408 protein-coding genes, 7 tRNA genes, 1 other RNA gene and 5 pseudogenes (2 of these 421 running past the window's edge) are annotated in these 461,373 nt (G+C 60.0%); 192 read left to right on the forward strand and 229 right to left on the reverse strand.

Annotated features, from left to right (window positions below):
* From fliI to fliR, 10 genes are all read left to right on the forward strand, one after another.
* Positions 1 to 712: the 3' portion of a flagellar protein export ATPase FliI gene (gene fliI / locus HDE75_RS06435; RefSeq protein ID WP_260173904.1), read on the forward strand. The gene continues 605 nt to the left of window position 1, outside the view; 712 of the gene's 1,317 nt are visible here — the last part of the coding sequence; its start codon lies beyond the left edge, outside the window; the stop codon is at positions 710 to 712.
* 32 nt (positions 713 to 744) lie between these two features.
* Complete coding sequence (gene fliJ / locus HDE75_RS06440) at positions 745 to 1,185, forward strand: flagellar export protein FliJ (RefSeq protein ID WP_183675689.1); 441 nt, start codon at positions 745 to 747, stop codon at positions 1,183 to 1,185.
* Positions 1,186 to 1,252: 67 nt separating this feature from the next.
* Positions 1,253 to 2,569 (forward strand): flagellar hook-length control protein FliK, encoded by a 1,317-nt coding sequence (locus tag HDE75_RS06445; protein WP_183675688.1) that lies wholly within the window; start codon positions 1,253 to 1,255, stop codon positions 2,567 to 2,569.
* Positions 2,570 to 2,755: 186 nt separating this feature from the next.
* Positions 2,756 to 3,262: a flagellar basal body-associated protein FliL gene (fliL, locus tag HDE75_RS06450; protein WP_183675687.1), complete on the forward strand. Its 507-nt coding sequence runs from the start codon at positions 2,756 to 2,758 to the stop codon at positions 3,260 to 3,262.
* A gap of 6 nt (positions 3,263 to 3,268) precedes the next feature.
* Positions 3,269 to 4,249: a flagellar motor switch protein FliM gene (gene fliM / locus HDE75_RS06455; protein WP_152248580.1), complete on the forward strand. Its 981-nt coding sequence runs from the start codon at positions 3,269 to 3,271 to the stop codon at positions 4,247 to 4,249.
* A 29-nt stretch (positions 4,250 to 4,278) separates the two neighbouring features.
* Positions 4,279 to 4,713, forward strand: coding sequence for a flagellar motor switch protein FliN (gene fliN, locus HDE75_RS06460; RefSeq protein WP_183675686.1), 435 nt, complete (start codon positions 4,279 to 4,281; stop codon positions 4,711 to 4,713).
* The gene (gene fliO / locus HDE75_RS06465) at positions 4,710 to 5,306 is read left to right on the forward strand and encodes a flagellar biosynthetic protein FliO (protein ID WP_183675685.1); all 597 of its coding nucleotides are present in this window, start codon (positions 4,710 to 4,712) and stop codon (positions 5,304 to 5,306) included. The genes fliN and fliO overlap by 4 nt, the downstream gene beginning before the upstream one ends.
* Before the next feature lie 7 nt (positions 5,307 to 5,313).
* Positions 5,314 to 6,090 (forward strand): flagellar type III secretion system pore protein FliP, encoded by a 777-nt coding sequence (gene fliP / locus HDE75_RS06470; protein WP_183676612.1) that lies wholly within the window; start codon positions 5,314 to 5,316, stop codon positions 6,088 to 6,090.
* A 9-nt stretch (positions 6,091 to 6,099) separates the two neighbouring features.
* Positions 6,100 to 6,369 (forward strand): flagellar biosynthesis protein FliQ, encoded by a 270-nt coding sequence (gene fliQ, locus HDE75_RS06475; RefSeq protein WP_183675684.1) that lies wholly within the window; start codon positions 6,100 to 6,102, stop codon positions 6,367 to 6,369.
* A gap of 21 nt (positions 6,370 to 6,390) precedes the next feature.
* Positions 6,391 to 7,254 carry a flagellar biosynthetic protein FliR gene (gene fliR / locus HDE75_RS06480; RefSeq protein ID WP_183675683.1) on the forward strand — a complete coding sequence of 288 codons (864 nt, stop codon included), beginning with the start codon at positions 6,391 to 6,393 and terminating at the stop codon, positions 7,252 to 7,254.
* A gap of 15 nt (positions 7,255 to 7,269) precedes the next feature.
* Here the strand turns inward: fliR and HDE75_RS06485 are convergent, their stop codons facing one another.
* Positions 7,270 to 7,920 carry a LysE/ArgO family amino acid transporter gene (locus tag HDE75_RS06485; protein WP_183675682.1) on the reverse strand — a complete coding sequence of 217 codons (651 nt, stop codon included), beginning with the start codon at positions 7,918 to 7,920 and terminating at the stop codon, positions 7,270 to 7,272.
* Positions 7,921 to 7,994: 74 nt separating this feature from the next.
* On the opposite strand from HDE75_RS06485, the gene HDE75_RS06490 reads away from it, so the two are divergent.
* The gene (locus HDE75_RS06490) at positions 7,995 to 8,891 is read left to right on the forward strand and encodes a LysR family transcriptional regulator ArgP (RefSeq protein WP_183675681.1); all 897 of its coding nucleotides are present in this window, start codon (positions 7,995 to 7,997) and stop codon (positions 8,889 to 8,891) included.
* Here HDE75_RS06490 and HDE75_RS26685 read toward each other — a convergent pair.
* Entirely contained in the window at positions 8,877 to 9,002 is a 126-nt protein-coding gene (locus HDE75_RS26685) for a hypothetical protein (protein WP_260173741.1), read from the reverse strand. The genes HDE75_RS06490 and HDE75_RS26685 overlap by 15 nt on opposite strands.
* A 353-nt stretch (positions 9,003 to 9,355) precedes the next feature.
* On the opposite strand from HDE75_RS26685, the gene HDE75_RS06495 reads away from it, so the two are divergent.
* The 3 genes and pseudogenes from HDE75_RS06495 to HDE75_RS06505 form a co-directional block, all read left to right on the forward strand.
* Positions 9,356 to 10,294 (forward strand): hypothetical protein, encoded by a 939-nt coding sequence (locus HDE75_RS06495; RefSeq protein WP_183675680.1) that lies wholly within the window; start codon positions 9,356 to 9,358, stop codon positions 10,292 to 10,294.
* A 292-nt stretch (positions 10,295 to 10,586) separates the two neighbouring features.
* A complete protein-coding gene (locus tag HDE75_RS06500; protein ID WP_183752999.1) occupies positions 10,587 to 11,453 on the forward strand; it encodes a hypothetical protein in 867 nt (288 codons plus the stop codon).
* Positions 11,454 to 11,480: 27 nt separating this feature from the next.
* A pseudogene (locus HDE75_RS06505) lies at positions 11,481 to 11,714 on the forward strand (LysR substrate-binding domain-containing protein); the annotation flags it as partial.
* Here HDE75_RS06505 and HDE75_RS06510 read toward each other — a convergent pair.
* From HDE75_RS06510 to flgB, 13 genes are all read right to left on the reverse strand, one after another.
* The gene (locus HDE75_RS06510) at positions 11,700 to 12,947 is read right to left on the reverse strand and encodes an MFS transporter (RefSeq protein ID WP_183675677.1); all 1,248 of its coding nucleotides are present in this window, start codon (positions 12,945 to 12,947) and stop codon (positions 11,700 to 11,702) included. The pseudogene HDE75_RS06505 and the gene HDE75_RS06510 overlap by 15 nt on opposite strands.
* A gap of 46 nt (positions 12,948 to 12,993) precedes the next feature.
* Complete coding sequence (locus HDE75_RS06515; RefSeq protein ID WP_183675676.1) at positions 12,994 to 13,443, reverse strand: MarR family winged helix-turn-helix transcriptional regulator; 450 nt, start codon at positions 13,441 to 13,443, stop codon at positions 12,994 to 12,996.
* A gap of 166 nt (positions 13,444 to 13,609) precedes the next feature.
* The gene (gene flgL, locus HDE75_RS06520; protein WP_183675675.1) at positions 13,610 to 14,851 is read right to left on the reverse strand and encodes a flagellar hook-associated protein FlgL; all 1,242 of its coding nucleotides are present in this window, start codon (positions 14,849 to 14,851) and stop codon (positions 13,610 to 13,612) included.
* 47 nt (positions 14,852 to 14,898) lie between these two features.
* Positions 14,899 to 16,866, reverse strand: a complete 1,968-nt coding sequence (gene flgK, locus HDE75_RS06525; protein ID WP_183675674.1) for a flagellar hook-associated protein FlgK — start codon at positions 16,864 to 16,866, stop codon at positions 14,899 to 14,901.
* A 98-nt stretch (positions 16,867 to 16,964) separates the two neighbouring features.
* On the reverse strand, positions 16,965 to 17,870 hold the full coding sequence (flgJ, locus tag HDE75_RS06530) for a flagellar assembly peptidoglycan hydrolase FlgJ (protein WP_183675673.1): 906 nt from the start codon (positions 17,868 to 17,870) through the stop codon (positions 16,965 to 16,967).
* Between the two features lie 10 nt (positions 17,871 to 17,880).
* On the reverse strand, positions 17,881 to 18,996 hold the full coding sequence (locus tag HDE75_RS06535; protein WP_183675672.1) for a flagellar basal body P-ring protein FlgI: 1,116 nt from the start codon (positions 18,994 to 18,996) through the stop codon (positions 17,881 to 17,883).
* 2 nt (positions 18,997 to 18,998) lie between these two features.
* A complete protein-coding gene (locus HDE75_RS06540; RefSeq protein ID WP_183675671.1) occupies positions 18,999 to 19,649 on the reverse strand; it encodes a flagellar basal body L-ring protein FlgH in 651 nt (216 codons plus the stop codon).
* Positions 19,650 to 19,699: 50 nt separating this feature from the next.
* Positions 19,700 to 20,482: a flagellar basal-body rod protein FlgG gene (flgG, locus tag HDE75_RS06545; RefSeq protein ID WP_183675670.1), complete on the reverse strand. Its 783-nt coding sequence runs from the start codon at positions 20,480 to 20,482 to the stop codon at positions 19,700 to 19,702.
* Positions 20,483 to 20,553: 71 nt separating this feature from the next.
* The gene (locus HDE75_RS06550; protein ID WP_183675669.1) at positions 20,554 to 21,297 is read right to left on the reverse strand and encodes a flagellar basal body rod protein FlgF; all 744 of its coding nucleotides are present in this window, start codon (positions 21,295 to 21,297) and stop codon (positions 20,554 to 20,556) included.
* 53 nt (positions 21,298 to 21,350) lie between these two features.
* On the reverse strand, positions 21,351 to 22,898 hold the full coding sequence (locus tag HDE75_RS06555; protein ID WP_183675668.1) for a flagellar hook protein FlgE: 1,548 nt from the start codon (positions 22,896 to 22,898) through the stop codon (positions 21,351 to 21,353).
* Between the two features lie 47 nt (positions 22,899 to 22,945).
* A complete protein-coding gene (locus tag HDE75_RS06560) occupies positions 22,946 to 23,644 on the reverse strand; it encodes a flagellar hook assembly protein FlgD (protein ID WP_183675667.1) in 699 nt (232 codons plus the stop codon).
* Positions 23,645 to 23,655: 11 nt separating this feature from the next.
* Positions 23,656 to 24,057: a flagellar basal body rod protein FlgC gene (gene flgC, locus HDE75_RS06565; protein WP_183675666.1), complete on the reverse strand. Its 402-nt coding sequence runs from the start codon at positions 24,055 to 24,057 to the stop codon at positions 23,656 to 23,658.
* Between the two features lie 2 nt (positions 24,058 to 24,059).
* Positions 24,060 to 24,503 carry a flagellar basal body rod protein FlgB gene (gene flgB, locus HDE75_RS06570; RefSeq protein WP_183675665.1) on the reverse strand — a complete coding sequence of 148 codons (444 nt, stop codon included), beginning with the start codon at positions 24,501 to 24,503 and terminating at the stop codon, positions 24,060 to 24,062.
* 190 nt (positions 24,504 to 24,693) lie between these two features.
* Here flgB and flgA point away from each other — a divergent pair, with 190 nt between their 5' ends.
* The 3 genes from flgA to HDE75_RS06585 all read left to right on the forward strand — a co-directional run bounded on the left by flgA (position 24,694) and on the right by HDE75_RS06585 (position 26,300).
* A complete protein-coding gene (flgA, locus tag HDE75_RS06575) occupies positions 24,694 to 25,407 on the forward strand; it encodes a flagellar basal body P-ring formation chaperone FlgA (protein WP_183675664.1) in 714 nt (237 codons plus the stop codon).
* A 111-nt stretch (positions 25,408 to 25,518) separates the two neighbouring features.
* Positions 25,519 to 25,824 (forward strand): flagellar biosynthesis anti-sigma factor FlgM, encoded by a 306-nt coding sequence (gene flgM, locus HDE75_RS06580; RefSeq protein WP_183675663.1) that lies wholly within the window; start codon positions 25,519 to 25,521, stop codon positions 25,822 to 25,824.
* A gap of 8 nt (positions 25,825 to 25,832) precedes the next feature.
* Positions 25,833 to 26,300, forward strand: a complete 468-nt coding sequence (locus HDE75_RS06585; RefSeq protein WP_183675662.1) for a flagella synthesis protein FlgN — start codon at positions 25,833 to 25,835, stop codon at positions 26,298 to 26,300.
* A 25-nt stretch (positions 26,301 to 26,325) separates the two neighbouring features.
* Here the strand turns inward: HDE75_RS06585 and HDE75_RS06590 are convergent, their stop codons facing one another.
* From HDE75_RS06590 to HDE75_RS06645, 12 genes are all read right to left on the reverse strand, one after another.
* Positions 26,326 to 27,177, reverse strand: coding sequence for a hypothetical protein (locus HDE75_RS06590; RefSeq protein WP_183675661.1), 852 nt, complete (start codon positions 27,175 to 27,177; stop codon positions 26,326 to 26,328).
* A gap of 69 nt (positions 27,178 to 27,246) precedes the next feature.
* On the reverse strand, positions 27,247 to 27,609 hold the full coding sequence (locus HDE75_RS06595) for a translation initiation factor Sui1 (protein ID WP_183675660.1): 363 nt from the start codon (positions 27,607 to 27,609) through the stop codon (positions 27,247 to 27,249).
* A gap of 54 nt (positions 27,610 to 27,663) precedes the next feature.
* Entirely contained in the window at positions 27,664 to 29,277 is a 1,614-nt protein-coding gene (locus tag HDE75_RS06600; protein ID WP_183675659.1) for a CehA/McbA family metallohydrolase domain-containing protein, read from the reverse strand.
* A 143-nt stretch (positions 29,278 to 29,420) separates the two neighbouring features.
* On the reverse strand, positions 29,421 to 30,203 hold the full coding sequence (gene motD / locus HDE75_RS06605) for a flagellar motor protein MotD (RefSeq protein ID WP_183676611.1): 783 nt from the start codon (positions 30,201 to 30,203) through the stop codon (positions 29,421 to 29,423).
* Between the two features lie 5 nt (positions 30,204 to 30,208).
* Complete coding sequence (locus HDE75_RS06610) at positions 30,209 to 30,955, reverse strand: flagellar motor protein (protein ID WP_183675658.1); 747 nt, start codon at positions 30,953 to 30,955, stop codon at positions 30,209 to 30,211.
* On the reverse strand, positions 30,937 to 31,668 hold the full coding sequence (locus HDE75_RS06615; protein WP_183675657.1) for an RNA polymerase sigma factor FliA: 732 nt from the start codon (positions 31,666 to 31,668) through the stop codon (positions 30,937 to 30,939). Before HDE75_RS06615 ends, HDE75_RS06610 begins: the two co-directional genes overlap by 19 nt.
* A 38-nt stretch (positions 31,669 to 31,706) precedes the next feature.
* A complete protein-coding gene (locus HDE75_RS06620) occupies positions 31,707 to 32,570 on the reverse strand; it encodes a MinD/ParA family ATP-binding protein (RefSeq protein ID WP_183675656.1) in 864 nt (287 codons plus the stop codon).
* Complete coding sequence (flhF, locus tag HDE75_RS06625; RefSeq protein ID WP_183675655.1) at positions 32,563 to 33,876, reverse strand: flagellar biosynthesis protein FlhF; 1,314 nt, start codon at positions 33,874 to 33,876, stop codon at positions 32,563 to 32,565. Before flhF ends, HDE75_RS06620 begins: the two co-directional genes overlap by 8 nt.
* 202 nt (positions 33,877 to 34,078) lie before the next feature.
* Positions 34,079 to 36,175: a flagellar biosynthesis protein FlhA gene (gene flhA, locus HDE75_RS06630; protein WP_183675654.1), complete on the reverse strand. Its 2,097-nt coding sequence runs from the start codon at positions 36,173 to 36,175 to the stop codon at positions 34,079 to 34,081.
* Positions 36,172 to 37,377 (reverse strand): flagellar biosynthesis protein FlhB, encoded by a 1,206-nt coding sequence (flhB, locus tag HDE75_RS06635; RefSeq protein ID WP_183675653.1) that lies wholly within the window; start codon positions 37,375 to 37,377, stop codon positions 36,172 to 36,174. The genes flhA and flhB overlap by 4 nt, the downstream gene beginning before the upstream one ends.
* A gap of 143 nt (positions 37,378 to 37,520) precedes the next feature.
* A complete protein-coding gene (locus HDE75_RS06640) occupies positions 37,521 to 38,519 on the reverse strand; it encodes a fumarylacetoacetate hydrolase family protein (protein ID WP_183675652.1) in 999 nt (332 codons plus the stop codon).
* 86 nt (positions 38,520 to 38,605) lie between these two features.
* Positions 38,606 to 39,316, reverse strand: a complete 711-nt coding sequence (locus HDE75_RS06645) for a pseudouridine synthase (protein WP_183675651.1) — start codon at positions 39,314 to 39,316, stop codon at positions 38,606 to 38,608.
* Positions 39,317 to 39,569: 253 nt separating this feature from the next.
* Here HDE75_RS06645 and HDE75_RS06650 point away from each other — a divergent pair, with 253 nt between their 5' ends.
* On the forward strand, positions 39,570 to 39,911 hold the full coding sequence (locus HDE75_RS06650) for a hypothetical protein (protein WP_183675650.1): 342 nt from the start codon (positions 39,570 to 39,572) through the stop codon (positions 39,909 to 39,911).
* A 176-nt stretch (positions 39,912 to 40,087) separates the two neighbouring features.
* Here the strand turns inward: HDE75_RS06650 and HDE75_RS06655 are convergent.
* The 4 genes and pseudogenes from HDE75_RS06655 to HDE75_RS06670 form a co-directional block, all read right to left on the reverse strand.
* Positions 40,088 to 40,186, reverse strand: a pseudogene (locus HDE75_RS06655) (16S rRNA pseudouridine(516) synthase); the annotation flags it as partial.
* Between the two features lie 87 nt (positions 40,187 to 40,273).
* Positions 40,274 to 40,588 (reverse strand): hypothetical protein, encoded by a 315-nt coding sequence (locus tag HDE75_RS06660; RefSeq protein WP_183675649.1) that lies wholly within the window; start codon positions 40,586 to 40,588, stop codon positions 40,274 to 40,276.
* Between the two features lie 118 nt (positions 40,589 to 40,706).
* On the reverse strand, positions 40,707 to 41,030 hold the full coding sequence (locus tag HDE75_RS06665) for a hypothetical protein (RefSeq protein ID WP_183675648.1): 324 nt from the start codon (positions 41,028 to 41,030) through the stop codon (positions 40,707 to 40,709).
* An 826-nt stretch (positions 41,031 to 41,856) separates the two neighbouring features.
* A complete protein-coding gene (locus HDE75_RS06670) occupies positions 41,857 to 42,249 on the reverse strand; it encodes a hypothetical protein (protein WP_183675647.1) in 393 nt (130 codons plus the stop codon).
* Positions 42,250 to 42,651: 402 nt separating this feature from the next.
* Between HDE75_RS06670 and HDE75_RS06675 the strand changes: the two genes are divergently transcribed.
* Positions 42,652 to 42,996, forward strand: coding sequence for a hypothetical protein (locus HDE75_RS06675; protein WP_183675646.1), 345 nt, complete (start codon positions 42,652 to 42,654; stop codon positions 42,994 to 42,996).
* A 326-nt stretch (positions 42,997 to 43,322) separates the two neighbouring features.
* Here the strand turns inward: HDE75_RS06675 and HDE75_RS06680 are convergent, their stop codons facing one another.
* The 4 genes from HDE75_RS06680 to HDE75_RS06695 all read right to left on the reverse strand — a co-directional run bounded on the left by HDE75_RS06680 (position 43,323) and on the right by HDE75_RS06695 (position 46,483).
* Positions 43,323 to 44,315 (reverse strand): S49 family peptidase, encoded by a 993-nt coding sequence (locus tag HDE75_RS06680; RefSeq protein ID WP_183675645.1) that lies wholly within the window; start codon positions 44,313 to 44,315, stop codon positions 43,323 to 43,325.
* A gap of 36 nt (positions 44,316 to 44,351) precedes the next feature.
* The gene (locus HDE75_RS06685) at positions 44,352 to 44,729 is read right to left on the reverse strand and encodes a Rieske (2Fe-2S) protein (RefSeq protein WP_183675644.1); all 378 of its coding nucleotides are present in this window, start codon (positions 44,727 to 44,729) and stop codon (positions 44,352 to 44,354) included.
* On the reverse strand, positions 44,726 to 45,385 hold the full coding sequence (locus HDE75_RS06690) for an HAD-IIIA family hydrolase (protein WP_183675643.1): 660 nt from the start codon (positions 45,383 to 45,385) through the stop codon (positions 44,726 to 44,728). The genes HDE75_RS06685 and HDE75_RS06690 overlap by 4 nt, the downstream gene beginning before the upstream one ends.
* Before the next feature lie 102 nt (positions 45,386 to 45,487).
* Positions 45,488 to 46,483, reverse strand: coding sequence for an RluA family pseudouridine synthase (locus HDE75_RS06695; protein ID WP_183675642.1), 996 nt, complete (start codon positions 46,481 to 46,483; stop codon positions 45,488 to 45,490).
* A gap of 689 nt (positions 46,484 to 47,172) precedes the next feature.
* Here HDE75_RS06695 and HDE75_RS06700 point away from each other — a divergent pair.
* From HDE75_RS06700 to HDE75_RS06720, 5 genes are all read left to right on the forward strand, one after another.
* On the forward strand, positions 47,173 to 50,373 hold the full coding sequence (locus HDE75_RS06700; protein WP_183675641.1) for an Rne/Rng family ribonuclease: 3,201 nt from the start codon (positions 47,173 to 47,175) through the stop codon (positions 50,371 to 50,373).
* A 59-nt stretch (positions 50,374 to 50,432) separates the two neighbouring features.
* The gene (gene chrA / locus HDE75_RS06705; protein ID WP_260173743.1) at positions 50,433 to 51,785 is read left to right on the forward strand and encodes a chromate efflux transporter; all 1,353 of its coding nucleotides are present in this window, start codon (positions 50,433 to 50,435) and stop codon (positions 51,783 to 51,785) included.
* Positions 51,786 to 51,815: 30 nt separating this feature from the next.
* The gene (gene moaA / locus HDE75_RS06710) at positions 51,816 to 52,937 is read left to right on the forward strand and encodes a GTP 3',8-cyclase MoaA (protein ID WP_183675640.1); all 1,122 of its coding nucleotides are present in this window, start codon (positions 51,816 to 51,818) and stop codon (positions 52,935 to 52,937) included.
* 62 nt (positions 52,938 to 52,999) lie between these two features.
* Positions 53,000 to 54,847, forward strand: a complete 1,848-nt coding sequence (moeA, locus tag HDE75_RS06715) for a molybdopterin molybdotransferase MoeA (protein ID WP_183675639.1) — start codon at positions 53,000 to 53,002, stop codon at positions 54,845 to 54,847.
* A gap of 219 nt (positions 54,848 to 55,066) precedes the next feature.
* On the forward strand, positions 55,067 to 56,014 hold the full coding sequence (locus HDE75_RS06720; protein WP_183675638.1) for an MHFG family PEP-CTERM protein: 948 nt from the start codon (positions 55,067 to 55,069) through the stop codon (positions 56,012 to 56,014).
* A 7-nt stretch (positions 56,015 to 56,021) separates the two neighbouring features.
* Here the strand turns inward: HDE75_RS06720 and HDE75_RS06725 are convergent, their stop codons facing one another.
* Positions 56,022 to 57,404, reverse strand: a complete 1,383-nt coding sequence (locus HDE75_RS06725; RefSeq protein ID WP_183675637.1) for a DNA recombination protein RmuC — start codon at positions 57,402 to 57,404, stop codon at positions 56,022 to 56,024.
* 27 nt (positions 57,405 to 57,431) lie between these two features.
* The gene (locus tag HDE75_RS06730; protein ID WP_183675636.1) at positions 57,432 to 57,839 is read right to left on the reverse strand and encodes a group II truncated hemoglobin; all 408 of its coding nucleotides are present in this window, start codon (positions 57,837 to 57,839) and stop codon (positions 57,432 to 57,434) included.
* Positions 57,840 to 57,936: 97 nt separating this feature from the next.
* Here HDE75_RS06730 and HDE75_RS06735 point away from each other — a divergent pair, with 97 nt between their 5' ends.
* From HDE75_RS06735 to HDE75_RS06745, 3 genes are read left to right on the forward strand one after another with little or no spacing between them, the layout of a single operon-like run.
* A complete protein-coding gene (locus HDE75_RS06735) occupies positions 57,937 to 59,217 on the forward strand; it encodes an MFS transporter (RefSeq protein WP_183675635.1) in 1,281 nt (426 codons plus the stop codon).
* A gap of 2 nt (positions 59,218 to 59,219) precedes the next feature.
* Positions 59,220 to 59,567, forward strand: coding sequence for a GIY-YIG nuclease family protein (locus HDE75_RS06740; RefSeq protein WP_183675634.1), 348 nt, complete (start codon positions 59,220 to 59,222; stop codon positions 59,565 to 59,567).
* 54 nt (positions 59,568 to 59,621) lie between these two features.
* Entirely contained in the window at positions 59,622 to 60,074 is a 453-nt protein-coding gene (locus HDE75_RS06745; RefSeq protein ID WP_183675633.1) for a MarR family winged helix-turn-helix transcriptional regulator, read from the forward strand.
* A 5-nt stretch (positions 60,075 to 60,079) separates the two neighbouring features.
* Here the strand turns inward: HDE75_RS06745 and cqsA are convergent, their stop codons facing one another.
* Entirely contained in the window at positions 60,080 to 61,315 is a 1,236-nt protein-coding gene (gene cqsA, locus HDE75_RS06750; protein WP_183675632.1) for an alpha-hydroxyketone-type quorum-sensing autoinducer synthase, read from the reverse strand.
* A 166-nt stretch (positions 61,316 to 61,481) separates the two neighbouring features.
* Between cqsA and HDE75_RS06755 the strand changes: the two genes are divergently transcribed.
* Positions 61,482 to 62,780: a sensor histidine kinase gene (locus HDE75_RS06755; protein ID WP_183675631.1), complete on the forward strand. Its 1,299-nt coding sequence runs from the start codon at positions 61,482 to 61,484 to the stop codon at positions 62,778 to 62,780.
* A 3-nt stretch (positions 62,781 to 62,783) separates the two neighbouring features.
* Positions 62,784 to 63,791, forward strand: coding sequence for a response regulator (locus HDE75_RS06760; RefSeq protein ID WP_183675630.1), 1,008 nt, complete (start codon positions 62,784 to 62,786; stop codon positions 63,789 to 63,791).
* Here HDE75_RS06760 and HDE75_RS06765 read toward each other — a convergent pair.
* Entirely contained in the window at positions 63,788 to 66,319 is a 2,532-nt protein-coding gene (locus HDE75_RS06765) for an ABC transporter permease (RefSeq protein ID WP_183675629.1), read from the reverse strand. The two genes, HDE75_RS06760 and HDE75_RS06765, sit on opposite strands and share 4 nt — an antisense overlap.
* Positions 66,320 to 66,334: 15 nt before the next feature.
* Positions 66,335 to 67,366 carry an adenosine deaminase gene (locus tag HDE75_RS06770; protein ID WP_183675628.1) on the reverse strand — a complete coding sequence of 344 codons (1,032 nt, stop codon included), beginning with the start codon at positions 67,364 to 67,366 and terminating at the stop codon, positions 66,335 to 66,337.
* A gap of 505 nt (positions 67,367 to 67,871) precedes the next feature.
* Between HDE75_RS06770 and HDE75_RS06775 the strand changes: the two genes are divergently transcribed.
* From HDE75_RS06775 to HDE75_RS06840, 14 genes are all read left to right on the forward strand, one after another.
* Positions 67,872 to 69,794, forward strand: a complete 1,923-nt coding sequence (locus tag HDE75_RS06775; RefSeq protein WP_183675627.1) for a PrkA family serine protein kinase — start codon at positions 67,872 to 67,874, stop codon at positions 69,792 to 69,794.
* Positions 69,795 to 69,858: 64 nt separating this feature from the next.
* Entirely contained in the window at positions 69,859 to 71,127 is a 1,269-nt protein-coding gene (locus HDE75_RS06780; RefSeq protein WP_183675626.1) for a YeaH/YhbH family protein, read from the forward strand.
* On the forward strand, positions 71,127 to 72,728 hold the full coding sequence (locus HDE75_RS06785; protein WP_409254903.1) for a SpoVR family protein: 1,602 nt from the start codon (positions 71,127 to 71,129) through the stop codon (positions 72,726 to 72,728). Before HDE75_RS06780 ends, HDE75_RS06785 begins: the two co-directional genes overlap by 1 nt.
* Before the next feature lie 535 nt (positions 72,729 to 73,263).
* Positions 73,264 to 73,920 carry an energy transducer TonB gene (locus tag HDE75_RS06790; RefSeq protein WP_183675625.1) on the forward strand — a complete coding sequence of 219 codons (657 nt, stop codon included), beginning with the start codon at positions 73,264 to 73,266 and terminating at the stop codon, positions 73,918 to 73,920.
* Positions 73,921 to 74,006: 86 nt separating this feature from the next.
* A complete protein-coding gene (locus HDE75_RS06795) occupies positions 74,007 to 74,942 on the forward strand; it encodes a MotA/TolQ/ExbB proton channel family protein (protein ID WP_183675624.1) in 936 nt (311 codons plus the stop codon).
* Positions 74,943 to 74,947: 5 nt separating this feature from the next.
* The gene (locus HDE75_RS06800; protein ID WP_183675623.1) at positions 74,948 to 75,373 is read left to right on the forward strand and encodes an ExbD/TolR family protein; all 426 of its coding nucleotides are present in this window, start codon (positions 74,948 to 74,950) and stop codon (positions 75,371 to 75,373) included.
* Positions 75,374 to 75,478: 105 nt separating this feature from the next.
* A complete protein-coding gene (locus HDE75_RS06805) occupies positions 75,479 to 75,910 on the forward strand; it encodes an ExbD/TolR family protein (protein WP_183675622.1) in 432 nt (143 codons plus the stop codon).
* Positions 75,911 to 75,988: 78 nt separating this feature from the next.
* Positions 75,989 to 77,200: a tetratricopeptide repeat protein gene (locus HDE75_RS06810; protein WP_183675621.1), complete on the forward strand. Its 1,212-nt coding sequence runs from the start codon at positions 75,989 to 75,991 to the stop codon at positions 77,198 to 77,200.
* A gap of 174 nt (positions 77,201 to 77,374) precedes the next feature.
* Positions 77,375 to 78,346, forward strand: coding sequence for a bifunctional riboflavin kinase/FAD synthetase (locus tag HDE75_RS06815; protein ID WP_183675620.1), 972 nt, complete (start codon positions 77,375 to 77,377; stop codon positions 78,344 to 78,346).
* A gap of 72 nt (positions 78,347 to 78,418) precedes the next feature.
* A complete protein-coding gene (gene ileS, locus HDE75_RS06820; RefSeq protein WP_183675619.1) occupies positions 78,419 to 81,313 on the forward strand; it encodes an isoleucine--tRNA ligase in 2,895 nt (964 codons plus the stop codon).
* An 85-nt stretch (positions 81,314 to 81,398) separates the two neighbouring features.
* Complete coding sequence (gene lspA / locus HDE75_RS06825) at positions 81,399 to 81,902, forward strand: signal peptidase II (protein ID WP_183675618.1); 504 nt, start codon at positions 81,399 to 81,401, stop codon at positions 81,900 to 81,902.
* A gap of 21 nt (positions 81,903 to 81,923) precedes the next feature.
* Entirely contained in the window at positions 81,924 to 83,144 is a 1,221-nt protein-coding gene (gene coaBC / locus HDE75_RS06830) for a bifunctional phosphopantothenoylcysteine decarboxylase/phosphopantothenate--cysteine ligase CoaBC (RefSeq protein ID WP_183675617.1), read from the forward strand.
* Between the two features lie 34 nt (positions 83,145 to 83,178).
* Complete coding sequence (dut, locus tag HDE75_RS06835; RefSeq protein WP_183675616.1) at positions 83,179 to 83,628, forward strand: dUTP diphosphatase; 450 nt, start codon at positions 83,179 to 83,181, stop codon at positions 83,626 to 83,628.
* Positions 83,629 to 83,637: 9 nt separating this feature from the next.
* Positions 83,638 to 84,741 carry a M48 family metallopeptidase gene (locus HDE75_RS06840; protein WP_183675615.1) on the forward strand — a complete coding sequence of 368 codons (1,104 nt, stop codon included), beginning with the start codon at positions 83,638 to 83,640 and terminating at the stop codon, positions 84,739 to 84,741.
* Here the strand turns inward: HDE75_RS06840 and HDE75_RS06845 are convergent.
* Positions 84,738 to 84,878, reverse strand: coding sequence for a hypothetical protein (locus HDE75_RS06845; protein ID WP_183675614.1), 141 nt, complete (start codon positions 84,876 to 84,878; stop codon positions 84,738 to 84,740). The genes HDE75_RS06840 and HDE75_RS06845 overlap by 4 nt on opposite strands.
* 126 nt (positions 84,879 to 85,004) lie before the next feature.
* Here HDE75_RS06845 and HDE75_RS06850 point away from each other — a divergent pair, with 126 nt between their 5' ends.
* Positions 85,005 to 85,898, forward strand: coding sequence for a DNA-3-methyladenine glycosylase 2 (locus tag HDE75_RS06850; protein ID WP_183675613.1), 894 nt, complete (start codon positions 85,005 to 85,007; stop codon positions 85,896 to 85,898).
* Here the strand turns inward: HDE75_RS06850 and HDE75_RS06855 are convergent.
* On the reverse strand, positions 85,890 to 86,105 hold the full coding sequence (locus HDE75_RS06855) for a DUF2783 domain-containing protein (protein WP_183675612.1): 216 nt from the start codon (positions 86,103 to 86,105) through the stop codon (positions 85,890 to 85,892). The two genes, HDE75_RS06850 and HDE75_RS06855, sit on opposite strands and share 9 nt — an antisense overlap.
* Positions 86,102 to 87,322: an MFS transporter gene (locus HDE75_RS06860; protein ID WP_183675611.1), complete on the reverse strand. Its 1,221-nt coding sequence runs from the start codon at positions 87,320 to 87,322 to the stop codon at positions 86,102 to 86,104. The genes HDE75_RS06855 and HDE75_RS06860 overlap by 4 nt, the downstream gene beginning before the upstream one ends.
* Before the next feature lie 138 nt (positions 87,323 to 87,460).
* On the opposite strand from HDE75_RS06860, the gene HDE75_RS06865 reads away from it, so the two are divergent.
* The gene (locus HDE75_RS06865) at positions 87,461 to 88,363 is read left to right on the forward strand and encodes a LysR family transcriptional regulator (RefSeq protein ID WP_183675610.1); all 903 of its coding nucleotides are present in this window, start codon (positions 87,461 to 87,463) and stop codon (positions 88,361 to 88,363) included.
* Here HDE75_RS06865 and mug read toward each other — a convergent pair.
* Both mug and HDE75_RS06875 read right to left on the reverse strand, forming a co-directional pair.
* Positions 88,360 to 88,881, reverse strand: coding sequence for a G/U mismatch-specific DNA glycosylase (gene mug, locus HDE75_RS06870; protein WP_183675609.1), 522 nt, complete (start codon positions 88,879 to 88,881; stop codon positions 88,360 to 88,362). The genes HDE75_RS06865 and mug overlap by 4 nt on opposite strands.
* Positions 88,882 to 88,928: 47 nt before the next feature.
* Positions 88,929 to 90,107, reverse strand: a complete 1,179-nt coding sequence (locus HDE75_RS06875) for an MFS transporter (RefSeq protein ID WP_183675608.1) — start codon at positions 90,105 to 90,107, stop codon at positions 88,929 to 88,931.
* 98 nt (positions 90,108 to 90,205) lie between these two features.
* Here HDE75_RS06875 and HDE75_RS06880 point away from each other — a divergent pair, with 98 nt between their 5' ends.
* Positions 90,206 to 90,997: a helix-turn-helix transcriptional regulator gene (locus tag HDE75_RS06880; RefSeq protein WP_183675607.1), complete on the forward strand. Its 792-nt coding sequence runs from the start codon at positions 90,206 to 90,208 to the stop codon at positions 90,995 to 90,997.
* 56 nt (positions 90,998 to 91,053) lie between these two features.
* Here the strand turns inward: HDE75_RS06880 and HDE75_RS06885 are convergent.
* Together HDE75_RS06885 and HDE75_RS06890 are read right to left on the reverse strand one after the other, a co-directional pair.
* Positions 91,054 to 91,130: transfer RNA gene (locus HDE75_RS06885), tRNA-Met, on the reverse strand.
* A gap of 161 nt (positions 91,131 to 91,291) precedes the next feature.
* Positions 91,292 to 91,368, reverse strand: a tRNA-Met gene (locus tag HDE75_RS06890).
* A 219-nt stretch (positions 91,369 to 91,587) separates the two neighbouring features.
* On the opposite strand from HDE75_RS06890, the gene HDE75_RS06895 reads away from it, so the two are divergent.
* The 3 genes from HDE75_RS06895 to HDE75_RS06905 are packed head-to-tail and all read left to right on the forward strand — an operon-like array spanning position 91,588 to position 93,659.
* A complete protein-coding gene (locus tag HDE75_RS06895) occupies positions 91,588 to 92,163 on the forward strand; it encodes an NUDIX hydrolase (protein WP_183675606.1) in 576 nt (191 codons plus the stop codon).
* Positions 92,164 to 92,173: 10 nt separating this feature from the next.
* Positions 92,174 to 92,890, forward strand: a complete 717-nt coding sequence (aat, locus tag HDE75_RS06900; RefSeq protein WP_183676608.1) for a leucyl/phenylalanyl-tRNA--protein transferase — start codon at positions 92,174 to 92,176, stop codon at positions 92,888 to 92,890.
* A gap of 46 nt (positions 92,891 to 92,936) precedes the next feature.
* Complete coding sequence (locus HDE75_RS06905) at positions 92,937 to 93,659, forward strand: arginyltransferase (protein ID WP_183675605.1); 723 nt, start codon at positions 92,937 to 92,939, stop codon at positions 93,657 to 93,659.
* A gap of 34 nt (positions 93,660 to 93,693) precedes the next feature.
* Here HDE75_RS06905 and HDE75_RS06910 read toward each other — a convergent pair whose 3' ends face one another.
* Entirely contained in the window at positions 93,694 to 97,017 is a 3,324-nt protein-coding gene (locus HDE75_RS06910; protein WP_183675604.1) for a S41 family peptidase, read from the reverse strand.
* 183 nt (positions 97,018 to 97,200) lie between these two features.
* On the opposite strand from HDE75_RS06910, the gene HDE75_RS06915 reads away from it, so the two are divergent.
* The 3 genes from HDE75_RS06915 (at position 97,201) to HDE75_RS06925 (ending at position 102,044) form a co-directional block, all read left to right on the forward strand.
* Positions 97,201 to 98,250 carry a quinone-dependent dihydroorotate dehydrogenase gene (locus HDE75_RS06915; RefSeq protein ID WP_183675603.1) on the forward strand — a complete coding sequence of 350 codons (1,050 nt, stop codon included), beginning with the start codon at positions 97,201 to 97,203 and terminating at the stop codon, positions 98,248 to 98,250.
* A gap of 9 nt (positions 98,251 to 98,259) precedes the next feature.
* The gene (locus tag HDE75_RS06920) at positions 98,260 to 99,306 is read left to right on the forward strand and encodes an aldo/keto reductase (protein WP_183675602.1); all 1,047 of its coding nucleotides are present in this window, start codon (positions 98,260 to 98,262) and stop codon (positions 99,304 to 99,306) included.
* A 314-nt stretch (positions 99,307 to 99,620) separates the two neighbouring features.
* Positions 99,621 to 102,044 carry a TonB-dependent receptor plug domain-containing protein gene (locus tag HDE75_RS06925; protein ID WP_183675601.1) on the forward strand — a complete coding sequence of 808 codons (2,424 nt, stop codon included), beginning with the start codon at positions 99,621 to 99,623 and terminating at the stop codon, positions 102,042 to 102,044.
* Positions 102,045 to 102,109: 65 nt separating this feature from the next.
* On the opposite strand, the gene HDE75_RS26930 is transcribed toward HDE75_RS06925, so the two are convergent.
* Complete coding sequence (locus tag HDE75_RS26930; RefSeq protein WP_311735076.1) at positions 102,110 to 103,735, reverse strand: methyl-accepting chemotaxis protein; 1,626 nt, start codon at positions 103,733 to 103,735, stop codon at positions 102,110 to 102,112.
* A gap of 451 nt (positions 103,736 to 104,186) precedes the next feature.
* On the opposite strand from HDE75_RS26930, the gene HDE75_RS06935 reads away from it, so the two are divergent.
* Positions 104,187 to 104,573 (forward strand): acyl-CoA thioesterase, encoded by a 387-nt coding sequence (locus HDE75_RS06935; protein WP_183675599.1) that lies wholly within the window; start codon positions 104,187 to 104,189, stop codon positions 104,571 to 104,573.
* 30 nt (positions 104,574 to 104,603) lie between these two features.
* Here HDE75_RS06935 and HDE75_RS06940 read toward each other — a convergent pair whose 3' ends face one another.
* The 9 genes from HDE75_RS06940 to HDE75_RS06980 all read right to left on the reverse strand — a co-directional run bounded on the left by HDE75_RS06940 (position 104,604) and on the right by HDE75_RS06980 (position 112,415).
* Positions 104,604 to 105,437: an aldo/keto reductase gene (locus HDE75_RS06940; protein WP_183675598.1), complete on the reverse strand. Its 834-nt coding sequence runs from the start codon at positions 105,435 to 105,437 to the stop codon at positions 104,604 to 104,606.
* A gap of 111 nt (positions 105,438 to 105,548) precedes the next feature.
* A complete protein-coding gene (locus HDE75_RS06945) occupies positions 105,549 to 106,481 on the reverse strand; it encodes a CysB family HTH-type transcriptional regulator (RefSeq protein ID WP_183675597.1) in 933 nt (310 codons plus the stop codon).
* 29 nt (positions 106,482 to 106,510) lie between these two features.
* The gene (locus HDE75_RS06950; RefSeq protein WP_183675596.1) at positions 106,511 to 107,584 is read right to left on the reverse strand and encodes a sulfate/molybdate ABC transporter ATP-binding protein; all 1,074 of its coding nucleotides are present in this window, start codon (positions 107,582 to 107,584) and stop codon (positions 106,511 to 106,513) included.
* Positions 107,585 to 107,586: 2 nt separating this feature from the next.
* The gene (gene cysW, locus HDE75_RS06955; RefSeq protein WP_260173748.1) at positions 107,587 to 108,519 is read right to left on the reverse strand and encodes a sulfate ABC transporter permease subunit CysW; all 933 of its coding nucleotides are present in this window, start codon (positions 108,517 to 108,519) and stop codon (positions 107,587 to 107,589) included.
* Positions 108,516 to 109,370, reverse strand: a complete 855-nt coding sequence (cysT, locus tag HDE75_RS06960; RefSeq protein ID WP_260173754.1) for a sulfate ABC transporter permease subunit CysT — start codon at positions 109,368 to 109,370, stop codon at positions 108,516 to 108,518. Before cysT ends, cysW begins: the two co-directional genes overlap by 4 nt.
* A 195-nt stretch (positions 109,371 to 109,565) precedes the next feature.
* A complete protein-coding gene (locus tag HDE75_RS06965; RefSeq protein ID WP_183675595.1) occupies positions 109,566 to 110,204 on the reverse strand; it encodes a peroxiredoxin in 639 nt (212 codons plus the stop codon).
* A 46-nt stretch (positions 110,205 to 110,250) separates the two neighbouring features.
* A complete protein-coding gene (locus HDE75_RS06970; RefSeq protein WP_183675594.1) occupies positions 110,251 to 110,817 on the reverse strand; it encodes an RBBP9/YdeN family alpha/beta hydrolase in 567 nt (188 codons plus the stop codon).
* 64 nt (positions 110,818 to 110,881) lie between these two features.
* Positions 110,882 to 111,886, reverse strand: a complete 1,005-nt coding sequence (locus HDE75_RS06975) for a sulfate ABC transporter substrate-binding protein (protein WP_221291760.1) — start codon at positions 111,884 to 111,886, stop codon at positions 110,882 to 110,884.
* Between the two features lie 145 nt (positions 111,887 to 112,031).
* Positions 112,032 to 112,415, reverse strand: a complete 384-nt coding sequence (locus HDE75_RS06980) for a diacylglycerol kinase (protein ID WP_183675593.1) — start codon at positions 112,413 to 112,415, stop codon at positions 112,032 to 112,034.
* 150 nt (positions 112,416 to 112,565) lie between these two features.
* Between HDE75_RS06980 and HDE75_RS06985 the strand changes: the two genes are divergently transcribed.
* The gene (locus tag HDE75_RS06985) at positions 112,566 to 113,345 is read left to right on the forward strand and encodes an IclR family transcriptional regulator (RefSeq protein WP_183675592.1); all 780 of its coding nucleotides are present in this window, start codon (positions 112,566 to 112,568) and stop codon (positions 113,343 to 113,345) included.
* 43 nt (positions 113,346 to 113,388) lie between these two features.
* Here the strand turns inward: HDE75_RS06985 and pbpG are convergent, their stop codons facing one another.
* From pbpG to HDE75_RS07000, 3 genes are all read right to left on the reverse strand, one after another.
* Positions 113,389 to 114,468 (reverse strand): D-alanyl-D-alanine endopeptidase, encoded by a 1,080-nt coding sequence (gene pbpG, locus HDE75_RS06990; protein WP_183675591.1) that lies wholly within the window; start codon positions 114,466 to 114,468, stop codon positions 113,389 to 113,391.
* A gap of 184 nt (positions 114,469 to 114,652) precedes the next feature.
* Positions 114,653 to 115,366: a nitroreductase gene (locus tag HDE75_RS06995; RefSeq protein ID WP_183675590.1), complete on the reverse strand. Its 714-nt coding sequence runs from the start codon at positions 115,364 to 115,366 to the stop codon at positions 114,653 to 114,655.
* A gap of 26 nt (positions 115,367 to 115,392) precedes the next feature.
* The gene (locus HDE75_RS07000) at positions 115,393 to 116,310 is read right to left on the reverse strand and encodes a DMT family transporter (protein WP_183675589.1); all 918 of its coding nucleotides are present in this window, start codon (positions 116,308 to 116,310) and stop codon (positions 115,393 to 115,395) included.
* A 355-nt stretch (positions 116,311 to 116,665) separates the two neighbouring features.
* On the opposite strand from HDE75_RS07000, the gene HDE75_RS07005 reads away from it, so the two are divergent.
* Positions 116,666 to 117,232: a phasin family protein gene (locus HDE75_RS07005; protein ID WP_183675588.1), complete on the forward strand. Its 567-nt coding sequence runs from the start codon at positions 116,666 to 116,668 to the stop codon at positions 117,230 to 117,232.
* A 149-nt stretch (positions 117,233 to 117,381) separates the two neighbouring features.
* Here the strand turns inward: HDE75_RS07005 and HDE75_RS07010 are convergent, their stop codons facing one another.
* The 6 genes from HDE75_RS07010 to HDE75_RS07035 form a co-directional block, all read right to left on the reverse strand.
* The gene (locus tag HDE75_RS07010) at positions 117,382 to 118,104 is read right to left on the reverse strand and encodes an ABC transporter ATP-binding protein (protein WP_183675587.1); all 723 of its coding nucleotides are present in this window, start codon (positions 118,102 to 118,104) and stop codon (positions 117,382 to 117,384) included.
* On the reverse strand, positions 118,101 to 118,874 hold the full coding sequence (locus HDE75_RS07015) for an ABC transporter ATP-binding protein (RefSeq protein ID WP_183675586.1): 774 nt from the start codon (positions 118,872 to 118,874) through the stop codon (positions 118,101 to 118,103). Before HDE75_RS07015 ends, HDE75_RS07010 begins: the two co-directional genes overlap by 4 nt.
* A gap of 17 nt (positions 118,875 to 118,891) precedes the next feature.
* Entirely contained in the window at positions 118,892 to 120,109 is a 1,218-nt protein-coding gene (locus tag HDE75_RS07020) for an ABC transporter permease subunit (RefSeq protein WP_183675585.1), read from the reverse strand.
* Between the two features lie 20 nt (positions 120,110 to 120,129).
* Positions 120,130 to 121,059 (reverse strand): branched-chain amino acid ABC transporter permease, encoded by a 930-nt coding sequence (locus HDE75_RS07025; RefSeq protein WP_183675584.1) that lies wholly within the window; start codon positions 121,057 to 121,059, stop codon positions 120,130 to 120,132.
* A gap of 286 nt (positions 121,060 to 121,345) precedes the next feature.
* Complete coding sequence (gene ispH, locus HDE75_RS07030; RefSeq protein ID WP_183675583.1) at positions 121,346 to 122,293, reverse strand: 4-hydroxy-3-methylbut-2-enyl diphosphate reductase; 948 nt, start codon at positions 122,291 to 122,293, stop codon at positions 121,346 to 121,348.
* 11 nt (positions 122,294 to 122,304) lie between these two features.
* Positions 122,305 to 122,760: an FKBP-type peptidyl-prolyl cis-trans isomerase gene (locus tag HDE75_RS07035; RefSeq protein ID WP_183675582.1), complete on the reverse strand. Its 456-nt coding sequence runs from the start codon at positions 122,758 to 122,760 to the stop codon at positions 122,305 to 122,307.
* 109 nt (positions 122,761 to 122,869) lie between these two features.
* Here HDE75_RS07035 and radC point away from each other — a divergent pair, with 109 nt between their 5' ends.
* The 3 genes from radC (at position 122,870) to rpmG (ending at position 124,217) form a co-directional block, all read left to right on the forward strand.
* Positions 122,870 to 123,544, forward strand: a complete 675-nt coding sequence (gene radC, locus HDE75_RS07040) for a RadC family protein (RefSeq protein WP_183675581.1) — start codon at positions 122,870 to 122,872, stop codon at positions 123,542 to 123,544.
* 246 nt (positions 123,545 to 123,790) lie between these two features.
* A complete protein-coding gene (gene rpmB, locus HDE75_RS07045; protein WP_026637479.1) occupies positions 123,791 to 124,027 on the forward strand; it encodes a 50S ribosomal protein L28 in 237 nt (78 codons plus the stop codon).
* A gap of 22 nt (positions 124,028 to 124,049) precedes the next feature.
* Complete coding sequence (gene rpmG / locus HDE75_RS07050) at positions 124,050 to 124,217, forward strand: 50S ribosomal protein L33 (RefSeq protein ID WP_183675580.1); 168 nt, start codon at positions 124,050 to 124,052, stop codon at positions 124,215 to 124,217.
* A 142-nt stretch (positions 124,218 to 124,359) separates the two neighbouring features.
* Here the strand turns inward: rpmG and HDE75_RS07055 are convergent, their stop codons facing one another.
* The 5 genes from HDE75_RS07055 to HDE75_RS07075 all read right to left on the reverse strand — a co-directional run bounded on the left by HDE75_RS07055 (position 124,360) and on the right by HDE75_RS07075 (position 129,671).
* Positions 124,360 to 125,568 (reverse strand): DesA family fatty acid desaturase, encoded by a 1,209-nt coding sequence (locus tag HDE75_RS07055; protein ID WP_183675579.1) that lies wholly within the window; start codon positions 125,566 to 125,568, stop codon positions 124,360 to 124,362.
* Between the two features lie 117 nt (positions 125,569 to 125,685).
* Positions 125,686 to 127,053 (reverse strand): mechanosensitive ion channel family protein, encoded by a 1,368-nt coding sequence (locus tag HDE75_RS07060; RefSeq protein WP_183675578.1) that lies wholly within the window; start codon positions 127,051 to 127,053, stop codon positions 125,686 to 125,688.
* 122 nt (positions 127,054 to 127,175) lie between these two features.
* Complete coding sequence (locus tag HDE75_RS07065) at positions 127,176 to 128,486, reverse strand: RsmB/NOP family class I SAM-dependent RNA methyltransferase (protein ID WP_183675577.1); 1,311 nt, start codon at positions 128,484 to 128,486, stop codon at positions 127,176 to 127,178.
* 21 nt (positions 128,487 to 128,507) lie between these two features.
* A complete protein-coding gene (gene purN / locus HDE75_RS07070; RefSeq protein ID WP_183675576.1) occupies positions 128,508 to 129,116 on the reverse strand; it encodes a phosphoribosylglycinamide formyltransferase in 609 nt (202 codons plus the stop codon).
* Positions 129,117 to 129,272: 156 nt separating this feature from the next.
* Complete coding sequence (locus HDE75_RS07075; RefSeq protein ID WP_183675575.1) at positions 129,273 to 129,671, reverse strand: barstar family protein; 399 nt, start codon at positions 129,669 to 129,671, stop codon at positions 129,273 to 129,275.
* Positions 129,672 to 130,081: 410 nt separating this feature from the next.
* Here HDE75_RS07075 and HDE75_RS07080 point away from each other — a divergent pair, with 410 nt between their 5' ends.
* The 4 genes from HDE75_RS07080 to HDE75_RS07095 all read left to right on the forward strand — a co-directional run bounded on the left by HDE75_RS07080 (position 130,082) and on the right by HDE75_RS07095 (position 133,424).
* Positions 130,082 to 130,594 (forward strand): glycine zipper 2TM domain-containing protein, encoded by a 513-nt coding sequence (locus tag HDE75_RS07080; protein WP_183675574.1) that lies wholly within the window; start codon positions 130,082 to 130,084, stop codon positions 130,592 to 130,594.
* Positions 130,595 to 130,694: 100 nt separating this feature from the next.
* Positions 130,695 to 131,486 carry a class I SAM-dependent methyltransferase gene (locus tag HDE75_RS07085; RefSeq protein ID WP_183675573.1) on the forward strand — a complete coding sequence of 264 codons (792 nt, stop codon included), beginning with the start codon at positions 130,695 to 130,697 and terminating at the stop codon, positions 131,484 to 131,486.
* 43 nt (positions 131,487 to 131,529) lie between these two features.
* Positions 131,530 to 133,281 carry a GspE/PulE family protein gene (locus HDE75_RS07090; RefSeq protein WP_183675572.1) on the forward strand — a complete coding sequence of 584 codons (1,752 nt, stop codon included), beginning with the start codon at positions 131,530 to 131,532 and terminating at the stop codon, positions 133,279 to 133,281.
* Between the two features lie 67 nt (positions 133,282 to 133,348).
* Positions 133,349 to 133,424: transfer RNA gene (locus tag HDE75_RS07095), tRNA-Lys, on the forward strand.
* Between the two features lie 103 nt (positions 133,425 to 133,527).
* Here HDE75_RS07095 and HDE75_RS07100 read toward each other — a convergent pair.
* The 3 genes from HDE75_RS07100 to HDE75_RS07110 all read right to left on the reverse strand — a co-directional run bounded on the left by HDE75_RS07100 (position 133,528) and on the right by HDE75_RS07110 (position 139,089).
* On the reverse strand, positions 133,528 to 135,513 hold the full coding sequence (locus HDE75_RS07100; RefSeq protein WP_183676604.1) for a c-type cytochrome: 1,986 nt from the start codon (positions 135,511 to 135,513) through the stop codon (positions 133,528 to 133,530).
* A 218-nt stretch (positions 135,514 to 135,731) separates the two neighbouring features.
* On the reverse strand, positions 135,732 to 137,906 hold the full coding sequence (locus HDE75_RS07105) for a metallophosphoesterase family protein (protein WP_221291762.1): 2,175 nt from the start codon (positions 137,904 to 137,906) through the stop codon (positions 135,732 to 135,734).
* 139 nt (positions 137,907 to 138,045) lie between these two features.
* Positions 138,046 to 139,089, reverse strand: coding sequence for a lysozyme inhibitor LprI family protein (locus HDE75_RS07110; RefSeq protein ID WP_183675571.1), 1,044 nt, complete (start codon positions 139,087 to 139,089; stop codon positions 138,046 to 138,048).
* Positions 139,090 to 139,276: 187 nt separating this feature from the next.
* Here HDE75_RS07110 and HDE75_RS07115 point away from each other — a divergent pair, with 187 nt between their 5' ends.
* Entirely contained in the window at positions 139,277 to 141,442 is a 2,166-nt protein-coding gene (locus HDE75_RS07115) for an alpha/beta hydrolase family protein (RefSeq protein WP_183675570.1), read from the forward strand.
* A 55-nt stretch (positions 141,443 to 141,497) separates the two neighbouring features.
* Here the strand turns inward: HDE75_RS07115 and HDE75_RS07120 are convergent, their stop codons facing one another.
* The 6 genes from HDE75_RS07120 to HDE75_RS07145 form a co-directional block, all read right to left on the reverse strand.
* Positions 141,498 to 142,781, reverse strand: coding sequence for an MFS transporter (locus HDE75_RS07120; RefSeq protein ID WP_183675569.1), 1,284 nt, complete (start codon positions 142,779 to 142,781; stop codon positions 141,498 to 141,500).
* A gap of 171 nt (positions 142,782 to 142,952) precedes the next feature.
* Positions 142,953 to 143,684: a BON domain-containing protein gene (locus HDE75_RS07125; RefSeq protein WP_183675568.1), complete on the reverse strand. Its 732-nt coding sequence runs from the start codon at positions 143,682 to 143,684 to the stop codon at positions 142,953 to 142,955.
* Between the two features lie 104 nt (positions 143,685 to 143,788).
* Entirely contained in the window at positions 143,789 to 144,466 is a 678-nt protein-coding gene (locus HDE75_RS07130; RefSeq protein ID WP_183675567.1) for a hypothetical protein, read from the reverse strand.
* Positions 144,467 to 144,631: 165 nt separating this feature from the next.
* The gene (locus tag HDE75_RS07135; protein ID WP_183675566.1) at positions 144,632 to 146,356 is read right to left on the reverse strand and encodes a dipeptidyl-peptidase 3 family protein; all 1,725 of its coding nucleotides are present in this window, start codon (positions 146,354 to 146,356) and stop codon (positions 144,632 to 144,634) included.
* Positions 146,357 to 146,426: 70 nt separating this feature from the next.
* Positions 146,427 to 148,100, reverse strand: coding sequence for a methyl-accepting chemotaxis protein (locus HDE75_RS07140; RefSeq protein ID WP_183675565.1), 1,674 nt, complete (start codon positions 148,098 to 148,100; stop codon positions 146,427 to 146,429).
* Between the two features lie 106 nt (positions 148,101 to 148,206).
* Positions 148,207 to 148,806: a short chain dehydrogenase gene (locus HDE75_RS07145; protein WP_183675564.1), complete on the reverse strand. Its 600-nt coding sequence runs from the start codon at positions 148,804 to 148,806 to the stop codon at positions 148,207 to 148,209.
* A 113-nt stretch (positions 148,807 to 148,919) separates the two neighbouring features.
* On the opposite strand from HDE75_RS07145, the gene HDE75_RS07150 reads away from it, so the two are divergent.
* On the forward strand, positions 148,920 to 149,834 hold the full coding sequence (locus HDE75_RS07150) for a LysR family transcriptional regulator (protein ID WP_183675563.1): 915 nt from the start codon (positions 148,920 to 148,922) through the stop codon (positions 149,832 to 149,834).
* A gap of 10 nt (positions 149,835 to 149,844) precedes the next feature.
* On the opposite strand, the gene HDE75_RS07155 is transcribed toward HDE75_RS07150, so the two are convergent.
* From HDE75_RS07155 to HDE75_RS07165, 3 genes are read right to left on the reverse strand one after another with little or no spacing between them, the layout of a single operon-like run.
* Entirely contained in the window at positions 149,845 to 151,308 is a 1,464-nt protein-coding gene (locus tag HDE75_RS07155) for an efflux transporter outer membrane subunit (protein WP_260173776.1), read from the reverse strand.
* Positions 151,309 to 151,337: 29 nt separating this feature from the next.
* A complete protein-coding gene (locus HDE75_RS07160) occupies positions 151,338 to 152,936 on the reverse strand; it encodes a DHA2 family efflux MFS transporter permease subunit (RefSeq protein ID WP_183675562.1) in 1,599 nt (532 codons plus the stop codon).
* 6 nt (positions 152,937 to 152,942) lie between these two features.
* Positions 152,943 to 154,139, reverse strand: a complete 1,197-nt coding sequence (locus HDE75_RS07165; protein ID WP_183675561.1) for an HlyD family secretion protein — start codon at positions 154,137 to 154,139, stop codon at positions 152,943 to 152,945.
* A gap of 203 nt (positions 154,140 to 154,342) precedes the next feature.
* On the opposite strand from HDE75_RS07165, the gene HDE75_RS07170 reads away from it, so the two are divergent.
* Positions 154,343 to 155,002, forward strand: coding sequence for a TetR/AcrR family transcriptional regulator (locus HDE75_RS07170; RefSeq protein WP_260173778.1), 660 nt, complete (start codon positions 154,343 to 154,345; stop codon positions 155,000 to 155,002).
* 4 nt (positions 155,003 to 155,006) lie between these two features.
* Here HDE75_RS07170 and HDE75_RS07175 read toward each other — a convergent pair whose 3' ends face one another.
* From HDE75_RS07175 to aceE, 6 genes are all read right to left on the reverse strand, one after another.
* Positions 155,007 to 155,549, reverse strand: coding sequence for a hypothetical protein (locus HDE75_RS07175; RefSeq protein WP_183675559.1), 543 nt, complete (start codon positions 155,547 to 155,549; stop codon positions 155,007 to 155,009).
* Between the two features lie 8 nt (positions 155,550 to 155,557).
* The gene (locus HDE75_RS07180) at positions 155,558 to 155,761 is read right to left on the reverse strand and encodes a hypothetical protein (protein ID WP_183751084.1); all 204 of its coding nucleotides are present in this window, start codon (positions 155,759 to 155,761) and stop codon (positions 155,558 to 155,560) included.
* An 80-nt stretch (positions 155,762 to 155,841) separates the two neighbouring features.
* On the reverse strand, positions 155,842 to 156,996 hold the full coding sequence (locus tag HDE75_RS07185; protein WP_183675557.1) for an STAND family AAA ATPase: 1,155 nt from the start codon (positions 156,994 to 156,996) through the stop codon (positions 155,842 to 155,844).
* Between the two features lie 252 nt (positions 156,997 to 157,248).
* Positions 157,249 to 159,027, reverse strand: a complete 1,779-nt coding sequence (gene lpdA, locus HDE75_RS07190) for a dihydrolipoyl dehydrogenase (protein WP_183675556.1) — start codon at positions 159,025 to 159,027, stop codon at positions 157,249 to 157,251.
* A 10-nt stretch (positions 159,028 to 159,037) separates the two neighbouring features.
* Positions 159,038 to 160,702 (reverse strand): dihydrolipoyllysine-residue acetyltransferase, encoded by a 1,665-nt coding sequence (aceF, locus tag HDE75_RS07195; RefSeq protein ID WP_183675555.1) that lies wholly within the window; start codon positions 160,700 to 160,702, stop codon positions 159,038 to 159,040.
* A gap of 94 nt (positions 160,703 to 160,796) precedes the next feature.
* Positions 160,797 to 163,493: a pyruvate dehydrogenase (acetyl-transferring), homodimeric type gene (gene aceE, locus HDE75_RS07200; protein ID WP_183675554.1), complete on the reverse strand. Its 2,697-nt coding sequence runs from the start codon at positions 163,491 to 163,493 to the stop codon at positions 160,797 to 160,799.
* 287 nt (positions 163,494 to 163,780) lie between these two features.
* Between aceE and folD the strand changes: the two genes are divergently transcribed.
* From folD to HDE75_RS07230, 6 genes are all read left to right on the forward strand, one after another.
* A complete protein-coding gene (gene folD / locus HDE75_RS07205; protein WP_183675553.1) occupies positions 163,781 to 164,626 on the forward strand; it encodes a bifunctional methylenetetrahydrofolate dehydrogenase/methenyltetrahydrofolate cyclohydrolase FolD in 846 nt (281 codons plus the stop codon).
* A gap of 57 nt (positions 164,627 to 164,683) precedes the next feature.
* Positions 164,684 to 166,759 carry a M3 family metallopeptidase gene (locus HDE75_RS07210; RefSeq protein WP_183675552.1) on the forward strand — a complete coding sequence of 692 codons (2,076 nt, stop codon included), beginning with the start codon at positions 164,684 to 164,686 and terminating at the stop codon, positions 166,757 to 166,759.
* A 5-nt stretch (positions 166,760 to 166,764) separates the two neighbouring features.
* The gene (locus HDE75_RS07215) at positions 166,765 to 167,190 is read left to right on the forward strand and encodes a DNA polymerase III subunit chi (protein WP_183675551.1); all 426 of its coding nucleotides are present in this window, start codon (positions 166,765 to 166,767) and stop codon (positions 167,188 to 167,190) included.
* A complete protein-coding gene (locus tag HDE75_RS07220; RefSeq protein WP_183675550.1) occupies positions 167,187 to 167,546 on the forward strand; it encodes a hypothetical protein in 360 nt (119 codons plus the stop codon). Before HDE75_RS07215 ends, HDE75_RS07220 begins: the two co-directional genes overlap by 4 nt.
* Positions 167,547 to 167,833: 287 nt before the next feature.
* Positions 167,834 to 168,976 (forward strand): branched-chain amino acid ABC transporter substrate-binding protein, encoded by a 1,143-nt coding sequence (locus HDE75_RS07225; RefSeq protein ID WP_183675549.1) that lies wholly within the window; start codon positions 167,834 to 167,836, stop codon positions 168,974 to 168,976.
* Between the two features lie 113 nt (positions 168,977 to 169,089).
* Positions 169,090 to 170,067 (forward strand): SDR family oxidoreductase, encoded by a 978-nt coding sequence (locus HDE75_RS07230; protein ID WP_260173782.1) that lies wholly within the window; start codon positions 169,090 to 169,092, stop codon positions 170,065 to 170,067.
* Between the two features lie 196 nt (positions 170,068 to 170,263).
* Here HDE75_RS07230 and HDE75_RS07235 read toward each other — a convergent pair whose 3' ends face one another.
* The 3 genes from HDE75_RS07235 to ilvD all read right to left on the reverse strand — a co-directional run bounded on the left by HDE75_RS07235 (position 170,264) and on the right by ilvD (position 174,055).
* Positions 170,264 to 171,520: a glycoside hydrolase family 99 protein gene (locus HDE75_RS07235; protein ID WP_183675547.1), complete on the reverse strand. Its 1,257-nt coding sequence runs from the start codon at positions 171,518 to 171,520 to the stop codon at positions 170,264 to 170,266.
* A gap of 182 nt (positions 171,521 to 171,702) precedes the next feature.
* Positions 171,703 to 172,014 (reverse strand): c-type cytochrome, encoded by a 312-nt coding sequence (locus HDE75_RS07240; protein ID WP_183675546.1) that lies wholly within the window; start codon positions 172,012 to 172,014, stop codon positions 171,703 to 171,705.
* Positions 172,015 to 172,189: 175 nt separating this feature from the next.
* Positions 172,190 to 174,055 carry a dihydroxy-acid dehydratase gene (ilvD, locus tag HDE75_RS07245; protein ID WP_183675545.1) on the reverse strand — a complete coding sequence of 622 codons (1,866 nt, stop codon included), beginning with the start codon at positions 174,053 to 174,055 and terminating at the stop codon, positions 172,190 to 172,192.
* A 172-nt stretch (positions 174,056 to 174,227) separates the two neighbouring features.
* On the opposite strand from ilvD, the gene HDE75_RS07250 reads away from it, so the two are divergent.
* Positions 174,228 to 175,145 carry a LysR family transcriptional regulator gene (locus HDE75_RS07250; protein ID WP_183675544.1) on the forward strand — a complete coding sequence of 306 codons (918 nt, stop codon included), beginning with the start codon at positions 174,228 to 174,230 and terminating at the stop codon, positions 175,143 to 175,145.
* A 62-nt stretch (positions 175,146 to 175,207) separates the two neighbouring features.
* Entirely contained in the window at positions 175,208 to 176,035 is an 828-nt protein-coding gene (lgt, locus tag HDE75_RS07255) for a prolipoprotein diacylglyceryl transferase (RefSeq protein ID WP_183675543.1), read from the forward strand.
* A 2-nt stretch (positions 176,036 to 176,037) separates the two neighbouring features.
* Here lgt and HDE75_RS07260 read toward each other — a convergent pair whose 3' ends face one another.
* From HDE75_RS07260 to HDE75_RS07280, 5 genes are all read right to left on the reverse strand, one after another.
* Positions 176,038 to 176,502: an EVE domain-containing protein gene (locus tag HDE75_RS07260; RefSeq protein WP_183675542.1), complete on the reverse strand. Its 465-nt coding sequence runs from the start codon at positions 176,500 to 176,502 to the stop codon at positions 176,038 to 176,040.
* Between the two features lie 102 nt (positions 176,503 to 176,604).
* Positions 176,605 to 176,782, reverse strand: a non-coding RNA gene (gene ssrS / locus HDE75_RS07265) — 6S RNA.
* 198 nt (positions 176,783 to 176,980) lie between these two features.
* Positions 176,981 to 177,292 carry a cell division protein ZapA gene (locus HDE75_RS07270; RefSeq protein ID WP_183675541.1) on the reverse strand — a complete coding sequence of 104 codons (312 nt, stop codon included), beginning with the start codon at positions 177,290 to 177,292 and terminating at the stop codon, positions 176,981 to 176,983.
* Positions 177,292 to 177,582, reverse strand: a complete 291-nt coding sequence (locus HDE75_RS07275) for a DUF904 domain-containing protein (protein ID WP_311735077.1) — start codon at positions 177,580 to 177,582, stop codon at positions 177,292 to 177,294. Before HDE75_RS07275 ends, HDE75_RS07270 begins: the two co-directional genes overlap by 1 nt.
* Before the next feature lie 152 nt (positions 177,583 to 177,734).
* Positions 177,735 to 178,496: a hypothetical protein gene (locus HDE75_RS07280; RefSeq protein WP_183675540.1), complete on the reverse strand. Its 762-nt coding sequence runs from the start codon at positions 178,494 to 178,496 to the stop codon at positions 177,735 to 177,737.
* Between the two features lie 515 nt (positions 178,497 to 179,011).
* Here HDE75_RS07280 and groES point away from each other — a divergent pair.
* From groES to HDE75_RS07295, 3 genes are all read left to right on the forward strand, one after another.
* Positions 179,012 to 179,302, forward strand: coding sequence for a co-chaperone GroES (gene groES, locus HDE75_RS07285; RefSeq protein ID WP_010400979.1), 291 nt, complete (start codon positions 179,012 to 179,014; stop codon positions 179,300 to 179,302).
* 53 nt (positions 179,303 to 179,355) lie between these two features.
* Entirely contained in the window at positions 179,356 to 181,005 is a 1,650-nt protein-coding gene (groL, locus tag HDE75_RS07290) for a chaperonin GroEL (protein WP_183675539.1), read from the forward strand.
* Positions 181,006 to 181,205: 200 nt separating this feature from the next.
* Complete coding sequence (locus tag HDE75_RS07295) at positions 181,206 to 181,676, forward strand: hypothetical protein (protein WP_221291763.1); 471 nt, start codon at positions 181,206 to 181,208, stop codon at positions 181,674 to 181,676.
* Here the strand turns inward: HDE75_RS07295 and HDE75_RS07300 are convergent, their stop codons facing one another.
* Together HDE75_RS07300 and HDE75_RS07305 are read right to left on the reverse strand one after the other, a co-directional pair.
* A complete protein-coding gene (locus HDE75_RS07300; RefSeq protein WP_183675538.1) occupies positions 181,677 to 182,909 on the reverse strand; it encodes an MFS transporter in 1,233 nt (410 codons plus the stop codon).
* Complete coding sequence (locus HDE75_RS07305) at positions 182,906 to 183,427, reverse strand: PadR family transcriptional regulator (RefSeq protein WP_260173789.1); 522 nt, start codon at positions 183,425 to 183,427, stop codon at positions 182,906 to 182,908. Before HDE75_RS07305 ends, HDE75_RS07300 begins: the two co-directional genes overlap by 4 nt.
* Positions 183,428 to 183,525: 98 nt before the next feature.
* Between HDE75_RS07305 and HDE75_RS07310 the strand changes: the two genes are divergently transcribed.
* Both HDE75_RS07310 and HDE75_RS07315 read left to right on the forward strand, forming a co-directional pair.
* A complete protein-coding gene (locus tag HDE75_RS07310) occupies positions 183,526 to 184,089 on the forward strand; it encodes a GNAT family N-acetyltransferase (protein WP_183675537.1) in 564 nt (187 codons plus the stop codon).
* Positions 184,090 to 184,169: 80 nt separating this feature from the next.
* Entirely contained in the window at positions 184,170 to 185,729 is a 1,560-nt protein-coding gene (locus HDE75_RS07315; protein ID WP_260173791.1) for a POT-type proton-dependent oligopeptide transporter, read from the forward strand.
* Here the strand turns inward: HDE75_RS07315 and HDE75_RS07320 are convergent.
* Positions 185,726 to 186,736: a zinc-dependent alcohol dehydrogenase family protein gene (locus tag HDE75_RS07320; protein ID WP_183675536.1), complete on the reverse strand. Its 1,011-nt coding sequence runs from the start codon at positions 186,734 to 186,736 to the stop codon at positions 185,726 to 185,728. The two genes, HDE75_RS07315 and HDE75_RS07320, sit on opposite strands and share 4 nt — an antisense overlap.
* Before the next feature lie 109 nt (positions 186,737 to 186,845).
* Between HDE75_RS07320 and HDE75_RS07325 the strand changes: the two genes are divergently transcribed.
* A complete protein-coding gene (locus HDE75_RS07325) occupies positions 186,846 to 187,730 on the forward strand; it encodes a LysR family transcriptional regulator (protein ID WP_260173793.1) in 885 nt (294 codons plus the stop codon).
* Here HDE75_RS07325 and HDE75_RS07330 read toward each other — a convergent pair.
* Positions 187,727 to 189,358, reverse strand: a complete 1,632-nt coding sequence (locus HDE75_RS07330; RefSeq protein ID WP_183675535.1) for an alpha-D-glucose phosphate-specific phosphoglucomutase — start codon at positions 189,356 to 189,358, stop codon at positions 187,727 to 187,729. The genes HDE75_RS07325 and HDE75_RS07330 overlap by 4 nt on opposite strands.
* A 153-nt stretch (positions 189,359 to 189,511) precedes the next feature.
* Between HDE75_RS07330 and HDE75_RS07335 the strand changes: the two genes are divergently transcribed.
* The 10 genes from HDE75_RS07335 to HDE75_RS07380 all read left to right on the forward strand — a co-directional run bounded on the left by HDE75_RS07335 (position 189,512) and on the right by HDE75_RS07380 (position 201,061).
* On the forward strand, positions 189,512 to 190,048 hold the full coding sequence (locus tag HDE75_RS07335; protein ID WP_221291764.1) for a sigma-70 family RNA polymerase sigma factor: 537 nt from the start codon (positions 189,512 to 189,514) through the stop codon (positions 190,046 to 190,048).
* An 8-nt stretch (positions 190,049 to 190,056) separates the two neighbouring features.
* On the forward strand, positions 190,057 to 191,157 hold the full coding sequence (locus tag HDE75_RS07340) for a FecR family protein (protein WP_183675534.1): 1,101 nt from the start codon (positions 190,057 to 190,059) through the stop codon (positions 191,155 to 191,157).
* A gap of 106 nt (positions 191,158 to 191,263) precedes the next feature.
* Positions 191,264 to 193,687 carry a TonB-dependent siderophore receptor gene (locus tag HDE75_RS07345; RefSeq protein WP_183675533.1) on the forward strand — a complete coding sequence of 808 codons (2,424 nt, stop codon included), beginning with the start codon at positions 191,264 to 191,266 and terminating at the stop codon, positions 193,685 to 193,687.
* 303 nt (positions 193,688 to 193,990) lie between these two features.
* On the forward strand, positions 193,991 to 194,737 hold the full coding sequence (locus HDE75_RS07350; protein ID WP_183675532.1) for a DUF4198 domain-containing protein: 747 nt from the start codon (positions 193,991 to 193,993) through the stop codon (positions 194,735 to 194,737).
* 2 nt (positions 194,738 to 194,739) lie between these two features.
* Positions 194,740 to 195,078 carry a DUF3649 domain-containing protein gene (locus HDE75_RS07355; RefSeq protein ID WP_183675531.1) on the forward strand — a complete coding sequence of 113 codons (339 nt, stop codon included), beginning with the start codon at positions 194,740 to 194,742 and terminating at the stop codon, positions 195,076 to 195,078.
* On the forward strand, positions 195,075 to 196,700 hold the full coding sequence (locus HDE75_RS07360) for a PepSY-associated TM helix domain-containing protein (RefSeq protein WP_183675530.1): 1,626 nt from the start codon (positions 195,075 to 195,077) through the stop codon (positions 196,698 to 196,700). The genes HDE75_RS07355 and HDE75_RS07360 overlap by 4 nt, the downstream gene beginning before the upstream one ends.
* Positions 196,697 to 197,053, forward strand: coding sequence for a DUF3325 domain-containing protein (locus HDE75_RS07365; protein ID WP_183675529.1), 357 nt, complete (start codon positions 196,697 to 196,699; stop codon positions 197,051 to 197,053). Before HDE75_RS07360 ends, HDE75_RS07365 begins: the two co-directional genes overlap by 4 nt.
* Positions 197,054 to 197,062: 9 nt before the next feature.
* Positions 197,063 to 197,590 carry a sigma-70 family RNA polymerase sigma factor gene (locus tag HDE75_RS07370; RefSeq protein WP_183675528.1) on the forward strand — a complete coding sequence of 176 codons (528 nt, stop codon included), beginning with the start codon at positions 197,063 to 197,065 and terminating at the stop codon, positions 197,588 to 197,590.
* Positions 197,587 to 198,525 carry a FecR domain-containing protein gene (locus HDE75_RS07375; protein WP_183675527.1) on the forward strand — a complete coding sequence of 313 codons (939 nt, stop codon included), beginning with the start codon at positions 197,587 to 197,589 and terminating at the stop codon, positions 198,523 to 198,525. Before HDE75_RS07370 ends, HDE75_RS07375 begins: the two co-directional genes overlap by 4 nt.
* A gap of 79 nt (positions 198,526 to 198,604) precedes the next feature.
* Entirely contained in the window at positions 198,605 to 201,061 is a 2,457-nt protein-coding gene (locus tag HDE75_RS07380; RefSeq protein WP_183675526.1) for a TonB-dependent siderophore receptor, read from the forward strand.
* A gap of 6 nt (positions 201,062 to 201,067) precedes the next feature.
* On the opposite strand, the gene HDE75_RS07385 is transcribed toward HDE75_RS07380, so the two are convergent.
* From HDE75_RS07385 to HDE75_RS07410, 6 genes are all read right to left on the reverse strand, one after another.
* On the reverse strand, positions 201,068 to 202,897 hold the full coding sequence (locus HDE75_RS07385) for a putative bifunctional diguanylate cyclase/phosphodiesterase (protein WP_183675525.1): 1,830 nt from the start codon (positions 202,895 to 202,897) through the stop codon (positions 201,068 to 201,070).
* A 149-nt stretch (positions 202,898 to 203,046) separates the two neighbouring features.
* Positions 203,047 to 204,519: a xylulokinase gene (gene xylB, locus HDE75_RS07390; protein ID WP_183675524.1), complete on the reverse strand. Its 1,473-nt coding sequence runs from the start codon at positions 204,517 to 204,519 to the stop codon at positions 203,047 to 203,049.
* A 151-nt stretch (positions 204,520 to 204,670) separates the two neighbouring features.
* Positions 204,671 to 205,201, reverse strand: a complete 531-nt coding sequence (locus HDE75_RS07395) for a GNAT family N-acetyltransferase (RefSeq protein WP_183675522.1) — start codon at positions 205,199 to 205,201, stop codon at positions 204,671 to 204,673.
* Positions 205,198 to 205,716 carry a GNAT family N-acetyltransferase gene (locus tag HDE75_RS07400; RefSeq protein ID WP_221291766.1) on the reverse strand — a complete coding sequence of 173 codons (519 nt, stop codon included), beginning with the start codon at positions 205,714 to 205,716 and terminating at the stop codon, positions 205,198 to 205,200. Before HDE75_RS07400 ends, HDE75_RS07395 begins: the two co-directional genes overlap by 4 nt.
* A 90-nt stretch (positions 205,717 to 205,806) precedes the next feature.
* On the reverse strand, positions 205,807 to 207,081 hold the full coding sequence (locus tag HDE75_RS07405) for an amidohydrolase family protein (RefSeq protein ID WP_183675520.1): 1,275 nt from the start codon (positions 207,079 to 207,081) through the stop codon (positions 205,807 to 205,809).
* 33 nt (positions 207,082 to 207,114) lie between these two features.
* Positions 207,115 to 207,366, reverse strand: coding sequence for a DUF2164 domain-containing protein (locus tag HDE75_RS07410; protein WP_183675518.1), 252 nt, complete (start codon positions 207,364 to 207,366; stop codon positions 207,115 to 207,117).
* A 339-nt stretch (positions 207,367 to 207,705) separates the two neighbouring features.
* Between HDE75_RS07410 and HDE75_RS07415 the strand changes: the two genes are divergently transcribed.
* The 4 genes from HDE75_RS07415 to HDE75_RS07430 all read left to right on the forward strand — a co-directional run bounded on the left by HDE75_RS07415 (position 207,706) and on the right by HDE75_RS07430 (position 214,523).
* Complete coding sequence (locus HDE75_RS07415; protein ID WP_183675516.1) at positions 207,706 to 208,479, forward strand: phasin family protein; 774 nt, start codon at positions 207,706 to 207,708, stop codon at positions 208,477 to 208,479.
* Positions 208,480 to 208,661: 182 nt separating this feature from the next.
* Positions 208,662 to 210,413 carry an ABC transporter transmembrane domain-containing protein gene (locus HDE75_RS07420; RefSeq protein WP_183675514.1) on the forward strand — a complete coding sequence of 584 codons (1,752 nt, stop codon included), beginning with the start codon at positions 208,662 to 208,664 and terminating at the stop codon, positions 210,411 to 210,413.
* A complete protein-coding gene (locus HDE75_RS07425; RefSeq protein WP_260178633.1) occupies positions 210,403 to 212,226 on the forward strand; it encodes an ABC transporter ATP-binding protein in 1,824 nt (607 codons plus the stop codon). Before HDE75_RS07420 ends, HDE75_RS07425 begins: the two co-directional genes overlap by 11 nt.
* Positions 212,227 to 212,393: 167 nt before the next feature.
* Positions 212,394 to 214,523 carry a tetratricopeptide repeat-containing diguanylate cyclase gene (locus tag HDE75_RS07430; RefSeq protein ID WP_260173794.1) on the forward strand — a complete coding sequence of 710 codons (2,130 nt, stop codon included), beginning with the start codon at positions 212,394 to 212,396 and terminating at the stop codon, positions 214,521 to 214,523.
* Between the two features lie 48 nt (positions 214,524 to 214,571).
* Here the strand turns inward: HDE75_RS07430 and HDE75_RS07435 are convergent, their stop codons facing one another.
* From HDE75_RS07435 to HDE75_RS07450, 4 genes are all read right to left on the reverse strand, one after another.
* The gene (locus HDE75_RS07435; protein ID WP_183675512.1) at positions 214,572 to 214,904 is read right to left on the reverse strand and encodes a hypothetical protein; all 333 of its coding nucleotides are present in this window, start codon (positions 214,902 to 214,904) and stop codon (positions 214,572 to 214,574) included.
* Positions 214,905 to 215,014: 110 nt separating this feature from the next.
* Entirely contained in the window at positions 215,015 to 215,935 is a 921-nt protein-coding gene (locus tag HDE75_RS07440; RefSeq protein ID WP_183675510.1) for a hypothetical protein, read from the reverse strand.
* Between the two features lie 85 nt (positions 215,936 to 216,020).
* Positions 216,021 to 216,908 carry a hypothetical protein gene (locus HDE75_RS07445; protein WP_183675508.1) on the reverse strand — a complete coding sequence of 296 codons (888 nt, stop codon included), beginning with the start codon at positions 216,906 to 216,908 and terminating at the stop codon, positions 216,021 to 216,023.
* Positions 216,909 to 216,983: 75 nt separating this feature from the next.
* On the reverse strand, positions 216,984 to 217,520 hold the full coding sequence (locus tag HDE75_RS07450; RefSeq protein WP_183675506.1) for a hypothetical protein: 537 nt from the start codon (positions 217,518 to 217,520) through the stop codon (positions 216,984 to 216,986).
* 404 nt (positions 217,521 to 217,924) lie between these two features.
* Between HDE75_RS07450 and HDE75_RS07455 the strand changes: the two genes are divergently transcribed.
* Together HDE75_RS07455 and HDE75_RS07460 are read left to right on the forward strand one after the other, a co-directional pair.
* Positions 217,925 to 218,779: a hypothetical protein gene (locus HDE75_RS07455; protein WP_183675504.1), complete on the forward strand. Its 855-nt coding sequence runs from the start codon at positions 217,925 to 217,927 to the stop codon at positions 218,777 to 218,779.
* Positions 218,776 to 220,290 (forward strand): choice-of-anchor X domain-containing protein, encoded by a 1,515-nt coding sequence (locus HDE75_RS07460; RefSeq protein ID WP_183675502.1) that lies wholly within the window; start codon positions 218,776 to 218,778, stop codon positions 220,288 to 220,290. Before HDE75_RS07455 ends, HDE75_RS07460 begins: the two co-directional genes overlap by 4 nt.
* Positions 220,291 to 220,309: 19 nt before the next feature.
* Here HDE75_RS07460 and HDE75_RS07465 read toward each other — a convergent pair whose 3' ends face one another.
* Positions 220,310 to 220,729: a hypothetical protein gene (locus tag HDE75_RS07465; RefSeq protein ID WP_183675500.1), complete on the reverse strand. Its 420-nt coding sequence runs from the start codon at positions 220,727 to 220,729 to the stop codon at positions 220,310 to 220,312.
* Between the two features lie 183 nt (positions 220,730 to 220,912).
* Here HDE75_RS07465 and HDE75_RS07470 point away from each other — a divergent pair, with 183 nt between their 5' ends.
* Both HDE75_RS07470 and HDE75_RS07475 read left to right on the forward strand, forming a co-directional pair.
* Positions 220,913 to 221,977 (forward strand): M29 family metallopeptidase, encoded by a 1,065-nt coding sequence (locus tag HDE75_RS07470; protein WP_183675498.1) that lies wholly within the window; start codon positions 220,913 to 220,915, stop codon positions 221,975 to 221,977.
* A gap of 273 nt (positions 221,978 to 222,250) precedes the next feature.
* Entirely contained in the window at positions 222,251 to 223,864 is a 1,614-nt protein-coding gene (locus HDE75_RS07475) for a methyl-accepting chemotaxis protein (protein ID WP_183675496.1), read from the forward strand.
* Between the two features lie 48 nt (positions 223,865 to 223,912).
* Here HDE75_RS07475 and poxB read toward each other — a convergent pair whose 3' ends face one another.
* Together poxB and HDE75_RS07485 are read right to left on the reverse strand one after the other, a co-directional pair.
* Complete coding sequence (gene poxB / locus HDE75_RS07480; RefSeq protein WP_183675494.1) at positions 223,913 to 225,643, reverse strand: ubiquinone-dependent pyruvate dehydrogenase; 1,731 nt, start codon at positions 225,641 to 225,643, stop codon at positions 223,913 to 223,915.
* 81 nt (positions 225,644 to 225,724) lie between these two features.
* Positions 225,725 to 226,684 (reverse strand): LysR family transcriptional regulator, encoded by a 960-nt coding sequence (locus HDE75_RS07485; RefSeq protein WP_260173795.1) that lies wholly within the window; start codon positions 226,682 to 226,684, stop codon positions 225,725 to 225,727.
* 110 nt (positions 226,685 to 226,794) lie between these two features.
* Here HDE75_RS07485 and HDE75_RS07490 point away from each other — a divergent pair, with 110 nt between their 5' ends.
* Together HDE75_RS07490 and HDE75_RS07495 are read left to right on the forward strand one after the other, a co-directional pair.
* A complete protein-coding gene (locus HDE75_RS07490) occupies positions 226,795 to 227,634 on the forward strand; it encodes a phytanoyl-CoA dioxygenase family protein (protein ID WP_183675493.1) in 840 nt (279 codons plus the stop codon).
* Positions 227,634 to 228,455, forward strand: a complete 822-nt coding sequence (locus HDE75_RS07495) for a TIM barrel protein (protein WP_183675491.1) — start codon at positions 227,634 to 227,636, stop codon at positions 228,453 to 228,455. Before HDE75_RS07490 ends, HDE75_RS07495 begins: the two co-directional genes overlap by 1 nt.
* Here the strand turns inward: HDE75_RS07495 and HDE75_RS07500 are convergent.
* Positions 228,452 to 229,375, reverse strand: coding sequence for a LysR family transcriptional regulator (locus tag HDE75_RS07500; protein WP_221291767.1), 924 nt, complete (start codon positions 229,373 to 229,375; stop codon positions 228,452 to 228,454). The genes HDE75_RS07495 and HDE75_RS07500 overlap by 4 nt on opposite strands.
* 158 nt (positions 229,376 to 229,533) lie before the next feature.
* Here HDE75_RS07500 and HDE75_RS07505 point away from each other — a divergent pair, with 158 nt between their 5' ends.
* The 12 genes from HDE75_RS07505 to HDE75_RS07560 all read left to right on the forward strand — a co-directional run bounded on the left by HDE75_RS07505 (position 229,534) and on the right by HDE75_RS07560 (position 246,087).
* Complete coding sequence (locus HDE75_RS07505; protein WP_183675489.1) at positions 229,534 to 230,400, forward strand: oxidoreductase; 867 nt, start codon at positions 229,534 to 229,536, stop codon at positions 230,398 to 230,400.
* A 53-nt stretch (positions 230,401 to 230,453) separates the two neighbouring features.
* Positions 230,454 to 230,915: a MarR family winged helix-turn-helix transcriptional regulator gene (locus tag HDE75_RS07510; protein WP_183675487.1), complete on the forward strand. Its 462-nt coding sequence runs from the start codon at positions 230,454 to 230,456 to the stop codon at positions 230,913 to 230,915.
* 166 nt (positions 230,916 to 231,081) lie between these two features.
* Positions 231,082 to 233,454, forward strand: coding sequence for a M1 family metallopeptidase (locus tag HDE75_RS07515; protein WP_183675485.1), 2,373 nt, complete (start codon positions 231,082 to 231,084; stop codon positions 233,452 to 233,454).
* The gene (locus HDE75_RS07520; RefSeq protein WP_183675483.1) at positions 233,451 to 233,939 is read left to right on the forward strand and encodes a DUF6702 family protein; all 489 of its coding nucleotides are present in this window, start codon (positions 233,451 to 233,453) and stop codon (positions 233,937 to 233,939) included. The genes HDE75_RS07515 and HDE75_RS07520 overlap by 4 nt, the downstream gene beginning before the upstream one ends.
* Positions 233,939 to 235,984, forward strand: coding sequence for a TonB-dependent receptor (locus HDE75_RS07525; protein WP_183675481.1), 2,046 nt, complete (start codon positions 233,939 to 233,941; stop codon positions 235,982 to 235,984). Before HDE75_RS07520 ends, HDE75_RS07525 begins: the two co-directional genes overlap by 1 nt.
* Before the next feature lie 105 nt (positions 235,985 to 236,089).
* Positions 236,090 to 236,827: a 2OG-Fe dioxygenase family protein gene (locus HDE75_RS07530; protein WP_183675479.1), complete on the forward strand. Its 738-nt coding sequence runs from the start codon at positions 236,090 to 236,092 to the stop codon at positions 236,825 to 236,827.
* Between the two features lie 137 nt (positions 236,828 to 236,964).
* Positions 236,965 to 238,317, forward strand: coding sequence for a hybrid sensor histidine kinase/response regulator (locus HDE75_RS07535; protein WP_183675477.1), 1,353 nt, complete (start codon positions 236,965 to 236,967; stop codon positions 238,315 to 238,317).
* 282 nt (positions 238,318 to 238,599) lie between these two features.
* Entirely contained in the window at positions 238,600 to 239,325 is a 726-nt protein-coding gene (locus HDE75_RS07540) for a CerR family C-terminal domain-containing protein (protein WP_183675475.1), read from the forward strand.
* Positions 239,322 to 240,722: an efflux transporter outer membrane subunit gene (locus HDE75_RS07545; protein WP_183675473.1), complete on the forward strand. Its 1,401-nt coding sequence runs from the start codon at positions 239,322 to 239,324 to the stop codon at positions 240,720 to 240,722. The genes HDE75_RS07540 and HDE75_RS07545 overlap by 4 nt, the downstream gene beginning before the upstream one ends.
* 28 nt (positions 240,723 to 240,750) lie before the next feature.
* On the forward strand, positions 240,751 to 241,887 hold the full coding sequence (locus tag HDE75_RS07550) for an efflux RND transporter periplasmic adaptor subunit (RefSeq protein WP_183675472.1): 1,137 nt from the start codon (positions 240,751 to 240,753) through the stop codon (positions 241,885 to 241,887).
* 9 nt (positions 241,888 to 241,896) lie between these two features.
* Positions 241,897 to 245,007, forward strand: a complete 3,111-nt coding sequence (locus HDE75_RS07555; RefSeq protein WP_183675470.1) for an efflux RND transporter permease subunit — start codon at positions 241,897 to 241,899, stop codon at positions 245,005 to 245,007.
* 120 nt (positions 245,008 to 245,127) lie between these two features.
* A complete protein-coding gene (locus HDE75_RS07560; RefSeq protein WP_183675467.1) occupies positions 245,128 to 246,087 on the forward strand; it encodes a hypothetical protein in 960 nt (319 codons plus the stop codon).
* A gap of 26 nt (positions 246,088 to 246,113) precedes the next feature.
* On the opposite strand, the gene HDE75_RS07565 is transcribed toward HDE75_RS07560, so the two are convergent.
* From HDE75_RS07565 to pepN, 13 genes and pseudogenes are all read right to left on the reverse strand, one after another.
* The gene (locus HDE75_RS07565) at positions 246,114 to 246,848 is read right to left on the reverse strand and encodes a hypothetical protein (RefSeq protein WP_183675465.1); all 735 of its coding nucleotides are present in this window, start codon (positions 246,846 to 246,848) and stop codon (positions 246,114 to 246,116) included.
* A gap of 132 nt (positions 246,849 to 246,980) precedes the next feature.
* The gene (locus HDE75_RS07570) at positions 246,981 to 248,369 is read right to left on the reverse strand and encodes an efflux transporter outer membrane subunit (protein WP_183675463.1); all 1,389 of its coding nucleotides are present in this window, start codon (positions 248,367 to 248,369) and stop codon (positions 246,981 to 246,983) included.
* Positions 248,366 to 249,577, reverse strand: a complete 1,212-nt coding sequence (locus HDE75_RS07575; RefSeq protein WP_183675461.1) for an HlyD family secretion protein — start codon at positions 249,575 to 249,577, stop codon at positions 248,366 to 248,368. The genes HDE75_RS07570 and HDE75_RS07575 overlap by 4 nt, the downstream gene beginning before the upstream one ends.
* Positions 249,564 to 251,264: an MFS transporter gene (locus HDE75_RS07580; RefSeq protein ID WP_183675459.1), complete on the reverse strand. Its 1,701-nt coding sequence runs from the start codon at positions 251,262 to 251,264 to the stop codon at positions 249,564 to 249,566. The genes HDE75_RS07575 and HDE75_RS07580 overlap by 14 nt, the downstream gene beginning before the upstream one ends.
* A 42-nt stretch (positions 251,265 to 251,306) precedes the next feature.
* Positions 251,307 to 253,718: a catalase gene (locus tag HDE75_RS07585; RefSeq protein WP_183675457.1), complete on the reverse strand. Its 2,412-nt coding sequence runs from the start codon at positions 253,716 to 253,718 to the stop codon at positions 251,307 to 251,309.
* Positions 253,719 to 253,958: 240 nt separating this feature from the next.
* Positions 253,959 to 254,312: a hypothetical protein gene (locus HDE75_RS07590; protein ID WP_183675454.1), complete on the reverse strand. Its 354-nt coding sequence runs from the start codon at positions 254,310 to 254,312 to the stop codon at positions 253,959 to 253,961.
* A 56-nt stretch (positions 254,313 to 254,368) separates the two neighbouring features.
* On the reverse strand, positions 254,369 to 254,674 hold the full coding sequence (locus HDE75_RS07595) for a restriction endonuclease subunit S domain-containing protein (RefSeq protein WP_183675452.1): 306 nt from the start codon (positions 254,672 to 254,674) through the stop codon (positions 254,369 to 254,371).
* Between the two features lie 222 nt (positions 254,675 to 254,896).
* A complete protein-coding gene (locus HDE75_RS26700) occupies positions 254,897 to 255,460 on the reverse strand; it encodes a DUF1016 domain-containing protein (RefSeq protein WP_260173907.1) in 564 nt (187 codons plus the stop codon).
* A gap of 12 nt (positions 255,461 to 255,472) precedes the next feature.
* Positions 255,473 to 255,826 (reverse strand): annotated as a pseudogene (locus HDE75_RS26705) (DUF1016 N-terminal domain-containing protein); the annotation flags it as partial.
* A gap of 98 nt (positions 255,827 to 255,924) precedes the next feature.
* Positions 255,925 to 256,101 carry a hypothetical protein gene (locus HDE75_RS07605; RefSeq protein ID WP_183676691.1) on the reverse strand — a complete coding sequence of 59 codons (177 nt, stop codon included), beginning with the start codon at positions 256,099 to 256,101 and terminating at the stop codon, positions 255,925 to 255,927.
* Positions 256,102 to 256,271: 170 nt separating this feature from the next.
* Positions 256,272 to 256,347 (reverse strand) — tRNA-Thr (locus HDE75_RS07610).
* Positions 256,348 to 256,458: 111 nt separating this feature from the next.
* Entirely contained in the window at positions 256,459 to 257,460 is a 1,002-nt protein-coding gene (locus HDE75_RS07615; protein ID WP_183675450.1) for a class 1 fructose-bisphosphatase, read from the reverse strand.
* Between the two features lie 55 nt (positions 257,461 to 257,515).
* Positions 257,516 to 260,170 (reverse strand): aminopeptidase N, encoded by a 2,655-nt coding sequence (gene pepN, locus HDE75_RS07620; protein WP_183675448.1) that lies wholly within the window; start codon positions 260,168 to 260,170, stop codon positions 257,516 to 257,518.
* 247 nt (positions 260,171 to 260,417) lie between these two features.
* Here pepN and HDE75_RS07625 point away from each other — a divergent pair, with 247 nt between their 5' ends.
* Positions 260,418 to 261,023: a DUF4136 domain-containing protein gene (locus HDE75_RS07625; protein ID WP_260173796.1), complete on the forward strand. Its 606-nt coding sequence runs from the start codon at positions 260,418 to 260,420 to the stop codon at positions 261,021 to 261,023.
* Positions 261,024 to 261,087: 64 nt separating this feature from the next.
* Here the strand turns inward: HDE75_RS07625 and HDE75_RS26710 are convergent, their stop codons facing one another.
* Genes HDE75_RS26710 through HDE75_RS07645 form a run of 5 tightly spaced genes read right to left on the reverse strand, consistent with a single transcriptional unit; the run spans position 261,088 to position 266,074 of the window.
* The gene (locus HDE75_RS26710; protein WP_260173797.1) at positions 261,088 to 261,210 is read right to left on the reverse strand and encodes a hypothetical protein; all 123 of its coding nucleotides are present in this window, start codon (positions 261,208 to 261,210) and stop codon (positions 261,088 to 261,090) included.
* Positions 261,207 to 262,196 (reverse strand): quinone oxidoreductase family protein, encoded by a 990-nt coding sequence (locus tag HDE75_RS07630; RefSeq protein ID WP_183675444.1) that lies wholly within the window; start codon positions 262,194 to 262,196, stop codon positions 261,207 to 261,209. Before HDE75_RS07630 ends, HDE75_RS26710 begins: the two co-directional genes overlap by 4 nt.
* Before the next feature lie 16 nt (positions 262,197 to 262,212).
* Positions 262,213 to 262,602 carry a methylglyoxal synthase gene (locus HDE75_RS07635; protein WP_183675442.1) on the reverse strand — a complete coding sequence of 130 codons (390 nt, stop codon included), beginning with the start codon at positions 262,600 to 262,602 and terminating at the stop codon, positions 262,213 to 262,215.
* Between the two features lie 30 nt (positions 262,603 to 262,632).
* Positions 262,633 to 263,553: a DMT family transporter gene (locus HDE75_RS07640; protein ID WP_183675439.1), complete on the reverse strand. Its 921-nt coding sequence runs from the start codon at positions 263,551 to 263,553 to the stop codon at positions 262,633 to 262,635.
* Positions 263,554 to 263,590: 37 nt separating this feature from the next.
* Positions 263,591 to 266,074: an alkaline phosphatase D family protein gene (locus tag HDE75_RS07645; protein WP_183675437.1), complete on the reverse strand. Its 2,484-nt coding sequence runs from the start codon at positions 266,072 to 266,074 to the stop codon at positions 263,591 to 263,593.
* 157 nt (positions 266,075 to 266,231) lie between these two features.
* Here HDE75_RS07645 and HDE75_RS07650 point away from each other — a divergent pair, with 157 nt between their 5' ends.
* The 9 genes from HDE75_RS07650 (at position 266,232) to rng (ending at position 274,088) form a co-directional block, all read left to right on the forward strand.
* Entirely contained in the window at positions 266,232 to 266,957 is a 726-nt protein-coding gene (locus HDE75_RS07650; protein ID WP_183675435.1) for a YebC/PmpR family DNA-binding transcriptional regulator, read from the forward strand.
* A gap of 58 nt (positions 266,958 to 267,015) precedes the next feature.
* Positions 267,016 to 268,284, forward strand: coding sequence for a phosphoribosylamine--glycine ligase (gene purD / locus HDE75_RS07655; protein ID WP_183675434.1), 1,269 nt, complete (start codon positions 267,016 to 267,018; stop codon positions 268,282 to 268,284).
* Positions 268,285 to 268,408: 124 nt separating this feature from the next.
* The gene (locus HDE75_RS07660) at positions 268,409 to 269,119 is read left to right on the forward strand and encodes a hypothetical protein (RefSeq protein WP_183675432.1); all 711 of its coding nucleotides are present in this window, start codon (positions 268,409 to 268,411) and stop codon (positions 269,117 to 269,119) included.
* Between the two features lie 91 nt (positions 269,120 to 269,210).
* Positions 269,211 to 270,125: an oxygen-dependent coproporphyrinogen oxidase gene (gene hemF / locus HDE75_RS07665; protein WP_183675430.1), complete on the forward strand. Its 915-nt coding sequence runs from the start codon at positions 269,211 to 269,213 to the stop codon at positions 270,123 to 270,125.
* Positions 270,122 to 270,790: a nicotinate (nicotinamide) nucleotide adenylyltransferase gene (gene nadD / locus HDE75_RS07670; protein ID WP_183675428.1), complete on the forward strand. Its 669-nt coding sequence runs from the start codon at positions 270,122 to 270,124 to the stop codon at positions 270,788 to 270,790. The genes hemF and nadD overlap by 4 nt, the downstream gene beginning before the upstream one ends.
* Positions 270,791 to 271,477, forward strand: coding sequence for a ribosome silencing factor (gene rsfS / locus HDE75_RS07675; RefSeq protein WP_183675426.1), 687 nt, complete (start codon positions 270,791 to 270,793; stop codon positions 271,475 to 271,477).
* Positions 271,478 to 271,483: 6 nt separating this feature from the next.
* Positions 271,484 to 271,954, forward strand: a complete 471-nt coding sequence (gene rlmH / locus HDE75_RS07680) for a 23S rRNA (pseudouridine(1915)-N(3))-methyltransferase RlmH (protein ID WP_183675424.1) — start codon at positions 271,484 to 271,486, stop codon at positions 271,952 to 271,954.
* A 7-nt stretch (positions 271,955 to 271,961) separates the two neighbouring features.
* Positions 271,962 to 272,582 carry a Maf family protein gene (locus tag HDE75_RS07685; RefSeq protein ID WP_183675422.1) on the forward strand — a complete coding sequence of 207 codons (621 nt, stop codon included), beginning with the start codon at positions 271,962 to 271,964 and terminating at the stop codon, positions 272,580 to 272,582.
* A 42-nt stretch (positions 272,583 to 272,624) separates the two neighbouring features.
* Positions 272,625 to 274,088, forward strand: a complete 1,464-nt coding sequence (rng, locus tag HDE75_RS07690) for a ribonuclease G (protein WP_183675420.1) — start codon at positions 272,625 to 272,627, stop codon at positions 274,086 to 274,088.
* Between the two features lie 315 nt (positions 274,089 to 274,403).
* On the opposite strand, the gene pdxR is transcribed toward rng, so the two are convergent.
* Positions 274,404 to 275,801 carry a MocR-like pyridoxine biosynthesis transcription factor PdxR gene (gene pdxR / locus HDE75_RS07695; RefSeq protein ID WP_183676590.1) on the reverse strand — a complete coding sequence of 466 codons (1,398 nt, stop codon included), beginning with the start codon at positions 275,799 to 275,801 and terminating at the stop codon, positions 274,404 to 274,406.
* Positions 275,802 to 276,041: 240 nt separating this feature from the next.
* On the opposite strand from pdxR, the gene HDE75_RS07700 reads away from it, so the two are divergent.
* Positions 276,042 to 277,076, forward strand: a complete 1,035-nt coding sequence (locus HDE75_RS07700) for a hypothetical protein (protein WP_183675418.1) — start codon at positions 276,042 to 276,044, stop codon at positions 277,074 to 277,076.
* A gap of 88 nt (positions 277,077 to 277,164) precedes the next feature.
* Here the strand turns inward: HDE75_RS07700 and HDE75_RS07705 are convergent, their stop codons facing one another.
* A complete protein-coding gene (locus tag HDE75_RS07705) occupies positions 277,165 to 277,587 on the reverse strand; it encodes a DoxX family protein (RefSeq protein ID WP_183675417.1) in 423 nt (140 codons plus the stop codon).
* A 60-nt stretch (positions 277,588 to 277,647) separates the two neighbouring features.
* Positions 277,648 to 278,346 carry a pirin family protein gene (locus tag HDE75_RS07710; RefSeq protein WP_183675416.1) on the reverse strand — a complete coding sequence of 233 codons (699 nt, stop codon included), beginning with the start codon at positions 278,344 to 278,346 and terminating at the stop codon, positions 277,648 to 277,650.
* A 137-nt stretch (positions 278,347 to 278,483) separates the two neighbouring features.
* Here HDE75_RS07710 and HDE75_RS07715 point away from each other — a divergent pair, with 137 nt between their 5' ends.
* Positions 278,484 to 279,401 (forward strand): LysR substrate-binding domain-containing protein, encoded by a 918-nt coding sequence (locus HDE75_RS07715; protein ID WP_183675415.1) that lies wholly within the window; start codon positions 278,484 to 278,486, stop codon positions 279,399 to 279,401.
* 10 nt (positions 279,402 to 279,411) lie between these two features.
* On the opposite strand, the gene HDE75_RS07720 is transcribed toward HDE75_RS07715, so the two are convergent.
* Complete coding sequence (locus tag HDE75_RS07720) at positions 279,412 to 280,314, reverse strand: LysR family transcriptional regulator (protein WP_183675414.1); 903 nt, start codon at positions 280,312 to 280,314, stop codon at positions 279,412 to 279,414.
* Between the two features lie 167 nt (positions 280,315 to 280,481).
* On the opposite strand from HDE75_RS07720, the gene HDE75_RS07725 reads away from it, so the two are divergent.
* Together HDE75_RS07725 and HDE75_RS07730 are read left to right on the forward strand one after the other, a co-directional pair.
* Positions 280,482 to 281,258, forward strand: coding sequence for an SDR family oxidoreductase (locus tag HDE75_RS07725; protein ID WP_183675413.1), 777 nt, complete (start codon positions 280,482 to 280,484; stop codon positions 281,256 to 281,258).
* Positions 281,251 to 281,648, forward strand: a pseudogene (locus tag HDE75_RS07730) (GlcG/HbpS family heme-binding protein). The gene HDE75_RS07725 and the pseudogene HDE75_RS07730 overlap by 8 nt, the downstream one beginning before the upstream one ends.
* Positions 281,649 to 281,655: 7 nt before the next feature.
* Here HDE75_RS07730 and HDE75_RS07735 read toward each other — a convergent pair.
* The 3 genes from HDE75_RS07735 to HDE75_RS07745 form a co-directional block, all read right to left on the reverse strand.
* Entirely contained in the window at positions 281,656 to 282,408 is a 753-nt protein-coding gene (locus HDE75_RS07735; RefSeq protein ID WP_183675411.1) for a CPBP family intramembrane glutamic endopeptidase, read from the reverse strand.
* 270 nt (positions 282,409 to 282,678) lie between these two features.
* Positions 282,679 to 283,218: a hypothetical protein gene (locus tag HDE75_RS07740; protein WP_260173798.1), complete on the reverse strand. Its 540-nt coding sequence runs from the start codon at positions 283,216 to 283,218 to the stop codon at positions 282,679 to 282,681.
* 74 nt (positions 283,219 to 283,292) lie between these two features.
* Positions 283,293 to 284,318 (reverse strand): LacI family DNA-binding transcriptional regulator, encoded by a 1,026-nt coding sequence (locus HDE75_RS07745; RefSeq protein ID WP_183675407.1) that lies wholly within the window; start codon positions 284,316 to 284,318, stop codon positions 283,293 to 283,295.
* Positions 284,319 to 284,526: 208 nt separating this feature from the next.
* Here HDE75_RS07745 and HDE75_RS07750 point away from each other — a divergent pair.
* The 4 genes and pseudogenes from HDE75_RS07750 to HDE75_RS07765 form a co-directional block, all read left to right on the forward strand.
* Positions 284,527 to 285,759: pseudogene (locus tag HDE75_RS07750) on the forward strand (malic enzyme-like NAD(P)-binding protein); the annotation flags it as partial.
* Positions 285,760 to 286,027: 268 nt separating this feature from the next.
* A complete protein-coding gene (locus HDE75_RS07755; RefSeq protein ID WP_183675403.1) occupies positions 286,028 to 287,242 on the forward strand; it encodes an O-antigen ligase family protein in 1,215 nt (404 codons plus the stop codon).
* A gap of 57 nt (positions 287,243 to 287,299) precedes the next feature.
* A complete protein-coding gene (gene msbA / locus HDE75_RS07760; protein WP_183675401.1) occupies positions 287,300 to 289,033 on the forward strand; it encodes a lipid A export permease/ATP-binding protein MsbA in 1,734 nt (577 codons plus the stop codon).
* 35 nt (positions 289,034 to 289,068) lie between these two features.
* A complete protein-coding gene (locus tag HDE75_RS07765; RefSeq protein WP_183675399.1) occupies positions 289,069 to 290,169 on the forward strand; it encodes a glycosyltransferase family 9 protein in 1,101 nt (366 codons plus the stop codon).
* A gap of 30 nt (positions 290,170 to 290,199) precedes the next feature.
* Here HDE75_RS07765 and HDE75_RS07770 read toward each other — a convergent pair whose 3' ends face one another.
* The 4 genes from HDE75_RS07770 to HDE75_RS07785 all read right to left on the reverse strand — a co-directional run bounded on the left by HDE75_RS07770 (position 290,200) and on the right by HDE75_RS07785 (position 294,574).
* On the reverse strand, positions 290,200 to 290,805 hold the full coding sequence (locus tag HDE75_RS07770; protein WP_311735079.1) for a response regulator transcription factor: 606 nt from the start codon (positions 290,803 to 290,805) through the stop codon (positions 290,200 to 290,202).
* Entirely contained in the window at positions 290,795 to 292,387 is a 1,593-nt protein-coding gene (locus tag HDE75_RS07775) for an ATP-binding protein (RefSeq protein WP_260173799.1), read from the reverse strand. The genes HDE75_RS07770 and HDE75_RS07775 overlap by 11 nt, the downstream gene beginning before the upstream one ends.
* Positions 292,388 to 292,499: 112 nt before the next feature.
* Positions 292,500 to 293,891 carry a sensor histidine kinase gene (locus HDE75_RS07780; RefSeq protein WP_183675393.1) on the reverse strand — a complete coding sequence of 464 codons (1,392 nt, stop codon included), beginning with the start codon at positions 293,889 to 293,891 and terminating at the stop codon, positions 292,500 to 292,502.
* Entirely contained in the window at positions 293,888 to 294,574 is a 687-nt protein-coding gene (locus tag HDE75_RS07785) for a response regulator (RefSeq protein WP_183675391.1), read from the reverse strand. The genes HDE75_RS07780 and HDE75_RS07785 overlap by 4 nt, the downstream gene beginning before the upstream one ends.
* Before the next feature lie 190 nt (positions 294,575 to 294,764).
* Between HDE75_RS07785 and HDE75_RS07790 the strand changes: the two genes are divergently transcribed.
* The 4 genes from HDE75_RS07790 to HDE75_RS07805 all read left to right on the forward strand — a co-directional run bounded on the left by HDE75_RS07790 (position 294,765) and on the right by HDE75_RS07805 (position 297,619).
* The gene (locus HDE75_RS07790) at positions 294,765 to 295,583 is read left to right on the forward strand and encodes a MipA/OmpV family protein (RefSeq protein ID WP_183675389.1); all 819 of its coding nucleotides are present in this window, start codon (positions 294,765 to 294,767) and stop codon (positions 295,581 to 295,583) included.
* Between the two features lie 103 nt (positions 295,584 to 295,686).
* Positions 295,687 to 296,208, forward strand: coding sequence for a universal stress protein (locus HDE75_RS07795; RefSeq protein WP_183675387.1), 522 nt, complete (start codon positions 295,687 to 295,689; stop codon positions 296,206 to 296,208).
* Positions 296,209 to 296,261: 53 nt separating this feature from the next.
* Positions 296,262 to 297,251, forward strand: a complete 990-nt coding sequence (locus HDE75_RS07800; RefSeq protein WP_183675385.1) for a VirK/YbjX family protein — start codon at positions 296,262 to 296,264, stop codon at positions 297,249 to 297,251.
* A 137-nt stretch (positions 297,252 to 297,388) separates the two neighbouring features.
* Positions 297,389 to 297,619: a DUF6139 family protein gene (locus HDE75_RS07805; RefSeq protein ID WP_183675383.1), complete on the forward strand. Its 231-nt coding sequence runs from the start codon at positions 297,389 to 297,391 to the stop codon at positions 297,617 to 297,619.
* A gap of 57 nt (positions 297,620 to 297,676) precedes the next feature.
* On the opposite strand, the gene dnaE is transcribed toward HDE75_RS07805, so the two are convergent.
* Positions 297,677 to 301,225 (reverse strand): DNA polymerase III subunit alpha, encoded by a 3,549-nt coding sequence (gene dnaE / locus HDE75_RS07810; protein WP_183675381.1) that lies wholly within the window; start codon positions 301,223 to 301,225, stop codon positions 297,677 to 297,679.
* Between the two features lie 237 nt (positions 301,226 to 301,462).
* Between dnaE and HDE75_RS07815 the strand changes: the two genes are divergently transcribed.
* Positions 301,463 to 302,353 (forward strand): sulfurtransferase, encoded by an 891-nt coding sequence (locus HDE75_RS07815; protein ID WP_183675379.1) that lies wholly within the window; start codon positions 301,463 to 301,465, stop codon positions 302,351 to 302,353.
* A gap of 69 nt (positions 302,354 to 302,422) precedes the next feature.
* Here the strand turns inward: HDE75_RS07815 and HDE75_RS07820 are convergent, their stop codons facing one another.
* From HDE75_RS07820 to HDE75_RS07870, 11 genes are all read right to left on the reverse strand, one after another.
* Positions 302,423 to 304,387 (reverse strand): polysaccharide biosynthesis protein, encoded by a 1,965-nt coding sequence (locus tag HDE75_RS07820; protein WP_183675377.1) that lies wholly within the window; start codon positions 304,385 to 304,387, stop codon positions 302,423 to 302,425.
* Positions 304,388 to 304,477: 90 nt separating this feature from the next.
* On the reverse strand, positions 304,478 to 305,038 hold the full coding sequence (locus HDE75_RS07825) for a sugar transferase (protein ID WP_183675375.1): 561 nt from the start codon (positions 305,036 to 305,038) through the stop codon (positions 304,478 to 304,480).
* Positions 305,035 to 305,991, reverse strand: a complete 957-nt coding sequence (locus HDE75_RS07830; protein ID WP_183675373.1) for a UDP-glucose 4-epimerase family protein — start codon at positions 305,989 to 305,991, stop codon at positions 305,035 to 305,037. Before HDE75_RS07830 ends, HDE75_RS07825 begins: the two co-directional genes overlap by 4 nt.
* Positions 305,984 to 307,225, reverse strand: coding sequence for a glycosyltransferase family 4 protein (locus HDE75_RS07835; RefSeq protein WP_183675371.1), 1,242 nt, complete (start codon positions 307,223 to 307,225; stop codon positions 305,984 to 305,986). Before HDE75_RS07835 ends, HDE75_RS07830 begins: the two co-directional genes overlap by 8 nt.
* Before the next feature lie 5 nt (positions 307,226 to 307,230).
* Positions 307,231 to 308,364, reverse strand: coding sequence for a non-hydrolyzing UDP-N-acetylglucosamine 2-epimerase (gene wecB / locus HDE75_RS07840; RefSeq protein ID WP_183675369.1), 1,134 nt, complete (start codon positions 308,362 to 308,364; stop codon positions 307,231 to 307,233).
* A gap of 1 nt (position 308,365) precedes the next feature.
* Complete coding sequence (gene wbjC, locus HDE75_RS07845) at positions 308,366 to 309,475, reverse strand: UDP-2-acetamido-2,6-beta-L-arabino-hexul-4-ose reductase (RefSeq protein WP_183675367.1); 1,110 nt, start codon at positions 309,473 to 309,475, stop codon at positions 308,366 to 308,368.
* 1 nt (position 309,476) lies between these two features.
* Complete coding sequence (locus HDE75_RS07850; protein ID WP_183675365.1) at positions 309,477 to 310,511, reverse strand: polysaccharide biosynthesis protein; 1,035 nt, start codon at positions 310,509 to 310,511, stop codon at positions 309,477 to 309,479.
* Positions 310,504 to 311,733: a glycosyltransferase gene (locus tag HDE75_RS07855; RefSeq protein WP_183675363.1), complete on the reverse strand. Its 1,230-nt coding sequence runs from the start codon at positions 311,731 to 311,733 to the stop codon at positions 310,504 to 310,506. The genes HDE75_RS07850 and HDE75_RS07855 overlap by 8 nt, the downstream gene beginning before the upstream one ends.
* 216 nt (positions 311,734 to 311,949) lie before the next feature.
* Positions 311,950 to 313,404: a lipopolysaccharide biosynthesis protein gene (locus tag HDE75_RS07860; RefSeq protein WP_183675361.1), complete on the reverse strand. Its 1,455-nt coding sequence runs from the start codon at positions 313,402 to 313,404 to the stop codon at positions 311,950 to 311,952.
* A gap of 300 nt (positions 313,405 to 313,704) precedes the next feature.
* Positions 313,705 to 315,066, reverse strand: coding sequence for a hypothetical protein (locus HDE75_RS07865; RefSeq protein ID WP_183675359.1), 1,362 nt, complete (start codon positions 315,064 to 315,066; stop codon positions 313,705 to 313,707).
* Between the two features lie 313 nt (positions 315,067 to 315,379).
* Complete coding sequence (locus HDE75_RS07870; RefSeq protein ID WP_221291769.1) at positions 315,380 to 316,915, reverse strand: DEAD/DEAH box helicase; 1,536 nt, start codon at positions 316,913 to 316,915, stop codon at positions 315,380 to 315,382.
* Positions 316,916 to 317,256: 341 nt separating this feature from the next.
* Between HDE75_RS07870 and HDE75_RS07875 the strand changes: the two genes are divergently transcribed.
* On the forward strand, positions 317,257 to 317,463 hold the full coding sequence (locus HDE75_RS07875) for an oxidoreductase-like domain-containing protein (RefSeq protein ID WP_183675357.1): 207 nt from the start codon (positions 317,257 to 317,259) through the stop codon (positions 317,461 to 317,463).
* Between the two features lie 12 nt (positions 317,464 to 317,475).
* Here the strand turns inward: HDE75_RS07875 and HDE75_RS07880 are convergent, their stop codons facing one another.
* The gene (locus HDE75_RS07880) at positions 317,476 to 319,167 is read right to left on the reverse strand and encodes a methyl-accepting chemotaxis protein (protein WP_183675355.1); all 1,692 of its coding nucleotides are present in this window, start codon (positions 319,165 to 319,167) and stop codon (positions 317,476 to 317,478) included.
* 563 nt (positions 319,168 to 319,730) lie between these two features.
* On the opposite strand from HDE75_RS07880, the gene HDE75_RS07885 reads away from it, so the two are divergent.
* Positions 319,731 to 320,468 (forward strand): Crp/Fnr family transcriptional regulator, encoded by a 738-nt coding sequence (locus tag HDE75_RS07885; RefSeq protein ID WP_183676588.1) that lies wholly within the window; start codon positions 319,731 to 319,733, stop codon positions 320,466 to 320,468.
* Between the two features lie 56 nt (positions 320,469 to 320,524).
* Here HDE75_RS07885 and HDE75_RS07890 read toward each other — a convergent pair whose 3' ends face one another.
* Complete coding sequence (locus HDE75_RS07890; RefSeq protein WP_183675353.1) at positions 320,525 to 321,421, reverse strand: LysR family transcriptional regulator; 897 nt, start codon at positions 321,419 to 321,421, stop codon at positions 320,525 to 320,527.
* Between the two features lie 172 nt (positions 321,422 to 321,593).
* Between HDE75_RS07890 and hglS the strand changes: the two genes are divergently transcribed.
* The 5 genes from hglS (at position 321,594) to HDE75_RS07915 (ending at position 328,535) form a co-directional block, all read left to right on the forward strand.
* Positions 321,594 to 322,994 (forward strand): 2-oxoadipate dioxygenase/decarboxylase HglS, encoded by a 1,401-nt coding sequence (gene hglS, locus HDE75_RS07895; RefSeq protein ID WP_183675351.1) that lies wholly within the window; start codon positions 321,594 to 321,596, stop codon positions 322,992 to 322,994.
* Positions 322,995 to 322,997: 3 nt separating this feature from the next.
* A complete protein-coding gene (locus HDE75_RS07900; protein ID WP_183675349.1) occupies positions 322,998 to 325,994 on the forward strand; it encodes an FAD-binding and (Fe-S)-binding domain-containing protein in 2,997 nt (998 codons plus the stop codon).
* Positions 325,995 to 326,061: 67 nt separating this feature from the next.
* Positions 326,062 to 327,387, forward strand: a complete 1,326-nt coding sequence (locus HDE75_RS07905) for an MFS transporter (protein WP_183675347.1) — start codon at positions 326,062 to 326,064, stop codon at positions 327,385 to 327,387.
* Positions 327,388 to 327,499: 112 nt separating this feature from the next.
* Entirely contained in the window at positions 327,500 to 327,991 is a 492-nt protein-coding gene (locus HDE75_RS07910) for a DUF4265 domain-containing protein (protein WP_183675345.1), read from the forward strand.
* 181 nt (positions 327,992 to 328,172) lie between these two features.
* A complete protein-coding gene (locus tag HDE75_RS07915) occupies positions 328,173 to 328,535 on the forward strand; it encodes a DUF2726 domain-containing protein (RefSeq protein WP_183675343.1) in 363 nt (120 codons plus the stop codon).
* A gap of 103 nt (positions 328,536 to 328,638) precedes the next feature.
* Here HDE75_RS07915 and HDE75_RS07920 read toward each other — a convergent pair whose 3' ends face one another.
* Together HDE75_RS07920 and HDE75_RS07925 are read right to left on the reverse strand one after the other, a co-directional pair.
* Positions 328,639 to 329,460, reverse strand: a complete 822-nt coding sequence (locus tag HDE75_RS07920) for a DUF6624 domain-containing protein (RefSeq protein ID WP_183675341.1) — start codon at positions 329,458 to 329,460, stop codon at positions 328,639 to 328,641.
* 184 nt (positions 329,461 to 329,644) lie between these two features.
* Positions 329,645 to 331,441: a glycoside hydrolase family 9 protein gene (locus HDE75_RS07925; protein WP_183675339.1), complete on the reverse strand. Its 1,797-nt coding sequence runs from the start codon at positions 331,439 to 331,441 to the stop codon at positions 329,645 to 329,647.
* Positions 331,442 to 331,676: 235 nt separating this feature from the next.
* Here HDE75_RS07925 and HDE75_RS07930 point away from each other — a divergent pair, with 235 nt between their 5' ends.
* The 8 genes from HDE75_RS07930 to HDE75_RS07965 all read left to right on the forward strand — a co-directional run bounded on the left by HDE75_RS07930 (position 331,677) and on the right by HDE75_RS07965 (position 341,632).
* Complete coding sequence (locus HDE75_RS07930; protein WP_183675337.1) at positions 331,677 to 332,933, forward strand: ROK family transcriptional regulator; 1,257 nt, start codon at positions 331,677 to 331,679, stop codon at positions 332,931 to 332,933.
* A 123-nt stretch (positions 332,934 to 333,056) separates the two neighbouring features.
* Entirely contained in the window at positions 333,057 to 333,944 is an 888-nt protein-coding gene (locus HDE75_RS07935; protein ID WP_183675335.1) for a carbohydrate kinase family protein, read from the forward strand.
* 35 nt (positions 333,945 to 333,979) lie between these two features.
* Entirely contained in the window at positions 333,980 to 335,218 is a 1,239-nt protein-coding gene (locus HDE75_RS07940) for an MFS transporter (RefSeq protein WP_183675334.1), read from the forward strand.
* Positions 335,219 to 335,340: 122 nt separating this feature from the next.
* Positions 335,341 to 338,064, forward strand: a complete 2,724-nt coding sequence (locus HDE75_RS07945) for a TonB-dependent receptor (RefSeq protein WP_183675332.1) — start codon at positions 335,341 to 335,343, stop codon at positions 338,062 to 338,064.
* Positions 338,065 to 338,260: 196 nt separating this feature from the next.
* Complete coding sequence (locus tag HDE75_RS07950) at positions 338,261 to 339,169, forward strand: chitosanase (protein WP_183675330.1); 909 nt, start codon at positions 338,261 to 338,263, stop codon at positions 339,167 to 339,169.
* 235 nt (positions 339,170 to 339,404) lie between these two features.
* Positions 339,405 to 340,868 carry a DUF5010 domain-containing protein gene (locus tag HDE75_RS07955; RefSeq protein ID WP_183675328.1) on the forward strand — a complete coding sequence of 488 codons (1,464 nt, stop codon included), beginning with the start codon at positions 339,405 to 339,407 and terminating at the stop codon, positions 340,866 to 340,868.
* Between the two features lie 150 nt (positions 340,869 to 341,018).
* Entirely contained in the window at positions 341,019 to 341,246 is a 228-nt protein-coding gene (locus HDE75_RS07960) for an AbrB/MazE/SpoVT family DNA-binding domain-containing protein (protein WP_183675326.1), read from the forward strand.
* On the forward strand, positions 341,243 to 341,632 hold the full coding sequence (locus HDE75_RS07965) for a type II toxin-antitoxin system death-on-curing family toxin (protein ID WP_183675324.1): 390 nt from the start codon (positions 341,243 to 341,245) through the stop codon (positions 341,630 to 341,632). The genes HDE75_RS07960 and HDE75_RS07965 overlap by 4 nt, the downstream gene beginning before the upstream one ends.
* Before the next feature lie 129 nt (positions 341,633 to 341,761).
* On the opposite strand, the gene HDE75_RS07970 is transcribed toward HDE75_RS07965, so the two are convergent.
* From HDE75_RS07970 to ybiB, 9 genes are all read right to left on the reverse strand, one after another.
* Positions 341,762 to 342,097: an FKBP-type peptidyl-prolyl cis-trans isomerase gene (locus HDE75_RS07970; RefSeq protein ID WP_183675322.1), complete on the reverse strand. Its 336-nt coding sequence runs from the start codon at positions 342,095 to 342,097 to the stop codon at positions 341,762 to 341,764.
* A gap of 164 nt (positions 342,098 to 342,261) precedes the next feature.
* Positions 342,262 to 342,645 (reverse strand): hypothetical protein, encoded by a 384-nt coding sequence (locus HDE75_RS07975; protein ID WP_183675320.1) that lies wholly within the window; start codon positions 342,643 to 342,645, stop codon positions 342,262 to 342,264.
* 141 nt (positions 342,646 to 342,786) lie between these two features.
* A tRNA-Ile gene (locus tag HDE75_RS07980) sits at positions 342,787 to 342,865 on the reverse strand.
* Positions 342,866 to 342,973: 108 nt separating this feature from the next.
* A complete protein-coding gene (rpoD, locus tag HDE75_RS07985) occupies positions 342,974 to 345,214 on the reverse strand; it encodes an RNA polymerase sigma factor RpoD (protein ID WP_183675318.1) in 2,241 nt (746 codons plus the stop codon).
* A 462-nt stretch (positions 345,215 to 345,676) separates the two neighbouring features.
* A complete protein-coding gene (gene dnaG / locus HDE75_RS07990) occupies positions 345,677 to 347,473 on the reverse strand; it encodes a DNA primase (protein ID WP_183675316.1) in 1,797 nt (598 codons plus the stop codon).
* 131 nt (positions 347,474 to 347,604) lie between these two features.
* The gene (locus HDE75_RS07995; protein WP_183675314.1) at positions 347,605 to 348,057 is read right to left on the reverse strand and encodes a GatB/YqeY domain-containing protein; all 453 of its coding nucleotides are present in this window, start codon (positions 348,055 to 348,057) and stop codon (positions 347,605 to 347,607) included.
* Positions 348,058 to 348,240: 183 nt separating this feature from the next.
* Positions 348,241 to 348,453: a 30S ribosomal protein S21 gene (rpsU, locus tag HDE75_RS08000; RefSeq protein WP_008451879.1), complete on the reverse strand. Its 213-nt coding sequence runs from the start codon at positions 348,451 to 348,453 to the stop codon at positions 348,241 to 348,243.
* 207 nt (positions 348,454 to 348,660) lie between these two features.
* Positions 348,661 to 349,875, reverse strand: a complete 1,215-nt coding sequence (locus tag HDE75_RS08005; RefSeq protein WP_183675312.1) for a BaiN/RdsA family NAD(P)/FAD-dependent oxidoreductase — start codon at positions 349,873 to 349,875, stop codon at positions 348,661 to 348,663.
* A gap of 54 nt (positions 349,876 to 349,929) precedes the next feature.
* Positions 349,930 to 350,910: a DNA-binding protein YbiB gene (gene ybiB / locus HDE75_RS08010; protein ID WP_183675310.1), complete on the reverse strand. Its 981-nt coding sequence runs from the start codon at positions 350,908 to 350,910 to the stop codon at positions 349,930 to 349,932.
* Positions 350,911 to 351,070: 160 nt separating this feature from the next.
* Here ybiB and HDE75_RS08015 point away from each other — a divergent pair, with 160 nt between their 5' ends.
* Both HDE75_RS08015 and HDE75_RS08020 read left to right on the forward strand, forming a co-directional pair.
* Positions 351,071 to 351,748, forward strand: coding sequence for a hypothetical protein (locus HDE75_RS08015; RefSeq protein ID WP_183675308.1), 678 nt, complete (start codon positions 351,071 to 351,073; stop codon positions 351,746 to 351,748).
* Positions 351,749 to 351,909: 161 nt separating this feature from the next.
* Entirely contained in the window at positions 351,910 to 352,971 is a 1,062-nt protein-coding gene (locus HDE75_RS08020; protein ID WP_183675306.1) for a 3-deoxy-7-phosphoheptulonate synthase, read from the forward strand.
* A 57-nt stretch (positions 352,972 to 353,028) separates the two neighbouring features.
* Here HDE75_RS08020 and HDE75_RS08025 read toward each other — a convergent pair whose 3' ends face one another.
* A complete protein-coding gene (locus HDE75_RS08025; protein ID WP_183675304.1) occupies positions 353,029 to 353,439 on the reverse strand; it encodes a Rieske (2Fe-2S) protein in 411 nt (136 codons plus the stop codon).
* A gap of 212 nt (positions 353,440 to 353,651) precedes the next feature.
* Between HDE75_RS08025 and tsaD the strand changes: the two genes are divergently transcribed.
* Positions 353,652 to 354,692: a tRNA (adenosine(37)-N6)-threonylcarbamoyltransferase complex transferase subunit TsaD gene (gene tsaD, locus HDE75_RS08030; RefSeq protein ID WP_183675302.1), complete on the forward strand. Its 1,041-nt coding sequence runs from the start codon at positions 353,652 to 353,654 to the stop codon at positions 354,690 to 354,692.
* Here tsaD and eutC read toward each other — a convergent pair whose 3' ends face one another.
* From eutC to ybaK, 21 genes are all read right to left on the reverse strand, one after another.
* A complete protein-coding gene (gene eutC / locus HDE75_RS08035; RefSeq protein WP_183675300.1) occupies positions 354,693 to 355,466 on the reverse strand; it encodes an ethanolamine ammonia-lyase subunit EutC in 774 nt (257 codons plus the stop codon).
* A complete protein-coding gene (locus HDE75_RS08040; RefSeq protein ID WP_183675298.1) occupies positions 355,463 to 356,863 on the reverse strand; it encodes an ethanolamine ammonia-lyase subunit EutB in 1,401 nt (466 codons plus the stop codon). Before HDE75_RS08040 ends, eutC begins: the two co-directional genes overlap by 4 nt.
* 32 nt (positions 356,864 to 356,895) lie before the next feature.
* On the reverse strand, positions 356,896 to 358,347 hold the full coding sequence (locus tag HDE75_RS08045; RefSeq protein WP_183675296.1) for a TIGR01777 family oxidoreductase: 1,452 nt from the start codon (positions 358,345 to 358,347) through the stop codon (positions 356,896 to 356,898).
* A complete protein-coding gene (locus tag HDE75_RS08050) occupies positions 358,344 to 358,988 on the reverse strand; it encodes a DUF4166 domain-containing protein (RefSeq protein WP_183675294.1) in 645 nt (214 codons plus the stop codon). Before HDE75_RS08050 ends, HDE75_RS08045 begins: the two co-directional genes overlap by 4 nt.
* The gene (locus tag HDE75_RS08055) at positions 358,985 to 359,548 is read right to left on the reverse strand and encodes a GbsR/MarR family transcriptional regulator (RefSeq protein ID WP_183675293.1); all 564 of its coding nucleotides are present in this window, start codon (positions 359,546 to 359,548) and stop codon (positions 358,985 to 358,987) included. The genes HDE75_RS08050 and HDE75_RS08055 overlap by 4 nt, the downstream gene beginning before the upstream one ends.
* Positions 359,549 to 359,615: 67 nt before the next feature.
* Entirely contained in the window at positions 359,616 to 360,713 is a 1,098-nt protein-coding gene (locus HDE75_RS08060; RefSeq protein WP_183675291.1) for a fatty acid desaturase family protein, read from the reverse strand.
* On the reverse strand, positions 360,710 to 361,822 hold the full coding sequence (locus HDE75_RS08065) for a sterol desaturase family protein (RefSeq protein ID WP_183675289.1): 1,113 nt from the start codon (positions 361,820 to 361,822) through the stop codon (positions 360,710 to 360,712). The genes HDE75_RS08060 and HDE75_RS08065 overlap by 4 nt, the downstream gene beginning before the upstream one ends.
* Positions 361,819 to 362,442 carry a phosphatase PAP2 family protein gene (locus HDE75_RS08070; RefSeq protein ID WP_183675287.1) on the reverse strand — a complete coding sequence of 208 codons (624 nt, stop codon included), beginning with the start codon at positions 362,440 to 362,442 and terminating at the stop codon, positions 361,819 to 361,821. The genes HDE75_RS08065 and HDE75_RS08070 overlap by 4 nt, the downstream gene beginning before the upstream one ends.
* Positions 362,439 to 363,734 (reverse strand): F390 synthetase-related protein, encoded by a 1,296-nt coding sequence (locus tag HDE75_RS08075; RefSeq protein WP_183675286.1) that lies wholly within the window; start codon positions 363,732 to 363,734, stop codon positions 362,439 to 362,441. Before HDE75_RS08075 ends, HDE75_RS08070 begins: the two co-directional genes overlap by 4 nt.
* Positions 363,731 to 364,561 carry an MBL fold metallo-hydrolase gene (locus tag HDE75_RS08080; RefSeq protein WP_183675284.1) on the reverse strand — a complete coding sequence of 277 codons (831 nt, stop codon included), beginning with the start codon at positions 364,559 to 364,561 and terminating at the stop codon, positions 363,731 to 363,733. The genes HDE75_RS08075 and HDE75_RS08080 overlap by 4 nt, the downstream gene beginning before the upstream one ends.
* The gene (locus HDE75_RS08085) at positions 364,554 to 365,591 is read right to left on the reverse strand and encodes an NAD-dependent epimerase/dehydratase family protein (RefSeq protein WP_183675282.1); all 1,038 of its coding nucleotides are present in this window, start codon (positions 365,589 to 365,591) and stop codon (positions 364,554 to 364,556) included. Before HDE75_RS08085 ends, HDE75_RS08080 begins: the two co-directional genes overlap by 8 nt.
* Before the next feature lie 10 nt (positions 365,592 to 365,601).
* Entirely contained in the window at positions 365,602 to 366,582 is a 981-nt protein-coding gene (locus HDE75_RS08090) for a 3-oxoacyl-[acyl-carrier-protein] synthase III C-terminal domain-containing protein (protein ID WP_183675280.1), read from the reverse strand.
* 36 nt (positions 366,583 to 366,618) lie between these two features.
* Positions 366,619 to 367,521, reverse strand: coding sequence for an ion transporter (locus HDE75_RS08095; protein WP_183675278.1), 903 nt, complete (start codon positions 367,519 to 367,521; stop codon positions 366,619 to 366,621).
* Between the two features lie 72 nt (positions 367,522 to 367,593).
* Positions 367,594 to 369,345 (reverse strand): cation:proton antiporter domain-containing protein, encoded by a 1,752-nt coding sequence (locus HDE75_RS08100; RefSeq protein WP_183675276.1) that lies wholly within the window; start codon positions 369,343 to 369,345, stop codon positions 367,594 to 367,596.
* A gap of 40 nt (positions 369,346 to 369,385) precedes the next feature.
* Positions 369,386 to 370,612, reverse strand: a complete 1,227-nt coding sequence (locus tag HDE75_RS08105; RefSeq protein ID WP_183675274.1) for a metal-dependent hydrolase — start codon at positions 370,610 to 370,612, stop codon at positions 369,386 to 369,388.
* A gap of 33 nt (positions 370,613 to 370,645) precedes the next feature.
* Positions 370,646 to 372,298: a GDYXXLXY domain-containing protein gene (locus HDE75_RS08110; RefSeq protein WP_183675272.1), complete on the reverse strand. Its 1,653-nt coding sequence runs from the start codon at positions 372,296 to 372,298 to the stop codon at positions 370,646 to 370,648.
* On the reverse strand, positions 372,295 to 373,251 hold the full coding sequence (locus tag HDE75_RS08115; RefSeq protein WP_183675270.1) for a DUF2157 domain-containing protein: 957 nt from the start codon (positions 373,249 to 373,251) through the stop codon (positions 372,295 to 372,297). Before HDE75_RS08115 ends, HDE75_RS08110 begins: the two co-directional genes overlap by 4 nt.
* A gap of 42 nt (positions 373,252 to 373,293) precedes the next feature.
* Entirely contained in the window at positions 373,294 to 373,584 is a 291-nt protein-coding gene (locus HDE75_RS08120; protein ID WP_183675268.1) for a DUF427 domain-containing protein, read from the reverse strand.
* 67 nt (positions 373,585 to 373,651) lie between these two features.
* Positions 373,652 to 374,305, reverse strand: coding sequence for a DsbA family oxidoreductase (locus HDE75_RS08125; protein WP_183675266.1), 654 nt, complete (start codon positions 374,303 to 374,305; stop codon positions 373,652 to 373,654).
* A gap of 88 nt (positions 374,306 to 374,393) precedes the next feature.
* Positions 374,394 to 375,038: a glycerol-3-phosphate 1-O-acyltransferase PlsY gene (plsY, locus tag HDE75_RS08130; RefSeq protein ID WP_260173801.1), complete on the reverse strand. Its 645-nt coding sequence runs from the start codon at positions 375,036 to 375,038 to the stop codon at positions 374,394 to 374,396.
* A 93-nt stretch (positions 375,039 to 375,131) separates the two neighbouring features.
* Entirely contained in the window at positions 375,132 to 375,623 is a 492-nt protein-coding gene (gene ybaK, locus HDE75_RS08135) for a Cys-tRNA(Pro) deacylase (RefSeq protein WP_183675264.1), read from the reverse strand.
* Positions 375,624 to 375,660: 37 nt separating this feature from the next.
* On the opposite strand from ybaK, the gene HDE75_RS08140 reads away from it, so the two are divergent.
* Positions 375,661 to 376,656 (forward strand): endonuclease/exonuclease/phosphatase family protein, encoded by a 996-nt coding sequence (locus HDE75_RS08140; RefSeq protein ID WP_183675262.1) that lies wholly within the window; start codon positions 375,661 to 375,663, stop codon positions 376,654 to 376,656.
* Here HDE75_RS08140 and HDE75_RS08145 read toward each other — a convergent pair.
* Positions 376,653 to 379,187 carry a sensor domain-containing protein gene (locus HDE75_RS08145; RefSeq protein WP_183675260.1) on the reverse strand — a complete coding sequence of 845 codons (2,535 nt, stop codon included), beginning with the start codon at positions 379,185 to 379,187 and terminating at the stop codon, positions 376,653 to 376,655. The genes HDE75_RS08140 and HDE75_RS08145 overlap by 4 nt on opposite strands.
* Before the next feature lie 381 nt (positions 379,188 to 379,568).
* Here HDE75_RS08145 and HDE75_RS08150 point away from each other — a divergent pair, with 381 nt between their 5' ends.
* From HDE75_RS08150 to HDE75_RS08165, 4 genes are all read left to right on the forward strand, one after another.
* Complete coding sequence (locus tag HDE75_RS08150; RefSeq protein WP_183675258.1) at positions 379,569 to 380,804, forward strand: efflux RND transporter periplasmic adaptor subunit; 1,236 nt, start codon at positions 379,569 to 379,571, stop codon at positions 380,802 to 380,804.
* Positions 380,805 to 380,807: 3 nt separating this feature from the next.
* A complete protein-coding gene (locus HDE75_RS08155) occupies positions 380,808 to 383,918 on the forward strand; it encodes an efflux RND transporter permease subunit (protein ID WP_183675256.1) in 3,111 nt (1,036 codons plus the stop codon).
* A 356-nt stretch (positions 383,919 to 384,274) separates the two neighbouring features.
* Positions 384,275 to 384,997 (forward strand): MgtC/SapB family protein, encoded by a 723-nt coding sequence (locus HDE75_RS08160; RefSeq protein ID WP_183675254.1) that lies wholly within the window; start codon positions 384,275 to 384,277, stop codon positions 384,995 to 384,997.
* Complete coding sequence (locus tag HDE75_RS08165; protein WP_183675252.1) at positions 384,994 to 385,314, forward strand: hypothetical protein; 321 nt, start codon at positions 384,994 to 384,996, stop codon at positions 385,312 to 385,314. Before HDE75_RS08160 ends, HDE75_RS08165 begins: the two co-directional genes overlap by 4 nt.
* Before the next feature lie 8 nt (positions 385,315 to 385,322).
* On the opposite strand, the gene HDE75_RS08170 is transcribed toward HDE75_RS08165, so the two are convergent.
* The 3 genes from HDE75_RS08170 to HDE75_RS08180 all read right to left on the reverse strand — a co-directional run bounded on the left by HDE75_RS08170 (position 385,323) and on the right by HDE75_RS08180 (position 388,686).
* The gene (locus HDE75_RS08170) at positions 385,323 to 386,489 is read right to left on the reverse strand and encodes an acyltransferase family protein (RefSeq protein ID WP_183675250.1); all 1,167 of its coding nucleotides are present in this window, start codon (positions 386,487 to 386,489) and stop codon (positions 385,323 to 385,325) included.
* 93 nt (positions 386,490 to 386,582) lie between these two features.
* On the reverse strand, positions 386,583 to 388,013 hold the full coding sequence (locus HDE75_RS08175) for a HAMP domain-containing sensor histidine kinase (RefSeq protein ID WP_183675247.1): 1,431 nt from the start codon (positions 388,011 to 388,013) through the stop codon (positions 386,583 to 386,585).
* On the reverse strand, positions 388,006 to 388,686 hold the full coding sequence (locus HDE75_RS08180) for a response regulator transcription factor (protein ID WP_183675244.1): 681 nt from the start codon (positions 388,684 to 388,686) through the stop codon (positions 388,006 to 388,008). The genes HDE75_RS08175 and HDE75_RS08180 overlap by 8 nt, the downstream gene beginning before the upstream one ends.
* Before the next feature lie 437 nt (positions 388,687 to 389,123).
* On the opposite strand from HDE75_RS08180, the gene HDE75_RS08185 reads away from it, so the two are divergent.
* Genes HDE75_RS08185 through mgtA form a run of 4 tightly spaced genes read left to right on the forward strand, consistent with a single transcriptional unit; the run spans position 389,124 to position 397,363 of the window.
* A complete protein-coding gene (locus HDE75_RS08185) occupies positions 389,124 to 390,254 on the forward strand; it encodes an efflux RND transporter periplasmic adaptor subunit (protein ID WP_183675241.1) in 1,131 nt (376 codons plus the stop codon).
* The gene (locus tag HDE75_RS08190; protein ID WP_183675238.1) at positions 390,247 to 393,354 is read left to right on the forward strand and encodes an efflux RND transporter permease subunit; all 3,108 of its coding nucleotides are present in this window, start codon (positions 390,247 to 390,249) and stop codon (positions 393,352 to 393,354) included. Before HDE75_RS08185 ends, HDE75_RS08190 begins: the two co-directional genes overlap by 8 nt.
* Entirely contained in the window at positions 393,338 to 394,654 is a 1,317-nt protein-coding gene (locus HDE75_RS08195) for a TolC family protein (protein ID WP_260173802.1), read from the forward strand. Before HDE75_RS08190 ends, HDE75_RS08195 begins: the two co-directional genes overlap by 17 nt.
* 12 nt (positions 394,655 to 394,666) lie before the next feature.
* On the forward strand, positions 394,667 to 397,363 hold the full coding sequence (gene mgtA, locus HDE75_RS08200; protein WP_183675236.1) for a magnesium-translocating P-type ATPase: 2,697 nt from the start codon (positions 394,667 to 394,669) through the stop codon (positions 397,361 to 397,363).
* A 25-nt stretch (positions 397,364 to 397,388) separates the two neighbouring features.
* Here mgtA and HDE75_RS08205 read toward each other — a convergent pair whose 3' ends face one another.
* The 6 genes from HDE75_RS08205 to HDE75_RS08230 all read right to left on the reverse strand — a co-directional run bounded on the left by HDE75_RS08205 (position 397,389) and on the right by HDE75_RS08230 (position 402,520).
* The gene (locus tag HDE75_RS08205) at positions 397,389 to 397,604 is read right to left on the reverse strand and encodes a hypothetical protein (protein WP_183675234.1); all 216 of its coding nucleotides are present in this window, start codon (positions 397,602 to 397,604) and stop codon (positions 397,389 to 397,391) included.
* 92 nt (positions 397,605 to 397,696) lie between these two features.
* The gene (gene xerD / locus HDE75_RS08210) at positions 397,697 to 398,614 is read right to left on the reverse strand and encodes a site-specific tyrosine recombinase XerD (RefSeq protein WP_183675231.1); all 918 of its coding nucleotides are present in this window, start codon (positions 398,612 to 398,614) and stop codon (positions 397,697 to 397,699) included.
* Positions 398,611 to 399,111 (reverse strand): methylated-DNA--[protein]-cysteine S-methyltransferase, encoded by a 501-nt coding sequence (locus HDE75_RS08215; protein WP_183675229.1) that lies wholly within the window; start codon positions 399,109 to 399,111, stop codon positions 398,611 to 398,613. Before HDE75_RS08215 ends, xerD begins: the two co-directional genes overlap by 4 nt.
* 438 nt (positions 399,112 to 399,549) lie before the next feature.
* Positions 399,550 to 400,830, reverse strand: coding sequence for a TRAP transporter large permease (locus HDE75_RS08220; protein WP_183675226.1), 1,281 nt, complete (start codon positions 400,828 to 400,830; stop codon positions 399,550 to 399,552).
* Complete coding sequence (locus HDE75_RS08225) at positions 400,827 to 401,399, reverse strand: TRAP transporter small permease (protein WP_183675223.1); 573 nt, start codon at positions 401,397 to 401,399, stop codon at positions 400,827 to 400,829. The genes HDE75_RS08220 and HDE75_RS08225 overlap by 4 nt, the downstream gene beginning before the upstream one ends.
* A gap of 116 nt (positions 401,400 to 401,515) precedes the next feature.
* On the reverse strand, positions 401,516 to 402,520 hold the full coding sequence (locus tag HDE75_RS08230; RefSeq protein ID WP_183675220.1) for a TRAP transporter substrate-binding protein: 1,005 nt from the start codon (positions 402,518 to 402,520) through the stop codon (positions 401,516 to 401,518).
* A 135-nt stretch (positions 402,521 to 402,655) separates the two neighbouring features.
* Between HDE75_RS08230 and HDE75_RS08235 the strand changes: the two genes are divergently transcribed.
* Both HDE75_RS08235 and HDE75_RS08240 read left to right on the forward strand, forming a co-directional pair.
* Positions 402,656 to 404,695, forward strand: coding sequence for a PAS domain S-box protein (locus tag HDE75_RS08235; protein ID WP_260173803.1), 2,040 nt, complete (start codon positions 402,656 to 402,658; stop codon positions 404,693 to 404,695).
* Positions 404,696 to 404,706: 11 nt separating this feature from the next.
* Complete coding sequence (locus HDE75_RS08240; protein WP_183675217.1) at positions 404,707 to 405,291, forward strand: response regulator transcription factor; 585 nt, start codon at positions 404,707 to 404,709, stop codon at positions 405,289 to 405,291.
* A 106-nt stretch (positions 405,292 to 405,397) separates the two neighbouring features.
* Here the strand turns inward: HDE75_RS08240 and HDE75_RS08245 are convergent, their stop codons facing one another.
* Together HDE75_RS08245 and HDE75_RS08250 are read right to left on the reverse strand one after the other, a co-directional pair.
* Positions 405,398 to 406,222, reverse strand: a complete 825-nt coding sequence (locus tag HDE75_RS08245) for a siderophore-interacting protein (RefSeq protein WP_183675214.1) — start codon at positions 406,220 to 406,222, stop codon at positions 405,398 to 405,400.
* A 28-nt stretch (positions 406,223 to 406,250) separates the two neighbouring features.
* On the reverse strand, positions 406,251 to 406,904 hold the full coding sequence (locus HDE75_RS08250; RefSeq protein WP_183675211.1) for a PadR family transcriptional regulator: 654 nt from the start codon (positions 406,902 to 406,904) through the stop codon (positions 406,251 to 406,253).
* A 135-nt stretch (positions 406,905 to 407,039) separates the two neighbouring features.
* On the opposite strand from HDE75_RS08250, the gene HDE75_RS08255 reads away from it, so the two are divergent.
* A complete protein-coding gene (locus HDE75_RS08255) occupies positions 407,040 to 407,417 on the forward strand; it encodes a DUF3052 domain-containing protein (RefSeq protein ID WP_183675208.1) in 378 nt (125 codons plus the stop codon).
* Positions 407,418 to 407,420: 3 nt separating this feature from the next.
* On the opposite strand, the gene queG is transcribed toward HDE75_RS08255, so the two are convergent.
* Positions 407,421 to 408,512: a tRNA epoxyqueuosine(34) reductase QueG gene (queG, locus tag HDE75_RS08260; RefSeq protein ID WP_183675205.1), complete on the reverse strand. Its 1,092-nt coding sequence runs from the start codon at positions 408,510 to 408,512 to the stop codon at positions 407,421 to 407,423.
* Between the two features lie 107 nt (positions 408,513 to 408,619).
* Here queG and tsaE point away from each other — a divergent pair, with 107 nt between their 5' ends.
* The 3 genes from tsaE to HDE75_RS08275 are packed head-to-tail and all read left to right on the forward strand — an operon-like array spanning position 408,620 to position 411,329.
* Positions 408,620 to 409,108: a tRNA (adenosine(37)-N6)-threonylcarbamoyltransferase complex ATPase subunit type 1 TsaE gene (gene tsaE, locus HDE75_RS08265; protein ID WP_183675202.1), complete on the forward strand. Its 489-nt coding sequence runs from the start codon at positions 408,620 to 408,622 to the stop codon at positions 409,106 to 409,108.
* A complete protein-coding gene (locus HDE75_RS08270; RefSeq protein ID WP_183675199.1) occupies positions 409,072 to 410,469 on the forward strand; it encodes an N-acetylmuramoyl-L-alanine amidase in 1,398 nt (465 codons plus the stop codon). The genes tsaE and HDE75_RS08270 overlap by 37 nt, the downstream gene beginning before the upstream one ends.
* A 14-nt stretch (positions 410,470 to 410,483) precedes the next feature.
* On the forward strand, positions 410,484 to 411,329 hold the full coding sequence (locus HDE75_RS08275) for a D-hexose-6-phosphate mutarotase (protein WP_183675195.1): 846 nt from the start codon (positions 410,484 to 410,486) through the stop codon (positions 411,327 to 411,329).
* Here the strand turns inward: HDE75_RS08275 and HDE75_RS08280 are convergent.
* The gene (locus tag HDE75_RS08280; protein WP_183675193.1) at positions 411,326 to 412,381 is read right to left on the reverse strand and encodes a carbonic anhydrase; all 1,056 of its coding nucleotides are present in this window, start codon (positions 412,379 to 412,381) and stop codon (positions 411,326 to 411,328) included. The genes HDE75_RS08275 and HDE75_RS08280 overlap by 4 nt on opposite strands.
* A gap of 183 nt (positions 412,382 to 412,564) precedes the next feature.
* Positions 412,565 to 413,215, reverse strand: coding sequence for a VTT domain-containing protein (locus HDE75_RS08285; RefSeq protein WP_183675189.1), 651 nt, complete (start codon positions 413,213 to 413,215; stop codon positions 412,565 to 412,567).
* 245 nt (positions 413,216 to 413,460) lie between these two features.
* Here HDE75_RS08285 and HDE75_RS08290 point away from each other — a divergent pair, with 245 nt between their 5' ends.
* From HDE75_RS08290 to HDE75_RS08325, 8 genes are all read left to right on the forward strand, one after another.
* The gene (locus HDE75_RS08290) at positions 413,461 to 414,420 is read left to right on the forward strand and encodes a peptidylprolyl isomerase (protein WP_260173805.1); all 960 of its coding nucleotides are present in this window, start codon (positions 413,461 to 413,463) and stop codon (positions 414,418 to 414,420) included.
* 96 nt (positions 414,421 to 414,516) lie between these two features.
* Positions 414,517 to 416,433 carry a DNA mismatch repair endonuclease MutL gene (gene mutL, locus HDE75_RS08295; RefSeq protein WP_183675187.1) on the forward strand — a complete coding sequence of 639 codons (1,917 nt, stop codon included), beginning with the start codon at positions 414,517 to 414,519 and terminating at the stop codon, positions 416,431 to 416,433.
* A gap of 103 nt (positions 416,434 to 416,536) precedes the next feature.
* The gene (gene miaA / locus HDE75_RS08300) at positions 416,537 to 417,487 is read left to right on the forward strand and encodes a tRNA (adenosine(37)-N6)-dimethylallyltransferase MiaA (RefSeq protein ID WP_183675184.1); all 951 of its coding nucleotides are present in this window, start codon (positions 416,537 to 416,539) and stop codon (positions 417,485 to 417,487) included.
* A gap of 75 nt (positions 417,488 to 417,562) precedes the next feature.
* Positions 417,563 to 417,639, forward strand: a tRNA-Met gene (locus HDE75_RS08305).
* Positions 417,640 to 417,719: 80 nt separating this feature from the next.
* A tRNA-Met gene (locus tag HDE75_RS08310) sits at positions 417,720 to 417,796 on the forward strand.
* 176 nt (positions 417,797 to 417,972) lie between these two features.
* The gene (locus tag HDE75_RS08315) at positions 417,973 to 418,500 is read left to right on the forward strand and encodes a sigma-70 family RNA polymerase sigma factor (RefSeq protein ID WP_183675180.1); all 528 of its coding nucleotides are present in this window, start codon (positions 417,973 to 417,975) and stop codon (positions 418,498 to 418,500) included.
* A complete protein-coding gene (locus HDE75_RS08320) occupies positions 418,497 to 419,474 on the forward strand; it encodes a FecR family protein (RefSeq protein ID WP_183675176.1) in 978 nt (325 codons plus the stop codon). Before HDE75_RS08315 ends, HDE75_RS08320 begins: the two co-directional genes overlap by 4 nt.
* A 71-nt stretch (positions 419,475 to 419,545) precedes the next feature.
* Complete coding sequence (locus tag HDE75_RS08325; RefSeq protein ID WP_183675174.1) at positions 419,546 to 421,990, forward strand: TonB-dependent siderophore receptor; 2,445 nt, start codon at positions 419,546 to 419,548, stop codon at positions 421,988 to 421,990.
* Between the two features lie 49 nt (positions 421,991 to 422,039).
* Here the strand turns inward: HDE75_RS08325 and HDE75_RS08330 are convergent, their stop codons facing one another.
* From HDE75_RS08330 to HDE75_RS08360, 7 genes are all read right to left on the reverse strand, one after another.
* Positions 422,040 to 423,323, reverse strand: coding sequence for an MFS transporter (locus HDE75_RS08330; protein WP_183675171.1), 1,284 nt, complete (start codon positions 423,321 to 423,323; stop codon positions 422,040 to 422,042).
* A 443-nt stretch (positions 423,324 to 423,766) separates the two neighbouring features.
* Positions 423,767 to 424,090 carry a thioredoxin family protein gene (locus HDE75_RS08335; protein ID WP_221291833.1) on the reverse strand — a complete coding sequence of 108 codons (324 nt, stop codon included), beginning with the start codon at positions 424,088 to 424,090 and terminating at the stop codon, positions 423,767 to 423,769.
* An 86-nt stretch (positions 424,091 to 424,176) separates the two neighbouring features.
* Positions 424,177 to 424,872, reverse strand: a complete 696-nt coding sequence (locus tag HDE75_RS08340; RefSeq protein WP_183675165.1) for a fumarylacetoacetate hydrolase family protein — start codon at positions 424,870 to 424,872, stop codon at positions 424,177 to 424,179.
* Between the two features lie 87 nt (positions 424,873 to 424,959).
* The gene (locus HDE75_RS08345) at positions 424,960 to 426,249 is read right to left on the reverse strand and encodes an MFS family transporter (protein ID WP_183675162.1); all 1,290 of its coding nucleotides are present in this window, start codon (positions 426,247 to 426,249) and stop codon (positions 424,960 to 424,962) included.
* A 52-nt stretch (positions 426,250 to 426,301) separates the two neighbouring features.
* Positions 426,302 to 427,504, reverse strand: a complete 1,203-nt coding sequence (pcaF, locus tag HDE75_RS08350; protein ID WP_183675160.1) for a 3-oxoadipyl-CoA thiolase — start codon at positions 427,502 to 427,504, stop codon at positions 426,302 to 426,304.
* Positions 427,505 to 427,529: 25 nt separating this feature from the next.
* Entirely contained in the window at positions 427,530 to 428,186 is a 657-nt protein-coding gene (locus tag HDE75_RS08355) for a 3-oxoacid CoA-transferase subunit B (RefSeq protein WP_183675157.1), read from the reverse strand.
* 11 nt (positions 428,187 to 428,197) lie between these two features.
* Complete coding sequence (locus HDE75_RS08360; RefSeq protein WP_183675154.1) at positions 428,198 to 428,899, reverse strand: 3-oxoacid CoA-transferase subunit A; 702 nt, start codon at positions 428,897 to 428,899, stop codon at positions 428,198 to 428,200.
* A 164-nt stretch (positions 428,900 to 429,063) separates the two neighbouring features.
* Between HDE75_RS08360 and HDE75_RS08365 the strand changes: the two genes are divergently transcribed.
* A complete protein-coding gene (locus tag HDE75_RS08365; RefSeq protein WP_183675151.1) occupies positions 429,064 to 429,885 on the forward strand; it encodes an IclR family transcriptional regulator domain-containing protein in 822 nt (273 codons plus the stop codon).
* Here the strand turns inward: HDE75_RS08365 and HDE75_RS08370 are convergent, their stop codons facing one another.
* From HDE75_RS08370 to HDE75_RS08395, 6 genes are all read right to left on the reverse strand, one after another.
* The gene (locus HDE75_RS08370) at positions 429,886 to 432,117 is read right to left on the reverse strand and encodes a CehA/McbA family metallohydrolase (RefSeq protein ID WP_221291770.1); all 2,232 of its coding nucleotides are present in this window, start codon (positions 432,115 to 432,117) and stop codon (positions 429,886 to 429,888) included.
* Between the two features lie 80 nt (positions 432,118 to 432,197).
* Positions 432,198 to 434,429, reverse strand: coding sequence for a TonB-dependent receptor (locus HDE75_RS08375; RefSeq protein WP_183675144.1), 2,232 nt, complete (start codon positions 434,427 to 434,429; stop codon positions 432,198 to 432,200).
* 218 nt (positions 434,430 to 434,647) lie between these two features.
* Complete coding sequence (locus tag HDE75_RS08380; protein ID WP_183675141.1) at positions 434,648 to 435,490, reverse strand: ChaN family lipoprotein; 843 nt, start codon at positions 435,488 to 435,490, stop codon at positions 434,648 to 434,650.
* Positions 435,491 to 435,544: 54 nt separating this feature from the next.
* Positions 435,545 to 435,991, reverse strand: coding sequence for a YeeE/YedE family protein (locus HDE75_RS08385; RefSeq protein WP_221291771.1), 447 nt, complete (start codon positions 435,989 to 435,991; stop codon positions 435,545 to 435,547).
* Positions 435,988 to 436,425, reverse strand: coding sequence for a YeeE/YedE family protein (locus HDE75_RS08390; RefSeq protein ID WP_183675138.1), 438 nt, complete (start codon positions 436,423 to 436,425; stop codon positions 435,988 to 435,990). The genes HDE75_RS08385 and HDE75_RS08390 overlap by 4 nt, the downstream gene beginning before the upstream one ends.
* Positions 436,426 to 436,440: 15 nt before the next feature.
* A complete protein-coding gene (locus tag HDE75_RS08395; protein WP_183675135.1) occupies positions 436,441 to 436,791 on the reverse strand; it encodes an ArsR/SmtB family transcription factor in 351 nt (116 codons plus the stop codon).
* Between the two features lie 350 nt (positions 436,792 to 437,141).
* Between HDE75_RS08395 and HDE75_RS08400 the strand changes: the two genes are divergently transcribed.
* Positions 437,142 to 437,519 carry a PEP-CTERM sorting domain-containing protein gene (locus tag HDE75_RS08400; RefSeq protein ID WP_183675132.1) on the forward strand — a complete coding sequence of 126 codons (378 nt, stop codon included), beginning with the start codon at positions 437,142 to 437,144 and terminating at the stop codon, positions 437,517 to 437,519.
* Between the two features lie 43 nt (positions 437,520 to 437,562).
* Here HDE75_RS08400 and HDE75_RS08405 read toward each other — a convergent pair whose 3' ends face one another.
* From HDE75_RS08405 to HDE75_RS08415, 3 genes are read right to left on the reverse strand one after another with little or no spacing between them, the layout of a single operon-like run.
* On the reverse strand, positions 437,563 to 437,742 hold the full coding sequence (locus HDE75_RS08405) for a hypothetical protein (RefSeq protein ID WP_183675130.1): 180 nt from the start codon (positions 437,740 to 437,742) through the stop codon (positions 437,563 to 437,565).
* Positions 437,739 to 438,290: a DUF1697 domain-containing protein gene (locus HDE75_RS08410; RefSeq protein WP_183675127.1), complete on the reverse strand. Its 552-nt coding sequence runs from the start codon at positions 438,288 to 438,290 to the stop codon at positions 437,739 to 437,741. The genes HDE75_RS08405 and HDE75_RS08410 overlap by 4 nt, the downstream gene beginning before the upstream one ends.
* Positions 438,271 to 439,854 carry a sensor histidine kinase gene (locus tag HDE75_RS08415; protein WP_183675124.1) on the reverse strand — a complete coding sequence of 528 codons (1,584 nt, stop codon included), beginning with the start codon at positions 439,852 to 439,854 and terminating at the stop codon, positions 438,271 to 438,273. The genes HDE75_RS08410 and HDE75_RS08415 overlap by 20 nt, the downstream gene beginning before the upstream one ends.
* A gap of 233 nt (positions 439,855 to 440,087) precedes the next feature.
* Between HDE75_RS08415 and HDE75_RS08420 the strand changes: the two genes are divergently transcribed.
* Both HDE75_RS08420 and HDE75_RS08425 read left to right on the forward strand, forming a co-directional pair.
* Positions 440,088 to 440,435: a hypothetical protein gene (locus HDE75_RS08420; protein ID WP_260173807.1), complete on the forward strand. Its 348-nt coding sequence runs from the start codon at positions 440,088 to 440,090 to the stop codon at positions 440,433 to 440,435.
* Entirely contained in the window at positions 440,432 to 441,286 is an 855-nt protein-coding gene (locus HDE75_RS08425; RefSeq protein WP_183675121.1) for an HDOD domain-containing protein, read from the forward strand. The genes HDE75_RS08420 and HDE75_RS08425 overlap by 4 nt, the downstream gene beginning before the upstream one ends.
* 153 nt (positions 441,287 to 441,439) lie before the next feature.
* Here HDE75_RS08425 and HDE75_RS08430 read toward each other — a convergent pair whose 3' ends face one another.
* Positions 441,440 to 441,766 (reverse strand): hypothetical protein, encoded by a 327-nt coding sequence (locus HDE75_RS08430; protein WP_183675118.1) that lies wholly within the window; start codon positions 441,764 to 441,766, stop codon positions 441,440 to 441,442.
* Between the two features lie 635 nt (positions 441,767 to 442,401).
* Here HDE75_RS08430 and miaB point away from each other — a divergent pair.
* From miaB to HDE75_RS08485, 11 genes are all read left to right on the forward strand, one after another.
* Positions 442,402 to 443,769 (forward strand): tRNA (N6-isopentenyl adenosine(37)-C2)-methylthiotransferase MiaB, encoded by a 1,368-nt coding sequence (gene miaB / locus HDE75_RS08435; protein ID WP_183676581.1) that lies wholly within the window; start codon positions 442,402 to 442,404, stop codon positions 443,767 to 443,769.
* Positions 443,766 to 444,839 carry a PhoH family protein gene (locus HDE75_RS08440; protein WP_183675115.1) on the forward strand — a complete coding sequence of 358 codons (1,074 nt, stop codon included), beginning with the start codon at positions 443,766 to 443,768 and terminating at the stop codon, positions 444,837 to 444,839. The genes miaB and HDE75_RS08440 overlap by 4 nt, the downstream gene beginning before the upstream one ends.
* A complete protein-coding gene (ybeY, locus tag HDE75_RS08445) occupies positions 444,823 to 445,290 on the forward strand; it encodes an rRNA maturation RNase YbeY (protein WP_183675112.1) in 468 nt (155 codons plus the stop codon). Before HDE75_RS08440 ends, ybeY begins: the two co-directional genes overlap by 17 nt.
* A 13-nt stretch (positions 445,291 to 445,303) precedes the next feature.
* Positions 445,304 to 445,720: a DUF4259 domain-containing protein gene (locus HDE75_RS08450; protein ID WP_183675109.1), complete on the forward strand. Its 417-nt coding sequence runs from the start codon at positions 445,304 to 445,306 to the stop codon at positions 445,718 to 445,720.
* A 114-nt stretch (positions 445,721 to 445,834) separates the two neighbouring features.
* Positions 445,835 to 446,713 (forward strand): HlyC/CorC family transporter, encoded by an 879-nt coding sequence (locus tag HDE75_RS08455; protein WP_183675106.1) that lies wholly within the window; start codon positions 445,835 to 445,837, stop codon positions 446,711 to 446,713.
* A 16-nt stretch (positions 446,714 to 446,729) separates the two neighbouring features.
* Positions 446,730 to 448,283, forward strand: a complete 1,554-nt coding sequence (lnt, locus tag HDE75_RS08460) for an apolipoprotein N-acyltransferase (protein ID WP_183675093.1) — start codon at positions 446,730 to 446,732, stop codon at positions 448,281 to 448,283.
* 175 nt (positions 448,284 to 448,458) lie between these two features.
* Positions 448,459 to 449,373, forward strand: a complete 915-nt coding sequence (gene glyQ / locus HDE75_RS08465) for a glycine--tRNA ligase subunit alpha (RefSeq protein WP_183675065.1) — start codon at positions 448,459 to 448,461, stop codon at positions 449,371 to 449,373.
* Positions 449,374 to 449,408: 35 nt separating this feature from the next.
* Positions 449,409 to 451,511 (forward strand): glycine--tRNA ligase subunit beta, encoded by a 2,103-nt coding sequence (gene glyS, locus HDE75_RS08470; protein ID WP_183675062.1) that lies wholly within the window; start codon positions 449,409 to 449,411, stop codon positions 451,509 to 451,511.
* Between the two features lie 14 nt (positions 451,512 to 451,525).
* Positions 451,526 to 452,098 (forward strand): D-glycero-beta-D-manno-heptose 1,7-bisphosphate 7-phosphatase, encoded by a 573-nt coding sequence (gene gmhB, locus HDE75_RS08475; RefSeq protein WP_183675059.1) that lies wholly within the window; start codon positions 451,526 to 451,528, stop codon positions 452,096 to 452,098.
* A 16-nt stretch (positions 452,099 to 452,114) separates the two neighbouring features.
* Entirely contained in the window at positions 452,115 to 452,855 is a 741-nt protein-coding gene (locus HDE75_RS08480; RefSeq protein WP_183675056.1) for a lysophospholipid acyltransferase family protein, read from the forward strand.
* A gap of 53 nt (positions 452,856 to 452,908) precedes the next feature.
* A complete protein-coding gene (locus tag HDE75_RS08485) occupies positions 452,909 to 453,811 on the forward strand; it encodes a M48 family metallopeptidase (RefSeq protein WP_311735095.1) in 903 nt (300 codons plus the stop codon).
* Here the strand turns inward: HDE75_RS08485 and waaA are convergent.
* From waaA to HDE75_RS08510, 5 genes are all read right to left on the reverse strand, one after another.
* The gene (gene waaA / locus HDE75_RS08490; RefSeq protein ID WP_183675053.1) at positions 453,808 to 455,085 is read right to left on the reverse strand and encodes a lipid IV(A) 3-deoxy-D-manno-octulosonic acid transferase; all 1,278 of its coding nucleotides are present in this window, start codon (positions 455,083 to 455,085) and stop codon (positions 453,808 to 453,810) included. The two genes, HDE75_RS08485 and waaA, sit on opposite strands and share 4 nt — an antisense overlap.
* Positions 455,086 to 455,107: 22 nt before the next feature.
* Positions 455,108 to 456,130, reverse strand: coding sequence for a lipopolysaccharide heptosyltransferase I (waaC, locus tag HDE75_RS08495; RefSeq protein ID WP_183675051.1), 1,023 nt, complete (start codon positions 456,128 to 456,130; stop codon positions 455,108 to 455,110).
* A 4-nt stretch (positions 456,131 to 456,134) separates the two neighbouring features.
* The gene (locus HDE75_RS08500; RefSeq protein WP_183675048.1) at positions 456,135 to 457,523 is read right to left on the reverse strand and encodes a phosphomannomutase/phosphoglucomutase; all 1,389 of its coding nucleotides are present in this window, start codon (positions 457,521 to 457,523) and stop codon (positions 456,135 to 456,137) included.
* Between the two features lie 91 nt (positions 457,524 to 457,614).
* Positions 457,615 to 457,923 carry an H-NS histone family protein gene (locus HDE75_RS08505; RefSeq protein WP_183675045.1) on the reverse strand — a complete coding sequence of 103 codons (309 nt, stop codon included), beginning with the start codon at positions 457,921 to 457,923 and terminating at the stop codon, positions 457,615 to 457,617.
* A 574-nt stretch (positions 457,924 to 458,497) separates the two neighbouring features.
* Positions 458,498 to 459,691: an aminotransferase class I/II-fold pyridoxal phosphate-dependent enzyme gene (locus HDE75_RS08510; RefSeq protein ID WP_183675043.1), complete on the reverse strand. Its 1,194-nt coding sequence runs from the start codon at positions 459,689 to 459,691 to the stop codon at positions 458,498 to 458,500.
* Between the two features lie 345 nt (positions 459,692 to 460,036).
* On the opposite strand from HDE75_RS08510, the gene HDE75_RS08515 reads away from it, so the two are divergent.
* Complete coding sequence (locus HDE75_RS08515; RefSeq protein WP_183675040.1) at positions 460,037 to 460,882, forward strand: symmetrical bis(5'-nucleosyl)-tetraphosphatase; 846 nt, start codon at positions 460,037 to 460,039, stop codon at positions 460,880 to 460,882.
* A gap of 90 nt (positions 460,883 to 460,972) precedes the next feature.
* Positions 460,973 to 461,373, forward strand: the beginning of a protein-coding gene (locus HDE75_RS08520) for an AraC family transcriptional regulator (protein WP_183675037.1). It continues 520 nt past the right edge of the window; only the first 401 of its 921 coding nucleotides appear in the window; the start codon lies at positions 460,973 to 460,975; the stop codon falls past the right edge of the window.

Raw genomic sequence — 461,373 nt, forward strand, 5'->3', positions numbered from 1 at the left:
ATTCATCGAGCAAATCCTGGGCGCCGAGGGCCTGGCCCGTTCGGTGGTGGTGGCCGCGCCGGCCGACACACCGCCGCTGATGCGCTTGCAAGGCGCCGCCTATGCGACGGCGATCGCGGAATACTTCCGCGACCAGGGCCAGAACGTGCTGCTGATCATGGATTCGCTGACCCGCTACGCCATGGCCCAGCGTGAAATTGCGCTGGCCATCGGCGAGCCGCCCGCCACCAAGGGTTATCCACCGTCCGTGTTTGCCAAGCTGCCGGTGCTGGTAGAACGGGCCGGCAATGGCGAGGAAGGCGGCGGCTCCATCACCGCCTTTTATACCGTGCTGACCGAGGGTGACGACCAGCAAGACCCGATCGCCGACTCGGCGCGGGCGATTCTGGACGGCCATATCGTGCTCAACCGCCGTCTGGCCGAAGCCGGCCATTACCCGGCTATCGATATAGAACAGTCGATTTCGCGCGCGGCCCACTCGATCACCACCCATGAGCACCAGCAGCGGGCACGGCGCTTGAAACAATTGTATTCGCGCTACGAGCGCAGCCGTGACCTGATCAGCGTGGGCGCCTACAGCGCCGGCACCGATCCCGTGCTGGATCAGGCGATCGCCCTGCACGAAAAAATTGAAGCCTTTTTGCAACAGCAAATTACCGAGCGTGTCAGCATGGACGAGAGCTTGGGGCAACTTACCGCTCTATTCGAGTGATCGAGCGGGGCATGCCGGGAATATAATTCATCATGGCCTCTCCCTCCCAATTAGCAACCCTGATCGACCTTGCCCAGCGCGAGACGGACGATTGCGCCAAGCGCCTGGGCGCCGCCCTGAAAGCGCTCGACGATTGCAAGGAAAAGCTGGATATGCTGTCCGGCTACCGGGACGACTATGCCAAGCGTTTTGAGGCCAGCATGGCGAATGGCATCACGCCCATGGCGTATCGCAACTTCCAGGCCTTCATGCATAAGCTCGACAGCGCCATCCTGGGCCAGCAGCAAGTCGTCAACCACGCGCAGGCGCGCAGCGAGATGGAAAAAGTGCGCTGGCAAGACGCCGAACGCAAGCGCATGTCCTACACCACGCTCGACAAGCGGGCGCAGGAACAGGCGCTGAAGCTGGAAAACAAGCGCGACCAGAAGGCAATGGATGAGCACGCCGCCAGACAAGCCTACTATAAACGCTAAAAAACAGACGCTAATTGCGGACGCTAAAAACAGACGCTCATCACCGCTCAAGCATTAAGGCAAGATCATGCAAACCCAGCCTACACCGATTTCACAGATAGTATCGCCAAACGCCACGCCAGGGCCTGCCAACCGCAGCCAGCAGCCAACTGCCGATGGCGATTTCCAGCGCGCCCTCGATCGCCAGCTCGAACAGCGCCAGCTGAGCAGCAAGGCGGCGCAGGTACAGTCGCAGGCACCAGCGCCGGCGCAGCCACCCCAGCCATCCCAGCAGGCGCAAGCGGGTGCGCAAACGCAGGCAACGCAGCAAGCGGCACAACAGCCCGCCGCCAAAACACCGGCCAGCGAAGCTGCGCCAACAGACGCTGCGCAGGCCGCCAATAAGGCCAATACACCGGCAAGCAGTGCCAAAGACAGCGATGAGCCCGAGCAAGCCGCAAGCGTTGCCAATACAGCAGCGCAGCAGGCGCCGGAAGATCCGGCCGCCGCCATGCTGGCGCTGGTGGGCAGCATCAAGCTGGCCATGCAGCAACCGGCAGCGGCCGGCAAGGCTGCGGCCGAAACGCCAGCAACCTCGTTGGCAGCAAAAAGTGCCGGCAAAGGGTTGACGGCGGCGCAATTGCTGGCCAGCGGCAAGGTGCCGGCCGACACAGCTAACGGCGTGAGCAAGGGCGCAACTCCGGCAGCCGGCTTTGCCGACAGCCTGGGTCAGGCCCAAGGCAAGGCTGCCGCGCCGCTGCAGGGTGCTGGCGCACAAGCCGGCAAGGCCGATGCAAACAAACTGGCTATCGATCTGCAAGTGGCGGCGGCAGGTAAAAACGCCGCTCCGCTGGCCGAACCGCTGCTGAAGGAAGCCCCCACCGATATCAGCAAACTGGCGGCGCAGTTGCAGCCGGCCGCGCTGCAACAGGCGGCAGCAGCCGCCGTGCCGGCCGACAAGCTGGCAGGACGGATCGGCACGCCAGCCTGGGACCAGCAACTGGGGCAAAAAGTCGTCTGGATGGCCGCTGGCGGTGACCAGAGCGCCACCTTGACCCTGAATCCACCGGACCTTGGCCCGCTGCAAGTGGTCTTGACCGTTACCAATGACCAGGCCAATGCCGCCTTCATGTCGGCCCAGCCTGAAGTACGCCAGGCGCTGGAAGCGGCCATGCCCCGTTTGCGCGAAATGATGGGCGAAGCGGGGATTGCGTTTGGCAACGCCACCGTTTCGGCCGGCACGCAGGAACAGCAGAACCAGGGCAACCGTGAAATGGCCTCCGATGGCCGCCGTGGCAGCCATGGCAACTCGGGCAGCAATGTGACGGGTGGCGAAATCGCCATCGCCCCGGCAACGGCCAGCCGCTCGCGCGCCTCGCTGAGCGCCGTCGATACCTTTGCCTGAGCGAAAACCGCCAGCGGCTGGCCGTTGGCGCACCCTGGTTTAGAACTTTTCGTGCAGAAACATCGAGTTGAGCGCGCTTAGGCCCTCTTTTCAACGCATCCTTCTGCGCAGAATTTGCCGATAATGACATAATGGCGTCGTGATCCACTTCCATGCACTCGAGTACCATTGAAAGCAAATCCAAAAATGAAAGCAGATCCGAAAGCAGATGCACCCCTGGCACCGGCTGGCGCATCAAAAAAGAAGCTTCTGATCATTGTGCTGGCCTCGGTGCTGCTGGCTGGCGGCGTGGGCGGCGGTGCGGCCTGGTATTTCCTGCATGGCAAGGCTGACAAGGAAGATAGCGCACCGAGCAAGAAAAAAGTGTCCAAGGCCGGCCCGCCCGTTTTCGTGCCCATCGATTCCTTTACCGTCAACTTGCAGCCGGAAAATGGCGAACAATACCTGCAGATCGCTTTTACGCTGCAAGTGCCCAATCCGGAAGAGATGGATAACATCAAGCTGAACATGCCCAAAGTGCGCAGCCGCTTGCTGTTGCTGCTGTCGGGCAAAAAAGCTTCGGAACTCAATACCGTGGAAGGCAAGCAGCAACTGGCGGCAGAAATCATTGCCCAAGTGAACCAGCCTTTCGTGGATAAAGGGCCTGAGCAAGAAGTGTCAGACGTTTTATTTACCGCATTCATCATTCAATAAGCAGCCATGGCCGATAATTTCCTCTCCCAGGAAGAAGTCGATGCCCTACTCAAGGGCGTCAACGGAGACCAGGACGACGCGCAGGCGCCGGAAGACGTCACGGGAGTTCGTACCTACAACCTGGCAACCCAGGAGCGCATCGTGCGCGGCCGGATGCCAACGCTGGAGATTATCAACGAACGTTTCGCGCGCCTGCTGCGCGTGGGCCTGTTCAACTTCCTGCGCCGCAGCGCTGAAGTGTCTGTCGGTTCCGTGCGGGTATCGAAATACAGCGAATTTATCCGCAACCTGGTGGTGCCTACCAATTTGAACCTGGTACACATGAAGCCCTTGCGCGGCACGGCCCTGATGGTATTCGATCCGGGCCTGGTGTTCTTGCTGGTCGATAACCTGTTCGGCGGCGATGGGCGTTTCCACACGCGCGTCGAAGGCCGTGATTTTACGCAAACCGAGCAGCGCATCATCTTGCGCATCCTCGATATCGTGTTTGAAGCCTATACCAAGTCGTGGGAGCCGGTGTTCCCCGTCGAATTCGAATATATCCGTTCGGAAATGAACACGCAGTTCGCCAATATCGCCACGCCGAACGAGGTGGTAGTAGCGTCGACCTTCACGGTGGAGCTGGGTTCGGTGTCGGGCCAGATTCACTTCTGCATGCCGTATTCGATGATCGAGCCGATCCGCGATTCGCTGACATCGAGCCTGCAGGGCGAGGCGCTGGAAGTGGACAAGCGCTGGATCCGCTTGATGACGCAGCAGATCCAGATCGCCGAAGTGGAACTGGTGGCGTCCTTGGGCACGGCGCGCGTCTCGTTCGACGAGATCCTGAACATGAAGGTGGGCGACATCATTCCGCTCAACATCCCCGAACTGATCGCCGCCACCGTCGACGGCGTGCCCGTGATGGATTGCACTTACGGGGTATTGAACGGACAATATGCATTAAAGGTCGAGAAACTGCTCGCCAATGCCGATAACATCAAATAAGCAGTAGACGTAAAAAACAGGAGAGTGACATGTCCGACAACCAAGACGATCAAAGCCTAGACGACGACTGGGGCGCGGCCATTGCCGAGCAAGCCAAGGCGGAAGCCGAAGCCTTGCAAAACCAGGCCGCCAATACCGCCAGCGCGGCCAGCGCCGCCGTGTTCAAGGACTTTTCCAAGCAAGCCTCGAAGTCCGAGACGCATAACGATATCGATTTCATCCTCGATATTCCCGTACAGCTGACGGTGGAACTGGGCCGCACCAAGATCGCCATCAAGAACTTGCTGCAACTGGCGCAAGGTTCCGTGGTGGAACTCGACGGCCTGGCTGGCGAACCGATGGACGTGCTGGTCAACGGCTGCCTGATCGCCCAGGGCGAAGTGGTGGTGGTGAACGACAAGTTCGGTATCCGCCTGACCGATATCATCACGCCGTCCGAACGCATCCGAAAACTGAATAAATGAAGCCTGGCCTGTTGATTTCCACCGTGCTGCTGCCGCTGGCGGCCGCATGCTGTATCGCCCATGCTGCGCCTGCGGCCACTCCAGCTCCCGAGGCCGCCGCCTCGATCAGCGCCAGCGCTCCTGACGCAGCAGCCAGCACCGCTTCTGTGCCAGTCGCATCCGCACCCGAAGCCAGTACACCGGCTGCCGCCCCGCTACCCGCCATGCCTGCCGGCCCGCCGATGACGATGGCGACGCCCACCAGTTCGGCTGGCAGCTTGCTGCAAACCATTTTTGCCCTGATCTTCGTGCTGGCCCTGCTGATGGGCCTGGCCTGGTTCATGAAACGCTACGGCGCCAAAGCCATGGGCAGCAATGCGAAGATGCGCGTCGTCAGTTCGCTCAGCCTGGGCGGACGCGAGCGCGTGGTGCTGATCGAAGTTGGCGACCAGTGGATCGTCGTCGGCGCTTCGCCCGGCCGTGTCAATGCGCTGGCGACCGTGCCGCGCCAGGAAAGCGATTTGCCCCAGCTGGCGGCCGCACAAAATGGCCCTGCTGCAGCCAATTTTTCCGAATGGCTGAAACAGACCATCGAAAAGCGTAATGGGAAATAAGCAGACGATGGCCTCGAACACCTTGCAACCTTATCTGCAACCTCATCCTTATCTGAAATGGCTGCTGGCCGCAGCTGCTTTGGCCTTGCCGCTGTGGGCGCTGGCCGAACCGGGTATCCCGGCCTTCAGCAGCACGCCAGCGCCGGGCGGCGGCCAGAATTACTCGCTGCCGGTGCAGACGCTCATCCTGATGACGTCGCTTACCTTTCTGCCGGCGGCCCTGCTGATGATGACCTGCTTTACGCGCATCATCATCGTGCTGTCCCTGCTGCGCCAGGCGATCGGCACGCAGTCGGCGCCGCCCAACCAGGTAATGGTAGGGCTAGCTCTGTTTCTCACGCTGTTCGTGATGGGCCCCGTGTTCGACAAGATTTATACGGACGCTTATTTGCCCTACCAGGAAAACAAGCTGACCATGCAGGCAGCGCTGGACAAGGGTGTGGAGCCTTTGAAAACCTTTATGCTGAAACAGACGCGCCAGACGGATCTGGCGCTGTTTGCCAAGATGTCGCGTTCGCCCGCCCTGCAAGGGCCGGAAGACGTGCCGCTGCGCATACTGGTGCCCGCGTTTGTGACCAGCGAACTGAAGACGGCGTTCCAGATCGGCTTTGCCATTTTTATCCCCTTTTTGATCATCGACATGGTAGTGGCCAGCGTGCTGATGTCGATGGGCATGATGATGATGTCGCCGGCGACCATTTCGCTGCCGTTCAAGCTGATGCTGTTCGTGCTGGTCGATGGCTGGCAGTTGCTGCTGGGCTCCCTGTCGCAAAGTTTTTACTAGGGAGGCGCGATGACACCCGAAAGCGTCATGACGATGGGCCGCCAGGCCATGGAGATCACCCTGATGGTGGCCGCGCCCATGCTGCTGGTGGCCCTGATCATCGGTTTGCTGGTCAGTATTTTCCAGGCGGCCACGCAGATCAACGAGGCCACCCTGTCCTTCATCCCCAAACTGGTCGGCATCTTCGTCGCCATGATCGTGGCGGGCCCATGGATACTGTCCGTGCTGGTCGACTACATGCGCCAGATCCTGGCGGGCATCCCCAGCCTGGTCAACTAAGTTGCCGCAAGACTTGCCGCCATGCTGACCCTTTCCAGCATCGAGCTCAATACCTGGATCGCAGCATTGCTGTGGCCGCTTAGCCGCATCCTCGGCTTGCTGGCGGCCGCGCCGCTGTTCGGCAACGCAGCAGTACCCATCAGCGTGAAAGTCTCGCTGGGCGCGCTGCTGGCCATGATCATCGCCCCCACCGTGCCCGCCCTGCCCGCCACCGACCCGATGTCGCTGGCAGGTTTGCTGATACTCACGCAGGAAATGCTGGTGGGCCTGGCGATGGGCTTTACCGTACGCATCGTGTTTTCCTCCATCGAAATGGCGGGTGAGATCAGCAGCCTGACGATGGGCCTGGGTTTCGCCTCCTTCTTCGATCCGCAGACCAAGGGCCGCTCGTCGGCCATCAGCCAGTTCCTGGTGATGCTGGCCACCTTGATGTTTTTGACCATCAACGGCCACCTGATCTTGCTGGCGGCGCTGGCCGAAAGTTTCGTCAGCCTGCCCATATCCGCCTCGCCGATTAGCGGTGGCGGTTTCCAGCAATTGGCACTGTGGGGCGGGGAAATCTTCCGCACCGGCTTGCAGATCGCCTTGCCCGTGGTCGCCGCCTTGCTGCTGACCAACGTGGCGCTGGGCATCCTGACGCGTGCCGCGCCCCAGCTCAATATCTTCGGTATCGGTTTTCCCGTCACCCTGGGAGTGGGCTTGCTGGCGATCAGCATGGTATTGCCCTATCTGTCCACGCCATTCCAGAACATGTTTATGCGCGGCATAGAAACCGTACGGCTGTTGCCGCGCAGCTTCGCCACGCGTGACCGCCCGCCGCCGCTGCCGCCCAATCCGCTGCGCCCGGCGCCAGTTATCAAGCCAACCGCGCCGGCCACGCCCTGAAGTGTCAAGCCAGGATTAAAAACCGGCCAGCGCATGGCGCAGCAACAGCGCCGCCAGGACGAACATGGTCACGCCGATCAAGCCATCGAGCACCCGCCAGGCGGCCGGCCGGGCAAACCAGGGCGCCAGCCAGCGCGAACCGAAGCCCAATAAACTGAACCAGAACAGGCTGGCGGTGCTGGCGCCCAGAATAAAGCAGCCGCGCAGTGTGGCTGGCTGCTGGGCGCCGATACTGCCCACCAGCAATACCGTATCGAGATAGACATGCGGGTTGAGCAAGGTAAAAGCCGCTGCCTGCGCCAGCACGGCTTTCAAGCTGAGTCCGCCACCGCCTTCGGCCGCCCGTAACTGCTGCGGCCGCCGCGCACGCTGCAAGGCTTGCCAGCCATACACCGCGAGGAAAACCGCACCGGCCAGCGCCAGCAGACTGGCCAGCATGGGGCGCTGGCCCAGCGCCTGGGCCATGCCCAGCACGCCGGCTGCGATCAGCACGGCGTCAGCCAGGGCGCAAAACAGCACCACGGGACCGACATGTTCGCGCCGCAAGCCTTGCCGCAAGACAAAGGCATTTTGCGAGCCGATGGCAACGATGAGTCCCAGTCCCAGCGCCAGGCCCTGGAAAAAGATGGAAAAAGCGAGTGGCATGGTGGTGGTTGAAATAGTCATGCGGCGCATCTTGCCTGCATCAACGAATGAAGGCAAACTACCTTTTCTTCATCAAATTAAGTTTCACTTACCTTATGCTCGATTATTCCGCCCTTGTTGCATTGGCCACGGTGATACGTGTAGGCAGCTTCGAGCGCGCGGCGCGCGCATTGCATGTCACGCCGTCGGCTGTTTCGCAACGCGTGCGCCTGCTCGAAGACCGGGTCGGCTGCGCACTGGTGATCCGCGACCAGCCTTGCCGCGCCACCGAAACGGGCCGGCGTTTGTGCCAGCATGTCGATCAGGTGCAATTGCTGGAACAGGATTTGCACGGCAGCCTGCCAACGCTGGCTACGCAGGATGCGCCACGCGCCCCCCTTCCCGTCGCCGTGAATGCCGACAGCCTGGCCACCTGGCTGGCGCCAGCCATCGCTGCGTTTGCAGCGGAGCATCCTGTATTGATGGAAGTAGCCGTCGATGACCAGGACCATACGGCCGAATGGTTGCGCAACGGTACCGTGCTGGCGGCCGTCACTTCCACCGCGCGGCCCGCTTCCGGCTGCCATAGCCGCCCGCTGGGCGCCATGCGCTACATTGCAGCGGCCAGCCCCGCTTTCATGCAGCGCTATTTCTCCGAGGGTGCAGGCGCCGGCAGCCTGGCGCTGGCGCCCAGCCTGGTGTTCAATCTCAAGGATACCTTGCAGGAACGCTGGGTGCGCCGCCTGTGCCATCGCCATGTCGACCTGCCACGGCATACCTTGCCTTCGCCGCAGGCCTTTGCCACGGCCGCGCTGGCTGGCATGGGCTGGGGCTTGCATCCGCAAGCGCTGATCTCCCCTTACCTGGCCGATGGCACACTGGTGGAATTGCTGCCCGACAGCGCGCTCGACGTGCCGCTGTACTGGCACACGGCGCGCGCCAGCTCGGGCCTGCTGGAGCAATTGAGCCAGGCCATCGAGGCCGCTGCCCATGCAGCCCTACTGGCTGCCTGAGCGCCAGCGCCGTACGTCAACATGCAGCTGCCATTGCTGGTGTTTCACCAGATAACGCAAGCCGACCATGGCGGCCGCCAGGCACGATATGCCAGCAATATTAAGCGACATATCACTCAGTAAGATAACCAGAAAAATAGTAAAGACCCACCGCGCATAACGCTATGTCTGAATACCTTCAAAATAGTCCCGATAAAAAATTTATTGCCTTACTGTTACCATCCTACTCTGAGCCATCCCATCCTGAACATTTAAAATTCACTCGGGAATTTACCAGTTGTAAAAAAAAATTCTGGTGCTGTAAAATTTTCGCAGGAGAGCAGCATTCGTGTTGCTTGAAGGATGGACTCCTTGGTTCTAGCCGACCAGTACACTATTCATACCCTCTTCGGTACGGATTTTTCGTTGACTACGTTCGATTTCTTAAACGGCCAGGCATTAAATCGAACGATGAAAGGTTAACGATGCAATTCTCTTATAAAACTCTCAGCAGTACCTTCAGCCACTTCAACTCTGCTTTGAAGTCCAGAGGCTTGACTCTTCCTCTTGAGACTTCTCGGAATGTATGGGCTCAAATTGTACTGGGGAAAAATTTCTCTGCTGCAGCCGCCCACACTAAAGCCAAAGGGCTAGTGACTGCGATCCCAATTTCTGATGATTCAATTCGTGCGAATCTCCAAGTACGGAGTCGAGAGATTGGCCTTCAAGTAGCACAGGAGATTTTTTCTGAAGCGATTGAGCCTGATATTGCGGAACTATCACAGGCAATGCAAGAATTGATTGAGGTTATCAATTTAGAGCCGCATTTGTGCGTAATGAGTGTTTTGAGTGATAGTTCTGGTTTGGGGTTACTGGACTCAAAAAAACCAGGATACTTTCCTGTGAGTAAATTCGGAACCGTTGATCTCACTGAGAACGAAGTATCTTGGCTGAAAAGCAGCTCGCGATTAGCGGCAAATACCATCAATACTTTGGCCGGGAAAAATAGGAAAGCATTCTTCAATATTTTTGCAGAAAATCATAGAGAAAATAATAATAAATACGATGAGGTATTTGGAAAACACTTTGCCGCAGCAATAGAGCCAACTTGCATAACAATTGTCCAAGCACTTCTTGAAGAATTTGAACCTGCCGACATATCTAATTGGTTTCTCGACTTTGATCAGATTCGAGATATTGTATTCACTGTCTTTGAGCGAGCTTGCGGGCAGAACCGTGATTGGCTTAAGCCAGATGGAGACTTAGCAGAAGCAGTAACTGATCATGTTGCGGTTAGGCTCCGAGAAGCCTTAAAGTGGATGGCTGAACAAGCAAATATTGGGGAAATAGATGATTCGCCCTTACAAACACTTATGCAATCTGCAAGGCTCGCAATGCGCAAGATGTTAAATAATTACGATTAAAAGCCTAGGTTTTCGCATCGCAAGGTGACTGATTTTTATAATCAGTCACCCCTCCCTTCCCAAAAATTACTACCAAAATATTAATTTTAAAAATTCTCATATTACGTCTAATTATTTCAATAAAAATTGAAAATTACATGCATCCAACTGAGCACTCATCAATAAATTTCGAAAAATTAGTCGGTGAACTACTTCATAAGGTAGAAGGTCACGCAGTCAAAACTGGTCTAAATATTAGGCAAGACAATGGCCAAATACTTGAAGTCGATGTTATATTTGGCCCCCGCATAATTTGAGCGTCGTCGAAGTAAAACATTATCGATATTTATCGCCCCCTAGCGTCGATCTATTTATGCGAGCTTTACGACGAACCAAGACTATCAAGTCCCTATTAAAAGCAAAACGTGGACTACTTGTCATTTCATGCCGTTTAAACCCTCAACTTGAAGCCGCTGCCAAGAATGAAGATATTGAAGTATGGGACTCTGATCGACTCTTTCAAGAAGCAACTGCGTTTCCCTCACTATTACTTAAATTCGAACAATTATTTGAAGTAAGCGCACCGGTTACAATTTCCACAGAAAATCAACCACAGGTAGAAAATTTTCAAAATACATCCGAGCAAGCTAAAGGACAAACCCTTTCGGAATCGTTTTTAGCAATCCAACCAGGAAGAGAGGGCTCAAGGGACTTTGAAGGGGCTTGCATTAATGCATTGAAATATTTATTCGAAAAAGATTTACATGGGTGGCATGAGCAATGCGAAACTGAGGACGGACTGCATCGCCGTGATCTAGTATGCCGAATTCTCCCAAACTCAGAAGTTTGGCGTCTCATACTTTCTGATTTGAGTAGCAGATATGTTGTGTTCGAATTTAAAAATTATGGTGCTGCAATTACTCAAAGCGAAATCATTACAACCGAGAAGTACCTATATCCATCTGCGCTAAGAAAAGTTGCGATAATCATTTCACCCCACGGATGCTCCCAGTCATCAATCCGGGTCATTCAGGGAGCAATGCGTGAACACGGAAAATTGATACTGACTCTCACAGTCAAGGAAATTTCGGATTTGCTAGTTGGTAAAGATTGCGGTACTGACCCCAACACCTACCTATTCGAACAGGTAGATAACTTCCTTATGGGCTTAGGTAGATAAGCTGCCCACGACGATAATACCTGTACAGTGCCTTCTTCCCAGGCGTTTGCCACGGCGGCCCTGGCCGGCATGGGCTGGGGCTTGCATCCGCAGGCGCTGATCGCACCTTACCTTGCCGACGGCGCGCTGGTAGAACTGCTGCCCGACAGCGCGCTCGACGTGCCGCTGTACTGGCACACGGCGCGTGCCAGCTCGGGCCTGCTGGAGCAATTGAGCCAGGCCATCGAGGCCGCCGCCCATGCGGCCTTATTGGCTGCCTGAGCGCCAGCGGCGCACATCAACATGCAGCTGCAGCTGCTGGTATTTCACCAGATAGCGCACGCCCACCAGGGCAGCCGTCACGCCAGACATGGCCGCGATGCCCAGCGCCCAGCGGGGGCCGAAGGTGTCGGCTACCCAGCCCACGATGGGCGCACCGAGTGGCGTGCCACCGGCCATGATCGCCAGCAAAATCGCCATCACCCGGCCCCGCATCGCGGGCGTGGTGGACAATTGCACGCTGCTGTTGACGCTGGTGGTAAAAGTTTGCGCAGCGATACCGACCGGCACCAAGAGCAAACCGAACAGCCAGTAATTGGGCATCACGGCGGCCAGCGCGCAGCCGATGCCGAACAGGGCGGCGGCGCCCAGCAGCAGCGGCATACGCGGCTGCGCGCGGCCGGCCGCCATCAGCGCGCCGGCCACCGAACCACACGCCATGATGGAACTGAGCAAGCCATACTGGCCCGGCCCGGCATGGAAGGCGGTGACGGACATGGTCGACAGGAAGATGGGGAAGTTCAAGCCGAAGGTGCCGATCAGGAATAGCATCAGCAAGATGGCCATCAGGTCGGGCCGCTGGCCTACATAACGGAAACCTTCGCCCAGGCTGGCCCTGGTCGCGGCGATGCGCGGTGCCCGGCGCAGCAATTGCACGCGCAGCAGCAACAGTGAAGCGATGACGGCGGCGAACGAGGCCGCATTGATGATGAAGACCCAGCCGCTGCCCACGCTGCTGATCAGCAAACCTGCCACGGCCGGACCCAGCATGCGCGCCGCATTGAAGGAGGTGGAATTGAGCGCCACCGCATTCGTCAGATCTTCTTCGCCGACAATTTCAGAAACAAAGGTCTGGCGCACGGGCGAATCGAAGGCTGTTACGCAGCCCAACAGCAAAGCAAACACATACACTTGCCATAGCTGCACCGTGCCGCTGATGCATAGCAAGCCCAATCCCAGCGCCAGCAAGCCCATGGCCGCCTGCGTGCACAGCAGCAGCTTGCGCCGGTCCAGCAAATCGGCTGCCATACCCGTCAAGGGCAGCAGCAATAATTGCGGGCCGAACTGCAAGGCCATGACGATGCCGACGGCGCTGGCGTTGTGGTGCGTCAGTTCGCTCAGCACCAGCCAATCCTGCGCCGTGCGCTGCATCCAGGTGCCGACATTCGACACCAGGGCGCCGCCGGCCCAGATACGGTAATTGGGATTGCGTAGCGAACGGAAAGTATTGTGCATCTGCGTGGGGGGACTCCTTGCCGGGGTAAATTTGTTTAGCGGCGCATCATTGCGCCAGACGTTTTAATAATGCGACTGCGCGGTTCAGCTCGTTGACCTCGTCCGCCGTCAGCCGGCTTTCGATGTTGTGCGCCAGCCAGTCTTCCCGCGCGGCACGGCTTTCCCGTATCCAGGCCCGGCAGGTATCGGTCAGCGACCAGATCGTTTGCCGGCCATCCTGCGGATCGGGCGCACCCGTCACCATCTGCGCCTCGCTCAAGGCCAACACGATGGCGCTCATCGATTGCGGCCGCATGCCTTCGACGCGCGCCAGGCTGCTGACGGTGGCGGGACCATCGCGCTCCAGCCAGCCCAATACCGATGCCTGCGACATGCTGATGTCGCCCATATGCCCTTCTTCGCGCAGGCGGCGGCGCAGCTTGCCGACCAGGATGCGCAATTCGCCAGCCAGGTGCAGCACCTGCTCGTGTTCATATTCGTTGTTGGTGGAATTCATGAAAAAACCGGATGATTCGATAGGCGCTACTATAACAGATAGACAGGTAGACTGCACAGTTTACCTGTATAGATTGTCTAAGCATTAAGTTCAGGAACGTAAAAAAGCCGGGGCCGGAGATAATCTCCGTACCCCGGCTTGCCGGAAGTCACACTGCGCGTGAGGGCTAGCTGATGTAGTTGAACAGCGACAGGCCAGACATCGCCGTGAACGATTTTTGCGCGGCCTGCAAAGTCGTTTGTTGCTGGCTGAACTGGGAAATGGCTTTCACCACATCCAGGTCCTGCAAGCCCGACAAGGTACTGGCGTATTGCAGGTCGAGGTCGTCGCCCGCGCTGTCGAGCGTATCGAGCTCCTTCAGGCGCGAACCCACTTCGGCACGCACCGACAGCACGTTGTCGTAAGCCGTATCGAGGATGTTATGGGCCGTGTTCAAGGCGCCCGTCAGCCGCGCCTGACCCGCATCGCCGCCAGCGGGCTGGTTCAGCGCGCTGATCAGGTTGGTCAAGGTGGTAAAGATCGATTCCTTGCCGCTGGGCGCCAGCGTAAACTTGTCCTGGTCGGCCGGCTTGCCCGAGATCGATACTTGCTGGCCGTCAAAGTTAATCGCATCGCCCGCCTTGTAGGGCACAGGTACGGCCGGGTTCGGTATGGTCTGGCCCAAGGTGGTATCGGTCACGGTATAGGTCGTGACGGCGTCGGTGCCCGTGCCTGTTACCTGGAAATCGATGGAATACTGGTGGCCGGTCAGCTTGGTCGGGTCCGTCACGGTGCCACCAGAAATAATCCCTGCGCCGCCACGCGTGAAATTGGCCGTATCGGCCGCCGTGGTGAACTTGCCATTGCCCGTCAGATTGTTTTCAAACACGGCGGCGCCCGAATCGCTGGTCGGCAGATAGCGTGAAGAGCCGACCTGCAATTGGCGCTGCCCCTGGTCGCCCACATAGGTCGCGCCGGCGGCGGTCTGGCTGAACGGCTGGGTGCTCGACTTGTAGCCGCCGAACAGATAACCGCCCGCATTGTCCGAAGTGTTGGCAATCCCCATCAAATCGGTCAGCCGGCCTTGCAGTTCGGTCGCCAGGCTCTGGCGGTCCACGTCCTTGAGCGAAGGATTACCGGCCTTGACCACCAGCTCCTGCACGTCGGCGATCAGTGATGTGGTACTGCCCAGCGCCAGGTCTTCCTGGGACAGGAAATTCTTGGCATTCGAGCGGTTCGTAACAAACTGGGTATTGATCGATTGCGACTGCGTCACTTCCAGCGCGCGCGCCGAGGCGATCGGATCATCGGCCGGCGTCAGGTTGCGGCGGTTGGCCGACAATTGCATCTGCGTGCGGTTCAGCGCGCCTTGCAGCGTATTGAGCTGTGAAGTGCCCGCGTCATAAATCATCCTGGTACTGATACGCATGCTGTCCCTCCTGGTGGCGGCGGCCTCCCGGGCCGCCGCGCATATAATTAACGTGCGATACCGATCACAACGTCGAACAGGGTGCTGGCGATTTGCATCACCTTGCCGCACGCCTGGTACGCTTGCTGGTAACGCAGCAGGTTAGCCGCCTCTTCATCGAGGTTGACGCCCGAAACGGATTGCTGCTGGCTGGTATTTTGTTGCAACAAGGCCATGCTGGCCAGGCCGCTGACTTGCACTTCGCGCGTCTTGTTTCCTACATAGCTGACCGTTTGCGCGTAAGAACCCTGGAACGTGGCTTTGCCGCCATCGAGAATATTCTTGGTTTGCAAGCCGGCCAGCGCGGCCGCGTTGCGGTTGTCGCCCACGCCACCCGCATTCGGCGCGATGGTAAAGGTATCGCCCTGGGCTGGCGCGCCCGTCATGCTGATATTGATGCCGCCAAAGTTGAAGCTGTCGCCTTCCTTGTACGGAATATTTGCCGTGCCGGCCGGATATGTGGTGCTGGCGCCATCGAGGCCCTTGACGGTCACGGCCTGACCGGCCGGAAAGCCCGACAGCGAACCACTGGTCTTGTCATAGGTCAAAGTCACCGTACTGGTCAGCGCATTGCCTGGATTCAAATAAGCGCTGTCCACGCTACCGGGGCCAAGCTTGGCATTACCCGTGTTGCTGACCGGCGCGCCGGTGGTGATAGGCGCGCCAGCAGCCAGCTTGTTGACGTCGGTCGTCAGCACGGACAGGCCGGCGGCGCCATTGGCGGTCGGCTTGATCACATAGTTATCGCCTTCCGCTGCCGTGCCCGAGATCGAAAAGTCGACGCCATCGATGGTTTGCGGCTTGGTTTGCGGATACGGATTGATGATGGTGCGTGCACCGTCGCTCTGGCGCGTCACCACATAATTGCTGCCGTCATACTTGAGGCTGTAATCGCTGGCCGTCAGCTGGGTAGGATCGCTGACCTTGGCCGACAATACCGTGGTGCTCGACGAACTGTTGCGGATATCGGCGCCGATGACGGGGTCCGGCACCTTGAAAAAGTCCGTTCCCATGGCGCCATTCAAGTCCTGGCCCAGTTTGTGCTGGTCGTTGAAGGTGGTGGCCAGCGCGATGGCGACCTTGCCCAGCGAATTTTGCACGGTGTCCAAGGTTTCGCTACGGAAATCTAGCAAGCCGCCCAGGGAGCCACCCGTGAGTGAATTTTTCGGCAATACTGTCACTGTACTGCCCGTGACATACCCCACTTCGACGCGGCTCGGATCGGTCAGCGATGGCGTGGCGGCCAGTTCGAAATTGCGGTCCCCCACCACCAGCGGCTGGCCCGAGCCGATGGACACGGTGATCGTGTTATTGGAACCAGGCTGCGAGGTGGTCTTGACGTATTTGTTCAGCTCGGCGACCAGCTGGTCGCGCTGATCCAGCAAATCGTTGGGCTGGTTGCTGGCGTTGATCGTCAATTGCGAAATCGAGCTATTGAGCGCCGCAATCTGCTTGGCATAGGAATTGATCACCGTCACATTCGACGTGATCTGGGAATTGACGCCATCGCCGATTTCCGTCAAGCGCCCACTGAGACTCTGGAAACGCGAAGCGAGCGAATTGGCACTCGACAGCAAGGCCTGGCGCGACGCCACGGACGAGGGATTGGAACTGAAATCCTGCACGCCCTTGAAGAAATCCTGCAAGGCTGGCGACAGGCCGGCCGTCGTATCGGCCATCAGGTTATCGATCTGGCTGATCTGGGTGTAATAAGCGTCCAGCGAACTGGTGGTAGCCTGCGCGCTATTGACCTGGGTCGACATGAAACTGTCGTATTGACGCTTGACTTCCGACACCTCGGTACCCGTGCCTACAAAACCATAACCGGCATTGTTGGCCTGTGAGGTCTGCTGCAGCACGACCTGGCGGTTGTAGCCGTCCACGTTGGCATTGGTAATGTTATGCCCAGTCGTGGCCAAGCCCACCTGCGCTGCAAGCAAACCACTTTTGCCGATACTGAGAAGATTGGAGGTCATGATGTCTTATAAGTTCCTGTCCAGATTATTTACGGCACATATCACGAAAACTTGAAAAATCAGCGGTGCCTTGGCAAGCACGCGTTAAGCAGATGGGCTTAACCCACCAGGGAATGCTTGATAATTTTTGTCAATTTGGCAGCATAATTGGGGTCGGTCGCATAACCAGCTTTTTGCAGGCCTTGCGCGAAACTGCTGGCGTCACCAGCGCTGGCCAGCACCTTTTCATAGCGCTTGTTGCCAGTAATCAACTGCGCATAATCCTTGAAGCTGTCGGCATAGCTGTCATAGGCGCGGAAATTTTCCACGCGCGTTTGCGGCTTGCCGTTCACATATTCGGTAGTAACGGCTTGCGTAACCTTGCCTTTCCAGTCGGGCGTGGCCTTGATGCCGAACAGGTTGTGGCTGCTGCTGCCGTCGCGGCCGATGATTTCGCGCTTGCCCCAGCCCGTTTCCAGCGCGGCCTGGCCCAACATGAACTTGGCCGGAATACCGGTGGCGCGGCTGGCTTCTTCCGCATGGGCGCCCAGTTTTTCCTGGAAGGCGCGCACGTGCGGCGCTTGCGTGGCGCCAGTTTTAGCGTTTGTATTGGCCGTGGCGCCATCGCTGACGGCGTTCTGCTGCTGGCGGAAAGCGGCCAGCGCCTGCGCCATGCTCGAGGAACGTGGCGATGGCACTTCCGTGGCATCGGTAGCCAGCGGCTGGCTGGCCGACAACTGGCGCAGCAGCGCGTCCGCCAGGCCGGTGCCGCGCTTGGCCAGACTCTGGCTGGTTTGCTGGTCCAGCATCGAGGTGTACATCTTGCTTTGCTGGCTATCCATGATGCCGTCTTGCGGGGTGGCGTCACGCATGGTTTTCATCATCATGTTGATGAACATGGCTTCAAACTGCGTGGCCGCTTCTTTCAACGCTCCGGGATCTTGCGCCTTGGCCGACTGGCGCAAGCCATCCATGCCCTTGACGTCATAGGCCGCGTTATTGTTGAGGTCAGTTTGGCTGATCATGGCGCCCCCATCAAATGATTTCCAGTTCGGCGCGCAGCGAACCTGCCGCCTTCATCGCCTGCAAGATGGCCAGCAAGTCTTGCGGCGTGGCGCCAATCGCATTGAGCGCCTTGACCACGTCGGACAGCGAAGCGCCGCCCTTGACCAGCATCACCTTGCCCGGATCCGACTTGATATCGATCTGCGCCGTTTGCGTAACGACCGTGCGCCCGCCGGACAGCGGCGGCGGCTGGCTCACTTGCGGTTCGGTATTGATAGTGACGGACAAATTGCCGTGCGAGATAGCACAAGTATCCAGGGTCACCGACTGGTTCATCACCACCGACCCCGTGCGCGCATTCAGGATGACCTTGGCCGCCAGCCTGGCCGGGTTGACTTCGATACTTTCCAGCTGGCCCAAAAAGGCCACGCGCTGGTCGCTATTGCCGGGCGAACGCACCTGTATCACCCTGCCGTCGAGCGCGGCGGCGGTGCCGGGGCCGTAACGGCTGTTGATAGCGTCGACCACACGGCTGGCGGTGGAAAAATCGGTGGCGTTCAGTTCCAGACGCACCATATCGTTGGCGCCCAGTAGCGATGGCACGGCACGCTCAACAGTGGCGCCGCCCGAGATGCGCCCTACGCTCAAGTGGTTCACGACCACGGAACTGCCGGCCGCCTGGGCGCCTACGCCGCCGACCAGTACGTTGCCCTGCGCCATGCCATACACCTGGCCATCGGCGCCCTTGAGCGGCGTCATCAGCAGCGTGCCGCCACGCAAGCTCTTGGCGTTACCCATCGATGAAACGGTTACATCGAGCAACTGGCCCGGCTGGGCAAACGCCGGCAAGGCCGTGGTCACCATCACGGCAGCCACGTTCTTCAATTGCAAACTGGTGCCTTGCGGCATGTTGATGCCTTGCTGCTGCAACATGGCGGCGATACTCTGGATGGTAAACGGCGTTTGCGTGGTCTGGTCGCCACTGCCATCGAGGCCGACGACGAGGCCATAACCCATCAATTGGTTTTGCCGCACGCCGGCGATGCTGGCCAGGTCTTTCAGGCGCTCGGCGTGGGCCATCGGCGCCAGCATGGCGACAGCTAAGCCGCAGGTGGCGAGCAAACGGGAAAAGGTCAGGGTCGCCATGATCAGAATGGCATCAGGCTGAGGAAGAAGCGCGAAAACATCGACGACAGTTCGGCGCGGTCGATCTGGCTATTGGTGCGGTATTCCACGCGCGCATCGGCCACCTGGGTCGATGGCACGACGTTGCCGATGCCGATGGTGTCGGGATTGACCATGCCCGAGAAACGGATGAATTCCGTGCCCTTGTTCATGGCGATCTGTTTTTCGCCCGCCACGATCAAGTTTCCGTTAGGCAATTCCTCGATGACTGTCACGCCGATGGTACCGGAAAAAGTATTGCTGGCCGACTGGTTGTCGCCATCGGCAAACTTGGTGGCACCATTGGCCGACACGGTGCCGCCAAAGCGGCCCTGGGCAAACCCTGGCGTGCTGAAGCCCACGCTGCCACTCTTGTTGCCCGAACTGGCGCCCGCCTTGACGGCGTTGGTACGTTCGGTGATGGCGATCGTCATGGTGTCGCCCACGTGGCGCGCGCGGCGGTCTTCAAAGGCAGGGCGATAAGTCGACGGCTGGTAGATGGAACCGTTGTTGGCCGCCACCGGTTCGGGCATCGGCGCGCGCGTGGTGGTGGGGTAAGGCACGATCGAGGTCGGGGTGACGGCGCAGCCCGACAGCAAGGCTGCGGCGCACAGGGCGAGTATGGGGTATTGCATGACTTACCTCCGCTGCCATCCGGCAACGGACGGCATGACGACTAAAAAAATTAAAGCTGAGACAGTTTCTGCAGCATCTGGTCGGACGTGGTGATGGCCTTGCTGTTGATCTCGTAGGCGCGCTGCGTCTGGATCATGTTGACCATTTCTTCGGCCACGTTGACGTTCGAGGTTTCGATATAACCCTGCATCAAGAAGCCGGCGCCATTGGTGCCCGGCGTATTGGTCTGGGCCACACCGGAAGCGCCCGTTTCCATGTACAGGTTTTCGCCTTTCGATTCCAGGCCGGCCGCGTTCACAAAGGTGGTCAGCTGCAGGGAACCGATCTGGGCCGGTGCGACGGTGTCGGGCAAGGTGACGGAGACAGTACCGTCGCGCGCCACGGTAATGCTCAGCGCATTGGTCGGCACGGTAATCGCCGGCTGGATCACGAAACCTTCGGAAGTGACCAGCTGGCCATTGTTATCGGTCTGGAAGGAGCCGTCGCGGGTGTAGGCGGTAGCGCCGTCCGGCATCAGTACCTGGAAGAAACCCGTGCCATTGATCATCACATCGCGCGAATTGCCGGAAGCCTGGGGGTTGCCCTGGGTATGGATGCGTTCGGTGGCCACGGTGCGCACGCCAGTGCCGATCTGCAAGCCCGATGGCAGCTGGGTCTGCTGTGACGATTGCGCGCCGGGCTGGCGCACGTTTTGATACAACAAGTCTTCGAACACGGCGCGCGACTTCTTGAAACCGGTGGTGCTGACGTTGGCCAGGTTATTGGCGATCACATCCATCTGCGTCTGCTGCGCTTCCAGCCCCGTCTTCGCGATCCAAAGTGAACGTATCATGTTTTTTCTCCAGTAACAGCGCCGGCAGGCCTGTGAACAATTTCTATGTGACCATTATGCGATGATCCCTATCAATTCAAAGCAAGGATCTGGGTTGCTTTCGCGGCGTTATTCTCGGCATTCTTCAACAAGCTCATTTGCGTTTCGAACTGGCGCGCCAGCGAAATCATGCTGACCATGGCGTCGACCGGGCTGACATTGCTGCCTTCCAGCGCTTCCGTGGTCAGCTTTACGCCTTGATCGGCTTGCGCCGTGGTGCCGTCTTTCAGGCGGAACAGGCCATCGTCGCCGCGCACCAGCTGCTGTTCGGGTGGATTGACCAGCTTGATGCGGCCCAGCACGGTTGAGGGCCCGGGCGGTATATCGGTGGAAATCGTGCCCACCGTGCCATCGCTGGCAATCGACACCGTCACGCCGGGCGGGATCGCCAGCGGGCCCGTATCGCCCTGCACCATCAGTCCGGCCTGGGTTTGCAGCATGCCGTTCTCATTGATCTTCAGGCTGCCGTTGCGCGTATAGGCTTCCGAACCATCGGCCGACTGCACCGCGATCCAGCCGCTGTTTTCCACCGCCACATCGAGCGGCCGGCCCGTGTGCTGCATCGGCCCTTGCGAAAAATCCGAACCGACCGTGGAGTCGACGACGAAGGCGCGCGTGGGCATCAGCCCGTCGGCCACCACCGGCACAGCGCGGAAAGAATCGAGCTGGGCGCGAAAACCCGTGCTGGTCGCGTTCGCCAGGTTGTTGGCAGTCGTCGACTGCTTTTCCATGATGTGCTTGGCGCCGGAACTGGCGGTGTAGATAAGACGGTCCATTTTCTCTCCTGGATGGGGTCAGACCCGACGGGTCTGACCCCGGCTTTCGCTCATTAGCGCAGGTTGACGATGGTTTGCAGCACGGAATCCTGCGTCTTGATGGTCTGCGCATTGGCCTGATAAGCGCGCTGGGCAGTGATCATGTTGACCAGTTCGGCTGTCAGGTCGACGTTCGACACTTCCACCGCCTGCGCACGCAGGTTGCCCAGGTTGCCGGTTTTCGGCTCGCCCGTGATCGGTGCGCCCGAGGCCGAGCTTTCTGCCCAGGCATTGTTACCCAGTGGCACCAACCCGTTCGGATTGGAGAAGTTACTCAGGACGACCTGGCCCAGGCTGCGCGTCTGGCCATTGCTGTACTGGCCCTGGATGATGCCGTCGTCGCCCACCACGAAGCGGCTCAGCTGGCCAGCCTTGTAGCCATCGGCGGTGGTTTTCTTTTCACTGGTGGCGATACCGAGCTGGCTTGAGTTGCTGAAATCGACCTTGATGGACAAGGTAGGATTGGCCCCGGTGGCAGGGAAAATCGGCAGATTGACGGTAATCGGCAATGATTGCGGCGGCGTCAGGTTCAACATGGCGACCTTGTCCAGGCTGCCGCTGGAGTTGAACACCAGCGAAGCCGTCTTGACGGCAGGCACCACCGTCACGGCAGCAATCGCGGCATCGATCTGGTCCGGCGTGCGGCTCGAGTTGATGCCGTCAGGTACTGCGCTGCCGTAGGTGGCGGCAATCGCTGCCAATTGGGCCGGCGATGCGCCAGCAGCGGCAGCGGCGGCAGACACTGCGGCGCCGGCGGCGTTGCCATAAGCGACAGCAGCATTGGCAACGTTGGCGGCGTTCAGCGGCACGGTCGTCACAGCGGTCTGATAAGCGGCGCGCGCGGCCAGGGCAGCCGGGTCCGTCTGCAGGGCGGCCGCCGCTTTCATGCTGGTTACTTCCATCGAGTCATTGGCCGTGTACACGTCCCAGGTATTGGTGCCTGTCTTGACGTAAAAATTAGACATGGTGTGCGGATTACCCAGCGTATCGTAGACCTCTACCGGGAACTGCTTGGTGAACGAATTCTGATCGGTCATGCTGAACGGCACCGTGGTCGGCATGCTGGAATTGGAATCGAGGTTGACCTGGGTATCGACCTTGGTCGTAGCCTGCGGCTTCATATCGGATGGATCGATCTGCAGCGGCACGGCAGCGCCGGCCAGGATCTTGCCGTTGACATCGGCCGGATAACCGGTCAGCTGGGCCAGCTGGGCGTTGACGATGAAACCCTGCTTGTCGACCTGGAACTGGCCGTTGCGCGAATACTGGATGGCGCCATTGACGCTGGTACGGAAGAAGCCGCTGCCATTGATGGCGATATCGAGTGGATTGGTGGAGTTTTCAATGTTACCTTGCGTAAATTGCTGGGCAATTTGCGAGACCGACACGCCGATGCCTGCCTGGTTGCCAGCCACGCCATACAGCGAGTTGGCATAGATATCGGCAAACTGCGCTTGCGACTGCTTGAAACCCACGGTGGACGAGTTGGCGATATTGTTACCGATGACGTCCAGCGATTTGGCGGCGCCGTTCAAGCCGCTCAGGCCTTGTTGGAAAGACATTGCATTCTCCTGGTAGGAATTAGGTAGGGAGACCGGATCGGCCCGAGTTACAGAATCTGCTTCACATCCGCCATCGTGATACTGCCCACGCCCGGCACATTCAATTTCACGCCGCTGGCGCCCGTCGACACGCTGGCCACCGAACCGAACATCAGGGCAGTCGCGTCTTTCAACTCGGTACCGCCGCGCGTCGCCACTACCTTGAAGGTGTAAGCACCATCAGGCAGCACCACCGGCTTGCCATCCGCATCGAGATCACCGGTAGTGCCGTTCCAGCCCAGCGGCAAGGTGCCAGGATCTTGCGCGCCCAGGTCGATGGAATGCACCAGCTTGCCGGACTTGTCGTAAATGTCCACCTTGACCTTGTCGGCCGCCGTCGTCAGATCCACGCCCAGCAGCGCGGCACTTTTGCTCAGGTTGATACTATTGCCCGCCGTCAAGACGCCGTGACCGATGATATTGGCTGCCTGCATCGATTCAGCTTGCTGATAGCTCGATTTCAAGCTATCCAGGGTCGAATTGAGATTATTGATGCCCGTCACCGTCGACAGCTGCGCCAGCTGGCTGGTCAGCTGTGCATTATCGAGCGGGTTCATCGGGTCCTGGTTTTGCAGCTGGGTCACCAGCAGGGTCAGGAACTTGTTGGTTTGTGCTTCGACGCTGTTCGGATCGACCGTAGTCTTCTTCGGATTCATCGTCGCCATCAAGTCATTCGAGATGGAGGTGCTGGTATCAACGGTCGCCATAGTAGTGAGCCTTATTGGCCAAGAGTAAGGGTTTTCAGGAGCAGCGACTTGGCCGCGTTCATGGTTTCCACGTTCGTCTGGTACGAGCGCGACGCCGACAGCATGTTGACCATTTCATCGACGGTATTCACGTTGGGCATGGTCACATAGCCCTTGTCGTCGGCCAGCGGGTTTTTCGGGTCATACACCAGCTTCATCGGCGATGGGTCGTCGATCACCTTTTGCACCTTGACGGCGGTAGCGCCATTGGCCATCGGTACGGCTTCGAATACCACCTGCTTGGCGCGGTAGGCTTCGCCACTGGCGCTGGTGGCGCTGTCGGCATTGGCCAGGTTGCTGGCCACCGTGTTGAGCCGCTGCGCCTGAGCGCTCATGGCTGAACCGGAAACATTGAAAATATTAAATAGCGACATGATTATTGTCCTCCCTGGATCGCCGTGAGCATGCCCTTGATCTGGCCATTGAGCAGGGTGATGGCTGTTTCATAACGGATGGCGTTATCGGCAAAGGCATTACGCTCCAGATCCATATCGACCGTATTGCCATCGACTGCGCCCTGGGCCGGCGTGCGGTACAGCAGCGGCGTGCCATCGGCCAGGCTGCCAGCGGCCTTGCTGCCTGCCGCGCCCGCGACACCCTTGCCCGCCATATGCTGGGGCGAAGTGCCCTTCAATGCGGGCGCCGCACCATCGGCCTTGGCCAGCGCGCCTTTCAGGGCACTGGCAAAATCGACATCGCGCGCCTTGTAGTTCGGCGTATCGGCATTGGCGATATTCGAAGCGAGTACTTCCTGGCGCGTCGAACGCAAGCTCAGCGCCGTCTCATTGAAACGCATGTAATCGTCGAGTTTACCTATCATTTCAGGCTCCGGAAAAAGTCGCCACTGGCGCCCGGTTGGCGGATAGATGGCGTTTTAGTGATGACAGGAAAGATAGTACGGCGGCGCCCCACCCGGCCATCGCCGGATCAGACCGCACTTTTACCCCTTAATCCTCGCTTCGAACACGCTGGCGCGGACTATCATGGCACTATTCCAGAGGCCTATCACCATGAAAAAACCGCTTTTCACCGCTCTCTCCCTTCTGCTGCCGCTAGCCATGCTGGCGCCGATGGCACAGGCGCAAAACGCGGCCGCCGGGCGCCAGTCGCCGGAAGCGCTACGGCAAAGCGTGGAACAGTTCCTGTTACTGCAAAGCAATGGCTTGCCAGGCAAGGTGACCGTCACCGTCGGTGCCGTCGATACACGGCTGAACCTGGCGCCCTGCCCTGCACCGCAAGCCTTCATGGCGCCCGGTGCGCGCGCCTGGGGCAAAACCACGGTGGGTGTGCGCTGTACGCAACCCGTCAACTGGACTATCTATCTACAAGCGAATGTAGCGGTGGTGGGCGATTACGTGGCCAGCGCCGTACCGTTGCTGCAAGGACAAGCGATCGACGCCACCCAGCTGGTGACCATGCAGGGCGACCTGGCCGCCTTGCCAGCCGGCATCGCCACCGACATGACCCAAGTAGTGGGCGCCAGCTCGAACGTGTCATTGCCACCCGGCACGCCGATGCGCCTCGACACCCTGCGCCGCAAACCGGTGGTCATCCAGGGCCAGCTGGTGCGGGTGATCTCGAGCGGCAACGGTTTCCAGGTGGCGTCAGAAGGGCGCGCCATCGGCAATGCCGGCGACGGCCAGGTGGTGCAGGTACGCACCCAAAGCGGCCAGCAAATCAGCGGCGTGGCGCGTGCGGGCGGCATGGTGGAGGTCGCCTTTTAAAGCGGGCTGGGCAGCGATATTGTCGTCTGGGGCACTAAAGTTTCAAGATGCGGTGCCGATAAAGAGACATATCCCGGAGTTTTTTGACTTCGACCAGACGAGGATCATGTTGTGAAAATCACCGAAACCATCAAGAGCAATCCCGCTTTGCCGGTCGCGCCGACCAATACTTCAGGCGCACGCAATGCCGAGAAAGCACAAGCAACACCGACGACGTCGGACAATGTACGCCTGTCTTCGCAAGGACAGGCATTAGCGGCCAGTGCAACTGCCGGCAGCGGCGGCGTGTTCGACACCAAAAAAGTGGAACGCATCAAGCTCGCGATCGCCGACGGCCAGTTCCAGGTCAATTCTGAAAAAGTGGCAGACGGTCTCTTGGATACAGTCAAGGACTTGCTGCACTCACGAAATAGATAGGTTCCCCCATGCAATCAGTGACTCCGTTTTCCAGCCTGCGCGACGAGCAAGAGCGCATGACTAGCTTGCTGGCATTGATAAAACAGGAACAGCTGCATCTGGTTGCAGCTGAAATCGATGCCATCACGGAGATCACGGCACGCAAGACGGTGCTGGTCGGACAGTTGAGCCAGCTGGCGGCGCAACGCCACCAGGCGCTGGCGGCAGCCGGCTTTGCCGCTGCTGAGGAAGGCATGGAGGGCTGGCTGGCCCAGGCCGGCAACCCGGAAGCAGCAGCGCTGTGGGCAGAATTGCTGGGCACCACGCGCGAAGCCAAGGAACAAAATCGTTTGAACAGCCTGCTTGTCAACAAGCACATGCTGCACACCCAGGGCGCACTGAACGCCGTACGCCCTCCCGCCCAGAGCGGCAATTTCTACGGCCCCAGCGGCCAGGCCACCAGCAATACCGTCAGCCGCAGAGTCGTGATCGGCTAAGGCACCAGCCTTCCTGCTGTGCACGCTAGCCGTGCGCAGCCTGTCCCGCATGCTGGCGATATTTCGCGGCCATACGATTGGCCTTGTCCAGTGCGGCAGCCTGCTGTTCGGGCGTCAGCTGATCGCGCAAGCCTTGCCAATAGCTATCCTGATAGGGGTTGGTGGCGCCCGGCACCAGGATATCGTCGAACACCAGGCGCATGGCCAGCAGGTAGCGATAGGCGAGTGCAGCATCTTTCTGCACCAGGTCGCCGCCACTCAGATATTCGACCATCAGGGTATTGATCCCGGCTAGCTCGCCGTCGCCGGCCCGCTCCGTAAGCAGGGCAAGGACTTGCTGCTTCCATTCCAGTACCAGCGGGTCGCCAGGACGATCGCGCAGGGCATACGGATCGCCAAACGGCCCCTCCCTGAGAAAAAGGCTGCTGGCGCCGGCGACGCCACCTTTCGCAGCGGCGAGCAGGAAGTCGAGGCGGGAATCTTTCTGGCGCTGCGTCATGCTCCCGCACAGCTGCGCCTCCGCAGCCTTTTCCTCTGCTGTCATCTCGCTGCCCCGCTCAAACTCCAGCGCAGCCAGACGCCCTTCCGCCTGGAACATGATGCAATCGTCGAGCAGGCTGTAGGCCGCGTAGGCATCCTCGGGAGTGCCGCTGGCGGCCAGCAGCTTGAGCTGCGCACTCAGGCTGGCGAAAGCAGGGTCTGCAGCTGGCGCAGAAGAAGCGCTGGCGCCCAGATTGAAATAAGAAGACAGGCTGCGCCCGGCTTTCGGCGCCGCTACCGCCGCCGGTTTGCCATCGCCTGGTCCAGGGCCATACGCGTAAAACAACACCAATACTGCGGCGGAGACGACAAGGGCAACGGTGGTTTTGGCTGGCATGACAAAGTGGCTAAGTTATGACAACCACAAGTTAGCATAACTTGGCACATACGCCTTGCAAAAAGAGACTCAGCCGCCAGCTTTTTTCGGCTTGTGTCCTGCCAGTAACAACGCCGCCATGATGGCATCCACATGGTCGCCCTGCACTTCGATCACACCATCCTTGACGGTGCCACCCGAACCGCACTGGCTGCGCAGCTGCTTGCCCAGCAAAGCCAGCGCGACGGCGTCCAATGCCAGGCCTTTTACCACGGTGACGCTCTTGCCGCCCCGGCCCTTGGTCTGGCGCGATACACGCACCTGGCCATCACCCACAACTGCCGACTTGGCGCTGGCCTTGCACGTGCATTGCGCCACGCTCTGGCGGCAGGTGGGGCACATGCGGCCCGTTTCAGTGGAATAGACCAGGCCACCCAGGGAACTGCTTTTCATGATGAAGAGAGAATAAAAGGAAAGGCTGCGATTGTAGCAAGCCAGGCAGCTCCATCATTCACGCAACGTGACAAATACCGGATTCGAATAAAACCACAGGCTGCGGTAATTGCGGTCGTTGATGTCGTTGAAGCGCTGCGTATTGTCCGCCGTGCCGGTACGCTGGTCGGCCAGCGGTTCGCCGCCCTGCGTCAGGCCGGCAACGTCCACGCCCAGATTGGTGCCGCGCAGACGGAAGTACTGGCTTTTTGTTGCAGTCGTCTGAAAGCTCACACTGTAAAAACCATCGGCATCGACCTTCCAATCGGCGCTGGTGAAACGCTTGAGTACCTTGGTGCTGGCATTGCTGGCCACGTTATAGGCCGCAGTGCCTGGCGCCGCCTTCGCAGCAACATCGCCGACGATCAGATCGACGTGATCGACCACGGGCTTGAGGTTGGCGGCCAGACCACTATCGACCGGCTTTTCATAGTTGTTTTTTGCCGGGCTCTTGAAGCGGATGGTGATGGTCACCCTGTCGCCGCTGCCTACCTTCAGCTCGCCCCCCATCTCCTTGCGGTCGCTGCTGCTGGCCAGGTTGAAGTCCAGTGCGTTAATCAGGTCGCCATAGGTGGAAAACATCTTGCCCGAGCGCAGACCGGCCAACAGGTCTTTTGCCAGCGGTGTGCCTTGCGCGCTATTGAAGACATAGTTCTTCGCATACTCGCCCGGGAAATAGCCGCTGCTATTGCCACCGACGATCTTGAAGTGGGTATCGGAATCGCTCAGATTCCAGATGCGGCGGCCCTCGCCCAGCAGGGCGTCCCATGGTCCACCCAGTTTGGCCACCACATAATCTACGCCGCCATAGACGCGCAACAGCGCATTGTCGTCCGTGTAGGCCGCCGTATAGCCGCCGCGATCCGGCTCCATCTGATTGCCCACCATGCCTTCGATGGCGAACATGATGTTGGGCGCCGCATCGTTAAAGGCGCGCAAGTCGGCAATCGAATAGCTGCCCTTGTTGCGTGAAGGATGATTGATGACGGCGTAGCTGGTCTCGGGGTAATTCTGCTTGAGCCAATTGACCGCTTGCAGCGCATCGGCCGCCGTCTTGTTATAGCGGGTTTCACCATATTTAGCCTTCCATGCAGCGACGTCTGCGGCGTCAAACATGGCCGCGTCACGCGTGGTAAACAGATATTCGAATTCTTTCATGCCTTTGGTGCTGGGACTTAGTTTATCCACGCCTTCAAACAAGCCGATGCCGATGTGATCGTGGGTCGGCATATCCCACTCAAAACCGGAGAAAATCAGTTTATCGGCATAGGTGCCGGCAGCCTGCAGCGCCTGCACGCGCGGGATCTCATCACGCTCGGCGCCGATGGACATCGGAATCGGCGCTGCCAGCTGGACACCCAGGGCATCGCGCGTGGAAACACGCAAATGGTTGGAGACGGCCATCCAGTCGAGACCGTAAGTGGCGAACGCCTTGCCCAGCACTTTATCGAGCGTCTGGCTGACATCGGCATCGGCAGATTGGGTGGTATGGGTATGCAGATCGCCAGCAAGCCAGCGGCCGGTTGGCAACGGTGGCACGCTGCCCGACGCGTCATTGTCACCGCCGCAAGCGGCGATGCCCAGCATGATGGCGATGGCGGAAGGAAGCAACGCTCGGGAGTAAGACATGACATGATCCTGAAAGGCATAAAGAAGTGCAACACCTTAGCATTCAGGTATGACGGCCAAATGACATGTGCACAACTATTTCCAAGGGGAAATTGTTTTTGGCTGACTTATTGGCTGGCTTATTGACTGGCTTATCAAGCTACTTAATTGGCTGGCGCCGGGTCCGCCGGCGGCGTCGGCACTTCCGTTACCGTTTCCGGGATGCCCGATAAAATCGTCACGGCGACACGGCGATTACGGGCGCGCCCTTCCGGCGTGTCGTTGGGGGCGACGGGGATATTGTCGGCATGGCCGACGGCCGTCAGGCGCGAGGCCTGCACGCCGCTGGCGATAAACAGGCGCACCACCGCGCTGGAACGGGCAGCCGACAGTTCCCAGTTCGAGGCAAAGTTGGAATTGCTGATCGGCTGAACATCCGTATGGCCTTCCACCTGCACGTCGTGACTATCGTCTTTCAGCAGCACGGCCACGGCGCGCAGGGCCTGGTCGGACTCCGGCGTCAGCGCCGCCGCACCCGGGTCGAACAGCACGCTGGCATTGATTTCCACGCTGACGCCGCGGCTGGTCTGCGTCACGCGCACTTTACCCTCCTTGACCAGCGGCGCCAGGGTCGACGTCAGGTCCTGCGCCAGGCGCGTCATGTGTTCGCGTTCGCGGCGGATCGCTTCGGCGCGGCGCTTCAGGGCCGGGTTGGGCAAGGCGACCGCCTGCGGCGCTTCCATGATCAGCGGCGGCGCTCCCTTGTTCAAGCCAAACGCCTCGCCGATGGCGTCCGAAAACACCCGGTAGCGCCCTTCGTTGACCAAGGAGAGCGCATACATGACGACAAAGAAGGCAAACAGCAGGGTGATGAAGTCGGCGTAGGAAATCAGCCAGCGGTCCTGGTTGTCCGGCTCTTCGTCATACTTCCTGCGCGCGCGCCGCATCATGGTCAGTGCTCGTGCAGCAGGCTCGATACGCGCTCTTCGATGATGCGCGTATGGTCGCCGGTGGCGATATCGTAGAACACGGCAGCGGTGACTTCATACTGCGTGACGCGGCGCGTGACGATGGCCTTGAGCTTGTTGGCCACCGGCAGGAACAGCAAATTGGCCAGGCCCACGCCATAGATGGTGGACACAAACGCGACGGCGATGCCACCACCGAGCTTGCTCGGATCGGTCAGGTTTTCCATCACGTGTATCAGGCCCAGCACGGCGCCCAGGATGCCGATGGTCGGCGAGTAGCCAGCCGCCGATTCCCATACCTTGACGGCCTGGCGCTCGGCCAGTTCGTAGGCGGTGATTTCCACGTCGAGCAACTGGCGCAGCTTGTCGGGCGCGATGCCGTCGACGATCATGCGCAAGCCCTTGGCGTTAAAACGGTCGGCAGTATTTTCCATCAGGCGCTCGAGCGCCAGCGGACCGTCGCGGCGCGCCGTCAGGCTCCATACACCGATATCGCGCGACAGCGCAGCGCGCGTGTCGGCCGGCGGCATGAAGACCCAGCGCAGCATTTCCAGGCCACGCACAAAAGTGCGCAGCCGCGTCTGCAGCAGCACGGCGCCGAAAGTGCCGATGACCACGATGGCAAACGCGGCCGGCTGCAGCAGCGAGGCCATCTTGCCGCCTTCGAGCGCCTGGCCGACCAAGAGGCCGGCAACGGCCAGCAGCAGCCCGATTACGCTGGACCAGTCCACGCCTGCTCCCGTAAGGTTGCGCGCAGGCGCGCGACGGCCTGGGTATGCAGCTGCGAGACGCGCGATTCCGATACGCCCATCACCGCGCCGATCTCCTTCAGGTTCAGTTCTTCTTCGTAGTACAAGCCCATGAGTATTTTCTCGCGTGGCGGCAGCGCGTCGATGGCGTCGATCACGGACTGCCGGAAATCGGTATCGAGCAGGGAACGCAAGGGGTCACTGTCTTCGTCCACGCAATGGCGGTCGAGAAAGCTGTCATTGCCGTCCGGGTCATGAAAATCTTCGTAGTACACCAGTTGGTGGCCGCCGCCCTCGCCCAGCATTTCCTGGTAGTCGGCCAGCGACATTTTCAACAGCTTGGCCACTTCCGACTCGGTCGGCGGATGGCCCAGGCGCTGCTGCAAAATGCTCATCGCCTCTTCGATCTTGCGCATATTCTGGCGCATGCTGCGCGGCAACCAGTCGCTGGTGCGCAGCTCATCGAGCATGGCGCCGCGGATGCGCAGCACGGCATAGGTCTCGAACTGCGCGCCATGGGTTTCTTCGTAGCGGCTGATCGCATCGAGCAGCCCGATCATGCCAGCCTGGATCAGATCGTCGACCTCGACCGATGGAGGCAGCTTGGCCTTCATATGGTGCGCCAGACGCTTCACCAGCGGAATATGTTCCGTCAGCAGGTAGTCCTTGTTCGATTTTCCTTTAACCGTGTACATAGGCTGCTTATTGTTCTATATAGGTGCTGCTAATTGATTCAGGCGCTGAAATGGTGTGCACTCCCCGTCTGATACAAAGTGGAACCGAGCACCGGCGCCGCCGAATGGGCCAGCCGTTCCGCCAGTGCGCGAAACGCCACCGACGCGCCAGCCAGCGGAAATGCATCGATCACACTGCGGCCCAGACGCGCGGCGCGATGCAGATATTCATCGGCCGGTACCGAGCCCATCGATGTCAGTTTCACGGCCAGGTAGCGGTTCGCCGCCTGCGCCATATTATCGTATACCACTTTCGCCTCGGTTTCGGAAGCACCGGTCACCAGGATGCCGAATGGACGGCGCCCCAGTTCCTGGCTCAGGCGCTTGATCAGGCTATACGCCGCCGTGATCGAGGCGGCGCTGCTCGACACCTGCACCACGATATCGGAGGTCGCCATCAGCGGCACGGGAAAGCAGGTCCCGCTCTCGCCGACCACGCCATCGACCAGCACGATGCCGGTCTGGCGCGCCATTACCTCGAAGGTCTTGGCCAGCCGGCGCGACTCGTCATTGGTGGCAAAGTCGGGGCTATCCATCTGATAGTTGCGCGCACCCAGGGTGGCCACGCCAAAACCCTGCGGCACGGGATGGATCACCTGGTTCAAGCCGCACTGCTGGCGCGCCACGTCGAGCAGGCTGGCGCCGTGCGCCAGGCCCAGGCGCGCCGCCACGCCTTCGCTGCTGCCGCTGGCGTCCAGCAGCAGCACTTCATTGCCCGTGTAGGCCAGCGAGGCGCCGAGGTTGATCAGCATGGCGCCCTTGTCATCCTGCGGCGCGGCCGATAAAAACGTCAGCACGCGCGGCTGCGGGCCACCCAGCATGCGGCGCAAGCCTTCAGCCTGGTCGAAATCAAAATTAGCCAAGGTGTCCCCCGCGCGCTTCATGGTTGCGGGCGGCTGCCTGCGCCATCAGCAGCGGCAGTTCAGCGTCGGAATACTGGGTAGCAGCGGCGTCGCGCTTGAGCTTGAATGCCCGGTCGACCAGGTAGCCACGGTCGCCCAGGTGCAGGTCTTCCGGCACGCGCTGGCCATTCGAGACATAAAACAGATTGAGCTTCTGGCGGATTACCACGTCGAGCACATTGCCGATCGAGGCGGCTTCATCGAGTTTGGTCATGATGCAACCGGCCAGGCCGCTGCCCTGATAGGCGCGCACCACTTCGTTCAGGGTTTCCTGGGTGGCGGTGGCGTTCAGGCACAGCAAACGCTTAACGTCGGCGCCGGCGCCCGACAGCATGGCCACCTGTTCGGTCACCATCTGGTCGCGCTGGCTAACGCCCACGGTATCGATCAGCACGGTGTGCTTGTTCTTCAATTCTTTCAGGGCGATGCGCAAGTCGGCCTCGTCCTTGACCGAATGCACCATCACGCCGAGAATCTTGCCGTAGATGCGCAACTGTTCATGGGCGCCGATACGATACGCGTCGGTGGTGATCAGGGCCAGCTTTTCAGGGCCGTGGCGCATCACGCAGCGGGCGGCCAGCTTGGCCGTGCTGGTGGTCTTGCCGACACCGGTCGGACCGACCAGGGCAAACACGCCGCCCTGCTCCAGCATGGCGTCTTCATTGGCCATGGTGTTCAGGTTGCGGTTCAACACCGTTTTGATCCAGCGCATGCTTTGCGCGCCATCGAGGCCGGCCGGCAGTTTGTCGATCAGGTAGCGCGCCAGGCTGGCCGAAAAACCGGCCGCCAGCATTTCGCGCAGCACCACGGCTTTTTGCGGTTGGCGCTGCTGCGTGGAACCCCAGGAAATTTCTGCCAGCTGGGTTTCCATCATGCCGCGCATGGCGCGGATTTCATTCATCATGCCGCTCATCTCGGCGGCGGCGTTCTCTTTGACGTGCGCCAGCGCGCTGGCCATCATCTGCTGCATGCGGGCCATGTCCATGGGCTCGCTGGCCGGTGCGTGGCGCGGCGCATGCGTAGGCTGGCCGGCAGCCGGACGCTGCGGCGCCGAAAACTGGGTTTGCAACTGGGGCCGCGGCTGGGCCATTTCCGAGGCGGCCGGCGGCGAGGCCAGTGAAGCGGCGTCGTCATTAGCCAGCGCGAGGATTTCAACCACGCCGTCACCCTGGCGGTTCGACAGGATCACGGCATCCGGGCCCAGCGCTTCGCGCACACGGCGCAAGGCATCGCGCGAGGTCGCGGCGGTAAATTTTTTCACATTCATGGCCGGCCTCCCATCATCGGGGTAACACGCGCTGGACTGGACTGTATGGCCATCATCGACTCCTGTTGCTTGAGTGCAGTCTTCAATATGAGACACGGATCACTCGGACAGTGTCGATTATTGTCGATATCAGAGGAAGATGATCGAAGGAAAAGGATGGGAAAGTGCCCGTTATTCAGTTTGCCATGGGGAAATTGAACAATTATTGAGCACCCACCAGATTCGTCACGCGAATGGTCTTGGTTTCCGGCACTTCGGCATGCGACAGCACCTTCAGTTGCGGCAGGGCGCGGCGCAGGAAACGCGACAGCAAGGCGCGCAGGGGAGCCGGCACCAGCAGCACCGGCGTCAGGCCCATCGCTTCCTGCTGCTGGGCAGCCAGTCCCGCCTGCTGGGCGATGGTGTCGGCCAGGCCGGGCTCGATGCCCGAGCCATCGCCGCCATTGCCCATGGCTTGCATCAGCAGACGCTCCAGGCGGTTGTCCAGGGTCATCACGGACAACTCAGCCGCGCCAGGGAACAATTGCTGCACGATCGCGCGGCCCAGGGCCACGCGCACCAGCGCCGTCAAGTCGTTGGGGTCTTGCGTATGCACGGTATGCTCGGCCAGGGATTCGATGATGGTGCGCATGTCGCGGATATGCACACCTTCCATCAGCAGGTTCTGCAGCACTTTTTGCAGGGTCGACAGCGACAGCATCTTCGGCACCAGGTCTTCCACCAGGCGCGGCGACTCCTTGCCCAGGTGATCGAGCAAGGACTGCACTTCCGCGCGGCCCAGCAATTCGGAGGCATGCGAGGTGATCAGGTGATTCAAATGCGTAGCCACCACCGTACCCGCATCGACCACCGTGTAACCCATCGATTGCGCCTGGTCGCGCAAGCTCGCTTCGATCCAGGTGGCAGGCAAGCCGAAGGCCGGGTCGTTGGTGGAAATGCCAGGCAAGGTGCCGCTGGCCATGCCGGGATTGATCGCCAGGAACTGGCCGTTATAGGCTTCGCCGACACCCACTTCCACGCCCTTGAGCGTGATGCGGTAAGCCGATGGCTTCAATTCCAGGTTGTCGCGGATATGCACGGGCGGCGCCAGGAAACCGACTTCCTGAGCAAATTTCTTGCGGATGCCCTTGATGCGCTTGAGCAATTCGCCACCCTGGGTTTTATCCACCAGCGGAATCAAGCGGTAGCCCACTTCCAGGCCCAGGGTGTCGACGGGCATGATGTCTTGCCAGCTGGCTTCTTCCTGCTCGGGCGCCACGGTCGCTTGCGGCACCTCGGCCGGTTTTTCGGCATCGGATTTTTTCTTCGCCGCCGCCTTGGTAATCAGATAGGCGGAACCGCCCAGCAAGCCGGCCAGCAAGAGGAATACCAGGTTGGGCATGCCGGGAATCAAGCCCATGCCGCCGATAATGCCGGCCGTGATGTAGAGCACTTGCGGCTTGGCAAACAGCTGACCGACCAGTTGGGCGCCAATGTCTTGCTCACTGGCCACGCGCGAGACGACGATACCGGCCGCTGTGGAAATAATCAGCGAAGGAATCTGCGCCACCAGGCCGTCACCGATGGCCAGCAAGGTGTAGTTCTTCAATGCATCGGCAAAGCCCATGTCGTGCTGTACCAGCCCCACCACCAGGCCGCCGACGATATTGATCACGGTAATCATGATGCCGGCGATGGCATCGCCGCGCACATATTTACTGGCGCCGTCCATGGCGCCATAGAATTCGGCTTCCTGCGCCACTTCCGTGCGGCGGCGGCGCGCTTCGTCTTCACCGATCAGGCCGGCATTCAGGTCGGCATCGATCGCCATCTGCTTACCAGGCATGGCGTCCAGCGCAAAGCGGGCGCCCACCTCGGCGATACGGCCCGCACCCTTGGTGACCACGGTAAAGTTAATGATAGTCAAGATAATGAACACGACGATACCGACCGTGTAGTTGCCGCCGATCAAGAAGTGACCGAAAGCCTCGATCACCTTACCGGCCGCATCCGCGCCCGTATGGCCTTCCGTCAGCACCACGCGCGTGGACGCCACGTTCAGCGACAAGCGCAGCATGGTCGATACCAGCAAAATCGTCGGAAAAGCCATGAAATCGAGCGGCTTGACGGTGTACAGCGCCGTCAGCAGCACGATAATGGACAGGGCAATATTAAAGCTGAAGAAAATGTCGAGGATAAAGGCCGGCAGCGGCAGCACCATCATCGCCAGCAGCATGATGATGATGACAGGCGCGGCGATGCCCTTGCTGGCACTGCCCTTCAATCCGCTCAGCCAGGCTGGCATGGTGACGCCGCTCATGGTGTACTTCCTTTATTCTGGTCTTCCGCGCCGGGCGCAGGGGGTGACTGTGGTGCTACTTGTGATGCCGGGTTCAAGGGATCGAGCTCGGGCGGCACATCGAGCTGCTTGGGCTTGTCGGGACGCTGGCCGTGGCCATTGCCGTACGAGCGCAGCTGGAACACGTAGGCGAGCACTTCGGCCACGGCGGCGTACAGCGCTTCCGGTATCTCGTCGCCGATATCCGTATGTTTATACAATGCACGGGCCAGGGCCGGCGCTTCCAGGATGGCGACCTTGTGTTCGCCAGCCAGTTCGCGGATCTTGGCCGCCACTTCATCGACGCCCTTGGCCACCACTTGCGGCGCGCCGCGCGAGTTGGCGCCATACTTGAGCGCCACCGCATAGTGGGTCGGGTTGGTCACCACCACGTCGGCGGTGGGCACGTCGGCCATCATGCGGCGGCGCGAGGCTTCACGCTGCAACTGGCGTATCTTCGCCTTGATCTGCGGATTACCGTCCGATTCCTTCGACTCCTGCTTGACCTCTTGCAAGGTCATTTTCATTTTATTGGCGTAGTGCCACATCTGGTACGGGCCATCGATGGCGGCGATCAAGCCCAACGCACCGACGATGATCAGGAAAGCGCTGATCAGCAGGCTGACCAGGTGGGCTGTGCCGACGCGCAGGGATTCCACCGTCAAGCCCAGCACCGCCTCCTTGTAATGCTGCATCACCAGCCAGGCGACGATGCCGACCACGATGGTCTTGGCGATCGCCTTGAGCAACTCCACCAGCGCATTCTTGGAAAACATATTGCCCAGACCCTTGATCGGGTTGAGCTTGCCAAAATTCGGCGTAAACGCTTTCGAGCTGAACAGCCAGCCGCCCACCAGCAGCGGCGACGCCAGCGCCACGATCATGATCACCACTGCATACGGCAGGCAAGTGAGCAGCACCGCACCCACGTCGTAAGCGATGCGCAAGATCATCGCATTGGGATTCAAAATCTGTTCCCGGTCCATCGACAGCCCGGACACCATCACGGCAGACAGGCGCCGCACGATGGAATCGCCGGCAAACCACAGACAGCAGCCAGACGCCATCAACACCGTAAACGTGGCCACTTCACGCGATCGCGGAACGTCGCCTTCCTCACGCGCCTGCTCGAGGCGCTTCGGTGACGCGGCTTCGGTCTTTTCTGCGTCGCTGTCTTCCGACATCAATCAACTCCGGTGGTGTCCTGCAGCCTGGCTAGGCGCATGAAGGACTGGGCATGAGACATTATCGAGCCTGCGAGGCGCATGCCATCGGCGGAACAGGGCAGTAAATGCCCTGCTTTTCAAGTTTGCTTGTCGAAGAGCCTCTAACGGCTCTTCCGTGCTTCCGCCTGCTGGACGGCCTGCTCAATCGCGCCAAACAGCGACTTGCCATCGTCGCCCAGCATTTCGATCCGTATCGTGTCGCCAAACAACATAAACGGTGTAGTCGCCACGCCATCGGCGATGATCTCCTGGCTACGTCGCTCAACAATGCTGGAAAAACCCTTCTTCACCTCTTTATTCGCCACGCCACCGGCACTGATCACGCTGCCGGCGCCGACGGAACGGGTCTGGCACAGATGCGCCAGCAATTGCGGATAATTGAAGGCCATGTCGGCGCCGGCGGCGGGCTGGCCAGTCAACTTGCCATTCAGGCTGGAGCGCAGCGGCAAACACACTTTGCCGCCGCGCCAGGCATCGCCCAGTTCATCGGGCGTAATCGCCAGCGGCGAGCATGCCATGGCAGGCTTCGCCTGCAGGTAGCCATGGCCGCTGGCCAGTTCATCCCCGGCAAGATTGCGCAGGGTGACGTCATTGACCAGCATCAGCAGCTTGATACCCATATGGGCTTGATCCGCCGTGGAACCCATGGCCACATCGTCCGTGATGGCAGCGATGCCCGCCTCGTAATCGATGCCCCACTGCTCGTAGGCCAGCACGATAGGGTCCTGGGGTCCCAGGAACTGGTCGCTGGCGCCCTGGTACATCAGCGGCGTGTCGCGCAAATTGGCCGGCACTTCGCGGCCAGCCGCCTTGCAGACACGCTCCACCTGCTGTAAATAAGACACACCGGCCACGCGCAGACTGCTGCGCGGCAGCGGCGCCATGCAGTTGGCAGGATCGAACTCGAAGGCGCGATGGCCGCGTCCGCTGTTGATGGTCTGGTACAACAAATCGAGTTGCGGTGCGATAAAGGTCCAGTCGTCGAGCGCCCGTTGCAGGGTCGAGGCGATGCCGTCGGCCAGATGGGCGGTTTTCAGGTCGCGCGAGACGACGGCCAGCTGGCCATCGCGCGTGCCATCCTTGAGTGTAGCTAATTTCATGTGTGGGAAATTCTTTAAATGCAGACAACCAGTATCTAACAACGCAAAAAAGCCGGGAATTCCCGGCTTTGACCTTCAGGAAGGAATCAGGCCAGCAGCGCCAGTTGCTCTGGTGTCAGATAACACCACTCGCCTTCGGCGATGCCCAGCGACTCCAGGGTCAGGCTGCCAATCGCGGAGCGATGCAAGGCGCTGCAATGGTTGCCGGCGGCGGCCAGCATGCGTTTGACTTGGTGGTATTTACCCTGCTCCAGCACGATTTCCAACTGGTGCTCGCCGCGCTTGATGCAAGTCAAGGCGGCCAGCGGGGCGGGTTCGTCATGCAATTGCACGCCCGCCAGCAGCAGCGCCACCAGCTCATCGGTCACGGGCTCTTGCGTCGTGGCCTGGTATATCTTCGGTACATGGCGCTTCGGCGACGATTGCGCATGGATAAACGGGCCATCGTCGGACATCAGCAGCATACCGGTCGTATCGTGGTCGAGACGGCCGACTGGCTGGACTTCGCGCCAGCTGAACTGTTCCGGCAGCAAGGTCAGCACGCCAGGGTGATGGCTGGGTTTGCGCGAGCATTCGAAATTGGCCGGCTTGTACAAGGCCAGATACAGGTGCTCGTGGTACACCCACTCTTCTTCGAAGACATGCAGCACCAGGCCTTCGGTTTCGACGGTGGTGCGGTAATTGGTCTGGGTCACGCCATCGATGACGACATCGCCATCATCGATAAGGGAGCGGCAATACTTGCGGGTACCAAAGCCCTGCGATTGCAGGATGCGGTCTAGGGATAATTTACTCATGGGCGTGACTTTAACAGATGGCGCCTGCAGCGTGAAGATATGCAGATCCTGTCAGCAGACTGCATGGCGCCAGGGCCAGCATCCGCCAGCCGTCCGGCCTGCCAGCACATCCGGCAACGTTTTTCCCATGCAGTAAGGCAGGCAATCCTTAAATAAAAATATAAAGAATTAACGCCATTAAATTATTCACTATGCAACATCTCCGACATTGAAATACAATTACAAATAATAATTTCTCTTTTATAAGGAAGTCATGAAAAAGATTTTCGCCGCATTATTAATGACGCTTGCAAGTCTGCAAGCCAGCGCCTGGGATGGTGTCACAAGTGGGAAAATCACACGAATTGAAGGCGTAGGAGGTGCCGGTGGTGCAGGAAACTTTGACTTCCGCGTCTATCTCTCGGCAGGCACGCCCCCATGCCCGACCAATAATGTACCGCCACCCTTGTGGAGCTATATCAATGCCGCCGATGCCAACTACAAGAGCATCGTAAGCATGCTGTTGATGGCACAAGCCTCCAATAAAACGGTCACCATCTATAGCAATAATGCGGCAGGTTATTGCCAGATTGCCTGGGTCATCATCACCGATTAATCGTTGCCTGGATTCTCACCCCTCTGCATATGGAGTGCAGAGGAATCAGATGCTGGTTTACTACTACGGCAGTACAGACAACAGCACACTTGCAAGCAGCACATTATTCTATTTCAACAATATCAGCAACACATTCAGATTCGGTCCATTGCACAATCTGTCATCAATATGACTCAATCGATGACGACATCGCCATCATCGATAAGGGAGCGGCAATACTTGCGGGTATCAAAGCCCTGCGATTGCAGGATGCGGTCCAGGGATAATTTACTCATCGGCGTGACCTTAACAGATGGCGCCTGCAGCGTGAAGACGCTCGAGATCGCCGTTACCATCCACTCCATGCCGAGCATCAAACCCGATCAGTCAGCCACAATATAGATAAACTGGCCCTTGCAGTTGGTGTCGCCATCATTAATCACAATGCTAAGCTTTTTTCCCGCAACCAGAGACGTCAACAGCGTAGCATAAACGGCCTTATTATTTGCCAGATCAGCCTTGGACCACTCAATACGAACGCCGGCAGGACAGGACTTGCTGCCACCATCAAGTGAAAAGAACATCGTACCAGGAAGATAGCTTGCCTCTATAGAGGTCACTCGTCCTACGGCACTTTCGAAAGCATATACATTGGATATCGAAAAACATAAAATCAAACAAACAAGCACATTTCTCATTTTTCACCCACTCAAAGAATCACAGCTCGTCCGAACCAAGTACTGGAGAGCCGCATATAAAAAAACGATCACGTTGCCACCACGGCAGCGCAGTCGACATCATCATGCAAAGTCTAGATTATTCTATTTCTATAATATCAGCAACACATTCAGAATTCGGCCCATTGGTTAACCTGTAATCAATACGACTCAATCTTTTCCCTGACAGCTTTGCAGCCAAGACCTGTCCATACAACGCTTTTTTATCAGTTGAAATATAAATACTCGAATAAAGACACTGCGCTTCAAGGTTATCCGACACTCTAAAATAATAATAACTATTTCCTTGAGCACCTACATTGCTTACTGTCTGATTAACCGCAGTAAATGCTATCCCTTGAGAAAATGCCACAGCAGATACAGCAGATAGTGACAAAATTAGTGTTGCCTTTAGAAAACTCATATTTCTTCCCATATTAAACATTGCTATAATTATATCTACTATTTAAACCATTTTCACAATATGCATATTAATGCAACTTAAATTACTTTATTTCGATCCAGGGAGCGATTTTGGAGAGATCGGATTACGGAAATACACTCCCCCCCCTCCGCCGCTCCTTCGCTGGATATTTCCCAAAAATTGAAGGTAGCCGAAAGCTTGAGCTTCCTTATCAAGCCGCTCATAGCATATCCCTGCATGAAAAATAAGATCACAACCACCGAAGCACCTCAAAAGGAGTACGATATTTTGAAATCCAATTATTTAAATATCAAAAAATCACCACCTCGCTCAAGGCCGCTGTTTTATTAGCCCTTTCCACACTATCATTTACCGCACATTCCCAAGCGATACAATTTGGCATGTCAACAGTGAAAGTCACAACAGTTGGCGTACATGGCGCAATACCCTATTTCAGAATTATGGAATCACTAGAGGCAAAGTGTGCCTATTCAATCATCTATATTCCCGCAGAAAAAACTGCTTTATGCACAACTTTTGATGGCAAAGTCAACCACAGGAGGGAAATTAGTCCGATTAAATTACACTCTGACTAACGGCCCAAATTCAGAATGTCATGCGGACATCATTGAGATGGAATAAGGCAGGATTCCAGACGGCGATACCACCATCGATCACTTCACATCAATTGCAGGGACGTGAATTCCGCTGACAGGTATCAATGGACTGCCCACAGCAGCTACACAATAGCCGGTACGAGCATGGCCATCACAGCCATGCCGGCAGCAGCACCAGCCACCGGACAATCCCGACTTTCCTGCAACTATTACAGAACCGTCGCAGCGACAAGGCTGCAGCGGCCTGGAATGGCTGCGTGCTGAGGATCATCGCTGATGTGCAGCAGCAGCGGCTGCTGCGTCATTTTCGCCGCCGTCAACAATGTAAAAAGACGTTTTTTGGAATCGTCAGCTTCCAAAGTGGTAATGTACACATTGCTACATGTGAGTCCTGCAGGAAGTGTAAAGCCATCCTTGATTTTCAACTCAAGATTGCCCGCCCGATGCCCCAGCACCGCCTGCTCGATGATCGAAATATTCTCGATATATACCGGACCAGTAGCACCCACGGCCGCAGCCGCTGGACTGGATATCGCCATCATTAGCAGCAGACTCAAAAAACGGAATTTCACTGCAGGCATTCTCATAACTGGTAAAGACATATTCACCTTAACTAAAATGGAAGATTTTTACACTCGTCAAGAAAAGTGTCAAATGATTAATTTTATTTGCTCGGTAAAAATACAGCCTTTTTGTTTTATTTATCTGACAATCAATCGGCGATCATGATCCAGCCCACAACCTTGTTTTACTCTCCTCGAAATTGTGAAGAAAGCCCCTCCCTTGCCCGCGCCTATGGCCTCGCATCGTTAGCAAGATAGCTGGCATGGCGGCAACGCCAAGCATGCCAAAAAAGATAATTACACAAGTGTCAACGAAGGCCTGATCAAAGCTTCCTTTGAGATATATCAAGCGCTCGGAATATTGCATAGATAAACTGGAATCTCATTAGGAATCCGCCTAACGACCTTTAGGAATAACGGTAGAACCAAGAAGAGCTTCGTATGCACGACATCGACCATATTGCCCTGGAAGGCAGCATCCATGAGATGCGCTTGCGTCTCGCCATCGAACAGAGCGCAATGCATAAAGTGCGGCAAGCCGTCGCGCGCTGGCGCACTGCTGCGCCGGTACAGCAAAAAGCCGCTCCCCGTACTGAGCACTGCGCTGAGCACTGCGTGCCTTTGCCCTGCCAGTCCCGATGGCATGACGATGCGCAATGCCATTTCATGTGCTGGCTGGAAGCGGGCGGCTTTACCCAGGAAGAGGCGCGAGAGAACAGTGCGGCAGCGGAGATCGCGGAAGATCATGCCAGCCCGGCCAACTCCTGCATGCACTGTCCGACCTGAACTGTCAGCGGTAGCAAAGTTGCCGCACAAAAGGTAACGGCGGCATTGCGCCGCCGTTACCAAGCCCCATCGGGACTTTAGTGAGGAATATAAATTCACTCAAAACCGCATCGTCGATGCAGCAAGTAGTTCCAAGTTCAACTTGGTTCAAGTTCGTACTGACGAATGATTGCCAGCCTTCCGACAACATTTTGTGTTATATCGCCCCTCCCTTGACATGAACTACAGTGTCAATATAGACCACAGCCTGTCATTTTCAAGACAATTTACCCAGTTTTAGCAAGGGCATCCTTGCTGACGCTATCAGAATGACAGCGTCATTTCCCTCACCGCAACATCGGCTTGACGTCTTGCATGGCGGCCTTCATGGCGCCTGCCCCCAGCGAAGCGCCGAATTTTTTCAGCACGCGCTCAGGCAAACCTTCGCGCTGCGTGTAATCGACGATATCTTCTGCCTTGACGACATCGCGCGCCACGCTGTCGACCGTGCCAAAATCATCGGCCAAACCCATCTCGACGGCTTTGGCGCCCGTCCAGAACAGGCCGGAGAACATTTCAGGCGTTTCTTTCAGGCGCTTGCCGCGGCCGGCGCGTACCACGTCGATGAATTGCTGGTGGATTTCATTGAGCATGCCCTGGGCATAGGCCTTGTGTTTGTCACTCAGGGGGCTGAACGGGTCCATGAAACCCTTGTTTTCGCCGGCCGTCAGCAAACGGCGCTCAATGCCAACCTTTTCCATGGCGCCCGTAAAACCGAAGCCATCCATCAGCACGCCGATCGAGCCTACCACGCTGGCTTTGTTGACGAAAATCTTGTCGGCAGCGGCAGCGATGTAATAACCGCCCGAAGCGCACATTTCATCGACCACCACGTACAGCGGCTTGTCTGGATAGCCCTTGCGCAGGCGCTGCATCTCATCGACGATCATGCCGGCCTGCACCGGGCTACCGCCCGGACTGTTAATATGCAGCACTACCGCGACGGAACCGCTATCGGAGAAAGCTTTGTCCAGCGCAGGGATCACCACGCCTGCCGAACCGCTACCGTCGGCATCGATGGTGCCCGTGATATCGATCAGGGCCGTGTGCCGGCCCAGGGTTTCACTATCGTCCGTATTGTTGTAGTCATAAAACACCCACAATGCAAACAGCACCACCAGCAAGCTCGTTACCTTGAAAAACACGCTCCAGCGCCGGTGTGCGCGCTGTTCCTGCAAGGTGGCAAACACCAGCTTTTCCAGTACCTCGCGCTCCCAATTGCCGTTGGCGCCAGGGACGGCGGCACCAGAAACCGGCGTGTCATTCGTGTTATCGCTCATAATTCACTTTGCTCAAATAAAGACCAGCACCAGGCATCAAGCCTGGCGTGGCCTGACATAATCGTCGGGCTTCCAGTACAACTGGCCGTCGCGCTCGGCCACGGAAATCGGACGCAAACGGCCGCCCTTGCACGGGCCGCCCGCGCACACGCCGCTGTCCGGCACGTAGATGGCGCCATGCGTGGAGCACATCAGGTACAAGCCGCTCGATTCGAAAAACTCGCCTTCGGCCCAATCGAGTTCGATCGGTACGTGAGCGCAGCGGTTCAGATAACCATAAGCCTTGCCGTCATAGCGCACGACAAAACCGGTGGTCGCTTCGCCGCCAGCAGAAACAGGGAAACGCACGCCCTTGCCGCCCTCTTGCACCGCCTCGGCGGCGCAGATCAACATCTCGACAGCACCACTCATCATGCGTTCTCGTTCAACCATTGATGCAGGTCTGCCACGCTGGCAGCCGAATACAAGGGATTGCAAGTTTGCAATTGCGCTACCGGATGGGCGCCGTACTCCACTGCAATACCCGCTGCGCCCGCATTGTTGGCCATCAGCAGGTCGTGGCTAGTATCGCCGATCATCACGGTACGGCGGATATCCTGCCCCAATTCACGCGTCAATTCCTGCAACATGGCGGGGTGCGGCTTGGAAAACGTTTCATCGGCACAACGTGTTGCATCAAACAAGGACAATAATTTGACGGCATTCAGTGAACGGTTCAATCCGACGCGGCTCTTGCCGGTGGCGACGGCCAGGAAATACGCTTGCTGCGACAGATCTTCCAGCATTTCATGTACACCGGGAAACAAGCTCAGCTGATGATCGCTCGACAGATAGTGGTAGCGATAGCGTTCCGCCATGCGCGCATGGTATTTCGGCTCGACATCGGGCATCACTGCCTGCATGGCTTCCTGCAAGCCCAGGCCGATCACATGCGACGCCAGCAAGTCGCCAGGGACCGGCAAGCCCAGGTCTTTGGCGGCAGCCTGGATACATTGCACGATAGTGGAGGTACTATCCATCAAAGTACCGTCCCAATCGAAGACGATCAGATCAAATTGCTTTCTTGCCATGTTTCCCGACGGTACAGACGCCGGCTCCTTGAGTGGTGAGCGATGGCACAGACTACCTTGTGAGTAGTTAGTTGCGCCATCGCGGTGTGAGTGTTTAACGCGCTAACGGCTAGTCACGGCCAGCGGTTTGCCCAAGCTTACCAAGAAACGCTCGCATTCGGCGGCCAGCGGGGCCTTCAAGGTCATCGTCTTGCCCGTTTCCGGATGGGTAAACGTAATTTGATGGGCGTGCAGGAACATGCGCTTGAGGGCGCCGCGCGTGCTGTCGGCTTTCAACAAAGCGCGGTTGAGGGCAAAATCGCCGTATTTATCGTCACCAGCGATGGGGAAGCCCGACGAAGACAAATGCACGCGGATCTGGTGCGTGCGGCCGGTTTTCAATTCAGCTTCCAGCAAGGCGAAGTTGTTATATTTATACAACAACGAAAATACCGTGTGCGATGGCAAGCCATCGGCTTGCACCGCCACCCGGCGCTCGCCTTCTGCCGTCGTATATTTATGCAAAGGCAACTTCACATGTTGGCGCGCATTCTTCCAGTCGCCCGCCACCATGACCAGGTAGCGCTTGTCGGTCAGACCGTCGCGCATCTGCTCATGCAAGTTGGTCAGGGCAGAACGTTTTTTTGCCAATAACAACAGGCCGGAGGTGTCGCGGTCCAGGCGGTGCACCAGTTCCAAAAACTTGGCGTCCGGACGCGAAGCGCGCAATTGCTCGATTACCCCGAACGAGACGCCCGAGCCGCCATGCACGGCCACGCCAGCCGGCTTGTCGATGACGAGCAGCTGCGCATCTTCATAGATGATGGCAAATTCGGCGGCAGGCGCGCCGGTAGCGGCTTTTTCAGCCACGCGCACCGGCGGAATGCGCACCACGTCGCCGGCGGCAAGACGGTACAACTGATCAATACGGCCCTTGTTAACGCGCACTTCACCCGATCGCAAGATCCGGTAAATGTGGCTTTTAGGCACTCCCTTGCACACTCTTAATAAGTAGTTGTCGATGCGCTGGCCAGCTTCTTCTTCAGCGATCGTGACGAATTGGGCTTGCGGCTGAACCGGGGGTGTTGAAGGGGGAACAACATCATTTTGACTCTTCATTTACTATGTCTTCCCAGAAATCTCTCTAAGTCCTTCATTTTGAATATATAATTGTTTTTGCTGCGGCCCTGGCTGCTGCTGGTGTAAGAATAAAAGCACATTTTACACAGGGGCGTCTCCACCGGCCTCGCCAAATTGCAAATTCGGTGGAAAAAAATGTATATGCACCGTCCCTGCGCGAATCAAGGTTGCACCGTAGTTGTAATCGGATAAGGCGTACGGATGCTGAAGAGAGTGTATTGGATTGTAAGGATAAGTACCCGTTAGCGCGACTTATCAAGTCGGGCTCGTGGGTTGATGAAGTTGATAACGCTTGCCGTTTTCGCCAAACCCCGTATGCGGCCACCTGAGGTTGTCGATGAATAGGCTGAGGCCAAGCCTCGCCATCGCGATCCCTGTAATGAGCCTGCTGACGATTTGGCTCTGAATTTGCTGTCCGCTTGCATTCTCTGCCCCCGACACATACTCGGGCTGTATCAGATGAGTTGCAAGTGCGCTGTGCACTCGGCATGACGATCGACCTCACCGCGCCTGTTGCGGCCGTAACGTACGTACTTTAGTACGCGTTATTGTTCCGCACGCTTAGGCATTTCCCCCGCCTACACTCCCGTTCTCGCATATATCCCTGTACTTTGGCTGCTTCCTAGGGAGCGGCCTCGAGATGGCCTACGGGTCGCGGAGTTATAAAAATGAAACGCATGTTGTTTAATGCCACGCAGCAAGAAGAACTGCGCGTAGCGATTGTCGACGGACAAAAACTGATCGACATCGATATCGAGACAGCCGGGCGCGAACAGCGCAAATCAAACATTTACAAGGGCGTCATCACCCGCATCGAGCCATCGCTCGAAGCGTGTTTTGTCAGCTATGGCGAAGACCGCCACGGCTTCCTGCCCTTCAAGGAAGTTGCCCGCACTTACTTCCGCGAAGGCGTGGACGTGCGCAATGCCTCCGTCAAGGAAGCGCTGCGCGAAGGCCAGGAAATCATGGTCCAGGTCGAAAAAGAAGAACGCGGCAACAAGGGCGCTGCCCTGACCTCGTTCGTTTCGCTGGCTGGCCGCTACCTGGTCCTGATGCCGAACAATCCACGTGGCGGCGGTGTTTCGCGCCGTGTGGAAGGTGAAGAGCGCCAGGAATTGCGCGAAACCATGGATAAACTGGACTTGCCAGCTGGCATGTCCGTAATTGCCCGCACCGCCGGCATCGGCCGCAACGTCGACGAACTGCAGTGGGACTTGAATTACCTGATGCAACTGTGGCGCGCTATCGAAGGCGCCGGCAAATCGGCCAATGGCGCGTTCCTGATCTACCAGGAATCGTCCCTGGTGATCCGCGCGATCCGCGACTACTTCCAGCCTGATATCGGCGAGATCCTGATCGATACCGACGAGATCTACGACCAGGCCCACCAGTTCATGAGCCACGTGATGCCCGATATGGTGCACCGTGTCAAACGCTACAGCGACGATGTACCGCTGTTTTCGCGCTTCCAGATCGAACACCAGATCGAAACGGCTTACAGCCGCACCGTCCCGCTGCCATCGGGCGGCGCCATCGTCATCGACCACACCGAAGCACTGGTGTCGGTCGACGTCAACTCGGCCCGCGCCACGCGCGGCTCGGACATCGAGACCACCGCCTTCAATACCAACTGCGAAGCGGCCGAAGAAGTGGCCCGCCAGTTGCGTCTGCGCGACTTGGGCGGCTTGATCGTGATCGACTTCATCGACATGGAAGTGGCAAAGAATCAACGCGAAGTGGAACAGCGCCTGAAAGACGCGCTGCACCATGACCGTGCTCGTGTACAAATGGGCAAGATTTCACGCTTCGGTCTGATGGAACTGTCGCGCCAGCGCCTGCGCCCTTCGCTGTCCGAAGGTTCGCACGTAACGTGCCCGCGCTGCTCCGGCACCGGCCACATCCGCGATACCGAATCGTCTGCCCTGCAGGTGCTGCGCATCATCCAGGAAGAGGCGATGAAGGAAAACTCGGCCACCATCCACGTGCAAGTGCCCGTCGATGTGGGCGCTTTCCTGCTGAACGAAAAGCGCGGCGAAGTGCTCAAAATCGAAAACCGCCACCGCATCGCCGTGATCCTGATCCCGAACAAGCATCTGGAAACGCCGCACTACAAGCTTGAACGCATCAAGCACGACGATCCGCGCCTGGAAGACAGCCAGGCCAGCTACAACCTGGCCGAACACGCTGAAACCGACATGGCGTACAGCAAGCGCCAGAAGGAAGAAGCCAAGCCGCGCCAGGAAGCCGTCGTCAAGACGATCACGCCTGACCAGCCAGCACCGCTGGTCGAGCGTAAGCCGGTCGAAGCCAAAGCTGCGCCGGCTCCCGCCGCTGCACCAAAAGGTTTCCTGGCCAAGATCATCAGCTTCTTCACGGGCGCCGCGGCGCCAGTGGCTGCACCTGCGCCTGCTGCGCCAGCCAAACCGGCCGCCAATGGCGACCGTGGCGACCGCAACAGCCGTGGTCCACGCAGCCGTGGCCGCAACGGCAAGCCAGGCCGCGAAGAACGCGAGCCGGGTCAAAATCAAGGCCAAGGCCGTGCTGCCCAGGATGAAGCTGGCAAAGAAGCAGAAACCCAGGAAAAAGCCGCCCGGCCACCACGCCCACCGCGTCCACCACGCGAACCGCGTGAAGCGCGCGAGCAAGGCGACGCAGCAGCACCGGCGCCACGCGAACGCGCAGAACGCGAGCCACGCGGCGAGCGTCCTGAGCGCGGCGAACGTCCGCCACGCCAGCCACGCGAAGCGCGCGAACCACGCGCCGACAAAGCCGTCGTCGCCGAAGTCAAGGCCGATGAACTGGCAGCCGTGGGCGCGAGCGCCAGCGCAATCAACGTAGTCGTGCCGTCGAACGGCCCTGCCAGCGATGCTGCACCAACCAGCCTGCTGAAAGCACCGGCCAACGCCGGCCCTGAAGGCGAGGAGACGGAAAACGAAGTCGAAGGCGAAGAGCCACGCCGCCGCCGCCGTCGTGGTGGCCGCAACCGCAACCGCCGCGACCGCGAAACGGGCGAGCTGATCGAATCGGCAAACGGCGAAAACGAAGGCCAGGACGCTGCCCCTGTCATCAGCTTCACGGTCGCTCCGGCCGCCGAAGCCGAGGCAGCGCCTGCCGCCGTTGCTGCTGTGGCTGCAGCTCCAGTGGTAGTTGCCGTTGAAGCTGCTCCAGTCGTTGTTGCTCCAGTCGTTGCAGAAGTGGCGCCTGCCGCTGCTGAAGCAGTGGTGGAAGCCAAGCCTGTCGAAGCCGTTGCCGAAGTAGCGCCAGCAGTAGTTGCTGAACCAGCACCTGTCGTTGTTGCAGAAGTTGCACCGGTAGTCGCCGAAGCGCCTGTCGTTGCTGAAGCTGCCGCTCCTGCACCAGCCGTTGAAGCGGTAGTTGCCGTTGCCGAAGCTGTTCCAGCGCAGGCTGAACCAGTACCTGCTGCCGAGTACAGCTTTGCCGAAAAAGCCGCCGCACCTGTGGTAGAGGCCAAGGTGGAAGCGCGGGCAGAGGCGCCAGTGGCTGTGGAAGCAGCGCCAGTGCTGGAAGCTGCACCAGTAGCCGAGCCAGTCGTCATCGCCGAAGCCGCTCCAGTGGCAGAAGCACCTGTCGTGGCGGAAGTTGCTATAGCGCCAGTTGCTCCTGCTCCAGCACCGGTAGTTGCTGCTGCTCCAGTAGTTACTCTAGCGCCAGCGCCAGCGCCTGTGGACTTGAACGCGGTACTCGGTTCGGCTGGCCTGACCCTGGCGTCCACCGATCCGGAAAAACTGCGCCTGGCGCGCGAAGCGGCTGCCAAAGCCGTTCCACCGGTACGCAAGCCACGCGAACGCAAGCCATTGCCGCCGCAATCGGATGAGCCGTTGATCCAGGTCAACACGCAACGTCCATAAGCGAGTCGGATTCGTCCAGCAGCAATCACCAAGGGGAAGCTCAGGCTTCCCCTTTTTTTATGCCTACACCGCCAGCCATGCAAGCTTCCAGCACCCCTCCCGCCCCCGTCAGCCTGGGCACCGCCTTCTGGTACTGGCTCAAGCTGGGCTGCGTCAGCTTTGGCGGCCCGGCCGGCCAGATCGCCATGATGCATGCCGAACTGGTGGAAAAACGGCGCTGGATTTCCGAACAGCGCTTCTTGCATGCACTCAATTACTGCATGCTGCTGCCCGGCCCCGAAGCCACCCAGCTGGCGATCTACATCGGCTGGCTGATGCACCGCACGCGCGGCGGCATCCTGGCTGGCCTGCTATTCCTGCTGCCATCCTTGCTGGTGCTGATAACCCTGTCGTCCATTTACATGGCCTACGGCAATATCCCGGCGATCGCGGGCATCCTGTACGGTATCAAGCCAGCCGTGGTGGCCATCGTAGTGGCCGCCGCCTGGCGATTAAGCCGGCGCACCTTGCGCAGTCCCAGCCTGATCGGCATTGCGCTCGCGTCTTTTATCGCCATCACCGCTCTTCAACTGCCATTTCCATTGATCGTGCTCGGCGCCTGCCTGCTGGGGGTGGCAGGCGGCTATGTATTGCCAGGGCAATTTCACCTCATCAGCACACCTCATGGCGCGGCCGGCAGCCATCTGCCGGCCCTGATCGACGACACGACACCGACGCCGCCCCACGCCCGCTTTACGTGGACGCGCCTGTTGTCCACCAGCCTGGCGGGCATACTGCTGATGTGCCTGGCCTGGCTGGCGCTGGCCCTGCTCGGTGGGCGCGATCAGCCACTGGCGCAGATGGCTGTATTTTTCAGCAAGGCCGCCCTGCTCACCTTTGGCGGTGCCTATGCCGTGCTGCCGTATCTGGTGCAAGGCGCCGTCGATCACTACCACTGGCTCAGCAGTGCACAAATGATGGATGGCCTGGCTTTGGGCGAAACCACGCCCGGCCCTCTCATCATGATTGTCGCTTTCATCGGCTTCGTGGGCGGCTGGAGCCACGCCATATTCGGCGAACACCTGTGGCTGGCGGGCGTGGCCGGCGCCCTGGTCACGGCCTGGTTTACTTTCTTGCCATCGTTTATCTTCATTGTGGCCGGCGCACCGGTGGTCGAAGCCACGCGCGGCAATCTGCGCCTGAACGCGCCATTGACCGCCATTTCAGCCGCCGTGGTCGGCGTGATCGCCAGCCTGGCCGTGTTTTTCGGCCGCCACGTTTTCCTGCCCGACACGCCCTCGCTCCACCTTGACTGGCTGGCCATCGCCATCGGCGTAGCGGCGGCTGTGGCGCTGATAAAGTTTCAAATGGGCACCATCAAATTGCTGCTCGCCTGTGCCATCTGCGGCCTCGTGCTATCGTATCTGCCTTGAACGATCACTTTTGTACCTGGCATCACCTTCATGAATGACAAGATTATTTATTTCGCTACGGCCCGTAATGGGGCTTTGACGATACCGGAACGGCTGGAAAGCCCCAGCGGACAGCTGGCCGACCGCCGCGGCCGGCCCCTGCACGACCTGCGCATTTCGATTACCGACCGCTGCAACTTCCGTTGCGTGTATTGCATGCCGAAAGAAGTGTTCGACAAGAACCACGTCTATCTGCCGCACACGGATTTGCTGTCGTTTGAAGAGATCTTCCGCATCGCACGCCTGTTCGTGGCGCATGGCGTGGAAAAAATCCGCCTGACGGGTGGCGAGCCACTGCTGCGCAAGAATATCGAAAAGCTGGTGGCTATGCTGGCGACCCTGAAAACTGCGTCTGGACAGCCGCTGGACCTGACCCTGACTACCAATGGCTCCCTGCTGGCCAGGAAGGCGCAAGCGCTGAAGGATGCGGGCTTGAAGCGGGTCACCGTGTCGCTCGATTCACTGAACGACGCCACCTTCAAGCGCATGAACGATGTCGATTTTGCCGTGGCCGACGTGCTGCACGGCATCGATGTCGCCCATCAGGTCGGGCTGGGGCCGGTCAAGGTCAATATGGTGGTCAAGGCTGGCATGAATGAGCAGGAAATCGTGCCGATGGCGCGCTATTTCAAGGGTACGCCGACTATCTTGCGCTTCATCGAATACATGGATGTGGGCGCTTCGAATGGCTGGGACTTGCGCGAAGTGGTACCCTCGGCCGAAGTGGCGCGCCGCATCAACGCCGTCATGCCGCTGGTCGCCGCCGATCCCAATTACGTAGGCGAAACGGCGACGCGCTGGCGTTATCTGGACGGTGGCGGCGAGATCGGCCTCATTTCCAGCGTCACGCACGCCTTCTGCGGTGATTGCAGCCGCGCCCGCTTGTCGACGGAAGGCAAGCTGTACACTTGTTTGTTCGCCACTGATGGCCACGACCTGCGCGCCCTGCTGCGTGCAGGCCATAGCGACGAGGAAATGTCTACCGCGCTGGCGCAATTGTGGCGCAGCCGTGGCGACCGTTATTCGGAATTGCGCAGCAGCCACGTGCCACTGGATGGCGCGATGCCCGAGCATGGCAAAAAGAAAGTGGAAATGTCGTATATCGGCGGCTGAAGCAGACTGTGCTTCGCCCCAGCGCTGTTACCATGGCGTATGCGTCAACATCACCACTACACATGATAGCCAAACAAGAAATTACCGGCCTGATCCTGGCCGGCGGCCTGGGAACGCGCATGGGCCAGCTTGACAAGGGCATGCTGCCCTTGCATGGCCAGCCGCTGGCCATGCACGTGCTGCAGCGCCTGGCGCCGCAAGTGGGCCAGGTCGCTCTCAACGTCAACCAGCATGCGCAAAGTTATGCCCAGTTCGGCTTGCCCATCTGGCCCGATGAACAAGCGGACTATCGCGGCCCGCTGGCGGGCCTGCAAAGCGGCCTGCGCCATGCCACCACGCCGTATCTGCTGACGGTGCCGTGCGACTCGCCGCTGCTGCCGACAGACCTGGCGGCGCGGCTGGCTGCTGGTTTGCAGCAAGCCGGTGCCGATCTGGCGATTGCCGTTACCGAAGAAACTGACACGGCAACGGGCGCCACCGTGCTACGCCGCCACCCGGTGTTTTGCCTGGTAAAAACATCTGCCCTGCCCCAGCTGGATGCCTATCTGGCCGAAGACGGGCGCAAGATGAGCGCCTGGCACGGTCCACTCAGATTGGCCGAAGTGCTGTTCGAGGATGGCTTAGTTTTCTGCAATATCAATACGCCCGAAGAACTGGCGGCCGTGCAGGCGCAGGACATCAGCGTGCCGATGGCGCAAGCCATCCTGCACAGCGCCGTCACACCGCTGGCGGAAATTGAACAGCTGCCGCTGCCGCAGGCGCTGGAGCGTTTTCTGGCAGCCGACATCATCTCGCCCATCAGCGTGCCCGCGCATGACAATTCCGCCATGGATGGCTATGCACTGCACAGCGCCGACCTGGCCGGCGACGCCCCCATCACCTTGTCCGTGATCGACACCATCCTGGCCGGGCGGCCCGGTACAGTCCAGATCGTTGCCGGTACGTGCGCGCGCATCATGACGGGCGCCGTGATGCCGACCGGCTGCGACAGCGTGGTGCCGCAGGAACTGGTGTTGCAAGCTAGCGAACACAGCATCACCGTGGCGCCCAAGGTGATACGACCGGGTGACAACCGCCGCTTCAAGGGCGAAGACTTGATGGAAGGCCAGCCGGCGCTGCGGCAGGGCAAGTTGCTGCGGCCCGCCGAACTGGGCTTGCTCGCTTCGCTGGGCATCGCCAGCGTGCCCGTGCGGCGGCGCCTGCGCGTGGCGTTTTTCTCGACCGGCGATGAATTGCGCTCGCTGGGCGAGCCGCTGGACGCGGGCTGCATCTATGACAGCAACCGCTATACCTTGCTGGGCATGTTGCAGCGCCTTGGGTGCGAAGTACTCGACCTGGGCATTATCAAGGATCAGCCGGAAGCGCTGGAAGCGGCCTTGCGCCAGGCTTGCGCGCAAGCCGACGTGATCATCACCTCGGGTGGCGTGTCCAGCGGCGCCGCCGATTTTACGCGTGATATTCTGGCGCAACTTGGTGAAGTGCATTTTTGGCAAATCAATATGCGTCCGGGCCGCCCCATGGCCTTTGGCCGCATCGCTGTCGATGGCCATTCCGCTTTGCTGCTGGGACTGCCTGGCAACCCGGTCGCCGTGATGGCCACCTTTTATTTCCTGGCCCGCCCCACTTTGTTGCGCATGATGGGGGCAAACGCCGACGCATCCATCCTGCCGCTGCTACGCGTGCCTGCTCAGGCGGCTATCCGCAAGCGGCGCGGGCGTACCGAATACCAGCGCGGCATCGTCGAGCGCGACGCCAGCGGCCAGCAGCACGTGCGCGTGACAGGTGCCCAAGGCTCGGGTATTTTGCGTTCGATGACACAAGCCAACTGCATGATCGTGCTGCCTGCTGAACAAGGCCCGGTGGCCGCTGGCGAGCTGGTAGATATCGTGCTGTTCCAGGGATTGACCTGACACTTAGCTCTCCGCTCTCCCAGGCGCCGCTCTTGCGGCGCTTTTTTTTCGCTCATCGTTCACGCCACCTCGCTACAACGAAATCAAAAAGTCAATAGTATTCTTGATAGATTATTTTAACAAACACAACAATTATTATTATAATTTTATTTATTTGTTGATATTGAAGTTTCTTCGGTGATAACATTCAATTTCACTGAAAAATAATTCAATTTTGATATGATTTCCTCAACAGACCTGGCAGCAAAGCACATCTTCCGAAGCATGGCCGGCTATCTGCTGGGTGCTTGGCTCATCTTCAGTGTCTTATTCCTGGCGTCCCTGCCCGCCAGTGCAAAAGGCCCGGCGGCACGCGCGGATGTACTGGAAAACTGCAATTGGAACCGCCCCGGCGTCGATCCGTTCATGGGCGATGTGGTGGCGGCCGTGGACCGCTACACCGATATCGCGCAGCCAATACGTGAACAGTTGAAGGAACGCATGCGTGCGCGCCAGTACGACGAGATCGTCCTCATCAAGCGCGACAGCATCAGCGGCAAGCAAAACTACAACCCGCGCATCAGCGAGATGCATTTTGGGCCAGGCCGGGTCTGCCGCAATGTCACGCGGGCGGGCTGGAGCGACCAGATGCAGGAACGGGGACTCGTGTATTGCGTGCAGGGCGAGTGCATCCTGGTGCCGACCGTGTGCCGCAATGTCAGCCGCATCACGCGGGCGCCAGCGGCAGCACCGGGCGCCGCACCTGCTGCGGCAGCTCCCGCAGCAGCACCTGTAGCGGCTGCGCCAGAAGCCGGCTTGCCGGCAGCAGGGGCGCCAGCAGGCGATTTGCACAGTGGTTCGTTTGCCGAAGCGGCGCTGGTGCCCGCCGGTGGCGGCTTTGCTTTCATCTCGAATAATTTTGTCGGCGGCCCCGGCAATGGCCCCGTCAATTTCGCGGCGCCGCCGTCATCAGGAATGGGTGGCGGCCAGCCTGCGGGTCCCGGCAGCAGCAGCTTTATTGAGACTCATCCCGTGCCGCCGATCACTATCTTGCCGACGTTACCGACCTTGCCGACAGGCCCATCCGTGCTGCCGGCCGTGCCGGAGCCACAAACCTGGGCCATGCTGCTGGCCGGCCTGGCCTTGCTGGGCTATTGCGCGCGGCACAACAAGTCCAGGCAAGGGTAAGGGCATACTACTCGCCTTCACCCGGTGAACCGTCATCTGCCGCGCCCAGCAGCAAGGCGGCCGCCTCGCCAGGCAAGGCTTCCACGGATTTCAATTTGCGCGCCATTTGCCGGCTGCGCACTTCGGCGTTTTCGATATTTTTTGCAGCCCGCTCCAGTGTCAGCTTGGTTTGCGACAGCACGTCGCCAAATTTGCCGAATTCCGTCTTTACGGCGCCCAGCACTTGCCATACTTCCGACGAACGTTTTTCCAGCGCCAGGGTGCGGAAACCCATTTGCAAGCTATTGAGCAAAGCCGTCAAAGTCGATGGCCCGGCGATGCTGACCCGGTGCAGGCGTTGCAATTCATCGGCCAGGCCCGGGCGGCGCATGACTTCCGCATACAAGCCTTCGGTCGGCAGGAACAGGATGGCGAAATCGGTGGTGTGCGGCGGCGCCAGGTATTTGTCGGCGATGGTTTTGGCCTCGCCCCGCACGGCGCGCTCCAGTTCGCGCCCGGCCAGCAGCACGCCTTCTGCATCGGCCCGCTCGGCCGCTTCCACCAGCCGTTCGTATTGTTCTTTCGGGAATTTCGCATCGATAGGCATCCAGACGGGCGGCCCGCCATCGGAGAGTCCAGGCAGCTTGAGGGCAAATTCCACGCGCGCGCCGCTGCCGGCGATGGTTTCCACGTTCTTGGCGTACTGATCGACGGTCAGCACTTGCTCCAGCAACATTTCCAGCTGCACCTCGCCCCAGGTACCACGCGTCTTGACGTTGGTGAGCACCCGCTTCAAGTCGCCCACGCCCAGCGCCAGCTGCTGCATTTCACCGAGTCCCTGGTGGACTTTTTCCAGCCGTTCCGACACTTGCTGGAACGACGCGCTCAAACGCGTCTCCAGGGTGGCATGCAGTTTTTCATCGACTGTCTTGCGCATTTCTTCCAGGCGCGCACCGTTATCGGTCTGCAAGTCACGGATCTTGCTTTCCAGCGTGGCGCGCACTTCCAGCATGCGCTGCGCATTCGATTCCGTCAGCTTTGCCAAGGTCTGGTTGGTGCTGTCGGCAAAGCGCGCCAGGCTCTGCGCCTGCTCTTCGCGCCCGACTTTCCCCTGCGCCTGCATTTGCGTGCGCAGGCTGTCGAGCTGTTGCAAGGTCGCCGCCTGGAATTGCGCCAGTCCCGCCGCCAGGTCTTGCCGCGTGGCTTGCGCCGACGCTTGCAGCTGCAGCCGCACTTCGCGCTCGACCCGGTCGATGCGTTCCAGGCTTTGCTGCTGATGCTGCTGCACCAGCGCCAGGGTGGTGACGCCATCGCCGCCACCTGCCGTGCGCGGTCGCAGAAAAGTGAGCACTAACAAGACGATGGCGATCGCCATGGCCCCCAGCAAAATATAAAACTCGAATTGGCTCATGGTCTGGACGGTAAAGGATCAGTACGATTAGTCGGGCTTGTTGCGCATCCAGTCAGCCGTCTGATAGAACGATTCCATCAGGCGCACGCGCAGGGACTCTTCGATGCCCGTGTCTTCCATGGCCCAGGCCATGGCGCGCAGCCACTGGTCGCGCTCGCTGGTGCCGATCGGATACGGCAGGTGGCGCGCGCGCAGACGCGGGTGGCCAAACTTTTCAATATACAGGTCGGGTCCCCCCATCCATCCCGTCAGGAAGAAATACAGCTTGTCGCGCGAACCTTCCGTCTCGGGCGGATGCATGGCGCGGATGCCGGCAAACTCCGGTTCCAGTTCCATCAAGTCATAAAAACGATCGACCATCTGGCGCAGCACGGGCGCGCCACCGATGGTTTCATACAGGGTGGTGGTGGGTTTGGTATCAGTCATGGCCGTCATGATAGCGCAAGCGGGGCTTGCTGCCACTATCGGCAATATAGTTGACCACTCAATCTTTTATCAACTACTATGCAATCACTTTACTGAAAGGTTGACCATGAGAGCTACCGCTGCGCCAGTGACTGGCGATACATTAATTCGTAATAGCAACTTCCGCTGGCTGCTGGGTGGTGGCCTGGTTTCCATGCTGGGCGACCAGTTCAGCATGCTGGCCCTGCCCTGGCTGGTGCTGAGCCTGACGGGCGACAGCCTCAGTCTTGGCATCAGCGTGGCGCTGATGGGCGGCCCGCGCGCCGTGCTGATCATCCTGGGCGGCACCGTGGCCGACCGCTATGCGCCGATACGCGTGATGATGATCAGCAAATTTGCCAATGCAGCCATCCTGCTGATACTGGCCACGCTGCTGTTGCTGGGCCAGGCCAGCCTGCCGCTGGCCTATGCCGCCGCGCTGGCCCTGGGCGTGGCCTCGGCGTTTGGCATTCCATCGGGCACGGCGATCTTGCCGCAAGCGTTGCCAGCCCGTTTCCTGCAACAGGCGAACAGCCTGCAGATGGGCGCGCGACAACTGACCCTGCTGGCTGGCCCCCTGCTGGCAGCGCTGGTGCTGTCAAGCAAGGACGCCCACGGACAGACCAGCATCAACGCCCTGGCGTTGGCCTTCGCCATTGATGCGCTGACCTTTTTGCTATCGGCCTTGACTTTGAAGCAAGTCACGATGAACACCTCGAGATTGGCTAGCGCCACGCGTGGTATGTGGACAGAAACCAAGGCAGGTCTGGCCATGGTCTGGCGCGATGTCGCCTTGCGCAGCTGTTATGTGTATTGGGCCGTGGTGGCGTTCTTCGTCATGGGGCCCTTGCAAGTGGCCTTGCCCGTGCTGGCCCAAGAGCGGCTGCAAGGCGCGGCGGCGCTAGGTGTATTGCTGGGCACGCATGGCGCGGGCACTTTACTTGGCATGCTGGCATCCGGCATGGCTGCCAGCATGCTGCGCCGCCGCTTCGGTACCGTCTTGCTGGTGGTTGACGCCATGGTGGGATTACTGTTGATGGCGCTAGGGCAAATCTCGGCCAGCTGGCAAGCTGCGGCCTTGCTGCTGCTCGCTGGCGCATTGGGCGGTTATCTGCAGGTGGCGATTTTTACCTGGATACAGCGGCGCGTGCTGCCCGCCATGCTGGGCCGGGCCATGGCGCTGTTCATGGCCATCTTCCTGGGCCTGGCGCCATTATCTGCCGCCGTCACTGGCTGGCTGATGCGCTACCTCAGCGTGGGCGAACTGTTTTGTATTGGCGGCGCGATGCTGCTGGCGGCGGCCGTGGCAGCGGCGCTGTTTACCGCCATTCCCACTATCAGTGGGCCTGAATCATATGAAAGGAATTAAAAATGGATAAAACACAGCAAACCGCCCTGAAAGCGGCTTACCGGCAACAGCCACCAGCCTTGGGTATTGTCGCGCTGCAACACTTGCCCAGCGGACGTATGCTGCTCGAAGCGAGCCGCAATGCGCCAGGCGTACTGAACCGTCACCGCTTCGAGCTCAAACTGGGTACCCACCGTAATCGCGCCTTGCTGGCCGACTGGCGGCGCGATGGCGAGGCTGCCTTCCGCTGCGAGATCATCGATACCGTCAAAGTGCCAGATGACCCCGCCTTCGATGCGGATGCGGAACTGGCCAGCTTGCTGGCACTGCACAGGGAACAGTTGCAGGAACAGGGGCAACTATTCTATTAAAACTGCTTTACACTTGCGTACTCAAGCAGTGCGCAATCTCATCATCAGGAAACCATGAACAATAACCTTAGCAATACGCCAGACAGCGCCCTCGATTTTTGCCTGCGCCTGGCGCGCGCCCAGGCAGTGCTGGTACGCCGGCTGGACGCCAGCCTGGGCAATCTGCACGGCTTGAGCTTCAGCGATTATCAATTGCTGTACCACTTGGGGCGCGCACCTGGCGCCCGCCTGCGTCGGGTGGACCTGGCCGAGCGCCTGGCGCTGACGGCGTCCGGCATCACCCGCTCGCTGCTGCCGCTGGAAAAGATCGGCCTGGTCGCGCGCCAGGCCGATGCGCGCGACGCCCGTGTCGGTTACGCCGTCATCACGGAAACCGGCCAGGCGCTGTTGGCCGACGCCCACGTCACGGCGCAAGCTGTCTGCCGCGAATTGCTCAGCGATGCGCCGGCAGACCAGCTCGATGTCCTGTCGACTTTGCTGGGCCAGCTGGCGAGCCGGCCCCTGTAAGTCAGTCAGACCAGCGCCAGCTTGCGCAAGCGCCGCGTGGAAGGCCAATTGGCCATACCGACTTCATCGCGGATGGCGGCGCAAGCGGCCAGCAGACGCTCACACTCGTCCTGGCGCAAGCCTGCGTTCAGGGTCAGTCGTACCAGCGAACGATTTTTCGGTGTGGCCGGCGCGCAAAATACGGCGCCGTAGATGCCGTGGCGTTCCAGCGCCTTGCGCAGTTTTAAGGTGTCGGGTTCGCTGCCCGCTTCCAGCGCAATGATTTGCTCCGTCCCATCACTAACGTTGTAGCCGAGCTCAGCCAAACCCTGGCGCAACAACACGCTGTGGTTGCGCAAGGCGGTCCGGCGGCTATCGGCGGTGCGGATAAAATCGAGCGCCGCATCGAACCAGGCCAGTTCATGTTCCAGCAAGCAAGAACTGAAGATGGCGGGCCGCGAAGCAGACAAAAAGTAGCCCTTGAATTGAGACGAACAGGTGATCAGCCCGGCCCGCCCCGCAAACGCCTTGGCCAGGGACGCCGTGCGGAAATGCACGCGCTCAGCCAGTCCCAGTTCCACCACCAGGCCCGCGCCGTGCGGACCGTGCGTGCCCAGTGAGTGCGATTCATCGACGATCAGCATGCTGCCGCTGCGTTCGGCAATTTCCACCATCTCCAGCAACGGCGCCACGCTGCCATTCGTGCTGTACAAGGCGTCGACGACGATGATGCCGGGACCATGCTTGTCGATCTGGCGCTGCAGATGGGCGCCATCGTTATGCAAAAAGGCATGCGCCACCGCTTGCGCCGACTGCACGCCTTCCCACAGCGAAGCGTGGGCCTGCATGTCGAGGTAGACGGGAATGCCGGGGCCAGCCAGGCTTTGCAGCAAGCCCACGTTGGCGGCCCAGCCCGATTGCGCCAGCACGCACGCTTCGCTGCCGAGGAAGGTCGCCAGCTTGTGCTCAAGCCGGTGCTGGCGGCTACCTTCCTGCAGGAAGACGGACGACATCAGCATGGCGCCGCCGCCCTGCAAGACTTGCGCCTGCGCCGCCAGCAAGGCGGGTTCGGCACCGATGTTCAGGTAATCATTGCCAGCGAGCATTACCGCGCCAATCGGCACAGCTTGCCACTGGTGCAAGTGTTCGCCGCCCAGCAGCTTGGCGATGCGCTCGACATAATGCTCATCCATACGCTGGCGGACAAAGGCGGGCAATTGCAGTTCGGCACGGATAGCCGGGGAGGACATAGCGGTCAACATGAGGGACTCCTGTAGTGGTTGCGGGGGGAATTACCGCGTCCAACATGCGCGAGCCGCATGGCCGGTGATTGATGCAGCTCAACGAACAGAGCAATAGCGCTGTTTTCAAAAGGAAATGCGCCGATCATGTTGTACTGATACACATCAATGAGTACGTCCCCCCACCATGACGCAAGCGCAGTCCCCTGCTGGAAAACAATGGCCAGGCAAGCTGCTCCAGCCTTTCCTGCACTTCCACGACGCCCTTGAACACATGCCCATGCGGCGTGCCCAGGTACGCGCGCTGGCTGTCATCGGTGCATTCGGCATGCCCTTGTATTACATGCTGTGGCACACTTATTTTCCGCAGGAATACGAGTCGCTGGCCCTGCGCGCGCTGGCAGGTCTGCTCTTCCTGCCAGCGCTATGGCCAGCCCGCTTCAGCAACCGCTGCTTCAGCATCTATCTGTTCCTGGGATTGAGCTTCGAGCTGCCATTCTTCTTCACTTTCATGTTCCTGATGAACCACGCATCGGCGCTGTGGGTGCATTCCTTGCTGGTGGCCCTGATCGTGCTGTTCCACTTCGATACCCGCATCGCCATACTGGCTTACCTGGGCGGCACCGTGCTGGCCTGCATGGCCTTTGCAGTGGTGGGTGATCCTGCCTTCCTGCTGCAGCGCGAGGTGCTGCAACAACTGCCCGTACACTGGTTCACGATCGCCGTGCTATCCGTAGTCAAGGTGGGCCGCCATGTGGGCGCGCAGGAAAAGCTGGCGGGGCTGGCCGCCGGCCTGGGCAGCGTGGCGCACGAATTGCGTACGCCGCTGGTCAGCGTCGAAGCGAATGTGCGGGGCCTGCAGCGATTGTTGCAGCGGCGTGAAACGATGGAGTCCGATGCAGCGAGCCTGGAAGCGCTGGCCCGCATCCAGTTCGAAGTGCGCCATATGCACCATATGGTCGATCTGTTCCTGCTCAGCGCCAGCGCCGTCAGCCGCAAGCTCGAAGCGAACGAGTCGGTTTCCATGCACGACAGCGTGACTGCCGTGCTGCGCCGCTACCCCTTCACCAGCAGCGCGCAGCGCGATATTGTCAAGGTCGAGCTGCGGGCCGATTTCCGGTTTGCCGGCCAGTCGGAACTGTGCGTGGTGATCCTGCTGAACCTGCTGCGCAATGCGCTGAAAAGCATACAGCGTGCCGGCAAGGGCCGCGTGCGCATCGTCATCGATGGCGCGCGTTCCGTGCCGCGCCTGCTGTTCATCGACACGGGCTGCGGCATCGCACGCAACCGCTTGCCGCTGATCTTCGACCGTTTTTACTCGTATCCGGCGCACAACGGCAGCGGCATCGGCCTGGCGCTATGCCGGCAAATCATGCAAGCCTGGCATGCGCGCATCGACTGCGTGGCGCGCGAAGGCGCGTACGCCATCTTCCGGCTGGAATTTCCCCAGCCCAATCGTTTCTCCCCCTCCCACCGCGCAAGGTGACCTATGCAACTGCCCGTCTACACCCATCCGACCCTGACCGTGCTGATCGACGACAGCGATTCCTTCCTGAAAAGCCTGGCCTTCCAGCTCGACCCATCGCTGGCGCGCAAGACCTTTCACGACACGAAGGAGGCGCTGCACTGGCTGCGGAATAGTACGCAACAGGGCGAGCTACCGCTGCACGTCAATTTCGATTTGCAAAACGTGACGCCCAACGATTACAACGTTGCTATCGATATCGAGCGTATCTGGCGCATCAGCGGGCAGGCACAGCGCTTTGCCGTGCCGTCGGTGCTGGTGGTCGATTACTCGATGCCGCAAATGAATGGCCTTGAATTTTGCCAGGCCGTCCGCGACTTGCCCTGCAAGAAGATTTTATTCACGGGAGCGGCCGATGAAAAAGTGGCCGTAACGGCTTTCAACCGGGGCTTGATCGACCGCTACATCAAGAAGAGCGACGATGATGCGCTCGATATCCTGGAACAGGAAATCATTACCCTGCAAACAGAGTTCTTTCTGCAGCAATCGGATACTGTGCGCGACTTATTGCTGCTGCACGACTACAACTTCCTGCAGGATGAAGCGCTGGCGGCCGTGGTGCAGGACTTGTGCCGGCAGCATGGCTTCGTCGAATTCTATATTTTCCCGAATCCCTGCGGCATCCTGTTTTTCACGCGCGAAGGCCAGGCCAGGCTGATGATTATCACCACGCAACGGGGCTTGCACACGCAGTATGAAATGGCGCGCGACAGCGACGCGCCCGCCTCGCTACTGTCGGCGCTGCTGGAAATGCGCGTAATACCGTATTTTTCGGATGCTGGCAGCGACGGCATGTATTCAACCCATATCGGCGAAAGCTGGTTCCGCTACTGCGCCGCGCCAACCGTCTGCCTGGGGCGTGAAACGTATTACTGGGCCCTGTTCGACGTGCCGGCGCACCAGCTGGGGCAGCCAGTGCGGTCCTACGCGCAATTCCTTCGCGCGCAGAACAGTCAGAGCCTGGTCGCTTAAGATTCGCGCAAAGTTTGCAGCGGCGGATGTTTCAGCACATTGCGCAACCCCAGCCAGCCGCCAGCAATCGCGCACAGAGCGCCGGCCAGCAGGCCGAACACCCACACGCCAGGCGCGAAACTCCAGGCGAACTTGAACTGGTAAGTGGCCAGTGCCCAGCCCATGGCGGCGGCGCCGGTGGCGGCCAGCAAACCGGCCAGCGCACCCACCAGTGAAAACTCGATCAGCTGCGCCTGCGCCAGCTGGCGCCGGGTGGCGCCCAGCGCGCGCAGCAGCCCCGCTTCGCGCGTACGCTCATCTTGCGAACCCATCAGCGCTGCATACAACACCAGCAAACCCGAGGCCAAAGTAAACGCAAACAGGAATTCGACGGCCGTCACCACCTGGTCCAGCACTGCCTGTATCTGTTTCAGTATGCCGCCCACGTCAACCACCGTCAGGTTGGGGAAATCACGCGACAAGGCATTGCCCAGGTCAGCATGTTCGGCCGGCAAGTGGAAAGCCGTGATCCAGGTTTGCGGCGTATCGGCCATGGCGGCAGGATTGATGATGACAAAGAAATTGACACGCATCGAACCCCACTCCAGCTTGCGCAAGCTGGTAATGGCCGCCTCGACCGGCTGGCCCGCGATATCGAAGCGCAGCTTGTCGCCCAGTTTCAATTTGAGGGTCTTGGCGATGCCCTCTTCCACCGACGCTTCCGCCGCTGCACCCGGCTTGTTGCTGAACCACTCGCCGGCGACGATCTTGTTTTCAGCCTGCATGGCGGCCATCGTCGACAGATTGAATTCGCGGTCCGCCAGGCCCTTGGCGCGGTCATCCTGATAGGTGTCTTCCGTAATCGTCTTGTCGTTCACGGCCACCAAACGGCCCCGTATCATCGGATACAAGGGTGCGTTGACCACGCCCGCCTGGACCAGGCGCGCGGCGATCTGGTCTTTCTGTTCCGGCAGAATATTGATGATGAAACGATTCGGTGCATCGGGCGGCGTGGCGTTGCGCCAGGAAGCCATCAAGTCACCGCGCACGACCGTCAGCAGCAGCAAGGCCATCAGGCCCAGCGCCAGCGACACCACTTGAATCACGGTGGCGCCCGGACGGCGCTGCAAGGACGTCACGGCAAAGCGCCAGCCTTGATGGTTGAAAGCGCCGCGCAGGCTGTGCAAGGACTTGATGCCCAGCCAGCCCGCCAGGCCGAACAGGGCAAAGCCACCGAGGAAACCGGCCGCCGTCAGCAAGGCGAGTTTCACATCGCCCGCTTGCCACAGCAGCAGCACTACAAAGGCGGCAATACCGAGACCATAAGTGGCCAGCGCCAGCGGCTGCGGCGCTTCCTGTTCGCGGCGGATCACGCGGTTATGCGGCACATTGCGCAACTGCAAAATCGGCGGCAAGGCAAAACCCAGCAGCAACAACATGCCGGTGGCTACGCCCTGCAAGGCTGGCATGATGGAAACGGGCGGCAAGTCGTTCTGCACCAGCTTGCCCAGCAATTCCAGCAACACCATATGGCCCGCGTAACCGACGGCCACGCCCACCAGGCTACCTGCCAGGCCCACCATCACAAATTCGATCACATACATGGCCGTGACCTGGTTTTGCGTCAGGCCCAGGCAGCGCAGCATGGCGCAGGCGTCCAAGTGTCGCAGCATGAAGCGGCGCGCCGCCATGGCGACAGCCACAGCCGCCAGCATGGCAGACAGCAAGCCGACCAGCGACAGGAAACGGTCGGCGCGGTCCAGGGTCGATTGCATTTGCGGGCTGCCCGATTCCAGCGACTCGATGCGCACACCCTTGATTGCCTGTTGCTTGATTTGCCCTTCGAGCCAGCTTTGATACGCCGCAATGTCAGTCGCCTTGTTTTGCGGCGCCGACAACAATAGCCGGTAAGACACGCGCGAACCGTCCTGCACCAGCGCCGTGGCCGCCAGGTCGCCCAGCGGCAACATCACGCGTGGCGCGAAATTGAGGAACGAGGCGCCACGGTCCGGTTCGGCGGCGATCAATTGCGTGACCGTAAAATTCTTGTCGCCCAGTTTCAAGTTGTCGCCCAGCTTCGCGTTCAAGCTGGACAAGATGCCCGCATCGACCCACACCGTACCCGGCGCCGGCGCCCGGTTGGCCGGCTGACCCACGGCGTCTGCCGCCTGCGCCACATCGGTGGTGATTTTCAGCTGGCCCCGCAGCGGGTAGCCGGGAGAAACCGCCTTGATGGACGCCAGTTGCGACTGCGACTGCTCGCCCTCGCCCGCCTGCGCCATGCTGGGAAAAGTCACCGTATCGGCCAAGGTAAAGCCGCGCTTTTGCGCTTCGGCACGCCAGGCGGCGTTCACGGGCTGGTCGGCGCTGATGACCAGGTCCGCTCCCAGCAACTGGTGCGCATCGCGGTTCAGGCCCGAACGCAGGCGGTCGACAAAGAAGCCGACAGCCGACAGGGCTGCCACGGCGACGATCAGCGCGACGAGCAAAAAGCGCAGTTGGCCGGCGCGCCAGTCGCGCGCCGTCATGTTGAGGGAGAGACGGAACATGGGCGAAGTCTTTAGTTAGTGAGTGGCGCCGCTGGCGGCAGGATGCCGGGCAAAATACGCATCGACGGTGGCCAGGAAAGCTTCTTTCTGTGCCTGCGGCAAGAAGGCGGCAATGAAACCATTGCGTGCCAAACGCTGGGCGTGCGCCAGGCCCAGCGGCAAGGCGTCGAACACGGCCTCGAAATTGTCATTCATATAGCCACCGAAGTAAGCTGGATCGTCCGAGTTGACGGTGGCCAGCAAGCCCGCCTCCAGCAACTCGGCCAGGTTATGGTCATGCATCTGGTCAAACACGCGCAGCTTGGTGTTCGACAGCGGGCAAACCGTCAGCGCGATCTGTTCACGCGCCAGGCGGGCCGTCAGCTCCGCGTCTTCCAGGCAGCGCACGCCATGGTCGATGCGCTCCACCAACAAATCGTCGAGCGCCGTGCGGATATACGCCGGCGGGCCTTCCTCGCCCGCGTGGGCCACCAGGTGCAAACCCAGTTCGCGGCAACGGGCGAATACGCGCGAAAATTTCTCGGGCGGATTACCCACTTCGGACGAATCGAGGCCCACGCCGATGAACTTGTCGCGGTGCGGCAGTGCGTCTTCCAGGGTTTCGAACGCTTCTTCTTCGCTCAAATGGCGCAGGAAGCACAGGATCAGCGTAGCGCTGACGGGGCTGTCCTGGCAGGCGCGGTGGATACCGTTGATCACGTCGGCGATCGGCACGCCGCGCGCCGTATGGGTTTGCGGATCGAAGAAAATTTCCGTGTGCAAGACATTGTCCGCCTCGGCGCGCAGCAGATAGGCGCGCGTCATGTCGTAGAAATCCTGCTCCTTCAAGAGCACGCTTGCGCCCGCATAATAAATGTCGAGAAAAGACTGCAAATCCGTAAAGGCATAGGCGCTGCGCAAATGCTCCACCGATTCATAACCGAGCGGTACGCCATTGCGTTCGGCCAGTGCGAAAATCAATTCGGGCTCCAGCGAACCTTCTATATGGATATGCAGTTCGGCTTTCGGCATGCCGCGTACGATCGCGCGCAATTGCGGATTCATCATGGAGGGTATTCCTTAATATGGTGCGAAGAAAAAAGATGTTGGCAGTGTAGCGCAAGATGCGTGTCGCCATCGCCGATGACAGCGTCGGCACACGCGAGTGAATTGTCGTATGATGATTACAGAAGCAGTAAAAAGTTCATTAAAAGCGCCGGAAAATTTTTAGATTTATCCAATTAAATCAAGAATTTACACACAAGTATTAAGGATATTACGACATATCTTTTGACTTCCTGATCCTTTAGAGCAATAATTAATTTCATGGGGTAAAGGCAGGTGCAACAAGCGCTCTTAACACATGACAAAAAGAACCGGCTGGCCACGTCAGCATCGGTATCAAGCGCCAGTTTTTTGGTCCGGGCAATCCGGACTTGCAAAGACAGCCGGGCTTGGAAAAACAATAAAAATCATACAGGGGTAAAACAAACACAGGCGGCGAAGCCCGGCGATTGCCAGGCGGGCTGACATGGTGACTGGCAGGTTGACATATTCATTAAAGGACAGTGACATGACCATTTTTGACAACTACGCAGCACGTTACGAGCGCACCCGGGAAGAGGAAATGTCGCTCACCGAATACCTGGCCTTGTGCAAGAAGGACAAGCTGACCTATGCCAGCGCACCCGAACGCATGCTGGCCGCCATCGGCGAACCCCAGCTGGTCGACACGCGCAACGACACGCGTTTGTCGCGCATCTTCGCCAACAAGGTGATCAAGATCTACCCCGCCTTCCGCGAGTTTTACGGCACCGAGGAAGTGATCGAACAAGTGGTCTCGTATTTCCGCCACGCCGCGCAGGGACTGGAAGAACGCAAGCAGATCCTGTATCTGCTGGGACCGGTGGGCGGCGGCAAATCGTCGATCGCGGAAAAGCTCAAGTCGCTGATGGAACATGTGCCCTTCTATTGCCTGAAAGGCTCACCCGTCAATGAGTCGCCGCTGGGCCTGTTCAACGAAGAGGAAGACGGCACCATCCTGGAAGAGGACTACGGCATCCCGCGCCGCTACCTGCGCAACATCCCCAGTCCCTGGGCCGTGAAACGCCTGCATGAATTCAATGGCGACATCAACCAGTTCCGCGTCGTCAAGCGCTACCCGTCCGTATTGAAACAGATCGCCATCTCGAAAACCGAGCCGGGCGATGAAAACAACCAGGATATTTCCTCGCTGGTCGGCAAGGTCGATATCCGCAAGCTGGAAGATTACGCGCAGGACGATCCGGATGCCTACAGTTATTCGGGCGGCCTGTGCCTGGCCAACCAGGGCTTGATGGAATTCGTGGAAATGTTCAAGGCCCCGATCAAGGTCTTGCACCCGCTGCTCACAGCCACCCAGGAAGGCAATTACAAGGGCACTGAGGGTTTTGGCGCGATTCCGTTCGACGGCATCATCCTGGCCCACTCGAACGAGTCGGAGTGGAAAACCTTCAAGAACAACCGCAACAATGAAGCGTTCCTGGACCGCATCTATATCGTCAAGGTGCCGTATTGCCTGCGTGTCTCCGATGAAATCAAGATCTACGACAAGCTGGTGGCCAATTCCTCGCTGTTCAAGGCGCCTTGCGCACCGGGCACCCTGCGCATGATGGCGCAGTTCGCCATCCTGTCGCGCCTGAAAGACCCCGAGAACTCCAGCATCTTCAGCAAAATGCTGGTCTACGATGGCGAAAACCTGAAAGATACGGACCCGAAAGCCAAGTCCATGCATGAATACGTCGATTACGCGGGCGTGGATGAAGGCATGAATGGCTTGTCGACCCGCTTTGCCTTCAAGATCCTGTCGAAGGTCTTCAACTTCGACAACACGGAAGTGGCCGCCAATCCGGTGCACCTCTTATATGTACTGGAGCAGCAAGTCGAGCGCGAACAATTCCCGCCAGAACTGGAACAACGCTACTTCTCTTATATTAAAGAGCATCTGGCGCAGCGCTACGTGGAATTCATCGGCAAGGAAATCCAGACGGCGTACCTGGAAAGCTATTCCGAATACGGCCAAAACATCTTTGACCGCTATGTGACCTTTGCCGACTTCTGGATCCAGGACCAGGAATACCGCGATCCGGACACCGGCGAAAGCTTCGACCGCGAATCGCTGAACAATGAGCTGGAAAAGATCGAGAAGCCGGCCGGCATTTCGAATCCGAAAGACTTCCGCAATGAAATCGTCAACTTCGGTTTGCGCGCGCGGGCGTCCAATGGCGGCAAGAATCCGGCCTGGACCAGTTATGAAAAGTTCCGCACCGTGATCGAGAAAAAGATGTTCTCGAATACGGAGGAATTGCTGCCAGTAATTTCCTTCAATGCCAAGGCCAGCGCCGACGATGCCAACAAGCACGCCGACTTCGTGGCCCGCATGGTGGAAAAAGGTTATACGGCCAAGCAGGTACGCCTGTTATGCGAATGGTATTTGCGGGTACGCAAGTCATCATAAGCCAGGTAGCGGACGCGGCCCTGCATGGCGGGGCCGCGCAAGACCAGAGTTAAGGAGGCACCCTTTGACTTACCTCATCGACAGGCGCTTGCAGAGCAAGAACAAGTCCGCCGTCAACCGCGAGCGATTCTTGCGGCGTTACAAGGGCCAGATCAAGGATGCCGTGGGGCGCGCCATCAAGGGGCGCTCGATCACGGACGTTGAAAATGGCGAGAAAGTCAGCATCCCCGTCAAGGACGTGGGCGAACCCTCCTTTGGCCATGCGCATGGCGGCGTGTGGGAAGTGGTCAATCCCGGCAACAAGGAATACCTGAAGGGCGACCAGATCGCGCGCCCCAAAGGCGGCGGTGGCAGCGGGCGAGGCAAGGCTGGCAACAGCGATGAAACCACGGAAGACGATTTCATCTTCGAGCTGTCGCGCGAAGAATTCATGAATTACTTCTTTGAAGACCTGGAATTGCCACACATGGTGAAAACCCAGTTGACGGCTACCACGGAATTCAAGAACCAGCGCGCCGGCTACAATATGTCGGGCACGCCATCGAACATCCACGTGCTGCGCTCCCTGCGCGGCGCACTGGGGCGGCGCATCGCCGTGGGCGGCGGCGCCCGCAAGCAACTGGCGCAGGCGGAAGACGACCTGGCCACCCTGCTGCACGAAGGTGCGCCGGAAAACGACCCGCTGGTCGCCGAACTGCGCCGGCAGATTCACCATCTGCACACGCGCTTGCTGGCGATCCCGTTTATCGACCCGTTCGACTTGCGCTACAGCAACCGCATCAAGGTGCCCAAACCGATGACGCAAGCAGTGATGTTTTGCATCATGGATGTCTCCGGCTCGATGGATGAGTCGCGCAAGGATACGGCCAAGCGCTTTTTCATCTTGCTGTATCTGTTTCTCAAGCGCGTCTACGACAAGATCGAAGTGGTGTTCATCCGCCACCATACGGCCGCCTCGGAAGTGAACGAGCATGACTTCTTCAATTCGCGCGAGTCGGGCGGCACGGTGGTGTCGTCGGCCCTCAATTTGCTCAACACTATAATAGATGAGCGTTATGGCGCCGGGCAATGGAACAGCTATGTGGCGCAAGCGTCGGACGGCGACAATTGGGACAACGATTCCGTGCTGTGCCGGCAATTGCTGATCAACACCATCATGCCCAAGGTGCAGTACTACACCTATGTCGAGATCACCGATGGCCCGCAGCAAAACCTGTGGGAGCAATACGCGGGCGTGCTCGACCATCACGCCCATTTCGCCATGCAAAAGATCGTCACGCCGGCCGATATCTATCCGGTCTTCCGCGAACTGTTTAAAAAACAGGTGAAATGATGAGTGCAGCCTTTGACCGCGCCAGCAACACCCCGGGCGAGCCCTTCGTGCGCCTGCGCCATGCCAATGCCTTGCCCGAGCAGTCGGAATGGACTTTCGAACTGATTGAGCAAATCCACGAAGAAATCCGCCGGGTTGCCCAGCAGTTCGGCCTGGATACCTATCCGAACCAGCTGGAAATCATCACCGCCGAGCAGATGATGGACGCCTATACCTCGGTCGGCATGCCGGTGTCCTACAATCATTGGTCTTTCGGCAAGCATTTTCTGTCCACCGAAAAAAGCTACAAGCGTGGCCAGATGGGCCTGGCCTACGAAATCGTCATCAACTCAAACCCGTGCATCGCCTATTTAATGGAAGAAAACAGCCTGACCATGCAATCGCTGGTCATCGCGCATGCAGCATACGGGCATAACTCTTTCTTCAAAGGCAACTATTTATTCCGTGCCTGGACCGATGCGGACGCCATCATCGATTACATGGTGTTTGCCAAGAACTATATTAGTGAATGCGAACAGCGCCATGGCGTGGAAGCGGTGGAATTGCTGCTGGACTCTTGCCATGCGATTCAGAACTATGGCGTGGACCGCTACAAGCGTCCCGCCAAGCTGTCGATGGCCAAGGAGTATGCGCGCCAGAAAGAGCGCGAGCAATACGTGCAGTCGCAGATCAACCAACTGTGGCGCACCTTGCCGCGCCGCGAAGAAGAGGACGACGAGGACGACCAGCGCAAGGCCGTGCCCCGCTTTCCACCCGAACCCGAGGAAAACCTGCTGTACTTCATCGAAAAATACGCGCCGCTGCTGGAACCGTGGGAGCGCGAGATGGTCCGCATCGTGCGCAAGATTTCCCAGTATTTCTATCCGCAGCGGCAAACCCAGGTCATGAATGAAGGCTGGGCAACGTTCTGGCACTACACGATCCTGAACCAGCTGTACGACGAAGGTGTGGTGGGTGATGGCTTCATGATGGAATTCCTGAAAAGCCATACGAATGTGGTCTACCAGCCACCGATCGACAGTCCTTATTACAGCGGCATCAACCCATATGCGCTGGGGTTTGCCATGATGAGCGATATCCGCCGCATCTGCGAACACCCTACCGACGAAGACCGGGCCTGGTTTCCCGAGCTGGCTGGCAGCGACTGGCGCAAGAGCCTGGACTTTGCCATGCGCAATTTCAAGGATGAAAGCTTTATTGCCCAGTATTTATCACCGCGGTTGATACGCGAATTTCACTTCTTTGCCGTGCTTGACGATGACAAGAATGAAAAACTGGCCATTTCCGCCATCCACGACGACGCCGGCTACCGCTATGTGCGCCAGCAACTGGCCGAACAATACAACCTGGGCAACCGCGAACCTAATATACAAGTATGGTCGGTCAACACACGAGATGACCGGGCACTGACCTTGCGCCACACGCAATTCCAGCGCCGCCCCCTGAATCAGCAGGCAAACGAAGTACTCAAGCACGTGGCCCGCCTGTGGGGCTTTGATGTACACCTCGATACGGTCGATCCGCAGGGTACGGTGACGGGCACATTGAACTGCCGGCGCGAAAAACGCAACCGGCGCGACGACCCTGCCGTGCGTGTCTGATCGGGTGCAAGCCATTTTGTTTTCTTATATGCATGCCTATTGAATAAGTACATAAGAAATAAATATGGCTTGGCGGCTGCGCGGACGTCCGCCAGGCCGCTTTTTTTTGCCTGCCGAGCCTGCCAATCGCACCCGTTTGGTGCAGTGCAAACGCCAAGTGGTCTGGTTCCTTAGAAAAATGTTATCAAAAAGAAAGAATTCTATCCAAATTTAACAGTTTCCATATTGGATATGGCGAAATATAATTCCGCAATATTGGCGCATCGGAGAACTTCTCAGTGTTAGTCAACAGAGGCTGTAAAAAACCGATAAGACCGCCTTTTTTTATGTCCGAAAGCGTGCAAAGATGGCATAAGCAAGTACGTTTTCAGGGCGCAAAAGCGTCAAAAATTTAACCGGTTTTAGGCGTTAAAAATCTGTGTAAAATAAAGAATTCGTATGTATAATTCGGCGACGTCCCGGATACGGCTGGAGCTTTGTGTCGTCATTTTGGGGTTCAGTTGCAAGACAGAGATGGTATTTGGAGAAAGCAGGCATGAATTTTTCGAACGAGAAAAGTCCCAAGAACTACACCGGCATCACTATCGTTGTGTTGCTGCACGTTCTCGCGGCTTACGGGATCGCGACGGGGTTGGGCAAGCGGTTAGTCACTAAAATGATGGAACCGGTTGAAACCAAGATTATCGAGGAAGTCAAACCGCCTCCTCCGCAGGATCTTCCGCCGCCACCACCGCCGCCAGAAATGAAAGCGCCACCGCCGCCATTCATTCCGCCAGTCGAGGTGAACGTACAGCAGCCGCCACCGCAACAGAACGTGATTGCGAACGCTACTACCGTGAAGCCAGCCACCAATGTATTGGCACCGCCAGCACCGCCTGCACAGCCAGCGCCAACTCCTGGACCAGCCAAATCGGTACGTACACCGGCCGTGGTTGACTTCAGCGTCTGCGAAAAACCGCAGTATCCGAAGTCGTCGCAGCGTAATGAGGAAACCGGTGTGGTGACACTGTCGTTCCTGATCGGTGTGGATGGCAAAGTGGCAGATTCTAAAGTCGTGAAATCGAGCGGCTTCAGAGATTTGGATCGTGCAGCAGTACAAGGTATCAGCCGTTGCACATTCAAACCGGCAACAGTCGACGGCAAGCCGGAACAAGGCTGGCAGCAAATGCAATACGTTTGGTCGCTGGATTAAAACCCGAGACAGTTATCCCCTGTCTCACACTGTGATTTCGTTGTCATTACGTTCAGCGATCTGTTATTTTTAATTTTGGAGGAAGCATGTTTAAGAATACCCGTTTGTCCGCATTTTTTGCCGCGGTTCTGTTGTCCGTCACCGCTACGACCGCTCTGGTAGCAGCACCAGCATTCGCTGACGCGCCAGCATCGGCAGCAGCTTCGGCTCCAGCGGCAGATGCTGCTGCAGCACCAGCAGCACCAGCGGCTGACGCAGCAGCACCAGCAGCCGACGCAGCAGCACCAGCAGCCGACGCAGCAGCTCCAGCTAAAACCGAAGAAGTCCACAACCCGTTCGGCCTGTCGGCAGTTTGGGACGGCGGCTTCGTTCCACGCGCTACCCTGATCATCCTGGCCATCATGTCGATCGGCAGCTGGTACATCATCATCACCAAACTGCTGGATCAAATGAAGATCTTCAAGCAAGCTAAAGAAACTGCTGCCAAATTCTGGAAAGCACCTTCGATCGCTGCTGGTTCGGCAACCCTGGCCGAAGGCTCGCCATTCCGCTTCATCGCTGAATCGGGCACCAAAGCAACGGCTCACCATGACGGCGCCCTGCTGGAACAAATCGACCTGTCGACCTGGGTAACGATGTCGATCCAACGCGCTTCGGACAAAGTTCAATCGCGTCTGCAAGATGGCCTGTCGTTCCTGGCAACCGTTGGTTCGACCGCACCGTTTATCGGTCTGTTCGGTACCGTTTGGGGTATTTACGGCGCGCTGACCAACATCGGTATGACCGGTAACGCATCGATCGACAAAGTTGCAGGTCCAGTTGGTGAAGCACTGATCATGACCGCTTTCGGTCTGCTGGTCGCTGTTCCTGCCGTTCTGGGTTACAACTGGTTGGTTCGTCGTAACAAAACCGCAATGGAAGATGTACGCTCGTTCAGCGCCGACGTTCACTCGGTACTGATCTCCGGCGCAATGTCGACCAGCGAAGCTGGCCGCGCAGCCGGCGCTAAAAAGATCGGGTAAGAATCATGTCGATGTCCGTCGGCTCCGATAGCGGAGAAGATCAAGTGATGTCAGAAATCAACACGACGCCGCTCGTCGACATCATGTTGGTTTTGCTGATCATCTTTTTGATCACCAGTCCGGTTGTCCTCAAATTGCAGAAAATCGATCTGCCGATCGAGGCCAACCAAGCGCTTCAAAGCAAGCCTGATAATGTCAACATCGTTGTCAACAAAGATGGTGAAATTTATCTGGGCCAGAAAAGACTGAAAGATACGAACGAACTGTTCGATTATCTGAAAGTTGAAGCAGTGAAAGTACCGCAGCCGGAAGTACATGTTCGTGGCGACCAGGAAGCACGCTACGAATCGATCGGCCGGGTTATTTTCACGACCCAACGTGCCGGTATCCAGAAGGTCGGCTTCATCACCGAACCACCTGACAAAGGCTGATAGCGACTGAGCCTGGCATCCTGGCAACACAAGGATGCCAGTGCCGGAAGCTTGCCGGGCGGCTGTATCGCCCGGCACTTCGTTGGACTTCTTAAAGGAAATACTATGAGTATGAATGTCGGTTCGGGTAGTTCGCCTAACGCGGATCCGGAACCAATGATGGAACTGAACATGACGCCCCTCATCGACGTGATGCTGGTGCTGATTATCATGTTGATCATCACAATTCCTAAACAAAACCACTCGGTGAACTTGAACATGCCGGTCGGCAATCCTCCGCCACCGACAGCGCCACCAGTGGTCGTCACGATCGATGTCGATTTTGACGGTACTGTCTTGTGGGACAACCAGGTCGTTCCTGACCGTGCCTCGCTGGAAGCCAAACTGAGCAACGTTGCCGCGCAAGCGGACCAGCCGGAAGTGCATCTGCGTCCGAACAAGCTGGCCGAATACAAAGTCGTCGCCGGTGTGATGGCTTCGGCACAGCGTCTGGGCGTGACCAAAATCGGTCTGGTCGGCAACGAGCAATTCCAGTAAGCTGCAGCAATCAGGTTCTCTTTACATCCGAATAGGCAGGACTTCCTGCCTATTCGCTTTTTACTGAAAGACTTTCTCATGTCCAAGTTTCGTCTCGCTCATCTCGGCCTCGTCATGGCCGCTATCGGTTTTACCGCAGCAACTCCCGTAATCGGCCTGGGCTCGCTGGCATACGCCGCGGACACCGTGCGTGCCGAAGTGGGCAAACCACTGCAAGAAGCACAAAAACTTGCTAGCAGCGGAAAAAACAAGGAAGCGCTGGCCAAACTGCGCGAAGCAGACAGCGTCGGCGGCAAAACCGCCTTTGAAAGCTACCAGATCGAACGCGTACGCGCTTCGGCCGCTGCAGCAGCCGGCGATAACCCTACCGCTATCAAGGCTTTCGAAGCCGTCATCAATTCCGGCCGCCTGAGCGCCGCCGAAGCCCCAAAATTCACGCAGGCCCTGGCCGGCATGTACTACCGCGCCAAGGACTGGCCTAACGCCATTACCTGGATCAACCGCTCCTTGAAAGACAAGGAAGATCCACAAATGCGCGAACTGCTGATCCAGACTTACTACGTCAGCGGCAACTATCCAGCGGCAGCGAAAGAGCTGCAAGCACGCGGCGGCAACTCGGAAAGCAGCCTGCAAATGCTGGCCAACATCCAGTTGAAGCAAAACGACAAGGCTGGCTATGTGGCTACCCTGGAAAAACTGGCTGCCAGCTATCCAAAACCTAGCTACTGGGCTGACCTGCTGAACCGTGTTTCCGGCAAACCTGGCTTCTCGCAACGCCTGGGCCTGGACGTGCAGCGTTTGCGCCTGGCGAACGGCCTGTTCACCAAAGCTTCCGAATACATGGAGCTGAGCCAGTTGGCCCTGCAAGCAGGCAACCCTGGCGAAGCGTTGAAAATCATCGATCAAGGCTACAAAAAAGGCATCTTGGGCACGGGCGCCGATGCGCCACGCCACCAGCGCCTGAAAGACCTGGCCGTGAAAACCGAAACTGACCTGAAAGCCAACGCTGCCAAGTCGGAAGCGGAATTCATCAAGCTGAAAGATGCAGACAGCCTGAGCAAACTGGGCTTTGCACTGGTGTATGAAGGCCAAGCCGACAAGGGCCTGGACCTGATGAACCAGGCCGTGAAGATGGGCACTGCCAAGTACCAGGATGAAGCGCAATTGCACCTGGGCATCGCTTACGGCGTCGCTGGCAAGAAAGCCAACGCCCAGACCGCCCTGAAAGCCGTCAAAGGCACGGACGGCAATGCCGACCTGGCCCGCTACTGGTCTTTGATGCTCAAGTAATCAGCACTACGCCACTCGTGGCGTAAAAGTCTGAAAGCGTTGCCGGCCCTCGTGCTGGCAACGCTTTTTTACCATTTCAGGGGCGAAATAAGTGCTCTGCCAGCCTTGACGGCTGTGCATCCCTGAAACAGTCCGTATAATCCCCCATTTGGCACAGTTTTTCATCAGATTCCTATGAAGGTATTCCGCGGACTTCCCAATGCCCAGGCACGCGCGCCTTGCGCGCTGACCATCGGCAATTTTGACGGTGTCCACATCGGTCATCAAGCCTTGCTGGCGCGCGTGCGCACCGCGGCGACCGAACTCGGCCTGGAAGCGGCCGTGATGACGTTCGAACCACACCCGCGCGAATTCTTTGCGCAGCGCGCTGGCGACCTGTCGAAAGCCCCACAACGCATCGCCAACCTGCGCGACAAGCTGCAATCCTTGGACGATGCCGGTATCGACAGAGTCATCGTCGAGCATTTCAGCGCCCAGTTCGCTTCCCTGACGCCCCAGGAATTCACGGAAAAAGTGCTGGTCGACGGCTTGCACGTGAAATGGCTGATGGTCGGCGACGACTTTTGCTATGGCGCCCGGCGCGCCGGCGATGTTGCCATGTTGCAAGAAGCCGGCCGCAAATACGGTTTCCACGTTGAAACCCTGCCGACCGTGATGAAGGGCAGCACGCGCATTTCCTCATCGGCCGTGCGCCTGGCGCTGGCCGATGGCGACTTTACCCTGGCGCAACAGTTGCTGGGCCACCCCTACGCGATTTCCGGCCATGTGATCCATGGCCAGAAGCTGGGGCGCACCCTGGGTTTTCCTACCCTGAACCTGCGCGTGGCGCACCGCCCTGCCCTGTCCGGCATTTTCATCGTGCAAGTGCATGGCCTGGGGCCACAGCCACTGCCCGCCGTGGCCAGCCTGGGTGTACGCCCTACCGTCGACGACAGTGGACGCGTCTTGCTGGAAGTACATCTGTTTGACTTCGCCCAGTCCTGCTATGGCAAGATGGTGCGCGTGGAATTCCTGGAAAAACTGCGCGACGAAGAGAAATACCACGACTTGCCCACCCTGACGGCCGCCATCCAGCGCGACTCGAATCAGGCACGCGCCTATTTTGAGCAGCGCAGCGGCGCCATTACCGCCACCGACCGAATTTGATCCCGGCCAACTTCGCATTCGCCGCATGGCGGCTGACGCCGCCGCAAACCATCAATACAAATAAAGAAGATTATGTCCGACCAAAACAAGCCAGCCACGCCCAAGCAAAAACCTGTCAGCAAATACCCGGTCAATATGACGGAAACCCCGTTTCCTATGCGCGGCGACATGGCCAAGCGCGAGCCATTGTGGGTACAGCAATGGCAAGACAAGAAAATTTATGAGCGCGTGCGCAAGGCTGCCGCTGGCCGTCCAAAATTCATCCTGCACGACGGCCCGCCGTATGCCAACGGCGACATTCACCTGGGCCACGCCGTCAACAAGATCCTGAAGGACATGGTCGTCAAGTCGCGCTCGCTGGCCGGTTTCGACGCACCGTATGTACCGGGCTGGGATTGCCACGGCATGCCGATCGAGATCCAGATCGAAAAACTGCATGGCAAAAACCTGCCGACGGCCGAAGTGCTGGAAAAAGCCCGCGCCTACGCCAATGTGCAGGTCGAGCGCCAAAAGAAAGACTTTATCCGTCTGGGCGTGCTGGGCGAATGGGACAATCCTTATCTGACCATGGCGCATGGCAATGAAGCGGACGAATTGCGCGCGCTGGGCAAACTGCTGGAAAAAGGTTATGTCTACCGTGGTTTGAAACCGGTCAACTGGTGCTTCGACTGCCAATCGGCGCTGGCCGAGGCGGAAGTGGAATACGCGGAAAAACGCGATCCGGCGATCGACGTGGGCTTCAAATTCGCCGAGCCAGAAAAACTGGCGGCCGCGTTTGGCCTGCCATCGCTGCCGACGGACAATGGCTTCATCGTCATCTGGACCACCACCCCGTGGACCATCCCGTCGAATCAGGCGCTGAACGTACACCCTGAAATCAAATACGCGCTGGTGAAAGCCGAGCGTGACGGCCAGCCTTTGCTGCTGATCCTGGCGCAAGACCTGGTGGTGGCCAGCCTGGCGCGCTTCAAGCTCGAGGGCACGACGATTGCCACTTGCGACGGCGCGGCCCTGGCCGGCATCAGCTTCCGCCATCCGCTGCATGCCAGCGACGCTTTCTATGACCGATTGTCGCCCTTGTACTTGGCCGAATACGTGACCACCGAAGCCGGTACCGGCGTGGTCCACTCGGCGCCGGCCTATGGCCTGGACGACTTCTTGTCGTGCAAGGCGCATGGCATGAAGGATGACGACTTCATCAAGCCGGTGATGGGCGATGGCAAATTCGCCTCCACCCTGCCATTGTTTGGCGGCATGAGCATCTGGGAAGCCTCGAAACCGATCTGCAACGCCTTGCGCGAAGCGGGCGCGCTGTTCGAAGTGAAGATGTTCGACCACAGCTATATGCATTGCTGGCGCCATAAGACGCCGATCATCTACCGCGCCACCTCGCAGTGGTTCGCCGGCATGGATGTGACGCCTAAAGATGGCGGCGCGACCCTGCGCGAAACCGCCCTGCAAGGCATCGCCGACACCCAGTTCTTCCCGGACTGGGGCCAGGCGCGCCTGCACGGCATGATCGCCAACCGTCCTGACTGGACGTTGTCGCGCCAGCGCCAGTGGGGCGTGCCGATGGCCTTCATCGTGCACAAGGAAACGGGCGACCTGCATCCGCGTACGCCGGAACTGCTGGAACAAGTGGCCAAGCTGATCGAAAAAGACGGCATCGAAGCATGGCAAACGTTGGACCTGGCTGACCTGATCGGCGACGAGGCAGCCATCTACGCCAAGAACAAGGACACGCTGGACGTGTGGTTCGATTCCGGCGCCACGCACCAGACCGTACTCGGTGGCCCGCAAGGCAAGGGCTCGCACGCGACGCAGCTGCAATTCCCGGCCGACCTGTACCTGGAAGGCTCGGACCAGCATCGCGGCTGGTTCCATTCCTCACTGCTGGTGTCGTCGATGCTGAACGGCCATCCTCCATATAAGGCGCTGCTGACGCACGGCTTCACGGTCGATGGCGAAGGCAAGAAGATGTCCAAGTCGCTCGGTAACACCCTGGCGCCGCAAAAGATCTCGGATACCCTGGGCGCCGACATCCTGCGCCTGTGGATCGCCTCGACCGACTACACGGGCGAACTGTCGATCTCCGACGAGATCCTGAAACGCGTGACGGAATCGTATCGCCGCATCCGCAATACCTTGCGCTTCCTGCTGGCTAATACCTCGGACTTCAACCCTGCCACCGATGCTGTGCCGGTGGCCGAGCTGTTCGAGATCGACCGCTATGCGATCGCCAACATGGCCTCGCTGCAGGAGCAGATCGAGAAGAACTACACCAGCTACGAGTTCCATCCGGTGGTGTCGAAACTGCAGACCTACTGCTCGGAAGACCTGGGCGGCTTCTACCTGGACATCCTGAAAGACCGCCTGTATACCACCGGCCTGACCTCGATCGCCCGCCGCTCCGCGCAGACCGCCCTGTGGCACATCACGCAAAGCCTGCTGCGCCTGATGGCCCCTGCCCTGTCGTTCACGGCAGAAGAAGCGTGGGCCGTGTTTGCCGGCGCCGAAGCGTATGCCGCCAGCGATGAAACCATCTTCACGCAAACCTGGTGGCAACTGCCGGCCGTGGCCGACGCTGAAGCGCTGCTGGAAAAATACACGGCCCTGCGCGCCGTGCGCACGGACGTGACAAAGCAGCTGGAAGACTTGCGCACCTCGGGCGCGATCGGCTCCTCGCTGCAGGCGGAACTGACGATCAAGGCAGCGCCGATGAAGTACAAGCTGCTCACGACCCTGGAAGATGACTTGAAGTTCGTCTTCATCACTTCGCAGGCGAGCGTAGTCGAAGTGCCTGAGGAAGCCGCCGAAGAAGTGGTCGTGGCCGCATCGACGGCGCCGAAGTGCGAGCGCTGCTGGCATTACCGCAGCGACGTGGGCACGGATGCTGCACACCCGACCCTGTGCGGCCGCTGCGTCAGCAATCTGTTCGGCAAAGGCGAGTCGCGCCGCTTCGCCTAAAACAAGGCGGGGATGACATCTTCCCCGCAACCACCCGCCGCTGCCACCATCCCGGCAGCGGCGGCTTCACCTTCCCTGGAAAAATATGGCCACCAAAAACCGTTTTTCATCGAAACCAAAATCGTCCCTGATTCCCTGGCTGGGCATCGCCGCCATCGTCATCCTGTTCGACCAGATCACCAAGATCACGATACAGCGCACCTTCAGCTATGCGCAGGAAATGGTCATCACCTCGTATTTCAACCTGGTGCTGGCGTATAACAAGGGCGCCGCGTTCAGCTTTTTGTCCGACCAGGGCGGCTGGCAGCGCTACTTCTTTACCGCCATCGCCCTGGCGGCGGCCGGCTACATCATCTATCTGCTGAAAAAGCACGCCGGCCAGCGCATGTTTTGCTGGGCCCTGTCGCTGATACTCGGTGGCGCACTCGGTAACGCCATCGACCGCCTGGTGTATGGCCATGTGGTCGATTTCCTCGATTTTCACTGGAAAAGCTGGGGCCACTTCCCTGCTTTCAATATCGCCGACAGCGCCATCTGCATCGGTGCGGCCCTGTTCATCATCGATGAACTGCGCCGGGTGAACAAGTAACCAATACTGCAGGAGAACGGCATGGAACTGTCCGGCAAAAAAATCGTCCTCGGACTCTCGGGCGGCGTCGCCTGCTACAAGGCAGCGGAACTGTGCCGCGCGCTGACCCGCGCCGGCGCTTCGGTGCAAGTGGTGATGACCGATGCGGCCAGCCACTTCATCACGGCCGTAACGATGCAGGCGCTGTCCGGCCACCCCGTACACACCAGCCAGTGGGATGCCCGCATCGACAACAATATGGCGCACATCGACCTGACCCGCCATGCGGACGCGATCCTGATCGCGCCATGTTCGGCCGACTTCATGCGCAAGCTGGCCCATGGCGTGTGCGACGACTTGCTGTCGACCCTGTGCCTGGCCCGCCCTGCCCATCTGCCGCTACTGGTAGCGCCCGCCATGAACGTGGAAATGTGGCAAAACCCGGCCACGCAGCGCAATGTGCAGCAACTGCGCGACGACGGCATACAGCTGTTTGGCCCGGCCGCCGGCGAACAGGCGTGCGGCGAAGTGGGCCTGGGCCGCATGCTGGAACCGGAGCAGCTGCTAGCCGAGCTGATCGCCGCCTTCCAGCCTAAACTGCTGGCGGGCAAGCGCGTGCTGGTCACGGCCGGCCCGACCTTTGAAGCCATCGACCCGGTGCGCGGCATTACCAATCTGTCGTCGGGCAAGATGGGGTATGCGGTGGCCCGTGCGGCGCGCGAAGCGGGCGCCGAAGTGCTGCTCATTTCCGGCCCTACGGCTTTGGAAGCGCCATTCGGCGTGCGCCGCATCGATGTGCAAAGCGCGCAGCAGATGCACGACGCCGTGCTGTCCCACGTCGATGGCCAGCATGTATTTATCGCCGTGGCCGCCGTGGCGGACTGGCGCGTGCTCAATGCCAGCGAGCAGAAAATGAAAAAGCAGGCTGACGGCTCGGTGCCGGAACTGAAGTTCGCGCAAAACCCCGACATCCTGGCCACCGTGGCGGCGCGCACCAACCTGTCCGGTTATCCGTATTGCGTGGGCTTTGCGGCCGAATCGGAAAATCTGGTCGAATTCGGTTCGACCAAGCGCGAGAAAAAAGGCATCCCCCTGTTGGTCGGCAATATCGGCCAGAACACCTTTGGCCAGGACGACAACACTATCATCCTGTTCGATGAAGATGGCCACACGGTACTGCCACGCGCCTCGAAACTGGAACTGGCGCGCCAGCTGATTTCGGAAATCTCCAAGCGCATCGCCAGGATCTCGCTACTCAAATAACGCTGTTCAAATAACTCTTATCCGCTTTACATCAATGAAAAATATCGACATCAAGATCCTCGACGCCCGCATGAAAGACCAGTTGCCGGCCTACGCCACGCCAGGCAGCGCCGGGCTGGACCTGCGCGCCTGCATCGATGCGCCGCTGACCATCGAAGCTGGCCAGACGGTGCTGATTCCTACCGGCCTGGCGATCCATATCGGCGACCCGGCCTACGCCGCCATGATCTTGCCGCGCAGCGGCATGGGTCACAAGAACGGCATCGTGCTGGGGAATCTGGTAGGCTTGATCGACTCCGATTACCAGGGCCAGCTGATGATCTCGACCTGGAACCGGGGCCAGAGCGCTTTTACGCTCAATCCCATGGAACGCCTGGCGCAGCTGATTATCGTGCCGGTGCTGCAAGTGGGCTTTAACGTCGTCGAAGAATTCGGCGACAGCGAACGCGGTGTTGGCGGATTCGGCAGCACCGGCAAACACTAAGGATTTTCTATGCCAGCTTCACGCCATCTGACTTCAGCCCCAACCCTGCTGCGCCGATTGGCTCCTTCCCTTTTGCTGGCCGGTGCGGCCATCCTGACCGGTTGCAGCACGCCTGCACCACAAGTCAGTGGCCCGTTCAACGTGGTGCCGGCGCCCGATGCGCCAGCGTACACGGCGGAGCAAAAGGCGGCGCAACAGGAGCTGGTGAAGATGGTGGCCTTGCAAGACCGCCTGTCGAAAGTCTCGGCGCCCCTGCTGATCAATAACGCAGACCTGTGCAAGACCTACGCGCGCAACCTGCTGGGCTTCACGGCCCAGAATAAATACTCGTATCCGGGCGTGTATGCCGACGCGGCGCAAGCGGCGCTCGGTTATGGCGAACAGATGCAAGTGTCTGGCGTGCTGCCCGGCAGTGGCGCGGCCCGCGCCGGTTTGCGCAAGGGCGACGCCCTGATCGCGGCCGAAGGCAAGCCGCTGCCTACCGGCCCGAAAGCGGAAGGCCCATTCGGCGCCATCGTCGGGCCGCTGGCATCGAAAAGCGCCAGCCTGAACATGACCATCGCCCGCCAGGGCGAACAGCAGCAGCTGGCCATCCCCGTCACGCGCGCCTGCGCCTTCCGGGTCGCCCTGGGCAATGCCGACAACGTCAATGCGTATTCGGACGGCTCGCGCATCCTGCTCACGCGCGGCATGATGGCCGCGGCACAGAATGATGAAAACATCGGCTTCGTGATCGCCCGCGAAATGGCCCACAATATTCTCGACCATGCGCGCACGCAGCGCTCGGCCGGCACGGCTGGCAGCATCATCGACAGCCTGGGCGCGGTGCAGCCCGACACCTCGATGCTGACGGGCGCCGCCGGCATCAAGGCCATGCCGCCCGACCTCGATGCTCAGGCCGACACCCTGGCCATCTATTTGCTGGCGCGCGCCGGCTACAACATCGACAACGCCGCCAGCTTCTGGCAGCGCCTGTCCACGCAAACGCCGGCCAGCGTCGCCAACGGCTACACGGCCCTGCACCCGGCCACCAGCGCACGCCTGGCCGCCATCAACAAGGCCGTGGCCGACGTTAAAGCCAAGCAGGCGGCGAAGAAACCCTTGAAGCCTTAAAACCTGGGGAAATCGGGGAAATAGGTGCCCATGATCCAGGTCAGGGCGCCGCAAAATACCACGGCCAGAAACAGGACGATCAGCAGCTTGCCAAATTTGGGGATGCCATCGGTTTGTGTGTTTGGTTCGTGGGACATGGGACCTCCGCAGCTGGTGGAATGGCCAGTATAACGATAATATCTTGCAGCGCCAGCAAGCAAATAACAAGAAACGAGATGCGCCAGCATCGCTGGCCCTGCTACCTTTGCTGATTTTTTCTCACCATGCCCCTGCTGCACTGGACCATAGACCTGCCCGCCGGCTACCGCCGCGACGATGTACTTGCCTTCCACGCCCGCGATACGCAAGCGGTGGCCGAACAGATCACAGCAACGGGACTGCGCAAGGGTATCGTGCACGGTGGCTTGGCCGTGCTGCTCGACGTGGAATTTTCGGATACGCAGGCAATCTGCCGCGCCGGGATCGATGGCGATGAAACGGCCGGCATGCGCGGCCAGCTACACGGCGCCCTGCTCAATATCCTGGGCTTGCGCATCGACCCGGCACCGTTTGCGCAACTGGCAGCGAGCGACGTCTTGCTGGCGCCTTTGGTGCTGCGCAGCCCTGGCCTGCGCATTGTGCAATCGGCCAGCCCGTTCGAGGCGCTGACCTGGGCCATCATCGGCCAGCAAATCAATCTGTCGTTCGCCATCTCCCTGCGCCGCACCTTTATCGAGCAAGGTGGACGACGCCACAGCAGCGGCTTGTGGTGCTACCCCGAGGCGGCCGATGTGGCGCAGCTGAATATCGACGATCTGACCAGCCGCAAATTCTCGCGCGCCAAGGCCGAAACCGTGCTGCGCCTGGCGCAACTGGTCGATGGCGGCCAGCTATCGCTGGAACTGCCTGCGTCAGGCGAGGTGGAAGCCATCTCGCAGGCGCTGCTGGCCGTGAAGGGCATCGGCCCGTGGACCGTCAATTATGCCCTCTTGCGCGGTTATGGTTATGCCGACTGTTCGCTACATGGCGACGTGGCCATTCGCGCCGCCCTGCAAAAACTGCTGGGCGAGGAGAGCAAGCCGGACATGGCGCGCACCGAGCAATGGCTGCGCCAGTACCGCCCCCACCGCACCATGCTGGCCGCTCACCTGTGGGCCAGCCTGCACGCATCAGCCTGAGGACGTTCTTTCAACGTTGACACGCGCCAGCGCAAATGCCTGCCGCAGGACGGCCAGGTCACCGATATGGTTAGCCAGCAGCAATAACAGCTCGGCGTTCAATATCTTGCCCTGGCGTTCATCGAGGCCATGGTGCGAATCGTCCAGCATCGCATAATAATCTTCGAAATTATCGAGATTCTGCTTCAGGTTCAATCGCGTGTTCATGTGCGCTCCCCATTGTTCATGATCACAGGCGCATTCGTGCAGTGAATCAGACCAGCCAACAAGCCCAATACTACGCCAAAGACAGCCACACCGGTCCAGCCGTAGCGCGCCATCAGCCAGCCGCTGACCGCCACGCCCACGGCGCCGCCGATAAACGTGGCCGTCATATACAGGCTGTTGATGCGGCCCTGCGCAGCCGGATCGACGGCAAACGCGCGGGTCTGGTTTGAGACCAGGCCCGATTGCACGCCAATATCGAGCACGATCACGCCAATAATGAGCAGGATCAGCGAAGACTCGGCGCCGGCCAGCAGCAGATAGGACAATGTCACGATGCCGATACTGGCGCCGATGACCTTGCGCGATCCGCGCTTGTCGGCCGCCCTGCCACCCAGTGTGGCGGCCAGTGCGCCGGCTGCGCCGATGATGCCGAAACCGCCCGCCCAGGCGCTGCCCAGATGCCAGGCGCTATTGGCCAGCAAGGCGGCCAGGTTGACCCAGAAGGCATTGAAGCAAGCCCACAGCAAGGATTGCACCATCATTGATTCACGCAGCGGCTTGTGGTCGCGGGCCAACGGCCACAACGATGCCAGCAGGCGGCCATAGGACAGCGTCGTGGTCGGTTTTCCCTTGGGCAACAAGGCGGCCGCCGCGATCCAGACGGGGATCATGAAGGCCGCTTCCATGCCGTACACGGCCCGCCAGCCATAAGCCTCGCCCACCACGCCAGCCACCGTGCGGCCCAATAAAATGCCCACCATGATGCCGCTGACCACCGTGCCCACGGATCGCCCGCGCTCACTGGGTGGCGACATCAGGGCCGCGAATGGCACCAGCTGCTGCGGCACGCAACTGACGATGCCGAGGCCAAACGAGGCGGCGATCAGCGCCCAGATACCGGGCGCCATGCAAGCGGCCAGCGCAAACACGCACGCCAACGCGATCTGGCCCAGTACCAGCTTGCGCCGGTCGTAGCGGTCGCCCAGCGGCAAGAGCAAGGCCAGGCCCGTGGCAAAACCCAGCAAGGCCGCGCCAGCGACCAGGTCGACGGCCGCCAGGTCCACACCGAGGCCAGACTGTATCAAGGGCAAAATGGGCTGGGTGCAATAAATATTCGTGATCACGGCGCCGGCGATGATGGCCATCATCAGGATCTTGCCGCGCGGTGCGGACGGCGCATTCTGCGACGCAAGGGGAGTAACGGGAACGGCGCGCATGGCGCTCTCCTTTCAGGGTGACTGGTTTCACACGGCGGCAGCATGCCGCAGCGAAGAGAGACCAGCTTACGTACTTGCACCCATAAAGAGAATCCCATAAGATTGGGAATCATTCTTCCATAATTTGAGAGAAAATACATGGACAGGCTGGAAGCCATGACCATCTTGCTGGCGGTGATCGATGCGGGCAGCCTGTCGGCGGCGGCCCGCCAGCTCGACCTGCCGCTGGCCACCGTCAGCCGCAAGGTAGCGGCGCTGGAAACACATTTGAAAACGCGGCTGCTGCACCGGACCACACGCAAGCTGGTGCTGACAGAAGCGGGCAGTTCCTATGTGGCCGCCTGCCGGCGCATCCTCGAAGACATCGGTGAAGTGGAGCGCACGGCGACCGGCGAATATGCCACGCCCAAGGGCGAACTGACGGTGACGGCCTCCGTCGTTTTCGGACGGCTGCACATCGTGCCCGTGGTAGCGGAGTTTCTTGCGCAGTATCCGGAAATCGAGATCAATCTGATATTGACGGATAGGGTCATGCATTTGATGGATGAACCTGTCGACGTGGCGGTGCGCATCGGCGAGCTGCCAGACAGCAGTTTCATGGCGACCGGCGTAGGCGCAGTGCGGCGCGTGATTTGCGCCAGCCCCGCCTATCTGGAACAGCATGGAACACCGGCCACGCCAGCCGATTTGGCCAAACACGACTGCATCAGCTTTGAGGTGCTGGAATCGCGGCGCGCCTGGGTTTTCGGTACTGCCAGGTCGCCGCTGTCGGTGCCCGTGCATTCACGGCTGTCCGTCAATACGGTCGATGCAGCGATTGCCGCCGCCACCCTGGGCGTGGGGCTGATACGCGTGCTGTCGTATCAGGTGATGGATGGCCTGCGCGACGGCACGCTGCAGGTCGTACTGGAAGACTTCGAATCGGAACCCCTGCCCGTCAGCCTGATGCACAAGGGGCAAGCGCCGCTGCCCTTGAAATTGCGCGCCTTTCTCGACTTCGCCACGCCGCGCCTGCGTGCACGTCAGCTGAATGTACGTTAGCTGAGTGCGCGCCTCAGTTCCGCATAGGCGTCCACCAGCTGCTCCTTGCTGTAGCCACGATTGAGCCCACTGGGATTGGGCAAGATCCACACGCGCGCGCCGCCAAAGCGTTCAGGCTGCTCGCCCCATTCCAGCTGGCGCCTGCCCGTCATCGCGGCATAGGCGGCCTTGCCCAAAAAGGCGATCCATTGCGGCTGGTACTGCGCCAGTTTCTGCAGCAAACCCGCCGCCGCTTGCGCAAACTCGTCCTTCGCCACCTGATCGGCCCGCGTGGTCGGGCGCCCCACGGCCGCCGTCAAGCCCAGGCCAAAATCGAGGACCGTATGATCGTCTTGCGGCAGCAGCTGATGCGGCGTAAAGCCTGCCAGGTGCAGCACCGGCCAAAAGCGGTTGCCGCGCCCGAGAAAATGATGGCCGGCCACGGCCGCATCGACGCCCGGATTTAAGCCGCAAAAGACGACTTGCAAGCCGGGGCCGAGGATGTCGGGCAATCCTGGCGGATCTGTGATGGGCGGCATAGGCTGGCTCTCGATGTAAAGAGCGCAGTATGTGGGCCGCCCCTCAACTAATCAAGCTTGCGCGTCAGCTGCAGCAAGGCCGCCAGGGCCGCCACTACGGCAGCGCCCACGGCCAGGCTCCAGGCTGGCCAGTCCAGCAACAACAGCAGACCACCGGCAGCGGCCGCGATGGCGCTACCCAGGTATAGCGCCGATTCATTGAGGGCGACGGCCAGGTTGCCATCGCCCTGCGCGCTGCGCGCCTGCAGCAATTGCTGGTTTTGCGGCACTTGCAAGGCCCAGCCCACTGCTCCCCACAGCAGAATGGGCAGCACGGCCCACCAGGCGCCCCAGTACGCAGCCAGCGGCAAGACCAGCAGCGCCAGCGACAGCAAAAGTAATATGACCAGGGTCAGCACAGGTCCACGGATTTTATCGGCCAGCGGCCCCACCAGGAAACTGCCCAGCACGCCGCCTATGCCCCAGGCCCACAGGAAAGGCGCGACGGGACGCCCTGCCAGCAGCGGTGCGAGAAAGGTGTACATGCCCAGACTGGCAATCGCCGCCAACAAGGATACCAGCAAGATGACCAGCACCTGCCCATCACGCAGCAAGGCCAGCTTGCGGCGCAGCGACACCTCTTGCGCCGCCGGCAAGGCGGGCAAGCGGCTGGCCAGGCCGATCAAGGTCGCCAGGCCCAGGGCGGCGACCAGCCACAGTGCAGCGGACCAGCCCAGCCGTTCCGCCAGCAACAGGCTCAAGGGCACGCCCAATACAGTACCGCTGGCCATGCCGCCCATGATGACGGCGATACTCTTGCCCTGCTGCCCGGCCCCGCACACGGCAGCCGCCGCAGCGATACCCGTGGCCAGATAAACCCCGGCGCCGATGCCGGCCACCGCGCGCCACACCAGCAGCGAGCTGAAATCGCCAGCCACGGCGCTGGCGCCATTGGCGACGGTAAACAACGCCAGCGCACCGAGCAAGCCCAAACGCTGGCGCCGCGCCGGCAGCACGGCCACCAGCACGGGCGAACCGAGTCCATACGCCAGGGTAAAGGCAGTGACCAGCTGCGCCGCACCCGCCACCGACACCTGGAATGCGGGGGCGATCAGCGGCAGCAAGCCAGCCGTCACATACGAGGCCATGCCCAGCGCAAACGCGCCCAGGGCGATCAGGTAGACGGCGGCGGGCAAACGGGAAGCAGCCGTGGCTGGCTGGGCGTAGCCAGGAGAAGAGTGGGACATGACAGCTTTCGGAAAGGAAAGCCCGCATTTTGGAATACAATCTACACCATTACAATTTAACACTTTATGCTATTACTGATAGCAACAGGATAAGACTGATGCGCACCCTGGAACGCACGCGCCACGAACTGGCCGCCTATCTGCAATCGCGGCGCGCCCGCCTGTCGCCCGAAGAAGTCGGTTTGCCCAGCGGCGGGCGGCGCCGCACGCCCGGCTTGCGGCGCGAAGAAGTGGCGGCCCTGGCCGGGGTCGGCCTCACCTGGTACACCTGGCTGGAACAAGGACGCGATATCGGCGTCTCCAGCGCCTTTCTCGATAATCTATCCCGCGTGCTGCGGCTCGATGCAGGCGAGCGCCGCCACCTGTTCCTGCTGGCCCATGCGCGCCCACCGGCCGAAACAGGCAAGACCTTTTGTCTGGTGCCGCCGCTGGTGCGCCGGCTGATGCACGACCTGGCGCCGCACGCCGCCTATGTCCTGAACCTGCGCTGGGACGTGCTGGTTTTCAATGAAGCCGCCGATACCCTGTTCGGCTTTGGCCAGCATGCGCCGCAGCGGCGCAACCTGCTATGGCTGTTATTTACGGACACGCAGCTGCGCGAGCGTTACGCGGACTGGGAAGAACAGGCGCCCCGCATGCTGTCGAGTTTTCGCCGCGACTACGCCCGCGCCACGCAGGAAGCAGATATCCACGCGCTAGTGGAAGAACTGGAAAAAGTCTCGCCCGAATTCAAGCGCTGGTGGCGCCAGCACGAAGTGCACGCCCCCTGCAGCGGCCTGCGCCAATTGTCGCTCGACGGCGCAGCCGTAACATTCGAGCACACCTCGCTGACCATCGACGCGGACCGCCACTTGCGGCTGGTGGTGTATGCGCGGCAGCTGGAAGAATAAACGGCGCAGAACGAAAAAACCGCTGATCCTCTTGCGAGAAATCAGCGGTTTCGAATTGGTTGCGGGGACAGGATTTGAACCTGTGACCTTCGGGTTATGAGCCCGACGAGCTGCCAGACTGCTCCACCCCGCAGACGAATTATAGCCTAGTTTCTTACATCATGTAATGGCTAAGTGTGATTAGGGGGATTATTGTGACTCTGCCGTAAAAGAAGGCAGCAATAAGCTTGCAAGAACTGCTAGGTAATAGAAAAAGCCGCTGATCTTTTGCAAGTATCAGCGGCTTTCGAATTCTGGTTGCGGGGACAGGATTTGAACCTGTGACCTTCGGGTTATGAGCCCGACGAGCTGCCAGACTGCTCCACCCCGCGTCTGTATGCCGCTATTATAGGTGCAAACTAGTGAATTAGGCAATCGCTATCTTAAAATCGGTTGCAATAGACCAATCTAATTGATGATCTTAACTGATGATCTGGAGCAGACCCTGCCGACAATTGCCTCTGCGCATCACGCCACCGTGTGCGCAATCGGTGTACAGTAAGCGTTACACTAGCGCCTTGCCCAATGCCATCCTTACGACTAGCCTGCCCATGAAATTCTGTTCCGAATGTGCCCACCCTGTCAGCCTTGCCATTCCGGAGGGCGACAACCGGCTGCGCTATGTGTGCGCCAATTGCGGCGCTATCCATTACCAGAACCCGAAAATGGTGGTCGGCTCGATTCCCGTGTGGGAGCACGATGGCCAGTTGCAGGTGCTGCTGTGCAAGCGCGCCATCGAGCCGCGCTATGGCTACTGGACCTTGCCTGCCGGCTTCATGGAAAACGATGAGACCACGTCCGACGCGGCGCAGCGCGAAACGGTGGAAGAAGCGGGCGCCAATATCGAACTCGGCCCCTTGTTTTCACTGCTGAACGTGCAGCGCGTGCACCAGGTGCATCTGTTTTACCTGGCGCGCCTGCGCGACCTAGATTTCGCGCCCGGCATCGAAAGCCTGGAGGTGCAGCTGTTTACCGAAGCGCAGATCCCGTGGGACGAGCTGGCCTTCCCCACTATCCGCGCCACCCTGGAACTGTTCTTTGCCGACCGCGCCAAAATCCGCGAAGGGGGCAGCTATGGTTTCCACACGGGCGACATCAACCGGCCCATGGCGCACCACGCAGAGTGAAGCGGGCGCAATGATACCCTGGCTCGATACCCATACGCCGTTTCCCGATGTGTCGCGCGCACTGACCGGTGAAGCGCCTGGCTTGCTGGCGGCCGGTGCCGACCTGTCGCCCGCGCGCCTGCTCGACGCTTACCGGCACGGCATCTTCCCCTGGTTTTCCGAAGGCCAGCCGATACTGTGGTGGAGCACCGATCCGCGCATGGTGCTGATGACGGAAAATTTTAAAGTCTCCGACAGCCTGCGCAAGACCATCCGCAAGGTCGAGCGCAGCGCCGCCACCGACGGACGCTGGCAACTGCGTTTCGATGGAGACTTCGAGGCCGTGATGCGCGCCTGCGCAGCGCCACGCAAGGAGGGCCCGGGCACCTGGATTTCCGACGACATCATCGCCGGCTACTCGGGCTTGCACCGGCAGGGTTACGCGCATTCGTCGGAACTGTGGCTGGACGGTGAACTGGTGGGCGGCGCCTATGGCGTGTCGATCGGCCGCATGTTTTATGGCGAATCGATGTTCGCCAGGGTCACGGATGGCTCGAAGATCGCGTTGGCCCACCTGGTGGAATTTTTAAAGGCCCGTGGCGTGGCCATGATCGACTGCCAGCAAGAGACGCGGCATCTGGCCTCGCTGGGCGCGGCGCCGATTTCGCGCGCGCGCTTCCTGGCGCACGTACGGGGCGCGATTGAAGAAGCGCAAATCACCGACTGGCACGCAGCAAGACCAACGTAGCTATGCTATCGTTGTACCAAACATCGATGCTTCATATGGGAGCTACATGACGCACCTGAACGAATTACCGTTTGCCACCCTGCAGTTCTATACGACGGCGCCCTACCCCTGCAGCTACCTGGACGACCGCCAGGCGCGCTCGCAGGTGGCCACGCCCTCGCACCTGATCAACAGCGATGTGTACTCGGAACTGGTGCGCAACGGCTTTCGCCGCAGCGGCATTTTCACCTATCGCCCGTATTGCGACGGCTGCCAGGCCTGCATCCCCGTGCGCGTGGTCAATGCCGACTTCACGCCCAACCGCAACCAGCGCCGCGCCTGGCAGCGGCATGCCAGCCTGCAGGCGGGCGTGACCACCTTGTCCTTCCTCGACGAGCACTACGAACTGTATCTGCGCTACCAGAGCACGCGCCACGCAGGCGGCGGCATGGACCAGGACAGCCGCGACCAGTATGCGCAATTCCTGCTGCAAAGCCGGGTCAACACGCGCCTGGTGGAGTTTCGCGAGCCCGATGGTACGCTGCGCATGGTCAGCATCATCGACGTGCTGGCCGATGGCCTGTCGTCCGTCTACACCTTCTTCGATCCGGACGTAGCCGGCGCCTCCTACGGCACCTACAACGTGCTGTGGCAAATCGCCCAGGCGCAGGAACTGGGCCTGCCGTATATCTACCTGGGCTACTGGATAGAGCAAAGCCCGAAGATGGCCTATAAAATCAATTTCAAGCCGCTGGAAGCGCGTATCAAGGGGCAGTGGGTGGTGCTGTAAAAAAAGGGGCTTGCGCCCCTTTTTCACTTGCTGCTTATTTGCTCTTGTCCGGATAGACCGGCCGCACCGGCCGCACCGGCGGATTCTTCGCCAGTTCTGCCTGGATCACCTCAATCGCTTTTTCCAGCTGCGGATCGCGGCCGGCAATCACGTCGGCCGGCGTTTGCTCGACTTCGATATCGGGCGGCACGCCTTCGTTTTCAACGCCCCAGCCGCCATCGCGGGTCCAGAAGGCCAGGTTCGGCGCCGTGATCGAACCGCCATCCATCAGCACAGGGAAGCCCAGGATGCCGACCAGGCCGCCCCAGGTCGCCTTGCCAATCAGCGGGCCCATTTTATTTTGACGGAACATCCATGGCAGCAGGTCGCCGCCCGAGCCTGCCGTCTCGTCGATCAGCATCGCGCGCGGGCCCTGGATCGAGGCCGACGGCGTCTTCATGTCGGCGCCATAACGCATGGCCCACCAGGCGATTTCCTTCTTCTGCAGGATCTCGATATAGTAATCGGCCACGCTGCCGCCGCCGTTGAAGCGCTCGTCGACGATAACGGCCTGCTTGTCCGCCTGCGGGAAGAAATAGCGTTTGAAGTAGGTGTGGCCCAAACCTGCTGTATTAGGCACATACACATAGGCCACCTTACCGCCCGTGGCCGCATTCACCTTGCGCATATTGCCTTCGATCCAGTCGCGGTTGCGCAAGGCATCCTCGGCCGGCACGGGCACCACGGTGATGGTGCGCGCGCCCTTGCCGTCGGCGCTGGGACCGACCGTGATGTCAATCGCCTTGCCAGCCGTGTTTTCAAAGGCGCTGTACAGATTGGTCGGCGGCGTCAAGGGACGGCTGTCGACCGCCAGCAGGTATTCGCCGGCCTTGACGTTCAGGCCCGGCTCCGTCAGCGGCGCGCGCAAGCTTGGGTTCCAGTTCAAGCCGCCATATACTTTCTTGAAGCGGTAGTGGCCTTCGCTGACTTCATAGTCGGCGCCCAGCAAGCCACCCGGCACTTTTTTGGTGTCGATGAAATCATCGCCACCGCCACCGCGGTGATGGCCGACCGCCAGTTCGCTGCACATCCACTGTATCAGGCGGTTCAAGTCAGCGCGGCTGGACAGCTCGGGCAAAAAGGCCGCGTACTTGTCGCGCATGGCTTTCCAGTCCACGCCATGCATGCCCGGATCATAGAAATAATCACGGTTGATGCGCCATACTTCGTTGAAAATCTGCGTCCATTCGGCGCGCGGATCAACCTTGACTTCGATCGCATCCACCTTGATCTTGCCTTCGCCGGGCGCCAGCAGCTTGCCGGTGCTTGACCCCATGGCCCAGTTTTCCTTCTGGCGGTACAACAGCTTCTTGCCATCGGCCGACACTTCAAAGTTGTCCGCTTCGGCCACCACGGTTTCGGCCTTGCGCTCTTTCAGGTCGAAGCGCTGGACAGCCTTCTTGCCATCGTTTTCGCGCATGAAGAATATCTGCCCCGCGGCGCCTGCTTCCAGGCTGGAGAACTGCGCGGCCGGCATCGGCAAGTCGACGATGCGCGTGGCGATGCCATCGAAATCGATGCTGATCGGCGCCACCGGCGCTACCGTGACTTTCGGATCGTCGCGGCCCGTTTTCGGATCGATCTTCGGTTCGTTTTTCGCTTCCGTGTCCGCTTTCGCCGCGTCCTTCTTCGGCTCGGCGCTGGCGGCTTTTTCCTCGTCGCTTTCCTTGATCAAGGGCGACGGCAAGTCGCGCCGCAGCACGGCCATCCACACGGTGCGCGTGACAAGGTTATCGGCGTTTTGCAAGGAGAACCAGTTATTGCTGGGGCCTGCATTGGTCGAGGCAAAAAAGTACAGGTATTTGCCGCTCTTGTCGAACACGGGTTCGGCCACGTCGGACAAGCCATCGGTCACCGGCATCGATTTATTCTGCTCGAGCGAATAGATATAAGCGCTGCGCGTGTAGGTGGGCGAATTGAGGGTATAAGCCAGCCAGCGCGAATCGGGCGCCCACGAGGCGCGCATGCTCTTGTCGACGCCATACATCGGTTCGGTGGCGATCTTCTGTACCTTGCCAGTGGCTATATCGATCACATACATGCTCCAGCCATTGTCGGCAAACGCGATCTTCTTGCTGTCGGGCGACCAGACGGCATTGTCATAGAAGCCGCTGCCATTGAGCTTGAACTTGCGCACGGCGCCCTTGCCATCCTGGGCCCGCACATGCAGTTCATACTCGCCTGACTCGTCCGAGAAATACGCCACCGAACGCCCATCGGGCGACCAGATCGGCGTGCGCTCATTTGCCGCCACCGTCTGCGTCAGGTTGCGTACATCGCCCTTGTCGGCAGGGATGGTGACGATCTCGCCACGGAATTCAAACGCGACCCTGGCGCCCGAAGGCGAGATCGACGCGTCGCGGATATATTTGGCGCCCTTCACCCAGCGCGGACGCGTCAGACCCAGGTCGCTGGCCACGCCGATCGTCAGCTTGTGCGACTGGCCGCTGGCGATATCAAACGAATGCAGATAACCGGCCTGCTCGTAGATGATCTTGCCGTTGGCGGCCGAGGCGTTCAGCACGGGGAAATCCATGTGCTGGGTCAGCTGGCGCACCGCCTTGGTTTTTACGTCGTAGGCGAACAGATTGAATTCACCATTGCGGTCGGAACGAAAGTACACGGTGTCACCTTGCCACATCGGGTCGACATCATTCGAGCGCGTGGCCGGCTGCGGGATTTTTACGACCGACTTGTCGCTTGACGAGAATAGCCATAACCAGGAATTGGTGCCGCCGCGATAACGTTTCCACTGCTTGAAGGCAGGCGCCAGCGGATTGTAGGCGATGTGTTTGCCGTCGGGCGAATAGGTGGCGCGCGACGCGTTGGGAATGTCCAGCTGGGTTTCCACGCCACCGGTGACGGGCACCGTGAACAGCTTCTGGAAGCGGTTATTGAAGGCTGCACGGGGCGAGGTGAACATCACCGACTTGCCATCGGGCGTGAAGGACTGCACCAGGTCGGCGCCCGGGTGATAAGTGAGGCGGCGCGGCACGCCACCGGCTGCTGGAATCACGTAGACATCGACATTGCCATCGATATTGGCGCTATAGGCGATCAGGCTGCCATCGGGTGAAAACACGGGATTCGATTTTTCGCCCAGGTCCGAGGTCAGGCGCTGCGCGCCGCCGCCATCGAGATTGGACAGCCACAGGTCGCCCGCATAAATGAAGGCGATATGGCGGCTGGAGACGGCCGGCTCGCTGAGCATGCGGGTGTCGCTGGTATTAGGTAAGGACAGGGGCAAGGCCAAAGCCGGATGGCTGAGCAGCAAGGTACTGGCAGCGGCGATGGCGATAAGTAAACGCTTCTTTTTCAAGCTATGTCTCGCTTTCTAGTTGGGAAAACCACGGAAACGACAAACGCTGTATTTCCCTCAAATTGCATGAAGGAAACGACAACTATACAGGGAAGTGCCTGTTTAACACGGTAAAATACCGGGAATTACACCGCGCGCCGCCCGTTCCGCCAGGCGGCCTGCGCACCACTCTAAAAGCGCCCCATGTCTGAAAAATTCCTCTATTCCCTCGCCCGCCCGCTGCTGTTTTCCATGGATGCCGAAGCGGCCCACCATTTCACCCTGCCCGCGTTGAAACGCGCCGCCGCGCTGGGCCTGACCAGGCTGGCCAGCAAACCGGCGGCCGACCCGCGCACGGTGATGGGCATTACCTTCCCCAATCCCGTGGGCCTGGCCGCCGGCCTGGACAAGGATGGCGCTTATATCGATGCGCTGGCCGACCTGGGTTTCGGTTCGATCGAAGTGGGCACCGTCACGCCGCGTGGACAAGCGGGCAATCCGAAGCCGCGCATGTTCCGCCTGCCAGAGGCACAGGGCATCATCAACCGCATGGGTTTTAACAATGGCGGCGTGGACGCTTTTGTGGCCAATGTGCAGGCCTCGAAGTTTTACCAGAACCGCGCCGGCGTGCTGGGTCTGAATATCGGCAAGAACGCCGATACGCCGATTGAAAAAGCGGCCGACGATTATCTGCTGTGCCTGGAAAAAGTCTACCCTTACGCCAGCTATGTGACGGTCAATATCTCGTCGCCGAACACCAAAAATCTGCGCCAGCTGCAAGGCGCGTCCGAACTCGACTCGCTGCTCTCGCAATTGAAACAGGCGCAGGCGCGCCTGGCCGACAAGCACAAGCGCTACGTGCCGCTGGCCCTGAAAATCGCGCCGGACATGGATGGAGAACAAGTAAAAAGCATTGCCGACTCGCTCACGCGCCACGGTATCGATGGCGTGATCGCCACCAACACCACCTTGTCGCGCAGCGCCGTGGAAGGTTTGCAGCACGGCGCGGAAGCGGGCGGCTTGTCGGGCGCACCCGTGTTTGAACTGTCGAATGCCGTGATCCGTTTGCTGAAGGCGGAACTGGGAAACAGTTTGCCCATCATCGGCGTGGGCGGCATCATGCAGGGCAGCGATGCCGCAGCCAAGTTCGAGGCAGGCGCCCAGCTGGTGCAGCTGTATAGCGGCCTGATTTACGCCGGCCCGGCCCTGATCGGCGATTGCGCGCGCGCCCTGCGCGGCAAGCAGGCAAAATAAGGAACACATATGCAGAAAATCAAACTTGGCTCCAGCAGCCTGGAAGTGAGCAAAATATGCCTGGGCACGATGACCTTCGGCGAACAGAATAGCGAAGCCGAAGCGCACAGCCAGCTCGATTACGCACTGGAGCGCGGCGTCAATTTCATCGATACGGCGGAAATGTATCCGGTGATGGCCAGCGCGGCCACGCAAGGCAGCACCGAGCGCTATATCGGCAGCTGGCTCAGGCAAAGCGGCAAGCGCGATCAGGTGGTATTGGCCAGCAAGATCGCCGGGCCGAACTCGCGCATGCACTGGATACGCGATGGCAAGAGCAACCATGACGCGCTCAATATCCGCACTGCCGTCGAAGACAGCCTGCGCCGTTTGCAGACAGACCATATCGACCTGTACCAGTTGCATTGGCCCAGCCGTAACCTGCCCATCTTCGGCAACAATAGCTACGATCCACAGCAGGAACGCGAGGCCGTCGCCATCGAAGACACGCTGGCAGTGCTGGGCAAGCTGATCGACGAAGGCAAGATCGGCCATATCGGCGTATCGAATGAATCGTCGTGGGGCGTGTCGGAATATATCAAGCAGGCCGAGATGAAAGGCTTGCCGCGCATCGTGTCGATCCAGAACCTGTACAACCTGACGGCGCGCCATTTCGAAACCAGCCTGCTCGACGAAACCTGCCACCGCGACAAGGTGGGCTTGCTGGCCTACAGCCCGCTGGCGTTCGGCCAATTGACGGCGAAATATATCGACGACCCGCAAGCGCGCGGACGCCTGACCATTTTCCCGCCCGGCTGGAGCCCCCGCTACATCCGCCCGGCAACCATCGAAGCGGCGCGGCAGTACGCCGAACTGGCCCGCGCTCACGGCTTGACGCCCACGCAACTGGCGCTGGCCTGGTGCTATACACGCTGGTTCGTGGCCTCGACCATTATCGGCGCCACCAGCCTGGAGCAACTGCAGCACAATATCGACGCCTACGACATCACACTGTCGCCGGAACTGGTGGCGGCCGTCGATGCCATCCACGCCAGCATTACCAATCCGGGTCAATAAATACTGGGGTCAGAACCGGCGGGTCTGACCCCACCCTCCGCAGCCAGCTACCAAGTCTTACCTCCACAGTCGTATTTATACAACAGCAAGCAATTTACCGCATCGCAGCATTGCAGCTTTGCCATGCGCAGTCGTATGCTTGAAACAAGGCCATATGCGGTACACGCGCACTTCGCCTACGCATTATCCGTTTATCGCATAACGATAGATGGAACCATTCGTAAGCATGCTACGCCCTCAACTGATAACCTAATGTTATCAACGGACCGCCATGGTTCGCGTAACTTGATTTACTAACCGAAGAGATACAGTCGATGAGTCCACGTCTTGCCAGCACCCGTCCTACCGTCAATCGCACTCCCGTCAAAACCGTTATCGCCGCCAGCCTGATCGCCTGCTTCGCCCTGCCCGCGCATGCGCAGCAGGAAGTGCCAGCCGAAGGCGAACTGCAGTCCGTGGTCGTCACCGGTACCTTCGCGAAAAACCGCCGCACCATCGATTCCGAGTCGCCAATCGACATCCTGACTTCGCGCGACCTGCAAAGCACGGGTTCGGGTGAACTGGCCACCGTGCTGGCACGTTTGCTGCCATCGCTGAACTTTGCCCGCGCGACCGGCGCCGACGCCAGCGACGCCGTGCGTCCGGCCCAGTTGCGCGGCCTGTCGCCCGACCAGACCCTGGTGCTGGTGAACGGCAAACGCCGCTACACCTCAGCCGTCGTCAACGTCAATGGTTCGCTGGGCCGCGGCTCGGCGCCGGTCGACCTGAACGCCATTCCACTGGCCGCGATTGACCATATCGAAGTGCTGCGCGATGGCGCTGCGGCCCAATACGGTTCCGACGCCATCGCCGGCGTGATCAACATCATCCTGAAAAAAGGCGCAGCGGGCGGCGACGTGGAAGTGGGCTATGGCCAGACCCAGGAACATGACGGCAAGCAAAAATCCATCAAGGGTTCGGGCGGCTTCAAGCTGGGTGACGACGGCTGGGTGCGCATCTCGGCCGAAGTGGCCGACCGCGATCCGACCAACCGCGCCGGCCCGGACTTCCGCAATCCGCTGGAACCGCGCTATGGCCAGGTCAACCAGCGCTATGGCGACCCGGAGAGCAAACCGGCCACCATCTTCCTGAACAGCGAATACCATATCAACGATAACGTCGACTGGTATGCCTTCGGCAACTATGGCAAGCGCGACACCTCGTCTGCCGCCACCTGGCGCACGGCCTATACCAGCGGCACCACGCTGCGCACGCCACTGTTCCCTGAAGGCTTTTTGCCGCTGCAAAACAGCACCTTGACCGACCAGTCCATCGTTACCGGCTTGCGCGGTGAAGCGGCCGGCTGGCGCTGGGATGCCAGCCTGAACTACGGCAGCAACAAGTTCGAGCTGGACCTGGACAACACCGTCAACCAGTCGCTGGGCGCAGCCAGCCCCACGCATTTCTATGCCGGTTCGCTGAAAAACGAGCAGACCGTCTTCAACCTGGATGCGGCACGCGAATTTCCCGTGGCCGCTTTCTCCGGCCCGCTGACGGTGGCCGTGGGTGCAGAAGCACGCCGTGAAAAATACAGCATCGGCGCCGGCGAGGAAGCGTCTTATATTACCGGCACCCAGAGTTCGGCTGGCGGCGCACAAGGTTTTTCCGGTTTCCGCCCAGCTAATGCAGGCAGCCATTCGCGCCACAACGAATCGCTGTACGTGAACCTGGAAGCGGAAGTGACCAAAAAGCTGTCCGGCGGCGTGGCCTTGCGCCATGAGAAATATAGCGACTTTGGCAGCACCACCTCGGCCAAGGCTTCGGCGCGCTATGCCTTTACCGATGCTTTCTCGCTGCGCGGCACGGTGTCGAGCGGCTTCCGCGCGCCATCGCTGGCGCAGCAGTACTACACCATCACCACCACCAACTTCCAGGTGATCAATGGCACCAATACGGCGATCGAGACGGGCACTTTTGCCGTCAATACGCCACAGGCACGCGCACTCGGTGCGCAAGACCTGAAGCCGGAGAAAGCCCGCAACTACAGCCTGGGCGCGCAGTTCCAGCCGAACCGCAACTTCACGACGTCGGTCGACGCCTACCGCATCGACATCGACAACCGCATCCTGTTCTCGGCCAACCTGGCGCTCAACGCTGACCTGCAAAAGCAATTGGCGGCGCAAGGCACGCCGGTGGGCGCGGCGCGCTACTTCACCAATGCCGCCAACACCCGTACGGAAGGCGTCGATATCGTCAGCACCTACCGCATCGACCTGCAGGATAAAGACCGCCTGGACTTTACCTTTGGCTATAACCACAACAAGAGCACGGTGGAAGGGATCGCCCCTAATCCAGCCGTCCTGACGGCCAATAACCTGCTGCTGATCGACCGCCAGTCCATCAACCGCATCACGGTCGCTTCGCCCAAGGATAAGTTCAGCCTGGCGACCGATTACAGCTTCGGCATCTGGAACGCGCATGGCGTAGTGACGCGCTACGGCAGCTTCACGGTACCGCAAAATAATGTGGCGCTGGACCAGACCTACGATCCGCAATGGGTGCTGGACCTGTCCGGCTCCGTCAAACTGGGCAAGAACTGGCGCCTGGTGGCCGGTATCGACAACGTGACCAACCGCTACCCTGCGCAAGTGACCAGCGCCGGCAACCTGAACGTCAACGGCACCCAGCCTTACAGCATCTTCGCGCCGAACGGCTTCAACGGCCGCTACTACTATGCCAAGGCTGGCTATAGCTGGTAAGCGTTGTTAATGTAAAAAAAGCCCGGACCGCAAATCGCGTTTCCGGGCTTTTTTATGTCTTGCGATTAACCCACTGCCAGCAGCTTGCGCTGCGCGCCAGGACGCACGGCAGCGGCTGCTTTTGGGGGCGGCCGGTCTTGCCCTGGCCCCTGCTCCAGCTTGAAGACACGCACCGCCTGCGCCAGCAAATCAGCCTGCTCGCGCATGCTTTGGGTAGCCGCTGCCGCCTGTTCGACCAGCGCCGCGTTTTGCTGCGTCACCGCGTCCATGTGCGTGATCGCCTGGTTCACCTGGGCGATGCCGGCGCTTTGCTCGGCGCTGGCGGCGGCGATCTCGCCCATGATGGCAGCCACCTGTCCCACCGCGCCGACGATGCCGTCCATCGTTTGCCCAGCCTCATCGACCAGCTTGCTGCCCGTTTCGACCGTATCGACTGAACTGCCGATCAATTGCTTGATTTCCCGTGCCGCCGTGGCGGAGCGCTGGGCCAGGTTGCGCACTTCGGTCGCTACTACCGCGAAACCACGGCCCTGTTCGCCAGCCCGCGCCGCTTCCACCGCCGCGTTCAAGGCCAGGATATTGGTCTGGAAAGCGATCCCGTCAATCACGCCGATGATATCGGCGATCTTGCCCGAACTTTCGCGTATCGAACTCATGGTATCGACCACCTGGCTGACCACCTGGCCGCCCTTCAGCGCAAAATCGGAAGCCGCCGCCACCAGCTGATTGGCTTGCCGCGCATGCTCGGCGTTTTGTTGCACTGCCGACGTCAATTGCTCCATCGACGAGGCGGTTTCTTCCAGGCTAGCCGCCTGCTGTTCGGTGCGGCTGGACAAATCCAGGTTGCCCGAAGCGATCTCTGCAGAAGCGGTGGCGATGGTCTCGGTACCGGTGCGCACCTGGCCAACGGTAAGGACCAGGCTGTCATTCATTTGCATCAGCGCGCGTAGCAACTGGCCCGTTTCATCGCGCGTATTGCAAACGATCTTGCTGGTTAAATCACCCGCGGCGACCGCCTGTGCCAGCCGGACGGCATTGCGCATCGGCGTGGTGATGCTGAGCGTGATACGCCAGACAAACAAGGCCACCGCCAGTCCGGCGATCACCGTCAGCAGCAAAGTCATCACCAATGTCTGGTGATAAGAGTCGCTCGCGTCCAGATTGGCAAGATCAACGGCGGCGCCCTGGTATTTGACCAGGTCGATCAGTGTTTGCCGATATGCAACCTGCTGCTTGTGCACATTGTCGAACAAATAGGCCAGCGCTTCTTCGCGCCGGCCCGGCTCGGACGATATTTTCAGGAAGCCGCTTTGCACCACCTGATAATTGGCGCGTGCCGCTATCATCGATTGATACAGCGCCTTGCTTTTCACATCGGTATCGTCGGCAATCAGTTTTTCCAGCGTCTGCAAGCGCGCGCTGACAGCCTCCCGCGTTTCTTGAATAAAGGCCAGCTCACGCTTGAGGGTAGCGGCATCGGTGGCCAGCATGGCGTTGCGCATCGCCAGTGCTACCTCATTGACGCCGCCGATGATTTCATACGCCTGTATCACCTTGGACACCTTGTCGGTCGCCAGATCGTCCGTATCCTCATTGAGCTTGCCGAGGTTGTGAATCGCAAATCCTGAAATCACAATCATGAACACCAGCCCCAGCGCCAATCCGGCCGCAAGCTTGCTACCAATTTTCAAGTCCGCTATCCGCATCTGCCACCCTCCGGTATAAAAGTGTGTATGACTGGATCGCGCCTATACGATCCAGTACGATCAATCGTGCAGCGGCGCCCGCCAACTGGCGCTGCACGATGCAGCGCCTGGCGGGAACCGGGTGACCATCTTTATTCTAGGGTGGCGGCAAATGGACAGCTTGATCTGTTCGACCTTCTGCCTATTTTCTTTCTTTTTAGAAATCAAACACAGCAAACGTAAAACGTAGAGGCAATCGTTCTCCGCTGTGACATCCTTCCCGGCGCGTTACAACTCATTACATTGCTTACATAGCTGCAAGACTCAAAGAATTTCGCTAGCCCATCTGGTCCAGTACCATGCGTGGCAGAAAGAGTTCAACGCTGTAATCAGAGCGGACCCGTTCACGTTTCCAGAGCCAGCATTGCCCGGACAATCACCCTATCAGGATAGCCATATGTTTTCAAAGAGTTATGATGTCGAGCCCAGCCATATCGATTTCCAGGGTGTCGTCGACGGCCTTTATTATCCGTTCTATATGGAATGGACACGGCATGCGTTCATGAAAGAAGCATTGGGCATCGATATGGAAGAGGCCTTCAAGCAGGGCGAAGTCTATATGCTGCTCGAATACGCACTGCGCTTCCGTAAAAGCCTGAAGCAAGGCGATCGCCTGGAAGTGACGTGCCAGCTGGAAAAGAGTGAAAAACGCAATCGCGTCAATTTCGTGCAAGAGATTAAAGTCGATGGCGTGACTTACGCAGAAGCCACGTTTGTCGCCACATGCCTGGTCAATGGCCGCCCTTCGATGCCGGAAGCCGTGGTGAATGCGCTGTCGCTGTAAGCGCATCCAGATGGGTTTGACCAGATCGCCTTAGCGCTCGTCATTCGTATCGGGGTGACCGCCCTGGCGATGCTCGCCATCGAGCAGCGCCAGCACCGCCAGGTCATCCGCATCGAGGCTGAAGTCAAATACTTGCAGGTTTTGCCGCATGCGTTCCGGGTCCTGCGATTTCGGGATTGCCACCAGGCCGTGCTGCACATGCCAGCGCAGCAGGATTTGCGCGGCCGAGCGGCCATGTTTTTGCGCCAGGCGCACCACCGAGGCATCCTGCAGCAAAGCGCCGCGCCCCAGCGGGCTCCACGATTCGATCACGATGCCTTGCTGTCCATGCCAAGCCCGTAAATCGGCTTGCGTGAAGTCGGGATGCAGCTCGACCTGGTTGACGGCCGGCAGCACGCCGGTCTCTGCCTTCAGGCGCTCGATATGCGCGGGCTGGAAGTTCGATACGCCTATCGAACGGATGCGCCCTTCTTCGCGCAGCCGGACAAAGGCACGCCAGGTATCCACATACAAATCACGCATGGGTAGCGGCCAGTGGATCAGGTACAGGTCCAGATAATCGGTGCCCAGGTCGGCCAGGCTGGCGTCAAACGCGCGCAAGGTACTGTCGTAGCCATGCTCGCTGCCGCGCAGCTTGCTGGTGATCTGTACCTCGGCACGCGGCACGCCGCTGGCCGCAATGCCGCGCCCCACGCCCACTTCATTGCCATAGCGGGCCGCCGTATCGATCAGGCGGTAGCCCGTAGCGAGCGCCGTCTGCACGGCCGTCTCGGCCTGGGCGTCGTCGAGCGGCCAGGTGCCAAAGCCGATCTGCGTTATGTGCTGTCCATCGTTCAATGTCAAATGGGCAATAGTGCCTGTCATGATGATCCTTTGCTTGGTGAGGAAGGGAACAACCATCATAGCGGCTGTGGACGCCAGAGAGCGCCCCCATGGATGCGCAAGCCCGGCTGGCGCCGGGCTGGTGATAAATACTTACAGCGGCTCTTCGCCACTCATGGCGCGGTCGATATCTTCGCGCGTCAGGTCCGGCGCCAGTTGCAATATGAACTCGTAGGCATACGAGCGCAGGTAGGCGCCGCGGCGCACGGCCAAACGGGTGGTATTGGTGGCGAACAAATGCGACGCTTCCACCGCCCGCAAGCCCTTGTCGCGGCCATGGTCGAAAGCCATCGAGGCAACGATGCCCACGCCCAGTCCCAAGGTCACGTATTGCTTGATAACATCAGAATCCATGGCCGTCAGGATGATGTCGGTGGCCACGCCGGCCTTGGCAAACGCGTCATCGATATGGCCGCGTCCCGTGAAACCCTTGTCGTAGGTGATCAAGGGATATTTGGCCAGGTCTTCCAGGCGGATCGGCGAATGGTCCAGCAGCGGATGGCCGTCCGGCACCACGATCAGATGGCTCCAGCGGTAGCATGGAAAAGACACCAGGTCGGGGAACTGGCTCAAGCCTTCCGTGGCGATGCCGATATCCGTCTTGCCCGACAAGACCCATTCGGCGATATGCTCGGGCGCGCTTTGCTGCAGCGCGATGCGCACATCGGGAAAGGCGGCGCGGAAAGCCTGCACCACTTTTGGGAGCGCATAGCGCGCCTGCGTATGGGTGGCCGCCACCGACAGGGTGCCGCTGGTCTGGCCGCTGTATTCCAGGCTGGCTTGCTGCAGGTTTTCCGCTTCGATCAGGAGGCGGTCGACGATCTTCAAGATACCCTTGCCCGGCTCAGTCAGCCCTGTCAGGCGTTTGCCATTGCGCTCAAAAATGACGACGCCCAGCTCGTCTTCAAGTTCGCGGATCTGCCGGCTCACGCCAGGCTGCGACGTGAACAGCGCGTTCGCCACCTCCGTCAGGTTGTAGCCGCGGCGCGCTGCCTCGCGTATCGAGCGCAATTGTTGAAAATTCATGATATTCCAGTCTCAGTTTCTTGGGTGATTCAGGTTCTTGCCGTGGGTTCCACAAATACGCGCAAGCGTTTCGGGCGCACGACGAGGGTTTCGCCCTCTTTCAGTTGCAGATGGCTGTAGCGCTCATTCGACATCACCGCTTCGATCAATTCGCTGTTGTCGAGACGCTGCAAGTCCAACTGTGCCAGCGGGCCGATGGCATGGGCGCGGCTCAGCTTGACCACGATGCCTTCCGCGCCTTGCGTGTAGCGGTCGATTTCCAGGTCGTGCGGACGCACATAGGCAATCCCCTTGCCGTCGCTCACGTTGGCGTAGTCGGGCACTTCGAAGCTGGCGTCGCCGGTGGCCAGCACGCCATCATGCACGCGGCCATGGAACAGGTTGACGTTGCCCAGGAAGCCGTACACAAATGGCGAAGCCGGGTGGTTATAGACTTGCTCGGGCGAACCGAGCTGCTCGACGGTGCCCTTGTTCATCAGCACCACCTGGTCAGCCACTTCCAGCGCCTCTTCCTGGTCATGCGTGACGAAAATACTGGTCACGTGCAGGTCATCATGCAGGCGGCGCAGCCAGCGGCGCAATTCCTTGCGCACCTTGGCGTCGAGCGCACCAAACGGTTCATCGAGCAGCAGTACGCGCGGCTCGACGGCCAGGGCGCGGGCCAGCGCGATACGCTGGCGTTGTCCGCCCGACAGTTGCGGCGGATAACGGTCGGCCAGCCAGTCGAGCTGTACCAGTTCCAGCAAATCCTTGACCTTGCGGCGGATCTTGTCTTCCGACGGGCGCTCGCTGCGCGACTTCACGCGCAAGCCAAAAGCGACGTTTTCAAACACGGTCATGTGCTTGAACAGCGCATAGTGTTGAAACACGAAACCCACCTGGCGCTCGCGCACGTGGCGCGCCGACGCATCTTCGGCGTCGAGCAGCACCTGGCCGCTGTCCGGGTGCTCCAGGCCGGCGATGATGCGCAGCAAGGTGGTCTTGCCGCAACCAGATGGGCCCAGCAGTGCCGTCAATTCACCATTCGGAAAATCGAGCGAGATATTGTCGAGAGCGACGAAATCGCCGAAACGCTTGTTGATGTTTTTAACTGCTATCGTCATGATCAGTGCTCCGTAGAACGTAAGGCGGAATCGTCGGCGTGGTTCTCGTTCAAACGCCACTCAATAAAGGCTTTCAGGGCCAGGGTCACCAGGGCCAGCAAGGCCAGCAGGGACGCAACGGCAAACGCGGCCGAGAAGTTGTACTCGTTGTACAAAATCTCTACCTGCAGCGGCATGGTGTTGGTTTCGCCACGAATATGGCCAGACACCACCGACACGGCGCCGAACTCGCCCATGGCGCGCGCATTGCACAGGATCACGCCATACAGCAAGCCCCACTTGATATTCGGCAAAGTGACTCTGCGGAAAGTATTCCAACCCGAAGCGCCGAGCACGATGGCGGCCTCTTCCTCTTCGCTGCCTTGCGACTGCATCAGCGGGATCAATTCACGCGCCACGAACGGGAACGTGATGAAGATCGTCGCCAGCACGATGCCGGGCACGGCAAACAATATCTTGATGTCATGCGCCTGCAGCCACGGGCCAAACCAGCCCTGGGCGCCAAACATCAGCACATAGATCAGGCCGGAAATCACGGGCGAGACGGAAAATGGCAAGTCGATCAGGGTCAGCAAGATGCTTTTGCCGCGGAACTCGAACTTGGCGATACACCACGAAGCGGCCACGCCAAACACCAGGTTCAAGGGCACGGCAATCGCGGCCGTGATCAAGGTCAGCTTGATCGCGGAAATCGCATCCGGGTCGATGATGGCGGCGATATACGCTTCCCAGCCCTTCTTGAACGCTTCGGCAAACACGGCCACCAGCGGCACGAACAGGAACACCGTCAGGAACAGCAAGGCGATCGTGATCAGGACCGTGCGCACCCACAGCGGTTCCAAGACGACCGGGCCAGCCTTCGGTGCGATGCGGCGCAGGCCAGGCTGCGGCAAAGCATCTTCCACGCTGGAGACAGCAGAGACAGTGGTACTCATGTTTTCTTCGCCTTTCCGCGCGTCCACGCTTGCAGCAGGTTAATCGTCAACAGCAGCAGGAAGGACACGATCAGCATCACCACAGCAATCGCGGTGGCGCCGGCATAATCGTATTGTTCCAGCTTGGTAATAATGAACAGCGGCGTGATTTCCGACACCATCGGCATATTGCCTGCGATAAAAATCACCGAACCGTATTCGCCCGTGGCGCGTGCAAACGCCAGCGCAAAGCCCGTCAGCAGCGATGGCAAAATCGTCGGAAAAATCACGCGGATGAAGGTTTGCAGCGAATTGGCCCCCAGGCTGGCGGCCGCTTCTTCCAGTTCTTTTTCCGCGTCTTCCAGCACCGGTTGCACGGTGCGCACGACAAAGGGCAAGCCGATGAAGGTCAAGGCCACCACCACGCCCAGCGGCGTGAACGCCACCTTGATGCCCAGCACGCCTTCGATAAATTGGCCAAACCAGCCATTCGACGAATACAGCGCCGTCAAGGTGATGCCGGCCACCGCCGTTGGCAAGGCAAACGGCAAATCGACCAGCGCATCGATGATGCGCTTGCCAGGAAATTTGTAACGGACCAGCACCCAGGCCAGGATGCCGCCAAAGATGACATTAAGAAACGCGGCGATCAGCGAAGCGCCGAAGGTCAAACGGTAGGAAGCCATCACGCGGTCAGAAGTGACGGCGGAAACAAAGCCATCCCAGGTCATCGTGAATGTTTTCAGGAACGCCGCCGACAGCGGAATCAGGACGATCAGCGCCAGGTAAAAGATGGTAAAGCCAAGGGACAGCTTAAAACCCGGCATGACCCGAAATGGCGCGCCTCGCGCCTTGATCGGTGCTGCAGACATAAAATCCTCTCCTGGTTTGGTCTTGTTATTACATTTTCGAGTAACAGGGCGCCATATTCACATGCGGCTGTTATAAAAAGAACTAACTATTTCTCATTTGCTTAGATTGGAAATGCATACCTGGCGTGACGTAAAGCGTGCGGGCACAAAAAAACGCACCGGTGAGGGTGCGTTTTGGCTGGGGCGATACCGGTATTATTTATTCGGCTGCGGCGTCAAACGCAAGTACGGTTTGGCGGCCGTATAGCCTTTCGGATATTTCTGCTTGATCACTTCCGGATCTTGCACAGGCAGCGGGATGATGACGTCGTCGCCATCTTGCCAGTTGCCGGGCGTGGCCACGGTGTAGCCGTCGGTCAATTGCAGCGCATCGATCACGCGCAGGATTTCATTGAAGTTACGGCCAGTACTGAGTGGATACGTGAGGATCAGGCGTACTTTCTTGTTCGGGTCGACGATAAAGACGGAGCGCACGGTGGCGGTCACGGATTGTTCCGGGTGGATCATGTCGTACAGCACCGACACTTTCTTGTCGACGTCGGCGATGATGGGGAAACCCACCACCGTGTTTTGCGTCTCTTCGATATCCTTGATCCACTGCTGGTGCGATTCGGCGGCATCGACGGACAGGGCGATGGCTTTGACATTGCGCTTGTCGAATTCCGGTTTCAGCTTGGCCGTCAGTCCCAGTTCCGTGGTGCAGACGGGGGTGAAGTCGGCCGGGTGGGAAAACAGCACCACCCAGGAATTGCCAGCCCACTCATGAAACTTGAGTTTGCCTATCGAGCTGTCTTGTTCAAAATCGGGGGCAACGTCGCCCAGGCGTAAAGTCATCGTGATCTCCTCAAAGGGTTATAGCTATTCATGGTGTGTCAGGCATTCAGGCTGCCTGACGGTGACGGCGATCTATTTGTGCCAGATCAAACAAAGTCTGCAATTGCGCCTGGCCATATACCCAATCGCCCAACTTCGACTCGGCATTGATATGGCCCAGGGCGCCGCCATCAATATACTTGCAATTCCAGCGCCGCGCCCACTGCGCCGCGTGTTCGGCCGTCATCCACGGGTCCGTCTGGCTGGCGATCAAAATGCCGGGACAAGGCAGGCGCTTGTGCGGCAAGGCCTTGACTACGCCAAACTTCTCGGGATCGGCCGGTCCCACCAGCAGCACACCGGCCACGCCTTGCGCATCGCGCGCCAGGCTGTGGGCGGTCGTCAGACAACCGAAGCTGTGCGCCACGATCAGGGTCGGACGGCTATCTTGCCGCCGCACCTGGTCCAGGCGCGCCGACCAGGCTGCCAAATCCGGCGTTTCCCAGTCATCTTGCTCGACCCGCTCGAATTGCGGATACAGGCGCTGCCAGCGGCTTTGCCAATGCTCGGGCCCGCTGTTATGCAAGCCCGGCACGATCAAGACCCGGTAATCCGAAAAACTGCGCAGCGCCATGGTGGTTTCCTTCAATCAGTATGTTCTGGCAAGCGTCACCGCTTGCCATCAATATGACCCAGTCTTATTTCGGTTGGTAGATCTGGTCGAAGATGCCGCCATCGGCAAAGTGGGCTTTTTGCGCGGCAGTCCAGCCGCCAGCCACTTGTTCGATGGTGAACAGGTTCACCTTGGCAAACTGGTTCGCGTATTTCTTGGCGGCTTTCTCGGTAGCGGGACGGTAGTAATTCTTGGCGATGATGTCTTGCGCTTCATCCGTGTAAAGATAGTTCAGATAAGCTTCGGCCACCTTGCGCGTACCGTGCTTGTCGGCAAACTTGTCGACCACGGCCACCGGTGGTTCCGCCAGGATGCTGACGGAAGGCGTAATGATGTCGAACTTGGTCGGACCCAGTTCCTTGACGGCCAGATAAGCTTCGTTTTCCCAGGCGATCAGCACGTCGCCGATGCCGCGTTCCACGAAGGTGGTGGTGGCGCCGCGGGCACCGGAATCGAGCACCGGCACGTTTTTATACAGTTTGCCGAGGAATTCCTTGGCCTTGGCTTCATTGCCGCCCGGTTGGCGCAGGGCGTAACCCCAGGCTGCCAAATGATTCCAGCGGGCGCCGCCCGAGGTTTTCGGATTCGGCGTGATGACGGACACGCCTGGCTTGATCAAGTCATTCCAGTCCTTGATGCCTTTCGGGTTGCCCTTGCGTACCAGAAACACGATGGTCGAAGTGTAAGGCGAGCTGTTGTGCGCCAATTTCTTTTGCCAGTCGGGAGCCAGCAGCTTGTGATCGGCCAGCGCATCGATGTCGTAAGCCAGGGCCAACGTCACCACGTCCGCTTCCAGGCCGTCGATCACGGCGCGTGCCTGCTTGCCCGAGCCACCATGCGATTGTTTGATCTTGACGTTGTCGCCCGTCTTGGCTTTCCATTCCTTGGCAAACGCCGTGTTGACATCCTGGTACAGCTCGCGCGTTGGATCGTACGAAACATTGAGCAGGGTGATATCGGCGGCTTGTGCGGTTTGCAAGAGAGCAAATGCACTGATGGCAGCAGCAATGATGATTTTTTTCGACAGCATCTAAGATCCCCGTGTGGTTGAACTTTCAGAAGCACCAGATTACGGCGCATCACTAAGAAAGAGAACGAAGCATTTTGGCATTTTATATGCGATTTTCGCATATAGGTGGCGCACAAAGGGAGTTTGCGATGTTAGCGAAAGAACTTTAATAGTAGCGGTTGAACAAGACGACGGCCCAGGTGGCGAATGCCAGCAGGCAAGTGAGCAGCACGGCTGCACTGCCAAAGTCCTTGGCATTCTTCGACAGCGGATGGCGTTCCAGCGAAATGCGGTCGACCACCGCTTCCAGCGCGGAATTGATCAGTTCCACGATCAGCACCAGCAACAGCACGCCGATCAACACCAGTTTTTCAAACGCGGAAATACCCAGCAGCAGCGCGATCACCGTGCCGGCGACGAACAAGCCCAGTTCCTGCCTGAACGCATGTTCATGGCGCCAGGCCGACTTCAAGCCGTCCAGCGAATAAAAGAAGGCGGAAAAGATCCGTTTCAAGCCGCTTTTACTCTTGAATTCATTGACTGGTTGCATGGTATTCGTATTTCTCCCTTTTCCGTATGGCGAACATTATGCATGGCGAGCCTGGAGTGTGGCAGTTTTTGCTTACATCTAGCAAGGTTGCACTATTTTTTCACATTATGGTATAAATATGCATGAATACTGCATTGCACCAAATCCATCATGAAAATTGAGCCCGTCGCACCCCAGAAGACGACGATCCAGGTTATCGAACGCATGGTCGCCCTGCTCGACGCCCTGGCAAAATATTCAGACCCGGTCAGCTTGAAAGAGTTGTCCAAGGTCTCGGGCCTGCACCCGTCAACGGCGCACCGCATCCTCAACGATATGGTGCTGACGCGTTTTGTCGACCGCATCGAACCGGGCACGTATCGCCTGGGCATGCGCCTGCTGGAATTGGGCAATGTGGTGAAAAGCCGCCTCAGCGTGCGCGAAGCAGCGCTGGACTTCATGCGTCAGTTGCATAAAAAGACGCAGCAAACGATCAACCTGTCGGTGCGCCAGGGAGATGAAATCGTGTATATCGACCGGGCCTTTTCCGAACGCTCGGGCATGCAGGTGGTGCGCGCCATCGGCGGGCGCGGCCCGCTGCACCTGACCTCGACCGGCAAGCTCTTCCTGTCCGTCGATGAACCGAAAGCCATCCGCGCCTACGCCACGCGCACGGGCCTGGCTGGACACAACAAGAATTCCATCACGGATTTGCACAAGCTGGAGCGCGAACTGAGTTCGGTGCGCGAAAACGGCTACGCCCGAGATAATGAAGAGCTGGAATTGGGCGTGCGCTGCATGGCGGCCGGCATCCGCGACGACTCAGGCAAGCTGATCGCCGGCCTGTCGATTTCCGCCCCGGCCGACCGGCTGCAGGATGAATGGCTGGAAGACCTGGTGGATACGGCTCACCAGATTTCCGTGACTTTAGGATTTATTCCGCACGACTAGTTACACGTAAAAATGTTCAGGGCAAGGCTGCCCTGGACATTTTTTATCCACCAGACATGCTGATGTTGGCGGGTTTCAGGGCTTCCAGCCACTTGCGCATGCGGCCCGCATCGGCCGTACGCGACTGTTTTCCTTTGGAATCAAGGAAAACCATGATCACGGAGCGGCCTTCGATCACGGCCTGCATCAGCAGGCAACGCCCTGCTTCGTTAATAAAACCGGTTTTCTGCAAGCCGATTTCCCAGCCGGGATTGGCCACCAGATGATTCGTATTGCCAAACTGCATGGGGTGGCCGCTGGCTTCGACGATGGCTTTCGGATCGGTAGAATATTGGCGCAGCAGCGGTTGCTGGAAGGCAGCCATGGCCAGCTTGGCCAAGTCATGCGCACTGGCCACATTCATCTTCGACAAGCCGCTGGAATCGACATAATGCGTATCCATCATGCCCAGCTGGCGCGCCTTGGCGTTCATGGCGTCGACAAAGGCTGGCAAGCCGCCCGGATAATTGCGGCCCAGCGCGGAAGCGGCGCGGTTTTCCGAACTCATCAGGGCGATATGCAGCATATTGGCGCGGGTCAGCTGCGAACCGACCTTCAGGCGTGAACTGCTGAACTTGGCGCGGTCGACATCGTCATCGGTCACCGTCAGCACTTCATCCATGTCCTGATTGGCTTCGACCACCACCAGGCCCGTCATCATCTTGGTGATCGAGGCAATCGGCAGGGCCACATTGGAATTCTTTTCAAACAGCACTTCGGCATTGGTCTGGTCCAGCACCAGCGCCACGCTGGACTTCAAGTCCAGCGGATCGCGGGTCAGGTTCAAGCCCGCCAGGTCGCCCATGGTGGGAATTGGCGCGGCCATCGGCACGGCGGCACTGCTGACCTTTTGATACACGACCTTGCGCTTGCCATGCACGGTGATCACGCGGCGCACGGTTTTTTCACGCGGCGCGGCGGCCGTGCTGTGTGCGCCCTTGCGCAGCACGACTTTGACTTTCTTGGGTTGTTTCTTGGAAGCGGAGGATTTGCTGTTCGCGTCCTTGGCGTGCACGACCGCAGCCGGCGCCAGCGCAAACAGCAGGGACGCCAATACTCCCAGAGCAAGTTTAAACTTAGCCATTCAATAATTCCCCATGAAGCTGTTGCATTATTGCAGTGTAGCGAAATGTAGAGTAATCGCAAGCCAATTTAACAGTTGAGACAGTATTAATTGCGTTAATGGAATAAAAATCGTTGGTGACGAGCAAACAGGCTCATCCCTAACTAGCTGTTTTCTTGCGGAAACCGCTGGATTTTCTTCTTTTCTATTCTTCGAAGAATTTAACAAAACCTGGCAAGGCCTCGCGTTCCGTGGTCAGGCGGTTCTCCACCTTGGCCGGATCGGCATAACCGAGGGCCATGCCGCACACCACCATTTCACTGGCGGGTATGCTCAGCTCGTCGCTGATGATGTCGTGGTAATGAATGAAAGCAGCTTGCGGGCAAGTGTCGAGGCCACGGGCACGGGCCGCCAGCATGATGTTTTGCAAGAACATGCCGTAATCGAGCCAGGAACCCTGCTCCAGCACCCGCTCTATCGTAAAAATCAAGCCGACGGGCGCGTCGAAAAACTGGAAATTGCGCCCGTGCTGAGCCGCCATGCCCGCCGTGTCGCCGCGCTCCAGGCCCAGCAACTGATACAGGTCCAGGCCGATCTTGCGGCGGCGTTCGATAAACGGCGCCGTCCACTGGCGCGGGTAATAGGTATAGGAAGCCGAGCGGGCCGGTGCTTCCGGCACTTTCGGCGCGGTGTAGGCAGCCAGGATGCGGTCCGACAGGCGCCGGCGCGCTGCACCAGAAACCACATACACTTTCCAGGGCTGCATATTGGCGCCCGATGGCGCGCGCGCCGCCACTTCCAGGATGCGCTCCAGGTCGGCGCGCGGCACCGCATCCGGTAAAAAGGCGCGGATGGAGCGGCGCGACAAGATGGCTGCATCGACAAAGTGCTGCTGTTCTGCTTTTTGCTTGTATTCCAACTGACTCTCCTGCTATTTTCTATTTTCTACTTTTTGACAACAAAAATCACGCCAACCACGGCCACTAGCATGCCGCAGATGCCCAGCATATTAAACGCTTCGCCAAACATCAGCCAAGCCATCACGGCCGTGGTCGGCGGCGTCAGGTACAGCAGCCCCGTGACCTTGGTGGCGTCGCTGCGGCGTATCAGCGCAAACAGCAGGAAGATGGCGCCGATCGACAACACCAGCACCGACCACAGCAAGGCGCCGATAAAGTTGGCCGTCCATTGCACCTGGCTAAACTGCCAATCCAGCCCCTCGTAATACAGGGCGAATGGCAACACCACCACGATCGAAGCGGTAAATTGCACCACTGTGCCGGTACGCAAGTCAAACTGCGGGCAATGGCGTTTTTGATACATGGTGCCAGCCGTCATCGACAGCAAGGCAAATACGCACAGCAGCACGCTTTCCACCGTCAACCCCACCAGATTGATCTTGGCGTACACCACCAGGGCCACGCCCAGCAAGCCAAAAGCCAGGCCCAGCCATTGGCGCGGGCGCACCGATTCGCCGATCAAGGGCGCGGCGCAAGCCGTCAACACCGGTTGCATACCGACGATCAAGGCGCTCAAGCCAGCCGGCATGCCCAGCTTGATGGCGCACCACACGCCGGCCAGATAACCGGCCTGCATCAAGACACCGGCCACGGCGATCTGGCGGAACTGCCCCACGGGCCATGGCGCGCGCAAGACCAGTACCAGCGGCAGCAAAATCACCAATACGCCCAGAAAACGCAGTAGCAAAAACGTCAATGGCGGCGCATACGGCAAGCCAAACTTGGCCACGATAAAGCCTGTGCTCCATAACAACACGAAGAAAGCGGGCAAGGCCATCGGTGTCAAGGTGGCAAGCAAAGACGTTTTACTACTGGCGCTGGCGGCAGCGGGAGGTCGGGACATGGCTACAATTCAGGTAAGGTGCGCTGCACCAGCGCGGTGCGCCAGTGTGGGAGACAAAGTCTAGCATGCAAGGCTGCGCCTGCCCTCAAATCCAGCCTTCGAGGATAGTTTTCCAGTAAATAATTTACAACGTGGAATCAAATATTATTCTTTAGAAACAAGGGTTTTGATTCAAATCTATTCAATTGTTGCATCGCACAAGATTCGCTTGACTTAACTTTTTTAAACCGTAGAATAGGGTTTGTTGCGTTGCACAATTCTTGTTCAGTTTGAAATTCAGAAGCCTCTGCTTTCCAACCGGTTCCCGGTCTACGCAGCATCTAATTAACCAGATTTTAATATTTTGGAGATTTACATGTTTTCAATCCCTGAGCAGTTTTCGTCCGCCACCAAAGCCAACCTGGAAGCCCAATTCAACCTGTTCTCGTCGCTGACGGGCAAGGCCTTCGAAGGCATCGAAAAAATCGTCGAACTGAATCTGACGGCAGCCAAGGCTACCCTGGAAGAAACGACCTCGGCAGCCAAACAATTGCTGGCAGCCAAAGATCCACAAGAATTTTTCTCGCTGAGCGCCGCTCAAGCCCAGCCTAACGCTGAAAAAGCCATCGCTTACGGCCGTCACCTGGCAGCGATCACGTCCGGCACGCAAGCCGAATTCAGCAAAGCGGCTGAATCGCAAATCGCCGAAACGAACCGCAAAGTCATCTCGCTGGTCGAAGAAGTCAGCAAAAACGCGCCAGCTGGCTCGGAAAACGCTGTCGCCATCTTCAAGACCGCCATCGGCAACGCCAACGCAGGCTACGAGCAATTCTCGAAAACCAGCAAGCAAGCCGTTGAAGCGATCGAAGCCAATCTGGCATCGGCCGTGAACCAGTTCACGCAAGCTGCTGAAAAAGTCGTGCCACGCGCGGCCAGCAAGTAATTGCTTAGCTTAGTTAACTTACTGAGTTAATTGTTGCACCGGACCGTCATTGACGGTCCCGCAAGCCTCCTCCTGGCATCCTTCCGTACTCCCCCACGGATGCCGTTATGCCCCGGTCCCGCCGGGGCATTTTTTATGCGCTGTCTACTTTACTCACCCAGATAGGCTGCCTTGATCCGCGGATCATCGAGCATGTCGGCCGCATTGCCTGCCATGGTGATCAAGCCCGTGTCCATCACATAAGCACGGTGCGCCGCCTGCAGCGCCAGACGGGCATTCTGCTCAACCAGCAAGATGGTGATGCCTTCACTGGACACCTTGCGTATCACCTCAAAGATTTTCTCGACCATGATGGGCGACAAGCCCATCGATGGCTCATCGAGCAGCAGCAAGGTCGGGTGGCACATCAGGGCGCGCGCCATGGCCAGCATCTGCTGTTCGCCGCCCGACAAGGTGCCGGCCATCTGCGCCGCCCGTTCTTTCAGGCGTGGAAACACCGTGAACCACTTGTCGATATCGGCCTCGATACCCACCTTGTCCGAGCGCGTATAGGCGCCCATCATCAGGTTTTCCCGGATCGACATGCGCGTAAACACGCCCCGCCCTTCCGGCACCATCGCCAGCTTTCTTTCCACCAGTTGGAAGGACTGGCTCCCCTTGAGCGGCTGCCCCAGATACGTAATCGTGCCTTCCACCTTGCAGGCCGGCAAAGTGCCGGTAATCGCCTTCAGGGTGGTGGTCTTGCCGGCGCCGTTCGCGCCGATCAGGGCGATCAGCTCGCCTTGATTTACTTCCAGGTCGACACCTTTGACGGCCTGGATGCCGCCGTAGGCAACCTTCAGGCCCGCGACCTTGAGTACCGTGTTGCTCATGCGTGCGATCCCCCCAGATAAGCCTCGATCACGGCCTGGTTTTGTTGTATTTCGGCCGGCAAGCCTTCGGCGATGCGCTTGCCATATTCCAGTACGGTAATGCGGTCGCACAAGCCCATCATCAGTTTCACATCATGTTCGATCAGCAGCACGGTCTTGCCTTCCGCCTTGATTTTTACCAGCAACTCGCGCAGGGCCAGTTTTTCCGTGGCATTCATGCCCGCCGCCGGCTCGTCCAGGGCCAGCAGCACGGGATCGGTGGCAAGCGCGCGGGCGATTTCCAGGCGCCGCTGGTCGCCATACGACAGGAAGCGGGCCGTGCGGTTCGCAAAACGGGCGATGCCGACGAAGTCCAGCAATTCCATCGCCCGCTGGCGTATCGCCGCCTCTTCCAGGCGCGCCGCCTTGTGCCGGAAGATGGCGCCGAACACGCCCTGGTGCGAACGCACATGGCGCCCCACCATCACGTTTTCCAGCGCCGTCATGTCGCCGAACAGCCGGATATTCTGGAAGGTGCGGGCGATGCCCGCCTTGGCCACCTTGTGCGGCGCCGACGGTGAATACGGTTTGCCGGCCAGTTCGAACGTGCCCGTATCGGGCTGGTACAAACCCGTGATGACATTAAAGAAAGTAGTCTTGCCAGCGCCGTTCGGGCCGATCAAGCCATAGATTTGCCCTTGCCGGATGGTAATGCCTACGTCGGTCAGCGCCTGCAGGCCGCCGAAACGTTTGTTTACGCCGGCAATATTGAGAATGATTTGTTCGCTCAAAGTATGCTCCATGGCCATCAGGTCGATACCACGCCTGTCGATTGATTCGGCTGGTCCACATCATGGTCCGGCCTATCCTCGCTTTTCGGCGACGGCCACAAGCCGGCCGGACGGGTGAGCATGATGACCACCATGGCCAGGCCGTACAGCAACTGGCGCAGCACTTCCGCGTCGATGATGACCTCGCCGAACAGCGCTTGCTGGGCCGGTTCGACCACGTGGCGCAGCACTTCAGGTATCGAGGCCAGGATCACGCCGCCCAGGATCACGCCCGGGATATGGCCGATGCCGCCCAGTACCACCATCGCCAGCACGGCAATCGATTCCGTCAGACTGAACGATTCCGGTGCGACAAATCCCTGGAACGAGGCAAACATGGCGCCCGCCACGCCGCCAAACGAGGCGCCCATGGAAAACGCCAGCAATTTCACGTTGCGCGTATTGATGCCCATCGCCTTGGCAGCGATTTCATCTTCGCGGATGGCTACCCAGGCACGGCCCAGGCGCGAATGCTGCAAGCGGCTGGTGACGAACACGATGGCGATGCACAGCAACAGGAACAAAAAGTAATAGGCATTCACGGACGGCATGGAAAAACCACCGAGCATCACCGTACTGTTGCTGCCCGCCTCGCCCGCCAGGTTCACGCCGAAAATGCGGATCGGGTCGATCATATTGATGCCTTGCGCGCCGTTCGTGAAATTGATGGGCTCATTCAGATTGCCCATGAAGATACGGATGATCTCGCCAAAACCCAGGGTCACGATGGCCAGGTAATCGCCGCGCAGTTTCAAGGTAGGCGCACCCAGCAAGGCGCCGAACAGGCCGGCCAGGGCGGCGGCCAGCGGCACGATGGCCCAGACCGACAAGTGGATGCCATTCTCGCGGATTTCCGGCCCCAGCACATGCACCAGGAAATCGCCCAATACCGGATACTCGTTGACCACCGATTCGAGCAGGATGGCAAACTGGGGCGAGGCCAGCAAGCCGGTCAGGTAAGCGCCCACCGCGTAAAACGCGATGTAGCCAAGGTCGAGCAAGCCGGCAAAGCCCACCACGATATTCAGGCCCAGGGCCAGCATGATGTAGAGCAAGGCCATATCGACGATGCGCACCCAGGAATTGCCGAACTGGGCGGCAAAAAAGGGGAATATCATCAGCAGCGCGGCCAGGCCCAGCATGCCCAGATAAGCTTTGGTGGGATTTTTTTTGACGTTGAAATCGAGTAATGCCATGTTCAGCTCCCGGGATGGCGTCAGGCGCGGTCGGCCACGCGTTCACCCATGATGCCGGACGGACGCAGGGTCAACACGATGATCAGTACGATGAAGGCAAAGATATCCTGGTAATTACTACCGAGGAAGCCGCCCGTGGCATACGCGATATAGCCGGCGCCCAGGCTCTCGATCAAGCCCAGCAAGATGCCGCCCAGCATGGCACCATAGATATTGCCGATGCCACCCAGCACCGCCGCGCAAAAAGCTTTCAAGCCCGGCAACGCCCCCATGGAAAACTTGATCGACGCATAGTTGGCGCCCCACATCACGCCGGCCACGGCCGCCAGCGCGGCGCCGATGGCAAACGTGGCGACGATGACTTTATTGGAATCGACGCCCATCAAGCCTGCCACGCGGGGATTTTCCGCCGTGGCCCGCATGGCGCGGCCCATCTTGGTTTTCTCTACCAGCAAGACCAGCGCGCCCATGGAAATGGCGGCCAGGGCCAGCAGCAATACTTGTGTTTGTGAAATGACGGCGCCACCGATATGCAAGGGGTCGGTCGACAGCAACTGCGGGAATGGCAGCGGATTGCGTGTCCAGATCATCATGGCGAAGGTTTGCAGCAAGATCGATACGCCGATGGCGGTAATCAGCGGCGCCAGGCGGGGCGCATTGCGCAGGCGGCGGTAGGCAACCCGCTCGATCAGGATATTGACGAGGATACAGACGGGAATGGCGCCAAGGATGGCGGTGGCCAGCTTCAGATAGCCAGGCCAGTCGGGCACATAGATGCCCAGCAGCTTCAAGATGGTCAAGCCCACCATGGCGCCTATCATCAAGACATCGCCGTGGGCAAAGTTAATCAAATTCAACACGCCATACACCATCGTGTAACCGAGGGCGATCAGGGCATACATGCTGCCCAGCACCAAGCCGTTGATGATTTGCTGGATAAAGATATCCATGGTTTGATTGCCCTATCAAATATACATTTTTCGGGAACAACATCTACGCAGCGCGCATCGCAGATACAAAAACGGCACTGGAGGAAAGCTTCCTTCAGTGCCGATTTCAATCATTCTCACCAGGACGGTGCAACGCACCAGAAATGGGCGTTTTCAGCGTTAGTCAGAACAGCAATGAACTCAAGCGTTGGCAATCATAACGGTCTTTTTGAAAAACTAAACTTGGAATAAATTGACAATTTTCGAATTAAATTTGGTTTTCAAGCGAATTTTTATGCTCGACAAATCAAGCGACTTCGCGTTTGATACCGTCCAAACCCTTGGGCATGGGGAAGGTCACCGCTTCCTGCACACCGTCCAGTGGACGCACGCTCTTCACGCCACATTCCTTCAAACGGTCGATCACGGCTTGCACCAGGACTTCGGGCGCCGAGGCGCCAGCCGTCACGCCCACTCGTATTTTGCCTTCCAGCCATGCTGGATCGATCTGTGAAGCGTTATCCACCATATAGGCTGGCGTGCCCATTTTTTCCGCTACTTCACGCAAGCGGTTCGAGTTCGAACTGTTTGGACTGCCAACCACGACCACCAGTTCCACTTGCGGCGCCATGAATTTCACGGCTTCCTGGCGGTTGGTGGTGGCGTAGCAAATATCGCCCTTTTTCGGCTCGGTGATGTTCGGATATTTCTCTTTTAAAGCGGCAATAATGTCGCGCGTGTCGTCAACTGACAACGTTGTCTGCGAAACATAGGCCAGGCTGTCGGGATTGCCCACTTGCAGCTTCGCCACATCGTCCAGCGTTTCCACCAGATGCATGCCCATGTCTGCCTGGCCCATCGTGCCTTCCACTTCGGGATGGCCATCGTGGCCGATCATGATGATCTCGCGGCCTTCGCGGCGCATCTTCGCCACTTCCATATGCACCTTGGTCACCAGCGGGCAAGTCGCATCAAAAATGCTCAGGCCACGCGATTCTGCCTCGGCCCGTACGGCCTTCGACACGCCATGCGCGGAAAACACCAGGGTATTACCGGCTGGCACGTCATCGAGCTCATCGATGAAGATAGCGCCCTTGCTGCGCAAATCGGCCACCACATAGGCGTTGTGCACGATTTCGTGGCGCACATAAATGGGCGCGCCAAATTGGGTCAAGGCCCGCTCGACGATTTCAATCGCCCGATCGACACCGGCGCAAAAGCCACGCGGCTGGGCCAATAATAGTTCTTTGTCCATCGTTCTGCTCCTTACAGCACGGAAATCAGTTTGACTTCGAAACGCAGCGGCTGACCGGCCAGCGGATGATTGAAGTCGAACAGGGCCGAATCTTCACGCATCTCGCGCAATACGCCGGCAAAACGGCCGCCACCTGGCGCGGCGAAATCGACCAGGTCGCCGATCTTGTAATCGGCGCCCGGCACCGAGTTTTCATCGAGCGTGGCGCGCGATACCGATTGCACCAGCTCGGGATTGCGGTCGCCGAAGCCTTCGCCGGCTGCCAGTTCGAACGTCTTGTGCGTGCCTTCAGGCAAGCCCAGCAAACGCTGCTCCAGGAACGGCGCCAACTGGCCCTGTCCCAGCATCAAGGTGGCAGGATTTCCGTTAAAGGTCGTGACAATATCAGTACCGTCCACCGTGGCAAGACGATAATGCAGGGTGAGGTAAGCCGCTTCGGTGACGATTGCTGGTTGCGCGTTGGACATAGTGTGTTTTCAGGTAACTGGTGCAAAACGATATTGTAAGCCACACTGGCCGCGCCTGCCCCATGGCATCGTCAAACAAGTCCGCGCCCGTGCAAAACAGGAGAACAGCATGGCAATCAAGGATTGGCCCATCGGCGAACGGCCGCGCGAGCGCCTGATAAAGGATGGTGCGCAATCGCTGTCGGACGCGGAATTGCTGGCCGTGTTCCTGCGCACTGGCGTACGCGGCAAGAGCGCGGTGGAACTGGCGCGCGACACGGTCGAACATTTCGGTTCGCTGCGTGGCCTGTTTGGCGCCAGCCTGCTGAGTTTTTCCGCCGTGCATGGCATGGGCAGCGCCAAATTTGCCCAGTTGCAAGCGGTGCTGGAACTGGCGCGGCGCGCCATCGTGGAAGATTTACAGACGGGCCAGGCCTTGAATACGCCGGGTTCCGTCAAGGATTATTTGCGCCTGCTCTTGAGCGGCCTGCAGCACGAATCGTTTGTCGTGTTGTTTTTGGACGTCAAGAACCGTCTGATCACGAGCCAGGAAATGTTTCGCGGTACTCTCACCCACACCAGCGTCTACCCGCGCGAAGTCGTCAAGCAAGCCCTGCTGCACAACGCCGCCAGCATCATGCTGGCGCACAACCACCCGTCTGGCGTGTCGGAACCGAGTGAATCGGACTTGCTGCTGACGCGCATGCTGACCCAGGCGCTGTCGCTGGTAGAGGTACGTATCCTCGACCATTTCATTATCGCCGGACAAAAAGTGCACTCCTTCGCCGAACACGGCCAACTCTAGGCGCTTGCGGCTTTCGAGCAGTTAACCATGTGTAAACAAGGACATACGCGCACAAGCTGAGGCGAAGCCATAGCAGTAAACCAGGAAGTTTACAAGGCTTCCCCTTCTAAAACCTTTGGATTTGAAGATTGTTAAATTAATTTAAAACAACAAGACACAATTGTTTTTCGCAAGTCATTGATAAAGCTGATTTTTTTGGATATACTCTCGTTTTTCCAATTGTGGAATGTCTTTAAGGAGTGCGCCATGGCACGTGTTTGCCAAGTCACTGGGAAGAAGCCGATGGTCGGCAACAATGTTTCCCATGCAAACAACAAAACCAAACGTCGTTTTTTGCCTAACTTGCAAAATCGTCGTATTTTTGTTGAATCTGAAAACCGCTGGGTCTCCCTGCGTTTGTCCAACGCCGGTCTGCGCGTCATCGATAAAGTCGGCATCGACGCCGTATTGACCGATATGCGCGCTCGTGGCGAAAAAGTCTAATTAGCAGAATAAGGGAGCTATCATGGCAAAATCAGGCCGCGACAAAATCAAGTTAGAATCGACCGCCGGTACGGGTCACTTCTACACGACCACCAAAAACAAGCGTACGACGCCTGCGAAAATTGAGATCATGAAGTTCGATCCTAAAGCACGCAAGCACGTAACGTACAAAGAAACCAAGATCAAGTAATTGATATTGTGTTCTCTGATGAAAGAGCCGCTCTGATGAGCGGTTTTTTTTCGTCCCGATTTTCTTATCCAACACTGAACATCGTGACAGGCAAAAAAAATGGCCCCGCAAGCGGAGCCATTCATGTCACATCAACTTACCATCAAGCATAACTGCGCAAGCGCAATGAGAAGTCTTGCAGCGACTTGATGCCCGATGCTTCGGCGCGCGCGCACCAGTCTTGCAGCTTGTGCAGCAACTGTTCGCGCGTAAAGTGCGAGCGCTCCCAGATAGCGCCCAGCTCCACGCGCATATGGTGCATGGTTTCCAGCGCCTTGCTGTGTTGGAACAGTTCCGATAATTGTTCATGGTGTGCATCGGCCAGCTTGGCTGGTTCGCGCTGCATCAGCTTGCGCGACGACTTCAGGAAGCGTTTTTCCAGCAATGCCTTGTCTTTCAAGTGGTCCAGCTCTTCTTTCCAGGCATGCTTGATCGATTTCGCATACTTGGCCATCACGTCGTAGCGGTTGGCAATGACGGATTGCAAGGTCTCGAAATCCGCTTCGCTCTTGCCGTGAGAAAACTTCGGTTCCGGCGCCAGTTTCTTCACTTTCGCCAGGCGCAGTGTTTCCAGAATGCGGATATAACCCCAGCCAATATCGAACTCGTACCATTTTGACGACAATTTAGCCGACGTTGCATACGTATGGTGGTTGTTATGGAGTTCTTCGCCACCGATCAGGATGCCGAAGGGAATGATGTTGGTGGCTGCATCGGCGCAGTCATAGTTGCGATAACCCCAATAGTGACCGATACCGTTGATGATGCCGGCCGCTGTTACTGGAATCCAGATCATTTGCACGGCCCATACGGAAATACCGATCACGCCAAACAGGATGAAGTTGACCACGAACAGGATGACCACGCCCAGCCAGCTGTACTTGGTGTACAGATTGCGCTCGATCCAGTCGCTTGGCGTGCCATGGCCGTATTTCGCCATGGTTTCCATGTTTTTCGATTCGGCACGGTACAGCTCGGCGCCTTCCCAGAAGACTTTCTTGATGCCGCGCGTAACCGGGCTATGCGGATCTTCTTCCGTATCGCACTTGGCGTGATGCTTGCGGTGAATCGCAGCCCATTCCTTGGTGACCTGGCCGGTCGTCAACCACAGCCAGAAACGGAAGAAATGGCTGGGAATTGCATGCAATTCCAGCGCGCGGTGCGCCTGGTGGCGGTGCAGGTAGATCGTCACGCTGGCGATGGTGATGTGGGTCACCACCATGGTGTACAGAAAAACTTGCCATGCGGACAGATCGGTAATACCCGTTGCCATAAATTGCAATACTGCGTGTAAAACGGAACTCAATGTCATTACTACTCCAAGTGGACGGGGCGTGTTCACGGTCGCTCCAGTCTGGCTGGAGGTCCGGTAGTGTGATTTTAGGCGTAATTGTACGCGCTAATAGGGACGATCAGGCGAAATTGCGCCTCAAACCTGCTTATCGTCAGGTCCTGCCGCAGGCTCGGGCGTACCCGCCAGCGCGACGGCCGGCATGCCGATAATGCGCAATTCGCGCTGTGGAAATGGTACGGAGACCTTATGTTCCTGCAAGGTACGCCAAATGGCGCGATTAACATTCGATTTCACCCCGCCCGTGCCATTTTCAGGGTCGGCGATCCAGAAACCGATCTGCAGGTCCAGTCCATCGGCGCCGAAACGCACCAGGGTCGCCGATGGCGGTTTGGTCTGCGACACGCGCGGCACGCTGGCCGCGGCTGCTTCCAATAAAGGGAAGATGGTATCGATATCGGTGTCGTAGCCCACCGATACGGTGCTGGCCAGCCACACCATGCTGTTCGACAAGGACATATTCTGTACCCCGCCGGAAATCAGCATTTCATTGGGCACAATGGATTCGACGCCATCTCCGCCCAACAGCACGGTATAACGCGTATTAATCTGCGTTACCTTGCCATTGAACTGGCCAACGGTAATGACATCACCAATGGTCAGGCTGCGATCGAGCAAAATGATAAAACCGGACACAAAGTTGGCGGCAATCTTTTGCAGGCCAAAACCCAGGGCCACGCCAAAGGCGCCGCCAAACACCGACAGTACGGTCAGGTCGATGCCCACCAGCGACAGGCTGACCAGCACGGAAACGAGAATCAGCACGGCACGTCCCATGCGCGACATGACCACCCGCAAGGAGGAATGCAAGCCTTGCATTTTCATTAATCGGTCATCGAGCGCCGTGGCGGCCCACATGGCCAGCACCATCAGTACGGCAACCGAAATGGCTGCCTGCAAAATGGCGGCCACCGACACTTTGTTGCGGCCCAGCGGCACCACGATGCCTTCCAGGAAGGCATGCAGGTCCGGCCATAGGCCGGTGATATACATCGCCATGCCGAGCCACACGACAATGGTGAATACTTTTTCAAGCAACAACATTGTCGGGCTGATTTCGCCGTGGCGGGCAAAAATGCGCCGCAGCACATAAAACCCGAAACGCACCAGCGCCATCGAGGTGCACAGCGGAATCGCAATACTGAGCAGGTGGACGGTCTGGAAGCGGGACAGCACATGCTGCGTCACGCCCAGCAGCAGCGCCGCCAGCACAGGTGTCAGGATACGGATAAAACTATGCGTGCGCCGCAAGGCTTCGGCACTGACCGGCGCCGACGTGTTCGCCGCGCTTTCGGCGCGCTGGTTCAGGAACACGCGCAGCTGGCGCACCAGCACCCAGCTCAAGGCCAGGCAGGAGGCGATGGCCAGCACCTGCCACAGGATGGCCGGCTGGCGGAAATCGTCAACAAAATCAGTGATCAGGTTCAGCAGTGGCGTATCGTTCATGGCTGGGGCACTCAGGGTAGTGGAACGGCACGGGCCGCTGGCCCTGCCATGCGCCAGGCGGTGCTGGCTGGTAGTACTGGTCGTGATGGCGGCCCTGCCGTTGGCAAGGCCGCTTGCAGCGCTTACTCGGCTTGCTCGGCGTCAGCCGGCTTTTCATCGGCAAACACTTTTTTCGGCATCACTTTGCGCTCGAACACGGCGGCAAAGAAGCCATCGGTCTGGTGCTGGTGTGGCAGCAGTTTCAAATAATCGCCCATTTCCAGTTCGATCTTTTGCTCAGCCAGCACCTTATTCATCGGCACCAGGAAGAAGTCGGGATGATCGGCCAGGAATTGCTCGGCGATCACATCATTTTCTTCATTGAGGAAACTGCAGGTAGCGTACACCAGGCGGCCGCCGCCTTTGACCAGGCGCGCCGCACCCGACAGGATGGCCGCCTGCTTGACTTGCAGTTCGCCGATGGAGTTCGGTTGCTGGCGCCATTTCACGTCCGGATTGCGGCGCAAGGTGCCCAGGCCGCTACATGGCGCATCGACCAGCACGCGGTCGATCTTGCCAGCCAAACGCTTGATCTTGGAGTCACGCTCATGCGCGATCTGCACCGGATGCACATTCGACAAGCCACTGCGGGCCATGCGCGGTTTCAGCTTGGCCAGGCGCTTTTCAGATACGTCAAATGCATACAGACGGCCCGTGTTGCGCATCAGCGCGCCCAGCGCCAGGGTCTTGCCGCCCGCGCCGGCACAGAAATCGACCACCATCTCGCCGCGCTTGGCGCCAACGATCTGCGACAGGATCTGGCTGCCTTCATCCTGTACTTCGATCGCGCCGCTCTGGAACAAGGGCATGTTTTGCAGCGATGGTTTTTTCACCACGCGCAGGCCCAGCGGCGCGTACGGCGTCGGGGTGCTCAGGATCGGTGCTTCGGCCAGGGCCAGCATCACGTCTTCACGCGTGGATTTGAGCGAATTGACGCGCAAGTCCAGCGAGGCCGGCGCATTCAGGGCATCGGCCAGCAACATGGTTTCCGTTTCGCCGAATTGGGCGATCAGCTTGTCAAACAACCACTTTGGCATATTGGCGCGCATGGTGGCTGGCATCAGGTTGCGGTCGATCTGCTTGATGCGGTCCAGCCATTCGACTTCTTCTTCCGTCAGGCCGCCCAGCGAATCGGCGCCCATCGCTTCGGCCAGGCCGAGGATGGTCAAACGGCGCATGGTCGGGCCATTGCCCGCTTCGGCGAAGTCGGTAAAGAACGATTTGTTGCGCAGCACGGCATAAATGCCTTCGGCGATGGCGCCGCGCTCGCGCGAACCGAGACGCGGATGGTCGCGGAAATAGCGCGACAAGGTGGTGTCGGCTGGCGCCGTAAAACGTAAAATTTCGCGCAATACTTCTTCAGCATTCGCAAGTATCGCTGGTGGCAATCTCATTGTTATTCTTCCTGTAATATTTTATTGAGGGTCCACGCGGACCTGGCCATGCTCGACGGACAGTTTATCGTCTATGAACAGGCGGATGGCGCGCGGGTAAAGCAGATGTTCCTGTACCAGCACGCGCGCCGATAAGCTTTCTTCTGTGTCGCCTGGCAAGACAGGCACTACCGCACTGGCCACGGCCGGGCCATGATCGAGCTCGGCTGTGACGAAATGCACGGTCGCGCCGTGTTCCGTCACGCCTGCCTCGATCGCCTGGCGATGGGTTGCCATGCCCGGAAACAGGGGCAGCAGCGATGGGTGGATATTGAGCATGCGCCCCGCGTAATGATCCACGAATGGCGCCGTCAGGATGCGCATGAAACCGGCCAGCACGACCAGGTCGGGCGCAAAACTGTCGACCACGGCTTGCAGCGCCGCATCAAATGCATCACGGCTGGCATAATCCTTGTTGGCAACGATTGCGGTCGCTATCCCATGTTCCGCGGCAAACAGCAGTCCCTGGGCGTCGGCCCGGTTACTGATGACGGCCGCAATACGGGCAGGCCATTGCTCGGCTTGCGCCGCGCGCACAACCGCTTCCATGTTGCTGCCGCGTCCGGAAATGAGGATAACGATATTTTTCATAGCGCGCATTGTACCCGCTATGACGGTGCGAATCTAGAAAGGCCGGCATTATTGTTGCGGCGCAACATACACCAGGTGGCGCTGGCGCGGTGCGCCGTACCAGATTTTCACCCTCGCCAGCGCCCTGTTTCAGGGCTGCGTGGGAAGAGTGGGTATTTACTCAAACGAATAGAAGACGCGGAACGGTACTTTTTTCTCGGCCCAGTAGTCGGCCGCGTCACGAAACACGTCGAGCAGGGTCTCGCGTGCTTCCTTGTCAAATTTTTGCGTATTTGGCAATTGCTCGAGCACTACCAAAAAACCATTCTGGGTGCCTGCTTTATACATGGTATCCGTCAGGCAGACGCGCAGGGCATCGAAATTCTTGGCCAGGCTTTTCGGAAACAGGAATGCTTCTGCGATAATACCGATGACTTGTTGCTTGGTCAGGCCGGCGTGGCAGTGCGCATATAAAAAGTGCTGCCCGAGACGAATCGCCTCGTCTTGCAATTCGGTCACGCGAAAGGCACGGATGGACTGGACAAGGTTGGGCGGCACGGTTAGTAACAAACTCATTTTTCCCTCAAATCGACCTGTTATGTATGGATTTCTTCAAACTGCTGCAGTTCTTATTACATCCCGCACGAGGGTCAATGCGCACGCGGTGATTCGATCTGTATCAATTAAGCTAATTCATTAAACGATTCAGTACGATTTTATAAGCCATACGCGTATTAGGGTAACGTGTTGTTCTGCATGAATCAACCCGAATATGATGTCGAACGCAAGATTTGTTACAAAGCGCCCTATTCAGGGAATCCAACATCGTGTATCGAATGAAAGTGCATGTTACAGACTGTGGGGAGAAGGGGCTTTGCTGTTACATTTTGTTGCCATGTACATCACTACGTCACGCCCGGCCGGACTACTATAGCTTCAGTTTAAAAAAAATGCCCTGAAAGATACTCTACATAACGAGGTAAGAAATGAACTTGCAAGCCAAATTGTTGATGTCAGCCCTTTGTATCGGTGCTTTGCCACTTGCCCAGGCCGCCGACTTTGAAGATTTCGGCCGCGTCACGCGCGTCGTGCCACAAGTGGAACAGATCAACCGTCCACGCCAGGAATGCCGCACCGAGTACGTGCAGGTTCAGACGCCGCCACAACAGCGCAGCGCTGGCGGCTCGATCGTCGGCGGTATCGCTGGCGCCCTGCTCGGTAGCCAGGTTGGCGGCGGCAATGGCCGTACGGCCGCCGCGGCGGCAGGCGCGATCGCTGGCGCCGTGGTCGGTGACCGCGTCGATAACCAGAATAATTACCAGGGTGGCGTGCAGCAACAAGCTGTACAGCAATGCCGCCAGGTCGATCACTGGGAATCGCGCAACACCGGCTATCAGGTAACGTACGACTATCGTGGCCGTAACTACACGAGCGTTACTTCCTACGATCCAGGCGAACGCATCCGCCTGCGCGTCTCCATCGAACCTGCACAGCAGTAACTTGCTTTGTGACAGGCAATAAAATGCCGGCCCCATGAGGCCGGCATTTTTTATGGTGCTCCGGCGCGGGCTATAATGCGGCACACTTTCAGGCCGTCTTATGCTTATCAAACGAAAATCCATCGAACAAGTCGAATCTTCCCGCCCCGCCACGCGCAAGCCGCGCTACGCGCCCGTTACCCTGTCGGAAATGGATGGCGTGCGCTATCTGCATTTCGGTACCGAGTGGGTGCAGGGCGCCATGCGCATCCGCAAGCCCGACTGGCCGGAGCTGGAGTACGCGCAACAGATGATGGCGTGGATGCTGTGGATCAAGCAGCCGCAGCGCCTGGCCCAGCTGGGCCTGGGTACGGCCGCGCTGACCAAATTCTGCTACCGCCAGTTTCCCGAGGCACAGGTCGATGCGATCGAGCTGAACCCGTCCGTCATCGCCATCTGCGCCTCGATGTTCAAGCTGCCGCCCAATGACGAGCACCTGCACGTGCGCGAAATGGATGCGCTGGACTACGTCAACGACGAAGCCAACCATGGCACGCTCGATGCGCTGCAAGTGGACTTGTATGACGCCACGGCGCGCGGCCCCGTGCTCGACAGCGCCGACTTTTACAGCGCCTGCTGCGCCTGCCTGGCGCCGCACGGCATCATGACGGTCAATCTGTTCGGCGACCACCCGAGCTACGCAAAAAACATCAAGGCGATGAAATTTGCGTTTGAACAGGTGATCTGCCTGCCTGAAGTCCATGATGGGAACGTGGTGGCCATCGCTTTCAAGACCAAAGTCGCTCTCGATGCCGAGGCGCAAGCAGCCCTGCTTGAACGGGCAAAACAGATCGTCGCCGACACCAAGCTGCCTGCCAAATCCTGGCTCAAGGGCATACAAAGCACGCTGTAAGCCGGTTTTTATCCATGGCCGGCACCCTGAAAGGTTGCCGGCCATGTCGATCTCCCCGCCACTGGATTTACCGCAACTGCTTTCCTGGCTGCAGGAAGATGGGCTGCTGGACGCCAAACAGGCAGCGCAAGTATGTACTCACGCTGCCGCCCTGCCTTCTGCGCCGCTACACCCGCTGTGCAGCGTAGCCGATTGCAAATTACCCTCGTTGACGCTCGACAGCCTGTGCGCCTGGCTGGCGCGGCGGTCGCACCTGCCCTATTTGCGCATCGATCCGCTCAGTATTGATTTCAGCCAGGTGGCGAACGTGATGACGGCCAGCTATGCGGCACGTTTCAATATCCTGCCCGTGGAAAGCACGCATGAACGCATCGTGATCGCCACCGCCCAGCCGTATGCGCTGGCCTGGCAAGCAGGCCTCGGTTCACTGGCGCCACGCAAGCTGAGCCTGGTGATTGCCAATCCCGTGCACATCGCCGACTATATCGCGCAGTTTTTCAGCTTGGCCGGTTCCGTCCAGGTGGCGCGGCAGGCATCCACGCAAGATGTGGCGCTGCGCCACAATTTCGAACAGCTGGTGGAATTGGGGCGCAACAAAAGCAGCCTCGACGCCAATGACCAGCATGTGGTGCGCATCGTCGACTGGCTGTGGCAATACGCATTTGCCCAGCGCGCCTCGGACATCCATCTGGAACCGAAACGCGATGCGGGCTACGTACGCCTGCGCATCGACGGCTTGCTGCATCAGGCCTACCAGGTGCCGCCGGTGGTGATGCTGGCGATGACGGCGCGCATCAAGTTGCTAGGACGCATGGACGTAGTGGAAAAGCGCCGCCCGCAAGATGGCCGCATCAAGACCCGTAATGCCCAAGGGCAAGAAATCGAGCTGCGCCTATCCACCCTGCCCACCGCGTTTGGCGAAAAACTCGTGATGCGCATCTTCGACCCCGAGATCGCCATCAAAAGCCTGGCCGAACTGGGCTTTCCACCGGTGGACGCCGGGCGCTGGCGGCAATTGACAGCACATACGCACGGCATCGTGCTGGTGACGGGGCCTACGGGGTCGGGCAAGACGACCACCCTGTACAGCACGCTCAAGGCACTGGCCAGCAGCGAAGTCAATGTGTGCACGGTGGAAGACCCCATCGAAATGGTCGAGCCCGCCTTCAACCAGATGCAGGTGCAGACACAGGCCGGCATGGACCTGTCATTTGCCGACGGCGTGCGGGCGCTGATGCGGCAAGATCCCGACATCATCATGGTGGGAGAAATCCGCGACCTGGCCACGGCCGAGATGGCGATCCAGGCTGCGCTGACGGGCCATCTTGTGCTGTCCACCCTGCACACCAACGATGCGCCCTCGGCCGTGATGCGGCTGCTGGAACTGGGCGTGCCGGCCTATCTGCTGGAAGCGTGCCTGATCGGCGTGCTGGCGCAGCGTTTGCTGCGCTGCCTGTGTTCCGATTGCAAACAGCCAGAGCCAACGCCCACCGTAGCGCAATGGCAGCAGCTGACAGGCGGACAGATTGAGCGGCCAGAAACCACCTTTCGCCCTATCGGCTGCCCCTTATGCCGGCAAAGCGGCTACCGGGGCCGCGCCGGCATTTATGAATTGCTGAGCGTAACGGAACGCTTCACGCAACTGATCAAGGGCGGCGCCGACCTGCACGCGCTGCGGCGCCAAGGCATGCTGGACGGCATGACGCCGCTACGCATCGCCGGCGCGCGCAAGATCATCGATGGCACGACCAGCATCAGCGAAGTCTTGAAAATCACGGCGGCGCTGCAAGACTAAACTATTTACAGTTTGTGCGAGAAGGCTTTGCCTTCTGGTGAAAACCATATATAATGCGGCCTCTTTCGGGTCGTTAGCTCAGCTGGTAGAGCAGCGGACTTTTAATCCGTTGGTCGCAGGTTCGAATCCCGCACGGCCTACCACGAATGCGCAGTACTAAAAAGCCAATCCTCAGGATTGGCTTTTTTCATTTCTACTGCCTGCAAACTCCCCTGTCAGGGAAGCTTGCAAGTATTCCAGCAGAAATTAATAGCGGGCATCCTTGGGTTTCCCGCCTTTCGGCCAATCATGGACCTTTTCCGGGAAATCCGGACGCGGCATGTGGGTGAAATACTCGGCCACATCGACGGCGTCCTGGTCGGACAAATTGCCCTGCCCCAAGGGGAATTTCTGGCCATGGCCCATCACCATATTAGCTTTGACAAAACCTGCCGCCGTGTAGGTCCTGGCCATGCCCGCGCCGATATTGAAGGAACGCTCGCCCCACAGCGGCGGGAAGGCCACGACACCATCGGTACCCTTGATGCCTTGACCATAGTCGCCGTGGCAGACTGCGCATTGCTGGGCGAAAATTTTCTTGCCGTTAACAGCATTGGGCACCAGGCTGCGGTCGATCTTGGCGACGCCGCGCCCTGGCACATTATCGCCAGCCTGGGTCGCGCCTTTCATCCAATCGATATACGCCACCATCGCCTGCAAGTCGGGCGTGCCCGCCGGCAAGGGCGAACCGTTCATCGAACGCTTGAAGCAGCCATTGATGCGTTCAGCAAGGCTGATCACCCGTCCGGCACGTGGTGCTTCCAATGGGAAAAACGCGGAAATGCCGAGGAAGGGCGAACCCTTGGCCACCGTGCCGCCATTCAAGTGACAACTGCTGCAGTTCAAGTCATTGCCCACATTCTTAGGCAAGCGGGCCTTGGTTTCCGTCATCAACTGCATGCCGCGCATCAATTGCTCGGCGTTGGCGTTCGCCATCAGGGCAGCAAATCGGGGCGTAGAAAAATCGGAAGACGTCGGCTTGAGCTTTAATTCCTTACGCACCCTGGCGACCTGCGAGACAGTGACGACCTCGCCTTTGTTACCCCAGCTGCCACGCACAAAGCTGAGGATTTCCGCCAGCTCCTCATTCGACAGGCTGTCATAGGCAGGCATGCCGAACGAGCGCGGCGAGTGCTGCGTAACGGCCGATTGCCAGCCAGTCAGCGCGATATGGATCAGCAAAGTGGGATCTTTCGATTGCACGGAATGATTCTGTGCCAGCGGCGGGAAAATATTGTCCACGCCGCGGCCATCCCTCCGGTGGCAGGTGGCGCAAAATTGCGTATAGCCCAGGCCACCACGCGTGGTGTACAGCGCTGCCTCGGTGGCTTGCGCCAACACAAGTGGTTTCCTCGGCGCCGGTCCGCCAGATTTATTGGGCGGCAAGCCATGCAGGTATTCGGCCAGCGCCGCCAGGTCGGTATCCGTAAAATACTGGGTGCTGTGCGTGATGACTTCCGTCATGCTGCCGGCCGCCGTGCCAAAACTGTTGCGCCCGGTCTTGAGCAGTTGCACGATGTCATCGGGCGTCCACAGATTACGCAAGTTAACGGCATGCCAGGTATCGAAGGTAAAACCCGCCAGGTATTGATACTCCTTGGGACCATCTTGCCCCATGGTTTTTTCCTGGAAGGCGACGCCGCGCGGCGTGTGACAGGAGCCGCAATGGCCTAGCCCTTGAGCAAGATAGCTGCCCCGGTTCCAGGTGGCCGATTTACTGGCATCCGGCTTGAACGGCTCATCCTTGAGGAACAGTGCATTCCAGAAATACAGACCCCAGCGCATGCTGAACGGCCACTTCATGTCGTTCTCGCGGTTCTTTTGCACCACCGGCGCCACGCCATGCTGCAAGTAAACATACAGCGCCTGCATATCGTCGGGCGTGATCTTCGCATAGGATGGATACGGCATCGCCGGATACAAATGATGGCCATCGGCCGCCACGCCCTTGCGCATGGCGCGATTGAATTGCTCGAAGGAATACTTGCCGATACCTGTCACGGGGTCCGGCGTGATATTGGTGCTGTAGATGGTGCCGAAAGGCGTCTTCAATTCCAGGCCACCGGCCATGGCCGCGCCTTGTCCACTCGTATGGCAGGCAAAACAATCACCGAGGCGCGCCACATATTCGCCCCGCTTGATTTGCGCCGCATCGGGCGCAGCAGACCATGCGGGCCCGGCAAAGCCCAGCATGCCAAACAATAGCAAGGTGCAGATGGCTGTAAATAAAAATGATGGAGCAGCTGGCTTGGCGTTCATATTAACCCTTTTATTAGCAGGGATAAGTTTACGCATACAGCGACAGCGCCGAAATAAGGTGTTTCATTTGGGCATCTAAGTCATTTCACCTAGATGCACCATAAAAAATGCGGCCATACACATGGCCGCATTTTTCGTACAAGATCACAGCATCAGTTAAAGCTTAAGCCAGTAGCATTGGCATTGCTCAATTTCTTGGCCTTGAAATCGATCACGAAATGATCGCTAGGCTTGGCCGAACCGAGGCCCTTGAAAATCGCAAACACTTGCTTGAACTGATTTTGGAACAGTACGTTCACCGCGTTCTGGTCCGAAGGCTTGTCGCCGATCTTGACGATAGACGCCGGATTGGCCGGGAAAGCGCCCATCAGCACCTTGTACATGCTGACGCGGGTCGCGCCCATGTCGCGCAGGGCCAGTTCGCCAGCGTACACGGTACGGTGGAAGTCGCCGTAGAACTCATACGCGGAAATCGACGCAAAGTCGTCCAGCTTCAGGCCGGCCGCCGTGGCCAGTGCCGTCGCCTTGACAGTTGCCGCCGCCCAGTCCGCCGTCAACTGGCTTGCCGGCACGACCGTACCGCTGGCCACGCCCTTGGCTGCGCAGCTGGCTGTCAAGGGCAGCACGCCTGGCACTTGCGCCAGTTGCGCCAGGGTCACCTGGGTTTGCAATTGCGACAGGATCAGCATCTGCTTCGCGTCCAGCGCCATGGCCGCTTCCTTCATTTCACATGGCCAGTATTCATCCATGAAACGCAGGCGCGACAGTTCGCCGAAATAGAAGCGCGTGAAAGCGCCATACGAGGTGGTGTCGAGCACGGCACGGTTCCAGCGTTTCTTGATATCGTCCGCGTTCGTGCTGCCTTGCAGGTAATCGTATTCCACCTGGTAGTGCGGGAACAGTTCGTTGAAGCGCGGCACCGAATTCAAGGCCACGGTTTGCACGTCGACCGTATCGGCATCCTTGTAGTTGACGATCTTGTAGGAAGCGCCATACACGGCCAGCGATGGCGACTGCACGTTGACCAGGTAATTGCCAGCGGCATCCTGATAATCGTTGGTGCCGTTGAAATGCATGTGGCCGCCGATATGCAGGCGCAAGCCGGTCGCCGCCAATGCCGCCGTGGTCGCGGATTCAGGCACGCGCGCCGTCTGGAAGGCGCCCGGCTTGAAGACATCTTTCATCGCGCCGGTCTGGTTGGCATAAAAATCCATGGTCGGATAATGCGAGAAGGCCATCAACTGCTTGCCCTGCGCCTTGGCGCGGTCGACCACCGACTTGATCCATTCCATCTGGTGTTTCTTATGCGTCAGCACCTTGTTCCAGCCCGCATTGCCGGCGCCATCGAAGCCCTTGAACGATTTCGGATTGGCAGGGTCAAAATTGCCATTAGGAATGTACACGTTGGCGTCGATCGACAACAGCCACAGGCCTTTCACCGGCTCCACCAGATAGCTGGCGTCGATGATGCTGCTGCACTTGGTAAATGCCTTGCCCAGCGCTTTTTCACCAGCCGCCTTGTAGCTGCCGCCTTCGCCTTCGGCGCACATTTCAAACTGGCGGTTCTTCAGGTCGCCCTTCACCACCGCCGCTTCATACGTGTATTTGTTATCGGCATACTGGCCGAACGGGGTTTCCCAATACAGGTCATTCTTGTTCGGCATGAAACCGAAATCGCCCAGCTTGCCGATCAGGCTTTCATAGCCCTGCTCTTTCAACTGGTCGGTACAGACCACGGTCGGATCTTTCGACTTGCAGGCCGCATTGCCGGTCGCATAGACCTTTTGTTCCTTGCCATCCTTGGTCAGGAAATCGCTCTTGCCCGCTTCATCGTCGTCGTACGGCTCATTAGGGTCGTGGTTGCCCGGCGCGATAAAGAAGCGCATGCCCTTGGCCTGGTATTCGCGCAGGATGTCGTTGATGCCATCGATGTTGATCGGCTGGGCATCGTCGGAATAATCGCCAGGCAAGGCAACCATGCGGATGCCCTTGCCATAGGCATCGTCGAGCGCCGAGCGGAAGGCGAAATAGTTTTCGTTGAACAGACGGGTCGAGGTCAGCTGCGCATACATGGTGCGGATGGTGGCGTTCTTGCCATCCTTGGTCGGGATGCCGGCAAACTGTGCGCTCTTGAAGTCGCCATACACGTTTTCAAAGTGCACATCGGTCATGAAGGCTACGCTGGGATTGGCAGGTGCCACCGGAGGCGGCGGCGCCTCGTCATTGTGGTGGCGGCTGCCGCAGCCAGCCAACAGCGCAGCGGACGCCAACGCAACGGACACCAGCGCGCCCGCCGACACCGGGCGCAAGGGGAACTTCTCTATCATGCATTCTCTCCAGAAAACCTGGCATGCTGGGCAAGCATGCCGGCCTGTTAATTTATAAGGAGGTGCAATAATGCCAATAGGAAATTACCTGTTGATGACATAACCATCATTTACAGAAGAAAAAACCGTTAAATACAAATTAGGGCTGCAATAATTCTTCCAATTGCGCATTGCGCCGTGCTGTCAGCAAGGCCAGCCAGGTATCGGCAGGCACGGATGGGAAACGGACAGCGCCATAACGCAGCCAGGCATCGCGGTACACCAGCCACGAACGCTGGGTGGCGCGGATACCCTCCTTGCTGACGGCGCCCGGGTAGTCCGCCGGCGGCTGCTTCATCACCTTGCCATATAGCAGGTTCAGCTGCTTGTCGAGTGTCGCCGCATCGACCTTGCCCGCCTTTGGCAATTGTCCCTGCTCATACTGGCGCAGATCATGGGCCAGCAATTCCATCTCGCTGGTTTTAGTGTCGATGGCCATGGACGAGCCTGCAGTACCGCTCATGTCCGTTTCCTTGGCGCCACGAGCCGTGGCAAACTTGTCTGTCGCCTGCTGCAAGGCTTGCAAGGCAATCTGGGCGGCGGCAGGCAATGTTTGATTGAGCTTGCTGCCTGCCTCCGTACGGGCACGCTGCTTTTGGCGCGCATCAATGCCACTGCAGACGCCCATCATGTAGCCGCTGGTAATGTCATCGCACAAGTCGATATCGCCATGTGCGCCGCTGGCATTAAGCTTTTGCAGATGCGCGACACGGCCTTCCATCTCGGCTGGCGCCGCGTCGATGCTGCACGCACTCTTCAGCGCCAGCGCCGGGTTGCGGACTACGCCCAGGCCATTCTGGTACAACATCATCAGCACGGCGCTATTCTTCTGGACAATCGCACATTGGCGCACAGGCTGCCAATCGGCAGGCTTGGGCGCAGACATACTCTTGGTATCGTAATACAGGTCGATCGGCTCGCAACGTTGCAAACCCGCTACGGCCGATGGCGGCGGCAACTCGGCCGCAGGCGGCGCAGCCTTGGCCACTTTCATGCAGGCGCCATACCAGGCCGTCGTTTCCGCGTGGCCCACGCCCATGGCGCTGGTATTCGGGTAGGAAGACTGCGCGATAGCTGACTGGCCGGCCAGCAAGGCGAGCAGGCCCAGCAACAAAGACTTGTTTGAAAATACATGGAATCGCATGGCTAGCCTGGGGCAGTAAAAATGAAAGGCCGAGTGTAACGTATCGGCCACCTGAAACCCCGTCCGCATGGCGGGTAAAACCAGCGGTAAATAACGGTTACGGGCGGCCATGGCAGCTTGGCATGCAGTGGATCGATGGGCAATAATATTGCCCGCAATAACTTTTTCAACTCTCCGGACCACGCTCATGACCTCTCCCCGTCTTCGCCGTTCCATCGGCTCCCTGCTGATCGCAGCGGCCTGCGCCTCGCTCGCCTGCGCCGCCCCCGCCCATGCGGCCGGCACCACGGCGGCCACGCCAGCAGCCGCCACACAACAGGCCAAACACGCCATTACGCATGAAGACGTGTGGCTGATGAAGCGCATCGGTGCGCCCGTTGCCAGCCCTGACGGCAAGTGGGCCGTGTTTTCCGTGGTCGACAGTGCCTACGATAGCAAGGATCAATGGTCGGACCTGTGGATCAAATCGCTGACGGACGAAAGCGCGCCGCGCCGCCTGACCTTCAGCAAGGGCGGCGAAAGCGCTATCGCCTGGTCGCCGGACAGCCGCCAGCTGGTTTTCGTTGCCAAGCGCGAAGGCGATGAGGCGGGCCAGATCTACCGCCTCGACGTGGCGGCTGGCGGCGAAGCGCAACGCCTGACCTCGCTCACCCTCGGTGCGCGCACACCGAAATGGAGTCCGGACGGCAAACAATTGCTGTTCATCAGCGACATCTATCCAGGCAACAAGACGGAAGCAGACGTCAAGCAAAGCGCGAAAGAGCGCAAGGACCGCAAGTACAGCGCGCGCTCGTATGAAACGACGGCGCCCCGCTACTTCGACAAATGGCTGACCGACAAACAAGTGCGCCTGTTTATCGTCGATGCGCAGGCTGGCATTGAAGCCACGCCGCGCGACATCCTGTCGGGTTCGCAACTGGTCGCCTTGCCGGGTTTCGGCGGCGGCCAGGGCGATGAAGGCCAATCGCTGGACGCCATCTGGACGCCGGACGGCAAGGGTGTCGTCTTCAATGCCGCCACCAACCGTGATGCGGCCCAGCGTGAAGCGGTTCATTCGCAGCTGTACCTGGTGGCGGCAACGGGCGGCGAGCCGCAGCGTCTGACGCAAGACCAGCACAGCTACAACAACCTGAAATTTGCCGCCGATGGCAAGACCCTGTTTGCCCTGTCGGACGCAGAAACGCCGGGCAAGGTCTACGACGTAAACCGCCTGGCCAGCTTTGCCTGGCCGCTGGTGAACCCGCAGCCGACCATCCTGACGGCAAAGCTGGACCGTTCGATCTCGCGCTATGTGTTGCCGGAAGGCGGCAAGCGCATCATCTTCAGCTATGAACATGCGGGTCTGGAAAAGCTGTACTCGATCGATGTCAAGGGCGGCGAGGTACGCGATGAGCCATCGTTGCCAACCGGCAGCATCAGTTCCTTGAGCAGCGGTGGCAAATCGCTGGTGGGCGTGTGGGAATCGAGCATCAACCCGCCGGAAATCTATGCCTTCAATGGCAAGCAGCCACAGCGTTTGACTTCGTTCAATACGGAAAAAGCCAGCAAGATCGACTGGCAAGCGCCCGAGCACTTCTGGTTCAAGACGGCCGATGGCCGCCAGATCCACAATATGATCGTCAAGCCAGCCAACTTCGACCCGAACAAGAAATACCCCTTGTTCACCGTCATTCACGGCGGCGCAGCCAGCATGTGGCGCGACCAGTTCGTGCTGCGCTGGAACTATCACTTGCTGGCCAAGCCGGGTTATATCGTGCTGTTGACCGACTACAAGGGTTCGACCGGTTATGGCGAGGAATTTGCCCGCTCCATCCAGTTCGATCCATTGAAAGGCCCCGGTGATGAAATCAACCAGGGCGTCGATGAAGCAATCAAGAAATACCCATTCATCGATGCAACAAAACTGGCGGCTGGCGGCGCCAGCTATGGCGGCCACCTGGCCAACTGGCTGCAAGCGACCACCACGCGCTACAAGGCCATCGTGTCGCACGCCGGTGAAATGGACTTGATCATGCAATGGGGCACCAGCGATGGCGGCTTTGGCCGTGAAACCAATGCCGGCGGCCCCGTCTGGTCCCAGCTGCCCGTGTGGCGCGATCAAAGCCCGGTCATGCAGGCAGGCAATCACGAAAAAGGCACGGGTTTCACCACGCCTATTTTGATCACCGTGGGCGAACTGGACTACCGCGTTCCTGCCAACAATGCACTGATGAACTTTGCCGTGCAACAGCGCCTGAACGTGCCGGCGAAACTGATCGTCTTCCCGGACGAGAATCACTGGATCTTGAAGGGCGAGAATAGCCGCTTCTTCTACAATCAGGTAGAAGAGTGGCTGGCAAAATATGTAAAGTAATCCCGTTATTTGCTTCTTGAAAAGCCAGGCTCCGCTGACGCGGGCCTGGCTTTTTTCATGCTGTCTGCAAGGCGGCTTTCTGACGCCGGATGGCCAATACCAGCAAGGCTGCCAGCAGACAGGCGGCGCCAGCAGCGAAAAGGGCTGGGTTATAGGTCAGCATCAGGGTGCGGATGCGGCCTGCGCCGTAGGCAGCGACGGCGGCGCCCAGTTGATGGCCGGCGAAAATCCAGCCAAACACCATGCCCGCCCTTTCCTTGCCAAACGTGGCGCCTACCAGCTTTACGGTTGGCGGCACGGTGGCGATCCAGTCCAGGCCATAAAACATGGCGAACAGCGACAAACCGTACAGGGTGAATTCGGAATACGGCAGCCAGAACAGCGACAGGCCGCGCAAGCCGTAATACCAGAACAGGAGCTTGCGGTTGTCATAGCGGTCCGACAGCCAGCCCGACATGATGGTGCCGAACAGGTCGAAGGCGCCCATCATGGCCAGCACGGAGGCGGCCGGCACGGCGGACAAGCCAGAATCGCCGCACAGGGAAATGAAGTGCGTCTGGATCAAGCCATTGGTGCTCAGGCCGCAAATAAAGAAGGTGCCGAACAGTATCCAGAAGGTGCGGTTCGTTGCCACGCTGCGCAAGACCAGAAATGGCGTAGCAAAGGTGATCTTTGGTCCGGCTGGCGCGGCCAAGGGCGAGCTGGGATCGGCGCCATAGGCGCGCAGGCCCACGTCTTGCGGACGGTTACGCATGCAAAAGAAGGCCAGCACGGCAACGATGGCACAGCTGGCAAACACGGGCATCACGGCCAGGCGCCAGCCGAAGTGTTCGATCAGCCAGGCGCCCACGGGCAGGAACAGCAGCTGGCCGGTGGCCGAACTGGCCGTCAGCACACCGATCACCAGGCCCCGGTGGGTTTCAAACCAGCGGTTGGCGACCACGGCGCTCAATACCAGCGCCGTCATGCCGGAACCTACGCCCAGCAAGATGCCCCATAGCACCACCAATTGCCAGAACTGCGTCATGCGGGTGGCCAGCAGCATACCGGCGGCGATCAAGGACAGGGCCACGCAGATGACGTTGCGCAAGCCAAAGCGTTCCATCAGGATGGCGGCAAATGGCCCCATCAAACCAAACAGTACAAAGCGTACGGCCAGCGCCGACGATATCTGCTCGGCATCCCAGCCGAACTCGCGGCTCAGCGGCTGCATCAAGGCGCCAGGCAAGCCCAGTGCTGCCGACGATGTCAGGGCCGTTAAAAAGGTGATGATGACAATGACCCAGGCGAAATGTATCCCGCGCCGGTCCAGCCATTGTGATACAGGAAGGGAAAGCATAACGACCTCACAATAAGAATAAGACCGCCTGCTGGCGGTTTTTTCTCATGATATATTATGATCGTAATTTATACAATCGCGATGTTTTTCTTTTCATTGGGTGCAAAAAAAGCCGTTGCCGGATCTACATGATCCGACAACGGCCCTTACCTTGGGTATGAGCAAGAAAAGTTATTTGACCTTCAAGCCATTCTTGACATCCGTCACGCCTTCCACGCCACGGGCCAGGTCGGCGGCTTTTTGCACTTGGGCTTGCGATGGCACGAAGCCGCTCAGCATGACGACGCCATTGACGGTTTCCACATGGACATCGAGCGCTTTCAAGTCATTGTCCTTGACCAGGTCAGCCTTGATCTTGGTGGTGATCACGGTATCGGCCATGGCCACCTTGGTACTGCCGGCTGCATTGCGCGTGACGCAAGCGGCTTTGGCCGTCGCATCCATGGCGTCGCAATTTTCTTTGGCCATGGGTGCAGGATTTTGCGCCACGTTGGTGCCATCGCGGGCGCCTGTATTCGCGTCGGCCAGGGCGGCCGTTTTCGCGGCCTTGGCGTCATTCATGCAGGTGGTTTTGTTGGCACCGGAACTGTCGCCGCACTTTGCCTTCGCCAGGTCATATTCGGCATTGGCGACATCCTTGCGGGCCTTGGCCAATTCGCGCGGCGTGTTGCGGTATTGGGCGACAGCATCTGAATCAGCCTTGGTCCGTGCCACCTTGGCTTCTTCCACACAGACTTTTTTGGCGTTGCCCGATTGGCTATCGCAAGCGGCCTTGGCCTGTTTATAGTCGGCCGTAGCCTTGTCGGTCATGCTCTTGTAGGTGGCATCCTGTGCATAGGCCGGCGCGGCGGCTAACAGGGCGCTGGCACTGGCGGCCAGTATGAGCGCGATTATTTTATTCATGATGGAGTCTCCATGGGTGAGGTTGATGCCCAGATTAGACGCCTGCCGCGCTCAAAACTCTGTGCGACAACACACGCTGCCCTGCCATCCATCCCATACAGCCATCATCCTTTGTCGCCACTCAAGCCTTTTCTCCACAAAACTTGCGCCTGTTCAAATAGCGAGGCAGGACCATCAAATGCATGCTCGCCGCCTGCCAGGACCAGCCACGCTTGCGTGGCGTGCGAACTGGCCGCGCCACCCTCCTGCGCACGCACGCGCACTTTCTTCATCCACGCCAGCACGGCGCCGTAGCCGGCAAGGTGGCGGCTATGCATCCACGCCAGCGCTACCAGATCCGCATACGCTTCTTCACGCCGTGTTTCACGTAACTCAGCCGCCCCCATGGACTTCGCAGCAGGATCGACAAAACCAGCCGGCAAGGCATGCCAGTTACCCTGCGCATAACGCTGGCAATGGCCGATCTCATGCGCCGTCATGGCTTCGATCATCAAGCCGCGTTGTTCAGCTGACACACCTTGCAATACGGCTTCGGCCTGGGCATTGCCGCGCATCGACAGCACCAGCTTGCAGCGCCCGCCATCGAAGCCCAGCGCCATCGGCACGGCGTTCGGTGCCTCTTGTGGCTGGACAACGATATCAATAGGTAAACCTTGCTCGCGCGCATAAGTAATCACGGGAGCACCCGCTTGCAGCCAGCGCGTTTCCAGCGGGGTCAAGCCGGACTGGGCAATGGCAGGCAAGGCGATACACAGACTGAGCAGGGGAAGCAATTTCAACATGGAATCAACACGGAAAACAGAAAACACGGGAAGTTTGCAACTGCAGAGTAAGCGTACAAAATATTTCCACAAGGAAAAACTGGCAACTTTCCAGAGAAAAGACGAAAAAAAACCGGCGCCGCAGCACCGGTTTTCTAAAGTGGCAATCGTTGCCCCTTAAAACGTTTATTTCTTGGCTGCCTGCACCTGGTCCAGCGCACGCGCCGTGACGAATTCAGGGCGGATATCGTTCGGCACCGCCTTCATCTTGTCGAGCGCCACCTGCACTTCCGGACGGATCACCACGTACTTGGCCATCAGCTCTTTCGCACGCGCATAATCACCGGTCGCTTCGATGGTCAAAAATTCGCGGTCCAGGTCCATCACGGCCTGCTTGATCTTGGAAAAATCGACGCCAAACTTGCCGTCGCCCAGCGACACGAAACCGCCCTTGTCGAGGATGTAGTTGAGCTGGATCGCCATGCCGCGCGCATGCGAATCGGTCAGGCCGAAATGCAGGGTGCGGAAACCCGAGGCGAGGAAGGTGTTGTACAGCTTGCGCTCGGCCACGTCGCCCTGGCCCAGGGTATCGTTCAACTGGCCCTTGTCCATCATGTAGCGCAGCGCGTACAGGCCGGTGATGTCGGCCTTGGCTTCTTCGATGGTGGAATAGGTTTCCTTCAAGTCCTGGCGCGGCGTCGATGCCTTGCCATCGATCTGCGTGGCGTGCGGGCCCAGGCCGTGCATGATTTCATGCGCGAGGATGTGCGTGAAGAAGGAATTGAAATCCACGTCCTGCTGCGCTTCGGGCGTCAGCACCAGCTTGGAGATCGGCGTCAGGGTGGCCTTGAATTTGGCTTCCTGCACGTTCTTCAGCATCACGCGCTTGGAGCCGCGCGCGCTGATGATGCGCTCGTCGTTGGGCAGGTTGTAGGCAGCCGTCTGCACCGCCATATTGCCATCGCCAGCGCCATACACCTGGTTGACCACCACCATCGGCGCCAGCGCGCCCACTTTCGGGTTGCGGTATTGCGCGTCCAGCGGCAGGTTGTCTTCCAGCTCCTGCATATGCTTGGCGAAGAAGTTCAGCTTCTGCGTTTCGGCCTGGTCGCGGATATTCACGTACGCTTCAAACGCCGCCTTGTAGCCGAACAGTTCATCGTTATACGTTTCGTATGGGCCGATGGTGATGTCGACCGGCGCATCGAGATCCATCCAGGCGAAGTCGGACGGCAGGTAATCGTTGTCGAGGAAAGCCTGGGCGCGCAGGCCAAGGAATTTCTTCAGCGAGGCGTTGTCGGTGGCAGCCGCCGCTTCCTTGAGTAGTTTGGCCAGCTGCGTCAATTCTTTCTTGTATTCGTCCGAGTATTTGACGGTGCGGTACTGGCCATTCTTATCCGCGCGGATGGTGGTGAAAAACCATTGCGCCTGCTGCTTGTCGACTTCCGGCAGACGGTTCATCCAGCTTTCCAGGCTGGCCTTGCTGGCGCCCTGCGGATAAAAATTGCCCGCTTCCGGCTTTTTTTCGGGGATGGCAATGCCGGCATACGTGGCTGGCATGAACGACTCGTGTCCGTCGAGTACCGACCACGGTCCCTTGTTGATCCAGAAGTAGTTCAGGCGCGCCTTGCCCAGCGCCGACTTGTCTTTTTTCAGGGCTGCCCACAGCGCTTCATTGCCAGACCAGCGCTGGCGCAGCTGCAGCACGTCGACCAGCTTGGCCGCTTCGACCAGCCTGGCGATGGCCTTGCGGTCACCGGCCGACAGCTGCGAGGTATCGGCAGTCAGTGCAACAGGCGCATAACGGGCGCTCATGGCGTTCAATTGCTCGACGGTGGCTGGCGCACTGGTGGCGGCGCAGGCGCTGCCGACGGCGGCCGCCATCAGCAGGGGGAACAGGATTTTTTTCATGGTGTCTCGGATGTAACCGCTATCTGAACGGTATTGTATAAACAGGCTCGCATTGTAATCCACGCCCGGATTAAAACGCTTCCCAGGCTTCCTCGGCCGGCTTCGCTGCCGCCGCCTTGGCGGGCAGCTTGCGGACCGGCGCGACGGCATGCAAACGCGACGGCTTACCATGTACTCCATCGAGCTTGAAAATGCTGACCACCTGCGCCAGGCTGCTCGCCTGCGCTTCAAGCGAGGCGGCGGCCGATGCCGACTCTTCCACCAGCGCTGCATTTTTCTGTACCACCTGGTCCATCGCGCCTATCGTGTGGTTCACCTGCTCGATGCCCGACGTCTGTTCCCGGGTGGCCGTACTGATTTCAGCCATGATGTCGGTCACGCGCCTGACGCTGTCGACGATATCCTGCATCGTGGCGCCGGCTTCGTCGACCAGGCGGGCGCCCGTATCGACCCGTTCGACGGAGTCGTCGATCAAGCCCTTGATTTCTTTCGCGGCGGCGGCGGAACGCTGCGCCAGGTTGCGCACTTCGGTCGCCACCACGGCAAAGCCGCGGCCCTGTTCGCCCGCGCGCGCCGCTTCCACGGCGGCGTTGAGCGCCAGGATATTGGTCTGGAAAGCGATGCTGTCGATCACGCCGATGATGTCGACGATTTTCTTTGACGAGGCATTGATGGAGGCCATCGTGTCGACCACTTGCGACACCACCGCGCCGCCCTTGACGGCCACGCCAGAGGCCGACAGCGCCAGCGTATTGGCCTGGTGCGCATGGTCTGCATTCTGCTTGACGGTGCTGGTCAATTGCTCCATCGACGATGCCGTTTCCTCGATCGAGGCGGCCTGCTGCTCCGTACGCTGCGACAAGTCCAGATTGCCGGCGGCGATTTCACGCGAGTTGGTGGCGATGGTGTGGGTGCCGGCGCGCACTTCGCTGACGATGGCCACCAGGCTGTCGCGCATGCCGCGCATGGCAAACAGCAGGCTGGAACGGTCGCCTGGTTGGGTCTCGATGGCGACGGCCAGGTTGCCTGCCGCAATATCGCCGGCGATGCTCGCCGCATATTCGGGTTCGCCGCCCAGCTGGCGCAGCAAGCCGTGGCTGATGCGCCAGGCCGCCAAGGTGCCGATCACGATGGCGCCCAGGCACAGCAGCAGCATGAAGAAGAAAAAGCTGCGCGCCACGCTGGCGGCGCTGTCGGCTTGTTCCCGGCTCATTTTTTCTTCCAGGTCGATCAGCTTGTTGACGGACGCGAGCCATTCGACAAAAGCCCCCGCGCCCTGCTGATGCAGCAGGGTCGTTGCCTGCGGCACATCGTCGGCCAGGCGCAGCGCGATCACCTTGGCGATCAGCGACATCGTCTTCGCCTCGCTGGCTTTGATGCCGGCCAGCGCTGTGCGCTCTTCCGGCGTCACCTGCTGGCCGCTGCCGATGATCTGGTCCAGCGGCGTGGCCGACTGCGCATAATTGTCGGCCAAGGTTTGAATGCGCGTGATTTCGGGCTGCGCCATGGCCGCATCGCTGGCCAGCACCACGTCGCGCAAGGCGATCGCGCGGTCATGCACGCTGCCGCGCAAATTGATGGCGTAGCGCTGCCTGACGTTGTTCACGTCGCTTATACTGGTCAGTATGGAATCGATTTTTTGCACCCGGTTGATGCCGAGTGCGGTAACGATCAGCAGCAGCAGCAAGACCAGGCCAAATCCCGTGTACAGCCGCGTGCTGATTTTAGTGCTTTGCAATTGCATCCCTGTTTTCCTAAAAGTTACGCAGTCCTATAGTTGAACTGTGGAAATAAAAGGAAAATTTAACACGGATGCTGCAATCCTGCCGGGGACGGGCTAAAGTCCCGCTTTACCAGACCTTGTACACTTGGCCCGTCTGCACGCCTTCCACGCTGCGGCTGTACGCCAGCGCCACGCGGCTGGCCGGCGCCGGTTCGAATCCGTGGAAAAAGGCGCCGTAAGCATCGAGCGATTCGGTCAATACGGTCGGGCTGACCACGTTGATGCGCAAGCCGCGCGCCAGTTCGACGGCGGCGCCGCGGACAAAACCTTCCACCGCCGAGTTGGTCATGCTGGCCGCCGTGCCGTAGCGGATCGGCTGGTCGGCCACGATGCCGCTGGTGAGCGTAATCGAGCCGCCGTCGTTCAGGTATTCCTGGGCCACCAGGGCCACGTTGACCTGGCCCATCAACTTGCTGTTCAGCCCTACCTGGAATTGTTCCGGCGTGAATTCAGCCAGCGGGCCGAAGTGCAGCTTGCCAGCCGTGACGACAACGGCATCGACCTTGCCGATGCGCTGGAACAAGGCGCGCACTTGTGCGATATCGCTCATGTCAGCCTGGTGGGCGCCGCTGCTGCTGCCTACTTCGATGATCTCGTGGCGCTGTGCCAATTCGGTGTTGACTGCCTTGCCGATGGTGCCACTGGCGCCGATGATGACGATTTTCATGGTGTTTTCCTGTGTGGTGTTGAACGATGACGCCAGTATGCGCTGCTTCCCAAAAGGAATAAATACGCTAGAATTTACAAGATTACTAATCCACAGTTTGGAATCGAAGCACCATGGATAAGCTGCGCAGCATGGAAATCTTTGTCGCCGTGGTCGACCAGGGCAGTTTCACGGCAGCCGCCGACAGCTTCCGCATCTCGCCCGTGATGGTGGGCAAGCACGTGAAATACCTGGAACAGCGCCTGGGCACGCGTTTGCTGACACGCACTACGCGCCGGCAAAACCTGACGGAAATCGGCCAGCAATATGTGGAGCAGTGCCGCCAGATTCTGGCCCAGATCGCGGCGGCGGAAACGGGCGCCGAAGCGATGCGGGCCACGCCGCGCGGCAAGCTGAAGATTTCTGCGCCCGTGTCGTTCGGCAGCGAACGCATCGCGCCGCTGATGGCCGACTATCTGACGGCGTACCCGGACGTGAGCCTGGAACTCAATCTGAATGACCGGATGGTGGACCTGGTGGAAGAAGGATACGATGCGGCCATCCGCATCGGTGCGCTGGAAGACTCCAGCATGGTGGCGCGGCCATTGCGGCACTACGCGATGGTGATTTGCGCCTCGCCCGATTACCTGGCCAGACATGGCACGCCGCGCACGCCGGATGAGCTGCTTCAGCACGAATGCGTGGATTTCATGCAGTGGTCGCGCCATATGCGCTGGCGCCTGTCCGGCAAGGAAGCGCGCCACGATAGCGCCCCCGCCGAGAGCCGCTTCCGTTCCAACAATGGCCAGGCGCTGCGCATGGCTGCCCTGCACGGCTTCGGCATCGTGATGCAGGCAGAGATACTGCTGGCCGACGATATCGCCGCAGGCACGCTGGTACCGATATTGCAGGACTATGTACCGGCGCCGCGCCTGATGCATTTACTGTATCCGCGCGACCGCCAGCCCACGCCCAAGCTGACCACCTTTATCGACTTCATCATGGAACGCTACGGGCCGGTGGTGACACCACCGGCCACGCTCACGTAACTGGGGCTTCTTAGTTCGCCTTGGCCAGCTTGGCCAGTTCGCCTTCAGGCTGCCAGCCGGCGCCCAGCGAACGGGCCACGGCCACCGTCGCCAGCAGGCGCTGGGTTTTGATCTGCACGGCCGCGCGGTCCGCTGCCAGCGAGCTGCGCTGGGCGTCGGTGACGTCCAGGTAGTTCGAGATGCCGCGCTCGTAGCGGGTGCGCGCCACCAGGTAGGCACGCGCCGCCGCTTCCTGCGACACGGCTTGCGCATCGCCTTGCAACTGGCGCTGCTCCACGTCGGACAAGGCGTCTTCCACTTCGCGCAAGGCGGTCAGCAACTTGCTTTCATGGTTGGCCACCGCTTCCGCATAACGGGCTTTCGACAAATCCAGATTCGCTTGATTACGGCCGCCATCGAAGATCGGCAGCGACAGCGCCAGCGGACCGACGCTGAACTGGCGCGCACCGCCCTGCGCCAGGTCGCGCAGCTTTTCCGAGGCAAAGCCGAAGCTGCTGGTCAATTGCAGCGATGGATAAAACGCGCCTTCGGCCACGCCCACCTGAGCATTCGCAGCGCGCACGCCGGCCACGCTGGAAATCAGGTCAGGACGATGGGCCAGCAGGCTGGCTGGCAAGCCGACAGGAATCGCAGGTGGCAGTGGCAATGCAGCCGGATCGGTAATTACCGTCAATTGCATGGCGGCCGGCGACTTACCCGTCAGCGTGGCCAGGCTGTTTTCCAGCAGATTGCGCTGGCGCCTGACTTCATGCAGGTCGGCTTGCGCATTGGCCAGTTCAACCTTGGCGCGCGCCAGGTCCAGCTCATTGGTCAAGCCGCCGTTAAAGCGCGCCTCGACCAGTTGCAAGGACTCGCGGCGCGTATCGAGTGCACCGTTCAAGATCGCCATTTCCGCATCCAGGCCGCGCAGCTGCCAGTAATTACTGGCCACTTGCGACGACAGGATCAGCAGCACGCCATCAAGGTCTGCTTGCGCGCCCAGGGCCTGCGCATCGGCCGCTTCGATCATGCGTTTGACACGGCCCATCAAATCGATTTCATACGACATCGAGACGCCCACTTCCACGTCGTTGCCACTGATGGACTGGCCGCCAAAGGCCATGCCCTCGGCGGTCTTGGCCGAGCTGTGCGAATTCGAGACCGAGGTGCTGGCGTCGAATCGTGGACGGTCGCTGGCGCGCGCCGTATTGGTTTGTGCCAAAGCCTGCAACAGGCGCTGGCCTGCCGCTTTCACGCTTGGATTATCGCGCAGCGCGCTTTGTTCCAGGCGGTTCAGGGTCTCGTCGTGGTAGATGCTCCACCAGTCGGTAGGTAGCTGCGCTTCGCTGGCGGCGCCGGCCGCGTGGCGGAAGCCCATGTCAGCCACATTGGCCGGCGCCTTGAAATCCTGGCCCACGGTGGTGCAGGCGCTGAGCGCCATCGCCAGCGAGACAGCCAGCGCGATTTTCGTCATGTTCGTGTATGCAGTTTGCATGATATTACCTCTTGTTTTTTCAGGGACGGTCAATGACCGCCACCACCGCCACCGGGGGCTTTGAGTTTGTCTGCCAGCCACAGGGGCACGATGCAGGCCAGCAGGATGCCACCGACGATGAAGAAGCCATCGTTGTAGGCCATCACATAGGCTTCGCGGCGCACGATGCCGTCGATCGCCTGCAAGGCCTGGTTGCCGGCCGTAACCGCATCGGCGCCCTTGTCCATGAAGGAAGCCGTCAACTGGTCGATGCGCAATTGCGTGGCGCTGGAAAACGAGTTGATCGCCTCGCCCAGGCGCTGCGAGTGGAAATGTTCACGCGTGCTCAGAGCCGTCGCCAAGAGGGCGATGCCGATCGAGCCACCCAGGTTGCGCGTCATGTTGAACAGGCTCGATGCCGATGGCATGTCTTTCGGCGCCACGCCTTTCATGGCGAAGTTCGACAGGGTCAGCATCACGAAAGGCTGGCCCAGCGCACGCACCACCTGCGACCACAATAACTGGTCGTAGCCGGTCGAGGCATCCATATAAGCATTCATCAGGCAGGAGCCGCCAAACAGCAGCAGGCCGAACGAGCACAAAATACGGTTATCCACCGTCGACGACAGCTTGGCAACGAAAGGCATGATAAATAGCTGCGGCAAGCCCACCCACATGATGACTTCACCAATCTGCATCGGCGAGTAGCCGGCGATCTGCCCCAGGAACAGCGGCAGCAAAAAGGCCGAACCATACAAGCCCATGCCCATCACGGCCGACAGCACGGTCGCCACCAGGAAGTTGCGCTGGCCGTACAGCGCCAGGTTGACGAACGGCTCGGCGCGCGTGGCACTGGTCACTACCCAGCCCAAAATGCCGGCCAGCGCCATGGCGGCAAAGGTGATGATGAAAGCCGAATCGAACCAGTCCTTCGAATTTCCCTCTTCCAGGAAGATGGTCAGGCTACCGAGGCCCACGGCCATGCAGAAGATACCCAGCCAGTCGGCTTTCCATAAGGCCTTCAAATTCATCGGTTCGCGGTCCAGGCCATAGATCATGCCGAGGATCAGCAGCACGCCAGGTACCCAGTTGATGTAAAAGATCGATGGCCAGCCATACAGTTCGCTCAGGTAGCCGCCCAAGGTCGGGCCCATGGCTGGCGCCAACGTGGCGGTCAGACCGAAGATGGCCATGCCGGTGGAACGCTTCGACGGCGGCAGCTTGAGCATCACCAGCGTGAACGCCATCGGGATCAGCGCGCCGCCCGTAAAGCCTTGCAGCATGCGGAAGACGATCATGCTTTCCAGGTTCCATGCGGTGCCGCACAGGGTGGAAAACAGCAGGAACAAGGTGGTCGTGCCTATCATGTAGGCGCGCAGGCTGAACACGCGCACCATCAGCGCGGTGAGCGGGATAACGATAATCTCGGCCACCAGGTAGGCCGTGGAAATCCACGAACCCTCTTCCTGGGTGGCCGATAGCGAGCCAAGGATATCCTTGAGCGAAGAGTTGGTGATCTGGATGTCGAGCACCGCCATGAAGGCGCCCAGCATGCCGGCGGCGACCGCCAGCCAGGTACGCCCGGAGACTTTCTCGCTGATCACGGGAAACGCTGGCGGTTTCGCCAGTGTGTTGGAGGAGCTGCTCATGGCACGTTAGCGGGCGGCGGTCTGGGCAGGGGCAGCCTGGCCGGCGGTCTTGTCGATACCAGGCTGGTTGATTTCCACTTCGGCGATCACCGACATGCCGGGTACCAGGCGGCCGTTGAGGGCCTTGATATCTTCCGGCTTGAAGACGATCTTCACGGGCACGCGCTGCACGATCTTGGTGAAGTTACCGGTCGCATTATCGGCTGGCAGCAGCGCGAACTGCGCGCCCGATGCCGGTGCGAAGCTGTCGACGGTGCCGATCAGCTTTTTGCCTGGCATGGCGTCGACGCTCACGTGCACGCTCTGGCCGCGATGCAGGTCGGCCAATTGCGTTTCCTTGAAGTTGGCAGTGACCCATACATTGTCTTGCACGATGGCCGTCAATTGCTGGCCAGGCTGCACGCGCATACCCGTTTCCACGTTACGCTTGCCGATACGGCCCGAGACAGGCGCGAGAATGCGGTTGTATTGCAGTTGCTGTTCCGCGTCTTTCAATTGCACGCGCAGCACGGCTACTTGCGCCTTGGCCACGTCGCGCGCAGCCAGGGCGGCGCCGATCTGCGCCTTGGCGGCGACAGCGCTGTCGCGGCGGGCGGCCAGGTCAGCCACGGCGCTGGAGCGGGCCGCATTGGCTGCATCCACTTCCGCTTTCGAGACGGCTTTCATCTGGCTGGTGTACAACTGGCCATAACGGTCGGCATCCTGTTTCGCGCGCAGCAATTGCGCATCGGCCTGGGCGATCTGGGCCTGGGCGCCGCTCGCTTGCGCCTGGGCTTGTGCGATCTGCGCATCGGCCTGCATCACTTGCTGTTCCGCGCTGGCGATCTGCGCCGTGATTTGTTCCGTCTTCACGCGCTGGTCGAATGGATCGAGTTCGGCAATCACGTCGCCCTCTTTCACCAGTTGATTGTCGTCAATAAACACCTTGGTGACGACGCCGGAAATACGCGCCGATACGGGATGCACGTGGCCGGAAACATAGGCGTTTTCCGTTTCCACAAAGTAATGACTGCGGTACCACATGCGCGCGCCGGCGCCCAGCGCGACCAGCACGATCAGGCCGGCGATGATTTTCACGCGGTTATTCGGTGCGGGGCTGGCGGCAGCGGCGGGCGCGGACGGTGCGGCAGGGGCCGCGGTGGGGGCCGTTGGGGGAACGGCGCTAAGCGCCTTTTGTTCTTCTTGGCCAGGCTGGTTGGACATACTGCGCTCCGAAAATGAAATGATGTAGGTTCATTATTGGACAAAGGAAAGCGCTTGTCAAGAAATGAAACGATTGCATTTCATTTTAATTTGCACTACAGTGTTAGTCATCACTCACCAACCAAGAGACCCCGAACATGCCTGATCCCGGCCTCAGCGACACCTTGCCCGTCCAAACTGATACTGAACATGATAACGCCGCCATGGAGATATTTTTCTGCGGCAAGTCTGCTGGCCGGCCGCGCGAGGCCGACAAGGAAGCGCGCGCCGAAAACCTGCTGTACACGGCCGGCTGTTTGTTCCTGGAAAAGGGTTATGGCAAAGTGAGCCTGGAAATGATCGCGCGCCAGGCCCATGTGGCGGTACGTACGATATACGTGAAGTTTGGTGGCAAGTCCGGTCTGTTCAATGCCGTAGTGGAACAGCGCCGCGCCGCCTACTTTTCCACCATGCCCGCGCTGGAAACGGATATGCGGCCCCTGCCCACCGTGCTGGGCGAATTCGGCTTGTTGTTCCTAAAACTGGTCACGATGCCCGCAGCCGTACGCCTGAACCGCATGATCGTGGCGGAAGCAGCCAGCCATCCGGAACTGGCAGAGACGTTCCACAAGGTGGGACCGGGACGTACGCGCGACATGCTGACGCGCTTCTTCAGCCGTCCCGAGATCGCTATCCAATTCCGCGCGGAATTGACGGCAGAACAAATTGCCATGCATTTGCTCAATTGCCTGCTGGACGACCAGATGTCACGCCTGCTGTTCCCACCACTGACACAGCCCGACACGGCGCAACTGCGCAAGCTGCTCGATCACCGTCTCGATCTGTTCTTGCGGGCGACCTTGCGCGCGCCGCTGGCGGCGTAAAAAGCTAGTTGTCTGTTTTGGGGGCTGGAAGAAGCTCTTGGCTCACTCTGCCATCTACGGCAGAGTTGACGGCATTGAGTTTCCCATAGCCATAGGCAATCAAAGCAACCAGGATAATCGTGAGGAAGTTGGTAATCAGGGCGGCGCCAACTTCGGCCAGCCAGCCATAGATGCCGCGCTTGGCGGCCAATTCCCTGCGGTAGGAGATAAGCTCAACAGTCACTGCTTGATGGGTGGCATCAAATTTGGCGGCCAATGCCGATTGCACGGTGTCAGTACTTAATTGATCCAGGCGCTCTTTGGTAGCGACACTGAGAAAAGTCACGGTCAGCGCTGTCGCCCTGTCCTTATAGCCCTGCAGCTGTGCAGGAAGGACATTGAAGTCATGAAACATCTGGATCTCAAAGGACGTAGGCTCTACACCACCATTTGCTGCCTTGAGATGGATGATCCACTCTACTTTCGTTTGCTTGTATAGTGAATAAGCCAAGGCCCCAATAAAATCATTGGGGCCACTTACCAGCTGATCATAAACGTGCAATGCCACACATGAACTCAGGCAGCCAACAGTTCGCGGGCCTTGGCCATGGCGGCATTGATTTCCTTGGCCGAGAAGGGGATATTTGCGCTGGTAGTGTTTTTGGTAAGCGGCTCAGGATCTGGCCCACCATCACTGGCAATCTCCAAAGGAGTCTTCTGCGCCATCAATTTTTTGTTAATCCGCAACGCGTCAGCCACGCTAAAAAAATGTCGCATCATGCCTCCTTTAAGCTGCTCCTACCGATCTAACCAGCATAGCACGTAAAACCAGACAGACATTGCGCTATTACAAAGCCCGCTTATTGCGGCACACCAGATGCCTGCGGCGCAACCGCCTCGCTACGCTCACCACTCAAGCCCAGCGCACGCAGGAAAGGCCGGGCTGCCGATAGGCCCTCGAAGCCGAAAACCGCTTCGCTGCCATCGCGGCGCTCGGGGCCATAACGCATCAGGTCGAATGAGGTTTCAAAGCGCTGCGCCAGGAAGTAGGTGCGGAAGTAATCAAAGGCAAACACCACCTGGCCATCGGTGCGCGCCAGCAAACCCTGGGCGTACAGCGGGGACAACCATTGCTCGGCCGATACGTCCCAGCCCTTGACGGCGCAATAATCGCCGGCAAAACATTCCAGCTCCTCTTGCAGCAGGAATAAGGTCTTGGCTTCGAACAGCACGAAGGCCAGTTCAATCAGGAATTCACGCGCATCGGTGGCAACGCTGACGTCGCTGCGCTTGCCCATCAAACCATCGAAATAGCCGCTGTCGCTGGCCAGTTGCGGCAGCAAGGTGGCAAACACATACTCGGCATCGCGCTGGCCCGTATCGCGGCCGTCCGGCGTGTACAGCACCGACAGGGCAAAAGCCTTGCTGACTTCATCAAACTCGCGCAACGCTACCGTCCACGGCGTCAGCGGCGCCTTGTCACCGGCGCTTCCCACATCAAATTCCAGCACGGCATAGGCGGCCATCTGGCCATGCTGGCTGTAGAGGCTGCCTGGATTACTCTTGAATAAAATGCCCAGCGCCTTCATCAGCGAACTGGCTTCGCCCGTGTGCTGGTGCCCATGAAAGACGGCGTGGATATTCTTGTACAGCGCACGCTGCTCGGCGCCCGCATGCTCGTCGGCCGAAAAGAAACTGAAACCAGCATTGCCCAGCACGCCAGCCGTTGCTCCTTGCGCCCGGCTCCCCGGCACCAGATAAAAACGCGCGCCAGGCAGGCTCGCCGCCTGCAGCAGGGGGCGCAGGAAATATTCGTAGACGTAAGTGGGGGTCGTGCTGTTATCCGCATCGGCCGCCAGCAACTGGCCCGTGAAGAAAATCGCATCGATCTGCTTGCCGGCATCTCGGAAGGCGGCCACATCCTTGAACAGCGAATGCAGCATGAGCGCTTGCTCTTGCTCATCGGCGTGGCGCAGACGCACGTCGGAAATATGGAGGGCGGTAAATTTTTTCATTGTTGCAATACTTTCTCAGCACAGCCAAACCTGACCGAACAATAGCAACTTCATGGGAAAAAGCACACGCCCCAGGTCAAGCATAAGCGAAACATAGTTACAGATGGATATTGTCCCACTTTTTCCACATGGAAATACTCACCAATATTCACACTTCGGTGTATAAGTCACATCCACTGCTGTCCGAGACAAACCAACAATAAAAAAACCGGGAACATGTCCCGGTTTTTTGTACTGAAAGTCAATATTGCATCAGCGCTTGCGTGGTGGCGGCAAGTCCGTGCATGTCCCTTCGTAGACTTCCGCCGCCATGCCGATCGATTCGCCCAGGGTTGGGTGAGGATGGATGGTCTTGCCGATGTCGGTGCCGTCGCAACCCATTTCGATCGCCAGCGCGATTTCACCGATCATGTCACCGGCATGCGTGCCGACGATGGTGCCGCCAATGATGCGATGCGTTTCCGCATCGAACAACAGCTTGGTGAAGCCTTCGGCGCGGCCATTGGCCACGGCGCGACCGGAAGCGGCCCACGGGAAATGGCCCTTCTCGACCTTGATGCCCTTGGCTTTTGCTTCGTCTTCGGTGATGCCGGCCCATGCCACTTCCGGATCCGTATAGGCGACCGATGGAATCACCTTGACGTCGAAGTGCGACTTCTGGCCTGCCGCCGCTTCAGCAGCAACGTGGGCTTCATGCACCGCCTTATGCGCCAGCATCGGCTGGCCCACCAGGTCGCCGATGGCGAAGATGTTCGGAACGTTGGTGCGCATCTGACTATCGACGTTGATGAAGCCACGGTCGGTCACTTGCACGCCAGCCTTGTCGGCAGCGATCTTCTTGCCGTTCGGGCTACGGCCCACGGCCACCAGCACCAGGTCGTAGATTTGCGGCGCAGGTGCAGTAGCACCCGCTTCGGCTGCTTCGAATGTGACCTTGATGCCTTCCGGCAGCGCCTCGACGGCGACCGTCTTGGTCTTGGTCATGATGTTGTCGAAGCGTTTTTCGTTGAACTTCTGCCAGACCTTGACCGCATCGCGGTCCGCGCCCTGCATCAGGCCATCCATCATTTCAACCACGTCGATGCGCGCACCGAAGGTCGAATACACGGTCGCCATTTCCAGGCCGATGATGCCGCCGCCAATGACCAGCATGCGTTTTGGAATCTGGCGCAGTTCCAGTGCACCGGTCGAATCGACGATGCGTGGATCTTCCGGCACGAATGGCAGTTTGACTACCGACGAACCGGCAGCGATGATCGCCTGCTTGAACTGCACGACTTTTTTCGTGCCGTCAGCAGCCGTCACTTCGATGTGGTTCGCCGAGAGGAACTGGCCCACGCCGGTGACCACTTGGGTCTTGCGCGCCTTGGCCATGCCGGCCAGGCCGCCGGTCATGTTCTTGATGACACCTTCCTTGTAAGCACGCACCTGGTCGATGTCGATGGTCGGCTTGGCAAACGTCACGCCCGTGTTGGACATGTGCGCCGTCTCGTCGATCACGGACGCCACGTGCAGCAGCGCTTTCGACGGGATGCAACCGACGTTCAGGCACACGCCGCCCAGCGTTTCATAACGCTCGACGATCACCGTGTTCAAGCCCAGGTCGGCCGCGCGGAACGCCGCCGAGTAACCGCCAGGACCACCACCCAGTACCATCATGTCGACATCGATATCGACCTGGCCGCTGTAATTGCCGGCCGGGACGATCGCTGCAGCAGGTGCTGCGGCAGCCGGTGCAGGCGCCGCTGCTGGTGCGGCAGGGGCAGCCGCTGGCGCGGCAGCCGCCGCGCCTTCAGTTGCTTCCACCACCAGCAGCACGCTGCCTTCAGCGATCTTGTCGCCGATCTTGACTTTCAATTCCTTGACCACGCCAGCGTGGGTCGAAGGAATTTCCATGCTGGCCTTGTCCGATTCCACGGTGATCAGGGACTGGTCCAGCTTGATGGTGTCGCCAACCTTGACCATCAGTTCGATGACTTCGACTTCCTTGAAGTCGCCGATATTCGGTACTTTTACCTCTACTGTGCTCATCAATCGCTCCTTACAGCAGAATTTTGCGCATGTCGGCCAAGACTTCGCCGAGGTACACGGAGAATCGTGCGCCCATCGCGCCATCGACCACGCGATGATCGTAAGACAGCGAAGTGCCCATCATCAGGCGTGGCTGGAAGGCCTTGCCATCCCATACCGGCTTGATCGACGCTTTCGACAAGCCCAGGATGGCCACTTCGGGTGCATTCACGATAGGCGTGAAGTGCGTGCCACCGATGCCGCCCAGGGACGAAATCGTGAAGCTGGCGCCCTGCATGTCGGCTGGTTTCAGCTTGCCTTCGCGCGCTTGCAGCGACAATTCCGTCATTTCCTTGGCGATTTGCGTGACGCTCTTCTGGTCCGCGTTTTTGATCACGGGAACCACCAAGCCATTCGGCGTATCGGCAGCGAAGCCGACGTTGTAGTACTGCTTGAGGATCAGGTTTTCGCCCTTGGCGTCCAGCGAAGCGTTAAATGCCGGGAATTTCTTCAGCGCGGCAACCGAGGCCTTGATGACGAAAGCCAGCATGGTCAGCTTGGCAGCATCCTTGTTCTTCGCATTGGCGGCGTTGGTCTCGACGCGGAACGCTTCCAGGTCCGTCACATCCGCTTCGTCAAATTGGGTGACGTGCGGGATCATGACCCAGTTGCGGTGCAGGTTAGGACCCGAGATTTTCTTGATGCGCGACAGCGGCAGCAATTCGGTCGCGCCGAATTTGCTGAAGTCCAGCGATGGCCATGGCAGCAAGTCCAGGCCCACGCCCGAACCGGCTTTGGCAACCGGTGCATTAGGAGCAGCAACCGCGCCCGACATCACGCCCTTAACGAAATTCTGCACGTCTTCTTGGGTGATGCGGCCTTTCGGACCGGAACCGGCCACGCGGCCCAGTTCCACGCCCAGTTCACGTGCGAACTTGCGGATCGATGGCGAAGCATGTGCCAGCTTGCCATTCACGGCAGGAGCAGCTGCAGCAACTGGAGAAGGTGCAGGGGCAGCAACCGGTGCCGAAGCGACGGCGGCGGCTGGTGCGGCGGCAGCTTGCGCAGGCGCAGCGGCAGGTGCAGCAGCGGCGGCAGGAGCAGCGCCGGCAGCGCCAGTCGTTTCCACCACCAGCACCAGCGAGCCCTTGGCAACCTTGTCGCCTACCTTGACTTTCAATTCCTTCACGATACCGGCGTGGCTCGATGGAATTTCCATGCTGGCCTTGTCCGATTCCACCGTCAGCAGCGACTGGTCGACCTTGATCGCATCGCCGACCTTGACCATCAGTTCGATGACTTCAACTTCCTTGAAGTCGCCGATATCTGGCACGGTCACTTCAACCAGCGCAGGCGCGCCGGAGGCGGCGGCTGGTGCAGGAGCTGCGGCAACTGGCGCTGGCGCAGCAGCAGGTGCCGGCGCAGCAGCAGCTGGCGCAGGGGCCGCGGCAGCGCTGTCCGCCACTTCCAGCAGCAGCACCAGCGAACCTTCAGCGATCTTGTCGCCTACGTTGACTTTCAATTCCTTGACGACACCGGCGTGGCTCGATGGGATTTCCATGCTGGCCTTGTCCGATTCGACCGTGATCAGCGATTGGTCGACCTTGACCGTATCGCCTGGCTTGACCATCAGTTCAATGATCTCGACTTCCTTGAAATCGCCGATATCCGGGACTTTGACTTCCACAATGCTCATAGCTTGCTCCGTTATTTTATTTGTCAGATGGACTCGCAAACGCGCCAAGGACGTACTTGCGTACGGCCTTGGCGCGATCGAATCCGCACAACGATTACTGGGTCACCGGATTTGGTTTGTTCGCGTCGATGCCGTACTTGGCAATCGCCTGCTCTACCACCGACACGTCGATCTTGCCTTCGTCAGCCAGCGATTTCAACGCGGCCACGGTCACATAATAACGGTTCACTTCGAAGAACTCGCGCAGTTTGGCGCGGCTGTCCGAGCGGCCGAAGCCATCGGTGCCCAACACTTTGTAGGTGCGGCCCTTAGGCATGAAGGCGCGGATCTGTTCTGCAAAGGCGCGCATGTAGTCGGTGGTGGCGACGATCGGGCCGTCGGTTTCCTGCAACAGCGACGTCACGTACGGCACGCGCTGCTGTTTCGACGGGTTGACCATGTTCCAGCGCTCGCAATCCTGGCCATCGCGGGCCACCAGGGTCAGCGACGGTGCCGACCAGACGTCTGCCGCCACGCCCCAGTCGTTTTGCAACAGCTCGGCAGCGAAGATCGATTCGCGCAGGATGGTGCCGCAACCGATCAGTTGTACGCGCAGCTTGGCGTCAGCCTTGCCTTCTTGCAGTTTGTACATGCCTTTCAGGATGCCTTCTTCCTGGCCTGGCTTGATGCCTGGCTGGGCGTAGTTCTCGTTCATGATCGTGATGTAGTAGAACACATCTTCCTGGTTGGCGATCATGCGGCGCAAGCCGTCCTGCACGATGACGGCGACTTCATGGCTGAAGGTCGGGTCATATGGCATACAGGTCGGGATGGTGGCGGCGAAGATATGGCTGTGGCCATCTTCGTGCTGCAAGCCTTCGCCGTTCAGGGTGGTACGGCCAGCGGTGCCGCCCATCAGGAAGCCGCGTGCGCGCATGTCGCTCGCTGCCCATACCTGGTCGCCGATGCGCTGGAAGCCAAACATCGAGTAGAAGGTGTAGAACGGGATCATGATGCGGTCATTGGTCGAGTACGACGTCGCCGCAGCGATCCACGAGCTCATGCCACCCGCTTCGTTGATGCCCTCTTGCAGGATCTGGCCAGCCTTGTCCTCGCGGTAGTACATGACCTGGTCTTTATCGACTGGCTCGTACAGCTGGCCGCGTGGATTGTAGATACCGATCTGGCGGAACAGGCCTTCCATACCGAAAGTACGCGACTCATCGACCAGGATAGGCACCACGCGCTGGCCCAGGTTAGGGTCTTTCAGCAGGGTCGTGATGACGCGCACGAAAGCTTGCGTGGTCGAGATTTCACGGCCTTCAGGGGTGGCGTCCAGCACGTTCTTGAAGGTCTCCAGCGCAGGTACTGGCAGGGTTTCTTCGGCTTTTTGACGGCGCTGTGGCAGGTAGCCGCCCAGGGCTTTGCGGCGCTCGTGCAGGTAGACCATTTCCGGCGCATCGTCGGCAGGCTTGAAGAAAGGAATATCGGCCAGCTTGTCGTCAGGGATAGGCAGCGAGAAGCGGTCGCGCATTTCGCGCACGGCTTCGTCGTCCAGTTTCTTGGTCTGGTGAGCGGTGTTGCGCGCTTCGCCGGACTTGCCCATGCCGTAGCCCTTGATGGTTTTCACCAGCAGCACGGTAGGCTGGCCCTTGTGTTCCTGGGCGACCTTGAAGGCAGCGTAAATCTTGTGTGGATCGTGGCCGCCACGGGTCAGACGCCAGATGTCGTCGTCGCTCATGTTGGCAACCATTTCCAGCAGCTTCGGATGCTTGCCGAAGAAGTGCTTGCGCACGTAGGCGCCATCCTTGGCCTTGAAGTTCTGGTACTCGCCGTCGACGGTATCCATCATCACTTGCTGCAGGATGCCATCCTTGTCTTGCGCCAGCAGGGCGTCCCAGCCCGGACCCCAGATGACTTTGACGACGTTCCAGCCGGCGCCACGGAATTCGCCTTCCAGTTCCTGGATGATCTTGGTGTTGCCGCGTACCGGGCCGTCCAGGCGCTGCAGGTTGCAGTTGACCACGATGACCAGGTTGTCGAGCATGTCGCGTGCGGCCAGGCCGATCGCGCCCAGCGATTCCGGCTCGTCCATCTCGCCGTCGCCGCAGAATGCCCACACCTTGCGGTTGTCGGTCTTGGCGATGCCGCGTGCGTGCAGGTACTTCAGGAAGCGTGCCTGATAGATTGCCATGTGCGGGCCCAGGCCCATCGACACGGTCGGGAACTGCCAGAAGTCAGGCATCAGTTTTGGATGCGGGTACGACGACAGGCCCTTGCCATCGACTTCCTTGCGGAAGTTCAGCAGCTGCTCTTCCGACAGACGGCCTTCGAGGAAGGCGCGCGCGTAGACGCCAGGCGAGGAGTGGCCTTGAATGTACAGCAGGTCGCCGCCGTGGTCTTCGGTCGGTGCGTGCCAGAAGTGGTTGAAACCGATGCCCAGCATGTTCGCCAGCGAGGCAAACGAGGACAAGTGGCCACCCAGGTCGCCGTCGGCGCGGTTGGCCTTGACCACCATGGCCATGGCGTTCCAGCGCATCCACGAACGCAGGCGCTCTTCGTATTCCAGGTTGCCTGGGCAGTGTGCTTCTTGTTTGGTAGGGATGGTGTTGACGTAGGCGGTGGTGCTGGAGAACGGGATTTGTGAGCCATTGCGGCGGGCCAGATCGACCAGGCGCTCCATCAAATATTGTGCGCGTTCCGGACCTTCATTTTCCAGCACGGCTTCGAGTGCGTCCAGCCACTCTTTGGTTTCCTGCAAATCCGGGTCGGTGCCGATCTGCGTCGTTACCTGATTCAGTTGAGCTGACATCTGTTGAGTCTCCTGTTGTGATCGCCCCACCCCGATTTTCCGGATCGCTGTCGGACGGTATTTCGCTGATTATTTACTATTAAGATCAATTAGTGGGGCGATTCTAACAGCGTATTTAGTATTTTTCAAATGGCGATACATCGTTTCACATTGTGAAATGCCACTATGGAAATTATGCTGCACTGCCGCAAATTGCGATTGGAAAAACATTGTCTATCGCGCCGGTTTCATGCCCACGGCTTTATAATCTGGTTTTCCTTCCCACCAGCCTCTTAGCGCCCACTACCATGCCAGCACAACTGATCGACGGAATTGCCCTCTCCCAAAAACTGCGCGCCGAAATCGCCACCCGCGCCGCCGCCCTGACCGCCAAGGGTACGCAGCCCGGCCTGGCCGTGATTCTCGTCGGCGAAGACCCGGCCAGCCAGGTCTACGTGCGCAACAAGGTCAAGGCTTGCGGCGACGTGGGTTTCCACTCGGTGCTGGAAAAGTACGAGGCCGACCTGTCCGAAGCGGACTTGCTCGCACGCATCGCCAGCCTGAACGCCGATCCGGCCATCCACGGCATCCTGGTGCAAATGCCTTTGCCTAAACATATCAATCCGCACAAAGTGATCGAAGCGATCGCCACCACCAAGGACGTCGATGGCTATTCCGTGCTGAGCGCCGGCGAACTGATGACAGGCTTGCCAGGCTTTCGCCCTTGCACCCCTTACGGTTGCATGAAACTCATCGAAAGCACGGGCGTCGACTTGCGCGGCAAGCACGCCGTCGTCATCGGCCGCAGCAACACGGTGGGCAAGCCGATGGCACTCCTGCTCTTGCAAGCGAACGCTACCGTCACCATCTGCCATAGTGCGACACCGGACCTGGGCTTGTACACGCGCCAGGCTGACGTGGTGGTGGCTGCCGTCGGCCGCCGCAACACCTTGACGGCCGACATGGTCAAGCCAGGCGCCATCGTGATCGACGTGGGCATGAACCGCGACGACAACGGCAAGCTGTGCGGTGACGTGGATTTTGACGGCATCAAGGAAGTCGCTTCGCACATCACCCCGGTGCCGGGTGGCGTGGGTCCGATGACGATTACGATGTTGTTAATGAATACAGTAGAAGCAGCAGAGCGCATTTGATTTACCGTGGGCGGCTGGGCCGCCCATGACATATATATACAGGAACAGGATTAGCTGATGACAACTGACAACCCGCTGCTGGACTTCTCCGGACTCCCACGCTTCGATGCGATCACCGCCGAGCACGTTACGCCGGCCATCGACACCTTGCTGGCCCAGGCACGGGCCACCGTGGCCAAGCTGACGTCGCCCGAAACGCCAGTCAGCTGGGACAGTTTTGTTGCACCGCAAGATGAAATCAGCGAAACCCTGGGCCGTGCCTGGGGCATCGTCAGCCACCTGAGTAATGTTGTCGATACGCCAGAACTGCGCGCTGCCTTCAATGCCAGCCAGCCAAAAGTCACGGAGTTCTGGACCGAGCTGGGCCAGAACGAAGTGCTGTTTGACAAATTCAAGCAATTGCAGGCCAGCGCCGAGTACGCCACCCTGTCGCCTGCACGCAAGACCATCGTCGAACACGCGATACGCGGTTTCCGTCTGGGCGGCGCCGAGTTGCCTGAAGATAAAAAAGAACGCTTCGGCGCCATCCAGGAAGAACACGCGGCCGTGTCCACGCGTTTTTCTGAAAACGTGCTCGACGCCACCAATGACTACAAGCTGCTAGTGGACACCGAAGCCGAACTGGCCGGCTTGCCCGACGACGTCAAGCAGGCGGCACGCGCCGCCGCTGAAAAAGACGGCAAGAGCGGCTACCAGTTCTCGCTGCACTTCCCTTCGTATTACCCGATCCTGCAATTTGCCGACCAGCGCGCGCTGCGTGAAACCATCTACCGCGCCAACGCCACCAAGGCGTCCGAACAAGGCGAGGCTTTCAGCAAGAAAGACGACTGGGACAATGGCCCGAACATCGTCACCCTGCTGAAGCTGCGCGATGAAGAAGCCAAGATGCTGGGCTACAAGAATTTCGCCGAAGTGTCGCTGGTGCCGAAGATGGCGCAAAGCCCGGAACAGGTCATCGCCTTTTTGGAAGACCTGGCCCGCCGCGCCCGCCCGTATGCAGAACAGGACCTGGCCGAGCTGCGCACTTTCGCCAAGGATGAACTGGGCCTGGACGAACTGCAAGCCTGGGACGTGCCGTACGCGTCCGAAAAGCTGCAGGAACGCCGTTATGCGTTTTCGGCGCAGGAAGTCAAACAGTATTTCCCTGAGCATAAAGTTGTCGATGGTTTGTTCCGCCTCGTGCAAACCTTGTTCTCGGTCAACATCGTGGCCGACACGGCCAGCGCCTGGCACCCATCCGTACGTTTCTACCGCATCGAACGCGATGGCCAACTGGTCGGCCAGTTCTACCTGGACCTGTATGCCCGCGCCGGCAAGGGCGGCGGCGCCTGGATGGATGACGCGCGCGGCCGCCGCGTGCACAATGGCAAGCTGCAAACACCAGTCGCCTACCTGACCTGCAACTTCACGGAACCAGCCGTGGTCGATGGCGTATTGCAGCCGGCGCTGTTCACGCATGATGAAGTGATCACCCTGTTCCATGAATTCGGCCACGGCTTGCACCATATGCTGACGCAAGTCGACGAGATCAGCGTGTCCGGTATTTCCGGCGTGGAATGGGATGCGGTAGAACTGCCTTCGCAATTCCTGGAAAACTTTTGCTGGGAATGGGATGTGCTGCAACATTTGACAGCCCACGTGACAACGGGCGAGCCATTGCCACGCACGCTGTACGACAAGATGCTGGCAGCGAAGAATTTCCAGTCCGGCTTGCAAACCTTGCGCCAATCAGAATTCTCGCTGCTCGATATGCACTTGCACTATGACTACAATCCCTTCGGCACACAAAGCGTGCAGGAATTGATCGATAGCGTGCGCCGCAAGTTTGCCGTCGTGATACCGCCCGCCTACAACCGTTTCCAGAACTCGTTTGGCCATATTTTTTCTGGCGGCTACTCGGCGGGTTATTACAGCTATAAATGGGCGGAAGTCTTGTCTGCCGACGCGTATAGCGCGTTTGAAGAAGCAGCTGCATTGACGGGCGGCGTAGTCTCGGCGGAAACGGGCAAACGCTTCCAGGCAGAAATTTTGGCCGTGGGCGGCTCGCGCCCGGCATTGGAATCGTTCAAGGCTTTTCGTGGCCGTGAACCGAGCATCGACGCCCTGCTGCGCCACAGCGGCATGGCCGCCTGAGCACCATGACCCGCGTCGATTTTCACAGCAACGTACCCGACAAGCTGGTCTATGCCAGCCGTCTGGTGCGCAAAGCCTATATGGCGGGCAACAAGGTGGTGGTGCTGCTAGCAGACAGCGAACAGTTGGCCGCCCTGAACGCGGCCATGTGGACCATTTCACCGACCGACTTCTTGCCGCACGTGCAGGCTGGCGATGCGCTGGCCAAGCAGACCCCCATCGTGCTGACCGACAATATGGATATTGAACTGCCGCATCACGATATCCTGGTCAACCTGTCGCTGCAGGTGCCCGCTGCCTACGCGCAATTCCAGCGCGTGTTCGAGATCGTGGCCATGGATGAGCACGATGCCCAGGCGGGCCGCCAGCGCTTCTTGCAATACCGCAAGGCTGGTTTGCAGCCGACCCACTTTGTAGCGGGTAAAACATGAGCGAACAGCCATTCGATCCGGGCATCCCCCTGTTGACGGAAGTGCTGTCGGGGCCGGAAGCGCTGCAGCAAGCCGAGCCGGTAGCCGAACCGGAAATGATGCTCCCTGCCGCAATCGAACAACCGGACTGGGACGCTATCGAACAGCGGCTGACGCAGCGCATCCTGCACCAGGTGCAGGGCAAGATCGATCACCTGCTGGAAGAGCGCATCGCCCACGTCTTGCAAACCGCCCTGCAAAATGCCCTGATCGGCATGCGGGGGGCATTGCGTGAAGACTTGCAGCAATCGCTGGAACATATCGTGGCGCATGCTGTCAGTCATGAATTAGGTCATTTGCATCCGCCACAGCATTAAAATCGCACCAAGTTAACGCTCCCTTTCCCCCAAAAACAGAAGCTGGGGTCAGACCCGCCGGGTCTGACCCCGGCACTTAGTTCCCGTCCCAACGCCATTCCTTGGTGCATCTGCGTCGCCAATATCGGTGCATGGCGCCTCGTTTTGGTGATTGTCGCGACAAACAACACAAAGCCCGAAATCCGGCTTTTCTCGATCGGTTTTTTGTTGTACCTTTCTCCACCAGTACCGCCTTTCGAAGCGGTTTCACGAGACGCCGCCGTATCTTTATCCATTGGAGAATGTTTATGCAGCTCAAGACCAAAGTCCTTCCGCTTGTCATCGCCCTTGCCTTTGCTAGCCATGCAGGCGCCCAGGAAATCATCAAGATAGGCCATGTCGCACCGGTCTCGGGCGCCAGTTCCCATCTGGGCAAGGATAATGAAAATGCGGCCAAGATGGCGATCGAGGACTTGAACGCCAAGGGTTTCAAGATCGACGGAAAACCCGTGAAATTTGTGCTGGTAGCAGAAGACGATGCTGGCGACCCGAAACAGGGCACGGCGGTGGCGCAAAAGCTGGTCGACGCCAAGGTCAATGGCGTGATCGGCCACTTGAATTCGGGCACCACGATTCCTGCTTCGCGCATTTATTTCAATGCCGGTATTCCACAGATTTCCCCGGCCGCCACCAACCCCACCTACACGCAGCAAAAATTCAATACGGCTTTCCGCGTGGTGGCCAATGACAACAAGCTGGGCGGCACTTTGGGTGCGTATGCCGTGGGCAAGCTGCAAGCGAAAAAGATCGCCGTCATCGATGACCGCACGGCTTACGGCCAGGGCGTGGCCGAGCAATTCGTCAAGGGCGCCAAGAAGGCCTTGCCGGGCGTGCAAATCGTCGGCAAGGAATTTACCAATGCCAATGCCACCGACTTCAACGCGATTTTGACCAGCATCAAATCCAAGAACCCCGACCTGGTCTTCTTTGGCGGCATGGATTCCGTGGCTGGCCCCATGCTGCGCCAGATGAAGGCGCTGGGCATCAAGGTCAAATTCATGGGCGGCGATGGCATGTGCACGGAACCGCTGGGCCAGCTGGCCGGCGACGCGGTCGGCGAAAACATGATCACTTGCGCGGAAGCGGGCGGCGTGACGGGCGCAGAGCAAAAAGCCATGGACGATTTCCGCGCCCGCTACAAGCAGAAATACAATATGGACGTGCAACTGTATGCGCCCTATGTGTACGACGCCGTGATGACCATGGCCACTGCCATGCAGGATGCCAAGTCGTCCAAACCGTCCGTCTATCTGCCCTTCCTGGCCAAGGTGCACTACCAGGGTGTAACGGGCCCGATCGCCTTCGATGCCAATGGCGACATCAAGGATGGCTCGCTGACCCTGTTCACTTATCGCGGCGGCAAGAAGACAAAAATGGAAGTCGTCAAGTAATCCACTAGAAGGCAGAGCCATACAAAAACGTATGGCTACTGTGCGATGTTCATCAATTCCCAAATGATGCGATGGGGCCGATACTGGCTCCATCAATCACGAGGGAGGGAACGATGGACATCAATACCAATCAAAACAAGACGGCACTGGTGCTGGGCGCGACGGGCGGCATAGGCGGCGAGCTGATGCGCCAGTTGCTGGCGGCTGGCTGGCAGGTGCGCGCCCTGAAGCGGGGTGAATTGCCACCGATATCCCCGGATGGCCTGACCTGGCTGCAAGGCGATGCATTGTCGCGCAGCGATGTGATGGCGGCCGCCAAGGGCTGCAGCGTGATCGTGCACGCCGTCAATCCACCCGGCTACCGTAACTGGGGCCAGCTGGTGCTGCCCATGCTGGATAACACCATCGCGGCGGCCATTGCCGAGCACGCCACCATCGTGCTGCCGGGCACGGTCTACAACTATGGCCCCGATGCCTTCCCCGTACTGATGGAAGAAGCGCCGCAACACCCGCAAACGCGCAAGGGCGCCATCCGCGTGGAACTGGAAGCGCGTCTGGAACAAGCCTCCACACAAGGCGCAAAGGTGATCATCGTGCGCGCCGGCGATTTCTTCGGTCCCCAGTCAGGCAATACCTGGTTTGCGCAAGGCCTGGTGAAACCGGGCCAAGCTGTGCGCACGGTGCAATATCCTGGAGCGGAGGGTGTAGGCCATCAATGGTCTTACCTGCCCGACGTGGCGCGTACCATGCTGCAATTGCTGGATCTGCGTCATACCTTGCCCGCGTTTGCCCGCTTTCATATGGCGGGCCATTGGGATCACGATGGCCGGCAAATGACGGCGGCCATTTCACGCGCCGTGCTGCAGTCAGGTGGCGCGGCGCCGGCCATCCGGCGTTTTCCCTGGTGGCTGATGACCCTGGCCTCGCCATTCGTGGCGACGCTGCGTGAATTGCGCGAGATGCGTTATCTGTGGCAGACGCCGCTGCAGATGGACAATACCAGGCTGCTCGCCGTGCTGGGCAAGGAACCGCATACGCCGCTTGATGAGGCGGTCAGGGCGACATTGCAAGGAATGGGGAATCTGGCTTAGAACACCTATCAAAACCTACTGCGCGTCGCGATTTGCGGCCTGCGATGCTCACTACCTCGGCGGCCCCGTGCAAAGCACAGCTCCGCTTCTCAGGCCAACGGGGGCGCCGAGCCTCACTGCCGCTCGCTACGGTTTTGTTAGGTGTTGTTTAGCCGTAAAAAAGTGCAGGCGCGCTTTTTTTCGGCGCGATCAGGATCTACATCGCGTTGATGATCGCGGCGGCCTGCGCTACCTGATGGGCGGCCAGATAACTGGCTGCGTTGTTCAGGTTTTGCTGTTGCGCCGCATTGCCGGCATACTGGACCCGCTTCTGGTACAAGGCATAGATTAATTGCAATTCACTTTGATTCGAGCTCACACCAAGCGCTTGCTGCATCGTCGTTAAATAGCTGTAGCCAAACTCCCGCGTCGGTTCGATCATGGTGCCTTCGCCATAATCATTCCAGGTGGCGAGCTGGATATTGTCGACGCCGGGGGCAGCCAGTGCTTTGCTGAGCGTCGTCGCAAAGGTCGAGCCGTATGGCAATGTCCAGGTCGGGCCTTGCCAGTTACCAGCGGCATAGAAGGTATTAAATCCAGGATACGCGATCCCGAACTTGAGATTCAACGGGTGGTTATTGTAAAAGTTATCCAGGCCCGCCATGCCATCGGAGTAAATCCATGCGAATTCCCCCTTGCCGCTGGAACCAGCCTGGCCGATCTGGTACCACAGCGTCAGGAACGTGGGCGGCTTGGGGAAGGTCGAAAAGATAGCGTTCCAGTCGCTGCCGTTGACGAAGGTTTGCGGTCCGAAATCCAATATCAACGGCGCGCCATTGATTTGAATGTAGTTGCTTTGCGTAGTGTAATTAGACTTCAGGTAAGCGATGTCTTGCTGAGCCGCCGCCATCTTGTTGGGTATCAGCCCGGCGTCATACGCCATGCCAATATTATGATCCTCGTACACCATCGCAAAGCTCAAGCCCAGCTTGGCGGTTTGCGCCACGATGGCCTCGGCATTTTGCCGATTCTTGGCATAATCCCACACATTCTGGCTGCCTGGCCAGTCGATCAATACGCCATCGACACCGGCATACTTCATCAGCAGCAATTGATATTCGATGATGTAGGGGTCGCCGGAAGCGTATGGCCCCGTTTGCGGATAATAGTACGAGGCAATCTGGCGTTTACCGTTTGCATCGACGATGTCCGGATTTTTATTCGCCATGGTCCAATGCTGGCCCCAAGCGCCATTGCCCGAAGAAGCCTTGGTTTCAAACCACGGCATCATGTGCATATAGATTTTTTTAGCCGAGCTCTTGGGCACAGCAACGGGGGCGGGGGCGACTTCCGCTTGCACCGATACCGATTTCAGGACCGTATTGCCGCCATCGTCGACAGTCCCGCTGCCGCAGCCGGTAAGCACGCCACCGACCAAGGCCATGCACAGCATGCTGCTGATTGTTCTTTGCATTTTTTCTCCGTAAAGTGGCACCGTCCTTCAAGACGGTTTTTAGTTTCCAAGTAATCCATTTACATCACTGCAACTACTTGCTAACTTAACCCGAACGGAGCGCCTTGCGCAAGATGGTAGCGACAAAAAAAACGCGCAGACCAAGGTCTGCGCGCTGTTTAACCATTGAAGGTCATCTCAGTTCATTTTTGCGACAACACCCATTTGACCAGGGTGTGGGCTTCCGCTTCGCTCACTTGCGGATTGGCGGGCATCGGAATCGCGCCCCAGGTACCGGAACCGCCCTTCATGACTTTTGCCACGAGCTTGCTTTCCGCATCTTTCTGGCCTGCGTACTTGGCGGCCACATCCTTGAATGCAGGACCGACCAATTTCGTGCTGACTGCGTGGCAAGCCATGCAATTCTTTGCTTTCGCCAGGTCAGGATTGGCCATCGCCATTTGCGAGGTCAACGCCGACACTGCCACTACAGCCACCAACATGGAACGATTCATTGTCTTTTCTCCAAAGTTACTTCCTGCGGCATTTTACCGTGTTTCCGCAGGCTCACTACGAGCCCAGATCAAGCGTTTCATCATCGTCAACGGTTGGGCACCTGTATTGTGCCCCGATTCGCGCCGCTATTCCCACTTTGTTTGTAAGGCCTTGTAACCTGGGCGACTAGACAGTTCAGCGCTTTTTCAGCTGCGAGAGATCGCGCACTGCGCCACGGTCGGCCGAGGTGGTCAGGGCTGCGTATGCCTGCAATGCTTGCGAGACATAGCGGTCGCGGTTGACGGGCAACCAGGCGGCATCTCCCTTCGCTTCCATGGCGGCGCGGCGTTCGGCCAGTGCAGCGTCCGTGATGCGCAGGTTGATGCGGCGCGCAGGAATATCGATATCGATGAAGTCGCCCTCTTCCACCAGGCCGATGGCGCCCCCTTCAGCCGCTTCCGGCGAAGCGTGGCCGATCACCAGGCCCGAAGAGCCCCCCGAGAAACGCCCGTCCGTGAACAGCGCGCAAGCCTTGCCCAGGCCCTTGGATTTGATGTAGGACGTCGGGTACAGCATTTCCTGCATGCCAGGACCGCCTTTCGGACCTTCGTAGCGGATGATGACCACGTCGCCTTCATGCACGGTATCGGCCAGGATCGCTTCGACAGCCGCGTCCTGGCTTTCAAACACGCGCGCCTTGCCCGAGAACACAAGGATGCTTTCATCGACGCCGGCCGTCTTGACGATGCAGCCCTTTTCAGCCAGGTTGCCGTACAACACAGCCAGCCCGCCATCTTGCGAATAGGCGTGCGCCTTGTCGCGGATGCAGCCCGTGCTGCGGTCCGTATCGACGCTGGCAAAACGTTCCGACTGCGAAAACGCCGTCTGCGTCGGCACGCCGCCCGGCGCGGCGCGGAACAGCTGATGCACGGCCGGGTCATCGGTGCACTTGATGTCGTTGTGCGCGATGGCGTCGGCCAGGGTAGCTGCATGGATGGTCGGCAAGCTGGTGTCGAGCAGGCCGGCGCGCGCCAGTTCGCCCAGGATGCCCACGATGCCGCCCGCGCGGTGCACGTCTTCGATATGGTATTTGTCCGTCATCGGCGCCACCTTGCACAGACAGGGCACCTTGCGCGAAATACGGTCGATATCGGCCATGGTGAACGGCACTTCGGCTTCGTGCGCGGCAGCCAGCAAATGCAGCACGGTATTGGTCGAGCCGCCCATCGAGACGTCGAGCGCCATGGCGTTTTCAAACGCCGCCTTGGTAGCGATGGAACGGGGCAGCACCGAGTAATCGTCCTGCTCGTAATGGCGCTTGGCCAGTTCGACGATCAAACGCCCGGCGCGCAGGAACAGCTGCTCGCGGTCCGCGTGGGTGGCCAGGATGGTGCCGTTGCCGGGCAGGGCCAGGCCCAGCGCCTCGGTCAGGCAGTTCATCGAATTGGCCGTAAACATGCCGGAACATGAACCGCAGGTCGGACAGGCCGAACGCTCGATTTCCGCCACGTCGGCGTCCGACACGGTGCTGTCGCCCGCCTTGATCATGGCGTCCACCAGGTCCAGCTTGATGATCTTCTGGCTACCGTTGACCACCTTGATGACCTTGCCCGCTTCCATCGGGCCACCGGAAATGAAGACCACCGGGATATTGATACGCATGGCGGCCATCAGCATGCCCGGCGTGATCTTGTCGCAATTCGAAATGCACACCATGGCGTCGGCGCAATGGGCGTTGACCATGTATTCGACCGAGTCGGCGATCAGGTCGCGCGATGGCAAGGAATACAGCATGCCGCCATGGCCCATGGCGATGCCGTCATCGACGGCGATGGTATTGAATTCCTTGGCCACGCCGCCGGCTTTTTCAATTTCGCGCGCCACCAGCTGGCCCAGGTCTTTCAAGTGCACGTGGCCGGGCACGAACTGGGTAAACGAGTTGACGACGGCGATGATCGGTTTGTCGAAGTCGCCATCCTTCATGCCGGTGGCGCGCCACAGGGCGCGTGCGCCAGCCATGTTGCGGCCGTGGGTGGTGGTGCGGGAGCGGTATTGCGGCATGATGGACCTTCCTGAAGTATTGAGTGCCTGACTGCCGGGCCATGTTGACAAGACCCTGTCTGCAGTGGGGGTACGCCAGATTGCCTTGCGTAGCTACCACTGTCAAATATATGATGCACTGGTCTGTGAGTCGTTTTAGATATCACAGCAATATATTCGCATGGAAACACGTATGAACCTAGAATTACGGCAGTTACGCTACTTCATTACTGTCGCCGAGGAATTGCACTTCGGCCGCGCCGCCCTGCGCCTGCACATGACGCAGCCGCCCCTGTCGCAAACCATCATGGCCCTGGAAGAATTGCTGGGCGCGCCCCTGTTCGTGCGCACGCGGCGCGAAGTACAGCTGACGCCGGCTGGCGCCGCCCTGTTGCCCGAAGCGCGCCGCCTGCTGGCCCAGGCGCAGGAATTGCCTGCCCTGGTGCAGAGGGCGGCGCAGGGCGAAGCGGGCCGCTTGAGCCTGGCGTTTGTCTCGTCGGCCGACTACAGCGTGCTGCCGCCGCTGCTGCGCGCGTATCAAACGGCCTATCCGCAAGTGGCAATACAGTTGCAGGAAGCAACCTCCGACTTGCAGCTCGATGATTTACTGCAGGGCCGTATCGACGCCGGCCTGCTGATCCCGCCGCTGCCCGACAAGGCAAAAGCGGCGCTCGACTATCTGCCCGTGCTGGCAGAACCACTGGTGCTGGCGGCCCCATCCGGACTCGATGTGCTGCAAACGCCGGGCCCCGTGCGGCTGCAGGATATGCCGCCTTTGCCCTTGATTATTTTTCCACGGACCATCTCGCCTGGCTTGCACGACGCCATCGTGGGCGTCTTCCGCGCAGCCGGTATCACGCCGCAGATAGGCCAGGAAGCGATCCAGATGCAAACCATCGTCAGCCTCGTTTCGGCAGGCATGGGCATTGCGCTGGTGCCACAATCGGTATCGAATCTGATGCGGCCCGGCGTAGAATACAGGCCATTGCACGATGTGACGCCGCTGGTGGAAACGGGCCTGGCCTGGCGCCGCGACAATCCATCGTCCGTGCTGCAGGGCTTTTTGGCGCTGCTGCGCAAGCAAATTGATAGTGCATTAAGAGCCGGCTAAGCCGCTCGGGCGCCAGCTCATGCATACTACGCAACAATGATTTAACTTAAGAAAGAATACCGATGCTGATACACCCGATGCCCGACCCGATCGCCATACAAATCGGCCCACTCGCCGTGCACTGGTACGGTCTGATGTATGTGCTGGCCTTTGCCCTCTTTATCGCGCTGGGCCGGGTGCGCATCAAGCAACCGCACATCGCCATCCTCGGCTGGAAAAAGGAGGATCTGGACGATATGCTCTTCTATGGGATGCTCGGGGTGGTGATCGGCGGGCGCCTCGGTGAAGTGCTGTTTTACCGTCCCGAATATTTTGCCCAGAACCCGCTGGAAATCTTCATGGTCTGGCATGGCGGCATGTCCTTCCACGGCGGTTTCCTGGGCGTGATACTGGCCATGTATTTGTGGAGCCGCAAGGCGGGCCGCAACCTGTTCGACGTGCTCGACTTCATCGCGCCGCTGGTGCCGCTCGGTTACGCAGCGGGCCGCCTGGGTAACTTCATCAATGCCGAACTGCCAGGCCGCATCGCACCGGAAAGCTTGCCATGGGCTATGCAATGGCCAGGCATTCCGTATCCCGTGCACCCATCGCCGATCTACCAGATGCTGGTCGACGGCATCCTGGTCTTCATCATCCTGTGGCTGTTCTCGCGCAAGCAGCATCCACGCATCGCGGTGGGCGCCATGTACACCTTGCTGTACGGCTGCGCCCGCTTCTTCACGGAATACTTCCGCACGCCGGACTGGCAAGTCGTATGGTTCGGCGTACCGATCACCTCGGGCCAGATGCTGTCGCTGCCGATGATCGTCGGCGGCATCGCCCTGCTGGTATGGTCATACAAGTACCGCATCATGGCCACGCCGCCGACCAAGGCACGCGCGACAAGCTGAGGCTAGCCCTTTAATTTATCCGTAATCACCTTCCATTGCGCCGGCGTCACCGGCGTAATGGACAGCCGGCTGCCTTTCTTGAGCAGCAGCATGTCTTCCAGCGCCGCTATCTGGCGCATCTCGGCCAGTGGCAGCAGCGCCGTTTTCTTCAAGCCCCGCACGTCGACGCTGATCCAGCGTGGCTGTTCCTGCGTGGCCTTGGCATCGAAATACTTGCCGCCTTCTTCAAACTGGCTGTGATCGGGGTAAGCCGTGCTGGCCACTTCGGCTATGCCCGCCACGCCCGGTTGCGGGCAGCTGGAATGGTAGAACAGTACGCCGTCGCCTTCCTTCATACCGTCGCGCATGAAGTTGCGCGCCTGATAGTTGCGCACACCAAACCACGGCAGAGTGTGTTTCGGCGCCGCCATCAAATCATCGATGCTGACCTCGTCCGGTTCCGATTTCATCAACCAATATTGTTTCATGCCTACTCCCTATCAAAGCAACAGACGTAAAAAAACGGTTGCGCATTCATATGCTGCAACCGTTTTCAGTTGTATTGCAAGCTTGTTTCAAGCTCATTTCAATTCGGCCCCGCCTGTGCCGCTGTGCCGGCATCCCGAACCAAACGGTTCAAGGTGGTCACGTTAGTTCAATTTCGGGTTCGTCGAACGAGCGACGCTCACTCCCATCAAACAAAATTCGCAACCGATGCGCATAAATGGTTCAAGGAATATATGGCAATCGCGAACACCGCAGGGTAGGACGAAGTTTACTCCTTTGCTCGCGCATCGCAAAGACAAATCGTAGCGATTCGTACGCGGCTGGCTTAATATTCCATAACAACATCTGACAAAACCGTAGCGAGCGGAAAGGAGTTGTGGTTGAGAAGCGCAGCTGTGCGGATGCACAGTGAGCATCGCAGGCCGCAAATCGCGACGCGCAATAGGTTTGGTCAGATGTTTAAAAAAGGTTTTCCTGGGGCGTCAGTGCGGTATCGAGTACCGTGTGCATGGCCGCGATCTTTTGCTTGACTTCCAGTATCGACAATTCCGACAACGGACCTTGCGGCGACTTGACGGACAGGAATTCGGCAGCCACGCCCAGAGCGGCCAGCACGGCGATGCGGTCATTGCCCTTGACCTTGCCCGCGTCGCGGATGGCCTTCATCTTGCTATCGAGGTAGATCGACGCTTCGCGCAGCGCGCGCTCTTCACCGTCGGCGCACAGCATGCTGTAGGCCTGGCCCATGATATTGACATCGACACGCGGCATTACGCTTCCTTCCCGTTTTCCACAACTTCAGCATTGGCTTCCGAGGCGGCTTGCTCCAGGCCAGCCTGCACCAGTTCAGGGATTTTTTCCAGCAAGGCTTCCACCCGCTCCTGCGCCTCGCGCATGCGCTGCACGTACATGGCGTTGTCAGCGGACAGGGCGATATTGTCCTTGCGCAGTTGCGCGTTTTCACGACGCAGCGCATGGGTCATTTCGGCCAGCAAGCCGATTTTGTCGGATAATTCATTGAATTCGGAAATCATTCCGCCACTATAGGGCGGACGCTCCATGGGCGTCAATCGAATCACACCGCTGTCACACATATTTACATCAATACAGCGCTGTTGTCGTGAAAGAACTGTTTTTCAGGTCCGTGGCGGCAGCCTGGCAGCCACCACGGGTAAGCCACTGCTTACTTCTTGTGGTTTAGGTATTACCGCTTTTATTGCCCGCTTTCATGTCCCGGCACGATGTCATACGTGTGCATACGGTTCTCGCAGGAACGGCGCTGCAAGGTTTGCGTGCCGCCCTTGCCATCCAATATCATCGTCAAGTCGCGGCAGGTGTGATAACTACCGGGCTTGGCGCCCGTGTTCGATGGCGCCAGGCTGACCTTCAGGGGCACGGGATTGCCCAGACCCTGGTTGCTCCAGTGGCTGGCCACGCCTTCTTCATTGTCTCGCAGAACGGTTTCTGCAGCGTTGATCAGCGCCTCTTTCTCCTTGGCGTTCAACTTGGCCACCGTGATATCGGACAAAAACGGCGGATAGGCCACGGGCGCCGCATCCTTGCCCTGCACATCCCAGCGTCCGCTATCCTGAGTACAAGTACGGCGGCTCAGGTCTTGTGTCTTGCCGCCAGCCTTGACGATGAATTTCAAGTCGCGGCAAGCGTGCGCCTTGAGGCTATGTTCGGTCAAGCCGGAGTTGCTGAAGTTGTACGTCACCGTCACCAGATGGGCCTTGTCGCTGCCGTTGTCCCAGACATGGGCTTGCTGGTCGTCATCGTCCTTGTTCAAGTCATTGAACAAATCATTGAGCAACATGTCCTTTTCCAGCGGCGTCAGGGTGGCGATCGTCAGCTCGTCGAGGATGGTGGCCGTTTGCGCACTGGCCGTGCCCATGCAGGCCAGGCCGATCACAGCGCCGCCAAACAAACGCAAAAGCGCAGGAGAAAAAAGGAATGGAATAAGTTTCTTTTTCATAATAGTTTAATGTTTGATATGTAATTTTAATCATCTTAGCAAATTTAATATTCAAACTACGCAGGCACACGCCTACCGGAACAGACCCCAACCATCGCCCATGCTACAGTCGCGTTTGCTGCTGATGCCCGGGAAAGAGCTTGCGTCAGCGCAAACCCCTGCTTATATGCAGGCTGCGCAGATCATCTAAGCTTATCTTTCTATTGAATAAGCTCATGACCGTCCCTATAATTAGCATGCGTTAGCACTCGTTAGTAGAGAGTGCTAACAAACTCTTTCCTGGTAATCCACAAGCAATGATTGTGTTTGCCCGGCGAACTGCAGGCAAAACGACTGGTGGGCGACGCCATGACGCGAAGGCCGCAAGACGCCGGACAACACAAGCATGGCCTGGGGCTTACTGAACTGTTGCAGCTGTTGTTTCAATGGCAGTCAACTGAAAGCAGGCCTGGCCTGGCGCCAGGCTGGTTTTACCAATTAGCAATACTTATCCATTGAACTTTAAGGAGTTTTGTATGAATCTGCGCCCATTGAACGATCGCGTTATCGTCAAACGCCTCGACCAGGAAACCAAAACTGCGTCCGGCCTCATCATCCCTGATGCAGCTGCTGAAAAACCGGATCAAGGCGAAGTCCTTGCCGTAGGCAATGGCAAGATTCTCGACGACGGCAAAGTCCGTCCTCTGGATGTCAAAGTAGGCGACCGTGTCCTGTTCGGCAAGTACGCTGGCCAAACCGTCAAAGTTGACGGCGATGAGCTGCTGGTCATGCGCGAAGAAGACATCATGGCGATCGTCGTCAAGTAATTGTTTCCACGTTGTAGACATTTTCTACATCCTGAAATTTCTGGAGAATTAACATGGCAGCTAAAGAAGTAGTTTTCGGCGACGCAGCGCGCGCCAAGATGGTTGAAGGCGTGAACATCCTCGCCAACGCAGTGAAAGTCACCCTGGGTCCTAAAGGCCGTAACGTGGTGCTGGAGCGCTCGTTCGGCGCCCCTACCGTGACCAAAGACGGTGTGTCGGTTGCGAAAGAAGTTGAACTCAAAGACAAGCTCATGAACATGGGCGCGCAAATGGTCAAGGAAGTTGCTTCCCGTACCAGCGACAACGCTGGCGACGGCACCACCACCGCAACCGTGCTGGCACAAGCCATCGTGCGCGAAGGCATGAAGTTCGTTGCCGCCGGCATGAACCCGATGGACCTGAAACGCGGCATCGACAAAGCAGTTGCTGCCACCGTGGAAGAACTGGCGAAAATCGCCCGTCCTTGCACCACCACCAAAGAAATCGCCCAAGTTGGCGCGATCTCGGCGAACTCGGACTACTCGATCGGCGAGCGTATCGCTGAAGCGATGGAAAAAGTCGGCAAAGAAGGCGTGATCACCGTGGAAGACGGCAAATCGCTGAACGACGAACTGGACATCGTTGAAGGTATGCAATTCGACCGTGGCTACCTGTCGCCATACTTCATCAACAACCAAGAGAAGCAAGTTGCCGTTCTGGACAGCCCATTCGTCCTGCTGTGCGACAAGAAAATCTCGAATATCCGTGACCTGCTGCCGGTACTGGAACAAGTCGCCAAGGCTGGCCGTCCACTGCTGATCATCGCAGAAGACATCGAAGGCGAAGCGCTGGCTACCCTGGTTGTGAACAACATCCGCGGCATCCTGAAAACTTGCGCAGTGAAAGCACCTGGCTTCGGCGACCGCCGCAAAGCCATGCTGGAAGACATCGCTGTCCTGACCGGCGGCCAAGTGATCGCTGAAGAAGTCGGCCTGACCCTGGAAAAAGTGACCCTGGCTGAACTGGGCCAAGCGAAACGCATCGAAGTGGGTAAAGAAAACACCATCGTCATCGATGGCGCTGGCGAAGCTGCAGCTATCGAAGCACGCGTAAAACAAGTACGCGTACAGATCGAAGAAGCGACCTCGGACTACGACCGTGAAAAACTGCAAGAGCGCGTAGCCAAACTGGCTGGCGGCGTTGCCGTGATCAAGGTAGGCGCAGCCACCGAAGTCGAAATGAAAGAGAAAAAAGCCCGCGTTGAAGATGCACTGCACGCTACCCGCGCTGCCGTGGAAGAAGGCATCGTGCCAGGCGGCGGCGTAGCCCTGCTGCGCGCACGCGCCAACATCGCGATCAAAGGCGACAACCCTGATCAAGACGCTGGTATCAAGATCGTCCTGCGCGCAATGGAAGAGCCACTGCGCATGATCGTGCAAAACGCTGGCGAAGAAGCTTCGGTCGTCGTGGCAGCTGTTCTGGCTGGCTCGGGCAACTACGGCTACAACGCAGCCAACGGCACCTATGGCGACATGGTTGAAATGGGCGTTCTGGACCCAGCTAAAGTCACCCGTTCGGCGCTGCAAAACGCTGCTTCGATCGCATCCCTGATGCTGACGACCGACTGCATGGTCTGCGAAATCGCTGACGACAAAGCAGCTGGCGGCATGGGCGGCGGCATGGGTGGTATGGGCGGCATGGGCGGTATGGACGGCATGATGTAATGTCCTGCGGCCTTGCGCGCAGGCGACGGCGCACTCGGCCGCATACGCCGGCACAGCGCTAGCGGGCCAAAAACTGCTGGCGCGACACCGGCGGCCCCACAGCCACCTCCTTCGGAAGGTGGCTTTTTTTTCGTCTTTTTTTGCCCACTTGCACTTTTTGCTTTAGCATGGCCGCCATCATCCACCTCATGTAAACCGCCATGCCGCCACGCGCCTCTTCTTCCAAAACCGCCATCATTGCCGGCACCCTGGCCGGCCTGCTGGCTGCCGCGCTGGGCGCCACCTATGTGTACCAGCATGCGCCGCAGGAACACCCGGCAGCGGCAGCAGCAGAAAAAGTGGCAGCGCGCCAGGAAGAGCAGGCCGTCACGGCACTGATGGCGCTGCCGGAATTGAAGGCCTGGGCCGCGCATATTGAAAAGGTCTCGGAAGGACGCGCGCATGGCGCCGTGATGCTGACAGCCCCCGAGCAGCGCGTAGTCGAAGGCCAGTCTTATTATCAGCTGAGCTTTTTTGAAAACACGCCGGAAGCTGCCCACCTGTGGGAAAGCTTCCTCGTCACGCCGGACGGCAAGCATATCCTGGTGGACGACACGGCCAGCGATGAAGTGCTGAGCCTGGAGCGCTGGCGCAAGGAAAGCGCTCCCATGGACCGCGTTGCTATCCAGTAACTACCCAGCAACAGCCGCTACCGGGGCAACAGCTGCGCTGCGCACGCGCGACACCCACCATACCGTCAGCAGCGACAAGCCCGCCGCCAGCCAGCCATTGATGCCATAGCCGCTGATATGGCCTGCCGCATCGGTCGACAGGGTCAAGCCGCCCAGCAAGGCGCCCAGGCCGCTGCCCAGCTGCTGCAGGGCAGAATTGACGCTGAGGAAGGCGCCCCGCTTCTGCGGCTGCGGGATGGTGGTCAGCAAGGCCTGCAGGGGGATAGTGCGGCCCGAGACCAGGGTCATGAAGAACGGAAACACCACCAGCAGCGCCAGCAAGGGCAACTGCGGCAAGTGCGTGATCAAGAGCATGGGCAAGATCGACAGCAGCGCGATCCAGCGGTACACCTGCTGCTTGCCCGCCTTGTCTGCCCAGCGCCCGATCAGCCGCGCCGTGAATAAGGTAGCGCAGCCACCGGCCAGGTAGACCCAGGTGACATCGGCCGGGGCGATACCGAGATTACCCACCAGCACCGGCGAAATAAACGGAATCACCAGCATCGACGCCGTCATGTTGACGATGGACAAGGCAAATGCATCGAGGTGGCGGCGTTCGCGGAACAGCGCCAGCAAGTTCGGCAGCACTTGCGTCAAAGGTGTTTTCGGCCCCGCCAGATGCGCATTCAAAGGTGGCAGCACGCGCGAAGCGGCCAGCCAGATCAGCAGCGACAACAGCACCAGCAAATAGAACGGCGAAGCCCAGCCAAAGTGCGCGGCCAGCACCACGCCGATCGGCACGCCTGCCACCGCCGCCATCGCAAACGAGGTCATGACGACACCGGTGGCCGCACCGCGCCGCTCGGCCGGAATCACGTCGCCGATAATGGCCATGATGATGGCGCCCAGCACCCCGCCGGTGAGTCCCGCAAAGGCGCGTGACCAGATCAGCACGTGGAAATTGGGGGCAATCGCGCAGGCCAGGTTCGACACGGTGAACAGGCAAAACATGGCCAGCAACAGTTTTTTACGGTCAAAACGGTCGATATAGGTAGCCGCCAGCAAGCCGGACAAGCCCGCGCACCAGGCATAGGCCGACACTGCGCCAGACACGGTGGCCGGGCCGATGTTGAAAGCGTGCATCAGCTGGGGCGCCAGCGGCATCATCACCATGAAATCCATGATGACGGTAAATTGCGTCAGGGCCAGCAGCCACAGCAGCCAGCGTTCGCGGGTGGGGGGCAATGTCATCATCCCAGCTCCTCGATATCTTGCCTGGCCTGCCGCAAGATGGCGCAGATGGCGTCGAGACGGGCCGCACTGAGAGCGTCATAGCGCCCACGCGCGATCACGGCGGCCTTGAGTTCGTGCATCAGTTGGCGCAAATCATCTTCGGCCGGTGCAGCGACCTTGGCGGCAATCGCATCCACATAGGCACGGTTGGCTTCCAGAAAGTCCAGGCCTTCCTGCGTGATGCTGTGCAGCTTCTTGTTGCCATCGAGGCTGACAGCGACATAACCCTGCCCCACCAGCCCATGCATCAAGGGATAAATGGCGCCGGGACTGGGCGCATAGCCGCCACCGGCACGCTCTGCGATGGCCTTGATGATGTCGTAGCCGTGGCGTGGTTTGTCGGCAATCAATTGCAGCACCAGGTAGCGCAAGGTGCCTGCATCAAACATTTTGGGGCCGCGCCCCGGCGCGCCATGGCCGTGACCATGGCTGTGTTGCAAGGCCTGCAGCCGATGGCCGCCGCGCAGGAAATGAAGCATAGGATTCCTTAAGATATATCGTTATAAGATATATCTTAATTTGATGCAGGCAACAGTGCAAGGTTTACTTTTCCGTCTGCAGCTTCGATACTGGCAACATGCTTGCCTTCCATGTGCGCCCCCTCACTGCCGACGATACACCCGCCTACCGCGCGCTGCGCCTGGCCGGCATCAGCGAATTGCCCGCCACGTTCTGCACCACCTATGCGCTGGAAGGCAGCTTGCCGCTGGCGCAGATCAGCCAGCGCCTGCTGGTGAACCGCTACCAAATAATCTTTGGTGTTTTCGAAAACGATAGGCTGGTCGCCATGGCCGGCTTGCGCCGCGAACCGATTGCCGTGGTGCATGACAAAGCCAGTATCTGGGGCGTGTATGTGGCGCCAGACGCGCGCGGCAAGGGAGCGGGCCGGTTACTGCTGCAAACCATCATCGGGCATGCCTGCGCCATTCCCGAGCTGGCATGGCTACGACTAGCCGTGGCGCAAGACAACCATGCTGCCCTGTCGCTGTATCTGCGCTGCGGCTTTACCCTGGCCGAGGGTGCGCCACCGCTGGGCATGCTGCAAATGCAATTGCTGCTGCCCCGGCCTGCCATCGCGGAAACCATGTCAAAAAGCGATGTCTTTATGAAAATCAATGGCTTACGAAAAGTGGAAAAATAGCGGATAGACCATTTTTCCTGTTGCCATCAAGCTCTTCAGGCCTTAGCATCGCGGCTTATAAAAATACTTAGGAAGAGACCATGTCAACGGCCGAGATAAAAAATGCCAGTGGGCAAATGCCCCGCCAGATACCGTACATCATCGCCAACGAAGGCTGCGAGCGCTTCAGCTTTTATGGCATGCGCAACATCCTCACACCGTTCCTGATCAGCACCTTGCTGCTGATGATCCCCATCGATCAGCGCACGGGCGAAGCCAAGCACGTCTTCCACACTTTCGTGATCGGCGTATATTTCTTCCCGCTGCTGGGCGGCTGGCTGGCCGACCGCTTCTTTGGCAAGTACAACACCATCTTCTGGCTTAGCCTCGTGTATTGCGCAGGCCATGCCTGCCTGGCCATCTTTGAAGACAATGTCAACGGCTTCTATTTCGGCCTGTTCCTGATCGCCTTTGGTTCGGGCGGCATCAAGCCGCTGGTGGCGTCCTTCGTGGGCGACCAGTTTGACCAGACCAACAAGCACAAGGCCAAGCTGGTATTCGACCTGTTTTACTGGATCATCAACTTCGGCTCCTTCTTCGCCTCGCTGCTGATGCCGATGTTCCTGCGCGACTACGGTCCATCGATCGCCTTCGGCATCCCCGGCATCATGATGCTGGCGGCCACCATCGTTTTCTGGATGGGCGCCAAAAAATACGTGCACGTGCCGCCTGCACCGCCGAACCCTGATTCGTTTACCCGCGTGGCCCGCACCGCCCTGCTGGCGCAAGTCGATGGCGGTTCGCGCGCTGGCCTGTACGTGGCTTACCTCGGCGTGGCCGGCGCCCTGTTCTCGTTCTACATGATTCCCGACTGGGGCTTCGTGATCTCGGCCTGTACCGCGCTGGTACTGCTGCTGGCCTTCGGCAGCATCGGCACGGCCATGCAGCTGGAACGCGCACGCGGCATCCACCCCGACGAAGCGGTCGAAGGCGTGCGGGCAGTGTTGCGCATCCTGGTCATCTTCGCCCTGGTCACGCCGTTCTTCTCGCTGTTCGACCAGAAGGCGTCGACCTGGATCGTGCAGGCCAACACCATGGAAAAACCGAGCTGGTTCCTGCCGGCGCAGATGCAAGCGCTGAACCCGATGCTGGTGATGCTGCTGATCCCGTTCAACAACCTGGTGCTGTACCCGATGCTGAACCGCTTCGGCCTGGAAGCGACCGCCCTGCGCCGCATGACGGCCGGTATCGGCTTTTCCTCGCTGGCCTGGATCGTCATCGGCCTGCTGCAGCTGGCGCTCGATAGCGGCAACGCCGTCTCCATCATGTGGCAAATCCTGCCATACGCGCTGCTGACGTTTGGCGAAGTGCTGGTCTCGGCCACGGGACTGGAGTTTGCATACAGCCAGGCGCCCGTCTCGATGAAAGGCGCCATCATGAGCTTCTGGAACCTGTCGACCACGGTGGGCAACCTGTGGGTACTGATCGTCAACAAGAGCGTGATGAACGAAGGCGTGATCGGCAAGATCTCGGAAAGCGGCATCAGCGTCACCGCCTTCCAGATGTTCTTCTTCGCCGCCTTCGCCGCTGTCGCCATGCTGGCCTTCGGCCTGTATGCGAAACGCTACAAGATGGTCGACAACTACCGCAAGACTGTTTAATCGAAGCGTAGAACGATCTTGCCAAAGGGGCTGGCGCCCAGCCGTGCCAGCCCCACATCTACCTGCCCGACGCCGAATACACTGTCGATCACCGGCACGATGCGGTGCTGTTCAATAAACGCATTCATCCGCTCGAACATGCTGCGCGAACCGGTTTCCACGCCGCGCACATTGATATTCTTGTTCATCACCGTGAAGATATCGAAGGGATTGGTTTCTTCCTGCACCACGCCGATAATCGCCACCGTACCCTCGAACGCAACGGCGCGCGTGGCGCGGCGCAGCGAATCGGTCAAGCCCATGTCCAGCACCAGCCGCGCGCCCTTGCCGTCCGTTAGCGCCTGCACCTGCTGATCCCATTCCGGCGTCACGGAAGAATTGATGGCGTCGTCGGCGCCTGCCGCCAGCGCCCGTTGCAGCTTGTCTTCGCTGCGCGAAACTACGATCACGCGCGCGCCCAGCGCCTTGGCGAACTGGATCGCAAACACGGCCACGCCGCCCGTGGTTTGCACCACCACCGTATCGCCAGGCCCCAGTACCTTCAATTCAGCCACCGCATGCCAGGCGGTCAACGCCGCCACCGGCAAGGTTGCCGCTTGCGCATGCGATAAAAAATCGGGGCTGGCGACCAGCTCCTCTTCATGCAGCACGATTTTTTCAGCCAGCACGCCATCGCGCCCACGGCTACCCAGCGAGCCGCACAAGCCTTCTTCCGTCAAGGGGCCATCGATCCAGTTCGGCAGCACGGTGGTATTGACCCTGTCGCCCACCTTGAAACGGGTCACGCCTGCGCCCACCGCTGCCACTACGCCAGCCGCATCGCTGAAGGGAATACGCCCTTCGACGGGCGGGCGGAAGCGGTTGCCTTTGACAAAATAGACATCCCTGAAATTGAGGGCGATCGCCCGCACGGTCACCAGCACATCGTGCTCACCGAGCGGCAGCGGCGCTTGCTGGTGGCGCACCAGCTGGCCCTGGCCATCGGTGCGATAAATCGTGTAAGTCATAGCGGCTCCAAAAGAATTTTCAGGAAGCCAGTATCGACCTGCACCCGTGGATTAACAATCAGCTTAAAATGCAAAGGTTTATTGCATCATCAGCAAAGATGGAGGTCCAATGGAAATGCTCAATGAAATGGCGGTCTTCGCCCAGGTAGTCGACAGCGGCGGCTTTTCAGCGGCGGCGCGCCATCTGGGCGTGGCGACTTCGGCCGTCAGCCGCCATGTGGCGCGCCTGGAAGCCCACCTGGGCGGACGGCTGCTGCAGCGGACCACGCGTTCGCTGTCGCTGACGGAACTGGGCGAGCAAGTGCATGCAGCCTGTGTGCGCATGCTCACCACGGCGCGTGAAGTCCATGTGCTGGCCGGCAGCTACCGCGCGCGGCCAAACGGCGTGCTGAGGGTCAGCGCGCCCATCGTGTTTGGCCAGGTCTGGCTGGCGCCCCGGCTACCGGGTTTTCTGGACTTGCACCCTGATGTCGATGTGCGCCTGACCTTGACCGACCGCACCATCGACCTGGTGGAAGACGGTATCGACCTGGCCATCCGCATCGCACGCGAACTGGCGCCAGGGCTGGCCGCACGGCCTTTGTGCCAGATGCAGTATGTGCTGGTGGCATCCCAAACCTACCTGGCTGCGCATGGCGCGCCGGACGCGCCGGAAGACTTGCTGCGGCACCGCTGCTGCTACCTGGGATATGGCCAATTCGACGGGCACTGGTTTATGCGCAGTAGCGAGCGCAGCGCCAGCGTCGATATTCCCGCCCGCATCACCATCAACAATAGCGGCGCCATCATGGCGCTGGTGGAAGCCGATGGCGGTATCGGCCTGGTGCCCGACTTTGCGGCGCAAGCGGCGCTGGCTTGCGGGCGGGTGAAACAGCTGCTGCCGGCATGGACCTTTGACACTCCCTATGCCGGCGCCGTGCACGCCGTCTACACGCCGGGCCGGCACCTGGCCTTGAAGGTGCGGGCACTGATCGATTACCTGACGACGACTTAAGTCGTCACCGTCGGCGCAGCCAGTCCCGTGCGCTCGCGGATCTGCGCCACTTGCTCCGCCACCGCGATCAGGCCGGCCAGCGCCTCTTGCGTGGGGATGCTGTGCTGCGCGGGATCGGCTTCGTAGCGCTCCAGGTACAGGCGCAAGGTCGCGCCTTGCGTGCCCGTGCCGGACAGGCGCAGCACGATGCGCGAACCGTCCGTCATGATGATGCGCACACCCTGTTTCGTCGCCACCGAGCCATCGACAGGATCCGTGTAGTTGAAGTCATCGGCCAGCGACACCGTGTAGGCGCCAAGGGTCTGTCCAGGCAGTGCAGGCAATTGGCCCCGTAAAAAATCCATCAGCTGCGCGGCGACCGCGCTGTCGATATCTTCGTAGTCATGGCGTGAATAATAATTACGGCCGTAGGTGGCCCAATGCGCGCGCACGATTTCTTCCACCGGCTGGCCCTTGGCCGCCACCAGGTTGAGCCAGAACAGCACGGCCCACACACCATCTTTTTCGCGCACATGGTTGGAACCCGTGCCATAGCTTTCTTCGCCACACAGGGTGGCCATGTCCGCGTCGAGCAGGTTGCCAAAGAATTTCCAGCCGGTCGGTGTCTCAAAACTGGGGATGCCCAGGGCCGCTGCCACCCGGTCGGCCGCACCTGAAGTCGGCATGGAGCGGGCGACACCCTTCAAGCCTGCGCGGTAGCCGGGCGCCACGTGGGCGTTGGCGGCCAGGATCGCCAGGCTGTCCGATGGCGTCACGTCGAAACGGCGGCCGAGTATCATATTGCGGTCGCCATCACCATCGGAGGCGGCGCCAAAATCGGGCGCGTCGGACGCCGCCATGCGCGCGATCAGTTCATGCGCATTGACAGGGTTAGGATCGGGATGGCCGCCGCCAAAGTCTTCCAAAGGCAAGCCGTTGATGACGCTGCCCTTGGTTGCGCCCAGCAAGCCTTCCAGGATGCGCGTGGCGTAGGGGCCGGACACCGCATGCATGCCGTCAAAGCAGATGCGCAAGCCGCCCGCAAACAGCTTGCCGATGGCGTCGAAGTCGAACAGGCGCTGCATCAGTTCCGCGTAATCGGCCACCGGGTCGATCACCTCGACCACCATCTGTTCGATGTGTACCGTGCCCAGGGTATCGAGGTCGATGTCGGGTGTATCGGCGATGCGGTACTCGCGCAGCTGCTGCGTGCGCGCATACACGGCTTCAGTGACTTTTTCAGGCGCCGGGCCACCATTGGCGATGTTGTACTTGATGCCGAAATCGCCCTCGGGACCGCCCGGATTATGGCTGGCCGAGAGGATGATGCCGCCGCTGGCGCCATGCTTGCGGATCACGCAGCTGACGGCCGGCGTCGACAAAATGCCGCCCTGCCCCAGCATCACGCGCGCATACCCATGCGCGGCCGCCATGCGTAGCACCGTCTGGATCGCGGGACGGTTGTAAAAGCGCCCATCGCCGCCCAGCACCAAGGTTTTACCCGCGCAATCGCCCACCGTATCGAACACGCTTTGCACGAAATTTTCCAGGTAGTGCGGTGCGCGGAACACGCTGACCTTTTTGCGCAGTCCCGAGGTGCCTGGCTGCTGGCCAGCGATAGGAACTGTCTGAATGAGTTGGATTGCCATGTTGCCTCCTTATTAACTTCATATGGTAGCGCATGGCAGGCGGCACGCAAAGCGTTGTACGCGTGCCACGGTGCGCCAGGCCGCTTAGCAAGAGTACAAAAATCACCACATATAGCCTATAATGAGAATCATTCTCATGTGTGGCACGCCAGCTTGCCTCAACACCAACATCCGGACGCCGTGCTTGCCCACTATTACCAAGAATTGCTGAACTTCTGCTGGCGCAGCTTGCGCAACCGCGAGGCCGCCGCCGACCTGGTGCAGGAGAGCTATCTGCGCGTGCTGGGCGTGCAAGACAATTCAGAACTGGGCGAGCAAGCCGTGCGCGAACCGCGCGCCCTGTTGTACCACACGGCGCGCAACCTGATGATCGACAAACACCGCCGGGCCGCGCTGCGCCAGCACGATGCGCTCGACGCCTTGCCAGAGGCCGCCCATCCGTCCGCGCCGCAGCATCTGCAGCCGGAACAAGCATTGGAAGGCAGCCAGGACTGGCGCGCCTGCGTGGACGCCATCGACGCGCTGCCACCGCGCTGCCGCGACGCTTTCGTACTGCACATCTTCGAGGAATTGCCGCATGCGCAGATCGCCGCGCGCATGGGCATTTCCGTGAGCATGGTGGAAAAACATATCGCGCGCGGCATGCTCAGCTGCCAGAAGCAATTGCATTCGCTGCGGGAGTCGGCATAATGCGGCCCATGCAGCAACCACCATCAGAACACGATTTCGGCCCGTCAGCACAGGATGAGGCGGACTTGCGCACCCACGGTGCCGATGCAACACAAGACCCCGTGACCATGGCGGCCGCCACCTGGTTCAGCCGCCGCCGTCAGCTCGACGCCGGCGGGCAGGCAGACTTCGAAACCTGGCTGGCGCAAGACGCCGCCCATGGCCGCGCCTACGCGGCCATGCAAGACACCTACAGCCAGGTACGCCAGATTCCGCCCGAGATCGCCGCCCGCTGGACAGTCGCCCCCGCAGCCCCGGCAGTGCAGCCGCGCCGCCACTGGCTGCGCGCCTGGCCCTACGCGGCGGCGGCCATGCTGGCGCTCAGCGTGGGTGTGGGCAGCTATGAATGGTCGCAGCAGCAAGCGAGCTTTACGCAATCGTATGCCACCCAGCGTGGCCAGCGCCTGGCCGTCAGCCTGCCCGATGGCAGCAGCTTGATGCTCGACACATCCACGCGCCTGAACGTCAGCTTGTACCCACGCCGGCGCGAAGTGCAGTTGCTGCAGGGCGAAGCCATGTTCCAGGTACAAGCGAAACAGGGCCAGCCTTTCGATATATTCAGCGGCCCGCTGAAGGTCACGGTGGTGGGCACGCAATTTTCCGTCCGCAATACCCTGGCCTACGATGGCAAGCTGAGCGTGGCCGTGCAGCAGGGCCATGTCAGGGTGGCAGGCCAAGGTCAGGATCAGGTCGACCTGCTGGCTGGCCAGGGTCTGCAAGCCGATGCGGCGGGAAAACTGTCGGCTATCTCGCACTTGCCGCCCGATAGCGTGGCGCCGTGGCGTAACGGCCGCGTCACGGTCGACAACCTGCCACTGGGCCAGCTGCTGGCCGAATTCGAACGCTATGGCGACACGGGCCTGGTGGTACGCGACCCGGCCGTCGCTCGCCTGCGCATAGGCGGCAGTTTCAGCCTGACGCAACTCAATGGCTTTGCCGCCGCCCTGCCCCAGCTGCTGCCCGTACAAATAGTGCGTAGCAAGGGGCTCAGCGAAATCCGTCTGGCGCCCAAACTGCAAGACCAGCGCCCTTCGGCTCAGCTAGCTGCACCGCTGCCTGCGCAACGATAAATTTTTTTGAAAATAAATCTCATTCTCAGGTGAGGATAAGGCCGCCTTGTGCGTCTACCCGGTTAATCAACGCTTTTTAAAAATGAATTAACCTGGAGAATGCATCATGTGGCAAGCCCGTTTCAAACCTGCACCGATCGCCATGGCCGCCATGCTGGCGCTGGGCACGATCAGCCTGGCGCAGGCGCAGTCCTTACCTTCCGTCAAACTGAGCATCGCCACCCAGCCGCTGGGATCGGCCCTGAATGAACTGGCGCGCCAGGCTGGCGTGCAACTGCTGTTTTCGCCCGAACTGGTGGCCGGTAAAACCGCCCCCGCCGTCAATGGCAGCCTGAGCCTGCATGATGGCCTCGAACGCCTGCTGGCTGGCAGCGGCCTGCAAGCCGTGGTCGAGGGCGGCACCGTCACCATCAAGGCGACGCCCAAGGTGTCACATGAGACAGCGACCCTGTCGGAAATCACCGTGATGGCCAATGGCGAGCGCACGGCCACCAGCGATGGCACGGGCAATTACGCGACACGCGCCGTGACCCTGGCCGGCGCCGAGCGCTCGCTGCGCGAAACGCCGCAATCGGTGTCCGTCGTCACGCGCCAGCAAATGGATGACAAGAATTTGTTCACCCTGGACCAGGTGCTGGAACAAAGCACGGGTCTGACGCGCATGAACCGCAGCTTCGGCTCGCATGAATTCCTCTCGCGCGGCAATGCGCTGTCCTACCTGATCGACGGCATGCCGGGCGTGGCCGACAACGCCACCGGCTGGCTGATCCCCGACATGGCCGTCTACGACCGCGTGGAAATCCTGCGCGGCTCGGCCGGCCTGATCGTCGGCGCCGGCACGCCGGGCGGCGTGGCCAACCTGGTGCGCAAGCGCCCGCGCGCCGAAACCCATGCGGACGTCACCGTCACGGCCGGCAGCTGGAACCAGCGCCGCGTGGAAGTCGATGCGGGCACGCCCTTGAACGATGCCGGCACGGTGCGCGGCCGCGCTTTGGTGGCGTATGAAGACCGCGGTTATTTTTTTGACGCCGCCCACAGCCGCATGCCGCTGTTTTACGGCATCATCGAAGCCGACCTCGATGCCGCGACCACCGTGCGTGCCGGCGCGCGCCACCAGCATACGGTGACGGACGGCTACTGGCTGTTCGGCCTGCCCCGCTACAGCGACGGGACAACCTTGCCGGTACGCCGTTCCACCTCGCTGGCGCAGGACTGGAACCGCCACGACGCCAATATCGCCGAACTGTTCGCCGACCTGGAACACCGCTTCGCCGGCGACTGGAAAGCCAAGCTCGCCCTCAATCGCACGCTGGGCGACTTTGACCAGCAGGCAGCCATCGTGCGCGGCAGCATCGACCCCGCCACGCAGCAAGGCGCCCGGCTTTATACGGTCAATTACCGCAAGCAGGACATCGTCACCACCGGCCTGGACGCCAACGTGGGCGGCAGCTTCCAGGCCTGGGGCGGCAAGCATGAATTATTGTTTGGCCTGAACGCCTCGCGCGCCATCACCAACGACCACGCGGCATCGACTTCGCCCGGCTTGCCGTTTGACGTCTTCAACCCGAACAACGCAATGATTCCACGTCCGGCGCACCCGGACTGGACCTCGCTGCCGCATATCAATGAACAGCATTACGGCGCCTACGCCAGCACCCGCTGGGAATTGAATCCGAACCTGCATCTGCTGCTGGGTGGACGTTTGAGCTGGTTCGACAAGAACACCACCGGCAAGCTCGATACCGACCCGGTCAGCCTCTACAAGGAAAGCGCCGAATTCACGCCGTATGCGGGCGCAGTCTATGACCTCGACCAGCGCTGGTCCGTGTACGGCAGCTACGCCAGCATCTTCCAGCCGCAAAGCCTGTACTTCACCCTGGGTGGACAACCATTGAAGCCGGTGGTGGGCGACACCTATGAAGCGGGTCTGAAGGGCGAGCTGTATGACGGCCGCCTGAACGTGGCGCTGGCCGCCTTCCGCATCAACAAGCGCGACATGGCCGTGTATGACCAGGCGTCCGATGACAGTTGCATGAAGTGGGATATCTCGGGCAGCTGCTATGTGAATGGCCGTCCGATCCGCAGCACCGGCATCGATGCGGACGTCAGCGGCGAGCTTCTACCGGGCTGGCAGCTGTCGTCGGGCTACACCTACAACATCACGCGCGCGGAAGGCGATGAAACGCCGCCGTCCGTCACGCCCAAGCACATGCTGCGCGTGTCGACCAGCTACCGCCTGCCCGGCGCCTGGAACCACTGGACCATCGGTGGCGGCGTCTCGGCGCAAAGCGGCTATCTGTACCAGGCGGACGACAATACCGACATCGGCTTTCGCAATGGCGGGCGCACCGTGTGGGATGCGCGCGCCTCCTACGTGTTCAACAGGAACTGGTCGGCTAACCTCAGCATCGCCAACCTGACCGATAAAACCTATTGGGCCGCTACCGGCGAACTGCGCCGTGGTAACTACTTCGGCGAACCGCGCAACATCATCCTGAGCCTGCGCTACACGCCTACGCTCAGTCAGTAAGACCAGCCTGCCATCGCCTCATGACCGCCCCATGCACCGTCATGGGGCGGCGCTTGCCCTTTTCACATCATTAAAATATAATAAGAATCGTTCTCATTCGCAATGAGTGCCTGACGAGCTTGCGCACAGCCTCTGCGCCTGCGGGCATCGCTGGTGCGCCAGCAGTGAAAACACAGTGCGCCAGCCAGGCCTACGCGCCCAGCAAGCTTCCCACGCTACAAACGCTATGCCGCAAGACGCCAGGCTGTCATTCCCCCGGAGCGACGGCCCTTCTTTGATCATCATGACAAGACAGGACCCACCATGCAACTGACTTCCATCGCCCGCCTCGGCGCCCTCGCCACAGCCCTGCTGACTGGCGCCATCGTTTCCGGAACGGCCAGCGCCCACCAGATATGGCTGGAACAGCATGGCAAGGTAGCCAATGTCTATTTCGGCGAATTCGGCGACAACCTGCGCGAAGCCTCGCCCGGCTTGCTCGACAAGTTCAAGCTGCAAAACGCCAGCCTGATTACATCGAAAGGCACGCAGCCCCTGCAAGCGAGCAAGCAGGCGAACGCCTTTACCCTGAGCGGCAAAGTGGCTGCTGGCGAGAGCATCATCGTCGAAGAAAACAACTATCCATCGTGGGAAGAGAAAAAGGATGACAAGGTCACGCGCGCCGTGTGGATCCCGGCGGCGCGCCTGGTCGCCGGTCACCAGGCACAAACGCCGGCGCTGACCCTGGACCTGGTACCGACCGGTACACCGGGCCAGTTCCAGGTCAGTTATCAAGGCAAGCCGCTGCCCAAGGCCAAGGTCAACGCCGTGGTGCAATCGGGCTGGGCCAAGGAAGCCTACAGCGATGAACAGGGCCTGGTCAGCTTCTCCATGCCATGGAAGGGCACGTATGTGCTGGAAGTGCACCACACGGACAACACGGCTGGCCAGCGCAACGGCGAGGACTATGCCAAGGCCATGTTCGTCACCACCCTGAGCCTGGTGCAGCCGCAGGGCGTCGCACCGTTGCCGGCGCCGCCAGCCGCCCCACCCAGCAAGGACCACGGCTGATCATGCAAGCGCCCGCCATCACTGAAAGAATGCCGCGTCTGCGGCTATCCGCCGCCGCGATCTACCGCCTCGGCGTGGCCTCGCGCAGCATCGCGGCCATCGTCGGCGGCTATGCGCTGGCGGCGCTGGTCACCATGCTGCTGTCGGTTTGCCTGCCCATGGCGCGTGCCGAAGCCGTCATGACGGCTACCCTGCTGTCGTTTGCCATCTACACCTGCGCCGTACTCTGGGTCTTCGCCACCGGCAGCGCGCTGCGCGCCTGGCTGGGCCTGGTGATACCGGGCGCCGTCATCGCCGCCATCCTGCAGTTGATGGGCGCCTTAGCCTGGAGTCTCGCATGAAAGAAGGTTTTCGCCAGTCGATGGCATGGCTGCATACCTGGTCCGGCCTGCTGGTGTGCTGGATCTTGCTGCTGGTGTTTTGCGCTGGCACGGCCAGCTACTACCGCAATGAAATCACCATCTGGATGCAGCCCGAACTGCACGGCGCGGCCGCCAGCAAGGTCACGACGGAAGCTGCGGCCACGGCGGCGCAGCAAGCCATGCAGGAACGGGCGCAAGGCGCACCGCGCTGGTTCATCAGCCTGCCCGGCGAGCGCACGCCCGCCACGCAGCTGGGCTGGAGCAAGCCGTCAAAACCCGGTGAAAAAAAGCGCGGACGGCGCGGCAACTTCCACAGTGAAATGGCCGACCCGGCCACTGGTGACGTATTGTCCAAGCCGCGCGAAACACGCGGTGGCGAATTTCTGTACCGCCTGCATTTCGACCTGCACTATATGTCGGCCATCTGGGGTCGCTGGATCGTGGGTTTCTGCGCCATGTTCATGCTCGTTTCCATCATCAGCGGCATCGTCACCCACAAGCGCATCTTCAAGGATTTGTTTACCTTCCGGCCCAAAAAAGGCCAGCGTTCATGGCTGGACGCGCACAATGTGACGGCCGTGCTGGCCCTGCCCTATCATTTGATGATCACCTACACGGGGCTGGTCACATTGATGTTCCTGTACATGCCATCGGGCGCCACGGCTGCCTACAAGGGCGATCAGGACACCTTCTTTGCCGAAGCCTTCCCGGGCGGCTCCAACGACCGCAAGGTCAGCGGCGTGGCTGCGCCTTTGACACCGTTCGCGCCGCTGGTGCGCCAGGCCGAACAGCACTGGGGCGGCAAGGTCGAACGCATCTCCGTCAATCATCCGGGCGACGCCAACGCCGTCATCACCTTGTCGCGCGCAGCTGGCCGCGACATGTCGTCGAAGCAGCCGTCGATGGACTTCGATGGCGTCAGCGGCAGGCTGCTGTCGACCAATGGCGATGAACTGCCCGGCGCCTCGGCCACGCATGGCGTGATGTATGGCTTGCACATCGCCCACTTCGGCGGACCGCTGCTGCGCGCGCTGTTCTTCCTGTCCGGCCTGGCCGGCTGCGCCATGGTCGCCACCGGCGCCTTGCTTTGGGCCGTCAAGACACGCCAGAAACAAGCCAAGGCGCTCGCCGCCGGCAAGCGTCCCAGCTTCGGCCTGCGCCTGGTGGAAGCGCTCAATATCGGCGCCATCGCCGGCATCCCGATCGCCTTTGGCGCCTATTTCTGGGCCAACCGCTTGCTGACGGTGGGCATGGAAAACCGTCCGCAGGAGGAAATCGCCTGCTTCTTCGGCGCCTGGGCCCTGGTCGCCATCGTGGCCCAGCTGCGCCCATCGCGGGCCATGTGGCGCATCCAGCTGGCAGCCGGTGCCTTTTTGTTCTGCGCCCTGCCCGTGCTGAACATCTTCACGACCGAATCACACCTGGGCGTGACCCTGTTCATGGGCCAAGGCCCTGTCTCCGTAGCCGCCTTCGACCTGGTGGTGCTGGTACTGGGCCTGGGCCTGGTCTATGCGGCCTGGAAACTGAAACCCTTGCCGACCAAGGCTGTCAAAACAGCGGCGGCAACCAAGCCGGCAGCGCCAGCGATGGAGGCAGCATGATCGCTACGTTAGAGAACTTCCTGATCTTCGCACTGTGCTACGCGGGCCTGTCCTGTCTATGCCTGGCGATGGACCGCCATTACGCCGACCTGCACGGACGCGGCGCGGAACCACCGCCACAATTGCGCCGCCGCCTGCAGTGGGGCGGCTCGCTGGCCTTGACCATCGGCCTGGCCTGGGCCATGCACCTGGCCGGTTTCGGCTATGGCCTGGTGTCGTGGGTGGGCAGCCTGACCGGCTGCGGCTTGCTCTTGATCTGGCTGCTGCCCTATGCGCCGCAGCAGGCGATGCGGCTGGCGCGTTTTATCGGTGCTGCAGCCTTGCTGGCCGCCGTGCTGCTGGCCGTGCTGTAAAAGTCCACCATGCCAGCCAGCCCGTTCGCGCCCACCCCTTTGCCGCCGATGCAGCTCGACAGCCTTTACAGCGCGCATCGCGGCTGGCTGGCACACTGGCTGCTGCGGAGGCTGGGCAATGCCTTTGATGCCGCCGACCTGGCGCAAGACACCTTTGCCCGCCTGCTGGCGGGCAACCTCGCCCAGCCGCAAACACCTGCCCTGCGCTCGCCCAAGGCTTACCTGGCCACCGTCGCCAAGCACCTCTTGATCAACCATTTGCGGCGCCGCTCGCTGGAGCAAGCGTGGCTGGCGGCGCTGGCCGAGGTGCCAGAACAGCACGCGCCGTCGGCAGAGCAGCAGGCTGAAATTTTGCAGGCGCTGCAAGCGGTCGACGCCATGCTCGATGGCCTCAAACCCAAGGTGCGGACCGTCTTCATCATGGCGCAGATCGAGGGCTACCCTTATGCGGAAATCGCCGCCAGGCTAGGCATAGGCGAACGTTCCGTCAAGCGCTATATGGCCGAGGCATTGACCGAATGCGTGCTGCTGGCATGAGTAGCCAGGCCGCAGCGCCACTCTCGCGCAAAGTCGCGCGTGAAGCCGTCGAGTGGTATTTGCTGGAACAATCGGGCCAGGCCACGCCGGACGACCTGGCCGCGTCGGCGCACTGGCGCAGCCTGGATGGCGAACATGCGCGCGCCTGGGAGAAGATCCTGCAAGTGGGCAAAACTACCGGCATGCTGCCTTCGGCACTGGCGGCACCGGTGCTGCGCCGGCCGCAGCGCCGCGTGGCCATGCAAACACTGCTAGCGTTGATGCTGGCGCCCGGCGCCTGGTTATTGGTCCGTAATGACGTGCTGGCCGACTACCGCAGCAGCGTGGGTGAACGGCGCGCCATCCGCCTGCCCGATGGCGGGCGCGTGATGCTCAACACGGACAGCGCCTTGGACATCGCCTACACGCAAAACGAAAGGCTGCTGACCTTGCGCCGCGGCGAATTGCTGGTCGAGACGCATGCCGACCCGCGTCCCTTTTTTGTCGCCACGCACCATGGCCGCATCCGCGCGCTGGGCACGCGCTTTATCGTGCGCCAGGGTGAAAAAGCCAGCCTCGTGACGGTGCTGGAACACGCGGTGGAAATCACCGCGCTCGCTCCATCGGCCACCCTACGCCGGGTGCAAGCGGGCCAGCAAAGCTGTTTTAACGATGAGCATGCCGGCTTGCCCACGCCTGCGCCGGCGCAGGCAGATGCCTGGTCGCGCGGCATGCTGGCGGCGAACAATATGCGCCTGGACGACTTCGCGGCAGAACTGGCGCGCTACCGCCCCGGCTTGCTGCGCGTGGAAGCGCAGGCAGCCAGCCTGCGCCTGTCGGGCGCCTTTCAGCTCGACGACACCGGCGCCGTGCTGGATAGCCTCACGCGCATGCTGCCCGTCGAGGTGCTGTACCGCACACCGTATTGGGTTACCATCACGGCCAGAAAAAAATAATTCTAAAAAGCTGGCCCTTTTTTTAATTGCTGCCTGTCCTGTCCATATCCGCAACGACATCGACTGGAAAGGCAAGACCATGCACCATCCGCAACCTCGATTGACACCCCTCGCGCGCGCCATCGGCGGCACCCTCCTGATACTCTCGCTGGCACATATTCCTGCAACAGCTGCCGAAGCGGCCACCACGTCCGCCACCGTACAAGCGACTTATAAGGTTGCCGCCGGCGAACTGTCGGCCGCCATCGCCAGCTTCGCTATCGACGCCAGGGTCAGCGTGGGCGCCGCCGCCGAACTGCTGCAAGGCTTGCGCACGCCTGGCTTGAACGGCAGCTACACGGTGCCGCAGGCGCTGGCCCAGCTATTGGCCGGCACAGGACTGGAAGCCGTGCCCAGCGGTGAACGCAGTTATGTGCTGCGCAAGGCTGGCGCCAACTCGAACGCTGCGCCGATCGCCGCCACGCTCGGCGAAGTGGCCGTCAGTTCCAGCGCCCTGCGCGACGGCACCACGGAAGGCAAACGCAGCTACGCCGGCCTGACCAGCGCCACGCGCCTGAACCTGTCACTGCGCGAAACGCCGCAAGCAGTCAGCATCATCACGCGCCAGCAAATCGAAGACCAGGGCCTGGCCACCCTGCAAGACGTGCTGCTGCAAGCGCCCGGCGTGACAGTCGACCATTCCTCCAGCACGCGCGAATACGACCAGGTGTTTTCGCGCGGCTTCGAAGTGACGTCGTATATGTTCGACGGCATTCCGACCAGCAAGAATCTGGAAGCGCGCACCTATGACATGGCGATTTACGATAGGGTAGAGATTATCCGCGGCGCCACTGGCCTGATCAGCGGCACGGGCAGCCCGTCGGCGGCGATCAACCTGGTGCGCAAGCGCCCTGGCCGCACGTTCGCCGCCACGGCTGGCGCGCAGCTGGGATCATGGGACCGCTACCGCATCGATGGCGACCTCTCGACACCGCTCAATAGCGACGGTTCGGTACGCGCACGCGTGGTCGCTGCGCACGAAGACCAGCGCTCCTTCGTCGAACGCTACAAACAAAAGAAGGATGTGCTGTACGCGATCGTCGAAGCGGACCTGACGCCATCGACCGTGGTCAGCGCGGGTGTCCACTACCAGCAGGAAAAGCTGAAAGGCGCAGGCCGCGAATTCCCCGTCTTCTATAGCGACGGCTCGCAAACCCATTTCCCACGGTCGATGAACGGCACGGCCGCGTGGAGCACCTACGACCGCGAACAAAGCATGCTGTTCGCCACCCTCGACCATTATTTCGATAATGACTGGATCGCCAAGCTGGCCATCAGCCGCAGCAGCAACCAGTACGATGCGCTGCAGGGTTTTGCCGGCAACGGCTATGCGGAACGGATCAGCGGGGGCGGCCTGAAACTGTGGCTGGCCAACTGGCACAGCAAGCCGCAGCAGACTTCGCTGGACGCCTACGTGAGCGGCCCGTTCGAGGCCTTCGGCCGCAAGCATGAACTGGTAGTTGGCGTGAGCACCTCGGAACTCGAGACGAATGGCCCGATTTACCCTGGCTGGCGCCTGGATGGATACGACTACACGATACCGGATATCCATCACTGGAATGGCGCCATGCCGGTGCCCGACTACAGCGGCACGCGCCTGGGCACGTCGTACGACAAGGAAGTCGAAAGCGGCCTGTATTCCACCCTGCGCCTGCGCCCGACAGAGGCGCTATCAGTCATTTTGGGGGCGCGCCTGTCGTACTGGAAGCGCGATATCCGCAGCGACTATTTCAACGATGTGCCGCTGTACGACGACATGCGCGAAAACGGCAAGATCACGCCGTACGCGGGCATCGTCTATGACCTCGGCAAACACTGGTCGGCCTATGCCAGCTACACCAGCATCTTCACGCCGCAAAGCCAGCGCGATGTGAACAGCCGCTTCCTGCCGCCGCTGGAAGGCAAGAATTATGAAGTAGGCGCCAAGGGCGAATTCTTCAACGGCAAACTCAATACCAGCGCTGCCATCTTCCAGCTGCAGCAGGACAATCTGGCCGAAGCCGATCCTGGCAATATCTGGATCATCGGCACGGGCGGCGGCTCCTACGCCTACCACACGGTGAAGGGCGCCACTACGCGCGGCTTCGAAGCGGAAGTATCGGGACAGCTGCGCCCCGGCTGGCAGCTGACGGCCAGCTATGCGTATAGCCGCATCCGCAATGCGGAAGGCCAGCGTATCCAGACCAGCCAGCCGCAAAACATGGCCAAACTGTGGACCACCTGGCGCCTGTCGCAAAGTGTGCCAGGACTGACCCTGGGCGCCGGCTTGAACTGGCAGAGCGATATCTACATGGATGACCGGGGCCCGAACGGCGAACGCTTCACGCAACAGGCTTACGCGGTGGCGGGCTTGATGGCGCAATACCAGCTTAGCCCACAACTGGTAGCCACCTTGAACCTCAATAACGTCTTCGACAAACGCTATTATTCAACCGGCATGGGTGGCTATTACGGCGATCCGCGCAACGCCATGCTGTCGCTGCGCTACAAATTTTAAGCAGTGTCACGCCGGGGCGCCGCTCTTGAGCAGCGCCTCGACGCCGTCCGGCGCCATGGCGCGGCCAAGGAAATAACCGAAGGCTTCGTCACAGCCCATGGCGGCCAGCAGTTCGAACTGTTCGCTATTTTCCACGCCGCTGGCGATGGTGCGCAGTTTCAAAGTTTGCGCCATCGCCACGATGGCGCGCACCATCGCCCCCGCCTCTTCATGGCCCGGCCCTGGCGGCCGGCCCAGGTCGTCGATAAAGCATTTTTCGATCCTGACGGCGTCGGCGGGAAAGCGCTTCAGGTAATTGAGCGAGGTGTCGCCGGTACCGAAATCACTGATCGAAATGCGCATGCCCAGCTGGCGGAACTGGTGCAGTATCAGCTCGCAATTCTGGTTGCGGTCGATCAGGATGGCGGCCGCGATCTCCAGCTCGATGCAATGACCGGGCACGCCGGCCGCGTCCAGCGCAGCAGCGAAGTGGCGCGCGATATCACGCTGGTAAAACTGGCGTGCCGACAGGCTCACGGATACGGTCAGCGGCTGGCCCTGAACGATCCAGCTGCGCGCCTGCTCCACGGCAGTCGCCAGCACCCAGGAGCCAACGGGCAGGATCAGCGCGCTCTCCTCCAGCACGGGCAGGAAATCGAGCGGCATCATCAAGCCCAGTTCCGGATGCTTCCAGCGCAGTAGCGCCTTGACGCCCGTGATCGTACGCGTGTTGAGGTTCATCCTGGGCTGGTAGTACAGCACAAACTCGTTGCGTTCGAGCGCATGGCGCAGCGCCGTCTCGATAATGGTGCGCGAATACGACTGCGTCTGCATGCACGAAGAATAACGCAGGCAGGTGCCGGGAGCGCGCCGCTTGGCCGCGTACATGGCCAGGTCCGCCTTTTCAATGAGCGCGTTGACGTCGTCGTCGTCGTCCGGATACAGGGCCACGCCCACGCTGGCGGCCACCGTCAGGCTGTATTCACCGATGACGAACGGCGCGGCGATGGCATTGACGATTTTTTCGGCTACCCGTTCGGCGTCCTGCGCCGCATGCAGCTCGGTCAGCAGGATGATGAATTCATCGCCGCCCTGGCGCGCCACCGTATCGACCTTGCGCACGCATTGCTGCACGCGCAGCGCAAACTCCATCAGCACATGGTCGCCCACGTCGTGGCCCAGGCTGTCATTGATGGCCTTGAAGCGGTCGATATCGACAAACAGCACAGCAAGCAAGCCCTGGTGGCGGCGCGCATAGGCGATGCCGTGCTCAAAGCGGATCTGGAAATGCAGACGGTTCGGCAACCCCGTCAAGCCGTCATGGTGGGCGATGAATTCCAGCTGCGCCTCGGCGCGGCGGCGCGCCGACACGTCGTGCAGCAACAGTACCGCGCCGCCCTGGACCAACGGCGCGCAGCTGTATTGCACATCGATGCGCTTGCCGTCGAGATGGCGCAGCAGCACGGCGCCACGCGCCACTTCCAGCACTTCCTGCTGGATCACGCAATCGCGTACCTGGCGCGCCGCATCGACGGCGATGCCGTCGTGAAACAGCGGCAGCAGCTGCGCCACGGGCGCACCCAGACCATCGCCCTGCGCCAGGCCGCTGAGCGCGGCGGCGCGCGCATTGAGATAATGCACCACGCCGTCCTGGTCGGTACCAATCACGGCGGCCGGCAGCGCATGCAGCAAGGACAGCGCGTTCGCATATTCCTGCGTCTGGGCAGCGCGCAGCACTTCGCCAGCCGCATGGCGCGCGCGCCACCGACGCAGCGCATGCCATTGCCAGGCCAGCAGCATACTGAAGGTCAGGGCCAGAACCAGGCACAGGCACAGCGCCAGCAGCAGCGCCGTCATGCGTCACCTTGCAGGCAGAAAGAGGGGAACATGGTTTTCCTTTGCTACACGCACCTTCGCCAGGCGCAGAGACATGCGGAAAGGAAATGATAAAAGAATTGTGCGGGCCTACCGGACAGAATAGGCCTCGCTTGACTGGTGTCAATCCATTAAGAGCCGTGTGCGGCCATTGCCATCTCTGCACGCAACAAAGGGTACAGCCGGCGGTAGCGGGCCAGCCGTTCTTGCAACACGCCCGGTGCTTGCGGCACCACCGTTTCCTGTATTGCCGGACGCGTGCATACCTGCGCCGGCGGCAAGCCCGTCACGGCCATCTGCGCCAGGCGGGCCGCCCCCATGGTGCCGCCCGCCACGCCATGATCGTGGCGCAGTACTTCCAGCCCGGCGGCATTCGCGCACAGCTGCGCCCAGTAGCGGCTGCGCGAACCGCCACCTACGAACGATGCCTGCGTCAGCTGCGTGCCGGCGCTGCGCAAGGCTTCATTGCCATCGGCCATGGCAAACGCCACGCCTTCCATCACGCTATAGGCCAGGTCGGCGCGGCCATGCTCGGTCGACAGGCCGAAGAACACACCGCGCGCATTCGCATCGTTGTGCGGCGTGCGCTCGCCACTCAAATACGGCAAGAAGATCGGCGCCGTGCGCGCTTCGACGTTTTCGGCCAGGGTGGCCAGTTCGCCGATATCGGTCGACTGGGTCAGTTTCGCCACCCAACTGAGGCTAGACGCGGCGCTGAGGATCACGCTCATCTGATGCCAGCGCTCGGGCAGGCAATGGCAAAACGCATGCACGCCCTGGCCCGGGTTCGGCGCAAAGCCATCGCTGCCGGCAAACAGCACGCCCGAGGTGCCCAGCGACAGCAGGCCGGCGCCCGGCTCCACCACGCCCAGACCCACGGCCGCCGCCGCGTTGTCGCCCGCGCCGCCGGCCAGCAGCACCATGTGCGCGATGCCCCATTCCTGGCATAGCGATGGGCGTATCTGCGCAGCGGCATGGCTGCCTTCGACCAGGCGCGGCATGTGCTCGCAGCCCAGGCTTGTCGCTGCCAGCATGCGTTCGGACCAGTCGCGTTTGGCCACGTCCAGCCACAGGGTGCCGGAAGCGTCGGACATGTCGGACACATAATCGCCCGTCAGACGCAGTGCCACGTAATCCTTGGGCAGCAAGACTTTACGGATGGCGCGGAACAGTTCCGGTTCATGTTTTTTCAGCCACAGCAGCTTGGGCGCCGTGAAGCCGGGCATGGCCTGGTTGCCCGTGATGGTACGCGACTCGGGCACCAGCGCTTCGAGCTCCACGCATTCGGCGTGTGCGCGCGTGTCATTCCACAGGATGGCCGGACGCAGCACCCGGTCCTGGTCATCGAGCACGGTGGCGCCATGCATCTGGCCCGACAGCGCGATGCCGCGCAAGCCGGCAAACGCCACCGGCTGGGCGCTGCGGATGGCGGCGATCACGTCCAGCGTGGCTTGCCACCAGTGTTCGGGGTCTTGCTCCGACCAGCCCGGATGGGGGCTGGACACGCGCAGGCTCACGCCGCTGCTGGCCAGGATGGTTTGTCCGTCATCCGTCAGGATGGCCTTGACTTCGGAAGTGCCGATATCGATACCGAGATAAGTCACGATGATTCCACAAAAAGTATAGGGGCAAGCGCCCTGTGCATGAGACGAGTCTGTCTGCCAAATGGTAATCGCGGCGGCAGGAAAAAAAGCGGCATTTCCAGATACTTTTTTCCATTTTGACGATACGCGTACGCCAGCCGATACGACACCGTCAGCCGTGCTGGCGAAAATCGCGGCGGTAGATATTGGTATCCTTAGCATCCGGCGGCAGGCGCGAAAACCGTTCATAGCGCAGCCCCAGCTTGTTGAGCAAGTTGATCGAAGCCTGGTTGTGCGGCGCAGTGATGCCGTACACGCTAGCGATACCCAGCGCATGTTCGGCATGGTCCATCACGGCGGCGGCCGCCTCATAGGCATAACCCTGGCCCCAGTAAGGCGGCCGCAGTGCGTAGCCGATGTCGGGACCAGGCAGGCTGGTCCGGCGCACCAGGCCAGCCATGCCGATGGTGGCGCCATCACTGCGGCGTTCTATCATGTAGAGGGAATAACCGTGCTCGCGGAACTGGGCCATCGCCCCCGATTCCAGCGCCGCGCGTGCCGCCTCCACGGTATGCAGATTGCGGTAACCGATGTTGGCCACCCACGACGGGTCGTTGACCAGCTCCAGGTAAAACGCCGCATCATCAACGGTGACGCTGCGCAGGCGCAAACGGGGCGTTTCCCGGACGATAACAAAGCTCATGCCGGCCACTGCATCGGGTCGCTCAACAAGCGGTACATCACATACGCGTCGACATAGCCGAGGTTGGCGTGGCGGTACGCCAGCGGCAAGGTGCCGATAACGGAAAAGCCCAGCTTTTTCCACAAGGTGACGGCGCCCAGGTTGGTGCTGACGACGAAGTTGAACTGCATCGCCAGGTAGCCCGCGCGGCGCGCCTCTTCCATGCAGTGCAGGCCCAGCATGCGCCCCACGCCCACGCCCTGCGCCGCCGGGTCGACCATGAAGGAAGCGTTGGCCACATGGTCGCCATGCCCCACCTGGTTAGGTATCAGCTTGTACATGCCCAGCAGGCGCTCATCGCCCATGGTGGCCACAAAACTGTGCACGCCAGGGCCAAACCAGTAGGCGTGGCATTGCTCGCGCGTGGTGTCGGCAGTAAAGGTATAAGTTTCACCGCTGGCGATCAAACCACGGAAAATCTGCCACATGTCCTCGAAGTCCGATTCCACGGCAGGACGAATATCAATTTCTTTCAAGGCAGCTCCAGCAAAGTTCAACAAGTGACGACGATTGTCGGGGATTTGCACAGGGGCGTCCAGTGCCGCACGGACGCCCGCCGGGCAAGATCAGCGCCCCAGACGGAAGTTCACGCTATCGGGCCGCCCCGGTAAGGACAAACGGGCATGGGCGCGCGGCGCCTCGCTGACCACCTTGCCGCGCCGCAACACCAGCCGCCGCGCCGCCCGCAGGCGCAGCGCTTCCACCGTGGAACCGCAATCGAGGATTACCAGGTCCGCGTGGCAGCCAGGCGCGATGCCGTAACCATCCAGGCCCAGAATACGGGCCGGCGTCTGCGTCACGGCCAGGAAGCAGTCGTGCATGGCTTGCTGGCCCGTCATTTGCGCCACGTGCAAGCCCATATGCGCCACTTCCAGCATGTCGCCCGACCCCAGGCTGTACCACGGGTCCATCACGCAGTCGTGTCCAAACGCGACAGGGATGCCAGCGGCCAGCATTTCAGGCACGCGCGTCATGCCGCGCCGTTTCGGATAACTGTCGTGGCGGCCCTGCAGAGTGATGTTGATGAGCGGGTTGGCAATCGCCGCCACGCCCGCCTCGCGGATCAGCGGCAGCAGCTTGCTGACATAATAATTATCCATCGAATGCATCGACGTCAGGTGCGAACCCGTCACCCTGCCCTGCATGCCCAGCCGCTGGCTGTGGTAAGCCAGGGTTTCGATATGGCGCGACAGCGGATCGTCCGATTCATCGCAATGCATGTCGACCATCAAGCCCCGTTCGCAGGCGAATTCACACAGCAGGCGCACCGATTCGGCGCCGTCGGCCATGGTGCGCTCGAAATGGGGGATGCCACCGACTACATCGACACCCATGGCAATCGCCCGCTTCAGATTGTCGAAGGCGCCGGGACTGCGCAGGATGCCGTCCTGCGGGAAGGCCACCAGCTGCAGGTCGAGGTAGGGCGCTACCTGGCGTTTCACATCGAGCAGCGCTTCGACGGCCAGCAGGCGCGGATCGCAGATGTCCACGTGCGAGCGGATCGCCAGCAGCCCCCGCGCCACGGCCCAGTCGCAATACTGCAAGGCCCGCGCCACCAGCGCATCCTGCGTCAACTGCGGCTTCAATTCGCCCCACAACGCGATGCCTTCCAACAAGGTGCCGGAGGCATTCACCCTTGGCAAGCCATAACTGAGCGTGGCGTCCATATGGAAATGGGCGTCGACGAATGGCGGCGTGACGAGGTCGCCGGCCGCATCGATTTCCTGCGCCCCAGCGACAGGCAGGGCGGGACCGACGGCGGCGACGCGGCTACCCTCGATGGCGATGTCGATATGCTGGCGCCCATCGGGCAGGCTGGCGTTGCGGATGACCAAATCCATAGTGACTCCTGATAGCTGGCGATGCGCTGGGGCTTACTTTTTCTTCCAGTAGGCGAATTCGGTTTCGTAGCAGACCGTCTCGATTTCAGCGATCTTGTCCTGCATGGCCGACTGGGCGTCGAGGATGGCCTGGTTGTAGACGGACGGGCCGATTTCGCGTACGCAGAAATCGAGCAGCAATCTGGCCTTTAATTCGCCCACGTCTTCATCGAAATTTTCGGCGCAATAGCGCTGGATCGAGATCAGCAAACGTTGTTCCACTTCCTGCTGCAATTTAATCGCCATTTTTTATATTCTTCACAAGATAATCGTCGATGCTGCATCGCATCAAACTACAGGCTATCATAACCATAGCCACAGATTTCGTACTGTCGTATTGCGCAAACGCAAATTTCCTCCACCTTGTAACAAGCTCATGAATTGTTCAGCGCAGGGGACAACAGCACGATTAGAAATAACTTTCAACCAACTCGAATCACCGCTAGAATATTCATATTGCGTTGCATCATAAACAGCGTCTAATAAATCGAAGTACGCCAGACACTTTACAAAACGCGGCCGGCTCTGGTTTTCGGGATGTGCAGAGCGTTTTGCCAGCATTTTAATCCGTACAAAGGAGTAAATATGTTTTCGCTTCCAGAACAGTTTTCACTCGCCGCAAAATCGCAACTGGAAAATCAGCTGCAGATCTTTAGCACGCTGACCAGCAAAGTCTTCGAAAGCGCTGAAAAAATCATCGCCCTGAACATCAATACCGGCAAGGCGGCCATTTCGCAAACCACCGAAACAGCCCACCACCTGCTGGAAACGCAGGACCCGCGCGATTTCTTCAGCTATAGCACCAGCCAGGCGCAGCCGCAGATCGAAAGCGTGCTGGCCTATAGCCGCCAGCTGTTCGGCATCGCTTCGAGCACCCAGGCCGACTTGCTGGCCGCAGCCAAGGCCAAGCTTGATCAGGAAGCTCCAGCCCCTGCAGCAAAGCCGGCAGCGGCACCTGCACCGGCCCCAGTCGCTACCAAGCCTGCTCCTGCGCCAGTACCAGTGCCAACGGCGGCGCCGGAAGTCAAGCCAGCACCAGCGGTAGCCAAGCCGGCGCCGGTGGAAGCGGCCAAGCCTCTCGTCAAAGCAGCCCCTGTTCCTACCCCGGCAGCCAAAGCCGCCGTTGCCAAACCGATACCCAAGCCGGTAGCCAAAGCCACCGCACCAGTCGCCAAACCCGCTGCAGCCCCAGTCCCGGCACCAGCCAAGGCCGCGCCAGTGGTGGCCAAACCGGCCGCCAAACCCGTCGCCAAGGCCAGCGCAAAACCCGCCGCTAAAGAGGCCACCAAGCCGGTCGTCAAGGCCGCGCCACCGAAGCAACTCGATATGCTGAGTGGCAAAGGCAGCCCACGCAAGTAAAAGTAACTCCTACGCCTTACCCTGCGTGCACAAAATAACGGGCTACAGCCCGTTTTTTGCGTTGCCCTTATCGTCCTGCTGCCAGCGGGTTTGTCTGCCTTGTTGTATCCTACGCGTACTTTCTGTGCGCGTGCCCCTCCTTCCGCCCCGCGACACCCCATCATCAAATTAAAAGGTAATACATGAGTTTATCGAGGCTTATCGCCGGCTTCGTGCGCCAGCATTGGCCGTCGTATGCCGCCGCCGCCGTCATGCTGACGTGCGTGGCCGCACTGACCGTCTGGGTACCGCGCCGCGTCGGCACCATCATCGATGCGCTGGCCGGCCACCGCCTGGCCCCGGGCGACCTGTGGCTGGAGCTGCTGTCCCTGCTCGCCGCCGGTGTCTGCATTTATTTCCTGCGCGTGGGCTGGCGCATCACCCTGTTCAAGGCTGCCTACCAGCTGGGCGTGATGCTGCGCACGCGTTTTTACACGCGCATGTCGCAGCAGGGCGCCGCCTTTTACCAGGGCCAGCGCACGGGCGACCTGATGGCGCTGGCCACCAATGATATCGACGCCATCGAGATGGCGGCTGGCGAAGCGATGCTGGCCGGCTTCGATGGCACCTTGACCCTGCTGATGGTGCTGGGCATCATGCTCTTGGGCGTGGACTGGCGCCTGGCCTGCATCGCCCTGCTGCCGTTTCCGCTGATGGGACTGGCCTTCTGGCGCATTTCCAGCCATATCCACACGGCCTCCACCGATTCGCTGAAACGCTTTGCCGCCCTGAACGACCATGTGCAGGAATCGCTGTCGGGCGTGCGCACCCTGCGCGCGCTGGGCCTGGAACAGCGCAGCAGCAAGCAGTTTTCCACATTGGCTGGCCACGCCGCCAACGCCAGCCTGACGGCGCAGCGCTGGGAAGCAGCGTACGAACCAGCTGTCGGTCTGACCCTGACGGCCGCCACCGCCTTGACCCTGGGCCTGGGTGGCTATCTGGTATGGCAAAACCAGCTGACCATCGGTTCGCTGACCAGCTTTTCCATGTATCTGGGCCAGCTGATCTGGCCCATGTTCGCCGCTGGCTGGGTGCTGTCGCTGATCGAGCGCGGCCGCGCCGCCTGGCAGCGCTTGCACCCGATGCTGGATGCGCCGCTGGCGATCGACGACCACGGCACCATCGCCCCCTTGAAGCCCGGCCCCTTGCAACTGGCGGACATCGGCTTTTCCTACGCAGGCCAGACCACGCCCGCGCTGTCGCATATCTCGCTGCAGCTGCAGCCGGGCCAGACCCTGGGCCTGGTCGGGCCGACCGGCAGCGGCAAGTCCACCCTGCTGCGCGTGCTGCTGCGCCAGGTCACGCCGCAAACGGGCGCAGCCACCTGGAATGGCCAGCCACTCGATGCCTACACCCTGCATGCGCTGCGCGCGGCGATCAGCTGGGTGCCGCAGGAATCGTTCCTGTTCTCGGCCACCATCGCCGATAACATCGCGCTGGCCCGCCCGGAAGCGACGCAGCAGGAAATCGAACGGGCGGCGCAACTGGCCGACATCCATGCCGATATTTTGCAATTCCCCGATGGCTACCTGACGCATGTGGGCGAAAAAGGCATCACCTTGTCAGGCGGGCAGCGCCAGCGCGTCGCCATCGCGCGCGCTTTGCTGGCCGACAACGGCTTGCTGCTATTGGATGATGCCTTGTCGGCGGTCGATACGGGCACCGAAACGCGCATCCTGCAGCACCTGGAAGAACTGCGTTTGCGCCGCCCCGAGCGCAGCGCCATCATCGCCAGCCACCGCCTGAGCGCCGTCGTCAATGCAGACCTGATCCTGGTCCTGCGCGATGGCCACATCACTGAAACCGGCAGCCACGACAGCCTCCTGGAGCAGGATGGCTGGTATGCCAGCCAGTGGCGCTACCAACAACTGGAGGCCAGCCTCGATGCCATCTGAGAAGTCCATACCAAAAACCGTGCACGCCGATACTGAAAAACAGCCGGTGCACCGCCAGGCCCTGCAGGCAATCGGCCTGCTGCGCCGCGCCGCCGCGCCCGACCTGGGCCACCTGAAATGGGCTACCTTCTGGCTGATCATCGCCGCCGGCCTGGAAGTGACGGGACCTATCCTGGGCAAGGCCCTGATCGACCAGCACCTGCTGCCGCGCCACCTCGACTGGACACGCATGTCCCTGCTGCTGGCCGGCTGTTTGCTCACGGGCTGGGCTGCCAGCGGCCTGCGCTATCTGCAACTGGTGCGCCTGTCGGGACTGGCCATGCGTTCCGTGCAGCGGCTGCGCGAGACGGTGTACCAGCACGTGCTGCGTTTGCCGATGAGTTTCTTTGACCGCGCCATCACGGGCCAGCTGGTCAGCCGTGTCACCAACGATACCGAAGCGGTCAAGTCGCTCTACGTGCAGGTGCTGTTCGTCATCCTCGACAGTTCCATCGTCCTGATCGGCACCATGGCCGCCATGGCCTGGATGGACTGGCGGCTGATGCTGATCGTGCTGGCCCTGCTGCCGGCCGTGCTGGTGATCGTATTCCTGTACCAGCGCTGGAGCGCGCCGGCCGTGACGCGCACGCGCGCGCTGCGCAGCGAAATCAATGGCCAGATCGCCGAATCCATAGGCGGCATGAGCGTGCTGCAGGCGAACAATGCGGAACGCCGCTTCGGCGCGCGTTTTACCGGCATCAACCAGGACCATTACACGGCCCGCCTGCAGGAATTGCGCGCCAACGCCTGGCTGCTGCGCCCCGCGCTCGACATGCTCAATATCGTGCTGCTGGCGGTGGTCATTTTCAGCTTCGGCCGGCGCGACATCGGCGCGGTGGAAGTGGGCGTGCTGTATGCCTTCATCAGCTACATCGCGCGCGTGATCGAGCCGCTGATCCAGATCACCATGCAATTTAGCCAGCTGCAGCAATCGGTGGTGGCCACCGCCCGCGTCTCGGCCCTGCTCGACGAAGCGCAGGCGCTGGAACACGCGCAGGGCAAGCCTGAGCCAGCCGCGCGCCATGGCGCCAACGACGGCAAGTCGCCAGCCGTGGCGATTTCGCACCTGACGTTTGCGTATGTCGAAAACCAGCCGGTGCTGCACGACCTGTCGCTGGACATTCCACAAGGCGCGTTCTTCGGCATCGTCGGCCACACGGGCAGCGGCAAGTCGACCCTGCTGTCCTTGCTGCTACGCTTTTACCCTGTCAAGCAGGGCACGATCGCCGTCAATGGCATCGCGCTCGACAGCATCGCCAACGAGCATTTCCGCGCCGACGTGGGACTGGTGCCGCAAGACCCCTTCCTGCTGGCCGCCTCGGCGCGCGAAAACATCGACATGGGCCGCGGCTACACGCAGGCGCAGATCGAGGCAGCCGCGCGCGCTGCGCATGCGCACGACTTCATCGCGGCGCTGGAGCACGGCTACGACACGCCTCTGGGCGAAGGCGGTTCGCGTTTATCGTCGGGGCAGAAGCAGCTGATCGCGATTGCCCGCGCGCTGGCCGGCCAGCCGCGCATCCTGCTGCTCGATGAAGCGACCTCGCGCATCGATAGCCAGACCGAGCAGATCGTGCAGACGGCACTCGATGAATTGCGCGGCAAGGTCACCATCATCGCCATCGCCCACCGCTTGTCGACCATCCGCGACGCCGACCGCATCATCGTGCTCAACCATGGCCGCATCACGGAAGCGGGACCGCATGAAGAACTGATGCAAATCGACGGCGGCCTGTACCAGCGTTTGTACCTGTTACAACAGCTGGCCCAGTAAAACTGCCCCTGTCAACACCCCCAGTGTGTATTTTTGCAAAAAACTGCACACGGCATGATATTTCTTGATTGCAACGGAATATAATCTTTGCAGACAAGAGTGCTTACAACGCCTGATAAAACTGACACGCAGCAGGTTTTGGCAGGCGTTCTTCATGGGACGGTACGTTGGCAGGCAAACAGAAGATAGCGTTGCAAGTGCAGTGGCTGCTGGCCTTGGCCTGTCTGTGGCCAGTGCATGCCGGCGCCCAGGAAGACCTGGAGCAGCGCCTGCTGGACGTGCGCGAAGATGGCCGCTTCGTGCCCGACCGCGCCCTGCAGCACTTGCAAGAGATGGAAACCCAGGCGCGCAGCGCGCCGTTGCCCGTGCGCGCCGAATTCCTTACCCAGCTGAGCAATGCCCGCATGCGCCTGGGGCAAAACGACATCGCCATGCAGCTGGCCGAGGAATTGATCGCCTACGCCAAAACCAACCATGACGACGTGGCGCGGGCCAAGGGCTTGCTCAACAAGGCCTATATCAAGTTCGCCATGAACGAGCGCCACGTTTCGCACCAATTGGCCTTCGAAGCGGAAAAAATCGCCAACCAGACCAATAACCTGTCCGTGCGCGTACAGGCGATGATCGGTGCAGGCCAGTCCTGGGCCGAGGAAGGCAATTTCCCGCTGGCCCTGGCCAAGCTGCAGGCAGCCGTCGACCTGGCGCGCCAGAGCGACTCAGAATGGGACCTGGCCGCATCGCTCAATGCACTGGCGGTGCTGTACCGGCAAATGCGCGAATACGGCAAGGGTTTCCAGGCGCTCGATGAATTGCTGGTCCTCACCAGCAAACTGGGATCGCCGGGCCGCATGGCGCAAGCAAAAAATACGGAATACGGCCTGGCGCTGGACGCGAAACAAGCGATGCGAGGCCAGCGCGCGCTGCTCGATGCGCTGGCGCTGGAACGCAAGCTCGATGCCAAGGGCATGCTGGCGCCCACGCTGGTCAACCTGTCGGACAGCTATCTGAAACAGGGTGATTACCAGCAGGCCCAGCGCTACGGCAATGAAGCCATCAAGGCGGCACAACTGGTCAACAATGGCTTGATCGAAGCAGCGGCGCACGTCAACATCGGCCAGGCGCAGATCGGCCTGGGGCGCCTGGCCGAGGGCAAACGCAGCGTGGAAGCGGGGCTGGCATATTACGAACGCACGGCCAACCAGCCCGACATGCAGGAAATCTTGCTGGAATACGGCCAGACCCTGGAAAAAGCTGGCGACATGCGCGGCGCCGTGGCAGCCTATCACCGCGAACGGGACATCTCGAACCAGCTATTTGAAAAGCAGCGGCAAAAAGCCGTGTATGAACTGCAAGAAAAATACGAGGCGGAAAAGAAACAGCGCCAGATCGAGTTACTGAGCCGCGAAAACCAGGTCAAAAGCGCCGAGATCGACAACCGCCGCCTGCAGCAGCGCATCTGGTGGCTGCTGGCGCTGGTGCTGGCGATGGCGTCCGTCATCGTCGGCATGCTGTACCGCAAGGTGCGCCATGCGAACGTGCAGCTGAACGTGAAGAACCAGGAACTCAAGCGCCAAAGCTCGCGCGACCCGCTGACGGCCTTGTACAACCGCCGCCACTTCCAGGAATTCATGCGCCAGCACGGCAGCCATGCGGGCAAACTGGCGCCGCGCCAGACCATGGCCGATACGGACGCCGAAATCGTGGGCGCCCTGTTCCTGCTCGACGTCGACCATTTCAAGCAGATCAACGACCACTATGGCCATGCGGCGGGCGACCTGGTGCTGACCACCATTGCCGAAACCCTGCATGACGTGCTGCGTGAAACGGACATGATCGTGCGCTGGGGCGGCGAAGAATTCCTGGCCTTCTTGCCGGCCGTGACGCGCGGCGGCCTCGATGACATCGCGCTGCGCATCCTCAACGGCGTGGCCGCGCAAACCGTGCACTACCAAGGGCAAGCGATCAGCGTGCACGTCTCGGTCGGCTTTGCACCGTATCCGCTGGCGCCGCTGGGGCAGCCCCTCTCGTGGGAGCGCAGCGTCAACCTGGTCGACATGGCGCTCTACCTGGCCAAGGCGCATGGACGCAACCGCGCCTATGGCTTGCGCAGCTTCCAACGCATGGAAGGCACGACCATGGAAGTGGTCGAACAAGACCTGGAACGCGCCTGGCGCGACGGTTATGTCGACTTGAGCGTGGTGCTCGGCGGGCAGGATGAGATGCTGGCCAGAACATCGGCGGCATCGACAGGGATACTGGGCGGCAACACCGCATCGGATACGGCAGCAGCGGCGTGAAAAAGGCCGGACTGGCCGGCCTTTCTTCTCAGCCAAACGCCAGCTGAATTATTTGTGGGCGGCGTCCTGGATTTTTTCGCCTGCTTTTTCCACTTTCTGACCGACGGCATCGGCTGCCTCGTTCATTTTCTTGTTCGCGTCGGCAGTCACCTGATCGATTTTGGCGCCCGTATCCGAGGCGGCCTGGCTCACGGCGGCGTCAGCCTTGGCGGCGGCATCCTTGATATCGCTGTTGGCTTGGGCAGCGGCGGCATCGATTTTCTGGCCAGCCTGTTCAGCCGGGCCCGGAGCGGACACGTCTTCTTTTTTCTGACAGGCCGCCAGCGCCACCACCATCATGCCGGCAGCGCAGAGTGCCATCAGGTTTTTGCTTGCTTTCATGATATTCCCTTTCATTGTTATCAAAACGAACAGCTCAGACTGCAATATACACGGGGAAATTCTTTTCAAGCGTACGCTAACGCACATAAGCACACGGTTTATGGCGGCTTTTAATGGCTGGCTGCCGCCGGCGCCGCATCGAGCAGCGAATGCTCCAGCAATTGGGACAGCGACGTACGCAGCGCCTGCGTGCGCGCCGCCAGCTCCGGCCGCTTGTAGCGTTCGGCCGCGATCAGATTGCTTTCCAGGCAGACCCGGTCCGACTTCGCCAGGCAGGCGTCGGCCGCATCGAGCTTGCGGCTGGCCTGCGCCACCTTGATTTTCGCATCGAGTTCCAGCGTATCGGCATCATCGCCATGGCGCTTGACATAGGCGGCCAGGCGCGTGGCCGCCACGTCCCAAGTACCCGCGTCAAACGCCTGATTGACCGCTGCCAGCGCCGTCGCCCCATCCTGCTCGCGCCGCTGTTTCTTGTCACAGGCGGCGCTGGAACTGTTGATGCTGGACTGCAACTGCTTGATCTGCGCGGCCGGCGCCCTGGCGCTTTTCAGCGTGGCCAGCGCACTGCGTGCACCGTCCAGGTCGCACTGCGCAGCCAGCGCCGTGGCCGCCGCTACCTGCTGCGCCACACTGGCTGGCTGGTCGGACGGCTTGTTGTATAGCCAGATGCCCAGCAGCGCCAGCGCCGCAACGATCCAGGTGCGCAGCCGTATCGGCGGACGCGGCGGCGGCACGGAACGGGCCGCCTTGGCCGGCTTCGCCGCTGCCGGTGGCGGCTTGGCTGCTTGTGGAGCAGGAATGGACGGCGGCACCGGCTTCGGCAGCGGCGCCGGTCCCGGTGCATGAACCGGCGCCGGGATAGGCGTTACCGTCACAGGCGGCGGCTTGATTATCTGTACCGGCGCAGGCTCGGCCTTCGTCTCGGCCACGGCAGCTTGCCGCGTACCGCAAAACGGACAATACACCACGCGCAGCGGCAATGCCTGGCCACAAGCGACCTTGATACAACGTTCATTTACTTGTTCAAACACATTCCAACCCTGGTGACTACCTTTACTGCCCATGCCACCATGGCATGCGCGCTGTCCGCCCCCGCTGGTGCAGACAGCGCGTATCTTAACGCTCTGCCTTCACCAACCCGAGGGCCCGTTCTTTTTCCAATATTACCTCACGATCACGGTTCAGCAGTTTTGCACGCGCCAGCCACTTCGCTGCGGCACCGAGATCGTTCGATGCGGCGCTTTTTTCCGCCAGCTTGATGTAGTGATCGACGATCTTGCTTGCCAGCCCTTTGACCTCTTCGCCACGGTATTGGCCATCCGGGTCGATCTGCCGGATCTGGTCAAGCGATGCCTTGGCGGAACTTTCCGGTGGGTCCGTGTATTGCGCTTTTTCCACATACAGCGCAGCACGGCGCAACTGGTCATCGATCTCGGCGCGGTCGTTCTCATTGAGCCTGACCGCCTTCGTATCGGCTGGCCGCACTTCCTTGGCCTGTACCGGGATAGCCGCGCTTTCTTCCTTTGCCGCTGAAGGACGCGTCGCAAAGAAGATACCGGCGCCCGCCACGGCGACCGCGACCAGCACCAGCCCCATTTGCGAACTGAGCCATTTCTTGGTGTCGGTAGAGCGCGATGCGCCGTTGGCCTTGCAAAAACTGGCCACATACTCTTCCGCCACACGCGGATCGAGGCCGACCTTCTTGCCTGGCGCCGGCGTCACCACTTTATTCAGTGCAAGGCGCTCTTCTTTCTGATCGAGCTTTTTGTCGTTGTCGGTAAACTGATGCAGCAAGCGATCCAGCTCTTCCACCAGCGCGCGTTCGGAAACAGCCGAATATTCATCGAGCTGTTCACGGATAATCAACTCGATCTCGCGGCTCACAATACTGCGGCTAGCGCCTTCTTCCTTGATGCGCCGCTCTTCATCGCGGTCCAGATAAAAATCATCGTCCACGGCAACCGCTACGCGATTTTTCAACCATTCTTGATCAGCTTGATTCATTTCTTCCCCAGTTAAAAAGATAAAGATTGACCGGCCCAGGCCAGATCGGAATTGCATACTTTTTTATCTACGCGGTTACAGGACTTTCCAGCCCCACAGCCCGGAGCGTTCCCTTACCGAATTTCTTCTGCAAAAATCTGTGATAAACCTCTCCGCAATCGCGGGATCCATGCCTTTCTTCACACCTGGCCGCGCTTTGCAGACAGTCTGTAAAGCATCGATACGCTCCTTTTTATCGATTTTCTTTTCCGCATCGGTACAAACATGGAGTAAAGCGTCTAATTCATCGAGCAAAGCCTGTTCATTAACGGCGTGTAAGCGCTCCAATGCCATCGATAAAATCGCATGCACCCGCCGCGCATCCAGTCCCAACATGCTCTGGCCCCGGCGCAGTAACTTGGCAAAGGTCGCGCCATCGCAATATGCGTTGGAAATGTGATCGGCAATATCACGATGAAAACTACTCAAGCTATCTTCGGAGACAGGCTCCGCTAAGGCTGCGGAGAGCTTTTTCGGCGCGCGCTCCGGCCGCCTGGTATCAAGAATATAAGGCGTCAAGGTCGGCTCCTGCTTCATTGGCAATACGGGAGGAACCGTGATTTTCACCGTCATGGTTGTTTGTCTCGCACCACAAAAGGGGCAAAATTTGACGATGCATGGCAATACCAACAGGCATTCGGACTCCTGGCACTGATATTCAATTTCCTGATTCACAAAGACACCTTGATATACGCATGCATGCCAACTTCCAAAAAACAATAGGACACGATTTAAATATTGCGAACAAACACTTTAAATTATCATTCGAATAATAACTCATCTCTGCTTGACTAGTATTTTTTATCTTGATCCTAGAAATTTCGCTGCCTTTCATCAGCGATTTAATCGATGAATTTATCTCTGCAGATTGCAAAGCAACGGGAACACTGCATTTGATCTCGATCAAACGCCCCAAGACAGCGCGTCCTAAGCTGAATCACCGCAGCACACGCGGCGGCGCAGACGAGGAGGATGCCATGTCAGCCCACCTGATCATTGAAGACGGCCAGCCCTGGTGGTGGGATAGCGCCGATATCTGGGTCGTGCCCGGCAACGATCCGAATGGTCCGCCCGGCGCGCCCGTGGCCGGCAGCAGCAATTACCTATGGGGCCGCGTGCACAACACGGGCAGTAGCGCGTCCAATGGCGTGCGCGTGGATTTTTACTGGGCCGATCCCTCCGGGCTGATCGCCGTTGGCGCCGCCACCGCGATCGGTTCCGCGTTTGCCGACCTGGCGCCCGGCGCCACGCAGGAAGTGCTGTGCCTGGTGCCCTGGTTCCCCGTCATCGTCAATGGCGGCCACGAATGCCTGCTGGCCGTGGCCCATGGGGCGGGCGATATCAATCCCTTGCCCGAGCCGCTGCCGAACGGCTTTCTGTTCCAGCCCCAGCAGCATGAACAGATCGCCCAGCGCAATGTCCAGGTGGTGCAGGCGGCGCGGCGCGCGCAGATGCTGTCCATCACGGTTGCTGCCCTGGCCCGCCAGGCCAGAAAAGTGGAATTGCACCTGGAGCGCGGCGGCGAATTGGCGGCACGTTTGCTGGCCACGCTGGGGCTGGAAAAATGGCAGCCGGCAAAAGAGGCGTCCATCAGCGCAGGTTTGAGCCACGAACCCCACTGCAATGACGGCACGGCGGAAGAACAGACACTGGCGCTCGACGTGCCGCGCGGCCAGGCCGTGGCCGTCTACCTGAGCCTGCGTGCCAACAAGCTGCCGCCCTATCAATATGCGCTGCTGCGCGTACTGGAAACACAGGATGGCAAGGTCATGGGCGGTAATACTTACCTGATCGTCGGCAGCGAGGACGGTCGTGAGGAGCAAACATCATGAGCGACACGCCCATGCAAGTCTTGACGCGGCCGTTCGCGATCGAGCCCGTCACCAATATCATGCTGCCCGATGGCGTGTTCGACAACGCCATCTACGGCTTGCGCATCGCCGCCCACGTAACGAATATGTCGGGCAGCGCACTGAACAATGTGACCGTCTACCTGGAAAGCGTGGGCGACCCCGGCATCGTCCCCGTGGCGCGCACCTTCTTTTTTGCCAGCGTGCCGGCCGGCGCCGCCATGCTGGTCATGTGGGATGCCGACTTCCAGCACGCCGCACCGGGCAAGCGCCTGGTCAGCTTTGTCGCCAAGGCCGATGGCTACACGGCGCGCCGCTCGATCCAGCAAATCTTCGTCTCGCAGACGCGTTTTAGCAGCGCCACCAACACCTACACTTGCACGGTCGAGGAAGGCACCCTGGAACTGTCCAAGCCGCAAGGCCACCTGCCCGGCAAGCGCTGGGGCAGCACGGGCGCTGGCGGCGAGGGCAGCGACAAGGATTGCCGCTGTCCGCCGCAATGGGGACCAATTGTGCCCACCGGCATGACCCTCGTCTGGACGCCGAATCCCGCCTATGCGGGAACTCACGGGGAACTGCCATTTTCCGATCCCTGGTGGAAGATACTGGCCATCATCATCGCCCTGATCGCCGCGCTGGTGGCCATCATTGCAGCAGCCCTGGGCGCAGGCAAAGCCAGTTTCAGCGTGGGCGGCACGTTTGAGGAAACCGACCCCAGCGTGCATTGCTGCACACCCAAGGGCGCAGCGTCGGGAAAGCCCGAATTCACGGTGGCGGGCGTGGCCTCGGCCATCGCCTCGGGCGCCATCGTGGCGGCCTGCTCCGACGTGGCCGACCCGTTCTGGCGCGGCCAGGAAGCCACGCCGCCCGCCCCCGGCGAACTGACCCTGGGCGAAAGAGTGGTGGCGCAATGGGTGTTGCCCGAAGCGCCGAATGCAGGCCAGCCCTATACGGCCGACATCCGCTGGCAATACGACCGTTTCACGACCGGCGCCAGTTACCACCATGCCGTGAGCGAAACGCAAGTCAATGTGCATGTGGCTGGCCCGGTGGAAACGGATACGCCCGACGTGGTGCAGGCGTTCGAACCGCTGTGGGTACGCACCAGCTTCCGGCGCGACAATGGCGACCTCTTCCGTGGCAACGAACTGTATGCCTTCGTGCTGTTCCAGGCGCCGCAGGGCCTGTATTTCGTGGAAACACTGACCGATGACGGCCTGGCCTACGATCCCAGCGCCAATGATGGCGTGTATGCGGCCAGCCTGAATCTGAAACTGGCGTATCGGCAGTTGCTGCAATATGGGCAAGATGTGTATGGCACCTGGCGCGTGTTCGTGTTCGCGCAAGATGTCAACCTGACCAAGCCGGGCACGCCGCCGGAAATCGCCGCCCAGCATATCGGCGGCATGTTCATCGCCAGCGCCATCGAGATCACTTTCGACGACAGCCTGCCGTGCCCGCTCAAGGCGCAGGCCAGCATCCTGGTGGTGTAGGAAAGGTAAGGAAGAAAAACTAGACTTTGACGCTGTCGACTTTCGGCATCACCGTGCGCGGCACGATCTCGTTTTCCGGGCAAGACCCGAGTGCGTCGGAGTAGCTGAGCCAGCGCTTCAGGCTATCCATGCGGCGGATGGTGATGCCCTTGCCGTTGATGTAGCCGATCTGTTCAAAATGGACAGGGCTGGTAGTCAGCTTGGACACGGTGGGCGCGTTGCCGATCAGCCTGTCATAGGCCTTGCGCGCCTTGTGTTCCCATTTGGCCAGCACCGGGTCATCGAAGCGGTTGCTTTCAAAGTAGACGGTAATGGTCCGGTCATGATTGGCGAAGCCGACGATGGCCGCGCCCTTGCGTATGGCCAGCAAGACATCTTCCTTGACGCCCGTGACAGGCACGAACACGGCTGCGCGTCCGTCCGCATCGGGACGCTCCATGGGGATATCTTGTCCAATTATGCTCATTGCATCACACTCAGCCTGGTTTTATTATTGATGTCTCAATAGATGCACCAATAATACATTGCTCAAAAGCACTATACAAGACCGTCCGGCATCTGCTGGCCAGTTGGCGTCTGCACTTATAATGCGTGTTGACTATTTGCAGACAACAGCTTCCCCATGACGCCCCAAGATCAAGACAGCAGCACCGACACCAGCCGCCTCGACGCCATCAGCGCCGCCGCCACCGAAGTGGCTGCGCAAAATGTGGCAGACACCTTGGCGATGGCCATTTGCCACCGGCCCGACGAGCCGGCGCTGGTCGTCTGCGACAAGCGCAGTTGGCTCAATGTGGTGCTGACCGAAGCGTATCGTCTGGCCTTGCCGGACGCCACCTTCATCGATTTCGACGACGTCACGCCGGAAGCCGTGCTGGCCGCGTTTGCCGCACTGCCGGCCGGCAGCCTGGTCGTGCTGATACAGTCGACCAGCTTCCGCCTGGAAGCCTTCCGCATCCGCATCGAGCTGTTCAAGCGGGGTTTGAAAGTAATCGAACACGTACACCTGTCGCGCATGCCCGGCGTGCAAGGCTTGCACTACATCGCCTCGCTGGCGTATGACCCCGCTTATTACCGCGGCGTGGGCCATGCCTTGAAACAGCGTATCGACCGCGCCCGCCATGGCATGGTCGACAGTGGCGGCGAGCAACTGGTCTTCGCCTCGCCCTTTGAAAGCGCCAAGCTCAATATCGGCGACTACAGCGGCATGAACAATATCGGCGGCCAGTTCCCGCTGGGCGAAGTGTTTACGGAGGCGCAAGACCTGGAAGCGGTCAATGGCCGCGTGCGCATCTTTGTTTTCGGCGATACCAAATTCATGGTCAACCGTCCCGACACGCCAATCACCCTGATCATCGAAAAAGGCAGGGTCACAGGCACCGAACACGCCACGCCGGAATTCCTGGAAATGCTGGAAATCATCCGCGCCCACGAAGGCGAAGTCTGGGTGCGCGAACTGGGCTTCGGCATGAACCGCGCATTTTCGCGCGAGCAGATGGTCAACGATATCGGCACCTATGAACGCATGTGCGGCATCCATCTGTCGCTGGGCGCCAAGCACGGCGTATATGCCAAGCCCCAGTTCAAGCGCAAGGATGCGCGCTACCACGTCGACATCTTCGCCGTAACGCAAGCTGTGTATCTCGACGACGAACGGGTCTACCAGGATGGCAGCTGGCAAGTGTAACTCCCGGTCACCACCTCGCACCATCTCTTACTCCCTCTCTTGCTGCCCGGCCAGCGATGTCGATTCTCCACTGACATACAAACAACAACCGGGCAGCCAAATTCCTTCCTCCACTGATTCCTCCGCTTATTAAAGTTTCCACAAGGAATTATTTAATATATATTCAAGCGCACTGCAGCATTGCCGCCATCATTCACTGGGACAAAGCGCATACCAAGTATCAAAAACACTGCTTCAAACGCAGCACCACACGATAACCGGAGAGAAATTGTCATGCCCAGCTTGATCAACAATATGAATATCGGCAAACGCCTGTTACTGGGTTTTGCCGTAGTGCTGCTCTGTTCGCTATTGGCGATCGGCATCGGCATCGCCCGTTTGAGCGCGGTAGCCGACTCCACCAAACAATTGATGGCCGAGCCATTGGCCAGCGAACGCTATATCAGCGACTGGTATCTGTATGTGTATTCCGGCATCCGCCGCAGCCTGGCCATCGCCAAGAGCAGCGATAACTCGCTGGGCGATTTCTTTGCCGCCGAAGTGGCCGAGTCGACCACCGGTTCGGCCAAGCTGCAAAAGCTGATCGAGCCGTCCATCGATACGCCTGAAGAAAAAAAGATCTGGGCCGAGCTGATGGACTTGCGCAAGCAATACCTGTCGTCGCGCGACGAGGTGCTGGCGTTGAAAAAACAGGGTGATGCAGAACGCGCATCGTCACTGGTAGACAGCAAATATGCACCGGTAGCCAAGGCCTATGCCAGCAAGATCAAGGAATTGCTACAGTATGAGCGCGACGACATCAACCGCATGGCCGAAGAAATCCAGAAGATCTATGAAAAAAGCCGCGACCTGATGCTGGCACTGACGGTGCTGATGGTGGTCTTCGTGTTTGTCTGCGCCTGGCTGCTGGCCAAGTCGATCACGGTGCCTTTGGCAACGGCCGTGCAACTGGCGCGCCAGGTGGCCGACGGCGACCTGACGTCCAACGTCAGCAGCACCGCGCTCGATGAATCGGGCCAGTTGCTGCGCGCCCTGGGCGAAATGAATGGCAAGCTGGCTGGCATGGTCAGCGAAGTGCGCCATTCGAGCGACACCATCAACGTGGCATCGCAGGAAATCGCGGCCGGCAATGCCGACCTGTCGAACCGCACGGAATCGCAGGCGAGTTCACTGGAAGAAACGGCCAGCTCCATGGAAGAGCTGACCAGCACCGTGCGCCAGAATGCCGACAATGCGCGCCAGGCCAATCAGTTGGTGATCACGGCCAGCGGCGTGGCCGGGCGTGGCGGCAGCGTAGTGGAACAAGTGGTCGGCACGATGAATGGCATCAAGGATAGCTCGCGCAAGATCGCCGACATCATCGGCGTGATCGACGGCATCGCCTTCCAGACCAATATCCTGGCGCTGAACGCGGCGGTGGAAGCGGCGCGCGCCGGCGAACAGGGGCGCGGTTTCGCGGTGGTCGCCACCGAGGTGCGCAACCTGGCCCAGCGCAGCGCCGGTGCGGCCAAGGAAATCAAGACCCTGATCGTCGACTCAGTCAACCAGATCGAACAGGGCGGCAAACTGGTCGATGAGGCGGGCAAGACCATGGGCGAAATCGTCAGCAGCGTGCAGCAAGTGGCCGACATCATGGCGGAAATCACCGCCGCCAGCGCCGAGCAAAGCGCCGGCATCGAGCAAGTCAATATGGCGATTACGCAGATGGACCAGATGACGCAGCAAAATGCAGCGCTGGTCGAAGAATCGGCGGCAGCGGCCGAGAGCATGCAGCAGCAGGCCGGTGCGCTGGCGCAGGCAATGGGCGTGTTCAAGACGGGCGCGGCGCCTGGCGCGCCACGCCTGTCTGCCGCCCGCAAACAAGCCAAGCGCCTTAGCCTGGCTTAAGCAGTCAATCCTGATTATGACCGTAGCGGCTACGCTACGGTCAATCACTCAGTCGGCGATACGCAAATTGGTGCGCGCCAGTTCCAGTATCTCGTCGCCCCTGCCACTCATGATCGCGCGCAGCGCGAACAGGCTGAAACCCTTGGCTTGCGCCAGTTCGATCGACGGCGGCAGCGCCAGTTCATGCTTCGACGTGACCACATCGATCAACGCTGGGCCAGGGTGGCTGAAGGCTTCCCTCAGCGCCGCCTCCACATCTTCCGATTCCTCCACCCGCACGCCGTAGATACCCGCCGCCCTGGCGATGGCAGCAAAGTCGGTCTTGGCAAGATCGACATTGGTGTCCAGATAACCGGCCGCCTTCAATTCCATCGACACGAAACCGAGCAGGCTGTTGTTGAATACGACGATCTTGATCGGCAAATCGAGCTGGCGCGCCGTCAGCAAATCCCCCAGCAGCATCGACAGCCCGCCATCGCCTGACAGCGACACCACCTGCCGCCCCGGAAACGCGCCCTGGGCGCCCAGCGCCTGTGGCATGGCGTTGGCCATCGAGCCATGGTTGAACGAGCCATGCAGCTGGCGCTTGCCATTCATCGTCAGATAGCGCGCAGCCCACACCGTCGGCGTGCCCACGTCGGCCGTGAAGATCGCATCCTCGCTGGCGATGTCGTCGATCAGTTTGGCCAGGTATTGCGGGTGGATCGGCCGCCCTTTACCTGCTGGCGTGGCCAGCTCATCGAGCCCCTTGCGCGCCGAGACGTAGTGCTTGCGCGCGTTGTTGATGAAACTGCGGTCGGTCTTGCGCTGCAGCTTGGGCAAGGTGGCGGCCACGGTTTCCTTCACCGTGCCGACCAGTCCCAGTGCCAGCGGTGCGCGGTGGCCCAGCTGCGATCCCTTCCAGTCGATCTGGATGATTTTTGCGTCTGCTGGGTAAAACGGACGATAGGGAAAGTCACAGCCCAGCAGCAGCAAGGTATCGCAAGACATCATCGCGTGATAACCGGAACTGAAGCCGATCAGGCCCGTCATGCCCACGTCGTACGGGTTGTCGTATTCGATGAACTGCTTGCCGCGCAAGGCATGCACGATAGGTGCGCCCAGCATATCGGCCAGCGCCACCACTTCATCGTGCGCGCCCTGCGTGCCGCTGCCGCACATGATGGTCACCGCTTCCGAGTCGTTCAGCATGGCCGCCAGGCGGTCCAGGTCCACTTCGGCAGGCACGACGCGCGACGGCGCGCTGTGCACCCAGGCCGGCGCTTCCTCGGGGCCGGCGCTCAAAGCCACGTCGCCCGGCAGCACGATCACGGCCACGCCCCGCTCCTCGATGGCGGTGCGCATGGCGCGCGCCAGCACGCGCGGAAACTGCTCGGCCGACGACACCACTTCCACGTAATGGCTGCACTCCTTGAACAATTCCTGCGGATGCGTTTCCTGGAAATAGCCCAGGCCGACTTCTGTCGAAGGGATATGCGCGGCGATCGCCAGCACCGGCTGGTGGTTGCGGTGGCAATCGAACAGTCCATTGATCAGGTGCAGATTGCCCGGCCCGCAACTGCCTGCGCACACGGCCAGGCGGCCAGTCGACGCCGCATCGGCGCCGGCCGCAAAGGCAGCCGCTTCCTCGTGACGCGTATGCATCCAGCGTATCGCCTTGTCTTCAGCCAGGCTGTAAGCGAGTCCGTTCAGGCTATCGCCCGTCACGCCCCAGATCCGTTCCACGCCCGCCGCGGCGAGCGTCTGCGCGAGATATCCAGCGATGGTAGTTTTGGCCATGCATGACTCCTGTCTTCGGAAGAGAAAGAACCATTGTGATCCTATCTTTGAAAACAGCGCGTTTCATTCAATAACGTCAAGCTATTCCAGCGGCAGCATGCCGGCCGCCGCCAGTTCGCGGTCCCATGGGGGCACGGGCTGGTATTCGGCCACCAGGAAATCGATCAGCGCGCGCACCTTGGGCGACAGCTGGCGGCTGGCCGGGTACAGGGCGCTTAAATGATTGAGCGGCAGCGACCAGCCGGGCAGCACGGGCAGCAAACTGCCATCGAGCAGATTGCGCCAGGCCAGGAAGGTGGTGCTGTAGACGATGCCCAGCCCACGCTGCGCCGCCTGGTGCAACACCAGGCCATTGTTGGCCGTAAAACCGGCTTGCACGCGCACGCTGGTCTCCTCGCTTTGCCCCTCATGCACGCGCCGGAAGTGCCAGTTGGTGCCATCGGTCAGGTGGCTGAAATGCAGGCACTGATGGCGCAGCAAGTCTTGCGGCACTTGCGGCACGCCCCATTGCGCCAGGTAGGCGGGGCTGGCGCACAGCACGCCCCGGCACGGCGCCAGAGGGCGCATCGCCAGCGCGCTGCTGTCCGGGATGCCGCCGACCCGTATCGTCAGATCGAAGCCATGGCGTATCGGGTCGAGCAGCGCATCGTCGACAAACAGCTCGGCCTGCACCTGCGGATGCAGCAAACTGAAACGGGCGACGGCGTCGGCCAGCCAGGCGCTGCCAAAACTCGATGGCGCCTGGATGCGCAGCGGCCCGGCCAGTTCGGCGCCTGCCTGCGCCACATGCGCCACCATACGCGCCGCTTCCTGCGCCTGGCTGACGGTGGCCATGCACGGCGCCAGGTAGGCGCGGCCCGCATCCGTCAAGCTCACTTCGCGCGTGGAGCGGTGCAGCAGGCGCGCATTCAGCCGCTCTTCGAGCTGCATGATGGTCTTGCTGACCATGGCGCGCGTCAGGCCCAGGCGCTGGCCGGCAGCCGTAAAGCTGCGCTGGCGGGCCACCTCCACAAATACTTCCATCGCGCGTAATTGATCCATGATAAAGATTGTCTTCGCTTCGGCGACAATCTGTCAACCGCCGCATGATTGTTTGGCGGGCCATCGCATCCTACAATGGCGTCTTCTATCTATCCTTCGGAGCCGCCGCCATGCTGACAACTGCACAACAAGAACAATATCAACGCGATGGCTACATCATCCTGCCCGGTTTCAAGGGCGCTGAAGAGATCGCCGCCCTGCGCGCGCGCGCCGAACAGATTGTCAACGAATTCGATCCTAGCCTGAGCCAGTCCATCTTCACCACGCGCGACCAGGCCAAGAACACCAACGATTATTTCCTCTCGTCCGACAACACCATCCGCTGCTTTTTCGAAGAAGAAGCGTTCGGCCCGGACGGCCAGCTGAAACAGGCCAAGTCCCTGTCGATCAACAAGATCGGCCACGCCATGCATGATCTGGACCCGGTCTTCCGCAGCTTTTCCAGCGACCCGAAACTGGCTGAAGTGGCGCGCGACCTGGGCCTGGCCGAGGCACAGGTATGGCAATCGATGTATATCTTCAAACAGCCAGGCATCGGCGGCGAAGTACGCTGGCACCAGGACGCCACTTATTTTGAAACCACGCCGATCAGCGTGACCACCTTCTGGTTCGCGCTGGAAGACGCGACCCTGGAAAACGGCTGCCTGTGGGCCGAACCGGGCGGCCACCGCGGCCCGCTGCGCGAACGCTTCCTGCGCGATGGCGACCAGGTACGCGTAGAAAAACTCGACGCCACGCCATGGCCAGACGACAGCACGGCCGTGCCGCTGGAAGTGAAAGCCGGCGCGCTGGTCTGCTTCCACGGCTTGCTGCCGCACTACAGCGCGCCGAACCGCTCGCCGGTCTCGCGCCACGCCTACACCCTGCACGCCACCGATGGCCAGACCGAATACGCCAAACACAATTGGATACAGCGCGACGCGTCGTTCCCGGTGCGGGGCTTCGTCTGATGCGCATCCAGGTATTTGCCGCCCACTGGGGTAATAACGAACTGGCGCCGCAAGTGTTCATCGACAAGGTGCTGGCGGCTGGTTTCGATGGCATCGAAATGTCGCTGCCGCTGGACGTGGCCCTGCGCGAAGAATGGACCAGCCGCATCGCCGACGCCGGCCTGGCACTGATCGCCGCGCAATGGGAAACTGTGTTCCACAGCGGTTTTGATGCGCACCGCGCGGCCCTGGCCGAACTGCTGGACAACGCTTGCCAGGTCCGTCCCGTGCTGGTCAACACACACACGGGCAAGGATTTTTATACGCAGGCGCAAAACGCCGAACTGATAGCCCTGGCCGCTGCCATCTCGGCCAGACACGGCGTGCCCATCGTGCATGAAATCCACCGTAGCCGCTTCAGCGGCCACCCGATGCTGCTGCTGCCGTATCTGGCGCAGTTTCCCGAGCTGCCGCTGACGGCCGATCTGTCGCACTGGTGCTGCGCCTGCGAGTCCTTGCTGGAAGACCAGCCGCAGACGCTGGCGCAAGTGCTGCCGCTGGTGCGCCATATCCACGCACGCGTAGGCCACTCGCAAGGGCCGCAAGTGGCCGACTTCCGTGCACCGGAAGCCAAGCCCGCACTGGACGCCCACCTGGCCTGGTGGGATGCCGTGGTGGCGCTGCGCCGCGCGGCCGGCGCCAAACGCATGACGTTCACGCCGGAATTCGGCCCCGCACCGTATCTGCAAACCTTGCCTTACACGCAGCAGCCGGTGGCCGATGCGTGGGAACAGAACGTGGCCATGCTGCAGCTGCTGCGCCAGCGTTATGCCGAAGGCTAGACAATATCGGGCTGTACAAAGTCGCTTCGAATGAAATCAATAAAGGCACGCAGAGGCGCCGGCAGGTGCCGCCGGCCCGAGTAATATAAAAACGGGCCGGGAAAGCGCAGCCACCAGTCTTCCAGCACCGGCTGCAACTGGCCCGCATCGATAGTCGGTTGCAGCCACTCTTCAAACAGATAGATCAGGCCATGGCCTGCCACGGCAATGCTGACCGCCAGGTCGGAAGCCGTCGGCGTAATAATCAGGGGGCCACTCGGCTCGATACTGACTTTCTGCCCATCACGTTCAAACTCCCACGGCGGGATGGCGCCACTGAGAAATTTGCCCAGCAAGCAGGCATGTTGCAGCAGATCGCGCGGATGGGTGGGCACGCCGTGCCGGGCCAGGTAAGACGGCGCCCCGGCCACCGCGAAGCGCTGCGTGCGCGGGCCGATCGGTACCGCTATCATGTCCTGCTCCAGCCTCTCGCCATAACGGATACCGGCATCGCAGCCACTGGCGACGACATCGACAAAATTATTATCGACCACCAGGTCAAGCACGATGTGCGGATACGCACGCAGGAACTGGTCAACCATGGGCTGCAAAAAAAACATCGCTGCGCTGACCGGCACGTTCAGCCGCAAGGTGCCACGCGGACTGTCTCGCAAATCGTTCAATACATCGAGCGCGCTGGCCACCTCGCCCAGGGCTGGACGCAAACGGCTCAGCAAAAGCGCGCCGGCCTCGGTCGGTGTCACGCTGCGGGTAGTGCGTTCAAGCAGGCGTATGCCCAGTTGCTGCTCCAGGCGGCGCACGGCCTCGCTGATCGCCGAAGCGGACTGACCGCTGGCACGCCCAGCCTGGCGAAATCCCTTGTATTGCGCCACCAGCGCAAAGGTCGACAAGTCGGCCATGGAAGGGGGAATTTGGCTCATCGCAGTCATTTCCTTGTCTACGCATTGTGCGGAATTTAGCACAGCCTGTGCATGATTGACCCGATTATCACACGATGCGGACAGCGCTACCATGTGTTAATGCAGATGCGGCATCCTTCCGGATGGACGTGATCTCTGCCACACCACCAGGAGCTTACATGCGCGCTTACTCACCCGCTCAACACCAATTCACGCCCGTCGCTTGCGATATCGCTTTTAACCGTATCGGCTACGGCGCCATGCAACTGGCCGGCCCGCACGTATGGGGACCGCCCAAGGATCGTGCCGCCGCTGTTGCTGTACTGCGCGAAGCCATCGAACTGGGCGTCAACCATATCGACACCTCGGACTTTTACGGCCCGCACGTCACCAATCAGATCATCCGCGAGGCGCTGCACCCGTACCGCGACGATTTGACCATCGTTACCAAGATCGGCTTTATGCGCGGCGCCGACCAGTCCTGGCTACCGGCAGCATCCAAACAGCAGTTGCGCAATGCCGTACACGACAACTTGCGTAACCTGGGCCTCGATACGCTCGACGTGGTCAATCTACGCGCTCCCGGCATCGCTGGCGCCGATGGTTCGTCGATCGCAGAACCTTTATCCACGCTGATACAGCTGCAGCAAGAAGGGCTGGTACGCCATATCGGCCTGTCCAACGTCGATGCGAGGCAGGTGGCCGAGGCGCAGGAGATGACCCGCATCGTATGCGTGCAAAATCATTACAATATGGCACACCGTGAAGATGATGCGCTGATCGACACGCTGGCCACACAAGGCATCGCCTACGTGCCATTTTTTCCACTCGGTGGCTACACGCCGCTGCAGTCCGGCACCCTGACACAGGTGGCGGACGCACTGCAGGCCACGCCAATGCAGGTAGCGCTGGCATGGCTGCTGCAGCGTGCGCCAAACATGCTGGTGATTCCAGGCACATCGTCGGTGGCGCATCTGCGCGAGAACATCGCCTCTGGCGCCCTGCAGCTTGATGTGGAGACATTGAAGGCGCTCGACACCTTATAGACGATATTGGGAGCTCGCTTGCAATCAAATAGCGCACTATATATACTGGGAACATGGATACCACCACCGCCCCCAATCCCCTGCACCAGGTACCGCGCCTGGACAATCAGCTGTGCTTCGCCCTGTATTCGACCTCGCTGGCCATGAACAAGCTCTACCGCAAACTCTTGCGCAAGCTGGGCCTGACGTATTCGCAATATCTGGTGATGATGGTGCTGTGGGAGCGCGACGGTTTGAGCGTTTCCGAGGTGGGCGAACGTTTGTTTCTCGATTCCGCCACCCTGACGCCCCTGCTCAAGCGCATGGAACAGGCGGGGCTGTTGCGCCGCGTGCGCGCCGCCAGCGACGAACGCCAGGTCATCATTTCGCTGACGGAACAGGGCGATCAATTGCGCGAACAGGCGGCCACCTTGCCGGAAGCCATATTGAACGCCAGCCACTGCAAGGTGGAGCAAGTTGTAGAAATGAAACAGCAACTCGATCTGCTGCGTGGAAATCTGATGAAAAGTGAGTAAAACGGCGCTTTACCCAAGCAAAATCCGGTAGAGCAGCAACTCCACCATCGCTGGCGAAAGGTGCGAGGAAAAGCGCCTTTCTTTATTACAAATTGATAGTACAAGCACATCACCCTGCGTTTAGAATAGTTGCCACTATTTCTTTATAACAACAATCAGGGTGAGTATGCGTATCTCTTTCGGTCCAGTCGCCTGCCTGGCGCTTTGTTTCACCGTTTCCGCTTTTGCCGCCGAACCGTTCGACGACAAGTTCCGCCAGCTCGAAGAGCTGCTGCCCACCCCGAACACCTACCGCACCGCCTCTGGCGCACCGGGCCACGCCTATTGGCAGCAGCGCGCCGACTATGTCATCCGCGCCAGCCTCGATGAAGCCAGGCGCGAAATCAATGGCAGCGGCACCGTCACCTATCACAACCAGTCGCCCGACACGCTCAGCTATCTGTGGGTGCAGCTGGACCAGAATATCTACAAGCCCGATTCGGACGCGCGCCGCATGCTCACGGCACCATCGCGCCAGGCCTGGGCCAAGACGGGTGAAGAGGGCATGAAATTCGAAGGCTTGCGCGGCATCCTGGCAGGACGCGAATTCCAGGGCGGCTTCAATATCCGTGCACTGAAAGGCGCCGATGGCCAGCCCCTGAAGTACGTGATCAACCGCACCATGATGCGCATCGATTTGCCGCAGCCATTGAAGCCGGGCCAGGACTTTGTATTCCAGATCGACTGGGATTACCGCATCAACGAACAGAAAGTGCTGGGCGGACGCTCCGGTTATGAATTCTTCGACGAAGACAAGAACGCTCTGTTCGAAGTGGCCCAATGGTTCCCGCGCATGGCAGCCTACTATGACGTGACCGGCTGGCAGCACAAGCAGTTTCTTGGCTCAGGTGAATTCACCCTGGAATTTGGCGACTACGACGTACAGCTGACGGTGCCGGCCGACCATATCGTCGCCGCCACGGGGGAGCTGCAAAATCCGCAGGACGTACTCTCCGCCGCGCAGCGCGAGCGCCTGGAAAAAGCCCGCACCAGCGACAAGCCCGTCATCATCGTCACGCAAAAGGAAGCGGAAGCAGCCGAAAAATCGGTCAGCCGGACACAAAAAACCTGGCACTTCAAGGCCAGCAATGTGCGCGACTTCGCCTGGGCCTCGAGCCGCAAGTTCATCTGGGATGCTCAAGGCTACAACAAGGGCGACAGCAAGCTGATGGCCATGTCCTACTATCCGAAAGAGGGCAATCCGCTATGGGAAAAATACAGCACGCAAGCCATCGTGCATACCATCGAACAGTACAACAAGTACAGCATCGCCTACCCTTACCCGACGGCCATTTCCGTCAACGGCCCGGTGGGCGGCATGGAATACCCGATGATTTCGTTCAATGGCCCACGCCCCGTGAAAGACAAGAAGACGGGCGCCGTGAGCTATTCCAAGCGCACCAAATATGGCCTGATCGGCGTCATCATCCACGAGGTGGGGCATAACTACTACCCGATGATCATCAATTCGGATGAACGCCAGTGGACCTGGATGGATGAAGGCTTGAACACCTTCGTGCAATACCTGGCGCAGCAGGCATGGGAAGAAAACTACCCGGCTTCGCGCGGCGAGCCGCGCGAAATCGTCGACTACATGCGCAGCCGCGACCAGGTGCCCATCATGACCAATTCCGAATCCTTGCTCCAGTTCGGGAACAACGCCTACGCCAAGCCGGCGGCGGGCTTGAACATCCTGCGCGAAACCATCCTGGGACGCGAACTGTTCGACTACGCCTTCAAGGAATACGCTCAGCGCTGGAAGTTCAAGCGCCCCACGCCGGCCGACTTCTTCCGCACCATGGAAGACGCTTCCGGCACGGACCTGGACTGGTTCTGGCGCGGCTGGTTCTACACCACCGACCCGGTCGACATCAGCATCGACGGCATCACCGAGTACGGCGTGAGCAGCAAGAATCCGGAAGTGGAAAAAGCCTGGAAAAAGGCGCAGAAGGATGGCGCCCCCATCTCCGTCACGGACCGCAACAACAAGGGCATGCCGCGCCGCGTCGACGCGCATCCTGAGCTGAAGGATTTCTATAACGAACACGACGATTTCACCGTCACCAACAAGGACCGCAACGGCTACGCGGAAACAGCGGCAGCGCTGGAACCGTGGGAAAAGGACTTGCTGAAACAGGGCAAGCATCTGTACCTGGTCGACTTTTCCAACCTGGGTGGCATGGTGATGCCGCTGATCCTGGAAATCGAACTGAAAAGCGGCAAAAAATACATCGAACGCGTGCCGGCCGAAGTATGGCGCTACACGCCGAAGAAAATCACCAAGATCATCGTCACCGATGAGCCGATGGTGGGACTGGTACAAGACCCGTACTGGGAAACGGCCGATATCGACACCAGCAACAACTCCTGGCCACGCAAGATCACGCCATCGCGACTGGAACTGTTCAAGAGCGAAAAATCGCCCAAGGATAACCTGATGCGCGACTACCAGACGCCACTCAAGGGCAAGAACAGCGCCGCCAAGGATGACGAGGCGTGAGAAGCTGGCACAGTCTGGCGGCAGCCGTGCTGGCCGCCGTCAGCACGCTCGCCAGTGCCCATAACTACCATATGGGTATCGCCGACGTCAGCTACAACGCCGTCACGGGCAGCACGGAAGTGGTCCACACCTACACGGGCCACGACGTGGAAGCGCTGCTGGCGAACCTGTATCAGCGCCAGTTCGACCTGGGCCAGGAAGACAGCGAAGCGGCCCTGCGCCGCTACGTGGACAAGCAGTTCTACATCACGGCGCCCGACGGCAAGCGCCTGCGCCTGAACTGGGTCGGCATCAAGGTCGATGCGGATAACGTGGTGATCTTCCAGGAGATCGAACACACGCGTCTGGCGCCCGCCACGCGCATCCACAACCAGCTGCTGATCGACTTTTTACCGAGCCAGAAAAACACCCTCAACGTACAGGACAGCGGCGCCATCCAGACCCTGTTCTTCGACCATCAAAACACCGAACTGCCGATCAAGTAATGACGCCACGCCACCTGCCTGTTCTACTCGCCACTCTATTTGCCCACACCATCTCCCACGCCGACGACATCTTCCAGCGCGTGCTGGTCGATGGCTCGCGCATGAACCAGCTGGGCGTGGCCGATTCGGCCAACGCGGGCAGCGTCACGCAGCAGCAGCTGGAAGCGCGCACCAACTACCGCCCCGGCGAATTGCTCGAAGCGGTGCCGGGCCTGATCGTCAGCCAGCATAGCGGCGAAGGCAAGGCCAACCAGTTTTACCTGCGCGGTTTCAACCTCGATCACGGCACCGACTTGCGCACCACCGTCGATGACATGCCCGTCAACCAGCGCAGCCATGCGCATGGCCAGGGCTGGACCGACCTGAACTTTTTGATCCCCGAACTGGCGATGCGTCTCGATTACAAGAAGGGGCCCTACTCCGCCACCGAAGGCGATTTCGCCTCGGCCGGCACCGCCTCCGTCATCTATGCCAACCGCCTGACGCAAGGACTCGCCAGTGTGGGGCTGGGACAGAACGGCTTTCGCCGCGCCCTGCTGGCCGACTCGCTCGACGCAGGCCGCGGCAGCTTTCTGTATGCGCTGGAGACGCAGCACAACGACGGGCCGTTTACGCACCCGGACCGCTACCATAAGCTTAATGGCGTGCTGCGCTACAGCGAAGGTTATGCCAACAACGGCTTTAATGTGACGGCCATGGCCTATGACGCCAGCTGGAACGCCACCGACCAGATTCCGCTGCGGGCGGTGCAGGATGGCTCGCTGGGCCGCTTCGACACGATAGACCCGACCGATGGCGGCAAGGCGCAGCGCTTTAGCCTTTCCGGCGCCTGGCGCCGCACGGGCGACGATATGTCGAGCAAGGTCAGCGCTTATGTGATCGCCAACCGTTTGAGCCTGTTTTCCAACTTCACCTATGTGCTTGATGACCCTATTCATGGCGACCAGTTTGCCCAGCCCGACCGGCGCGTCACGTCCGGCCTGAACGCCAGCCACACCTGGCACCGCCATACGGAGACGGGCAGCAGCGATACCACCATCGGCTTGCAGCTGCAAAACGATAATATCCACAATGGCTTGTATAGCACGCAGGCGCGGCAAACGCTGTCGACCACGCGACAAGACCATATCGTCGAATCCAGTGTGGGGCTGTATGTGGAAAACAGCACGCGCTGGTCGCCCTGGCTGCGCACGGTGGCAGGCGTGCGCGCCGACGCCTACCGCTTCGACGTGCGCAGCGACCGGCTGGAAAACTCGGGCAAGGCCAACGACCATTTGTTCAGCCCCAGCCTGAGCATCATCGCCGGGCCGTGGCAAGATACCGAAATGTATGCCAACCTCGGCAATGGCTTTCATAGTAACGACGCGCGCGGCACCACAATCACAGTCGATCCGAAGACCGCTGAACCAGTCGACAAGGTCACGCCGCTGGTCCGTTCGCAAGGACTGGAACTGGGTCTGCGCAGCGCCGTTTTCCCGGGCTTGCAAACGAGCTTGTCGCTGTACCGCCTGGACTTCGATTCGGAACTGCTGTTCGTCGGCGACGCGGGCGCCACCGAAGCAGGCCGCCCCAGCCGCCGCTATGGCGTGGAATTCTCCAGCTACTACAAGGCGGCCAAGTGGCTGTCGCTGGACCTGGACCTGGCCTATGCGCGCGCCCGTTCGCGCGGCGAGCGCGGTGAGGACGCCATCGGCGACTTTATCCCCGGCGCCATCGAAGGCGTGGCCCAGCTGGCCATGACGGTCACGCCGCAGGGACCGTGGTCAGGCTCGCTGCGCCTGCGCTACTTCGGCCCGCGCCCCCTGACGGAAGATAATAGCGTGCGTTCATCGGCCAGCGTGGGCTTGAATGGCCGCCTCGCTTACCAGATCGACAAGAGCTTGCGCGTAGAGCTGGAAGGTTTCAATTTAACCAACCGGCGCGACTCGGCCATCGACTACTACTATGCTTCGCGCCTGCCCGGCGAAGCGCAGCCGGTCGACGATATCCACTTCCACCCGGTGGAATCGCGTTCCCTGCGCCTGACCCTGGTCAAGAATTTTTAAGACTACAAGAATAATTCTCATCGGCGCCGCACAGGAAACGTCCGCAAGTCGTAGAATGCCAGGCTGGACCAACTTGATAGCGGCCGCCTTACGGCCGGCACCGACATGAGCACTTCCGCCCCGATCTTTACCGACCCGTCCCGCCTGAAGGACGCCTTGCGCGATGACGGTTATGCCGTGCTGCGCCCGCAGGACGTGGCGGCGCTGGCCGGCTGCCCGCTAGCCGCGCTGCGCGCGCTCGAATCGAGCTGGAATACCCTGGCACTTGACAATTACCTCAAGGATGGCGGCCGTTACCGCCGCCGCCGCCACTCGTGCTTCGTGCAGGATGGTGGCAAGCTGACACAGACGGCGCACCGCCCGCACTGGCAGCCGGTGGAATACAACGCCCTGCACGGCGGCATGCACCGCTTGTTCGAACCGGTAGAGCCAGCCATCGCGGCGCAAGCAGCGTGGCAGCAGCTGATACGCGCACTGGGCAACACCTGTTCCGAAGTGCGCGGCAGCCAGCCGTGGTTCATCGAGGCGCACCAGTTCCGCATCGACACCACGGACGGCATCGGCCGCCCGACACCGGAAGGCGCACACCGCGACGGTGTCGATTTTGTCGCCGTGCTGCTGATAGGCCGCGCCAATATCAAGGGCGGCGAAACGCGCATCTTCGAAGCCGATGGTCCGAATGGCAAGCGCTTTACCCTGACCGAACCATGGTCGCTGCTGCTGCTCGATGACGCCACCGTGATCCACGAATCGACGCCTATCCAGCCCATTGGCCCGGAGGGGCACCGCGATACGCTGGTGATTACGTACCGGGCGGGACAATTCCAGGGCGAAAATCAGTAAACGTCCCACATGCGGGGCATGCAAAAAAGTTACTTGGATGTTACTTTTACTGACTTAAATCCGATATAGTCTCAGGATGACGATCTTGCGCGCGCGCCGCGCGCCAGCATCATTACACTGAATTCTAGGAGAGGTCTGTGGACTCCAATAACCAAATCAAACCCGACGAAATCGAGATCCTGATCGTCGAGGATAGTCCGACCCAGGCGGAGCGTTTGCGCCGCCTGATCCAGTCCCTGCACTACAACGCCCGCGTGGCGGCCAATGGCCAGCTGGCCCTGGCCGCCATCCGCGAGCGCAAGCCGCACCTGGTGCTGTCCGATATTGTCATGCCGGAAATGAACGGCTATGAGCTGTGCCGCGCCATCAAGTCCGACCCTACCCTGCGCGATATTCCCGTCATCCTGGTCACTTCGCTCAACGACCCGAAAGACATCATCCGCGGTATCGAGTGCGGCGCAGACAATTTCATCCGCAAGCCGTACGCGGAAGACTATCTGCTCAACCGCATCAGTCACATGCTGATGAACCAGAAGCTGCGCAAGAACCAGAATGTCGAAATCGGCATCGCGCTCTACCTGGGCGACCAGAAGCACTTCATCAATGCGGAGCGCCAGCAAATCCTCGACCTGCTGATCTCCACCTATGAGCAGGCGGTGCAGGTCAATGGCGAATTGCAGGCGCGCGAACGGCAAGTCATCGAGCTCAATATGCGTCTGGCGCACCACGCGGCCGAACTGGAAACCACCAACCGCGAAATCGCCCTGAAAAACCTGGAGCTGGCCGAAGCGAGCCGCATGAAATCGGCCTTTATCGCCAATATGTCGCACGAGCTGCGCACGCCGCTGAACGCCATCATCGGCTTCACGGGCGCGCTGCTGATGAAACTGCCAGGCCCATTGACCTCGGACCAGGACAAGCAGCTCAACACCATCCGCGCCAGCGCGCGCCATCTGCTCTCGCTGATCAACGACATTCTGGACGTGGCCAAGATCGAGGCAGGCAAGCTGACACTGTCGATCGAAGCCGTCACCTGCCAGGAATTGATCACCGAGGTGGCGGAAACCTTGCGCCCGCTGGCCCAGCAAAAGGGCCTGGCGCTGGAAGTGGACGTGGGCGAACAGCCCATCGTGATCAACACGGACCGCCGCGCGCTGACGCAAATCCTGATCAACCTGCTCAATAACGCCATCAAGTTCACGGAACAGGGCAGCGTGCGCATCAGCCTGGCCCAGCGCGAGGAAGACGGCAGTCACGTCACGGAAATGAGCATCGCCGACAGCGGCGCCGGCATCAAGGAAGAAGACCAGGCCAAACTGTTCCAGGCCTTCTCGCAGCTGGACTCCACCTCCACCCGCCACGTGGAAGGCGCGGGGCTGGGCCTGTATTTGTGCCAGAACCTGGCCAGCGCCATCGGCGGTACCCTGCAGTTCCATAGCGACTATGGCTCCGGCAGCACGTTTACCCTGGCCCTGCCCGGCAAGCCCTGAGATTACTCAGAGAACAAGGTGATTTTTTTGCTATTTTAGCCAAATCGTCACCGTAGTTTTACCGTATTGCACTGCACCATTTTTGGAGATATAGTGTCACTGTCTCCTCCAATTCGTTCCTCGAACATTGGATTCAGCCCGCGCCCTTACCAGCCGCGGGCTTTTTTTTGCCTGTTGCTGCGGCGCAGCCTAACTGCGTGAAAAAGACCAGCCATTTTCAAATAACTAAAACGTTCGATTTAGTTATATCAATCGTTTGAGATATATGCTTAAATCTCAGCCATGATTGAAAAAAACCTTTCCAACACGCCACACGCAGACGATGGGCGCAAGCCCCGTTCCGACGGCGAGCAGTCGCGCGAGCGTTTGCTGCATAGCGCCATACGCCTGTTTGCCGAACAGGGTTACGCCAATACCTCCACACGCGAACTGGCACAGGCAGCCGGCACCAATGTAGCTGCCATCAGCTACTATTTTGGCGACAAGGCTGGCCTGTACCGCGCTGTTTTCGCCCAGTACGCGGTTGATCCGCAAGTCAAGATCGCCCGCTACGACCAGCCCCATTTCACCTTGCGCCAAAGCCTGGAAGGCTTTTATGCGCAGCTGCTGGCACCCATGTTGCAAAGCGGTCTGGTGCGCGACTGCCTGCGCCTGTGGTTCCGCGAAGTGCTGGAGCCGACCGGCTTGTGGGCGCGTGAGTTCGAGCAGAATATCCGTCCCGAACACGAAGCACTGACCCGCGTACTGGCGCGCCATCTGTGCGCGCCGGGCGACAGCGACGATATGCACCGGCTAGCCTTTTCCATCGCCGCGATGGCGCTGCAGCAGATGATCGCCGGCGACGTGCTGCGCGCGCTGCAGCCGCACTTGCTGGAAACGCCACAGGCCGTCGAGCTCTGGCTGGCACGCATGGTCGACTATGCGCTGGCGATGGCCGAAGTGGAACGGCAACGCCTGCATCCCGTCCCATCAAACGACTCCACCGATACTGCAAGAGGACAAGCATGAACAGGATCAAGGGCACGCTGGCTGCCAGCATGCTGCTGGCACTGGGCGGCTGCGCCCTGCAAGGGCCGCCAGCTGCGGTGATGGCTGCCGCGCCGCCGCAATGGCATACGCCGCTGCCGCACAATGGCAACCTGGCCGACCTGGCCAACTGGTGGCAGCGCCAGGGCGACAGCCTGCTGGTAGAACTGATCACCGACGCACAGCAAGCCAGCCCGGATATCGCCACCGCGCGCACGCGCATCGTGCAATCGCGCGCCGACCGCATCGCCAGCGGCGCCGCACTGGCGCCCACGCTGGACGCCAACGGCAGCGTAGTGCGCACCAGCCAGCAATCACTGCAACCCGCCGGTACCACCTCGCAACTGGCATTGCAGGCTACCTGGGAAATCGACGTTTTCGGCGCCAAACGGGCGGCACGCGACGCGGCCCAGGCACGCTATGAAGGCGCGCAAGCGATGTGGCACGACGCGCGCGTCTCGGTCGCCGCCGAAGTGGCCAAGCAGTATTACGCGCTGCGCGCCTGCCAGAAATTGCAAGCCGTCGCCGAACAGGATGCAGCCTCGCGCGCGGATTCCGCTCGCCTGACAGAGTTGAGCGCCAGGGCCGGTTTCGAAGCACCTGCCAATGCCGCCCTGGCCCGCGCCAGCGCTGCCGAAGGCGCCAGCCGCGCCATCGACCAGCGCACCAGTTGCGATGTCGCCATCCAGGCCCTGGTAGCCTTGTCGGCCATGCCCGAAGACACGCTGCGCCAAAAACTGGCAGCCTCGCCGCTGGTAGCGCCCGCCCCCGTCCGGATTGCCGCCCTGCCCGCGCAAACGCTGCGCCAGCGGCCCGATATTTTCAACGCCGAACGCAGTGTAGCGGCCGCCAGCTTTGAAGTGGGTGGCGCCCAAGCCCAGCGCTATCCGCAACTGAGCCTGACGGGTTCCATCGGCACCGGCAATTTCCGCACCAGCGGCGCCAGCATCACAGCCAGCACCTGGAGCATCGGCCCGCTGGCCGTCAGCTTGCCGATCTTTGACGGCGGTCGCCGCCGGGCTCAGGTCGACGCGGCAGCCGCGCGCTATGACGAAGCAGTACTGACCTATCGCGCCGATGTGCGCCAGGCCGTGCGCGAGGTCGAGGAAGCGCTGCTCAACCTGCGCAGCACGGAAGAACGCAGCAGCCATGCACAAACGGCACTGGAAGGGTATCGCTTGTCGTTCGTGGCGACAGAAGACCGCTACAAGAACGGCCTGGCCAGCCTGATCGAACTGGAAGATGCGCGCCGCACGCGCCTGGCCGCCGAAAACACGGTCGTCACCCTGGAGCGCGACCGCAGCACCGCCTGGGTAGCCCTGTACCGCGCCGCCGGCGGTGGCTGGAACAGCAGCTTGGCCACCGCCGCTACGCCCTGAGCGACCGTAAAAAACCAAGGCAAACAATATGAAAAAACTGACATTGAAACCGATCGCCATCGTCCTCGCCGCCCTGGTCCTGGTGGCCGGTGCTGGCATTACCCTCTACAAGCCAGCATCCAGGGCGGGCGATAGCAAGGATAGCGCGCAAAAACCGGCACTGACCGTCACCTCGGCCAAACCGCAGCCTGCCAGCCTGCCTATCAAACTGAGCGCCAACGGCAACGTGGCCGCCTGGCAGGAAGCCGTCATCGGCAGCGAATCGAACGGCTTGCGCCTGACGGAAGTGCGCGTCAATGTGGGCGATGTGGTGCGCGCCGGCCAGGTGCTGGCCGTATTCTCGAATGACACCGTCAATGCCGACCTGGCGCAAGCGAAGGCAGCCGTGCAGGAAGCGCAGGCGAATGCCGCTGAAGCAGCCGCCAATGCACAGCGCGCCCGCTCGCTGCAAACCACGGGCGCCATCAGCGCACAGCAGATCACGCAATACTTGACGGCCGAGCAGACGGCCAATGCGCGCATTGCATCAAGCAAGGCGCAGCTGGCGACGCAAGAGCTGCGCCTGAAATACACGCAGGTGGTGGCGCCTGATAGCGGTATTATCTCGTCGCGTTCGGCCACCGTCGGCTCGGTGGTCGGCGCCGGTACGGAATTGTTCCGCATGATACGCCAGGGCCGCCTGGAATGGCGTGCCGAAGTCACGGCCACAGAACTGCTGAAGTTAACACCGGGGACCCTGGCCGAAGTGACGGCCGCCAATGGCAGCGTCCTGACGGGCAAGGTGCGCATGATCGCTCCTACCGTCGATCCGCAAACCCGCTCAGCCCTCGTCTACGTAGACCTGCCGCCATCGACCGGCGGCAACGCGCCATTCAAGGCCGGCATGTATGCCAGCGGCGCTTTTGAGCTGGGCGCGTCGAACGCGCTGACCGTGCCCCAGCAGGCGATCGCCATACGCGACGGCTTCAGCTATGTGTTCCGCCTGAACCCCGACCAGCGCGTCAGCCAGATCAAGGTAGAGCCGGGCCGCCGCCTGGCGGACAGCATCGAAATCCTGTCCGGCATCACGGCAGGCACCACCATCGTCGTCAACGGCGCCGGTTTCCTCAACGACGGCGACCTGGTACGCAATGTTCCACCTCCAGCCGCAAGCGCCAAAAGATAAGGAGAGGCCATGAATTTTTCCTCCCTGTCGATCAAGAATCCGATACCGGCCATCATGCTGTTTGCACTGCTGAGCCTGGCCGGGATGCTGGCCTACAAGGCCAATCCGGTGCAGGATTTCCCCGATATCGAACTGCCCATCGTCACCGTCAATGCGGTGCTGCCCGGCGCCGCGCCGGCCCAGCTGGAAACGGAAGTGGCGCGCAAGATCGAGGACTCCGTCGCCACCTTGCAAGGCGTGAAGAACATCTATACCAAGGTGCTCGATGGCACGGTCACGGTGACCGTCGAATTCATCCTGGAAAAGCAGATTCCCGAAGCCGTCAATGACGTGCGCGATGCGGTGGCCAGGGTCAAGGCCGACATGCCGGCCGAACTGCGCGACCCCACCGTCACCAAGGCCACCACGGCAGGCCGCGTGGTGCTGACCTTTATCGCCAGGCCCAGGGATGGCGCCAGCAATCCGCTCGACGCCACCGACCTGTCCTGGTTCGTCGACAATACAGTATCCAAGCGCCTGCTGGCAGTGCCCGGCGTGGGCGCCGTCAACCGCGTGGGCGGCGTCTACCGCGAGATCCAGGTGGAACTCAATGAAGAACGCATGGCGGCCTTGAAAGTGTCGGCGCTGGACGTGTCGCGCCAGTTGCGGCTGGTGCAGCGCGAAGCACCGGGCGGGCGCGGCGATGTCAGCGGCGCCGAGCAGTCGGTACGCACCATCGCCACCGTGCAGACGGCCGATGAACTGTCGCGCATCGACTTGCCGCTGCCGGACGGCCGCCATGTGCGCCTCGACCAGGTGGCCACGGTGCGCGACACGATCGCCGAACCACGTGCGCTGGCCGAACAGAATGGCAAGACCGTGGTCGCCTTTGACGTGTTCCGCACCAAGGGCGCCAGCGATGTCGCGGTAGCCAAAGGCGCGCGCGCCGCCATCGCCCAGCTGCAAAAGGAAAACCAGAACATCGTGCTGGAACAGGCGATCGACAATGCCGTTCCCGTCGAAGAAAATTTCGATGGTTCGATGGAACTGCTGTATGAAGGCGCACTGCTGGCCGTGCTGGTGGTGTGGTGGTTCTTGCGCGACTGGCGCGCCACGCTGGTGGCAGCCGCCGCACTGCCGCTGTCCGTGATGCCAGCCTTTTTGGGCATTTACTGGTTCGGCTATACACTCAACACCGTGACCTTGCTGTCGCTGGCGCTGGTGGTGGGCGTGCTGGTCGATGACGCCATCGTGGAAATCGAGAATATCTCGCGCCATCTGCGCATGGGCAAGACGCCGATGGAAGCGGCCATGGAAGCGGCCGACGAAATCGGCATGGCGGTGATCGCCACTACCTTTGCGCTGGTGGCCGTGTTCCTGCCGACCGCCTTCATGAGCGGCATCCCCGGCCTGTTCTTCAAGCAGTTCGGCTGGACCGCCGTGCTGGCCGTACTGGCGTCCTTGCTGGTGGCGCGGCTGCTGACACCGATGATGGCGGCCTACATCCTGAAGCCCTCCGTGCACAAGGAAGAGCAGGATAGCTGGCTGATGACGCGCTACCTGACGGTGATGCAATGGTGTCTGCGCAACCGGGGCATCACGGCCATCGCCTCGGCCCTGTTCTTTGCCGGCTCCATCGCGCTCGTGCATCTGCTGCAAACGGGTTTCGTGCCGGCCGCCGACCGGGCACAAACGCAGATCAACCTGGAACTGCCGCCCGGCTCCACCCTGGCCGAAACCCAGGCCGTGGCGGTGCAGGCGCGCGATGCCGCCATGCAGGTCCACGGCATCACCGACGTATTCAGCTCTGTCGGTGGCGGTTCCAGCGGCAATGCCTTTGCGCCCGGTGCCTCCGCCGAGGCGCGCCGCGCCGTGCTGACCTTGACCACCGTGCACCGCACCAAGCGCAAGGAATCGATGGCCCAGCTGGAAGCGCAGCTGCGCCGCAAGCTCGATAATATTCCCGGCGCCCGCTTCACGGTGGGGCCGCCCGACACGGGCGTCAAGATGCAGCTGGTGCTGCGTTCAGAAGACCCGGCCGCACTGCTGGCGGCGGCGCAAAAAGTCGAGCGCGAACTGCACAGCCTGAAAGGCATCGGCAACGTCAATTCCAGCGCCTCGCTGGTACGTCCGGAAATCATCGTGCGTCCCGACTTCGCCAAGGCTGCCGACCTTGGGGTGACGGCGGCGTCCATCGGCGAAACGGTGCGCGTGGCCACCGCTGGCGACTACGATACGGACATGACGAAGATGAACCTGCCGGAACGCCAGGTACCGATCCGCGTCAAGCTGCCCAACAGCGTGCGGGCCGACCTGGCCGCCATTGAACGGCTGACCGTGCCGGGCAAGAATGGCCCGGTGCGCCTGGCCAACGTGGCGAGCGTCACCATGGAAAGCGGCCCGGCCCAGATCGACCGCCTGAACCGCAGCCGCAATGTGACCCTGAACGTGGAACTCGGTACACGCACCCTAGGTGAATTGAACACGGAAGCGCGCGCCCTGCCATCGATGAAGAATTTGCCGCCGTCCGTAAAGATCGCGGAACTGGGCGACGCACAGGAAATGGCCTCGCTGTTTGCCAGCTTCGGCACGGCCATGCTGATCGGCGTGCTGTGCATCTACTGCGTGCTGGTGCTGCTGTTCAAGGACTTCATGCAGCCGATGACGATCCTGGCGGCGCTGCCGCTGTCGATCGGCGGCGCCTTCGTGGCGCTACTGCTCACGCACAGCATCCTGTCGATGCCGTCGATGATAGGCCTGATCATGCTGATGGGGATCGTCACCAAGAACTCGATCCTGCTGGTCGACTATGCGATATTGGCACGTGAAGCGGGCATGAACCGTTTCGACGCGCTGGTTGACGCCTGCCACAAGCGCAGCCGGCCCATCCTGATGACCACCATCGCCATGGGCGCCGGCATGATGCCGCTGGCGCTGGGCTGGGGCGCCGACCCGAGCTTCCGCTCGCCGATGGCGATCACCGTCATCGGCGGCCTGATCACCTCGACATTATTAAGCCTGCTGGTGGTGCCGGCCGTGTTCACCTATGTCGACGACCTGGAGCACTGGCTGCAAGGCCTGGCGGCAAAACTGCGCCACCACAAGACGCCCGTACAGTTGAAAAAGCAGGAGCAAGGCTGATTTAAAAAAAAAGCCCTGCCAGGGCAAGCCAGCGATGGAGCAGATCGTCCACCATGCCACATCGCTGGCCGCTATCTGGCATACTGCGCGCATTCTTAATGAACGCACCCTGCCCTGCCTATGAATTACCGCACTCCGCTAGCCGTGCTGCTGGCCTGCGCCATGCTAGTCGCCTGCTCGGATAAAACCGCCGCCACGGCCGCTTCCACCCCAGCCGATGTCGCCGCCGATACGCTTGCACCGGCGCCAGCCGCCGAAACTGCACCCGCGCCGGCCTCAGTGTCCACTGATGATAAAGCCGATGTTCCGAAATCCGAAAATGACCGCGCGCGCGAAGCAGAACTGATGCGCGCCGTGTTCGGCAAGGACTACCGCGCCGACAGCGACGATGCACTGGCCGACCTGAGCGACCCAGACCAGCACCTCGACAAACTTAGTTACGTGGTCAGCGCCGTCGCCTCCAAACTGCTGGGCAATGGCCGCGCCGTGCTGGTGGCGAATGCGGAAACGGCGAATACGGAAGGTACGGCCGAATCGGCGCACGTCACGCAAGGCTTGTTGAATGTATTTTTCCTCACGCAATCGGGCGCAGGAAAATGGAAGGTGAGCAAGCGCGTGGAAAACATCGCGGCGCTGGGTTCATCGGGCCAGCTGGGCGACGTGCAATGGACGCGTTTGGGACAAGATAAACTGGGGCTGGCGATCCGTCACGGCTACACGGGCCAGGGCTACACAATCAGCCAGCTGGCCCTGTTCGAGGTGGGCGATGGCGAGGTGACCTTGCTGAGCCACGGCATCGACCTGCACTCCGATAATATGGGCGCCTGCACGGAAGAGATGGATGAATGCTGGGACGTCAGCGGCAACTGGCGCTTTGCCACCGCCCAAGGTGGTGGCGACCACGATGACTTGCTGATCGACTTCAGCGGTTTCAAGGAAAAAATCAAGGCCGGCGTCAAGGTCAAACCGGACCAGGATCCGCCGCGCACCTCCACGCCCATCACCGCCCAGGCGCGCTACGTGTTTGACGGCAAGACCTACAAGCTGGCCGAAGGACGTAACCCCGTTCCCGGCGTGTAAGTATCAGAGCCGGCGTCAGACCGGTTTCAGGCCGAACCCAGGCGGCGCAGCAGGGGCTGATACATCTCGCGCGTGTGGCGGCTCCAGCGCTGCATGGCCTGGTCCAGCTCCACGCGCAGTTGCGCTGCCAGTTCACGCTCACCATTGCTGGCCGCCCATATCGCATATTCGGCACGGCATTCAAAACTGCCGAAACGCCTCAGCGCCTCATCGAATGCAGCCTTGGCCTCGCTGTTGCGGCCCGTGCCGGCCAGCGCGCGCGCCGTCAGGATAGCCACTTGCTCGGGGCGGAAATGCAAATCCTTGTTGCGGATGAATTCCAGGTGCGGCAGCGCCTTGGCGCCATTGCCGCATTCCAGCCAGGCGCGCGCAGCGCTGTAGCGGATTTCCAGGTCCGACGAAAACACCCCTTGCAAGCAGGTTTCATAGATGCCGGCCGCTTCTTCGGACGAACCGGTTTCCAGCAAGGCACTGGCCAGGCGCATCTGGTTTTGCGCCGTCGGCGTGTACTCGAAGGCGGCGCGCGCATCGCGCAATTCGCGGCCAGGGTCCAGCGTCTTCGCAGCCACCGACACGGCCTTGCGCGCGCCGCGCTGCAAGCCCGATGACGGCAGATAAATCGCCACAAAATACACCACGCTGCCCAGCAGCGGGAACATGAACAGGATCAGCAGCCAATACAGTTGCTGCCCGTTGCGCACCACATGGATCGCAAAAAATATCGCGATCAGAATGTGAATGCCTATGCCAAAAATCGTCATGCTACAGCCTCGTTCCTGGTAATTAAATGTGGGTTATTTTATCAACAATGCGACCAGTTGCCCTTTAGGACAGCATATTACACCGCCCCCCGCAGCAAGTGCTGAGCAATGGCTTAAGCAAGGACCCAAAGGCTAAGGTTGGGCCGCCCAGCCACCACCCATGGCGCGGTACAGGTCGACCGAGGCGACCAGGATGCGCGTCTTCAATTGCAGCAAGCCCACGTCGGCGCTGTACAAGGTACGCTGGGCGTCGAGTTCTTCCAGGTAGGAAGCGTAGCCGTTGCGGTAACGGTTGTGCGCAATGCGCAGGGTATCAAACGCCGTGGCGCGGCGCGCGGCATTTTCCACCGCCTGCTGCTGCAGGCGGTGGATGGCGCCCAGGCTGTTTTCGGTCTCGGCAAATGCATTCCTCACCACGTTTTCATAAGTATAGGCCAGCTGGTCGCGCTGCGCGCCAACCGCATCGGTCTGGGCTTGCACCCGCCCGCCATCGAACAGGGGGCCAGACACCAGCGCCGTCAAGTTCCACAGGGCGATGGGCGCATGCACGAAGTCATGCAAGGTCGTCGTCTGGCCGCCGCCAGCGGCGCTCAGCTTGAACGAGGGCAGCAACTGGTCGCGCGTGGCCGCCAGGCTGGCGTTCGACGCGGCCAGGTTATGCTCGGCGCGCGCGATATCGGGGCGCCGGCGCAGCAGTTCGGACGGTAGCCCGGCCGGTACGGGCGGCGGCGTCAGGCTGGCCAGTTCACGGCCCCGTGCGACCGTCCCGGGATTGCCGCCGACGAGCAGCGCCAGCGCATTTTCCTGTTCAAAGATTTGCCGCTGCAACTGCGGCACCTGTTCGGCCGCCGCATGATATTCGGACTGCGCCTGCAGCCATTCCAGCTGCGAGCTGTAGCCCACTTCATACTGTTTTCTGGCCAGTTCGCGCGACTGTACACGCAGTTGCAAGGTCGATTGCGTCAGCGCCAGCTGCGCATCGAGACCGCGCAAATTCAGGTAGGCCGTGGCCACGCTGGCGGCGATCGACAAGGCGGCGGCATCCAGGCTGGCCTGCTCGGCGCGGTAACTTTCGCCAGCCGCCTCGCGCAGCTTGTCATCCCTGCCCCACACATCGATTTCATAGCTGGCCTGCAGTTCGGCCTGGAAGACATTCGTCATGTAGGGCGCGCCCGTGTAGTCCAGGGTGCGCGTGCGGGTGGCCGAACTATCATATCCAACATTCGGCGAGCGGTTGGCGTTGGCCTGTGCCAGGCGCGCGCGAAATTCCTGCACCCGGGCGCGGGCCACGCGCAAATCGCCATTGTGGACCAGCGCGGTTGCCACCAGCTCGCTCAATACCGGGTCGCCAAACGCTTGCCACCACAGTTGCTCGACCTGCGCTGCTCCCGCTGGCGCGCCATCAGCCTGTGCGCGCCAGCCGGAAGGTAGTTGCAGGGTTGATGCAGGCTGCGGCGGCGCCTTGGCAGCGCAGCCTGCCAGCACCAGCGCGCCAGCGACGAGCATTTGGCGGCGCATCATGGCGCCGCCTTGGCGGGCGATTTTTTCGGCGCTGGCGGCGCTTTTGGCTCAGGTGCGGGGTTGGTCCCCGAATCGTTCAACATGGCCGACGTATCGACGCTGACCACCACCGACATGCCTGGCACCAGCCGGCGCGCATTCGCCTGGCCCGCATCGATGCGAATGCGCACGGGAATGCGTTGGGCGATCTTCAGGTAATTGCCGGTCGCATTATCGGGCGGCAGCACGGAAAATTCCGAGCCCGTGGCTGGCGAGATGCGCTCCACCTGGCCCGTCAGCACGGCGCCGTTCAAGGCGTCGACATGGAAGGTCGCGCTCTGCCCTTCCTGCACACCATTCATCTGCGTTTCCTTGAAATTGGCGATCACCCACATCTGGCGCGGCACCAGCGCCATCAGCTGTGCACCGGAGTTCACAAACGCTCCCTCGCGCACCGTCACCTGGCCCAGCTGGCCATCGTAGGGCGCCACGATACGCGTGTTATCGAGGTCGATCTTGGCCGCTTTCACGGCTGCTTGTGCGTTGGCGACGGCCGCTTCCAAAGCCTGGCGGTTGACCACCACCGTCCGCACATTCTGCTGCGCGATATCGAGGTTGGCCTTGGCCTGCGCCAGCGACGCCGCCATCTGCGCCTGCGTGGCGCGCGACTGGTCGTGTTCGCGCTGCGACAGCGAGCCATCGGCCACCAGTTGCTCCACGCGTTTCAAGTCGGTGCTGGACTTGCGCGCCTGCGCTTCCGCATTGGCCAGCGCCGCCTGGTTGACGGCAATGCCCGCTTCGGAACTGGCCCGCTGCTGCGCCCAGTTCGACAAGGCCGCCTGCTGCGCCGCCAGCTGTGCCTGCGCCTGTTCATAGCGCTGCTGATACGTGCGGTCATCGATGCGCACCAGCAGCTGGCCCGCCTTCACATCCTGGAAATCCTGCACCAGTACCTCTGTCACATAACCGGACAACTGCGTGCCGATAATCGTCACCTGCCCCCGCACGGTGGCGTTTTCTGTGGTGACGATGGGGCTGGTGAAGGGCGGTAGCCGCCATGCATACAGCACGATCAGCACGCCTACCAGCGCCACCGAGGCAAAGGCGATCGCGGACAGCCACTGGTGGCGGCGGTCTGGCTGCGGCGGCGTCAAGGGTGCAACAGCGGGTGCAGCCGCGGAGGGGACGGGATTCGTCGCAGCTGGCGGGGTCTTGTTATCTTCTGTCATTGCTCGGTTCCGAATTGGTAATGGGGACGATGGCCATCGCGCTTTGCGCATCATGCACAGGACCCACCAGGCGCCGCGCGCCGATGGTGATGCTGGTCCAGAACTGGCTGACCAGCAGCCATAGCAGGGTCGCGATGGCGACGCCGGCGATCATCAAAAAAACGTCGTTATAGGCCAGCACATTGGCTTCGCGCGTGGCGGCGGCGCCCAGCCGCGCCACGCCCTGCGCACTGCGCAAGGCCGGATCGGCCAGCACGCTGCCATACGCAGCCGCGCCCGACTGCACGCGCGTAGCCACTTGCGGATCTAACATGGTCAGGTGTTCGACCAGGTAGCTGGAATGGTATTTTTCGCGCGCCGTCTGGATGGTGCCGACGATGGCCGTGCCCACCAGGCCGCCCATATTCTGCGTCATGGTAAACATCACGGAAAAGCTGACCAGGTTGCGCGGCTCGGCGATCACCGCACCCATGCCCGCCACCATGGTGGGACCGATGAAATACGTGCCGCCAAACGCCAGCAGGAACTGGCTGATGTACATATTGGCGGGCCGCGTCTGGCTGGTGGCGTGCGCGTCGATCAGCGCGCCGATGGCGATCAGCGCCAGCGCGAACATCAGCGATCGGTTCAAGGTCGCCGGGTTGATCGTGATGGCGCTCAGCAGCAGTCCCGCCACGCTGCCGCACAGCACGACGATGAACAGGTTTTGCATCTGGTCTGTGTTCAGGTTCAGCGCCTGCAGAAAACCCACGGCGCCCGTCGATTCGGACAGCACGATGCGAAACAGCAGCACCGACAAAAACAGCTTGGCGATCTTGCCGGTGGTGAGCCAGCGCGTGTTGAGCAGCGGGCGCGCGCGGTTATGCTCGATCGCCAGCGCGGCGACGATCAGCACGATAGAACACGCCAGGCAAATACCGACCCAGCGCGCCTCCAGCCACCAGGCCGTGCGGCCCTGCGCCAGCACCGCGCACAGCAGTGCCACGCCGGGGGCGAACAAAATAAAGGTGAGGAAGTCGAGCGGCTCGAACGATTGCACCCGGTCGCCGGGCGGCAGCTTCAAGGCCAGCACGCAACCGAGCGCCACCAAGGTCAGGCCCAGCTCGAACAGATACAAGCCGTGCCACTCGCCGATCTGCAATAGCTCGGACGTAAATACGCGCGCCAGCGGCAGCGCCAGCTGGGCAAAACCCAGGCCCAGCACCACGCCCTTCAAGCGGTGCCGCGCAGGAAACGCCTGCAAGGTGTAATACAGGCCCAGCACGCCCAATGCGCCGCCCACCATGCCATGCGCAGCGCGCACGGCGATGGCTGACGACAGGCTGTTCGCATACAGGTGGGCAAACGTCACGAGCGCATACAGCACCAGGAAAATCTCGGTAAACAGGCGCAAGCCGAACTGCTGGCGAAACTTCACCAGCAGCAGATTCATGGACACGATGGTCATCACGTAGGCGGCTGGCAGCCATTGCATCTCGGCCGCATACGCGCCCAGCGAACCTTGCAGGTTCAGGATATTGGCCGTCACCAGGCCATTCCCCAGGCCGCCCGTCAGCGCGACGATCAGGCCGACGACAAAGTACGCGACGCGTTTCGGCGTCGTGTGTTCGGGCGTCGATGGGGAACCGGGTAAACTGGGGCGCTCACCGGGCGCCCAGTTCCTGGGGGTATAGGCATCCTTATCCATACGGCAAGCATATCACTGCAGGCCGTTTGCACTGCTTAAAATTCACACTCGCGGCGGATCCGTCTCGCGTGCAAAGTCCCTGCGTGCGGCCAACGCCTTCTTGAAAGCGGCCACAGCCTTCACCACCTCGCCCGATGGCGCGACGATGATCGATGGATCTGGCTTGCCGTCAGGCAGGGTCACGGGCACGCCGGCGTGGTCCAGCAAACCCTTACCTGCAGCTATCACCAGCATGGGCTTGCAGTGGCGGTACTGCAGGCGCACGAAGTCGAGTGCGTTGGCGTCGCTGGCCAAATGCTGCGCGCCCGCGCCATCGGGTGTCACCACGGCGTCAAATAGTACGGACGGCCCCGTCTCGAGCGACACTTCCACGACCAGCGGCGCGCCGCCACTCGTATCGACCTTGCCCAGGTGGCTGCCGACCAGGCGCGGCACGGCGCCATCGGCCAGCAAGGACGCGTAGATGCTGCGCACCTGCCCGCCATCGCTGCCGGGCCCTACCAGGATAGCCACGCGCAAGGTATGGATGCCCGTTTTGCCGGGACGGAAAGTGAGCGACAGCTCTGGCGATGGCGGATAGCTGGGCACAGGAGTCGTAGTCGCCGTAGGCAACGCTGGCGGCAAGGCCAGGCCCAAGCCATCGGCCACCCTTTGCGCCAGGGTTTCATTCACGTTGCGCAAGCCGGCCAGCATGCGCAGGCGGATGGCGACCGTCTGCACCTTGCTCAGCTCGAAGCGGAACGCATGCACGATATGGTCTTGCTCGGTAGCCGTCTGGCTGATCCAGAACAGCCGCGCCTGGCCATAGTGCTCGGCAAATTTCTCGGGTTTGCCGCGCACCTTGTCGCCCTCGCTGGGCGCAGGGAAACTGTTAAAACCCTTGCTGCCTGCCTGGAAGGGGCAGCCGCCCGCCAGCGAATTGGGGTCATACGCCACCCGGCCCCGGTTGATCGCCTGGCGGTGGATGCCATCGCGCTGGTTGTTATGCACGGGCGCCAGCGGCGCATTGATAGGGATTTCATGGAAGTTGGCGCCGCCCAGGCGGGTGATCTGCGTATCGATATAGGAATGGATGCGCCCTTGCAGCAGCGGGTCATTTGAAAAATCGATGCCGGGGATGATGTGCGCCGTGCAAAAGGCCACCTGCTCCGTTTCGGCAAAGAAATTGTCGGGATTGCGGTTCAAGACCATCTTGCCGATGGGTATCAAAGGCACCAGTTCTTCCGGTATCAGCTTGGTGGCATCGAGCACATCGAACGGAAATGCTTCAGCCTGCTCTTCCGTAAACACCTGGAACGCCAGCTCATACTCGGGATACTCGCCGCACTCGATGGCTTCCCACAGGTCGCGCCGGTGAAAATCGGAATCGGCGCCGCTGAGCTTGACGGCTTCATCCCACACCAGCGAATGCGTGCCGGCCATCGGCGACCAGTGGAATTTACAGAACACGGACTGGCCCTTGGCATTGACCAGGCGGAACGTGTGCACGCCAAAACCCTGCATCATGCGGTAGCTGCGCGGTATCGCCCTATCAGACATCACCCACAGCAGCATATGCGTGATTTCCGGCGACAGCGAGGCGAAGTCCCAGAAGGTGTCGTGGGCGCTGGCTGCCTGCGGGATGCCATTGTTGGGCTCGGGCTTGACGGCATGGATCAGGTCAGGGAACTTCATCGCATCCTGGATAAAGAAAACGGGAATGTTATTGCCAACCAAGTCCCAGTTGCCCTCATCCGTATAAAACTTCACGGCAAAACCGCGCACATCGCGCGCCGTGTCGGTGGAGCCGCGCTCGCCGGCCACCGTGGAAAAACGCACGAACACGGGTGTGCGTTTGCCGGCCCTGGAAAATGGCGCGGCCCGCGTCAGCTTGCCTTGTTCCTTGTAGCATTCAAAATAGCCGTGGGCAGCAGAGCCGCGCGCATGCACGACGCGCTCGGGGATGCGCTCGTGGTCAAAATGCGTGAGCTTTTCACGCAAGATAAAATCTTCCATCAGGGTGGGGCCGCGCAGCCCTGCCTTCAACGAGTTCTGGTTGTCGCCCACCGGCACGCCCTGGTTGGTGGTCAGGACGCAGCCGCTATCGTCGGCACGCGCACGGTCCAGCGCAGCGTTTTGCGCATTCTGGCCCAGGGCTGGCTGGCCTTCGCCCACTTTCGGCGATGCAATATTTTCTCCAGCCGTGCTGGATGTGGCCAAGGCTTCGCCCACGCTGACATGCACGCCTTCGGCTGGCGTGTGCGCCGCCTCGCCAAACTGGCCAGCCAGGTTGGGGTTGTCGGCCATCGCGCCAGACAAGGCTTGGCCAGCCGCTGCCTTGCGCAGCAAACCGCTGGCGTCCGCCCCCTTGCTGCCCAGACTGCCTGGTGGTTCGGTGCTGGAAGGACCGGACTGGGTGCTCAATACAGAGCCTGCGCCATCGGTGGACGGCGTTTTTTTGTTGTTGCTAGCCATGACATCTCCTGGTGTGTTCTTGCAGAGAGGGCTGCACGCCCGCACACCAATAGCTCAGGATGATGTCAGCGCACAGCGATCAACATAATGACGAGAAGGGAAAACTATTCCCCCGTAATAACAACAATTGCCATCATCTTCACCGTGCTTGCCCCTGTAGTGAGATGGGCGCCGCACCGCTTAGCCATCACAGCAAACCGGTTCGGCGCCCATCAGAGCATCCAGCAAATGAGTGCAGACTTATTTGCGCGAACTCAACAGTTTCGATAATCCATAACCAGCAGCGGCGGCAATCAGCAGCGACACGGCAGGGCGTTCGCGCACATACTCGCGGCCCGAATCACTCGCGCGCTGGCAAGCAGCGCTTAACTCCTTGCCACGCGCCAACAAGCGGCCAGAGGCGCTGGCGACAGTGTCGCTGGCTTGCTCGATGGCATCGCCCACCTGGTCCACGCCGTCATGCGCGCGCGTGGCCACCTTGTCGACCAGCGGCTGCGCCTTGTCGGCAACTTTATCGATGGTGCTATGCAAGTCCTTGCGGGCATCCTGGGTCGTACCATTCAGGTCGGAGCTGGCTTTTTCAATCGCATTCATGATGGCGTCCTTTTTGTAGTGAATAAAGTTGGCTAACTCTGGTGTTCACAATAGAGCTATTGACGATCACACACCGTGCGCTGCCTCACCTTCACGCGCATGGGCATGAAAAAACCCGCCGGCCTGATGGGGCGGGCGGGTCCGATACGATTACTGTGCAGAGCGTTTTCCAGCAGCCTGGCCACAGGATACCGAATCAAATTGGAGTCAAAAAATGCTACAACATATATTCGACTGTCTTTGGTAATTTCCGCCACAGTTAGCCAAGGAATATTGTTCTCATCTTCATTCTCCGCAGCAAAAAATCTTGGGTCATCTGCGGGTCGAGGCGAAGTACCACGCACGACTTTTGAGATGTTCATGATTAAAGCCTATGCCCTCGCCTTCAAATTCGCTGCTTGTCTCGACGAACCGGCCAGCCCAGCTTTCGATATTTTCAAGTGCAATTACACTTTCTCTTCGGTCGGTCTTTTCTGTAATATGATTCACACTGTACTTGAGACGCCTAACTTCCCAATGCGCAGGCACCTGCCCCAACCACTCAACACCCGAATCCTTGTAGCTCGAATATGGCTTGTAATGGCTCATGAGCGTTCACCTTCGCCAACGTTAAGGGCATAGAATTCGCGCAGCTTCGCTTGCAGCAGCTGTTTATCAGGTAACTGCGTGCGGTATTCGGCGATTACGGCGGGTGAGAGTGTGCGGTTCAACGCGTATTCGACCACTTCATCGTCCTTGCTCGCGCATAGCAGCACGCCGATGGCCGGGTTTTCGTGCGCTTTGCGGTGATCGCGATCCAACGCTTCAAGGTAAAAGCTGAGCTTGCCCAGATACTCCGGCTCGAAACGCGTCACTTTGAGTTCGATGGCGACCAGACAGTTCAGGCCGCGATGAAAGAACAGCAGATCAAGCGCAAAGTCGCGTCCGCCCACCTGCAGCGGGTATTCGGTGCCGACAAAACAGAAATCACGCCCCAGTTCGAGCAGGAAGTCCTTGAGGTAGGCGAGTAATCCATGGTGTAAGTCGGCCTCTCCATGCACTTTGGCAAGGTCAAGAAACTCGACCAGATAGCTATCCTTGAAAACGCCAAGCGCTTCGGAATGCGATTGCCGCAGCGCTGTCGAGACCTTGAATGGCTCGATGATCATGCGCTCAAACAGCGCAGCCTTGAACTGCCGCTCCAATTCCCGGCTTGACCATTTTTCCTGAATCGCGGTGCGCAGATAAAACTCCCGCTCTTCCGCAAGCTTGCTCTGCCCAAGAATGATCAAATTGTGTGTCCAAGGCAATTGTGTCAGCAGCGCTGACACTTTTGCATCGCCCCGATAAGTGTCATAAAACTGACGCATGCGGAACAGATTTCTGCGCGTAAATCCTTGCAAGCCTGGCTGGCTCACGGCCAAGTGACGTGCCAATTGGTCGACCACGCCATCACCCCACTCTGCAGCTTCCAGTTTGGTGCTGATGTAGGCACCGACCTGCCAGTACAACTCGATAAGCGTGGTGTTGACCGCTTGATAGGCGCGTTAACGCGCCGTGGCTATCAGTTTCACCACTTCGGCAAAGGCAAGCTCAAAGGGAACAGAAACGCCGTTCTCTGGTTTCGACTGGTTCATGTTGTCACCTCACTCAGCAGTGCTGCAATCTCGGCCTCCACCGCCTGCAAGTCGGCGTCGATATCGGCCAACTGGCGCGGTGCCTGGTACTGGTAGAAATAACGATTGAAATTGATTTCATAGCCGACGATGCCGAGTCCGCCATCCTTCTTGTCACGCTTGCACGTCTGCATATGCCACTGAGCTTGACCAATAATCGGCCGCGACCATCATAGCCCAAGGGTTAAACACCAACAACAATAAGTGCCAACTTGTTTTCCCGCCTTGCGCACAAGCCAGAAAACAACATGAAAAACAAAAAACCCGCTAACTTTTGCAAGTTAGCGGGTTTTTTGATGAAACTTGGTGCCGCTTGCCGGAATCGAACTGGCGACCTTTTCATTACGAATGAACTGCTCTACCAACTGAGCTAAAGCGGCGAAGACCCGTATTCTACAAACAATGCACAAAATTTGCTAGAGTCAACGCAAACTTTTTTCGTTTTTCCGGGCGGCGCGTTGCAACGCCGCCCAACATCGTGCAAAACGTCCTTATTCTGCGTGGTAGGCGGTCACACGGGCTACTTCGTCTTTCGAGCCCAGGAACACCGGCACGCGCTGGTGCAGCTTGTGCGGGGCGATGTCCATGATGCGCTGCTTGCCGTCGGTAGCGGCGCCGCCAGCCTGTTCGACGATGAAGGCCATCGGGTTCGCTTCGTACATCAGACGCAGTTTGCCAGGCATGGAAGTGTCGCGCAGGTCGGCTGGGTACATGAAGATGCCGCCGCGGTTCAGGATGCGGTGCACGTCGGCCACCATCGAGGCGATCCAGCGCATATTGAAGTTGGTGCCGCGCGGGCCCGTATCGCCGGCCAGCAGTTCGTCGACATAGCGTTTCACAGGCGGATGCCAGTGGCGCGCGTTCGACATATTGATGGCGAATTCTTTCGTCGTCGGCGGGATTTGCATATTGCTTTGCGTGAGTACCCACGACCCCATTTCGCGGTCCAGCGTGAAGCAGTTCACGCCATTGCCGAAGGTCAGTACCAGCATGGTTTGCGGGCCGTACACGGCGTAGCCAGCGGCCACCTGTTTGGCGCCTGCCTGCATGAAGTCCTGCTCGGTCGGCTCACCCATGCCTTCCGGCGCTTTCAGCACGGAGAAAATGGTGCCAATCGAGACGTTGACGTCGATGTTGGACGAACCATCCAATGGATCGAACAGCAGCATGTATTCGCCTTTTGGATAGCGGTTCGGGATCGGGTGGATCGATTCCATTTCTTCCGACGCCATGGCCGCCAGATGGCCGCCCCATTCATTCGCTTCCAGCAGGATTTCATTGGAAATGATGTCCAGCTTTTTCTGCACTTCGCCCTGCACGTTTTCCGTGTCGGCCGTGCCCAGCACTTCGCCCAGGGCACCCTTGCTGACGGAATGGCTGATGGTCTTGCAAGCGCGCGCGACGACTTCGATCAGCAGGCGCAGTTCGGCCGGTATGCTGTTGTTCGAGCGCTGCTCTTCAACCAGGTATTGCGTAAGACTGATACGTTTCATGAATTCCCTCTGTTTTGATAATTATTTGCTGCTTATTTGCTGCTTATTTTGACGCTTAATTAGCCAATGCCTTGCTGACCACTTCCCGCACGTCATTCGACAGGCTGGCCTGGCCGGCGACTTTTTCCAGCGCGGTGCGCATGTGCTCTTGCAGGGCCGGCACGTAACGGCGCCAGCGGTCCATCGAGCGGGCCAGGCGGGCTGCCACTTGCGGGTTCAGGGCGTCGAGCGCGATCACCTGCTCGGCCCAGTAGGCGTAGCCGCTGCCATCCGGTGCATGGAATTGCGATGGGTTGCCATTGGTGAAATTGAAGATCAGGCTGCGCGCGCGGTTCGGATTTTTCAGGTTGAAGGCACGATGCGTCATCAGCTTGCGCACGCCTTCCACGTCGGTGGTCGGTGCAGCCGCCTGCATGGCGAACCACTTGTCGATCACCAGCGCTTCGTTTTCAAAATCGGCATAGAAGCTGGCCAGCGCCGCCTGCGCGTGGCTGGTCGAGCCAGAATGGATCAGGGCGCCCAGCGCGGCAGCGCGGTCAGTCATATTGCCGGCGCTGTCGAACTGCTGCTGCGCCAACGCCAGCTCAGATGCCTCGGGCGCGATCAGCAAATAGGACAGGGCCAGGTTTTTCAACGCGCGCTTGCCGGCCGACAGGGCGTCAGGACTGTAGTCGCCGGGCGTCTGGTTGGCGTGGTACTGGGCCAGCAGTTCCGACTTCAGGGCGGCGGCCAGGGTACGGCGCATGAACTTGCGGGCCGCGTGGATCGCTTGCGGATCGACTTGCGCCAGGCGCTCGGCGATGATGGTTTCCGACGGCAAGATCAGGGCCAGTTCGCGGAAGGCCGCGTCCAGCGTCTCGTCGGCCAGCAGCGCGCGCTGCGCTTCGATAAAGGTCTCGTCCAGGGCCAGCGTTTCGCCGGCAGCAACTGCCGCCGTCAGTTTCAGCAGGCGCTCCATGGCCAGGCGCTGCCCCGCTTCCCAGCGGTTGACGGGGTCGCTATCGTGGCGGAACAGGTGCAGCAGTTCGGCATCGCTGTAATCGTATTCCAGCACCACGGGGGCGGAGAAATCGCGCAACAGCGATGGCACGGGCGCTTCTTCCACGCCAGTAAAACGGAAGGTTTGCGAGGCTTGCGTCAATTCCAGCACGACGCTGGTCGTACCATTCGAGGCGACACCATCAACGTGCAGCGGCAGGTCGCGGCCATCCTGGCCCAGCAGACCGACGGTGACGGGAATATGGAACGGCAGTTTTTCTGTCTGGCCTGGCGTGGCCGGGCAGCTTTGCGTGAGGGTCAAGGTGAACGTCTTGCTGGCGGCGTCGTACTGCGTGGAGGCTTTCAGCACCGGCGTGCCGGCCTGGCTGTACCAGCGTTCGAACTGGCTGAAGTCGCGGCCATTCGCGTCCGCCATGGCGGCGCGGAAATCGTCGCACTGCACGGCCTGGCCATCGTGACGCTCGAAGTACAGGTCCATGCCCTTGCGGAAACCATCGCGGCCCACCAGGGTCTGGTACATGCGCACCACTTCCGCGCCTTTTTCGTAGATCGTCACCGTATAAAAGTTATTGATCTCGACAAAAGAGTCAGGGCGTACAGGATGCGCCATCGGGCCTGCATCTTCGGGGAATTGCGCCTGGCGCAAGGTGCGCACCTGGTCGATGCGGGTGACGGCGCGGCCCGTGTCGGTGCCGATCATGTCGGCTGAAAATTCCTGGTCGCGGAAGACCGTCAAGCCTTCTTTCAACGACAGCTGGAACCAGTCACGGCAAGTGACCCGGTTGCCGGTCCAGTTATGAAAGTATTCATGGCCCACCACTGCTTCGATGCCCGCGTAATCGACGTCGGTCGCCACGCGCGAATTGGCCAGCACATACTTGGTGTTGAAGATGTTCAGGCCCTTGTTTTCCATGGCGCCCATATTGAAGTCGCCCACGGCGACGATCATGAAGCGGTCCAGGTCCAGCTCCAGGCCGAAACGCTCTTCATCCCAGGCGATGCTGTTCTTCAGCGACTGCATGGCGTAATCGGTTTTATCGAGATTGCCGTCTTCCACCCACACTTGCAGCAGCACTTCACGGCCCGACTTCAGGGTGTAGCGCTCTTCCTGGCAGACCAGGCGGGCGGCGACCAGCGCGAACAGGTAGGACGGTTTCTTGAACGGATCTTCCCACTTGGCGTAATGGCGGCCATCACCGAGGTCGCCCTCTTCGATCAGATTGCCGTTCGACAGCAGCACCGGATATTTATCCTTGTCGGCGCGCAGCATGACGGTGTACTTGGCCATCACGTCCGGACGGTCCGGGAAGAAAGTGATGCGGCGGAAACCTTCCGCTTCGCACTGCGTGAAGAAATTATGGTTCGACACATACAGGCCGGACAGCGAGGTATTGTCTTGCGGCGACAGCAAGGTTTCGATATCGAGCAGCACATCGTCAGGCGCCTTCGGGATGGTCAGGCTGCTGGCCGTCAGCTTGTACTGCGATGGCTTCAACACTTTACCGTTCAGGCGTACTTGCACCAGTTCGATATGTTCACCGTGCAATTCGATGCTGCGGCTCTTGCTGGCCGGGTTGTGGCGCATGCTGATCCGGCTCGCCACTATCGTGCGGGCGGGATCAAGATCGAAACCAAGTTCAACACTGTCGACCAGGAAGCTGGGCGGCGTGTAGTCTTTGCGATAAATCGTCTGAGGGCTGTCTGTGCGCATAGGGATTTGAGTGGGAGCGGGGGCGAAGGCCTATTTTACCAATACCAGCCCGCCAGTGGCTGATTCGCAGCCGATTCCGGCGGCTGGCTTGAGATTTGCTTACCCCAGTACATACCGGGTAACAATCTGTAATAATGGATGGCAATGGATTGGCGTAGTCTTACACTACAAGGCGATGAATTGCGTCTACTAATGTATTGCATCTTTTTATTTAGGAGATCATGCAATGAGATACCTGGCTATTTTAATGACTGCGCTGACCGTGTTGCTGACCGGTTGCGCCACCACCATCCGCAGTGATGTGACGGCCTTCCACGAGTGGCCGGCAAACCTGCAGGATAAATCGTATGCGTTCGTCACGCCGTCGCCAGAGAACGATACGCTGGAATACCGCAACTACCAGAACCTGCTGCGCGCCGAACTGGCGAAACAGGGCTTTGGCGAAGCGTCCGGTCCTGACAGCGCCAACCTGCGCGTGTCGATGGGCTTTTCCACCACGGACTTTCCTGAGCGCGTGCTGCAAGCGGCCGATCCTTTCTTTTATGGTCCTGGCTACTGGCCTGGACGCTATGGCTACCGCTACGGCGCCTGGCCAGGCTATGGCCGCTTCGGCTACAGCCCCTTCTTCTACGGCCCGATGGATGTGGAAGAAAGCGTGCGCCACAAATACGAACGCGAATTGCGCGTGACCATCGATGACCGCAACGGCAAAAAGCTGTATGACGTGACCGTGCAGTCTTCCAGCACCAAGCGCGCCACGCCGGAAGTGATGCCTGCCATGATGGCCAGTGCCTTTGCCGACTTCCCGGGCCGCAGTGGCGTTCCACGCAAGGTCGAAGTTAAAGTCGAATAAATGACAAGCTCAAAAAAAACCGGCTGCGCATCATGCGCCAGCCGGTTTTTTTACGTCTGCCAATTTACGAGTAATACGCTTCGGCCGACAAGGTGATCACGCCGATCAGGGCCACCGCCAGGATCAGCACGATCAGCAGGCGGCCGAATTTCGGCGAACCGTCGCTACCATCGCCGCTGCCGCTCATGGCAGGATGATGCTGGAACCGGCAGTCTTGCGCGCTTCCAGGTCGGTATGTGCCTGGGCGATATTGGCCAGGCTGTAGCGCTGCTTGACCTCGATCTTCACTTCGCCGCTATTGACCACGCCAAACAGCGAGTTCGCCATCTCTTCCAGGTTGTTGCGGTTCGATGCATAGCTGAACAGGGCCGGGCGCGTAATGAACAGCGAGCCGCGTGAAGCCAGTTCGGTCAGGGCGAATGGCGGCACGGGGCCGGAAGCATTGCCGAAGCTGACCATCATGCCCAGCGGCGCCAGGCAATCGAGCGAGCCGATGAAGGTATCCTTGCCGATGGAATCGTAGACCACGGAGACACCCTTGCCGCCCGTGATCTCGCGCACGCGCTCGACGAAATTTTCCGTGTTGTAGTTAATGACGTGGGTCGCGCCATGGGCCTTGGCCAAGGCTACCTTTTCATCGGAACCAGCCGTGCCGATCAGGTTCACGCCCAGCACCTTCGCCCATTGGCAGGCGATCAGGCCCACGCCGCCAGCGGCTGCATGGAACAGCACCGTGTCGCCCGCCTTCAGCGCCACCGTGCGGTGGAACAGGTATTGCACCGTCAAGCCTTGCAGCATCATGGCGGCGGCCGTATCGAAGCCGATGCGCTCGGGCAGCACCAGCAGCAAGGCCGCTGGCAAGTTGCGCTGCTGGGCGTAAGCGCCATTGATGCGGGCCGCATAGGCCACGCGGTCGCCCACTTTCACTTCGGTGACGCCCTCGCCCACCGCTTCGACGATACCCGCACCTTCCACGCCCAGGCCCGACGGCAACGGTTGCGGATACAGGCCGGTGCGGAAATACACATCGATGAAATTGAGGCCTATGGCTTCATGCCTGACGCGCGCCTCGCCCGGACCGGGCGGCGGCAGTTCCACATCGACGTATTCCATCACTTCGGGACCGCCAACACGCTGTATGCGGATGGCCTTGGTGCTAATCGTTGCGCTCATGATGCTCTCCTTAAACTCAGGCCGCTGCCCTGGCCTGCAATTGCAATTGCGACAGCACCAGGTGCGCCGTCGACAGATTCGTTGCGCACGCTACGTTATGCACGTCGCAAGCGCGTACCAGGGCGTTGATGTCCGGCTCGTGTGGCTGCGGCGTCATCGGATCGCGCAGGAAGATCACGCAATCGATCAAGCCTTCCACCAGCATTGAGCCGATCTGCAAGTCGCCGCCGAACGGGCCCGAATGTTTGCGCTCAACCGTCAAGCCCAGTTCGCTGATCAAGCGGCCACCGGTGGTGCCCGTAGCCGACAGTTCACAGCCTTGCAGGAAGTCCAGATATTCACCCGCAAGGGTAATCATGTCATCTTTTTTCTTGTCGTGGGCAATCAGGGCGATGCGTGTTTTCATGATGGATCCGTGAGGTTGTAAGTGGAGAAATTATTTCTTCTTTGATAGCATGTAAATGCCGGCCAGCACCAGGCTGGTACCGGCCAGTTGCCAGTTGGTAATCGGTTCATCGAGGATCATGGCGCCCAGGAACAGGGTCGACACGGGGCCTATCATGCCCGCCTGCGAAGCGACGGGCGCGCCGATGCGTTCCACGGCAATCATGGTCATGAAGACGGGCATCACCGTGCAAAAGATACCATTGACCAAGGACAAGCCATACACGGCCGTGGGCTGTATCAGCAGCGACACGGGGCGCAGGATAAAGAACTGGGCGATGCAGGCAAAGCTGGCCACACACATGGCATAACTGACCAGGCGCATGGAGCCGATGCGTTTCACCAGTTCGCCGGAACCGAGCAGGTAGACGGCATAGGCGCAAGCCGAACCCAGCACCAGGGTCGATCCGAGCACGATATTGCTGGCGCCGCCCTGCAGATCGTGCACGAACACCAGCACGATGCCGCAATAGGACGTGAACAGCGCCAGCCACTGCAAACGACTGATGGCCTGCTTGAAATACACGGTGGTAATCAAGAGTACAAAAGTCGGCGTGAGGAACAAAATCAGCCGTTCCAGGCCCACGGAAATGTATTGCAAGCCCAGGAAATCGAGATAGCTGGACAGATAATAGCCAACCAGGCCCAGGCCGATCAGGCGCAGCCGGTCGCTATTGGACAGCGGCGGCTCGGTGCGCATCTGCCAGTAAGCGATCACTGCAAACACGGGCAGCGAGAAAATCATCCTGAAGGCAATCAGGGTGACGGCGTCGATCTGATAGCGGTACAACAGCTTGGCGACGATGGCCTTGGTGGAAAACAGCACCGCCCCGCCCACCGCGATGGTCAAGCCACCGAGATAGACGGAACGGGAAACGGCTGGGGAGGAGTTGGACGGGGAACTGGAGCTCATCCCCAGATTGTAATGGCAAAAGGCAAAGGCGGCCTCATTACGAAATGGCCACCGCCGCCGCGCCCGCCGTCACCGTGGCCGTCGTCACCCGCGCAATCACGTCTACCGGCGCATGGCCGGCCAAGAGCTTGTTGACTTGCTTGAACTGCGCCACCAGCTTGCCCGGCGTCAGGGTCACTACCGTGTAGCCCTGTGCATCCGTGTTCAGGTGCTTGAGCCAGGGGTTGTTGCCCAGGCCAGATAATTGCTGCGCCAGTCCCAGCAAGCTGGTATTGAAGTCAGTGCTCGCTTTCAAGCCTGGCAGCACGGCGGCCACCGTAGCGGCCAGCTGCGCCTCGGGTACGCCCCTGGCGGCCAATGCCCCCTGCAGCTGCACCCTCACCTGTTCCAGCAAGCTCTCTACGGTCGGCGTGGCCTTGCCCATGGTGTAGTCGAGCAGGTTGACGTCGACATGCACGCTGCCAAGGCCAGGCACGGGAATGTCCAGCGGATAACGGACCATGGCGCTGATCGCGCCCAGCTTGCCGGCGGCTGCATTGAAATAGCTGAAGAAAGAGTCCGAACTGACGCCGGCCGTCACCAGGTCGACGATCACGGGTGTGCCACCGCCGGGCGCATCGAAATCGTCATTGACGGTGCCGGCAAAGAAGGAATGGATGTCGCCCGTGATCGCCACCACATTCTTGACGGCATGGTTTTTCAGGTGCGCCATCAAGGCCTTGCGCTCGCTGTTATAACCGTCCCACTGGTCGCAATTGAGCAAAAAGCGTGTAAAAAATGGCGCCATGCCCGCTTGCTGGCCGGTTTCCACCACAAAACGCGAGGCCGCCTTGTTGGCCAGCACGTCAGGCTTGATATAGCCGAAGGCGATCACTTGCGCGGCCGCCACCGGCGTGGAGCAATTGTAGGCAGCCACGGCAACACCCGCCTGGGCAGGATTCAAACCGGCGCCCACGGCAGCGGCATGTTGCGCATCGGCATTGCCGGCAGCGCCAGCAATGGCCTTGGCAGCTGCTTGCGCCAGGCTGGCCGCTGCGCCTGCAGTGGAAGCAGCAACGATGGCCGAAGCCAAGGGCACGCTGTGGCCATCGCTCTGCAAGATGTTAGTGATGGACTGGGCCAGCTTGCCCATGGCACTGAGCGCCAGCAAAGTAGCGACCATCTCGCTGCCATTCAAGCCCATGCGCAGCAGGGACACTTCATTGCCCCACAGTTTCCAGGTGGCGCTCGATGCCAACATCTTGCTTTTCCACCACTCGCGCTGGCTGGTGCCCAGCATGCCCACGGCGGCCAACGGATCAGTGCCTGCCTTGCTGGCGGCCGCCATCTTTTTGGCTTCCAGGCTGTCAAATACAGGCTGCGACACCAGGTAGCGGCTGCCGATGGCGCCCAGCGGCTTGCCGGTGGCGGGGTTGAGCGTGGCTTCAGGAATGATGTGGTCGGCACGGTACAGGCGCTCGTCCGTCATCACCAGCTGCATCAGCTTGCCAAACTGGAAATCGCGGTAAATGCGGATATTCTGGAAACCGCTGGCGTCCGCATCGAACATGATGTCGGCTGGCATGTATTCAAACCAGGCCTGGCTGGCGCCACGGCGGCGGTTGGGCTGATGCAAATCGCTGCCATCCGGGGCCGTGATGCCTTCATAGGTCGACGCATCTTGCCATGCGTCGTCCGTGAATTCATGGTCATCCCAGATGGCGATGAAGGCAAAACGTTCATGCACGGCTTGCAAACGCTTGTCGCTGCGGTATTTCTTGTACAGATAGCGGTAATCGGCCACGGTGGTGGCGTACTGGGCGCCCGACTGGCCATGCATGAAAGTGCCATCGGGGAACTTCAACTGGTCGTGGCGGCCTTCCACGGCGCCGCTCTGGAAAGCCTCACCCACGGTTTCATAGATGTAATCGCCGAGGTGGACGATAAAATCGAGCTGTTCCTGGTCCGCGATATGCGCCAGCGCACCCCAGTGGTTGACGCTCCAGTCCTGGCAAGTCAGGTAAGCAAATTGCAGCTGGGATACATCCGCCGTGGCGGCGGGCGCCGTCTTGAAGCGGCCCACGTTCGAGCGCACGTCGCCGGCGATAAATTGATAAAAATACACTTGACCTGCTTGCAAACCTGTCACCTTGTGGCGCACGGTGTTGTCAAACTCAGCCTTCAAAGGCAGGCTGGAGTCGACGATGGGCGTACCCGCCAGCGCCGTATTGCTGCCCAGCGCGGCCGTATTGTCGGTAGCGACAACCAGCAGGCGCACCGCTACAGGCGCAACGCCGGCTGACGCAGGCGCGACAGGGCCAAGGCTGGCCGGCACCACGCGCGTCCACAGCATGGCGCTGTCGGGGCGCGGGTCGCCGGACGCCACGCTTTGCGGGAAAGCCCAGTCGCTACCCGCCGCCAGCGGCACGCCATCATCGCCGTGCATCAGGCTGGCACAGCCGGCCAGGCCCGCCGTGGCCACCGAAACAGTCAGGAAACCGCTCAATGCGCCGCCGAATTTCAGAAATTGCCGCCTATCCATATGACTTGCCATGATACTCAGTTCCCAATGTGTACCGAAAGCGCGTCACTCTAGCAACAGAATGTGTCGACTTGATGACCGCCCCATGCCGCTTTGGGAGGTGCTGATATGCTAAAATGTCGGCCACAATTGAACACCCGTCTAAGGAAGATTCGACATGGCAGGACATAGCAAATGGGCCAACATCAAGCATAAAAAAGCTGCTACGGATGCCAAGCGCGGCAAAATCTGGACGCGCCTGATCAAGGAAATCACGGTCGCAGCCCGCATGGGCGGCGCCGATATCGCGGCCAACCCGCGTCTGCGCCTGGCGGTCGACAAGGCGGCGGATGCCAATATGCCAAAAGACAATGTCCAGCGCGCGATCAACCGCGGCAGCGGCGGCGCCGATGGCGCCAACTATGAAGAAGTACGCTACGAAGGCTACGGCGTGGGCGGCGCAGCTGTCATCGTCGAGTGCATGACGGACAACCGCGTGCGCACGGTGGCAGAAGTGCGCAACGCCTTCAACAAGAACGGCGGCAATATGGGCAACGAAGGCTCCGTCGCCTTCATGTTCCAGCACTGCGGCCAGTTGCTGTTTGCGCCAGGCACCGACGAAGACAAGCTGATGGAAGCGGCGCTGGAAGCGGGCGCCGAAGACGTCATCGCCGATGAAGAAGGCGGCTTCGAAGTACTGACCCCGGTGCACGATTTCGCCACTGTCAAGGAAGCGCTGGAAGCGGCCGGCTTCAAGGCCGAAGTGGCCGAAGTGATCATGAAACCGGCCACGGAAACCGTCTACACGGGCGACGACGCCGTCAAGATGCAAAAGCTGATCGATGCGCTGGAACTCCTCGATGACGTGCAGGAAGTCTTCACCAACGCCCTGATCGAGAACTAAGCAACCATCTCAAGGGCAGCGCCGCTGCCCTGCCAACCTCACTGAACGAAGCTTCCCTATGAAAATTCTGGTAGTCGGCTCTGGCGGCCGCGAACACGCCCTGGCCTGGAAACTGGCCCAGTCCGAACGCATACAGATGGTGTATGTCGCTCCGGGCAATGGCGGCACCGCGCGCGATGCGCGCCTGGTCAATCTCGACATCAGCGACCCGCAATTGCTGGCCGACTTCGTTCAGAAGGAACACATCGGCCTGACCGTGGTCGGCCCTGAAGTGCCGCTGGCAGCGGGCATCGTCAACCTGTTCCGTTCGCGCGGCCTGAAAATCTTTGGCCCAACCAAAGAGGCGGCGCAACTGGAATCGTCGAAAGACTTCGCCAAGGCCTTCATGCAGCGCCACGGCATTCCGACGGCTGCCTACCAGACGTTTTCCGACGTCGCGCCCGCGCACGCCTACGTCGACGCCATGGGCGCGCCCATCGTCATCAAGGCTGACGGCCTAGCCGCCGGCAAGGGTGTGGTCGTTGCCATGACCCTGGAAGAAGCGCATCAGGCTGTCGACATGATGCTGGCGGATAACCAGTTCGGCGACGCCGGCGCGCGCATCGTCATCGAAGAATTCCTGGCCGGCGAAGAAGCCAGCTTTATCGTCATGTGCGATGGCAAGAACATCTTGCCACTGGCGACCAGCCAAGACCACAAACGCCTGAAAGACCACGACCAGGGCCCGAACACGGGCGGCATGGGCGCCTACTCGCCAGCGCCTATCGTCACGCCAGCCATGCATGCGCGCGTGATGCGCGAAATTATCAATCCGACGATCCAAGGCATGGCCAAGGATGGCATCACGTTCACGGGCTTCCTGTACGCCGGCCTGATGATCGACGACAAGGGCACGCCGAAGACGCTGGAATTCAACTGCCGCATGGGCGACCCGGAAACACAGCCCATCATGGCCCGCTTGAAAACGGACTTGCTGACCGTGATGGAACACGCCGTCAACGGCACGCTGGATGCCGTGGAACTGGAATGGGACCGCCGCACGGCTGTCGGCGTCGTGATGGCCGCTGCCGGCTACCCTGACGACCCGGTCAAGGGTACGCCTATCGGCGACATCCCGGCTGAAACGCCAGACTCCGTCACCTTCCATGCGGGCACCCGCGTGGTCGACGATCGCCTGCTGACCAACGGTGGCCGCGTGCTGTGCGTGGTCGGCCTGGGCGACAGCGTCAAGATGGCGCAGAAGCAGGCGTATGAAACCGTAGAAAAAATCCATTTCGACGGCGCGCAATACCGCCGCGACATCGGCTGGCGCGGCTTGAAACACTGATAGCTGTTAGCTCAAAACACGGGGCAGGCGCAGAACAGTTCTGCCCCGGCCCCGTTTTCAATCGTGCGGTGAAGCGGCATCCATCGGCCATACAATCTTGCCTTTCCAGCAAAGGCAGCACAGCATGACAGCCACCACACACTCCGCTCTCGCCGGCCTGCATGCGCTGGGCCTGCTGACTACAGCAGAACTTGAGGAAGCGATAGGCGAACTCGATATCGCCGCCCACGAGCGCTTGCATCTGCCGGAAGATGACATCGACATGCCGGAGCTGGCGCTGGATGCCGACTTAATTACCACCATGGCCTGGCTGCTGTACACCGATCTCTTGCCTAAAAATGAATTCCTGCAACGCGTTGCTGCTTTACCGCGCCAGTATCAGGGCGAGGCCCTGCAAGAACGCCAGCAACTGGCGTGGGCGGGCGTGCAGCAACACAACCGCATGGCGGTCGGCACCCTGTATGAAGAAAACCTGCTCGACCAGTTTCAGCGCGACGCCGCCTACGCAGCCGTGCCTGGCGACCAGCTGATCGTCTCGCCAGCCATCGCCATGCGCTGGATGGTGGCGCAACACCTTCTGAGCGCACAACAGCTGCAGGCAGTGGAACTGCGCACCAGCACGCACGGCACCGAACTGGGCCGCATGATCATGGACACGGCCAGGCTGCAGCCTTACCATGTGCACAAGCCTTACCAGCGCCCACCTGCATGGAAAGGGGCGCTGATCGTGCTGGGACTGATCGTGGTGATGTCGCTGTTTTCCCTTGCCTGGCGCACGCTGTCGGGCGAGCAGCCAACGGCCAAGGCCCGGCAGGGCGCACAAAGTGTACGCTGAACGACGGCATCGCCGGTTTTGCTATCACGAAAATCCGTAACAGGGTACAATCCGTCCTTACTTTTTTATTTCGGCCTCGTCGGCCCGTGCGATGTCGTCAACTCCCTCTCCTTCGGCCGTCAAAGCCTATCTGCTTGATTTGCAAAGCCGTATCGTGCAGGCGCTCGAAGCGCAGGATGGCAAACCGTTTTTGACCGATACCTGGCAGCGCCCCGAAGGCGGCGGCGGTATTTCGCGGCTGATTGAAGAAGGACATGTATTCGAGCGTGGCGGCGTGAATTTTTCGCACGTGACCGGCGCCGCATTGCCGCCATCGGCTGCGGCCGCGCGCCCTGAACTGGGCGGCAAGCCATGGGAAGCGATGGGCGTGTCGCTGGTGCTGCATCCGCGTAATCCGTATGCACCGACGGTGCACATGAATGTGCGTTTCTTCAGCACCGTGAATGCCAGCGACGAACCGGTATGGTGGTTTGGCGGCGGCATGGACCTGACTCCCTACTATGGCGATACGGACGACGTGAAGCACTTTCACCAGGTGTGCCACGATGCGCTGGCGCCGTTTGGCGATGAGCTGCATCCGAAGTTCAAGCAATGGTGCGATGAGTATTTCTACCTGAAGCACAGGCGCGAAGCGCGCGGCGCGGGCGGGATCTTCTTCGACGACTTCAACGCCGCCGGTTTCGAGTCCAGCTTTGCCATGATGCGCAGCGTGGGCGACGCTTTTGTACCGGCCTACGTACCGATCCTGGCGCGCCGCAAGGATGCGCCGTATGGCGAGCGCGAACGCGATTTCCAGGCCTACCGGCGCGGCCGCTATGTGGAATTTAACCTGGTGTTCGACCGTGGTACGCATTTTGGCTTGCAGTCGGGCGGACGCACGGAAGCGATCCTGATGTCGATGCCGCCCATCGTCAAATGGCGCTACGACTGGCATCCGGAAGCAGGCAGTCCCGAAGCGGCGTTGTATACTGACTTCCTCGTGCATCGCGACTGGCTCAAAGCGTGACCGGAAAAAAGCTGTGTGTGGCGCTGCTGGGCGGCAGCTACGATCCGGTGCATGATGGCCACGTCGCGCTTGGCGCCTATTTTTCCAGCCTGCTGCAAGCCGATATGCTGCGCGTGATACCGGCCGGCGCACCCTGGCAAAAGGGCAGCCTGGGCGCCAGTGGCCAGCAGCGCGCCGAAATGGCGGCCCTGGCCTTTGCTGGTTTGACTCTGCCGGTCACGATAGACGTCCAGGAAATCGAGCGCAGCGAACAGGGCCAGGCGACCTACACCATCGATACCTTGCGCCAGGTGCGCACCGAACTGGGGCCGCAGGCTTCCATCGTTTTCCTGATGGGCGCCGATCAGCTGCAGCGGCTCGACACATGGCGCGAGTGGCAGCAATTATTTGAATACGCTCATTTTTGCGTCGCAGCCCGGCCCGGCTTCGCGCTGAATGACACAGCAATGCCGCAGGTGGTCGCCGACGAATTTTCGCGCCGCCTGGGCACACTGGAACGCATCCGCAACACGCCGCACGGTCTGACTTATCTGGCACAAGACTTCGCGGTGGATATCTCCGCCACCGAAATACGTGCGGCATTACACGGTGGGACGCGGGCGAACTCGCTTGTTTCCCCGCTAGTGCTAGACTATATTGAACAACATAATTTATACAAAAGCTAAATGGACATCAAAAAACTGCAAACTCTCGTCGTTGACGCCCTTGAAGACGTCAAAGGCCAGGATATCGCCCTGTTCGAAACGACCCACCTGACCAGCCTGTTCGACCGCATCGCGATCGTTTCGGGTACCTCGAACCGTCAAACCAAGGCGCTGGCCGCCTCGGTGCGCGACAAGGTCAAGGAAGCCGGTGGCGACATCATCGGCATGGAAGGTGAAGACACCGGTGAATGGGTACTGGTCGACCTGGGCGACATGATCGTTCACATCATGCAAGCGCCTATCCGCGCCTACTACCGCCTGGAAGAAATCTGGGGTGACAAGCCAGTCAAGCTGGGCGCCGCCAAACGCGCACCGAAAAAAGCGGCTGGCGACGAGCCGAAGAAAGTCAGCGGCCATCTGGCAGCAAGCAAGGCCAAGGTCGAAGCATCGCCGGTGATCGAGAAGAAAACACCGGCCAAGAAAGCCACCACCACCGCCGCCAAGAAAGCCCCGGCCAAAAAAGCCGTTGCTTCCAAAGCCGTCGGCAAGACCGTGAAAGTCGCGCCTACCAAGGCAGAAACCGCTGCCGTCAAAGCCTTGAAAGCACTGCCAGAGAAAAAAGTACGCGCCCCACGCGCGGCCAAACCGGCGGCGGATGCAGCACCGGCAAAAACCGTGATCAAGCGTATCAAAAAAGTCGAAGCGTAAGCCTCGATGCAGCTCATCATCGCTGCGGTCGGCCATAAAATGCCGGCCTGGATAGAAACGGGCTTCGCGGAATACGCGAAGCGCATGCCGCCGGAATTGCGCATCGTGCTGAAAGAAATCAAGCCGGTGGAGCGTTCCGGCAGCAAGACAGCCGCCACCGCGATGGCGCTCGAACGCGAACGCATCGAAGCGGTGCTGCCGAAAGGCGTGCGCATCATCGCCCTCGACGAACGCGGCAAGGACCTGACCAGCGTCGGCCTGTCGCAGCAATTGATGGCGTGGCAACAGGATGGCCGTGACACGGCTTTCCTGATCGGCGGCGCCGATGGCCTCGATCCCGAACTGAAAGCGCGCGCCGAAGGCATGCTGCGTATTTCCAGCATGACCCTGCCGCATGGCGTGGTGCGCGTGATCCTCGCCGAGCAGCTCTACCGCGCCTGGTCCATCACGCAAAACCATCCCTATCACCGTGTCTGAATTCCTCATGCAACTGAGCGACAAGAAGATCTATCTCGCCTCGAAAAGCCCGCGCCGGCGCGAACTGCTAAAGCAGGTCGGCATCGATTTTGAATTGCTGCTGCTGCGCAGCGACGGCCCGCGCGGCGCCGACGTTACCGAAGAAGTGCTGCCTGGCGAAGCGGCTTTCGACTACGTGGCGCGCGTGGCCAATGAAAAAGCCGCTTTCGCCCTGAAGGTGCTCACCATGCGCCGCTTGCCGCCACGCCCCGTGCTGGCGGCCGACACCACCGTCAGCATCGACGGCGAGATCCTCGGCAAGCCTGCCGACCGCGCCGAAGCGCAAGATATGCTGCGCAGGCTGTCGGGCCGCACGCACCAGGTGTTCACTTCGATCGCGGTGCACGCCGAAGGCATGGCCGAACAGCGCACGCAGATTTCGCAAGTGCGTTTTGCTGTGCTCACGCCCGCCTCGATTGCCGCCTATTGCGACACACCCGAGCCGTATGACAAGGCTGGCGCCTACGGCATCCAGGGCAGCGCCGCGCTGTTCGTCGAGCATATCGAAGGCAGCCATTCCGGCATCATGGGCCTGCCCCTGTACGAGACGGCACAATTACTGCGACAAGCCGGTTTGCCCCTGCCCTGAACCCTGTATGATGTCATTCGTTCCATCTACTTCTGCGCCTACATGAACGAAGACATCCTGATCAATATCACCCCGCAAGAAACCCGCGTCGCCCTGATCCTGCAGGGCGCCGTGCAAGAGCTGCACATCGAGCGCACGCTCACGCGCGGCCTGGCTGGCAATGTCTACTCCGGCAAAGTGGTGCGGGTATTGCCCGGCATGCAATCGGCCTTTATCGATATCGGCCTGGAGCGCGCCGCGTTTCTGCATGTGGCCGATATCTGGGAAGCGCGCGGCCACGACGGCCAGAACGCCACGCCCACGCCGATCGAAAAGATACTGTTCGATGGCCAGGTACTGACGGTGCAAGTGATCAAGGACCCCATCGGCACCAAGGGTGCGCGCTTGTCGACGCAGATTTCGATCGCCGGCCGCATGCTGGTGTATCTGCCGCAAGACAAGCATATCGGCATCTCGCAGAAAATCGAAAAGGAAGCCGAGCGCGAACTGCTGCGCACGCGTCTGCAAAGCCTGCTGCCGGCCGAGGAAAAAGGCGGCTACATCGTGCGCACGATGGCGGAAGACGCCTCCGACGCCGACTTGAAAGCCGACGTCGACTATCTGCGCAAGACCTGGAGCACCATCGTGCACGGCGCGCGCACGCGCCCGGCCACCAGCCTGCTGCATCAGGACTTGAACCTGGCGCAGCGTGTGCTGCGCGATTTCGTCGGCGATGAAACAGCCACCATCCAGGTCGATTCGCGCGAAAACTATGTGAAACTGCGCGAGTTCGCGGAAATCTACACGCCCAGCGAACTGACGCGCCTGCAGCACTACACGGGCGAGCGCCCGCTGTTCGACCTGTATGGCGTGGAAGAAGAGATTTTGCGCGCGCTGGGCCGCCGCGTGGACTTGAAGTCAGGCGGCTACCTGATCGTCGACCAGACGGAAGCGATGACCACCATCGACGTCAACACGGGCGGTTTTGTGGGCGGGCGCAACTTCGCCGACACCATCTTCAAGACCAACCTGGAAGCAGCGCACGCCATCGCGCGCCAGCTGCGCCTGCGCAACTTGGGCGGCATCATCATCCTCGACTTTATCGACATGGATAACGCCGAGCACAAGAATGCCGTGCTGGCCGAACTGAAACGCACCTTGTCGCGCGACCGCACCAAGGTTTCGGTCAGCAATTTCTCGCCGCTGGGCCTGGTGGAAATGACGCGCAAGCGCACCCGCGAGTCCTTGGCCCACATCCTGTGCGAACCCTGCCCTGCCTGCGCCGGCAAGGGGCAAGTGAAAACCTCGCGCACCATCTGCTATGAAATCCTGCGCGAACTGCTGCGGGAAGCCAAACAATTCAACCCACGCGAATTCCGCATCCTCGCCTCGCAGGAAGTGGTCGACCTCTTCCTGGAAGAAGAATCGCAACACCTGGCCATGCTGGGCGACTTTATCGGCAAGAAGATTTCACTGCAGGTGGAGCGGGCTTACCATCAAGAGCAGTACGACGTCATCCTGATGTAAGCCTGCCCAGGCTTATGCGCGCAAGAACGGTTCCAGCGCCGCCAGCAATGCGCTTGGTGCTTCCTCTGGCACAAAGTGGCCGCATTCCGCTATCAGCACCGCAGTAACATCATCGGCCAGGCCGCGCATTTCTTCCGCCACCCTGGCGCCAACGGCCAGTACTGGAATCGCCAGTTTTTCCTTGCTCCATGCCTGGTGTTACTCCAGGCTCATTCACTCCTCTTTACGTATGCCGCATTCCAAAGCAATCGTTCCTGCCCGGAAAATCCGCGTTGATGGAAAGTTGACAGCTTATTACTTTCCGTGACTGTCTATCTAGTCAGGGAATGCTCGGGCAAGGCGCTCCGCCAGCTCTGTGGCTTGTTTGCTGTCCGTCACGTTCGTAAAGCCCAACAGCAAGCCATGCTCTGGATCTGCGGACAGATACCATCTGGATAGCGCCTGCACTGCCAGCCCAGCGCGTTTTGCATTGTTGGAAATAAGGTTATCGTCCATGCCTTTCTCCAGACGCGCCAACAGATGCATGCCTCCGGCCTGATGATCAATGCTTAGCCGACCGGCAAATTTTGCGAGAAGCGCATCAACCAATAATTGCCGCCGATGCGCATACAGGCTGCGCATCTTTTTAAGATGCCGTCCAAAGTGCCCCTCTTCAATAAACCTGGCAGTTGTCAGTTGCAATAGCGAAGGGCAATGACTATGCATTTTGTCTGCTATTTCAGTGAAACGCTGCACAAGTTTTTCAGGCACCACTACATACGCAAGCCTCAAACTGGGCATCAGTACTTTGCTAAACGTTCCACAATACAAGACGCGGTCTTGTCCATCCAGGCTTTTCAACGCAGGTAATGGCCTGCCGTGATATCGGTATTCGCTATCGTAGTCGTCTTCAATAATCCAGCTTTCCTGACGACAGGCCCACTCCAGAAGTTCCTGGCGACGGGGCATAGCCAGGGCGACGCACAGTGGACTTTGATGCGTAGGGGTCACCACCGAGAAGCGAGCATCGGGAGCCAGCCGAACTCCTGCTTCGACGATCATTCCATCGGCATCTACCGGCACCGGCACCAACGTTGCCCCAGCTTCCCGAAGAAAGTTATGAGCAGCAAAATATCCCGGATCTTCCACCCAACAACGATCGCCTGGTTTCAACAAGCTGCGGCAAATCAAATCAAGTCCGGCACGGTAGCCGGCAACAATGAAAACCTGTCCTGGCGTGCAAGATATACCTCGGGAAATGCCTAGATATCCCGCAACAGCAGTACGTAAAGAGTCATGCCCCCTTGCATCTGGATAAATTAAACCGTCCAGCAAGGAGTGTCGCAACTCGTATGAAGCGATACGGTTCCATAGCTTGCGAGGGAAGGCTTCCAGCGCTGGTAACCCCATTTGAAACGGCCATGGAGACTCACCCGAATGAACGAGAGAAACTGCCGACGACGGAAGGGGCGTTATTTTCGGTGCGACAGGAGCCGACTTGATGAGCGGCGAGACGATGGTTCCAGCCGCCCCGCGCCCAATCAAATAGCCCTCATTCATCAATAACTGATAGGCCGCTTCGATAGTGCCACGGGCCAGATTGAGCTCCGAGGACAGCGCTCGTACGGAAGGCACACGATCACCTGCTTTCAAGTGACCATCGGCAATCGCTGTACGGAAGCGCATGTAGATCTGCCGATAAAGTGGAGGAAGTTGTTCTTTATCAAGCAGCATATTTTTCACAAACACGTCCTAGTCATTTGTCTATTTTTTGGCTCTACTGGATAAGCCATTGCAATAGTACACTGTCCTGTGTCGCTTCCTGGAGAGGGATGCATGAAACGGAAAAGTTCAAAAAATCGCATACACCTAGCGTTCAACAACACCGTTTAATCGTCACAAACCCAAGCTGCACCAGCAGCAGGAATACAGCTATGCCGCTCCTCAAAACCTGAGAATATCCTCATGAGAAACATGAACAAAAAATCCGCAGATACGACACTAGCAATATGGATTCCGGCGGCAGCCGCCGCAATCTATCCCTGGATACTCGAAGCATTTCACTGGTCCGTGACACCGGCTACCTCTGACCATTCTGGCACTCAACTATCCACTATCGCTATCCTGACGGCGTCGCTGCTGCTGATGGCGGCATTTGCCGTACCGCTGATGAATCTGATGATCGCCAGCCGTCCCCAACACACTGCGGCGCTGACAGCGGCAAACGTCCGTGCGCGAAGATTTGCCTTGCTGGCAGTGACGGCGCCTACGCTCTACGTATTTTTTGGCGTACTGACTTATATAGCTGGCAGCAAAGTGCCTGACCAATGGATATGGAGCCCTGCCTGGTTGGTGTTTGGATATGTGGCGTCTCGAAGCACTGATGCAGTCATGCCGCAACATACGCGAACGTCTGCGCACCTGCGCGTGGTCCACGGCATCTGCGGCGCGCTTGCAGCGTTATACGTTGTGTTTCATATTGCCAACCACCTGTTCGGCCTCATCAGCCCTGAAGCACACGCAGCCGTCATGGATATCGGCAGAACCGTGTATCGTGCAAAACTGATCGAACCCTTATTGGTCGCGGTCATGCTCTTCCAGATAGCGAGCGGCTTGCGCCTGGTCTGGACATGGAGCGTAGCGTCAAGCGACCGTTACCAGATGTTCCAGATCGCATCCGGGGTATTCCTGTCGATATTTATCCTTGGGCACATGAATTCCGTCTTCATCTACGCCCGGACCTGGTTGAACATTCCCACCGACTGGGCTTTCGCTACCGGGCTGCCAAGCGGACTGATACACGATAGCTGGAACATTCGTCTCTTGCCGCACTACGCACTTGGCGTCTTTTTCGTACTGGCACACTTGTGCTCAGGACTGCGCGTGGTCATGCTGGCACATGGCGTCAAAGTGCCGCTTGCGAATCGATGCTGGTGGACTGGAGTTTTGCTGAGCATATTGATTTCGGTGGCAATCATATGCGGCATGACTGGACTGAGATTGGCTTAAAAAAATCCTCAGTGACTGACTGCCCCCCGGAAATCGTAGCACTGTTGGCAAGGGTCGAAACCGGCCCTTGCGGGACATGATCACAGGCTCAGTTCGTGCGCAGGGCTGGCTTGCGCGCACCTGCTGCCGAAGAGCGGGCATCGAGGCTGAAGGCGCCGGCGCCAAAGTAAGTGATCTGCAACAAACCGCCGGCCATCATCACATTTTTCAGGAAATGGATCATCTGGTTTTGGTCGGCAAAGTTATGGTGAAACACCAGCGCCGTCGCCAGGCTGAACAGCGCCATGATCAGCGAGGCAAAACGGGTACGGTAGCCCGTCAACAGCAGCAAGCCACCGCCCACTTCCACCACTACGGCGGCGATATAGGCCAAAGATGCCGCAGGCAGGCCGGCGGAGGCGATATACGCCACCGTGCCATCATGCGCGGCCAGCTTGCCCAGGCCACTCATCAGGAATGGCGCGCCTATCAGTATGCGGCCCAGCAAAGGCAAGTATTTTTGGTTTTCCATCATCAGCTCCTTAAGTGTCAAAAAATGTCAAAATAAAAAATTCGGTGGATAAAGTCAGCTTCAACCGGTTTCCACCATGACCAGTTCCGTATCTTCCAGCGCAAGAATGTCTATCGCCGCCAGTTGCGTGATGACCGCCCCATCGAGTGGCCCCATCGCGTCCCCTTCGACTTCGATGCGCCCGGACGCCACCACCAGATAAGCCTGCTGCGCTGCCTGCAAAGGCTGCCGCACTCTTTCGCCAGCCTTCAAGGTGGCGCACAGCAAACGGGCATCGGTCCGGATAGCCATGGCGTCCTTGTCTTGTGCATAGCCACTGGCAAGCACGGCAAAGCGGCCCGAGCGGTCACTGCTGGGAAAGGTCCGGCTGCTCCAGCGCGGTTCACCGCCTGGTTCACGCGGCAGCAGCCAGATCTGATATAGCCTCAGCGGCACGTCACCCTGGTTGAACTCGGTGTGGCGGATGCCCGTGCCGGCGCTCATCACCTGCACATCGCCGGCATGCAAGGTGCCTTCCGAACCCAGGTTGTCGCGGTGGCCGAGCGTTCCCTGGCGTACATAGGTGACGATTTCCACGTCGCGGTGGCCATGCAGTGGAAAACCGCCGCCCGGCGCGATCTCGTCATCATTCCAGACGATCAAAGGTCCCAGCGGCAGATGGCCCTGCGGCGCATCGGGGCGCACCTGGAAGTGGTAGCGGGCACGCAGCCAGGACAGATCGGCTTTGTCCAGTGCGTCCCAAGGTCGGTGAGAAATCATGATGTGTTCCTGCGAGATAAAAGCTTACGATGGAGTACATCTTAGAATCGCAACGATTGCTTGCATATCTCCTAGATAGCAAAGCATCGTTGCTGCATATAGAATGATGTAAGCCTATTGAAAGGAAGCAGAAACGGATGGACCACATTTCAGACCTCAACGATCTGCGCCTTTTTGCGGAAGTCGTGACGCACGGCAGCTTTACGGCGGCGGCGCGGACACTCGGCTTGCAAACATCGAAATTGAGCCGACGCGTGCGGGCGCTGGAAGAGGAGCTGGGCGTGCGGCTGCTGAATCGCACCAGCCGCAGCCTGTCCTTGACGGAAACGGGGCGGCAGTTTCATCTGCACTGCCTGGCGCTGGTGGCGGAATCGAAGGCCGCCAGGGAAATCGTCGATCAAACCCGCACCACGCCGCAGGGCACGGTGCGCATCAGTTGCCCGGTGGCCTTGCTGAACTCAGGCGTGGCCGACATCCTTTCCCGCTACGCGCTGGACTACCCCGAGGTGCAAGTGCTGGTCGAGGCCAGCAACCGCCTGGTCGATGTGGTCGAAGAAGGGCTGGACATTGCCCTGCGCGTCAGGATACCGCCGCTGGACGATAGCGACCTGGCAGTGCGCAACCTGGGACTGTCGACCTTTATCCTGGTAGCCAGCCCGGACTTGATTGCACGCCATGGCGCCGTAACATCGCTGGCGTCCTTGCAGGGTTGGCCGACCATCAGCCTGGCCAGCCAGCACGAGCGCTATATGTGGAAACTATTCGATGGCAACGGTCAAGCGCACTCGCTCGAACATCGTCCGCGATTGGCGACCGATGATTTATCGAGCCTGCGGACGGCCGCAGTGCTGGGCGTGGGCGTGGCCATGCTGCCCAGGGAATTGGTCGATGATGCGCTGCGTAGCGGCCAGCTGCAGCAATTGCTGCCCGAACTGGCATCAAAGGCAGGACTGGTGCACGCCGTGTTTCCCACCCGGCGCGGGATGGTGCCGGCCGTGCGCCAGTTGCTCGATGCACTCGCGGACGGCTACGCCCAACTCAGTACCGCTCGCTGAGCAGAGGAAATCACTGTTTGATCGCATTGATGAGTGCTCGCAGGCCCGCCGAAACGTGGCGATGCCCGGGGTAGTAGAGGCAGACGCCGGGAAATGTGGGGCACCAGTCCTCAAGGACGCGTTCGAGGGCGCCCGTCTTAAGCGCATCGCTCACCAAAAAGTCAGGCACGAACGCGATCCCGATGCCATCGATAGCGGCATCCACCATCAAAATCTGATCGGTCAGGGTGAGCGGCCCTTTGACGTCGATCGTTTCGACGATGCCATGGCGCTCAAACTCCCAGCGATAAATCAAGCCGCTGTCAAAGCGAAAGCAGACGCAATCGTGCCGATGCAGATCCTGGGGAACCTGCGGCCGGCCGCGCGTGGCAAGGTAACCAGGGGACGCGACCGCGGCGAAGCTGGCGGTGTCCGTCAGGTGCACCGCGATCATGTCTTGCGGCACCGCGTCCGCCAGGCGTATGCCGGCGTCGAAGCCGTCGGCAACGATGTCGCCCAGCCTGCCGTCGGTAACGATATCAAGATGTATCAGCGGATGAGCGCGCAGGAAACGCGCCAGTATCGGCCGCAATATCATGCGTATCGCCACATCGCTGGCGTTAATCCTGACAGTGCCACGCGGTGTCTCCCGTGCGTCCTCGACTTCGTGCATCGCGTCCGCGACAGAGCTAATCGCCTGACGCAATTTGGCCGCCAGACGTTCACCTGCATCCGTCAATGCGATGCTGCGGGTGGTCCGGTTGAATAGGCGTACGCCCAGGCGTTCTTCCAGGTTTTTGATCGAATGGCTGATCGCCGAAGGTGTTACCTCAAACTCGATGGCCGTTGCGCGGAAGCTGCGGCTCTTTGCCGCTGACAGGAATACCGTCATGGCGAAGAGATCGTGCCCCTTCAATTGGTGAAATTCATTCATCGGTTTATAAAATTTAAAGAGATAGTATCAACAATGATCATCTCATAGAATGAAGACCAGGTCAGGGAGAACCACCCCGGCTTAAGACGGTCCCCGCAGCCACAACGCCGAAGCCTGCGCTCTTTTTAAATGCCCTGTTTTTTACATATCCACCATAAGGAGTACCCATGTCACAGAAAATCCTGATCACCGGCGCCAGTTCCGGCTTCGGTCGCGGCGCGGCTATCGAACTTGCGCGTCTCGGGCACAAGGTGGTGGCCACGGCCGAAACCTGGCCGCAGGTGCGCAGCCTGCGCGCCGATGCCGCCGAGGCGGGTGTCACCCTTGAGGTCATCAAGCTGAACCTGCTCGACGCTATCGACATTGCCCACGCCGGCTCCTTCGACCCCGACGTGCTGGTGCTCAACGCCGGCGTCATGGAGGGTGGCTCCATGGTCGACATTCCCATGCAGCGGGTACGGGAGTCGTTCGACATCAACGTGTTCGGGCACCTGCAGCTGGTGCAGGCCATCGCACCGAAGATGGTGGCCCGCAAGTCGGGCAAGATAGTGTGGACCTCGTCGATGGGCGGCATTTTGGTGGTTCCTTTCCTCGGCGCCTACTGCGCAAGCAAGCACGCGATCGAGGCTATCGCTGGCTCGATGAAGGCCGAGCTGGCACCTTACGGCGTCAAGGTCGCCACCGTCAATCCCGGCATCTTCGGCACCGGCTTCAACGACACCGGCGCCGAAAGTTATGTGCAGTGGTACAAAGCCGACTCCGCTATTGTGCCGATGCCCGACTTCAGCGGCAGTCTGGCCGGCCAAGCCGACCCGCAGGAAATGATCGACGCCATGGTGGAGATCATCCCCGCCGACCAGCATCTGTACCGCACCATGCGTCCGCTGGCGACGATCGATGCCGCCAAACAGTGGCAGCAGACAGAGTGGACCCAGGATGCATGATCTGACGCTCAACTACGCGCAGCGGATCGTCAGTCAGGGCCGCGCTGCCGCGAAAACAGCCGGCCTGAACGCGGTCTTTGCGATCCTCGATCGCGGTGCGCATCTGGTCACGTTCGCGCGCATGGACGGTGATGGCTGGCGTCGAATGAACTGGCCATCGCCAAGGCGCGCACCTCGGTCATGTTTCAGGCGCCGAGCGAGGCATTGAATGCACCGCTGCAAATGGGCCAGCCGGTCCCGCATTTCGATCACGTCCATGCTGGCGGGTTGTTGCTGATGGGCGGCGGCCTGCCGCTGTTTGACGGTGAGGGCGTGCTGATTGGTGCGCTAGGCGTGTCTGGCGGGACGCCGGAACAGGACGCAGCACTGGCGCGTGCGGCTGCCGCCTGATGCGGCTTCAAGCCGCACGCCGCTCGCGGGCCAGCACGATGATGACCACCGTTACCGCGATGATGCCCAGCAGCGGCGCCAGTATGCCGCTGTATGGCACATGCGCGGAGAAGGCGGACAAGTCCCACAAGCCGTGCAGCAGCATTGCCGGCACCAGCGAGCCTGTCGTGCGGCGGGCAAGGTAAAACACCGAGCCCATGCCGAAGGCGATAAATACTTGCACCACCGCCAGGGCGCCGATACCAAAAAAGATATTGGGCAAGTGGAATACCGCGAACAGCGCCGTGGACAACAGCCATACCATGGTCTCACCGTAGCGGCTGCGCAGCGCAACGACCAGCGTGCCCCGGTTGACCATTTCTTCGTTGAAGCCAACCACCAGGCAGCCACCGATCAGGTAGAGCCACATCAGTGGCGTGACCGTGCTGTAGTTACCAAAGATCATGTTGCCGATCGCCACCGCGGCCGTCAGCACGGGAACAAACATGGCCCAGCGCGGCAACTTGCGCTGCTCCACCAGCGCCGGAGACCACCAGCCGCATACCGACACCAGTACCACCGTCACGACAAAACCGGCAGCTGTCGGCGGAATCAGCCAGGCCAGCAGTGTCTCGGCGCTCTCGCTGATATGTCCATAGTCGATGTCGACCAGAATAAAAACCGCATAAAACACAGCCATATAAACGAGGTAGATCAGCACGCCCGGCCATACGGCGAGCGGGACGCGCAGCGAGGGAGCGATGTCAGTTTTGTCAGTCATATCCAAGTTTTTATGCCTTTAGGAAAAATTGTCACGAGGATCGGGCAGGGCCGAGAATCTCAGCGCGCACACAAATAATACCATTAAGGTCCAATTTAAACCATTATGGTAGAAATTAAAAACTAAGGACGAACTGACTGAACTCTCGCGAGAAGCGATTGTTCGTATAGTCGGAATGGGATGACGGCGCCGAGGCGGGCGCAGCAGCGCGGCATATCGTGGAGATGAAAACTATCCCGCTGGCAGGGCGCCAGCGGGGAAATAACAATTTTATTCGGCAGCCGGATCCAGGTAAAACACGGCATACACTTTCAATGGCGTCGTTTCGGTGGCTTTTTCCGAACGCACGACAGCGCAGTCGTCGGCGGCCAGGCTGCGCCAGTTTTGCACGCCGGCCCTGGCAAACAGGGTATGCGCTGGGGCGTTGGCCGCCAGGTCCAGCACCAGGCAAGCGTTGCGCGGGCCGGCGCCATAGTTGACGGAGCGAATTTCAATGCCGAAAGTGCTCATCCACGGTTCCCACAAGCCTTTTTCCTTGCCGGCCACGATGCGGTCGAGCATGTCGCCAAAGTTCAAGCCTTTCTTGACGGTGCTGCGCAAGGCGGCCAAGGATGGCGCCAGGCGGGGATCGGGCTGCTTGTTGCCGGCGCGGATTTCGGCGATCGCCTTCAATTCCTTGATGATGGCCGCGTCGCGTTCCGTGTAGTCGCGCATGCGCGCGTAAAAATCGGCGTCGAGGAAGGGATTGACGGTCAGCTTGGCGACACCCTCTTCGCGGCGTTTGGTATTGGGCGTGTTGGTTTTAGTCATGGCGATAGAGGGCAAAATACGTTGAGGGGCGCAGTGTACCACCTTGCGATGCTGCCATCGCCGCAAAAACAGGCTCAGGCACGTGGCGGCGCCGTCGATTCGCGCACCACCAGTTCGGGTTTCAGGCGCACGTCCAGTACGGAAGACTCGGGCGATTCGATGGTTTGCAGGATCAAGCGGGCCGCTTCCGTGCCGATGCCATGGTGGCGGATGCGGATGGTGCTGAGCGGCGGGCGTATCAAGTCCATATACGGCATGTCGTTGTGGCCCACCACGGAAATATCTTCGGGGCAGCTCAGGCCCAGCTCGCGGATGGCGTCGTAGCAGCCAATCGCCACCAGGTCGCTGCCGGCCACCACGGCCGTCGTTTGCGGCGACTGGCGCAGCAATTCCAGCAAGGCCGCCTTGCCGCATTCGCGCGAATAACCACTGCTTTCAAACACGAAGGCCTGCGATGGATCGAGTTCGCTGGCCTGGATGGCTGCCAGGAAACCGAGCCGGCGCACGTGGCCCGTGGACAGGTTTTCAGGGCCGGCGATATGGGCGATGTGGCGGTGGCCCAGCGCCAGCAAGTGTTCCACGGCCAGGCGCATGCCCACCAGGTCATCGCTGACGACACAGGACGCGACGCCCGTTTCGTCGCTGCGGTTGACGGTGACCACCGGCACGTTCTGGTCGATGCACATCTTGATGACGGGGTCATGGCGGCGCGCGGTGGCCAGGATCAGGCCATCGACTTGCTGGCCCAGCAGGCGGTTAATCACAAACAACTGCTCTTCTTCATCGGCGCCCACGTTGGCGACGATGGCCAGGTAGCCATGCTTGCGCAAGCCTTCTTCGATGCCCAGCAAAATCGGTGGAAACACGGCGTTGGTGATGTCGGGCAAGACTACGCCGATGATGCGCGACTTGCGCGTGACCAGGGTCGAAGCGGCCCGGTTCGGGCGGTAACCGAGCCGGTTGGCTTCGGCCAGCACGCGCTTGGCCACTTCCACGCTGACTTTTTGCCGCGTTTCCGGATTCATCACGCGCGAGACGGTGGAAAAATGCACGCCACTGGCCCGCGCTACATCGCTTAAGGTGGGGTTCTTGTTTGTCATGGGCTTCCCGGATCGCAATACGCTGATTTTATCGCAAAATAGCGGCTTTCCGTAAAAAACCGAGCAAACGCTTGCATTGACCCAAACCCCCAAACGCAGAGCGCTTTTCATAAGATTGACATAAATAGGTGCTTGACAGCGTGCAAGCGCTTGCATAACATGGACCAGACTTACCACTCGGGCCGCGCAGGCCCATCCCAGAATTCTTATGTCTACCTCGCACAGCAAGCACGCCGACCACGAAACGTTCAACCTGAAAGAAGCCGCCCTGGCCTATCACGCTGAACCGCGCGCCGGCAAGATTTCCGTCACCCCCACCAAACCGCTGGGCGACGCCCGCGCCCTGACCCTGGCCTATTCGCCAGGCGTAGCCTTTGCCTGCGAAGCGATCGTCGAAGATCCACGCAGCGCCGGCACCTATACTTCGCGCAGCAACCTGGTGGCCGTGATCACCAATGGCACCGCCGTGCTGGGCCTGGGCGATATCGGCCCGCTGGCCAGCAAACCGGTGATGGAAGGCAAGGCTTGCCTGTTCAAGCAATTCGCCGACGTCGATGTGTTCGACATCGAACTGGCTGAAAACGATCCCGACCTGTTCATCGATACCGTGGTGCGCATGGAGCCGACCTTCGGCGGCATCAACCTGGAAGACATCAAGGCGCCAGACTGCTTCTACATCGAGCAGCAATTGCGCAAGCGCATGAACATTCCTGTCTTCCACGACGACCAGCATGGCACGGCCATCATCGTCGCGGCCGGCATCCTGAACGGCCTGGAACTGGTAGGCAAGGATATCGATAAAGTCAAAGTAGCCGTCTCCGGCGCCGGTGCAGCGTCGATCGCCTGCCTGGACCTGCTGGTCTCGCTGGGCTTGAACAAATCCTTGCTGAAAGTATGCGACAGCCAGGGCGTGATCTACCCGGGCCGCGATGCCAACATGGAAGAAAACAAGGCCCGCTACGCGAATGACACCAGCGACCGCGACCTGGCAGACGCCATGGTTGGCGCCGATATCTTCATCGGCGTCTCCAAGGGCGGCGTGGTCAGCGCGCAGATGGTTGAATCGATGGCGGAACGCCCTTTGATCTTCGCGCTGGCCAATCCGCATCCGGAAATTGCGCCGGAGAAAGTCCACGCCGTGCGCAGCGACGCCATCGTCGCCACGGGCCGCTCGGACTATCCGAACCAGATCAACAATGTGCTGTGCTTCCCTTACATCTTCCGTGGCGCGCTCGACGTGGGCGCCACCACCATCAATGAAGAAATGAAGCTGGCCTGCGTGCGCGCCATCGCTGCGCTGGCCAAGGAACCATTGCCAGGCCATACCATCAGCGCGCTCACGCCTACGCAATTGATTCCATCGCCATTCGACGAGCGCCTGCGCAGCTGGGTTGCCCCGGCCGTATCGCAAGCAGCGATCGACACCGGCGTGGCGACACGCGCGCCAGCAACGGCGGCCTGATCCCGAAAAAACCGGCCAACACCATCCAGTATCGAGCCTGAATGGACGCGGTTACCAATCCTTACAAAAAAACCCACGGTGAAAACCGTGGGTTTTTCTTTGTTCCCCCTTGGTGAAAGCGATTTAATTTACTTAATGGCAATATCCATGGGCCTTTTTTGCCTGATCCTATCGATTACAATGGCGCCTGCTTTTATGTAGCTACAGCAACCATTATGGTATTGCGGGCTTCTCCCAAGGATAATCAATGCTCGGCTTGACATCTATTTCAGTTTTTCTCTTTTCGGCATTGGCGCTGGCAGTCAGCAGCGGCTATTCCCTGGGTGCCGTGATACTGCTGGTATTGAGCGTCGGCTTGCTGTGGAAGCGCCCTCGCCTGCTTCTGGATCGCAACGATTACCGCATCATCGGTGTGCTGCTGGTGTATTTCGTCGTGTACACGGCCAATATGCTCTTCCATCAGGATCCCACGCGCGAACTCGATATGCCCTCGCGCACCTTGCTGGCCGTGCCCGCACTGCTGCTGATGCTGGCGTATCCACCGCGTGCCGGGGCCTGGTGGGGCGGTGTCGCCATCGGTGCGATCGGCGGTACATTGCTGGCAAGCTGGCAGTTCGTTTCGCTGGATATGTGGCGTCCGGTAGCGGGAACCAGTAACGCCATCCATTATGGCAATGTCAGCATGCTGCTGGGCTTGCTGTCCATGTGCGGTATTGAATGGGCGCGCCAGCAGCGCCATGCCATCGCATGGACAACGCTGCTCGTACTGGGTTTCCTTGCCGGTGTAGGCGGTTCCATTCTTAGCGGCAGCCGTGGCGGCTGGCTGGCCCTGCCCATTTGCGTGATCATATTTGCCTTGCTCCGCGCAAAGCGGCTGGGCTACCGCTCAGCCATCCTTTCCATCAGCCTGCTGCTCGTGCTGACGACCGGCGCCTTCATCCTGCCGCACTCGCCGGTACGCGAGCGCACGGAGACGGCGATTAAAGAATTCCAGATTAGCAATAAGAATCCACACATCGTCGACACTTCGGTAGGAGAGCGCTTGCAAATGTGGAGCTCGGCACTGAAGCTTTCGACCATCCAGCCCATCTTCGGCCTGGGCCGTACCGGCTATCTTGCTGAAAAGGTTGAACTGACGTCAGAAGGCAAACTAACCAGCAGCATTACCGATTACACCAACGCCCATAACGACTATATCGACGCACTGGTCAAGCGCGGCATTATCGGCTTGCTGTGCCTGTTGGCGCTGTTGCTGGTCCCCCTGGCCACATTTGCCCGCGCCCTGCGCCACCCGTCGCCCGGGGTACAACCTTATGCGCTCGGCGGCATCGTGCTATGCACCTGTTATCTGATTTTCGGCTTGACGACCACGTCGCTCACCTTGAATATCGGTATCATCATGCTGGCATTCCCGATGGTGATATTGTGGGCGATGCTACGCCAGCAACAACGCAAGAGCTGATTCTGCTCTGATGTTGCTCCTGACCATTTTTTGCCATCCCTGCCAGGAACCGTACCGATGCTGACGCCCGATCTGAAGCGGCTCACTGCGCTGCATGCGCCCTATAAAAAACATCTGGCGCTTGCCTTTATCGCGATGATCGTTACGGCGGGCACCGAACCGCTGCTGCCCTATGCACTCAAACTGCTGCTCGATAATGGTTTCGGCGGCAAGGTCAATTTCTCGTTCTGGCTGGTGCCGCTGATCGTGATCGGTATCTTTGCCATCCGTGGCGCGTCGACGTTTGCCAGCAGCTACCTGATGAGCTATGTGTCCACGCGCATCCTCAACGAATTACGGCGCATGATGTTTGCCACCATGCTGAGCCTGCCTATCGACTTTTACAGCACCAATACGGTAGGAAAAGTCATCAACTCCATCATGTTCGAAGTGCAGCAGATTATTGAGATGGTCACCAAGGTATTCACGTCGATCGTGCGCTCTTCGCTCACAGTTGTAGGTTTGCTTGCCTGGCTGCTGTACCTGAACTGGGTATTGACCCTGGTTACGCTGGTATTACTGCCGCTGTTGACTTTTGTGGTGCGCACCACGGGCAAGCGTCTGAAACAACTGAACCGCGATTCGCTGGCCGTCAATGCGGCACTCACGCAAGTGATCGAAGAAACCACGCGAGCCCAGCAAGTCATCAAGATTTTCGGCGGCCAGGACTATGAAAAATCGCGCTTTGAAGAGAGCGCGGAACAGTTGCGCCGCTACAGCATGCGCATGACCACCACATTTTCCGCCACCGTGCCCATCACCCAGGTCATTACGGCCGCTGCCGTGGCGCTGGTGATCGTGATGGCCCTGTTCCAGTCGGAACATGGGCAAATCACGGTAGGCGGTTTTGTTTCCTTCATTACCGCCATGCTGATGCTGTTGACGCCTTTGAAACAGCTGGCCGAAGTCAATGGCCCCTTGCAGCGCGGCATGGCCGCTGCCGAAGAAGTCTTCTTGCTGATCGACAAGATACCCGAGCGCACAGGCGGCAAGCAGCTGGCGCAGCGCAGCCGCGGGCAGATCGATTTTGTCAATGTCCACTTTTGCTACCCTGGCCACCAGGAAGTAGCATTGCAAAATATTAACTTGAGCATTGCACCAGGCCAGACGGTAGCCTTTGTCGGCATGTCAGGCGGCGGCAAGTCGACCCTGGTGAGCCTGCTACCAGGCTTTTATTCGGCCACCAGTGGCCAAATCCTGCTCGATGGCCAGAATCTCGATGATATAGCGCTGACCAGCCTGCGCAGCCAGATCGCCATGGTCAGCCAGCAAGTGGTGCTGTTCGACGACACCCTGGCAGCCAATATCGCGTATGGCGACGCCGCACCGGACCGCCAGCGTATTGTCGCGGCGGCCGCGGCGGCCTTCCTGTCGGACCTCATCGACAGTTTGCCACAGGGCCTGGACACGCGCCTGGGCGACAACGGCTCGCGCCTGTCGGGCGGCCAGCGCCAGCGCGTGGCCATCGCGCGCGCGATTTACAAGGATGCGCCCATCCTGATCCTCGACGAAGCCACCTCGGCGCTCGATACGGAAGCGGAACGGGCGGTGCAAGCGGCACTGGAACACCTGATGCAAGGCAGAACGACATTAGTTATTGCGCATCGACTATCAACGATTGAACGTGCAGACCGTATCGTGGTATTGTCACACGGGAAAATAATGGAAACCGGCAGTCACCAGCAATTGTTGGATACCGACGGCACGTATGCCAACCTGCACCGCCTGCAATTTTCCCAACAAGTGGCTTGACACCGACGACTGCATACCAGAACCTGTACTGATACATGACGCCTTTGATTCCCTCCGAACTTCTTCAGAAGTCGGAAAAAATTCTATTCATCGCCCATCTGGCGCTGGGAGATTTCACCTATCTGCAAAATGGCTTCCGCGCCTTTGCTGCTGCTTATCCACATATTCAGATTCACCTGTGGGTAGACGAAGTGCGCCGCACCTCCGATGCGACCCAATGGGAAGGGCTGCGCACCTATTCGCTGTATGACTGGGTCGAGGAATCAGGCCTGTTCGCCAAGATATATCGCAAGACCTACAGCCCGGCGCTATATGCAGAGTCGCTGCGCGAAGCACAGGCGGAACATTATCCCGTCGTCGTTTCGCTGGCGCACGTACGACCGCAGCAGTATGCCGACCTGGCGCGCGCCATCACTCCGGAAGGCCTGGTGATTGGTACGCGCAAACCAATTAGCCCTTTACGGCCCTGGCATTATTTTTCCTACCGCAAGATCGACGCCGTACTGACACCCTACGCGGGCGAAGATGCGGGCGAACACCATATCAGCGGCGTCTATGCGGACTGGTTCCATCAATTGACCGGACTCGACATTCCCGTCGCCGAACGCTACCCTTTTGTACACATTCCCGAGGCCGCCTTGCAACAGGCGCAGGCGCAACTGGCGAGTTGGGGCTTTGACTCACGCAAGGGCCCTTTGGTACTGCTCAACCCGTTTGCCAAGTCGCACAAGCGTGGCTGGCCCCTGGAGCGCATTGCCGAGCTGATTGCACGCATGCAAAAACAGCCGAAATGGGCCGACGCCTGCTTCCTGATCAATGCCATGCCGCAAGAACTAGCCAAGGTCAATGCCATGGTGCAATCCCGTGGCCTGCAGCGCACGCAAGCCTTCAGTGCTGTCGACAATTTTTTCCAGCTGCCAGCCATGCTGGCGCAATGCGATCTGATTATTTCGGTGGAAACGTCCATCATGCATTTGGCCAACGCCGTGCATGTGCCCGTAGTTGCGCTGATGCGCAAGAAGAATCCGGAATGGGCGCCCTTCGACAGCGCCAACAGCACCGTCCTCACGGCAGCGCAGCGCAGCGACTGGGTCAAGGCGATTTCAGTCGATCAGGTATTGCAGGTCATCGGCTGAGCATAATCCTGGAATGGGGGGCAGGTCCCCTCAGGCGTCCAGCATGCTGATACGCACCAGATCGGCCACGTTGTCGACCCCCAGCTTGTCCATCAAACGCGCCTTGTGTACTTCCACGGTACGTACGGAAATGCCCAGCAAGGGCGCGATGTCGCGGTTATGCTGGCCCGTGACGACCAGTTGCATCACTTCCCGTTCACGCGGCGTCAAGCCATCGAGCAAGGCCAGGCTATGCGCCTGGCGCTGCAGGCGGCCGCGCGTTTCCGCCTCGCGCGAAAACGCTTCATCGATGGCGGCCATCAGTTTGTCGTGATCGAATGGTTTCTCCAGAAAGTCACTGGCCTGGGCCTTGAAGGCCTGGCGCGCCAGAGTCACGTCGCCATGGCCGGTAATAATGATCACCGGAAGCAAACATTCAAGTTCCGTCAAACGGCGCTGCAAGACCAGCCCATCCATGCCTGACATGCGGATGTCGATCAGCAGGCAACCAGCCCATTCGCGGCGCCAGCCCTGCAGGAAATCCTCGCCGCTGGCGAACATGGCAGTGCGGTAGCCGCGCACGCCCAGCAGCAAACCCAGGGCATCGCGTACGGCTGGGTCGTCATCGACGATAAACACCGTTAAATTACTTTTCACCATATTCCCCCTGGGAGTCCGTCGTTCCCGCCAGTGGCAGGATGAATCTGAAAATGCCGTGATTGCCGACCTCCGCCCATAACTTGCCGCCATGCGCCTCGACAATCGCCCGGCTGAGCACGAGACCTAAGCCCAGGCCACTGGCTTTGGATGAGACGAACGGCTCGAACAGGCGCGCTGCCAGCGTACTGGAAATGCCGGCGCCGCTGTCTTCGATGGACAGCCGCAAGCGCCCGCCGCCCAGGCGCTCGACCGACAGCTCGATACGGCGCAAGCCACGCGGTACGGCCAGCACGGCATCCTGGGCATTGGCCAGCAGATTGCGCAATACCAGCTCCATCTGCAGACGGTCCGCATTGACGGCCAGCGCCGGCATCTGCCCCACCACCAGATCAATGCCATGCTCATGGAATTGCGGCGTAAATTGGCGGCTGATGCCGGCGATCAGGGCGCTGGCCTCGATAATTTCCAGCTGCATGGCGCCGGTACGGAAGAAATCACGCAGGCGCCGCACCACTTCGGCCGCCCGGCCCGACTCAACGATCATGTGACCGATGGCACTTTTCAGGATATCGCCGCTTTCGCCCCGCTCCAGCAAGTATTCACAGGCCTTGCCGTAGGTGGACAGGGCTGTCAGCGGCTGGTTCAATTCATGCGCCAGCGCGGCCGCCATTTCACCAGCCGCCGCCAGCCGCATGGTGTGCTTGAGCTCATCGGCCACCTTGCGCAGCTCATCGACCACGATACCGATAAAAAAGCCCACCAGCGCCAGCACGGCATCGAGCAATTGCAATTCATAAAACTGCAAATTGACCGCGTGCGACCATTTCACCATGGTGATAATGCCAAGTTGCAACACAAACACCATCAGCGCCGTGCCATACAGCCCCTGGCGCGAGGCCGCCCAGATCAGCGGCAGGAAGAGAAAGTAAAAATGCTTGTAATCGGAGCGCACGATGGAACCGAACACGCTCCACAGCACAAACATGGCCAGCGCCAGGTAGCCCAGCGTTTCCCAACGCCAGACAGTCTCTTTCAGGCGCGCACGGCCACGCTCGCTGACCAGCATCCAGATCAGCGGCATCGACACCACCAGCCCCACCATATCGCCAATACCAAAGCGCAAGGCAGCCGCCCCCCATTCGCCGGGCGGTATCTTGCCCGTCAGCGATAGCAAGGAAATATAGCCGAGTGCATTGAGCATGGTGCCGGCCAGCACAATCACGGCCCAGATCGCCAGACGGCGGCGGTTGTCGAAGATATCGCCACTGCTGAAGCGGCGGCGCAAGGCTTCGCCGATGGTGCCATAACCCACGATCAGCCAGGCCGACGACAACAGGGTTAATGGCCAGCCGGCAGGCAAGCCGCGCACCAGGCATTCGCCGGCCAGCAGGGCGATAAACCATGGCAAGGCCGCCTTGCGGCCATAAATCAGCCAAAACACCAGACCCAGCGCCGGGTCAGGATTCCAGGGGGTGATATTGAGGCCGTACAGCGGATCGATATACGTCGCCCAGTCGAATAAAAGATACAATCCGACGAAGGCGGGATACGGCAGGTAACGGGGCAGGGATGGGCGCATGGGATTGTTTTCTGACTGTCCAGCATTATGCATCTCATCCGTGCGACACGCCATGCCGTATTGCGTTATAAGCACCCCCGATTCCATTCATACAACAACTACGGCGCCGCCGCTAGACGGAAGGCGCCAGCGGCAGGCGTACCTCGACCAGCAAGCCCTGGCCACCGCTGGCGCGGTGCAGCTGTATCGTGCCGCCGTGCTGCTGCACCACCGAGGCGACAATCGCCAGGCCCAGGCCGCTACCTGGCTGCAATTGCTGCGGCGCGCGGAAAAAGCGGTCAAACACACGTGCATACAGGGCTGGCGGTATGCCCGGTCCCTGGTCGGCCACGTGCAATACCGCCTGCCCCCGCTCCGCATGCAGCGATACCGTGACACTGCTGCCGCGCGGACTGTATTTAATCGCGTTTTCCACCAGATTATCGATCAGCGAAACCAGGCTCTCGCGCTGTCCCGGCACGCTCAGCGATACACTCGCCTGCAATTCAAGTTCGATTCCGCCCGCTTGCGCCAGGCCGGACAAGGCAGCCAATCGATCCTGCAACAAGCTATCGAGCACCTGCGGCAAGGGCTGGCGGCCCGCCTCGGCCTGCACTTCGCTGCGCGTCAGTTGCAGCAACTGTCCTACCAGGCGCGCCGCACGGTTGCCGCTATTTAAGATGCCGTCCAGCAACTCCTGCTGATGCGGTGCATGCGCCTGGCTTTGCAAGGCTTCCACATTGACCCGCATGGCTGCCAGCGGCGTACGCAATTCATGGGTGGCGTCGGCAATGAAGCTGCGCTCGCGCGCAGCGCTGGCGTCCACCCGCTGCAGCAAGGCATTGATATTATCAACCAGCGCCGCCAGTTCGCCATGCGGCGGCTTGAACGTCAGCGGGCGCAAGTCCTGCGGCCCCCGTGCAGCCACTTCCTGCGCCACCTTGCGCCACGGCCGCATCGCCAGGCGGATCGATAGCCAGGCCGGTAGCAACAGAAAAGGCAGGCTGATCAGCAACGGTAGCAAGTAATACCCCCGTGAATTGATGGTGACGAAAAACTGCCATGGTCCGCCCAGCTCCAGTACCGTCACGCGCGTGGCGCCCTCTGCAAGGCTGCGGCTACGCCAGGGCTGGCCCTTGACGTACACTATTTCCATTTTTTCGGGACCGGCGCTGCGGATACCACTGGGCGTATCGGGAGACTTATAGACCAGCGTGCCATCGCGCCAGACCAGGATGCGCGGCGCCAGTTCCTGGACCTTCCCCATTTCAAACTCTTCGCGCAAAGCCTCGTCGATCGCGCGCAAGCTTTGCTGCTGGCGCTGCGGCTGGTCGGCCAGGTTGTCGGCCACACTGATAATGGCATGCAACACGCCACGCGTCACATTGCTGCCTTCGCCTGTCCCTTCGAACAACACATACGCTACCGCCAGGCTCCACAGCACGGTCAGCATCAGCATCTGCGCCAGCATCAGGCGGCGCACCAGGGTCGGACGCCACAGCATGTTCCAGCAGCGGCGCATCATGCTGACGTACCGGACACAGAGGAAGGATCGCCCTGCTGGTCGATGACATAGCCGACACCGCGCACGGTGCGGATATAACCTTCGCCTATCTTGCGGCGTAAATTGCCCATATGCACATCGAGCGTATTGCTGGCGTTGGCCAGGCCGCCCGGCAAGATATTCTCTTCCAGCACGCGCCGCGTAATGACGCGGTTAGCCCGCATCAGCAAGGTTTTCAGCAAGGCATATTCGCTGGCCGTCAGCTCCACCGCCCGTCCATGCACGCTGACCCTGCGCGTCGGCACTTGCAGCAGCAAACCGCGCAATTCGATGGTATCGCCATCGAAACCATAGCTGCGGCGCGCCAGCGCACGCACCCGCGACAGCAGTTCGGCCAGCACAAAGGGTTTCACCAGATAATCGTCGGCGCCGCCATCGAGCCCCCGCAGCCGCTGCTCGAGCGTATCGCGGGCACTGAGGATCAGCACCGGCAGGCGCTGCGCCCGCAAGCGGGCCAGCAAATCAAGCCCATCGCCGTCGGGCAAGCCCAGATCGAGCAGCACCAGTTCGCAACTGTCGTGGTCAAGGCTGCGCGCCGCGTCTTCCAGGCTGCGCACCCAGACCACTTGCATGCCCTGGTCGCGCAAGGCGATCCGCACGCCGTTGCCCAGGTCCATATCATCTTCAATCAGCAGTATTTTCATGCCTGATATTAAACCACCGCAAGCTGAAGAATGGTTAAAGGCCACGGCCACACACGCCAGGATTACTCATCCGCCTGAATCTTCATGCAATCTTCATCAATGACTCATCTTTCCTTCATGGCAAGCACCGATACTGGCTTCCGTCAATCGAGCCACTCCGGACTCGGTTCTCCACCTGATGGAACCTATCATGCAAGCAACTACTTCGCTGTCCCCTACGCTGGCAATGGCTGGCCTGCTTTTGCTTCCCCTGTCTGCCCTGGCGGCCGACCCTGCACCCGGCAACGTGCTGACCGTCGGCGGTGGAGCGGCCGTTGTCTCCAGCTATTCCGGCTCGGACAAGCTCAGCACCATGCCTTTGGTCGCCATCGATTACGCGATGGCAAATGGCTTTTTTGCCAGCACCATGCGCGGTATCGGCTATGGCGGCCAGGCTGGCCCGCTCAGCTATAGCCTGGCGCTCGGCTACCGTGGCGAGCGCACCGACCATAAGCGCAACGGTATCAATGGCTACGGCGGCAGCGATTACCTGAAGGGCATGGGCGACGTCAAAGGCAATGCCAGCGCGCTGCTGGGCATGGCGTATTCGCCGATTCCTGGCGTACAACTGAGCGTATCGAGCGATATTCCCCTGAATAACCGCGACAACGGCGCCCGCCTGCAATTCGGCGCAGGCGGCCAGATCTACAGCAAAAACGATAGCCAGGGCGTGCCGCAAGACACCGTCAGCCTGGGCGTGCAAACGGGCTGGGGCGAGAAAAAATACATGCAAACCATGTATGGCGTCAGCGCGAGCCAGGCAAGCAATACGGCATTCAAACAATACACGCCCAAAGGCGGCTTTTATGAAGCCCAGGCCACCGTCAGCTGGGAACACCGCTTCGACGCGAAATGGGGCCTCACTGCCATGGCGGGCGTCACGAGCCTGATCGGCGACGCCCGCAAGAGCCCCATCGTGCAGCGCAAAACCGCACCGGTGGGCGCCATTTACGCTACTTACCGCTATTAAAACGCGGACCCCATAAGGGAAACACGTACGGCATTTCGCCAATTTACAGGGGGGGCCGCGGTAGCTAAGATGCAACAACACTGAGCCTACCGACTGCCACCCAATGCAAGCTGCGCCCCCTCATCCGCAACGCCAGGACCACGCCAATCACGGCGTGCCAGGGCAGGATGACGCGGCGCAAAAAGTCTTGCTGCTGCTGGTCCCCATCAAGCGGCTGGAAGACATCATCTTTGGCGCCCGCTACGCCCGTCGCCTGCAGGAATGGGGCATCTGCGTGAAGGTCAGCCTGCTGCATGTGACACCGGTGCACTCTGCCAACAGTGTCATCGGCAACAGCAGCAAGACCGAAGCTGCCGCCGCACAGTTAATGCAAGAGGCCGGCTTATACCTGAGCCGCTCCCACATCGAATTTTCCACCTTCATTTCCTCCGGTGACGTCGCTTTTACGATACTGGATACGGCTGAATTGCTTGGCTGCCATGAAGTCATCTTGCCAGCGCCCAAACCCCGCCACTGGCCACGCCGTTTCTCGGGCGACCTCGCCCGCAAACTGGCACGCGATAGCCGCAGCGCCATCGTCCTGCAAGCAAACCAGGATGGTGTCAGCGGTCCCGTTCCCGTCTGAGCGGCCATCCGCGGCGCAGACGCCCTACATTCTTGACCATGGAAAAGCGCCAGATGACGCCATCAATTACCCTGTCTTGCGGTTTGACAGAAACGCTCAGCGGTTTTGCACGCCTGCGTGAAACACTGAAACTACAACTGCGGGCGCGCTGGCAACAACGCCAGACCCAGGCCTGGCTGCAATTATTGAACTCGCATCCCGTCTTTCACGATCTGGTGCAAGCTTATCCACATGTGATCCATAAAGTCTACCGCGACTACCTGAGCAAGAAACTGACATGCAGGCAGCGCGTGGATTTACTGGTTGAACATTACCATTTCATTCTGCAGCAGGGTTGGGGCAATTTGATGGCGCGCGCCGCGCGTGGCCCTGTGCACCTGGGTACGGTTCCAGGCAAGTCTGGTTCCTTGTACCATCTGCAACTGTGTTCACTGCACCCGATGGACCGCGAAGGCGAGATGGTCTTGCAGCTGATGGATGGCGATGATGTACTTTATTCCGTGGCCTTCACCTTTTTTGGCTCGCCACAGCGGGGCGGTATGAGCGTAGGAATCGGCTGCATACAGGGGCCAAACGGCCAGGAAGGGCTGCACCGCGTACGCGAAGCAACACGCGACCTGCATGGCTTGCGGCCCAAGAATTTGATGGTACGCCTGGTGCGCCAACTGGGATACGACCATGGCTGCAAAAAAGTGATTCTGGTTAGCAATGAAAACCACGCCGTGCATCAGTCTGCCAAAAAGAAAGGCCGTTTGTTCGCAAACTACGATGAATTGTGGCAAGAACTCGGCGCCCTGCTCCGTTCGGATGGCGATTTTGAATTGCCATGCGAAGACTTGCCCGTCCCTGTGATGGAAGAAATCGCGTCGAAAAAGCGCTCGGAAATGCGCAAGCGCCATGAGATCACGCTCGCTCTCAATGACTGCCTGCGCAGCGGCCTGGAAGCACATCGTTGCGCAATTTCCATGCCGCTTCCACACAAGGTGGCGGCCAACGATGCGCAACACGTGGAAGACGACGACTACGAAACCGCGGTAGCTTAAGCGGCCAGGAGGCCGGGCGCGGACGGCGCACGCCACAAAAACCGTGGCGCACACAATCCGGCAATCCTGTTACGCTAGCGTTATCGGCTTGCGCACCGCGCCGGCCGCTTCCCCTAACGCTTACAAGGAGGCAAGTCATGCGCGTAGATATCTACCGCCGGGCCGAGCACGACGGCATTTTTTCCTATCTCGCCGTACCCGAAGGAAAGCTGATTCCTGAAGAAGTCACCAATACCGACTGGCAACTGGAAGTACGCGCCAGCGAAGTGGATGACAATGCCGATGCCTTGCCGCACTACCATATCGAGCAGCCGCACCAGCAAATTGCCGCCAAGGGCTACGCCATCACGGGCCTGAAAGATATGTAAACGAAAAAAGCCAAACCCGATCTGCATCCGGTTTGGCTGTGGCTGCGCAATAGCTGGTCAGTATTCGACGGCTACCTCTTGCGCGCCCAGCACCTGTTCCAGCGCCGTCTGCAATTCATCCGATGGCGCTACCTTCCATTCTTCGCCAAATTGCAATACGCAGCTGACGCCTTGCGGGCTGACGCGCGCGGCAATCGGCAAGCCCGTCTCGGCGCGGTGCGGCATGATCACGTCGCGGATACGGCGCGCATCGAGCGTCGCCGGCAAGACCAGGCCCAGCTGACGGCCATATTGCACGCGCGCGGCGATGATGTCGAAAGCGCTCTCGGCGGTGATGCGCAAGCCGCCCGAGAAACGGTCTTCCGAGACCTTGCCCACCACGGCCATGAATTCATCTTCCTTGAAGATTTTCTTGTTCGCTTCAAACAGCTCGCCATACACCGTCACCTCGACCGTGCCGCTCTTGTCGTCCAGGGTAACGATCAGGATCTTGCCCCGCTGCGTCATTTGCGTGCGCAAGCCCGTGATGACGCCGGCCATCATGCGCGGTTCGCGCGAGGGCGACAATTCCGACAATTTGGTGCGCGCAAAGCGGCGCGCCTCAGGCGCGTAGGAGTCGAACAGATGGCCGGACAGATAAAAGCCCAGCGCAATCTTTTCTTCCGTCAAACGCTGCTTGTCGGTCCAGGCCGGCACCTTGACGTACTCGGGCGGCGCCACCATGTCGCTGTCGTCGCCGCCGAACAGGCTGACCTGATTGGCCGCCTTGGCGGCCTGGTCGGCGCATTCCATGGCGAACGCGACGGAAGCGAGCAAAATCGCGCGGTCGACCTTCAGGCAATCGAAGGCGCCGCTGCGTATCAGCGATTCGATGGTGCGGCGGTTGATCTGTTTCTTGTCGACCCGCTTGCAGAAATCGAACAAACTGGTAAATGGTCCACCCGCCTCGCGCGCGGCAATGATGGCCTCGATGGCGTTCTGGCCCGAGCCTTTCACGGCGCCCAGGCCATAGCGGATCTGCGTGACCTTTTTGCCACTGATGGAAGGCGCTTCGCCGCTCGGCATGAAACGGTAATCCGATTCATTGATGTCTGGCGGCAACAAGGTCAGCTTGCAGATTTCCAGCGTGTCTTCCACCAGGATCTTGATCTTGTCCGTGTCATCCATGGCCAGCGACAAGTTGGCGGCCATAAAGGCGGCCGGATGGTGGGCCTTTAAATATGCCGTATGGTAGGACAGCAAGGCGTAGGCGGCGGCATGCGATTTATTGAAACCATAGCCGGCGAACTTTTCCATCAAGTCGAAGATCTCGTCGGCTTTTTCGGCCGTCAAGCCGTCTTTCGCCGCACCGGCGCGGAAGATCTCGCGGTGCTCGGCCATCTCTTCAGCCTTCTTCTTGCCCATCGCGCGGCGCAACATGTCGGCGCCGCCCAGCGAGTAGCCGCCAACGATCTGCGCCATCTGCATCACCTGCTCCTGATACACCATGATGCCGTAGGTTTCGGACAGAATCGATTCCGTGCGCGGATCGGGATAATCGAAACGCTCACCGTGCTTGCGCTTGCAGAAGTCGGGAATCAGGTCCATCGGACCAGGACGGTACAAGGCGACCAGCGCGATAATGTCTTCAAAGCGGTCGGGACGGGCGTCTTTCAGCATGCCCTGCATGCCGCGTGACTCCAGCTGGAACACGGCCACGGTCTTGGCCTTGGTCAGCAAATCGTAGGACGGCTTGTCGTTCAGCGGCAAGGCCGCTAGGTCAAAGTTCGCCTGAGCGGGATCGAGCTGCTTGATGTAGCGCACGGCACGGTCGAGAATGGTGAGGGTCGTCAGACCCAGGAAGTCGAACTTCACCAGACCGACGGCTTCCACGTCATCCTTGTCGTACTGCGACACCACGCCCGAATCGCCGCCCTGCGTATAGAGCGGGCAGAAATCGGTCAGCTTGCCCGGAGCGATCAGCACGCCCCCCGCGTGCATGCCGATATTGCGCGTGATGCCTTCGACTTGCTGCGCCAGCTCCAGCAGCTGCTTGACCTCTTCCTCGTTTTCCAGGCGCTCCTTGAGCAGCGGCTCTTCCTCGATGGCGTCGGCGATCGACACCGGTTTTCCCGGCTTGAATGGAATCAGCTTGGAAATGCCGTCGCAAAAGTTATAGCCGAAGTCCATCACGCGGCCCACGTCGCGGATCGCGCCCTTGGCCGCCATGGTACCGAAGGTGGCGATCTGCGAGACCGCCTCCTTGCCGTACAAATCCTTGACGTGCTGGATGACCCGGTCGCGCCCTTCCTGGCAAAAGTCAATATCGAAGTCGGGCATCGAGACGCGTTCAGGATTCAAAAAACGCTCGAACAGCAAGTTGTATTGCAGCGGATCGAGGTCGGTGATCAGCAGCGAATACGCCACCAGCGAGCCCGCACCCGAACCACGGCCCGGCCCGACAGGTACGCCGTTTTCCTTGGCCCACTGGATAAACTCGGCCACGATCAGGAAATAGCCGGGGAACTTCATGTTGCAAATCGTGTCGGTCTCAAACTTCAGACGCGACTCGTAGCGTGGACGCTCTTTTTCGCGGCGTTCGGGATCGGGATACAGCTGGATCAAGCGTTTTTCCAGGCCTGCCTGCGACTCGGCCACGAGGAACTGGTCGATCGTCATGCCCGGCGGCGTGGGGAAGTTCGGCAATTGCGGCTTGCCCAGGGTCAAAGTCAGATTGCAGCGCTTGGCGATTTCTACCGAGTTGGCCAGCGCGGCCGGCAAGTCGGCGAACATCTCGGCCATATCCGCTTGCGACATGAAGCGCTGGCTGTCATTGAAACGCTTGACGCGCTTGGCGTTGGCCAGCATTTCGCCTTCGGCGATACAGGTACGCGCTTCGTGGGCGATAAATTCTTCTGGGGAAATAAATTGCACCGGGTGCGTGGCCACCACCGGCAAGCCCAGCTTGGCCGCCAGCGCCACCGCATGGCGTACCTGCGCTTCCTGATTGGCTTGGCCGCCACGCTGGATTTCAATATAAAAGTGACCGGGAAAAATCTCGGCCCAGCGCTGGGCGTTGCGTTCCGCCAGAGCCAGGTTGCCATTCTCGATAGCAATGCCGACATCGCCAAAATGCGCGCCCGACAGGGCGATCAAGCCATTGGCCGCGCTCTCGCCTGGATACAGCTCGTAGTGATTGGTCGCCAGCGCCTGCAGCCATTCAATGCGCAGTTCGGCGCGGCCTTTGTACTGGTTGGTCAGCCAGGCGGTCGACAGCAATTCGCACAATTGCAGATAACCCATGCGATTCTTGGCCAGCAGCAACAAACGCGACGGTTTTTCGCGGTTGTCGTCGTTGGTGATCCACACGTCGACGCCGACGATGGGTTTGATGCCCTTGCCGCGCGCTTCCTTGTAAAACTTGACCATACCAAACAGGTTGGACAGATCGGTGACGGCCAGCGCCACCTGCCTGTCCTTGGCGGCCGCCTTGACCACGTCGTCGATACGCACCAGGCCATCGACGATCGAGTACTCGGAGTGCACGCGCAAGTGCACAAATCCCGGGCCCTGCGGGGCTTGTTGTAAAGAGTGTGGCACACCCGCCGGGACGCCGGCTTCCTGCATTACCATTTCCATCCTGTCTACCAATCCTGCAAAATTCAATGGGGTCTATTCTACCGCGTCGCGGCCCCCGCCCACAGACGCAGACAGGCACAGCAGGCAAGAAATTATGCCCGGCCGGATTGGCCCAGCCGTTTGCCCAGCCTGCCCTGCAGGCGTGGCAATACGTCCAAAGGTGGGTATCCCCACCAGACTGTCAGGCTTATAATATCGGCTGTTCAGTCTAACCCGATCGCTATCATGCAAGCCACACCTTCCCTTTCCGCCGCGACCAGCCCCCTGGCCGCCGCGCCCGCCGACAGTTTTGTCAATATTGCAGCGTATAAATTCATCACGCTGGACGATACGGAAGCCATGCGTCCCTTGTACCAGGAGCAATGCCTGGCACTGGGCCTGAAAGGCACTATCCTGCTGACGCCCGAGGGCATCAATATGTTCCTCTCCGGCACGCGCGAACACATCGACGCCTTCCTGGCATGGGTGCGCAGCGACGCCCGCCTGGCTGATCTGGAATGGAAGGAAAGCTTATCCAAAGAGCAATCACACAAGCGCATGCTGGTCAAGCTCAAAAAAGAAATCATCACCATGCGCATGCCGCTGATCAAGCCGGAACTGGGCCGTGCGCCGTCCGTCGATGCGCATACCTTGAAACGCTGGCTGGACGCCGGCGTCGACGATGCGGGCAAACCGGTGGTGATGATGGAAACGCGCAACGCGTTTGAAGTCGATGTGGGAACGTTTAACAACACTCTCGATTATCGCATCGATAAGTTTACCGAATTCCCGGCCGTCGCCGCCGCGCACAAGGATGAGCTGGAAGGCAAGACCGTGGTCACCTTCTGTACCGGCGGCATCCGCTGCGAAAAAGCCGCCATCCACATGAAGGAAATCGGCTACGACAGCGTGTACCAGCTCGACGGCGGCATCCTGAAGTATTTTGAAGAAGTCGGCGGCGACCACTACACGGGCGACTGCTTCGTGTTCGACTACCGTACCGCCCTCAATCCGAAGCTGGAACCGACGGAAACCGTGCAATGCTTCGTCTGCCGTTCAGTGGTGACGCCGCGCCAGCAACTGGCGCCCGAGTATGTGTATGAAGTGTCTTGCCCGCATTGCTACGGCAACAAATAATGCATCAAAAAGTGAACGCCGGCCTCAAAGGCCGGCGTGCGGTGTGCAAGCCGATGACCATGCAGTGAACTACGCTACTACTTGCAAGCCAGGACGATCAGGGCTGGAAATTGGCGGCGGGCCACCAGCCTTGCAAGCAGACAACTGCTGCTCCTTGCTCCAGATCAAATCTTCAATGCCACATTGTGGCTGATATTCCTTCACGGTTTGCAACAGCAAACTACGCAACGCTTCACAGTCAAAATTATTGCAGGCGGCATACATTGCGTCGAGCAAGGCTTCCAGCTCATGCCAAGGGATTTCAGCTTCCTGGGCACGCATGATGCGAGGATGGTTGGTACCTTCCACATTATCGCCAATCAACAACTCTTCATATAATTTTTCACCGGGACGCAAACCCACGTGTTCAATCTCGATACCTTCAGGCGCACTCAAGCTGCGCACTTCCAGCCCACTCAGATGCACCATGCGTGCTGCCAGATCGACAATTTTCACCGGCTCCCCCATGTCGAGCACGAACACATCGCCCCCTTCACCCATGGCGCCGGCCTGCAGCACCAGTTGCGCCGCTTCCGGAATCGTCATGAAGTAGCGCGTGATTTCCGGGTGCGTCAACGTAATCGGACCGCCTGCCTCAATCTGCTTGCGGAACAAGGGGACCACTGAACCGGACGAACCCAGCACGTTGCCGAAACGAACCATGCAAAACCGAGTCTGGCCATATTGGCGTGCGAAGGCTTGCAGGATCAATTCTGCCAGGCGCTTGCTCGACCCCATCACATTGGTCGGACGCACTGCCTTGTCGGTAGAAATCAGCACGAAGCATTTGACCTGGCTTGCCATGGCTGCTTTGGCAATGCTGAGGGTACCAAATACATTGTTGAGCACACCTTCGATGGGATTATGTTCCACCAATGGTACGTGTTTATAGGCGGCTGCGTGATACAGCGTATCGACCTGGAAGGTACGCATGATGCGTTCGCATTTCTCAGTATCGAGTACCGAACCGAGAAAGGGCAGCAGTTGCAGCGCGAGACCCTGCGTGGCCTTGATGCCTTCCAGTTCCTGCTTGATCGAATACAAGGCAAATTCCGACATTTCCAGCAAGATCAAATGCGTAGGACTCAACTGGATGATCTGGCGGCACAACTCTGAGCCGATCGAACCGCCAGCCCCCGTCACCATCACACATTTTCCAGATATGCAAGCCGACAGCAAGCCCTGATCCGGCGCTACCTGATCACGCCCCAGCAAATCTTCAATTTCAATATCGCGTACATCCTGTTTACGCAGTTCGCCATTGACCAGGCTAGCTACCGGGGGCGCTACCTTGACCTTGACCTTGAGCGGTTCGAGCGTATTGAATACCTGCATTTGCTGGCTCTTCGAGAACGACGGTACCGCTAGCAGCACTTCACTGATATTGGAACGGGCGATCAAGTCGGGCAAGGCGGAAGAAGGATAAATCTTGATGCCAGCGATCGTTGCACCTTTCAATTCCCGCGTATCATCGATAAAGGCGACCGGCATATACTCTTTGCTTGCCTTCAAGGCATTGGCAAGTTGCGAACCGGCGCTTCCAGCGCCATAAATGGCCACGCGGATCGCTTCCTCGCCATTTTTAGGCGAAAGCAGGAAACCGCGCGCCAGAAAGCGGCTCGCTACCACATAGGTAATGGCCGTCATCCAGTAAATGCCAAACACCCCGCGCGACATATCTATCATATGTGTGGCAAATGCCGCCAGAGCCACCAGCAGCAATACAGAAATCGATACCCCCATAATGACCACAAACACGATTTTCTGGTCGATAAAACGTATCACGGCCCGATATAGCCCCAGCCGCAGGAAGATCGGTATCGAAATGAATGGCACGGCACAGATCAGCCACCAATAGTGACCAAGGATAGTCATATCGGACATATCGTGACGCAGCAGAACGGCAAAGCAGAATGTTAATGGCAGAAAAAGAAAATCTGCAGCGGCCGCGATCATCTGCTTTTGCAAGCGCGATAGTGCAAGGAATGAATTCATTTTTTGAATCATGATCAATAATTTACCGGACTTTTTCTGACAGAGTACACAAAGACGGGGTCACGTGTAGCACATATGCATAGCGCAGTGTTAATGCGCTACACCATCTCTTCGGATGACCTTGAGGAAAGTCAAAAACAATATTTTTAAATCAAAAAGAAATGACTGTTTAGCAAGATATTCCGCATCCAGTCTGACCTTTTGCGGAATCGGCAATTCATCGCGTCCATTCACTTGCGCCCAGCCAGTTAAGCCAGGCCGGATCCGCTCCACACCATGCTCGCTGCGCTGTTCAATCAAGTCCTGCTGATTGAACAGCGCCGGACGCGGACCGACAAAACTCATGTCACCGCTGAGGATACTGAAAAGTTGAGGCAACTCATCCAGACTGGACTTGCGCAGGAAGGATCCACCCGGAGTCAGGAATTTCTTGGGATCGGCAAGCAAATGCGTGGCTACCGCCGGCGTATCGACTCGCATGGTACGGAATTTAGGCATGCGGAAGATGCGGTTATGACGACCGACCCGATCCGACCAGTAGATAACGGGGCCGCGCGAACTGCATTTGACAAACAAGCTCACCAGCGCGATCGGCAGGGCCAGGATCAGCGCAGCAACCAGAGCCACCACGAAATCAAATAAACGTTTCATTTCACCACCGATGCGTGTATGGACGACAAAAAACTGGCAACCGTCTTGTCGATCGCCTGCTGCATGCCGACCTGGGGTTTCCAATTCAGGGTTTGCTTGGTGTGCGTGATATCGACTTGCAGCGAGCCCAGTACCCGATCAGCCTGTGTCGATTTGCCCAGTAACGCGGCAGCGGCAGCAATCCAGCTAGTCGGGACAGACAGCAACCTCGGGCGCTTGCCCATGGCCCGGGCCAGCATGTGCAACAGGGTCGAGACACTGACATCATGGTCATCGGAGACCATGAATATCTGCCCCGGCGCCGCGCCGTGGCTGCAGCACAGAATCAACAGGTCAACCAGATTATCGAGCGCCACCATGCTGCGCCGGTTATCCACGCTCCCCAAAGGCAACGGCACACCGCGCTGCACAAGCTTCATCAAAAGCTGGAAATTGGCGCGCACGCCAGGCCCATACACCAGCGGAGGACGAATGATCACCAATTCCATGCCACTGTTTCGGGCAAACTCCTGTAATGCGGTCTCCGCTTCCAGCTTGGAAATACCATAGGGATCGAGCGGCGCGGGCTGATCAGCACTGCTGAATGGACGCTGGCCGGTTGCCTCGCCATTAACCTTGACGCTGCTGACGAAAACAAACCGCTTCACGCCGTTCATATGTGCCTGACGCGCCAGGTTCATGGTGGCTGCAACGTTGACTTCCCGATAGGCGCTCAGTGCATCGGCAGCCGTCTCGTGCATAACATGCACGCGCGCCGCCAGGTGCATCACCACATCGCAGCCTGCCAGCGCGGCATGCCAGTCGGTGGCACCGTTCAACTCGCCGACCTGATACTGCCAGGCCGTGCGCTGGCTGCGCACGGTAGCGACAAAAGGTATGCCTCGCCCCGTCAGCGCTTCGCATACTGCAGTGCCGACAAAACCGCTCGCGCCGGTAATCAATATTTTATGCATGTGTATTTGCAGCTCGATTACCTGCCACATCGGCGAAATAGTCCTCCAATGTATCGATCAGCATCTCCTTCTTAAATTGGGCCGCGTAATAAGCCTTGCCGGCAGCGCCCATCGCTTGCCGCTGCACTTCGCTCAAGGCCGCCATCTTCTCTACCGCCGCTGCCAGCGCCGCGCTATCGCCGGCGGCATTGGCAAACCCGGCGCCCGATTCGCCGATGAGGGCGGCACCTTCACCGTCGAGCGAGGCAATGATAGGCAAACCCGAAGACAGGTAAGTCTGCACTTTTCCTGGAATCGTCATCGCAAATACCTCATTCGCCTTCAACGTCACCAGTAGCGCATCCGCATGCGCAAAAAAAGAGGTCATCCGCTCAAGTGGGAATCGACCGACCATCAGCACCGCGTCATGCAGCCCCCGCGCCGCAATCTGCTGGCGGACCCAGTCTGTCATGCGTCCATCACCCACGATTACCCAGCGTATGTCGCGCCGTCCGCGCAAGCGCTCAGCCGCGTCCAGGATGGTAGGGAAATCCTGTGCGTCACCAATATTGCCTGCAAACAAAACAGTAAAAATGTCATCGCTGGCTGGCACTTCGGGCGCCATGGGCACGCTGCTGTCATAAAATAATTCTTCAGACCAGCTGGGGAAATAACGAATTTTTTTCTTGTCCGCGCAATACTTTCCAATACCGTCAAAAAACGACTTCGACTGGGCCAGGATCAGATCACAGCGTGCATAGATCAGACGCACCATGACACCGACCGCGGCCAGGATGCGGGGCGACCTGACGGCACCGACCGCACTCAGCGACTCTGGCCACAAATCGAGCACCCACAAGGCCATGGGCGCGCGCTTGACATACTTGAGCACAATTGCCGGCAGGGCCACCGTGATCGGCGATGGCTCATACGCAAAAATCACATCGAACTTCCTGCCAGCCAGTTTGAATGGAGCAAGCACACTGGCCGCCAGTGCAAAACTCAGATAGTTGAGCATCAAGCGGATAGCGCCCTTGCCGCGCGGTGACAGTGGCACACGCACAACGTGCGCGCCATGGTAGGCCTCGTATTTTTCCGGGGAATGTTTGAAATCCTCAAAAATTTCTCCCTCCGGATAATTAGGCCAGCCAGTCAGTACGGTGACGTCATGGCCGCGCTTGACCAGCTCCTGTACCAGATCATTGATACGGAAATTCTCTGGCCAGAAATACTGGCTAACAATTAAAATCTTCACGCAACTTACCCTGCCTTGTGCCAGACCTTGCGGTTCACGTAGTCGGTATAGCTGTGCAGTATGCGTACGATCTTGTCCGATACGTTGGGCGCGCTGTAATCTTCCACCAGTTGCAGGTCGCGCACGGCGCCGCGTGCCTGTGTTTCCAGGATCGCCAGCGCTTGCAGCACCCGCTCCACTTCCAGGCCAGCCATCATGACTGCCGCCTCTTCCATGGCTTCAGGGCGCTCATGCGCTTCACGTATATTGACGGCTGGGAAGTTGAGAATGGAAGATTCTTCGCTGATCGTGCCGCTGTCGGACAACACCGCCTTCGAACTGGCCTGCAGTTTCACGTAATCCTTGAAGCCCAGCGGCTTGAGCAAGCGCACCAGTGGATGGAACGTGACATCGCGGGCGTCGACTTTTTTCTGCGTACGCGGATGCGTCGACACGATCACCGGCAACTGATACACCTCGGCAATGGTGTTCAATACATTGACCAGCTTGGCGAAATTCAGCTCTGAGTCGATATTTTCTTCACGATGTGCACTGACCACGAAATACTGGCCTTCGGTCAGGCCCAGGCGCGCCACGGCATCAGACGCGTCAATACCGTCCTTATAATGATGCAATACCTCATACATCGGGCTGCCGGTCTTGATCACGCGGTCGGGCAACAAGCCTTCGCGCAGCAAATACTCGCGCGCGATTGTGCTGTAGGTCAGGTTGATGTCTGCCGTATGATCCACAATCTTGCGATTGGTTTCTTCCGGCACGCGCTGGTCGAAGCAACGGTTGCCTGCTTCCATATGGAAGATGGGAATTTTTCGGCGTTTGGCGGGAATGGCTGACAGGCAGCTATTCGTGTCGCCCAGGATCAGCAACGCATCGGGTTGCTCCTGCTCCAGCACCGCATCGACTGCAATGATGATCTTGCCGATGGTTTCCGACGCATTCGCGCCTGCGGCGTTAAGGAAATGATCGGGCTTGCGCACTTCCAGGTCGTGGAAGAAAATTTCATTCAATTCGTAATCATAGTTCTGACCGGTGTGCACCAGCACATGGTCACAATGCTGGTCGAGCTTGCTCAATACGCGCGACAGACGGATGATTTCAGGACGCGTGCCGACCACGGTCATGACTTTTAATTTTTTCATCTTAAACCTTATATGCAATGGTATCGGGAAGCTGACGGTCGAAAATCTCGTTTGCCCACAGCATGACGATCATTTCTTCGCTACCGATATTGGTAATGTCATGCGACCAGCCAGGGATGGTTTCCACCACCAGCGGCGTGTCGGCATCGGTGCACAATTCGTATGTGGCGTCGGTCTCGATATGGCGAAAACCGAAGCGTGCCTTGCCCTTGATCACCAAGAATTTTTCCGTCTTGGTATGATGGTAATGGCCGCCACGGGTGATTCCCGGATGCGCCGTAAAGTAGGAAAACTGGCCCGTATGGGGGGTCTTGAGCATTTCCACAAATACGCCACGCGGATCGGCATGCCGGGTTAACGGATAGGAAAACTGTTCCGGCGTGAAGTAGGTGATAAAGGTGGAATACAAGGCCCGGGTCAACCCCGTGCCGACCGCTTCCGAAATCAGCGAAGCACGGCTTTCCTTGAACGCGCGCAAGCGCTGTTCCAGTTCACCAACAGTGATCCGATACACAGGCTGCACGTCCTGATAGGCTGCCGATGGTGGCGCCTGATCCATCACGCGCAAGAAGTTACTGATCACATCATCGACGTAGACCAGCTGAATTTCCGCTGCAGGATCATTGATCTGCACTGGCAAGCCCTGGGCAATGTTGTGGCAGAACGTTGCAACCGCTGAGTTGTAGTTCGGCCGGCACCATTTGCCAAACACATTCGGCAAGCGGTACACATACACCGGCGATCCGGTCTCCGCTTGCAGCGCGTGCAAGGCTTCCTCGGCCAGGCGCTTGCTGTGGCCATAAGGATTGTCACGCTCGGCCTGGATCGACGAGGTGTAAATCAGCGGCACGTGACGGCCACTGGCGCGGATAGCATTGCATAGCGCGACGGTGAGATCCGTGTTGCCCTGAACAAACTCCGACTCCGTTTGCGGACGGTTGATTCCCGCCAGATGGAAGATAAAGTCGGCCTTGGCCGCTTTCTCTTCCAGAGCGAGCAGCGTTTCGCCTTTGACAAACGTCAGGATCTCGATGTTCGCACGTTCGCGCAAATGTACTGCCAGATTTTTACCGATAAAGCCATTGGCGCCGGTAATCAACACTGTTTTCATATTAGCCCTCAGCAACAGCGTGTTCGCCACGGGCGATAGCTTCAATAAATTTCAACTTGTACAACAATTTTTCCATGCCGGCCTGATCAAGACGTTCCGTATTGTGCGAGTTGTAGTCTTCGCACGCCGAGATCTTTTGCTCGCCTTCTTCGACGAATTTACCGTAGTTCAAATCGCGCAGATCGGGCGGCACGCGGAAGTAGCCGCCACGGTCTTCCGCTGCAGCCATCTCTTCCCGGCTCAATAGCGTTTCATACAGCTTTTCACCATGGCGCGTGCCGATGATGTTCACTTCATGCGACGGGGACTTCATAATCGACAACAACGCTTGCACCAATGTTTCGACCGTGGCAGCCGGCGCCTTTTGCACAAAAATGTCACCGTTCCTGCCATGCTCGAACGCATACAGCACCAGGTCGACAGCGTCTTCAAGCGTCATCATGAAACGCGTCATGGCCGGATCGGTGATTGTGATCGCCTTGCCGGCACGTACCTGGTCGACAAACAGCGGAATCACCGAACCGCGCGACGCCATCACGTTGCCGTAGCGGGTGCCGCAAATGATGGTCTTGCTGTCATCCACATTGCGCGACTTGGCCACCATGACCTTTTCCATCATGGCCTTGGAAATACCCATTGCATTGATGGGATAGGCTGCCTTGTCGGTACTCAGACACACTACGCGGCGCACGCCGTTCTGGATGGCTGCTTCCAACAGATTGTCGGTCCCCAAAATATTGGTTTTCACCGCTTCCATCGGATGAAACTCACAAGAAGGTACTTGCTTGAGTGCTGCAGCATGAAAAACATAATCGACGCCGCGTGTGGCATTTAGCAAGCTGGACAAATCACGCACGTCGCCTATATAAAATTTAAGCTTCGGACTATTGTATTTCTTCCGCATGTCATCTTGTTTTTTTTCATCACGGCTGAAAATACGAATCTCACTGATATCGGTATCCAAAAAACGCGTCAATACAGCATTCCCAAACGATCCCGTCCCGCCTGTAATCAGCAAAACCTTATTGTTAAACATATTTATTATCCTTGCTAAAAATTAGATTTAAAAACTTCAGCACCTGGGTTTGCGAATTTTTCTTATTCAACACCAATGCGCGGCCGCGCCGTGCCTTATCCTGCAACTGACTCTCGTCGCACAACAAAGTGTTTCGGATCCCATCCGCAATCGTTCCTGCCGCGCCGCCATCGAGATAATTCAATACCTCGTCATATTCGGCAGGTACACCTGGCAATTTTGTCGTCAGCACAGGAATTCCGGAGCTCAGGTACTCCAGCAATTTGGAAGGAAACGAGTATTTTACAAATGCATCATCCGGATTGCGACAATTGAGCAGGCAAAAAACTTGCGTCATTAACTGCTCGATTTCACCTTGCGTCACATAACCGAAATACCGTATTTGCGGATATTTTTCAGCCAATCTTTCAATTTCAGATACCAACTCCCCGCTACCGCATAGCCAGAGTTCGATGTCAGTGCGCTCGGCCAACAGTATTTCAAAGGCGGACAGAATTTCCTGTACCCCATACTCGGCATTCAAGCCACCGGTATACATAAAAACTTTTTGTTGCAACTGAACACGTGCAATCGGTGCAGATGCCGCATCAATCATGCCTTCGATCACGACATAGGGTAATTTTAACCAATTTTCATTTTCAACAACCATATTCTTGCTAACAACCGAAACACCTGAGGTGCACGCTATCAGGCGATCGATAAAACTCGCATCCAGTTTTTTCAAAAAATGCCACAGAGCACTTTTTTTCTTGCCAAAATTCATATGCCGAGGCAAATCGGGAACGATGACGTACAGAGGGGTACGCAAGAACACCTTGAACAACAGCGCAGCAAGCAAAAATGGGCTGTGCGCAGAGTAAATAATTATTATTTTTCTTTTGTGATCACGATGCAAATGCCATTTAATCAAAAAGCTTACGCAGGAGAAAAACCGACTAACATGCTTCAAGCCTATTATATTAACAAAAGGGTAAGAGTAATTACTCACGCCTTGCATGATATTTTTTGCAAAAGGAAACCAGATTTTTTTATTTCCCGGAAAATTACTAGCAGGAAAAAAAGAAAGCACGGTCAAGTCCACAGCATTTTTCATCAAGCCATCGACATATCTGCCCTCAAGCTTTCTGGCAGCGACTTGTGGATATACATCTGCTTTTGTATTTTCTTTAAAATCCTCATCGCCAACAAAGAATCCAATTTGCAAAAAACTATAATTATTCATTTTTTAATTTTCCATTTTGGCAATTACAAACCTGCCTCCGAGAAAAATAATATAACCATTGCCAATATTCCATGAATCTCTGGAACTTCCGATTGCGTCAGAACCGCCGCGATGGCAAAGTAAAATTACCATATTGGTAACTTTTTCAATATTTTTTTTACAGATCAAGCGAGCGTGTCGAAAGGTATTCCTAAAAGACATCGAAATCAAAACTTATTACTTTTCGTTACGACTGGTGTCACGCTGCTTTTTAAACCGCAAAAAGCCAAAAACAGCAGCACCTACTACTACTAGAAAAGTAAGCAACCATACCATATCAAGTAGGTAGAATGGCGCGAGCAAACCATGCCAACGCTCCATCAAGCTCCTCAATGCCGCACCGAGCAGCCAGACTGCGGCAGGTAGCAGCAGGTCAGCAGGATGTAGCCAGACTTTCAAACTCGGAGTCGCTGCGACCGTCACAAGTACCAGATAGCAAAAGCTGGAACCGGAAAACGCCAGCGCTGCCCCCAGCAAGCCGAAATGAGGAATCAACAGCCAGCTGGAAATAAGTGCACCTATGGCCGCGATAGCAGCCAGGCTCGCCATCAATGCGGTTCTGCGGGCAACTTCCAATCCCTTCTGCGTGTACATCGATACGCAGGAGAAAAAGACGCCAAGCAAGACAATCAATAATACATGCATATCGATGGCGTATTTCGCACCAAAGAATAACTTCAGAAAGAAAGCTCCCGAAAACTGTAGCGCGGTAAAATAAACCGTGAACATAAGCGTGAGTATCTTGATATTGTTTTGTACTATTTTTTCTGCTTGCTCTTTTTTCTGATCGAGCATTAATTTAAAGATCAGAGGGTGCGAAGCCATCAGCAATGGCATGGTAATCAGGCCCGATGCACCGATCAGTAAATCTTTGGCCGAGATATAACTGGCAGCAGCAACCTCAAGGCCACTACCCTTCAAAAAAAAACGATCAACTGAATTCAGCAGCAAGGTCGCACACAACCAACCGGTCAGGGGCAAACCATATCGTACAATCTCTGCGACATTAGCCGACCTCAAATTTCTCAGACTAGTTGCCAATGTCGCCGTATTCAACGCATATGCTTGCCCTAATTTAAAACAATAATACAAAGCCGCCAATAAAAAACCAGCGCCGAAAGAAAATATGGCACTTGCCAGGTTGATTTCCCCGATCAGGAAAAATATTACAATGAGACCGACTTGCGTGCCACACTGGATCAGCGTCGCCATTAATTGCACGGCAATCTGGCGACTGGACTGGAATACGGATGCCAGCGTATAAAACAAGATCTGTCCGATCAGCAACACCATGAAACATGCCAGTACTCCCATAGCATGATGCAGGGCGATCACCAGCGTCGCCAGGGTAGTGCCCACCACGCCAGCACAAGCCATCACCGCCATGGCATCGCTTAGAAAAACGGATTTATCCTGTTTTTGCGGGAAATAATACAATATCGAATTTGCTATCCAGCCACTGGACAACTGCATCGCAATCAGTCCGGTGGTGATGATGACGGAATAGGCAACATAGTCTGACGATGCCAGGTTCCTGAACAGAAAAGAAATAAAGAATATCGTGGTAATGGCTGGCAGTACTTTTGCCGGAATATACAGCAATGAATCTTTTAATAGCATTTTATAAGACATAGCGGGCACATATTATTGCTAATTGACTGCAAATAACGCAGCAGGGTGTGATGTTTGCGGCCATTCCACTTATTGATGCCGCCAAAGAACGAAGCACACGCGCGCCGCGATCTTGCATACACGCTGAAACAGCGTCAGACAGCGCAGCGCAGCTCCTGCCTGTGGCACTTTTGATCAGGCAGGCTGTCTACGCAGATGAATACGGGAGACGCGCACGGCACTGCCAGCCGTGCATGCGAGCAATCATCCAGATAGTGCCACCGCAGCACCCTGGCACCACCTAAAAATGGCGACGACCGCCTATGCGTTTTGTACCGGGGAGCGTGTAATCCGGGCGGACATGAAACGCCAGGCGGCATACACGGCCAGCATCACGACAGTCCAGATAACGCCATGGTCATATAGCAAGGGGCCTTCGCCTGGCAATTGCGAAAAATGGTAGCCAGCCAGCGCACCGACGATACTGAACGCACCGACCGTGGCGCTGGAATCGAAAGGCAGCGAGGCGAACAGGCCAAGGATGACCGAGGCCGCTAGCAGGGCCGTAATGGCAAGGGGCCAGCCGCCGAGCGAATACGCAGAAATATGCACCGCAGCAGGCGAGGTGCCACGGCCTTCAAAACCATCCTTGCCGAAAATCCGCGTATAAATATATGTGCTAGGCCTACATGCGGGGCCGACATGTGCTTGTTCAAGCAAACCGCCGCAGACCCTGCCTTCCGTAGTAAATATCTGATAATAATAAGGATAGGCAATTGCCATACGATTGAACGCAGAAAACGCCAGCACACGGCCAATCTGATAAGCATGCTCCACGCGATCTGCCAGCGTCGGTTGCAAAACTGGCGGGGGTAAAGTAATTGTGGGTGCCGCCGGCGTACCGACGACATCGGGTACCGGCAAGTTCACTACTGGTGTCTCCACGACGCCCGTTGGCTTCATCACCACGACTGCGCGGAATACATAATTCGAAATAGCCCAGTACGACATCAGCACCAGTGCAGCTCCAATGGCAACTTTAAAGTAAACATTCTTTTCGGCGTAGACAAAGATGGTCAATACCAGGCCGATGTCGAAAATCAGAATAGGCCATTTCATGTTTAACAAAGTCAGCGATATGGCCATCAGCAAGGTATTGACGATGGTCGCCGCCACCCAAAACAGGCCATGATTGCGCAGCCAGCGGATCAGGGCATAAAAAGTCAGATAGTTCAGCAAAGACATTAAAACAATGCGGGCGGGAAAGCCGAGTTGCCCCAGTATCAGAAAGCGGGTCTGTACCGAACTTCTGGCGTCGGTACCGCTGCCGATAACGGAAAAAATACCACCGTGCCAAGCTGAATAAATCAGGAAGGCATAGCAGAGCATGGTCAGGACGAGGTAATCCATGCGCGTAAATTCCGGCAGTTTATCGGCCAGGCGGCTCAAGTGTCCGCTACTCAGGCGACGTACCAACATCACAATCAATGGTGTGACGACAAATGGCATCAGCATCAGAATCCAGTATCCGGCACTGAAGATCTCTGAAAATTCCAGTACACCCCTGGAATAACCGGCCGTTTCCAATACCTCGCCCCCTTGCGAAGTCGCATACAGGAGATTTCCGACAACGAGTGTAAAAAAATAAGCCGCAAGGAAAATGAGCGGCTGCAGATTCCTCACGGCCCATAGCCGAAATTGGTCACGATGTAAAATTGGTAGCGTTTTCAAGACAATCCCGGATATTGATTAATAGTAATTTCTATTGCACAGAAAAATTATCAAATAATATGATAATTATCGTTCAGCTTATTATAGAAAAAAAAGTGACCAGCATGTAGCCCCGCTTACAATTTAACACGCAAAATAATGAGCACGGAGCAACACTGGGAAGCCACAGGAAGGCCGAGGAAGAGACTGAGACGGACGCCAGCGCGTCCCGGGTACAAGGAAAACAAGAGGATAGCATAAGCCATATCCTCTTGCATTTTAATTATTATTGCTTTAACAAGCCACCGAGCAAAGCCGCCACCTTCTGCTTCGGCTTGGCCGGTACCGGCGCCATGCTGCTGGCCGATGGTGCCGGCGCCTTGGCCGGTTCGTACGGTTTCAGGAACCACGGATCGACCTTCTCGCGGCGCGCGCCTGGCGCGAAGGCGGGACGGGCGCCACGTTCGGCAGCACGGCTGTCGCTGCCATGGCGGCTTTCCGGGGTGCGCGCTGGACGGCCTTCGCCGCCTTCGGTACGGCGTGGCGCACGGCGTTCGCTGTCGCTGCCACGTGCCGGCGCTGGCGCAAAACCGCCCAGTTCGCCGCGTTTGATGGTTTGCTTGATGAGTTTTTCAATATCGGCCAGCAAGCGCTCGTCTTTATCGGAATAGATCGAGATAGCGTCGCCCGAGGCGCCAGCGCGGCCCGTGCGGCCGATGCGGTGCACATAGTCTTCGGCGTTATACGGCAAGTCGAAGTTGATCACGCAAGGCAGGTCGGAAATATCGAGGCCACGCGCTGCCACGTCGGTCGCCACCAGCACGTCGATCTCGCCCTTCTTGAACGCTTCGAGCGCCGCCATGCGTTCTTGCTGGCTCTTGTCGCCGTGGATCGCAGTGGCGCGCATGCCCTCTTGCTCCAGCACGCGGGCCAGGCGCGAAGCGCCGATCTTGGTATTCGAAAACACAATCACTTGCTTCAAATCACGCTGGCGCAGCAGATGGGCGACCAGTGCATGCTTCTGGTCTTCCGGCACCTTGTAGACTACTTGCGTAACCTTGTCGGCAGTCTGGTTGCTGCGCGCCACTTCGATCATCAGCGGATTATTCAGGAAGGTGTTGGCCAGCTTCTTGATTTCCGGCGAGAACGTTGCCGAGAACATCAGGTTTTGCCGCTGTTTTGGCAGCAAGTTGATGATGCGCTGCAAGTCCGGCAAGAAACCCATGTCCAGCATGCGGTCCGCTTCGTCCATGACCAGCATCTGCACCTGGCCCAGGCTGATATTTTTTTGCTCGATATGATCGAGCAGACGGCCCGGTGTGGCGATGACGATTTCCACGCCATTGCGCAGGATCACCGTTTGCGGCTTCATGTCCATACCGCCAAAAACGACGGTAGAACGCAGCGGCGTGTGCTTGGCGTAGGCTTGCACGTTTTCCGCCACCTGCACCGCCAGTTCGCGGGTTGGGGTCAGAATCAGCGCGCGCACCGGATGGCGGGCGGGCGACATGCTGCTGCTGGCGTGGGCCAGCAGCAACTGAATGATCGGCAGCGAGAAGCCGGCCGTCTTGCCGGTCCCCGTCTGCGCGGCGCCCATCACGTCGCGGCCTTGCAAGACCACCGGAATGGCTTGCGCCTGGATCGGTGTCGGATGGCTGTAACCCTGCTCGGTCAAGGCACGCAGGATCTCGGGGGCCAGGCCGAAATCGGCAAAACTCACGGTAGGGGCAGCGGGGGCAGGCGCGGGGGCAGCGGCAGGCGCAGGAACAGCGGCGGAGGCAGAAGCCGCGTCAGGCGTAGGAGTCGATTCGATTTCAGGCATAAATTTTATGGTGTGCCTCCGCACTGCGGAAGCCATGCTTTCTCAATAAACAACATTTCGGGGCACAGGCAGCTCCGTTTTACAAACCATAGATCATCGTTCTTGCGGCATCTCCGTGCCCCGGGACATGCTGTACGGCGAGTGCGGGAGCGTTGGGGAGATGTGCTGCGATGGCGGCGGAGATTGCGCCGGCGGAACATCGCGCGCAGAAGATACAATATCAGTGCTGTAAACGATACCCTAATTCACTGCAACTGTACACGGAAACCGTGATTTTTGAGCAAAAACCGTTCCAGCGGCGCGCTGCCTGAAGGCATCCGGCGCCTGCTACACTGCCGGCCATGACGACCACGCCCCTGCCCCACGATCCGCAGCCACAGCCGCCTGCCAAGCCTGGCAATGACGAATGCTGCCATAGCGGCTGCACCTTTTGCGTGCTGGAAATGTACCAGGAAGACCTGGCCGCTTACGAAGATGCGCTGCGCGCCTGGCAGCAGCGCCAGGAAATTGCTGCCGCACAGGGTGTCAGGAAACGCCGCAAAAAATAGGAGCAAGCGCGGTTAAAAGCTTTCCCATTCATCGGCCGGCGCACCAGCCGGCTTGCGCGGCGCCAGGCGTGGCTGGGCGAGCGCCGTGGCTTGAGCTGTCGCTGCCGGTACTGCCACTGCAGCGCGCGGCGCAGGCTGTCGAGCCACAAGGTGCGCGCTATCGAGCTTGAAGACGCTGACCACCTGCGTCAAGCTGGCCGCCTGCTCCTGCATGGACTCGGCAGCCGCTGCAGCCTCTTCAACCAGGGCCGCATTTTGCTGGGTCACCTGGTCCATCTGGGCAATCGCCTGGTTAACCTGCTCGATGCCTGCGCTTTGTTCAGCGGTCGCCGCGGTGATTTCGCTCATGATGTCTGTCACGCGCGTAATGCTGGCCACGATCTCATCCATGGTGCGTCCCGCCTGCTCCACCAGGGTCGAGCCAGCCTCGACTTTTTCTACCGAGTCGCCAATCAGAAGCTTGATATCCTTGGCCGCCGCCGCCGAGCGTTGCGCCAGGTTGCGCACTTCCGTCGCCACCACGGCAAAGCCACGGCCCTGCTCGCCTGCGCGCGCCGCCTCGACGGCCGCATTGAGCGCCAGGATATTCGTCTGGAAGGCGATGCCGTCGATCACGGCGATGATGTCGACAATCTTGCGCGACGAGGCATTGATCGACGCCATCGTGCCCACCACTTCGCCCACCACCTTGCCGCCCTCGACGGCGATGCTGGCCGAAGTCAGCGCCATGGTATTGGCCTGGCGCGCATTGTCTGCATTCTGGCGCACAGTCGAGGTCAGCTCTTCCATCGACGATGCCGTTTCTTCCAGCGAACTGGCTTGCTGCTCGGTACGCGACGACAAGTCCTGGTTGCCCGCCGCGATCTGGCTTGACGCCGTAGCGATCGTATCGGTACCGCTCAGCACCTGGCCCACCAGGCTATGCAGACTGGCATTCATGTCTTTCAGGGCCGCCATCAGTTGACCGGTTTCATCTTGCGACGTCACCACGATATGCGCCGTCAAATCGCCGGCCGCCACCTGGCGCGCCACACCCACGGCCATATTGAGCGGACGCGCCACCGTGCGCGCCACCCACAGCGCCAGCACGAAACCGAGCGCCACGATCCCCAGCAGCAAGCCTATCAGGGTAGTGCGCGAAGCAGCATAAGTTTCATCTGCGCTGACGGCCGAATGCGCACCACCCGTGGTATTGATCGCCACCAATTTATCGAGCACACCCGTCATCTCTATCATGATCTTGGCCGAAGGCCCCACTGCCAGCGCATTCGCCTCCTCCTTCTTCATGTCGCGCGACAAGACCATCATGGTGCTATGCAAACGCATGAATTCCGTATTCAAGGCCAGCAACTGTTCAAACAGTTCCGGCTCGCCCGGTTCGGAAATCAAGCTGCGGTACGTGGCCAGATCCTCCTTCAGCTTGGCACCGGTGGCGGCCAGGCGCTGCTCATTGGCCGTCATGTCCGATTCCTGGACCGACAACATATGCGCCAGTTCCCAGCGGCGGAAGTCGCCCATGTCGCTACGCAGGAACAGCGCCGCCTCCACGCTCGGCATCCAGTTGCGCGACAGGTCACTGGCGGCGTCATGAATACGCGCCATCGCAAAAATGGCCGAGACACCCAGCGCAGCCGTCAGCAGCAACACGGCGCCAAACGACAGCAGCAGCTTGTTGGCGATTTTCAGATCAAAAAACCATTTCATGCGTTGTTTCCTTCATCAAACTATTACGGGGACGTGACAGGCGTCTGGGCCAAAAAGCGTGGCCAAGGGTGCCTGCAGCACGAAAAATCGGCTGCGCAAGGGCGGAGTCCATACTTACATGCAAGTCAATTTTCTTAATAGCAATATTTTATCATTGCCCGCTTCAAGGGCTGCAGCATTTGTCGCAAGCAATGCGCAAATAAGCGCCTTTTGTTTGCTTCAAGTCATATTTCCTTCAAACGTCTGTTATTTCCACACGGAAATCCACATAGATCAAGCCGTTCTCCGCGTAGGAGCCGGATGACACGGAGCAATGTTCCTAGCCTACATAAGGACGTCGGCTCATCCGATGCCCGCCAGGGTCGCAAGCCCTTATAGTAGATACATCATTTAGTACAAATGCAAAGCCAGCAAAGCAGGCAAGCAGCGACAAGCAAGCCATCCAACAAAATCAGAAAACGAGGCCAAACATGTACAAAGCTTATAGCAACCTGACCCCGGCAACGAATAGCCACGCAGTGAGCACGACCGCCTGGCAAACTGCTCATTCACCCGCGCCGGCAATGGCATCAGCCACGCCGATGATCAGCATCACGGGCGCCCAACAAAATGAATTGCTGCGCGCCCTGTCGCGCAGCGATCTGGAACGCCTGTTTTGCCAGCTTGAACTGGTTGCGCTGCCAGCCGGCAAGCACTTGTTTGATTTCGGCGCAAAAATCGACTACACGTATTTTCCGACCAATGCCATCGTTTCCCTGCTGTATGTGATGGAAGACGGCGCCACCACCGAGATCGCCGTGGTTGGCCGCGAAGGCGTGGCGGGCGTGGCGCTGTACGAAGCCGAACGGGCCACCTGCACGGCCGTCGTGCAAACGGCTGGCTATGGCTACCGCCTGAAAACGGCTTTCCTGCGCGAAGTCTTCAATGAAGGCGGCGCCTTGGCCAAGTTGCTGATGCGCTATACCAGCGCGATGTTTGCCCAGATGGCGCAAAACGTGGTGGGTGGGCGCCATTGCAGCATCGAACAAAAACTGTGCCGCTGGCTGCTGGACCGTCTTGACCGTTCGCTGTCAAATGAATTGAAAGTTACTCAGGACACCATGGCCAATATGCTGGGTGTGCGCCGTGAAAGCATTACCGTTACGGCCCGCAAACTGCAGGATGAGGGCTTGATCCAGTACCGCCGCGGCACCGTGGAAGTGCTGGACCGCGAAGGCCTGGAAGCGGCCGCCGGCAATTGCTACAAGGCAGCCCGCGCCGGATTCGAACAATTCCGCAGCGATATCAACAGCCATAATTAAGCGCTTCCGCACCCTTGCCCTGAAAGCACGCTACGGCGTGCTTTTTTTTGGCCAGCTCAGCCGTCCAGCGACGACTCGGCAACCAGCCACTCGCGAAATGCCTTCAGGGGCGGGTACATGGCCCGTTCGACGGGCCAAGCCAGATAATAATGTTCCGCACTTTCCATCGGCAGCGGAAAAATGGGCACCAGCTTGCCGCTCTCTAATTCCTGCTGGATCAGGAAACTGGGCAGCAGCGATACGCCGACGCCAACCATGGTCGCTTCGGCGATGGTGGCAAACTGGTCGAACAGCATGCCATGCGCCGCGCCGCGCGAAGTGCCATGCAGGGAAAACCACTGCTCCCAGGCATCAGGCCGCGTGCTCAGATGCAGCAGCACCTGCTGGCGCAAATCGTCGGGATGGCGAAAACCGGCGCGCGCCTTCAATGCCGGGCTGCAGACAGGCAGCACTTCTTCAGAACGCAGCAGAGCCAGCTCCGCCTCCGGCCAATGTGGATGCCCGAAGTGGATCGCGGCGTCGAAGCTGGCCGTCCTGAAATCGAAATGCGACAGCTGCGTTTTCAGGTTCAGCATCACGCCAGGATGCAACGCAAAAAAACGCGGCAAACGGGGCGCTAGCCAGCGGCTGCCGAAAGTGGGCAGGATCGCCAGGTTCAGGGTACCGCCATCCGGGTTCGAACGGATATTGAGCGAGGCGGCGCGGATGCGCTGCAGCGCGTCGCCAATTTCGCGCGCATACAGCTCGCCGGCCGGGGTGATGCGCAGCGATTGATTTTCACGCACGAACAAGCGCGCCTCAAGCTGCTCTTCCAGCGCCTTGACCTGGCGGCTGACAGCGCTCTGCGTGAAATTGAGTTCTTGCGCCGCAGCCGTGATGCTGCCCAGGCGCGCCACCGCTTCAAACGCGGACAGCAGCGCAACAGAGGGAAGAAAGCTACGCGGGGTTTGCATGGGTCATACCGTTTCAGAATGAGGTCTTGAGTAAACAGCTCAGCCACTGCGGCGCGGCGTCGGCATAATTGTATTCCGAATATGCCGGTGCGTCGTGCCCAAAAACTCGCGCCAGCCGCCGCAAAAACAATCTCACCCAAACAACAGTCCAGCGCCAGCGAAGGAAAGCATCATGCAAGCCCAATACGTTCATCCCGACGACATCCGCAGTCAGTTTTCGCAAGCCATGTCGGCCATGTACCGCGCCGAAGTGCCCCAGTACGGCGCCTTGCTCGAACTGGTCGCCGACGGCAACGCCGAAGTCCTGGCGCAGAACGCCGGCTTGCAGGCGCTGCTCGAACGGCGCGGTGAAACGGGCCGCCTGAATATCGAATACCACGGCGCGATCCGCCTGGGCACGGCCGCCGAACTGTCCGGCATGCGCCGCGTGTTCGCCGTGATGGGCATGCAGCCGGTCGGCTACTACGATCTGTCGGTGGCCGGCGTACCCGTGCACGCAACCGCCTTCCGCCCGGTCGACGATGCAGCGCTCAAGCGCAATCCATTCCGCATCTTCACTTCGCTGCTGCGCCTGGAGCTGATAGAAGACGCAGCGCTGCGGGCCGAAGCTGAACAAATCCTCGCCGCCCGCCAGATCTTCACGCCGGGCGCGCTGGCACTGCTGGATGCACACGATCTGCAAGGCGGCCTGACGGCAGAACAGGCAACGCAATTCGTCGAGCAGGTGCTGGAAACCTTCCGCTGGCACCAGCAGGCGACCGTTTCGGACGCGCAGTACCAGCACCTGCACGACGCCCACCGCCTGATCGCCGACGTGGTCAGCTTCCGTGGCCCGCACATCAACCATCTGACGCCGCGCACGCTCGATATCGACGCCGTGCAAGCGGGCATGCCACTGCGCGGCATCGTGCCGAAAGCCGTGATCGAAGGTCCGCCGCGCCGCGCCTGCCCGATTTTGCTGCGCCAGACCAGCTTCAAGGCGCTGCAGGAAACCGTGCTGTTTACCGGCGATGATGGCCAGGCTGTGCCAGGCCACCACACGGCGCGCTTCGGTGAAGTGGAACAGCGTGGCGCCGCCCTGACGCCGAAAGGCCGCCAGCGCTACGACGAATTGCTGAACGCCGCGCGCACCCAGGTGCCGGCGACGAATACGCCAGCCTACATGGCAGCGCTGCAGCAAAACTTCAAGGACTTGCCCGACGACTGGAACAGCATGCGCGAACAGGGCCTGGCCTACTTCCGCTACAGCGCCACGCCAGCCGGACTGGCGGCGCAAACCACGGCCGCTGGCTCGGTCAGCGAATTGCTGGCGCAAGGCCTGCTGCAATTTGATCCTATCCTGTATGAAGACTTCCTGCCCGTGAGCGCGGCCGGCATTTTTCAATCGAACCTCGGTGGCCCTGCCGGTGCAGCCTATGCCACGCGCTCGAACCGCGATCAATTCGCCGAGGCGCTGGGCCAGCAGCCGTTCGACGAACTGGCCTTGTACGCCAGCGCCGAACTGGCCTCGCTGCAGCAAGCCTTGAGCGACCTTGGCCTGCATCAGGACGCGGCCGCATTGCTGCAATCCTGATCGATGACGACCTCCATTCTTCCACAGCGCCTGGCGGCCTTCCTCTCCGCACTGGCCGCCTGCGGCTACCGCGGCGACATCGCGTCCGATATCGCCACGCGCACCGTGTTCGCCACCGATAACAGCATTTACCAGCTGACACCTGCCGCCGTGCTGTACCCGCGCGAGGGCGAAGACCTGAACCGCATCGTGCGCCTGGCCGCCAGCGCCGACTATGGCCCTATCCCGCTGGCGCCGCGCGGCGGCGGCACGGGCACCAATGGCCAGTCGCTATCAAGCGGCGTGGTGATCGACACTTCGCGCCACATGAACGGCATCGTCTCCTTCGATGCCGAACGGCGCCTGGTGACGGTGCAGCCGGGCGTGGTGCTGGACCAGCTCAATGCCTACCTGAAGCCGCACGGCCTGTTTTTCCCACCCAGTGTTTCGACGGCTACCCGCGCCACCCTGGGCGGCATGGTCGCCACCGACGCTTCGGGCAAGGGCTCGCGCATCTATGGCAAGACCTCGGACTATATCGAGGCCATGGACATCGTGCTGGCCGATGGCAGCGACTGGCATGTGGCAGGCCTTGACGACCACACCAGCGCCGCCGTCGCAGCGCGCGACGACATGGCCGGCGCCATCCACCGCGAAGTGCGCCGCGTCGTCACGGAACAGCGCGAGCGCATCGCCGCAATCTTCCCGAAAATGAACCGTGGCCTGACCGGCTACAACCTGCAGCATGTGCGCAGCAATGATGGCGCTTTCCGGCTGGCCTACCTGCTGGCCGGTTCCGAAGGCACGCTGGCGCTGACCAAACAAATCACCTTGCGCGTGATTCCACGCCCCAGCCACCGGGCGCTGGTGGCCGTGCGTTATGCGCATTTCCAGATGGCCCTGGCCGACGTGCAGCGCCTGGTGGCGGCCGAACCGGCAGCGATTGAAATCCTCGACGACAAGGTGCTGGGGCTGGCGCAGCAGGATGTGATCTGGAGCGGCATCGAAAACGTACTGGGTGGGGCCACGCCGCAGCCGGTGCTGGGCCTGAACTTTGTCGAATTCGTCGGCGACAGCGCGGCCGCCGTGCAAGAACAGGTGGCGCGCCTGGATTCGCTACTGGCCGATGGTTCCGAACGGGCGATCGACTGGGCCGTCGTCACCGATGCATCTACCGTGGCGCAGTTGTGGACCTTGCGTGAAAAAGCCGTGGGTTTGCTAGGTCGCCTGGGCGGCGCGCGCCAGGGCATGGCCTTCGTCGAAGATACCGCCGTGCCGCCGGAAAAACTGGCCGACTATGTGGCCGAATTCCGCACCCTGCTCGATAGCCACGGCCTGGCGTATGGCATGTTCGGCCACGCCGACGTGGGCTGCCTGCACGTGCGCCCTTTGCTGGACATGAAAAACCCGCTCGATGCCGCCTTGATACGCCCGATCTCCGACGGTGTCGCGGCGCTGACGAAAAAATACGGCGGCCTGCTGTGGGGCGAGCATGGGCGGGGCTTTCGCGGCGAGTATTCGCCGTTTTTCTTCGGCCCGGAACTGTATGCGGAACTGTGCCGCATCAAGGCCGTGTTCGACCCGCAAAATATCTTCAATCCGGGCAAGCTGGCCACGCCCGGTCCGCAAACGGCGCTACACAAGATCGACCGCATCGATATGGTGCCTTTGCGCGGCCAGGCAGATCAGCAGATCGATGCGATCCGCATGCAGGCAGTGGAACGGGCCGTCGCCTGCAATGGCAACGGCGCCTGTTTTTCCTGGGACGCCAGCGACCCGATGTGCCCATCATACAAGGCCACGCGCGACCGCACGCAATCGCCAAAAGGCCGCGCCACACTGCTGCGTGAATGGGCGCGCCTGGACAGCGTGCAGCAAGCGGCGCCATCCGAGGCCGGCGCTACTGCCCTGCACACGATGGAAGCAGAGCTCAAGACATCGCTGTCGACCTGTCTGTCATGCAAGGCTTGCGCCAGCCAGTGTCCGGTGCGGGTCGATATACCCGCCATGAAATCCCGCTTCCTGCAGCACTACCACCTGCGCGTGCCCCGCTCGCGGCGCGACCGCCTGGTGGCCCGCATGGAGCCTTTGCTGGCGTTAGCCTCCAAGGCGCCCGCGCTGGCCAACCTGCTGTCGCAAAACCGTGTCAGCGGCGCCATCTTGCGCAGAATATTTGGCCTGTCCGACTTGCCCGCACTGTCGGAGATCCCCGTCCAAGGTAAAGGTGCCAAGCTGCGCCCGTCGCAGCCGCAAGCCCTGCAGCCATTGACGGCCTTGCCGGCAGAGGAAAAACAGCGCCACGTCATTTTGCTGGAAGACAGTTTTACCAGCAGCTTCGATACAACGGCAGCGCAAGCCGTGCATGATTTGTTGACCTTGCTGGGCTACCGCGTGCACCTGGCCAGTGCGACTGCCAATGGCAAGTCGCTGCATGTGCTGGGCATGCTTGATCAATTTACGCCCGTCGCCGAAGCGGCCCGCTCGTGGCATGGCCAACTGGCGGCCACAGGACTGCCTTTGCTCGGCGTGGAAGCGGTGACGATGCTGATGCATGAGCATGAATACAAGGTTGATGACGGCGCCAGCGCAACGCAGGTGCAATCGGTCGATCAATTCCTCGCAAGCGAACTGGAAACGGGCAGGCTGCACTGGCCGCAATCCATACCCGCTGCAGCAAGCGCGCCGTTTCGCCTGTTCCTGCACTGTACCGAAAAAACGGCGCGCCCGCGCACCGGCAGCCAGTGGAGCCAGGTTTTCCGCGCAGCCGGTCTGCAGACCGAGGTACAAGCCACCGGCTGCTGCGGCATGGCCGGCATGTTTGGCCATGAACAGGAACATGTGGCCATGTCGGCCCAGTTATTCGACATGAGCTGGGCCCAAAAACTGGCTGGTGCAGCGCCATCGCAGGTGCTGGCCAGTGGCTTTTCCTGCCGCTGCCAGACCGAACGCCAGGCCGGTTTCCGGCCACGCCATCCGGCCGAAGCACTCCTGGCGCAGTTGCGCGCAGCGGGGTGCAATTAAGCGCATTTATTCCCCCACTATTTTGCCGCACCCGATATGATTAAAATGATAAACACTGGAGACATGCATGAAAATAGACGCAGCACCCCTGGCACCACCGATGACTGAGATAGAAAGCGATCGCCTGTACCGGCGCATCGCCTTGCGCCTGATTCCCTTTCTGTTCCTGGCCTACCTGTTTGCGCTGATCGACCGCACCAACGTCGGTTACGCCAAGCTACATTTCATGAGCGATCTGCGCCTGACCGAAGCCGATTATGGCTTCGGCGCCGGCCTGTTCTACGCTGGCTACATCCTGCTGGAAGTACCGAGCAATATGCTGCTTGAGCGCGTGGGTGTGCGCAAGACCCTGTTCCGCATCATGGTCGTCTGGGGCATGGCCACCATGCTGATGGCCTTCGTCACCTCGCCGCTGCAATTCTTCGCCATGCGCTTCTTGCTGGGCGTGGCCGAAGGCGGCTTCTATCCTGGCGTGCTGCTGTTTTTGACTTACTGGTTCCCCGCGCAGCGCCGTGGCCGCGCCTTCGCGCTGTTCCAGATGTCCAACCCCATCGCCGGCATCAGCGGCTCGCTTATCGCGGGCTGGACCATGACATCGATGGACGGCGTGTTCGGCCTGCATGGCTGGCAGATGCTGTTCCTGATGGAAGGCATACCGCCTATCCTGCTCGGTTTCCTGGCCCTTGTCGTCCTGACCGACAAACCGGAAAAAGCCAAGTGGCTGTCGACGCGTGAAAAAGCACAGATCGTGCACGATATCGGCCCTGCGCCAGCGCCCGACCCGGATGGCAAAAGCAATCTGCAGCGCACCCTGCGCACGCCGATGGCTTACATCCTGGCCATGGTGTATTTCACGCAGCTGTCTGCTGTCACCCTGATTTCGCTGTGGGGACCAAGCGTGCTGAAAGAGCTGGGCATCACCGACGTGAAATCGATCAGCCTGATCTCGGCCTGCACCTACCTGGCGGGCTTTGCCGGCATGTATCTGATCGGCCGCCATTCGGACCTGAAGCTGGAACGCTACTGGCACTACATCTGCTGCGCCTCGGCGATCGGCATCGGTGCCCTGCTGCTGGCAACCTTCCATAGCAACCTGACGTTTGCGATCGCCTGCTACACCCTGATCGTGATCGGCATCTTCGGCAGCTATGCCGTCTTCTTCACTATTCCGGCCACGCTGTTCGACACGCGCATCAAGGCGACCGGCATCGCGCTGATCACCATGCTGGGCAGCTCGAGCGGCTTCTTCATGCCATGGGTAATCGGCCTGATCAAGAATGAAACGGGCAGCATCTTCTACGGTGTCGCCGCCACCGGCGCCCTCAGCCTGGGCGGCGCATTATTGGTGCTGTTCTTTGTGCCGAAGAATGTGGAAAAAGCCAGCAAGCCATAGATTTTCCTCACTGAGCATCATCAATGAGCATGATCAAGGCACGCCATCCGGCGTGCTTTTTTCATCGTGGCAGGCGCTACAATAGCCAGACTCCACAGCCATGAAAGCAGTAATGAAAGAGATCAATTGTGACGACCTGCCCCATATTCGCGTACTCGCAGGCAACAACGAAAGCGGCCCCGTATTTGAATCGCTGCCCGCCCGCCAGATCGACGAACACGTCTATGAACTGTTGGCCTCGCCCGGCCTGACCCTGAACCTGGCGCGCGGCGACATCATCAACATAGAAAATCCGCTGGCGCAGGCCCAGGTGCTGAAACGCGGCGGCAACTTCTGCATCCACATCTACGCCGACGAGGTGCCGCAAACAGCCGTCGAGCAACTGGCAGACGCAGTGCAGGCGCAGTTAGGCGGCACCCTGGACGGCCAGTACGAAGGCAACCTCACCTTCAGCGTCCCCAGCCGCCATGGCATCTACAACATCAACGGTCCCTTCGACGCCTTCCGCGAAGCCACGGGGGTTGAGTGGTACTTTGCCAATATCTACGTCAATCTGGAGGATGACGATGATGAAACTTTATTGAACTGGTGGCTTGAAGAGTAAACCTCTGCTGGAGATGAGGCCTGTCAACACGCCATATCGGCTAACGCACATTCACTAGTGGAAAGCTATGAGCACATTCCAACTGCTTATCCTCGTCATCGCGCTGGTCTTTATCATCAGTACGGTCGTCAATCAGAAAAACCGCAAGTCCAAAGGCCCACTCAGGCTAAAAAGAAGGCCGTTGCTGACAAACCGGGAACAGCAAATGTTCTCGCTGCTGTCCTCCGCCCTGCCTGAATGTGTCGTGCTTGCCCAGGTAGCGTTTTCCGCCTTGGTCACGGCCGATGGCTGGCAATCGCGAAATCGCTTCAACCGCAAGGTGGCCGACTTCGTTATCTGCAGCAAGCAGATGAATGTCATTGCCGTCATCGAACTGGACGACCGCAGCCATATAGGCCGCGAACACCATGACAGCGAGCGTGACGCCATGCTCAAGCAGGCTGGCTACGCCACCATCCGCTATCAAAGCATTCCGACAACGGAACAGATACGACGCGATATCGAAGACCAGTTAAGGGCCATGCAAAATGCCCAGTCTACTTAAGGCCAGGCAACATTATGTAACGCGCCTATCTATGCAAAAAGACCCGGCAATTACCCGCCAAGGCTTTATCGTTATCTGCTCATGGATGCCATACTCGACGTACTTACTCCGTTTTATACACTTCCTTCATGACTTTAATATACTCAGCCATTGGTATCATGCCGAGTTCGCTGCGACGTTGTTCAAGATGTGCCTCATCTTCGACTGGGCATAACTCCATTGATTTTGCCGATTTGAATTGCGTACCATAGAGTTGCGGCTTTCCATCGCTGACCCGGACGCGGTCTTCCAGCATCGCCAGGTCCGAGCCATCCGCCTCTCCCTTCGCGACTGCGGCTTGTAATACCGGCAAATAGGTATGCTGGCTAGCCGAGTCCGCATGCTGCAATACTATAAATGCAGATTTTGCATTCTCAATGCCGGCGAAACCATTTCCCGGCCAGCCGAAACGCTTGATAATAGCGTCCAGCCGCTGCATATTGGCTTTGTCTATCAGGCCCTGTTGGGCTTCTTGCTCTGCCGTCATTTCACTCGGATTAGCACGCAAGGACTGATCCGATATTCCCATCTGCTCTATATCACGTACCGCCTGCGCCTCTTCATCGTCCAGCGCTTTGCTGCGTATGGTAATTTCGTCACCCTGAAAGCTAAAAGACCGTTTATCGATGCTCAGCATTAACAGCACATGACCTTTGAGACGTATGGTTTTATCTGCATCGATTTCGGTTTTTCTTGCCGTCCAGTTGGGGATGAACGAACCATCGAAGGGCAAAAGTATATTGCTCACTTCTTTGCCTTGACTTAATACTGAAATCGTTCGCCGCCTTAATACAGGCTTCGCATCAGGAGAAGGAAGGGCTTCAGCCTTCGCACTCAATGTGACTACCGCAATCAATCCCAAAAGGCATATCTTCAGATAAGACATTAGTTCTCCAAAATGAGTTTCGCTATTCACCTAATTACATCAGGCATGCATCATGAATAGCATCTACTCTATCTGGTATCTGATAGATAATTATTACATAGTGGAAAGCTTCCTTAGCAGCCCCGACTATTAACTGCCGGGGCCAGCTTATTCCAGTAAATGCTGACAGTTAATCCCTGGGCATTTATCGCGCCATCGTCACCGCATTGAGCAACAGCCACGCCGAATGCGGCAGCCATTGTTCTACCCAGCGCCATTGATTTTCATCGGGGCCGGGAGCGAAAACGATGCCGCGCGCCGTGCTGCTGTCGGTGGCGCCGGTGATGCCGTTCGAGACGCCGCCCTTGGTCATCGGGCCGGCGCTTTCGGCATCGGGCGGGTTGCGTACGCCGAAGCCGTGCAGCATGCTCATGCCGTAGGGATTGCGGCCCAAGGTCCAGTCGACCTGGTTCTGGGCAAATTCGGCCAGATTGGGGTTGATGCCAAATGCTCCCTTGGCTTGTGGCGCAACTGCCCGGCCACCCAGGATCGCGGCGGTGCTGAGCGAGGACAGGCGCGCGCTTTCACCCTGCCACCAGTAGCCGGTCTCATTGTCGTGCGGCATGAAGAAACCTTCGTAGACTTCCTTCGACAACTGGCCCTTCTCATAGGTACGGAAGGTCTGGCGCGCATAGTTATACGGATTGACGACCTTGATGTCGAGGCGCAATTGCGCGTCCAACGCGGTGCTGATCGTTTTTTGCGCGCGTGCCATGCGCGCCGCATCGGTTTCAATTTCGCGGTAATACACCAGGCTCAGTATCGGCAAGCCCGCTTCGACGCCATGGTAATAAGGACGGCTGCCATTGTCACTGATGAACCAGCCATCGGCCGTCAGCCTGGCGCTCAGCTTGTCTGCGCGGAGGCGCGCCGCCGCCAGGTATTGCTGTTCGTGGGTTGCGTGGTACAGCTCGGTCGCGGCCATCAGCGCGGTATAGTCGTCGATGATGTTTTCCTTGCCGTCGTAGCAGTATTCAAGGTTATGCACTTGCAGATGGTCAAACGCGCGCTTCGCATCGGCCAGATAGGTCGCAGCGCTGAACTCGCCATGCACGCCGCTGCTCTTGGCCAGGATGGAGGCGCGCGCCAGTGCCGCAATGGCCATGCCGCCACCGGCGCGGAAGGCCGATTTGTAGCTCTTGCTGTATTTGCCGTCGAGTCCTTCAAAGCCGGTGACCATGCGCTCGGCATTGTCGGTGCCCCATTTGTCGAAGACGGTCGTATAAAAGTAGCCTTGCGGATCGAGAATACGGTGCAGATAATCGGCGCCCCAGAAGGCTTCGTCCCGTACTTTCCCTTCCAGCCCCGCTTTGCGGTACAGTTGCGGTGCAGTAGTTGCCGTTTTTGCCAGTATCCAGGTCACCATCGAGGCCTGTTGCGGATTGAAAAAATTAGCGTAGGAAAGATGCGACAGGTATTTTCCTTCGTCGCCGCCGGCGTCGTTCCAGCCGCCCCAGACATCGGCGTAGCGCTGGCTATCGTAGATGCGCAGGTGGCGGTCCTTGGGATTGGTATTGCGGCTGGCGTGGAAATAAGCCAGCAAGCTGCTGGCGGTAGCGTTGAACAAGGCGTTCTCTTGCACGATGACGGGGGCGGATGCGGCTTTCTCTCCGCCCAGTTCAGCTTCGATCACATAGCTGCCAGCTTCGCTATCCTGTGAAAAATCGGCAACAAAATAATGTTTTCCAGCACCCCATTCGTCAAAGCCAGGTAGCGCGACCAGCTGGCCCTTGCTGGCTTCCTTGCCATCCCGCAGCACGCGATAGCTGCCGCCGCTTTGCTGTCCCAGATATTCGACGATAGCTTTTTTGGGGCCATGCGCTTCCAGCGAAACCTGGTTGACTTGCACCGAGATCAATGCGGCGGCGCTGGAATCAGCGGCCTGGGCCGAGTTCACGGCAAACAGGGAACTCAGGAGCAGCGTCAGCAGGGGGACGGACAAATGATTTTTTAAAGCAGCGTGGGATGGGTATCGCATGTTGAGCCTTATGGTTGATTCATGTCATATTTTCTATTGTGCTTTTAGAATACCATCAGAAATAAATACAAACAATGAGTGTAAGAAATGTTTTTCATCGGCGCCGACTGCGTTAAAGGTGCTTCGGGCGCAGCGGTCACGCGTGCCGGAGAGCGATGGTCGGGTATCATGGTAGTTTTCGAAGAAGATTTTTATTGACATGAAAAGAAACATTAGCCGTGGCGCAACACAACAATCCAGTGCGCCGTACAACCGGCGCGTGGTACTGGATTTGATACGGCAACAAGGATCAATTTCCCGCAAGGAAATTGTCGATGTGGTGGAGCTCAGTCCGCAAACTGTTGCCAATATCACCAATGACCTGGAAGCGATAGGCTTGATCGTCGCCCGCCGTCAAAAGGTTGAAAATTCGCGCGGCCAGCCGCCGATCGAGTTCACGCTCAATCCGGACGCTGGCGCATCGATCGGCATCAGCCTGGAACCAGGCAGTGCCTCGGCGGCGCTGGTCAACCTGGTCGGCGACGTGCTGGCGCGCTGCAAGGTCGAAGTCGATACCCGTGATTCCCACCGGGTACTGGCGGCAATGGTGTTGTTAGTTGGCAACTTACGCCGCAGCGCCAGCGGGCGCATCTGGGGCATAGGCGTCGCCATGCCGGGCCCCTTGGTGCCAACCGAGATCAGCTTTGTCGGACCTACCGTGCTGGAAGGCTGGAGCGATATGTCGGTGCTCGACGACTTGCGCGATGCCGTCAACCTGCCGGTTTTCTACAGTGTCGACAGTGTGGCAGGCGCCTTGGGCGAGACCCTGTTCGGCATGGCCAGGGCAATGGACAATTTCTTTTACATGCATTTCGGCATGGGCCTGGGCGGCACCCTGGTAGTGAACCGGGCCGCCTACCGTGGCGCGAATGGCAATGCGACGGAAATCGGCCATATCCCCGTGGTGCAGGGTGGCACGCCTTGTTCCTGCGGCAATGCGGGATGCCTGGAACGCTATGTTTCCTTGCATTCGCTGGCCGAAGCACTGGCCATCGACGATCGCGGCATCCACGAATTGCCGTTCGCCGACTGGATCAGCGACGCCAGCCAGACGGCCTTCCACGCCTGGTGCAAGCAAGCCGCCGCACGCTTGCGCGATGCGATCGGCATCATCGAAAACATGCTGGACCCACGCACGATCATTATCGGCGGATCGGCGCCGAAGGTGCTGGTGGAGCATCTGGTCAGCCTGGCACAGCCGCTGTTGAAGTCCGTACGCGGGGGCTTGAGCGGTGGTGGCGAGCGCATCCTGTTATCGCAAAAACAGGAAGACAGCTCCATCCTGGGAGCTGCAGTGTTGCCCTTATACGACATGCTGGCACCCAATATTGATGTACTGCAACATGACCGCCGCGCAGAGGCAGATATGGCGGAATTGCTAGGGCAGCGTGGTGCAGCGCGTGGGGGTAGTCTGTAGAAAAATACTTACATCCATTGGATTTAATTATTGACGAGGTGAGAATGGCAATTTATATTTATTGCCATGGACACTATAAAACCCCACCTCAGCATTATTGGAGATCTCGGCGTTGACCTCGTCATGGGATCAGTCGATGGATGGCCGCAGATCGGCACGGAAGTCATCATGTCGCGCAGCGAGTTGCGCGCCGGCGGTTCTGGGGCCAATGCGGCCCTGGCCATGCGCCATCTCGGGCAACCGGCACAGCTGATCTCGGCCGTCGGCAACGACGACTTTGGCGTCTGGCTGCGCACCCAGTTCCACCAGCTGCTTGCCGACCTGCAGGTATGCCCGGTGCCCTCGACAGTGTCGGTCGGCATCATGCATGCAGACGGCGAACGCAACTTCTTCACCACGCAGGGCCATCTCGAACACTTGTCGCCCGCCTACGCGCTGGAACAACTGCCACCGGCTGCCTGCCCAGGCTCCATCGTCCTGTTCACCGGCGTATTCCTGCTGCCTGCATTGCGCCGCGACTACCCTTACCTGATGAGTACTGTGGCAGCGCTGGGCTACCAGGTGGCGCTCGACACCGGCTGGCCTTCGGACAACTGGAACGCGGATAACCGCGCCGAATTTGCCGCGTGGCTGCCACTGTGCGACCACTTGCTGATCAACGAACTCGAAGCACTGAGCATCACCGATACCTCTAACCTCGACAGCGCCATCGCCGCCCTGTCCGCCGGATTGAAACCTGGCGCTACCCTGGTCGTCAAAACCGGCCCACGCGGCGCCATCGGCCTGCAAAACGGCGAGCTGATCGAGCACGCCTCCGAGACCGCCGCCATCTTCGACACTATCGGCGCTGGCGATTCCTTCAATGCCGGCTATCTGGCCGCCCGCCTGCAAGGCGCTTCCTTGCCACAGGCCTTGTCCACCGGCTGCCGCGCGGCAGTCGCCATCCTGACCCGTTTCCCCCGTCACACCATCGTTCCCGGCGAATTCGCGTCGGTGCTTACCCACGGCTAGTTCACACAAGATTAATAAAAGATAAGAGACAAATCATGAAAAATCGCCGCCTGCTAATCCTGTACATCATGTTGATCTGGTTCGTCATTTCCTTTGTGACCAACCTGATCGGCCCCTTGATGCCGATCATTATTAATGACTTCCATCTGAGTTTGGGCATGGCCGGTTTCCTGCCATTTTCGTTTTTCCTGGCCTATGGCCTGATTTCGATTCCAGGCGGCATATTGGTTGAGCGCAAGGGCGCCCGCACCACCTTGCTGATCGCCTTTGGCTTGAATTTCCTGGGCAGCCTGGCGATTGCGCTCAAGCCCGAGTATGGCTTCGTCATCGGCGGCTTGTTCGTCATTGGTCTGGGCATGGCGTTGCTGCAGGTGGTGATCAATCCGCTGTTGCGCATCACTGGCGGCGAATCCCAATTTGCTTTCTTTTCGGTGATGGGGCAACTGGTGTTCGGCCTGGCGTCGTTTGTCAGCCCGGTGGTATTCCAGTGGTTGATGGAGCGTCCCGGCGCAGCGGGTTCGGCGCTGGTGTGGGTGACGTTTTACTGGGCGTTTTCGGGACTGTTCTTCGCCCTGATCGCCATCAATTACAGCTTGCCGCTGCCAAGAGTGGAATTGAACGAATCGGAAAAAGCAGGCGGCTGGGATGCTTACCGGGAACTGCTGAGCCGTAAAGATGTGCGCCTGTTCTTCCTCGGCATCGTTGCCTACGTCGGCACCGAGCAAACGCTGGCGAACTGGATGTCGCAATTCCTGATCACTTACCACAACTTTTCAGCAACCGGCGCGGCAGCGGATGCGGTGGGCCAGTTCTGGGGCTTGATGTCGGTCGGTTGCCTGGTCGGCCTGGTGCTGCTGAAACTGCTGGACTCCAAAATCGTGCTGGCCATCTTTTCAGTGATGGCACTGGCCTGTGTCGCGCTGGCACTGTATGGCACGGCGGCTATTGCGATCCTGGCTTTCCCGGCCGCCGGCTTCTGCCTGTCGGTAATGTTCTCGGTGATCTTTTCGCTGGCGCTCAATTCCGTGCCACGGCATCAGGGCGCTTTTTCCGGCATCTTGTGCACCGGCATCCTGGGTGGCGCCGTGGTGCCGCTGCTGGTAGGCCAACTGGGCGACCACATCGGCCTGCGCGCCGCGATGCACGTGGTGTTCCTGACCCTGGGCTTTATTTTCGCGATCAGCTTCTGGGCACGGCCTTTGATCAGCAACGAGACGACCGGCTGGTTCAAATCCGGCAAGCGCCTGGCTGCTCGCCAGCAAGGCGCCAAGTAATACATGAACTAAGCCATGCAATAACCCATTAAACAGCAGCAAAGATTGCCAGACACCCTCCCCCCGTCGCCGGGGGGCTGATTTTAAAAATAACTCAACCACAAGAGTAGTCGGAGAAACACATGCATATCGTAACTCGCGTAAATCGTGTACATCGCACCCCTGTCGCCCTCGCCGTCGCCATGGCGCTCAACAGTCTGATCGGTGTCGCCCAGGCGCAGCAGGCCCACGCGCCGGAAGCTCCCGCCGCCACCGATGCGCCGCTGGAACAGATTGTCGTCACCGGTGTGCGCGCCTCGCGCGAAAAGTCGCTGGTCAAAAAACGTGATGCCGATTCCGTGATGGATGTGGTGACTGCCGAGGATCTCGGCAAACTACCGGACAAGAATATCGCCGATGCGGTGCAGCGCTTGCCGGGCGTTAATATCAGTTCCGGTTCTGGCGGGCAAGGCGGCTTTTCCGAAAACGACCGTGTCAGTATCCGCGGCACCAATCCCAGCCTGACACAAACCACGGTCAACGGCCACACCATCGCCACCGGCGACTGGTATGTCGGCGACCAGAGCGGCACGGTAGGACGCAGCGTCAGCTTCACCTTGCTGCCATCGGAAATCGTCAGCTCGGTGGAAGTGCTGAAAAGCGCGCAAGCCGACCTGATCGAAGGCGGCACCACCGGCAGCGTCAACATCGTTACCCGCAAGCCACTCGACTTCAAGAAAACCCTGACGCTGGAAGCGACGGTACAAGGCATGTATGCCGACTTGCCGGGCAAGACCGCGCCGCATGCGAATGCCTTGCTGAACTGGCGCAACGAAGACAAGACCCTGGGCTTCATGCTGCAAGCGTTTTCCGAGTCGCGCAACGAGCGCCGCGATGGCCAGGAACTGTTCCTGCTGGGACAGGGCACGATCAGCCACCCGGACGTGATCGCCGCGCATCCGGACTTGAATGGTGTCGCCTATCCGGCACAAATCGGTTCCTCGCTATTCACCCAGAAAAGCCAGCGCCGCGGCGCCCTGTTCGACGTGCAGTTAAAGCCGAGCCGCGACCTGACCCTGGAAGCGAATGGTTTTTACTCGCACTTCAGCGGTACCAACCTCGACACGAATTACCTGGCCAACCCGACCGGCCTGCTGGAAAACGGCATCTCGCCGACCAGCTATAAAGTAGTCAACAACACCCTGGTATCGGCCACCTTCCCGAAAACGAATTTTGATCCGTCCGGCGTCAGCCCCGGCGCCGATCAGCCTATCGCTGGCCTGCGCGATTCGATCTACCGTCCGAAAGCAGCATCGATGGCCTCCTACCTGGACCTGTCGGCCAAATACCGTCCCAACAAGGAATGGCAAATCACCAGCCAGGTGGGCTATACCAAGGGCCTGGGCGAAACCCCGCATGATTACGGCCACGAAGCATTCCTGATCAACTCGCCGATGTCTTACCAGATGCATGGCAAGGGCACACCGGCCGATGTGTCTTTCCCCGGCGTCGATACGGGCAACTTCAACAACCCGGCCAATGTCACCAATGGCGGCAGCTGGTCCAGCTCTTATCACGTGGCCGACAGCGAAGCCTATGGACAACTCGATGCGCTGGTCGACCTGGAGCACGGTTACCTGGAAAGCGCCAAGTTCGGCATCCGTTACGCCTCCCACAAACGCCAGTCCGAGGGCCGCAATTTCGGCTGTTCGGCCGACGCCAACAATGTCTGCTTTACCAATCCGGGCCAGACCTTGCCGTTGCCAGCCTGGTCGGGCACGGTTTCGCCAGGCAATTTTGGTAGCGGCCTGGGTGGCGGCTCCGGTTTCCTGTCGCGTTTCTGGACTTTGGAACCTGGCGCCATCGCCGCATGGCAAAACACGTACAACAACGTCGACCTGGGACCGAATTACCAGGGCAACTTTATCGTAAAAGAAAAAGTCGCCGCCGCCTACGGCATGGTGAACCTGGCCGGCGAAGGCTGGCGCGGCAACGTGGGTGTACGGGTAGCCAATACCCGCCAAAGCAGTTCGGGCTACAACTTCGACGAGGCCAATCTGCCGGTGGCGTCCACGGTGGAACACCATTACACCGATGTGTTGCCTAGCGCGAACTTCAAGTTCGACTTGAACAAGGACTTGGTAGCCCGCCTGGCCGCCTCGAAAACCATGTCGCGCCCCGATTATTCGGCACTGACGCCAGCCGTCACGCTGAACAATATCAACGGCACCGGTTCGGGCGGCAACTCGGACTTGAAACCGATCCGTTCGAATAACTTCGATGCGACGCTGGAATGGTATTACGCGCCCCGCTCGCTGGTATCGGTGGCTGGTTTCTATATGGACATGCCGTCGTACGTCACGTTCGGCTACAACACCCGCCGCTACCTCAATACCTCGACCAACCAGTTTGCCGACTTCGTGATCACGTCGCCATTCAATATCGCGGCCAAGAACAAGGGCGTTGAACTGGCCTGGCAGCAACCGCTGTGGGGCGATTTCGGCGCGCTGGTGAACTACACCTACGCCAACGGCCGCACGTCTGACGGCATGGCCCTGGTCGGTTCCTCGGCGAATACCTTCAACACCGAGCTGTACTACGAGAAGGAAGGCTTCAGCACCCGCCTGGCTTATACCTACCGCTCCTCGTTCCTGGTCGGCCTGGCCAACGTCTCGCCACAATATGCGGCAGGCCTGGGAACGCTGGCAATGTCGCTCAATTACAAGGTCAACGATAACGTGACCATCACTTTTGACGCATTGAACCTGAACAACCCGGTATTGAAGTATTACGCCAACGCCGAACGGCCACAGGCATTTTATTCGAGCGGCCGGCAGTTCTTCCTCGGCGTCCGGTTATCTAACTAATTAGCTGCCAGTAACTTCGCCAGCCCCCTCTGGCGAAGCACGGCATCACCCTGTCCTTCATTGCAGTTGAAAAAAATATCCTGTCCCGGGAGGACGGATATCGCCAGATGATGTGTCATTCAGCGATAACGCGCACCCAGAACAGGCTTACCCCGAGCATTTTGCTCAATCGTCGTTAAACCTGGAGAACCATCTGATGAAGCAACATTTCAAAAAATTAGCCGTTTGCGTGGCAAGCGCCGCAGTACTTACCGCATGTGGCGGCAGCAACGATCCGGCCGGCAGCAGCAGCCAGCTGGCGGCCAGCGTGGTCGCCGTCAGCGGCCCGATCAACCATGACGCCTTCTTCCCTGCCGCGACGCTGCAGTTCCTGAAGGATAAAACAGGCCTGGACGGCGAACAGTGGGACAACATCATGCGCCTGGTCAACAAACCCGAGCAGGATACGGTCGACTGGAACAAGTTCTATGGCTATTGCGAAAACATCAATGACGACCGCGGTTACACCATCGGTATTTTCGGCGCCACCACCGGCGGTTCGAACGATGGCCACCCCGATGGCCCGGCCTTGTTTACCGCCTTCGACGCCGCCAGCGGCGCGGCCACGCCTACCGTTGCGGGCGGCCTGGCGCGTGCCGGCGTGCATGGCGCCATGAACGGCAACATCCTGAAAATCACCGATAAAGCCAAAGCGTTTTGCAAACAGATCAATAGCCTGCAAAGCAATCCAGCCTGGCAAGACGCCATGTGGAAAACCTTCTACAGCGTCTACATCCAGTACGCTGTCCAGCAAGCTGGCCAACGTGGTTTTGCCAGTGCGCTGACCATCGGTTCCTTTATCGACACCGCCTTGAACCAGGGCGCCGATGGCGGCGTCAATACGCTCGAAGGCCTGTTGGCGCGCACCAGCGGCGCGGATGAAGCGTCGTTCCTGACGAATTTCTACGCCCAGCGCACGAAAGTCGTCGATACCAGCCAATTCAACCAGGCACCGAACGGCGCCAACCGCGTCAAACAGTGGAGCACCTTGAAAGACCAGGGCTACTTCACGCTGAAAAACGCAGACGATGCCGTGGCGAAAGCAACCACCTGGACCTTGAAATAAGCAATCCTGATCATTCATTGTTGATCACCTACCACGGCCAGCGGCCGTGGTACTCCCCCTGATACGACTGGCATCAACCGCCCCCTTCGATTTCCCCTGCGCACGACTGAAGAAAACTTGCTTGTCTGCAATTTTCAAGCTACGATCTGCAAATTAGTATCAATGGAAAATATTTATATTAAATTATTTTATTGGCAGCGTTTTCACCATCAAACTGTTCATCAGGGAAATATCCGTGCTTTCAACCAGAGATAGCGTGCTCAAGAAATGCGTGCTGGCCGCAACCATGTTGTTTGCTTGCGCGCCATACGCCCAGGCGCAATATGTCGGCGTCACTTTCGGTTTCAACTACACCTCGCAAACCGAAATCCTCGGCCCCGATACGGGTACCTACAACACACCGCTGTATAACCCGGACCCGAAAAATCCCGATGGCACCTGGGATGCCTGGGTGCGCGAACTGGGCGAAGCCGGCGTGGATTTTGTCGCCCCCAATGTGCGCGGCGCCTACCCCATCGCCAAGTGGAGTCCGGCAGGCATGGCGCCCATCGTCAAGGCATTGAACAAGACAGGGCTGGCGAGCCAGATCAAGATAGCGCTCTTCGATGACAACGCTGCCTCGTGGACAGCGCAATGGAACCAGGCCAAGCACAATTCCCTGCCCTTCGACATCGGCGACCCGGCCAACTGGACTTATATCTACGATACCAATTACAAGGTTTTCTTTGAAACCATTCCCGACGCCAACCGCTTCAAGATAGACGGCAGGCCAGTCATCATTATCTGGACGGGCAACAAGGCAACAGTCGCCAACGAGCAGGGCAATTACTCCGCCGCCATGCGCTATGTACGCCAAAAGTGCATGCAGGATTTTGGCTTCAATCCCTACATCATCGTCAACACGGATGCGCTGAAAAACGACACCACCTTGGCCGCCGTGGTCGATGCCGCGCAGGCCTGGTCGGGCGGTGGCACCTCGACCCTGACCGACTTCAACCGCACGAAAATCGGCGTAGCCTTCCCCGGCCTGTTCGCACCGACGTCGTCCACCTTCCGCGACCCGAACCATGGCCAGACCTTCGATACGGCATTAAAAAACACGGCCGATGCAGGCGCCCTGCTGACACTGGTCGAAGGCTTTACCGACTTCCTCGAAAACGCCTCGGTGTTCCGCGTCCGCAACCTCGATGAACAAGGCCAGCCGCTGACTTATCAGCAAACCCTGTATGACTACCCCAACCAGCGCATCAACATCCTGCGCGCCCATAGCCGTCAGCCATTTAATGCCGACCTGAAATTTGCGGCAGCCGGCGCCGATTACTTTGGCGGCGCCAATGGCGGCAATGGCAAGACCAACTTCTACCGCAATGGCAACATCGCCATCGAACCGACCAGCGACACCGGCGGCGGCGTCAACGTCGGCTCCATGCAAAACGGCGAGTGGCTGGAATGGGAACATGTCCCCGTGAAAGCCAACTCCCACTTCCAGGTGCGCATCGCCACCCCAAGCGTTGGACGACAGATGCACTTCGTCATCGACGGCGTCGCACTAGCCCCGCAAACGCTACCGAGCACCGGCGGATGGCAGAGCTGGACAACCGTCGACTTCGGCTCCCTTGGGCTGAGCAGCGACTCTTACCATACCGTACGGATTGTTTTTGATAATGGAGGGGTTAACTTCAATTGGTGGAAGTCCTGAAGTAATGGACAGGCATGGGCGCGCAAGTCCATGCCTGTCATGCAATGAGAGGGTTAGCCCCAGACCAACCTTTGAACTTGAGCTTCTGATCTATCTGATTGACACTCCCATGACTGCGCATATAATAAAACTTATATAGGGGGAAATATCATGCTCACATTCAAAGTAACTACCGTAGGTGGCTCTGAAGGGCTGATCTTGAACAAGGAAGCAAAGCGCATCCTGAACGTGCAGAAAGGCGATACCCTGTATCTGACCGAGGCTCCCGACGGCGCCATGCGTCTTACCCCCTACAATCCTGAATTCGAGCGCCAGATGACCCTGGCAGAGGCTATCATGCACGACGACCGCGAGATCTTGCGGGCGCTGGCTAAATGAACTGGCAATGGGTGCAGCGAGATACCGTTTTTGCAGTCCACGACAAGCAGCTCGCAGTGCACGGTGGATTGGCCGGCATACGCGATCTCAACACCATAGAAGCGGCGCTCAACCGGGCACAAAACCTTGAAGCCTACGGCAATCCCGCCCCCGATGTAGCCGACCTTGCAGCGGCCTACATCTATGCGATCGCCACCAGCCAGGGCTTCAGTAATGGCAACAAGCGTACAGCCTTGGTGATCGGCCGCCTGTTCCTTGCGATCAATGGACAGACACTGGCGTTCCGCCAGAACGATGCCATCCACTTCATGCTGGCAGTCGCCGCCGGCAATATGACAGAGCTGCAGGCGGCAGATTGGATACGGCAGCGCCTGGTCACAACCTAAAGCAAATAGAAAATGCCGTGTCTGGAAAAATTGTCGCGTGAATCAACTGGGGCAGTTACCCCCGGGGCATACCAGGCAGGCCCGGATATATAAAGCACTGAAGACAGCAACAGCGCTGCCCTCCATGCCCTAATCCCGCGTCAGCACTTCCAGCAATTCAATCTCAAACACCAGATTAGCATTCGGCGGTATCAAACCCACCTGGCGCTCGCCATACGCCAGCTGCGCCGGCACCCACAGCTTGCGCTTGCCGCCGACCTGCATGCCTTTCAAGCCGACAATCCAGCCCTGGATAACCTTGTTGTTGCTCAGCACGCACTGGAACGCGGCGCCGCGCTGGTGCGAGGAATCGAACTCGGTGCCGTCTTCCAGCCAGCCCCGGTAATGGGCCGTGATCAGCGCGCCGCGCTCGGCGGCCTTGCCGGTACCAACTACGATGTCTTCGATTGTCAGTTCTGTCGTCATGGTTTGTGTCTTCCTGTAAAAGTATGCCCGCAACGATAAGCTGGCGCCATGTAAAAAGCCCCGGCAATTATCTGACGGGGCTTTGTTGTTTGCAATTCATAGGCTGGCATTGCGATAACTTACGTAGATCAAATATCTACCCACTACTATCCTGCCATCTGGCGCTATTCGAAGGCAAAGCCATTCACGAATGCACCATCCTGATAAATAATTCTTTCATTCAAAACCATGACGGTGTGGCCCTGCAAGCCGACATAACCGCCCAAACGGTTTTTTGCGTTATATTCGTAGAAGGAGCACCAGCCAAACACCGGTGTTCCCAAGCCTTTCTTTTTGCCGCATTTCACTGGCTCTGACACGACGAATTGGGTCACACTGGCCGGATCATACAAGTTACGCTCAAAACTACGACGCAGGAGTTGCTCGATATTTGCTGGCTTCTTGCCGAAATCCCCTGCAGCCATTTGTGCTGGAGATGGATCAGGCGACAGACTTTGGCAGCCCGAGAGCACGATCACAGCAATAAAAGCACCCAAATATTTCATCATTTTTTACCTTTCACCGTCAAGAGAAACCTATGGCAACATTTTAGGAGATTTCTTATTTTAGATGTGGAATTTGCTTTATAAAAATAACAAAAAAGCCCCGGCAGTTACCCGCCAGGGCTTTCACTTTACTGCTCAAAATTCTGGTGGGCCTCCCGTGAGTCGAACACGGCACCAACGGATTATGAGTCCGCTGCTCTAACCAAGCATGAGCTAGAGGCCCGGGGTATTGCTGGCGTGAGATGGTCTTGCACCCCTCTCGCGCTGCCGTTTTGGAAACGGACACGCGAGGATAGGGGTATCAGCGCCGCACGTCAAGCCCTATTGGCTTCTAGTTGCCTTCCAAGAAGCTTTTCAGCTTGTCGGAACGCGATGGGTGGCGCAATTTACGCAGCGCTTTCGCCTCGATCTGGCGGATGCGTTCGCGCGTCACGTCGAATTGCTTGCCCACTTCTTCCAAGGTGTGGTCGGTGGACATTTCGATGCCGAAACGCATGCGCAGCACTTTGGCTTCGCGGGGCGTCAGGGAATCGAGCACGTCCTTGACCACGCCGCGCATGGAAGCATGCAAGGCTGCGTCGGCGGGCGCCAGGGTGTTGTTGTCTTCGATGAAGTCGCCAAGGTGGGAGTCGTCGTCGTCGCCGATCGGTGTTTCCATCGAGATCGGTTCCTTGGCGATTTTCATGATCTTGCGGATCTTGTCCTCGGGCATTTCCATCTTGATCGCCAGGGTGGCCGGATCGGGTTCTGCGCCGGTTTCCTGGAGGATCTGGCGAGAAATCCGGTTCATCTTGTTGATCGTCTCTATCATGTGCACGGGAATGCGTATCGTGCGTGCCTGGTCGGCGATAGAGCGCGTGATGGCCTGGCGTATCCACCAGGTGGCGTAGGTGGAAAACTTGTAGCCGCGGCGGTACTCAAACTTGTCGACGGCTTTCATCAGGCCGATATTGCCTTCCTGGATCAGGTCGAGGAATTGCAGACCGCGGTTCGTGTATTTCTTGGCGATCGAAATCACCAGGCGCAAGTTGGCCTCGGTCATTTCACGCTTGGCCTTGCGCGCCTTCATTTCACCAGCCGCCATTTGACGGTTGATGTTGCGCAAGTCCGGCAGCGGCAAGACGACGCGCGCCTGCAGGTCGATCAGGCGTTGCTGCAGTTCCTTGACGGTCGGAATGTTGCGGCCCAGGATGGCGCTGTAGGCGTGGCCTGCGTTGACTTCGCCATCGACCCAGTCGAGGTTGGTTTCATTGCCGGGGAAGACCTTGATGAAGTGAGCGCGCGGCATGCCGCAGCGGTTCACGGCCACGTCGAGGATTTGTTTCTCGATATGGCGCACTTCATCGACCTGGCCGCGCAGGGTGTCGCATAGTTTCTCCACGACCTTGGCCGTGAAGCGGATACCCAGCAGTTCTTGCGAAATGGCTTCCTGCGCCTTGGCGTACGGCTTGGAGTTGTAGCCTTCTTTTTCAAAGGCGCGGCGCATCTTGTCGAATTGCAGGGAAATCACGGCAAATTTTTCCAGCGCCGTGCGTTTCAAGGTTTCCAGCTGCTCGGCCGAGAAGCCAGCTGCACCAGAGGCGCTGGCTTCTTCCTCTTCTTCCTCTTCCTCTTCTTCCTCGTCGCTTTCTTCTTCGTCTTCTTCGACGGGAGCGGAGGCGACAGGGGCGGCGACCGGTTCGTTTTCATCGACCAGACCGTCGACGATTTCATCGATCTTGATCTCTTCGTTGGAGATGCGGTCGGCGGCGGCGATGATTTCGGCGATCGTCACGGGGCAGGCGGAAATCGCCTGGATCATGTCTTTCAAGCCATCTTCGATGCGCTTGGCAATCTCGATCTCGCCTTCGCGGGTCAGCAGCTCAACCGAGCCCATCTCGCGCATATACATGCGCACGGGGTCGGTGGTGCGGCCGAAATCGGAGTCGACGGTCGATAGCGCAGCCTCGGCCGCAGCTTCCGCCTCGTCGTCGCTGGTGACGACGGCGACGTTATCGGACAGCAACAGAGTTTCGGCGTCCGGCGCGTGCTCGTAGACGGCGATGCCCATGTCGTTGAAGGTGCCGATAATGCCTTCGATGGCTTCCGGATCGACTATATTTTCGGGCAGGTGATCATTGATTTCGGCGTAAGTCAGGAAACCGCGTTCCTTGCCGAACTTGATCAGGGTCTTGAGTTTCTGGCGCCTGCGTTCGAGTTCTTCCTCGCTCGCTTCCGTATCGGATGAAAACGCGTCTTTCAGCAGCGCGCGCTCTTTCGCCTTGCGGTCCTTGGCCTTGGCCTTGTCGACGGCCTTCAGCTCGGCCCGCTCGACGGCGTTCAGCGCGGCGACTTCGTCATTTTCTGGCTGGAATTCTTTGGGCTTTCGGCCACGGCGGCCCGGCACTTTTACCGACGGCAAGACATAACCAGAGGTATCGATGGCAGCCAGGGTGGCGGCATCGGTGGTCTGGCTGACCGCTGGCGGCGCGCTGGTAACGCGTGCTTCTGGCCGGTCGAGCGCCTTTTCGGCTTTCGTGGTAACTTTAGTGGGCTTTACAGCCGCTTTGGATTCGGGTTTCTTGATTGGCACAGGCGCTTTCGATTACACAACGACTTGCTTTACGGTGGATTAGGATAAAGTTTGCTGCCGGTTCCCTGTCTACCTGCGGGAACCACCATCTTCGAACCTGTCGACGACCCAGGTCCGACACTGTTACGTTACTTACACCTCATCGGCCACGATCTGCGGGAACCGCAGCCATTCCTGTCCACCGGCTGTCACCAGCCGAAGCGGCAGAAATTTCTGCATCCGACCATGTAGGGAGCGAGAGCCTGGCGCGGTTTGCCTGCGGTGCGAACCCTGCCGCAACACCGAAAAACGCCAGTTGGCCCCGGCTGCCGACACAATCTACCGCGCCGATCAAGAGCCTAACTTACTGAAAACAAATACTATTTACGAAACAGAACTAGCTTGCCAAAGCACACAATACTTAGCATTTAATTATAGCACGCGAAAAATCTTTTTCCAGTCCGCGCCCACCCAGCAGCAAGATTAGCGATTCACCAACTCGGCATCGCGCTGGCGTTCCAGCTCTCCCTGCTCCTGCATGATTTCGCGGTAGCGTACACCAATTTTATCGGATGGCAAACCCGACGCAAACAATTGTTCCAGCTCGGCCTTCAAAGCGTTCAATTTGATCTCGCGTATCGTGCTAACCAGCCATGATAATTCACTGTCGTAATCGGACTCGCTGCCAGCCGCAATCTCGCCGATGATCTCATCATACTCGCTGCCAAATTCCTTCAATTGCTGGGCCAGCGCGGCAAAGCTGCCATGCTCGCCCAAGGCCTGGCCAGCCGCCACCAGCTGGCCCAGGCTTTGCGCCGCATCCGGGCCCAAGTGCTGGAAGGCCGCCAGCGCCGCCGCATCGACATACAAGGTCAAGGGCGGATGCGCCACCAGCATGCGCGTGATCTTCAATTCCAGCCCCACCGGCACCGGACGGCCCGACTTGGGTGGCGCGCGGTGTGCCACGGAAACAGGTTTCGCCAGTTCAAACAAACCCTCGATTTCGGCCGGCGTCGATTGCGTCAGCTGCGCCAGTCCGCGCACGATCTGCAGCCGTAGGGACGACGGCGCCATCAGTTGCAGCAAAGGCTTGGCGTCGAACTGCACGCGCGCACGCCCTTCCGGCTCGGAAAGATCATGCTCGCCCGACACTTCTTTTAGCAGGAATTGCGACAGCGGCATGGCTTCGTGCACTTGCTGCTCGAAACCTTCGGCGCCGAATTCACGGATATAACTGTCCGGGTCATGCTCGGACGGCAAGAACAGGAATTTAATGGTTTTATTGTCCGACACGTGGGCCAGGCTTGCTTCCAGCGCGCGGCGCGCGGCACGGCGGCCGGCCTTGTCGCCATCGAAACTGAAGATCACGTTATCGGTCTGGCGCAGCAGTTTTTGCACGTGGGTGGGCGTACACGCCGTGCCCAGCGTGGCCACTGCCTGCGGGAAACCCATCTGCGCCAGGGCGACCACATCCATATAGCCTTCCGTCACCAGCACATATCCGGCGTCGCGGATGGCCTGGCGCGCCTCGAACAAGCCATACAGCTCGAAACCCTTGGAAAACAGCGGTGTTTCAGGCGAGTTCAGGTATTTCGGTTCGCCATGGTCCAGCACGCGGCCGCCAAAGGCGATTACTTGCCCCTTGGTATTGCGGATCGGGAACATGATGCGCTCGCGGAAACGGTCGTAGCGCTTGCGGTTATTGCCGTCTTCATCGACCTTGTCGATCACCAGGCCGGCTTCGACCAGGGCCAGCACTTCGTAATCGGGGAATACGGAACGGAGGTTATCCCAGCCGCCAGGCGCGTAGCCCATGCCGAAACGGGCGGCAATTTCACCCGTCAAACCACGGTTTTTCAGGTAGGCGATGGCGTCGGGCGCGTGGCGCAGCTGGCCGCGATAATAATCGCAGGCTTGCGTCATGGCGTCGGACAAGGCCAGGCTTTGCGCCTGGATTTGCGCGCGCTGGGCCGGCGGGATCTTGTCATCGGCTTCCGGCACCACCATGCCCACGCCTTGCGCCAGATCCTTGACGGCATCGACAAAGCCCATGCCCGAATACTCGATCAGGAAACCGATGGACGTGCCATGCGCACCGCAGCCGAAGCAATGGTAAAACTGCTTGGTGGGGCTGACGGTAAAGCTGGGCGACTTTTCACTGTGGAACGGGCACAAGCCCATGAAATTCGCGCCACCTTTTTTCAGCTGCACATAGCGCCCCACGATGTCGACGATATCGACACGGTTGAGCAAATCGGAAATGAAAGATTGAGGTATCACTGGGCTGGGGCGGTGTTGTTATAGGTCAGACTATACTACCGCACGCTGCCTGAGGTTGAGCCAGGTCAACGTGTGGGCTGTTGAGCGGCTGCCAGCATCGAAGCTGGCAACCGTAACTACTATTTTGGGGCTTAGGCGGCTGGCGTCAAGGCCTTCTTGATCAAACCGGATACGACGGCCATATCGGCGCGGCCAGCCAGCTTCGGCTTGATGATGGCCATGACCTTGCCCATGTCTTGCGGACCAGCGGCGCCCGAGGCGGCCACGGCGGCAGCCACTTCAGCGGCAACTTCTGCATCCGACAGGGCCGCAGGCATGTAGCCAGCCAGGTGCACCAGCTCGGCTTTTTCGATGTCAGCCAGGTCGGCGCGGCCACCAGCCTCGAATTGGGTGATCGAATCCTTGCGCTGCTTGATCATTTTTTCCACGATCGCCTGGGTTTGCTCATCGTTCAGTTCGATGCGCTCATCGACTTCCTTGCGCTTGATTTCAGCCAGCAAGAGGCGAATCGTGCCCAGCTTGCCCGCTTCCTTGGCACGCATGGCGTTCTTCATGTCTTCGGTAATTTGTGCTTTCAAGCTCATGGCATTCCTCGTTGGTAAGGTGATAGTGGGACTACTATACAAGCAGCCCAGAAAAACGAAAACCCGCTGCGGCGAACCGGAGCGGGTATGCGACTCATCTGAAGCAGAAGCTCAGGCGAATCAAAACTGAACCCGTGGCGAACAATGCGCCGTATTACCCGGGTTGGTTCTGACTGAACAGTCTTAGAATAATTTTTTAGGCAGTTGTTGGCTGCGGATGCGTTTGTAGTGACGCTTCACTGCAGCTGCCAGCTTGCGCTTACGCTCAGCCGTTGGTTTTTCGTAGAATTCGCGAGCGCGCAATTCGGTCAGCAGACCAGTTTTTTCGATGGTGCGTTTGAAGCGACGCATTGCGACTTCGAACGGCTCGTTTTCTTTAAGGCGAATAGTGGTCATGTAAAATTCAAACCGTTGAGGTGGTGTATAGGAAGAGATAGATAGTAGCAGCTTTTATTCGAAAAAGGAAGCCCCTGCCCATTTGCGTGCGGCATGCAGCCTGAGAAGCTTGCCAAAATGTGGTGTAAACCACGCATCAAGACGTGCATCAACACCATCGGCAAGAACTGGCGCGCTGCGGCGCCAGCCCCATTCTACACAGGAGGTTTACTGCAGCGCAACTCCTGCCGCCATGCCCGAAGCCCAGGCCCACTGGAAGTTGTAGCCACCCAGCCAACCCGTCACATCGACCGATTCACCGATGAAGTACAGGCCCGGCACTTTATTGGCCATCATGGTCTGCTGCGACAGTTCGCGCGTATCGATGCCGCCGCGCGTGACTTCCGCTTTGCGGTAGCCTTCGGAGCCGTTCGGCACGATGGACCACGCATTGATCGCCTGCCCCAGCTTGCGCAGTTGCGCATCAGGCAAGTCGGCAATGCGTGCATCGGCCGCCAGGCCGTTCACAGCGAGCAGGCAGTCGGCCAGGCGCTGCGGCAGCCATAACGCCACCAGGTTGCCCAATTGCTTTTTCAGGGTGCCCTTGCCTTCGATCAAGGTTTGCGCCACATCGACCTCTGGCAACAAATTAATGACGATAGGCGTGCCCGGCTGCCAGAAACTGGAAATTTGCAGGATCGCCGGGCCCGACAGGCCGCGATGCGTAAATAACAAGTCTTCGCGGAAACGCCCGCCTGTCGCCTTGCGGCCTTTCAGGCTGCCCGTCTCCACGTCCACTTCCAGGGCGATGCCCGACAATTCGGCGAATGGCGCCCAGCTGGCCGGGTCAAACGTCAGCGGCACCAGGGCCGGGCGAGGCTCGACCATCTGCAAATCGAATTGTTTGGCGATGCGGTAGGCAAAATCGGTGGCGCCGATCTTCGGAATCGACAGGCCGCCCGTGGCGATGACCACGCTGCCTGCTTCGATCTCGCCACTATCGGTCTGCAGCAGGAAACTGCCATCATCTTGTTTCACAACATTGTCGATTTTGCACGGCATGCGCCAGTGCACGCCGCCAGCAGCGCACTCGTCCTTGAGCATGTCGATGATCTGCTCGGCCGATTCATTGCAGAATTGCTGGCCCTTGTGCTTTTCGTGGTAGCCGATGCGGTGCTTTTTCACCAGCGCCAAAAAGTCTTGCGGCGTGTAGCGCGACAAGGCGCTCTTGCAGAAATGGGGGTTTTCAGACAAGAAATTTTGCGGTCCCGCCTGGGTGTTGGTGAAGTTACAACGACCGCCACCCGAGATGCGGATTTTTTCGGCCAGCTTGGCCGCGTGATCGATCAATACCACGCGCTTGCCCTGCTGGGCGGCCACGGCCGCACACATCATGCCGGCCGCGCCCGCGCCGATCACTGCCACATCAAATTGTTTTGCCATAAGAATTCCGGTCACGCCTGATTACAAAGACGCCATTGTAAACGGACATGCCCTTTATCCACTGACCTTCGCTGCCTGCAGGCATTGCTCCACCTGTTCGGCGATCGATGCCGGCACACGGATATCACCGCGCAGCACGCTAGATATCCAGTGGGCGGTGGTAGCCGCGTCGCGTTCGGCTGGCAAGTGCGGCAATTGTTCTACCTGCAATTGCTTCTCGACCAACACGGTGCGCTGATGGCCATGAAACCAGTCGATCTGCTGCGCTTTGTTGGCATTGGCCACCGTTTCACCTTCCGTGCCGCGCATCAAAAAGGCCCCGCCCCGCTCGACTGGCGCGGCCGTGGTGAAATACTCGCCCAGCATTTCCAGGTATTCCGGGTGCGTATAGGACACCAGGCGCAGGGCCGGACCGGCAAACGGCTGCATGATTTTCACCAGGGTATGGGTGGAATTGCGCACTCCCAAGACCCTGCGCAGCGACAGCAGATGCGCCATCTGCGGCGCCAGCGCTTCGATGGGCAGGAAAGCCACCTCACCACGGAGCATGGCCGCTTCCGCCTCGGCGTGACTGGCGCAGGCGGGTACACCGAGTTCAGCCAGCACTTCGGCGGTCGTGACGCGGCCCGGGTCGCTGCTGACGCCATGCACGAGCACGGGCGCACCGGCGCGGGCCAGCAGCAGCGCCAGCAAAGCCGTCAGATTGGCCATCTTGCGCGCACCGTTGTAGCTGGGAATCACGATGGGCAGATAGGCGCCGGCCGGCGCAGCCAGCGGCGCGAACGATGCCTCGGCCGCATCGAGGAAGCCGGCAATTTCATCGACGGACTCGCCCTTGATGCGCATGGAGAGCAAGATGCCGCCCAGTTCCAGGTCCGATACGCGCCCTTCGAGCATGGCGCGGTACAGGGCGCAGGCGTCATCGCGCGTCATGCTGCGGGCGCCATTCTTGCCGCGGCCTATCTCCTTGATGAAGCGGGCGGCTGGAAATGGCTCGCCAGCCACGTCGTGATGGGGTATGGATACAGTAGTCATGGCGCAAGCTTACACGGATTTTTCACTCGGGCGCCAGGCCCTCCGCCACACCAGGCAAAGATGCAACAGCCTGGCAGAAAAATATTTCCCTGCAGAATTGAATCCGGCTTGAATCCAGCTCAAGCACCCCTGCGTATAAGCCTGCAAGGGAGGAATCATCATGGAACACATCGCCAAACAGGAAACCGCCTTCGTCGGCATCGAAACAGGCAAATTACTGCTCAAGACCGTGCTGCTGTCCGGCGGCCAGGTGCTGTGCAAGGTGGTCGAAAACGACCTGGCCGGCTACCGCTGGCTGCGCAGCTGGCTGCAGCGCAACGATGTGCCCGTGATGGGTTTACGCGTCTGCATGCGTCTCGATGCGCCGTTCAGCGAGGCGCCCGCGCAAGGCCTGGCCGCCATGGGCATGCTGGTGTGCGACGCCCAGGGCGCGCCACTGTTGCAATTCGTGCACAAGTGCGGCCTGGACGAGGAAGCCGGGTACAGGGCGGTCGTACTGGCCCATTATTGCGAAGCAGCCCGCCCCGCCCCCTGGACACCTCCCTCGCCCGCCTATCTGGAACTGCGGTTGTGGCTGCGCCGCCTGCAAGCGATACAGCAGGTGCGCAAGCAGGAAGTGGCCCTGCTGGACGAGCATCTGCGCAATGGCCAGCAGGCGCTGCACCAGTTGCTGTGCCAGCAAATCACCTGCCTGGACGCGCAGATACAAGCCCATGAAGCCCTGATCATGGAACACGTACGGCGCCACCCGGGCATGCCCAAGCCGCCGGAACTGGCGGGCAGTCGCCGTAATATCGCACGCTACGCCTTCGGCCATGGCGTGAGCAGCGGCCGCTGAAAATCGCCACGATGGCAAGTCCGGTGCAATGCCGGGCCTGCCAGAAAAACAACTCAGCCATTCCGTTTTAGCCCGGTTTTAAGCACGCTCCCGCCGCCAGGCCGCATTTCCGCTACACTATTGCCTCTTAAGAACGCAATATCGAAAGCCGAGCCAGAATCATGAATACGCCAGACATCGAAAATATCAACGTCACCTCCTTCGCGCCGATGCCTACGCCGGCCGACCTGCACGCCAAACTGCCGCTGTCGGCCAGCGCGTTCGACACCGTCAACCGCGGCCGCGAAACGCTGCGCAACATCATCGACCGCAAAGACAAGCGTTTGTTCGTGGTCGTGGGCCCTTGCTCCATCCACGACCCGGTCGCCGGCCTCGATTACGCGCGCCGCCTGAAAGCGCTGCAAGAGGAAGTCAAGGACACCATGCTGCTGGTGATGCGCGTGTATTTCGAAAAACCACGCACCACCACGGGCTGGAAAGGCTATATCAACGATCCGTACATGGATGACTCGTTCAAGGTCAACGAAGGCATGGAAAAAGCGCGCCAGTTCCTGCTGGACGTATGCGAACTGGGTTTGCCGACCGCCACCGAAGCGCTGGACCCGATCTCGCCGCAGTACCTGGGCGACCTGATCGCCTGGACCGCCATCGGCGCGCGCACCACCGAATCGCAAACCCACCGCGAAATGTCGTCGGGCCTGTCGACGCCGGTCGGCTTCAAGAACGGCACCGATGGCGACATCAGCATCGCCGTCAACGCCATCCTGTCGTCGGCGCACCCGCACTCCTTCCTGGGCATTAACAGCGAAGGCAATGTCGCCATCGTGCGCACGCGCGGCAACGCGTATGGCCACGTGGTACTGCGCGGCGGCGATGGCCGTCCGAACTACGATTCGGTCTCGGTAGCAATCGCCGAACAGGCGCTGGCCAAGGCCAAGCTGCCAGCCAACCTGGTAGTCGACTGCTCGCACGCCAATAGCTACAAGAAACCGGAACTACAACCGCTGGTAATGGCCGACGTGATCAACCAGATCCGCCAGGGCAACCGCTCGCTGGTCGGCGTGATGATCGAATCGAACATCGTCGGCGGCAACCAGAAGATCCCGCAAGACCTGTCGCAACTGACCTACGGCTGCTCCGTCACCGACGGCTGCATCGACTGGGATACGACAGAGACGATGCTGCGCGATGCGCACGCTCATTTATTGAACCGCCCGGCTTAAGGCCTGCGGCTCTACCAGGAACGGCGCCTTGTGCGCCGTTTTTTTTGCTTGCTGGCTTTATCCCACCATCTGCACATGCGGCAGCACCGCGTAAGAGCCGGCCAGCGCCTGCTCGGCCTTGCTGGCCGGGGTATTCAATTCATTTAAATCCAGGTAGACGCGGCCATCGAGGATGCGCACCTTGTACAGGCGCGCCATGCCGGTCATGGGCGATACCAGGCAGCCGGCATCGAGATCAATGACCCAGCTTTCCTGCGGTCCCACCAGGCTTGTGCCGCGCAGCTCCCCGTGCGCCAGCGGGCCACCCAGGCAAGGCAGCATGTCGAGCAGTGCATACACTGTATCGTCGGCCCCATGAAACACGGCCACGCCCGGCAAATCCTGCCAGGCCAGGCCCCGCTGCACCATGCGCACGCCAGCCTGCGGCAGTTCCTTCAGGCGGCAGATCATTTTCCATTGTTCGGACATCGCAAGCTCCCCAAGAAAGGTATCCCCTTATCCAAGCAAAAGTGGTGCCAGTGGAAAAAATACGGGCTGCAAGAGCGCCACGGCTACATAAAACGGCTTGCTGCCGCACTGCGCAAGTGCACACTGCCGCCGAAATGGTGCGCCGGCCGCACGGTGGGCGGGCCGGCTTTCCTTTACAATGTCGGATTACTCCCCCCTTACCTAGCACCTTCATGATTGTTCTTGGCGTCGAATCCTCCTGTGACGAAACCGGCCTGGCCCTGTACGACACGCAACGCGGCCTGCTGTCGCACGCCCTTTATTCGCAAGTGGCCATGCACGAGCAGTATGGCGGCGTGGTGCCGGAACTGGCGTCGCGCGACCATATCCGCCGCGCCATTCCCCTGCTCGAAGAAGCGCTGGGCAAGGCCGACATCGCCCTGGCCGACATCGACGCCATCGCCTACACGCAAGGCCCCGGCCTGGCTGGCGCGCTGCTGGTCGGCTCGTCCGTCGCCTGCAGCCTGGGCCTGGCCATCAACAAGCCGGTGCTGGGCATCCACCACCTGGAAGGCCATTTGCTGTCGCCTTTGCTGGCGTCCGAACCGCCCGAATTCCCGTTTATCGCGCTGCTGGTCTCGGGCGGCCACACGCAGCTGATGCGCGTCGACGGCGTGGGCCAGTACACCCTGCTGGGCGAAACGCTGGACGACGCGGCCGGCGAAGCGTTCGACAAATCGGCCAAGCTGCTGGGCCTGGGCTATCCGGGCGGCCCCGCCATTTCGCGCCTGGCCGAATTTGGCGACCCGCTGGCCTACAAGCTGCCGCGCCCGATGATGCACTCGAAGGATTTCAACTTCAGCTTTTCCGGCTTGAAGACGGCCGTGCTGACGGTGGTGAAAAACCATGAAGAAAAAGTCATCGCCAATATCTGCGAGCAGGACAAGGCCAATATTGCGCGCGGTTTCGTCGACGCCATCGTTGAAGTGCTGACGGCCAAATGCGTGTCGGCCCTGAAGCATACGGGCTTGAAACGGCTGGTGATTGCCGGCGGCGTGGGCGCCAACGCGCAGCTGCGCGCCTCGCTCAACGCGGCGGCCGCCAAGAAACGCTTCAAGGTGTATTACCCGGAGCTGGAATTCTGTACCGACAATGGCGCCATGATCGCCTTTGCCGGCGCCATGCGTTTGCAGATCAACCCGGACGCGGCCAAGTACGATTACTCGTTCAATGTGCGGCCGCGCTGGCCGCTCGATGACATCCGCGAGATCTGATCACTCCAGCAGAAAATTGCGCGTGCCCGCCAGGGCCGCGCCCTCTGTCACCGTTTCATCCTTCAGCGCCACGCCGGACAACTGCCGGCTGAACGCCTGCGACAACAGATAATGCAGGCGGTACGCGGCTTGTCCATACGGCAGCCCCTCGGGGCGTACGTTGGAAATGCAGTTGCGGCTATCGTCGCGCAAACCCACTGCCGGCGCCCACGTCAGATACAGGCCCAGGCTGTCCGGCACACTCAGGCCGGGCCGCTCGCCTATCATCACCAGCACGGCGCGCGCCTTCAGCAAGGCGCCCACTTCATCGCCGACCGCCACCCGCCCCTGCTGCACGATCATCAGCGGAGTCACCGTCCACGTTTCCAGCGCCAGCCTGGCGCGCAGGGCAGCCAGGAAAGGAGCAACATGCCGCTGCACGGCCAGCGCCGACAGGCCATCGGCCGCCACCAGCGCCAGGTCCGCACCGGCCGGCATACTGGCTAACTGCGTGCGCGAAGCCTGATCGAGCCGGCGTCCCAGGTCGGGGCGCTGCAGATATTCGCTGCGGCTGGCCGCCGCGCTATGCAGCAGCAGACCGGTGTGGCCATCGAAACAGCAAGCTTGCGCCAGCGCCACGCCGTCGAGTGCCAGCTGCACGGCGTCGCGCGCCTGGGCGTGGGCCAGTTGAAACGCCAGGTGCGCGGCAGTGGGCGTGCTCACGCCGCTGCGCCCTTGTCCGATGCGCGCCGGCGTATGGCGGCGCAAGGTTTGCCATGGGTCGTGCCTGTTCATGGTCTGCCCTTGCCATCGAGGCGCAGCAGCGCCGCCTGGAAGGCTGGCGCCAGCGTCCCGCTCAGGCGGCCCTGGATATCCGTAATCGCCATGGTCTGCAGCCAGGCTTCGAATTCGGGCGCGGCGCGCAAGCCCAATACGCGGCGCGCATACAGCGCATCGTGAAAGGAAGTGCTCTGGTAGCCCAGCATGATGTCGTCGGCGCCGGGTACGCCCATGATGAAATTGCAGCCGGCCACGCACAGCATGGTCAGCAAGGCGTCCATATCATCCTGGTCCGCCTCCGCGTGGTTGGTGTAGCAGACGTCGCAGCCCATGGGCAGGCCCAGCAGCTTGGCGCAGAAATGGTCTTCCAGTCCCGCGCGCATGATCTGCTTGCCGTCATACAGATATTCGGGACCGATAAAACCCACTACCGAGTTGACCAGCAGCGGCTGGAAAGCGCGCGCCACTGCATACGCGCGCGCCTCGCAAGTCTGCTGGTCCATGCCCGCATGGGCGCCCGCCGACAGCGCACTGCCCTGGCCAGTCTCGAAATACATGACGTTGCTGCCCACCGTGCCGCGCCCCAGCGACAGGGCCGCCGCCCGCGCCTCGGCTAGCAGCGCCAGGTCGATGCCGAAACTGCGGTTGGCAGCTTCGGTGCCGGCCACGGACTGGAATACCAGGTCGACCGGTGCGCCGCGCCGTATCGCTTCGAGGGTATTGCTGACATGCGTGAGCACGCACGCTTGCGTGGGTATCTGGTACTGGCTGATGACGGCGTCGAGCAAATGCAGCAGCGAGACCACTTGCGCCACGTTGTCGGTGGCGGGATTGATGCCGATCACGGCGTCGCCACTGCCATACATCAGGCCATCGAGCATGGAAGCGGCGATACCGGTGGCGTCATCGGTGGGGTGATTCGGCTGCAGCCGCGTGGCCAGCCGGTTTTCCAGGCCCAGGGTATTGCGGAAGGCCGTGACGACGCGGCACTTTTTTGCCACCAGCACCAGGTCTTGCAGGCGCATCAGCTTGGACACGGCCGCCGCCATTTCTGGCGTGATGCCGGGAGCCACAGCCGCCAGCGTGGGCGTGTCGGCCGCATCGCTGAGCAGCCAATCCCGGAACTCGCCCACGCACAGCGTCGCAATCGGCGCAAAGGCGTTCCGGTCATGCGTGTCGATGATCAAACGCGTGACTTCGTCGCTTTCATAGGGCACCAGCACTTCATTGAGAAATAGCGGCAGCGGCACCTCGGCCAGCGCCATTTGCGCAGCCACCCTTTCCTGCGCGCTGGCTGCCGCCACACCGGCCAGCACATCGCCGGAGCGCAGCGGCGTGGCCCTGGCCAGCAAATCTTTCAAGCTGCCGAACTGGTAAGTGTGGCTGGCGATAGTGTGACTGAATCGGGGCATGGGCGTCTCCAGTAGCCCCATACTACACCAGCTTACAGGCTGCGCAGCGCCCCTTCCAGTTGCGGATACTGGAAGACAAAACCGTCAGCCAGCAGCCGCTGCGGCACCACGCGCTGGCCTTCGACCAGCAAGTCGGCCTGCTCGCCCAGCAAGCCCCGCATGACAAACGCCGGTGTGGGCATGAACGATGGCCGGTGCAGCACCTGGCCTGCCACCTGCGCGAAGCGGCGCTGCCGGACCGCTTCCGGCGCGCAGAAGTTATAGGCCCCATCCACAGCAGTTTGTTCGCTGCGCAGCGCCAGGTGAGCGATGCCCCGCAGCACATCGTGCACATGCACCCAAGACATCCATTGCAGACCGCTGCCCAGCGGGCCGCCCATACCGAGTTTGATCGGCAACAGCATTTGCGGCAGCGAGCCCTGGCGGCCAAAGACCAGGCCAAAACGCATGCGGGCCACTTGCACGCCAAATTTTTCCGCCTCGCGCGCAGCCGCTTCCCATTCGGTGCACAGCTGCGACATGAAGATGGACTGCGGTGCGCTGTCTTCGTCCAATTCCCGGTCGTCACCCTGCGGCTGCACGCCGTAATAACCGATGGCCGAGGCCGACAGCAGCACCCTCGGTTTGTGCTGCGCGCGGGCGATCCACGCCACCAGTTCCTGCGTCAGGGCCACCCGGCTACGGCGCAAGGCCGCCTTGCGCGCTTGCGTCCAGCGCCAGCCGACAATGCGCGCACCGGCCAGGTTGATCACCATATCGATGCGCTGGGCATCCCCCAATTCATCGACAGACTCGATGCAGCGTACCCTGCCATCGAACAGCCATGCCGATGCTTTCGGCTGACGCGTCAAGACTGTCAGCAGATGGCCATGGGCCAGCAAGGCGGCCACCAGCTGCTGGCCGATGAAACCGGTGGCGCCCGTCACCAGCACCGTTTGCGGTCTGCTGCCAAAGCTCAGCAGCTCAGCTTTTTCCTGCTCGCGGCTGCGCAACTGCCAGGCCGCGTAGGCATCGCGCAGGCCGGACAAGCCCACGCCTATGCCGCACAATGCCAAAAAGACGCTGAGCCATCCCTGTGGTTGCCATACCAGGGCAGTCGGCAAGCTGGCCCAGTCGCTGCTATTCAGGGCCAGCAAGGCGATGAAGGCGCCGCCGTTCATCGCCAGCACCGTATGCGTGACGCGCTCGGTGGCGGGCAGCAAGCGCGTGCGGTCTTCCACCACAAAGTCCCACAGGGTCAACACGATTTCCACGCTGAAGATGGCGACCAGCGTCCAGGCCCAACCGCCGTGCCACTGCCAGGCGGACAAGCCGATAAACAGCGCGCTGTAGATCAGGGCGCGCACCGCGTGGATCGACAGCTCCAGCCGCGCCGAAGTTTTTTGCGGCAGCGCCTCGGTCAGCTCATGGTGGTACAAGGTATCGAAGGCGCCCAGGCAGCCTTGCGCCGCCATCAGTTGCAGGGCCAGCAAATGCGTATTCATGATTTTTCCTTCTCGTGTGCGGGGGCGGCGATTTCATGGAAGCGGCCCACCTGCAAAAAAGTCTTGCCAAACAGGGCGTGGCGTATCTCGATGCGGATATTGAACTGCTCGCGGTCATCGTTGCGGTGGCATAAAAAGGTTTTGCCGGGCGTTAGCAGGCCGGGCAGCGGCATGCGCCAGCCGAAGATATCCCAGAAATAACCATCGCTGGTGAAGTACAGATTGCCGCCATCGACATGCAGCCGCAGCTTCATGCCCAGGCCCATGCCCACGTATTCCAGCACTTCGCCGCGCTCGCTCTCGGCCATGTAGGAAGTAAAGCGGATAGGCTGGCGGCCATGCAGGCGGTAAGTGCGCTGCTTGAAGATGTGCGGGCAGCCGGGCTTGGAATAGACTTCGATATCGACGGGGAAGTCCGTATCGTCATACGGAATCAACGCGCCATCGATAAAGGGGCGCGTGATAAAACCGAGCAGCTTGCCCAGGCGCGAGCTGCGCAGCTGACTCAGTTCACCCTGGTAATACAAGGGCTGGCCCGGCGCAGGGTTTTTCTCGAAGCGGCGGCGGATATCAGGATGCAGCTTGCCCCATTCGGCCCCCATCACCTTCCGGAACAATTCTCCTTCAGAAGGGCCGTTCATGGCTTGCCCGGCTTTTTCGACTTGGCCGGCTTGTCGTCGGGACTGAGGAATTTGGCCACCTTGCCGCCCATGGACAGCATGCGCTGCAGGGTCGCGGGCGGCAGGTTTTTATAGTCGCTATAGGTGGCGCTGAGCATTTCCAGGAAAGCCAGCACCTCGCCCATGCGGACCAGGGTCTGCGGCGCAATCGCCGCATCGTGCTCGCCCTCGATCGCGCATTCGCGCAGCACCGACAGGGTGGGATCAATTTCGCGTCGCTTGCGCTCTTCCATGATGACCCTGAAGATTTCCCACACATCCTGCAGGGCAACGAAATGGTCGCGCCGGTCCCCCATCACATGCGTGATGCGGGCCAGGCCCCAGCTTTGCAATTCCTTCAGGCTGTTGCTGACGTTCGAGCGGGCCACATTCAAGGTCTCGGCGATGTCTTCAGCCGTCAAAGGCTCATTGGCCAGGAACAGCAGCGCGTGAATTTGCGACACCGTGCGGTTGACGCCCCAGCGGGTACCCATTTCACCCCAGTGGAGGATATATTTTTGCGTGGTCGGACTCAGTTCCATGACTTTCTCTTATTTCTGTCGTTACAGAAATGTAAGACGTCACGGAACCCGCGTCAAGCACGATTCGTCAATCACTTGCGGGAGGCTGGCCCATGGCACGCAAAAAGGCTTGCTGCGAAACGTGCAATTGCCGGTAAGTGAGATTGCGGTAGGCCAGGCCATGCTGTGGTGCCAGTTCGGCGATGATGTGCGCCAGTGCCCGATAGTGGCGGTGGCTCCAGGTCGGGAACAAATGATGGGTCAGGTGCAGATTGAGCCCACCCAGCCAGTAGCCGAGATGACGCAAGGCGCACGGCTGCGGCGTCCAGTCGCAGGCCGTGTAAAACGTGTGCTGGCACCAGTCGTGCGGCAGGCTGCTATCTGCCTGCGGCTGGAAAAAGTCTACCTCGGCCCAGTGCGTACCCAGTATCAGCGCCACCAGCACGCAGGACGCCATCATTTGCCCAAGCAGATACGCGCCCAGCACCACGCCCCAGCCGACATGATCATGCAGCAGCCATAGCGGCAAGGCCAGCACCAGCGTCACGTGGCCCAGCTTCCAGCAAAAAAAAGACAGCCAGCCAGGCCAGCCCTGCAGCCGGCTGTTCGCGGCCACCGGCGTCTTGCCGAAACGGTCCAGCCAGTCGCCATACCAGTTCAGGTAGGGCAGCGACAGCGCCGCCACCACGGGCCAGTACAGGTGCTGATAACGGTACTGCGGCGACCAGCGCTGGAAAGGCGTCTGGCGCAAAAAAGGATTCGGTTTCGTGTCGAGGTCATGGCCATCCACGTTGGCATACGGGTGGTGAAAATGCACGTGGCGGATGGTCCAGAAATCCGTGTCCACGCCAACCGGCAAGGCCACCAGCCGTATCAGCAGCCGGTTCAGCGGCCCATGGCGGAACACGGCACCGTGGGCCGCATCGTGCAAGGTATTCATGGCCAGCGCCATCGCCGCAACCAGGCAGCCGGCATAGCAAGCCACGAAAGCCCATGCGCTGCTGGTACGCAGCGCCAGCATATACAGCAGCGCCGTCAGCACGGCCAGGAAGATGGCCTTGGCATATACACGCCAGTCACCAAAACGATGTGTATGTTTGGCGGCCAGGTAGGCCTCGGCCCGTGCACGCAACTCGCGCCGGAATGCGGAATCGCGCGCCGGGCGGAAGCGCAGCAGTTGGGTCATGTCCGCGTACCGGCAGCGGCGGGCCACCACAATCGGCGCGTGCCATCGAGGCCATGCACCAGCAGCGCCGCCAGGAAGACCATGCCCCAGGCATCGCGCGCGCCATACCAGCCGAAAAACAGCAGCGGCATGGTCAGCGCGATGCCCACCCAGGCGATGGCGCCCCAGCGGCGCGCATCGGACAAGCCGCCCAGCGCCAGGGTGCCGCCAAAGATCAGCGCAAACAATATCGCTTGCTGCGCTCCAGCCAGCGCCGCTTCATGGTTGACGTAATAAATCACCAGGCCGAACAGGATCACGCCGCCGATGCCGATATACAGTTCCGGCACATGGAAAAGACCACGCGACTGCCAGTGTGGGAAGCGGACCCGCAGCCACTTGAACAGCTTGCCATTGCTGGCCAACAGCGGGTTATGCGTGGGCGCCATGCCCTTGACGCCATAACGCATTTCCACACCCTCGAGTTCGGGCTGGAAGCTGCCGAATACCTTATCCCACAGCAGCAGGGTGCCGCCGAAATTGCGGTTGATGTAGCGCTTGTCGGTACCGTGGTGCACGCGGTGGTGCAAAGGCGTGACCAGAAAACGGTCAAGGATACCGGACTTGTTGACCAGCGCATTGTGGTTATAGAACTGCACCGAATAATGCAGCGACGAGACGACGAGGAATACTTCCAGAGGTACGCCCAGCACGGCCAGGATGGCGATAAAGGGGAAATTCGTCAGCGAGGAATACCAGGAATTGCGCACGCCCAGCGACAGGTTGAAATGCTCGCCCTGGTGGTGCACCACATGCACGGCCCACAGCAGCGGAAACTTGTGGTGCAGCCGGTGCATCCAGTAAAAACACAAGTCCCACGCAAAAAAGGCAAAGACCCACTGCGCTGCCACCGGCCACTGGTCGATGATGTGCAAATTCGCGTAATGCAGCAGCAGCCCGAAGGCGGCCACTTCCACACCGCGAAACACCCACATCAGGATATGCCCGGAATTGAGGTTGAAGATCACATCGCGCCACGGCACCGGGGTTTTGCGCAGCCATTTCAGGATCAGCAGTTCGGCCAGCACGAAGGCCAGCATGATGAGGAAAGACAGGGCGAATGGATTCATGATGCGGCTTTCATGGAAAGAGCGCGGCGTTCAGACAGGGATAGCTGCAGGTTCGCCAGCATGCCGCCCGCCAGCCCTACGGCCAGGCCGGCGGCCAGGTCGATGCCGAGATGGCGGCGTAGCGCGATGATGGCATAGCAGATGGCCACGCCCAGCAGCGCCGCCAGCGTGGAACGAAGCAGACGCAGTCTGTCGTACAGAGCCCATACGCACAGCAGGGTCAGGGCGCCGTGCAGCGAAGGCAAACAGTTTTGCGTGGAGTCTGCAGCCTGCAGCCAGCGCAAGGCTTGCGTGCTCCAGCCACTGCCATTGCCCACGGGCGGATAAGCCAGGGTGGTGGGGTACAGTAAAAACACCAGGCCGCAGATCAGAGCGGAAATCATCATGGCGCGCGCCAGCCAGCGCACGCGCACCGTATCGGCCACCAGATAGGCGTAGGGGATCAGGATAAAGAAAGACAGATACAGCCAGATGGCCGCATCGTTGTAGGGAATCGCGCGGTCCAGCGCCGTTTCAGGCAAGAGCGCGCCCTGCCCCTGCAGTACGTCGCTGGAAAAATACACGAGACCCACGCTGCCCCAGCCGGCCAGCAGGTGCAGCAGGCGTGAACGTAGCTTCATGGCGCGGCATGGCGCGTGATGCGGCGCCGTTTTTTGGTGGGGTCAAAGCCAGGCAAAGTGTTCGATAGCGTCCATGCCAGCGCATCGACGGCCACGCCCAGCCCGCGCAGCACGGCGACCAGATGCTCGCGCAGCGCCGCCAGTTCCACCTCATTTAGGGCCGCATGCAGCAACAGGGCCACGTCGCCGTGCTGCACCAGCCGGTAATCGGCGTCGGGCGGCAAGGCTTGCGCCAGCGCGCGCGTGAGCACGTCGGCAAATACGGCCACCGTATCGCCATCACGCGCAGATGGCAGCACCAGCATATCGTCGCAGCGCCCTTCGATACCGTCGATCGCGCGCGTGGCCCGGCCGCAGGCGCACGGCGAGGCACGGGCGACCAGGATATCGTCCAGGCGGTAGCGCACGATGGGCTGCGTGATGCGCGTAAAGTCGGTAATCACGGGCACGAAGCGGCGCTGTTCAGCATCGAGCCACTGCGGCTCGACGTGCACATACTCTTCGTTCAAATGCAGCACGCCATGCTCGCAGGTACTGGCCAAAAAACCCTCGGTGGCCTGGTAAATCTCATGCACGGCGCCAAACGCCTGCACGATCAAGGCACGGTCTTGCGGCTCCAGCACTTCGGCGACCGAGATGACTTTTTTCGGCGCCAAGGCCAGCCTGCCGGCGACCACGTCCAGGGCCAGCTGGCGCAGCACTTGCGCCGGCGCGACGATCACGGAAGGCTGATAGACCACCAGTTCGGCGCACAGCACATCGAATGGCTGAAACAAGTCGAAAAAGGAAAAGGTCAGCCATGGAGAACGCACGGCCGTGTACAGATTGCTGTTCGCGCGCAGGAACAGGGCAACCTTTTCGCCGGAAAACAAGCCGTCCGGCAGGGCCTTGGCCAGCATCACGCCGGCCCATTGCGCCTTTTCGCGGGGGCTGACGGCAAACACGGCGCGCCGTGCCGATGTGCCCGACGACAGGCCTACCGTGATATCGCCCACAGCCGGTGTAAAGTCGCGGCTGCGCTCGGCCGCCATGGCCGCTTCCATCGCGGGGACCAAACGCACGCCGGCCGTATTCATGGCGTCAAAATGTTCGAGCATCAGCGCCTTGTCCATGTTCGGCCACTGCGCCAGCGGCAGCGCCCGGTATGGCGCAAAGTAGCGGCTGCGCGCACATAGCGTGTCCGTAAAACGGGCCAGTTGCCGGCGTTGATGGGCTTCCAGCTGCACACGGTTCGTAAAACGCAGCCGGCGCGTGCGCCAGTAAGACTGCAATAGCCAGATGATGCGCATCATGGCCGGCCCGCCACGGCCACGTAATCGGGCGTATCTTCATGCGTGATGCGGATCTGCGCATTGCCCGACTGGTGCAACTGGTGCAAACGCTGCAAGGTATCGTAATACGGCGCGCGCTGGTGCTGGACGATAAAGGATAGTTCCGACGGTCCGCGCAATTGCTGAAAGCTTTCCGGCACCCAGGCGGCGTCGGACGCCAGCAAGGTCCAGCCACTATCTTGCAGCACGAAGGCGCCGAGATGGCCAACGGCATGGCCGGGCAATGCGACGATATAGATTTCACCGGTGCCGCTGACATCACGCCCTGTCGTAAAAGGATGGAGGGCGGCCGGCAAGGCTGTCTCGGGCACGCCTTCGACAAAGCCCAGGCGGTCGGCGATGTCATTCGGCAGCAGCTCGGGCACGAAAGCCTGACGCACGGCGGCAAAACCGGACAGGCTGCGCACGGCGTCCCATCCCGCTTGGGAGCACATCAAACGGGCGGCAGGAAAATCGCGCAGGCCGGCGATATGGTCGGCATGGAAGTGCGACAGCAGCAAGGTGTGGATATCCTTGGGCGATACACCATGCGCGCGCAGTTGCCCTTGCAACGATTCGTGCGCCTCAAACGAGATCGGCGTCACCCAGGCGTACAGCCGGTACACGCCCTTGGCCGTGGCAGCGCGGAAGTGTTCGGCATAGCCGGTGTCCCACAGGTAAAGGCCGGCACGTGTTTCGATCAGATAGGCGCGCGAGGGGAAACAGCGGCTGGCCAGCCCGCTGCCTTTCAAGACCATGCACGATGGATGGGTGCAGTGGCCGACGCGAAAGGTAGTGATGCTAGCCATTGCGCTCCCTGATCAGCTTGACGGCCGCCGCTTCCTGGCGCATCCACTGCGCCGTGCGGGCGATACCTTCCTGCAGGCTGACGATGGGCTGGTAGCCCAGCACCTTGCGCGCCTTGGCGTTATCGAGCGTCATGTCGAAACTGAGCGCGCCGATACTGTAGGACGTGAGTGCAGGTTCACGACGCGTAAAGCGTGCAGCGAATTGCATCAGGCGCGCGGCCAGCGCAAGCAGGCGGTAAGGTACTTTGATGATCTCGAACGGCTGCTGCAAATGGTCGCAAAACAGGCTGCGCAAGATATCGCACAGGCGCGCCGGTTCGCCATTGGTGATATTGAAGGCAGCGCCAGACTGCAGGTTTTTATGCGTCGTCGCCAGCCACATCGCATGCACCACATTGTCGACATAAGTGATGTCGAGCGTGACGGCGCCGCCATGGGGCAGCGGCAGTTTGCCGCCGCGCTGGCCCAGCACGCGAGCCAGGCGCGGGATCAGCACCTGGTCATGCGGGCCGAAGATGGCGCGCGGGCGCAGGATCACGCAGCGCATGGCCGGATGGCGCTCGGCCGCATCCTGCACCAGCTTTTCGGCCATCGCCTTGCTGCGCGCATAGGCGTTGACAAAGGTATCGGGACGGAAGGTTTCCGGCACTTCGTAGCGGTTGCGGTAATCGAAATACATGGCGGGCGTGGAGATGTGCACGAAGCGTTCCACGTGCAAGCTGCCGGCCGCGCGCAGCAGCTGGCCCGTGGCCGTGACGTTAGCGGCGATGAAGTCGCGCTCCAGCCCCCAAGGGGACGACAGGGCCGCGCAATGCCAGACCGTATCCATGCCGCGTACCAGCTGGTCGACCTGCTGCGGCGTGGCCAGGGCCAGGTCCAATGGCATGAACTGCGCGCCCAGGCGCTCCAGCTCCAGGCCCACGGCCAGGTTGCGGCCCGTGGCGCGCACCTCCACGCCCTGCGCCAACAAGGTCTGCACGGCATTGCGCCCCAAGCCGCCCGTCGCTCCCGTGACCAGTATCCGCCTCATCGCGCCTTCCTCATAGGTCGACCACCATGCCGCCTATGGTCAGGCCGGCGGCCGTCCCCATCATCAGCAAGCGCTGGCCGGCCACGGCCCGCCCCGTCATCACCGCCTCATGCAGCGCGGTAGGAATCGAGGCGGCAACCTGGTTGCCATGGTGTTCAAATATCTTGATGATTTTAGCATCGGGAACATCGAGGATGCGCGCCGCATGCGCCAATCCCAGCGGGCTGGCCTGGTGCGGCACCACCACATCGATGCGTTCCAGGCCGGCGCCCGATTCGACCATCAATTGTTCCAGGAAACCGGGCATGACTTTCACGGCCAGGCGAAACACCGCCTTGCCATCCATGCGGAACAGATAGTCGGCCGGTTCTACGCCATTGCGCGGATTGCGCTCGGTACCGCCGCCGCGAATTTCACAGTAGCGCCGCCCTTCGGGATAGGTGCCCATCTTGTAGGCGCGGATGCCGGCGGCGCCATCGCCGCGCTCGACGATGACGGCGGCGGCGCCATCGCCAAAGATCATCGACGCTTCCGGCTCGCTCCAGTCGACCCCGCGTGAAGCGAGATCAGAAGCAACGATGGCGATGCGCCGGTAGCCGCCATCGGCCAGCAAGGACGCGGCCACGCGGAAAGCGGCCATGAAGCTGAGGCAGCTGGCGTTGATATCGAAGGTCGGTGTGCCGGGCGGCAAGCCTGCATGCTGGGCGATAAAACAGGCCGTGTTCGGCAAGGCTTGTTCGGGCACGCCGCAGGCGCCGATCAGCAAGTCGATATCGGCCAGTTTGAGACCGGCATTGGTCAAGGCATCGCGCAGGGCAGCCGCGCCCAGCTGGCTTTGCGATTCATCGGGCGCGGCCACGAAACGCGACAGCACGCGGCTCTTGCGCAAGGTATAGCCGGGTGGATGGCCGAGTTTCCGGTCCAGGCTATCGGAGCTGACACTGTGGGACGGCACGGCCTTGCCCGTCGCTATCAAGCGAACTGGAATCATTGTTGGCCTTATTTAAAGTGGGTGCGCTAAAGTTTGTTAATCAAGCGCCATGGGCGGCAATTTGTCGCCACAGTTCTTGCAAAACCTGGCGTCGTCGTCGAGCCCTTCTTTCAGGCAGGCGGGGCAGGCCCGCGTGGTGACGAGCTTGACGCTGCGCTGCATCGTCATTTCGGAGCTGATAATGCCGGTTGGCACTGCCAGGATGCCCCAGCCGAGCAGCATCATCAGCGATGAGATGGCGCGCCCGATGTCGGTCTTCGGCGCGATATCGCCGAAACCCACGGTAGTCATGGTACTGATGGCCCAGTATATGGCGGTCGGAATACTGGTAAAACCATTATCTGGCCCTTCCACGACATACATCACAGTTCCCAACAAAAACACCACCATCATCACGAACGATAAAAAGATCAAAATCTTGCGCTTGCTTGCTAGCAAGGCGCGGCCCAGCACCGTGTATTCATGCACGTACGACGTCAGCTTGAGGATACGGAACATGCGCAGCAGGCGCAAAATGCGCACGTCGATCAGCACATGGGCGCCCGGCAACAGCAAGCCGATATAGGTGGGGATGATCGCCAGCAAGTCGATGACACCGAAAAAACTCTTGGCGTAGCGCACGGGATGCTTCAGACACAGCAAACGGGCGATGTATTCGATGGTAAATAAAATGGTGAAAAACCATTCCAGCGCCATCAGCAAGGTGTTGTAGCGGGCCGCTACGGAAGCGATGCTGCTCAGCACGACCACCGTCACGCTCATCAGGATGGCGGCGATCAGCACCAGGTCGAAAGCACGGCCCGTGCGGGTTTCCGCCTCAAAGATGACGATATACAGTTTTTCGCGCCAGCCCCGTTCAGGCTTGCCGTAGCGCTGCTTTGCTTCTTGCGCGGCAAGTTGCTGCGGTGTCAAGGTCGCATGGGTGGACTCTGGCTTCATGGGGATCGTTCTTTCATACATCGAATATTGTATAGATCATTTAGAAACGATGGCCACACGCGCGCACATGCTCTACAGCAACTTTTTCGCCAGCAACACCGCATTGCGCCGCTCCCTTTCCGTTTGCACCACCTCGGCGGCCCGCGCTTCCGGTAACCCCACGGTCTGCAGCACGGTGGCCGTCAGTTGCAGCGCCGATTCCAGCGCTTCGGGCACGACCAGGGTGGCGCCAGCCAACACCAGGGCCACCGCGTTGGCTTCATCGCGGGCGCGCGCATACACGGGCAAGTGCGGATAATCGCGGCGTATCGATTTCACAGCGTGCAGCACGGAGGCAGGATGGTCCATGGTCAGCACCACGGCGGCAGCCCGGTCAGCGTTGACTTTTTGCAACAACTCAGCGCGCGATGCATCGCCGAAATACACGGGGAAACCGCGCGGATGCATGGTCGTGACCAGCTTGGCGTCATTTTCGATGGCCACATAAGCGATATCCTGTTCCGTCAGCACTTTGGCCAGCAATTGCCCTACCCGGCCGAAACCGGCGATGATGACCTGGCTGCCCTGCGGTGGCAGCGCGTCGTCAGCCAGATCGGCCAGCTGATGGCGGTGGCGCTGTTCCCACCAGTTGCCGAAACCGCGCGCGGCGCGCGACAAGGCAGGCGTGGCAAACAGGCTCAGGCCCACCACCAGCATGACAAACTGCGCCACCTGCGGCGCGATCAACTTCGTGCCCAGCGCATAGGCGACCACGATAAAGGCAAACTCGCCGCCCTGCCCCAGCAGCACGCCCGTTTCCACCGCGCGGCCCCAGTGAAAACCACCGAGGCGGAAAATCACGCTGATCACCAGGGTTTTGATGGCAAACAGGCTCAGTACGGCCAGCGGGATCAGAATTGGCGACTTGATGATTTCGCGCACATCGATCTGCATGCCCACCGACATGAAAAACAGGCCCATCAGCAAGCCCTTGAAGGGCTCGATCGTCACTTCCACTTCGTGGCGAAATTCCGTTTCCGCCAGCAATAAGCCCGCCAGCAAGGCGCCCAGCGCCATCGACAGGCCTGCCAGATAGGTCAGACCGGCAATGCCCAGGGTGCTGAGCAAGGTCAGGGCCATGAAGACGTCGGGCTGGTGTTTCTTGACGAAAAACTGGAACAAGGGCCGTATCACGCGCCGGCCCAGCAAATAAATCAGCAGGATGGCGCCAGCCGATTTCACGACGGCAAAGCTGAGCAGATAGACCAGGTCTTCGCTGTGGCCGCTGGCAAACACGTCGATCAGGATAAACAGCGGCACCACCATCAAATCCTGGAACATCAGGATGGAAAAGCCCGCCTGGCCAGCGGGGGTTTGCAGGGAACGCCGGTCGGCCAGCAACTGCATCACCACCGCCGTGGACGATAGCGACAGCACCAGACCGAGCACGATGGACGCTTCCAGTGGCAAGCCCAGGTAATAGACTGCTGCACCGATCAGGCCGGCACTGGCGGCAACTTGCCCCACGCCGGCGCCAAACACCCAGCGGCGCAGCGCCCACAGGCGTTCGGTGGATAATTCCAGGCCGATCATGAACATCAGAAACATCACACCCAGCTCGGCCAGGCCGCTGACCTGCTCGGCGCGCACGAACGAAAAATACCTGAGCCAGCCAAAGTCGCCCGCCCACAGGCCGAAACCGAATGGCCCGAACAGGGCGCCGACCGCCAGGAAACCCAGTACCTGATTGACCTTCAGGCGTTGCAATAGGGGGATAAATATCCCGGCCAGGGCGAGAAACAGCAAGGTTTCTCGCAGATACGGTAAGGCGTGCTGCTCTTCCAAAATAATCCTGCGTAAAAGTGTGATCGTTGGCGTAAGACTGCTATTCGCGCAAATTCAGCATATCGGCGCGCGGGTGACCCCAACCCGGTACATAAGCTGGGCAAGGACGGGAGCGGAATTGTTCCAGCTCGACGGTGGTGAAGTTGGTTTGCATGTCCGGATTGAAGCGCACATCGGTCAGCCCCTTATCCAGCTTGGGCATGCGGCCAAAGCGCAGCCAGGCATCGGCGTAGCAATTATGCGATTGCAACTGGCGCAAGCTGGCCAGGCTACCCGTCGCTTGCGCAGACAAGCCTATGCCGGGCGCCAGTTGCTCTCCCTGCCCCGTTTCCGCCAAGCCTGCCGGACAGGCATTCGGCGCCAGCGCCGTCGGCAGCACACTCATGGTGCCACGCCGCAAGGTGTAGACATCGGTCTTGCTGTCGAGCGCAACATAGATCCAGCACAGCGGGTGGCTGGGAAACGCCGTCATCGCCACGTCCCACACGCGTGTGCCCGGATCGAGCCGCTGCACTGCCGCTTCCACCCGGGCACGGCCCACGGCAGACGCCACGCCCTGCACGCCGATAAAAGTTGCCCCCAGGGCAAACGCCAGCAGCAAGACGCCCTTGCCGCGCTCGCCGGCGCGCCCTTGCAGCACGGTCAGCAAGACGCCCAGCGCCAGCAGCACGACGCAAGCGACCGGGGTCAGATAGTTTTTATAAGTAAAGAAACACAGGACCGCGGCCAGCGCCGCCAGCAGCACGGTTTTCATGATGCCGGAGCGCAAGGTAGCGATCACGGGTACGCCCAGCAAGACCCAGAACATGGGTTCGACGATGAACACCATGTCACCATATAGCCAGCGGCTGTTGAACGGATAAAACGGGTGCACACCGTAGGAATTGAGGAAATCCATGCCCATATGCAAGCCAAAGCCCAGCACCATGCACAGGGCCAGCCCCAGGCGGGCCGGGCTGCTGTCTTTCAGCAGCCGGCGCGCGGTCGGCCACAGCAGCCACAGCATGGCCAGCAAGAGCAGCGCCTGCGGCACGGCCAGCAGCAAGGTATGCGTGTGGCCCCGGTGGTGCAGCAGATAACCGAACGGTGATGGCAATAGCCTGGTCAGTATCAAATCCAGGTCGGGCGCGTTGCTGGCGAACCAGGCAGTAAACAGAAACAGCGCACGACGGGTGCGCTGGGCGGGTTCCTGGGATTCAGGTGGCAGGCTGCGGTGCAGTAATTCACCGGCTGCCAGGCCGATGACCGAATGCGTAATATTATCCATTCGGAAATTCTACAGGGTTTCCTGTTGCCAGGACTACAGCGCCTCCAGTTGCGGTCCCCGCATCCCCACCAGCAAGGCGCGCCCATCAGGCATCACGCGGAACTCGCCATAACGGGCCTTTTCCCAGCGTGCCGCATCGCCTTCCTTGAAAAACCAGGCATCGCTAACCAATACCCAGCTACCATCTTTCGGCGTCAGTTCCATCAGGAATTCACCGGGCAGCAGCGGCTTGCCGTCGTACAGGCGATGTATCTCGGCCACGCCCCGCGCGTCACGCATGGCCACCACATGGGGGCGGCCGCCAGCCCCGTGCACGCTGGCCTCGACAGAGAGCATGCCCAATTGCAGGAAGTTGAGGCGCATAAAATCACCCTGCATCAGGGAGCGCGGATCAACGGGCGCCAGTTCCACAAACACCGGCTCGCCCTTGGCAATCAATTGCTGTTTTTGCCAGATGCCGCCATTGACCACCAGCAACACCAGCAGCAAGCCTGCCACTAAGCCAAATTGGGAGAGTCGGCCATGCTGCAGCTTGCCTGCTACCCCGCGTTCGGCCAGATGCAACAAGGTGCCCCGCGTGGTGAGCCACGCCAGGGCGCACAGCACGGCGCCAGCCACGGCCAGCAGCGCGGCCTTGCTGGCCAAGGTCCAGGCCAGCTGGTAATAAAAGCTTCCGATGACCCAGGCAGCCGCCACTGCCGCAGCGGTCGCGACGCGGGTGCGTCCGCTTGCCAGGCAGAACGCGAGGATCAGCAGTACAGGGCCGAGCGCCGGCATACACCAGGCCAGCGCGATCAGCACCAGCGCCACGCCGATGGCGGGCAGTTGGCGCAGCGATGGCCAATGCCGGAATAGCCATCCGGCGGCCGCCAGCGCCAGCAGCACCGATAGGCCAGGCAAGACCAGCGAGTACCAGCCGCCGCCGAAATACCCGGACAGTTCACGCGTGGCCTCACCAGTCAGGCCATGGCCCAGGACGGCGCCCAGCATAAAGGTCATGCCCGACCAGCTGATCAGGCCCAGCAAGACCGCCAGTACCCAGCCGGTCGAGATAGATTCGATGCAGGCGGCCACGCGCGCGCCACGGCCATCGTTGAAGACCTTTTCTTGCAGCCAGTGCGCACCCAGCCAGATGGCCAGGGCCAGCATCCAGGCAATGAACAAGGTGGCCGGATCGCCGCCACCAAACCAGTCGCGCCCCCCTGCGCCTGTTGCCAGGGCGAGCGTGCCACAGGCAAGCAGGCCCAGCAGCACGCGCAGCCAGTCACGCGGCAATGCAGCAGCGACCAGCAGGCACAAGGCACTGAGCAGCCAATACGGGAACGGGCCGGGCAAGTCGCGAAACAGCGCATAGCCCAGCAAGCCGCCACCCACCAGCAAACAGGGCACGGCCAGTTGTTCGACAAACAGGGGAATGTCGCGCGCGCGTATCACCGATACGGCACCCACCAGCACGATGATCGCCACGATATAGGCGGCCGGCCCCTCACGCATCAGGCTTTCCAGCCCGAAACCGAGCGCCAATATCAGGGGGATGGCGGCCAGCCAGGCGCCGAAGGCCGTCATCAGCACCAGCGGCCACGGCCGTACATCTTGCGGGGGGCGCACCGTACCGGCCGGCAGCAGACCAGTGTGCGTGGCGTCGGCAATCAGGGTATCGAGGGCATCCGTTTGGCGATGATTCATGCCGCCTCCCGGCGCGTGCGCCACAAAATAGCTTGTACGGTAATCGCCAGCAAGATGGCCGCAAGCAAGCCCAGCATGGCCAGGTTGCCGATACCACCACTTCCGCTCAGCAGTGCGCGCGCCAGGCCGCCTACCAGCAGGGTATTGAGACCGAGCGCGACGGCGCTCAAGCCGAACACATCAAATAGCTGCTGTGTCGTCAGCAAGGCACAGGCGACAGCCAGCAAGCCCAGACCTGCCCAGTATGGTGACCCAAGGTCATTGCTGAAAAGGGCGCTGATGGCCGTACCCGTGATCAATATGGTGGCCAGCACCAGCCCCAGCCGCAAGGCCCAGGGCCCAGCGCCCGTCCAGCGGACCAGCAACGGCGACATGGCGGCGCAGGCCAGCAGCACGACCAGCCAGCCGGTGACGAAAATACCGAGGTCAGCCGAATCGATGCGCCAGCGGTGGCCCGCCTGCGCCTGCATCCACAGGGCGGCGGCCGTGGCCAGCACCAGCATCCATGGCGTCCACAACACGTCGCTGCGCGCCACCAGGCATAGCGGCAAGGCCAGCACCGCCCAGACGGCAAACAATTGCCACGGGTCGGCGCCCGTCTGGTAAGTCTGGCCGAAATACGCAAACAGGCCGCCGATGGCCAGCAAGGCGACCAGCAGCAGCGGTATGCGTGCCTTCGGCGCGAAGAATGCACCTAGACTGGCGGCAAGAAACACCGCTTGCAGCAAGGCAAAGCGGCCCATGCGGCCCAGCTCTTCCCAATTGGCGGCCACCCAGAAGATCAATCCCAGGCCCAGCAAGGCGGCGCCCAGCACGGCCACGCCGCGCGGCAGCCAATAACTGAGCCGTGACGGTTCGCGCTGGAAACCGGCCAGTTCCTGCAATTGTCCGGTTTTCTGCGCGTCGAGTCCATTGCTTGAGGCGAGTTGATACACGGCGAGGCGTAAATCCATCGTCTGCTTTCTTTCTCAGGAAATAAGGAGTGCGGAAGAGTATCAGCGCTCGACCGTTACGCCGCGCCAGAAGGCGAGGTGGCCAGCAATTTGCTTGGCGGCATCTTTAGGCTGTGGGTAATACCAGGCCGCATTGGCATTGGTCTGGCCATCGACGACCAGGTCGTAATAGCTGGCGGTGCCCTTCCATGGACAGACTGTCGTATGGCTGCTGGGGCGCAAGTACGCCTGCTTTACCGCCGAAATGGGGAAATACACATTGTTTTCAACGATCTCGACCTGATCGTCGGTGGCTTGCGCGATGACGGCGCCGTTCCAGCTTGCTGTTGGCATAAGACTATCCTCCTTTGGCGAGTGTAGCGCAAAAGGAGGAGGACGGCGCGCGCCATACGCGCTGCAATCAATTGCCGGCGATGATCTGGCGCAAGGCTTGCTCGAACACTTCAGGCGGCTGGCCGCCGGAAATCAGGTGGCGCTCGTTGATGATGACGGCTGGCACTGAATTGATGCCGTTTTGCTGGTAGAAGCGTTCGCGCTCGCGCACCTCGTCGGCATAGGCGCCTGAAGTAAGTACTTCCTTAGCCTTGACGGTATCGAGGCCCACTTCGCCCACTACTTTCAGCAGCAGTTCGTGCGAGGAAGGATTTTCGCCTTGCGTGAAATACGCATCGAACAGGGCCATTTTCAGCTCTTTCTGGCGCCCTTCCAGCTCGGCCCAGTGCAGCAAGCGGTGGGCGTCGAAAGTATTGTAGATGCGGCCGCGTTTATCCATGGCAAAGGTAAAGCCCAGCGCTGCGCCGCGCGCACGTATCGCTTCGCGCGATTGCGCCATCTGTTCTTCGGTGGAACCGTATTTTTGGGCGATATGTTCGCCGATATCCTGGCCCTCGGGCACCATATTGGCGTTCAGCTCGAAGGGCTGGAAATGGATCTCGGCCTGGGCCGTGTCTTTCAGCTTGTCCAGCGCCTGTTCCAGCGACTTGAGGCCTATCACGCACCAGGGGCAGGAGACATCGGAAACGAAATCGATACGGACGGGAGTAGGGGTAGACATGTGGCAGCCTTTGCGCGAGTCGGTGGCAGCCGCACGGTGCGGCGCCGCAAGCCCAGCATATGCGTGCGGCGCCACAAAAATCAAGCATTTACTTTTTCTTGCCAGCCGCCTTGGCTGCCTCTTTCTTGCCGCCGATCTTGCTTTCCTTACCAGAGAGCAAGTTGGCAATATTCTGGCTGTGACGGTAGGCCAGCAGCACGCTCATGGCAATCACGGCCAGCAAGATGGGATCGACGCCGAACAGCAAGCCGTAATAAAACGGTGCGAACAGGGCTGCCACCAGCGCGGCCAGCGATGAATAGCGGAAAGCGTAGGCGATGATCAGCCAGGTCGCCAGAGTTGCCAGGCCCAGCCAGACATTGATGCCCAGCAACACGCCCAGCGCCGTCGCCACGCCCTTGCCGCCGACGAAACGGAAGAAGATGGGCCACAGATGGCCGAGGAAAACGGCAATCGCCACCAGCGCGATAGCTGTATCGCCAACGCCCAGCGCGCTGTCAAAGTGCGAGGCCAGGAACACGGCCAGCCAGCCCTTGGCGCCATCGCCGAGCAAGGTCATGATGGCGGCGCCCTTGTTGCCGCTGCGCAGCACATTGGTCGCGCCCGGATTCTTCGAGCCATAGGTGCGCGGATCGGCAATGCCGAAAACCTTGCTCATCACCACGGCAAACGATATCGAGCCGAGCAAGTAAGCGGCCACTGTCATTGCCAAGGTTGTGATTACTGGATTCATTTGTTCCCTTTGTTAATTATTTCCCTGACATCAAGGCCAGGGCAGCAGAATATACACCAGGCGCGCGCCCGATAACAGCTCTCAAAACAGCCATCAATCCTTCAAGGCGCATTGCACCGGCCTGGCTTGCAATAAATCGAGCAGCACCTGCGGCGCCAGCGAGACCAGGAAACCACGCCGGCCGCCATTGATGTAAATGCGCGGCAAGGCCAAAATGGTTTCTTCCACGTAGACGGGCATGGCCTTTTTGGTACCGAACGGCGAAGTGCCGCCTATCATGTAGCCCGAATGGCGCTGCGCCACTTCGGGCTTGCACGGTTCGACGGACTTGCAGCCGATTGAGCGCGCCAGGTTCTTGGTCGAGACCTTGCAATCGCCATGCATCAGCACGATCAGCGGGCGCGCCGCCTCGTCCTGCATCACCAGTGTCTTGATCACTTCATGTTCGGGCACGCCCAATTCACGCGCCGAAACGCTGGTGCCGCCGTATTCCTCGTAGGGGTAAGGGTGTTCATTGAAGGAAACTTGATGCTTGCGCAGCATCTGCGTCGCCTGGGTTTCGGAAATATGCTCTTTTTTAGCCATGCGTGATACGCTGATCGTTCAGTGAGGAGTGCTAATTATGCAGGAAGAAATCCGCTTTGCCACATTCAATGTCTGCAATCTTGCTCCCGCCGGGACAAAATTGTATGACAACCTGGAACCGTTGACGCAGGTGCAATATGAGGCCAAGCGCGAATGGACGGCGCGGCAAATCGACCTGCTGGGCGCCGATGTGATCGGTTTCCAGGAAGTTTTCTCGCAAGCGGCCCTGCGCGACGTGCTGGCCCACACGCGCCACTACCGCGATGCCACGCAAGCGGGCATCGATGCGGTCGATGGCCATGGGCGCATGCTGCCTTCCGTGGCGCTCGTATCGCAGTTGCCGCTGGCCGGGCCTGGCATCGCCTACCCCACCTTCCCTGCCGGCGTCAGCTTGCCAGTCGATGGCCATGCCAGCGATGCCAACCTGGGCCGCTATGCACGCGCGCCCCTGCATGTGCAAGTCGTGCTGCCTGGCGGACACCTGACCGACGTGCTGGTCGTACATCTGAAGTCGCGCCGGCCCGATTACCGCAATGGCGATGGCAATACGGTCCTCAATTACGCGCTGGCCAACCTGCGCTCGCTGCAGCGGCGCGGCGCGGAAGCGGTGGCGCTGCGCGTGCTGGCAAGCGAACTGGGCCACAGCGGCCGTCCCCGCATCGTGCTGGGCGACTTCAACGACATCGCCAATGCCGTTACCACCGCCATCGTGATGGGCGCCGGCGCGCCAGACGAAACGGATCACGAGGCGGGCCAGGCCAACAATATGCGCGAACGCCTGTACGACAGCAACGCCATCCAGTTGCGCCAGGATTATCTGCGCCATGTGGGCTACACGAATATCCACGACAGCGCCTATATGACGATCGACCATATTCTTGTCTCCGAGCACTTTCACCCCGCCTCGCCGCGCGCCATCGGCCTGGTGCTCGACGTGATTTACCTGAACGACCATTTGCTGCAGGCGCTGCCGCAGGCGTCCGACCATGGCCAGGTGCTGGTCCGTATCAAGCTCCTGGGCAATATCGGCTAGGCAAGCAAGCTTGCCAGGGCACTGCCAGCGACTTGTGTGCTGGCATAATATCCCTGGTACTGGTCGCAGCCCTGCGCCCGCAAATAGGCCAGCTGCTGCGGTGTTTCCACACCCTCCGCGATCACGGTCAGCTGCAATGTACGCGCCATGGCGATGATGGTCGCCGCCACCGCCGTATCGGCTGGCTCCCCGCTCGTGCCTTGCAGGAAAGAGGGATCGATCTTCAATTTGTCCACCGGGTAATGGCGCAAGTTCGCCAGCCGTGAATAGCCGGTGCCGAAATCGTCGATGGTCAAGCCGAGTCCCAGTGCGCGCAATTGCGCCAGCACCTCAGCCAGGCGCACGCCCCCTTTCATCAAGGTCGTTTCCGTCACTTCCAGCGCCAGCGAGGCCGGCGGCAAACCCGATAGGCGCAGCGATTCCTGTACGCTGTCCAGCAAGTTATTCTGGATGCATTGCGCAGGCGACAGATTCACCGACACGCTCAAGGCATGGCCCGCGTCGTGCCAGGCCCGCGCGCGCAGGCAGGCGTGCCGTACGACCCAGTGTCCGATCGGCACCATCAAGCCGGACTCCTCGGCCGCCAGCATGAAGCGTTCAGGTTTCAGCAAGCCCAGCTGCGGATGCTGCCAGCGCAGCAAGGCTTCCGCGCCAACCACTACCCCACTGGCGATATCGATCACGGGCTGGAATTCCAGCAGGAACTCGCTGTTATCCAATGCCTTGCGCAAGCCTTGCTCCAGGCTGGCCCGCTCAAGGATTTGCGCATTCATGGCCGCATTGACGAACTGAAAATTGTTACGTCCCAGCTGCTTGGCGTGATACATGGCCGTATCGGCGTTGCGCATCAGGGTATCGATATCTTCCCCATCGCTGGGAAAGATGGCCACGCCGATCGAGGCCGACACCTGCAATTCATAGGCGCCCATCCGATATACCTGCGTGACGGCTTGCAGCACGCTGGCCGCCACATGGGCCGCCTGGTCAACGCCGCCCACCTCGGCCAGGATGATGACGAATTCATCGCCGCCATGGCGGCTGACAGTATCGACACCGCGCACACAGCGCACCAGGCGCCGGGCCACTTCCTTGAGCAGCAAATCGCCCACGTGATGGCCCATGCTGTCGTTGATATGCTTGAAGTGATCGATATCGAGGTACAGGATGGCCAGCATGCTCAGTTTGCGCCGCGCCGCCGCCAGCGCCAGCGACAACCGGTCCAGCAGCAACACGCGGTTCGGCAAGTCGGTCAGGAAATCGTGCTCGGCCAGGTGGCGCGTCTGCTCCTCGCTGCGTTTGCGTTCGCTGATATCGCTGAGGATCGCCATATAGTTGCTGGCCCGGCCCTGGTCGTCGCGGATGGCCGTCAGCGATAGCCAGGCCGGATAGCGCGCGCCATTCTTGCGTTGCGCCGCGATTTCCCCTTGCCAATAACCATGATGGGCCACGATATCCCACAGGGACGCATCCAGCGCTTGCTGCTCGGAGGCGAAGGGCTGGCCTTTCAGCTCATCGGCGCTATAGCCGCTGATCTCGCTATAGGCCGGGTTAATGCTCAGCACTTTTTGTTGCTGATCCATCACGACAATGGCCTCGCGTGCATGTTCGACAACCTGTGCCGCCAGGTAGAGCGATCGCTCGGCCAGCTTGCGTTCGGAAATATCGCGGATCACCGCGTAGAACAGGTAACTATGACCGAGGGTAATCGAGGTGAGCAAGACTTCGCTCCAGAACGGCTCGCCCGAACAGCGCAGGTATTGCCATTCGTAACGCCAGTTGCCCGCCGCATGCGCCTGCGCCGCCAACTGCGTGCCCAGCAAAGCTGATGGATTGCCACACGCTTGCTGCGGCGGTGAAAAATCGCTGAGACGGCGTCCAATCAGGAGCTGCCGGTCTTCGCATAAAAACAGCTCGATGGCGGCGGGATTGAGTTCGGCGATGATTTCATCGCGCAGCAGCAAAATGGCGTCGGAGGATTTCTCAAACAGCTGGCGAAAGTTATCTGCCATCAACAACAAGGCGCTGACCGACATGCCTTGCTGCTGGCTGGCCGAGATATCGACATCGATGCAGAATACCTGCTGCACGCGCCCTGCCTGCAACACGGGGAACAGGCTGGAGCAAATGCAGCGCGGCGCAATCTCATCGGCGCACAGATTCCACAGCCGCAAGGACCTGGCCCTGCCTGTTTGCCAGACGCTGGCCAGTTCTTCGGCAAAACCGGCGCCATCGGCAAGACCTGGCGCAGCATCCGGTACAGCGCCGTCGGACCAGTCGCCAGCTACGCTGCGCCAGTGTTGTCCCATCGCTTGCCCGGCGCTCACACCATACAGGCGCGCCGCGCCAGCGCTCCAGTAGCGCACGACACCATCGCGGTCCAGACCGCGCACAGCCATGCCGGGCGCCTGCTCGACGGCCTCGACCAGGATGGACAGCAAGTCCAGCGCCCTGGCGGCCGGCCCCATGCCAGGGTCGGCAGGGACCAGCAAGCGGCCCGGCGGCGCGGTCGATCCGCTCATTCGATCAGACATCTTTCCCTCCGCGTCACGGCTGCAGCGCAAGCAGCGGCCCGCCCGGCCTGTCCGGTAGTTCCGCCATCCTGTCCATTCTTGCGCGCCGGGGAATCGTGCCATTGACACGGCTCAAGCGTGCCGGCTGGCTCCATCTGCCGTTTTTGCATTCCATGCCCGTTTTTGCGCACTCTGTCGCATTTGCATGGCGAGTCCGCCAACAACTTCATAAAGTAGCAACATGCGTATCATCGTGATCGGATGCAAACGGCAGGCGTGCCGTTTGCATCCAGCATGGTGATACGCTACCCGAATTCCCTGGCCAGCCATCGCCGGAGCCGTATCGAGAACATGCGCCGGACCTTCCATTCAAGCTTGCGCAGCCTCCATTAAAAGAGCCTTATGAAAAACGAGACCTTGCCCCCACTACCCACATCCATCCCTGCCAGCCGCGCCCGCCGCTGGCGCGCTCCTTTGCTGATCCTGCTCGTCGCGGGCCTGGCCGGCGGCGGCTGGACCGTGATGCAATCGAGGCAGCAGGCAGCCAAGGTTGCCGAAGCGCAAGCGAGCAAGAAGAAGCAAGCGGACAAGACACCCGTGCACGAGCTGGCGCAGGGCGACGTGGCGGCCATCGGCGCGCGCGCACTATCGGTCAGCCTGCCCTTGTCCGGTTCACTGGCGCCCCTGACGCAGGCAACCATCAAGGCCAAGGTATCGGGCGAAATCCACGAAACAACGGTACGCGAAGGCCAGCAGGTGGCGGCCGGCCAGATCCTTGTGCGCCTGGACGCGGCCGACCAGCGCGCCCGTCTGACGCAGCAGCAAGCCATGCTCGATGAAGCGCAGGCGCGATTGTCGATGGCGAGTAAAAACGAAGCGAACAGCCAGGCACTACTCAAGCAGAAATACATTTCGCAAACGGCCTACGACACCACGCAAAACTCGGTGGACCTGGCGCGCGCCAGCGTCAAATCGGCAGCCGCCATGGTCGACATCGCCCGCATCGCGCTGGCCGACACCGTGATCCGCGCGCCGATGGCCGGCATCGTCAGCAAGCGCCATGTGCAGGCTGGCGAAAAGGTCGCTCCCGACATGCCGGTGTACACCATCGTCAACCTGGCGCAACTGACCCTGGAAGCGCCCGTGCCCAGCTCGGAAATCCCGCGCATCAAGATCGGCCAGGACGTGCATTTCAAGGTCGATGGCTTTGGCGAACGCGATTTCGCCGGCAAGGTCACGCGCATCAATCCCACCACCGAGAGTGGTTCGCGCGCCATGCTGGTGTATATCGCCGTGGACAATGGCGATGGCGCGCTGCGCGGCGGCATGTTCGCCAAGGGCAGCATCGTCACGGAACGCTCGGCGGTGGCGCCGCTGGTGCCATTGACGGCGCTGCGCAAGGACAAGAAAGGCACGGTCGTGTATGCGCTGGTGGGCGGCAAGGTGGTCGAGCAAGCCGTCACCCTGGGCCTGCGCAACGAAGATGAAGGTTATGCCGAAGTGACGGCCGGCCTGGTGCCCGGCGCCAAAGTCATCGTCGCCAGACTCGATGGCGTCAAGCCCGGCCATGCCGTGAAATTTGCAGCACCTGCTGCGACGCCCGAGGCACAAGCGGCCGTCCTGGCGCAGAAAGGCTAAGCCATGTGGATGACCAAAGTCAGCATACAGAACCCCGTGTTCGCCACCATGGTGATGGTGGCGCTGGTGGTGCTGGGCATATTCTCTTACCGGGGCTTGGGCGTGGAAAGCATGCCCAGCGTGCAGTTTCCGTTCGCCGCCATCGAAGTGAATTATCCGGGCGCTTCGCCCGAAGCGGTGGAAAACGACATCACGCGGCCGATCGAAGACGCCGTCAATACCGTCAGCGGCATCAAGACCATCCGCGCCAACTCCTGGGAAGGGCGCGCCGGCGTTTACCTGGAATTCGAGCTGTCGACGAATATGGACAAGGCCATGCAGGATCTGCGTGACAAGGTGGCCCTGGTGCGTCCGCGCTTCCCCAAGGAAGCCAAGGACCCGTTCATCGCGCGCGCCGAAGGCGATAATGAACGTCCGATCGCCACCATCGTGCTGACCTCGACCGGGCATGACCTGCGCGAGCTGTCGACCATGACGGACCAGATCATCAGCAAGCGTTTCCAGGCGGTGGCCGGCGTCGGCCAGGTGAAACTGCGCGGCCTGCGTTCGCGGCAAATCCTGATCAGCCTGAAACCGATCGAACTCAATGCCCAGGGCATCGGCGTCGATGAAGTGATACGCGCGATCCAGGCCACCAACACCAATCTGCCAGCCGGCTCCATCAGCCATGGCGCGGCCGAACAGCTGGTGCGGGTGGAAGGCAAGATCAAGGATGCGCGCGAATTTGGCAAGATCATCGTGGCGCGGCGCGCCATCGGCCCGGTCTACCTGGACCAGGTGGCGACTGTGGTCGATGGCGAGCAGGAAGAATTGTCGATCTCGCGCGTAAATGGCAAACAGGCCGTGACCATGGAAATCACCAAGGTGCAGGACGCCAACGTGGTGGAAGTGGGTACCGGCATCCTGAAAGTGGCGGCCGAAGTGAAAAAAACGCTGCCGCCCGATATCGATCTGCGCGTGCTCGACGATGAGTCGGAGCGCGTGCAAAGCCAGCTCAATAACGTCAAGCGCACCATCATCGAAGGCGCCGTGCTGACCATGGTGATCGTGTTCCTGTTCCTGCACTCGTGGCGCAGCACCATCATCACGGGATTGACCCTGCCGATTTCCGTGCTGGCCAGCTTCATCGCCATGAAAGCCTTTGGTTTTACTTTGAACTTCCTGACCCTGATGGCGCTCTCCTTGTGCATCGGCCTGTTGATCGATGACGCCATCGTGGTGCGCGAAAACATCGTGCGCCACCTGGGCATGGGCAAGAACCACTACAAGGCGGCCAACGACGGCACCAATGAAATCGGCTTGGCCGTGATGGCTACCACCTTCGCCATCGTCGCCGTGTTCGTGCCGGTGGCCTTCATGGACGGCATCATCGGCCGCTTCTTCCTGCAGTTCGGCATCACGGTGGCCGTCGCCGTGCTGGTGTCGCTGTTCGTCAGCTTCACGCTCGACCCGATGCTGTCGTCGGTCTGGCGCGACCCGGTCAAGGACCGCTTCAAGTATGCGCCGTGGCTGGGCCGCTTCATGGCCTGGCTGGAAACCGGCATCGACCGCCTGCACGTCTGGTATGGCAAGGTGCTGGCGGTGGCCCTGCGCTGGCGCAAGACCACCCTGGCCACGGCGCTGGCGCTGTTCGTGGGCAGCCTGATGCTGGTGCCGATGATCGGCGGCGAGATGTTCCCGGAAACGGACCAGGGCTGGGTCAACCTGCGCTTCAAGACGCCGGTCGGCTCCAGCCTGGAATACACCGATACCAAGGTGCGCCAGATCGAGACGGCCCTGAAGGAGTTCCCGGAAATCGACAGCCTGGTGGCCAACGTGGGGACACAGGATGGACGCAATGCGGCCGAAGTCAACCTGAAACTGACGGACATCAAGACGCATAAACGCCGCTCGCAGCAAGAGCTGGAAAGGCTGATACGCGACCGCTTAACGCCGATAGCAGGCATCACCCTGTCGGTCGGCAACCGCCCCATCTTCATTGCGATTCTGGGCACTGATGAAGGCAAGCTCGATGAAGTGGCGCACCGGCTGATGGACAAGATGCGCACCATCAAGGGCATCGCCGATATCGAATACAGCCAGGAAGGCGCCAATCCATCGACCACGGTGAAGATCAATAACGAGCTGGCCAGCGACCTGGGCCTGTCGGTGCAGCAGATCGGCACCGCCCTGCGTCCCTTCGTGGCGGGCGACACGGTCAGCCACTGGCTGGCGTCCGACGGCCAGAACTACGACGTCAATGTGCAGCTGCCCAAATCGGGCCGCCAGAAAGTGGCCGACCTGGCCGACCTGTCGCTGGCGTCAAACAAGCTTGACGAAAACGGCAAGCCGATCATGATCCCGCTGCGCCAGGTGGTCGACTTCGTGCCGTCGTCCAGCCCGCAAGTGCTGAAGCGCCAGGCCTTGCAGCGCCGCGTTGCCATCTATGCCGGCGTGCAGGGCCGCCCGGCCGGCGACGTCGACGCCGACGTGCAAAAAGCCATCAAGGCCATCGACCTGCCGCCTGGTGTGCGCTTCGACGTGGCCGGCAATGCGCAGCAGATGGCCGAAACCATGGGCGGAGCCATGATGGCGCTGGGGATCGCGGTGATCTTCATCTACCTGGTGCTCGCTTCGCAGTTCGGCAGCTTTTTGCAGCCGATCGCCATCATGGTGTCGCTGCCGCTCTCCCTGATCGGCGTGCTGGCAGCGCTGCTCATCACGGGCAGCACCCTGAACATCTTCTCGGTGATCGGCTTCATCATGCTGATGGGTCTGGTGACCAAGAACGCGATCCTGCTGGTGGACTTCACCAACCAGCGCCAGCGCGAAGGCCTGGGCCAGTTCGAAGCGCTGATGGAAGCGGGGCAAGTGCGTTTGCGCCCCATCCTGATGACCACTCTGGCGATGGTGTTCGGCATGCTGCCGATGGCGATCGGCATGGGCGACGGCGGCGAATCGCAGGCGCCGATGGGCCGCGCCGTGATCGGCGGCGTGATCACCTCGACCATCCTGACCCTGGTGGTGGTGCCCGTCGCCTACACCTACCTCGATAGCCTGGGCAAGCGCGCCGCGCGCTTCTTTGGCGGCGGCGCCGATGCCGGGCATGAGCCCGAGACTGCGCTCCACCCTTGATCAGGCTCACCGTCCCCGCACCGGCGGGGGCGGTCCTGCGCTTTCTGAAGAGATGTTCAGTTGACGAAAAAGACAGGGCTGGCTAGACTCTGCCCGTTATCAATTGAATGGAGTGATTCGTGGGTACTGGTTCCAGTGACGGTAGTCGATCGCGGTTCGACGATTAAGCCTGGCAAGACGCGGATTTCTCTCCCGCCTTGCCAAGGCAAGGTGCGGTTATACAACAGCGGTGCATGGCGCCGCCCCCTCCTCTACATCGTTTCCCCATCGGCTGCTGACCTATAGTGGCATGGCCGGGCACACTGCCCGTGCCAGACAAGACTCGCCTGTCCTTCCTGCTCACACAGGAGAAAAAAATGATCTGGTATGACTTTGTGCTGCGCGTTGCCGCAGCCCTGACCCTGGGCGCGCTGATCGGCGCCGAACGCCAGCTGCGCCAGCGCATGGCGGGCCTGCGCACGAATGCGCTGGTGTCCGTCGGCGCCTCGCTGTTCGTGATGGTGTCGGTACTCGAAGCCAATCCGGACGGCCGTTTGCGCATCGCCGCGCAAGTGGTGTCGGGTATCGGTTTTCTGGGCGCAGGCGTCATCATGCGCGAAGGCATGACGGTGCGCGGCTTGAACACGGCCGCCACCCTGTGGTGCTCGGCCGCCATCGGCATCCTGTGCGGCCTGGGCTACGCCATGGAAGCGGCCATCGGCACCGGCTTCGTGCTGGTCGCCAACCTGGTGCTGCGCCATATCGCCCAGCGCATCAACGCCCATGGCCTTGCCGCCGGCAGCGAGACGGAAAGCATCTACCGCATCACCGCCGTCTGCGAGGCAGAACAGGAAGTGCTGGTGCGCAAACTGATGCTGCGCATGATCAGCGGCATGCCGGCGCTGATGCTGCAATCGCTGCACAGCGAAGACGCGCCGCAGGCAGGCCGCATCGAAGTGCGCGCCGACCTGTTGACGCCTTTGTCCAGCCTGGGGCTGCTGGAACAGATCGTCAGCCAGGTCAGCCTGGAAGGCAGTGTCTCGGCCGTGCGCTGGGCACTGGTCAATAACGCAGAATTTGTCGCAGAGCGAGGTGTATGATGAAATTTTTGAAATCGATTTTCCAGGCGAGCGCCGTCCGTAAAACCCCTGCCGTGGCCACCTACCGCCTGACCGTCACCTGCCCCGCCACGCAGGCGGACCGCGTCGTGTGTCTGCTGCTGGCCGAGCTCAAAAGCGCGGGCCTGGCGCCGTCGCAAATCCTGCGCAGCTGGGACGAAGACAAGAACGTGGTGCAACTGATCGCCATGGTGCTGTGCCAGCTGGTGCAGCGCGCCGTGCTGGTGCGCTTCATCAACCGCGCAGGCGCCCTGCCGCAAGTGCGCCAGGTGCGCTGGGAAGGCGTGGCGCCCGCCTGAGCGGGGCGTCAAGTCGCCTTGCGGGCCAGGCTGAAACGGGCGCCGGCGCGCAGCAGCGCCTGTTTCGTCACGCGCTGCAGGGCCGGCTCGCAATACACGGCCACCAGCCAGGCGCCACACAGCGAAAAAGCCAGCGCACCCGCCAGTGCCAGCCAACGTCCGGCGCCCGCTTGCACCAGGCCGACCATCAGGTGTGCGCCGGCCACCTGGTGCAGCAGATACAGGGGAAACGTCATCATGCCAGCCGTTTTCAGCAGGCGCAAAAACCACTGCGGCAAGGCATGCACGCGATGATTCTTGCGCACCGAGACAATGATCCAGGCCAGCGCGGCCAGCCAGCACAGCACCGGTATCCAGGCTGAAAAAGCCGTACCCGTGGTCTCGTCTGTCGCCGATGACGTCAGGGCGATTTGCAGACAGCCCGCAGCGCAGAAAAGCACGCACCACAGGCGGTTTTCGCGGCAGCTATGCTTGACCAGCTCCAGCCACAGAAAAATCCCGAGCGCAAAGAAGATGCCGTGGTGTACCAGCAGCAGCCCCAATATCCGCGAGCGGCGCAATTGCTGCATCAGTTGGAAGAACTGCCCCGCATCCCCCATGCTGGCCACCCATGCCGCCAGCCAGAACAGGGTACTGGCCAGGCCGATCACCATGGCAAGGCGGTTGATCCAGCTAAATTTGCCACGCAGCACCAGCAGGAAAACCAGGAAGTAAAAAACGATCTCGATGCCCAGCGTCCAGTAGGCGTAATCGATCCATGGCGCGATAGGGATGAACAGCACGCTATGCAAAAAAGCCCGCAAGGTCTGGACCAGACTCGATTCGCCGGCTGTCAGCACGGCCACCAGTGTGACGCTGGCGCAAATCCAGACACCGGGCCCCAGGCGCACCACGCGGCTGACCAGGAAATCAAAACTGCCGGAGCGTTCACCGGAGAAGGCAATCACGAAGCCGGAAATGACAAAGAAGATTTGCACGCCGACCCAGCCGAAATGAGTGCTGGCAAACAGCTCGGGGAAGGAAATCAGATGCTGCAACTGGGGTGAGGAGACCGGCGAAGGATCGGCCCAGAACCAGAAACCATAGTGGTAGGCTACCACCAGCATGGCGGCGATAAAGCGCAGCGCATCGAGGCCGATCACGTGACGGGGATTAAGTTGGGTGCGCTGATTCATGCTGCCATGTATATTATTGAAAAATCTTACACGAATAGTATCATTATTGCATTTAAAATTGATGACAAAATGAATCAGCGTTGCTGATCAGCATCACCCGACGATACCGTCTTCTCCCCCTCCCGCTGGCAGGCGCATGGTAAACAGCGCCCCGCCGCCAGGCCGGTTCAGCGCTTCGATACGGCCGCCATAGGCATGCACGATGGCTTGCGACAGGGCCAGCCCCAGGCCAAAGCCAGGCGCTTCGCCCGCGCGCGCTCTGGCGCCCCGGTAAAAGCGCTCGAACAGATGCGGCAATTCATCGACGCTGATGCCGGGACCCGCATCGCTCACCCCCAGCAGCGCGTCCATGCCATCGCGTGACAGGTGTACCGTGATCAGGCTGTCCGGTGGCGAGAATTTCACGGCGTTGTCGAGCAGGTTGGCCAGCACCAGATCTACCGGCCCGGGCGCCACGCGGGCGCTGATGCCGGGCGCATCCACAGGCGTATCCTGCAGCACGATACGGATGCCCCGTGCTGCCGCCACCGTTTCCAGGCGCCGCACTGCCGCCAGCGCCAGCGGATACAGCGCCACGGTTTCCACCGCGCTGCGGTCCTGGCCCACGTCGAGGCGGGTCAGCATCAGCAATTCCTCCACCAGCGTCGTCAAACGCTGCACTTCATCGAGGCAGGATGCCAGCGCGGCCACATACTCGGGCGTCTCGCGCGGACGGCGCAGGGTGATTTCAATTTCGGTGCGCAAACGCGACAGCGGCGAGCGCAATTCATGCGAGGCGTCGGCCGTGAAGCGGCGCTGCGCATCGTAGCCCGTTTCCAGCCGTTCCAGCATGGCGTTCAGGGTGTCGACCAGGCGGCCGATTTCATCGGGTGTGCCAGGATGGGGCAAGCGCCGCGCCAGGCTCGCCTCGCCGATAAAATGCGCTTGCTGCACCACGTCGTCTATCGCCCCCAGCACGCGCCGCGTCAGCATCTCGCCAGCCAGGCCGACCGCCGCCAGCAGCGCCAGCGCCATCGCCACGAACAGCATGGTGGCCGACGCCAGCGTGTGATTGACGTCATCGAGCGAACCGGCCACCTGCACCGCCAGGCGCACGCCCCCGTGATGGACGGGAATCGACACCATGCGCACCGGCTCTTCGCCAAAACGGGGCAAGGTTTCAAACACGGTTTCCCCCGCGTCCAGGCGCGCCAGCAAGCCAGGATCGGCTGGCAGGCGCGCTGCCTCCAGGTTGCGGCTGCGCGCCAGCACATGGCCCTCGCCATCGATGATCTGTACCAGGCGGTCCAGCCGCGTCAGCGAAGGCGGCGCCATGCCAGGCGCCACTTCGTGCACGGTGACACCCTGGTGCGGCGTGGCCGGCAGCATCGCCATTTCCGTCTCGCCCAGCGCCAGCAGGGCCGCATCGAGCTGGCCATGCACGGCGCGCGACAAACCCCAATAGCCCGCCAGCGCGGTGCAGCTGACAATCGCCAGTATCACCGCCAGGTGCACCAGCAGCAGGCTTTTGCGCAAGCTAAACACTGTCGCTTTCCGCCAGGCGGAAGCCGCGTCCGCGCACCGTATGTATCAGTTGCGGCAAGCCGGGCGAGTCCACCTTGCCGCGCAGATTGCGCACGTGGACATCGATCAGGTTATCGATGCCGATCAGGTCCGCCTGCCAGATCTGCTCGGCCAGGCGCGCGCGGCTGACCACTTCGCCCGCCTGGCGCAGCAGTATCAGCAAGATCGCATACTCCTTCGGCGTCAGGTCCAGCACCGCGCCAGCGCGCGTGACCTTGTGGCTGACCGGATCGAGCGCCAGGTCTGCCAGCGCCAGCACCAGCGGGCGGCTGATATCGGAGCGGCGCAGCAGCGCACGGATGCGCGCCAGCAGCTCTTCGAACTCGAACGGCTTGGTCAGATAGTCATCGGCTCCTGTATTGAGACCCACTACCCGGTCCGCCGTGGCGTCGCGCGCCGTCAGCATCAGGATGGGCGTCTGGATGGAGCGCGCGCGCAAATCGCGGCACAGATCGATGCCCTGTTTTCCGGGTAACATCCAGTCGAGCACAATCATGTCGTAATCGACGGCGTAGCTCTCCTCTTCGCCGTCTTCGGCGCTGTGCACCACGTCGACGACAAAACCTTCTTCCTGCAAGCCGCGCGCCAGCAGCCGCGCCGCCTTGCGGTCATCTTCTACCAAGAGGATTCTCATGCCTGTCTTTTCCCGTCATGCTGTGTTTTTCTTGATTTCATTTTACCGCGCCGCGCCTGGCCCCGCCGCTAACCTGAAGAAGGATTCAGGAATACTTGGGAAGATCTTCAGGCGTGTGCTGCTATGCTTTTCCAGCGCTGAAAAAGCGGTGCACCAACCCGTATCAATCAACTCACAGGAGAAAGCGTGGACCCAGACTCGCCTGCCAGCATGTGCCGAAAAGGCCGCCGCTCGATTCCAGCCTGACCGCCGCGCCCCGTGCTTCGCCACGGCACGCCACGGGCCCAGTCCTGGACCCGCACGGCAACCTTCTTACGCTCTACCCCTCTTCGGCACCACCCACTGACCGCCCGCCAGCGCCCGCGCGCTGCCGGAGCTGGACATGCCTGCGCATGTTCCTGCACAAGATAAATCAATCAATAACAAGGATTACCGGGATGAACTCGACCACCCCTATCTCGCTTGGCGCCTGCAGCCTTTGCGCTATCGCCCTCGCCTGCAGCATGCTGACTGGCTGCACCAAGCAAACAGAGGACGCAGCGCCACCTGCCGCAGCCAACCATATGGACGATGGCACCATCAGCGTGCCGAAAACTTCGCCGCTGCGCCAGCGCCTGCAAGTGGCTGCCGTGACCGAACAGGATATCGCCGTGCAAACGAGTGCACCGGGCGCCATCGAGGCCATGCCGGAAAAACTGGTCAAGGTCACGCCGCCCCTGTCGGGCCGCATCCTGCGCCTGCAGCGCGCGCTGGGCGACACCGTGAAAGCAGGCGACGCCCTGTTCACGCTGGACTCGGCCGACCTGAGCGCCGCCTATGCAGACGATAGCAAGGCCCGTTCGGCGCTGCTGCAGGCACGCCAGGAACGCGACCGCCAAAAGACCCTGTTCGAAGCGGAGATCGCCGCGCGCAAGGATTATGAAGCGGCCCAGGCATCGTTCGAGCAGGCGCAGAGCGACGCCCACGCCAGCGCCGACAAGCTGGCCCAGTACGGCGCCCCTGTTGGTGGCTCGCGCCGCGACTATGTGCTGCGCTCGCCGATTGCCGGCACGGTGATCGAGATGAATGGCGCCCAGGGCGGCTACTGGAATGATATCAACGCCCCCGTGATGACGGTGGCCGACCTGTCCACCGTCTGGCTGTCGGCCAATGTGGCAGAAAAAGACCTGGCGCAGCTGGCTGTGGGACAAAGCACCCGCATCACGCTCGACGCCATGCCAGGCCAGGAGTTCGAAGGCAAGGTGGCCTATATCGGCGCCGTGCTCGACACCGATACGCGCACGGTCAAGGTGCGCGTCTCCATCGATAACCGCAATGGCAAGTTCAAGCCCGGCATGTTCGCCCATGCCGGCTTTGCCGGTGCGACCCGCCGCGTGATCGTGGTGCCGGCCGCCGCCCTGCTGCAAAGCGGCTTGTACACCAAGGTGATGGTGGAGCGCAGCACTATGCGTTTTGAAGCGCGCATCGTGCAAGTGGGCGCCACCCTGCAAGACCAGGTGGAAATCCTCTCCGGCCTGAAGGCGGGCGAACGCATCGTCGTCAAGGAAGGAGTGCTGCTCAATGATTGATTCCTTCATCACCACCTGCTTCAAGCGGCGCGGCATCGTCTGGCTGGTGCTGCTGTTCGTCACCGTGTACGGCATCTACAGCTGGAAGCAGCTGCCGATCGAAGCCTACCCCGACATCGCCGACGTCACCTCGCAAATCGTCACGCAGGTGCCGGGCCTGGGCGCCGAGGAAATCGAACAGCAGATCACGATACCGCTGGAACGCGCCCTGATGGGCACGCCGGGCATGCATGTGCTGCGCACGCGCAGCCTGTTCGCACTATCGCTGATCACCGTCGTCTTCGAAGATGGCAGCGACGGCTACTTCACGCGCGAGCGGCTGCAGGAGCGGCTGGCCACTGTGAGCTTGCCGTATGACGCCAAGCCTGGCCTCGATCCCTACACCTCGCCCACCGGCGAAATCTACCGCTACACGCTGGAATCGAAATCGCGCAGCCTGCGCGAATTGTCCGAACTGCAGTTCTGGACCGTGATTCCACGCCTGCAAAAAGTACGCGGCGTGGCCGACGTCAGCAATTTCGGCGGCCTGACCACGCAGTTCACCCTGGAACTCGATCCGGCCAAACTCAATAGCTACGGCCTGTCGCTGTCGCAAGTGAAAGACGCCATCAATGCCAACAACGCCAGCGGCGGCGGCAGCATTATCGACCGTGGCCAGCAATCGTATGTGGTGCGCGGCGTGGGCTTGCTGCACTCGCTCGACGACATGGGCAATGTGGTGGTCTCCGCCAAGAACGGCGTGCCCGTGCTGGTAAAAGACCTGGGCAAGCTCGTCTACGGTAACGTGGAGCGGCGCGGCATCCTGGGCAAGGATAACAATCCCGACACCATCGAAGGCATCACCCTGCTGCTGAAGGATTTTAATCCGTCCGAAGCCTTGAGCGGCATCCATGCAGCCGTCGATGACCTGAACCACAACCTGCTGCCGAAAGACGTGAAAGTGGTGCCCTATCTGGACCGCACCTCGCTGATCGAGGCCACCCTGCATACGGTGGGATTTACCCTCGGTGAAGGCATGCTGCTGGTGGCCCTGGTGCTGCTGCTGTTCCTGGGCAGCCCGCGCGCAGCGGCCATCGTGGCGTTGACGATCCCGCTGGCCCTGCTGATCGCCTTCATCTTCATGCACCACTTTAAAATCCCGGCCAACCTGCTGTCCCTGGGGGCGATCGACTTCGGCATCCTGGTCGATGGTTCCGTGGTAGTGCTGGAAAACATACTGCGCCGCCGCGAACGCGAGCAGGACCGGCCTTTGACCCTTCGCGACGGTATCGAGTCGACCTTGCAGGTTGCCCGCCCCATCATGTTCGGCATGGCCGTCATCATCGCCGCCTATCTGCCCCTGTTCGCCTTCCAGCGCATCGAATACAAGCTGTTTTCGCCGATGGCCTATGCGGTCGGCTCGGCCCTGGTGGGCGCGCTGGTGGTGGCCCTGATCCTGATTCCAGGCCTGGCCTGGCTGGCATTCCGCAAGCCGCGCAAGATGTTCCACAACCGCGTGCTTGAAACGCTGTCGGCGCGCTATGGCCGCTTCCTGGAAAACATGGTGGGCAAGCGCCGCTGGGTGGCAGCCGTCTGCGCCGCTGCGCTGGCAGGACTGGTGATATTGGGTGGCACCATCGGCCGCGACTTCCTGCCCTACCTCGATGAAGGCTCCTTGTGGCTGCAAGTGCAGATGCCGCCGGGGATCACCCTTGACAAGGCCTCGGAAATGGCGACTGAACTGCGCCGCGCCACGCTGGAATTCCCGGAAGTGTCGACCATCGTCACGCAGACGGGCCGCAACGACGACGGCACCGACTACTGGACGCCGTCGCATATCGAGGCGAGCGTGGGCCTGCATCCGTATAAAACCTGGAAGTCGGGCATGACCAAGCAGGAGCTGATCGCCAGGATGAACGAGCGCTTCAAGCGCATGCCTGGCTACACGGTGGCCTTCATGCAGCCGATGATAGATGGTGTGCAGGACAAGCTGTCGGGCGCCCACAGCGACCTGACCGTCAAGGTGTTCGGCAATGACCTCGATGAAGTGCGCGGCATCGCCGGCCAGGTGGCCGACCTGCTCAAAACCGTGCCGGGCGCCTCCGACGTGGCAGTCGACGTGGAACCGCCGCTGCCCAATCTGAAAGTGGAACTGGACCGCGCGGCTGCGGCCCGCTATGGCATCAACGCAGCTGACGTGGCCGACCTGATTTCCACCGGCATCGGCGGCGCGCCTATCGGGCAAGTGTATGTGGGCGAAAAAAGCTATGACATCGCCGTGCGCTTCCCGTTTGAAGTGCGTTCCAGCCCCGATGCGATTTCCAACCTGATGCTGACGGCGGCCGACGGCGCCAAGATCCCGCTGGCGCAGGTAGCAAAAATCACCACCACCTCGGGTGAAAGCGTGATCGTGCGCGAGATGGGCAAGCGCAACATCATCGTGCGCCTGAACGCCCGAGGCCGCGACCTGGCCAGCTTCCTAGACGAAGCGCGGCCGCTGCTGGAAAACAAGCTGCATTACGACCACCAGCGCATCAGCCTCGAATGGGGTGGCCAGTTTGAAAACCTGCAGCGCGCGCAAGCCCGCCTGGCCATCATCCTGCCGATGACCCTGGGCGCCATGTTCCTGCTGCTGTTCGGCCAGTTCCGCAACCTGCGACAGCCCACCCTGGTGCTGCTGGCCGTACCGCTGGCGATGCTCGGCGGCCTGGCTGCACTGCATTTGCGCGGCATGACCTTGAATGTGTCGAGCGCGGTCGGCTTCATCGCCCTGTTCGGCGTGGCTGTGCTCAATGCGGTGCTGATGCTGGCGCAAATCAACCGCCTGCGTACGCATGAAGGCAAGAGCTTGCGCGAAGCGGTACTGGAAGGGGCACGCGACCGCATGCGCCCCGTGCTGATGACGGCCACCGTCGCCGCCTTGGGCCTGACGCCCGCCATGCTGGCCACGGGCCTGGGTAGCGACGTGCAGCGCCCGCTGGCAACCGTAGTGGTGGGCGGCCTGGTGACAGCCACCGCCCTGACATTGCTGCTGCTGCCTGCCCTGTACTACCTGATCGAGGCGCGCGTTGCCGCGCGCCCGGCCCAGACTGAAGGAGAAAACGATGATGAAACAATTTAAATTCAATTCCCGCATGGCGGCCAGCGTTGTGCTGGCCACCACTGTGGCATCGCTGATATCGCCGGCCGCCGTCGCGGCCACGCCCCTGAACTTCGCCAGCTACCTGGCGGCGGTGGAAGCGCATAGCCTGGAATTGAAAGCCCAGAACGAAACGGTCACTTCGGCCAAGGCTGGCGTCGGTATCGCCGGCATCCGTCCCGACCCCGAATTTTCCATCGGCGCCTCGCGTGAAACAGTCAAGACGGGCGCCAACCGTCCCGTCACCTGGACGCCGACCGTCAGCATGGTGATCGAAACAGGCGGCAAGCGCGATGCACGCCTGAAGGCGGCGCGCAGCAACGTGCTGCTGGCCGAGGAAACCGTGGCCGGCTTCAGGAGCGAGCTGTATGCCACTGCGGCAGCAGCGTACACGGAAGCGTGCCGCACGCGTGAAGTCGTGGCCCGCAAGGAGCAAACCATGACGGCCCTGTCGAAAGTGGTGGACGCGAATGGCGTACGGCGCAAGGTGGGCGACGTGGGCGGCATCGAACTGCTGCAATCGCGCGTCGAGCGCGACCAGTTCCAGGCCGAGCTGATGCAGGCGCGCAGCGATGCCGACAGCGCCATGTTGAATTTATCGCCAGCGCTCGGCCAGCCCTTCGAGACCCTGTTCCCGGACGCGCAACTGAGCTGCGACCTCACTGCCTTTGACGCCGGCAGCATCAGCAAGCTGCTGCCGCAGGCGCTACTTGAACGCAACGACGTGCGCATCGCCCGCGCCACGCTCGACAACCTGCGCGACAGCGCCTCGCTGGTGCGCGCCAACCGCTCGGTCGATCCTACCGTGTCGCTGGGCGTATCGGCCGCGCGCGGCTACCACGACAGCGTCGACGCCAATGGCGACCCGGTCGACGGCACGCCGCGTTCGCGCGCACTGAGCCTGTCGCTGTCGATCCCGATTCCGCTGTCGCGCCGCGACAAGGGCGACATCGTGCAGGCCGAAGCCGGTGTCACGCAAGCCATGCTGGCACTGCGCCAGGCCGAACTGAAGGCGGAAACCGACGTGCGCACGGCCAGCGTGCAACTGGCTTCGGCCCAGCAACGCCTGGCGCGCTACCACGACGGCGTGCTGGTCGATGCGCAAAAAGTGGTCGATGGCATCCGCCTGTCCTACTTCAGCGGCAATGCCTCGCTGCTGGAATGGCTGGCGGCCCAGCGTTCGGCCGACGACGCCTATCAGGGCTATCTGCAGGCGCGCGCCGACGTGGCGATCGCCAGTACGCAGCTGCAACTGGCCATCGGCCAGCGTCCCATCCTGTAACGGGAGCCTGCCATGATCAAACCTGGCCACCGCGCTTTTCCCCGTACCGTCTCGCGCAAGCTGGCCAACGATTTGCTGCGCGCCTCGCGGGCCGACGTGCCCGCCGTACTGGTGGGCTTGCGCAGCCGCGAAGAAGGACTCAGTTCCAGTGAAGTGGCGGCGCTGCAGGCGCGCCACGGCAGCAACCAGGTGGCGCATGAGCGGCCGCTGCCCTGGTGGCGGCAGCTGTGGCAAAGCTACCGCAATCCTTTCAACCTGCTGCTGTCGGTGCTGGCCGCCGTCTCGCTGCTCACCAGCGATGTGCGGGCAGCAAGCGTGATCGGCACCATGGTAGTGCTGTCGACCTTGCTGCGTTTCGGCGTCGAGCGCCGCTCGCATGGCGCGGCACTGCGCCTGCAAGCCATGGTGGGCAATACAGCCACCGTGCTGCGGCGCGACCTGGCCCACGAAGCGGCCGCCGATGCGCTCCGCTATTTCGAGGTGCAGCTGCATGGCCGCGATTCCAGCGCGCTGGAAGTGCCGTTCATTGCGCTGGTGCCGGGCGAGATCGTGCTGCTGTCGGCGGGCGACATGATACCGGCCGACTGCCGCGTGCTGGCGGCCAAGGATTTGTTTGTCAGCCAGGCGGCGCTGACGGGCGAGTTTTTCCCGGTCGAGAAATTCGTCGACCGCCAGCGCTTTGCGGGCGACAATCCGCTGGAACTGGACAACCTGCTGTTCATGGGCACCACCGTGGTGTCGGGCACGGCCACGGCGGTGGTGCTGACGACGGGTAGCCGCAGTTATTTTGGCGCCGTCGCCGCGCAGCTGAGCGAACGGGAGCGCGAGCCGACAGCCTTCCAGGCGGGCGTAAACAGCGTCAGCTGGCTGCTGATCCGCTTTGCGCTGGTGCTGGCGCCTTTCGTTTTGCTGATCAATGGCGCCGCGCGTGGCGACTGGAGCGAAGCGTGTCTGTTCGCCCTGTCGGTGGCGGTCGGCCTGACGCCGGAAATGCTGCCCGTGATCGTCACCGCGGCACTGGCCCGTGGAGCGGCCATGCTGGCGCGCCGCAAAGTGATCGTCAAGCGCCTGGACGCGATCCAGAACATGGGCGCGATGGATGTACTGTGCCTGGACAAGACGGGTACCCTGACCCAGGATGCGCTGGTGGTGGCGCAGCACACAGATGCTTTGGGCGCCGACAGCGGCACCGTGCTGCGGCTGGCTTTTTTGAACAGCCATTTCCAGACCGGCTTGAAAAACCTGCTGGACACGGCGGTGCTCGCGCATATGCCGCCCGAAACGGCGCAGGAACTGGCGCAGCGCTACCGCAAGATCGATGAGATTCCGTTTGATTTCCAGCGCCGCCGCATGTCGGTGATCGTCGGCGCAACAGACAGCGACGAAGGCGACGGGCAGCATAGGCTGATCTGCAAGGGTGCGCTGGAAGACGTGCTGTCCGCCTGCACGGCCGTGCGCCAGGGTACAGACACGCTGGCGCTGGACAAGGCCGTGCTGGAGCGTTTGCTGCGCGTCACGCGCGCACTCGGTGAACAAGGCTTGCGCGTGGTGGCGGTGGCCGAACGGGCCGTGCCGCGTGCGCAAACGACGTTTTCAAGCGATGATGAAAAGCAGCTGACACTGGTCGGCTATCTGGCCTTCCTCGATCCCGTCAAGGCCAGCGCGGCGCAGGCGCTGGCGGCACTGACGGCGCAGGGCGTGACCCTGAAGATACTCACAGGCGACAATGAACTAGTCACAGGCAAGGTGTGCCAGGAGCTGGGCTTGTCGGTATGCGGCATGGTGCTGGGGCCGCAGATCGAACGCCTCGATGATGTGCAACTGGCGGCAGTCGCTGCCCGCAATACCGTCTTTGCGCGCCTGACACCGCTGCACAAGGAACGCCTGGTGCGCGCCCTGCGCGGCGATGGCCATATCGTCGGCTTCATCGGCGACGGCATCAACGACGCGGCGGCCCTGCGCACGGCCGATATCGGCATTTCGGTCGACACGGCCGTCGACGTGGCGCGCGACGCGGCCGACATCATCTTGCTCGACAAGGATTTGACGGTGCTGGCGGCCGGCGTGCGCGAGGGCCGCAAGACCTTCAGCAATATGCTGAAATATATCCGCATGTCGGCCAGTTCGAACTTCGGCAATGTGTTTTCCGTGCTGGTGGCCAGCGCCTTTTTACCGTTCCTGCCGATGCTGCCGCTGCACCTGCTGGTGCAAAACCTGCTGTACGACGTGTCGCAGGTGGCGATCCCGTTTGACCATGTCGATGAAGAGTTGCTGAGCAAGCCGCTGCAATGGAATCCAAAAGGCATAGGCCGCTTCATGCTGTATTTCGGGCCATTGAGTTCGATCTTTGACTTGCTGACGTTTGCGCTGATGTGGTGGGTGTTTCACGCCAATACGCCGGCCAGCCAGGGCTTGTTCCAGTCGGGATGGTTCGTGGTGGGCTTGCTGACGCAAGTGCTGGTGGTGCACCTGATCCGCACGCCGAAACTGTCGTTCTTTGACAGCGTAGCTGCCTGGCCAGTGCTGGCCATGACGGTGGTGATCATGGGCATCGGTATCTATCTGCCGATGGGCCCGCTGGCGGGCTACTTCCAGCTGGTGGCGCTGCCGCTCGCCTACTTCCCTTGGCTGCTGGGAATACTGCTGTGCTACGTGGTGCTGGTGACGGCCTTGAAACGCTGGTATATCCGCCGCTACGGCTGGCGCTGAAGCGGCAGATGCACAAAGTACATCGTTAATCAGGCTGTGCCGGCGCTGCAATGGCGTCGGCATGGCCGAACTCTGCTTCAGACTCGGACTCTGCATCCGATTCAGCGTCATCGTCTCCCTCGCCATCGACTGGCTTGGGATTGTTTTTCGCTTCCAGCTTGCGCCGGGCTTTTTCTTCGGCCTTGCGTTTCTTTTCCAGCTCTTTTTGTCGCTTTTCGTATTGGAAATTGGTCTTGGCCATGAACTACCTCTTGAGTGTTTAAATGTGACAGCTGTACACACCAGGCACATTATGACGCAACTTATGACGCGGCTGCAGCAAACACACCATTTTCAGCCGCGGGGATGATGCTGCGCATGCAGCAGTTTCAAGCGTTCACGCGCCACATGGGTGTAAATCTGGGTAGTGGAAATATCTGAATGCCCGAGCAATAGTTGTACGACACGCAAGTCTGCGCCGTGGTTCAGCAGATGCGTGGCAAACGCATGGCGCAAGGTGTGCGGCGACAGGGGCGCCGTAATCCCCGCCTGCAGCGCATGTTTCTTGATAACAACCCAGAACATCTGCCGCGTCATCGCACCGCCGCGCCGCGTGACGAACAGGGCGTCATCCATCTGCCCGTCGAGGATTACACCGCGTGCGTCCTTCAGGTAGCGTTCTATCCACAGCCGCGCCTGTTCGCCAAACGGCACCAGCCGCGTCTTGCTACCCTTGCCCGTGATGCGCAGCACGCCATCGTTCAGGCTCAGCTCGACCGATTTCAAGTCCACCAATTCGGACACGCGCAAACCGCTCGCATACATCAGTTCGAGCATGGTGCGCTCGCGCAAGCCCAGCGGCGTGCTGACGTCGGGCGCGGCCAGCAAGGCTTCGACCTGCGCTTCGCTCAGGGTATGCACGAAACGGGGAGCTTGCTTGGCTGACACCATTTTCAGGCAAGGGTCGGCGGCGATATGCTTTTGACGTAGCGCAAGCTGATAAAAACGCTTGAGCACTGACAAACGCCGGTTCGACGAAGTGGCCTTGCTTTCCTCGTGGCGGGCCGCGAAATACGCTTCGATATCGCTGGTGGACACCTCGTACAGGCTGTCGCGCCCCGGCCGCGCCACTTCCAGCCAGCGTGCAAACAAGCGCATGTCGCGCCGGTAAGCATCCAGCGAATTTTTCGACAGGCCGTCTTCCAGCCACAGGCTGTCACAGAATTCATCGATCAGGGTAGTGTTGTCGGGCGCCAGCAGGGCGTTCATCATGAATACGCCTCCACGCCTTCATGGGCCAGCAGCCAGCGCTTCACGCCCAGGTGAAACCCATTACCATCGTCATGGTTGGCAAAACCGCCCAGGCCACTGGCGGCTGTCACCCGGTGGCAAGGGATCACCAGCGGAAACCAGTTGGCGCCGCACGCCTGGCCCACGGCGCGCGGCGCCGAGCCGATCAGCCGGGCCACATCGCCATAGGTGCGCACCTGGCCGCGTGGAATCGAGGCAATCGCTGCCCACACGCGCTGCTGGTAGGCGCTGCCCAGCGGCGCCAGCGGCAAGTCAAAGCGATACGCAGGATCGGCAAAGTAGCGGCTCAGCTGTTCGCCAGCGAGCTCTGCCACAGCGTCCTGCGCCTCTTTTTCGTGGAAATGGGGCTGCAGGTAGACCAGTTCACGCAGCAAGCCGGCCTCGGTGCGCACGCCCACGGCGCCGAAAGGCGCGGCGACAATAGCGCTGAACAGTTCGCTGCCCTGTTGTTTTTTCATGAAATTCTAAAAATCAAAGTGTCACAATGAGTGTAGTAAAAACACAACTAACACGCATCAAAAACGTGCGCCAACACGATTATGCACCTTACGTGCCAGTGCCGGCGAGCCGTTGCACGAGGCGAAAAAAAAGCGCACCAGACGGTGCGCTTCAAGTAATGCTTCACGTTCCCGGTCGTTTGGGTCCGCCGGTGTCAGCTCGTGGCCGCAGACAGCTATGACTCAACAACTTCTGTGAAACGTGTGTCTCCTCAATATATCCCCGGTATCAATACCGTTGTTATAGACCACTCCCCCACCAACTCTGCCACTAATTCTGTAATACCACCTTGCTACCAGTTCGCATATCGATATGCAAGCATCCCCACAAGGCTGCCCATCATAACGTATTTAACCGACGGGATCGATTTTTTTTGCGCCATGATGGAGCGTAGCGTTTTAACTATAAATGAGATTTGGCAACCACAGGGAGATTTGCGGCACGTAAGTCACCAGTCCCAGGAAGGCCAGCATGGTCAGCAGCCACGGCATCACAGCCACCGTCAACTCCGATATGCCCATCTTGGTAATGCCCGACGCCACATACAGGTTCAAGCCCACCGGTGGATGGCACATGCCCACTTCCATGTTGACCACGATCAAGATGCCGAAGTGCACAGGATCGATGCCCAGCTTCATGGCGACCGGGAACAGGATAGGCGCCATGATCAGCACGATCGACGACGGTTCCATGATGTTACCGGCCAACAACAGCAAGACGTTCACTACCAGCAGGAAGCTGATCACGCCCAGGCCTTTGCCCGTGATCCATTCCGCCATCGCTTGCGGGATGTTTTCACTGGTCATCAGGAACGAGAACAGCACGGCGTTGGTGATGATGTACAGCAGCATGGCCGACATCGAGGCCGAATCGAGCAGCACCTTGCCCACTTGCTTGATCTTCAAGTCCTTGTAGACGAACACGGCGATGAAGAAGGCATACACGGCAGCCATGGCGGCCGCTTCGGTCGGCGTGAAGACGCCCGAATAGATGCCGCCCATCACGATGACGATCAGCAACAAACCCCAGACGCTTTTCTTGAAGGTCACGAAACGCTCGCTCCAGCTGGCCTTTTTCATGCGTGGATAGTTGTGCTTGCGCGCCAAAAACCAGGTGGTCAGGCCCAGCAGGATGGCCAGCATCAGGCCCGGAATCACGCCTGCCATGAACAGCTTGCCCACGGACGTATTGGTCGAGACCGAATACATCACCATCACGATCGAGGGCGGGATCAGGATGCCCAGTGCGCCCGAGGTGGTGATCACGCCGGCGCCGAAAGCGCGCGGATACCCTTGCTTGACCATCGCTGGCAAGATGATGGAGCCGATCGCCACCACGGTGGCGGGGCTAGAACCGGACACGGCTGCAAACAGCGCGCACGCCATCACGCCGGCCAGCGCCAGGCCGCCATGCCAGTGACCCACCATCGAGCTGGCAAAATTGATCATTCTTCTGGCCACCCCGCCATGCGTGAGGAAGTTACCGGCCAAAATAAAGAAGGGAATCGCCATGATCTCGAATTTCTCGATACCCGTGAAAATCTTCAGGGCCACCGATTCGATAGGCACATTCGTCATGGTGAACAGGAAGGTCAGTACCGTCAGACCCAGCGAAATCGAAATCGGCATGCCGGTCAGCATCAGCGCCAGCAGCAGGACAAAAATAATCAGCGCATTCATGGCTTGGCTCCTTTTTCTTCCGCCGTCAGTTCCTCATCCAATCCTTCGACGTGCGAATGGTCATGTTTCGGCAAGTCGCCGGTCTTGATGAAGTGCACCATCACCTGCATGAAGCGGAAGCACATCAGGTAGGAACCCAGCGGTACGGCCAGGTAGACCAGCCACATGGGAATTTCCATGTCGGCCGAAGTCTGGTCGGTGTGGCCGATGGACCAGACAAAGCTGGCGCCCAGGGTGCCCACGATGCCCGTAAACAGGGCGCCTGCGCCCAGTCCCAGGATGACGAAACGGTGGCGCCAGCGCGGGTTCATGCGGTTGATCAATACGTCAACGCCCACGTGGATGCCGGTGCGCACGCCATACGCGGCGCCGAACTTGGCCATCCAGACGAACATATAGATGCACAATTCCTGCGCCCAGCTGGTGTTGATCTGGATCAGGTAGTCTTGCAGGCCCGGTATTGGCAAGCCAGCCAGGTAGCGGTGCACGACCGCCAGGAAAATGATGAAGGTGGCTGCGCCCATCAGGGACGCAATCAGCCACTCCTCGAGATGATCAAGGAATTTCATGATGAAAACTTTCGAAAAAGAGGATGGGTACGCACCTGCCTGAAAAGCCGACGCGCACGGCAAAGCCGGACTGCCTGCCGCCAGGGCAGGTTCAGTCCGCTAGCACCAGGGTGCTATTACTTCGCGCTTTCCTTGTTGATCGCCGAAATCAGGTCTTTGCCGATACGGCCTTCCATGGCTTTTTGCACAGGCGCCAGGGCTTTGCGCCATTCGGCCTGTTCTTGCACGGTCAGAGTATAGACCTGGGTCTTGCCGGTTTTCTTGATCGCCTCGAGCGCCTGGTCGTTATCGCGCTGGGCGATGGCTTTTTCAAACGTGGTGGCGTCGCGCATGGCTTGTTCAAGCTGGCCACGGATATCGGGTGGCAAGCCATCCCAGAACTTCTTGTTGACGATCACGGCGTAGCCCAGGTAACCGTGGTTGGAAACGGTCACGTGCTTTTGCACTTCGTTCATCTTCTGCGTATACATATTCGATGGCGGATTTTCCGTGCCATCGACCACGCCCGTTTGCAGGGCCTGATACACTTCCGAAAACGCCAGCACTTGCGGATTGGCGCCCAGCGCGCGCATTTGCGCGTCCAGTACCTTGGACGACTGGATGCGCATTTTCAGGCCCTTGAAATCGGCCGGATGATGCAGCGGCTTGTTGGCCGACATCACCTTGAAACCGTTATCCCAGTAAGCCAGGCCGGTGATGCCCTTCGGCTCCAGTTTTTTCAGCAAACCCTTGCCGATTTCGCCTTCGGTAACGTTGTACAGCGCCGTCTTGGTCGGGAAGATATATGGCAGGTCGAATGCTTCGAATTCTTTCACGCCCAGTGGACCGAACTTGGCCAGCGATGGCGCCAGCATTTGCACGGCGCCCAGTTGCAAGGCTTCCAGTTCTTCCTTGTCCTTGTACAACTGGCTATTCGGATACACTTCGATCTTGACCTTGCCATTCGTGGCTTTCTCGGCCAGTTGCTTGAAGCGCTCGGCGGCCTGGCCTTTCGGCGTGTCCGTTGCCACGACATGGCTGAACTTGATGACGATAGGCGCTTGTGCCTGGGCTTGAGCATAGGCGCCGGCGCTAACGCCGATCGCCGCGCACAGCGCGACGAGCATGGTTTTCATTTTCATTACTGTCTCCTGATGGTTTTATGGTTATGAAATACTTTATTATTTGTCTACACCGATAGTGTTCCAAAGAAACAGCACAAGCTATTGTGGTTAACCACAATAGCTGCGACCCAAGAAAGCGCTACCCTGCCCGCCATGACGACCCCGCCCACTTTAGCGCGCCGCCTGCAATTGTCCAGCCCCATGCGCTGGCTGGTGCCGGTGATACTGCTGCTCTTATTTCTTGCTGTTCTCTTCTGGCTGCCCTGGCAGGCGCGCCAGATGGAAAGCAATGAGCGCCAGGAACAATTGATCGCCGACACCTTGTGGGTGGAGCAGACCATCCGCTTCCAGCTGGCGCGCAACGAGGAAAGCCTGTACAACCTGGGCGGCGATATCGCCACCGGCACCCTGCCGGAAGCGCGCGTGCATGAACGGCTGCAGCAAATGCTGCGCAACGGCCGTGAACTGCAGCGCGTGATCTGGATCGACACGCATGGCAGAGTACAGGCGTCGAGCGACAACACGATTTCGCAGGAAACCCATTTTTCCACCCTGTCGCTGACGGCCGGCGACAATGCCCGCCGGCTGCACCGGGGCCAGTACGCGCAGCCATCGCAGCAAAGCGGCTTTCCCGACGCGCCTCCAGGCGCCATGCTGATGGATTACCACCAGCCCCTGTTCCACGGCCAGCAATATGTGGGCAGCCTGGTGGCCACCTACCAGATCAGCAGCCTGCTCGATGAAATGGTGCCATGGTGGTTCGCCCAGGACAACCAGATTTCGCTGATCGACCGCGATGACAAGGTGCTGGCGCGGCGCGCGGCGGCCGGTCCCGGCCACGGCGTGTACACGCACAAGCGCGCGCTCGACGTGCCGGGCGCCACCCTGATCCTGTTTACGGACAGTGTAAAAAGCCAGCCCAAGCTGCTGCCCAACCTGCTGGTCGGCTCCGTCATCGCCCTGTCGCTGGGCCTGTTATGGAGCTTGCTGGCCCTGTGGCGCCATATTTCGCGCCGCCTGACGGCCGAAGGCGCGCTGCGCCAGCAGATGCTGTTCCGCACGGCGATGGAAAATTCGCTGGTAACGGGCATGCGCGCGCGCGATCTGGAAGGCCGCGTCACCTATGTCAACCCGGCCTTTTGCCAGATGGTCGGTTACCCGTCCGAGGAAGTGCTCGGCCATTTGCCGCCCATGCCCTACTGGCCGCAGGAGGCAATGGAAGAATACCAACAGCGCTTCGTCAAGGCGCTGGCCGACAACACCACGCCGCAATCGGAAACCTATTTCTTGCGCGCCGACGGCACGCGCCTGCCGGTGCTGATCTTTGAAGCGCCGCTGGTCGATAAAAATGGCAAGCAGACCGGCTGGATGGGTTCCGTGCTCGATATCTCGGACCGCAAGCAGGTCGAGGAATTGAACCGCCAGCAGCAGGAAAAGCTGCAGACCAGTTCGCGCCTGGCCACCATGGGCGAACTGGCGTCGATGCTGGCGCATGAACTGAACCAGCCGCTGGCGGCTATTTCAAGCTATACGACGGGGGCGCTGAACCTGATACGGCGCGCCATCGATGGCGGCAAACCGGTCGATCCCGTGACCTTGCGCCCTGCCCTGGAACAGGCCAGCGCACAGGCGCAGCGGGCCGGCCAGATCATCCGCAGCGTGCACGATTTCGTGCGCAAGAGCGAGCCGCAGCGCCAGGAAGTGGCGATCCGCACCCTGCTCGACGGCATCCGCGTGCTGATCGACCTGCAGGCGCGCAAATACTATGTGACGATACAGGAAGAGATTCCGCACGACCTGCCCCTGCTGTGGGCCGATCCGGTGATGATCGAGCAAGTGCTGCTGAACCTGACGCGCAACGCCATCGAGGCAATGCAGGACGCAGCGCCTGGACGGCGTATCATGCGCCTGCGGGCCAGCTATGACGCGCAGCAGGAAATGGTGACCGTCGACGTGATCGACATGGGCCATGGCATCGCGCCCGAGGTGGCGGAACGGCTGTTTTCACCGTTTTTCTCGACCAAGGCCGAAGGCATGGGCATGGGATTGAATATCTGCCGCACCGCCATCGAGTTTCACGGCGGCGCGCTCACCTTCAGCGCCAACCCGGCCGGCGGCACCATCTTTACTTTCAGCGTGCCGGCCGTGCCGCGCGCGCCGCAATCAACAACCGTAACAATATCAAGACAGTAACCGGAGAGCCCATGCTGCATATCATCGACGACGAAGAAGTAGTGCGCGATTCCCTGTCCTGGCTGGCCGCCTCGCGCAGCATCGAGGCGCGCAGCTACGCCAGCGCGCAGCAATTCCTCGATAGCCTCGACGGCAGCTTCGACGAAGCAGGCGACTGCGTGCTGCTCGACGTGCGCATGCCCGACATGAACGGCATCGCCCTGTTCGACCAGTTGGTCAAGCGCGACCTGACGGCGCGCCTGCCCGTGATTTTCCTCACCGGCCACGGCGACGTGCCGATGGCTGTCGACAGCCTGAAACGCGGCGCCTTCGATTTCTTTGAAAAGCCGTTCAACGACAACGACCTGATGGACCGCGTGCAGCAGGGTCTGGCCAACTCGCGCCAGGCCGGCGAACTGGCCGCCGTGCACGCGCGCCTGGCCACCCTGTCGACGCGCGAACGCGAAGTGCTGGACCTGATTTTGGCGGGCAAGATGAACAAGGTGGTGGCCGACAAGCTGGGCATCAGCATGCGCACCGTGGAAGTCCACCGCGCGCATATCTTCGACAAGATGCAGGTCAAGACGGCGGTGGAGCTGGCGGGATTATTGAAGTAGTGAAACCAAGATTAGTCCGCGGCTAGAAAACGTTCAGGGCAAGGCGCGCGTCCGCAGACAGTACGCTAGTACGGCAAGGACGCGCAACGCCGCCATGGACGTTTTCTCAATCGTCGTGATTCTGATGATGCTCCGCCGCGCCATGCTTCCAATAACTGGCCACATGCATATGCTGCTTCGGCAGTCCCGCCTCCAGCAGGTAGCGGCGCAAGTCCTGTACCTGGCTTAGCTCCGTTGCCACCCAGGCATAACCATCGCCGTCCTTCGGCAAGGCCAACTGCCGCAGGGCGTCGAGCAGCAGGGCGCCGCTGCGGCCATTGCGCGGCACCCAGCGCACCTCGCACTGCGCCTCGCTATCGAGCGTGATCTGTTCGCCATCTTCAGCAATTTCAATCACGGCGATGGCGCGCGCGCCGGCCGGCAGTTGCTCCAGGCGGCGGGCAATCGCTGGCAAGGCTGTCTGGTCGCCCACCAATACATACCAGTCAAAATCGAGCGGCACCAGCGTCGAGCCGCGCGGACCGCCCACGCCCAGGGTCTGCCCCGGTTTGGCCTGTTCGGCCCAGGTCGATGCAGGCCCGTCGCCATGCAGCACGAAGTCAATTTCCAGTTCGCGCCGCTCGGCGTCATAGCGGCGCGGCGTGTAATTGCGGGCGATCGGGCGTGCCCCTTCCGGATACTCGATCGCGTTGGCGCCATTGCCGAGGATCGGGAATACCGGCGTTTCCTGGCCCGGCGCAGGGAAAAACAGTTTCACATGGTCGTCGTGGGCGGGCGAGACAAAACCTTCCAGGTCGTCGCCGGCCAGGGTGATGCGGCGCATATGAGCCGTCAGCTGTTCGGTGCGCACGACGGTCAGCACGCGCAGTTTCAAGTCATGCCGCACGCGTTCGATGGCGTGCTGGCGTGTTGGGGTCGATACATTACTCATCTGGGATGATCCTTTCATCAGAATTAATTCAGTGCCCGTCGACGATCTGATTGGCAGCTTGCTCCAGCACGGCCGCCACCCGCTCGGCTTCCACTTCGCTCCAATTGGCCTTGTTCAGCATCAGCGCGTGTTTCAAGGTATGCATGGCTTCGCGCACGCGTTCGGGCGCCGACTGTTTTGCCTGGATGCGGGCAAACATGTCGAGGCGGGCCAGGATGCCATCGATCTGCACCCGGTTTTCCGCGATGTAGCTGCGTCCCAGCTCGGTGATCGTGTAAAGCTTCTTGCCACTGGCGCTTTCGGCCGCCGTCACGTAGTCCTGCTCTTCCAGCAGGGTCAATGTCGGGTAGACGGCGCCCGGGCTGGGGGCGTAGGCGCCGCCGCAACGCTCTTCGATGGCCTTGATGATTTCATAACCGTGACGCGGGCTCAGTTCGATCAGCGCCAGCACGATCAGGGGCAAGTCGCCACGGCCAAAGACGCGCTCGGGCCGTTCGCCGCGCCCTCGTCCACCTGGACCGCCGGGACCGCCGTAGCCGCCCATGCCGTCGCGGTCATCGAAACCGCGCGGGCCACGGCCGTGCATAGAATAATGATCATGTTCGCCGCGATGGTGGGCATGATGGGGATGGTGGTGGTCATGGCCGCAATGGCCGTATTCTGTATGGTGTGAGTTTCTCATGTTTTCTCTTTAAAGATATATCGTTAGTAGGTGTCTGTATACTATATCGATATATCGATAAGTCAAGCGAAAATTTGTAGCAGGCATGTTCTGCCTTTGTTATGCTGGGCTTTCCACCCTCCACAGCGCGCTGCCATGCCTGAAAAAACCGTCCTTGAGAAAATGTATGTGAAAAATGCGCTGGCCCTGGCCGTGCTCAATGACGGTGGCGAACATGCAGCCTTGCTGGCGCAGCTGCCGCAGGAAAGGCGGGTGCCAGAGGGGGAGCGCGCGGACTGGCTGCTGCTGTTTGCGCGCAGCCGCTTTGAGCTGGAAGCTTATCTGCCGCAGGCGCAAGCCCGCCTGATGCCGGGCGGCGCCGTCTGGGTCGCGTACCGCAAAGGGGGCATCAAGGCGGGCAGCGATATCGACCGCGATGCGATTCGCGACTATGCGCACAGCCTGGGTCTGGATAGCGTGGCGATGATTGCCATCGACCTTGAATGGTCGGCGCTGCGCCTGAAACAGGTATAACGGTCAGGTGGCGCCGTGCAGCGCCAGCGCCCATTCGATATGTTCGCGCACCATCGCCGACGGATGCTCGCGGCGCGATAGCAGGGCCGCAACGATATCGGCCTGGCCGCGCGCCTTGGCGGCCGCATTGCCCATGCCGACGGCCAGGTTGCGCAGCCAGCGCTCGTGGCCGATGCGGCGGATCGCGCTGCCTTCCATGCGGCGGTTGAATTCTTCTTCCGTCCAGGCGAACAAGGCCACCATGCCGGCGCTGCCCAGGCTGTGGCGCTCATCGAAATCGGGCACCACGGCGCGCTGGGCGAACTTGTTCCACGGGCAGATGGTCTGGCAATCGTCGCAGCCATACACCTTGTTGCCGATCAGCGGGCGCATCTCGACGGGTATGGCGCCCTTCAATTCGATGGTCAGATAGGAAATACAGCGGCGCGCATCGAGCTTGTGCGGCGCCAGGATCGCCTGCGTGGGACAGACCTGGATACAGGCCGAGCACTGGCCGCAGTGTGGCGTTTCTGGCGGGTCGACCGGCAGCGGCACGTCGATCAGGATCTCGCCCAGGAAAAAGAAGGAACCGCCCTGCCGGTTGATCAGCAAGGTATGCTTGCCGCGCCAGCCCAGGCCCGCCTTTTGCGCCAATTCCACTTCCATCACGGGCGCCGAATCGCTGAACACGCGATAGCCGAAGTCGCCGATTTCACCCTTGATGCGTTCTGCCAGCTGCTGCAGGCGCGAGCGCATCACCTTGTGATAGTCGCGCCCCCGCGCATACACGGAAATCACGGCCGCCGACGGATCGTCGTCGCGCGCTTTTTCTATCGCGCGCCAGTCATCGCCCATCGCCGACGGCAGATAATTCATGCGGGCGCTGATGGCGCGCACGGTGCCCGGCACCAGTTCGGCCGGGCGCGCACGCTTCATGCCATGGCTGGCCATGTAATCCATCTCGCCGTGGTACCCTGCATCGAGCCATGCCTGCAGCGGCGCTTCCATATGGGCCAGGTCCACGTCGGCGATGCGCACCTCGGCAAACCCCAGCTCGCGCCCCCATGACTTGATGGAGCGCGCCAGGGCATCGAGATCGGTGACGGTAGCAGACATGGGAATTATCAGGGACAAATGGGGACGAATGGGACTTTAGGGGGAAACAGCAGCGGCGCAGGCGGTTACAATGACATAAGCCTCTATTTTATGCGATACCGAAGACCATGACCGAACACTTCAAAGCCCATCTCCATGACGAAGCCGGCACGGCCGCGCTGGGCGCCGCCCTGTCGCGCGCGCTGGCGCCTGGCCTGGCGATCTATCTGCACGGCGACCTGGGCGCCGGCAAGACGGCCCTCACGCGCGCCCTGCTGCATGCGGCCGGCCACACGGGCCATGTAAAAAGCCCCACGTATACCTTGTCGGAACCGTACGCGGTGCAGCTGGACGGACAAGCCGTGCAAGTGATCCATTTCGACCTGTACCGCATGGGCAGCGCTGAGGAATTCCTCGACGCGGGCTTTCGCGAAGACTTCAATGGCCACAACATCTGCATCGTCGAATGGCCGGAGAAAGCCGAACCTATCCTGCCGCCGGCTGATTTGAATATATATTTGAGCGTTGCCGGGGCGGGACGTGATGTAGAATTGCAGGCGTCTTCTGAATTGGGTCTGTCATGCCTTCACCGTCTCAAATTCGCCCCGAACCTTTGATTACCTCGCCGATCACACGGCGCACGGTACTCAAGGCTGGCGGCACCCTGCTGTTGTCCGTCCTCGCGCCGCTACCGGCGATGGCGGCCCAGATCCTCGCCGTGCGCGTCTGGCCGGCGGCGGACTATACCCGCGTCACCCTGGAAAACGACAGCATCCTGAAGGCCACCCACTTCATCGTGAAAGATCCCGAGCGGCTGGTGATCGACATCGAAGGCCTGGAACTGAGCCCCACGCTGAAAGGTCTGGTGGCAAAGATCCAGTCGAACGACCCTTACATCAAGCAGGTGCGCGTGGGCCAGAACCGGCCCAATGTGGTGCGCCTGGTATTCGACCTGAAAGAAGAAGTCCGGCCGCAGCTGTTTACCTTGCCGCCGGCCGGCTCCTACAACCATCGATTGATCTTCGACCTGTATCCGGTAGAAGAACCCGACCTGATCGCGCAGATGATCGAAAAAGGCGACTGGTCCAGCGATCCGGCCAAGCCTTTGATGTCCGACACGCATACGCCGCCGCCCGCGCTGCCCCTGCCCGATAACGGCAAGCCGCCGGTGGCCGTGGCGCCGCCAGCCGAAATCCGCCCTGATGTGCGGCCCGATTTGCGTCCGGAACAGCGTCCCGAGGCGCGCCCGCTGCCAGGCCAGAAAGTACTGCGCATGATTACCATCGCGCTCGACCCTGGTCACGGCGGGGAAGATCCGGGCGCCACCGGCAGCCGCGGCAGCCGCGAAAAAGACATCGTGCTGTCGATTGCCAAACGCCTCAAGACCAAGCTGGAAATGCAGCCGAACATGCGCGTCATGCTCACGCGCGACGCCGACTTCTTCGTACCGCTGGGCATGCGCGTGGAAAAGGCGCGCAAGGTGCAGGCCGACCTGTTCGTCTCCATCCACGCCGATGCGTTTATTCAGCCCACGGCACGCGGTTCGTCCGTATTCGTGCTGTCTGAAAAAGGCGCCAGCTCCACCGCGGCGCGCTGGATGGCCAACAAGGAAAACCAGGCCGACCTGATCGGCGGCGTCAACGTCAAGAACCACGACCAGCAGCTGGCCAGCGTGCTGCTGGACCTGTCGACAACGGCGCAGATCAATGACAGCATGAAGGTGGGTTCGGCCGTGCTGCGTGAAATCGGCGGCATCAACCGCCTGCACAAGGGTTCCGTCGAACAGGCCGGCTTCGCCGTGCTCAAAGCACCGGACATCCCGTCCATCCTGATCGAGACAGCCTTCATCTCCAACCCGGAAGAAGAAGCCAAGCTGACCGACAATGCCTACCAGGACCAGTTGGCCAACGCCATCGTGGTCGGCATCAAGAATTATTTTGCCAAGAATCCGCCGCTGGCGAAGAGCCGTTCGGCCTGATACGAAAGCCCCGCATGAGTAACAGCAGCACCAGCACCTTCGGCCAATTGCCGGCCGTGACCATCCGCGCCGGCGATGGCGCCGAAGCGACCGTCACCCTGTACGGCGGCCACCTGGTGTCGTGGCGCACCGCCGATGGCCAGGAGCGCCTGTTTTGCAGCCGCGATTCCGCCCTCGATGGCAGCCGCGCCATCCGCGGCGGCGTGCCCGTGATCTTTCCCCAGTTTGGCGCACGCGGCAACGGCATGCGCCACGGCTTTGCGCGCGTGTCGGCCTGGCAGGCGGGCGAGCAAGGCGTGGACAATGGCGCCGCCTTTGCTGAATTCACCCTGCGCCATACTGACCTGCCCGAGGCCATCGCCGCCGCCTGGCCGCATGCCTTCACCCTGCGCCTGCGCGTGGCCGTGCGCGCACAAGCGCTGGAACTGAGCCTCACCGTACACAATACGGGCGACCAGGTGTTCCCGTTTTCGGCCGCCCTGCACACGTATTACAAAATCGCTCAATTGAGCGCGGCCCGCATCGATGGCTTGCAGCACGTGCGCTATTCTGACGACACGCCGCACGACGCCCTGCAGACCGAAGAGAGCCTGCAGTTCGCCGATAAACTGGACCGCATCTACTATCAGCTTCCCGGTCCCTTGACCCTGCATGCAGGCGGTTCAATCCTGCAGATGGTCCAGCAAGGCTTTACGGACGCCGTCGTGTGGAACCCTGGCGCACAGGACGCCGCCGCCCTGTCCGACCTGGCCGACGATGAATACCCGCACTTCATCTGTATCGAGCCGGCGCTGATCCAGCCTGATTTGCTGGCCGCTGGCGCACAGTGGATCGGGCGCCAGCAGCTGGAATTTATCTAATTTGATTCTTTGATAATGCGGCCGTTGGACGGCTGTATCGGCCGCGCATTCAAGGGATACAGACGGCTGAACAGCGCCATCTGCGCGGCCGATGCCTGCACCGGCTGCTTCATCACCAGCCACAGCACGTTTTCACTGCAAGGCGGCTCCGTCATCGATCCCATGAAGGTGTAATAGTCGCGCCGTTCGGGCAGCAGATTGGCCGGATCGAGCAAAATCGATGGGCTCACCGTATCGAATTTTTCCAGCGGCAGGTTATTCCACACGGTCTGGATGGTCGGCTGCGGCTGGCCGCGTTCCAGCAGCAGGGCCAGGATGGCCAGCCGGCCTTCCGCATCGCGGTGCACCAGGTGCACCACCATTTCAAAGCCCTTGCCATTGATGCGCTCTTCCGACGGACGGTGGAAGTGGAACTGCTGCAGCTCGTACATGCGGTTTTGCACCGTGATGTAATTGCCGCTGCCCACGCTGACCTGTACCGTATGGCCATTGTCGACCACGTTGAACGAGGAAGGATGGTAGTCAAAGCTGATCTGTTCCAGGTCGACCTTCATACCGTCGCGGATATCGATCGGCGACTGGCGATTGCCCGTGCTGCACTTGGCCCAGTCCACATTGATCTTGCTCCAGTTGGCCGGCCCGCTATCGCCTTCGTACGACCAGTGCGTGCCGCGCGCTACTGGCGGCGCTGGTGGCGGCACTGGCGCCGCCGCTTTCGCCACGGCGGCCCGCTTGGCGCGAGCGGCTGCACGCGCCGCCTGGGTGGCGCGCATTTCAGCCAGGCGCGCCGCGATGCGTTCGGACAGATCGACTTCGGCGGCTTCTTCCTTGTCGCGCGAAGTGGGCGCCACGGTCACGGACGACTTGACGGGCGGCTTGCCTTTCACCGATTCGGTCAGGGTTTTCACGGCAGCGGCACGGGCGGACGCCGACACGGGTCCGCTGGCCGGTACGGATGCGGCAGACGGGTCGGACGCGGGGGCATCTTTGGCGCTTGCCATGGCCGCCATGGCGGCGAGGCTGCAAGCTAACAGGGCGCTCAAGTGTCGCATGGAAATCCAGAAAGTAAGAATACCCTCTGGTTTACGGCTGGAAAGCAACAAAACTTGAATCAGCGGGAAGTAAAGCGAGAAGCAAAACAAGAGGAGCGGAAGGGGAAACCGGTCCAGGGCAGGCTGCAGGCGGCGCTGCGGCCCATGGACCCTGGATCGGTGAACGATAATATTGCGTGGGGATTATGCCGCGCGGTTCGTCATCTTCTTGTAAAGTTTCCAGATGCCGCCCAGCGCCACCGGCACCACGGCGGCGCCGACACCAACCAGCACGATGATGGTCAGGTGGTCGCGGATCCACGGGATATTGCCGAAGAAGTAGCCAGCCGTCACCAGGCCCACCACCCACAGCAGGGCGCCCGTGATGTTATACATCTGGAAGCGCGCATGCGTCATGTCGGAAATACCGGCCACGAACGGCGCAAAGGTGCGCACCACCGGCACGAAGCGGGCCAGGATAATCGTCTTGCCGCCGTGCTTTTCAAAAAAGTCGTGCGTGCGGCGCATGGCGTCCTTGTTGATCCAGCGGTAATCGTGGGTGAATACCCGGTGCCCGATGGCCTCGCCTATCCAGTAATTGAGCGTGTTGCCCGTGATGGCGGCGGTGACCAGCAAGGCGATCAGCAAGCCCAGGTGCATCTGTCCCGTTGCGCAAAAGGCGCCGGCAATAAATAATAAAGTGTCACCAGGAAAGAAAAACAGCACCACGAGGCCTGTTTCGCAAAAAATAATGGCAAAAAGCACGGCATACACCAAGGTGCCATACTGTTCAATCAAGATGCCCAGCGTCTTGTCGACATGGACGATCATGTCAAGAAATTGCACTAAATCCATATGTTTTTTCCCTAAAGGTAGCGGCGGAATCATACACCACCGGACACACGCGACGGCAGTCTGCGGGCCGATATTTTGTGATTAATTTTGCAGCGCCCCTGCGCTTCCCTTATTTGTCTGGCCATTTTAAGTAAAGGTTAAGGAAAGACCAGCATCGGCATGCTGCCGAGCATTTCCTCCGAAACATTGTCATTCCGGTATACACTTTCCATCTGGCGCAAACGGCGCCCACCTGGAGACCCTCTATGCCCTCAAGCATGTATCGATATACACTGAATCGTTTGCCCCTGGCCCTTGCATTGATCCTGCCGTCCATGGCAGTCCAGGCTGGCCCCGCGCCGCAGCCGCGCATCGCCGCGCCGGCAGAACTGGCGCCGGTTACCACGGTGGGCGACGTGATCAAGGCCTCGAAGCCATCGGACTGGCGTCCGCTCGACCCGAACAACACCTTGTACCTGGATATTCCCGCTGGCCGGGTAGTGCTGGAACTGGCGCCCGACTTCGCGCCGAAACACGTGGCCAATATCAAGGCACTGGTGGCCGAACACTATTACGACGGCCTGGCCATCACGCGCGCGCAAGACAACTGGGTAGTGCAATGGGGCGACCCCGATGAAAAAAACCCGAAAGCCATCCTGCATGCGCAGCGCACCCTGCCCGGCGAATTCACCGTGCCGCTGAAAAACGTCAGGAATTTCACGCGTTTGCCCGACAGCGATGGCTATGCGCCGCAAGTGGGTTATTCGAACGGCTTTCCTTCCGCGCGCGACCCGCAAAGCGGCACGGCCTGGCTGACGCACTGCTATGGGACCGTGGGCGTGGGCCGCGACAATGGCAGCGATAGCGGCGGCGGCACCGAACTGTACGCCGTCATAGGCCAGTCGCCGCGCCACCTGGACCGCGACATCACCGTGGTCGGCCGTGTCGTCTCCGGCATGCCCTTGCTGTCGACCCTGCCGCGCGGCACCGGCCCCATGGGTTTTTATGACAGTCCCGAAAAAAACGTGCCGATCAAATCGATCCGCCTGGCCGCCGATGTGCCGCCAGACCAGCGCAGCCATCTGGAAGTGATGCGCACCGACAGCGCCGCCTACCAGGCCATACTGGAAGCCCAGCGCAACCGGGGCGGCCCGTGGAGCAAGGTCAAGGCTGGCCATATCGACGTATGCAATGCGCCGATACCGGTGCGGGAAGCGGCCAAGTAGACCCAGAGGCAAATGCTGGGGTCAGCCCCCCGGATGCATGGGCGCTGAGCTTTTAGTTGGCGACTTCGGGGGGCTGACCCCGGTATAATCTACCGCATGAACGCTCCCATTACCCCCCACCGCCCGATCCAGGCCCTGCCTGACCAGCTGATTTCGCAAATCGCCGCCGGCGAGGTGGTGGAGCGGCCATCTGCCGTGGTCAAGGAATTGCTGGAAAATGCGCTCGATTCGGGCGCTACGCAAATCACGGTGCGGCTGGAAGAAGGGGGCGTCAAGCGCATCGCGATTACCGACAACGGGCGCGGCATCGATAAGGACCAGCTGCCGCTGGCCCTGGCGCGCCACGCCACGTCCAAGATCGCTTCCTTGAGCGACCTGGAAAACGTGGGCACCCTTGGCTTTCGCGGCGAGGCCTTGGCGTCGATCGCGTCGGTGGCCGCCGTCACATTGACGTCGCGCACGGCGGACGCCGCCCACGCCTGGGAAATCGTCGGCTCGCACAATGGCAGCGTCTCGCCCTCATCGGGTGCACCGGGCACCACGGTCGATGTGCAAGACCTGTATTTCAATACCCCCGCACGGCGTAAATTCCTCAAGTCCGAACAGACCGAATACGGCCATTGCGCCGAAGTCGTGCGCCGCATCGCGCTGGCGCGGCCCGACGTGTCGTTCTCGCTATCGCACAATGGCCGTACCATCGACCAGTGGAATATCAGCGAACTGGCCAGGCGCAGCGCCCATATCCTGGGCAATGAGTTCGCCGAAGCGCGCCTGGCACTCGATGAATCGGCAGGCAACTTGCGCCTGCACGGCTTTGCCGGCTTGCCGACTGCTTCCAAGGCGCGCGCCGATGGCCAGTTCTTTTATGTCAATGGCCGCTTCGTGCGCGACAAGCTGCTGGTGCATGCAGTGCGCATGGCCTACCAGGACGTGCTGCATGGCGACCGATTTCCATCGTACGTGCTGGCGCTCGACCTCGACCCGGCACTGGTGGACGTGAACGTCCACCCATCGAAGATCGAAGTGCGCTTCCGCGACAGCCGCTCGGTGCATCAGTTCGTTTTCCACGCGGTGCAGCGCGCACTGGCGCAAACCTCGGCCACCGCCTTCGGCAGCGTGCCGGCGCCGCTGCCAGCCGCGTCCAGCCTCGGCGGCGATAGCGCCAATGGTACCGGTGGCCCCGGCATCTGGCGCCGCGAACAGACGCAGACCTCGTTCGGTGCGCAATTTACGAATACCTTTGCACCAGCGCCGGCCGGCGCACCGGAACGCCCCTTCTTTGGCGAACTACCGGGAGTGGCACAAAACACAGCCGCCTATGGTGCGCTGTTCGGCGGCAGCGGCGGCGGCATAGCCAACTCGCCCATCACACAGGTCGAACCGTATATCGCCACGCCCGAAGCGATGGCGCGCGAAGAATATCCGCTGGGCTTTGCCCTGGCCCAGCTGCACGGTATTTATATCCTGGCGCAAAACACCAAGGGCCTGGTGCTGGTCGACATGCACGCGGCGCACGAGCGCATCCTGTATGAACAGCTGAAAAATGCGCTGCAGGCGCAAGTGTCGGGCCAGGACATGCAAGTGCAGTCGCTGCTGATCCCCGTCACGTTTTACGCGGACGCGATCGAGGTATCGACCGCCAATGAAAACCAGAACACATTAAAGGCGCTGGGCTTCGACATCGCCGCCCTGTCGCCTACCACGCTGGCCGTGCGCTCCGTGCCGACCCTGCTGAAAAACGCCGATGCGCAAACCCTGGCGCGCGACGTACTGCGCGACGTGCGCGAATACGGCGGCTCGCGCGTGCTGATCGAGCGCCAGAACGAATTGCTGGGCACCCTCGCCTGCCACACCGCCGTACGCGCCAACCGCATCCTGTCGGTGCAGGAAATGAACGCCCTGCTGCGCCAGATGGAAAGCACCGAACGCGCCGACCAGTGCAACCATGGCCGGCCGACCTGGGTGCAGGTAGAAATCAACGCGCTGGATAAATTATTCTTGCGCGGGCAGTAAACCGTAGTTCGGATTAACGCAACGAAATTCCGGGGTCAGACCCGCCGGGTCTGACCCCAGCCTTTGCCTTGGGTCTTCCATCGCAAGCACATCAAAAAGCATCATGACAAACACTCAAAACCTCCCCCTGGCCGTCGCCATCATGGGCCCCACGGCCAGCGGCAAGACGGCCAGCGCGCTGGCGATTGCGCAGCAGATCCCGTCCGAAATCATTTCTGTCGATTCCGCCCTGGTCTACCGGGGCATGGATATCGGCACGGCCAAGCCATCGAAAGAGGAACTGGCCCAGGCACCGCATCATTTGATCGATATCATCGATCCGCTCGACGCCTATTCGGTGGCGCAGTTCCGCAACGATACCTTGCGCCTGGTGGCCGAGATTAGGGCACGCGGCAAGCTGCCGCTGCTGGTCGGTGGCACCATGCTGTACTTCAAGGGCCTGGCCGATGGCCTCGATGACTTGCCGGGGGCAGACCCTGTGCTGCGCGTCCAGCTGGAAGCAGATGCAGCCGCCATCGGCTGGCCCGCCATGCATGCACGCCTGGCCCAGCAAGACCCGGTGACGGCGGCGCGCCTGGCGCCCAACGATGCCCAGCGCATCGGCCGCGCGCTGGAAATCATCGCGCTGTCGGGCCAGCCCATGTCGGCCCTGCTGGCCCAACGCGAGAAAACCGAACTGCCGTTTCAATTGCTGTCATTCGCGCTGGAACCGTCGGACCGCGCCGTGCTGCATGGACGCATCGCCACGCGTTTCGACATCATGCTGAAAGACGACGCCCTGCTGAACGAAGTGGAGCAATTGCGCCGCCGCGGCGACTTGCATCCTGGCTTGCCATCGATGCGCTGCGTAGGCTACCGCCAGGCCTGGGAATACCTCGATGGCCGCATCGACCGCACCACCCTGCGCGAAACAGGCATCATCGCCACGCGCCAGCTGGCCAAACGTCAACTGACGTGGCTGCGCTCCATGCCGGACCGTATCGTTATCGATTGCCTCGGCCCGGACCCGGCGAGCGTCATGCTGGCGCAAATCGAGCAAAAGCTGCAACAGTAGTCGCGAAAAAAGCATAAATTATTTTGCACCAGCATTGACAATGAAATCGGAAGACTGGATAATGCTCGCCTGTCGGGTGATATAGCTCAGTTGGTTAGAGCACAGCATTCATAATGCTGGGGTCGGTGGTTCAAGTCCACCTATCACCACCAAGGAACAATTAGCAATGGCCCAGCGGCAGTTAAACTGGGCCATTGCTGTTTAACCAGCATCCGCTTACAGCGGTCTGTTTGGTGATATAGCTCAGTTGGTTAGAGCACAGCATTCATAATGCTGGGGTCGGTGGTTCAAGTCCACCTATCACCACCAAGAATTAGCAGCAAATTAGCAGCAATGAGAAACCGCCCCTGTCCAGCACAGCGGCGGTTTTTTTCATTGGCGAAGATTAAACATGCGGCTTGTATGCCACAACTGCCGCATCTTGGGATTGTGGCAAAACAGCATCGGCGCTTACAATGAGAATAATTCTCATTTATAAATCTCGCATGTCCATCGTCCAGCCCAGTTTGCAACAGCAAGTGCACACGCTTTATAGCGAGCATCATGGCTGGCTGTTTGGCTGGCTGCGTAAAAAACTCAGCTGCCCGCAGAGTGCCGCCGATGTGGCGCAAGACACCTTTGTGCGCATCATCGCTTCGCGCGACGCCCTGTTCGGCCTGCGTGAGCCGCGCGCTTTTCTCTCCACCACGGCCAAGCGCTTGCTGCTGGACCGGGCGCGCCGGCAAGTGCTGGAGCGCAACTACCTGGCCGAACTGACCCTGATCGCCGACAGCCTGCCCGGTGCGCCATCGCCCGAAGAGACCCTGATGGCGGTGCAGGCGCTGGAACAGATCGCCAATGCGCTGCAGCACTTGTCCAGCAAGGCGCGCGACGCCTTTTTACTGCATTACCTGGAAGAGCTGCCGCAAGCGGCCGTCGCCGCGCAGCTGAAGGTATCGAAGCGCATGGTGCAAAAATACCTGATACAAGCCTTGCTGGCTTGCCGCAACGCCTGCCCGGCGATGACGGCATGAATGCCACCGATGATGTCCTCGCCGAACAGGCGGCGCGCTGGATCGTGCGCCTCAGCGACGACGACGCAGCGGAACGCAGAACAGCGCAACACGGTTTCGCTGCCTGGAAGGCGGCCGATCCACGGCATGCGGCGGCAGCCGCCAGCATGGAAAACCTGCTGCAGCAATTGAACGCCGTGCGCGGCCAGGCGGGTGGCGATGCACGCCCTGCCCGCGCCGCGCTGGCTGCGGTTGCCCCAAAACGCCAGCGCACACGCCGCCTGGCCATCGCCTCCGCTCTGGTGCTGCTGGTGTTGGGCGTCACCGTTAGCGAACGTCCTGCCTACCTGCTGGCCGACTTGTCCAGCCCCACAGGACAATGGCGCACGCAGACGCTGGCCGATGGCAGCCGTCTGACCCTGGGCAGCGATAGCGCCGTCAACGTGCATTTCAGCGCGGGCGAACGCCATCTGGAACTGGTGCAGGGCGAGATCCTCGTCGATGTCGCCAAGGATAAAAATCGGCCATTTATCATCGACAGCAAGCAGGCAGCCCTGCGCGCACTGGGTACGCGCTTCACCGTACGTCAACTAAACAACGCCACCATCCTCTCCATGCTGGAATCGACCGTCTCGGCACAAGTGCCGCAGCACCCGGCAATCAAGGTGCACGCGGGCCAGCGCACGCGCATCACGCGCGATGGCGTCGGACCACTGGTATCGTTCGACGCAGCCAGCCTGCAAGACGCCTGGTCCGCGCACCAGTTGCTGGTCGACGACCAGCCTTTGACCGAAGTGCTCGATGAACTGGCCCGTCACCGCCCCGGCCAGTTGCGCTACGACCGCGCCCAGCTGGCAAATATCCGCGTGGCGGCCGTGCTACCGCTGGACGATACGGACAAGGCGCTGCAGCTATTGGCCGACAATTTCCCGCAACTGCGTATCCGCATGCTGACGCGCTATCTGGTGATGGTCGACGCCCCGGTAAAAAAATAATTGCATTCACGGTTCCACTTTGCGTTTCTCGTGCGTCAAGGCAGCTGAGATCATTCACAAAAGGCTGTTACATGACCGTCAACGTTCGTTCTACTTCTTCTTTGCGCTTGCGCCCCCTGGCGCTGGCCGCCCTGCTGGCGACCGGCGCACAGCTACCCGCGCAAGCCGCTGCCCCGGCAACCATCAGCTACACGATACCGGCCGGCCCCTTGGCCGCCGCCCTGAACCGCTATGCCCAGCAATCGGGCGTCTCTATCGTCATCGATGCCAGCAAAGTACAGGGTTTGAGCAGCCCTGGCTTGCAAGGCAGTTACGCCATCGATGAAGGCTTTGCCGTACTGCTGCGCGGCAGCGGCTACGCCATCGGCAAGACGGCTACCGGTTATGTGCTGGTAGCTGCACCTGTACCGACATCGGCAGCTGCATCATCAGTGGCGGTGGAGCGCAGCATGCCCGCGATTACCGTCATCGGCCAGGCCGAACAGGGCGCCACTACCGAAGGTAGTGGCTCTTACACGGCGCGCGCCATTAGCCTGGGCAAGGGTGAACAGGCGATGAAGGATATTCCCCAGTCGGTCAGCGTGCTGACACGCCAGCGCCTCGACGACCAGGGTATCACCGACTTGCGCGAAGCCGTCAATAACGTTACGGGCGTGGTCGGCGTGCATGGCGTGGGGCCGGGCGTGGTGATCACGGCGCGCGGATTCCAGATCGACCAGTGGCAGTACGACGGCGTGCCCATCGACCGCAATACCTATGCACTGGGCAACTGGGGCCAGGAAAACATGGCCATCTATGACCGCCTGGAAGTACTGCGCGGCGCTTCCAGCCTGCTGCAAGGCACGGGCAGCCCTGGCGGCTCCGTCAATCTGGTGCGCAAGCGGCCGCTGGCCACGCGCCAGTTCGCCGTCACGGCGCGGGCTGGATCGTGGGACCACTATGGCGCACAGTTCGATGCCAGCAGCCCCTTGAACGCGGAAGGCACGCTGCGCGGCCGCGCCGTCATCGATGAAGACGACAGCCACTCGTTTGTTGACCAGGTGTGGAGCAAGAGCCGCACCTTGTATGCGGCGCTCGACTACGACCTCGCGCCCGCCACCACCATCGGCCTGGCCGTCAGCAGTGTCAATGACCGTGGCCGTCCCATGTTTATCGGCCTGCCACGTTATGCCGACGGCACCGAACTGGGCCTGCCCCGCTCTACTTACACGGGCAGCGACTGGAACCGCAGCAAGATGGAACAGACTACCGTCTACGCGGACCTGGAACACCATTTCAATCCGCAGTGGAACCTGAAAGTGTCGGCGCTGGGCATGAATGAAACCACCAGCGCCACGCACCAGCGCATGGCCGGCACTATCGCGGCCGATGGCAGCGGCTCGCGGTATGGCGACTTCGCCACCGACTTTGAAAACCGCCGGCGCGGCATCGACGCCTTCGTGCGCGGCAAGTTCAATGGCCTGGGAATCGCGCAGGAAGTGGTGGTGGGCAGCAGCTATGTCAGCTTCACTTCGAATGACCGCTATGCGCGCGCCTGGACGCCGGGGGCGCAGATTTTCAATATCGACCACCACCGTCCATGGCAGGATTACGACAGCATCGCCGCGCGCGGCGTGACTTCGCTCAGCACCTACGACATCCGTCAGAAAGGTGTGTATGGCAGCTGGAATGGCCAGCTCACCCAGAACCTGAAAGCCCTGCTGGGCGGGCGCTTCAGCTGGTACGACTTCGTCTACGCCCAGCCGGACGGCTACCGCGACCAGACCAGCGCCTCGGCCAAATTCACGCCATCGGCAGCCTTGATCTACGCGCTCAATCCAGAATGGTCGGCCTACGCCAGCTACGCCGATATCTTCACGCCGCAAACCAACCGCAATGTGGCGGGCCAGATCCTCAAGCCCATCACGGGCAGCAACTACGAAGCGGGCCTCAAGGGCGAACTGCTGGACGGTAAGGTCAATACCTCGCTGGCCGTCTTCCGCTATGAAAACAAGGACCGCGCCGTGACCGATTACGCGGCGGGCTTTGCCTGCGACGGCTGGTACTGCTCGCGCGCGGCGGGCAAGGTGCGCAGCCAGGGTCTGGAAGCGGAAGTCGGTGGCGAGGTGGCGCAAGGACTACAACTGTCGGCCGGCTACGCCTACACGGCCACTACCTACGTGGAAGATCCTGATAACAAGGGCAAGGTATTTTCCACCTGGACACCCAAGCACATGCTGCGCCTGTGGTCCGGCTACACCCTGCCCGGCGATTGGAGCAAGTTCAGCCTGGGTGGCGGCGTGAACCTGCAAAGCCACACGGTCGACTACGAGCGCAGCTTCGACGTGGCCGGCTTTGCCATCTGGAATGCGCGGCTGGCCTGGCAAGCCACGCCACAAGTAGCGCTGTCGGTCAACATCAACAATCTGTTCGACAAGCACTATGTGCTTCCCGCCTATAACGATACGGGTGGCAATAATTATTTTGGCGACCCGCGCAACGTGCAGTTCACCCTGAAGTACACGCCGAAATGGTAAGCGCCAGCATCGGCACATAAAAAAACGCCAGCATCTGCTGGCGTTTTCCTTACAGGCTGGACTCTCCCGTGCGTGGCTTGCCTATCAGCAGCAGCGCACCCAAAGTCAGCAGTGCTGCCACAGTCAGGTAATAGCCCACGTACTGCAAGCCATAGTTGGTGGCCAGCCAGGTGGCGATGTACGGCGCCAGCGAGGCGCCCAGAATGCCGGCCAGGTTGAAGGTCAGCGAAGCACCCGTGTAGCGCACTTCCGCCGGGAACAGTTCCGACAGCAAGGTGCCCAGCGGGCCATAGGTCATGCCCATCAGGCCCAGGCCCACGGCCATGAACAGCGTTACTTCCCAGGTCACGCCCGAGCCGAACATGGGCGCCAGCACCAGGCCGAAGATGGCGATGGCGACCGAGACCCAGATCATGGTGGCGCGGCGGCCGCGGCGGTCAGCCAGCACGGCCGAAAACGGTATCGTCAGCGCAAAGAACAGCACGGCAAACAGTTGCACGATCAGGAATTCCTTGCGCGTGAAGCCCAGCTTGGTCGTGCCCCAGCTCAAGGCGAACACGGTCATCAGGTAGAACAGCACAAAGGTAGCCAGGGCAACAATGGTACCCAGCACCAGCATGCGGCCATGCTGGCGGAACACGGTAGCGACCGGCAATTTCACGCGCTCGTTCTTGTCGAGCACTTTCTGGAAGTCCGGCGTTTCCGTGATCTTCAGGCGTACATACAGGCCGACGATCACCAGCAACGCGCTGGCCAGGAAGGGAATGCGCCAGCCATAGCTGAAGAATTGCTCATCGGTCATGGTCTCGCTGAGCAGCAAGAAGATGCCGCCCGACAGGAAGAAGCCGATCGGCGCACCCAGTTGCGGGAACATGCCATACCAGGCGCGTTTGCCCGGTGGCGCGTTTTCAGTCGCCAGCAACACCGCACCGCCCCACTCGCCACCCAGGCCCAGGCCCTGGCCAAAGCGGCACAGCGCCAGCAGCAGCGGCGCCAGGGTACCGATGGCGGCATAGGTCGGCAGCAAACCGATGATGACGGTGGAAATGCCCATCGTCAGCAAGGCGGCGACTAAAGTGGCCTTGCGGCCGATGCGGTCGCCGAAGTGGCCGAACACGGCCGAACCGATCGGGCGGGCAAAGAAGGCGATGGCAAACGTGGCCAGCGATTGCAGCACGGCGGCCGACGGGTCGCCGGCAGGGAAGAACAGTTTCGGGAACACCAGCACGGCGGCGGTGGCGTAAATATAAAAGTCAAAGAACTCGATGGTGGTGCCGATCAGGCTGGCAAATAATACGGTACCGGGGGAATTTTTCTTGGGGGGGCTACTCATGTACTGCGCTCCTTCGGGAGGGTGTCTAAAGGCCATTCTCTGGATGTTTGTTCAGGCAGCAGCAAACGCGTTGTCTCGACGCGTTGTGGACATATCATAGCCGCGCGCGCGCTTTATGGCTGATGAATTTGCAAACATATTTCACGCGTCGATGCGCTGTGCTATTGCCGGTCAGAGAAACAACGGTCGTGCGCCATCCGGTGAACCGGGGCACGGCAGGAAGGTCGTCAGGGGATGAGAGACGTGTTCAAACCCGGCGTATCGCCAGGCACTCCATGCCAGACCTGCTAAAGCATCGCGGCACCGTCACTGTGGTGAGTGCTTGCCTGCAGCCGATCCGGGTGGAGCAGGCCGCTGATGATAGAGCCGGCATCGTTTGACAGATGCCGTTGATCTTGCTGTAAACACTAATAATACGCGCTGGGATACTGTGGAGCAAGAAATTAGAAGGCATCGATCAGCGCGAACGCCTGGTCGATCTCTGCGCTGTCGAGCGGGCGTACCAGGCGCGCCACTTCCTGGCCATCCTTGAGGAAGATCAAGGTCGGCCACAGCTTGACGCGGAACGAACGGCCCAAGGTTCTGCCGGGACCATCTTCCACGCGCAGATGCGGCACGCCGTCATGGCTGGCGAACGCCGCCGCCAGCGGTCCCTGAGTGGCGCGGCAATGGCCACACCAGCCCGTGCCAAATTCCAGCAAGGCTGGCCCCGTCAAGGCGTCGATCTCGGTGCGCGTGGGCTGCGCCACGGCGTAGTTGTCGGTCATCATGGCTGTCTCCTCGTCTGCCTATAAAAAAGCCCGCAGGGCGATGCTACGCCATGCGGGCCCGTCGCGCCGTACGGCAGCGCGCTTTACACGACTTTGACACGCAAGTCGGTCAGGCCGGCAATCGCGCCAACCAGCTCATCGCCGCGCTGCACGGCCGCCACGCCCGCTGGCGTGCCCGTGTAGATCAGGTCACCCGGCTGCAGCGGGAAATATGTCGACAGGTCGGCGATGATTTCAGCCACGTTCCAGATCAGGAGATCGGTGGTGCTGCCCTGGCGCAGCGCGCCATTCACGTGCAGGGTGATGGCAGCCTTGCCGATATCGCCCGCCTGCGCGGCTGGCGTGATGGGGCCGATCGGCGCCGAATGTTCAAAACCCTTGCCCGTATCCCATGGACGGCCCAGTTTTTTCGCTTCACCTTGCAGGTCGCGGCGCGTCATGTCCAGGCCCACGGCATAACCCCATACGTGTTGCAGGGCATCGGTGGCGGCGATGTCGCGGCCACCCTTGCCGATGGCAACCACCAGTTCCATTTCATGCTGGTAATCCTGGGTAAGCGGCGGATATGGCAATTCGCCCGTCACACCAGCGGCCACGGGCAGTACGGCATCGGCCGGCTTCAAGAAAAAGAACGGTGCTTCACGGCCCGTGTGGCCCATTTCCTTGGCGTGGTCGACATAGTTGCGGCCTACGCAATAGATGCGGTGGACAGGAAAGGTGTCGGTACTGCCGACGACAGGAACGCTGGGCTGGGCGGGTGCGGTAATAACATACGACATGAAAAGCTCCTGGAGGTGGAACAGAGAGGATATGACACTTGAGCATGGCAGACGGTCGCTGCCATGCCTTATTCTACGACGATTCGGCTATTTCAGCAGACCCGAGCGGCCCGGGTCCGGCATGCGGATAGCAACGATGAAAGAGATCAGACACATGATGGAAACATACCAATAAAAATACGATTCCACATGCCAGGCCTTGAACTGCAGCGCCACATATTCGGCCGAGCCGCCGAAGACGGCATTGGCAATCGCGTACGACAGGCCCACGCCCAGCGCGCGCACTTCGACAGGGAACATTTCTGCCTTGATCAAGCCGCTGATCGAGGTATAAAAACTGATCACGGCCAAAGCGATGACGATCAGGCCAAAGGCCAGGTAAGGGTTGCTGACGTCTTTCAGCGCATGCATGATGGGCAAGACGCACACGGTGGCCAGACCGCCAAAGAACAGCATCGAGGTACGGCGGCCGATGCGGTCGGACAAGGCGCCAAAGATGGGCTGCATGATCATGTAGACCAGCAAGGCCCAGGTCATGATGGCGCTGGCCATCTTTTCATTCATGCCGGCCGTGTTGACCAGGTATTTCTGCATATAGGTGGTAAAGGTGTAGAACACCAGTGAGCCGCCAGCAGTAAAGCCCAGCACGGTAATAAAGGCGCGCTTGTGCTTGAGCAAGCCGCGCAAGCTGCCCGCATCCTTGCCCTTGCGCTCGTGGGCGGTGGTGGTTTCCGTCAACGATTTGCGCAAATTCAGCGACACCAGCGCGACCAGCGCGCCGCAGACAAACGGAATGCGCCAGCCCCAGGCGCGCAATTCTTCGATGGTCAATAACTGCTGCAAGATCACCAGCACCAGCAAGGCCAGCAACTGGCCGCCGATCAGGGTCACATATTGAAACGAGGCAAAGAAACCGCGCTTGCCCGATTCCGATACTTCACTCATGTACGTCGCGCTGGTGCCGTATTCGCCGCCCACGGACAAGCCCTGGAACAGGCGCGCCACCAGCAGTAAAAAAGGCGCGAGCGCGCCGATAGTGGCATAGGTCGGCATGATGGCGATCATCAGCGAACCGCCGCACATCATCAGCACGGAAATCATCATCGACTTGCGGCGGCCGTATTTATCGGCGATGCGGCCAAACAGCCAGCCGCCCACGGGGCGCATCAGGAAACCGGCGGCAAAGATGCCGGCCGTTTGCAGCAGCTGCGTGGTCGGATTACCGGAAGGGAAAAAGGCGTGCGAGAAATACAGCGAGCAAAACGAGTAGATATAGAAGTCGAACCATTCGACCAGGTTGCCCGAAGAGGCGCCGATGATGGCCTTGATGCGCTGCGCCGAGGTGAGCTGCGCAAGGTCTTGTGTAGTGTCGGTCATATCATTCTTCTTTTCAAATCGAAAAAGCCGGCAAGGCCGGCTACATAGCACTTCAAACGCGTTCGAGCACCAGCGCGATGCCCTGGCCTACGCCGATGCACATGGTGCACAGGGCGTAGCGGCCACCCGTGCGGTGCAACTGGTTGACGGCCGTTAATGCCAACCTTGCACCGGAGGCGCCCAGCGGATGACCGAGCGCAATCGCGCCGCCATTCGGATTGATGCGCGGGTCGTCATCGCGCAAGCCTAACTGGCGGATCACGGCCAGCCCTTGCGCGGCAAACGCTTCATTCAATTCGATGACGTCGAAATCATTCAAGCTCAGCCCTGTCATGGCCAGTACTTTCAAGGTGGCTGGCGCGGGGCCGATGCCCATCACGCGCGGCGCCACGCCAGCCGTCGCCATGGCCACCACGCGCGCGCGCGGCGTCAAACCGTAACGGGCGGCATTGGCTTCATCGGCCAGCAGCAAGGCTGCCGCGCCATCGTTGACGCCGGACGCATTGCCCGCCGTCACCGTACCGTCGGCGCGCACCACGGGTTTCAGTTTAGCCAGGGTTTCCAGGGTGGTGGCGCGCGGATGCTCGTCGCGGCTGACGATGATGGCATCGCCTTTTTTCTGCGCAATGGTGACGGGGCAAATCTCGCTATCGAACACACCTGCCTGCTGTGCAGCCAGTGCCTTGACCTGGCTGGACAAGGCCATCAGGTCCTGGTCGGCGCGGCTGATGCCGTATTCGGCCGCCACGTTTTCCGCCGTTTCCGGCATCGAATCGACGCCGTATAACGCCTTCATCAAGGAATTGATGAAACGCCAGCCGATGGTCGTGTCTTCCATTTTCATGCCACGTGAAAACGCGCTGTCGGCCTTGCCCATCACAAACGGTGCGCGGCTCATGCTTTCCACGCCGCCAGCGATCATCAAGCCCGCTTCGCCGCTCTTGATAAAACGGGCCGCGCTGCCGATCGCATCCAGGCCCGAACCGCACAAGCGGTTCAAGGTGGCGCCCGGCACCGAAATCGGCAAACCGGCCAGCAAGGCTACCATGCGGGCCACGTTGCGGTTGTCTTCGCCAGCCTGGTTGGCACAGCCATACAGTACATCGCTGACGGCTTCCCAATCCACATTCGGATTACGCGCCATCAAGGCGCGGATCGGTACGGCGCCCAGATCGTCGGCGCGCACGCCAGACAGGCTGCCGCCGTAGCGGCCAAACGGCGTACGCTGGCCGTCACAGATAAAAGCGTGGGTCATGTTCTTTCCTCCAAGAAAGGGGTTGTTATTTCGTAGCAGATGCGCGGCCGTCAGCCAGTGGCACCGGCGTCAAGGCTTGCAATTGTTCCAGGCTCATGCCCTCCACCAGCTCGACCACCTTGGCGCCGTTCGGCCCCAGGTCGATCACGGCCAGGTCGCTATAGATACGGCTAACGCAAGCGATACCTGTCAGCGGATAAGTGCAGGCCTGCACCAGCTTGCTCTCGCCCGTTTTCGTCAGCAATTCCATCATGACCCAGGTTTTCTTGGCGCCGATGGCCAGGTCCATGGCGCCACCCACGGCCGGGATGGCGTCGGCGCCGCCCGTGTGCCAATTGGCCAGGTCGCCCGTGGCGGATACCTGGAAGGCGCCCAGCACGCAAATGTCCAGATGGCCGCCGCGCATCATGGCAAAGCTGTCGGCATGGTGAAAATAACTGCCACCAGCTAACAAAGTGACAGGCTGCTTGCCCGCGTTGATCAGGTCGTAATCTTCTTCGCCCGGTGCGGGTGCAGGGCCCATGCCGATCACCCCATTTTCGCTGTGCAAGATGATCTCTGCACCGGCAGGCAAGTGGTTGGCTACCAGGGTCGGCAAGCCTATGCCCAGGTTGACTACCGCGCCTTCATTGATGTCGGCTGCCACACGGGCCGCCATCTGGTCTCGATTCCATTTATTCATATGATTGTCTTTCAGGCAGCTGCCTTGAAGCCGGCGGGGCCGGTGGCCGTGCGCGGCACTTGCACGATGCGCTGCACGAACAGGCCAGGCGTGATGACGTGTTCAGGATCGATGCTGCCCAGTTCGGCAACCTCGTGCACGGAAGCAATGCTGACCTTGGCGGCCATGGCCATGATGGGGCCGAAGTTACGCGCCGTCTTGCGGTAAGTGAGGTTGCCCCAGCGGTCGCCCTGCTCCGCCTTGATCAGCGCAAAGTCCGCGTGGATCGGCGATTCAAACACGTACATGCGGCCATCGATTTCGCGCGTTTCCTTGCCTTCGGCCAATTGTGTGCCATAACCGGTAGGCGTAAAAAAACCGCCGATGCCGGCGCCAGCGGCGCGGATGCGCTCGGCCAGATTACCTTGCGGCACCAATTCCAGTTCCAGCTTGCCGGCGCGGTACAAGCCATCGAATACATGGGAGTCGGCCTGTCGGGGAAACGAGCAAATAATCTTGCGCACCTGGCCGTTTTTCAGCAGCGCGGCCAGGCCCGTATCGCCATTGCCGGCATTGTTGTTGACGATCACCAGGTCGCGCGCGCCGTGGGCGATCAAGCCGTCGATCAGTTCGGCTGGCTGGCCGGCGCCGCCGAAGCCGCCAATCATGACGGTGGCGCCATCGTGGATATCGGCCAGCGCGTCGGCCACGCTGGAGCGGAGTTTGTCGATCATGGTGCTGTCTCCTTTTGGTAAAGCAGGCTAAAATGTTCTCAATACGAACAAATATTCGCATTTAGAACTTATTCGTGAGAATATGCCTGATCCGGGCGCTTGTCAATTTGTGGGACAAGGCAGCCCCATTGCTATAATGACCAGCTTAACCAAGTGGAATTCCTATGAACGACAGCAGCAGCACGACCATTTCCGAGCAAGAACCTGCCGATGGCACGCCCCGTCCCGGCGACAGCTATGTGCAATCGTTCGCGCGCGGATTGGCCGTCTTGCGCAGCTTTGGCGCCGATGCCCCCCAGCAAACCCTGAGCGAAGTGGCTGAGCGGACAAAGCTGACGCGGGCCGGCGCGCGGCGCATCCTGCACACCCTGCTGCACCTGGGTTATGTGGAAGCGGATGGACGTCTATTCAGGCTGACGCCGAAAGTGCTGGACCTCGGCTACGCCTATCTGTCGTCCTTGCCCGTCTGGACGCAGGCGCAGCCACTGCTGGAAGACTTGACCCTGTCCCTGCGCCAGGCGTGCTCGGCCACCGTGCTTGACGGCCACGACATCGTGTACGTAGTGCGCCTGTCCGCCCACCGCACCATGTCGATCAACCTCGGCATCGGCAGCCGCTTGCCCGCCTATTGCACTTCGATGGGCCGCGTCTTGCTGTCGGGACTATCGCCCGATGCGCTGCGCAGCAAGTTATCCAACATGCCGCTGCTGAAACTGACGCCAGCCACCGTCACCGATATCGATGCCTTGATGGAAGAAATCGCCCAGGTCCGGCGCCAGGGCTGGAGCCTGGTGCAGGAAGAACTGGAACAAGGCCTGGTCGCCCTGGCAGCGCCCGTGTTTGACCGCAGCGGCAAGATCGTCGCGGCGATTAACGCCAGCGGCCAGACGGCAGGCCCGCCCGTCGCCCACTTGCTGGAACACACCTTGCCGAAACTGCTGGCGACAGCTGAAAAGGTGAGCGCGCTGGTGCGCATGCAAAAGTAATCAGGGCTGTTGCCCGATCCACACCGGGTTGCTGTAAGCCTTGTGGCCATCCTTGTCTTCGACGATCAGCGCATACCAGGCAGCGTTATCGGTCGGCATGAAATCGACGCGGCGGCTGCGCGGGAAATCGTCAAAACTCAAACTGGCGGCCACCACACCGCCGCCGATCAGCTCAACCTTCTTGATGCCGGCCAGCGCTTGCAAGTCAAAACCCAGGGTGGGCGGCCGCTTTGCCAGCCGGGTGCCAAACACGGTATCGGGATAGATCAGCGGCTCGGCGCTCACATAGCTATGGCCCGCCTTGACGGCCGCGCTGTAGCTGGCGGGCGTCAGTTTCCCTTCGACATGGGCAAAAGTGCGTACCCGGCCCGACACATCATTCCACACGTCATGCACATCGGTGCCGCCGCTCAAGTAATACGGATGGCCTTCATTCCAGTACTGCCACAGTTTTTGCAATACTTTGACGTCATCGCCGGGCGTGGAAGCATTGATTTCCACCACATTAAATGCGCCATTGAAACCACCGGGCGCCACCTTGGCGTCCAGGCTGGCGAAATAGCCGTAGGGAATAAATGGATGGTTGACCTGTATCGTCGTCGCCCCCAGGCGGCGCGCCTCGGCAAAGATCTGGTCCACCGTCGCCGTGCTCATGTCGATAGCCAGCTTCTGGCCAGCCTTCAATGGATAGGCATTGAAATGCGCCCATGAGGCGGACAGTTCCATCGAGCCAATAAACGGTAGCTTGCGCCGGCTGGCAATGGTCGCCAACGCAGGCAAGTTGATCATCGTGTCATGGTCGCTGACGAACAGTAAATCGAGCCCCGCCGCCAGTTGCGCACGGGCCAGGTCCGCTGGCGGCGTTACCGCTTCGGCCTGGTCTGCATGGTGATGCAGGTCGGCGGCAAACCAGCGGCGCGCGGATGGCTCGGCGAAGGATTTGAGCACCACCTCGGCCCGCTGCTGCACACCGGCATGCACTTGCACCGGCAGTTGCACCGCTTCGTTCAGAAAACCGCCGCCTGACGATACCGTAAAGACATAGGCACCGGGCGCCAGGCTGACGTCAGCCTTGCCCTTGCGGTCCAGTTCCGTAAAGAAGGTCTTCTTGCCCAGAAACTCCACCACCGGTTGCTGGCCTTGGCTGATCACGATGCGCGCATCGAGCGGCAGTGACCTGGCATTCTTGACGTCAAAATGGATGGTGCCCGGCCCCTGCAATTGACTGAAGTCTTGCGTCACCGGCTGGCCGCTGGCCACCGTCAAGGATTGTGGTGTTGTCTGGCTATAGCCCTTTGCCGTGGCATAGATTTGATAGTCGCCCAGCGGCAATTGCATGCTGTAGCTGCCGTTCGGCGCCAGCGTCCAGCCGTAGGGTTTGCCTGCTTTTTCCAGCACCAGCACGGCTTGCTGCACGGGCTTGCCATCCAGGCCGCGCACGGTGCCGCGCACTTCACCAGAAGGCAAGCCATCGCGCTCTATCTCGGCCCGCATCACGGGCGCCAGGTCGCCGCTGCTGCCGACTTGCAGCCAGCCGTCAAACTGGCGGCTTTCGCCGGGCGCCAGGCTATGCCGTTGATATAAATCTTTCGAGCCATATTCAACGTCGTTGAAATACGCGGCGTGCAAGGCCACGCTCCAGTCCGCGTCATAGGCCACCATGCGGTGCGCCAGTGCATCGGGCGCCGGCCCATGTTCGGACGCACCGGGTACGCCAAACAAAAAGCCGCCCTTGGGCCAGTAAGTGAGGCCAGACAGCAATCCCGGCAAGGCGGCATCGCCGTCATTGCGCATGGTGGTGGAAATCTCCACCCGGTCGGCGCCATCTTTCAGGGTATAGGTGGTGGTGATGACCACCTTGCCCCAGTCGCGCATGGTGCGTATCACCACTTGCTGCGGACCACGCTCGACAATATCGATCTTTTGATAGGTATTGGGCCAGGCGGACCAGTTATTTGGAATAAAGTCCGCAAACACGGCGCGGTCGCGGCCGATCTTGCCCTTGGTCACGGCGGCAATATCGACCAGCGCGCCGCGCGGCACGCCATACGGCACCGGTGATTCGATGGCCAGCGCAAACGCCAGCTTTTGATTGACCACCGTGATATCGCCGCGCGCCCTGGCGTCGCCATCGCGTATCGGCGTCGGCCCCGTGACGATGCGCACGGCGGCGCTGGCCAACAAGGGAATACTGCACAGCAGCAAGATAGCCGACCTGAAATACTGATTCATCACCATTCTTTCCAAATAAAAAACGCGGCGGGATGCACTCCCCGCCGCGTCTTGTCGCTACTAATTTACTGCCACAAGCATTACAACTTGCCGCTCACGGTCAGGAACACCTGGCGTGGAGCACCGGCCAGCAAGGTGGCCAGCGTGCCGTTCGGATCGGACGCGGCAAAGCCGTTGGTGCCGATAGTGCTGAAGTATTGCTTGTCGAACAGGTTGCTGACGTTCAATTGCACCGAGACATCCTTGAAAGCGCCCACATTCTTGAACTTGTAGCCAGCCGACAGGGTCGAAGTCCAGAACGATGGCACGGAAGCATCGTTGGTGTAGGTGTAGTAACGCTTGTCGGTGAACTTGCCACCCAGGCGCGTGAACCAGGCCGCGTTTTCATACGTCAGCTCGGTATTGAACATGATGCGCGGTGCATCGACCACGTCCTTGCCGGCCACGGCAACCACATTGCCATTGTCGATGTAGTTCGATTTGTATTTCGAGCTGTTGTAGGTGAAGGAATTGAACCACGACACTTCACGCGACAGTTTCCATACGGCCAGCGCTTCCAGGCCGCTCGTTTCTACCTTGCCCACGTTGGCGATGGTGCTTGGGCAACCAACGATGCCGGCGCAGGTGGCGATACCCAGTTGACGGTCCTTGAAGTCGGCGTAGTACACGGCGATCGAACCTTGCACGGCGTCACGCTTGAAGCGCATGCCCAGGTCGATGGTGGTCGAGGTTTCCGGTTTCAGCTGGCTCACGTTCAAGTCGAACGCTTGCTGGGTTTGCGAGAAAGGACCGTTCACGCCCGGCTGGTAAGCGCGCATATTGTTCGAGAACGAAGTGAAAATTTCATCATTCTGGTTCAGGCGATAGGTAATGCCTGCTTGCGGCAGGAAAGTCTTTTTCGCCACGATATCGCCAGCGGCGCGCGTGCCCACCAGGCTGACAGCGTCGATCGCCACTTTTGGCGTCTTGAAGCCAAAGTTGATACTCAGCTTGTCATTCAGCAAGGACACCGTGTCCTGCAGATAGAACTGGCGCGTGGTGGTGGTGAAGTCTTGCTGGAAACCGGTCGAGGTCGGGTTCGACAGGAAATGGTCCTGGTAAGTGCCATCCGTGACGGCATAGAAATTACGCGTCAGGGTGTGCAGGCTGCGCTCGCCCCAGAAACCGGCATTGATGGTGTGGTTGGCCAGATCCCAGGTCAGGTCGCTGGTCACGCCATCGCGGCCGATCGAGTACTCGGTGGTGCGGATGGAAATCGGCACGGTAGCCGAGGACGGAGTGTATGGCGTGTACCAGTGGCCCTGGCCCTTGTTGTCGTGGTGGTAAATCGTGGTTTTCAACACGGCGGCCGGGGTCAGTTGCAAGTCCAGCGACAAGCCGCCCAGATTGTCTTTACGCAAGCCACGGCCCAGGTAATACGCATCGTCCATGCTGTTCACGCCTCCTGTGTAAATGCCTTTGGAGGCATTCACGGCACGTTGCCAGTCTGGTGCGTAGTTATCCCAGTTGTATCCCAGGCGCTTGACCATATCGAGCGACAGATCCTGGTAATCGACTTCGCTGCGGGTCGAGTAATTGTAGAAAGCGCTCAGCTTGTTGTCGCCAAAGATATGCACGATCTTGCTGTTGAACTGGTCCTGGTCTTGCGGGCCGTCGCCTTTCCACTTGTCGGCACGCATGCGGGTGCCGCTCAGGTAAAACTTGGTACCGGTCGACAACAAGCCGCTATCGACGCGTACAAAGGTACGCGAAGTACTGGCGCTGCCCAGGGTTTGCGAGGCCGTCACGCCCATGGTGTCGGACGGGTCCAGGGTGTAAAACTGCACGGTGCCGCCCAGGTTGCTGGTCGAGGCAGTGCTCAGCGCGCCGGCGCCTTGCGAGACGGCCACGCGGCCGATGTTTTCAGAAGAAATCGCACGGCTGATATGCAAGCCGTTGTTGTTGCCGTAGCTCATGTCACCAAGCGGCACACCATCGAGAGTGAATCCCAGCTGATTCTGATTGAAACCGCGGATGCTGAAACGGGTCGACCATTCATAGGCGCCGAAAGGGTCGGCCGATTGAAAACTGACGCCTGGCAATTTTTCCAGGGTCAGCAAGGGGCTGGTGCCTGGTATGGCTTTCTGCAAATCGGCGCGCGTAATGTTTTGCACCTGGCGCGACTGGCCCTGGCCCGTCACTTCAACGACTTGCACCGCTGAGGTAGCAGCGGCAGCCTCGCCCTCCCCTTCGGGGGCGGCGGCGTGCGCGTAGCAAGCCAGTGCCTGCAATACCAGGAAGCAAATCGGTTTCAATGGATAACGCTGTTGCATGGGATTCTCTCATTTGTTTTTTGGGATAAAGAGGAAGCCACGAAGTGAACGGTGCTAGGGTCACGAACTCGGCTGGAGCGAATTCTATTTAGACAATATGACGCACCAATGACATGCAACAACGGTGGAATGTGGAAACTACGTAGCAAAACACCCTGGCCGGACTAGCGGGCAGGGTGTTAGTCAAGGTGAAAATCAAGGTGAAATGAAGGGGGCTTTTACTTGGCTTTGAACTTGGCGCAAGGGTCCTTGCGCGGCTGGGGCGCCATGGTTTGCGTGAGGTCAAACTCGCCTGCAATACCCTGGCTGCCTTGCTCCACATAACCGATGCTGCGCACATTCAATTGCGGGTCGGCCAGCTTCAACCAGCGGGCTACACCGATATCCTTGCGCACGTGTTCGTTGCCAGCAAACAACACAACATCGTTCGGCGCCTGGTCGCGTATCAGCTTGGCCATCCAGATATCGCGCGCCACCTGGGTATGGATCATGCCGTCGATCATCATGTCCGACACCATATTGCAGTGGCTATCCTGAATTTGCTTCCGTTGTCCTTGCAGCAAGTCAGCCGGCACGGGCGCCGCCAGATACGTCTTGACCATGGCAGGCGGCATCGACCATTGCATGCCATCGCGCGCAGTGCGCGATGCATCGGCACGCGACAAATTGCCCGCCACCAAGGTCAGCTGATAATTGATGACCAGGTCCAGCACGGGACGGTATTGATCCCAGTCCCAACCCGGCTGTTCCATCACGCGGATGATGCAATCGGGGTCGGCGCAATCGCGTACGGCGCGCGTCAGCAAAGGCTGGGTATCGCGGTCGAACTGTTCCATCACGATCACGGGACGCCAGCCGGCGGCCACCCTGCGCTTTAATTCCGCCAGGCGCAAACGCTGGCCCTGGACATTGTCCACCACTTCGCCCAGCAGCAGCACTTGCGGATTGGGCACGCTATCAACCACCGGTAGCGGCGGCGCGTCCTTCTTCAGCAAGCTGCCACATGCGCTCAAGGCCAGCACGCAGCACAGGACACTTGCCTGTTTGATCAATCGCATCATGGAGTTTCCCGCATCGGTATGTACGCTGTGTACGATGCCGGAGATTGTACCGTTTCAGGACGTCGCCGACGACTGTTTGTCCATCGCCCGGCGGCGCTCCAGCCAGGCAAACAAGGCCATGCCGGCCAGCATGGCGGTGGCAAATATCCAAGCCTTGGTTTGCCACGCCAGCAAGGACACCAGCGCGGGGCCCGGGCAAAAACCGGCGATGCCCCAGCCCAGACCAAAAGCCAGGCTACCCAGCACCAGGCGGCGGTCCAGCTTGCGGTTAGTTGGCAGTTGCATGGCATCGCCGAGGATGGCCCGCTGGCGGCGGCGCGCCAGCCAGAAGGCTGGCATGGCGACGATGATCGCGCCGCCCATCACCAGCGCCAGCGATGGATCCCAGGCGCCGGCCAGATCGAGAAAGCCCAGCACCTTGGCGGTATTACTCATGCCGGAAACGATCAGGCCCAGGCCAAACAAGAGACCGCTAAACAGCGAACAAAGCAGCTTCATCATGTCCAGGCCAGCCCATGACGCAATACATACACGGTCAGGAAACCAGCGGCCATGAAGCACGTCGTCGCGACCAGAGAACGGGGCGACAAACGCGACAGGCCGCACACGCCGTGGCCGCTGGTGCAACCGGCGCCATACCGCACGCCCAGGCCGACCAGCAAGCCGGCAATCACCAATGCAGGCGTACCGGCCTCGATATCGACCTCAGGCAAGGCATGAGGCAATTGATACAGCAAGGGAGTGATGAGCAAGCCAGCCAGGAAAGCGATGCGCCAGCCTGAGTCTCCTTTGCGCGGAGACAACAAGCCGCCCACGATGCCGCTGATGCCGGCGATGCGGCCATTGAACAGGATCAGCACGGCGGCGGCCAGGCCGATCAGCAAGCCGCCGGCCAGCGACGACCAGGGCGTGAAATGTTGCCAGTCTATCTGCATGGCGCTCGGTATGCCTTAGTCGAGATCGTCGGCGTCGCCGTAGGAGCGCTTGGGTCCGCAAAATTGCGCATACAGCAATTGCAGCACGGCCAGCGCCTCGCGGCTGGCGACACGGTAATAAATCTGCTTGCCATCGCGCCGCGTGGCGACCAGCATTTCCTCGCGCAGCACGCCCAGCTGCTGTGACAAGGTGGGTTGCACGATACCCACTTTTTGCTCCAAGTCGCTGACGCAATGCTCGCCTTGCGACAATTGGCACAGCAGCATCAAGCGGTCGGCATTGCCCATAGCTTTCAGCAAGGAGCTGGCTTTATAGGCGGACGTGCGCATCACGTCGAGATTGAACTGCGCTGTTACGGTTTCCATCGCGCCCTCCCACAGGCATGGCTAGCTAATACTAAGAAAACATCGCTTGAACAATATGCTAATCGATATATTGTTTTCTTGCTGACAGCACACACGAAAAACAACAGCGTTTTTTCTCTTGATAGCACGCGCATGCATGCTGCCTGCCTTTGATAGCAATGGCGCTATCAAAATGACAAATATTCGTAATTAATTGAAAACATCCGTAGTTAAAATGGCACGATATGTGCTGTAATGAAGACTGAGCAGAAAAACCTTGATCCGTATCAAACCGACGGATTTGCATTGCCGGCAAGTATGAGTAAGCGATGAGTAAACGCTACGCCAGCCAGGGTATGGAGGGGATAAAAATGAAAATACCACAGTCGGCATGCATGGCCTTGCTGGCATTGTCGGCCAGCAGTTGGGGCGCCACGACAGCAGGCGGCACCGTCATCATCGATGACAATATCCATTTCGACAACAATCTCGTATGGGAAACACCAGACTTGCCCTATGCGCGACTGCTGGCCAACAGCAAGGAGACCACGCCATTCACGCTGGGGCGCGCTTCCCATGTACGCCATGGCGCAATGAACGGTTCCACACCGGGGGGGACGCCGCTCAAGCCACTCCCCGCACCCGTCTCTGCCGTGCCGGAAGCAAATATGTACGCGATGCTGCTGGTGGGCCTGGGCTTGCTGGCATTGAGCGTGCGCGGTGAAAAACAGGAAAAATTCGACGCCTGAACAGGTGCTCCTGGCAGTACAGCAGCATGTCGCACCGTGTTTCTTATTTGTCGGTCAAGCGGCACACCCGTTCAATATTTCCAACAGGAATACCCGACTTCAGGGCGCGCGCGATGCAGGCCGCCTTGTCGGGGCCGGAAGCGGAAATGAGCACGAAGGCCGTCAGCACCACACTGATGGCGACCAGTACGATCAATACACCTTTAACGATATCCCAATTCATGGTTGTTGTAGTAATGCATGTAATTTATGCATGGTCGCCCAGTTGCGCGAGGTCACGCCATCGCCCAGCAGCAAGCCCAGCGCCGCGATTACCTTACTGGCCAGTACGCCATCGGGGCACCAGGCATAGGCGGCCCATTTGCCGGCCGCCAGCGCTTCGGGGTGCCATTGCTGCTGCAACAACGGCGCGATACGCTGGGCGTCAAGCGGGTTGTTGATCACCAGCGCCAGCAAGCGCGAGGCGTCGCTAGTCGGGACCAGGGTGTTTTCGGCGATCAGTTCGTCAAATTGGGCATGGGACAATACCGTCACCCTGGCCGCCACGCCCAGTTTCAAGACCAGCGCTTCCTCGATCTGCGTCGCGGCATCCGCCGGCGCCACGGCGCCCGCGTTGAATACCACGTTGCCACTATTGAGCACGGTATTCACTTCCGTCATGCCCAGGTCGCCCAGCAGCTTGCGCAGGTCGGCCATGGCCACGCGCTTGGCGCGGCCTACATTAATGCCGCGCAAGAATGCTACCTGGCGCTCACCTTGCTGTATTGTCATGTTCGTCTCCCTGGCCGTCCTTACCCTCTGACAATGGTGTCACCCTGGGCAGGCGCAACACGAAAGTGGCGCCCTGGCCCACGGTGCTGTGTACCGTGATGGTGCCGCCAAATTGCTTGGCAATCAAGTTGAATACGATATTCAATCCCAGTCCCGTGCCACCCTGTCCGCGCCGCGTGGTCACAAACGGGTCGAAGACGCGGTCGATCAAGTCGGGCGCGATACCACGGCCATTGTCGCGCACCTGCATGTCGATCCAGTCCTGGTCGCAGCGCACGCCGATATGAATCGTGCCCGCCGTGTCGGCGTCAAACGCATGCTCGACGCAGTTCAGCACCAGGTTGGTCAGCACCTGCGCCAAGGCGCCAGGATAACTGTCGAACATGATGTCTGATGGGCAATCAATCGTGATGGCGATGCGCGTCTTTTTCACAGTGGGCTGCAGGCTGGCCACCACTTCGCCGATATAGTCGCGCAACTCGAACAGGCGGCGCGCTTCGCTGACCTGGTCGGCGGCAATCTGTTTGAAACTATGGATCAGATGCGCGGCGCGGTAGGCATTGTTCATGATCAGGCGCGCGCTTTCGCTGGCCGTTTCCAGGTAGCGCACAATGTCGGTCTTCCTGACGGTGCCGCCAGCGACGGCCGCACTGATGTCTTCGGTCGCTTCCTTCAAGACCGAAGCGCTGGTCAGGGCAATGCCGACCGGCGTATTGATTTCATGGGCCACGCCGGCCACCAGGCTGCCCAGTGCGGCCAGGCGCTCCGATTGCAGCAGGGATTCCTGCGCCAGGCGCAACTCATCCATCGCCTGCGCCATCTCATGCTGCGAACGGCGCGCCGCGTCTTCCGCCTCGCGAGTACGGAAGATGATGGACTTGAGCTTGCGCTGCACCGCATTGAAACCGCGGATCACGTCGCCCAGTTCATCGCGCCGCGTTTCCGGCAGTTCTTCCACTTCATCGCTGCCGCGCGTGGCCAGGTCAAACAGACCATCGCGCAACTGGCGCAAGGGGCGAAAGATGATGCGCAGGCTGAGCGCCAGTGCCGCCACCAGGATGATGTCAAGCAGCAACACCTCCATTACCTTGCGCCGCACCTCGCTACGCAAGGCGGCATCGATCTGTTCGCCGCTGAAGTTGACGATGACCTTGCCGACGATCACTGGCCTGGCGCCGCTGGAGGCCATGGCGTCGCGAAACACCAGCGGCGCTTCGATGGGCGTGCCGGCTATCGCCAGATCGATTAGCAAGGGATGCAGCGCACCCGAGGCATCGCGCATTTCTCCCGCAAACAGGCCGACGGAAGCGTCATACACGCGGATGGCGATCAATTCAGGCGGCAACATTTCCGCCGCCACAATGCTGTCGACCTTGGATTTATCGAGATCCCACAAGGCTGAAGGCAAGCTCGTCTGGAGGCGAGTCAGCACGCCAGTGCGCAGGCGCGCACTATCTGCCTCCAGGTCACGACTGAGTGTATATTGGGTATAGCTGCCGGAAATGCCGAGCACCAGGGTGACGATGACGACAAACAGCAAGGTCAGCCTGACCTGGGTACGCATAGTCGTTGCCATCATCGCTGCCATTGAACAGCACTCCCGGAGTGTGGACTGCCGCTGGCCCGCGGCGCGCAGACAGGGATGTCGACGGCAGGCCAGCATAGTGGCAATGTACGTTATGAGATGCTTATTGGCAAGATTTACAACAGCCATACAGGAAAGATGGACATTGATGCAGGATGAAGACATTGCGCTGTGGCAATGATAATATCCCGCAATCATCAAAAGGAGTCATCATGACCACGCATCAGCTTTTACCCTTGGAGCAAATTCGCCCCGGTATGATCTTATCGGACGTGTTGCTCGATGCGCGGGGGCAAGTGTTACTGCCGCAAGGTGCGGTGTTAACAGAAAACATGCTATCGCTGATGCCGCGGCATGGCATCGAGATGCTGTCCATCCAGGCGCCGCCCCTGTCGCCGGCAGAACAGGCCGCGTTACAGGAAAGCTATCGCACGCGTCTGGCACATTTATTCCGCAAGCACGATCCTGCCGATCCGGACGACGCCACCACGGCACTATTGCTCAGCTATGTCAGCAACTATCGCCTGGGTATGGAAGCAGGAACAGGAGCCGCAGCATGAGCACCGCACTGCCACAACTGACTGCCGAAGACATCCTTGCCCACCTGGACGACCTGCCGTCCTTGCCCGCCGTCGTGATGGAACTGTTGAACAGTATCGACCAGGAAGACGTCGATATTTCCGTGCTGGCGAAAAAAGTGTCGTACGACCAGGCGCTGACGGCCAAGACTTTGCGCCTGGCGAACTCCTCGCAATACGGCTTGCAAGTGAAGGCCACCACCATCCAGCAAGCCATCACCTACCTGGGTTTCCAGACTACCCGCAGCCTGATCACCTCGGCAGCGATCACGGGCGCTTTCCCGGAAGGGCGCTGCCCCGGTTTCGATGACAAGGCATTCTGGCGCCATTCGGTGGCCACGGCCGCCTGCGCGAAAGTGCTGGCGCGGCATGTGCGCTTCAACCAGGATTACGCATTTACCGCAGGCTTGCTGCACAATATCGGCCGGCTGGTGCTGGTCAGCAGCTTCCCCGAACATTATGCACAGGCGCTCGCCTTCCGCGCCCAGCAAGATTGCAGCATGCTGGAAGCGGAACAAACGATACTGGGCGTGGACCATGTGCAGGCGGGCGTGGCCCTGGCCGAACACTGGAATTTTTCCGATACCATCCGCCTGGCCATCGCCAATTATGTGCAGCCGGAAGTGGCAGGTGCGGGTTTCCTGGCGGCATTGATTCATGTCGCCAATGCGGTGGTATGCGCGCTGGACCTGGCGCAGGCGGTGGACGATATGGTGCCGCGCGTTTCGCCGGTGGCGTGGGCAGCGCTGGGACTGGAAGAGGAAGCGTATCTGCAGCTGTTCCGCGAAACGGAATTGCGCTACGGTGAAATCACGGCGGCTTTGCTCAGCTGAATCAGCGTTGCCAGGAGCGCCAAGAAAAACGGCCTTCGCATCAAGCGAAAGCCGTTATTTTTTCCACTACGGTGACTGCAGGGTGCGCCGTCAAGGCTAGCTGTGTGCTGACAGTCATTGCACCGATAAAACAGTTCTCATGCCACCGCAGCATCAATGCGCGTAATTCGCTTCTTGCGCATCGCCACGGTCTTCCGCTTTTGGGCGGCCCTGGGCGTCGGACAAACGATACTTGGTGCGGCGGTCGCCCATCAAATCACGCAGATCACGGATGCTCATGCCCGTCACTTCGTGCATGCGGATCAGCAGCGAAGCGCCGACTGGCAGACGGTGATGACGGATCTTGCTGATCACCGGTGGCGCCACTTCCAGCAAGCGCGACAGGGCTGCATCGTTCTTCAGCTGCATCTTGCTCAGCAGAATATCCAGCAGGTGGTTAGGGTTGTAGCTTTCTTGAGATGCTAATGCATGATGTGCCATGATTTTTCCTCGTCTAGTAAAGTCTGGTGAATGTTGATGTTGAAAGAATGCCGATCCGAACTTAAGGCTGACTTAGAGTTCAAAAAATTTATTCATGTCCGCCCTTCACTCTTTTCTCCTGCTTTCTCCTGCCCCTCTCCATCCTGCCGCGCTACCTGTACCGGGACTCGCACAGCCACGTCCAGCAAGGTGATCCACCTTGCTGCATGGGTGAATAACACTTGCAATCGACTGAAATGAATTGCATATAAAGCAATATACTAGTCTAAAGCCGCAGCATCCGCGCTCCGCGCAACCTTCCTGATTGTTAAATATCAAGCTAGTTGCGGGTATGCTTTTTAGTGATGCCATTTCAACACATTAGGATGCCAGCGGGCGCGCACTAGGTTTTGTAGCAACTTGTTACAAATCAATGATTCACTCAGGAAACAAATGGCAATGACAGACGCAAACCCGCCATGTTTTTTACTATCGCCACGGCGGCAAGTGCAGCATGGCCCGTGGGGGAGATTTACGTTAAACTAACGCCTGACCAGCAGCCTGCGCCATAGTGCAAGACATCTCGCCAGGCCTGCCTACCGCCTCGTTCCGCGGCATCCCACCAACATCCCATGACCGCTAAAGCACCTGACTCCATGCAGAAAAAAGTATTCATTAAAACCTTCGGCTGCCAGATGAACGAGTACGACTCGGACAAGATGGCCGACGTGCTGGGCGCATCCGACGGCCTGGTGCGCACCGAGCGTCCCGAAGAAGCCGATGTCATCCTGCTCAATACCTGTTCCGTGCGCGAAAAGGCGCAGGAAAAAGTGTTTTCCGACCTGGGCCGCTTGCGCGAACTGAAACTGGCCAATCCGAATCTGCTGATCGGCGTGGGCGGCTGCGTGGCCTCGCAGGAAGGCGACGCCATCGTCAAGCGCGCGCCGTATGTCGACATGGTGTTCGGTCCGCAAACCCTGCACCGCCTGCCACAAATGATCCAGCTGCGCCGCTCCAGCGGCGCCTCGCAAGTAGACATCAGCTTCCCGGAAATCGAAAAGTTCGACCATATGCCGCCAGCCAAGGTCGAGGGCGCCTCGGCGTTCGTCTCCATCATGGAAGGCTGCAGCAAATACTGCAGCTACTGCGTGGTGCCGTACACGCGCGGTGAAGAAGTGTCGCGCCGCTTCGAAGACGTGCTGACGGAAGTGGCGGGCCTGGCTGCCCAGGGCGTCAAGGAAATCACCCTGCTGGGCCAGAACGTGAACGCTTATCGCGGCGTCATGGAAGGCGGCGACATTGCCGACTTCGCGCTACTGCTCGAATACGTGGCCGACATTCCCGGCATCGAGCGCATGCGCTTCGTTACCAGCCACCCGAAGGAATTCACGCAGCGCCTGATCGACGCCTACGCCAAGATCCCGCAACTGGTCGATCATCTGTACCTGCCGGCGCAGCATGGCTCCGACAAGGTGCTGGGCGCCATGAAGCGCGGCTACACGGGCCTGGAATACAAGTCCATCATCCGCCGCATCCGCGCCGTGCGCCCGAACATGGCGATTTCCTCGGACTTCATCGTCGGTTTCCCGGGCGAGACCCAGGCCGATTTCGACGCCATGATGAAGCTGATCGCCGACGTCGGTTTTGATAACAGCTATAGCTTCATCTTCAGCAAGCGCCCCGGCACGCCGGCCGCCAGCCTGGAAGACGATACGCCGCATGAAACCAAGCTGGCCCGCCTGCAGCAACTGCAGGCCGCCATCGACGCCAATACGCGCAAGTACAGCCTGGCGATGGTCGGCACGGTGCAAACCATCCTGGTCGATGGCCGTTCGAAAAAAGATACGGATGACAGTGAGCTGCAAGGCCGCACCGAAAACAACCGCGTGGTCAATTTCGACGCCGGCCCCGATGGTTTGCACCTGATCGGCCAGCTGGTCGACGTGCGCATCACCGAAAGCCATTCCTACACCCTGCGCGGCGAATTGGTCGCCAGCGCGCCCGCATTGAAAAGAGCCAGTTGAAAACCAAAGCCCCGATACAGCCGCATTACTTCATCCCCGAGCCGCTGGACAACACGCGCCTGGCGCATCTGTGCGGCCCGCTCGATGAAAACCTGCGCCAGATTTCCGCCGCCCTCGACGTGACGATATTCCGCCGTGGCGAAAAGTTCATCGTCGGCGGCAGCAATGCCGAACGCGCCGTGGAAATCCTGGAAAAATTCTACGCCATCGCCAACAAGGTGGTGCCGCTGGAAGAAGTGCAACTGGCGCTGGTGGAACAGCGCGCCGGCCTGTCGGCCGCCTCCGAGCACCACGCAACCACGCCGAATGCGCCCATCTCCACCTTTGTCGAGCCGGATATCGCCAGTCCCGTGCTGAAAACACGGCGCAGCGATCTGCGGGGCCGCACGCCGCACCAGATCGCCTACCTGCGCAATATCCTGGAACACGACATCAGCTTTGGTGTGGGTCCGGCCGGCACGGGCAAGACTTACCTGGCGGTGGCCTGCGCCGTCGATGCGCTCGAACGCGACGCCGTCAAGCGCATCATTTTGACGCGCCCCGCCGTGGAAGCGGGCGAACGCCTGGGCTTCTTGCCGGGCGACCTGGCGCAAAAAGTGGACCCGTATCTGCGCCCGCTGTACGACGCGCTGTACGACTTGCTGGGCTTTGACCGCACGCAAAAGCTGTTTGAAAAACAGGTGATCGAGATCGCCCCGCTGGCCTATATGCGCGGGCGCACCCTGAACCACGCGTTCGTGATCCTGGACGAAGCGCAAAACACCACCGTCGAACAGATGAAGATGTTTTTGACGCGTATCGGCTTTGGCAGCAAGGCTGTGGTGACGGGCGACGTGACGCAGGTCGATCTGCACAAGAGCCAGAAGAGCGGCTTGATCGACGCTGTGCAAGTGCTCAAAGACGTGCGCGGCATCGGCTTCACGCAATTTAATTCCACCGACGTGGTGCGCCATCCGCTGGTGGCCCGCATCGTCGACGCTTATGAAACGGCGCAGGCAGCCGAAGCCGGCGCCGCCCAATTACTTCCCCTGATCAAACCAGCAGCCGCCAAAAATGTCCGAAAAAAATAAACTCTCGCTGTCCGTGCAATATCCGGATACCCGCCTGGAAACACTGATTACGCGCCCAAAGATCCGCCGCTGGGTGCAAGCTGCCCTGTTCGCGCCCGCTGAATTGACCATCCGCTTTGTCGATGCCGAAGAAGGACGCGACCTGAACCGCGACTACCGCGAAAAAGACTACGCCACCAATGTGCTGACCTTTGCCTATAACGAGGGTGAAGCAGAACTGGCCGACGATGAGCCGACCCGCGCCGACATCATCCTGTGCACCGACGTGCTGGAAAAGGAAGCGGCGGAACAACAGAAAAGCGTGGAAGAACATACGGCCCATCTGATCGTGCATGGCGTGCTGCACGCGCAAGGCTACGACCATATGGATGATGAAGAGGCCACCGAGATGGAAGGCCTGGAAACCGAGATCCTGGCCAAGCTGGGCATCACTGACCCATATAAAGAGTAAAAAAGGAGTAAATATGGGAACTTGGGCCACCGACGCCTTTGGCAACGACTACGCCATGGATTGGGCGCAGGATTTGCAGGAATACAAAACCCTGGAACTGGTCGAAACGACACTGGACAATGTCATCGACAGCACCGAAGCCGAACTGGAAGCGCCATTCGCCGCCGAGGCACTGGCCGCGCTGGAAGTGATCGCCCGCCTGCTGGGTAAACCTGGTGCCGATGATCCGGCTACGGCCGAGGTCGATGAATGGGTAGAGCGTTGCAAGAAAAAGATCACGCCGCCGCTGCTGGAAAAAGCCGCACTGGCTTTCGGGCGCATCACGGCGGAAGTCTCGGAACTGCACCAGCTGTGGCAGGAAAGCGAACATTTCGCCGACTGGCAGGCCGATGTGGCCGATTTGCGCCAGCGCGTGCTGGGTAATATCTAACCTCAGGCAACGGCCTGGTATACGTATCAAATCTGCATCAAAAGCGGGGAATTCCGGTAAGACCCCACTTTTGGTGTATCCTATATCCCTTCGCAACAACGGCTCACGCCTCCTATGCCCGAGCACCCTAGTGGCGTCAGAACTGACGTCAAGCCCCACCGGTCACTGTTTGAACGCCTGACCGCACTAATTTCCCCCGAGCCAGAGAACCGAGCAGAATTGCTCGAAGTTCTACACGATGCGCATGAACGCAAGCTGATCGACGCCGACGCTCTGTCGATGATCGAAGGCGTGTTCCAGGTATCGGATCTCTGCGCGCGCGATATCATGATCCCCCGTTCGCAGATGGATGTCATCGACATCAGCAAGCCGATCGAGGAATGGATGCCGGAAGTCCTGTCTACCGCCCACTCGCGTTTCCCCGCGATCGAGGGCGAACGCGACAAGGTGATCGGCATCCTGCTGGCGAAAGATCTGCTGCGTTATTACGCAGAAGAAACTTTCGACGTGCGCGACATGCTGCGGCCGGCCATTTTTATCCCTGAATCGAAACGCCTGAATGTGCTGCTGCGCGATTTCCGCGCCAACCACAATCACATGGCCATCGTCGTCGACGAATACAGCGGCGTAGCCGGCCTGATCACCATCGAAGACGTGCTGGAACAGATCGTCGGCGATATCGAGGATGAATACGACTTCGATGAAGCCGAAGACAACGTCCTGTCGCTCAAGGAAGGCCAGTTCGGCCCCCGCTGGCGGGTCAAGGCCTTGACCGAAATCGAACAATTCAACGAAGAAGTGGGCGCTCACCTGGTGGACGACGATGTCGACACCATCGGCGGCCTGGTCTCGAAACACCTGGGCCGCATGGCGCACAAGGGCGATATCTTCGACCTGGGTGACTTGCGCTTCGAGGTGCTGCGCGCCGATGCGCGCCAGGTGCACGTGCTGCTGGTCGAGCGCCTGCCCGACGTGCCGGAACTGGAACTTTAAGATGCGCGTACTGTAAATGCGTTTCAGACGCGCCGCCCCCTCCGACCCCGCCAAACCGCCCCGCAGCACGCGGGCGCGCATGCTGATCGCCGCCATCGCTGGCGCGGTCGCGGTGCTGGCGTTCGCCCCCTTCGGCTACTGGCCGCTGCAAATCCTCAGCCTGGGCGTGCTGTTTTACCAGGTGCTGCGCGCACCGGGCGTCAAAACCGGCGCCCTGATCGGCTGGGCCTATGGCTTTGGCTGGTGCGCAGCCGGCACACACTGGCTGTATATCTCCATGCACCGCTTTGGCGAAATGGCCGCGCCCCTGGCTGCTGCCGCCGTAGCCCTGCTGGCGCTATTGATGGCCATCTATGTGGCGCTGGCCATGGGTGCTGCCGCCTGGCTGCGCCAGCGCTGGAAAGTGACGATACCCTCGATGCTGCTGCTGGTGCTGCCGGCCACCTGGACTCTGTTTGAATGGACACGCGGCTGGCTGTTTACGGGTTTCCCGTGGCTGGCCACCGGTTACGCCCACAACACCAGCCCATTGGCCGGCTTTGCGCCGATCGTCGGCATGTATGGCCTGGGCTGGCTGGCGGCCGTCTCGGCCGGCGGCTTGCTGCTGCTGACGCACCGCACGCGCTGGATCGCCCTGGGCGGCGTGGTCGCCCTGTATGCGGCCGGTTTCGGCTTGCAATACGTGCACTGGACGCATCCGGTAGGCCGTCCGATTTCCGTGCGCCTGTTGCAGGGCAATGTGCCGCAACAGCAGAAATTCGATCCCGGCTTCGTGCTGGGCGCACTGGAAATGTACCAGCGCGCCATCACGGCCGCGCCGGCCGACCTGATCGCCACGCCGGAAACCGCGCTGACCGTGCTGCCGCACCAGCTGCCGCCTGGTTACATGGATAGCCTGACGACTTATGCGCGCGACACGCACAGCACCCTGCTGATCGGCATGCCCGTGCTCGACGAACAGCGGCAGTTTTACAATGCGGCGCTGGGCATCACGGGCCATGGCCCGTCCTACCAGTACCGCAAGCATCATCTGGTGCCGTTCGGCGAATTCGTGCCACCGGGCCTGCACTGGTTTGTGGCCATGATGGCTATCCCGCTGGGCGACATGGGCCGCGGCGACTATGTGCAAGCACCCATGCAGGTACGCGACCAGCTGGTGCTGCCCAATATCTGCTATGAAGACTTGTTTGGCGAGGAAATCGCCGACCAGCTGGCTAGCGCCCACCGCAATGGCAAGCAATCGGCCTCGGTGCTGCTGAACGTGTCGAACCTGGCCTGGTTTGGCGACTCGATCGCCATTCCGCAGCATTTGCAGATATCGCAGATGCGCAGCCTGGAAACGGGCCGCCCCATGCTGCGCGCCACCAACACGGGCGCTACCGCCGTCATCGATGGCAATGGCAAGGTGACGAGCCAGCTGGTACAGGATACGCAAGGCACCCTGGCGGCGAATGTACAAGGCATGGGCGGCATGACGCCATACATTCTTTACGGCAACAAACTGGTGCTGGCCCTGGCTGCGCTGGCCGTCCTGTCCGCCTTCCTGTTGTCCCGCAAGAAACATAAGTAAGCGCGGCACCGGGCATATTGCCGGAAGACTCACAGCCTGCCCGTAAAAACCGCTAAAATTAGCAAACCCTGGCGTGGCCGCCAGTTACCTCACTGTGCATTATCGAGGCGACAGGCGGCCACGCTTCAAGCAAACCCTTACAGCGCGCGGCTGTCTCGCGCGGCGAACTCATACGATGCTCACATTTCAACAAATTATCCTGACCTTGCAAACCTATTGGGACAAGCAAGGTTGCGCCCTGCTCCAGCCTTACGACATGGAAGTCGGCGCCGGCACTTTCCACACCGGCACCTTCCTGCGCGCAATCGGGCCGGAACCATGGCGCGCCGCATATGTGCAGCCATCGCGCCGTCCGAAAGATGGCCGCTACGGCGAGAATCCAAACCGCATGCAGCATTACTACCAATATCAGGTGGTGTTGAAGCCGGCGCCGGAAAACATCCTCGACCTGTATCTGGGTTCGCTGGCCGCGCTGGGCCTGGACTTGAAGCAGAATGACGTGCGTTTCGTCGAAGACGACTGGGAAAGCCCGACCCTGGGCGCCTGGGGCCTGGGCTGGGAAGTCTGGCTGAACGGCATGGAAGTGACCCAGTTCACCTACTTCCAGCAAGTGGGCGGCCTCGATTGCAAGCCCGTGCTGGGCGAAATCACCTACGGCATCGAACGCCTGGCGATGTATCTGCAAGGCGTGGAAAACGTCTACGACCTGGTCTGGACCGAGTGGGAAGAGAATGGGGTGACGAAGAAGCTGACGTATGGCGACGTGTTCCATCAAAACGAAGTAGAGCAATCGACCTACAACTTCGAACACGCCAATACGGAACTGCTGTTTGCCCAGTTCAGCAACTACGAAGCGGAAGCGAAACGCCTGATCGAACTGCAACTGACGCTGCCCGCCTACGAAAAAATCATGAAGGCTTCGCACAGCTTCAATATGCTCGACGCGCGCGGCGCCATCTCGGTGACGGAACGCGCCGCCTATATCGGCCGCGTGCGCACCTTGTCGCGCCTGGTCGCGCAAGCGTATTACGACTCGCGCGAACGCCTCGGTTTCCCGATGCTGCCTGCCGCAGACAAACCAGCCGCCTGATCCGCTTATTGACGCCGTACCCAGACAAGAACACCATGAACCAAACACTGCTTATTGAACTGCTGACCGAAGAATTGCCGCCGAAAGCGCTGGCCAAGCTGGGCGCCGCCTTCAGCGCCGGGATTGTGAACGGCTTGAAAGCACGCGACTTCCTGGAAGAAAACAGCGTCGCCACCAGCTACGCCTCGCCGCGCCGCCTGGCCGTTTCCATCACCAATGTGCGCGAAGTCTCGCCCGACAAATCGATCCGTGAAAAAGTCTTGCCCGTCTCCGTGGCGCTGGACGCGAACGGCAACGGCACGCCGCCGCTGGCCAAGAAACTGGCCGCGCTGGGCTTCCCCGAGCTGACGGTGGCCGACCTGGAACGCGCCGTCGATGGCAAGGCCGAGAGCTTCTTCTACACCTATACGGCGCCCGGCAGCAGCTTGGCCACCGGTGCGCAGGCGGCCTTGAGCGAAGCAGCCGCCAAGCTGCCGATTCCAAAACTGATGAGCTATCAGCGCCCGGACGGCACGACCGTGCAATTCGTGCGCCCGGCTCACAGCCTGATCGCCCTGCATGGCATCAATGTACTGCCATTGACACTGCTGGGCTTGACCGCTGGCCGCGAGACCCTGGGCCACCGCTTCCTGACAGACGGCAAAGCCATCACCATCGCGCACGCGGAAAACTATGCCGCATCGCTGATCCTGAACGCCAGCGTGATCGCCAGCAACGAAGAGCGCAAGGAACGCATCCGCGCCCAGTTGCTGGAAAAAGCCGGCGCCGACCTGGTGCTGATGCCTGAAGCGCTGCTGGACGAAGTGACGGCCCTGGTGGAATGGCCAGTGGTCTACGAATGCCATTTCGAGGAAGAATTCCTGGCCGTGCCGCAGGAATGCCTGATCCTCACCATGCAGACCAACCAGAAATATTTTGCGCTGACCGATACGGCAGGCAAGCTGCGTTCGCGCTTCCTGATCGTCTCGAATATCGAAACAGATACGCCGGAACACATCATCGGCGGCAATGAGCGCGTGGTGCGCCCGCGCCTGTCCGACGCCAAGTTCTTCTTCGAGCAAGACAAGAAAAAGACCCTGGAATCGCGTCTGCCGCTGCTGGCCAATGTGGTCTATCACAACAAGCTGGGTACGCAAGCTGCCCGCACGGACCGCGTCAAAGCACTGGCAGGCGCCATCGCCGCCAAGCTCGGTCATGACGTGGCGCTGGCTGAACGGGGCGCCCTGCTGGCCAAGGCCGATTTGCTGACCGATATGGTGGGCGAATTCCCCGAACTGCAAGGCATCATGGGCACGTATTACGCGCGCCATGACGGCGAGCCGGAAGAAATCGCGCTGGCCGCCTCCGAACATTACCAGCCACGTTTTGCCGGCGACAGCCTGCCAACCACCGCGACCGGTACCGCCGTGGCGCTGGCCGACAAGCTCGAAACCCTGGTCGGCATCTGGGCGATTGGCCTCGCGCCGACCGGCGACAAGGACCCGTTCGCACTGCGCCGCCACGCGCTGGGCGTGCTGCGCATGCTGCTGGAAAAACGCCTGCCTCTGTCGATCCAGGGCTTGCTGGCTGACGCCGCCGCGCAATTTGCGGCCATCCCCGGCTTCAAGGACCCTGTCGCAGAAGTCACGGCTTTCATGCTGGACCGCTTGCGCGGCATCTTGCGCGAGCGCGGTTTCTCGCCGAATGAAATCGAAGCGGTGGTGGCGCAAAACCCGGACCGCCTGGACGATATCGTGCAGCGCCTGGAAGCCGTACAAGCGTTTGCCGCCTTGCCGGAAAGCGCCTCGCTGGCAGCAGCCAACAAACGCATCACGAATATCCTGAAAAAGAATGAGGAAGCGCTCAAACTGGTGGCAGTCGGCGGCGTGAACGTCGCGCTGCTGCAGGACGAAGCAGAGAAAAAACTGGCGGCCGCCGTCTCGCGCGTGCAGCCTGAAGTCGACGCGGCATTTGCCAAGGGCGACTTTACTGGCACGCTGCAAACCCTGGCCCAGCTGCGCGACGATGTTGACGGTTTCTTCAACGACGTGATGGTGATGGCCGAGGATGTCGCCCTGCGCAACAACCGCCTGGCCCTGCTGTCGTCGCTGCACGGCATGATGAACCGCGTCGCCGACATTTCCAAGCTGGCGGCGTAATGGGAGCTCCGGCGATGAAACTGATTATTCTCGACCGCGACGGCGTCATCAACCATGACTCGCCGGACTTCATCAAATCGCCTGCCGAATGGCTGCCGATTCCCGGTTCGCTCGAAGCGATCGCCCGCCTGAACCAGGCTGGCTATCGCGTGGTGATCGCCTCCAACCAGTCGGGTATCGCACGCGAATATTTCGACATGACGGTGCTCAACGCGATCCACCAGAAGATGCATACGCTGGCGCAGCAGGTGGGCGCCGATATCGACGCCATCTTCTTTTGCCCGCACGCCGGTGCGGACAATTGCGACTGCCGCAAGCCGAAGCCGGGCATGTTCCATGAAATCTCGCAGCGCTATAACACCAGCCTGAAAGGCGTGCCAACGGTCGGCGATTCGCTGCGCGACCTGCAGGCTGGCTTTATCAGCGGCTGCGTGCCCTATCTGGTCCTGACCGGCAAGGGCGAAAAAACCCACGCGACAGGTGGCCTGCCACCCGGCACCCAGGTCTTCCCTGACCTGGCGGCCGTGGTGGCCCATTTGCTCAAGGCGCCGGCGGCTTCCGCGCCCACCGTGGCATTCAGTATTTAATCTCCGGAGAACTGCATTGCGTAATTTTTCCCTGTTCCTGCGATCCCTGCTGTTCATGATCATCATGATCGTGGCCACCATCGTCTGGGCCTGCGTGTGCTTTTTTGCCGCGCCATTGAGCTACAACAAGCGCTATTGGGTGACCTCGCGCTGGAACGTGTTTATCCTATGGTGTGCCAAGGTCATTTGCGGCATACGCTACGAAGTCAAGGGCGCCGAAAATTTCCCGGACGTGCCAGCCGTCGTATTGTCGAAGCACCAGTCGGCGTGGGAAACCATCTTCCTGCTGCCTAGCCTGCCACGTCCGCTGGTCTACGTGTTCAAGAAAGAGATTTTGTATATCCCGTTTTTCGGCTGGGCGATGGCGCTGCTGCGCATGATCCCGATCGACCGCAAGCAGGGCAAACACGCATTCAGAAGCGTGGTGGCGCATGGCAAGCGCCGCCTGGCCGATGGCCAATGGATTATCATGTTCCCGGAAGGCACCCGTATTCCGGTCGGCCAAAAAGGCCAGTACAAGAGCGGCGGCACGCGTCTGGCGATTGCCACCGGCGCCGTGGTGGTGCCGATCGCGCATAATTCAGGCGAGTGCTGGCCCAAGCAGTCATTCCTCAAGCGGCCAGGTTTAATCACGGTCTCGATAGGCAAACCGATTTCGCCGGAAGGGCAAACCCCGGACAGCATGATGCAACAGGTGGAAAATTGGATAGAATCAGAAATGCGCGTCATTTCGCCTCACGCCTACAACGCTGGCTAGACGGCATCAGTGCGGTCATCCAGGAGCCGACCCTGCGCCAGCAGTTAAAGACCATCAAGGTCGGCGACCGGCAACTGGATTTGTTCGCGCACGACGTCTCGACCAGCACGCCCCCGGCGGTGCGCCACACGGCACCGCCAGCGCCGCCCGTGGTGGCGCCCGTCATAGCTCCCGTACTTCCTTCTCCCCCACCCTTACCCTCGCCACCGCGCACTGCCGATGGCCCGCCGCTGCGCCAGCTGCAACTGGGTGCCCATATGGTGGAATTCGCGCTGCGCCGCTCCACGCGCCGCTCGATCGGCTTCATGATCGACGATAACGGCTTGCGCGTGACAGCGCCCAAGCGCGTCACGCTGGCGGAAATCGACAACGCTATCCGCGCCAAGCAAGGCTGGATTGTGTCCAAGCTGCGCGAACGGGGCGAGCGCAAGGTGGAACGCCAGCAGCGCCCACCAGTGGCCTGGGTCGATGGCGCCGTACTGCCGTACCTGGGTGGCGAAATCACCCTGCGTCTGCACCAGGCGCCGCGCCACCGCGCCAGCTTCCAGCGCGACACCAACGAATTGCATGTCTGGGTCACGCCAGCCGGCAGCGAAGCGCAACTGAAGGAAAAAGTCAAAAGCTGGTACCAGCATGAAGCACGCCAGCTATTTGAAGCGCGGCTGGACCTGTATGCAGCCAGGCTGGGCGTATGCTACGACTCGCTGTCGCTGTCTTCGGCCGGCACGCGCTGGGGCAGTTGCACGGTGGAGCGCAAAATCCGTTTGAACTGGCGCCTGATCCACTTCGCGCTGCCCCTGATCGACTACGTGGTGGCGCACGAACTGTCGCACCTGCTGGAAATGAACCACAGCCCCCGCTTCTGGGCCACCGTGGAATCGATCTACCCCGATTACGATGGCGCCAAGCAGGCGCTGCGCAAGCGCTCGCAAGAGCTGCCAGTTCTGTTTAATTAAGCCGGAAGCAGCGGTTTGATCGCCGCGATGGTGCGCGGCGTAGCGCCACGGTGCTGGTTCGCAAAGGCGAGTGCACGAGATCCCATGGCCGATAAGCGCGCCGGATCTTGCAGCAGTGCCGACGCTTGCGCCAGCAGCGCATCGGCGTCAAGCACGCGCGCGGCGCCGCCAGCCTCGATGGATTGTTCCGTCACCAGCGCAAAATTGAAGGTATGCGGGCCGATCAGCACCGGTTTGCCCAGGGCCGCCGGCTCGATCAGGTTTTGTCCGCCCAGCGGCAGCAGGCTGCCGCCCACGAAAGCGCAATCGCAAGCCGCGTAATAAGCAAACATCTCGCCCATGGAGTCGCCTAGCAGCACTTGCGTAGCTGCGTCCACCGTATCGCCCGGCTGCAAGGCGGACCTGCACTGCACGGCCAGGCCGTGGGATGTAATCAGCTTTTCCACTTCGTCGAAGCGCTGTGGATGGCGGGGCACGATCAGCAGCAGCACGTCGGCCGGCAAGCTGGCGCGGGCCAGCGCATCGAGGATCAACGGTTCTTCCCCTTCGCGCGTGCTGGCGCACAGCAGCACCGGACGGTAACCAATCGCGGCACGCAGCTGCGCCCCCGTCGCCAGAGCCGCCTCGGGCACCACCACGTCGAACTTGATGCTGCCCGTGACCACCACGTTTTGGGCACCCAGCGTACGCACGCGCTGCGCATCGTCCTCGGTCTGTGCCGCCACCAGATCAATGCCGCGCGCGGCATCGGCAATCAGCTTGCCCAGGCGCTGCGCCTTGCCCAGCGAACGCTGCGACAGGCGTGCATTGGCCAGCACCACCGGCACCTGGTGACGGTTGCATTGATGGATCAGGTTAGGCCACACTTCCGTCTCCATCAGGATGCAGATATGCGGCGCAAAATGGCGGATGAAGCGGGCCGGCATGGCGCCCGTGTCATAGGGCAGATAACTTTGCACCAGCCGTGCGCCATGTTTCGCGAACAGGGCCTTGCCGGTGGCGCGGCCTGTCGGTGTCATGTGGGTCAGGATGATGCGGCATAACGGCCACTCGGCCAGCAGCGCATCGATCAGCGGTTCGGCCGCACGCGTCTCGCCGACGGAAACGGCGTGCACCCAGATCGACATCGGAGCAGTAGCAGGTCTGGCGCCATACAGGCCCAGGCGCTCGCCCCAGTGCTGGCGGTAGCCGGGTTCCTGGCGGCCGCGCAGCCACAGGCGGCCCAGCACCAGTGGCAGGGCCAGCCACCAGGCGAAGGTATAAAGAAGTCGCATTGTGTAAACCGTATAGGGAAGATCAGGCAGGATGATACTCTGCCAGCAGCTGCCTTGCGGCGGCCAGCACTTGCGCCACGTCGGGCGGCGAGCCCTTGTCGCCCAGGTTGATGATCCTCGGCGACCAGTTGCCTTCGGTTTTCCACAGCGGAGAATCGGCGTAGATTTCCACGGTCGGGCGCAGGAAGGCGGCGGCGATATGCGTCAAGCCCGTATCGACGCCGATCACCAGGCTGGCCTGGCGCGCCAGCAAAGTAGCGTCGCTCATGGACAGTTTCGGCAGCACGCGCGCATTCGGCAAACTGGCCGCCAACAGCTCGGCTTCCGCCTTTTCTTTCGGCGAGCCCCAGGGCAGCAAGATGGGCATGGGCGCCAGCGCCTGCCCCAGCGCGATCCAGTTAGCGGGCGCCCACTTCTTTGCGTCGCGGGCGGTACCGTGGAAGTACACGGCGTAGGGTTCATCTCCCATCCAGTCCGGGCGCGGTGCGCCAGGCGGCAGTTCCGGCAAGCCGAAATCGGCCGGCGCATCGACCGTGTAGCCCAGCGCCGCAGCGGCCACCAGACGGCCACGCGCCACTGCGTGCGTACGCGGATTCAAAGGAATGCTCTTGCTATGGAACAGACGCGAAATGCCTTCGTAACCCGAGCCTTCGCTGCCATTGGCCAGGCCGACTTTATGGCCGCCAGGCGCCAGGCGTGCAGCGCCCATGATGATGCCCGTCTTCAGCAAGCCCTGGGTATCGAACACATAGTCGTAGCGGGTCTGGCGCAGCTTGCGGAAGAAAGCGGCGATTTCGGCCCGCGTTTCTTTCTTGCCCAGGCTTTTGCGCCAGCGCCGCAACGCAAATGGAAAGATGGCGCCGACGCGCGGGTTCAGGCGCACCAGGCTGGTGTAGCCTTCCTCGACTACCCAGTCGATGGTGGCGTCGGGAAAATGGCGGGCGATGTCCGCCACCATCGGCAGGTTATGCAGCACGTCGCCCAGCGAGGAAACGCGCACCAGCAGAATTTTCAAAGGCGCTGGCGCGCCGGCAGTACCAGCCATGACGTCAGAACGGCAGGACGGCGTCAGGCTTGGCAGCCAGGATCACGCTCTTGAACTGGCCCTGGATACGTGCCAGGGCGGCCGGCGTTTCCGCCTCGAAGCGCATCACGATCACCGGCGTGGTGTTCGATGAACGGGCCAGGCCGAAGCCGTCCGCGTATTCCACGCGCAAGCCGTCGATGGTGATGATCTGCTCGTTGCCAGGGAAAACGGCGTCGCGGCGCAGCACATCCATCAGTGCGACGTTCTCGCCTTCCTTCAGTTCCAGATGCAGTTCCGGCGTACTGTCGGACTGCGGCAAAGAGTTCAGCAAGGCAGAAGGATCGGTTTCACGCGTGAGGATTTCCAGCAGGCGCGCGCCCGAATACAGGCCATCGTCAAAACCGTACCAGCGGTCCTTGAAGAAGATATGGCCGCTCATTTCGCCGCCCAGCGGGGCGCCCGTTTCGCGCAGCTTGGCTTTCACCAGCGAGTGGCCAGTCTTGTACATCAGCGGCACGCCGCCGTGCTTGCTGATATACGGCGCCAGGTGGCGCGTGCATTTCACGTCATACAGGATTTGCGCGCCTGGATGGCGGATCAGCACGTCGGCCGCAAACAGCATCATCTGGCGGTCAGGATAGATGATCTGGCCATCCTTCGTGACCACGCCCAGGCGGTCGCCGTCGCCGTCAAACGCGATGCCGATCTCGGCATCCGTCTCGGCCAGGCAGCGTATCAGGTCTTGCAGGTTTTCCGGATGCGCCGGGTCGGGATGGTGATTGGGGAAATTGCCATCGACTTCGCAAAACAGTTCGATCACCTCGCAGCCCATGCCGCGGAACAGGTCGCCCGCGAACGCGCCGGCTACGCCATTGCCGCAATCGACGGCGATCTTGATCGGTCGCGCCAGTTTGACGTCGCCGAGGATGCGTTCGAGGTAAGCCGCGCGGATATCGTGCGTGACATAGCTGCCTGGCTTGGCGCTGTCGGCGCCGTCGTGGGCGATGATGTCGTCATACAGGCCAGTAATCGCTACGCCATGGATCGCCTCGCCGGCCAGCACCATCTTGAAACCGTTGTAGTCAGGCGGATTGTGGCTGCCAGTGACCATGATGCCGGAGCGCGTATCGAGTACGTTCGTGCCGAAGTACACCATCGGCGTGGCGACCACGCCAAGGTCGATAACATCGACACCGGCCGACTGCAAGCCTTGCGCCAGTGCCGCCGCCAGTTCCGGTCCCGACAAACGGCCATCGCGGCCGATCACCACTCTTTGCTCGCCCTTGGCCAGTGCGGCCCGGCCAAAAGCCTGCCCAATCTTGCGTGCCACACTGGCATCGAGAGTTTTAGCAATGATGCCGCGAATATCGTATGCCTTGAAGATCGTTTTTGACAGTGGGAGTTGGGTCATGGTTATCGGTATTGATGGATAAAAAATAGGGAACGGTCGCACCAGCAGGCACTCACCTGAAAGTGGGCGCTGCGCCGGAAAGTATACTGAATTATACGCGCAGCAGATCGATATCCTTGCCCGATACCAACCAGTCCCTGACCCACAGCGGTTGGCGGCCACGGCCGGTCCATTGCAGCTCAGCTTGCTCAGGATGGCGAAACTTCGTTGCCACCGTTTTTTTCTCTGCCGATGGCTTGGCCTGGATGATATCCTGCAAAGCAATACCGGCATTTTTCGCAATCGCCAGGATTTCATCGCGCGCCGCCGCCACATGCTGTTGCTCGCGCTTGATAAGTTCCAGGCCCACCTTATCTTGCAAGGTGCGCAAATCCGATCCCGACATTTCTGACAAATTCATTCTGATCATTCCTTTTTAAAAGACCGATAGATTCGGCACGAAAATGCGATGCTGGAATAGTTAAATATATAGCGGCTATTCAGGCAGACCGGCTTTATCTGTCTTTTTCACACCATCGTTGAACATACAATTTAAATCAATTCAAATTATAGCAAAACAATTCAGTTAAAAATGCAATGCAATTCGATTAATTATTACCAAATTGTAATAATTAACTTGAACGTATAAAGTTCATCAAGGGAAATAATCAAAAGAGAATACCGGCCATCGCGCTGAAAACACGATACGGTATGCGGATGTCAAAGAATATACTACGGAATTATCGCAGGCATTATTACCATAAGTATCGCCTTGCGCTGCCGCGCTGCTGCGCCGTACACAGTGGGATGTGGCTGGAGATCAGACTATATGCGGGGGAGAACCATATTCGTGCATGCTGATGATGAGATCAGAATGCAGAGGCATGGCAACAGGGTAGTAGGACATAGCGTTGCACTACGTCAATGCTGGCATAAGCCAGGCGATGCGCCAGCCAGGTGCGGCAGCCTTGCTGCAGCCGCACCTGACGTATTTGCTACGCGCCGATACGTCCCATGACTTCGACCACATGGTCGATCTGCTCGTGGGTATGGCCGGCGTTCATCATGAAACGCAGGCGCGCCTTGCCAATCGGCGCGGCCGGGAATTGCACGGAGTCGACGTGGATGCCTTCGGCTTTCAGGGCCTTGGCGAAGTTCAGACAGCGCTCGGCGTCGCCGATCAACACGGGCACAATCGGCGTCTCGGTCGACAGCAGTTCAAAACCCAGTGGACGCATGCGCTCGACAAAATAGCGCTGGTTATCCCACAGCCGCTGGCGCCGCTGCGGTTCTTCGACCAGCAAGTCCAGCGCAGCGATCAGTGCGGCGGCCTGGTCCGGCGGTGGCGGGCAGGTAAAACCGTAAGCCGAGCTGGTCAGGCGAATCACGTCTGCGATGTCGCGTTCGACAGCCACAAAACCACCGATCGCACCGAATGCCTTGCTCAAGGTGCCCATCTGGATAATGTTGGGGCTGTAGCAATTGAAGTGCTCGGACGTACCGCCACCGTGTTCACCAAGCACGCCGGTTGCATGTGCATCGTCGATGTACAGGATGGCGCCGTATTTCTCGGCGATGGCGACCAGGTCGGGAATAGGCGCAATCGTGCCTTCCATACTGAACACGCCATCGCTGACGATAATCGGCGTGGTACCTTCGGCGGCTTTCAGCAGCGATTCCAGGTGGCCCATGTCGCAATGGCGGTACTTATGGCTGGGCACGCCCGACATATGGATGCCTTCGCGGATGCTCACATGGTTAAATTCGTCCGAATAATACACATATTTGCGGCGCTTCACGGCGCGGTAACCGTACAGCCGCGCCATCGTGCCAGCCTTCACGAGCGACGACAGCACGCCGATATTGGTCATATAACCGGTCACGAACAGCACCGCATCTGATTTATGCTTGAGCGCTCCCAGGCGGCGTTCAAGTTCACGGTACACATCCAGGTCACCGCCGAGCAGGCGCGACTCGCAATTGCCTACACCGTAGCGATCCAGACCATCCTTGGCGGCACTGACCAGGCGCGGATGGTTGGCCAGCGCCAGATAGTTATTACTACTGAAAGATACAAAGGTCTTGCCTTCAGAGATAAAGGTAGGATCGGGCAGGCTGGCATGTACGCCCGACTCGTGATGGACCGAATTGGTCGTCAGCCAGGAAGCAATATCGCTTAATTCATTCATAATATTCTCATCTTCAACGGAGCAGTTTGCGCCAGGACACGCCGCTGATGAGCGAAATCAAGAAACCCGACAGCAAATCGTGCATTTTACCAGCATTATCCACTTAATCCATATCACCCCCTGGCTGTCTCCTTTTGACGACGGGAAACGCCAGGAGCAGGCTGGCATAGCATTATGCAAGAATGCATAATCAATAACTATATTATTCATCTTCTTATTATGCGCATATTCAGCTACCTATTCATCCACTTATTCATCAGTATAATCCGGGGTAAACAAGGTGTCCGGTAGCGCTATCATCGGCCAGCCTGATCGCCGCCCAACCATGGAATCATCGAATCACGCATGAAAACCTACTTTATCGGCGACCTGCAAGGCTGCCATGCACAAACACTCACGCTGCTCGAACACATACGCGTAGCGGCCAATGGCCCATATAGGCTGCTGTTTGCCGGGGACCTGATCAATCGCGGCCCCGCATCGCTGGCCACCCTGCGCCATGTTTATGCGCTGGCGCAGCAAGGCCTGGCCGACAGTGTGCTAGGCAACCACGACTTGCACCTGCTGGCGGTCGTCAACGGCATCCGTGCCGCGCACGCTTCCGATACGCTGGACGAGATCCTCGCAGCACCCGACCGCGACGAGCTGATCGGCTGGCTGCGCAGCCGGCCGCTGGTGCTGCAACAGGACGGCCATCTGCTGGTGCATGCAGGCTTGCTGCCGCAATGGAGTCCGCAACAGGCGCAAGAGTTGAGCGATGAAGTCTCGGGCATGCTGGCCGGCCCGGATTGGGTCGACTTCCTGCGCACGATGTATGGCAACGAACCGGCCGCCTGGGACGACAGCCTGCGCGGCGACGACCGGCTGCGCTGCATCGTCAACGCCATGACCCGTTTGCGCTTTTGCACGGCAGACGGCGTCATGGATTTCAAGATGAAAGAGAGTGGCACGGCGCCAGCCGGTTCGGGCCTGATGCCCTGGTTCGACGTGCCGGGACGGCGCAGCGCAGACGCTACCGTGGTCTTCGGCCACTGGTCGGCACTGGGACTGCGGCTGGAACCGAATCTGATTGCCCTCGACAGCGGCTGCGTCTGGGGCGGCAAGTTGTCTGCCGTTTGCCTGGAAGACCGCTCGCTGCTGCAGGTCAGCTGCCCGCAATTCCAGCAGGCTGGCGGAAAAAAGCAAAAGTAGCAACACACTGCCAGCATAAGCTTAAGCGGAATGTATCGTATGCCCCGGCAAGTAGCCATCGTATGATGGTGCTTTTACCTTGACGATGCCATGAATCCCGATACCGACAAGCTGGCGCGCTGGCTGCTGGGCGCCATGCAGCTCGATACCGCCGTGCTGCATGTGGGCCAGTATTGTGGCCGCTGGCGTGCTTCCACGGCGGGCCGCGCACTGGGCAGTTTTCATCTGGTGCTCGATGGCCATTGCTATCTGCATCTCGATGGCGAAGCGCCGATAGCGCTCGGCCCGCGCGATGGCGTCTTCCTGCTGCGCGACCTGCCGCACTTCCTCAGTCCGCACAGCGATCGGCAAACCGCCGTCAGCGCGCAAGCGATGCTGCCGCTGCAGGCAGTCACGGACACGCCTGCCACGGCGCTGGCCTGCGGCTTCTTCCAGTTTCGCGGCCCCTTGTCTGCCCTGATCGTCGATTCGTTTCCACCATATTTGCTGAT

Origin of the sequence: Janthinobacterium silvisoli (assembly GCF_014200725.1) — a bacterium.
Classification (GTDB): domain Bacteria; phylum Pseudomonadota; class Gammaproteobacteria; order Burkholderiales; family Burkholderiaceae_D; genus Janthinobacterium.

Coding starts and splice junctions, on each gene's coding strand:
- fliJ (WP_183675689.1), top strand. CDS start 745: ATGGCCTCTCCCTCCCAATTAGCAACCCTGATCGACCTTGCCCAGCGC.
- HDE75_RS06445 (WP_183675688.1), top strand. CDS start 1,253: ATGCAAACCCAGCCTACACCGATTTCACAGATAGTATCGCCAAACGCC.
- fliL (WP_183675687.1), top strand. CDS start 2,756: ATGAAAGCAGATCCGAAAGCAGATGCACCCCTGGCACCGGCTGGCGCA.
- fliM (WP_152248580.1), top strand. CDS start 3,269: ATGGCCGATAATTTCCTCTCCCAGGAAGAAGTCGATGCCCTACTCAAG.
- fliN (WP_183675686.1), top strand. CDS start 4,279: ATGTCCGACAACCAAGACGATCAAAGCCTAGACGACGACTGGGGCGCG.
- fliO (WP_183675685.1), top strand. CDS start 4,710: ATGAAGCCTGGCCTGTTGATTTCCACCGTGCTGCTGCCGCTGGCGGCC.
- fliP (WP_183676612.1), top strand. CDS start 5,314: ATGGCCTCGAACACCTTGCAACCTTATCTGCAACCTCATCCTTATCTG.
- fliQ (WP_183675684.1), top strand. CDS start 6,100: ATGACACCCGAAAGCGTCATGACGATGGGCCGCCAGGCCATGGAGATC.
- fliR (WP_183675683.1), top strand. CDS start 6,391: ATGCTGACCCTTTCCAGCATCGAGCTCAATACCTGGATCGCAGCATTG.
- HDE75_RS06485 (WP_183675682.1), bottom strand. CDS start 7,920: ATGACTATTTCAACCACCACCATGCCACTCGCTTTTTCCATCTTTTTC.
- HDE75_RS06490 (WP_183675681.1), top strand. CDS start 7,995: ATGCTCGATTATTCCGCCCTTGTTGCATTGGCCACGGTGATACGTGTA.
- HDE75_RS26685 (WP_260173741.1), bottom strand. CDS start 9,002: ATGTCGCTTAATATTGCTGGCATATCGTGCCTGGCGGCCGCCATGGTC.
- HDE75_RS06495 (WP_183675680.1), top strand. CDS start 9,356: ATGCAATTCTCTTATAAAACTCTCAGCAGTACCTTCAGCCACTTCAAC.
- HDE75_RS06510 (WP_183675677.1), bottom strand. CDS start 12,947: ATGCACAATACTTTCCGTTCGCTACGCAATCCCAATTACCGTATCTGG.
- HDE75_RS06515 (WP_183675676.1), bottom strand. CDS start 13,443: ATGAATTCCACCAACAACGAATATGAACACGAGCAGGTGCTGCACCTG.
- flgL (WP_183675675.1), bottom strand. CDS start 14,851: ATGCGTATCAGTACCAGGATGATTTATGACGCGGGCACTTCACAGCTC.
- flgK (WP_183675674.1), bottom strand. CDS start 16,866: ATGACCTCCAATCTTCTCAGTATCGGCAAAAGTGGTTTGCTTGCAGCG.
- flgJ (WP_183675673.1), bottom strand. CDS start 17,870: ATGATCAGCCAAACTGACCTCAACAATAACGCGGCCTATGACGTCAAG.
- HDE75_RS06535 (WP_183675672.1), bottom strand. CDS start 18,996: ATGGCGACCCTGACCTTTTCCCGTTTGCTCGCCACCTGCGGCTTAGCT.
- HDE75_RS06540 (WP_183675671.1), bottom strand. CDS start 19,649: ATGCAATACCCCATACTCGCCCTGTGCGCCGCAGCCTTGCTGTCGGGC.
- flgG (WP_183675670.1), bottom strand. CDS start 20,482: ATGATACGTTCACTTTGGATCGCGAAGACGGGGCTGGAAGCGCAGCAG.
- HDE75_RS06550 (WP_183675669.1), bottom strand. CDS start 21,297: ATGGACCGTCTTATCTACACCGCCAGTTCCGGCGCCAAGCACATCATG.
- HDE75_RS06555 (WP_183675668.1), bottom strand. CDS start 22,898: ATGTCTTTCCAACAAGGCCTGAGCGGCTTGAACGGCGCCGCCAAATCG.
- HDE75_RS06560 (WP_183675667.1), bottom strand. CDS start 23,644: ATGGCGACCGTTGATACCAGCACCTCCATCTCGAATGACTTGATGGCG.
- flgC (WP_183675666.1), bottom strand. CDS start 24,057: ATGTCGCTATTTAATATTTTCAATGTTTCCGGTTCAGCCATGAGCGCT.
- flgB (WP_183675665.1), bottom strand. CDS start 24,503: ATGATAGGTAAACTCGACGATTACATGCGTTTCAATGAGACGGCGCTG.
- flgA (WP_183675664.1), top strand. CDS start 24,694: ATGAAAAAACCGCTTTTCACCGCTCTCTCCCTTCTGCTGCCGCTAGCC.
- HDE75_RS06585 (WP_183675662.1), top strand. CDS start 25,833: ATGCAATCAGTGACTCCGTTTTCCAGCCTGCGCGACGAGCAAGAGCGC.
- HDE75_RS06590 (WP_183675661.1), bottom strand. CDS start 27,177: ATGCCAGCCAAAACCACCGTTGCCCTTGTCGTCTCCGCCGCAGTATTG.
- HDE75_RS06595 (WP_183675660.1), bottom strand. CDS start 27,609: ATGAAAAGCAGTTCCCTGGGTGGCCTGGTCTATTCCACTGAAACGGGC.
- HDE75_RS06600 (WP_183675659.1), bottom strand. CDS start 29,277: ATGTCTTACTCCCGAGCGTTGCTTCCTTCCGCCATCGCCATCATGCTG.
- motD (WP_183676611.1), bottom strand. CDS start 30,203: ATGCGGCGCGCGCGCAGGAAGTATGACGAAGAGCCGGACAACCAGGAC.
- HDE75_RS06615 (WP_183675657.1), bottom strand. CDS start 31,668: ATGTACACGGTTAAAGGAAAATCGAACAAGGACTACCTGCTGACGGAA.
- flhF (WP_183675655.1), bottom strand. CDS start 33,876: ATGAATGTGAAAAAATTTACCGCCGCGACCTCGCGCGATGCCTTGCGC.
- flhA (WP_183675654.1), bottom strand. CDS start 36,175: ATGAGCGGCGTCACCATGCCAGCCTGGCTGAGCGGATTGAAGGGCAGT.
- flhB (WP_183675653.1), bottom strand. CDS start 37,377: ATGTCGGAAGACAGCGACGCAGAAAAGACCGAAGCCGCGTCACCGAAG.
- HDE75_RS06640 (WP_183675652.1), bottom strand. CDS start 38,519: ATGAAATTAGCTACACTCAAGGATGGCACGCGCGATGGCCAGCTGGCC.
- HDE75_RS06645 (WP_183675651.1), bottom strand. CDS start 39,316: ATGAGTAAATTATCCCTAGACCGCATCCTGCAATCGCAGGGCTTTGGT.
- HDE75_RS06650 (WP_183675650.1), top strand. CDS start 39,570: ATGAAAAAGATTTTCGCCGCATTATTAATGACGCTTGCAAGTCTGCAA.
- HDE75_RS06660 (WP_183675649.1), bottom strand. CDS start 40,588: ATGAGAAATGTGCTTGTTTGTTTGATTTTATGTTTTTCGATATCCAAT.
- HDE75_RS06665 (WP_183675648.1), bottom strand. CDS start 41,030: ATGAGTTTTCTAAAGGCAACACTAATTTTGTCACTATCTGCTGTATCT.
- HDE75_RS06670 (WP_183675647.1), bottom strand. CDS start 42,249: ATGTCTTTACCAGTTATGAGAATGCCTGCAGTGAAATTCCGTTTTTTG.
- HDE75_RS06675 (WP_183675646.1), top strand. CDS start 42,652: ATGCACGACATCGACCATATTGCCCTGGAAGGCAGCATCCATGAGATG.
- HDE75_RS06680 (WP_183675645.1), bottom strand. CDS start 44,315: ATGAGCGATAACACGAATGACACGCCGGTTTCTGGTGCCGCCGTCCCT.
- HDE75_RS06685 (WP_183675644.1), bottom strand. CDS start 44,729: ATGATGAGTGGTGCTGTCGAGATGTTGATCTGCGCCGCCGAGGCGGTG.
- HDE75_RS06690 (WP_183675643.1), bottom strand. CDS start 45,385: ATGGCAAGAAAGCAATTTGATCTGATCGTCTTCGATTGGGACGGTACT.
- HDE75_RS06695 (WP_183675642.1), bottom strand. CDS start 46,483: ATGAAGAGTCAAAATGATGTTGTTCCCCCTTCAACACCCCCGGTTCAG.
- HDE75_RS06700 (WP_183675641.1), top strand. CDS start 47,173: ATGAAACGCATGTTGTTTAATGCCACGCAGCAAGAAGAACTGCGCGTA.
- chrA (WP_260173743.1), top strand. CDS start 50,433: ATGCCTACACCGCCAGCCATGCAAGCTTCCAGCACCCCTCCCGCCCCC.
- moaA (WP_183675640.1), top strand. CDS start 51,816: ATGAATGACAAGATTATTTATTTCGCTACGGCCCGTAATGGGGCTTTG.
- moeA (WP_183675639.1), top strand. CDS start 53,000: ATGATAGCCAAACAAGAAATTACCGGCCTGATCCTGGCCGGCGGCCTG.
- HDE75_RS06720 (WP_183675638.1), top strand. CDS start 55,067: ATGATTTCCTCAACAGACCTGGCAGCAAAGCACATCTTCCGAAGCATG.
- HDE75_RS06725 (WP_183675637.1), bottom strand. CDS start 57,404: ATGAGCCAATTCGAGTTTTATATTTTGCTGGGGGCCATGGCGATCGCC.
- HDE75_RS06730 (WP_183675636.1), bottom strand. CDS start 57,839: ATGACGGCCATGACTGATACCAAACCCACCACCACCCTGTATGAAACC.
- HDE75_RS06735 (WP_183675635.1), top strand. CDS start 57,937: ATGAGAGCTACCGCTGCGCCAGTGACTGGCGATACATTAATTCGTAAT.
- HDE75_RS06740 (WP_183675634.1), top strand. CDS start 59,220: ATGGATAAAACACAGCAAACCGCCCTGAAAGCGGCTTACCGGCAACAG.
- HDE75_RS06745 (WP_183675633.1), top strand. CDS start 59,622: ATGAACAATAACCTTAGCAATACGCCAGACAGCGCCCTCGATTTTTGC.
- cqsA (WP_183675632.1), bottom strand. CDS start 61,315: ATGTTGACCGCTATGTCCTCCCCGGCTATCCGTGCCGAACTGCAATTG.
- HDE75_RS06755 (WP_183675631.1), top strand. CDS start 61,482: ATGACGCAAGCGCAGTCCCCTGCTGGAAAACAATGGCCAGGCAAGCTG.
- HDE75_RS06760 (WP_183675630.1), top strand. CDS start 62,784: ATGCAACTGCCCGTCTACACCCATCCGACCCTGACCGTGCTGATCGAC.
- HDE75_RS06765 (WP_183675629.1), bottom strand. CDS start 66,319: ATGTTCCGTCTCTCCCTCAACATGACGGCGCGCGACTGGCGCGCCGGC.
- HDE75_RS06770 (WP_183675628.1), bottom strand. CDS start 67,366: ATGATGAATCCGCAATTGCGCGCGATCGTACGCGGCATGCCGAAAGCC.
- HDE75_RS06775 (WP_183675627.1), top strand. CDS start 67,872: ATGACCATTTTTGACAACTACGCAGCACGTTACGAGCGCACCCGGGAA.
- HDE75_RS06785 (WP_409254903.1), top strand. CDS start 71,127: ATGAGTGCAGCCTTTGACCGCGCCAGCAACACCCCGGGCGAGCCCTTC.
- HDE75_RS06790 (WP_183675625.1), top strand. CDS start 73,264: ATGAATTTTTCGAACGAGAAAAGTCCCAAGAACTACACCGGCATCACT.
- HDE75_RS06795 (WP_183675624.1), top strand. CDS start 74,007: ATGTTTAAGAATACCCGTTTGTCCGCATTTTTTGCCGCGGTTCTGTTG.
- HDE75_RS06800 (WP_183675623.1), top strand. CDS start 74,948: ATGTCGATGTCCGTCGGCTCCGATAGCGGAGAAGATCAAGTGATGTCA.
- HDE75_RS06805 (WP_183675622.1), top strand. CDS start 75,479: ATGAGTATGAATGTCGGTTCGGGTAGTTCGCCTAACGCGGATCCGGAA.
- HDE75_RS06810 (WP_183675621.1), top strand. CDS start 75,989: ATGTCCAAGTTTCGTCTCGCTCATCTCGGCCTCGTCATGGCCGCTATC.
- HDE75_RS06815 (WP_183675620.1), top strand. CDS start 77,375: ATGAAGGTATTCCGCGGACTTCCCAATGCCCAGGCACGCGCGCCTTGC.
- ileS (WP_183675619.1), top strand. CDS start 78,419: ATGTCCGACCAAAACAAGCCAGCCACGCCCAAGCAAAAACCTGTCAGC.
- lspA (WP_183675618.1), top strand. CDS start 81,399: ATGGCCACCAAAAACCGTTTTTCATCGAAACCAAAATCGTCCCTGATT.
- coaBC (WP_183675617.1), top strand. CDS start 81,924: ATGGAACTGTCCGGCAAAAAAATCGTCCTCGGACTCTCGGGCGGCGTC.
- dut (WP_183675616.1), top strand. CDS start 83,179: ATGAAAAATATCGACATCAAGATCCTCGACGCCCGCATGAAAGACCAG.
- HDE75_RS06840 (WP_183675615.1), top strand. CDS start 83,638: ATGCCAGCTTCACGCCATCTGACTTCAGCCCCAACCCTGCTGCGCCGA.
- HDE75_RS06845 (WP_183675614.1), bottom strand. CDS start 84,878: ATGTCCCACGAACCAAACACACAAACCGATGGCATCCCCAAATTTGGC.
- HDE75_RS06850 (WP_183675613.1), top strand. CDS start 85,005: ATGCCCCTGCTGCACTGGACCATAGACCTGCCCGCCGGCTACCGCCGC.
- HDE75_RS06855 (WP_183675612.1), bottom strand. CDS start 86,105: ATGAACACGCGATTGAACCTGAAGCAGAATCTCGATAATTTCGAAGAT.
- HDE75_RS06860 (WP_183675611.1), bottom strand. CDS start 87,322: ATGCGCGCCGTTCCCGTTACTCCCCTTGCGTCGCAGAATGCGCCGTCC.
- HDE75_RS06865 (WP_183675610.1), top strand. CDS start 87,461: ATGGACAGGCTGGAAGCCATGACCATCTTGCTGGCGGTGATCGATGCG.
- mug (WP_183675609.1), bottom strand. CDS start 88,881: ATGCCGCCCATCACAGATCCGCCAGGATTGCCCGACATCCTCGGCCCC.
- HDE75_RS06875 (WP_183675608.1), bottom strand. CDS start 90,107: ATGTCCCACTCTTCTCCTGGCTACGCCCAGCCAGCCACGGCTGCTTCC.
- HDE75_RS06880 (WP_183675607.1), top strand. CDS start 90,206: ATGCGCACCCTGGAACGCACGCGCCACGAACTGGCCGCCTATCTGCAA.
- HDE75_RS06895 (WP_183675606.1), top strand. CDS start 91,588: ATGAAATTCTGTTCCGAATGTGCCCACCCTGTCAGCCTTGCCATTCCG.
- aat (WP_183676608.1), top strand. CDS start 92,174: ATGATACCCTGGCTCGATACCCATACGCCGTTTCCCGATGTGTCGCGC.
- HDE75_RS06905 (WP_183675605.1), top strand. CDS start 92,937: ATGACGCACCTGAACGAATTACCGTTTGCCACCCTGCAGTTCTATACG.
- HDE75_RS06915 (WP_183675603.1), top strand. CDS start 97,201: ATGTCTGAAAAATTCCTCTATTCCCTCGCCCGCCCGCTGCTGTTTTCC.
- HDE75_RS06920 (WP_183675602.1), top strand. CDS start 98,260: ATGCAGAAAATCAAACTTGGCTCCAGCAGCCTGGAAGTGAGCAAAATA.
- HDE75_RS06925 (WP_183675601.1), top strand. CDS start 99,621: ATGAGTCCACGTCTTGCCAGCACCCGTCCTACCGTCAATCGCACTCCC.
- HDE75_RS06935 (WP_183675599.1), top strand. CDS start 104,187: ATGTTTTCAAAGAGTTATGATGTCGAGCCCAGCCATATCGATTTCCAG.
- HDE75_RS06940 (WP_183675598.1), bottom strand. CDS start 105,437: ATGACAGGCACTATTGCCCATTTGACATTGAACGATGGACAGCACATA.
- HDE75_RS06945 (WP_183675597.1), bottom strand. CDS start 106,481: ATGAATTTTCAACAATTGCGCTCGATACGCGAGGCAGCGCGCCGCGGC.
- HDE75_RS06950 (WP_183675596.1), bottom strand. CDS start 107,584: ATGACGATAGCAGTTAAAAACATCAACAAGCGTTTCGGCGATTTCGTC.
- cysW (WP_260173748.1), bottom strand. CDS start 108,519: ATGAGTACCACTGTCTCTGCTGTCTCCAGCGTGGAAGATGCTTTGCCG.
- cysT (WP_260173754.1), bottom strand. CDS start 109,370: ATGTCTGCAGCACCGATCAAGGCGCGAGGCGCGCCATTTCGGGTCATG.
- HDE75_RS06965 (WP_183675595.1), bottom strand. CDS start 110,204: ATGACTTTACGCCTGGGCGACGTTGCCCCCGATTTTGAACAAGACAGC.
- HDE75_RS06970 (WP_183675594.1), bottom strand. CDS start 110,817: ATGGCGCTGCGCAGTTTTTCGGATTACCGGGTCTTGATCGTGCCGGGC.
- HDE75_RS06975 (WP_221291760.1), bottom strand. CDS start 111,886: ATGCTGTCGAAAAAAATCATCATTGCTGCTGCCATCAGTGCATTTGCT.
- HDE75_RS06980 (WP_183675593.1), bottom strand. CDS start 112,415: ATGCAACCAGTCAATGAATTCAAGAGTAAAAGCGGCTTGAAACGGATC.
- HDE75_RS06985 (WP_183675592.1), top strand. CDS start 112,566: ATGAAAATTGAGCCCGTCGCACCCCAGAAGACGACGATCCAGGTTATC.
- pbpG (WP_183675591.1), bottom strand. CDS start 114,468: ATGGCTAAGTTTAAACTTGCTCTGGGAGTATTGGCGTCCCTGCTGTTT.
- HDE75_RS07000 (WP_183675589.1), bottom strand. CDS start 116,310: ATGTCCCGACCTCCCGCTGCCGCCAGCGCCAGTAGTAAAACGTCTTTG.
- HDE75_RS07005 (WP_183675588.1), top strand. CDS start 116,666: ATGTTTTCAATCCCTGAGCAGTTTTCGTCCGCCACCAAAGCCAACCTG.
- HDE75_RS07010 (WP_183675587.1), bottom strand. CDS start 118,104: ATGAGCAACACGGTACTCAAGGTCGCGGGCCTGAAGGTTGCCTACGGC.
- HDE75_RS07020 (WP_183675585.1), bottom strand. CDS start 120,109: ATGGCATTACTCGATTTCAACGTCAAAAAAAATCCCACCAAAGCTTAT.
- HDE75_RS07025 (WP_183675584.1), bottom strand. CDS start 121,059: ATGGATATCTTTATCCAGCAAATCATCAACGGCTTGGTGCTGGGCAGC.
- ispH (WP_183675583.1), bottom strand. CDS start 122,293: ATGGACAAAGAACTATTATTGGCCCAGCCGCGTGGCTTTTGCGCCGGT.
- HDE75_RS07035 (WP_183675582.1), bottom strand. CDS start 122,760: ATGTCCAACGCGCAACCAGCAATCGTCACCGAAGCGGCTTACCTCACC.
- radC (WP_183675581.1), top strand. CDS start 122,870: ATGGCAATCAAGGATTGGCCCATCGGCGAACGGCCGCGCGAGCGCCTG.
- rpmB (WP_026637479.1), top strand. CDS start 123,791: ATGGCACGTGTTTGCCAAGTCACTGGGAAGAAGCCGATGGTCGGCAAC.
- rpmG (WP_183675580.1), top strand. CDS start 124,050: ATGGCAAAATCAGGCCGCGACAAAATCAAGTTAGAATCGACCGCCGGT.
- HDE75_RS07055 (WP_183675579.1), bottom strand. CDS start 125,568: ATGACATTGAGTTCCGTTTTACACGCAGTATTGCAATTTATGGCAACG.
- HDE75_RS07060 (WP_183675578.1), bottom strand. CDS start 127,053: ATGAACGATACGCCACTGCTGAACCTGATCACTGATTTTGTTGACGAT.
- HDE75_RS07065 (WP_183675577.1), bottom strand. CDS start 128,486: ATGAGATTGCCACCAGCGATACTTGCGAATGCTGAAGAAGTATTGCGC.
- purN (WP_183675576.1), bottom strand. CDS start 129,116: ATGAAAAATATCGTTATCCTCATTTCCGGACGCGGCAGCAACATGGAA.
- HDE75_RS07075 (WP_183675575.1), bottom strand. CDS start 129,671: ATGAGTTTGTTACTAACCGTGCCGCCCAACCTTGTCCAGTCCATCCGT.
- HDE75_RS07080 (WP_183675574.1), top strand. CDS start 130,082: ATGAACTTGCAAGCCAAATTGTTGATGTCAGCCCTTTGTATCGGTGCT.
- HDE75_RS07085 (WP_183675573.1), top strand. CDS start 130,695: ATGCTTATCAAACGAAAATCCATCGAACAAGTCGAATCTTCCCGCCCC.
- HDE75_RS07090 (WP_183675572.1), top strand. CDS start 131,530: ATGTCGATCTCCCCGCCACTGGATTTACCGCAACTGCTTTCCTGGCTG.
- HDE75_RS07100 (WP_183676604.1), bottom strand. CDS start 135,513: ATGCTGGGCTTTGCCGGGCCCGCATGGTCTGCTGCGCCCGATGCGGCG.
- HDE75_RS07105 (WP_221291762.1), bottom strand. CDS start 137,906: ATGATAGAGAAGTTCCCCTTGCGCCCGGTGTCGGCGGGCGCGCTGGTG.
- HDE75_RS07110 (WP_183675571.1), bottom strand. CDS start 139,089: ATGCGATTCCATGTATTTTCAAACAAGTCTTTGTTGCTGGGCCTGCTC.
- HDE75_RS07115 (WP_183675570.1), top strand. CDS start 139,277: ATGACCTCTCCCCGTCTTCGCCGTTCCATCGGCTCCCTGCTGATCGCA.
- HDE75_RS07120 (WP_183675569.1), bottom strand. CDS start 142,781: ATGCTTTCCCTTCCTGTATCACAATGGCTGGACCGGCGCGGGATACAT.
- HDE75_RS07125 (WP_183675568.1), bottom strand. CDS start 143,684: ATGAATAAAATAATCGCGCTCATACTGGCCGCCAGTGCCAGCGCCCTG.
- HDE75_RS07130 (WP_183675567.1), bottom strand. CDS start 144,466: ATGTTGAAATTGCTTCCCCTGCTCAGTCTGTGTATCGCCTTGCCTGCC.
- HDE75_RS07135 (WP_183675566.1), bottom strand. CDS start 146,356: ATGAAAAAAATCCTGTTCCCCCTGCTGATGGCGGCCGCCGTCGGCAGC.
- HDE75_RS07140 (WP_183675565.1), bottom strand. CDS start 148,100: ATGCAATTGCAAAGCACTAAAATCAGCACGCGGCTGTACACGGGATTT.
- HDE75_RS07145 (WP_183675564.1), bottom strand. CDS start 148,806: ATGAAAATCGTCATCATCGGCGCCAGTGGCACCATCGGCAAGGCAGTC.
- HDE75_RS07150 (WP_183675563.1), top strand. CDS start 148,920: ATGGATAAGCTGCGCAGCATGGAAATCTTTGTCGCCGTGGTCGACCAG.
- HDE75_RS07155 (WP_260173776.1), bottom strand. CDS start 151,308: ATGCAAACTGCATACACGAACATGACGAAAATCGCGCTGGCTGTCTCG.
- HDE75_RS07160 (WP_183675562.1), bottom strand. CDS start 152,936: ATGAGCAGCTCCTCCAACACACTGGCGAAACCGCCAGCGTTTCCCGTG.
- HDE75_RS07165 (WP_183675561.1), bottom strand. CDS start 154,139: ATGTCCAACCAGCCTGGCCAAGAAGAACAAAAGGCGCTTAGCGCCGTT.
- HDE75_RS07170 (WP_260173778.1), top strand. CDS start 154,343: ATGGAGATATTTTTCTGCGGCAAGTCTGCTGGCCGGCCGCGCGAGGCC.
- HDE75_RS07180 (WP_183751084.1), bottom strand. CDS start 155,761: ATGATGCGACATTTTTTTAGCGTGGCTGACGCGTTGCGGATTAACAAA.
- HDE75_RS07185 (WP_183675557.1), bottom strand. CDS start 156,996: ATGAAAAAATTTACCGCCCTCCATATTTCCGACGTGCGTCTGCGCCAC.
- lpdA (WP_183675556.1), bottom strand. CDS start 159,027: ATGAGCACAGTAGAGGTAAAAGTACCGAATATCGGCGACTTCAAGGAA.
- aceF (WP_183675555.1), bottom strand. CDS start 160,702: ATGAGCATTGTGGAAGTCAAAGTCCCGGATATCGGCGATTTCAAGGAA.
- aceE (WP_183675554.1), bottom strand. CDS start 163,493: ATGTCAGCTCAACTGAATCAGGTAACGACGCAGATCGGCACCGACCCG.
- folD (WP_183675553.1), top strand. CDS start 163,781: ATGCCAGCACAACTGATCGACGGAATTGCCCTCTCCCAAAAACTGCGC.
- HDE75_RS07210 (WP_183675552.1), top strand. CDS start 164,684: ATGACAACTGACAACCCGCTGCTGGACTTCTCCGGACTCCCACGCTTC.
- HDE75_RS07215 (WP_183675551.1), top strand. CDS start 166,765: ATGACCCGCGTCGATTTTCACAGCAACGTACCCGACAAGCTGGTCTAT.
- HDE75_RS07220 (WP_183675550.1), top strand. CDS start 167,187: ATGAGCGAACAGCCATTCGATCCGGGCATCCCCCTGTTGACGGAAGTG.
- HDE75_RS07225 (WP_183675549.1), top strand. CDS start 167,834: ATGCAGCTCAAGACCAAAGTCCTTCCGCTTGTCATCGCCCTTGCCTTT.
- HDE75_RS07230 (WP_260173782.1), top strand. CDS start 169,090: ATGGACATCAATACCAATCAAAACAAGACGGCACTGGTGCTGGGCGCG.
- HDE75_RS07235 (WP_183675547.1), bottom strand. CDS start 171,520: ATGCAAAGAACAATCAGCAGCATGCTGTGCATGGCCTTGGTCGGTGGC.
- HDE75_RS07240 (WP_183675546.1), bottom strand. CDS start 172,014: ATGAATCGTTCCATGTTGGTGGCTGTAGTGGCAGTGTCGGCGTTGACC.
- ilvD (WP_183675545.1), bottom strand. CDS start 174,055: ATGCCGCAATACCGCTCCCGCACCACCACCCACGGCCGCAACATGGCT.
- HDE75_RS07250 (WP_183675544.1), top strand. CDS start 174,228: ATGAACCTAGAATTACGGCAGTTACGCTACTTCATTACTGTCGCCGAG.
- lgt (WP_183675543.1), top strand. CDS start 175,208: ATGCTGATACACCCGATGCCCGACCCGATCGCCATACAAATCGGCCCA.
- HDE75_RS07260 (WP_183675542.1), bottom strand. CDS start 176,502: ATGAAACAATATTGGTTGATGAAATCGGAACCGGACGAGGTCAGCATC.
- HDE75_RS07270 (WP_183675541.1), bottom strand. CDS start 177,292: ATGCCGCGTGTCGATGTCAATATCATGGGCCAGGCCTACAGCATGCTG.
- HDE75_RS07275 (WP_311735077.1), bottom strand. CDS start 177,582: ATGGAGCGTCCGCCCTATAGTGGCGGAATGATTTCCGAATTCAATGAA.
- HDE75_RS07280 (WP_183675540.1), bottom strand. CDS start 178,496: ATGAAAAAGAAACTTATTCCATTCCTTTTTTCTCCTGCGCTTTTGCGT.
- groES (WP_010400979.1), top strand. CDS start 179,012: ATGAATCTGCGCCCATTGAACGATCGCGTTATCGTCAAACGCCTCGAC.
- groL (WP_183675539.1), top strand. CDS start 179,356: ATGGCAGCTAAAGAAGTAGTTTTCGGCGACGCAGCGCGCGCCAAGATG.
- HDE75_RS07295 (WP_221291763.1), top strand. CDS start 181,206: ATGCCGCCACGCGCCTCTTCTTCCAAAACCGCCATCATTGCCGGCACC.
- HDE75_RS07300 (WP_183675538.1), bottom strand. CDS start 182,909: ATGATGACATTGCCCCCCACCCGCGAACGCTGGCTGCTGTGGCTGCTG.
- HDE75_RS07305 (WP_260173789.1), bottom strand. CDS start 183,427: ATGCTTCATTTCCTGCGCGGCGGCCATCGGCTGCAGGCCTTGCAACAC.
- HDE75_RS07310 (WP_183675537.1), top strand. CDS start 183,526: ATGCTTGCCTTCCATGTGCGCCCCCTCACTGCCGACGATACACCCGCC.
- HDE75_RS07315 (WP_260173791.1), top strand. CDS start 184,170: ATGTCAACGGCCGAGATAAAAAATGCCAGTGGGCAAATGCCCCGCCAG.
- HDE75_RS07320 (WP_183675536.1), bottom strand. CDS start 186,736: ATGACTTACACGATTTATCGCACCGATGGCCAGGGCCAGCTGGTGCGC.
- HDE75_RS07325 (WP_260173793.1), top strand. CDS start 186,846: ATGGAAATGCTCAATGAAATGGCGGTCTTCGCCCAGGTAGTCGACAGC.
- HDE75_RS07330 (WP_183675535.1), bottom strand. CDS start 189,358: ATGGCAATCCAACTCATTCAGACAGTTCCTATCGCTGGCCAGCAGCCA.
- HDE75_RS07340 (WP_183675534.1), top strand. CDS start 190,057: ATGCAGCAACCACCATCAGAACACGATTTCGGCCCGTCAGCACAGGAT.
- HDE75_RS07345 (WP_183675533.1), top strand. CDS start 191,264: ATGTGGCAAGCCCGTTTCAAACCTGCACCGATCGCCATGGCCGCCATG.
- HDE75_RS07350 (WP_183675532.1), top strand. CDS start 193,991: ATGCAACTGACTTCCATCGCCCGCCTCGGCGCCCTCGCCACAGCCCTG.
- HDE75_RS07355 (WP_183675531.1), top strand. CDS start 194,740: ATGCAAGCGCCCGCCATCACTGAAAGAATGCCGCGTCTGCGGCTATCC.
- HDE75_RS07360 (WP_183675530.1), top strand. CDS start 195,075: ATGAAAGAAGGTTTTCGCCAGTCGATGGCATGGCTGCATACCTGGTCC.
- HDE75_RS07365 (WP_183675529.1), top strand. CDS start 196,697: ATGATCGCTACGTTAGAGAACTTCCTGATCTTCGCACTGTGCTACGCG.
- HDE75_RS07370 (WP_183675528.1), top strand. CDS start 197,063: ATGCCAGCCAGCCCGTTCGCGCCCACCCCTTTGCCGCCGATGCAGCTC.
- HDE75_RS07375 (WP_183675527.1), top strand. CDS start 197,587: ATGAGTAGCCAGGCCGCAGCGCCACTCTCGCGCAAAGTCGCGCGTGAA.
- HDE75_RS07380 (WP_183675526.1), top strand. CDS start 198,605: ATGCACCATCCGCAACCTCGATTGACACCCCTCGCGCGCGCCATCGGC.
- HDE75_RS07385 (WP_183675525.1), bottom strand. CDS start 202,897: ATGACGGCGCTGCTGCTGGCGCTGTGCCTGTGCCTGGTTCTGGCCCTG.
- HDE75_RS07395 (WP_183675522.1), bottom strand. CDS start 205,201: ATGAGCTTTGTTATCGTCCGGGAAACGCCCCGTTTGCGCCTGCGCAGC.
- HDE75_RS07405 (WP_183675520.1), bottom strand. CDS start 207,081: ATGGATTTGGTCATCCGCAACGCCAGCCTGCCCGATGGGCGCCAGCAT.
- HDE75_RS07410 (WP_183675518.1), bottom strand. CDS start 207,366: ATGGCGATTAAATTGCAGCAGGAAGTGGAACAACGTTTGCTGATCTCG.
- HDE75_RS07415 (WP_183675516.1), top strand. CDS start 207,706: ATGTTTTCGCTTCCAGAACAGTTTTCACTCGCCGCAAAATCGCAACTG.
- HDE75_RS07420 (WP_183675514.1), top strand. CDS start 208,662: ATGAGTTTATCGAGGCTTATCGCCGGCTTCGTGCGCCAGCATTGGCCG.
- HDE75_RS07425 (WP_260178633.1), top strand. CDS start 210,403: ATGCCATCTGAGAAGTCCATACCAAAAACCGTGCACGCCGATACTGAA.
- HDE75_RS07435 (WP_183675512.1), bottom strand. CDS start 214,904: ATGAAAGCAAGCAAAAACCTGATGGCACTCTGCGCTGCCGGCATGATG.
- HDE75_RS07445 (WP_183675508.1), bottom strand. CDS start 216,908: ATGAATCAAGCTGATCAAGAATGGTTGAAAAATCGCGTAGCGGTTGCC.
- HDE75_RS07450 (WP_183675506.1), bottom strand. CDS start 217,520: ATGACGGTGAAAATCACGGTTCCTCCCGTATTGCCAATGAAGCAGGAG.
- HDE75_RS07455 (WP_183675504.1), top strand. CDS start 217,925: ATGTCAGCCCACCTGATCATTGAAGACGGCCAGCCCTGGTGGTGGGAT.
- HDE75_RS07460 (WP_183675502.1), top strand. CDS start 218,776: ATGAGCGACACGCCCATGCAAGTCTTGACGCGGCCGTTCGCGATCGAG.
- HDE75_RS07465 (WP_183675500.1), bottom strand. CDS start 220,729: ATGGAGCGTCCCGATGCGGACGGACGCGCAGCCGTGTTCGTGCCTGTC.
- HDE75_RS07470 (WP_183675498.1), top strand. CDS start 220,913: ATGACGCCCCAAGATCAAGACAGCAGCACCGACACCAGCCGCCTCGAC.
- HDE75_RS07475 (WP_183675496.1), top strand. CDS start 222,251: ATGCCCAGCTTGATCAACAATATGAATATCGGCAAACGCCTGTTACTG.
- poxB (WP_183675494.1), bottom strand. CDS start 225,643: ATGGCCAAAACTACCATCGCTGGATATCTCGCGCAGACGCTCGCCGCG.
- HDE75_RS07485 (WP_260173795.1), bottom strand. CDS start 226,684: ATGGATCAATTACGCGCGATGGAAGTATTTGTGGAGGTGGCCCGCCAG.
- HDE75_RS07490 (WP_183675493.1), top strand. CDS start 226,795: ATGCTGACAACTGCACAACAAGAACAATATCAACGCGATGGCTACATC.
- HDE75_RS07495 (WP_183675491.1), top strand. CDS start 227,634: ATGCGCATCCAGGTATTTGCCGCCCACTGGGGTAATAACGAACTGGCG.
- HDE75_RS07500 (WP_221291767.1), bottom strand. CDS start 229,375: ATGAGCCAAATTCCCCCTTCCATGGCCGACTTGTCGACCTTTGCGCTG.
- HDE75_RS07505 (WP_183675489.1), top strand. CDS start 229,534: ATGCGCGCTTACTCACCCGCTCAACACCAATTCACGCCCGTCGCTTGC.
- HDE75_RS07510 (WP_183675487.1), top strand. CDS start 230,454: ATGGATACCACCACCGCCCCCAATCCCCTGCACCAGGTACCGCGCCTG.
- HDE75_RS07515 (WP_183675485.1), top strand. CDS start 231,082: ATGCGTATCTCTTTCGGTCCAGTCGCCTGCCTGGCGCTTTGTTTCACC.
- HDE75_RS07525 (WP_183675481.1), top strand. CDS start 233,939: ATGACGCCACGCCACCTGCCTGTTCTACTCGCCACTCTATTTGCCCAC.
- HDE75_RS07530 (WP_183675479.1), top strand. CDS start 236,090: ATGAGCACTTCCGCCCCGATCTTTACCGACCCGTCCCGCCTGAAGGAC.
- HDE75_RS07540 (WP_183675475.1), top strand. CDS start 238,600: ATGATTGAAAAAAACCTTTCCAACACGCCACACGCAGACGATGGGCGC.
- HDE75_RS07545 (WP_183675473.1), top strand. CDS start 239,322: ATGAACAGGATCAAGGGCACGCTGGCTGCCAGCATGCTGCTGGCACTG.
- HDE75_RS07550 (WP_183675472.1), top strand. CDS start 240,751: ATGAAAAAACTGACATTGAAACCGATCGCCATCGTCCTCGCCGCCCTG.
- HDE75_RS07555 (WP_183675470.1), top strand. CDS start 241,897: ATGAATTTTTCCTCCCTGTCGATCAAGAATCCGATACCGGCCATCATG.
- HDE75_RS07560 (WP_183675467.1), top strand. CDS start 245,128: ATGAATTACCGCACTCCGCTAGCCGTGCTGCTGGCCTGCGCCATGCTA.
- HDE75_RS07565 (WP_183675465.1), bottom strand. CDS start 246,848: ATGACGATTTTTGGCATAGGCATTCACATTCTGATCGCGATATTTTTT.
- HDE75_RS07570 (WP_183675463.1), bottom strand. CDS start 248,369: ATGATGCGCCGCCAAATGCTCGTCGCTGGCGCGCTGGTGCTGGCAGGC.
- HDE75_RS07575 (WP_183675461.1), bottom strand. CDS start 249,577: ATGACAGAAGATAACAAGACCCCGCCAGCTGCGACGAATCCCGTCCCC.
- HDE75_RS07580 (WP_183675459.1), bottom strand. CDS start 251,264: ATGGATAAGGATGCCTATACCCCCAGGAACTGGGCGCCCGGTGAGCGC.
- HDE75_RS07585 (WP_183675457.1), bottom strand. CDS start 253,718: ATGGCTAGCAACAACAAAAAAACGCCGTCCACCGATGGCGCAGGCTCT.
- HDE75_RS07590 (WP_183675454.1), bottom strand. CDS start 254,312: ATGAATGCGATTGAAAAAGCCAGCTCCGACCTGAATGGTACGACCCAG.
- HDE75_RS07595 (WP_183675452.1), bottom strand. CDS start 254,674: ATGAACATCTCAAAAGTCGTGCGTGGTACTTCGCCTCGACCCGCAGAT.
- HDE75_RS26700 (WP_260173907.1), bottom strand. CDS start 255,460: ATGATCATCGAGCCATTCAAGGTCTCGACAGCGCTGCGGCAATCGCAT.
- HDE75_RS07605 (WP_183676691.1), bottom strand. CDS start 256,101: ATGCAGACGTGCAAGCGTGACAAGAAGGATGGCGGACTCGGCATCGTC.
- HDE75_RS07615 (WP_183675450.1), bottom strand. CDS start 257,460: ATGAAACGTATCAGTCTTACGCAATACCTGGTTGAAGAGCAGCGCTCG.
- pepN (WP_183675448.1), bottom strand. CDS start 260,170: ATGCGCACAGACAGCCCTCAGACGATTTATCGCAAAGACTACACGCCG.
- HDE75_RS07625 (WP_260173796.1), top strand. CDS start 260,418: ATGACTGCGCTGACCGTGTTGCTGACCGGTTGCGCCACCACCATCCGC.
- HDE75_RS26710 (WP_260173797.1), bottom strand. CDS start 261,210: ATGAGCGGCAGCGGCGATGGTAGCGACGGTTCGCCGAAATTCGGCCGC.
- HDE75_RS07630 (WP_183675444.1), bottom strand. CDS start 262,196: ATGAGCGCAACGATTAGCACCAAGGCCATCCGCATACAGCGTGTTGGC.
- HDE75_RS07635 (WP_183675442.1), bottom strand. CDS start 262,602: ATGAAAACACGCATCGCCCTGATTGCCCACGACAAGAAAAAAGATGAC.
- HDE75_RS07640 (WP_183675439.1), bottom strand. CDS start 263,553: ATGAGCTCCAGTTCCCCGTCCAACTCCTCCCCAGCCGTTTCCCGTTCC.
- HDE75_RS07645 (WP_183675437.1), bottom strand. CDS start 266,074: ATGGATAGGCGGCAATTTCTGAAATTCGGCGGCGCATTGAGCGGTTTC.
- HDE75_RS07650 (WP_183675435.1), top strand. CDS start 266,232: ATGGCAGGACATAGCAAATGGGCCAACATCAAGCATAAAAAAGCTGCT.
- purD (WP_183675434.1), top strand. CDS start 267,016: ATGAAAATTCTGGTAGTCGGCTCTGGCGGCCGCGAACACGCCCTGGCC.
- HDE75_RS07660 (WP_183675432.1), top strand. CDS start 268,409: ATGACAGCCACCACACACTCCGCTCTCGCCGGCCTGCATGCGCTGGGC.
- hemF (WP_183675430.1), top strand. CDS start 269,211: ATGTCGTCAACTCCCTCTCCTTCGGCCGTCAAAGCCTATCTGCTTGAT.
- rsfS (WP_183675426.1), top strand. CDS start 270,791: ATGGACATCAAAAAACTGCAAACTCTCGTCGTTGACGCCCTTGAAGAC.
- rlmH (WP_183675424.1), top strand. CDS start 271,484: ATGCAGCTCATCATCGCTGCGGTCGGCCATAAAATGCCGGCCTGGATA.
- HDE75_RS07685 (WP_183675422.1), top strand. CDS start 271,962: ATGCAACTGAGCGACAAGAAGATCTATCTCGCCTCGAAAAGCCCGCGC.
- rng (WP_183675420.1), top strand. CDS start 272,625: ATGAACGAAGACATCCTGATCAATATCACCCCGCAAGAAACCCGCGTC.
- pdxR (WP_183676590.1), bottom strand. CDS start 275,801: ATGCTGCTTGATAAAGAACAACTTCCTCCACTTTATCGGCAGATCTAC.
- HDE75_RS07700 (WP_183675418.1), top strand. CDS start 276,042: ATGAACAAAAAATCCGCAGATACGACACTAGCAATATGGATTCCGGCG.
- HDE75_RS07705 (WP_183675417.1), bottom strand. CDS start 277,587: ATGGAAAACCAAAAATACTTGCCTTTGCTGGGCCGCATACTGATAGGC.
- HDE75_RS07710 (WP_183675416.1), bottom strand. CDS start 278,346: ATGATTTCTCACCGACCTTGGGACGCACTGGACAAAGCCGATCTGTCC.
- HDE75_RS07715 (WP_183675415.1), top strand. CDS start 278,484: ATGGACCACATTTCAGACCTCAACGATCTGCGCCTTTTTGCGGAAGTC.
- HDE75_RS07720 (WP_183675414.1), bottom strand. CDS start 280,314: ATGAATGAATTTCACCAATTGAAGGGGCACGATCTCTTCGCCATGACG.
- HDE75_RS07725 (WP_183675413.1), top strand. CDS start 280,482: ATGTCACAGAAAATCCTGATCACCGGCGCCAGTTCCGGCTTCGGTCGC.
- HDE75_RS07735 (WP_183675411.1), bottom strand. CDS start 282,408: ATGACTGACAAAACTGACATCGCTCCCTCGCTGCGCGTCCCGCTCGCC.
- HDE75_RS07740 (WP_260173798.1), bottom strand. CDS start 283,218: ATGACTAAAACCAACACGCCCAATACCAAACGCCGCGAAGAGGGTGTC.
- HDE75_RS07745 (WP_183675407.1), bottom strand. CDS start 284,318: ATGACAAACAAGAACCCCACCTTAAGCGATGTAGCGCGGGCCAGTGGC.
- HDE75_RS07755 (WP_183675403.1), top strand. CDS start 286,028: ATGCTCGGCTTGACATCTATTTCAGTTTTTCTCTTTTCGGCATTGGCG.
- msbA (WP_183675401.1), top strand. CDS start 287,300: ATGCTGACGCCCGATCTGAAGCGGCTCACTGCGCTGCATGCGCCCTAT.
- HDE75_RS07765 (WP_183675399.1), top strand. CDS start 289,069: ATGACGCCTTTGATTCCCTCCGAACTTCTTCAGAAGTCGGAAAAAATT.
- HDE75_RS07775 (WP_260173799.1), bottom strand. CDS start 292,387: ATGCGCCCATCCCTGCCCCGTTACCTGCCGTATCCCGCCTTCGTCGGA.
- HDE75_RS07780 (WP_183675393.1), bottom strand. CDS start 293,891: ATGATGCGCCGCTGCTGGAACATGCTGTGGCGTCCGACCCTGGTGCGC.
- HDE75_RS07785 (WP_183675391.1), bottom strand. CDS start 294,574: ATGAAAATACTGCTGATTGAAGATGATATGGACCTGGGCAACGGCGTG.
- HDE75_RS07790 (WP_183675389.1), top strand. CDS start 294,765: ATGCAAGCAACTACTTCGCTGTCCCCTACGCTGGCAATGGCTGGCCTG.
- HDE75_RS07795 (WP_183675387.1), top strand. CDS start 295,687: ATGCAAGCTGCGCCCCCTCATCCGCAACGCCAGGACCACGCCAATCAC.
- HDE75_RS07800 (WP_183675385.1), top strand. CDS start 296,262: ATGACGCCATCAATTACCCTGTCTTGCGGTTTGACAGAAACGCTCAGC.
- HDE75_RS07805 (WP_183675383.1), top strand. CDS start 297,389: ATGCGCGTAGATATCTACCGCCGGGCCGAGCACGACGGCATTTTTTCC.
- dnaE (WP_183675381.1), bottom strand. CDS start 301,225: ATGCAGGAAGCCGGCGTCCCGGCGGGTGTGCCACACTCTTTACAACAA.
- HDE75_RS07815 (WP_183675379.1), top strand. CDS start 301,463: ATGCAAGCCACACCTTCCCTTTCCGCCGCGACCAGCCCCCTGGCCGCC.
- HDE75_RS07820 (WP_183675377.1), bottom strand. CDS start 304,387: ATGAATTCATTCCTTGCACTATCGCGCTTGCAAAAGCAGATGATCGCG.
- HDE75_RS07825 (WP_183675375.1), bottom strand. CDS start 305,038: ATGAAACGTTTATTTGATTTCGTGGTGGCTCTGGTTGCTGCGCTGATC.
- HDE75_RS07830 (WP_183675373.1), bottom strand. CDS start 305,991: ATGCATAAAATATTGATTACCGGCGCGAGCGGTTTTGTCGGCACTGCA.
- wecB (WP_183675369.1), bottom strand. CDS start 308,364: ATGAAAAAATTAAAAGTCATGACCGTGGTCGGCACGCGTCCTGAAATC.
- wbjC (WP_183675367.1), bottom strand. CDS start 309,475: ATGAAAACAGTGTTGATTACCGGCGCCAATGGCTTTATCGGTAAAAAT.
- HDE75_RS07850 (WP_183675365.1), bottom strand. CDS start 310,511: ATGTTTAACAATAAGGTTTTGCTGATTACAGGCGGGACGGGATCGTTT.
- HDE75_RS07855 (WP_183675363.1), bottom strand. CDS start 311,733: ATGAATAATTATAGTTTTTTGCAAATTGGATTCTTTGTTGGCGATGAG.
- HDE75_RS07860 (WP_183675361.1), bottom strand. CDS start 313,404: ATGTCTTATAAAATGCTATTAAAAGATTCATTGCTGTATATTCCGGCA.
- HDE75_RS07870 (WP_221291769.1), bottom strand. CDS start 316,915: ATGCCTGAAATCGAATCGACTCCTACGCCTGACGCGGCTTCTGCCTCC.
- HDE75_RS07875 (WP_183675357.1), top strand. CDS start 317,257: ATGACGACCACGCCCCTGCCCCACGATCCGCAGCCACAGCCGCCTGCC.
- HDE75_RS07880 (WP_183675355.1), bottom strand. CDS start 319,167: ATGAAATGGTTTTTTGATCTGAAAATCGCCAACAAGCTGCTGCTGTCG.
- HDE75_RS07885 (WP_183676588.1), top strand. CDS start 319,731: ATGGCATCAGCCACGCCGATGATCAGCATCACGGGCGCCCAACAAAAT.
- HDE75_RS07890 (WP_183675353.1), bottom strand. CDS start 321,421: ATGCAAACCCCGCGTAGCTTTCTTCCCTCTGTTGCGCTGCTGTCCGCG.
- hglS (WP_183675351.1), top strand. CDS start 321,594: ATGCAAGCCCAATACGTTCATCCCGACGACATCCGCAGTCAGTTTTCG.
- HDE75_RS07900 (WP_183675349.1), top strand. CDS start 322,998: ATGACGACCTCCATTCTTCCACAGCGCCTGGCGGCCTTCCTCTCCGCA.
- HDE75_RS07905 (WP_183675347.1), top strand. CDS start 326,062: ATGAAAATAGACGCAGCACCCCTGGCACCACCGATGACTGAGATAGAA.
- HDE75_RS07910 (WP_183675345.1), top strand. CDS start 327,500: ATGAAAGAGATCAATTGTGACGACCTGCCCCATATTCGCGTACTCGCA.
- HDE75_RS07920 (WP_183675341.1), bottom strand. CDS start 329,460: ATGTCTTATCTGAAGATATGCCTTTTGGGATTGATTGCGGTAGTCACA.
- HDE75_RS07930 (WP_183675337.1), top strand. CDS start 331,677: ATGAAAAGAAACATTAGCCGTGGCGCAACACAACAATCCAGTGCGCCG.
- HDE75_RS07935 (WP_183675335.1), top strand. CDS start 333,057: ATGGGATCAGTCGATGGATGGCCGCAGATCGGCACGGAAGTCATCATG.
- HDE75_RS07940 (WP_183675334.1), top strand. CDS start 333,980: ATGAAAAATCGCCGCCTGCTAATCCTGTACATCATGTTGATCTGGTTC.
- HDE75_RS07945 (WP_183675332.1), top strand. CDS start 335,341: ATGCATATCGTAACTCGCGTAAATCGTGTACATCGCACCCCTGTCGCC.
- HDE75_RS07950 (WP_183675330.1), top strand. CDS start 338,261: ATGAAGCAACATTTCAAAAAATTAGCCGTTTGCGTGGCAAGCGCCGCA.
- HDE75_RS07960 (WP_183675326.1), top strand. CDS start 341,019: ATGCTCACATTCAAAGTAACTACCGTAGGTGGCTCTGAAGGGCTGATC.
- HDE75_RS07965 (WP_183675324.1), top strand. CDS start 341,243: ATGAACTGGCAATGGGTGCAGCGAGATACCGTTTTTGCAGTCCACGAC.
- HDE75_RS07970 (WP_183675322.1), bottom strand. CDS start 342,097: ATGACGACAGAACTGACAATCGAAGACATCGTAGTTGGTACCGGCAAG.
- HDE75_RS07975 (WP_183675320.1), bottom strand. CDS start 342,645: ATGATGAAATATTTGGGTGCTTTTATTGCTGTGATCGTGCTCTCGGGC.
- HDE75_RS07995 (WP_183675314.1), bottom strand. CDS start 348,057: ATGAGCTTGAAAGCACAAATTACCGAAGACATGAAGAACGCCATGCGT.
- rpsU (WP_008451879.1), bottom strand. CDS start 348,453: ATGACCACTATTCGCCTTAAAGAAAACGAGCCGTTCGAAGTCGCAATG.
- HDE75_RS08005 (WP_183675312.1), bottom strand. CDS start 349,875: ATGGCAAAACAATTTGATGTGGCAGTGATCGGCGCGGGCGCGGCCGGC.
- ybiB (WP_183675310.1), bottom strand. CDS start 350,910: ATGACTACTGTATCCATACCCCATCACGACGTGGCTGGCGAGCCATTT.
- HDE75_RS08015 (WP_183675308.1), top strand. CDS start 351,071: ATGGAACACATCGCCAAACAGGAAACCGCCTTCGTCGGCATCGAAACA.
- HDE75_RS08020 (WP_183675306.1), top strand. CDS start 351,910: ATGAATACGCCAGACATCGAAAATATCAACGTCACCTCCTTCGCGCCG.
- HDE75_RS08025 (WP_183675304.1), bottom strand. CDS start 353,439: ATGTCCGAACAATGGAAAATGATCTGCCGCCTGAAGGAACTGCCGCAG.
- tsaD (WP_183675302.1), top strand. CDS start 353,652: ATGATTGTTCTTGGCGTCGAATCCTCCTGTGACGAAACCGGCCTGGCC.
- eutC (WP_183675300.1), bottom strand. CDS start 355,466: ATGAACAGGCACGACCCATGGCAAACCTTGCGCCGCCATACGCCGGCG.
- HDE75_RS08040 (WP_183675298.1), bottom strand. CDS start 356,863: ATGCCCCGATTCAGTCACACTATCGCCAGCCACACTTACCAGTTCGGC.
- HDE75_RS08045 (WP_183675296.1), bottom strand. CDS start 358,347: ATGAATACGCATTTGCTGGCCCTGCAACTGATGGCGGCGCAAGGCTGC.
- HDE75_RS08050 (WP_183675294.1), bottom strand. CDS start 358,988: ATGAACGGCCCTTCTGAAGGAGAATTGTTCCGGAAGGTGATGGGGGCC.
- HDE75_RS08055 (WP_183675293.1), bottom strand. CDS start 359,548: ATGGAACTGAGTCCGACCACGCAAAAATATATCCTCCACTGGGGTGAA.
- HDE75_RS08060 (WP_183675291.1), bottom strand. CDS start 360,713: ATGACCCAACTGCTGCGCTTCCGCCCGGCGCGCGATTCCGCATTCCGG.
- HDE75_RS08065 (WP_183675289.1), bottom strand. CDS start 361,822: ATGAATCCATTCGCCCTGTCTTTCCTCATCATGCTGGCCTTCGTGCTG.
- HDE75_RS08070 (WP_183675287.1), bottom strand. CDS start 362,442: ATGAAGCTACGTTCACGCCTGCTGCACCTGCTGGCCGGCTGGGGCAGC.
- HDE75_RS08075 (WP_183675286.1), bottom strand. CDS start 363,734: ATGATGCGCATCATCTGGCTATTGCAGTCTTACTGGCGCACGCGCCGG.
- HDE75_RS08080 (WP_183675284.1), bottom strand. CDS start 364,561: ATGGCTAGCATCACTACCTTTCGCGTCGGCCACTGCACCCATCCATCG.
- HDE75_RS08085 (WP_183675282.1), bottom strand. CDS start 365,591: ATGAGGCGGATACTGGTCACGGGAGCGACGGGCGGCTTGGGGCGCAAT.
- HDE75_RS08090 (WP_183675280.1), bottom strand. CDS start 366,582: ATGATTCCAGTTCGCTTGATAGCGACGGGCAAGGCCGTGCCGTCCCAC.
- HDE75_RS08095 (WP_183675278.1), bottom strand. CDS start 367,521: ATGAAGCCAGAGTCCACCCATGCGACCTTGACACCGCAGCAACTTGCC.
- HDE75_RS08105 (WP_183675274.1), bottom strand. CDS start 370,612: ATGGATAATATTACGCATTCGGTCATCGGCCTGGCAGCCGGTGAATTA.
- HDE75_RS08110 (WP_183675272.1), bottom strand. CDS start 372,298: ATGAATCATCGCCAAACGGATGCCCTCGATACCCTGATTGCCGACGCC.
- HDE75_RS08115 (WP_183675270.1), bottom strand. CDS start 373,251: ATGGATTTACGCCTCGCCGTGTATCAACTCGCCTCAAGCAATGGACTC.
- HDE75_RS08120 (WP_183675268.1), bottom strand. CDS start 373,584: ATGCCAACAGCAAGCTGGAACGGCGCCGTCATCGCGCAAGCCACCGAC.
- HDE75_RS08125 (WP_183675266.1), bottom strand. CDS start 374,305: ATGTCTACCCCTACTCCCGTCCGTATCGATTTCGTTTCCGATGTCTCC.
- plsY (WP_260173801.1), bottom strand. CDS start 375,038: ATGAATCCAGTAATCACAACCTTGGCAATGACAGTGGCCGCTTACTTG.
- ybaK (WP_183675264.1), bottom strand. CDS start 375,623: ATGGCTAAAAAAGAGCATATTTCCGAAACCCAGGCGACGCAGATGCTG.
- HDE75_RS08140 (WP_183675262.1), top strand. CDS start 375,661: ATGCAGGAAGAAATCCGCTTTGCCACATTCAATGTCTGCAATCTTGCT.
- HDE75_RS08145 (WP_183675260.1), bottom strand. CDS start 379,187: ATGTCTGATCGAATGAGCGGATCGACCGCGCCGCCGGGCCGCTTGCTG.
- HDE75_RS08150 (WP_183675258.1), top strand. CDS start 379,569: ATGAAAAACGAGACCTTGCCCCCACTACCCACATCCATCCCTGCCAGC.
- HDE75_RS08155 (WP_183675256.1), top strand. CDS start 380,808: ATGTGGATGACCAAAGTCAGCATACAGAACCCCGTGTTCGCCACCATG.
- HDE75_RS08160 (WP_183675254.1), top strand. CDS start 384,275: ATGATCTGGTATGACTTTGTGCTGCGCGTTGCCGCAGCCCTGACCCTG.
- HDE75_RS08165 (WP_183675252.1), top strand. CDS start 384,994: ATGATGAAATTTTTGAAATCGATTTTCCAGGCGAGCGCCGTCCGTAAA.
- HDE75_RS08170 (WP_183675250.1), bottom strand. CDS start 386,489: ATGAATCAGCGCACCCAACTTAATCCCCGTCACGTGATCGGCCTCGAT.
- HDE75_RS08180 (WP_183675244.1), bottom strand. CDS start 388,686: ATGAGAATCCTCTTGGTAGAAGATGACCGCAAGGCGGCGCGGCTGCTG.
- HDE75_RS08185 (WP_183675241.1), top strand. CDS start 389,124: ATGAACTCGACCACCCCTATCTCGCTTGGCGCCTGCAGCCTTTGCGCT.
- HDE75_RS08190 (WP_183675238.1), top strand. CDS start 390,247: ATGATTGATTCCTTCATCACCACCTGCTTCAAGCGGCGCGGCATCGTC.
- HDE75_RS08195 (WP_260173802.1), top strand. CDS start 393,338: ATGATGAAACAATTTAAATTCAATTCCCGCATGGCGGCCAGCGTTGTG.
- mgtA (WP_183675236.1), top strand. CDS start 394,667: ATGATCAAACCTGGCCACCGCGCTTTTCCCCGTACCGTCTCGCGCAAG.
- HDE75_RS08205 (WP_183675234.1), bottom strand. CDS start 397,604: ATGGCCAAGACCAATTTCCAATACGAAAAGCGACAAAAAGAGCTGGAA.
- xerD (WP_183675231.1), bottom strand. CDS start 398,614: ATGATGAACGCCCTGCTGGCGCCCGACAACACTACCCTGATCGATGAA.
- HDE75_RS08215 (WP_183675229.1), bottom strand. CDS start 399,111: ATGAAAAAACAACAGGGCAGCGAACTGTTCAGCGCTATTGTCGCCGCG.
- HDE75_RS08220 (WP_183675226.1), bottom strand. CDS start 400,830: ATGAATGCGCTGATTATTTTTGTCCTGCTGCTGGCGCTGATGCTGACC.
- HDE75_RS08225 (WP_183675223.1), bottom strand. CDS start 401,399: ATGAAATTCCTTGATCATCTCGAGGAGTGGCTGATTGCGTCCCTGATG.
- HDE75_RS08230 (WP_183675220.1), bottom strand. CDS start 402,520: ATGAAAATGAAAACCATGCTCGTCGCGCTGTGCGCGGCGATCGGCGTT.
- HDE75_RS08235 (WP_260173803.1), top strand. CDS start 402,656: ATGACGACCCCGCCCACTTTAGCGCGCCGCCTGCAATTGTCCAGCCCC.
- HDE75_RS08240 (WP_183675217.1), top strand. CDS start 404,707: ATGCTGCATATCATCGACGACGAAGAAGTAGTGCGCGATTCCCTGTCC.
- HDE75_RS08245 (WP_183675214.1), bottom strand. CDS start 406,222: ATGAGTAATGTATCGACCCCAACACGCCAGCACGCCATCGAACGCGTG.
- HDE75_RS08250 (WP_183675211.1), bottom strand. CDS start 406,904: ATGAGAAACTCACACCATACAGAATACGGCCATTGCGGCCATGACCAC.
- HDE75_RS08255 (WP_183675208.1), top strand. CDS start 407,040: ATGCCTGAAAAAACCGTCCTTGAGAAAATGTATGTGAAAAATGCGCTG.
- queG (WP_183675205.1), bottom strand. CDS start 408,512: ATGTCTGCTACCGTCACCGATCTCGATGCCCTGGCGCGCTCCATCAAG.
- tsaE (WP_183675202.1), top strand. CDS start 408,620: ATGACCGAACACTTCAAAGCCCATCTCCATGACGAAGCCGGCACGGCC.
- HDE75_RS08270 (WP_183675199.1), top strand. CDS start 409,072: ATGCCTTCACCGTCTCAAATTCGCCCCGAACCTTTGATTACCTCGCCG.
- HDE75_RS08275 (WP_183675195.1), top strand. CDS start 410,484: ATGAGTAACAGCAGCACCAGCACCTTCGGCCAATTGCCGGCCGTGACC.
- HDE75_RS08280 (WP_183675193.1), bottom strand. CDS start 412,381: ATGCGACACTTGAGCGCCCTGTTAGCTTGCAGCCTCGCCGCCATGGCG.
- HDE75_RS08285 (WP_183675189.1), bottom strand. CDS start 413,215: ATGGATTTAGTGCAATTTCTTGACATGATCGTCCATGTCGACAAGACG.
- HDE75_RS08290 (WP_260173805.1), top strand. CDS start 413,461: ATGCCCTCAAGCATGTATCGATATACACTGAATCGTTTGCCCCTGGCC.
- mutL (WP_183675187.1), top strand. CDS start 414,517: ATGAACGCTCCCATTACCCCCCACCGCCCGATCCAGGCCCTGCCTGAC.
- miaA (WP_183675184.1), top strand. CDS start 416,537: ATGACAAACACTCAAAACCTCCCCCTGGCCGTCGCCATCATGGGCCCC.
- HDE75_RS08315 (WP_183675180.1), top strand. CDS start 417,973: ATGTCCATCGTCCAGCCCAGTTTGCAACAGCAAGTGCACACGCTTTAT.
- HDE75_RS08320 (WP_183675176.1), top strand. CDS start 418,497: ATGAATGCCACCGATGATGTCCTCGCCGAACAGGCGGCGCGCTGGATC.
- HDE75_RS08325 (WP_183675174.1), top strand. CDS start 419,546: ATGACCGTCAACGTTCGTTCTACTTCTTCTTTGCGCTTGCGCCCCCTG.
- HDE75_RS08330 (WP_183675171.1), bottom strand. CDS start 423,323: ATGAGTAGCCCCCCCAAGAAAAATTCCCCCGGTACCGTATTATTTGCC.
- HDE75_RS08335 (WP_221291833.1), bottom strand. CDS start 424,090: ATGACCGACAACTACGCCGTGGCGCAGCCCACGCGCACCGAGATCGAC.
- HDE75_RS08340 (WP_183675165.1), bottom strand. CDS start 424,872: ATGTCGTATGTTATTACCGCACCCGCCCAGCCCAGCGTTCCTGTCGTC.
- HDE75_RS08345 (WP_183675162.1), bottom strand. CDS start 426,249: ATGACCGACACTACACAAGACCTTGCGCAGCTCACCTCGGCGCAGCGC.
- pcaF (WP_183675160.1), bottom strand. CDS start 427,504: ATGACCCACGCTTTTATCTGTGACGGCCAGCGTACGCCGTTTGGCCGC.
- HDE75_RS08355 (WP_183675157.1), bottom strand. CDS start 428,186: ATGAATAAATGGAATCGAGACCAGATGGCGGCCCGTGTGGCAGCCGAC.
- HDE75_RS08360 (WP_183675154.1), bottom strand. CDS start 428,899: ATGATCGACAAACTCCGCTCCAGCGTGGCCGACGCGCTGGCCGATATC.
- HDE75_RS08365 (WP_183675151.1), top strand. CDS start 429,064: ATGAACGACAGCAGCAGCACGACCATTTCCGAGCAAGAACCTGCCGAT.
- HDE75_RS08370 (WP_221291770.1), bottom strand. CDS start 432,117: ATGAATCAGTATTTCAGGTCGGCTATCTTGCTGCTGTGCAGTATTCCC.
- HDE75_RS08375 (WP_183675144.1), bottom strand. CDS start 434,429: ATGCAACAGCGTTATCCATTGAAACCGATTTGCTTCCTGGTATTGCAG.
- HDE75_RS08380 (WP_183675141.1), bottom strand. CDS start 435,490: ATGATGCGATTGATCAAACAGGCAAGTGTCCTGTGCTGCGTGCTGGCC.
- HDE75_RS08385 (WP_221291771.1), bottom strand. CDS start 435,991: ATGATGAAGCTGCTTTGTTCGCTGTTTAGCGGTCTCTTGTTTGGCCTG.
- HDE75_RS08390 (WP_183675138.1), bottom strand. CDS start 436,425: ATGCAGATAGACTGGCAACATTTCACGCCCTGGTCGTCGCTGGCCGGC.
- HDE75_RS08395 (WP_183675135.1), bottom strand. CDS start 436,791: ATGGAAACCGTAACAGCGCAGTTCAATCTCGACGTGATGCGCACGTCC.
- HDE75_RS08400 (WP_183675132.1), top strand. CDS start 437,142: ATGAAAATACCACAGTCGGCATGCATGGCCTTGCTGGCATTGTCGGCC.
- HDE75_RS08405 (WP_183675130.1), bottom strand. CDS start 437,742: ATGAATTGGGATATCGTTAAAGGTGTATTGATCGTACTGGTCGCCATC.
- HDE75_RS08410 (WP_183675127.1), bottom strand. CDS start 438,290: ATGACAATACAGCAAGGTGAGCGCCAGGTAGCATTCTTGCGCGGCATT.
- HDE75_RS08415 (WP_183675124.1), bottom strand. CDS start 439,854: ATGCGTACCCAGGTCAGGCTGACCTTGCTGTTTGTCGTCATCGTCACC.
- HDE75_RS08420 (WP_260173807.1), top strand. CDS start 440,088: ATGACCACGCATCAGCTTTTACCCTTGGAGCAAATTCGCCCCGGTATG.
- HDE75_RS08425 (WP_183675121.1), top strand. CDS start 440,432: ATGAGCACCGCACTGCCACAACTGACTGCCGAAGACATCCTTGCCCAC.
- HDE75_RS08430 (WP_183675118.1), bottom strand. CDS start 441,766: ATGGCACATCATGCATTAGCATCTCAAGAAAGCTACAACCCTAACCAC.
- miaB (WP_183676581.1), top strand. CDS start 442,402: ATGCAGAAAAAAGTATTCATTAAAACCTTCGGCTGCCAGATGAACGAG.
- ybeY (WP_183675112.1), top strand. CDS start 444,823: ATGTCCGAAAAAAATAAACTCTCGCTGTCCGTGCAATATCCGGATACC.
- HDE75_RS08450 (WP_183675109.1), top strand. CDS start 445,304: ATGGGAACTTGGGCCACCGACGCCTTTGGCAACGACTACGCCATGGAT.
- HDE75_RS08455 (WP_183675106.1), top strand. CDS start 445,835: ATGCCCGAGCACCCTAGTGGCGTCAGAACTGACGTCAAGCCCCACCGG.
- lnt (WP_183675093.1), top strand. CDS start 446,730: ATGCGTTTCAGACGCGCCGCCCCCTCCGACCCCGCCAAACCGCCCCGC.
- glyQ (WP_183675065.1), top strand. CDS start 448,459: ATGCTCACATTTCAACAAATTATCCTGACCTTGCAAACCTATTGGGAC.
- glyS (WP_183675062.1), top strand. CDS start 449,409: ATGAACCAAACACTGCTTATTGAACTGCTGACCGAAGAATTGCCGCCG.
- gmhB (WP_183675059.1), top strand. CDS start 451,526: ATGAAACTGATTATTCTCGACCGCGACGGCGTCATCAACCATGACTCG.
- waaA (WP_183675053.1), bottom strand. CDS start 455,085: ATGCGACTTCTTTATACCTTCGCCTGGTGGCTGGCCCTGCCACTGGTG.
- waaC (WP_183675051.1), bottom strand. CDS start 456,130: ATGGCTGGTACTGCCGGCGCGCCAGCGCCTTTGAAAATTCTGCTGGTG.
- HDE75_RS08500 (WP_183675048.1), bottom strand. CDS start 457,523: ATGACCCAACTCCCACTGTCAAAAACGATCTTCAAGGCATACGATATT.
- HDE75_RS08505 (WP_183675045.1), bottom strand. CDS start 457,923: ATGAATTTGTCAGAAATGTCGGGATCGGATTTGCGCACCTTGCAAGAT.
- HDE75_RS08510 (WP_183675043.1), bottom strand. CDS start 459,691: ATGAATGAATTAAGCGATATTGCTTCCTGGCTGACGACCAATTCGGTC.
- HDE75_RS08515 (WP_183675040.1), top strand. CDS start 460,037: ATGAAAACCTACTTTATCGGCGACCTGCAAGGCTGCCATGCACAAACA.